Raw genomic sequence first — 434,147 nt, forward strand, 5'->3', positions numbered from 1 at the left:
TTAAACTTAAGCTCTTTGTGATACTGCTGACAGTATCTCGTTTGCGTTTTAATTGTTCGCCTCAATCTGTGCTCCTATATAATAGAAGACTTTTTTATTCGGAATTAAACGTTGACATATTGTCATTCAGTTTTCAATGTTCTTTGTGTGTTTTCTGCAATCTCGTTGACTGCTTAGTTATCTTAACACGTCTGTTTTACAGATGCAACAACTATTATTAAGTTCTTGTTAAGATTATAAAGTTTTGATTACATCGCGTTTGGAGCGACCTTTATATCTTAGCACATCCAACATTCAGATACAACAACTAATTTCGATTTGTTTTGTTAAGTTTTGTTTGCCGTGTTTAGACGACTTACATATCATAACATGTCTACTTTACAGATGCAACAACTTTTTTAAAGTTATATTTAACTTGTTAAGTTTTGTTGCGTCGTGTTTTGACGACTTTTATATCTTACCAAGCTACGGCGGATACGTCAACGCTTTTTATGCATTCTTTATATATAATATATAAAAAGCCCGCAGAACGTTGATTCTGCGGGCTTTACGCTTACTATATTCTTTTAGGCAATGCACATTAATACATTATTTCTTATTATTATCCTGTTTCGAAGCTTGTCTGGTCTTATTCTTGTAGCCCATCTTCTCACGCGCTTTAATCTGGTTTTCCTCTTTAGCACGTTTTACTTCTGCTTCTTTTTTCAGTTCTTCACGTTTCTGTTCGTTAATATCACTTCTCGTAATACGTCCTCTTTCACGTTTCTCCTGCTCAGAGTCTTCTATATACTTAGGCAGTCTGATCAGCTGGTAGGCGTTTGTCAGAATTACTGTAAAGACAGAACGGTAAATCCAGTTCGTATCTTCCACTGATATAAACGGCAGCAGCGTCAGTGACGTCATAAAAATCATAAAGAACAGTGAAGATATAAATACGTTTGATTCAGTAATCATATTCTTATAGTATGCAAAACCGGTTCCGGCAATTACTACTATAATCGGTATCCAAATAAATGACCATGTAGATCCGTGGTCTATACCGACTTGTCTGAAGCGCAGATAGAACAGGTCGAATATCGCATACATTATTAGAAGGAGCTGGATATACGGCCATGCTCTTCTGAATATTCCCATGCCGAGTGGATGGATGAATAAGTATATGTAGAAAACAACCTGGCTGACTGTCGCTATTAACAGTCCGTAACCGAGCATAAATGTAAAGCCGACAAGGAAATCACCGAACTGTGCCTCGAACAAATACTTTGTTACAGTATCGTATTCTGTTACGAGACTGATTGCGGTAGTAATCCCCGCACCAATCAGTAAGGTAACAAAATAAAATTTAACCAAATACTTTGACGTCATTCAGCAGTGCCCCCGATCACTTTCTTCGCCATTTCTGTGTACACTGCACTGATTTCATCATTTTCATATACTGACGGCGCAAAATCTTTTTCGTTCCATTTCGGCTGGCCAAGAGGCAGCTGGCCAAGTAATGGCGTGTTTAATTCATCTGCAAGTTTCTGCCCGCCGCCTTTACCGAAGATATATTCTCTGTTTCCTGTTTCTTTACTTTCAAAGTAACTCATGTTTTCTACTACACCGATAATTTCGTGATCCGTGTGCTGAGCCATTGCTCCCGCTCTTGCTGCAACAAATGCCGCAGTCGGATGCGGTGTTGTAACGATAATTTCCTTACTGTGCGGCAGCATCTGGTGAATATCCAGTGCCACGTCGCCTGTACCCGGAGGCAGATCCAGCAGCAGATAGTCTAAATCTCCCCACTTCACTTCTTCGAAGAAGCTTGTCAGCATCTGTCCTAACATCGGTCCTCTCCATATAACAGGAGTATTCTCTTCAACGAAGAATGCCATTGAAATCACTTCAACACCAAATCGTTTTACAGGAATAATCGTTTCACCGTCAAGCATCGGACGTTCTGTAATACCCATCATGTCCGGTACACTGAAACCGTAAATATCCGCATCAATCAGACCGACTTTTTTACCTTCTCTTGCGAGTGCAACTGCAAGGTTAACTGCAACTGTTGATTTACCGACGCCGCCTTTACCTGATGCCACTGAAATAAATTCTGTTTTACCAAGTGTGAAGCCGCGCTCCATTGCACTTCCGCGCGTTGAACGGAATTTCTCAATTGTCTCATCCGGCAGTTCTTCGAAACGAAGACCGACACTGTCTGCGCCTTCTTCTTTAAGCAGGCTGACGATTTTCATCTGCAGCTCAAGCTGTTCCTGACCGCCCTGACGGCCGATTGCTATTTTAACACTGACGTGTTTTTTCTCTTCTTTAATACTGATCTCTAAAATACCTTCAGTTTCACTGATCGGCACGTTTAAAATCGGGTCTTCCAAATTTCCTACGAGTTCTCTTACCTGACTTTCAGTAATCATGTATATGCTCCTTCATTCGACTTGATTCAATACTGTTAATAATAACACAACATCAGTACTACTAATATATTCCAAAAGTGAATTTCCGGTTACATTTCAAAAACGATGTCACCGTCGATAATTGTTTTTAAAACTTTCGTTTCTTTAAGCTCATCCGGGCTTACTGTCATGACATCTCTGTCCAGCACGATAAAGTCCGCAAAATAACCCGCTTCGATTTTACCCTGTATATTCTCTCTGTAGACAATCTTAGCCGCTTCAACGGTATACATCTTAAATGCGTCAAAACGGGAAACAATTTCTGCCGGATTATAAACCGCGCCGTTATCTTCACGTGTCATCAGTGCGTGGATACCAAGAAAAGGATTTACTTTTTCAATCGGTGCATCGGATGAACCGCCCATAATGACACCTTTATCGAGGAGAGTTTTAAACGGATACAGATATTTCGCGCGTTCTTCTCCTATATACTCCGCTACCCAGGGCATATCGGAAGTCAGGAATGTCGGCTGAATATCACAGACAACCGGCAGATTTGCAATACGATCAATTAAATCCGGACGCAGCAGACTGATATGAATCAGACGATCATGCTTGCCTTTTGGCACAGGATATTTCTCAATGGCATCAAGCACCATTTCAATTGCATGATCACCGATCATATGAACAGCAACCGCATCATTGTTTGAGCGGGCAGTCTGAACCATCTGCTCCAGTTTCTCCACTGTATGAATCTGCAGTCCTTTATCAGTTGAATCCACATACGGTTCGCTGACCAGTGCGGTCTTCGCACCGAATGCACCATCTGCGAAAATTTTCATTGCGTCGCGTTCAACAAAGTTCTCTTTATATATCTTGTCTGCGTTAACAACATCTTCATATACCTGTTCATGCGTCAGCAGATTCACTCTGAATTTTAATGCATCTTTACCGAGTGTATTTAAATAAGCATCGAGCGGAACATTAAAGTCACCGTAATACGCAAGATCTTCAGTGTGTGCATTCGCAATACCGAGCGACTGTAAATATTTCACGCCGCGTGCAATATCTTCTCCGAGCGATTCAGTCGTATCTTCAACCGTTGCCGCACGTATTTCTTCGAAGGCTTTATCGTATACCCATCCTGTCAGTTCACCGTGTTCGTCCCGTTCAAAATATCCACCTTCAGGATTTTCAGTATCTTTCGTAATGTTCAGTGCTTCAAATGCTGCCGAGTTCACCACACCGGCATGTGCACAAATACGTGTAATGAGAGTTGGCTTATCCGTCAGCTCATCAAGTTCTTTAATAGAGATTTTATATTGGTCTTCAAAGTTATTTTCATCGTAGCCGAGAATGTTGTTCCACGTACGGTTCGTTTTGAATGCTTTGACCTGCTGTTTCATTTCATCAATATCCGTCACATCATCAAGTGCAAGCAGTTCCAGCTTCTTGCCGATCATGACCAGATGCTGATGCACATCTGTTAATGCGGGCATCATAGTTTTACCCTTCAGATCGATAAATTCATCCGCCAGCATTTCCAGTTCTTCATACCTGCCTGTTTTTTCAATCAGTCCGTTACTTATTAATACAGCGTTCACCGTATCCATGTTCCCGGTCATCGTATAGATTGTTCCGTTATAATATAATGTCGACATTTACCCCATACCTTTCATCCATAAAAAAATACTTTCATATATTATTATATATGAAAGTATTTCCAGATTCATTTATCGTTCACTTAATTTTTTACTGCGGTCTCGCGCGCTGCCAAGTGTCTCAAAAATGATTTCCTGCAGTTTTGATTCGCTGAGCGTATCGAGACCCGCTTCAGTCGTACCTGCTTTTGATGTAATATCCGTACGCAGTTTTTCAAATGACTCAGAACGTTCCGCTAAAGTTTTACCTGTGCCGATAACCAGATTTCTTGTCAGTTTATCTGCATCCTCTTTTGAAAACCCAAGCTCTTCAAGACTTTTTGCATACTGTTCATATATATAGTACAGAAATGCAGGACCTGAACCGGTCGCTGCCGTAATATTATCCATGCCTTCTTCGCCGACGACAACATTTTTGCCAAAGCTCGCCATCAGTTCAATAAGTTCATCTCTGTTCTTGAAGTTATCCGAGAATGCGATTCCGTTAACAGAGTACTGAACCATCGCATTGGTATTCGGCATAATTCTCGCAACAGGATTATCCATACCTGTTTCTTCCTGAATCGTTGAAATATGAATACCTGCCATTACCGATATCAGTTTCGTTTTCTCTTCAAGATGCGGACGGATACGTTTTGCAACATCGCTGAAGTTCTGCGGCTTGCTTGCAAGAATGATGTAGTCTGCGTCTTTACACAGCTCCGCATCATCATATGATACATTCACACCAAGTTCTTCTTTAAATTCCATCGCTGCTACACGGTTTGATTTGCTCGTAATATAAATATCATCCGGTTTGACGATACCTTTATCAATCATACCTGTAAATATTGCACTGGCCATATTGCCTGCGCCAAAAAATACTATTTTCATTATTTCCACCCCGGTCAGTTTATTATACGTAAGCTGTATATATTATCATACTATTTCATGTATGCTGCATCAGATGTAAAAAACGATTGCTGTATAGTGGCATATTGCTGCAATAATGATAAAAAAGTGCCAGATCATATGGAAATATTTACGTGTTTTCTGAGCATAAAACCATGCACCTGCAGTGTATGACAATCCGCCGAGTAAAATCAGTACGATAAATACCCACGAAGTTTCACTTATAATAGAAGGAATGAACGCAACTGCAGACCATCCCATAATTAAATAAATCGCCAGACTGACTTTTTCGTTCACGACAGGGGACAGTACTTTATATAAAATACCGAGTATTGTCGCAGTCCACTGGATAATCAGTATGACTATGCCGAACGTTCCGCCGACGACAGAAATTGCTATCGGCGTATACGTTCCTGCAATCGCAACATAAATAAAGCTGTGATCGAGAAGACGCATAACATATTTATGACTCGTATTGTGCTCCATCGAATGATAAAGTGTCGATGTCAAAAACATTAACAGCATACTGATGACGAATATCGAACCGCCGACAGCGTGCGGCGTGCCGCCCGCTTCATACATATAAACAGCAGTAAACGGCAGCAGCATGATAAATACTATCGCTGCAACACCATGACTGACCGCATTACCCACCTCTTCGCCGAATGTGAGTGGTACGACATTTTTCAATGTACGTTCTATTCTAGTTGATACTTCTTCTTCATTGTATTTGCTGCGCTTTGAATTTGACTCTTCGGTCATTAAATCAGTCCTTCTTCAGTTAAATCTTTAGCAGCAGTTTCGATGCTGTCATTTCCAGCTTTATTTTTAAGCGGTGAGAATTCACCTTTTCTGTCTACCTGTAATGTGTTGTGTTTATCAGCATACTTAAATGCGTCGAAGTAGAACTTCTCAAACTTCAGTACTTCCTCTTTCACAACCGATAACTCACCGTCAAGGTGTTCCAATTTTTTCAGGGCCAGATGGTAAGGCATTTCACCGTCAGCTGCTTTGTTTAAAAAGTTTGTTGAGTACATGTGGATACCAATATTGGCATTCGTGAATTTATCTTCGCTGCCTGCAGGCAGTTCTGTATATTCAACAACACCTTTGTCACCGTTCATTATTGCCAGACGGCCGACCGATTCACCTGATTTTGGTGTAATTGATTTCGATGTAATATCGTTGTTTTCTGTAACGTGAAGGCCGACAAGTGCCGGATCAAGCACCTTAACTACAACGTTGTCAACGTTATTCATAAATACGTGCTGCACGCCGTTCGCTTCCATTTCATTAAGCATGCCGCTGTTTTTTAATGAACTGAAGATACCGCCGTTGCCGTTAGGCGTCAGCATAATATTCTGCTCAGCAGTCAGCATCAGTTCGCCGTCTTTAGTTAATGGCGGGAAGTGCTCCTGTTTAAAGAAATGAATGTTTTCTTCAGGCACGTTAAAGAATCCGTGCTCTTTAAAGAAGAGAAGCGTTTCTTCATGATTTATATCACTCGTCATGATGTACCAGTGAACTTTCAGTTCGCCTGCTTCATTTTTATACTTGAGGATTTGCCTTGCCTGCAGTTCGAATAATGACACGCCGTCAAAAGAGAATGTTCCTTTCGGACCCGGGTGCTCAAGTCTGGTACCCTGACCGCCGGCCATCAGTACAACTGCAACTTCACCATCGCGAACTGCTTTGTCTGCCGCTTCACTTACAGCGTCAAGATCAAGTTCTGATTTAAGGACATAAGGGACTTCTTCTACTGAAGATAAATCCACTTCTGTCTGATTCACATATGTTTTATCGTAAACACGTTCGACAGTTTTAATATCGAGTGCATCAAATTGTTCTCTTACTTCATTCTGCTTAGTTTCTTCAAGCTTGCTGTATTGCGGAATCCATTTTTCAATCATGTTTTTTCTCCTAACTTATGAAGTAATAATACGTTTGATGAGCTGAGTTTTCTTCTGTTCTTTACCTAAGTGGTAGCTGGCTGTAATTTTCTGAACAACATTTTCCACGTTTTCAGTGTTTGATGCAATTTTAGCAATCACATCGCCTTTGTTTACGTAGTCGCCGACTTTCTTTTCAAGGACAATACCGACCGCAAGGTCGATTTGATCTTCTTTAGTCTGACGTCCCGCACCAAGAAGCGATGCTGCAACACCGATATTTTCTGCATCGATGACTTCAACGTATCCTTCTTCATCTGAAGTTACATCGCAGTGGTATTCTGCCTGCGGCAGATTTTCAGGATTGTCGACAAGTGAACCGTCGCCGCCCTGGTTGTTAACGAATACTTTAAATTTCTCTAAAGCACTGCCGTCTTTAATAACCGCTTCAAGCATCGTGCGTGCTTCTTCAAGATCTTTCGCTTTTCCGCCGACAACTGCCATCTGCGCTGCAAGCGTTAATGATAATTCAGTTAAGTCTTCAGGACCTTCGCCTTTAAGCGTATCAATGGCTTCTTTAACTTCGTTCGCATTACCGACAGCATAGCCGAGCGGCTCTTCCATGCTTGAAATAATCGCCATCGTGCGGCGGCCGACATCATTACCGATGCGTACCATTGTTTCAGCAAGTGCGACTGCATCTTCCTCAGTCTTCATGAATGCACCATCTCCGACTTTAACATCGAGTACAATGGCATCTGCACCTGCAGCAATTTTCTTACTCATAATTGAGCTTGCGATTAGCGGGATAGAGTTTACCGTTGCTGTAACATCACGCAGTGCATAGATTAATTTATCAGCAGGAGTCAGGTTGCCCGACTGTCCGATAACTGCAACTTTGTCCTGGTTAACAAGGTTTACGAAATCATCCTGGGTTAATTCAACGTGGAACCCTTTTAAAGCTTCAAGCTTATCGATTGTTCCGCCTGTGTGACCGAGACCGCGTCCGCTCATTTTTGCAACTGGTACGCCGAGTGCTGCTACTAAAGGTGCAAGCACTAATGTCGTTGTATCGCCGACACCGCCTGTAGAATGTTTATCAACTTTAATTCCGTCGATTGCAGATAAATCAATCTGATCGCCCGAATTAACCATTGCCATTGTCAGGTTAGCAGACTCTTCAGGTGTCATATCGTTGAAGAAAACAGCCATTAATAACGCTGATGCCTGATAGTCCGGAATTTCACCATTTGTATATCCATTAATGAAGAATTCGATTTCTTCTTTAGTCAGTTCTTTGTTGTCACGCTTGTTTGCTATAATATCTACCATTCTCATTGTAAAGTACTCCTTCTATTTAGACGTTGCCGTCCATTCCTTCTTATTTTTATAACGTTTCGTATGCGCATAAATATTCTCTGCCGCATAATCTTCATTAGTATACACTGTTATATCGAAATATGTGCCATTTTCACTGTGTTTTTCATTAGTATAAGTATCCTTCAAATGAACAAACAAATTCCTCATTGCTGTCTGGTCAAGGCTCGGATATTCACGTAAAATCCTCTTGTGCAGCTCGCCGTTATTATCCAGTACTTCCTGCACCACGATTACAAACGACTCATCATCCTTAATCACATCATCAAAAATATTAGTCTGTCCGCGTTCAGCCATCGTAAACCCTCCTCTCTGTTTAACAGGCATATCCATTTCATCTTTTTAATATCTTCATTATACTTAAAATATGCTGTAATTCATAACATGAACATAAATCAGGAGGTACAAATATGCAGGACTTACAAGGGAAAACTGCTTTAGTTACCGGCGGTTCGCGAGGAATTGGTTTGAAAACCGCGCAGGCGCTTGCAGACAACGGCGTTAACGTGGCAATTGTCGGCCGTGATAACGAGTCTTTAAAGGATGCACTTTTAACATTGGAGAAAAAAGATGTAAAAGCAATCGCCATCAGCGGTGATGTTTCAGTTAAAGAAGATATACAAAGTATTGTGGCCGAAGTATTAGATGATTTCGGAAAAATCGATATACTGATTAATAATGCAGGAATTATGGGAAACGGCAGTTTCTTCGATGATAATGAAGACATGTTCCGCCGGATGATCGATGTTAACGTATTCGGCATGTACTATATGATGAAAGAAGTTCTTTCTCATATGAAAGAGCAGAATTCAGGCGATGTAGTTAATATTGCATCTGTATCCGGACTGCGGTCATCGGCAGGCAGTGCATTATATTCAGCAACTAAACATGCAGTCATCGGTCTCACTGAAGGTGTGATGCGTGAAGTTCGCAAAAACAACATACGCGTACAGTATTTAACACCGTCCGCAGTGCTGACAGATTTAATCGGTACGCCGACACTCGATCCTGAAACGATGACTCACCCTGAAGATATCGCTGACATTATCGTCAATCAGCTGAAAATTCATCCGCGTACATTCGTTAAAAACAGCGAAATGTGGGCAACCAATCCGCAAAATGCAGAATAAATTAAAATTTAAAAATTACCGTTTGGAAGGCTTTCTTTCCAAACGGTTTCTTTATGCCTTCATTTTATTTGGCTTGACTAAATTTAAAGTTTAGGGTAGCCTAACGACATACGATTATATAAAGGAGTTTCTTTATGAGAAAAATACTTATACTGACATTAACAGCACTTTTCCTTTCTGCATGCAGCGGCGGGACAGCAGCTGATAATGATAAACCGAATCTTGCTGTAACGACGACGTTTATCAATGACATGGTTGCTGTTTTGGAAAATGGCGTGGACGGTTTTAATACGGAAATGATTATTCCTGCCGGCGAAGACCCGCATGTTTATGAACCGAAAGCAAGCGACCTTCGTGTACTGGGCAATGCAGATGTAACGCTGTATCACGGCTTAAATTTCGAAGGACGAATGACAGCTATTTTAACTGAAGGCGTTTCTATTACTGAAGACTTTCAATATGAAAACCTCGAGGAAATGGAGGAAGAAGACGGTACAACAGCAGATCCGCATTTCTGGTTCGATATCGGATTATATAAACAGGCATTCACTGCTGTTAAAGATACTCTGATTAAATATAATCCCGGGGATGCTGGTTTGTATGAGCAGAATTACAAGTACTACATCACTGAGCTCGATGAGCTGGATCAGTTCGTGACTGACCGTATCAATGAGATTCCGGAAGATTCACGAATGCTGATTACACCGCATGATGCTTTCGGCTATCTTGAAAGCAGCTATGATATCGAAGTACACGCACCGCAGGGGTTCTCTACAGACAGTGAAGTATCGAATAATCAGATTCAGGCAACTGCAAAACTGATCGCGGATAATAATATTAAATCGATTTTCGTTGAAACAACAACGAATCCCGACCGCATGACCCGCCTGAAAGAAATCGTCCGTTCACAGGGCGGCGATGTAGAAGTGGTCAGCGGAGAAGACAATGAACTGTTGTCCGATTCACTCGCACCAGAAGGCAGCCCCGGTGATACATATATAGATATGTACCGCCATAACATTAATATTATTGCCGACCATTTAAAATAAGGAGGATAAGCGATGACTGAATATGCAATCAGCACGAAAAATCTGAGTGTAGCCTACAGCGATAAACCGGTAATCTGGAAACTCGATATCGGCGTTGAAACTGGAAGCCGCACTGCTATCGTCGGACCAAACGGAGCCGGTAAATCCACATTAATTAAAGCCATTATGAAATTAGTCAAACCTGTATCCGGCGAATCCGCGGTATTAGGCAGCACGCATAAATCCGCACTTAAAGAAGTTGCTTACGTCCCGCAAAAAGGCGAAGTGAACTGGGACTTCCCCGCTACTGTTTTTGATGTGGTGCTTATGGGACGTTACGTTCACAAAGGATTATTTAAGCGCCCGAATAAAAAAGATAAAAAAATTGCGCTCGATGCACTCGAAACGATGAAGATGTCACAGTTTAAAGACCGTCAGATTTCAGAGCTTTCGGGCGGTCAGCGTCAGCGTGTCTTTTTAGCCCGGGCCATTGCACATGATGCGAACATTTATATTATGGATGAACCGCTTCAGGGGATAGATATTACGACAGAAAAACTGATTATCGATACGATGAAAAAACTTCAGGCTGAAGGCAAGACGTTTTTAGTTGTACATCATAACCTCAATACAGTTCCCGACTATTTTAACCGGGTCATTATATTAAACAAGGAAATTATTGCAGCAGGTCCGGTGGAAGATGTCTGGACTGAAGATAATATTAATGCGGCATATTATGAAAAGAGTGATGAATCATGGATATCCTGACGAGTTACTCTTTTCTGATTGTCGCAATCGGCACCGTCATTTTATCAGCAGCTGCAGGTATCGTCGGTACAATCAGTGTCATTAAAGGACAGAGCTTAATCGGTGATGCAATCGGGCACGCTACATTTCCCGGTGTCGTCCTCGCATTTATGCTGTTTAACGTTATGGAAACTTCCATACTCGTAATCGGTGCTGTGCTGTTCGGCATAATCGCTTTTCAGCTGATTCATATCATTACCGGTTCTTCTAAAATCACACTCGACAGTGCGCTCGCATTAGTACTATCCGGTTTTTTCGGTCTCGGCATGGCATTGAAAAGTTATGTACAGGGCAATCCGTACTTCAGCGGGACACAGGGCATCGATGATTTCATCTTTGGCCAGGCCGCATATATGTTAAAAAGCGATGTTTACTTAATTATTGCAGCATCCGTTGTAAGCCTTGTGCTCTTTTTCATTCATTATCAGCAGTTGAAAATTTATACGTTTGATCCGGTATATGCCCGTACGGTCGGCATCAGTATCCGATTTATGAATGTACTCGTACTTGCTATGACTATCATGCTGATTGCTGTCGGTTTGAAAGCCGTCGGCGCTGTGCTGATTGTTAATATTTTAATTGCACCGGCAGTGACCGGTACGCTGTGGTCGAATAAGTTTATGACTGTACTGATTATCGCTGCAGCTTCGGGCGGAATGTCCGCGTTTATCGGCACGTATATTTCTACAGCATTAACGGGAATCGCAACAGGTCCTGCAATTATACTTGCACTGAGTGTATGCGTGGTATTCTCTATGCTGTTTGCGCCTAAAGGCATACTCGCGAAACGAAGCCGTTTAAGAAAGCTGGGTGAAGCCGTATGATAGAAGTATTTGCAGTGCTTTTAGTCACCGCTCTCGCCACCAGTCTGCTCGGAGTGTTCCTCGTATTAAAAGGACAGGCAATGACAACCGATGCAATCAGCCACACGATACTGCTCGGTATCGTTCTCGCATTTTTCATTACTGCTGACCTGCGTTCTCCTCTGTTAATTATCGGAGCTGCAGTCATCGGACTGATCACTGTATATTTAATAGAACTCGTTACTTCATCCGGCATGATGAAACAGGACGCTGCAGTAGGTATTGTCTTTACAGCATTGTTTGCAGGTGCTGTAATTTTAGTATCACGTTATGCAGATGATGTTCATCTGGATATCGATGTCGTGCTGATGGGGCAGGTACTGTTTGCACCATTGAACCGTGTGGACATTCTGGGTGTGAGTCTTCCCTATGCGCTTGTACAGCTGACTGTAATTTTGATTATCAATATATTATTCATTCTGATGTTTTATAAGGAACTTAAAGTGACGAGTTTTGACCCGGTTTATGCTGCGGCTGCGGGAATCAGTACAACGCTGATATACTATCTGCTGATGACGCTCGTGTCTGTTACAGCGGTGACCGCATTTGATGCAGTAGGCTCTATTCTCGTTATAAGCTTTTTCGTCACACCGGCAATTACTGCTTACCTGGTCACCAAACGTTTATCCCATATGATCTGGCTGACATTGCTGACTGCTGCATTCAACAGTCTCGCCGGATGCACATTCGGATACTTTACCGATATTTCCATATCGGGCAGCGTCGCATCAGTTTCACTTCTGACATTTTTAGCAGTGTTCTTTTGCAATAAAAACGGATGGATACGGAAGACTTTGAAATCACGCCGTATGCTCCGGAAAATTTAATTTGCCTGTTTCGTCAAAGTTCTTCATAATTAAAGATGAATTTTGTGAATGGAGGGTTACAATGAGCCCAACAAAAGAAGATTATTTAAAGGTGCTGTTTGAACTTGGAGCGTGGAAAATCCAGGTGCCGAATAAAGAAATTGCCGAGCGGCTGAATATCTCTCCGCCGACAGTGACTGAAATGATGAACAGTCTTGTTAAAACAGGCTGGGTCGAATATACACCTTATAAAGGAAGTATGCTGTCAGAAGCAGGTGCTGAATACGCGAAAAAGCTGATTCGAAAACATCGTTTGTGGGAAGTGTTTCTCGTTAAGAATCTCGATTTCAATATCGATGAAGTACATAACGAAGCCGAACTGCTGGAGCACTCGACGAGTGATATTTTAGCAGATCAGCTGGAGAAATATTTAGGCTATCCGGAACACTGCCCACACGGCGGTGCCATCCCGCTTGAACTGATGGATACACAGGAAAAAGTATCGATACGTTTATCGGATATTAAAAACGACGATATTATCAGCGTCGCAAGAATATTAAATGAAGAAAAACTCGTGCAGCACTTTAAACGTGCGAATCTGAATATCAATGACGATATTCAAATTACCGGACGCGATAAAACTATCGATTTACTATACATTACAAACCATACCACCGGTGAAGAAATTGAATTAAGCCGGACGATTGCGCAATATTTGTTTGTAGTTGATAAAAGTGAATGATTGGGTGTTTGTGGTTAAGATGGAAGTTGGAAGTTCTATGAGCGCTCTTCATAGAGTGCCAAAACTGTCGGGAGTTCTATGAGCGCTCCTCATAGAGCACCGAAACTGTCAGGAGTTCTATGAGCGCTCTTCATAGAGTGCCGAAACTGTCAGGAGTTCTATGAGCGCTCCTCATAGAGATCCAAAACCGTCAGAAGTTCTATGAGCGCTCTTCATAGAGATCCAAAACTGTCAGAAGTTCTATGAGCGCTCTTCATAGAGATCCAAAACTGTCAGAAGTGCTATGAGCGCTCTTCATAGAGTGCCGAAACCGTCAGAAGTTCTATGAGCGCTCCATCAGATTATAACGACAAGCTAAACAACCATCCTCACCAGCAGTACAAACAAAAAACCGATTCCCTCATCCGGGAATCGGTTTTTCAATTTATCATATTATATTATTTTACGTCTTCACCTAAGTACGCTTTAAGCATCCAGTTATTTTTCTCAATATCCTGTGCCATCGCGATGAACATATCTGCTGTACGGTCGTCGCCAGCGTCTTCTGCTGTTTTAACGCCCTGGTTAAGTTCTGCTGAAAGTACTTCAAAGTCTTCTGTTAACTGTTTAACCATTTGTTTTGCATCGATGCCGTATTCGCCTTCTTCGATACTTGATTCTTCAAGTACTTCGGTAAGCTTCGCAACCGGTTCGCCGCCGATTGTTAAAATTCTTTCTGCAATGTCATCTACGTAGATGCCTGTTGCATCGTATAATTCTTCAAATTTAGCGTGTAATGAAAAGAAGTTAGGTCCTTTAACATACCAGTGATAGTTATGAAGTTTAGTCCATAATACTGTATTGTTCGCAAGCTGCTTGTTAAGTGCCTCGATTACTTGTGTTTTTTCTTTTACTTGTGCCATTTAAAAAATCACCTTTCTTTTATAGGAATTGGATTTTCGCTTAAGACCTTATTTAGAATCATTCTTATCTGTATATTTATTATACCATGCCTGAATGAGATATCAACACTTATTTATAATGATTATAAATAAGACTCTGTTAATTCCGGCTACGTATAGCTATACCCCGGCCTTTGTTTTATAAACATAAAAAAAGACTGGATTATAATAATCCAGTCTGCTTCAGCCCTTCGTAGAGGCCGTCTTCATCAACGTGTCCAGTGATATATTTACTTACTGCTTTCGCTTCGGGAACACCATTTCCCATTGCGACACTATTCTCAGTTAGTTCGAGCATCTCCACATCATTCGGTCCATCGCCGAATGCATACACGTCTTTAATATCAATATTCATTTTATCAAGCAGCGTCTTAATTCCCTCCGCTTTTGATCCGCCTCGAGGAATTACATCTGTACAAAATTCATGCCATCTTAAGAAGTACACGTCTTCATACTCTGAAATATAATCTGCTTCTTCCGCTTCAGAACAAAACAGCAGCGACTGGTAAATATCATTATTTTCAAAATATGCTTTGTCTTCCGAAACATCGAAGTCCAGTTTCAAAGAACCGATACCTGCTTTAACATGTTCGTGTTCTTTCGTGCTGACCCGCAGATCCTTCTCATCACAAAACGCAATCGGATGATTGTTGCTGTGTGCCTGTGCACTTAACTTTTCCAGTGTACCGTTTGCAATTGGATTATCATAAATAACTTCACCTTCGAAGACAATGTGCTGTCCGTTGTAACTGATATACGTTTCAATGCCTAGTTCCGCGCGCAGCGTGTCGTACATAAACGGTCCGCGTCCCGTAGCGATTGCCACAATATGACCATCTTCTTTTAATTGACGGACTGCGTTCTTCGCACTTTCCGGCACCTGTTTGTCAGAGTTGTACAGTGTTCCATCGATATCAAAAAATATTAACTTCCTATTCGACATAATGCACCTCTTCTATATTTTTTACAGTATATAAATATTCGTTAAAATTATTAAGCCGACAATCAACCCGCCCCAGATCACTGTCATCACGAGATTCGATTTATCGTGAAATGCTGTGTACAGTCTGAAGTCGGTTACGATATTCAGCACAAGCTGCAGGATAATTACACCGATTAACAGCCAGATTCCAAAAGTAATCCCGCCCGTGAAAAATATTACCGCTCCAATTACAAATACCACTGTCATGACGATAAAAAACACGCGCTCAATATTAACAAGCTTCAGCCTCATAATTTTAGCGATTGCCTTTTCATCACTGAAGTATCTGCGTTCGTCAAATGAGAAATGCAGTCTGTCATCATTGAAAAATGTCGTCATGGCAAATTTAATTAACAATCCTGCCACCAGGATAAATAATAATATGTACATATAGGATGTCCTTCCCGCTAGTTATTGATGCCCTGTTTAGCCAGCTCATCCGCCATCTCGTTATATTTAACGCCGGTATGTGCCGCTACTTTATAAAAATGGATATTAATATTCTTTTTATAGTCGTTCATTTGTGCTGCGTACTGCTGTGTAACAGCGTTCTTCGCCTGCCATTCTCCAGTGTACCATTTTTCAAGCCCGGCATAGTCGTAGTGAACATGAATGTCTTTATATCCTTCTTCCATCGCCCATTTCACTGCGTAAAGAATACCGCCGATTTCAGCTGCTACGTTCCACAGATTATTATTGGGATCTACCGGTGTACTTTTTGCTGCTGTGTGAATAACTTTATCATCTATAATAAACACCGCGCCGAAGCCTGCTTTATTTGAACGTTTGTCATAGCTTCCGTCGACGTAGCTGACAAGTTCGCCTGCAGGAATCTTTTTATTTTCATCTTTAAGATTGTTCATAAAGTTATCCGCTTCAGCTTTCGTTTTAAACGATTTAAACTCGGCGCCGCTGAATCCTTTAACTGCTTTTTCACATGCTGCCCACGTATTATATATGCCGGGACGATGGCCTTTTCTTACCGCATAAAATTTCGCCATATGTATCCTCCTGTAAAATTCATCAATTAAAAACCAGTCCTGATTATACCATGAGCTTAAGTCATTTTTACAGCAGGAACATTTTCAATAAACTGACATTTTATGTGAAAACACTTTCCTGAGCGCACCTTCTGGACTTTGAATTTAATGTGTATTAATATCGCCTGTGTGCTTTAAAAGAAAACTTCAAAAAAGGAGTCGCGTATGTTTAAAAATCCTTCAAGAAAAACAATTATTACAGTGTTTATGATCGGTGCTTTCGCAGTCGGAATGACGGAATATGTCGTTACCGGTTTACTCACTCAATTTGCAGCTGATTTAGATGTTGCTGTCTCGACGACAGGGCTGCTGCTGAGCGTGTACGCGCTGAGTGTCGCACTGTTCGGACCGGTCATCCGGCTGTTAACATTAAAATTCTCACCAAAACTATTGTTACTTATTTTAGTGTCTATATTTATTATCAGCAATATTATTGCAGCAACCGCACCAAACTTCGAAGTGCTGCTTCTATCGCGTCTGTTATCCGCATCAATGCATGCACCATTCTTCGGTGTCATGATGAGTCTTGCGATGGCGATTTCACCGCCGCATAAAAAGACCAGTGCAATCGCACTCGTTAACGGCGGCCTCGTTATTGCTGTTATGCTCGGTGTACCGTTCGGTTCTTACATCGGTTCTGTACTCGACTGGCGTGTTGTATTCTGGATGATTGTCACACTCGGAGTGATAACACTTATGGGTATGATTCTGGTGACACCAAACTACAGAACAGCAGAAGTTCCTAAAATCTCCGCTGAACTGTCAGCACTGAAAGACAAGAACGTCATTATGCTGATCGTGACAATTGTCTTTGGTTTCTCCGGCGTCTTCACTGCTTATACGTTCCTCGAGCCGATGCTCCGGGAAATTGCCAATATGGGAGACCTCGGTGTCACTTTCAGCATGCTGATGTTCGGAACGTTTGCTGTCATCGGAAACTTCTCTTCAGGCAGCATACAGCCCGGTAAACTGACGGGTGCTGTAACGCTCGTTATTATGTTTCTCGCTATCGTGCTGTTCGGACTCACGTTTATGCTGCAGGTACCGTACCTTGCTTATATCGCTGCAGGACTGTTCGGTCTTGGGACATTCGGTATTTCACCGATGCTTAACGCCAAAATCATCTTTGCTGCAGTAACAGCACCGGCACTTGCCGGTACACTTGCCGCTTCAGTATTCAATCTGGCGAATGCGATTGGCGCATCGCTCGGTTCGGCTCTTTTGTCCCACAACTTCAGTTATACGGAAATCACATTTGTTGCAGGCGGTATGCTGATCTTTGGTGCACTTTGTATGGTTGCTACACACTTTATAGAAGATAAAAACCGCTTCACTTCAGAGTCATAAAACAAAAGCTCCGGAAATCTCATTACAGATTTTCCGGAGCTTTTTATTATTGCTGTTTTAACAGATGGTCTGCAAGCAGACGGTAGCTGTTCAGTTTATCTTCTATACTGTGCGTAATCGTTACAACCATAAATTCATCCACCTGGTAAGCTTCACTCATGTCAGTCAGTTCTTTCCCGACTGACTCAGGTGTCCCGATAATCAGATTGGACAGTATCTGTTCTGTCTCTTTACGCTCGTCATCAGTCAACTTTACAGATGAAACTGCGTCAATATCCGCGACACCGTCAAAACCGCGGCCGGTTGATTTCAATGCCTGATTGACTGCATAACTGTATGCAAGGTCATGTGCATATTTTTCATCTGCATGACAAAACACGTTCACAGTAATAATCACTTCACCAGGTGAACCATTCTCACGATAAGTATCCAGCACATCCGCCGGACTGCTGCTGCTCATAAATTTACCAAAGCAGTAATTCATACTGTTATCCCGTGCAAAGACTGCACTCTTTTCACTCGTACCGAGCATCCACAGCTCAGGTTTATTATCCGGCAGCGGCATGGCTTTCGGACTTTTATCGGCATCATTAATATAGCCCTGCAGCTCTGACACCAGTTCCGGCATTTTAAATGCGTGCTGGAGGTAGTTGTCGCTGAGTGCTTCGGACGCTTTGTTATCCCCGCCCGGTGCACGGCCGATTCCTATATCGATACGGTTTCCGTAGAGAGATGCGAGCGTATTGAACACCTCGGCCACTTTATACGGCTTGTAGTACGGCAGCAATGTTGCTCCGCTTCCAAGTCGAATATTTTCAGTCACCATACCGATTCCGCCAAGTGTAACCTCGGGTGCACTGGATGATAAACCATTCATGCCATGATGTTCTGCCAGCCAGAATCTTGTATATCCCAATTCATCACCAAGCACGGCCAGTCTCACACTGTTATTCAGTGCTTCACCGGCAGACATGTTTACAGAAACAGGCGCCTGATCAAGAATACTTAGTTTCATCTGTTATTTTTCTTCTTTCAGAGTAATGTGATATTCCCCAACATTATCTTCTTCATAAAGATTATCCAGTGAAGTTGAGTAATTGATAATTTTTGCATTGAACTCCTCGTTGTTGCTTCCCGGAAGTCTTACCAGAAATTCTTCTTTGTACAGGTGTTCTGATAAATTGTGGTAATCTTCGCTCGCCACATCAAATTCAATATACACTGTACCTTCTCCCTCATCTCTTTTCAGTTCTTTCACTTCAAGAGTTAAGTCGTCTAAAACTATAATGTCCATTGCCATTATTTTTCATCCCTTTCAATTCACTAATGAGAATAATAACACTCGTAATATTCTATAGCTAATAAAATGTTTACCCTTTTTTAACTTTCATAACCTTAGGGGGAGAAAGCCTTCGGCTTTTCTTATATAAATAAATGCGTGCCTATTTTCACATATGATTAGACATGAGCTGTTTTATTACGTACATTAAAGAAATACAAATTTGATTGGAGACATAAAAAATGTTCAGTGATATTAAACAGCTAATGAAAAATCCGTTCCTGATAATTTCCCTGCTGGCAATTTCTACAATTCCGGCATTGTACACTGCCATCTTCCTCGGCTCGATGTGGGACCCATACAATCAGCTCGATGAAATACAGATCAGCGTCGTTAACGAAGATGCAGGTTCCGAGCTTAACGGTGAGCCGCTTAATATCGGTGAGCGCATAGAAAATGAACTTGCTGAAAACGAAGAATTTGACTGGCAGTTCACGGATGCAGAATCTGCAAAAGACAGCCTGGAGAACGGCTCGTCATACGCAATTATACATATCCCGGATAATGTATCAGAACAGGCAACAACACTGCTCAATGAAAATCCCGAGTTAATTACAATCGATGTAACGACCAATCCCGGTTTTAACTTCGTCGGCAGTATGATGGGCACACAGGGCGGGTCCGGTGTTGCAGATGCGATATCGACAACTGTCGGTGAAACATACACTGCAACGTTAATGGATGCTTTAGCAGAAGTGGCAACATCAACAGGCGATATTGTGACAGCACTTGCGGATATGCAGGAAGGTGCAGGGCAGCTCCGTGAAAGCAATGAAGAGCTGCAGACCGGACTTGATCAGGCAGCACCGGCACTTGGACCGGCAGGCGCTCAATTGACACAGGGCAACACTGAAATTACAACAGGTATTGAATCACTCGAAGAAAACCTCGGCGCACTTGAACAGGAAATCGCCGACGGCTCTGCTCCAATGGACGATTATTCATTTACCGGGCATAACGCTGAATCGATTATCAGCCCGGTTAAAGTGAATGAAAGTGAAATTACCGATATGAACAACTACGGGCAGAGCTTTGCTCCGTTTATCATCGCGGTCAGCCTGTTCGTCGGAGCGGTTGCATTCAGTGTAATATTCCCGATTAACCGGAGCTCCGAAAACTATAAAAACGCACTTGCGATGTCAGTCAGTAAACTGATTATAATATCAGTTCAGGCCGTCATATCAACAGCCGTTGTCGCATCGGTTATACAATTTATGTTCGACTTCCCGATCGATGAACCCGTTAAATTCTACGGCATCATGATACTGTGGGCATTCTCAGCACTGCTGTTTGTCACGCTGCTCGTATCACTGATGGGCAACATCGGTAAATTCATTACAATCATCCTGCTGATTATTCAGCTGTCGGCAAGTGCGGGTACATTCCCGATAGAAACAGCCGGCGGACTGTATCAGGCAATCCACCCGATTCTCCCGATGAGTTATGTCATCGCAGCAATGCGGGAAGCGATATTCAGCTTCGAAGGCAGTTTATCGTACAGCGATGCAATGATTTATACGATTTCGATTACAGTAGGAAGTCTGATTATACTTCAACTGATAAACTTCCTGAAATTCAAGTTCAGTTCGTTTGAAGGACTGATCAGAAAACTGAGCAGAATTCAGTATTAAGAATGGGCTGTCGGCTGGATTCACAACAGGGATACGCCGTTGGGATTCCAACTCAATCCAACTCACTAACCATCGTAAAAAAAACACTGTACCCCGCCGGTACAGTGCTTTTTTTTCCTTTCACAGTAAATCCTCTTCACCTGGATCTGTCAGATCTTCAACAGGGTAATTAAATTCTCTCAGCCTGCTGACAAACTGATCGTGGTTCAGATAAATATGATTCAGCTCTTTCAATATTTCTTCGCCGTTATAAAATCGCATAACGGTCTGTATATCTCGTTCAATTGTAATATTAGTAATATCTTTTTTCTGCAGTACCTTTTCCCCGCGCCGGAATTTAATAATTATACCGGACGGTGCAATATGCAGTTCATAATATTTATCACCTTTATCCTCTCTAAATAAAAAGCCGAGTATAATCCCGATCAGAATAAGCCCCGCCACGATATATGCCCGGTTAAATGCACTTTCCTCAATATTATTAAAGGTCATATAGGACATATCAAAAATGATAAATAATAAGTATGCGCCCAGCACAACGAGTCCGAACAGCTTAAAGTTGAAGCCTTTCGGATCATAGTTTTTCGGTACGTCTTTTCTTTCCAAATATATTACGCGGTCGTCTGTCATCGGAACACCTCCTCTTTATTTCCAATCTTCTCAGGATAAGGTCCAAATAGTTTGTTTTCCAGCTACATCCATCCTTTATATTTAAAGAATCCGAGCATTCCCACACTAATTAAAATCATTATACCCAGTGTTACAAAGTATCCCGGTCCCCATCCAAGTTCCGGCATATTCTTAAAGTTCATGCCGTATATACCGGTAATGAGTGTCAGCGGCAGGAAAACCGCCGAGATGATTGTCAGCACGTTAATAATTTTATTCATGCGGTACGTATTGTATGAAATATAGTTGTCTTTCATTTCATCAATCATTTCTTCCGAGAATTGAATAATCAGTTTCTGCCTGTCGATTTTAGAATCAATTTTTCCGAGTATCCACTCACTCTGTCCGCTGTTGAATACGTCGTCCTGTTCTTTAAATTTCTCCACCAGTTCTTCCATCGGAATAATGACACGTTTCACCCGGAAGATTTCTTTTCTGACATCGAACATCTTCGCGGTGATATCATCACCTTTTTTCTCATTCCCATGTTTTTCTTCAAAAAGAATGACCTCGTCTTCTATATCATGCACGATATCAAAATACTGTTCGACTGTTTCATGAAGTATATGGAGTGCGATATCAATTTCCAGATCTTCATGTTTATGCTTTATAATATTTGTGATATCAATAAAATCTTCAAGTACACCGTCATGATAAGTAATAACGATATCTTTCATAACAAATATATTAATGGCATGTGCTTCTAATGTATCCTGGTCAATCACATGACATATTAACAGCTGATAGTCGTTAAAATTATAGTACTGGGGACGGTATCTTTTCGTCTTCTCGTCTTCCAGTTTATCATCATCAACTTTAAAGTCCGACAACAGTTCCTCCTTATCGTCAAAGCTGTTGTAGTCATACCACGTAAAGCTAACATCGTGCGGCACCGTGTCCCGTCCATCTGCAGTTTCTATCTGATTTTCTTTTGTTATGTACTGTACTTTAAGACTCATCCGAACACCCCCCTGATTTCTAATACCCGTTTGGCAGTGAATAAAGCAAAAGAGCAGTGAAATCATCTGATTTCACTGCTCTTTATCATATTATATTATTTAGTTTCGTTCTCGTAAATTGTACCTCTCTTGAATCTGGAGCCTTTGAACATCGTTTTACTGATGATCGGGTAGGCAATACCGGCAACAATAAATCCGATTATCCATGCAAGATCAACGAACATGAATGCTGCTGCCGCACCAATTCCAAGTGCCAGTATCGCTGCGTAGTTGACGCCTTCAAAGTTACCGCCTTTTTTGTACAATTCTTTAATATCGATATGCTGTTTTCTCATCAGGTAGTATTCCACTATAAGAATCGCAATGAGTGGTCCAAGGAATGCTGAGTACACCTGTACGAAAGTATCAAGTCCTTTAGCATTATCATCCTGAACTAATAACCATGGGAATGAGCCCATTGCCAGAAGTCCTGTAATTGTAACTGCAACTTTGTAGTTTAGTTTAGTAAACAGCTGAATAACGTAAGTCGGCGTTACAATGTTTGCTACCATATTTACTGCTATTGCACCAAACACGATAAACACAGAAATAAATAACTGCATGTAGACATTATCGAATAATGCCGGAAGTCCAAGCGCCGGGTTTGTGTAACCTGTTGCACTCGCAAGCATTGCACCGACAACGATTACCGAACCGTAAGCGACGATAATCGGCAGGAAGTAAAGCAGTCCGCGTTTTGCGTCACTGTATCCTGTTTTAAGTTCGCGCGAATAATCCGCTGCGCTCAGGAAAATTGCTGCGTAGTTACCAAGAAATACCATGATGTACGCGAAGAATGGAACGCCCCAGGTACCTTCAGTGTTAACCCATGTATCAGCAATCGCTGTACTGTGGTCTTTAAGTAAAATAACGAATACTGTAATAACGATACCCATCAGGACAACTGATGCCACTGATTCAACCGCTTTAATACTCTTGAATCCTTTCATTGAAAGGAGAATCTGTACTACTAACAGAATGATAAACCCTGCAAATACGTTGTCAATTGCGCCGTCCGAAAGTATTTTGAATACTTCGTTTAACGCGGTACCACCGATCCAGCTCTGAATACCGTACCAGATGACTGCCGGCACTGCACGGAGCAGTGAAGAAAGCAGTGTACCTTTCTCACCGAATGATGCTTTTAAGTGTGCAACGTAAGGAATACCGTATTTGTATCCGGCTCTGTCGTTTAACGCGAAGAGGATAGAAACAATCCCGATTGAAATTAATGCCGCTGCAATTGTCTGCCAAATATTCAGGATGGCCATCCCTGCAACTACAACACTCGCACCGAGTGTCATGTTACCCATGTTTACACCGTCACCCACCCAAAGTGACATATATCCGGCTGCTCCGAGTGTTCTGTCCTCAGGACCGGTTGGTTTAAGAGAATCCGTCTGAGCTGCTGCATCCAGACCTTCTCCAGGTAGATTGTTATGTTCTTCTGACATATTTACACCTCTGTTATATTTTTAGACTTTAATTAATTTTTCTCAGTGTCCTGCACCGTCTTTAATTATATATGCCTGAACATTCGATGTCTTTATCCAATATAGATAACTTTTCCCTGCATTATCTCTTTAATTATCTATATAATTCACAATTATTCTTTTCGCATAATCTCGAGAATCTTCAATCCGACTTGAACTGACAGCATTTCGTTCGCATCTTCGTAGTCCATCTGCGTGATTTCCTTAATCTTGTCGAGGCGGTATGAGACCGTTTTGTAATGAACAAATAATCTGTCCGCCGAGCGCGAAACATTCTGCTGGCACTGGAGATACATTTCCAATGTTTCTATCAGCTGTTCCCTGTTTGATTTATTGTAATCCAATAGTCTCTGCAGACTTTGCGGGATAAACTCCTTCAGCTTATTGTTATCGTGCTTAAACTGATATAAAAGTCTGTAGATGCCGAGTTCTTCAAAGCTCAAAATAGGATTATGCTCATAAGACATTTCATTAACATCGAGCACTTCCTGCGCTTCTTTGTGGCTTCTCGGCAGATCGTGGACTGTATCGGCAATCGAACCGATACCTGTATACACTCTTGCATCGCTGACCGTGCTTTCAAACTTGTTAATCACGTAGCCAAGCGTCCGCTTAATTGAGTTCATTTCTTTCTTCTTGTTGCTCTGTCCCGAATGAACCGGCCAGATAACAATGACCTGGTTGAATCTTTCGCGGACAATTGCATTTTTTAAGTAATACTCAATATTATTAATTAAAATATTGTAGTATCTTTCTCTCGAATCACCGGTAACTTTTTTATTTTTAAACTTCAGCGTAAATACGACTACTGCCGAGCGGCTGTTCAGATCAAACTTAATATTGTCTGCACGTTCTGCGATGTCGTCTTCGTGTTTAATATCCCCTGACAGAAGGTCATCGATAATCTCATTCTTATATTTCTTCTCTACTTCTGAAATCGCAATTTTCTTGGCAAGGTTTAATGACAGTGCCGTGGCTGCATTTTCAATCGCAATAAAATCAAAATCGCTGAAACCGGAATGGATTGCACTGATAACGAGCATGACCTTCGTCTGATTGACCGTCGTAATCGGAATCATAATCTGCTCGCATTCACGGTCCTGCAGTTTCGGATATATTACAAAACGGCGGTATATCGGGAATATCGTATTTTTGATATTCTTCTCCACCTGAAACTTATCCGATTCATAGAACAGTTCCACTTCGCTGTCTGTCGTTGCGATTACTTTAAACAATTCGTTATAAATCGTAACAGGGTTTCCTATTAGTGATTCAAGCGTTTCAATAATCACCTCATCGCTGACGTTTTGAATCGACAGTGCCGTGAATCTGTGATGAATCTCTCTGAAGTACTCGAGTTTCTCAACATCCTGGTTAAAAATCTTGCGTGTTACTTTATAAATAATATCGATAAACGGCACAGCTGTCGGCAGTGAAATAATTGGAACGTTGCGTTCCCTGCATACATCCATAACGGGTTCGGGAATGCTTGTGAACTCCGTCCGCAATTTTACAATCAGAGCGCTGATTTTTTTATCAGCGAGCTCGTGCATCCAGGCCCTCATCTCTTCATCGTTCAAATCTTTGATCGGAAAGAAACTGGTAAGTATCGTTTCTCCACCGTTCAGCCATAACGAGATGTCCGGTGAATCGATGACTGTAATACCTTTTATATTTTTGGCGAGACTCTGTTTCGTCCCGATATACTCTGCATTCCGGAATTCATCCAGGGTCAGTAATTCTTTAACTGTATAGTGCATTGGCAATCCTCTTTTTTCAAATGATTTTATCCTAAGTCGATAAAAACATTAATATCTTATACCATACACTATAACAGGTGTTTCTCACTATATACCCCATAATTTGCTCATGATAAACCAACTTATTCTTATCGATGTTGGATAGGACTTTTTACACCAATAGATATCATTTTATGATATTTAATCCGGTTAAAGATGCTATGATTAAAGCATTACTAAATAGGAGGGTGTTTTATGAGCAGAAAAGCATTCAACACAAAAACAGTAAGCAGTTCGGGACCATACTCGCACGTTACAGATGCAGGAGATTTCCTTTACTTCTCGGGACAGACGGCGAAAAACAGACTGGATGTTACTGAAGATTTAACCGGAGATATTGCAAAGCAGACTGAAGTTGCGTTCAATAACCTGTTTGATGTTATGGCAGATATGGGTGTTACAGAAGAGCAGGTTGTTAAAGTGAACGTATACTTAACAACTATGAAGAACTTTGACGCGATGAATGAAGTATATAAAGAAAAATTCAGCGCACCATACCCGTCACGCACATGTGTTGCAGTATTGGAACTGCCACTTGGTGCAGAAGTTGAAATTGAAATGATTGTTAAGAAATAATGATTGAATTGGAGCAGAATCCGGAAGACGGATTCTGCTCTATTTTATTTGTTCAAATTGGAAAATATAACTTAAATATCCTTTGTGATAAAATGCAGTTGAGGAGGCGTTACTATGAAAGTCCTTATTTTTGACGGTGCCTGCAGTTTCTGCAATCTATTTGTGCGTTTCACAGTACGCATCAATCAAAACCCTGAACTTCGTATTACCGATTTTAACACTGGGTGGACGAAGGTAAATTATACGCCCGACAGCGATACAGACAGCGTTATTTATATCGCCAACGGCAGAACTTATATATATTCGGATGCCGTACTGCACATGCTTGCGGACGCGAACAGGTTATTTAAGCCCGTTGTTCTTCTTAAACTCATTCCTAAATTTATAAGAGATACGGTTTATAAAACCGTTGCGAAATACCGTAAGAATATTCCTGCTGTAAATGTATGTGAACGGCCGTCACAGAAATTTATCGATATGTATTTAAGTTAATAGATAAAAGCTCCGGTAATGGCTGCATTACCGGAGCTTTTTCTATATTGCATAATCTGTTTAAAAAATATTCAACGCTGTATAAATAACGAGAGGCAGCGTTATTGCGCTTAACAGTGTACTCATCATCACAATCTCCGCTGCATATTCCGGATCATCACTGTACTGCTGTGCAATGACCGAACTGTTCACTGATGCAGGCATTGCAGTCGTGATCAGTATCGCCTGTGCAACAACACCTTCCACGTTAAACAATAACAGCATCGGCAGTGCCATTGCCGGTATAATTAACAGTTTTACTGCTGTTGCGATAAATGCAGTAAATCTGAGATGACGGAATTTTATCCCGGCAATCTGGGTTCCCAGGATAAACAGCACCATACCGATCATCGCATCTCTTATGTAATCAAGTGAAGATATTACCGGTACCGGCAGAGTAAGCTGGAAATAATTAAATATCAATCCTAAAAACAAACCGTAAAATATCGGCATTTTAAAATACCCGAGGAGTGCTTTAAATTTCCCTACATTTTCTGCACTCAGCACGAAAATGCCGTATGAGTATGCAATTATATTTTGGAATACCACCATCATGACCTGAACGCTCATCGCAAACGGATCACTTTTAAATACCAGGTCGTTTACCGGTACACCGTAGTTTCCGGCATTATAAAACAAACTCGAGTTCGTAAATAATACAGTCTGCTGACCTTTAACTCCGGATATTGCTGCAATAATTCTCGATACAGCATAGGATATCAGTGCAAAGATAAATAGAAATAACATTATGTATAAGAGCAGACTGAAGTCTATATCCGAGCTGTACAGGTTCATAAAAATGAAGCCTGGAATAATATAGCTAACCATCAGCTTGCCGAGTGTCGGACGGTCGAGGTTTAATTTCAGCTGTGCAATGTAACCGATAAAAACAATGATTGCTATCGGCAGCATAACATTTGTTAAAATAAACAGAAACTCAGTCATGAATTTATTCTCTCCTTACTTCTTTGCAATTGATTGTTTAAATAACTTTAGGAATGAATTCTTATCTTCCCCGGACAAAGCTTTCGGTCCCTTTGTCCGTCCGCCGCCTCTTCTGATAACGCTGCTCATGTGACGTGTTTCAAGCAGATGATCCATATTCATTTTATTATACTCAAAACCTGTATGATGCAGTACTTTACAGCCTTTCGGCAGCAGCAGTGATGCCAAACCGTAATCCTGTGTGACAATCACATCTCCCGCTTCAGCCAGCTGGACAATTTTATAATCCGCAGCGTCGGGACCTGCATCTACATATACTGCCCTTACATGTGAATCGAGTTCCTTTGAACTGAAATGCGAAAGACTCGATACGAGTATGACTTCTATATTCTTATCTTTAGTTTCTTTCGCAACAATGTCCTTTACCGGACAAGCATCCGCGTCGATAATCACTTTCATAAAATACCACCGCCTTTTTAGTAGAATCTTAATTATATCAAACATAATTTACTATTCCCCGCCAAATTCTTCCCACTTCAATTTGATCCTCTGTGTTTTTATGATTTTTGATAAAAAAGGAGTTAAGTTTTAGCTGATCAGACAATGATTTACGGCATTTTTTTCTTTATTATGGGAGAGGTTATTAAAACTATAATTAAATAGGAAACGGTGTGATATACGACATGATGAAACATCTTAAAAATGTCGATAACTGGCTTGGCGGCCTTCAATGGTTAATGTATATATTTATCAATACAGTTGTTGTACCGATTACAATGGGGGCAGCTTTTGATCTGTCACAGGCGGAAATTGTCAGTACAATGCAATTCTCATTTATTCTTGGCGGAATCGCGTGTCTGATGCAGGTATTTATCGGTCACAGAAGACCGATTATGGACGGACCTTCAGGTCTTTGGTGGGGAGTGCTTCTGGCACTGTCATCACTTGCTGCAGCACAGGGCATGCCAATTACTGAAGTTGGCGGAAGTATCGCAACAGGATTAATTATTACAGGAATTCTTACTGTAATAATCGGTTTAACAGGTGTCGGTTACTACCTGGAGAAATTATTTAACCCAAGTGTAATGGGTGTGTTTATGCTTTTATTCGGGGTTTCCCTTTGTATCAGTTTCTTCAAAGGAATGGTTGGATTACCATTTGGCGGCGGAGACGGTCCGACAGAAATTCAAATCGGTCCTGCAATTCTATCATTCGTAATTGTTATCCTTGTACTGATTTTAACAATACGCGGATCTAACAAACTTTCACAGTACGCAATGTTGATTGGTATTATCGTCGGCTGGCCTGCATACTTATTATTATTCGGTTCAGATGCACAGCTTACAAGCGGCACTGCAAGTTCACTTGAAATCTTCTGGTTCCCGCTCGGTTCACCGGCATGGAATATCGGAATTATACTTACAGTAGTAATTACAGGTATGCTTAACTTATCTAAACAGTACGGCTCTATTAAAGGAACAGATCCTATTTATCCGGATTCACCTTCAACGGGTAAAGATTACAGAAACTCATTTACAATTACCGGTATTATGACTATCATCCCGGGATTCCTTGGACTGGTTCCATATTCACCATTTGTATCATCAATAGGATTTATTCAGCAGACTAAGATTTACGAGCGTATGCCGTTTATCTTCGGAGCGATTATGTTCTTTGTAATGGGTGCTATCCCGCAAATCGGTTCATTCTTTACAATGATCCCGTTAAGTGTCGGGTGTGCGGTGCTATTCGTTTCATACGTACAGCTTTTCGGTTCTGCGTGGGACTGGTTCAAGCTTGTGGAATTCAACAGCCTGAATATTTACCGGGCGGCGATTCCTATGTTCCTGGGATTAGTACTTATGGCGATACCGGGCTCAGCATTCGCAAGTCTTCCCGGCTACGTACAGCCATTACTTTCAAGCGGACTGCTAATGGGTACGATTATCTCCATCGCGATGGAAAACTTCCTGAACTGGGATAAAGTCGGCACTACAATCTCAAACAACATTGGTAAAAATATTGAAAAAGAAGAACCTGTTAATAAGTTATAAATAAATTTAAACAAGCTCTGTCCGGATGGACGGAGCTTGTTTTGTATGTGTCAGCAGGATAAAACCTTTCAGCAATATGATAAGGTAGAGGCAGTGTCAGATAAATTGAATAAAGTGAGGGGTTCTAATTATGGACGTAAAATATCCTATTGGTAAATTGCAGGTTCCCGAAAACGTTACGCTTAACGACATTCAAAAATATCTTGGTGATATCAGTACTTATACTGAACGTCTCCGCGCTGAAGTCGATTCACTGACTGAAGCAGAGTTAAATAAAACTTACCGCGAGGGCAGTTGGAACGTTCGGCAGCTGGTTCATCACATCGCTGATTCACAGCTGAATATGTATCAGCGTCTGAAGCTTGCATTAACTGATGATAATCCCAAAGTTCCGGAGTTCATTCAGGATAAATGGGCAATACTTCCGGACAGCAAACTGCCGGTCGAGAGTTCAATTAAAATACTTGAAGGTATTAACGAACACGTTGTTGCACTTGGTAACAGCTTAACTGAAGATCAGCTTACACGTGTGTTTACACACCAGGTGAACAGCGAAATTTCAGTCGGCACTAAAGTTGCCAAATTATCGTGGCATGAAGAACATCATTTAGCCCATATTAAAATTGCTCTTTCAAAATAAATATAAGAAGAGCTCCCTTTAAAAATTTAAAGGGAGCTCTTCTTATTCGAGTTCAATAATGTTCAAATCAAGCAGATGATCGTCATGGAAACTGATATTAATATAGTTCGCACCTTTGACTTCAGGTAAATAAGCAGGAACGGCTGTAATCTCTTCAGTTTCTATAAAGTTACGGCCCTTGTAATAACTGATATAAGCAGGTGCCGTAATCACATACGTTTCACCTGAATCATATTCCAGTGCTCCTGTAATATAGTAACTTTCATCCTCAACAAATTCCCCTTCATTATCAATGCGTTCACCGGTAAATACATCTTCTCCTGTCAGAAATTCCTGACCAAACATAATTGTTCCGGCCATACCGTCTTCTACAGGCTTGCCGCGTCCAATGAGTGCATCGGGGGTAGTATTTACTTCATTATCTGCTGTCGCGTCTTCCACGGCTTCATTCATCAGCTGAACAGTATCTTTCTCAGGTTCACTGAAACTTACTATCACACGATCCGCTTCAGGTACATTTTCTATAATATGCGGACCGTCATGTCCGTAGTTATTCGTTTTAATAAATTCACTACCGTAAAAGTAAGATACATAAGAAGCTGTTGTAACAGTATAATCCTGTGCTGCATTGTACTCGATTGGATTTGTGCGTGTCATATGACCGCGTGCATCGTCTTCTCCGCTGTAATTAATCCAGTGACCATTGACGCGTTCGATATCAGCCATTACATTAACGGGTTCTGCAGGTTTCTCTGCCGCTTCGTCTTCTGTCTCTTCTTCACCAGCTGACTCATCACCTGCATTTTCTGTACTTTCACTGCCGGCATCATTCGACGTTTCTTCAGCTTCTGTATCTGCTTCTTCAGTTTCCTCTGCCTTTGTTTCTTCTGCTTCAGGTTCGTCTACCGGTACTTCATCTGTATCACTGCACCCGGCCAGTATAAATGCCCCGGCAAGCATAAGTATAAACAGCCTCATGGCCTCTCCCCCTGTCTCTTTATTCCCCTTAATTGTATGTAACATTATTAACCTATACCCATATTTCCCTAAAATAATAAAACGCTGTCTGATTTTTCATCAGACAGCGCTTCTCTAATCTATTTACTTACGGGTTATTTGACCATAATCCAGCGTGTTTCAGTACAACACGTTTATTTAATTTAAGCTGGGCAACAATCAGTTCAGCCAGATCTTCCGCCTGCATTACTTTCTCGGGATTGCCGTCTGTTAAGTTCAGTTCAACAGCCATATCAGTTGCGACTGTACTTGGTGTTAAAGTTGTCACGCGGATGTTATGCTTACGCACTTCCATCATCAGTGATTCACTTAAACCGATAACGGCAGCTTTCGATGCAGAATATGCACTTGTGATTGCTCCGCCTTTTTGTCCGGCAGTTGATGAAATGTTAATGATGTCGCCTGTATTGCGTTCGATCATTTCCGGCAGTACTGCACGCGTTGTGTAGTAAACGCCGTTTACGTTAACATTTAAAATGTTTGTCCACTCTTCCGGAGTCAGTTCCATGAAGTTTCCAAACTTCGAAATACCTGCGTTGTTCAAGAGAATATCAATCGGTCCTAATTCACCGCGAATTGATTCCACCGCTGAAGTAATTGCATCGATATCCGATACATCTGCTGCAGCGATTGCTGTTTTCACATCGTAGCTCTTAAGCTCTTCCTGAACTTTCTCCAGGTTTTCAATTGTACGGCCGACAAGACCGATATTTACACCTTCTGCTGCAAGAGCCAGTGCTGTTGTACGGCCGATACCGCGACCTGCTCCTGTAATTAATGCTGTTTTACCGCTTATGTTCTGCATGTTGAAATCTCCTTTAGTTCATATATTCATTAATAATTTTAGCATGTTATTCACTTTTAAGATAACTTATGAATTTAAAATACCAGCCAGTTCATGCAGATTTTTAATTTCGTAATCTGCTTTAATATCAGTCCCGTTTTCAAGTCCGTAAGGATTGTACCAGACCGAAGCAATCTCCGCATTACTGGCTCCGGCAATATCAGAAACGAGACTGTCACCAATCATCAGTATTTCTGAAGGTTTAAGTTCTGCTCTCTTCATACTTTCTGTAAAGAAACTGATATTCGGTTTTGCACTGCCGATATCATCCGATACATATAAATCAGTGAAGTACCGCTTCAGTCCGGACAACTGCAGTCTGTTCTCCTGCATTGTCAGCACGCCGTTGGAAGCTGCGTATATTTTATGATTTGCTGATATTTTCTTCAGTACTTCTTCTATACCGGGTTCCATAATGAACTGCTCTCCAAGAATCTTGCCAAAATACTCTTTGGCAAGATTACTGTCGTAATCCAGGCCAAGTGTTTCCGACAGCTCGGCGAACCTTATATCAAGCACATCCGCCACTGTCAGCAGTTCTTCCTTCTGCTCTTTCCACAAACGTTCATCAATTGCAGAAAACGATTCAAACACATCTTTGTTATATTCAAGATTGAGCGTCGAGAAAGTTTCTTTTAACGCACTCTCACTGCATTTCTTAAAATTAAATACTGTATCATCGATATCCAGAAAAATAGCTTTATACATATAATTACTCCCGTAAATGATTTAGTCACAAACTCAAAGTCCACGATATCAATAATAATTAACATACTCAATACTTTCATTTATATACCGATTTATTATACTCTTAAGGTACAATCTAAATAAATGAGGTGCAAATGATGAATATTATCGTTACAAGTCTGTTCGTCGACGATCAGGACAAAGCATTACAATTTTATACAGATGTCCTCGGATTCATTAAAAAACATGACGTCCCGGCAGGCAAGTTCAGATGGATTACAGTTGTATCGAGAGACAACGAACACGGTACAGAACTCGTCCTTGAGCCTAATGACAACATCGCAGCACAGGATTATCAGAACAGCCTGATGCAGCAGGGTATACCTGCAACAATGTTCGGAGTGGAAGATATCGATAAAGAATATGAACGCTTAAAAGCACACGGCGTTGAATTTACGATGGAACCGAAAGCAGCTGGAGATATGAAGCTCGCAGTATTTAACGATACGTGCGGCAATCTTATTCAGCTTATAGAACAGTAAAAAAAAGCACTTCCCGATTGGGAAGTGCTTTTTCTTTCTAAATCAAGCTGAGTTTTGTTAATCCGTCCGGCAGCATCTCTGCAATGTATATATCACCGTGCTTATCCACAGTTAGACCATGCCCAAAAGTACCAAATGTACGGCATCTGCCGATAAACTCATCATCAGCATTAAACACATGCAGCGCCGGAACCTGGTCTGTCACATAGATAAAACCTTCGCTATCCTGATATATATCCATCGGATGGAAAACATTAGATAATTCCTTTAAATACGTCCCGTTCTGATTAAAAATCTGCACCCGGTTGTTTTCTCTGTCAGCCACAAGCACTCTTTCCTTCTGATCAACTAAAATAGAGTGCGGTGTAATGAAGCTGCCTTCCTCAGATCCAATTTGTCCCCACGTGTGCAACAATTCTCCCGCTTCATTAAAGTGATGAATGTGAGTATTACCGTAACCATCTGATATAAACATATCCTTATCTTTTGAAAAAGCAATATCTGTCGGATGGTTAAAGGGCTCACCTGTATTTCCCGGGTTACTTTCATCTCCAATAATCCGGAGTATTTCTCCCTTTTTATTGAAAACTACGATTCTGTGATGATCTCTCTCCACTACAAAAATTTCGCCTTCCGGGCTGATTTCCAAGTAATGTGCATCCGTAACTTCGTTGTTACGCCATTGATTGACCATCTTTCCATCAGCACTGAATATTAGCATGAATGGATCGCTTCTCTGAAGAAGGTATATATAACCCTCATCATCATTGGATACAGCTGTAATGTTCCTGAGATAGTGAGTTGCTTTATCTTCCACCCACTGACTGTCCACTTTGTATTTTTTATTTCCCAGCCCGAACACCTGATTATTCATAACTTTACTCACCCCTGTAATATTTCCCTGTTTACTGTACAGTACCATATTAACAAAATGGCGCTGCTGATTTTAAAAACAGTTTTTCACTATCCATACTTCTTCTGGTGTGCTTTCTTCAGTTTCAGATAATCTTTATCTTCGCGTACTTTTATCCATTTCTCTTCAAAGATAGAAGCTGATTCCGCTTTTTCGGGGTCAATATCTCTTTCCTTCACTTCACCATTTTCATCGTACTTTCTGCCGCCTTTATAATTGGCATAACGGCGTGATCTTGTATAACCCATCTGCAGAAACTTCCTCGCGATGTCCATACCGATAAAATCATCGTTGTCTTTATAATCCAAATACATCTGATAGATCTTATCAGACGACTCTTCCGCTATCTCAGGCGTCTTAAATCTCCAGTGCTGAAGTATTTCACTCTTATAAGGCTCTACCAGCAGCACGCCCTGTTCGCCTCTTCCCACCCTGTAGAGTTCAGGCTGCTCACGAAAATTTATATTATCAAAATCCAAATCATAATCAAATGCCATATCGGTTACCTCCCTGCAGCTTTCACAGTTATAATACCCTCTTGACCATGACAAATGCTTTATATTGGAATTGTATAAAAATAAAAAAGCACTCCCGCAATGGGGAGTGCTTTCCAATATATAAATATATATTAACGTTTTGAGAACTGTGGAGAACGACGGGCTTTCTTAAGACCGTATTTGTAACGTTCTTTCATACGTGGGTCACGTGTTAAGAGTCCAGCTCTTTTCAGCGCGCCGCGGTGTTCCGGATCTGCTTCAAGTAAAGCTCTTGCAATACCGTGACGGATTGCCTGTGCCTGACCTGTGAAGCCACCACCGTGAACATTTACCAATACATCGTAGTTACCTTCTGTTTCTGTAACTGCGAATGGCTGGCTTAAATCTAAAATTAAGCTTTCAAATGGGAGATAGTCTCTCATGTCGCGTCCGTTAACTGTTACTTTACCTTCACCTGGTACTAGACGTACACGTGCAACTGAGTGCTTACGACGTCCAGTTCCTTGATATTCTACTTTAGCCAAATGTTTTCCCTCCTAGTCCTTAACCACGTAACTCGTAGTTTTCAGGTTGTTGTGCTACGTGTGGGTGTTCTGCTCCACCGTATACAAATAATTTCTTGCCTTGTTTACGTCCTAATGGATTCTTAGGTAACATTCCTTTGATAGAAGTTTCTAATAATCTCATTGGGTTTTTCTCTCTTAATTCACCAGCTGATACTGATTTGATTCCACCAACATGACCTGTATGTCTGTAGTAGATTTTTTGTGAATCTTTTTTACCTGTTAATACGATCTCACTTGCATTGATTACGATAACGTAGTCACCTGAATCAACGTGAGGTGTGAAAGTTGGTTTGTGTTTCCCGCGTAATAGTGTTGCTACTTCTGTAGACAGGCGACCTAAAGTCTTGCCCGCTGCATCTACAACAAACCATTTACGTTCGATGTTTGCTTCATTAGCCATAAACGTTTGACGCATAGTAATTTCCTCCTAAATCTCGTTCTATATTGTCGTTTTAAATTAGTCGTTTTTGTCTTTTTATATTCATTAATCCTAATAAGTTTCCGGGGCCTATTAATCATGGATGGATATAAAAATGTACCGTTAATTATTATATAATCGAACAGTCATAAAGTCAATGTTTTCAAGATAACTTTTACAACTTTTCATACCATACTTTTTCAAGATAAAGACCTTCTGCCGGTGCAGTTTTAGGAATGATTGTTCTGTCCTTCGCTGCAATCATGTTAAGCGTATCCGGTGTTCTGATCCCTCTGCCGCATTCCAGTACGTACGCAGCCAGTATCCGCACCATGTTATACAGAAACCCGGTGCCGGTAATTACGAAATCATAGCCGTCTTCTGTTTCGATGACTTTGAATTCTTTAATTGTCCGCACCTTATTTTTAATTTCCGCCTTCGCGCTCGAAAATGTCGTGAAGTCATGTGTGCCGATAAATGGCGCTATTGCTTCTTCCATCAGCTTTATATCAAGTGCATAAGGATAATGCGTCTTCAAACCGTCATAAAACGGGTTTTTAGTGCCCGTGTAGATCTTGTAGCGGTACGTCTTCCCCTCTGCATCAAAACGTGAATGAAAGTCGTCAGCAGCGATGCTAACATCATTTATCAGAATATCATCAGGCATCGCTCTGTTTAAAATAAATTTCCATTTTTCAGGTTCGAGGTCTATTGGAGTGTCAAAGTGAAAATACTGCTCCAGTGCATGTACTCCTGCATCTGTTCGTGATGATGCATGAATCCGGACAAATTCCTTATGCATGCGTTTCAGCTGTTTCTCGACTGTGCCCTGCACCGTACGGTAGTCATGCTGATACTGAAATCCGCTGAAGTTACGTCCGTTATATGAAATATTTACTGCCACTCTCATTAGTTTCACTGCCTTACAAATATTAATAGAGCACCGAACAGTACAAGCACAAACAGTGCGATTGTATCTCTCGTTTCCCATGACAGGAGACGGTAGTGCGTCCGGCCTTCATCCCCCTGATAACCTCTGACTTCCATCGCAATCGCCATTTCTTCTGCACGCTTAAACGCAGACATAAAGAGCGGAATAAATATCGGCACGAGTGCGTTGATCCGCTGTTTCAGATTTCCTGTCATAAACGTTGAACCCCGCGCACTCTGCGCTTTAATTATTTTCTCGGTCTCGTCCATCAGCGTTGGTATGAACCTTAACGAAATTGACATCATCATTGCGATTTCATGAACCGGTACTTTAACTGTTTTCAGCGGTCTGCACAGTTTTTCTATCGCATCCGTCAGTTCAATTGGACTGGTTGTCAGCGTCATCAACGTTGTAATAACTACCAGCATAATCAGCCGTACCGTAATATAGATACCTGTAATCAGCCCTTCGGATTCAATTGTAAAGAAGCCGCCGTCGATTAATACTGTGCCGCCTTTCGTTAAGAAAATGTGCATCAGAAATGTGAATATCAGCAGGATAAAAATCAGTTTTAAGCCATTAAACAGAAATCTGATTGATAATCCTGCAAGCTTTGTCATCGTCAGTACAAACAGTATTAACAAACTGTAACCTATCCAATGATTGGCAAAGAAGACAATAATCATAAATAAAATAACAGAAATAATCTTCGCACGCGGATCGAGTTTGTGAATAACACTATTTCCCGGGATATATCTCCCGAGCAGCATCGAACTAAGCATTATTCCGCCTCCAGTCTTCATACAGCTGAATGAATTCCACTGTATTTTTTGGAGTGCCGTTTAATTTTACGCCCTTTGCTGCTAAACTTTGAGCGAGCTGAATCACATGCGGAACTTCGAGATTGTACTGCTTCATAAAGCTGTTGTCAGTCAGTACATCTGCAGTGATCCCTTCACCGGCAAGTTTACCTTCCGACATGATTTTAACTTCATCAGTAAACTCAAGCACATCATTCATATCATGCGTAATCAGAATTACTGTAATCCCCATCTTTTTATAGACATCGTAAAACAGCCGCATCGTCTCATCATGACTTAGAGGATCAAGTCCTGCTGTCGGTTCATCCAGTATTAAAATACTCGGTTCCATCGCAAGTATGCCGGCAATTGCAACTTTTCTCATCTGTCCTCCGGAGAGCTCAAAAGGGCTTTTACCGAGCAGTGATTCATCCACATTCAGGAGGTTCAGATAATAGTATGCTTTCTCTTTTGCCTCTTCTTCGCTGATGCCCATATTCATCGGACCAAACATCACATCTTTTAAGACCGTGCTTTCAAACAGCTGGTGTTCAGGAAACTGAAACACCATGCCCACTCTGGCCTTCGCCTGATGAATAACTTTTTGCTTCACTTTTTTAGACAACACTATACCATCTGTTTCCACCGTGCCTGAGCTCGGCAGAATCAGTCCGTTCATCGTCTGAATCAGCGTGGACTTGCCACTCCCTGTATGACCGATTAGAGCGTAGAACTTCCCTGATTCAAACGTCGTATTTATATTTTTTAACGCCTGATATTCAAACGGGGATTTACGATTATATATCACGTTTACGTTTTTAAAATGTATTGTCATAACCGCATCACCAGCTCATCATGTGTCATATAGGAACCATCGAGAAGTGCATCGGAAATCTCTGCAGTATACGGTACTTTCAAATTGCTCTTCTCAAGCAGTTCTTTATCCCTGTACACTTCTTCCACTGAACCTTCGCCGACAATGTTCCCACCGTTCATCACAATGACTCTGTCGCTCCGTTCAATTTCCGTTAAATCATGAGTAATGTAAAGAATCGTTGTATCGAGCTGTTCATGCAGTCTGCATAATATAGACAGCACTTCCGTGCGTCCTGCAGGGTCCAGCATCGATGTCGCTTCATCCAGTATCAGCACTTCCGGCTGCATCGCAAGTGCGCCTGCGATTGCCACACGCTGTTTCTGTCCGCCCGATAAACGATGCGGCTCATGCGATCTGAATTCAAGCATATTAACGAGATCAAGTGCGTACTCGGTGCGTTTAATCATCTCCGAACGTTCAAGTCCGAGATTCTCAAGACCGAATGCAACATCATCCTCCACAGTTGCCCCGACAAACTGGTTATCAGGATTCTGGAAGACGATGGCGAACTTACGGCGCAGCGACTGCTTGTTCTCATCGGTCAGCAATTCCCCGTCGACGTATATTTCGCCTTCATACTCTTCAACAATGCCCATAATGATTTTAACGAGCGTACTTTTCCCCGAACCGTTATGCCCGATTATCGAAGTCCATTCACCCGCATTAAAAGGGATGGATATATGATCCAGGGCATATGCTTCTTCTGCCCGGTATTTAAATGCAATATCTTTTAACGAAATCATATTTCCACCCCTTAAAATTTTATGTAAAAAAAAGCGCGTACCCTGCAATAAGAGTCGCGCACTGATTATATATTGCAGGATACGTTGAGCTAGACGAATGAGCCCTTACGGGCTCACCATCATAACACTCACTCTGCTTTTAAAAGTTTACGCTTCTTCAGTTGTTACTGGAGCGCCTTCTACGAATTCGATAATTACAAGCTCAGCTCCGTCACCACGACGAGTTCCAAGCTTCTTGATGCTTGTGTAACCGCCTTGACGATCTGCGAAACGTGGAGCGATGTCTTCAAATAATTTTTGAAGTGCATAACTAGTTGAACCATCTTCGTTGATGATTTCTACGTTACGTACAGTTTGACCGGCACGTCTTTTCGCTGCTAAGTCGCCGCGTTTGCCTAGTGTAACCAGACGGTCAGCAAGTTTACGTAATTCTTTAGCACGGTCTTCAGTAGTAGTGATGCGCTCACTAACGATTAATGAAGTAGCTAAGTCGCGTAACATTGCTTTTCTTTGATCAGATGTACGTCCAAGTTTTCTGTAACCCATTATTTCTCCTCCTTTATGCTAGTCTTCTTTACGTAGACCCAGGTCCAGGTCTTCGAGTTTAAATTTAACTTCTTCAAGAGACTTACGTCCCAGATTTCGCACTTTCATCATATCAGCTTCTGTTTTGTCAGTAAGTTCCTGAACAGAGTTGATACCAGCGCGTTTCAGACAGTTATAAGAACGTACTGATAAGTCAAGTTCTTCAATAGACATTTCAAGTACTTTCTCTTTCTGATCTTCTTCTTTTTCGATCATGATTTCAGCATTTTGTGCTTCATCAGTAAGACCTACAAAGATATTTAAGTGTTCAGTGAGAATTTTAGCACCCAATGATACTGCTTCCTGTGGAGTGATTGAACCATCAGTCCATACATCCAGAGTAAGCTTATCGAAGTTTGTACTTTGTCCTACACGTGTATTTTCAACAGTATAATTCGCACGTTCTATCGGTGTATAGATAGAGTCGATTGGAATTACACCAATTGGCATATCAGCTTTATTATTACCGTCCGCAAGCGTATATCCTCTGCCACGATCTGCTGTCATGCGCAGTTTTAAACTTCCGCCTTTAGATACTGTTGCAATCTTAAGATCTCTGTTTAAAATTTCCACATCACTGTCGTGAGTAATATCTGCTGCAGTTACCACACCTTCACCGCTAAAATCAATTTCCAAAGTTTTTTCTTCTTCAGAATATATCTTTAAAGCAAGGCTCTTCATGTTGGTAATAATTGTAGTCACGTCTTCAACAACATTGTCTATTGTCGAAAACTCATGAAGTACATTTTCTATTTCAATCGTCTTAACTGCCGCACCTGGTAATGATGATAAAAGAATGCGACGCAAGGAGTTCCCAAGTGTTGTCCCATAACCTCTTTCTAAAGGTTCTACAACAAACTTACCAAACTTAGAATCTTCCGATACCTCTACTGTCTCAATTCTAGGTTTCTCGATTTCGATCATGTGTAACATATCCTCCCTTTAAACGCCGAAAATATTAGAAAATAATATTGTTCCCAACTACTTAAGCGATTTATTATTTTTATACACGACGACGTTTAGGTGGACGACAGCCATTGTGTGGAACCGGAGTTACATCTTTGATAGCTGTAATTTCAAGTCCAGCTGACTGAAGCGCACGGATAGCTGCTTCACGTCCGGCACCAGGACCTTTAACTGTAACTTCTACAGTTTTCAGACCATGTTCCATCGCTGCTTTAGAAGCAGTTTCAGAAGCCATTTGAGCTGCGAAAGGAGTAGATTTCTTAGAACCTTTGAACCCTAATGCACCGGCAGATGACCATGAAAGAGCATTACCGAACTCGTCAGTAATTGTTACGATAGTGTTGTTAAAAGTTGAGCGGATGTGTGCTACACCTGCTTCGACATTCTTTTTCACTCTACGTTTACGTGATTGTTGTTTGCGAGCCATTATTTATCCTCCTTTACTTTAGTAACTATTTATTTCTTCTTGTTCGCTACTGTTTTAATTGGACCTTTACGAGTTCTTGCGTTGTTCTTAGTTTTTTGACCATTAACTGGTAAACCGCGACGGTGACGCATTCCCTTGTAAGAACCGATTTCCATAAGACGTTTTACGTTTAAGTTTGTTTCACGGCGTAAGTCACCTTCGACTTTATACACGTCTACTACTTCACGAATTTTGTTTAACTCATCTTCTGTAAGATCTTTAACTCTAGTATTTTCATCAACTGATGCTTTAGCTAAAATTTCGCTAGCGCGTGTTGGTCCAATACCGAAAACATATGTTAAAGAAATTACAACACGTTTATCACGTGGTACGTCAACTCCTGCAATACGAGCCATATCTTTGCACCTCCAAATTAAATATTAACCTTGTTTTTGCTTGTGTTTAGGGTTTTCACAAATTACCATTACTTTTCCTTTTCTGCGAATAACTTTACATTTCTCACAGATAGGTTTTACTGATGGTCTTACTTTCATGATTTTTACCTCCTTAGAATATGGAGTCTCTTATTTGAAACGATAAGTGATTCTGCCACGCGTTAAGTCATAGGGTGACATCTCAACTGTTACTTTATCACCAGGAAGTATGCGTATATAGTTCATACGAATTTTACCTGATACATGAGCTAAAATCTCATGACCATTTTCTAATTCTACTTTGAACATTGCATTTGGTAAAGTATCAAGCACTGTACCTTCCAGTTCAATTACATCTTGTTTACTCACTTTTTTTCCTCCTTATACAGCATTTCAATTCCATTATAGAAATTTGCTCTAGGTGACGACTCACTTCGTCTAATAACGACTCTCTCGTATACATATAGACATAGCAACATTCACCTAAATTGCTGCAAGGTGAATATTTCTATAAGCCATTAAGAATTTCATCGACTTCTTCGAAAACTTCTTCTATATCTTTTGAGCCATCTACTGTAGCTAGAACTCCAAGACCTTTATAGAAATCTAAAAGTGGCGCTGTTTGTTTAATATTGACTTCCAGACGATTTTGAACTGTTTCCGGATTATCATCTTCACGCTGGTAAAGTTTACCGCCGTCTAAGTCACAAATACCCTCTGTCTTAGGCGGATTAAACACTAGATGGTAAGTCGCACCGCAAGTTTCACAAATGCGTCGGCCAGTCAGTCTGTTCATCAGTTCCTCTTCAGGTACTTCGACATAAATAGTCTTATCGATCTGAGTGCCAAGCTCTGACATGATGTTATTCAATGCTTCAGCCTGTTCAACAGTTCTAGGGAAACCGTCAAGCAGGAAACCATCTTTAGCATCACTTTGAGATAAACGCTCTTTTACGATACCAACTGTTACTTCATCAGGAACAAGTTCGCCCTGGTCCATAAATGCCTTGGCCTGTCTTCCTAAATCCGTCTCGTTTTTAATAGCAAGACGGAACATATCTCCTGTAGAGATATGAGGAATCGAGTATTTTTTGATTATTTTCGCAGCTTGAGTACCTTTTCCTGCACCAGGCAAGCCCATAATAATAATATTCATTATTTTGTTTCCTCCTACTTATCTACGCTTTCTAAATCCGCGGTATTCTCTCTGGTTAGCTTGAGCTTCCAATTGTTTCATCGTTTCCAGTGCAACACCGATAACGATCAGCAAGCTCGTTCCACCAATTTGAATCGCCTGCGGCAAGTCCATAAACTTCGTAATTAAGAGTGGTAAAATTGCAATTCCTGCAAGGAACAGAGAACCGACAAATACTAATCTGTATAAAACAGAAGTAATGTAGTCCTGTGTATTTTTACCTGGGCGGATACCCGGAATATAACTGCCCTGTTTTTTCAGGTTGTCAGCCATTTTCTCAGGATTCACCTGTACAAATGAATAGAAGTAAGCAAATGCGATAATCAGGACAACATAGACAATCATTCCAATCCAGTCCGACGGGTCAGCAAAACGGGCTACCGTTTGTGCCCAGTTCGCATCCGGGAAAAATAACGTCAGTGTTTGAGGCATCATCAGAAATGCCATTGCAAAGATTACCGGGATAACCCCAGCAGGGTTAACTTTTAACGGTAAGAATGTTGACTGCGGAGCCAATTGTGATCCAGGTGTACTCTGTCCTTTTGCATATTGCACTGGAATCTTACGAATCGCCTGTAAGATAAACACTGCAAACGCAGTAAGAAGAATAAGGAATATTACAATACCAGCGATTTGAAGCACTGCCATTGCCGTATCCGCACTACCTGTGAATCTTGATTGATAAAGCTGAATTAATGCACTTGGAAGTGCACCTAAGATACCTGCAAAGATAATGATTGAAATACCATTACCGACACCATGTGTAGTGATTTGTTCACCAAGCCACATAAGGAACGCAGTACCTGTAGTTAAAATTAAAGCAATAAGCAGATAAGATCCGACATTATTGTCATCAATAAGGTTGCCGCCAAACATTTGGTTAAATGCAAATGACATACCGATTGCTTGGATAAATGCTAAAACGATCGTGAAATACCTGGTGAATTGAGCAAGTTTACGTCGGCCAACTTCGCCTTGTCTCGCCCATTCAGCAAACTTTGGAACTACATCCATTTGAAGCAGCTGCGTCACGATTGAAGCCGTGATATATGGCATAATCCCCATCGCCAGGATAGAGAAGTTCATAAGTGCTCCGCCGCCAAATGTATTCATTAAATCTAAAACTCCGCTCCCGGAAGCTCCAGTGTCAAAAACACTTGGATCTACACCGGGAACAGGAATGTACGTACCGATTTTAAAAATAACTAGCATTGCCAAAGTAAACAGTATCTTGTTACGTATTTCTTTAATTTTAAAGAAATTCGATATCGTCCCGATCATTAGATCACCTCATGAGTTCCGCCCTGTTGCTCAATCGCTTCTACAGCTGAACTAGAAAATTTGTGCGCTTTAATCGTCAACTTCTTCTCTAAGTTACCGTTGCTTAAAATTTTAATACCAGATTTCTGGTTTTTAACAATTCCTGATTCGATTAAAAGTTCAGGAGTTACTTCTGTACCATTGTCAAAACGGTTTAACGCACTAAGATTTACAACTGCATAATCTTTACGGTTAATGTTTGTGAATCCGCGTTTTGGAATACTACGGAAAAGTGGTAATTGTCCACCTTCGAAAGTAAGACCAACTTTACCGCCGGAACGTGACTTCTGTCCGTCATGACCGCGACCGGATGTTTTACCGTTACCTGATGACATACCGCGTCCAACTCTGTTACGTTTGTTACGCGCGCCTTCAACTGGTTTAAGTTCGTGTAATTTCATCTTCGCACCTCCTACATTATTTTATCATTAATTTTCTTCTACTGTAACTAAATGAGCGACTTTAGCAACTTGACCTCTTAATTGAGGAGTGTCTTCGTGCTCAACAGTCTTGTGCATTTTGTTAAGACCTAGTGCCTTAACTGTTTCTCTTTGTGTCTGCGGTTTACCGATAACACTTTTAGTGAGGGTAACTTTCACTTTTGCCATTGACTATTCCCTCCTTAGTTTAGAATCTCTTCTACAGTTTTATCTCTAAGTCTTGCAACTTCATTAACATCTTTAAGTTCAGTTAAGCCTGTAACTGTAGCGCGAACTACGTTAATTGGTGTGTTGGCACCAAGTGACTTACTTAAGATATCCGTAATACCAGCTAATTCAAGAACGGCACGAACCGGTCCACCAGCGATAACCCCTGTACCAGGAGCAGCAGGTTTCATGAATACGTTACCTGATGAGAATCGTCCGATTACTTCATGAGGTACAGTACCATTAACGATAGGTACTTCAACTAGATTTTTCTTAGCAGATTCGATAGCTTTTTTGATTGCTTCAGGAACTTCCTGAGCTTTACCTGTACCGAAACCTACACGTCCTTTTCTGTCCCCAACTACTACTAAAGCTGAGAAACGGAAACGACGACCACCTTTAACTACTTTAGCAATACGGTTGATCGTTACAACGCGCTCTTCAAATTCTTGTACTTCTCTTTCTCTTCTTTGAGCCATGAAATATGTCCCTCCTTTTTATTAGAAATCAAGTCCGTTTTCACGTGCTGCGTCAGCTAATGCTTTGACACGTCCATGATATAAATACCCACCACGGTCAAATACTACTTTTTCAAAGCCTTTGTCTTTTGCACGGTTGGCAATTAGAGCTCCTACTTCTTTAGCAGCTTCTACGTTAGATCCTGATTCACCTTTGAATTCAGCGTCTTTGGTAGATGCGCTTGCAAGTGTAATTTGCGCAGTGTCATCAATTAATTGAGCATAGATATGCTTGTTTGAACGGTAAACATTTAAACGTGGTCTTTCAGTCGTACCTGAAAGTAAGTTACGCACGCGACCATGTCTTTTTTGACGTACTTTATTCTTGTCAATTTTCGCGATCATTGATGTTCACTCCTCACTTATTTATTATTTACCAGTTTTACCTTCTTTACGGCGAACGTTTTCACCTTTATAGCGAATACCTTTACCTTTGTATGGCTCTGGTGGACGTACTTTGCGGATGTTAGATGCTAATAATCCAACTTCCTCTTTGTTAATACCTTCAATTTTAATGTTAGTATTCCCGTCAACTGTAATCGTAAGATCTTCAGCTGGTTCGAATTCTACAGGGTGTGATAAACCAACGCTAAGCGCTAATTTTTTACCTTGCATTTGAGCACGGTAACCTACCCCGATAAGTTCCAGTTCTTTAACGAAACCTTTTGATACACCTTCAACCATGTTATTGATAAGTGCACGAGTTGTTCCGTGAACTGTACGGTGTTCTTTAGATTCACTTGGACGAACTACTTCTAGAGTAGATTCTTCAAGATTGTATGCCATTTCTTCATTAAATGTGTTTTCCAGTTCACCTTTAGGACCTTTTACTGTAATAGTATTGCCCTTGATGTCTACTGTAACATCACTTGGAATGTCAATAAGACGTTTACCTACACGACTCATTACTTTGCACCTCCTGTTTTATTAAATTACCAAACGTATGCGAGAACTTCCCCGCCAAGATTTCTTTTACGTGCTTCTTTATCTGTAAGCACACCTTCTGATGTTGAGATTAGAGCGATTCCAAGACCGTTAAGTACTCTTGGTAACTCTTCTCTTTTAGCATAAACACGAAGTCCAGGTTTAGAAATACGTTTCAAACCAGTAATAACGCGTTCGTTTTCGTTGCTGTATTTCATGAATACACGGATGATACCTTGTTTATCGTCCTCGATGTATTCTACATTTTTAACAAAACCTTCTGTTTTCAAAATTCCAGCGATTTCCTTTTTCATGTTTGAAGCAGGAATCTCTAAAGTTTCATGTCTAACAATGTTCGCATTTCTAATGCGTGTTAGCATATCTGCAATTGGATCTGACACTGTCATTTAAGTTGCCTCCTTTCGATTAATGAATCTTACCAGCTTGCTTTTCTTACACCAGGAATTTGCCCTTTGTAAGCAAGTTCACGGAAACAGATACGGCAAAGCTTGAATTTACGTAGTACTGAATGTGGTCTTCCACATCTTTCGCAGCGTGTATATTCTCTAACTTTGAATTTTTGTTCTTTTTGCTGTTTAGCAATCATTGATTTTTTAGCCACTATATTGCCTCCTTATTACTTACTTTTGGAACGGCATACCGAATTGTGTTAACAGTTCACGAGCTTCTTCGTCCGTGTTTGCTGTCGTTACAATAACGATATCCATACCGCGAACTTTTGATACTTTATCGTAATCAATTTCCGGGAAGATAATTTGTTCTTTAACACCTAGAGTGTAGTTACCGCGGCCATCGAATGCTTTCTTCGAGATACCTCTGAAGTCTCTTACACGTGGTAATGTAACTGAGATAAGTTTGTCCAGGAATTCATACATTCTTTCTCCGCGCAGTGTAACTTTCGCACCGATTGGCATACCTTCACGTAAACGGAATGTAGCGATTGATTTCTTAGCTTTAGTGACAATTGGTTTTTGACCTGTAATTGCACTTAGTTCCTCAACAGCTGTGTCAAGTACTTTAGCGTTTTGTACAGCATCACCAATACCCATGTTAACTACGATTTTATCAATCTTCGGTGCCTGCATTACTGAAGAATAATTAAATTTATTTACTAGTTCTTGTTTAATTTTTTCATTGTATTTTTCTTTTAAGCGAGCCATTAATGTGACCTCCTTCCGTTTGAATCTTATTTAATCTCTTTACCTGATTTAACAGCGATCTTCACTTTTTTACCATCTTTAATTTCATGACGGACACGAGTGCGTTCACCTGATTCAGGGTCTACATGCATAACGTTAGAAACGTGAATCGGAGCTTCTACCTCTAGAATCCCGCCTTCCGGGTTCATTTGAGATGGCTTCTGGTGTTTCTTAATAACGTTGACGTTTTCAATAACGACACGGTTATCTGAAGGAATTGCTTTTAGTACAGTTCCTTTTTTACCTTTGTCCTTACCGCTAATTACAACGACCTGGTCACCTGTTTTTACGTGCATAGTTGTCGCACCTCCTTCGGTTTTGGATTATAGTACTTCTGGTGCTAATGAGATAATCTTCATGAAGTTACCTTCGCGAAGTTCACGAGCAACTGGTCCGAAAATACGAGTACCTCTTGGACCTTTATCATCACGGATGATTACGCATGCGTTCTCATCGAATTTAATATATGAACCATCTTCACGACGGACACCTGTTTTCGTTCTGACGATGACGGCTTTAACAACCTCACCTTTTTTGACAACTCCACCTGGTGTTGCATTCTTAACACTTGCAACAATAACATCACCGATGTTAGCAGTTTTACGGCCTGTTCCACCTAAAACTTTAATAGTGAGCACTTCACGTGCACCTGAGTTGTCAGCTACCTTCAAGCGGCTCTCTGACTGAATCATGCGCGATTCCCTCCTTCTGTTTCAAGTATTTTATATAAGTACAGATTCTTTAACGATTTCAACTAGACGGAATCGTTTAGTCGCAGATAATGGACGTGTCTCTTGAATTCTCACGATGTCGCCCATTTTCGCAGTGTTGTTTTCATCATGTGCTTTATATTTTTTAGAATATTTAACACGTTTTCCGATGATCGGGTGCTTAGTGTAAGTTTCAACAAGTACCGTTACTGTCTTATCCATCTTGTCAGATACGACGCGGCCCTGGTAAACTTTGCGTTCGTTTTTACTTTCCACGATTTGAACCTCCTCTAATTATTGATTCGCTTGTGCTTCTTCAATCTCTCTTGCGCGAACCGTCGTTTTCATTCTAGCGATAGTCTTTCTAACTTCTTTGATACGAGCAGTGTTTTCTAGCTGACCTGTAGCTAGCTGAAAGCGCAGATTGAAAAGTTCTTCTTTCAATTCTTTAACATTAGATTCAATTTCGGAATTCGTTAAATCACGGATTTCTTTAGCTTTCATTCGTATCACCACCTAATTCTTCACGTTTTACTATTTTCGTTTTTAATGGAAGTTTATGACTTGCAAGACGAAGTGCTTCTTTAGCTACTTCTTCTTCTACACCCGCAACTTCAAACATAACTCGGCCTGGTTTAACTACTGCAATCCAACCTTCGATTGCACCTTTACCAGAACCCATTCGTACTTCTAATGGTTTCTTTGTATATGGCGTGTGCGGGAAGATGTTGATCCATACTTTACCGCCACGTTTCATGTAACGTGTCATTGCAATACGTGCTGCTTCGATTTGTCTTGCAGTAATCCAAGATGTTGTCGTAGCTTGCAGCCCGTATTCACCAAAGCTTACTTGATTTCCGCCTTTTGAACGTCCTTTAGTGTCTGGACGGTGCTGACGACGGTATTTTACTCTTTTTGGTAATAACATTCCAAATTTCCTCCTTACTATTTATTATTCTTTGTAGGAAGAACTTCTCCACGGTAGATCCATACCTTGACACCTAACTTACCGTAAGTTGTGTCTGCTTCTTCATGAGCATAATCGATGTCTGCACGAAGTGTATGAAGTGGAACTGTTCCTTCACTGTAACCTTCAGCACGAGCGATATCCGCACCGCCTAAACGTCCTGATACTTGTGTTTTAATACCTTTAGCGCCTGATTTCATAGCTCTTTGAAGCGCTTGTTTTTGTGCTCTACGGAAAGATACACGGTTTTCTAACTGACGTGCAATATTTTCTGCTACAAGTTTAGCATCCATATCTACTTTCTTAATTTCAATCACGTTGATATGAACTTTCTTCCCAGTCAAGTTAGTAAGTGCTGTACGAAGTTTGTTGATTTCGCTACCGCCTTTACCAATTACCATACCTGGTTTACCTGTGTGCAGTGCAATGTTTACACGGTTTGCTGCACGCTCAATTTCCACTTTTGAAATTGAAGCATCTTTAAGATTAGTCTCGATATATTTACGAACTTTTAAGTCTTCGTGTAAAAGGCTGGCAAAGTTTTTGTCTGCATACCATTTTGCTTCCCAGTCACGAATGACACCTACACGAAACCCAATTGGATTTATCTTTTGGCCCAAGTTAATTCCCTCCTTATATAATTAAGCGTTCTCTGTTTCTTGGTTTTCTTCAGTTTCTGCTTCTTTTGCGTATTCTTCAACAACTACTGTGATGTGGCTGGTACGCTTGTTGATTTTCGTAGCACGGCCTTGAGCACGTGGACGGAATCTTTTCAGCGTTGGACCTTCGTCTGCATAAATTTCTGAAATATACAGGTTATCGATATCCATATCGTAGTTGTGTTCTGCGTTAGCAACTGCAGATTTAACTAATTTCTCCACTACCGGTGAAGATCTCTTGTTTGTAAGTTTTAGAATTGAAATCGCTTCTCCAACTTCTTTACCTCTCACAAGGTCAAGAATAAGGCGTACTTTACGCGGAGCGATTCTCACAGTTTTAGCAATAGCTTTCGATTGCATGAGTCTTTCCTCCTTTATCGCATATGGTTAGTTATTTATCTTTTTGTTTTCTGATCGTTTCCGTGACCTCTGAACGTTCTTGTAGGTGCAAATTCACCAAGTTTGTGGCCAACCATATCTTCTGTGATGTACACAGGTACATGTTTGCGTCCGTCGTATACAGCGATTGTGTGTCCGATGAAATTCGGGAAAACCGTTGAACGGCGTGACCATGTTTTAATTACACTTTTTTTGTTACCTTCGTTCTGAGCCTCTACTTTTTTCATGAGGTGATCGTCGACGAAAGGTCCTTTTTTAAGACTGCGTGCCATGTAGGCGCCTCCTTCCAATAATGCGTGCGGATTTTATCCGCACACTCACATTACTTATTTCTTACGTCCTCTTACTATGAACTTAGTTGAACGGTTTTTACCTCTGCGAGTTTTCTTCCCAAGAGTTGGTTTACCCCAAGGTGAAACTGGTGATGGACGTCCGATAGGAGCTTTACCTTCACCACCACCGTGTGGGTGGTCGTTAGGGTTCATTACTGAACCACGTACAGTAGGGCGTTTACCTTTCCATCTAGAACGTCCGGCTTTACCAATGTTGATAAGTTCGTGCTGCTCGTTACCAACTTGACCGATTGTCGCTCTACATGTAAGAAGAACCATACGTACTTCACCGGAAGCTAATCTTACCAGTGCGTATTTACCTTCTTTACCTAATAACTGTGCGCTTGTACCTGCTGAACGTGAAAGCTGTCCGCCGGCACCTGGTTTTAATTCGATGTTGTGGATTGTAGTACCAACCGGGATGTCGTTTAGTGTTAATGCGTTCCCTACTTTGATATCTGCTTCAGGTCCACTCATAACTACTGTTCCAACTGTCATGCCTTTAGGTGCTAAGATATATTTCTTCTCACCATCTGCATATGATACTAACGCGATGTTAGCTGAACGGTTTGGATCGTACTCAATAGTTTTAACTGTTGCAGGAATCCCATCTTTATTACGTTTGAAGTCAATAATTCTGTATTGACGTTTATGTCCACCTGCTTGGTGACGTACAGTGATTTTACCCTGGTTGTTACGTCCCGCTTTTTTCGGCAGCGGCGCTAGTAATGAACGTTCCGGAGTTGATGAAGTGATTTCAGCAAAATCCGAACCGGTCATATTACGGCGACCATTCGTGGTAGGCTTATATTTCTTAATTGCCATCCTCGTTATACCTCCTTATTGGTATCTCTTTATAATTAGAAGATTTCGATTGAACCTTCTTTAAGTTTTACAATCGCTTTTCTTCTTCTGTTTGTATAGCCTTCGTAACGACCCATGCGTTTTTTCTTAGGCTTAACATTCATAATGTTTACTTTATCTACTTTAACGTCGAAAATTTCTTCAACTGCGTGTTTGACTTGAGTTTTGTTCGCTCTCACATCTACATCAAATGTGTATTTGTCTTCTGACATTAAGTCAGCAGAACGCTCAGTGATTACTGGGCGCTTGATAATGTCGCGTGCATCCATTATACAAGTACCTCCTCTGCTTTTTTGATTGCTCCCTCAGTGAAGATCACATGGTTAGCAGAAAGGATATCTAGTACGTTAAGACCAGCCGGAGTCAACACTGTAACACCTGGGATGTTACGCGCTGATTTCTCAACAACTTCGTCTTTATTTTCAAGTACAAGAAGTACTTTCTTAGCTGCACCAAGATTTCCAAGTACTGTTAAGAACTCTTTAGTTTTCGGTGCTTCCATTTCAAGGTGGTCAATCACTTGTAGTACTTCTTCATTTACTTTCGCTGAAAGTGCTGAACGAAGTGCTAACTTTCTCATTTTCTTCGGCATGCTGAAACTGTATGATCTTGTAGTTGGTCCGAATACGACACCGCCTCCACGGAACTGTGGTGCACGGATTGTACCCTGACGAGCATTACCTGTACCTTTTTGTTTGAACGGTTTTCTTCCTCCACCGCGTACAGCTGAACGGTTCTTAACTGCGTGGTTTCCTTGACGAAGAGACGCGCGCTGTAATTGAACCGCTTCAAATAGTACATGCTGGTTCGGTTCGATTCCGAAAATGTCCTGGTTTAATTCGATAGAACTTACTTTAGTTCCTTCTTTTGATAAAACATCGATTGCCATGTGTTTATCCTCCCTTCCTTATTACTTGTTACCTTTTTTAATTGATGATGAAATTTTTACAAAACCTTTTTTAGGTCCTGGTACGTTCCCTTTAATAAGAACAACATTTTTGTCTGCGTCAACACGAACGATTTCTAAGTTCTGCATAGTAATCGTTTTCCCACCCATTTGTCCAGGTAATTTTTTACCTTTGAAAACTCGTGACGGGCTCGCTGCCATAGCCATGGCACCTGAACCTCTGTGGTAACGTGAACCGTGTGTCATTGGTCCGCGGCTGAAATTGTGACGCTTGATAGAACCCTGGAAACCTTTACCTTTAGAAGTTCCTGTTACGTCTACAAAATCTCCTGCAGCAAATGTATCTACAGTGACTTCTTGACCTACGTCAAATTCCTCTGTGTTAACGTTTCTGAATTCGCGTATGAAGCGCTTAGGAGCAGCACCAGATGCTTTTGCATGGCCTGCCTCTGCTTTGTTGGCATATTTGTTACTTCTGCCTTTTGCGTTATAATCGCGCTTGTCATCAAATCCGATTTGAATCGCGTTATATCCGTCTGTTTCTTCTGTTTTCTTCTGAACTACTACGTTACCCGCAGCTTCAACTACTGTTACAGGGATTAATTCTCCGTTTTCACCGAAAACTTGAGTCATCCCAATTTTTCTACCTAAGATTCCTTTGGTCATCGAAAGTCGCACCTCCTATAATTTATAACTTGATTTCGATGTCTACGCCTGATGGTAAGTTTAAGCCCATTAGAGCATCAACTGTTTTAGGTGTAGGGTTTAAAATGTCGATAAGACGTTTGTGTGTACGCTGTTCAAACTGTTCACGTGAATCTTTGTATTTGTGCACCGCACGAATAACTGTGTAAATAGTTTTCTCAGTCGGTAACGGAATTGGTCCCGATACATCTGCACCTGAACGTTTTGCCGTCTCAACGATTTTTTCTGCTGATTGATCCAGCACTCTGTGGTCGTATGCTTTTAAGCGAATACGGATTTTTTGCTTTGCCATTATTTATACCTCCTTATGGTCGTCATCCTATTAATGGTAGACTATCTCGGCGAAAATTTTCTTGTCACATCTGCCATGGCAATGCGGCCGGGTGTGTCAGTAACCTCTCGCGTCATCGATGTGTGATGTGCATAGGAACAGCACTTCACGTATACAGGACACAACTGTGCCCGCTTAAGTCCAACGTTAGATATGATACAGTAAAAGAGTGAAGAAATCAATAGGTTACTAAAGATTTCTTCACTCTTTTTTAAATTTCCTGCGTTTTCTTCTATATATACACGATGTTGAATATTAATTAATGAAAATGAAGTATAAAATGAACACTATGAATAGTCCATACATCATAGGATTAATTTCTTTTCTTCTGCCCGCCATAATCATCGTAATCGGATAGAAAATAAATCCGACAGCAATACCTGTTGCGATACTGTACGTGAGCGGCATCATAAACACCGTCAGAAATGCAGGTACTGCAACTTCAAATCTGCCCCATGTAATCTTCGATAAGTTCGAGGCCATTAAAATTCCTACTATTATAAGTGCAGGTGCTGTGACTTCCGATGTAAATGTAACAATCAGCGGCGAGAAGAATATCGCAGCCAGGAATAACACACCCGTAACGACAGATGCAAACCCGCTTCTTGCCCCCGCAGCTACACCCGCAGTGGACTCTACATACGATGTTGTCGTAGATGTTCCGAAGATTGCCCCTGTAATCGTCGCAAAGGCATCGGCAAGCAGCGCTTTACCCGCGCGCGGGAGTTTGTTGTCTTTAATAAGGTTGGCCTGTGACGCTACCCCTACAAGTGTTCCTGCTGTGTCAAAGAAATCTACAAACAGGAATGTCAGTACTACAATCAGAAACTGAACATTAAAGATGGTATCAAAATCTGTCAGCCCTTCGAATGCTGCGCCGAATGTCGGTGCAACGCTCGGTACCGAACCGACGATTGCCGACGGCATCGGTACAATACCTGTCAGAATACCGATTACTGCTGTAGCGATCATACCGATAAAGATAGCAGCCGGTACTTTTTTAGTCATTAATATTACTGTAATTACAAGTCCCGCAAATGTCAGCAGCACACCGCCGCTCTGAACGTTGCCGAGACTGATTAATGTTGCTTCGTCTCCTGTAATAATTCCCGAAGACTGAAGTCCGACGAATGTAATGAAGAATCCGATACCGGCGCTGACCGCCATTTTCATCTCCATCGGTATAGCATTAATTATGTATTCACGAAGTCCTGTAAGCGTCAGAATTACGAATATCACACCCGAGAACAGTACGCCTGTCAGTGCAGTCTGCCATGGAATACCCATTGTCAGTACTACTGTAAAAGCGAAGAATGCGTTCAGTCCCATACCCGGCGCAAGTGCAATCGGGTACTTCGCGATAATCCCCATAAACAGACAGCCGACAAATGCAGCTAAACACGTTGCAACGAAGACAGCATTGATATCCATCTTCATCTCGTCGGGAACACCCTCTACTCCCTGCAGTGATAAAATCGAAGGGTTAACCGCAAGAATATAAGCCATCGACAGAAATGTCGTCAGACCGCCGATAATTTCTTTCTTAAAATTAGTATCAAGTTCATCGAATCCAAAAAACTTTTTCATAACTAGCTCCAATCAGATTATGATTATTTAAATTGTATGATCTTCGGATCATTGTAGCCGATAAAACGGATGAGCAGTTCTCTCGTATAGGGAAAGAACATCTCTATTATCCTGCCGTAAAACAGGACTATTAATATCGTACCGATAAACACCGGCCCGCCGAGGATAACCCCGAACACAGTAACTATAAGTTCCATTAAGAAACGCGCTCTTGCCATTCTTAAATTGAACTTAACAACCAGAACCAGCATTAAAGAATCTCTCGGACCTGCGCCGAGATTCGGAGTCATATAAAATGCGGACCCGAATGCTGCGATGAAGACACCGATCGTAAAATAGACAGCCTGTGCCGGCCAGTTTTCGACATCCGGCAGCAGCCAGACAAAGAAGTCGATAAATGCACCGATGGTTAAGAGGTTAACGTATACCCCGCCTTTAGGCAGTGCTTTGACCATAAGCGAAGTGGCTATTACAATACCGATGCCGAGAATGACCGCCCAGCTCCCGAACGTCAGTCCGACAGACTGCCACAGACCGAAATGCAGTACATCCCACGGGGCAAGCCCCATAACAAAACCTTTAACCTGCATCGCAACGCCGATTGACATTATGATTAAACCCACGAAGTAAAACAGGCAGCGTTTGACAAAGCTACGCGACACACTATCACTCCTATATAATAAGTATAAAGCTTTACCAGTTGGTTTTAATCTCAAATACAAGTATATTATACACTTATTTTCACATAAATCTACGCTAAATCCGTACATTTTCATTTTTTTAGGCTTTATTGTTTGTCTAAAAATTATTGCTTTCTCTTCACAATTAAAACAGCACATTTATGATATGATATTAGTTAAGTTTAGGTGGTGGTAAAAATGGATTTGGAAAGCAAATTACAGGAATTAAAATACGAATATGTACACCTCCAGGGTGATTTGGAAAAAATCGAGTCCACCGGTCATCCAACGTCAAAAATGACCGACAGGCTTCACGAGCTTGAACAGCAGATTAAAGAAGTACGCCAGGAACTAAAAAATAGGTAATTTCAGGACGTGTATACAATGAAAAGAATGATTTCCCTAATTATGATCATTCAATTTTTAATATATTTCGGGTTCAGTATGATCATTCCGGTCATTCCCGAACTCGTTAATCAGCTCGGTGTCAATACGATACATATGGGGCTGCTGCTTGCGGTATACTCACTCGCAAGCTTTCTGTCAGCGCCGTTCTTCGGACGGCTGTCGGATAAAGTCGGCAGAAGGCCGCTTCTCCTCGGGGGACTCGCCACCTTCGCTTTCAGCTTTTTAATATTCGGGCTGTTTATAGATAATCTGACTGTATTGTATATAAGCAGAATTATCGGAGGTGCCGCTTCAGGTGCACTGTATACTGCAACGACAAGTATGGTCGCGGATATTACAACACGTGAAGAGCGTACGAAATATATGGGACTTGTCGGCATGTGTGTCGGCCTCGGTTTTATTTTCGGGCCGGGTGTCGGAGGAATACTTGCAGGCATCTCACTCAGCTTCGCTTACTATATGACGACAATCGTTATTACAGCTGCGCTGATTTTCAGTTTCTTCAAAGTAAGTGAAACTTACCGTCAGTCGACAGCGCAGACGCCGAAGAAAATTACGCTTGCTGCCGACTACTTCACACAGCCGATCGGCATTCTAATGGTTGGAACGTTTTTTGTAATGTTCTTCATGAGCGGAATGGAAAGTACTTTCCAGCTGCTTGGACAGGACCGCATTAATATTACTCCGACTGAAATGGGTGTACTGTTTTTCATCGGCGGAATATTTAACGCGCTGACTCAGGGAGTCTATATAAGGAAACTTAAAGACGGCCAGGAGAAAAAAGCAATGGTTGCCGGACAGATTATGGCAGTCGTCGCATTTATCATGCTGCCGTTTATGACCGGACTTGTATACGCGGGAATATGTATCGTCCTCCTGATGACAGGTAACGCTCTTGCGAAAACATTAATGACATCACAGATTACAAAAGAAGCAGCTTCCCACGATATGGGACGCGTTACAGCAACAACATATTCTCTCGACAGCCTCGGAAGAATATGCGGACCGCTTATATTTAATGCGCTGTTCCTAATATCTGCCGGGCTGCCGTTTTACTTCGGTGCGCTGATGACCGTGCTGTCGACACACTTTATATTCCAATATTACAGAAAACGAGGGAGAGTCGCATGACATTATTAACACTCCTCATGCTTTTAATTTATATCGTTATCAGTGCTGCTACTATTTTAAATATGCGGTCACGTATTCTTGATGCGGCCCGTTATATTTCCGGTGCTGCATTTTTACTGATGACAATCACATTCAGCTTGTCACTGACAAGTCCTGATCTGTTTATCGTGCTGGCTCTTGCACTGTGCATTGTGCTGTCAGTTGAAATTACTGCTTTCAAAGAATCAAAAGGCGACCGTGCCAACTTATTTTTAGTGCACGCATTTACGCTGACAATGGCACTTGTACTTATTATATTTCTGATCACGCTGTAAGGAGATGTGGACATGAGACGTGTTATTTTAATATTGCTGATGTTAATACAGATATTGTTCTTTATAAACTATACGATTAACGACGGCATTATCTTCTACAACATCTATATATGGTTCACTCTCGCAGCGCTGGCGATTATTACGGGTATCCGGGCTTTCCGCTCGGAACCACATTTAAATGAAAGCCGTCACATGCATTCTTATTTTTCACTCGCACTGATTATCGTCTCCTGTGCGTCCGTGCTGTTCATATTGTATATCGCAATTATGCAGCCTTATTATTTATAAGCATTAAAAAGCCATCCGGTTGATCCGGATGGCTTTTTAATGCTGTTATCTTTTAATAATTTTATTCAGTTTCATCTTACTCTTTTGAAACAGAGGGAACATAACTTCCGCCATCGTGTATAGCGGACGGTTTGTAACGTAATCAAACTCACCGATTTTATCGGACACTTCCGTCCCCCATACTTTCTTAAACTGCCATAAGCCAAAATGTTCATGTTCTTTATCCGGATCTACCGACACACCGCCAAAATCATATGACTCTGCACCGTGCTCACGTGCATATTGCATCATATGCCACTGCATATGGTGGTTCGGCAGAAATTCCCTGAAATCATTTGATGATGCACCGTATAAATAATATGACTTATGACCGGACTGTGCGTATAACGCACCCGATAAAAGTACACCGTCAGGATGAGTTCGCTTAATTTCGTTCATATTCTCGAGCTGCGCCCGTACTTTCACCATACGATTGTTTAAGTTGTCGAACTGGTTCTGTTTTTTCTTTTCATCTTTAATCTTTTCCGCTTTACGGATATCTTCATTTATTTTTTCTATATCGCTCTCTAAAGATGCAGCAGCTTCCTCAGGTATCAGTTTGACCATGAACAGTTCCATATGCCCTTCCGGGTTCAGGTTATCGTAGAGCGATTCAAAGTAAGTAATATCTCTCGTCAGGAAGCCGTCGCGTTCTCCCGTTTCTTTCATAAGCTTAACAAAATCCGGCAGCTCTTCGCGTCCTGCTTTGTAAACTGTTGTACCTGCACGGAGAGAGTTGCGGACTTTCGTACGGTTGTTTCTTTCAAAGCTTTGAAGAAGTGCTTTATCATCAACACTGACATCCGTCACCATCGTCGTACGCGGCTGAATTACGTCTTTACTCATACCGTCTGTCAGACCGTGATGCCTAAAGCCTAACGACTTAAGATATTCGATTGTTTTCTCATTGCCTTCAGCAGGAATATCCGGATCGATTTTAATCGTATACGACTTTTCATCCGCCGCTATTTTCTTCGTTTCATTAAGAAGTGCTTCCACGACTTCTCTGTCCTCGTAATCGCAGACGAAACCGCGCGATGCATAACACATCGTAAAAAATGTTTTCGGCACTTTTTTAAACAGCAGCATTGCAGTTCCTTCGACCTTGCCATCACGTCCGACAGCAATGCGTCTCCAGTACCATCCCGTCAGTTCTTTTGAACCTGCCCACGACGAGAGCTGCAGCAGATCTCCCGATGGATGCGACATTACGAATTCATCGTGCATTTTATCTGTAATATTCAGTAATTCAACCATAGTTTCTCACCAATCATTTCTTTATTATTTCTGATATAATAAATCCCCAAAGGGAGCGTGCAAAAATGAAACAGATTATATTAATTTTATTTGCAGCATTTAACATTTACAACGTAATAAATATTTCAACAGCCTACCAGCATGACGATCTTATTGCCCTGCTCAGTACAAGAATTATTTTCATGGCAATCTCAATCATTCTGTCTGTATTATTCCTAATTTCCGGTTCAACGAAAAGCACTAAAATATTAGCGGCGGTGACAATTGTAACCGGCCTTGCCCACTTCATTGCCATCTTGTTAGTTTACATTTAATTTCTACAATATTGTAGCATATTTCTTTAGACAGTTCTTTTTAAACTATCTGTGATGGGAGTAGATATAAATGAGAGATCTCGGAATATATTTCGGTACATTCGCTCCGTGCCACGTCGGTCATTTCGAGCAAATCGTCAGAGCGAAAAGAGAAAACAGACATGCAGTCGTAATTATAAGCGGTTACGACGGTGACCGCGGGGATTCAATCGGCATGAATCTGGAGCATCGTGCCCGGGCAATGCGCCAGCTGCTGAGAAACGACAGCAACGTCTCGATTCTTGAACTCAATGAAACAGATATCCCGCGTTATCCGGCAGGCTGGACTCCGTGGCTTGAAATGCTCGAAAGACTTGTGCGCCAGACGAAAGAATCGCTGGATTTTGATGTGAAAAGTACAACGTTTTATATGGGGGAAAATGAATATCTCGAACCTCTTGAAAGCTACTTTACTGAGAAGTGGCCGGACATCGATATTCATATGACGATGGTCGACAGAAAGATTCTCGGTATCAGCGGCACTGAAATAAGAGAGATGCCCATTTTAAACTGGGATTATGTCACACGTCCGTTCCGCCGCTTCTTCGTACAGAACGTACTCGTTACCGGTTCGCCGAACAGCGGCAAGTCGATGCTTATCGAAGACCTGGCCCGCAGATATTCCACGAGTTACTCTGTTGAATATGCTGAAGAGTATTTCGAGGAGCACCAGCTGAAATCGCCTGACCTCGATGCGAAAGATTACCATGCAATCGGTATCGGTCAGTTCGAGCTGAACCGCCGCCATATTCATTCCAATGCAACACGCAAAGTCTTTTTCGCAGACACTGATGTGCTTTATTCAAAAATTCATAATATGCTGGCCAGTCACGACGGCCGGGAATATGTAAATCAAATCTTTGAACATTATATACATCTACAGTCCTGGAGCCTGATTCTGATTATGCCTCCGGCTGACGATGCATCCGATTACGATAAAGAGTTTTACAGTCTGCTCCTTCAGCAGCTGGAATACTATAATTTAATGAAGAACGCAGTCTTTTTACATGATACATACCTGCATAACTACAACCGTGCCCACGCGCTTATTGATGAAATTTTAGATGAAGGAAAAGATAACTGAATTTAATGATATTTCTGTTATAATGTAATTTACTATTCGTTTATACAGGAGGAATCGCTATGCAAGAAGAATTACTGCTTACACCGGGACCGACACCAGTTGCCCGACGCACGTATCAAGCTATGTCCCAAGGTATTTTCGGTCACAGAACCAGCCGCTTCAAAGAAATGTCGGCAGGTATCCAGAAGAAACTCCAGCCGTTATTCGGCACGGATAATCCTGTTGCTGTTCTGACTTCATCCGGAACCAGCGCTCTTGAATCTGCTATGGTTAACCTCGTTGATGACGGTGATACTGTCGTTTTAATCGTCAGCGGAGTATTCGGCGGAAAGTTCGCGGATATTGCCGGACGCTACGACCTGAATGTTCACGTCTATGCTGTGACATGGGGAGAAGCTGCTGATCCAAAATCATTCGGGGAATACCTTAACGGGCTCGATAATGTTACCGCAGTATTTACCCAGGCATGTGAAACCTCAACGTCAGTTCTTCACCCGCTGTCCGAACTGGCAGACGTCGTTCATAACTATAATGAAGAAACACTATTTATCGTCGATGCAGTAAGTGCTCTTGGCGGAGCCGATATGAACATGACACGCGATAACATTGACTGCATCGTTTCAGGCAGTCAGAAAGCACTCATGCTGCCTCCGGGACTTGCATTCGTCGCTGTAAATGACAGAGCGCTGAATAAAGTACACAGCCTCGGAAACAGAAGATACTATCTCGATTTAAGAATGTACTTTAAATCACTGGAAGTGGATTACACACCGCAGACACCTGCTGTCACTCTGTACCAGGGTCTCGATGATGTTTTAAACATGATACATGAAGAAACAATTGAAGAAGTATTTGCACGTCATAAAAAAATGCAGAACATGCTCCGTCGCGGTATCGAGGCACTTGAACTTGAACTGTTTGTTAAAGAAGATGCTGCATCACCGACAGTAACTGCAGTCACATCGACACCTGAGGAAATCGCGCATATTAAAAATACGCTTGAAAAAGATTATCACATCTCTGTTGCAGGCGGCCAGAAGGATCTTGCAGGAAAGATTATCCGCATCGGCCACATGGGCTTTATGTTCCCGAAAGATATGCTGGCCATTTTAAGTGCCCTGGAAGACATTCTAAGCAAGCTGCGCAATAAAAATTACTACGGCAAGGCTTTAACTGCCGCTCAGGAGAGTTTATATGACAAAGCATAAAGTGATCGTACTCGACCCTGTCAGCCAGGATGGCATACAGGCAATAATTGATAATGATAACTTCAGCGTTACGCGCCAGGAAGGTTTGTCGGAATCTCAGATTATCGATATCATTCATGATTTCGATGCTGTGATTGTCCGCAGCCAGACTACAATTACAGAACGTATTATCCAGCATGCAAAAAAACTTAAGATGATTGCCCGTGCAGGTGTCGGTGTCGATAATATCAATATCGAGGCCGCAACAAAACACGGTGTTATCGTCGTCAACGCACCGGAAGGAAATACTATTTCGGCGACAGAGCATACGATGGCGATGATGCTGACAATGGCACGCGACATTCCGGAAGCATATAAAGAACTGACAGCCGGAGAATGGAACCGCGGCGCTCATAAAGGTGTTGAGCTTTACGGAAAAACTCTCGGTATTATCGGAGCAGGAAAAATCGGCTTCGGTGTTGCACGCCGCGCCAAGAGCTTCGGCATGAAGATTGTCGCATTCGATCCTTACTTATCGGACGAAAAGGCCCGCGACAATGAAATCGTTAAAATGGAAGTGGATGAAGTCGCAGCAGCAGCAGATTTCATTACTGTACATACACCGCTTACTCCACAGACGAAAGGTATCGTCGGTGCTGATTTCTTTAAGAAATGTAAAAAAGAAGGCGTCTATCTGATCAACGTTGCACGCGGCGGTATTATCGATGAAGATGACTTACTCGAAGCACTGGATGCAGGAATCGTTAAAGGTGCAGCACTCGACGTGTTCGTTACAGAGCCGCCGGAAAACACTGCTCTCCTGACACACCGCCGCACTGTTGTGACACCTCATCTTGGTGCATCTACAGCAGAAGCACAGGAAAAAGTTGCTGTCAGTGTAGCGAAAGAAATTATCGAGTACTTCGAAGATAACAAAATTACTCATGCGGTCAACGCACCGCGTGTCAGCGATTCTGTTGCCGAAGAGTTAAAACCGTATATGTCTATCGTGGAACATTTGGGACAGTTCGGTATTCAGCTTCTTCAAAATCCCCCGCAGGAAGTTAAGATTAAATACCACGGCGATATCGCAGTTGACGATACGAGCATCTTAACGCGGACGTTTGTTACCAATATGCTGAAACCGCACTTTGGTGACGAAGTAAATATTATCAATGCTCTTTACTATTTAAATGAACGCGATGTCACTTATAAAGTTGAGAAGAAAGCAAAAGCTGACGGCTATACGAACTATCTCGAAGTCGAACTGATCAACGAAAACGAGCACGTTACACTCGGCGCATCCACGATTCCGGGATACGGCGAACGTCTCGTTAAAATCAATGAGTATCCAATCGACTTCAGACCTGAAGAAAATATACTCATTATCGAGCATACTGACCGTCCGGGCATCATCGGAGAACTTGGTGCACTGCTTGGCGAAGATTCAGTGAACATTGCTTCCATGCAGCTCGCGCGCCTGTCTAAAGAGGGCGATGCAATGGTTCTCTTCACATTAGACAACCAGGTTGATGAATCAACACACGAGAAAATTAAAGACGTAATGAACATCCATAAAGTTCATACGATTACTCTTGGATAAAAATAAAGAACCCGTATACGGGCTCCTCGGGCGAGGAGTCAGTGTACGGGTTCTATTTGTGTATATTAAAATTCTATTTAATAAGCTGCTCTACAAGTTCCGGCACTCCGAGCACATCTTTCAGCATCTGTTCTCCCGGCACATCCAGTTCCTCAAACGTACTGATAATGTCATCACCCGTCAGTCCCGTCAGCGTCGCAATAAATGTCGCTCCGATTTTATCCGCACAGTAAAAGTCTGCTACGGAATCCCCGACGATAAAAATCTGTTCACTGCTTTCGTTTCTGCCGTTTACCGCTGCATCAAACAGTGCATCATTTTGCACATACAGGCTCCATAAATAACTGAACGGGTGAGGTTTTGTCAGCGCATGCCGGGCATTGCTGCGGCCTTCAGCATCCATAACCTCAGTCGCTGTTGAAATACGCCGTTCATCGAACTCCTCAAGCAGTCCGTCTTCTTCAAACGGCAGGAGGGTTTCCTGTCTCGGTCTGCCCGTCGCTACACCTATCGTATATCCTTTATCTTTCAGACTGTTAAGCATCTCTTTAATTGCCGATGTTTCAACAATCCATTCCTCATCGTAAATAAATCCTGTTTTCCCGAGTTCTTCTGCCGCTCTGCCAGTATCAGCTTCAACAAGTTCACTGCCTAAATACCATTCCTGATATTTATAGTGACCCTGTTCCCAAATCGGCCCGTACATTCTGAAGACATTAGGATCTTTCAGATTTTGAAGTGTTCCTGCGTGTTCGATTAATGCACTGTAGATTTCGTCTTTAGTGAAACTTTCCCGGGAAATAAATTCAAGCACCGCTTCCGGGTTTACTGTTACTTCACCAAGCATATCCCCTACTTCATTCAGGTTCGTCACATCCACATCAGCCAGGTTTAATTTCTCCTGCTTCAGTATGTCTATGTACAATATCGCGAACGTGATAAACAGCATATCCCAGTTGGAATTCAAACCTGCTTCTTTAAAACGTTTAAGTACGCGGTCATCAGCAAAAATTGTGCTGCGGATTCTACTGATTTCTTCATTTGTATAATCCGTTCTGAACTTGCGCCCATCCAGATTTAAATAACGCGGACTGTACAGTAATTCCTCTACTGTCAGTGCAGATACATCAAAACATCTCTCTTCACTTAAGAACACACCGTCAACATCAAACAGAATCGTTGTCATGAGAACACTCCAGTAAATTTTTATATATTGCCAGTTTCTCACACCGTTTTCATCTTGTCGAGTATTTATACAAATTTTCAGGCAACTTGAACTTTTTCGCCATAAATGAATAATGTGTTTTAAATTGCGGTAATTTGTAATATGATAAATAATAGATTGTAAATCTATTGCTTAGTTGATTAAGGAAAAGTAAAGTTTGTAAATTAAATATTATATGGAGGACTCTTTATGTCTCTTAGTCCAATGGAAGTTATCTTCATGTTCGTCGGAGGACTTGGTATCTTCCTGTACGGTATTAAACAGATGGGTGACGGCCTGCAGGCAGCTGCCGGCGACCGTTTACGGGATATTTTAAACCGTATGACATCCAACCCTGTCAGAGGTGTTATTGCCGGTATTCTAGTTACAGTTTTAATCCAGAGCAGCTCGGGCGCTACTGCAATTACTATCGGTTTAGTAAGTGCAGGTTTCCTGTCACTCAGACAGGCAATCGGTGTTATTTTAGGTGCCAACATCGGTACTACGGTTACAGCATTTATAATTGGTCTGGACATCGGTGCGTATTCTCTGCCGATTCTCGCTGTAGGTTCATTTATGCTGTTCTTCTTCAAAGCCAACCAGATTGTTAACGTTGGTAGAGTTCTTTTCGGATTCGGGGCGTTATTTTACGGTCTCGAATTAATGGGTGACGGTGTAGGACCGCTTGCCGATTTAGAGTATTTCCAAAATATGATGCTCGTAATGAGTGATAATTCATTCCTTGGACTCGCCGTCGGTATTATCCTGACAGTTATTGTGCAAAGTTCGAGTGCGACTATCGCTATACTTCAGAATTTCTATGCCAACGGCATGGTTGATCTGCAGGCAGCATTACCGATTCTGCTCGGCGACAATATCGGTACAACGATTACTGCGGTATTAGCAGCGCTTGCCGGTTCAATTGCCGCTAAACGTGCAGCACTGGTGCACGTTACATTTAACATCATTGGTGCAACAATATTTATGATACTAATGCCTTTATTCATAGTATATGTCGGCTACCTTGAAGAAGCTCTCAGTCTGAATAAACCGATGACTATCGCTTTCGCACACGGTTCTTATAACATCATTAACACACTGATTCATCTGCCGTTCGTCGGCGCGCTTGCATGGCTGGTTGTTAAAATTGTCCCCGGCCGTGATTTCTCTGAAGATTTCACGCCGAAACATTTAGACCCGCTCTTATTAAAACAGTCACCTTCAATTGCAATTCAGGGTGCACAGAACGAAGTTAAAAACCTTGGCGAACTTGTTCTGAGTACATTACAAGATGCACGTCAGTACAGCGATAAGCAGGATGCCAAACTCTTCAAGCAGATCGAAGATAAAGTGAATGTTTCTGCTACGCTTCAGGATGCCATCCGCGCATATCTGCTCGATGCATCGAAACATGAAATTTCACAAGATGACACTGAACGTGTCAGCACGCTGCTTGAAGTATCCCGTATACTTCTTAAAGTAAGCTCACAGGCTAAAAACCTTGCTGATCAGTATCACCACAAGTACGAAAACAACATTCAATTGTCAGACGAAGCTAAAGAAGGTCTGGAAGATCTGTACAGACACGTCTACGAATCGTTCACGATGTCACTTGAGACACTTGATGTTTATAATCCTCAAGCGCTTGATCAGGTTATCCGACTCAGCCAGAAATCTCACAGAATTGAAAACAAACTCCGTAAAGAACACATTAAGCGTCTTTCAAGAGGCGAATGTTCAACGGACGGCGGTTCACTTTATGTTGAACTGATCAGTAATCTGGAACGTATCGGCTATAACGCACGAAACATTACAGAGACAAACTTAAATAATGCATCATCAGATGACTTCAGTGATGAATTCACTGTTTACGACTGATAATATAAAAAGCTCCGGGAAATTATTCCCGGAGCTTTTTTGTATTAATATTTATCCATGTAGTGATTAAGTTCCCACTCAGAAACAGCTGCGCGGTAGTCTTCCCACTCCAGCATTTTGTGTTCGTAAAATGCTTTGAAAATGTGGCTGCCAAGCGCTTCTTTTGAAAGTTCACTGTCACGCAGTACTTTTAAGGCGTTATACAATGTCGACGGCAGGTCTTCCACGCCGTGTGCAATACGCTCTTCTCTCGTCAGTTCATACAGGTTTAAATCGATTGATTCCTGCAGCTCAAGCTTGTTTTTAATGCCATCCAGCCCGGCTTTTAAAATGACTGCCAGTGCCAGATACGGATTCGCTGATGGATCGACAGAACGAACTTCCACACGTGTTGATAATCCGCGTGAAGAAGGGATTCTCATCAATGGCGAGCGGTTCTTTTTACTCCAGGCGATGTAACTTGGTGCTTCGTAACCCGGCACCAGACGCTTATACGAGTTCACCAGCGGATTCGTTACCGCAGTAAAGCCGCGGACGTGTTTTAGTACACCTGCCATAAAGTATTTCATATCCTCACTTAAGCCATCTTCTGCAGACTCATCAAAGAATGCATTTTCTTTTCCTTTAAAGAGCGATACGTTAAAGTGCATGCCGTTGCCGTTAATGCCAAACAGCGGTTTCGGCATAAATGTTGCATGCAGATTATGTTTTCTTGCAACTGTTTTCACGATGAGTTTAAATGTCTGAATGCTGTCGCATGCAGTGACTGCATCTGCATATTTAAAATCAATTTCATGCTGTCCTTCAGCCACTTCGTGGTGTGATGCTTCAATATCAAAACCCATGTCTTCAAGTTCAATAACAATTTCCCGTCGGCAGTTTTCGCCTGTATCAGTCGGCGCCAAATCAAAATATCCGCCCTGGTCATTTAAGACAGTAGTCGGTTTGCCCCGCTCATCCAGTTTGAACAGAAAGAATTCGGGCTCCGGTCCAAGATTGAAAGAAGTATAGCCCATCTCTTCCATTTCTTTCAGAACATTTTTCAGGTTCGTTCTGGGGTCTCCTTCAAATGGTGTACCGTCAATTTTGTAAACGTCGCAAATCAGACGTGCCACTTTGTCGCCGCGTGATGTTGACCATGGAAAGACTGTCCACGTGTTTAAATCCGGAACAAGATACATATCCGATTCTTCAATGCGCGTAAATCCTTCAATTGAAGAACCGTCAAACATCATTTGTCCGTCGAGCGCTTTATCAAGCTGACTGAAAGGGACTTCCACATTTTTAATCGTGCCGAGAATATCCGAAAACTGCAGACGGATAAACCTTACGTTCTGTTCCTGTGCAATACTGATAATTTTTTCTCTGGTTAAACTTTCCATGACCCACGCCCTTAATCTTTATTTATAATACTGATGCTGAAAAACTCATGTAAGAATATTACCACACGCATATTTCACACGCAATCGGGAATTTTCTTAAAATTAAAAAAGGTGGAGATCCGCTACTTGGATCTCCACCTTTTAAAGCTTAAAAGACACTAATGATATTCATAATAAAGACGAACAGAATAATTGCCGGCAGAATAAATCTGAGCATAAATATCCACGCTTTAAATATCATAAATGAACTGGTGTTTTTCTCAACATTAAGCTGCTCCATCGTAATACGCTTATCTAAAATATAGCCGACAAAAATAGATGAGAACAATGCACCGGCAGGAAGGAGTATGTTCGATACGAGGAAGTCCACGTTATCGAATATCGTTCCCGCGAAGAATTGAACGTCGTTCAGTACACCTTCTGATAATGCGGAAGGAATACCGATTGCAAAAATAATAATTGCATAAATGTAAGTTGTTTTTTTACGTTTCGACTGATTTCCTTTAACCGTGTTGGCAACGTTAATTTCAATCATAGAGAATGCGGATGTCAGCGTTGCAAATAAGAATGCAAGCAGGAACATCAGATAGAACACAATTCCAAACGGTATGGCGTTAAAAATTTCAGGCAGGACGATAAATACAAGTCCCGGTCCTTCAACACTCTGCATGCCGAATGAAGCAATTGCCGGGAAAATCGCAAGTCCGACCATGACAGAAACTGCGATGTTCATCAGTACAATATACGCAGCTGATCTCGGCAGATTCTGATCCGGTTTTAAGTATGATGCGTAAGTCATCATCTGCGTAATACCGACACTCAGCGCAAAGAACGACTGTCCGAGGGCGAACATTATTCCGTTTGCACTGAGCTCGCTGAAATCAGGTGTCAGGAAGTACTTAACCCCTTCAAATGAATTCGGCAGTGACAGTGAGCGGATAATAATGAATAAGAACAAAATGAACAGCATCGGCATCATAATCTTAGATGCACGTTCCAGTCCTTTTTGAATCCCCTGGGCAACGACAAATGCCGTGATAAATATAAATACACCCTGGGCAGCAATAACGTATACAGGGTTTGTAATAATATCCCCGAGCATTGTCGTATAATCATTCACTGTATAAAGATTAAACAGATCCATAAGGGCAATCAGCAGATAAATTAATATCCATCCCCCGATTACACTGTAAAATGACAGGAGCAGCATTGTTCCGAAGTGTCCAATCCAGCCGAATAGTCTTAAGCTTTTCTTACCGCTTAAGAATTCAAAACCGTCGATTGGATTTCGTCCGGATGCACGTCCAATTACAAACTCACTGATTAAAAGCGGCAAACCTATAAGAATAGTAAATAATAGGAAAACGAATAGAAAAGCTCCGCCGCCGTGTTCAGCAGTCATGTAAGGAAAGCGCCATACTGCTCCGAGGCCTATAGCAGAACCTGCTGCAGCCAGGATAAAACCTAATTTGGAATTCCAGTTATTTTCGGACAAAGTATTACCTCTTTTCAATCATCAATGTTGGTAGTTTACCACACTAAAGCGGATTTTTATACACAAAAAACCGGAAGAGCGGACTCTGCCGGTTTTTCATTATAATATTCTGATTCTTAGTTAGGGTTATCTTCCAGCTCAGGAATAGATTTCTCTAAATACTGACGGTCTTTATTTGCATTAAAGTGGTCAGCTTTTTCCATCTTGACTGAAGTAACGTAGTCGGGCATTTCTACGAAGTTTTCGTAAATACCTTTCTCTACAAGGAAGTTACCTTCAGGGAACTGAACACCAATGTTGCCGTCTTTAATTGCTGCATACTTAACGAAGCCCTGGAATACACCGTTCTTGTTGTAAAGAACAACCGCTTCACCATCTTCAAGACCTTCACGGCGTGCATCCTGCTCACTTACAAGCACATCGTAGCGGCCCATCTGGTTGAATGCATCCTGATCTCCATAAATCATCGCGTTGAACTGCTTACCGCGTCTCATCAGAAGTTTGAATTCTCCGGCCTTCTTATTGTTGTCCGGAATATCCATAGTAATCAGGTTGGCACGGCCATCCGGTGTCGGACATACGCCGCCTTCACATAACCATGCTCCGCCGTACTGATAAACGTCGCCCGCTTTCTTCAGGTGCTGAACACCGTCGTACTGCGGGTTAGCTTTCGCAATTTCGTCGCGAATCTGCTGTCCTGACTGGAAATCGATTAAATGAGACTCTTCAGGTTTCACACGTTTCGCAAGATCGACATAAATCTGCCACTCACTGCGTGCTTCGGCAATACGATTGCGGTTTCCTTCAATTTCAGGTGAGAAGTAAATCATTCTCTCTGTAGAAGTTGAAAGTCCGCCGCCGTCCTGCTCGTAACGAGTTTTCGCGGGAAGCACTACGACAGTTTCTTTCGCATCAAGCAATGTTGATGTATTTAAAATAATATCCTGGTGAACACGGATATCGAGATTTTGCAGTGCATCTCTTACGAAGTCGGGATCCGGCATCGTTTCAAGGAAGTTACCGCCGGACATGTAGTAAAGTTTAAGCTTTCTTTCATTGTCTTCCGGCAGCATTGCGTTCTCAATAGTTACACCGACAGTATCTCCAGGCCACTGCGGAAGTTTGAAGTTCCAAAGATCTTCGATACGCGGACGGTTTTCGTCGTTGTAATCTCCGCCCGGCAGTGAAAACGGATCTGCACCCATTTCGCCTGAACCCTGTACTGAAGAGTGTCCGCGTAATGGCATAAGTCCTTTGTTCTTACCGCCTAACCAGCCGCGCAGTAACGCGAGGTTGGATACTTGTGAAATGTTGTCTGTTGCGTGTTTGTGCATTGTTAAACCGAGAGCCCAGACCATAACGCCTGTCTTCGCTTCAGCAAGGCTGTTTGATAATTCAATAATACGTTCTTTATCGATACCCGAAGACTGCACGATTTCTTCCCAGCTCTGAGATTGAACGTTTTCTTTAAGGTCTTCGTAGTGGTTAACATGTTCGTTAACGAACTCATGGTTAATTGCAGCACCTTCATTCTGCTCTTCAAGATCGAACCAGTGCTTCATTACACCGTGCATTAACGCAATGTCGCCGCCGATGTTTACTTCGTAGAATTCGTCTGCAAGTTCAGTACCGAAAAGTGCTGACTCAACTACTGAAGGTACCCAGTAGTTTTCCATTGCAGGTTCTCTGTAAGGGTTAATAACGATAATCTTCGTACCGCGTTTTTTAGCTTCCATCATGTATTTAGTAGAAACCGGTGATGCGTTTGAGGCAACACTTCCCCAGAATACCAATACATCTGTGCCTAGCCAGTCCTGGTAATTACAAGTTGAAGCCCCTACACCCACTGAGCGTTTCATCGCTGATTTACTCGGCGAGTGACAGATACGTGATGCGTTATCGATATGGTTTGTTTCAAGGTAACGTGCAACTTTCGCTGCAACATAATAAGATTCATTCGTAATACCGCGGCTTGTTAAGTAGAATGCATACTGTTTCGGATCAAGAACTTTCATCTTGTCCGCAATCGTATTCATTGCTTCGTCCCACGATACTCTGATGAATTTGCGATCGCCTTTACGGCGGATCATCGGATACGGAATACGGCCAAGTTCGCGCAGCTCAGTGCTGTCCATCTTGCGTAATTCATCAATATCCTGATGTAAAATTTCCGGTTTAATCGGAGGTGCTGTATTTAATCTCAGTACGTTAAAACGTGTTGTACACATATGCGGACCGTTTAAAGTCTGGTCCTGGAGGCCTGATACACCAAGCGCACAGCCGTCACAAACACCTTTTAATATAATGTTTTTTGCGTAATTTAAATTGTCTCTGTTTTTCCAGACGATTTTAGCAGTATCTCTCATGTGATGAGGTTTTACTTTTGTTAAACCGAATGGCACAGGACTTACCCACAATTTCGGATCCCACTTTTTAGTCTTATTAATTGGACCCGGATGAAGAGTTTTACCCATGTAGACACTCCCTCTATATAATAATAACTCTATTGTACACTATTTCGCGGAAGCGCTGACAGAATCCAGCTCATTTTTCTGCTGAAGTTTTCTAATATCCAGTCGGATAAATACTGAAATTACCAGTGCGATAACGAACAGCCCCGCAAAAATGTACAGCGACCATGCATAGCTTTGTGTCGCTTCGTAAATTTTGGCAACGATAAACGGACCTGCGAGACCTGCTGCTGCCCATGCTGTTAAAATATATCCGTGAATGGCACCAAGCTGCTTCGTTCCGAAGATGTCCCCGATGTATGCAGGAATTGCCGAAAAACCACCGCCGTAGCATGAAATCATAACGAACAGCAGTAATTGGAAAAGCAGTGCGTTCGTCGTGAACGGCAGTACCGCAAAGATTCCAATCTGTAATACGAAGAACAGCGTATAAAGATTTGTTCTGCCGATGTAATCTGAAATAGATGCCCAGACCAGACGTCCGGCTCCGTTAAATACGCCCATAATTCCTACCATGAATGCTGCTGCACCTGCAGATAATCCGGCAATTTCAACACCCATCGGACTTGCGACTGCAAGAATTGCAATACCGCATGTCACGTTGATAAAGAGCATCAGCCACAAGAAATAAAAACGTTTCGTCTTAATTGCCTCATTGGCTGTCAGCTGTGCCAGATCTTTCGACACAGCTTCAGTGCTTTCATCGATCATCACACCTTTAGGATGATACCCTTCAGGCGGTCTTTCGAGATATAAACTCGACACAAGCATTACCATAAAGTAAATGGCGCCGAGAATAAAAAATGTGTTAGGAATTCCAACAGACTCAATCAGCATGCGCATTACCGGACTTGCGATCATCGCGGCAAAACCAAACCCCATAATTGCAAGACCTGTCGCCATTCCGCGTCTGTCCGGGAACCATTTAACTAATGTAGAAACCGGAGTTATGTACCCTATACCGAGCCCGATTCCCCCGAGCACTCCGTAACCGACATACAGGAGCCACAGCATTTCAAGCTGTATACCGAATCCCGCTGTAATCATACCTGCAGCAAAAAATACTGTGGATACCAGTCCCGACATCCTCGGCCCTTTCGCCTCCACGAAATGTCCCATAAATGCTGCAGACAGTCCTAAAAATAAAATAGCAATACTAAACGTAATTGAAACCTGGCTCAATGTCCATCCGATAGATTCCTGAAGCGGCGTCGTAAATACACTCCATGCGTAAACTGAGCCGATTGAAATATGTATGCCCACCCCTGCAAGAGCAATCAGCCAGCGATTTTTCTTTGTTTGCATGTAAATCCCCCTATTATTTTTGACGGAATTCCTAAAATTGTAATCTCGTCTTAAATGTGATTATATAAAGAAAAAGAAGCCTTTACAATAAGATTCGGAGTAGGAGAGTTTTTACTATGGAAATCGTTACTAAAAATACTATCCGCCGCTATACGGACGGAAAATTCATCGAGACCGATGATATAATCGCTGAGGAATTTCCACTGACTATATATTTAAATGATGTAGAATTTGCAACGTTGGTCTGTTCACCCGATGACCTGGAGGAACTCGTTATCGGGTTTTTAGCATCGGAAGGTGCACTGCGCTCATTTAAGGAAATTGAATCGATGAATATCGACGAACGCGGCGGATTCTGCCACGTCAAAGTTTCACGTGAACTTCCAAAAGACTACGGCTCGTTCTCAAAACGCGTACTCGGCTCATGCTGCGGTAAAAGCCGTCAGTTCTACTTCCAGGCAGACGTTGAAACTTCGAAGTATTCATTGTCGGATACTAAACTGACACCTGAGCAGTGCATCAGTCTGATGAAGGAAATGCAGGAAGAAAGTACGATATTTAAAGACACCGGCGGCATCCATAATGCGAGCATCGCATCACCTGACGGCACTATCGTGCATAAAGGCGATATCGGACGCCATAACGCACTTGATAAACTTTATGGACACTGTCTGCAGAACAACATTTCAGTTAAAGATAAAGTTATCGTATTCAGTGGACGCATCTCGTCTGAGGTACTGACAAAAGCATCGAAAATTGGCGTCGGCATCGTGCTGAGCAAATCCGCACCGACTGACCTCGCGATTAAGCTCGCCCATGACTTAAACATTACAGCTGCAGGGTTTATCCGCGGCAGTTCATTTAATATTTACAGCCATCCATGGCGTATTATTGGAGCGGACGAACTGGAAAGTCAATAAATTGGATTAATTTCCGTTGTTCGGGGACTACGTCGTACTCCATAACAAGCTTCACACAATAAAAACATAAACGCACCCTCTCCAAAATGGAGAAAGGTGCGTTTCTTTAATCCGGCTGTTTATCATTATTATAATTCTCAGTTTCCAGCTCATCGTATTCCAGCCCTAATGAATTGTAGTAACTGTTCATAATGCTGGCGATTTTCTCTGCCCATTCTATATCCGTTGCATAAAGATGAGTCCCCGGGTTCTCCGGATTCCACCTCATACGATATAATGTGTTTTGCCCGTTATCCAGATAGTTCGTGCGGATAAATTCCGCCCCGCCGGTAATTGCCGCGTCAGGTGTTGACCAGTCGGCTTCTTGTGCGTAGCTTGAGCCTTCGGCAATCGCATCATGGTCAAATGCACCGATTCCGAAAAAGTTATAATATGTTGTACCTTCAACTTCTATACCGGAAGCGAGTTCCGATTGTCCGTGCCCCGTTTCAAGCAGCGCATGGCTGATCAGATACAGTGCATTTATATTATGTTTTTGTTCCGCCTCGATAAAAGCAGCGCCCGTGCCTTCCAATATTCCTTTACCATCAAGCAGTTTATTCAGTTCATCTTCACCGGCATCCGACTGTGAGTCCAGCGGTAAAAATTGAAAGTTATTGCTGCTTTCCATCGTCATCGCTTCTTTAATATCATTTTCGTCTGCGTATTCTGTCACATTGCCCGCAAGCTTCACGTCACCTGTATTATTATTGACCTGCATGCTGACAGCTTCTTCAAAAGTATACGTAGAAATCTCCTCCGTTTTAAAAAATGATGTTTCTGAAACGAAGAATGCCAGCGTAAATAATGCCATTACAATAATCAGCAGTATAAAGGGAATATTTTCTTTTATCTTTTCCATGGGCACCCTCCAAAAAAATAAATGAGACTGACGATGTCAGTCTCATATTTATGTTTACTATATTAACGCTGTTTTACCGCTGGTCAAATAGAACTGCTTCTAATTGTTTCAATTTTGCCTGGATTTCTTCATCCAGTGATTCCACAGTAATCCGCTGTTCCAGCAAATCCGTTGCTTCGTCGAAAGAAATACCAATTGCTTCACTGATTTGATATGCAGTTAAATTGCCTTTTAGAATGTTTAAATCTGTCTCCATACAATCACCTGGTTCAAATGTAATAAATTATCGAGAGCTTACACAATTCATCTTTCGCAGATAAATTCGTTAAATGATTAAATATGAAGCTCCAGACAAATTCGCTGCTAATTAGTGAATTTTTTTACTTAGTAGATTAATTAAACTACATTATACGCAACTTTTCAAGTTGGCATTAGTATTTTCATCATTTTATTACATTATATAAGTTTATAATATCATACCTGCAATAAATCCTGTAATCAGAACAGGTATGTTCAGGAAGATAAACGTCGGTACACAGGTATCCCAGATGTGATCGTGCTGACCATCGACATTTAATCCCGCAGTCGGACCGAGCGTAGAATCTGATGCCGGAGACCCCGCATCACCAAGTACGCCGGCAGTTCCGACAATCGCAATAATTGCAGATATCGACAGACCGAGCTCTGTGCCCATCGGTACAAAGATCGCTGCGATAATCGGCAGTGTTGCGAATGATGAACCGATTCCCATCGTTACGACCAAGCCGACAAGGAGCATTCCCATAACGATAAACGCCTTATTATTACCAAGCGTATCTGAAATACTGTTCACCAGCGGAAGAACATCCTCAGTTTCTGTAATCACGCCGGCAAAGCCGTTTGCCGCGAGCATTACCATACCGATATACGCCATGATTTTAATACCGTTGACCAGCTCACGATCAAGATCCGCCCACTTAAACTGCAATGACAGGAAGAAGACCATAATACCGCCTAGGGCACCAAAAATCATTGAGTCGGTAAAGAACTGCACTGTAAATGTCACGATAATTGCTATTGTTGCTGTAACTAATGTTTTCGTGCTGACCGTCATTTTTTCAGCCGACATTTCGCTTTCTTTATCTAAATATTTCCGCGGTCTTCTATAGAAGAAAAATGCGAGAATTAAACCGGCAACGAAACCGAGTGCCGGAATAATCATGCTGGGTGCGACATCTCCAAATTCAATCGTTGTGCCTGCGTTCGCAAAGCTCGTCACGATTGTATTCTGAAATATTTGTCCGTAACCAAACGGCAGCACCGCATAAGTGAATGTCAGACCGAAAGTCATGACGACTGCAAGCAGCCTGCGGTCCAGCTGCAGTTCGTTAAATAAACTGATCAGCGGCGGAATAAGTATCGGAATAAACGCAATATGCACTGGAATTAAGTTCTGACTGATCATAGAAATAACGAGCAGCGTTACGATTAAAGAAACCTTCGCAATCACTCGTGCCTTCGTTGTTTTACTGGCATTCAGAACACTTAAAATCTTATCTACCATAACGTCGGTAATACCGCTGTATGCAATGAGTGCGGCGAATCCTCCGAGGAGCGCATAGCTGAGCGCAATTTCAGCACCGTTGACGATTCCTCCTGTGAATACACTGATAACTTCATCGACACCCATACCGGAAACAAGTCCGCCGGTCAGTGCACCGATAAACAGTGCCAGTATAACATTAAGTCTGCACAGACTTAAAATGACCATAACGAGTATCGCAATTAAAACTGAGTTCATTATTTTTCCTCCAAAATACGTTTATATACTGCTTTTAAAGTTTTTTGACAATTTAGACATTGACTGTCGTTCGTTTTCTGTTACATTAAGAAGTACTTATTATATGTTATTTAAGGACGTGAACGCATGCCAATTAAAATCATCGAAGGCCTTCCTGTACGAACGAAACTGCAGCAAGAACAAGTATATACTATAGAAGCTTCCCGCGCGATATCACAGGACATTCGTCCATTAAAAATTCTTATTTTAAACCTTATGCCCCTGAAAGAAACGACTGAACTTCAGCTTCTTAGACTGCTCGGTAACTCACCGCTTCAAATCGATGTTGAATTTCTGCATATGTCGACGCATAAAAGCAGAAATACACCGACCAGTCATCTCCAGAAATTTTATAAGACATACAATGAAGTAAAAGATGATTATTTCGACGGTATGATTGTTACCGGCGCACCGGTGGAAAAGCTGAATTTCGAACAAGTCGGTTACATCGATGAACTAAAAAACATAACTGACTGGGCACAGACTCATGTCTTTTCCAGATTTTATATTTGCTGGGGGGCACAATTTGCTTTAAACCACTATTATAATATCGAAAAGCTTACTTTATCAGAAAAATTGTTCGGTGTGTTCGATTATCAGAATATAAAACCGGAACATCCGTATATCCGCGGTTTTGATGATATTTATCAGGTTCCCCAATCCAGACATACTAAAATTAATTACGAAGTTTTAAATGATATTCCGGAGCTGGAAGTATTAACTTTCAATAAAAATTTCGGTCCGGATATCATCACTTCTAAAAATCAGCGTGACCTGTTTATTTTCGGTCATTTGGAGTACGACCGTGAAACACTGAAGAAAGAATACGACCGCGATGCCGAGAACGGCGTTGACACTGCCGTTCCATTCAATTATTATCCGGATGACAACCCGGAAAGCAATCCGAAATTCCAATGGCGCAGCCACGGACATCTGCTGTTTAACAACTGGCTGAATGAAACCTATCAGAATACATTGTACGATTTAAGAAAACTGGATGAACTAAAATAAAAAGGCGCCCGGCGGGCGCCTTTTAGCATGTTTTCGTATGCTGACCGTGAAGACATTCCTGCTGTCTTCTTCTAGAGAGCTCCATGAGGTGTTTACTAAAATCCGAGATGTAAGTATCCAGCGTACGATCATTTAAATAGGAAATATTTTTATTAATCACCATTTTCTCACGCTGCGCATCTAGAACGGGAAGGTTATTCGCGAGTTTATACTCAGCAATTTCCGTCGATACTTTCATTCTCTTTTCGAAAAGCTGAACGAGCTGGCGGTCTATCTGATCTATTTCTTTACGTAACTCATTATGTCTCCCCATGGTTAGCCTCCTCATATTTTTTATGCTATAACGATATCGTTAATTTGTTTTCCTTCGATTTCAAGAAGCATTTTAATCGTGTCCATTAATTCTTTGAACTCTGCAGGTGTCAGACACTGCTGACCATCACTCCATGCATTCTCAGGATCTTCGTGAACTTCAATCTGCAGACCGTTTGCTCCGGCCATTACTGCAGCTTTAGCCATTGAAGGAATCAGGTATCTTACACCTGCTGCGTGTGACGGGTCTACGATGATCGGCAGGTGGGATTCTTTCTGTACCACTGGTACTGCCTGGATATCCAGGGTATTGCGTGTTGCTGTTTCGAAAGTACGGATACCGCGTTCTACAAGAACAACGTTATTATTGCCGCCGGCCATAATGTACTCAGCAGACATTAACCATTCCTGAATCGTTGCAGACATTCCGCGTTTTAAGTAAACCGGTTTGTTTGTCTGGCCAAGTGCTTTTAGTAAATCGAAGTTCTGCATGTTGCGTGCTCCGATTTGAATAACGTCAACCATGTCGACGAATGTATCTAAATGGTCTGTGCCCATCAATTCAGAAACGATTGGCAGACCTGTTTCTTTTTTCGCTTCATTTAAAATTTTAAGTCCTTCAACACCAAGCCCCTGGAAGCTGTATGGTGAAGTACGAGGCTTGAATGCTCCGCCGCGGAGTGAGTTCGCACCCGCATCTTTTAATTTAATTGCTAATTCAACTGTGCTGTCTAAATCTTCAACAGAACAAGGTCCTGCGCAGACCATGAAGTTTTCAGCGCCGACTTTAACACCGTTGCCGATATCAATAACACTGTCATCTTCCTGGAAACTTCTGTTCGCTTTCTTGTATGGCTTTTGAATTCTGTACACCCCGTCTACGATACTGTATTTTTTGAAATCATTTTCGGAGACTTTTGATGTATCGCCGATCAGGCCGATTATTGTACGTCTTTCACCATCCGAACGGTGAACCCTGAAACCTGCTTCCTCAATGTTTGAAACCAGTGTCTGAATATTACCTTCCGTTGCATCGCGCTTTACATGAATAATCATATTTAACAGCCTCCTAATTTTTTTAAAAATAAAACTGCCACTTAACTTTAAATATTAAGTGGCAGTGAGTATAGAAAAAATATGTAGAAGTCCCGACTCCCAGCCACTTATTTAAAGTAAATGGCTAGACATTACAAAATCTTCAGCCATCATTGATACAAACAGTTTGTTTTACGTTTGTACGAATGATGTGTACAAACGGTATCAAAAATAGCTAAAGTAAAGACGGTTATTCAGTTGTGAAATTGTATGGGTTAACATGAGTAACCGCTCCTTTGTAATGTATTTGTTTGTAATTATAGGCCGAGCATTTTGCTTTGTCAATGAATTTATTAGAATTAATTAAATGTTTACATAATTTAGTTAATTAATGTATATTCATTCTTATAGTATAATTGTAAAAATACGGAGGCTTTCAATATATGAATATAGCAATAATCGGTTTAGGAAATATCGGAGGATCGTTTGCCCTTGCTATTAAAGAAAATATCCCCGACGCCAATACATATGCAATCGATATCGATGCTGAAGTGCTTGAAAGAGCAAAAGAACAGCATATTATTAAAGACGGCTCACGAGATTTTAAAGACATTATTCCCAATGCCGATTTAATTATTTTCGCAGTTTATCCAAAACTGCTCGTACAATTAGTAAAAGATTATGCGCCTTATTTAAAAGAAGGGTGCATAATTACTGATGTAACCGGTGTGAAAACATCGCTTATCGGTGATGTTGAACCGCTGCTGCCGGAACATGCCGATTTCGTTTTCGGCCACCCGATGGCCGGACGTGAAAATCGCGGTCTCGAATTCAGCAGCAGAGAAGTGTTTATCGATGCGAACTATTTAATCACACCGACACCAAGAAATAAAGAAGAAAATATCGAGTTCCTGAAAAATTTCGTGAAGACATTGGAATTCGGCAGTATTTCGGTTATTTCACCCGACTTCCACGATGAAGTCATCGGATTCACGAGTCAGCTGGCACATGTAATTGCGATTTCACTGATCAACAGTGATGACGATGCACGCAACACTAAAAAATATACAGGTGACAGCTACCGGGATTTAACGCGCATTACGAATATTAATGAAAAACTGTGGCCTGAATTATTTATGATGAATAAAGATCACCTCGTGAAACACATCGATAACTTCCAGATACAGCTCGATAAACTGAATGCCGCAATACAAAGCGACGACGTGGAGACGATGGAAGAAATGATGCTCGAGAGCACGAAACGCTATAAAGATTTACATGATATAGAAGATTAAATATGATACAGCGCCGAATCCTTTTAGGATTCGGTTTTTATTGATGATAATGCGGAGTTCTCGGGAATGAGACCCGCTCATTGCGGAGTAAAGCACCCGCACTCCCTGTTTTCTCCAGCAAAAAAGCAGAACCGTCACAGCGGTTCTGCTTCATCTATCTATTAATATACTTTATCGCCATTGAAGATTGAGTTCTTAACAACTACGTAATCCACTGTACGGATTGCATCCAGTTCATTGCCTCCGGCATATGAAATAGATGACTGAAGATCCTGCTGCATTTCAGTAAGTGTTCCGGCTAAAGGCCCTTTGTATTCTACATACATTTTTTTGCCCTCAACGTTCTTGTGCTCACCTTTTTGGAATTCCGAAGCTGAACCAAAGTATTCTTTATACTTCTTGCCATCTTCTTCATAAACTGTACCAGGTGATTCTTCGTGTCCTGCAAATAGTGAACCGATCATCACCATAGATGCACCGAATCTTACAGATTTAGCAATATCTCCGTGTGTACGGATTCCGCCGTCTGCGATAATCGGCTTAGATGCTGCTTTTGCACATAAACGAAGTGCAGCAAGCTGCCATCCGCCTGTACCGAATCCTGTTTTAATTTTCGTAATACAAACTTTACCTGGACCGATTCCTACTTTGGTAGCATCCGCACCGGCATGTTCCAGTTCTCTTACTGCTTCGGGTGTACCTACGTTACCTGCAATCAGGAATGTTTCAGGAATATGTTTTTTAATATGCTTAATCATATCCATTACTCTGTCTGAATGACCATGAGCAATATCAATAGTAATATAGTCAGGCACTAGGTTCTGTTCTTTTAAGCTGACTACAAAGTCATACTCTTCAGGTTTGATCCCAACACTTATAGAAGAGATTAAATTTTTGTCTCTCATTTTATTAATAAAACCAATGCGTGTTTCAGGGTTGAAACGGTGCATGATATAAAAGTATCCATTTTCCGCTAAGTACTCGGCAATATTTTCATCAATAATAGTCTGCATGTTTGCAGGCACTACCGGCAGTTTGAATGTGTTCTTGCCAAATTGAATTGAAGTATCACATTCTGAACGACTGTCCACAATACATTTGTTCGGAATTAACTGTATATCTTCATAATCAAAAACGTTATCCATGATAAAAACTCCTCTAATCCGTATATTATTTAAATGATTTTGCAATCTCGTTCGCCAATAGGGATTATATTGGTTTTCTTTTAACATGTCAATAATCTTGAAGAAAAATAAAAAAAGAATCGAAATAAATTTCGATTCTATCCTTTAAACATGCTTGCCAGTTTACCGAAGAATCCTTTTTTAGGCTCTTCAATTTGCTGCTTCGCAACTTCGTCAGTATTTAATTCATCAACGGATGCTGTTACGTTTTCTTCAGCTTTCTCTTCCTGAGCCCTCAGGTCGATTGTACCTGTATTTTGTTCTTTAGTTTCTTCCGGTTCTTCAGATGATTCAGCTTCTGCTGTCTTTTCTTTCTCTGCAGCTGTTTCTTCAACAATTTCCTCAGACTCTTCTTCAGCCGGTGCTTCAACAACGATTTCTTCCTCTGTTGTTTCCGATGTTACTGTTTCTTCCTGTTCTGCTGCAGCTTCTTCCTCAGCTGGTTCCTCTGCAGGTGTTTCTTCAACAGTTTCCTCAGATTCTTCTTCAGCAGGCGCTTCAACAACAATCTCTTCTTCTGTTGTTTCACGTGTTACTGTTTCTTCCATATCTACCTCAGCTGATGTATCTTCTGCAGCTTCAGTCGTTTCTTCCCGCTCATAGGTTTCTTCTGCAATAGAAGTTTCAACTTTTTCAACCGGATTATATTCCAGTGCTTTAAGATCGTATTCTTCCAGTCTGTGCACAAGTGTACTTATGTTTGATTTCAGTTCTTTGTTTTCATTTTGAATTTCGTCAAGTTTTTCAAGGACTAACGCAAGTAATCTCGAAACATCACTATCCGACATTTTCGATACCTGGTTTTCGCTGGGTGTTTCTTCAAAATCATCCATGTTTTCAATGATTTCATCTGCTGCTGAATCCAGTGTATTGCCCGGAGATTTCGCAATTTTAATCATTTCCTGCAGGACGCTCACATCTTTTTTAGAAAACAATCTTCTGTTATGTTCATCTTTTGCAACTTCATAACTTCTGTCTTCAAGTAATCTAACGTATTTTCTAACGTTCTGATCAGATAGTTCCACCATGTCCGTTACTTGAGCTGTTGTATAGTATATAACGTTCTGTGACTGACTCACTCGTATCACTCCTGTAATTTAATTACCCTAATTATAACGCTTATCGTTACTTTTATCTACCACTTTCTCACCCGGTGTAATGTCGTTATTATTTTTAAGTTTTCGAAATATTCTAGTAAGTTATTGACTTGTAACGGCTTAGTTTATATATTTAACATATCTTTCATAAAATACATATAAGAAAAGGATGGTAAATATTGGACACTAAATTATCACAGATTTCATTAAAACCTGACCATACAGGTGCAACAACCAGCCCTATATATTTATCAACTGCATTCAAACACGATGGTGTCGGACAATCTACAGGCTTCGATTATACACGTACTAAAAACCCGACACGTTCTCAATTCGAAGAAGCGTTCGCAGAATTAGAAGGCGGTACACATTCATTCGCAACATCAAGCGGGATGGCATCTGTTCAGCTGTGCTGCAACTTATTTAACAGCGGCGATGAAGTGCTTGTCAGCTTTGATTTATACGGCGGTACATATCGTATCTTTGATTTTTACGAGAAAAAATATAATATCAAATTCTACTATGCAGATTTCAATAACCATGAAGAATTAGCGTCTCTTATCAATAATAAAACAAGGGCATTCTTCATAGAGCCTATTACCAATCCCTCGATGGAAACAACAGACCTGCCTCCTCTGTACAAAATCGCACAGGAACAAAACATTTTAACTATTATCGACAACACATTCTTAACGCCTTATTTATCACGCCCTCTGACTGAAGGTGCTGATATTGTTCTTCATTCGGCGACTAAATACATCGGCGGTCATAACGATGTGTTAGCAGGTGTCGTTACTGTTAAAGATGAAACGCTCGCTGAGTCACTCGGCTTATATCACAATATGATTGGAGCGACATTGTCACCTTTCGACGGTTTCCTGCTGCTCCGCGGTTTAAAAACGCTGCATATCAGAATGGATCGCCAAATCGAAAATGCCAAAAAGACAGCAGCACATTTTGAAAATCATGAAGCAATCGATAAAGTGCTCTATGCCGGAACAACAGGCATGCTCAGTCTCCGCTTTAAAAATACACACAGTGTAAACTCATTTCTTGAAAATATTGAGCTCTGTACTTTCGCCGAGAGTCTCGGCGGCACCGAAACGTTCATTACCTTCCCGTTCACTCAGACTCATGCCGAGATGCCGGACGAAGAGCGCATTAAGCGCGGAATCGATGATTCATTAATCCGTCTGTCAATTGGCATTGAAAACGCGGATGATATTATTCAGGATATCGAACAGGCTCTCAGTAAATCTTTAAAATAAAAACAGGCATCGGATTCCAATCTGGAATCCGATGCCTGTATATTTTCATCAGCTTAATAACACGCCCGCTTCATGACTTTTCAGTCCTAAAGTCTCAGTTGTCCGTTCGTTCATTTCTTTAAACATTTCAGGGTTATCCGATAAGGAAACGCCGTAAGTCGGAATCATTTCCTTAATCTTGTCCTGCCATGCGCCGAACTCTTCAGGGAATGCCTGGCTCAACAGCTCAAGCATTGCATCGACACATACAGACGCACCGGGTGAAGCACCGAGAAGTGCAGCGATAGAACCATCTTCTGAAACGATAGTTTCTGTACCGAACATTAAAGTTCCCTTGCCTTTGTCCGTATCTTTAATCATCTGTACACGCTGACCTGCTGTGATTGTCTTCCAATCTTCTGAACGTGCTTCCGGAATAAATTCACGCAGTTCTTCCATACGCTCTTCGTCTTTCAGAAGAACCTGCTGCACTAAATACTTAGTCAGACCAAGTTCTTTAGCACCTGCCGACAGCATTGTCAGCACGTTATAAGGTTTTACTGAACCGATTAAGTCCAGGTAAGAACCTGTTTTCAGAAACTTCGGAGAGAATCCTGCAAATGGTCCGAACAGTAATGATCTTTTGCCGTCGATGTAACGTGTATCAAGGTGAGGCACTGACATTGGCGGTGCGCCGACTTTAGCTTTACCGTACACTTTTGCTTCGTGCCTGTTCACAACTTCTTCGTCATCACATACGAGGAATAGTCCGCTTACAGGGAATCCTCCGATGTTTTTAGACTCAGGGATATTTGTTTTTTGCAGTAACGGGAGACTTCCGCCGCCAGCACCGATAAATACAAAATCAGCTGTGTGATATTCCATCTTGTTGTTATTCATGTTTTTAACTTTAACCTGCCACTTGTCTTTCTGTGTGCGGCGGATATCCTGAACAGCGTGTTTGAAGTTCATTTCCACACCCTGCTCCTGAAGTCTCCTGAACAGTTTCTTAGTCAGGCTGCCGAAGTTAATGTCCGTACCTGAATCGATACGTGTAACTCCGATTTCTTCGTTAGGATCGCGCCCATGCATCATCAATGGAAGCCATTCTTTAAGAACTTCGTGGTCATCACTGTATTCCATACCTTCAAACAGCGGACTTTCAATCAGTTTTTCAACACGCTTTTTAAGGAATTCAACATTCTTTTCACCTTCCACATAACTCATATGCGGTACTGTGCGAATGAAGTCTTCCGGAGTATCTAAATATCCTTTTTCGATCAGATACGACCAAAGCTGTTTTGAAATCTGGAACTGCTCGTTAATTTTAATTGCTTTTGAAGTTTCTATTGAACCATCTGCAAGCTCTGGTGTGTAGTTCAGCTCGCACAGCGCCGAGTGCCCTGTACCGGCGTTATTCCATGCGTTTGAGCTTTCGATTGCAACATCATCAAGTTTTTCAAAAACTTTAATGTTCCAGTCGGGTTTTAATTCTTTTAACAGTGTTCCAAGCGTGGCACTCATAATCCCGCCACCAATCAGAACCACATCCGTTTTGCTAATAGAAGTAGTCATACTTAAATTGATGCCCCTTATCATTATTTTAGTATATTAATATTCAGTAACAGTATACTCCTTTTCCCCGCGTTCTGAAAGACATATTGTTAAATGTGTTATACCAATGGGTCAAAGTGTTATACTAATTCAATTCAAAAAAAGATGTACTGCAGGAGCACATCTTCAAGCATTTTATTTTCCGCTTTTTTCGTTAACGTACTGAGCGAATTCATCAAGGTCTCCGGCAGTAACATCAACCATTGCTATTTTGCCCATGCCTTCCGGGAATTCAATAAACAGGACGTTATCTTCAACGTACGCTTTTACAATGTCCGTGTATGCAAACACTCTTGTGTAAGCTTCACCGTTCATATCCACATTCATAAACAGACGTTCATTCGTCGTCATATATGCACCCGGGAAATGCGCCTGGTCTCTTACTTTATATAGTAATGTTCCTTCAATTGATGGTCCGAATTTCTCTGTCGGATAAAGATCCGCTTCTGTTAAATTAATTAAATCCACAGTTTATCCTCCTAAAAATCGTTTAATATTTTCCAGTTCTTGTCCCTGGCAACTGACAGTAGATCGCTGTCCGGTGCAACTGCTACCGGCTTGCCGACAAGTTCCAGCATTTTAAGATCCGTTATACTGTCACTGTACGCCTGACTGTTCGGCCAGTCCACTTCTTTGTTTTTGAAGTGTTCTTTTATAATATCAATTTTACGTTCGGCAAACATGCGTTCAAAACGTGTTTTATAATCCAGCTTGTCGCCGTTATAATGAATTTTTGAGCCGACGATATAATCAAATCCGACACCTTTAAATAATGCTTCCAATAATGGAATAAAGGCTCCTGAAATCAGTACAACATAATAGTTTTCCTGTTTCAGCTCTTTAATTTTTTCGAGCAGCGATGTTCTGAGTTCTTCACTCATCTCATTGGCAACATCTGCAAAAAAGCCGTCAATTTCCTGTCTGGAATAACCTTTGAAAGAAAGTATGTACGATTCCAATGCTCTGTTCTGCATTTTGATTTTCGGCACCATTTTCATTTTATAACCAAAGTATGCCGGTGCAAAATGACGGATAAAGTGTTTATAATTCTTTTTATATTTCGGGTGGTTTTTTAAATGCGCACGCAGTGTTTCAAACGTTTCATGCGGATATAACGTCCCGTCAAAATCAAATAATGCCACTTTCATGTCGGTCTATTCCTCTCCCTTGATAATTAAACTACTCTAAATATTTTACCATAAATAGATTAGGGTATATACTAATATGCAATGACTATTAGGAGGTTGTTTCATGGATTTAACAGTATATTTAGCAGGCGAGATTCACAGCGACTGGAGAGACAAAATTCAGTCTCTGGCAACAGAGAAGGATTTACCGTTAACTTTTGTTTCACCTCAGACGAATCATGATTTATCGGATAACATTGGTGAAAATATTTTAGGCGAACAGCCAGGCAAGTATTACCGCGACGATGCAGCATCAAGCATTAACAATCTGCGTACGCAGGTTTTAATGAACAAAGCTGACGTCGTAATCGCTCTTTTCGGCGAAGAATACAAACAATGGAATACTGCAATGGATGCAACAACAGCAATTACTACCGGCAAGCCGTTAATTTTAGTGCGTCCTGAAAAATTAATTCATCCATTAAAAGAAATTTCCGAGAAAGCCAACGTCGTTACAAGCACAGTAGAACAAGCAATTGAAGTTTTAGAATATATTTATAAATAAAATAGAATCATTCAAAACCGCTCAGTAATAGGATTACCGGGCGGTTTTCGTCGTGAATTAACAGACAATTCCCCGAATCACGTTGTAATAGCACACAACTATCGTTATAATTGGCGCATGTGTAATTCTATTCTTTTGCTTTGAAAGAACAGGTTACTTCATGGTTTATGTAATTTACATAAACAGTTTTACTATATTACCAAGGGGAGAGGTTTTTGAATGATTCTTAATACAACAGCAGGATCTGCTTTCACCTTCACAGCAGGGTGGGAACAGTACGTCATGATGGCGGTTTATTTCATCGTCTTAATCGCGATCGGGGTTTATGCATACAATAAATCCACATCAAACCTGAACGAGTATATGCTCGGCGGCCGTAATATCGGCGCATGGGTTACTGCGTTATCTGCCGGGGCTTCTGATATGTCGGGCTGGATGCTGATGGGGCTTCCAGGAAGCATGTACAGTGTCGGGCTATCAAGTATTTGGATTGCTGTCGGTTTAACAATCGGGGCATACGTGAACTACATAATTGTCGCTCCAAAACTTCGTGTTTACTCGGAAGTTTCCAACGACTCAATTACGCTCCCGGACTTTTTTGAAAATCGCTTTAAAGATCACAAGCATATGCTGCGTATTATCGCAGGTCTTGTAATTGTAATATTCTTCGCTGTCTACACAGCCAGCGGAATGGTATCAGGCGGTAAATTGTTCGAAAGTGCGTTTAACCTTCCATATCACTGGGGTCTATTTGTAACAGCCGGTGTAGTTGTAATTTATACTTTCTTCGGTGGTTATCTGGCTGTAAGTCTTACAGACTTCTTCCAGGGAACAATAATGTTTATCGCTATTGTAATGATTCCAATCGCAACATGGATGACTCTGACAGGGGACGGTATCGAACCGTTTGTCAGAATTGAAGAACTTGGTGCTTTAGCTGATATTAACTATCTGTCACTAATCAGCGGTGTATCGATTATTACTATCATCAGTAACCTGGCATGGGGATTCGGTTACTTTGGACAGCCTCATATCATCGTTCGCTTTATGTCCATTAAATCTCACAAGCTTGTACCAAAAGCACGCCGTATCGGCATTATCTGGATGGCCATTTCACTTATTGGTGCATGTCTGACTGGTTTACTTGGTATCGCATTTACTGATGCTACGCGTCATAATGTCGCGGACCCGGAAACAATTCTGGTTCTTATGAGTCAGGTACTCTTCCACCCGTTAGTGGGCGGATTCTTCCTTGCAGCTATTTTAGCAGCAATTATGAGTACAATTTCTTCACAGCTTTTAGTTACTTCAAGTTCACTTGTACAGGATTTCTACAAGATGATCCGTCTTAAAATGATTGGCGGTACAGAAACAAAAACTGAAGAAGAACAGGACAAACTGTTCGTTCTTGTAGGCAGAATTTCTGTAATTGTTGTAGCTGTAGTTGCAATTCTCATTGCATGGGATGATGAATCAGTTATCCTTAATATCGTTGCTAACGCATGGGCAGGTTTTGGTGCCGCGTTTGGTCCTCTAATGGTCATGGCTCTCCACTGGAAAGGTATGACACGTTCAGGCGCAATCGCATCTATCATCGGTGGTGCCGGAACGGTTATTATATGGATTGCAGCGGGTACATTCGGTACGGGACTCTATGAAATTGTTCCTGGTGTTATTGTTGCAACACTTGCTGGTATTATCGTAAGTAAGATGACTCAGAACGAACTTAAACCTGAGATGGCTGCCGAGTTCGAAGAAACTGAAAGAATTTTAAGAGAAGATAAGTAATAAACAGATAAAAAGCGCGAGCCGGAATTTTCCGGCTCGCGCTTTTTTTGTTGTTATATTAAGCTGAAACAGGTTCCTGTTTTTTCTTCTTGTACAGCTGGTACACTACCAGAAGGACGAAGATTCCAAAACCGATTGCATCTGTAACTAAATCGCTTTGGATGAACAGCAGTGCCGTAACGACCGAAATAATTCTTTCTAAAATACTGTATTTCACAAACATAAAGTTTTGTATAAATGATGCGAATGTTGCCATACCGACCGCTGCTGTCATAATTGCCCAGATCATCTCTATTGCACTGGCATCTGTAATCAACAGTATCGTAGGGTTTATAGCAAACATGAACGGCAGCAGCAAGGCGGCTGAGTCATATTTGAAGCCCTGTATACCGGTCCTTATCGGCCCTGCTTTCGCTATACCTGCCGTAGCGTACGCCGGTAAGTTAATCGGAGGTGTATCATCGGCAAGAACTCCGTAATACAGTACAAACAGATGCGCCACAATTACAGGCAGCCCGAGATTCGTAAGTACAGGTGCGATAACTGCAGCAAGTACTACATACGTTGCTGTAGTTGGAAGGCCCATACCAAGCAGCAGACAGGCAAATACCGTAAGAACAAGTGCGATGTACAATTGGGTATTATCTGTAATCATAAAGTTTGGCAGCCAGCTTTCAATCGCATCTGAAAAACTGATTACTATTCTTGTGAACTTCGTCGATAATCCGCTCGTTGTAATTACACCAATCAGAATACCTGCTGTAGCACAGGCTACAATAATACTCAGTGCATTTCTCGAAGCTTTGTCAAAACCTTCAAGCAGCTGTGTAAAACCGTATTTTTGCGGTGTTACATCACGCTTCGTCATTTTCATGAAGACTGCGAACAGCAGTGCGACAATAATTCCGCCGAGTACCATTGTGAATATTGGACTGCGCCATCGGATAGTCTCAGTATTGAACAGACTTAAGCCTAGTGCGTCATTAAATATTACAAGCCCCTGGTTCACAAACACGATTAAATACTGCATCGAGAATGTGACTGCGAGCAGAATTGCAGCAAATATTATCGTCCGTCCCATACTCGTTTTAAAACGATACGCGAAGAATGCGATAATAATCATTGCGATAATCGAGTAGAATGCTGATGCGTTAACCGATGCTCTCTCCACTACAAGGAAGTACAGCAGGATTAAAATCGGCACTATCAGATAACCCTGACTGAGCAGCAGTTTTCTTGCTGACTTCATTTCCGATCTGTCGATACCGGATATATTATGTTTATTGGCTTCGAAATGAACCATAAATAATATTCCTACATAAGCAAGCAGTGCCGGTATCAGAGCACTTTTAATAATTTCAAAATATGGAATACCTGTAAATTCAACCATGATAAACGCTGCAGCACCCATAACAGGAGGCAGGAACTGCCCGCTGGATGAAGCTGCAACTTCAACTCCGCCTGCTACATGCGGCGGGAATCCTACTTTTTTCATTAAAGGGATTGTAAACGTTCCGGTAGTCACCGCATTTGCAGTAGAACTTCCCGAAATACTTCCCATCATTCCACTTGCTACGACACTTGCTTTGGCTGGACCGCCTTTATATTTACCAAATCCGCGTATTGCAAGATCAATAAACATTTTTCCGGCACCTGTCGATTCCAGAATTGCCCCAAACAGTATAAATATAAATACGAACTGTGCGGAAGCGTAGATCGGTGTTCCGAAAATACCGTTACTTCTGTATGTAATCTCATAGACGAATCTCGAGAAGTCGCCTCTATTGTGGTAAAACTGACCGGGCAAAAATTCACCGGCAAAGAAATAACCGATAGCAATCAATGCAATGATTACAAGCGGCAGACCAACAACACGTCTCGTTGCTTCTATAACAATAACAATAAACAGTGCACCGATAATTAAATCCAGCTCTGTCGGCCGTGCAGACATTATTTCAGGTGCATCCTGCCTCTGTATTAAATAAATCCCTAATCCCAGCGATAATCCCGAAAGGATAAAATCGTATATGGGAATTGTTTTTTGTGACGTCCCTTTTCTAATTGGGAATATTAAAAACACCAGTACTATTGCAAGTGTCAGGTGAATAATCAGAAATGTTCTTGAACCGATGCCCGGCAAACCGAAGCCTGCAACGTAAAGGTGAAAAACGGCCAGCAGAATTGAAATAGAACTGACCAGTATGGTGAGTTTTTTTCCAAGATCTCTGTCGCTGCCCTCTAATTCCTGAATCATTTTCTGTTGTTCTTTAGCATCCATTGGTTAATCACCTCTAAAATAACTTTTAATTAATTTTACTTCTAAATTTTTTCCTTTATATGGCGCACTCGAAATAACTATATCTGTATCCCCGATAATAATATGATGCGGGAAAACCGATGATGGTCTGATACGCAGCGTCCCTCCGTGAACTTTACGGTTAATATTTTTGATGGTAAATGTTCCATCTTTCAGTTCGACATCTTCACCTGCATAAGGCATACCTGCCCCAAAAGATTCTGTATGACTTTCCATCGTATAAATACCGTCACCGCGCACTTCAAAAACTTCACTCACCGGAGAGCGTTCAACCGAATGAATGTAATTCACTTCAAAACGTTCGCCATATTCCACTTCCTGTACAAACAGCTCTTCTTCAGTACTCATATCCTCAATAATAATCTTTATCGGCTGATTCAGCTGAAACATTATAACCAGTTCAAGCACGATAAAAAGACTTGTAAGGGATAAAAAGGCATTGCGTATAAGCAATGCCTTTTTATAATTATCTTTACTCATTTAATCACTGCTCATCGTAATAGCGCTGTACCCCAGGGTGCAGATCAATCGACATACCGTCTTCTGCAGTATCAAGTGTCAGCTCTTCCCCGCGGACATGAGCATTTGCCATTGAATCCAGATTTTCAAAAATTGCTTTTGTCATTTCATACATCTGATCTTCCGGGATATCATTTGAAGCAATCAGCATTGCCTGTACGGCAACTGTAGAAGCTGTACTGTCAAAGTTATCGTAAGCATCTTCCGGAATATCAACCTGAGTATAGTAAGTGTACTCTTCCATCAGATCATTCATTGCATCTTCATCAAAACTTACAATTTTAACGTCAGCACTTGCACTCAACTCCTGGATAGCACCAGTTGGAGTACCCGCGGTTACGAAAGCAGCATCAACGTTTCCATCCTGCAGGTTAGTTGAAGCATCCGAGAAATCTAAGTATTGCGCGTCAACATCGTCGACTGTCATGCCGTGTGCTTCAATAATCTGAGTAGCATTGGCTTCAGTACCTGAACCCATGTCCCCAATAGCAACACGTTTTCCTTCAAGATCTGATACCGATTCAATTCCTGAGTCCGCTAAAGTAACCAGCTGAATTGTTTCAGGGTAGATTGTGAATACACCACTGTAGTTGTCTAATGGTTCACTGAACATGTTGTTTCCTTCAGCACCATAGAATGCGATATCATTCTGCACGAGCGCGAGCTGGGCTTCGCCGTTATTTAACTGTTCCGCGTTAGATACAGAGGCACCGGAAGATACACCCGTTGCACTTACATTATCAAAAGAAGTATCGATAATATCAGCCATTGCTACACCCAGAGGGAAGTAGACCCCTGCTTCACCGCCTGTAAGCAATGTAATATTTTCAATCCAGTCGTCTCCTCCCGCTGAATCTCCTGAACCTTCTTCGCTTTCTTCTTCATTCGCAGAATCTCCGCCGCATGCTGCTAAAACCAGCATAACTGCAGAAAGCATCAGTAAAAACCAATAATTCTTTTTCATAAAAATTATTCCCCTTTCAAAATTTTTACTTTCTTACCAATTATCTTACCATAATATCGCTTTCAATAATTAGAAAATTCTTCTTATATTTAAATGAATGCATATTAATTTGTTTTCTCTGATTCCCACTAACCTCATTAAATGCTAATATTAATTTAACGAGGTGCACACAATGATCAATAAATATTTCAACAGATTATTTATTTCCGGTATATTATTTACACTGGTTATTGCAATACTGAGTATACTGCTCACACAGCTTCCAATTTTATCGAGTGTAGGCTCACTGGCGGTAGCACTCCTTATCGGAGTCATTTACAGGCAGTCTCTCGGTTACCCGGAACCGTTGCGTCCGGGTATTACCTTTTCTGCAAAAAAACTGCTGCGTTTTGCTATTGTTCTTTATGGTTTCAAGCTGAATCTTCAGCTCATTTTAAACGACGGCTGGGTGATGATTCTGCTCGGCATCGGCGTAATCCTGTTCAGTTTTGCAATGATGCATTTATTAAATAAGTATTTTAAAACAAACTCATCAATTATGTTTTTACTTGCAGCGGGAACCGGTATTTGCGGTGCGGCTGCAATATCTGCAGTCAGTTCGATTATTAAAGCAAAAGAAGAAGATACTGCAATCAGTATCGGCTTAATTTCAGTGGTCGGTACAGTGTTCGCGTTAAGCTATACATTTATAGGCCCGTTATTCGATATGAATGATGTTACATACGGTATATGGAGCGGTCTCAGTCTTCATGAAATCGCCCAGGTTGTACTCGCAGGCGGCAGTGCAAATGATGAGGGCATGGCGATGGCTCTGCTGTCGAAGTTAAGCAGAGTGTTTCTTTTAATTCCTGTCAGCTTTCTCATCATGTATTTTATTTCGCGTAGAAAGCATCAGAAAACCGGCGGTAAAGTGGATATTCCCTATTTTCTGTTTTTCTTCGTTTTTGTTGCGGTAGTGAATTCATTTATTGCAATACCTCACAATCTAAGTGCAGCCATCGATCAGCTCACTACGCTGTTAATGGTTATGGCAATGGTGGGTCTTGGACTCAGTGTCCCGCTCAAATCAATTAGGGAAAAAGCTTTAAAACCGCTGTACGCTCTGGTTATTACATCGGTTTTACTATCAATAATCACTTTTTACGTTGCATCTGTAATTTAATACACAAAAAGACAGCTGAAATCAGCTGTCTTTTTTGTGTACCTTTATTAATTCAGGCAGCCAGAATATTACATCAAGAACTTCCACGTAATGAGCTTTCACAGTCTCTCCCTGAAGAGTGCCCGGCAGCAGCGAATTTAATGCATCTTTTTCATAGGTGACTGCTGCTTTTGCAGGTTTCCATGGAAGATGATGAATTCCAACTCTGATAATATTTCCGTTCACAGTATTAAATAAATAATATCTTTCGAAGAGCCAGTAATCCAATGTACCCGATGCTGGAAATTCCGGTTTGGAAATCTGTTTATACCGGCCTTTAAAATAAGTTTCTTCATCAGTTTTTATCTGGCGCCGGCTGTAATATTCAGTCCATCCATTGATATCTGATTCTTTCATTTTCGCTTTATAATATGGCAAGGCACCGAGTCGAGCCCCGAGAACCGGCAGTATTTTAGCAGCATCCAGACTGAAAAAGTAAATACCCGGGATGTTTTTATATTTTACATATGTCCTTACGTTCAGCTCTAAAAATTTATGAATATACGGCAATTTTGGTAAACCTCTAAATTGAAGATTTTTTCACCTTAAAGGGAAAGATTGAAATCCATGCTTTACCATCATACATATCAAGTTCCAATTCTTTTGGAACATACGGTAATAACTCTGCAGCTTCTAACGGTACATGCATGCACAGCAGGTTTTCCCACTTTTGATACATTGTCCATTTCCCAGCGGGAAGCGGTGCGTTTCTGTGGTTTAAATAATTTAACAAATCATGTTTCATTATTTCCCCTCCTCAATTCTATATACCTGTTTTAAAACAGCCAAACCGCTTCACTCTTATAAATGCACATAAAAAAATCGCCCTCTAAAGAGAGCGATTGAAAATATCTTAATTTTACAGTAAGCCAATCCACTGCCAATATGTTGCAGACAGAATAATAATCAGGATATAACCGCCGACTGTCAGGAAGATACCTGATTTCAGCAGATCGTTTACTGTGAATGTTCCGGTACCGTATGCAAGCATGTTCTGCGGTGCGCTTACTGGCAGCAGGAATCCAAAACAGATTACAAATTGCTGAACAAGTACAAATCCAAGCGATGAGTCACCCATGTTGAGTGTCGTTGTCAGCGCGATAAACACCGGTATTAATGCTGATGCAAGCGATGTCGCACTTGCAAAACCGAGGTGAATCAGAATGTTAAATATTGAAACGAGTGCAATAACTCCAACGAGCGGGAATGCATCCAGTCCCATGGCACCGAACGTTACATCCGACAGCCATTGTGCTGCACCTGTTCTAAGAAGTACTGTACCGAGTGAAATACCGATTGCGAAGACGATAATAGTTCCCCAGTTAATCGTGCCTTCGACTTCTTTCCATGTAAATACTCCAACTTTAGGAGAAAGCATCAGTGCAAGTGCAATTAATGTCACTGATGAAGAGTCAAACGGATGCAGAATACCTTCCGTTGCCCAGAAAACAAGCAGCAGTGAAGCGATACTAATTAATCGCCATTCCACTCCTTTAATCGGTCCCAGTTCCGCGAGTTCTTTATCGATCAGTTCGCGTCCGCCGCTGATTTCATCTGTTTCAGATTTAAAGAAGCGTGTCATTACGAAATAAAGAAGAATACTCATTATAATTGAGAACGGTGCTGCGTAAATGAACCACTGGATCCATGATACGTCTTCGCCCATTGCTTCGTTAATAAATCCTACTGCAACAAGGTTTTGAGCTGCTGCCGTTTTAATTCCGACGTTCCATATAGAAACTGCCTGAACTGCTGTAATGATAAGCAGTGTTGCAAGTCTGCTGTCTTTTGACATACCGAATGCCGCTACCATTCCGATTAGAATCGGAATTACAGCACCTGCTCTTGCAGTTGCCGACGGTACGAAGAATGCAAGTAAGATTGATACAAGAATCGTTCCAAGTACAATCGCATTTGTCTTGTTACCTACGATACGAAGCACGTAAAGTGCAAGACGTTTGTGCAGGTTAGTTATCTGCATGGCACTCGCAAGGAATAGTGCAGCCGCTACTAATGCCAGTGCTGAACTTGAAAATCCTGAGAACGCCAGTGATAATGCTTCTTTTGTTCCAAACTGATCAGTACCATCCGGTACGCCAAGTGTTGCGCCGATTTCATTAGCCGGAACCGGAGAAAGTCCGAGTAATATAATAAGCAGTCCGACAATCATTACTGCGGATACGGGGTACTTAACAGCTTCTGTTACCCACATAATTACTGCGAAAGCCAGCACTGACAATGCTCTTAACCCAACTACGCTGAGTTCATCCGGTGCCGGTATAAAGTTAATAATAACTAAAACAAGAAAAGCTACCATAATCCAGACGGGTTTATATGCTTTTGTCTCTTTCTTGTCTGCCATTTTGACAGTCACTCCTTCTAATAATCTATGTATATACATTCCCAATATAACACCATTTACTCTTCATTACTTTAGTTAGCTGAATGTGTCACAATACTTTCAAATTCTGTATGTTTTTTATCTTTTTCTGTACATATCTTTGCAATGAGTGAATATAATATATAATATTGTAAGAATACTATATTTTAAACACAGAAAAAGCGCAGAGCCAATGCTCCGCGCTTTTTTTTATGACTAATCCTTAAGGACCTCACTGTTATAAATTTTAGTATTTCTGAATATATATGAACCTGCCACTGCGATAAGGAATGAAATCAGTGCACAAATTACTGCATACATTATTACCTGTCCGGCAGGGTTATATCCAAACATTACCAGCAGTCCCGGTACCGGTGCTGCCGTCCCCGGCGCATCGTTAACCATACCTGACATTGCGATTACCATCCCGGATAATCCGCCGCCTATAAAGTTGGTCACGTACATTGGAATCGGATTTGCAGTAATAAGATCCGCTTTTGACAGCGGTTCGATTGCTACTGAAATAATAGATTTTAAATCACCGATTTTAAGTTTGTGGAACAGCCATGCGTTTGCCGGTGAAGAAGCGAATGCCGATAATGCTGCGACAGCCATCGGAACACCCGTTAAGCCGAGCAGTGCTGTTAATGCCATCGAACTTAATGGTGAGATACCTACCACTGTAACAATGCCTCCAAGCATTAAGCCCATTAATAGAGGACTCGTGTCTGTAGCAGTCTGGATAATCGTTCCAATTTCAAGTAATGAGTTGTCGACCATCGGCGTAATGATTAAGCCCATCAGACGAATAATCGGCAAAGCAATTAAAATAACAACGATAAAGTCCAGTCCTTTCGGAATTACACGCTGCAGCCACAGCACGCCGAAAGATACGATGTATGCTGCGAAAAGTCCCGGAATAAGTCCCATGTCCCCAAAACCTGCTGCCAATATCGCAGAGTTTACAGGGTTAACTTTCATAGCCAGACATACGAGCATAACTACTATTGTTCCATCCAGTCCCCCGGCCACTGTCCCGGCCGTCTGGAAAAACTCTAAGCTGAAAAGATCCCCGATGACAAATGTGTTCAATGCTTCTACTAAATATGTAGCAATTGCAGCACCTGCGAAGGCACCCATCACTTTTGAACCATACGGTGCAAAGTGCGTAAATAATGTGAAAAATACTAAGATAACTAACAGCAGACCAATACCTATCAGCTCATCAATTGTCAAAACCCCCAAATTTTTATCTATTAATGGATTATATGAAAAGCCTTTCAGGAAGATACAATGCAATTAAGTTACCATATCAATTTTTTTTAGTCAATTTTAATTATTTGAATTTTATGTTTAATACCGTGATAAAATGGGAATCAGTTAATAAATGCGCAGTTTTTTAATTTATTTTTCAGGAGGTACTATAATGTTAAAATATCTAGTTAATTTATACGTGGGATCTAAAGTAATCGAAGGCGGTCTAGACAAGATTAAAGCCGATGGGAATATGGGCGAAGAGTTCGAATCAGAATTCAATGTTAACGATGATCAGATGAAAATCGCCGGTTACTTTGAAGCAATCGGTTCAATCTTTCTGTTCCTGTCAATCTTTGGCAAGATGTTCACACGTCTCGGTACATTTATGATTAATGCTGTACTTGGCGTTGCAATTCTAAAACATCTTAAAGCGGGACACGGTTATGAAGGCAGTAAAAAAGCATTGCAGCTGTTCGGCCTGAATACGCTGAGCTTCTTTGAAACATTCCGTAAATAATCAATGAATCTGAAGATGCCATCTTCAGATTTTTTCTTATGGTTTTGTTTCGATAAGCAGCTTTAAGGATAAATATAACTATATTCAAAATTTGGAGGTACTCAATTTGATTAATTATAATAAACAATTTATAAATGGTGAATGGGTTAACAGCAAGGGCAGTGAAACTATAGATGTTATTAATCCTGCGACGGAAGAAGTATTTGCAACTGTCGCAAGCGGCAATAAAGAAGATGTAGACAAAGCTGTTGCAGCAGCACATGACGTATATTTAGAATTCCGGAAAACTCCGGTACAGGAACGTAAAGCAATGCTTGAACGTATTGCTGATGAGTATGAAAAACGTAAAGATGATTTAATCGATACGATTACAAATGAGCTGGGTTCACCGCTTTCAGTATCAGAAAATGCACATTATACTGCAGGCTTAAATCATTTCAGAACAGCTGCAGAAACGCTGGATACATTTGAATTTGAAGAGCAGCGTGACGATGCACTGATTGTTAAGGAAAGTATCGGTGTAGCCGGGTTAATTACACCGTGGAACTTCCCGACAAACCAGACAGCATTGAAAATCTCGGCAGCCTTTGCCGCAGGTTCCCCTGTCGTTCTGAAGCCTAGTGAGGAAACACCGGTGACAGCATGTATTTTAACGGAAATTTTTGAAGCAGCCGGCGTACCAAAAGGTGTTTTTAACCTCGTTAACGGAGACGGCGAGAATGTCGGTATCCCGCTGAGCGGACATCCGGATGTCCGCATGATGTCATTTACAGGATCTGGACGTGCAGGTCAGAGCATCATGGAAAAATCAGCAGCTGACTTTAAAAAAGTAGCTCTCGAACTTGGCGGTAAGTCACCGTTTATCGTTCTTGATGATGCAGACCTCGATGAGGCAGCAGCTTCTGCTGTAAACAGAGTTGTAAGAAATACCGGACAGGTTTGTACCGCCGGTACCCGTACTCTCGTTCCAGTGGAATTAAAAGACCAGTTCTTAGAGAAATTGAAAGAAAAAATCAGCGCGGTGAAAGTTGGTAATCCGAGAGCAGATGGTATGGAAGTCGGCCCGCTGATCAGTAAAACACAATTTGACAGAGTACAGAGCTATATAGAAAAAGGTCAGGAAGAAGGTGCAGCACTGTATCACGGCGGTACCGGAAAACCGGACGGATTGGATACAGGCTACTTCGTTAAACCGACAATATTCACAGATGTTGATAACAGTATGACAATTGCCCAGGAAGAAATATTCGGTCCTGTGATGAGTGTTATCACTTACGAAGACCTTGAAGATGCAATTCGTATTGCCAACGATACAATATACGGTCTTGCAGGTTACGTTGTCGGCAAAGACAAAGAAAAACTGCAGCATGTTGCACGTTCAATCGAAGCCGGAACTATTATTATTAATGACTGCGGCGGTCCTAACACATTGCCGTTCGGCGGTTATAAACAGTCAGGTATCGGCCGCGAATGGGGCGATTACGGACTGGAAGAGTTTTTAGAAGTTAAATCAATTAAAGGTTATTTTGCATAAAATAAAAACGCCCTTCGGGGCGTTTTTTTATTTAAATTGCCATATTCTTCTTTTCAATAAATATAAGAAAGTCATAAATAATATGAAACATAACACAAGAAAGCCGATGTTTAACAGTGAAACGCCTAGCCAGCCGCCCTGCATCCAGAATACTCCTGCTAGCGTACCGCCGACACTTGATCCCGTATAATAAAAGAACAGATAAAGCGATGAGGCCTGTGCTTTGTTGCTGTGTGCGATATTACCGACCCATCCGCTTGTCAGCGAATGTGCGATAAAGAAGCCGAATGTAAACAGTATGAGTCCAAGTACAATCATCCATACCGATGGTATAAGAACGATCAGAAGCCCTGTAATTGCTATGGAAAGGCCAGCATACAGCATCGTGACTTTACCAAATCTGTATACGAGATTTCCTGAGAACATCGAGCTCAATACTCCGACAAGGAATATGAGATACACCCAGCTGACGATTGTCTGGCTGATATTATAATCTTCTATTAAAACGAATGATACGTAGTTATATAAAGATACGTTCGTCCCGAGCAGCAGAAAACCCATTATAAATAAAATAATCAAAAGCGGGTTTTTTAAGTGCTCTGTCAGTGATTTAAACAAATCCCTAACATTGAATTCCCTCTTCACGAAGTGTTTTGACGGAGACAGTGCATACCAGAAAATCATTGTTGCAATCAGACTTACAATACCGACACCAATCAGTCCGTACTGCCATCCCCATAATCCGGCAGTAACTCCTGAAAACACACGGCCGAATACAGCACCGAGGGCATTACCGCTTATGTATAATCCCATTGCACCCGGCAGACTGCGCGGATGAATTTCTTCTCCGAGATACGCCATCGCAATTGACGGCAGCCCGGCAAGTGCAATCCCCTGCAGCGCCCTCATCACAATCAGTGAACCGAACGTCGGACTGAATGCGGTAAATATACAGAGTATCGACGCCATCAGCATCGAAACAATCATAATGTTTTTCCGTCCCACTGCTTCAGAAATCGAACCGAAAATCAGCATGCTCACTGCCAGCGTAAAGGTTGTGACGGATAACGATAAACTCGCTGTTGTCGGCGTTACTCCGTAATAGGCAGTCAAGTCTGGCAGAATCGGCTGTACTACATAAAGAATCGCAAATGTATTAAATCCTGCGGCGAAAAAAGCGAGTGCTGTCTGTCTGTAACTTTTAGTTCCCCGTTCTATAAAACCCATTTCCATTCCCCCGTTAAACTCTTACTTACGATTTGTATACAGTCTGATCGAGCCAGTCTTTCACTTTTCCGAGTGTATCGTTGCCGAGCGGCTTTGGATATGTCATTAACACGAGCGGCATCTGTTCATGCCCTTCGTTAATAACCGGCTGAAGATAACTGTAAGAGGATAAATGGAATCCGTTTCTTTCATAAAATTTTACACGGCGCACCTGTACTTCATCTTCCGGCGGTTCAACTTCGAGAACGACAGGTTTACTGTCCATAGCGTTATACGCCTGAAGCGTTTTTGATCCGAGACCCTGTGACCGGTACTTTTCGTTTACTGCGAGATGTTCCAAAAAGCGGTACTTTTCATTAACCCATTCTGCAAAGAACGCCAGAATCTCACCGTTTTCACGCAATACATACACGTTATAATCCGGCTTATCCAGCAGCATCTTCTGTCCTTTGAAATTTCTTATTTCCGCTGGCGGAAATGATTCATCCATCAATGCATACAACTGCTCAAACTCATCTTTGTTTAATCGTTCCAACATAGCTACACATTCTTTCATTTAGATATTATTCTTACTATAGAACAGTTTAGAATATAAAAAAAGCAGTACACATTTGTGTACCGCTTAATAAACCCCGTATTTTTAATTAACTGTTGTGCGCGTTGGCACTGATTTTTTTCAGCATCTCTCTGAACGCACTCAGTTCTTCATCACTCAGTGCAGTAAATAAACCTGCCAGAAGTTCGCTGTGTGGCGGGAAAATCTTTGCGATCAGACTTTCTCCTTCTTCAGTCAATGCTGCTTTCATACTGCGTTTGTCATTCTCATCACGTGTCCGGATAATATAGCCTTTTTGCTGTAGTTTATCCAGTATATAAGTCGTACTTGAATTTGCAATCAATATCCGTTCCTGAATGCGGTTAATCGGCTGGGGACCTTTATTAAATAAAAGTTCCATGACTGCAAACTCGCTGATATTCAGTCCATACTGCTGTGCATCGTTCTTTACTACTTTCTCTAAAGCATCATTTGTTCTTTTGATACCGACAAATGCTTTTAGACATTCTTCCATTCTCGTCATGATATTACTCCTCAGGGGCTTTAAATCCATCAAATTATATAACTAATAACATACAGTGTCAACGGATGTTCTAGTCTTCAAAGTAGTCATCATCATATTCGATGTATCTTCCCTCATGCATATTCGCGTATTCCGACGCTTCGTACACCAGCTGTTCGATACCCGAATAGTCATCATCAATTTCCAGCCAGATTACCTTATTAACATTACCTGTAATTCCATTAATTGCAATCAGAGCGCCTTCATCGTCATCATCAACCAGCTGCAGAATGTAGTACTCACGTGCACTGCCTTCACCGCTCCAAGTCGAGTATACATTGGTCCCGCCGACTTCTGCTGCTGCGATTTCCACAGCATCTTCAACAGTCAGCTTCGTATTTTCTGCAGGCTGTTCTTCGGAGTTCTCTTTATCTTTCTTCTCCTGTTCTGTCTGTGCTTTCTCTTTGTCTTTCTTATCCTGCTTTTTTTCTTTATTCTCTTCAGCAGGTTCTTTATGTTCCGCAACTGTCTTTATTCCCTGAACACTCGAATCTTCCCGATCCACAGTAACACTGTGTGTTGCTGATTTTCCTTTTAAGTTAATGACGAAGTACCGGTCGTCATCAGACAGGGATACTGATTCAACAGAGCCGCCATAACGTTCTGTAACTACAGCACGTGCTTCATCTTCAGAAATAAAATCCTGCTGATTTAATGAAACCCATAAAACACCGATAACAATACCTGCAATAAGTCCTGCGAGCGCGATTAGAAATTTACTCCGCTTCGCCATTGTCAGCCTCCTTTTTCATCGTTAATGTAAATGTTGTTCCTTCGTTAACTATACTTTTCACTGATATATCCATGTCATTATTTTCCGCCAGCTGTTTCGCTATTGATAAGCCGAGACCGGAACCGCCGGTTTTTCTCGTCCGGGCTTTATCCACACGGTAAAAACGGGTGAAAATTCCGTTTAAATCTTCTTTAGGAATACCGATTCCGTAATCAGTCACCGCAACAATAACGGACTTTTCTGTTTCGTCGACACTGACATCTATATCGTCAGTGCTGTACTTATACGCATTATCCAGGAATATACGCAGCAGCTGTTCAAATGCCGGCGGGTGAACATAGACATATGGATTCGTGCCGCCGGAATCGATATTAATATTACGTTTAAACACTTTTTCAAGTCGCGATGCAATGCTCTCAATCAGCTTCACTGCAGGGATATGCTCCTTCTCAGCGTTTGTATCGCTATGCGTTACTTTTGTGAAACTCAGGAATTGCTCTGTCAGATATTTCATGCGCGTTGTTTCTTCGGATATTGCAGTTATTCCTTCATCAAGCAAATCTTCACGGGTTTTACCGAAGCGTTCCAGCATTCTCGCGTATGAACTGATTACCGTCAGCGGTGTTTTTAATTCATGAGATGCATTCATTATAAAAGCCTGCTGGTTATCATCATGCGCTTTTAAAGTCAGCATCATATCGTTGTATGAATCAGTGAGCATCTTCAGTTCAAGCGTATCCGATTTGCTGACCGGTATCGTTTTATAGCGACGCACGTTTTCCCTGTCGCTCATTCTTCTGACAAGCTGCTTAATCGGACTGGTTATCAGATTTGTAATAAATTGATTTAATACGAAAACCAGTACCAGAAGAATGATCGTTGAGATGATTAAAATCCACTTTAATATATTGTATGTATCATATAAAAAATATACATTCTCATATATTTGCAAACTGTGAACTTCACCGTTTTCCCAAATAACCGGCATGGACACCATGACAAAGTTCTCGCCGTTAAACGATACTGAATCTGTATACTGAGACGTGCTGTAAGGTTTAGCGAGCTCCAGGTAGCTTTCTTCGGTCGCAATTCTGACGATATGTTCCTGCTGTTCATTCAGCATTGTAATATAGCCGTCTGACAGCGAGAAATACTGCAGAACAGTCTCACCGCTGATGCCGCTTTCCTCTGCCTGCTGAATTTCGGTAATAATATTATTACCGCGGTTTTCGAGCTGCCCCATTTCCGCTTCCAGCGAATAATGTTTATAAGCAAAGTAAATTAAAAGGTTGGTCAGCACTACAACGATGGCGATCATTACCGTTGTATACAGCTGTATTTTCGTACCGAGTTTCATAAATTAATCCTTAATAATATAACCAATGCCGCGTACACTGGATATTAGTGATGGTTTGTCTGTATCCAGCTTTTTACGAATATAGCGCACGTAAACATCCACGGTATTCGTATCGCCAAAATAGTCATATCCCCACACTGCATCGATAATCTGATCGCGGGACAGTGCCTGGTTTTTATTGTTTATAAGATAAAGAAGCACGTCGTATTCTTTTTGTGTTAAATACACTGCTTCGCCGTTACTGTATACTTCCCGTGCAAGCGGTTTGATTTCAAGATGCCGGTGCTTAATACTTTCTGTTTTCACTTCACCTGCCGCAGCTGATTTCAGGTGCACACGGATTCTTGCAAGCAGTTCTTCCACTTCAAATGGTTTAGTCATATAATCATTTGCTCCTGAATCGAGACCGCTGACTTTGTCCATAACAGCATCTCTTGCCGTAAGCATTATTATTTTAATATCAGAATTTTTCTGCCGGATTCTTCTCAGCACTTCCAGCCCGTTAAGTTCCGGAATCATGACATCCAGCAGAATTAATGAGAAGCCGCCTGCTTCATATTTCTCCAGCGCTTCTTTCCCTGTATATGCAATATCTGTTTGATAGTCTTCAAATTCCAGTTCAAGCTGAATAACACGTGCAATTTTCTCGTCATCTTCCACTATCAGTATCTTCTCCATGATATCTCCTCACAATATTTGTTGGTTATTGTAATTATACCATGTACGCTGTGATGAGCTGCATTTCAGCATTATAAAAAACAACGCCCCGGAGGGCGTTATATATTAGTCATCAATCTCAATAACATCGCCTGTCTTAGCATTGACTTTTACTTCGTAGTCACCAATTTCAAATTCATACTTAAAGTCGTCCACATCATAATCCCACTCATCAATCTTACCGTTTACAGCTTCTGCTGCTGTTTCTTTCGCCTGTTTCAGAGAGATGATTTTCTCATCCTGTGCTGCTTCCAGACGTTTGAACCCACGGTCGTTATTATCACTTTCGTGTTCTTCTTCAAGTACAGACAGATTATCTGCTTTCAATTTCACTTCGTACTCTTCTTTTTTATTTTCAAGTTTTACTTCGTAGTAATAGACGCCGTCATCTTCTTCATAGCTGACTTCTTCTAAAATTCCGTCGAATCTCTCATGTGCCGCTTCGATTGCTTCAGCTGATTTATCATCTTTGAATGCTTCAGCAAGTTTTGTATTGCCGTTTGTGTCAGCTGACTGCTTAGTTTTCTTATCTGATGCTTGTACTTCGTTGTCATCATCGCGTTCGTCGTCTCTGTCGTCATCATCACGGTCAAGATCTTGTTCAATAATACTTAAATCTTCTGCATTCAGTTTCACTTCAAAATCTTCATTGCCGTTTTCAATTTCTATATCGTAGTAGTAGACGCCGTCATCTTCATCGTATTCGACATCTGTAACTGTGCCGTCAAACTCTTTAAGCGCCTTGTCCACTGCCTCCTGCGCTGTAGTGCCTGATGCTGTTTCCGTGTTATCTCTTACTGTTACCGAACCACTGTTTTCTTCTGTTTCCCATTCCATATCATCTGCACTCACATTTGATCCGCATGCGCCTAAAACTAACGCTGATGCCAGTACGCCGCCAACTAAAAGATTTTTGTTCAATTTCATTTCAATCATCCTCCAATTATTTTTCCGCTGTTTATGTGCGGTGTGTTTCATTTGTTACTTACAGTATATCCGCGCTGAACTAACGGACAGTTAAGCAATAATTAAAGGATGATTAAAAAGCAGTTTATTTATTTTAACCGTTCAAGTAATTGAAGTGCATTGTCATTCTCAAGCTTCTTCAGCGTTCTGAGTGCTCTTCTTACTATAAAGGGAGAGGTCTCATTAATATGTTCATTTAGAAAAAAGACTACTTCTTCCGGATAATATTTCGATATATCGTTTAAATGGTTGGCAACGGATTTTTCAACGTATCTCGACGGGTCATTCAGGAAGGGTTTCAGCAGCTTAAAGTTCTCCTGCACATCATCTCTTAAGAAATCAAGCTTCTTCGCCCACGGCAGACGCGGTCTCGGTCCTTCAGTAACCAGCCGTCTTAAATGAGCGTTGTCACTGTTACCCCATTCCTTAAACACCGCTTCAACTTTATCGTAATCGTTCTCTATAAACGGACGGATAGCAAACTCGGCAGTGTCGCGTTTCGTCACTTCTTCGATTGCCTTCATCGACTGCTCAAAATCGTTGAGCCCGTACAATTCGATAAACTTCGCCAGTGCTCTGTAGTAATACATCTTTTCAAACGGAAAATAAAACTGCTCATTCTCGAGTCCGAGCACTTCTGTAATAATGCCGGTTGCTTCAGTGTAGTCATCCGGCAGATAGTTTCTGAGCTGCCGTGCAAATACTTCAATTCTTTCAGACATCCGTCCGCCTTCAATTCCTTTTACTGCATCTTTAATAAAATTTTCACTGTCAAAGCCCGGATATACTTTACTGATATCCGCTGCATAATGTTTTGCCAGATCTTCATTAAAGTAATCTTTCATCAGTTTTCTTTCACTCATCGTTTCCACCTCATTTTTAATAATAAAAAAGAACTCCTATTTTCATAGGAGCTCCGCTGTTTAATTCTTATAGATATGGCAGAATGCCGAGGCCCTTGCTTCCGGGGCCGCCGTGTACACCAAGTGCAGGCGTTAAATAACCTACACGGCAGCTGATGCCGGGATACATATTTTCAAATCTTTTTTTGATCTGATGTGCTTCTTCTGCAATGTTGCCGTGGGCAATAGCAATTTTAATCTTGCCGTTGAACTTGTCCATCGCTTCTTCAATCAGTTTTTCCCATAATTTAATTACGCGGCTGTTCGTCCGCACTTTATCAAAAGGTTTCACATTGCCGTCATCTGCAAAGTAAACGACCGGTTTAATTTTAAACAGGCTGCCGATAAACGCACTCCCTGCTCCAAGTCTGCCGCCTTTAACAAGGTAGTTTAAATCATCAACTACTAAATAAATCTGAGTGTCTTCCACAAGTTTTTCAATCTTGCTGACCGTCTCTTCAATTGAAACGCCTTTTTCAATTTGTTCGATTGTCTGCAGAAGAAGATGTTCTATTATAAAAGAAGTACCGTTGGAGTCTATTAGCGAGTATTCTATCTTGCCTTCTTCTTTATATTCATTCAGCACCATCTCGGCACTCTGATACGTTCCGCTGATACCTTTACCGATATGCAGGGCAATAATCGTATCGTATCCTTTAGAAATAATTTCCTCGACCACTTCGTAGTACTCGCCGACCTGCGGCTGTGATGATTTTGGAATTTCTTTTTCTATCGCGAGACGCTGATAAAATGATTTAAGTTCTGATTCATCCGTTGTATCTTTAAAAATCGATCCATCTCTGAACGTCACAGATAAATGTACCTGAAATACATCTGAACGTCCTGCAAGTTCATCTGACAAGCTCGCAGTACTGTCAACGATATATGCAATCTTCATGTCCTGCCTCCTACTGTTTGCCGTTTTTATTTATATTTATAAGTATAATAAAAATGCTTCTATAAGTATATTAAAATCAATTATCCATAAGTATGAAAAAAACAGCATGGACAATTAACTGAAATTTATGTAAACTCTTTATATCCTGCTTATACATATATATACGTATTACAGGATAAACAAAAATAATAATTTTGGGAGGGTTTTCATTGACCGATAAAACAGAGAAAAAAAGTTTTTTCCAAAGATTTCTGGACGTAGTAGAACGCGTCGGAAATAAACTGCCGGATCCGTTCGCATTGTTCCTCGGACTCGCATTTTTAATTATGTTAATCTCATGGATTGCCAGCATGTTTGATGCTTCGGTAGTACACCCCGGTAACGGAGAAACATTACCGATTAACAGTTTAATTTCAGGTGCAGGTCTGCAGTTCATACTGACTTCCATGCTTGATAACTTTACAGGATTCGCTCCGCTCGGACTTGTTCTGTCCATGATGCTCGGGATCGGGCTGGCTGAAAAAGTCGGACTGCTCGATTACGCCATCCGTAAAACAATTTTAAAATCACCGCCCTTTCTCGTTACATATACAGTAGTATTCGTCGGTATTATGGGGAACCTCGCATCAGATGCTGCTGCGGTAATTATTCCCCCGCTCGGCGCACTCGTGTTCTATAAGCTCGGCAGACATCCGCTTGCCGGACTTGCTGCAGGTTTTGCCGGTGCAGGTGCAGGGTTCACTGCCAACCTGTTTATCGCCGGAACAGATGTACTTTTATCAGGTATCTCTACAGAAGCTGCACGCTTAATTGACGATACAATCATTATTACACCTGTCGACAACTGGTACTTCAACATCGTATCCACATTTATGCTGACAATTATCGGTGGACTGATTACTTCACGCTTCATCGAACCCCGCCTTGGTAAATATAAAGGCGAGAGTCTTGAAGATGAAAACGCTGAAGAGCTTCCGAACGCTAAAAAAGGACTTATTGCTGCAGTAGTTACAGGTGTGATTTACTGGGGGACTATCATCGGTCTTATCCTTATGCCGAACAGCCCGCTGGCAAATGAAGACGGCGGCATTATACCGTCACCGTTTATAGACGGCATCGTACCGATCATACTGATTTTCTTCATATTAATCGGTGTGGCATTCGGTATTACAACAGGCCGGATTAAATCGACAAAAGATGCGACATATTATATGACCGAATCCATTAAAGATATGGCCGGTTATATCGTTCTCGTATTCGCAATTGCACAATTTATCGCATACTTTAACTGGAGTAACCTCGGCACATGGCTTGCAGTAAACGGAGCAGAGTTCCTTGAATCCGTTGAATTTACAGGTATTGGCTTAATCATCGGCTACATCCTGTTCACAGCAATGCTGAACTTCCTGATTACATCAGGTTCGGCGAAGTGGGCAATTGAAGCACCGATTTTCGTGCCGATGTTTATGCAGCTCGGCTATGATCCGGCCTTTACACAGGCCGCATACCGTATTGCCGATTCATCCATCAACATTATTACACCGCTGTTCCCGTACATGGTTATTATTCTTGCGTTCATGAAACGCTACGATAAGAACGCAAGTATCGGTACTTACATGTCTATCATGCTGCCGTACTCGTTAATATTCCTGCTCGCATGGATTATTCTTCTCGGAGTATTCTACTTCACAGGATTACCGCTTGGACCGGGAGTATCTGTGTTCTTAGAAGACAGAGTTCAATAATATTAACTGGAGATGATTTAAAGTGTCACTACACTCACAGCTCAAAAACTGGCGCAGGGACTTCCATCAGTATCCGGAACTTGGATTTTTGGAAATGCGCACATCAACAATAGTTGCTGATACTCTCGTAAAACTCGGTTACGATATTAAAATCGGACAGGACGTGATGCATCCTGATTTCACTATGGGCAAGCCGTCACCAGAAGAAACAGCAGCACATTATGAATGGGCCAAAGATAACGGTGCGGTATTGAAATATTTGGATAAAGTCTCAGAAGGCTATACAGGTATTGCCGCTACGTTAAACACCGGTATCGACGGTCCGACCGTCGTTTACCGTTTTGATATGGATGCATTGCCTATCTATGAATCCGAGTCGGCAGAGCATTTTCCGCTGAAGCAGGGTTTCCGTTCTGTAAATAATGAAATGCATGCTTGCGGTCACGATGTTCATACGTCAATCGGTCTTGGCCTTGCGACACTGCTGATGGAAAACAAAGAAAAACTGAAAGGTACTGTTAAAATTCTGTTCCAGCCTGCTGAAGAAGGTACCCGGGGCGCACGTTCGATGGTTGAGGCGGGTGCGGTCGTCGATGCTGATTACTTTATTGCGTCGCATATCGGAACAGGCGTACCGTTCAATCATTTTCTCGGTTCCAACAACGGTTTCCTTGCGACGACTAAGCTCGATGTCACATTTAAAGGCATATCGTCGCATGCCGGCGGTCAGCCTGAAGAAGGTAAAAACGCGATGCTCGCGGCAGCAAACGCGGTGATTAATTTAAATGCGATTCCGCGCCATTCCGGCGGGGCCACACGTATTAACGTCGGTGAACTTCACGCGGGAAGCGGACGCAACGTTATCGCAGACCGCGCTTCTTTGAAAATTGAAACAAGAGGCACGACCAGTGAGCTGAATGATTATATGAAACAGTATGCCGAATCGATCATTAAAGGCGCTGCTGGTATGTTTCAGGTCGATTATCATATTGAAATAGTCGGTGAAGGAAAGAGCGCTGAAGGTTCAACTGAACTTGCAACTGTACTCGTCGAAGCAGCCGAAAGTGAACAGCTCGTTACACAGCTGGAAGAAAACAAGCCGAGCGGCAGTGAAGATGCTACATTTTTCATTAACCGCGTACAGGAGCAGGGCGGTCAGGCAACATATTGTGTTTTCGGGACAGATCTTGCTGCAGGACATCACAATGAAGCATTTGATGTTAATGAAGACAGCATGATGCCGGCAGTGCAGACTTTATTCAATTCAGCTGTGCTTCTCACTAATAAATAATCGAATACAAAAAGGTGAAATCATTTGATAAGCTCTCCCTAAAGCAGAAACTTAAAAAAAGCAAACTGTTTTAGGGGGAACTTTTTTGTTTAAATCTTCTTTATACGGCTATGTATAAAGTATTATCTGTCTGCACAGCAGTTCGTTGTGCAATTTCCCAGGTTGAAGTCCTGCACATAGATTGTTATCATTTACCCGTTGTGTCAAAAATTTAAAAGGAGTGATGTAATGACAAATCATTCGACATCGTCTGAGAAGTCAAATAAAATTTCTTATGTTTTCATATTCGCTGCATTAGCTATAGGAATACTCGTTATTATAGGAGCTATATTTCCAGATCAATTTGGTGATATCTCCAGCAGTATATCCGGATGGGTAACAGAGTATTTCGGATGGTACTATATGATACTGGTCACCGTTATCGTACTCTTCTGTATCTTCCTGGTATTCAGTCCCATTGGTAAACTGAAACTCGGACAGCCGGACGATGTTCCGGAATTTAACACTGTGTCATGGATCACAATGCTGTTCAGTGCCGGTATGGGTATCGGTCTTGTGTTCTACGGTGCGGGGGAGCCTATGGCTCACTTTATGTCACCGCCGACAGCTGACGCGGGTACTACAGCGGCTCTGACTGAAGCTATGGAATCAACATTTCTGCACTATGGTATTCATGCATGGGCAATATACGGTATCGTAGGTTTATCTCTTGCATACTCAAGTTTCAGAAAAGGTGAAGTTGGTCTTTTATCCAAGTCACTTCGTCCGTTATTTGGAAATCTTGTCGACGGCTGGCTTGGAATTCTTGTTGACGTACTTGCAGTATTCGCAACGGTTATCGGGGTTGCAGTATCTCTTGGTATCGGTGCAATGCAGATTAACGGCGGATTGAACTACTTATTTGATATTCCTGTGAGTCTGGTAACTCAGGGAATTATCATTGCCGTTGTAACAGTTCTGTTCCTGTACAGTGCATGGAGCGGTCTGAGCAAAGGTATCCAGTATTTAAGTAACATAAACATGGTCTTGGCTGCAATTCTGTTTGCTGTCATTCTTATAGTCGGCCCGACTATGCTCATCTTAAATTTGATGACTACAGGTACAGGCGGCTACTTAAGCTCTATCGTCTTTAACAGCTTTGATGTTGCACCGCTGAATCCGCAAAAAGAAGAATGGCTGAGTTCATGGACGATTTATTACTGGGGCTGGTGGATGAGCTGGAGCCCGTTCGTCGGAATATTTATTGCCCGTGTTTCTAAAGGCCGTACAATCCGTGAATTTATAATTGCAGTATTACTTGTACCGACTGTAATCGGAATTATCTGGTTCAGTGTATTCGGTATTACAGGTATTTCCACTGCAATGGACAAGCCGGAAATATTTAATATGGCGACAGAAGTACAGCTGTTTGCAGTCTTTGATCAGCTGCCGATGGGTACAATCATGTCAATTCTCGCTATATTATTAGTCAGTATATTCTTTATTACATCTGCCGACTCGGCAACATTTGTACTCGGTATGCAGTCGTCTCACGGTAATTTAACACCGTCAGGTAAAACGAAAATTACATGGGGAATTTCACTGTCTGCAATTGCATTCACACTTCTTGCAGCAGGCGGGGAAACAGGGTTAAACGCCTTACAGTCCGCTGCGATTATCGCTGCGCTGCCATTCAGTTTCATCATTATAGCAATGATGATTGCATTTTATAAAGATGCAAACAATGAACGTAAATATTTAGGTCTTTCAATCACTCCTGACCGGGAGCGTATGAAGAACTACAAAGAAAGCACTCTTGAAGAGTATCAGGAAGACCTTGAAGCATATGCTGATGAAGATAAACCGAAAGGGATTTAATTCTCTAAACAAAAATGTCCCGGTGATTAAATCACCGGGACATTTTTGTATTTATTGAAGTTTGCCCTGAGCAGCAATTTCAATTTCTTTAACGACTTCCCCGCCGTTAACAATATACGCTTTATGGTAAAGATTAGATACGGGACAAATATGATTTGGAATAATACTTATTTTATCACCAATATTTACATTATTGCTGAATTCCCGATTGTAAATAATTGCGTGTTCATCAAATACACCGTGAATATGAACACCCTCAAATTCTTTTATTTTCCCAAAGCCTTCTGTCGTTGTCAAACCCTTGCTTCTTGACTGCGCTGTCAGCCCTTTGGCACCGACATCCGTAATTACACGTTCTGCTGTAGGCTTGCTGATCACCGTCGTCAGGACGCTCGCTGCTGAGTGCGCATATGAATCAATTGCGTTCGACTGTGAGCCGTCCATTAGAATATATGTTCCCGGACGGATTTCTGTGATGCCTTCAGGAATATCGAAACCGAACATAAACGGCGGTGTGGAACCGATACTGATTGTTTCAACTTCGAAGTCCATGTCTCTCGCAACATTTGCGAAATGCAGTGTGCGTGTCGTTGCCGTCATAAATAAATCAAGGCAGTCATCTTTGTCGACCGCTTTGTACGTATGCCCGTCGTGTGAGAAAATTCCTTTCAGTTCAACGTTTTTAGAAGCGCGGATGCTGTTTAACAATAGCTTATAGTCGACCTCTTCGATAATACCCGAGCGTTCTTCTCCTACTTCGATTTCAATAAGTACCTGAGCTTTTTTATCAGCGCCTTGAAATACTTCATCAATTTCTTCTATATGATGAACGCTGTCTACACCAAATGAAATATTAATCTGTTCAGCAAGTTTTTTAATTCTTTCAAGTTTTTGTTTTCCGACAATCTGATTGGCGATGAAAATATCGTCCAGTCCGTAAATTGCCATGATTTCCGCTTCTCCGACTTTAGCGACAGTAATACCTTCAGCACCATTTCGTACCTGTTCCATCGCCAGATGAGGCATTTTATGTGTTTTCGTGTGCGGACGCAGCTTAACATTTTGTTCTTTTGCGTAATTACTCATATATTTAATGTTTTTATTCAGTACAGTCTCATCAATTAGTAATGCGGGTGTATCTATTTCTTTGTAGTTCATTATTCTGTCCCCTTATAACTATGATTATTTTACAGCTGCAACAGCTTCGATTTCAACCAGACAGCCGTAGTGCAGTTCTTTTGTCGGCACGACTGCTCGTGCAGGTTTGTGAGTTCCGAAATACTTGCTGTATTCATCGTTAATAACATCCCAGTTATCGACGTCAGACGTGTATAATCTGACCATTATCACATCTTCTTTAGTCAGACCTGCTTCGTTTAATACCAGTTCCATATTGGATAGTGCTCGTTTTGTTTCTTCAGCGATACCGCCTTTAACTATTTTGCCGGTCTCAAGATCCAAAGATAACTGTCCGGAAATATAGAGAGTATCGTTATGTATCATCCCGGGTACATAATGTCCTTTGCTGTTACGTGAATATTTAGTATGAACTTCTTCCACAACACCATCTCCTTTATTTTTGTCTTAAATTCATAATACCAAAAATACTCCGGACATTGCTGTCCGGGGCATTCAACAGTCAGCTGCAGAGAATATCATCATCGTGGTTATGATGTTTGCATTCCACCTGAACAGTAACATGATCAATATGTTCCTCTTTCATCTCTGCTTCTATACTCTGAATAATTCTCTGTGTTTCATGGACATTTAAAGTACCATTTACGACTACATGAACACTCAGTGCATTCATCCCGCTTGAAATACTCCAGACATGAAGATGGTGAGCGTCTTCAATACCATCCAGTCCGTTAATTTTGCTGAGCACAGTATCCACATCAATATTTTCCGGAACACCTTCCATCAGTATATTCAATGACTGCCGGGTTATTCTGAAACCGCTGATTGCAATCAGTACAGCAACGATGACGCTCGCGAGCGGGTCCATAAAGCCCCAGCCGAAAATCATAATGGATAACGCAGCGATAATTGCGGCGACTGAACCCAGCAGATCACCGAGAACATGCAGCAGCGCACCTTTCATATTTAAATTATCGTGAGTGTCTCCCGACATTAAAATTTTTGCGACAATTACATTTACGATGAGGCCGAGGACAGCGATAATCAGCATTCCCGTCGTTGCCACTTCCGGCGGATTCACAAACCTTCCTGCAGCTTCGATAATAATAAATACTGCAATAATAATCAGTGTGACTCCATTAAATACGGCAGCCAGAATTTCAAATCTTCTGTAGCCGAACGTCCGTGACGAATCCGCTGCTTTCTCACCCATTTTAAATGCGGCAAGTGCAACAGCGAGAGATACTGCATCACTGAACATGTGACCTGCGTCTGACAGGAGAGCGAGACTGTTTGTCAGCATCCCGCCGATGACTTCAACAATCATAAATGATGCGATTAATATTAAACTTATTGTGAGTGCTTTTTTATTTGCACCTTGAGTATGGTCGTGGTGATGCTCATGATTATGCTCTCCCAAAATTTCCACCTCAATCTGTCTAATTTTTGCTATTATTTCTCCGTTTTCAAGTGTAGTATATACCTTAACATATGCAAAAATGTAAGAAGGTGCAGTTATCATGAAGAAAAAATATCAACTCTATTTATTATATAGCAGTGTTTTCCTTGTTTTTCTAGGAATAAGTCTTGTCATACCGGTTCTGCCGTCAATTATGAATGAACTGGATATCAGCGGTGCCGAAGTCGGCTACTTAACCGCTGCCTTTGCTTTTACACAGCTTATTTTCTCACCATTCACAGGACGTGCTGCAGATAAGTTCGGCCGTAAAATTGCTATCGTTATCGGCCTGTTTATTTTCGCATTTTCCGAATTGTTATTTGGTCTCGGTAAAACCATCGAGGTATTGTTTGTTTCCCGTATGCTCGGCGGACTGGCCGGGGCATTTATTATGCCGGCGGTTACTGCATTTATCGTCGATATAACAACCGTCAGAAACCGTGCACGTTCTCTCGGTTATATGACTGCTGCAATTAACTTTGGATTCATTATCGGGCCCGGAATCGGCGGTGTGCTGGCTGAAGTTTCAACACGCCTGCCGTTCTTCGTTGCAGCAGTGCTCGGTTTAATCAGTGCATTGTTATCAGTGTTTATGCTGGAAGAGCCGAAGAATCTTAAAGAAGTTGCCGCAGATAAAACAGAAGTCACAACGAGTAATTTCAAAAAAGTATTTACACCAATATTCTTCATTGCTTTTCTCGTTATATTTGTCTCATCATTCGGTCTTGCAGCATTTGAATCATTCTTCAGTCTGTACTTCGACCGCAAACTCGGATTTACACCGACAGATATTGCCATTGCTATTGCAGGCGGTGCAATCATCGGTACATTCGCACAGATTGTACTGTTTGAGCCGCTGACCCGACGCTATGGCGAACTGAATATTATAAGGGTTTCGATTATATATACAGCCGTTCTCGTTTTCGCTATGACTTTCCTCGAATCATACTGGGGTGTCATGGCTGTGGCGTTTGTGATTTTTATAGGTTTTGATCTGATAAGACCTGCGGTCACAACATTCCTATCGCATATCGCTGAAGATAATCAGGGCTTTGCCGGAGGGATGAACTCGTTCTTTACGTCACTTGCAAATGTTATTGGTCCTGTTATCGCAGGTATACTGTTCGATATGAATCTGGACTATCCGTACTACTTCAGTGCAATCATTCTTGTTATCGGATTTCTTATTACCGTATTTTTCTGGCGCGATCCGCGGACGGGCCAACGTCATTCGAAAGTCTGAATTACGCCTCACAGCGACGTTTCAGCATGCCAAACACTTTTATTTTCATTGCGGCTTGTGTAATAATGTTTAATGGAATGAAAATATAAAAACATTTTTCGTATATTACTGGAGGGTTATATTCATGAAAGACGAAATTGTAGATGTAACGATAATCGGTGGAGGTCCTACTGGTTTATTCTCTACTTTTTATGCGGGCATGAGACAAATGTCTGTAAGACTGATAGATAGTCTGCCCGAGCTCGGCGGACAATTAATGGAATTATATCCGGATAAATATATTTATGATGTTGGCGGTTTCCCGAAAATCCTGGCGAAAGATTTAGTATCAAACCTGGTTTCACAAGCGCAGTATGCTGAACCTGAACTTCACCTCGGAGAAACTGTACAGTCATACGAACGTGAAGATGACCACTTTATTTTAAAAACTGATAAAGGTGAGTATCTTACAAGAACAATTTTAATTACAGCAGGCGTCGGTGCTTTCCAGCCGCGTAAAATCGGCCTGGATAACGAAGCTGATTTCGAAGGCACATCACTGCAGTACGCAGTCAGAGACCTTGAGAAATTCAGAGATAAAGATGTAGTTGTCCTCGGCGGCGGAGACTCTGCACTGGACTGGTCACTGATGCTTCAGGAACTGGCTAAATCAGTAACACTTGTACACCGACGCAACCGATTTACAGCACATGAAACAAGTGTACAGCAAGTTATGGATTCTCCGGTTAATGTTAAGACATCACTGAATGTTACGGAGATTAAAGGTGAAAACGGACAGATTGATGAACTGGTACTGACTTCAAAAGACGGTACTGAAGAAGTGATTAAAGCAGATCAGCTTATCGTTAACTTCGGTAACATTTCGTCGCTTGGACCATTAAAAGAATGGGGCCTTGAACTTGAAAAGAACTCGATTAAAGTTAACCCTCATATGGAAACAAACATCCCGGGCATCTTTGCTGCAGGCGATATAACGACGTTCGAAGGTAAAGTTAAACTGATTGCAACAGGCTTCGGTGAAGCGCCGGTAGCAATCTCATATGCTAAATCTTCTTACGATCCGAAATCACGCGTTCAGCCTAAACACAGTACGAGCGTGTTTAAGCAGGACTAATATAAAAAAACGGCTGCATAAATAATATGCAGCCGTTTTTTAATTGTTTCATGTGAAACCTCCGGCTTTTGTTAGCCTGTCACCAGCCGTAATCCGATAACTGCAATAACTATCATCGATAAGTACATCACCCGTTTATAACTCGCTGATTCTCTGTAAAAGATAATACCGATTAACGCACTGCCCACTGTTCCGATTCCTGTCCATACGGCATACGCAACACCTAAAGGAATTGTTTCCATCGCTGTACCAAGGAGTGCCAGACTAATCGGAAAACCGATAAGAAGTGTCAGCCAGCCGCTCAGTTTTTTACCCTGTCCGATTAATGACATTCCTGTCACACCGGCTACTTCCATCAGACCCGCAAGTATTAATATAATCCAGCTCATTTAGCATCCTCCTCATGATCCGTCACTGTTTTCAATCCGATAACTCCGAATACGAGCAGTGCCACAAATATAATAATTCCGATATTAAACGCACCGTCAAAAACAATAATATCAACGAGCACTGTACCTACCGCACCGATTCCAACAAATACCGCGTACACTGTACTCGCAGGCATTTTCGTCGAAACATATACGAGAAGCCCGAAGCTGACAATAATTGCAATAACTGTCAGACTCCATTCAAACCATGAATCTGCATACTTCAATCCGGTCGCCCAGCCAATTTCAAACATCGCTGCAATAATTACTAATAACCACATAAAATAAACTCCTATTTTTAAAATTTATAAGAATTGAGAATAAAAAAAGCCCGGAAGAATAACTTTCGTTACTCTCCCAGGCTTTTATCCTTCCGTGTACTGGAAATCACTCCAGCGTTCTCTCTCGGTCCAGACTTAAATAGTTTAACGGAACCCTAGAGAACTTCTTATTCAGTTATCTACACTATAATTTATTATTTCTCCTCAGTCAACCTGCACGTTTGTGCTGATTACACCGTAATGCACTTTGCTCGTCTTTCTGATCTGTTGTTTAAAGCCGAATTGTTCAAATCGGGAACTTCTGAAATGGTCTTTCAAAACAACCTTTTTTGATGCTACACGTTTCGCTTCTTCGATTGCAATTTCAGACAGTGTTTCTGTATCTGTGACTGACGTAATTGTCCGCAGACTTTGCGAATTACTGATTTCCTCACCGAACATCGGATCAAAATATACAATATCAAAACTGTTATCAGGCAATCTTTTTAAATATTCTTCATGATTAACATAAAGTGCTTCCACACTTCTCATTGCCCGGTTAATACTATCGTTGTTTGCATTATATGAGACGAGACCTTCTTTAGTCAGCAGATACAATATAAAGCTGTGCTCCAGTGCAGTGACCTGCCCTGCCGGTCCTACGGTCATTGCAGCAATAACACTGTCTGCGCCGAGCCCCATCGTACAGTCTAAAAATGACATCCCCGCTTTCAGTTCCGCTGCCTCAACAAGAGCATCGTGTTCATTATTTAATAATCTTTTTGCACGCACCATCGAAAAGTTAGGATGGTATTTAACAGACCCGTCATTGGAAATTGTTGAAATACTTAATTCATCATTTCCGACGACCAGTATATCGTCATCATAACGCTCTTTCAACTCTTTGACAGAGCGCTTTTTGCGCATTATGAATTCCAGTTCGTAACGCCCGGCGATATCCTTCGCTTTCTGCAGTGTAATCTCATTATATCTGCCGCCTGTTGTAACTATCATCGTCTTTCCCCGTTCTGTATAAATTGTTTATCAGTATAGTTTACCATGGTACTATTAAATTAAATAAGATAAACGGAGGATGGATTATGACAATAAAGAAGAAACTTACCAAAGCAGAAAAAGAGGAACTTCTGAACACACTTGAATCCCGTTTCAATACTCACAAAGAACGTCATGAAAACATTGAATTTAATGATGTCGCTGCCAGGCTCAGTGACAAGCAGCTTGCTGTACTTCATAATATGGAATCGACTGAAGGTGAACCTGACGTTATCGAAATGGACGGGGAACTCTACTTCGCAGACTGTGCCAAAGAAAGTCCAAAAGGACGCCGCAGCGTCTGTTATGACAGAGCTGCACTGGAAAAAAGGAAAAAGAATAAACCTGAAAACTCAGCGATGGATCTGGTTAAGGAAATCGGTTTTGAAATGCTGACAGAAGGTGATTACAGAACACTGCAGCAATTCGGCGACTTTGATCTGAAGTCTTCAAGCTGGGTTGCTACACCTGCTGATATTAGAGATCTCGGCGGCGCACTTTTCTGCGACAAACGGTACAACACAGTATTTCTGTACCATAACGGTGCCGATTCATATTACAGTGCCCGGGGTTTCAGAGGAAAGTTAAAAATATAAGAAAAAGACGGCAGATGCCGTCTTTTATTTTTCTTCAATATATTCTTTTATCACCGCTGCCTGATTATGTTCTGTATCTTTTGCCGCATATAATAATGTGACATTGTGACCGTCAGAATCCTTTTTAATCTGATTAACCAGTTCTTTTTGATTTTTTAATTCTTTCCTGTATTTCTTTTTAAACTCTTCCCACTTATCAGGATCATGGTCAAACCATTTTCTTAAATCCGCAGAAGGTGCGATATCCTTATACCATCCGTCGTGTTCCAAATCTTCTTTTTTAACGCCGCGCGGCCATATTCCGTCCACTAAAATACGCTTGCCGTCCTGCTGTGAAACATCATCATAAACACGTTTCAATTTCAACATGAAATCATCTCCGGACAATATAATATATTATTCTATACCCGTGTTATTTCTTTTCATGCATTGCTTCTTCCCTTGTTTTATTTAAAATCATATAATCCAGTTCTTCTTTGGTCATTGATTTTAATGTCTTATATTTCACTGCAAGGAAGATTAAACCAAGTACTGTCCATGCCAGCAGTGCATAGTATGACGGTGCTGTTAATGCTGCCGGTGAACCCGGGAATAACAGCAGTACAAGAAAGACCAGTGAAATGATTACTCCAAGTCCGCCGAATATTACATAGACCATATTACGGTGTTCTCTCGCACTGAAAAACTTCACTGATACTGCGCTCGTTGCCAGGAATGCAACAGATACACCTACAGAAGACATATCCACAATCCAGCTTAATGCCGTTCTTCCAAGCCACGGTGCAATTAAACATACAATCAGTACGAACAGCACTGCGTAGTGAGGTGTTTTATTTTTCTTATGTACCTTCGCAAAGACAGCCGGTACAAAGTTTGCACGCCCCATTGCGAAAATCAGTCTGGAAGATGACATGTAGAAACCGTTAAGTCCCGTAAATATACCAAATGAAATCGCGAATGCCAGGAACACCATTCCGACGGTTCCCATCGATGACTGAATAACAGAACCTGTCACCCATACTGCTCCATCCATTGAGTTCTGATCCGGATAAATCCAGGATGTTACTAAAATCATTGCAACGTAAGTTAAAATAGATGCGATAATTCCAAACACAATTAGTTTAAATGTTTTATCCGCGCTGAATTTAAACTCTTCAGCTGCCTGCGGAATATTATCGAAACCGACATACATCCATGGTGCAATCGCAACGATTAAAATAATTGAAGTCCATATGCCGGCTTCATTATTAAACAGCGGCTCTGCATTCTGCAACGCGAACTCCCCGGAGAAGAATGATGCAACGAACAATCCCGAGACAACAAGTGCCATGAACATGCAGAATATAAACTGCAGATTCCCTGACAGCCCCGAACCTTTCATACTGATTAATGCGAATACGACAAGTATCGCAGAAGACAGTACAACTTCCATAATATAAACGTCCCAGCCTGCAATCGTATACAAATAGCCAATTTCCAAAAAGTCCGGCAGTACGAATTTAAATAGCAGACTGAACGCACTCGCATTCAGTGCAACGACACATATATAACCTAAAACTAAAAACCATGCCGCGATAAATGCACTGACTTTCCCGAATCCGGCGTATGTAAATGCAAATTCTCCGCCCGATACAGGGAATTTAGCTGTCAATGCACCATATCCCACTGCAATAATCAGCATTAACAGACCGCCGATGGTAATACCGAGTGTTGCTCCAAGTGTACCTGATGAAATCAGCCAGTCTCCGGGTAAAATAAATGCTCCCCAGCCGATCGATGAACCATAAGCTATCGCCCATATAAATCGTTTCGACATCGTATGATCCAGTTCCGTTCTCGTCTGATGATCAGCAGACATATTCCCAACTCCCAATTTGTCTATTTATTCTTGTGAATAAGTATCGCATAGTGAAAGTACGCCGGCTAGTCCTTTTCAAGAATGACCAGGTGCTCTGAAATGATAGTATCTCCTTCATTCAGCATTATCTGAATACCGGATTCCGGATTCAGTTCAGCATCCGGATCTGCAGCATAAAAGCTGCTCATACCTTCAGTATTCATATATACTTCGCCTTCAGAATCACTCCGCTTAACAGGCAGTTCATCCGTATAAAGCGTATATTCCCCCGCTTCAATATTATCACCGACAGTATGAATACCTGCCGGAATCTTCGTTTCAAATTGTTCTGTTAAAGGTTCAAGTAAAATATTCCCCCGTCTTGTAACATACTCAACACGAAAACCTTCCTCCAGTTCCAGTACAACTTCAGTATTGTAGCTGTTCAGTGCGGTTTCCAAAATCCTGATATCGTCTTCATCATATACAACAATGGCCGAAGCATTTTCCGTTGAAGCAATGTAGCGGCCAGGTGCAATCTCTTCACCGGTCATATACTCTCCCGGCTCCAATGTAATCTCCGCCCCGCCGGTGATACCGGTAAATTCTGTATTACTGTTTAAGAAAGCATAACGGGATTCCAGTCCGTCAGTTTTTAACAGATTTTCTTCTTCAAAAGCTTTTACTGCTTCTTTATCTGTTGTTATTTTTTCTCCATCATAAGATTCACTCATAATGCCGTTAAAACTGCAGCCCGTTAAAAGCAGGACAAAAGGAAGCAGAACACTAAACCGTTTCATAGCTTCTCTCTCCTTTATAAATACGCAGATAATGCTCGTGTGTACCGAGGGCACCCAGCGATACTTCAGCACGGCTGTACTGTTTTAATGTACACATCGTTTCAAACACTTCCTTTTCAGACATATTATCCGCAGGAATGCATATACGGTCGCCGTCAAGATACAGTGTGCCTGCTTTAAGGTCCAGATGCTTTAATTTATCTTCTGAAATATACCCTTTCACATACTCTCTGTGAGATTCTTCCCTGTCGTATGTGTAATAGATGCTCTGCTCGTTCAGGAAATAAATCTGATCCGCGTAGTCATCCAGGTTTTCAAGCAGGTGGGATGCTACGATAATAATCTTACCGTCTTCTTTAATTTCCTGTAGCACCGAGCTCACGAGCTCAACGTTCACCGGATCCAGGCCGTTCATAATTTCATCCATAAACATAATTTTCGTATCGGCAGCAATCATCATCGCAAAACACAGTCTCTGTCTCATCCCGAGTGAATATGTTTTCACTTTATTTTTTACATAATCTTTCATGTTCAGACGGCTGATAACTGCATCAATATTGCTGCTGCCGGGATTCCATATGTCCCGGTACATCTCTATATGTTCAACTCCCGAGAAGTCTTCATAAAGCTCCGCCTGATCCGGGAAAAACGTAATTTTACTGTGCAGGGCTTTAACATCCCCAGTCGTGTTTTTATAAACTTTATCATCGATTAAAATCTCTCCGGAGTTAATCGGAATAAAACGGATAATCGCATTAAATAACGTCGTTTTCCCCGTACCGTTCGGCGCAACGAGACCGATAATCGTATTATCCGGGATATTAAAATTTACTTCTTTAAGCACTGTGTTCGTACCGTAATTAATAGTTAAATTTCTGACTGTCAATGACATTAGTTTCTTCTCCTTTCGAGCTTCCCTGTACGCGTCGGTATCAGTTTAAAGATAAAGTAAAACAGAACTTCAACGATTATATACAAGATGCCAAGGCTGATAATCAGCTTCGTAATTGTGACATCTTTTAATGATCCCCATGAGCCTTCCAGCACTGGAATAATTTGCAGATACAGGAACGGATTCCAGCTCGCAGCAGGGCCTGTGAGTGCGAAAACATACGGCAAATAAAATACCGCAACAACGATTGTAATCGTCAGATAGATATTTCTAAACACCCATGACAAACCGGTGGACAGCTTAACGATAATATAACTCAGTCCCATTGTAAGCAGCAGTGCAATGGCCGCATATTCCATGATGCTGATATACACCGTCTCTTCACCTGCATACAGCGGCACCGGGTAATTCAATGTTCCGCTGTCAGCCAGCAGTGTACTGAAAAAATACGACAGCCCGATTCCGGCAAGTGTAATAATCCAGATCAGCCCCCAGCTGATAAACGTCCGCTGCCTCCACTGATGTGCCCATGAATACGGTATTCCCTGGGAAATACTCCAGTTCGACTCCTGGTCTTTCGAGAAACGATCCGCACCGAATATCGCTGCAATTATAAATATAAAGATGCCGGAAACTATATTGATTAAATTAAAAAGCACAAGTGACGGCGATAAAGGATTCCAGTCAATATCGACATTATTCTCTTTTAAATAAGTTAAAAACTTAAGCTCATTTTTAATATCCTGCTCACTCGGCATAAATGACAGCAGCAGTTCCTGTGATTCAAAATCATCCGCTTCGTAGAAGTACAGACGGTTTTCTGCAAGTTCGAGGCCCTGATCAACATAATCGCTGACGACGTTCTCCAGCCCCTCTACAGTATTCCCTTCCTGCTCACCTAAAATATAACGCTGCATACCGATAATGCTCTGCTGGCGCGCAAGTTTATCGTATACTTTCTGCCCGGTTTTTGTTTCGAAATGATTTTGGGGAATTGCATGGAAAATCTGCTGAGTATCTTCATATTCACTGCGCAGTTCGTCGAGCGGCAGTGCAGGTGAACGATCCTGATAGAACGCCGAGTAGCTTGCGAGGAAAAGAAACAGCGACACCAGCAGTATTCTTACTTTCCAGTCTCTTATAATTTTAAGAAAGTCCCATTTAAACAGTTTCATTTAATCCACCTGCCTTGCGAACTTCTGACGGGTCATCCAGCCGGCAAGAATTCCAAGTATGATTTCGGTAATAATAATTGTAACGGTAAGGACAATCAGACCGGTTTCAAAAGTAAAGTTATTCGACAGCGTTAAAAAGTTCTGCCGGCCGCTTAAAATATTTCCAAACTCAAAGTAGTTCTGCGGAAATAAATGAGCTCCGATACCGAGAAAACGGTCTTCGCCTCCGCCGCTGTACAGTCTGTTAAATGCAACGATTACAAATCCTGCAATCATCACGATTACATCATGCCTGAATACTAATGAGAGCGCTGCATTTAAACGGATAAATAAATATACGAGTACTGCCGTTATAATCAGCGACTGCATAATGAAAGCAGTAATCGGCTCAGTAAAGAAGTTCTCTTCACCTGCACGATAGCCTCCATTGAATTCGTAATGTGTGTTCGCAAGTGAAAAATCTCCAAAACCGTAAAGCAGTGAGATCAGCAGGAAGAAAAACGCGAGCAGTACAGCAAAGCCGGACATAATAATGAAGAACACCGACAGTGACTGATAAAATATGTATTTTCTCCAACCCAATGGCTGTCCCGCCTTTAAAGTATGATGCTTCCGGTCATCGACCAGTACTTCACTTGCTGTAAAAATAGTTATAAATAAAATAATTAATGGTCCGTAGTTTAAGAAAAATGAGTACAGCTGCTGAATTCCAGTCTTGCCGTTAAATTCATGTGTAGTCGGATTTTCTATATCCCGAAGTGCTGAGAGATTGCTTTCGATAACCATTCTTTCAAAATCCATTTCCAGAAACTGTCCGGAATGTTTCTGTTCGGCGTAATCTTTTAACGCTGCCTGTGTGAAGAGAGGTACACCATTGCCGCTTTTCAGTTCCAGCAGCCTTGATACATCGCCTTTTTGCAGCGCATCATAATACTTAAAGTTATATTCATAATCGTACTTCGCGAGACTGTATGTATCGACACCTGTAAAACTGTTGACTGCAATATCACCTGAGTCCAGCCTGCTTTCTTTCATACCGTACGCCGATTCTGTTTCCAGAGTCAGTTCATCCGTATCGATTGTCAGCGGATTATTGAGGTTGGGCAAATATATAAATGAATACAGTATGATGCCGAGAAAAGCCAGTAAAAATATTAATCTGTTCTTTTTATTACGGTATATCTTTTTAAATGTTTCCAAAAACACGATTTTAAACATTGGCCATCTCCATCTGCAATTTATTCTGAGGCATTTATAACTATTATAGAAAACGCTCCCATAATTTACAAACTAATTCAGAGATTCTTTGTTGTATGTCCCATAGAATTATATTATTCTTAGTTTACTTAATTACAGTCAGGAGAACTCATAAATGCTTACTGCTTTTCTTCACGGCTTTATTCTTTCAGCAGGACTTATACTTCCGCCGGGAGCCCAGAATGTTTTCCTTATTAATCAGGGTGCCAACCATAAAAATTTCATTCATGCCCTGCCGGCAGTTATTGCTGCAGGACTCAGCGACACACTACTGATTGTACTTTCAGTGGCAGGTGTTTCACTAATTATTTTATCCGTGCCTGCACTGCAGCTCGGCATGTATATTATCGGTTTTATATTTTTAACTTATATGTCAATATCACTGTGGTTTACTAAAGCGGAAACTGCACAGGCGCCGGTAAAACTTTCGCCTTATAAACAGATTGCCTATGCATTGTCGGTATCTTTATTAAATCCGCATGCAATTCTCGACACTGCAGGTATTATCGGCACCAACTCAACTGCATATACAGACAATGCGCTTATCGTCTTCACCATATCCTGCATCGCCGTCTCGTGGCTCGCTTTTATCATTCTCGTACTGCTCGGCAGAGTACTCGGCAGCATCGATACCGATGGTAAAATCACTTTATATATTAATAAAATATCAGCTGTCGTCATCTTCATTATTGCGTGCTTTATTCTCATTAATATTATAAAAATGATTTAACTGAAGAACTGTCCGGCGAAGACTGGAGTCTAAGTATTCCCTTACCTGATAAAACAATCAGCTCGCTTGAGATCAACAGCATTCTGACTCACGGCAAGGAAGGCGCTGCAGAAACAGCTGTTACCTCAGACGGTGAGATGTATCAGGCTGCATATTTTATCGCTTTTGAAAGCCATAAAAAAGATGAGAAAATTAAAAGCATCACCGTTTATACTAAATAATTGAGTTTTTCACGACCTATTCAGGGTAAATACAAGTATCACTTCCAAAAAGGAAAGAGGACGTAATATGAAAACTATTATGAGACTAATACTTGCGGCTGTTTTCGGTATCGCAGGTGTCGCACACTTTACACGATCTGAAGGATTTAAAAATATTGTTCCGCATTACTTGCCGTTTAAAGACTTTATCGTTAAAGCAAGCGGGGTCGCAGAACTGATAATCAGCTTCCTGCTGGTTATCAAACGCCCGGGAAGTATTATGAAATCTGCAATCAACAGTTTTCTGATGCTCGTGCTTCCTGCAAATATTTATATGGCTCAGAATGCACTGCCGCTCGGCAGTATTGATGTACCGAAACCGCTGTTATGGGCAAGAGTCCCGCTGCAGTTCGTTCTCATTAAAATGGTAAATAAATTATAAAGAGGTAATTTAAATGCAGACTTCATATCATACGAAAGATAACCATGTATATCAGAAAGTGATGATTCGGATTGATAATACTCCCGAGAATATTTTTCCGTCACTTGGAACGACTAAAGGAATCCAGAAATGGTTCCCGGAACTGTCGTTCAAAGGCACTGAGCGGATGCTTTTCCAGCTGGAAAAAGACGTATTTGAAGAGATGGACATCTTACGTTATGAGAACCCGAACTTTATTCACTTTACATGGGCAGATGGCGAAGTGGAAATACTGCTGGAAGCTCAGGAAGAAGGTTCACAGCTTGTCCTGAATGAACGGCTGCCTGTATCGTTCGAACATGCCGCACGCGACTTTGCGGGCTGGCAGTTCAAAGTAAAAAGTATTAAAGATATTGCTGAAGACCGCGAAGCGCCGGAAATGGATGAACAGCAGTTTGAAGCAATTCAAAAAGAAATCGAAAAAAACCTGAACTTATATAATAAAGGATAATGACAATATGTCATTATCCTTTATTATTGTGCAGTTTCTTCTTTATCTTTGTTAGATATATTCATCACAATGACCCCGAGAATTATAACGCCCAAGCCGATAATATTTACTGTCGACAGATGCTCATTAAACAAATATACACCGATAATCCCTGCTCCTGCTGTACCAAGTCCCGACCATACGCTGTATGCAATGCTCAGCGGGATTGTTTTAAGTGCACCGATTAAACATGTAAATGATAACCCGAAACAAATCAGCATAATAACTGTAGGTGTTGTGTTTGTAAATCCATTCGATAAATTAAGCAGCGTTGTTCCCGTCACTTCAAACGTTATTGCTCCCATTAAAAATAATGCCGCTCTCATGACAGCACCTCCCTATACTCTCATCAATATCAAACCGATAATTAATAATATTATGCCGGCAACCGTCGTTGGCCGGATTTCTTCTTTAAATACAGCAAAGCCGATAATGGCAGTCAACATCGTACCGACACCGCTCCATGCCGCGTAGGCAAAGCTGAGCGGCAGTGTAATCAATGCCAGTGACAGCATATAAAATGCAAACATATAACCGGCAACGATGCCGATAATCGCTTTTTTGGAATTATTTACCGCTGTTAATTTCATCATGCTGGAGCCAAAAACTTCCGATATAATTGCACCTGCTAAATAAACCAGTCCCAATGTATTCACCTCTTAAAATATAAAGCTCTTCTTTCTTTAATCTTCCCATGACACTATACCATCTGTCATTTTATACACCTTTATAAAATATATAATGACAAATATTTCATCCTTTTTGGCAACTATAATTGTCAAAAAGACAAATAAATGTTACATTATAAATACAGATATATATGTCACTGAAAAATTCGAAGCGAGGGTGAAGATATGAGAACAAGATTACGCGAACTTCGTGCGAGAGACAGTTTAAACCAGACCCAGCTCGCAAAGCTTGCTAAAGTATCACGGCAGACGATCAGCTTAATCGAACGTGAAGAGTATATCCCGTCGCTGCTAATAGCAAAACGTATGGCTAAAATATTTAACGAACCAATCGAGAGTATTTTTATATTCGACGAGGAGGAGTTATAAATGAAATTCACATTGAAAATAATTCTGTATGGTACAATCGGTTTTGCTGCCGGTTATCTGACACTGGAACTCCTTTACGGCAGAAATACAGATGCTACTTTAGAAGTTATATACTACTGGCTGAGTATCGTGATGATTGTTCTCGCTGCCGCACTGCTGATCTATGCATTTATACGCCGCAGAAAACTCATCAAACTGACTAACGATAAAAACCGCACAATGAACGAAGATGATTTTGATGTATACAGCTACAATGCATTTAATATAATTACAGTCACTACTGCTGTGCCGCTTGTACTGTCACTTATAGCACTGGCTATTCAAACGATGGCTGCTGAAAACCCGTGGCTTGTCGGATTCACGATAATATTACTGTTCATATCAGGCTTTATGAATCTGCAGGCATCGGCACTTATTAATATAATTTATCCGGATAAAGATTTACCTGAACCCGGCGATAAAAAATACAACCAGAAACTGCTCGCTGCTTCAGATGAAGGTGAATTATTTATTATGACTAAAGCATTGTACAGCTCATGGACACTCACATCAATGCTGTTATTTTTCGCAATGATTATGATGATATTTTACTCATTCGTTACAGATGAATCACAGATTTTCAGTATTGTAATCATCGGTTTAATTATGATTATAAGTCAGCTTAAATACTCATATGAAATCAGAGAAAAATAGATTAACTGAAAGTCCCCGCAAGTATGCAGGGGCTTTTTTGTATTGGAAAATTAGTTTCCTGTTTTTATAATTTTATTGAAATAATCAACCTAAATTTAATTTCTATTAATAATTCTGAATATTTTGTGTATAATGGCATTTATGCAATAGATTGCTTTACATCAAAACAATTCGGGAGGGTTTTAATTTATGACTACGAAGAAAAAAAATAAGAAATTTGTTATGCCTCATATTTACGTAATTCTATTTGCTCTGATTACAATTTCCGCCATTGCGACCTACATAGTTCCGTCAGGTTCCTATGACCGTCAGGATATTGATGGACGTTCTGTAATCATTCCGGATACCTTCAGCTTCGTCGAACAGAGCCCGGTTGGTATTCTTGAGTTTATGACTGCAATACCGCGCGGTGTTGAACAGACCATTGCAATTATTTTCGGTATTATGGCTATCGGTGCACTCTTCAGAGTCATTGAAAAAGCCGGAATTATCGATTTAATTATTAATTTCCTAATCCGTTCGTTCGGCAACAAAGGAATGCTGATTATTCCTACCATCGTTATTCCTTTAGCAATATTCGTAACATTAACAGGGAATATAGAATCCTCTCTTATATTCTTACCGGCACTGTTGCCGCTGTTCTTAAAACTCGGATATGACCGGATGGCCGCAACCGGTACTGTGCTTATGGCAACAGTAGTCGGTTTTACAATCGCTCTGACAGCACCGGCTAACCTTGGTACAGCACAGACGATTGCCGAACTTCCGCTTTACTCAGGTATCGGTTACCGTATGATTATCCTTGCTGTAATGACAATTATCGGTATTCTTTTCATTATGAATTATATTAGAAAAGTGCAGAAAGATCCGACTAAAACGTTAATTACTGATGATGTCGATGACTCTCAGTTTATTAACGATGATACGGACCGGCCTGAACCATCAACACGTACATATATCGCTACAGGGACGTTTATCATTGCGTTAGGGTTTATGCTTTTTGGTATTTTTCAGTATCAGTGGTATTTCATTGAACTTGCAGGATTCTACCTGCTTGCTGGTATTATCTGCGGACTTATCGCAGGCTTAAAGCCGTCAGGCATTGCTGAAGCGATGAATGAAGGTATTCAAAATATTATCCTCGGTGCACTGATTGTTGGTATTGCACGTGCAATTTCAGTAGTTCTTGAAGATGGTGTGATAATGGATACTGTAGTTTACGGCCTGAGCCTGGTAATTACAGCAATTCCTGAAACTATGGTTCCTGTCGCGATGATGATTGTACAGGGTCTGATTAACTTCCTGATTCCTTCAGGGAGCGGACAGGCAGCAGCAACGATGCCGATTATGGTCGGACTGGTCGACTTAACGGATATGACGAGACAAACAGCAGTATTAGCCTTCCAGTTAGGTGATGGTTTCTCAAACATCTTCTATCCGACATCAGGATACTTTATGGCAGCACTTGCGATTGCCAAGATTAAATATACTGACTGGATTAAATTCATTTGGCCGCTGCTCGTAATATGGTATTCTGTAGGAGCAGTGTTCCTAATCATTGCATACTTCATGAACTGGGGTCCATTCTAGAGAAATTAGTAAGGATGAGAATTTATGAGATGCGGTACGAAACGGTTTGAAATAACTGTAGAAAAAGATAACAGAATTGCGACGCAGGAAATCTGTGCGCGCAATCAAATCGATGCACGAAAAATATGCCGCCGTATGTTCGGCGATGACGAAGTTGTTATATCCGTCAGAAGAAAAAAGTAATATGATTGAAGATAAAGTTTGATAAACCGCTTGAAATTCCGTCTGCCGGGATTTTGAGCGGTTTTTTGCGGATGGTGCTGGAGCGATGCTGCTCTGGCGTTCTATGAAGAACGCTCATAGAATTTCTAAACACTCCGGACTCCTATGATGAGCGCTCATAGAATTTCTAAACACTGCGGATTCCTATGATGAGCGCTCATAGAACTTCCAAACTCTCCGGATTCTTATGATGAGCGTTCATAGAACTTCCAAACTCTCCGGATTCCTATGATGAGCGCTCATAGAACTTCCAAACACTACCCCTGCACAAAAAAACGGAAAACCCCTCAGGTTCTCCGCTTCACTCTTCACATCAACTCTACCACTTCTCTATATCGTCACGAATACTGTATTCCTGTTTTTCACCGTGCCGCTCTTCAAGTTTACTCTCGACGTCTTTCAGCGATACGCCTTCATTATTCAGCATCACCAGCATGTGATACAGAAGATCACTCGTCTCATCGACAAGTTCCTGTTTATCTTTATTTTTCGCAGCGATAATAACTTCCGTCATCTCTTCACCGCATTTTTTCAGGATTTTATCGGCACCTTTATCGATTAAATATTTAGTGTAAGATCCTTCTTCAGGGTTCTGAATTTTGTTCTGTACTGTGCGCTCCAGCGTCTGCAGGCTGAAATAGTCATCGTTAAAACAGCTTTGTGTGCCTGTGTGGCATGTTGGACCGTGCGGCACAACTTCTATCAGCAGTGCGTCCTGATCGCAGTCCAGCTGCATTGAAACAACTTCCTGCACGTTACCGCTCGATTCACCTTTTTTCCATAATCGTTCTTTGGAACGCGAGTAAAACCAGACGACATTGTCTGTTTTCGTTTTCTCAAAAGCTTCTTTATTCATAAAGCCGTTCATCAGCACCTGCTTTGTATTCGTATCCTGCAGTATGACTGACAGCAGCCCGTTATTTTTACTGAAATCCGGTTTCACTGCACACGCACCTCGAATCCATCGTCAGCGAGCGCTTGTTTTAACTCACCAATCTGCACTTCTTCTCTATGGAATATTGATGCTGCAAGTCCTGCAGCTACTTTCGTTCTGCCGAAAAGATCTTTAAAGTGACCGATGCTGCCGGCACCGCCGCTCGCAATAACAGGAATGCTGACCATGTCTGCTGCCTGTTCTAAAAACTCAAGATCGAAGCCGCTCTTCACACCGTCGTGGTCCATGCTTGTAATCAGCAGTGCTCCCGCTCCGAGCTGTTCGCACTCAGCTATCCACTCTGCTGCTTTTTTATCTGCACGTTTCGTACCGCCGTGTGTATAGACATAGTAGTCTTCAAGGTCATTGCTGAACTTGACATCTACAGCAATAACAATACTTTCACTGCCGAATTCTTCTGCTGCTTCACGGATAAACTCCGGGTTGGATAATGCTGCAGAGTTAATGCTGACCTTATCAGCTCCTGCTTCAAGCAGCTGTTTAATATCATCTTTTGTTTTGATACCGCCGCCGATTGTCAGGGGAATTGATAACACGCTTGCTGTTTCGCGAATCGCATCAAGCATCAGTGCGTGGCCTTCCTGAGTTTTCGAGATATCCAGGAAGACAAGTTCATCTGCACCTTCTTCGTTATATCTTTCAGCAAGCTCCGCCGGTTTGCCGATGTGCTGCAGGTCGACGAAGTTAACACCTTTAACTACTGCACCGTCTTTAACGTCGAGACATGGTATTATTTTTTTCTGCATTATTCAATCCCCTCCCAAAATTCATCAGTGTGACTGGATTTACCTACGATTGCCTCGGTTATGCCAAGACTCTCCAGCTTATCAAGATCTGCTTTATTTCTTACACCGCCGCTTGCGACTACTTTATGACGGGTTAAATCGTTAATTCGTGCTGTATTTTCAAAGTTCGGCCCAAGTCCCATACCGTCTTTATTTATATCCGTATAGATAATTCCGGCCAGGTCCAATGCTTCGATTTCAGCTAAGTATTCATCTATTTTAACGCCGCTGTTTTCAGTCCATCCGTTAATGTAAATGTCATCTTCCTTTGCATCCACGCCCACGAATATTTTCCCGGGAAATTTTTTAACCGCTTCAGTCAGCCACGGCACATCAATAATTGCACGTGTGCCGAGTATAAAATACTCAACGCCCATTTCATGATACTTCCCGATTGTTTCAAGTGAACGCAGCCCGCCGCCGATTTCAAGCGGCAGTGAGGACTGCTCTGACAGTTTTTTTACAAGATTTGATTCCAGTGCTTCCTGTTTCAGTGCACCCATTAAATCAACGACGTGAATTCTCGTTACCGATTTATATCCTGCATAGAACTCGAGTGCTTCTTCAGGCGTTCTTTTCATCTGTGATTTTTTCTCGTAATCCCCTTGTGACAAACGGACGTTCTGACCGTCAATTAAATCTATCGCCGGAATAATATTCATGTGAAAACTCCCTTTTCCTATGCTGTTTTAATCTGTATATTATTACTCTACTCAATAACACCTTTTGAAGATGGTACGCCACTAACTGAAGCCTTCAGTGCAATCTTCAGGCTGCGTGCAAAGCCTTTGAATATCGCTTCGATTTCATGATGTGAGTTGCCTGTTTTTAAAAGATCGATATGCAGTGTCATTCTCGAGTTCATTGCGACTGCATTAAAGAACTCTTCTGTAAGTTCCGTATCAAAGTCGCCGACTTTCTCTCTCGAAATAACTGCATTAAAGCTGAGGTGAGGTCTGCCTGATAAATCAAGCACGACACGTGCAAGTGATTCGTCCATCGGCAGGTACATTGAACCGTAGCGCTGATAGCTTTCTTTTTCAGCATACAGCTCTCTCAGCAGCTGACCGAGCACTATACCGATATCTTCAACAGTGTGGTGACCGTCAACGTATAGATCACCTTCCGCCTTAATATTTACGTACAGTTCCGAGTGAAAACTGAACAGTGTCAGCATGTGGTCAAAAAATCCGATGCCCGTATCTATTTCAGACTCTTTAAAGTCCTTTTCATCATCTATTTCAACACTTAATTTTGTCTCTTCCGTTTCTCTGTCTTTGCTGTACCTAGTCATACGATTTCCCCCACTCTGTAATCAGTTCTTTCAGTCTCGGATACTCATCTTCATCGATAATTGAAAAACGTGCGGCATTTTTTAAATTCGGTTCATCGTACACTCTGCCCCTGTAGCCATTTTTATAAAGATATTCATATAAATCTTTCGCTTTGTCACCGTAAGTAAATACAAAGTTTGTATGCGTGGGTTTAATTTTTATGTGGCGGCGCACTGTTTCAAATGCGTCAGCAAGCGACTGCTGCAGTTTCTTCTGGTATTCAAACCAGTCGTTCAGCTGAGCCTCATTGCTGAGTATTTCACTGCCCAAATTTAAAGTTAAACTGTTTAACGGATACGGGTGATTAATTCTCGTAATCGTTTCATAAGTTTTTCCTTTTGCGATAACGATACCGATTCTTAAGCCTGCCAGACCGTATACTTTGCTCATCGTACGGACGATAATGATGTGCTCGCCTTCCGGTACCGGGTGATCCAGTGCAAATTCACCGTATGCTTCATCAATTACTAAGTATCCTCCAATCGATTTCATTGCATCCGCAAGCTCATTAATAAAATGACTCGGCAGCAGTACGCCTGTCGGATTATGCGGATTGGAAATAAAGAATACCGATGGTTTCTTAGCTTTAATTTCACTGATTGTTAAATCATAATCGAACGAATAATCTTCACGGGACGGTACTGAGTAATACCGGAATCCCACCTGATTGGTATAAATCTGATACATGAAAAAGTCCGGATTCAGTGACATTACACCATTTTTCCCCAGTGTCATAATAATTTTCTGCAGCCATTCATCCGAACCATTTGCCACTTCAATGTTTTCCGGTGAAAAACCGTTACGTTCTGCATACAGTCTTTTGAAACGTGTCAGTTCCTCTTCCGGATACACTTCAATATTTGTACGGTTGACCGCCTTAATAATCTGTTCTTTTGAAAGTGGTGACTTCGGTGAAGTATTTCTGTCCATACTGATCATATTATCGCTCCGTTCTAATATTTAGTGATTCATAGTGGGCATCGAGCCCTTCTTTTTTCGCAATTGTCTTCGCAGCATGTGCGATATTATTATATGTTCCCTCTTTCAGGTTAATCACTGCATGACTTGTTAAAAAATCATTTACATTCAGTCCGTGACTGAAACGTCCGGTCTGATTGGTCGGCAGTACGTGTGACGGCCCTGCTGCATAATCACCAATTGCTTCCGGTGAGTATTTGCCGATAAAGACCGCTCCGGCATAACGGATTTTACGGCTGATTGCCTGCTGATCCGTATGCTGGATAGAAACATGTTCCGGCGCAATGAAGTTAATAACTTCTATCAGGGCTTCCTGTGTATCAGTAATTTGATAATGATTATTTTTCAGTGATTCACGAATAACATCCGCTCTTACCTGAGTGTCGATCAAACGGTCTACTTCACTTTGAATGCCGTCAACAACATCCTGATTATCTGAGAGCAGGAAAGTTCGTGCGTTCACGTCGTGTTCAGCCTGTGCAAAAATATCGTATGCTATGGCTGTATAATCTGCTGATTCATCGACGTACAGCAGAATCTCACTCGGTCCTGCGATCATATCGATACCGACATCACCGAATACCTGTTTTTTCGCCAGAGCAACGTACTTGTTACCGGGACCGACTATCTTATCGACCTTCTTAATAGACTCTGTACCGTAAGCAAGTGCGGCTATAGCCTGGGCCCCCCCCACTGTATAAACTTCAGTAACGCCTGCAAGATACAAAGCGGCGAATGTAATATTTCCTTCTGTAAATGTCGGCGTTACAGCAACGATATTTTCTACTCCGGCCGCTGCAGCCGGAACTGCTGTCATCAGTACACTTGAAGGATATAACGCTGTACCTCCCGGAATGTAAATGCCGATACGTTCCAGCGGATGATAAACATAAGAGAACTCACCATCTTCAAAATCTTTATATTTTATCGACTGCTGATAGTCGGCAATACGTTCTTTAATAAGTATCAGCGAATTTTGTTCCTGTTTGCTTAAGTTATCAAAACTGCTTTTCAGTTTTTCAACAGGCACTTTAAATTCCTCGATTTTCCGGCCGTCAAACTGAGCAGTATATTTTCTTAATGCCTCATCTTTGTTCCGTTTGACATCTTCTATTATAGTGAGTACATTTTCTAAGCTCTCCTTATCTGTGCTGTCTTCAGCCGTAAAATTTTGTTTAAACGTCTCCGCATTCATTCAATCACTCCAATTTCGTTTAAAAACTCATAGATGCTGTCCTCTTTCGTATAGAACGTCTGCTTATTCGCAATCAGACGTGCCTGTACATCGAGAATCTTTTCGTATTCAATCAGACCGTTATCGCGCAGCGTATTTCCTGTCTGGACGATATCCACAATACCGTCTGCCAGACCGAGTATTGGTGCAAGTTCCACTGAACCATTCAGATGAATCAGCGATACAGGCTGCTGCTGTGCGTTAAAGTACTTTCTCGAAATATTCGTATACTTGGAAGCTACCGTGTTGAAATGTTCAACATCAGGCGGTCCCGCAAGTGCGAAATGGCATTTGCCGAATGGAAGTCCTGATACGTTTAAGTAGCTGAATACTTCTTCTTCAATAATATCACTGCCGACGATACCGATATCAGCTACACCGCGTTCGACATAGACAGGAACGTCGGGTCCTTTTGCAAAGATAAAACGGATGTCATCAACAATCGTATAGAGTGCACGTGATTCATCTTTTAACACTTTGCTGTATTTATACAGTTCATATTTTTCCAGATATGAAACGAAGTCATCAAACAAACGTCCTTTGGATAATGCTACTGTAATCATAAAAGCCCTCCGTCTGTCAGGTTTAGTGCGATGCCGAATGCATTACTGTTATATTCTCCGCCGCTTAATATTGCTGAGTTTGAATTTAAAAATGCCTGGAAATATAAACCGTTATAATAGTTTTGCGGTGAACGGAATGACAGATCCAGGATGAATTTTGTTTCTTCGTCTGCCATTTTTTCTTTTAAGTGTGAAATTGCCTGCATCACTTCTGTATCTCCAAAAATACTACTGACCATTTTAAACTGATCGCTGACTTTCGCGCTCATTATTTTATATAAGTCGTGATCTTTGCCGAGCAGCTCACGAAGTTCTGAGATATTCTTTGTATAGACTAGCTGACGCACTGTATCAGGCAGTTCATATTTTTCAATGAACAAATCAATCAGCTGATCGTTATTTATAACAAGTGTTTTAATTGATGTCTCTGCACATTCTTCAACAAAGTCCATATGCATTAAGAGCGCATTTATAATGTCTTCTTCCCCGACTTTATAAATTTCGACTCCTGCCTGATAGAACGATTCGTTCTCTCTGACAACCGGTCCGAAATAACCGAAACGTGTATCGTCTGAGTAAAAGTTGCTGTTGAAATTCAGCAATGTACGTGTCCAGTCGCTGCGGATTGCATACATTGCGTTGTTTCTTTCAAATACGACACTCGTCGGATGATGATATTTATCATCCATGGAAAATGGTTCTATCATGTTCATATCAACCAGGGTGTAGCCTGTTTCATCCAGGAGACTCATATATTTTTCTCCAAGAGCCAATCTTTGCAAAATGAATTTGTTGTTTGTCATAAATACTCTCCTTTAGCACTTTAGCGAGATAAAGAATTACCAATAAATAAAATAGTAACAAAGATATTTCATCTGCACAACCATTTTCTTTATCACTTTAGTATGTTAAAGTGTTTATACAATTATTTTTACGGAGTTGAGGCTATGCAGATAGATAAATTAAAAGGTCAGGAACTGGATGATCTGTTCGATGGCATTTTGTCGCTCGAGACAAAAGAAGACTGCTATAAGTTTTTTGACGATATTTGCACTTCCAATGAACTTGTTGCCTTGAAGCAGCGTTTTCAGGTTGCAAAACTTATTGATGAAGGTAACACTTATTCCAAAGTTCAGGAGACAACAGGCGCATCAAGCGCCACTGTATCGCGTGTAAAACGCTGTCTGGACTATGGCAGTGAAGGCTATCGCACTGTTCTGGACAGAATAAAATAACGATATGCGTTATTTTATTTTCTACAGTTGTGAACACAAGTTCACAACTTTTTTTATTACAGCCGCTTTTTATTTGAATTCCGGCGTACGGATGATATATAGTGATTCAATCATTGAAACACCGCAAAATACGCAGAGTATATATAAAGCTCTGTCGGACTATGAGGGATATCAAAATGGCTGAAAAGAAAAGATTTACTGAAATTGACGCACTCCGTGGCATCGCTGCTATGGTCGTCGTACTGTATCACTATATTGTTTTTTATGATGAGAAATTTGGACATTTAAAAGAGAACTATATCGATATACTGTCTTTCGGACATTACGGAGTCCAGCTGTTTTTTATAATCAGCGGCTTCGTTATTTACATGTCGGTATTAAAAGTAAAATCAACATCAGACTTTTTAACGAAAAGAGCAATACGACTGTATCCGACTTATATATTTGCGATTATCGTAACAGCTTTCATTGTCGGTCTGTCATCTGTCGATACGCTTAAAACAGGGGTAGTCGATACGTTTATTAATATGACCATGTTTCAGGACTTCTTCGGTATTAAAAACGTCGATGGTGTGTACTGGTCACTCCGTGTGGAACTGACATTCTATCTGTTAATGGCGCTGCTTCTGATTTTTAATCTGCAGAAGAGAGTTATGCTGTTTACCGGTATCTGGCTCGGAGTATCTGCGCTGATACAAATTACAAATGGGATTGCAGGTACAGAAACAACTGCATTGCTTGAAAAGTTCTCAATGTCGAACTACTGTCAGATGTTTATCATCGGAATTATGTTTTACTACATTTGGCAGCATGGCAATCATTTGAAATATTACCTTATGATTGCCGCTTCACTGATTTATGACTTTTCATTTGAAGGAATGACGAACGGTTTATTCACTGTGTTTTTCATCTTTGTATTTTATCTGATACTGAATGATAAAATGCAGTGGCTGAAATCCGATACACTGGTATATCTCGGGGCATTATCGTTCCCGTTATATTTAATTCACCAGAATATAGGCTATGTAATTATTCAAAAGCTGGAATCACTCGGATTCCTGCATGAAGTATTTCTGGTTATTCCGCTCGGAATCAGTCTTGTCATTGCACACTTGATACTGAATTATGTGGAGAAACCAAGTCACAATGTGCTGTTTAAACTTTATAAAGAGAGACAGCTGGCTATGCCTTATATATCGAGATGAAAAAAAGACGCCCGTATACAGGCGTCTTTTTGCCGTTTAATTATTAGTCATCCTTTTCACTTTGAAGAATTTCCAATGTTTCTGCATTAATAGTGTATTCGTGTGTCTGTCCTTCATACTCAAGATCTATGTCGTATTCAGGAGTACCGTCATCCATACTTAATGACCATTCTTTAACTTCGCCGCCGCCAAGGTCTGCAACAGCTTCATCGACTGCATCATATCCTTCGTTTAATGAACCGTAATCAAGGACTTCATCCTGATCATCATCATTGTCGTCGTCTGTTTTAACATCCACGACTTCTTCTGTTTCATGGTTAATAATTACTTCAGCTTCTTCGCTGCCGTTTTTCATATCAAATTTATATACCCATTCACCATTTTCCTGTTCAAATGAAATGTCATGCAGGTCGCCTTCGAATTCACCTTCGGCAATTGACAGTGCATCGCTTGCCATCAGATTGATGTCTTCAAGTGCGATTGTCTTATTGCCTGATTGACTGGTATCAGTACCAGCTTCGTTTGATGAACCTTCAGACTCTGTGTTTTCGTCTGAACCTGATTCACCATCTTCCTCAGATTCGGTATTCGGATCATTTGCCCCTGACGGATCTGCTGATGTTTCTTCATCCGATGCTTCATCATTATCTTCGCCTTCATCCGCTGTGTTTTCTTCTGTTGCAGCATCCTGTTCAGTACCCCCGTGCTCTGTACTTGTTTCTTCACCTTCATCTGATGCTTCCTGTTCAGTTAATGCTGCACCTTCAGGATCCGTATTCGCTGAATCATCATCTTCACCGCTGCATGCTGCCAGAATTAAACTTGAGGACAGCAGCAGTCCAATTGTTTTTATTTTCATTGTGAATTCTCCTTTCAACGTCTTAGTCTTATAATATCCTGTTGCCGTTACAGACAAACATATTTATATAAAGGGATAAACCATTTATCATTTATAAAGTTATGGATATAATGGAAGTATTATAAGATTTAACAATAGGAGTGTTAACCAGTGACTGTACCAGATAACAGTAATGCAGAATATAAATCACGTTATTTTCAGCTCCTCGCTGAAAAGTTTGATTCAGAAGAAAAAGTTGCGACTGAAATTATAAACCTGGAGTCTATTTTAGAGCTGCCTAAAGGCACTGAGCATTTTGTCAGTGACCTGCACGGTGAGTTCCAGTCGTTCCAGCACGTGCTCCGGAACGGATCCGGTAATGTTAAAGTTAAAATTGATGATTTGCTGAAAGACTGTTTGACGGAAGATGAGCTCAGCGAACTTGCAGCACTTGTTTATTATCCGGAGGAAAAATTGAAGCTTATTAAAAACCAGTTCACAGATAAAGAGGAACTGGCTGACTGGTATAAAGCCAAGATTGAACAGCTGATCGAACTTGTTGCTCATTCTTCTTCAAAGTACACACGTTCCAAATTGCGTAAAGCACTGCCTCAGCAGTTTGCATACATAATTGAAGAACTCCTGTATAAAAAAGATGAACACGATAACAAGAAACGTTATTACGATCGTATTTTAAATGAAATTATCGGACTGGGTCAGGCTGATAAATTAATCACCGGTCTTGCTTTCACCATTCAGCGACTGGTCGTCGATCACCTGCACGTTGTCGGTGATATTTACGACCGCGGACCCGAACCCGATAAAATTATGGATACGCTGATTGATTATCATTCTGTCGACATTCAATGGGGAAATCACGATGTACTGTGGCTCGGTGCTTTTGCCGGTTCCAAAGTATGTCTTGCAAACATTATCCGCATCTGTGCACGCTACAATAACCTGGACATTATTGAAGATGCATACGGCATTAATCTCCGTCCTTTGTTTACGCTCGCAGATAAATACTACGATGATAATCCTGCATTCCATCCGAAGAAAACATCAGACAAAATATTATCAGAGCACGAACAGCTTCAGATGACTAAAGTTCAGCAGGCGATATCGATGATTCAGTTTAAACTGGAAGCACCGATTATTAAAAGACGTCCCAGCTTCGAAATGGATGATCGCTTAGTACTTGAGAATATTAATTACGACACGATGGAGTACACTGTGGACGGCAAAGTTTATCCACTTGAAAACACGTGTTTCTCCACTGTAAACCGGGAAAATCCTACAGCTCTTACCGAAGAAGAGCAGAACGTTATGAATACATTGCTGATTTCAGTGCAGCAGTCTGAAAAACTTAAACGCCATATGAACTTCATGATGAAAGAAGGCAGCCTGTACTTGCGTTATAACGGCAACCTGCTGATTCACGGCTGTATTCCCGTGACGGAAAACTGTGAAATGGAAGGCCTGGAAATCGATGGTCAATTCTATTACGGCAGAGCACTTCTCGATCAGTTTGAGAAGTATTTACGCCGCGCATTCGTTAACCTGGATGATACAGAAGATCTTGCTACCGATTTAATCTGGTACTTATGGACAGGCAAGAAATCCTCACTATTCGGCAAACGTGCCATGACGACGTTTGAACGTTACTTTATCAGCGACAAGACAACACATAAAGAAGAAAAAAACCCATACTACTATTTACGTGAACAGCCTGAAATGGCAGAAGCATTCTTAAAAGAATTCGATCTGGATCCGGTGGATGGGCATATTATAAACGGTCACACACCTGTAAAAGAAAGAGAAGGAGAAAATCCTATTAAAGCAGGAGGTAAACTGATTGTTATCGACGGAGGGTTTTCAAAAGCTTATCAGTCTACAACAGGTATAGCCGGATATACGCTGCTGTTCAACTCATACGGCATGCAGCTGGTTGCCCATCAGGAATTCAACTCCAAAGACAAAGTGCTGGAAAATGAATCCGATGTGCTCGCAGTCAGAAGAATAGTCGATGAAGAACTTGAGCGTAAGAAAGTAAGGGATACAGAAATCGGTAAACGTCTGAGATATGAAATCGATATGCTGAAAGATTTAATGAAACACCGTTATATTAATTAACTTCAAACATTAAAAAACGCTCATAGCAATATGAGCGTTTTTTGTCGTTATATATTATTGTGCTGTAAATCCGCCGTCTACAGTTAATGTGTTTGCTGTCATGAATGATGAATCATCTGATGCTAAGAATAATGCTGCTTTAGCCATTTCTTCTGATGTTCCAAGACGTCCAATCGGAGTGCTTTCAGCCAATGCCTCTTTCACTTCTGCCGGAATAATCGGCGTGTCGATGAAGCCCGGACACAATGCGTTTACCCTGATGTTTTCTTTTGCATACTCAACACCTAATGAGCGTGTTAAGTTAATTACGCCGCCTTTTGCTGCGTTATAAGCAGCGCTCCCCGCTGCACCGATCCAGCCGTACATTGACGCTGTATTGATAATATTACCGCTGCCCTGTTCGCGGAAATAATCGATTGCCAGCTTAGAGAATAAGAATACTGCATCCAAATCTACATTTACCGTTTGACGATATTCAGCATAAGATACTTCGTGTGTCGGCTTCGTTGCACCGATACCTGCATTATTAAACAGAATATCGACACGTCCGAATTTTTCTATTGTTTTATCAAATACTCTTTTAGCATCTTCTTCACTCGTTACATCTGCCTGTACGAAAATTGTTTCTCCGCCAAATTCTTCCGCAACTTTATTTCCTTTACTTTCATCCAAATCTACGAGAACTAATTTCGCACCTTCCTTATTAAATAACTCTGCTGATGCTTTACCGATTCCTGAAATTCCACCTGTGATAACGACGACTTTATCTTGTAATTTTGCCATTTATATTACCTCCAAAGTTAATTTCTTTCTTAATTACATTGTATCATTTAAATTTTCTGATAATACAGTAATAATCGCTGAAATCAAGTTGTGAAATTGTTCACATTAGACAAATATATCTTTAAAATTTGTAAAAAAGGGTAATACTTCAGAGACATATCATTTACATAATCCATCGCAGAAAGGAGAATTTCATGACTTCAGTTACAGTAGGTCTTATTCCTGCACCGGGAATACCGAAAACGCTAGTTGAAAAAATTATTGAAGACCTGCCCGAAATCGCAAGAAAATATGTCGACGACAACTGTACATTCAAATTTGAAATTGAAGTCAGTCCTTTGACGAGTTCTTCAGAATACATTAACGATACTCTTCACCGAATGGATAAGATTAAAGAAAAAAATGAGTGGGATTATGTTATCGGTATTATCGACCTGCCAAGTTTGTCTGAGAACAAAGTGGTCGTATCAGAGTTTGATTCACAAAAATCCGTGTCGCTGCTCTCACTTCCTGCTCTCGGTTTCTTTATTTTAAAAAGGAAATTAAAACGAATGGTTATACATCATCTCGAATATATGCACGAATATGACCAGAACAGCTCGTCATTTAAAAGCAGTGAACTCTCAACTCCAACGGTTATGAATATTTCCCGGGAAACCCCCATCGAAGATAATGAAAGCACCAACCGTTACATTATTAAATCATATGTTATAGGCTGGTTTAAAATTATGTTAGGCATGACATATATTAACGAACCGTGGTCAATCATCACTAATTTTAAAACGCTCGTATCACTGGCTTTTGCCTCTGGCACATATATCGCTATATTCTCAACTCCCTGGGACCTCAGTATGGATTATCAGCCGTGGCGTCTGGTTGCTTTAATGCTGTTTTCTATTACAGGTATGGTGTTTTGGCTGATATACGCACATAAATTATGGGAGAAATCATCGACAAGAACAGCAGCTCATTACCGCCGGATCTATAATCTGACAACATTTATGACACTTTTATTCGTTACATTAGCCAACTACATTATTCTTTATATTTTACTTACAATATCCATTACCATGTTTGTACCGCCGGAGATTTTTAATGACTGGACACAGGCAGATACAGATTTTACCGTAATGAACTATATCAACCTGATCTGGTTTACAACTTCTCTCGGCATGTTCGCAGGGGCACTCGGCTCTACCGCAGAGAGTGAAGATAAAGTCCGCAGTGTGACTTATTCATATCGTCAGAGTTACCGTTACAATAAACTTCAGGATGAAGATGAGGATTCCAGCTGAGCATAAGAGAGGAGGGAAATTATGATTCGTTTAGGGATAATCGTAGCACCGGGACCGGCTAAAAATATCATCAATAAAATAAAAGATGATCTGGCTGAAGATTTAAGAGACAAAATATCAAGCAGTGATGACTGGGAAATTGATACTGTCGTCGACCCTTTGACCGGCGAAACAGAGTTCAACAGTAAAATTTATTCAAAAACAGATGAATATCTGCGTGAAAATGACTGGGATTTTTTAATCAGCATTACTGATTTACCGTTATTTTATAAAGATAAAGCTGTGATTATAGACATCGATAATTCTGATGACGTCGCGATGATATCTATTCCGGCATTTGGATGGCGCCCCCTGAAGAAAAGAATAAAAACTGCAATTATTAATACATTAAGAATTATTAACAAAAGCAATAATAATGACACTGATATTGAAGAGGAATACCGTGAATTAAAAAGTATGTTCACATTATCAAAACTGGAACTCTCAGAAGACTTTTTCGAAGATTCAAAAACAGAACATCTTCTATTTCATATGAAATCTAAAATTGGCGGCACTTTCAGATTGGTCAGCGGAATGACTTTTGCAAATAATCCCTACAATATGATGCAGAGTTTAAGCGGTGTTACATCGATTGCATTTGCCACCGGTGCATTCGGTATCATTTTTTCGACCATGTGGAATCTGAGTTATCTGTTTCCCACTTGGCGTTTAGTTGCAATTTCAGTCTTATCGATCTTTGGCATGCTGTTCTGGATTATCATTTCTCATGATTTATGGGAACAATTTACAGAAGGTGAAAGTAAAAAACTTATCTCTCTTTATAACAGCACCACATTGCTGACGCTGTTTATATCTCTGTTATTTTACTATTTATTACTGTACCTTCTATTCTTAGCTGCCGGGGTAATATTACTGCCTCCTGATTTTATTGCAAAATCTATTCAGGCTGAGCATATCGGTGTAAGATTTTATCTGGAGCTTGCCTGGTTTGCAGCCTCTCTAACGACAGTTGCTGGAGCGATTGGTGCCGGCTTCCAGGATAAGCAGGTTATTCAGGAAAGTACTTACGGTTACCGTCAGCGACTGAGGTATCAGGAAAATGAAGAAGAAAATGAAGAGTCATAGTTTTGTTTTAATAATTTAAAGAGTGGTAAACAATACAATGATGTTAATTTCAGAAAAGGATGAGTGTAATGTCAAATAATATTCCTGTTCATCAAATGCACGATGGATACAAAATACCAGCTGTCGGCTTCGGCACATCCAGTGTCATAGGAAAAAACGGCGCAGAGAGCGTTGAAAATGCACTGAAAAACGGCTATCGTTTAATCGATACTGCCATTCGCTATGAAAATGAAGGCGCCGTCGGTGAAGGTATCCGACGCAGTTCGATACCGAGGGAAGAAATTTTCGTGACTTCAAAATTGCGCGGTGGACTTTATGATTACGACAGGGCACTTGCTGCAATTGAAGAATCACTGTTCCGTACAGGATTGGAGTACTTTGATTTATTCCTCTTACATTGGCCGAACCCTAAGCAGGATAAATACACAGAAGCATGGAAAGCATTAATCCAGGCTCAGAAAAATGGCTATGTCCGCTCAATCGGAGTATCAAATTTTGAACCCGCACATATTAATCGTCTCATCGATGAAACTGGAGTAAAACCAGCTGTGAATCAAATTGAATTACATCCTTACTTTAATCAAAAAGAAGTGAGAGAGTTTAATAAGGAACACGGCATTATTACTGAAGCATGGAGTCCGTTATCCAGAGCAAGAACAGTTATCTATGATGAAACACTAAAACAATTAGCCGAAAGTAAAAATAAAGAAATTGCTCAAGTTATTCTCCGCTGGCATTATCAGCACGGCGTGCTTTCAATACCAAAAGCATCCAGCTCCAAACATCAGCTGGCAAACTTAAATATTTTTGACTTCGAACTTACAGAGACCGAAATGCAGAAAATTGATTCTCTTACTCAGGAAGAAGGACGTATCGATAACCAGAACCCTAATGAGTATGAAGAATTTTAATTTACGATATTTTAATTAAATAAGTATTTAAAAAGCACCTTATCCTTTTTCTCTTAAAGAGCTCAGGATAAAGTGCTTATTTTTATTCCAGCAAATTATTTTCTTCTAAATATTCTTCTGCAACATCATACGGGCTTTCGTCCTCTACAGAAACACGGTAGTTCATGTCCTGCATTTCTTCATCCGTAATCATACCTGCCAGTTTATTTAACGGCTCTACTATTTCCGGATGCTCATCAAGAAATTCCTGTTTAAACATCGGTGCACCTTGATACGGCGGGAACACTGCTTCGGTATCTTCCAGTATTACCATATCGTATTCACGCAGTTCTGCATCTGTTGCGTAAGCGTCCATCAGGTTAATATCTCCTGTTTCAATTGCCTGATAGCGAAGCTGCGGTTCCATCGTTACAGCATCACTGAAATTTAAGTTATAGGTTTCCCGGATTGCAGGATAGCCGTCTTCGGTTCTGTCATTAAACTCCATTGTGAAGCCCGGTTTCACGATATCTTCAATCTTTCTGAGATCTCCGATGGTTTCCAGACCGTGTTCTTCTGCAAAGTCTCTCTTTACAGCAAGTGTATATGTGTTGTTAAATGCCATCGGCTCAAGCATCGTCATGCCAAATTGTTCATCGAGTGCCGCATTCGCCTGTTCATAGACTTTATCAGCTTCATTTGATTCAGGCGGCATATTCACAAGTTCACCCAGAACTGTTCCTGTAAATTCAAGATAACCGTCGATATCATCCGACTCCAGAGCATTAAACAGAAAGGATGTTTTACCGAGACCGTCTTCCACTTTAACGTTATAATCCGTTTCTACTTCAATCAGGATTTTATACATATTCGTAATAATCGACGGTTCTGCTCCAAGCTTTCCTGCAATCGTCATACTGTCTCCGCGGTTTGTTAACAGCGGTGCAACTGCCACAAGCAATATAACGATAAAGATCGTACCGACCAGTGTAATTGCTTTTTTATATGACAGATTTTGAATGACTCTTAAAACCACATCGAACAGTATCGCCAGCAGTGCTGCAGGTATTGCACCGATTAAAATCAGGTGCGTGTTGTTACGGTCAATACCGAGTAGTATTAAATCACCAAGACCGCCGGCACCGATTAATGCAGCAAGTGTTGCGGTACCGATAATCAGGACCATCGCAGTGCGTACACCGGCCATAATAACCGGCATGGCGATCGGCATTTCTACTTTTAACAGTCGTCTCATCGGTTTCATCCCGATACCCCGTGCCGCTTCAACAAGGGAGGAATCCACTTCTGCAATTCCCGTATAAGTATTTCTCAGTATCGGCAGTAACGCATATATAACGAGGGCGATTATCGCCGGCACCACACCGATACCAAAAAGCGGTATCATTAAGCCCAGCAGTGCCAGTGACGGTATCGTCTGCAGTACTGCTGCGACGTTAATAACTATTTCAGCAGTCCGTTTCGTCTTCGTTAGAATAACGCCCAGCGGTATACCGATAACTGCTGCAATCAGCAGTGCAATAAACGATATTTGAATATGTTCGATCAACGTTGCCAGCAGCTCACCTTTACGTGAATTAAGCGTTTCTAAAAATGTCGTCATGCACTGTCACCACGTTTCTCTGATAAGTGCCTGAAGACATCCTGTCTGTTCAGGAGCTTATATCCCGCGTCTGTTATCACAGCTACAGTGTCATGTTCAGCAAATATTTTAAATGCTTCTTCAATCATTGCGTCTTCGTCAACCAGCGGATAATTTCCGTGTTCAGCCGATCCGCTGTTCATGCTGACGAATTCACCTACTGTAATACTTTTATCTTTATTTGAGCCGATAAATTCTTTAACGAAATCATTTTTAGGGTGTGTTAAGAATTCTTCAGGTGTACCAATCTGTTCAATCCGTCCTTCGTTAAACAGGCAGATACGGTCGCCGAGTTTCATTGCTTCTTTAATATCGTGCGTCACAAATACTATTGTCTTCCTGATTTCTTTCTGCAGTGAAATAAGATCATCCTGCAGACTCTCTCTTGTGATTGGATCCAGTGCACTGAACGGTTCATCCATTAAGATAACGGGAGGATCCGCCGCAAGTGCACGGACTACACCGACCCGTTGCTGCTGACCGCCGGACAGTTCTCCCGGCTTGCGGTTCTTATATGTATCCGGATCAAGTCCCACCATCGTCATCAGTTCATCGATTCTGTTATCGATATCTTTTTCTTTCCACTTTTTCATCTGCGGAACCTGTGCAATATTTTCACCGATTGTCATGTGCGGAAACAATGCAATCTGCTGCAGTACATAGCCGATATCCCAGCGCATTTCATATACTTCGTAGTCACTCACCGGCTTGTCTTTAAAATAAATATATCCTTCGGTTAATGGAATCAGTCTGTTAATCATTTTAAGCGTTGTTGTCTTGCCGCTTCCCGACGGTCCGATTAAAACGAAGAACTCCCCTTCCTCAACATCGAAGCTCGCATCCCCGACAGCTGTTTTACTGCCGTAGCGCTTCGTCACATTTTTAAATTCAATCATATATTATCCGCTCCTCATTATTTTAAGTAAATCATTATATGTATTAAAATAGGGAATAATGATATATACCCTATTCAGATGAAATTTAAATAGGGAACAGCGTATATTACAATATATTTTTTGAGAGGAGATTATTCATGTCGATACAGTCTAAAGTTGAAAAACAACGCGAATATTTCTATAAGAATCATACAAAATCCGTCAGTTTCCGCATTCGTCAGTTAAAGAAACTGAAAAGTGCCATTCAGACCAACGAGAAAATGATTCTGGAGGCTGTCTATAAAGACCTTGGAAAATCCAAAGCTGAAGCTTATATGACAGAACTTGGTATTGTTTATAAAGAATTTGATTACGTCATTAAAAATTTACGAAGCTGGAGTTCGCCTGAAAAAGTTTCAGGTTCAATGATGAGCTTCCCGGCGAAGAACTATATATACCGTGATCCATACGGAGTCGTACTTATTTTATCTCCGTGGAACTATCCATTTAATTTAACGATGATGCCTTTAATCGGTGCAATTGCAGGCGGTAACTGCGCAATCGTTAAACCTTCCGAAACAAGTCCGCATACAGCTGCGATTATCGAAAAGATATTAAATTATACTTTCAGCGATGAGTATGTATACTGTGCACCCGCGGACACACCTCATGATGAAGTGAATGAGCAGCAGTACGACTATATTTTCTTTACAGGCAGTACGAATGTCGGCAAGGAAATTATGAGTATAGCGAGCAAAACACTTACACCTGTCACACTGGAACTCGGCGGTAAGAGTCCTGCTGTAGTCGATGAAACTGCAAATATCGATGTTGCAGTTAAACGTATCGCCTGGGGTAAATTCGTTAACGCCGGACAGACATGCGTCGCACCCGACCATGTGATTATTCACAGTTCAAAGAAGCAGGAGTTTATCGACCGGATGCTTGCTGAAATTGAAGAGCGCTACAGCAATGCGGTCCACAGAGATGACTATCCTAAAATTATTAATGAAAAGCACTTTAAACGCTTATCAGGTCTGCTCGAGAATGAAATGGTGCTTGGCGGCAGCTTAAATGCACATGAACAAAAAATTGCACCGGCACTGATTCCCGACAGCACATTTGATTCGCCATCCATGGAAGAAGAAATCTTCGGACCCATACTGCCAATCATTACGTATGATAATCTTCAAGATCTGATTGTGCATCAGCAGACACTTCCTAAACCGCTTGCATTCTATATCTTCTCTGAAAATGAACGCAATACCGATACACTGCTGTCCAGACTGTCCTTCGGCGGCGGCTGTGTGAATGATACACTGATGCATCTGTCACATCATGACATGCCGTTTGGCGGCGTCGGTGCCAGCGGCATGGGACATTATCACGGTAAATATTCTTTCGATACATTTACTCATAAAAAGAGTGTCGTAAAAAACAGCACCGCAATTGATATCCCGGTGCGCTATGCACCATTCAACGAAGCAAAAACCAAGCTATTCAGAAAGTTTTTAAGTTAGACTGAACATAACAACAAATATAAGGAGTGTATGCAAATGAGTATTTTAGTAATCGGAGCAAACGGCGGGGTTGGAACACACCTTGTACAGCAGCTGAAAGACAATAAAGTGGATTTTACAGCAGGTGTGCGTATAGAAGAACAGGCTTCGGCTCTTAAAAATAAAGATGTTAAAGCACTGTTAATCGATGTTGCGAATGATTCTATTGAAGAAATGGCAGAGAAAATGACAGACTTTGAACAGGTTGTCTTTTCCGTAGGATCAGGCGGCAGCACTGGTGCAGACCAGACGATTATCGTTGACCTTGACGGTGCAGTCAAAGCAATTGATGCCAGTAAACAGGCCGGCGTTGAGCATTTCGTTATGGTATCAACATGGGATTCCAGAAGAGAGGCATTCGATACCCCGGAAGCAGAACAGCTTAAGCCGTATACGATTGCGAAGCATCATGCAGATGTCCACTTAAGAAACTCAGGACTGACTCACACAATTGTTCACCCGGGTATACTGACTGATGAAGCCGGTTCAGGTAAAGTCGACATCGATTTATACTTTGACGGTATTAAAGATGTTGCACGTGAAAACGTGGCACACGTCCTTTACGAAGTGGTTACGAATAAAGACAACCGCGGCAAAGAACTTCAGGTATTGGATGGCAGCACTGCTGCAGCCGAAGCAGTTAAAAACTTTAACAATAAATAATGATATAGAAAGGCAGAAATCCGATTGGATTTCTGCCTTTCTATATTTTTATGACCATCCTGTAATTTGTGCAATTGTTAATGCACCTAAAGAAATAAACATGAAGATTAAGAACAGCGGGAAGAAGAATTTAATCCACTTATGCCATTCCACTCCTGCAAGTGCCAGTGCAGCCATAAAGTATCCGCTTGTCGGATACAGTACGTGTGCAAATCCATCTCCAAGCTGGAACGCAAGCACCGCTGTCTGGCGTGTAACATTTACCATATCAGCGAGCGGCGCCATAATCGGCATTGTTACTAATGCCTGACCTGATCCTGACGGAATAACGAAGTTAATAATTAACTGTACAAAGTACATACCTGCTGCAGCAAGTACCGGCGGCAGTTCACCGACCATACTTCCAAGTCCGTTAACAATCGTATCCATGACCTGTCCGTCTTCAAGAATAACAGCAATGGAACGTGCCAGTCCGACGATAATTGCACCCATCAATACTTCTCTGAAGCCTTTAGTAAATGCTTCGCTGATTCGCGTTAAATTCAGTCCCGACACAAGACCGACGGTAATACCCATAATAATGAACAGTCCTGCCATTTCAATCATAAACCAGTCGAGCTGTATTACGCCGAAGATTAAAATACCAAAGAATACCAATACCATTAATGCTCCGGCAATCTGGCGTCCTGTCGCTTTCAGCGGCTCCTGGTCGCCGATTGAAGTATATTCGCTGCGCTTTTGTGCATCTTCTTCATAAACGAGACTCGCTTCCGGATTTTTCTGTACTTTTCGTGCATAGCGCATTACGAACAGAATCGTTACTGCAAGAACGATAAAGAATAATACCAGTCTGAAACCGAGTCCTGAGAACGTCGGGATTTCAGAAATTGTCTGTGCAAGCCCTGTATTTACCGGATTTAACACCCCGACTGTATAACCGATTACCGTTCCGCAGAGTGCGACTGCGGCGGCGGTCATCGAGTCATATCCAAGCGCGATAATTAACGGAATAATTACCGGGATATATACGAGGGATAATTCCGCAGTACCAATCAGTGTTGCGATAGATGCAAAGACTGTAATCAGTACCGGAATAACCAGAATACTTTTCTTCGAAAATTTACGCGCCATTTTATCAACAGCGATTTCTATAATGCCGCTCTCACGCAGCACCATGAACATACCCCCGATAATCAGCGTGAAGAATACCACTTCACCGGCATCGACAAGTCCGCGCGGAATTGCTGTTATAAATTCAGTTATGCCTGTAGGAGATGATTCAAGGTATGTAAATGATTCCGGGTCTACTGCTGCACGGCCATTTTCCAATTCAACACGGTCGAATTCACCAGCCGGAATTAAATAAGTTGCAGCTGCTGCAACGATACCGAATACAAATAAAATTACATAGATATGCGGCATTTTAAATCCGTTTTTCTTTTTCTGATCGCTGCTCATATGTAAACTCCCCTTTTTTATTTTTCATTGTAACTCATATAAACGCTGTCTAAAAGTGCTAAGATGGATAAAAAAAGATGGGTCTATGACCCATCTTTTCTAAGATTCGATAATTTTCCCGTCTTTCATCTCCACAATACGTTCTGCGTATTCCAGCATATCGTTATCATGAGTAACCATCAGCACTGTAATATTTAATTCGCGTGCAAGTTTTTCGATTAATTCCATTACTTCGATGGATCGTTTTGAATCAAGACTTGCCGTCGGTTCATCGGCAAACAGTATTTCAGGCTCATGGATAATTGCACGGGCAATAGCCACACGTTGTTTTTCCCCGCCCGATAAACTTTCAGGGTAGCTGTCTTTGTGATTCCACATATCGACAGTCTTCAGAGCATCTTCAATACGTGCTGCTCTCGATTTTTTAGACCATTTTGTCTCAGCAGTATCAAGCATCAGCTCCAGCTGTTCTCTTACAGTAAGGAATGGTACAAGGTGAGCGTGCTGAAAGACAAAACCGAAATATTTCGCTCTGATTTCACGTATTCCTTCGGCATTCATTGCCGACATGTTCTGCCCGCCGAATGTAATTGAGCCGCTGCTTAAATCCTGCAGCCCCGCCGCAATTGTTAAAAGCGTACTTTTACCCGAGCCGGACGCACCGACCAGTGCAGTCAGTTCTCCCCTTTTCAGCTCAAGATTGATACCTTTTAAAATCTGCTCTTTCGTACTGCCGTGTTTAAATTCTTTCTTTATATCTTCCAATTGGAATAAACTCATTTTATGCGCCTCCCTGGTTAATTGCCTGCATCGGTTCTACCTGTTTAATCTGAATACCTGACAGCGTTGCACCAATGAAACCGATAATCATGAATGCACCTGATGACAGCAGCACCATACCCGCTGTTAAATGAAACGGCATACCGCTTGGTGCAAACATATTGAATAACTGGCTGATACCCGCCGCTGACAGCAGCGAAATAATTGTGATGATAAACATCTGGGCCCACATCATCTTAAACAGCGTAAATGTTTTCACGCCGATTGCTTTTAAAATACCGAAAGTACCGAGTTTCTGGACGTTAATCATATAGAAGAATATTGCAAATAACATTCCGCTGATTACGTAAAGGAATATAATAATCATGTTCAGTGACATCTGTTCCGCGCTGTAGCTTGGAATGGTATTTAAAAAGTCTCCGTTATTAAAGTGTGAAAGTTCATCGACCGGCTCTCCTGCCGTTTCAGTAAATGCCAGCTGGAATGTATCCGTTTTGTACATCTCAAAGAAATCTTCACTGTTAATAAATCCAACCGGTGAGTGACTGTATTTTTCCTGTTCAGCAAATCCTGTAATGGTCAGGTCTTTGTCCATCAGGCTTGTTGAAACAGTATCTCCTATTTCAAATCCTTCTTCCTGGAATGACTGATCCACTACAATTTCACCGGGAGCTGTTTCCGGGAACATTTCCGCGTCTTCAGCGCTCACATATGCCAGACTGTGTTTTTTATCTTCATTATCCTGGAACTCACCCATTTGAATTGAGAATAATGTCACATCCGGGTCAATATCTTTAAGTTCTTCGATCTGCTCATCTGCCAGTGCCGAGAAACTGTGATTCTCTTCTGCACTCTCTTCCATATAAAACGTACCGTCCGGCATATTTTTAATTAATGCTGCGTTGTCCTGTGATAAACCATTCGCCAGTCCCGAGATACTTAATGTTAAAAGACTGATTAAAAATATAATCGATCCGAGAATCGTGTAACGCAGTTTGTACTTCTTCATTTCTTTCCATGCCATTTTCATTAAAAAATCCTCCTCGTAAATCATCTGTAAGTCATACTCTACATACGGAATATGAACTCACTGTGAACGAGGAGGAAAAAATATTATTCTTCTGTATCAACCGGCAGTCTGACTGTAAATACAGTGCCGTTTTCGCTGCTTCTGACATTAATTGAACCGTTATGCAGTTCAAGAATCTTTTTAACGATGGACAGGCCGAGGCCCGTGCCGCCGACACTGCTCGTACGCGCAGTATCCACGCGGTAAAATCTGTCGAATATTTTATCGATGCTTACAGTATCAATACCTTCACCGGTATCACTGATTCTGATTACAGTATGTGCTTTATAGCGGGTCATCTCTATATCGATGCTTCCCGCATCGCCGTTATATTTAACAGCGTTCGACAGCAGATTATCCCATACCGTGTTCATCAATGCTTTGTCCGCCATAATTTCAGTATCCTGAAGTTTATGCGACAGCATCAGACCTTTTTCGTTAATCTTCCATTCGTATACTTTAATCAGACGTTCCAGCTGTTCTCTTAAATTATAAGATTCCTTCCGGAGCAAATAATCTTCATGATCAATGGAAGATAAAATAAGCAGCTGTTCTGTCATCGTCGACAGCCTGTCTATTTCAAAATCCACTGTTTCCGTATATTCACTGCGTTCTGCTGCCGTGAGCGGTTTATTCAACAGCTTGTTGTAGCCTTTAATACTCGACAGCGGAGATTGAATATCGTGAGAGATATTAGAAATAAAGTCTTTCTGAATTTTATCGCTGTATTCAATCTGTCTTGACATTCTGGCAAAGTTAGACGACAGCTCGCCGAGTTCATCTCTGCGGTTCGTATCGAGGTCATGCACTGAGTAGTCGCCTGCAGCAAGCAGTTTCGTCGCTTCACTGAGTTTCGTCACCGGCTTAATCAGGAAATGCGCACTGATAAATACCAGTACGATACTTAAAATAACAGTCAGCATAAATAAAAGCCCAAATAGAAGATGCATCTCGTTAAATAAAAGATTGATATCCGGACGCATGAATAATGCATATGATATGCCGTCGTGTTCAACCGGTACACCGATAGTATTACTCAGCTCATTGGCAAAAAAACCGGTCACAAATATTTCCGCTTCAAAATTTGCCATGCCGTGATATATTTTGCCGTTAAGCACACTGCCGACAACATCCGATGAAAGATTGTGATTATTAAAATCTGCTCCAAAAAATTGTTCATTATTATTACCGTCAGCTAAATACATCTGATAGCCTGCATCCGCAATCGTTGTTAAGTATTCTTCCAGACTGACTTTGGGATTAGCTTCTATAAATGAGGCGACTTCCGTCGCAATCTCTGTATTTTTTTCATCATTGCTGTCTTTTAAATTGTATTGGTAATAAGCATTTGATACGACAAAAGCGATAAAGAAACTAAGTATCATTATGCCGAGCGTCATAACGACAAATTTTACGTATAATGATTTCATTGCTGCGGCTCCAGGAAATAGCCGACGCCGCGTACTGTTTTAATCGAAAAATCTGATGTCAATTTTGTAAAACGAGTTCTGAGCCGCTTAATATGAACGTCGACAGTACGCTCGTCTCCTTCATAAAATACGCCCCATATCTGCTCAATCAGCTGCTCTCTTGAAAAAACCTGGCCCGGATGATCAGCCAGCAGCTGCAGCAGTTCGAATTCTTTTAACGGCAGCATATATGTTTTATCTTCAATTTCGACAGTATAGTTTTCAGGATAAATGCTGACATTGCCGATACGTATAGCATCAGATGGTCCTTCTGCTTTATAACGGCGCAGCAGTGCCTCTATTCTGAAAATCAGTTCTTTAGGTTCGAACGGTTTGACGAGATAGTCATCCGTGCCTGCTTTAAAGCCCTCTGCTTTATCATCAATATGACTTTTCGCCGTTAACATAATTACAGGAATATCATATTCTTCCCGGATTGCTTTCGTCAGTTCCAGTCCGCCCATATACGGCATCATTACGTCGACCACCGCCAGAGAGCACGGTGATTCTTTTAAGCGTTCGAGCGCCTGTCTGCCGTCGTTTGCAGCAGCAACCCGATAGCCGGACTCAGTTAAATTCAGCGTTAAAAATTTTACAATATTCGGATCGTCATCAACGACTAATATTCTCTCCATACCGCTCCTCCTCAAATTGTTATTATTCGCATTATATCATCAAAAGTACATACTCTTTAACAGCATTTTATATACAAAACTATACGTATTGTCCATAATTAACATGTAGATTACTTATTGGGGGATATTAAAATGAAAAAGCAAATTCGGCCATTAATTTGGCGCTGGCATTTATTTGCCGGATTAATTCTCGCTCCTTTTCTTATAATTATTTCGATTACCGGTGCGATTTACCTGTTCAAAGCGGATATCGAAGAATACATATATAAAGATTATTATAATATTGAAGCTGAAAGTAAGCAGCTTCCGCCGAGCGACCTTGCTTTTACTGCTGCAAATAGTATCGAAGGCGGAGAAGTTGTACGATACCGGCCGGGAGAAAATGATACCCGGTCAGTTGAAGTGGGAGTTACTGACAGCAGCGGTGAATCTTTCACTGTATTCTTAAACCCGTACAACCGGGAAGTACTCGGCATTATAAACGACAGCACCCGTCCGATGGAAATTCTTGCCGCACTTCACAGTGAACTTAAAGCCGGTACTTTTGGAGACCGCATCGTAGAACTGGTGGCCTGCTGGACAATTATCATGCTGATTTCCGGTTTGTTTTTATGGTTTCCGGGAACAAAAGAGAAAATTAAAGGCGTATTTACTGTAAGATTCAATAAAAACGCACGTATTACAAGGCGGGATCTTCATGCTGTACCTGCCTTTTGGATATCCGGCGGACTCTTATTCTTCCTGCTGTCCGGAATGCTGTGGACAGGTTTTTGGGGGAATGGCGTACAACAGCTCGTTACTGCTTCCGGAACAGGATACCCGCCATCCATATGGGCAGGCCCGGCACCGGAATCAGATATTGTTGCCGAAGACATCGCAGATGTTTCCTGGGCCGCCGAAAAAATGCCTGTTGCTGATTCTGATTCTTCTTCAGGTTTCAAACAAATATCGATAGATAATGTCGTCAAAACAGCTGAACAGGCTGATATACATCCCTCGTATGATATCTTTTATCCCGGTACACCGGAAGGCGTATTTACACTGTCTGTGTTTCCTCCAAAAGCACAGGATGAAGCGACGATACATATTGATCAGCATACGGGCTCTGTTATAGCTGATTACCGTTATGACAACTACGGTCCCCTCGGTAAAGCAATGGCTCTTGCAATTACAATTCATAAAGGACTCGAGTTCGGGATCTTCAATCAGCTTGCCGGATTAATTATTTGTATCGGGTTGATTGGAATGGTCATTACAGGTGTTTACATGTGGTGGAAACGTAAACCTGAAGGCCGGAGCGGTGCACCGAAAGCGAAAAGTATTACTGAATTCAAAGGCGTTTTTATTACCTTGATTATTCTTGGTATTATTTTTCCGCTCGTCGGGATATCACTTATTGTAATATTTATTCTGGACCGACTGATTATCCGGAAAAACGATAAATTACGCCGCTGGCTGAATTACTAAGGAGAGATGGCATGTATAAACATTTATTATTAACCGCTTCCGTTCTTTTCCTTTGCGGCTGCAGTATCCTCAGCAGTGAAACTCATAATAAGTATAACGATATTCCTCAGACTGATATCGTTATAGATACTGAAAGCATCGACAGCCCGGGGGAAGCCGAACGGCTGACAATTCATGTTTTGGAAGACGGTAAACCTGTGGATAATGCTGATATTACTCTGTTGATGAGAGCGGCAAAAGAAGCTGAGGTATGGAATGAAGAGTACGATGTTTCTCATGAAGCTGACGGAAAATATACTGCTGAATTAAAGATTCCCCGGGATGGACTGTATCTGGTCACCGCACATATTAAGAGTGATAATATCGATGCGATACCGACTAAGTATTTTACTGTAGGGGAACTTGATATGTTCGAAGAAGTATTTCTTCAGGAGTTCCGGAATGACGGAGAAGTTCATTCCCACAGTCACCATTAAAAAAGGCATCCGCCCGGAGCGGATGCCTTTTTTATTGATTAGACTGCTGTACTTAAGCGCGGGATAAAGATTTCGTAGTGAACGCGTCCTTTATCAACGCCTGCTTTACTTAATTCTTTAACGATTGACTGAATGAAAGTCACACCGCCGCAGACGTAAATTTCCTGCTCGTCTTTAAGGAATTTCTGCAGCTCATCACTCATAAGATATCCTTCTTTGTCTCTCAGGTGAGTGTGCAGCTCTGCATTTTCCGATTCGGCAATATTTTTCAGTTCAACTTCAAATGCAATGTTATCCGCATCGTCTGATACCTGGATAAACTGTGCATCAGCATTCGCTCCGGCTGTCTGGCGGTACATTGGGAATAACGGCGTTACACCGATACCCGAACCGATGAATAACTGAGGGTTTTCAGCATTTTCGATTCCGAATACACCAACCGGCGCAGATAAGTTTATCGTGTCTCCTGTATTAATTTTTTCATGAAGGTAAGTTGATACTTCACCGCGGTTACCGTTAAGGTCTTCTTTTCTTACCGCGAAAGTCAGCTTGCCGTCCTGAACATCAACGATTGAGTAGTGGCGTTTTGCTCTGTAAGGCAGTCCGGGAACCTGCACATCAACTGTAATGTACTGTCCTGCAGAGTACGGAATATCTGTAATTTCATCAGATTTAACTGTGAATGATTTAATAATTCCTGTTTCTTCACGGACACCGATAACTTCAAACGGCTTGAAGCTTTCCCATGCCAAGCCTGCATAGATATCTTTTTCAATTCCGATAAATGCATCTGCAATCTCACCGTATGCTTTACCCCAGGTCTGAATAATCGGATCATCTGCTTTCAGTCCTGTAACGTCCTGAATAGCAGCAAGCAGATTTTCTCCTACAATCGGATAGTGCTCAGGCAGCACTTCAAGTCCGCAGTGTTTGTGGGCAATCGGCATTACTACCGGTACGATAGGCGTTAAGTCCTCAATGTGCTGTGCAGCTGCAAGTACCGCAGTTGCAAGTGCAGTAGACTGCAGACCCTGTTTATGGTTTGGCTGGTTAAACATGTTGCGCAGCTCAGGATGATTTTCAAACATTCTCTTGTAGAATTTCGAAGTAATCTCGACACCTTTATCTTGTAAAAGTGGAATTGTACTGTGAATAATTTCGACTTCTTCCTTATTGACCATATAAAACACTCCTAATATGTTGTATTTATTACATTATCTAATACTTATCCACTTATCTCAACCGAACGCGCCCTCATTGTTAAAATTTTCACAAAGATATGAATGTTTTTTGACAATCTCTTAAAAGTATAGAAACAAGACGTAAATCGGAGTAAGATTCACGTCTTGGAAAATTTTGCTGCGGCTGTTTCTTTCATGTCTTAATAAACTCCCTGCGTGGTCTGCTCTGTACATCTCTTTAGCCATATGTATTTACCACTCCATCTCTTTAAATAATTGTTTAAATACTATCACGGCTGTAAGATATAGACTAACTAATTAAATTCAATATCCGTTATAACTTTTAACTATAGTCAAAGGAGAATATCATGACACTTCAACAGTTAAAATATTTAATTGCCGTCGTCAACAGCGGCTCCATTAACGAAGCAGCGAAGAATTTATATATATCCCAGCCGACTCTGTCTAAAGCGATTAAAGAGCTGGAACGTGAAATGGGCATTACCATTTTAAAGCGTACATCAACCGGTATCGTGCTGAGTCCGGACGGCGCAGAGTTTCTGAGTTACGCACGTCAGATTACAGAACAGGTCGAGCTGCTGGAGAATAAATATCTTGATATGCCGTATCAGGAACAGCTGCTGTCGGTATCGACCCAGCACTATTCATTTTCCGTTGATGCGATGGTTCGAATGATCAGACTTCACGGGGGAGATAAATACCAGTTCTCGCTGCGTGAAACCCGCACATATGAAATTATCGATGATGTGAAAAACTTAAAGAGTGAAATCGGCGTTATGTATATGAACAATTTCAATGAAAAAATACTGACTCAGCTGTTAAAAGAAAATCATCTGAATTTTGAACTGCTGTTTACAGCAAAACCGCACGTATTTATCAGCAAAACAAATCCGCTCGCACAAAAAGACAAAGTAACGCTTGAAGACCTTGAGCCCTATCCAAGATTGTCATTTGATCAGGGAGAGCACAGCTCCTTCTATTTCTCCGAAGAGATACTGAGCACTCTGCACAGCCCGAAAAATATTCTGGTCAGTGACAGAGCGACGATATTCAACTGCATGATCGGCTTAAACGGTTATACGATATCAAGCGGTATTTTAAGCGAGGAGTTAAACGGCACCGACATTATTCCGGTGCCGCTGGATGTAAACGATGAAATTAAAGTCGGTACGGTAACGAACAACAAAGCCCGGCTCAGCAGAGTTGCAAAGCTTTATCTTAAAGAGCTGGTTAAAACTATCGAAAGTTACAACCTGATTTAAGTGTTAAAAATCTGCTGACGGGTATAGTACTATTAATGAAAAATTACGGAGGTGTTCTTACATGGATATTAAGCATGGGACAAACAAGTTTTATTTCGGAAATGATGCGCAGAACCCGGATGGTGAATTAACATATCTGCCGGATGATAAGAATAAACTTGTTATAGACAGCGTCGTAGTTAAAGAGGAACTCCGCGGTGAAGGTTACGGTGACGTGCTGCTCGATGCAGCTGCCGACTATGCCCGCGAAAACGATTTGAGATTAATCGGTAAATGCCCGTTCGTTGCTAAACGTTTTGACGAATACAACGATAAGTATAAAGATGTTATTTTCAGAGAAGCATAAAAACAATCCCTTTAGGACTGTATAGGTCTTAAAGGGATTATTTTATTCGTCGAGCATTGGTTCCGGATGCACATACAGGGACATAATTCCTTTACCGTGCATGTGTTCTTCCACACTGTCGCATATATGGTGGGCTTCGGTAATTGAAATGTCCGGATTTACAATAATCGTGACGTCCAAAAAGATACTGCTGCCATGGTAGCGTCCTTTGATAGATTTAACATCAAGCACGCCTTCGACTTCAAGTACGTCTTCCTTATGGTCTATTAAATCGGCATCATTATAGCCGTCGCTCAATGCGAATACCGCATCTTTTAATATTTTAAAACCGGTAAATATAATCAGTACACCCAGTATCGATGCGATAATAACATCCGCGATCGGCAGGCCGAGTTGTGTGAGCACAAGCCCTGCTGCTGTACCCAGACTGATCATACTGTCTGAAAGATTATCCATAGCCGCGGATTTAAGCGAGCTGCTGTTTGTTCTCTTTGCCAGCTTCGAATTAATAAAGTACACCACAAGCATCACAAGTCCGCCGGCAATACTTATATAAATGACAATTGGATTCGGTGTCGATACAGCCGGTGAGAAAATTGCCGGTATATTTTCAATCAGCACCTGAATCCCGACAAATATAATGATGAAAGATACGAGCAGTGAAGCAATGTTTTCGGATTTTAAATGTCCGTACGGATGATTGTCATCCGGCGGTCTGATGGAAATCTTTAAGCCAATCAGCACCGCAGCCGAAGCAAATATATCCGTCATATTATTTAATGCATCAGCACGCACTGCCGCTGAATCGTAGTGTATACCGAAATAAAATTTTACTATAGATAGAATGATATACGTAATGATACTTAAGTAAGCGCCCCGCTGGGCAAGTTTTAAATTATTTATATTACCCATCATGACAGCTCCTAAAAGTAAGTGGAGATTAATTATGCACTGTAATCCAATTATTTTCAACAGCTTTTGACTCTTTCACAAGAGTTTCTATTACATGAAATAAATTTTTAGACTGTCCTAAACTTTAGTCTTGCGGAATCCCTTTTCTCTGCATAAAAAAAATAACGCGGTGTTTTACACATCCGCGTTATTATTATATTTTCCAAGTGTGCAGCTGATTGCAATCCCTGCGGCAAACACAATCACTGATATTATCCAGCCAATCGCAGTTATCGGAAAGCCGGGATATATAGCAAATACAGAGCCTAACAGCAGACCGATAATTGCTGCGTACATTAAGTATGTATAATTTCTTAACAGGTATGAAATCGCACGACTGGCAAGCAGGACACCCGCTACAATTCCAAGTCCTGTTGAGATAAGAATCGGCAGCACATCGAAGTTCAGTGATGTAAATTCTTTAATCGCAAAAATAACAACCGGATATACTCCGATAATCAGCAGTACCAGTGAGCCGGATATACCCGGCAGCAGCATTATTGATGCTGCAAGCATGCCGCTGAAGAAGTACTTGATCAGGTCGCCCATACTCATACCTACGCTGTTCAGGTCAGGCGCTTCAGCGCTGAAGAGTGACATTACAAAGAGCAGCAGTATACCTGCCGCAATTAAAATATAATGTGCAGCTCTGAATTCCACTTTAACGTTGGAAATTCTAACCATCATTGGTATAACCCCGAGCACCATTCCCATAAAGAACCAGTGTGTCGGAATCATATGATTCTGCAGCATATAATCGATTACAGATGACATCGTGATAATCGCTGCTGCCATTCCCGCTACTAAAGGTACAAGGAATATAATTGCATTTTTATAATGCTTCGAGACAACATGACTGATTGCTCCGAGAAGCTGGTCGTAAATACCAAGCAGCAGCGCCATAGTACCGCTGCTGACACCGGGAATCAGTTCGACAATTCCCATTAAAAAACCTTTCGGCAGATTCTTCCACTTAAACATATATTCAGTTCCATTCTTTGTAATTTGCTCTGTACATTTTATCACATTTTACCAGCTGTCAATAATCATATATATGCCGAGTAATAGAAGAACCATTCTTAATATGAAAACAACAGTATTGGAATCGAGCCTCCTGTTCAGTTTCACACCAAATTTGGCTCCGAGGTACGCTGCCGGAATCAGTATCAGTGCATACAGGAAATGAACATTCCCCTGGATCAGATGTCCTGTCGCAGACGAGATGCTGCCGAATAACACTAAGAACATACTCGTACCGACCGCGATTGACGCGGGCATTAAAAATAAAATAATCATCATCGGTGTCATTAAGGCACCGCCCCCGACTCCGAACAGTCCTGCAGCAAATCCCGCAAAGAGACTTCCGATAACTCCTATGTATGGCGGAAAACCGTAGTAATGTACTTCCTCCGTGCCGTCTGTATGCGGTCTGATATATTTTTCATTCTGAAATACTTTAAGCGGTTTGATTTTATCCCGCACGAGCAGTATAAAACTGACCAGAATGATAAACAGACCGAAGTACAGCTTCAGACTGTCGACCGTAAACAGACTGCTTGTATATGAACCAAGCATTGCTCCCGGAATTATACCAAAGAGTAAATACTTTCCATTCTTCCAGTCGACCTGTTTGTTCTTATTATAAGAAATAACTGACGATAAGCCGATAAACACCAGCACAAGACTCGATGTCCCGACAGCAATCTGCGGCGTAATGCCTTCCAGCAGATTAAGCTCCGCCCCTAAGAATATAAGAACCGGAACAATGACTATACCGCCACCGAGCCCGATCAGTGAGCCGACTATCGCTGCAATCATACCGGTTACTGCAAGCAGTATGAACTCCATAGGCATCCACCCCTCTTATAGTTAAATTATTTTACTGCCGATGCGATAAACATCGAAGCATCTTTGTTCATAAAAATATTCTCTCCGTGGTAAAACGTCTTAATATCAGCAGTTTTAAAACCTGCATCGATTAATGCTGAGTGCATTTCATCATGCGAAAAGCCGTTATGGACTTTCTCATGGTAAACCGTATCGTTCTTATCAAAATCAGCGATAAACAGCTGACCCGATTCACTTAATAACGTATAGAGCTGTTTAATCAGTTCTTTATATTCAGGAACATGAATCATCACAAGCGATACGATAATAATATCGGCTTCACCTTCATTCAGTTCATCCACAGCTCTTGTTTCAGCATTTCTAATGTTGCCCTCTTCAATCTTTTCTCCAACAACTTCCATCATGCCTTCAGAGATATCACTGAAAATCAGGTGTTTAAAATTATCGGTAAACTGAAGACCAATGAGGCCGGTCCCGCAGCCGTAATCTAATAATGTTTTATTGGAATCAGCAGGTAAATATTTTCTCATTTCTGCCGCTACTGTATGAGCCAGTTCAATTCTCTGTTCATTGTCATACTTTTTTGCCATTCTGTTAAATATATTTTCAGCCATATAATCTCCTATCTTTTACTTATTATGTTCCTCATTGTACTACTTACACTGCCGAGATACATCTCTCCAAACTTCACCAGATGAACAAGCAGCAAATACAGCTTGTAAAAATCTATACGGCGTTCAGCACCTGCTGCCAATGGGTAGATATTATTGTATGCTTCGTAAAATTCACTGTCGAAACCCCCAAATACCTGCGTTGCTCCTAAATCGAATTCACGGTCTCCGTAGAGCGGTGACGGATCAAACAGCGCCGGTCTGCCATCGTCAAGAAACATATAGTTGCCGAACCAGAGATCACCATGCAGCAGGGACGGTTCACTTCTATGCTTTTTAAGTTCCTCTTTAATTATTTCCAGGACTTCGAGATACATTTCATTATCAGACTTATCCCATAAACTCCTGCTGACGATTTCATCATGCAGCTTCGACAGACGCTGATCGACGAAAATTTCACTCCATGAATTAAACCAGCCGTTACTGAATGTAATATCACTGCCTTCATACGGCAGATTGTAACCATATTTTCCGTCCCGCTGATGCGTCAGATGAAGTTTTGCCACCAGTTCTCCAAGATCTTTCTGACTCCCTCGCCCTTCTTCCAGGAAATCCAGCAGCAGATACGCTTCACCCGAAATCTGGCCATGGTCTTTAACACGGGGTACTGTTATACCTGCCTGTTCGAAATCTTTCAGGCCGGATATTTCTGCGGCATAAAAATCTTCATCACGTCCGGGCTGAACAAGCAGAAAGTATAATCCTTTATCAGTTTCAATACGGTATGCATCATTCACATCCCCGCCGTCGACAGGCACTATATTATTAATGTTTTCCACCGGTAACCGGGCTGACCATTTTTCATTCATCGTTCATTCTCCTTTCTTATATCTTTATACTTCTCTATATTTCCTTTAGAATATATATGAAACACTGGAATATCAGAATTACAGTCAAAGCTTTACAGTACAAGGTTTGTAACGCATATAGTTATTTCGTAACGCTGTTCGTTACACCGGAGAAAGGATACTATTTATGAAACGGATTATACTTGCCGTTATTATTATCACCGCTGCAGTTTTCAGTTTGGTCTACGCAGACAGTAAAATTGAAAACGGTTTAATAGAAGAACTTAAAATATTGCTGACTCCTGATCCTATGGAAAATAATACATATGATCAGGGAGAATGTACGTACTATGTATTCGATAAGGTTAAAGAAGACGGAATGATGATTGAACGCTCGTGGGGCGATGCAGAGTACTGGGCAGAACGTGCTGACGAAGACGGTTATGTTGTAAATGATATTCCTGAAGCAGGTGCATTGATGCAGACTGACCGGGGTGAAATTGGACACGTTGCTTATATCGAATCCGTTAATGATGACGGTTCATTTGATGTATCGGAAATGAATTTTCTTGAATCATATGAAGTTTCAGAACGAACAATTACAACAGAAGAAGCTGCCGACTATAAATACATTCATCCTAAAGTAAATAAACACGCTGACAGAGAGTAATATCATTTCACTATTTCGATTTCTCATTATATAATGTAGTTGTAAAATACAATTATAAGAGGAGTGTTTCATTTGGCTAAACTTGAAAATAAAGTTGCGATAGTAACAGGTGCTGCTTCAGGAATGGGTAAATCCATTGCGAAGTTATACGCACAAGAAGGCGCGAAAGTCGTTGTTGCAGATTACAACTTCGAAGGTGCAAAAGCAGTTGTTAAAGAAATCACTGAAGCAAATGGTCAGGCAATTCCTATGAGCGTGAACGTAGCTGAAGGCGATGCAGTGAAAAAAATGATTGAAGACACTGTCAGCGAATACGGTGAATTGGATATCCTCGTTAATAACGCCGGTGTTATGGATAACTTCGAACCTGTCGGAGAAATTAAAGATGAAGACTGGGATCGTATTTTTGATATCAACACTAAAGGTGTAATGCGCGCTATGCGTAAGGCTGTGAACTACTGGATTGATAACGATAAAGCAGGTGTCATCATTAATACTATTTCAACAGGCGGTATCAGCGGCGCTCACGCCGGTGCGACATACGGTGCTTCAAAACATGCGGTAGTCGGTTTAACTAAAAATACTGCATACATGTATGCGAAGAAAAACATTAAAGTAAATGGTATTGCACCCGGTGCTGTCGCAACGAATATTTCCTCCGGCATTAAAAATCCGAGTGAACTTGGCATGGAGCGTCTGCAGGCTGTACAGGGCATTATACCAAGTATTGGTGAACCTGAAGAGATTGCTCAAGCTGCATTATTTTTAGCTTCTGAAGATTCAAGCTTCATTAACGGTGTTGTACTTCCAGTTGATGGCGGATGGACTTCTCCATTCTAATTAAATCAATATTTTTATACTTTTAAATCCGGGGCAATATGCATCGGATTTTTTGTTTTACATACTCCGCTTCTTCATTTACAATTTTTCTCTTTATATATATTTTATTGACATTAGTATATTATTGGCATAAACTTTCAGAGTGATAATGATTCTCAATGACTTGGAAGAATCATATAGATGAGAGGTGACTGTGTTGAACGCACTTGAAATAAATAATATAGCAGTTGGCTATCATAATCGTTCGGTAATCAATAATTTAAGCGTCACTATACCTAAAAATAAAATAACTACAATTATCGGTCCGAACGGCTGCGGTAAATCAACTTTAATAAAAACAGTTTCCCGTATATTAAAAGCTGAATCAGGAACGATTCTCCTCGACGGCAAAGCGATAAATACACTGGACACGCGTGAAATTGCAAAGCAGATGGCTATTTTGCCGCAGACTGCAGAATCTCCGGGCGGGCTGACTGTATTTGAACTCGTATCATACGGCCGCTTCCCTTACAGAAAAGCACTGGGTTCTCTCAGCAAAGAAGACTATAAGTATATTAACTGGGCAATCGAAGTAACTGGTCTCGAAGATTTTGCAGACCGTCAGATCAGCGATATGTCAGGCGGTCAGCGTCAGCGCGTGTGGATTGCAATGTCTCTTGCACAAGGCACAGAAACACTGGTACTGGATGAACCGACGACGTATCTCGACCTCGCTCATCAGCTCGATATTCTGCTGCTGCTTCAAAAACTGAATATCGAGGAGCACCGAACAATTATTATGGTACTTCATGATTTAAATCTGGCATCACGCTTTTCCGACTACATGATAGCGATGAAAGACGGCGATCTGATTACTGAAGGTACGCCGGATGACGTGATGACGCCGGATAACTTAAGAACGCTGTTTAATATCGAAGCCGATATGCAGCAGTGTCCATACAGCGGGCATCCGATTTTCACCTCTTATCATATAAGCAGTCAGGGTAAAGATAATGAGTAAATTTAATTCAACACTATCTGAAAAAGAACAGGTCAGGGCAGTTAAAAATACTGCGAAGCCTGTGCGTGGAACGTTTATCATCTCAGGCGGGATAGTTTTTCTTCTCTGTGCATTTGCAGTTTCCATCTCTCTCGGTGCGGCGGATATCAATTTATCCACGATATGGAATGCGCTGTTTCACTTTGATGAGGCTGTTACCCAGCACCAGATAATATGGGAACTCAGATTACCCCGCATTATCGGAGCGGCAATCGTAGGTGCAGCATTCAGTGTTGCCGGTGCTCTGATGCAGGGTATGACGCGGAATCCTCTTGCTGACTCAGGACTGCTCGGGCTGAATGCCGGAGCAGTTATGATGCTCGCTATCAGCTTCAGCTTTTTCCCGGGACTGCCGTATGTCTACGTTGTACTGCTGTCGTTTTTTGGAGCGGCACTTGGTGCAGCTATCGTTTACGGTATCGGATCGATGAGCAGAAACGGTTTAACACCGATTCGCCTTGTTCTGGCAGGAGCTGCTGTTACGGCGCTCCTAACAGCTTTGAGTGAAGGTATTGCCCTTTATTTTAATGTCGGTCAGGATATGGCCTTCTGGTACGCAGGCGGTGTATCCAGCACACGGTGGAGCCATCTCGCGATAATAACACCTGTCGTTATTATTATGCTGTTCATTGCAATGCGCATTTCAAAATCCATTACTATTTTAAGTCTTGGTGAAGAGGTGGCAGTCAGTCTCGGTGAACGTACCGTTAAAACTAAACTTATCAGTGCAGGTGTTGTCGTTGTGCTTGCCGGACTTGCAGTATCAGTCGTCGGCGCCGTCAGCTTTGTCGGCTTAATCGTGCCGCACCTGACGCGTAAAATTGTCGGCTATGACTACCGCTGGATTATCCCGGTCAGCGCTGTTGTCGGTGCTGTTCTGGTCGTTGTTGCCGACCTCCTGGCCCGGACACTGAACGCACCTTTTGAAATACCCATCGGTGCACTGATTTCATTAATCGGAGTTCCTTTCTTCCTGTACCTTGCACGTAAAGGAGGTAAAGAAATATGAATCAGTATAAACCGCCCGGTCTTGCCGGGAAACAGCGCCGCGCAACAATCATTGCCTGTATTTTTATCGTGCTGCTGATTGTTTTATTTCTGGTCAGTTTAAATACCGGTGTTATACGCATTGATCCGGTTACTGTTATAAAAACTATATTCGGCCACGGTGAACCTCGTGATGAGCTGCTGCTCTTTGAGTTCCGTCTCCCGAGAATTACTATTGCCGTTCTGATTGGTATGGGACTTGCAGTATCAGGTGCAGTCCTGCAGGGCATCGTTAAAAATCCGCTGGCAGACCCCGGAATTATCGGTATCAATGCCGGTGCAGGTCTTGCAGTCATGCTCTTTGTATCATATTTCTCAACCGAGCTCGGCAATTCAGTATTTATTATGCCGATTCTTGCTTTTGCCGGTGCAGGCGCTGCGGCCATTGTCATCTATGCTTTCTCTTATAAAAAAGATGAAGGTGTATCGCCTATCCGGTTAATACTGGTCGGAGTTGCGGTTGCTGCAGGTATCAGCGCTCTTATGATTGTGCTGACATTGAAACTCGATCCTAAAACATATGACTTCGTCGCTACCTGGCTTGCAGGGAGCATTTGGGGTTCCAATTGGAACTTCGTTCTGGCTCTTCTGCCATGGCTCGTTATTCTGATTCCTTTTGTGTATATGAAATCCCGGGTGCTTGACGTAATGAATCTCGGGGACCATACCGCAGTCAGTCTTGGAATGAACCTGGAGAAAGAACGCAGAATTCTTCTCGCAGCAGCAGTCGGACTGGCAGCAGCAAGTGTTTCCGTCAGCGGCGGTATCGGCTTTGTCGGTTTAATCGCTCCGCATATGACGCGAAGACTTGTCGGCAGCAAACATAAGTACGTCATTCCGATATGCGCACTTATCGGTGCAGTGCTCGTCTTAACGGCGGACACTCTGGGACGCGTTATACTTCAGCCCGCTGAAATACCTACCGGAGTGGTTGTCGCTATAATCGGTGCACCGTACTTCCTGTATCTTTTAGCAAAATTAAATGATTAATTTACAGCATTTCTAATCCGGTCTTAACGGACCGGATTATATAATAAACAGGCATTGAGAATGCATCTCAATTAGCTGATAAAAGGAGAATAAATATGAAGAAATTTTTAAGCTTTACAATTGCACTGTCATTATCTGCACTGCTTGCAGCCTGCGGTGCGGAAGAGACATCAGATGAATCAGCCGATCCCGAAGGTACCGTTACATATGAATCAGAATTCGGTCCGGTCGAAGTTCCTGTAAACCCTGAACGTATCGTTGCTTTAGCTTATGCACCAAATCTTCACTCGCTTGATATCGAAATGGCCGGTGTGGACCAGTGGACTAAAGGAAGCCCGTTATTTGAAGAAGACCTTGCAGATACTGCCGAAGTGACTGAAGCAGAACCGGAAAGCATTTTAGCAGAAGATCCTGATCTAATTATTGCAGGCGCGAATATGGAAAACCTTGAAGAACTTGAGAAGATTGCACCGACTGTGACCTACACATGGGGCAAGCTGAACTATCTCGAACAGCAGATTGAAATCGGCAAGCTCGTCGGCAAAGAAGACGAAGCACGCGAATGGGCAGAAGACTTTGAAAAACGAGCTGCCGATATCGGCAGTCAGATTAAAGAGAAGCACGGCGAAGATACGACCGTCAGTGTAATCGAAACTGACGGTAAAGGATTTTACCTGTTTGGTGAAGCATGGGGGCGCGGAACAGAGATTTTATACCAGGCAATGGATTTAAAAATGACCGGAAATGTTGAAGAAGCAGTGTCCGCTGACGGCTACTATGAAATCTCACAGGAAGTACTCGCTGAGTATGCCGGAGACTACATCGTTTTAAGCCGCGGTGAAGATACGGATATGTCATTTACTGAAAGTGAAGTATGGCAGTCAATTCCTGCTGTTAAAAATGGCAATGTCATTGAAATCGATACTGCTGCAACCAGCTACAGCGATCCGACAACACTTGAATACCTTCTTGAAATTTACGGTGAAGGTTTAATGAAATAACAATAATACGGCCCGGTAATCCATATGAATTACCGGGCCTTGTTATTTAGTCTATCTTTTTCACAAATTCGGACTTCAGGCTCATCTGCCCGACACCCGGTATTTTACAGTCAATATCATGACCGTCTTCCGGATCGACAAGACGGATACCTTTTACTTTCGTACCCTGCTTGATGACATTCGAAGAACCTTTGATTTTTAAATCTTTAATTACTGTAACATTATCTCCGTCGTTTAAGACGTTGCCGTTTGAATCCTTTACAAGTGCAGCCTGTGCCTCTTCTTCGGCAGATTCTCGTGTCCACTCATGTGCACACATCGGACAAATTAACAGAGGGCCGTCCTCATAAGTGTATTCCGAATTGCAGCTCGGACAATTTGGTAATGATGTTGTCATTATAATCCTCCATATCACTGTATTAATTCAAAGATACCATATATTTTTATAAAGAAAAGCCGGAATCCATTTATGAATCCCGGCCGGTTTAGCTATTATGCTTCTTTTACTTTCAGCACTTCGTATCCCAGCTTTTCAACGACACTCTTTAATTCAGCCGCAGTGACTTTATCAGGATCGTATTCTGCTTTAGCTTTACTTGCGTTAAACATCAGCTTCGCTGATTCAACACCTTCTGTTTTTAAAAGTGCGCCTTCTATTTTCTTAATACATGTCGGACAGCTCAATGTTTCAAGCTGCATAATTACTTTATTCATAATATATCCCTCCTGTATTTTTGGTTTCCTCTTACTTTCTATCTTAATTATATATGAGTTCATCGTTTCAAAAATTGATCTTCATCAATTTTTACGGTTTAAATTTTATTAACCTCATTGCGTTCAGTATTACTATCAGTACACTCGCTTCATGAGCGAACATCCCTATTGCGAGGTTGACTCCGCCCATCAGTACGCCGACTAGAAGTATCACTACTGTAACGAGAGCAATAATGATGTTCTGTTTCATGTTCCGCATTGTACCTTTCGCCAGTGATAATGCATGCGCATACTGGCTGAGTCTGTCTGCCATCAGTACGATATCTGCAGTCTCCATCGAGATATCTGTACCGCCCTTACCCATAGCGAGTCCAACATCTGCTGTGGCGATTGCAGGTGCATCGTTGATTCCGTCCCCGGCCATTGAGATCATTCTGCCCTTGGCTTTCAGGCGTTTTACATGCGTTACTTTATCCTCAGGAAGGAGCTCTGCATGAACTTCATCAATACCGAGTTCTTCTGCCACTGCCGCTGCTGTGTGACGGTTATCACCTGTCAGCATAACGATATGTTTAATGCCGTTATTCCTCATCGTTTTAAGTGCTTCTTCAGCGTCATCGCGAATCTTATCGGCAATGGATATAACGGCTGAAACTTCTGAGTCCACCGCAGCAAATATTGCTGTGTTTCCTTTTTTTTCACGTTCAAGCGCGTAGGCTTCGATACTTTCGGAAATCTCGATACCGTTTTCGATCATCATCTTTCTGTTTCCTGCAATAATCGTGTGATTATTAATTTCCCCTTCAATTCCGCGCCCTTTTACACCCTTCGTGCTGTTCATGGTATAAGCTCTGAAATCTGCAATTTTCTCTGCATACTCTGTCACTGCTCTGCCGAGATGATGTTCAGATGCCGTTTCGAGTTTACCAATCAGACCGGCAAGTTCCATTTTTTCTCCTGTAAACACTTTGAAGTCCGTTACTTCCGGACGCCCTTTCGTCAATGTACCTGTCTTGTCGAAAACGAGTGTATCGACTTTTGACAGCTTCTCGATAACTTCTCCGCCTTTTATAAGAGATCCGTTTTTCGCACCGTTTCCGATACCTGCAACATTTGATACCGGCGCCCCGATAACGAGTGCTCCCGGACAGGCGATAACAAGGAATGTAATTGCCAGGTGGAGATCTCGGGTAATTGCCCAGACGATAATAGAGAGTACTAAAACTCCCGGTGTGTAATACTGTGCAAATCTGTCGAGGAAACGTTCTGCGTTGGATTTTGTATCCTGAGCTTCTTCCACCAGTTCAATAATTTTAGAGAACGTCGTATCGTCTCCTACTTTTTCTGCTTCAATTTCCAAATATCCTGAATCTAAAATTGTTCCGCTGAATACCCGGCTGCCGTTCATTTTTAATACCGGCACCGATTCACCGCTGACTGCCGCTTCATTAACTTCCGCGTCTCCACTCAGTACTTTACCGTCCACCGGAATCATTCCGCCTGGAAGTACTGCAATTCTGTCGCCGATTTCAACATCGTCTGCATCGATGATTGTCCGGCTGCCGTCTTCCAATATTAAGCTCGCTTCCTGCGGTGCCATATCCGTCAGTTCTTTAATTGAAGATCGTGTTTTTTCAAGTGTTCTCGCTTCCAAATAGCCACCAAACAGGAACAGAAAAGTAACGACTGATGATTCAACATATTCTCCGATAAGTAACGCTCCTATAACGGCGATAGATACCAGCATCTCTATGCTGAACAGCTTCATGATAATGGCCTGATAAGCCTTGATACCTATAGGCACCATTGCAATTATCGTTGCTGCAATCAATGCAATATTCCCGGCTGAAGTCAGTTCAGAGAATCTTAAAATAAGACCGGATGCGATTAACATAAATGCAATAAGAGTTATTTTACTTTCGTTTTTAAATATGAACCTTATCATTGTAAATCTCCTTTCTTTTTTTCCTGTGCATCTTCACTTATAATGCTACAGCCTTTCTTATTATTAAAAATTGACCGGGATCAAGAAAATAGAAAAAGGCTCCCTTTTCAGGGAACCTTTTAACAAAATCATTTTAATTTTAGAATATCGTATGTTTTATTATTAATTTTTCTGACGTAACCTTCATCCTCAAGCTTATTAAATGTTCTCGTCAGCGTTTCCGGCTGCATGCTTAAATACGAAGCGAGGTTCTTTTTAGTCATTGTCAGGACCATCTGATCACCTTTTGTATGAGTTCTGATATACTCAATCAGTTTTTCTTTGCTGTTTAACAATGAAATGTTCGTCGTCAGTAATTCCGAATCGTTCAGGCGTTCGGCAAAGCTCTCGATTATTTTAATGCTGATATCCGGATACTTCTGCATCAGTCCGTATATATCCTCCCTGTTAATACGGCAGATTTGTGCGTCTTCAAGGACTTCGGCATAGGACTTGCTCTCTTTATCATCACTGAACAACGACAGCTCTCCGGTAAAATCGCTGTGAGCCAGTACTCTGATCAGCTGTTCCTCGCCATTGTCATTCAACCGGTATACCCGTACTTTGCCTTTATGTATGACATACAAAGAAGATGAACGATCACCGGCCATAAATAGAAATTCCCCTTTTTTCATGTGCTGATGATTAATTCTCTGAAATACTTCTTCCAGTTCGTCCATTTCAAGATGACTGAAAATCGGAACTCTGCTGACGCACCGTTCATGCCCCTGTAATCCCATATCATGTCTCCTCCAAAGTGATTAATCTGATTGATTTAATTATATCATGAGAAAATTAACAATATCTAAATGTACAATTCATGTTAAAATTGATGCTGATTAAGAGAAGATTGGGGATACGTATGGCAAAACTTTATTACCGCTACGGTACAATGCAAAGTAACAAAAGCAATCAGATAATCACAACTCACCATCAATATACGACCCAGGGGAAACGCTGCCTGGCATTTACAACGCCGATTGATTCGAGAAGCGGACATAAAAAAATAAAGTCCAGAGTTGGTCTGGAACTTGATGCTGAATATATAACAGACGATATTTTTAACAGAGTAAAAGAAGAACATGCAAAAGAAGAAGTATATGTGGTTCTTGTCGATGAAGCGCAGTTTTTATCGAAGAAAGATATTCATAACCTGAGCGATATTCCGGACCTTCTTGGTATTCCCGTTATTGCTTTCGGCTTAAAGACCGACTTCAGAAATGAACTGTTTGAAGGCAGCCGTATTTTACTGGAACTCGCAGATGCCATCGATGAGCTGAAAACAGTCTGTCAGTATTGTAATAAGAAAGCGACGCTTAATATGAGACTCCGTAATGGTGTTCCGATTAATGTCGGGGAATCGATTCAAATTGGTGACGAAGAGTACGTACCGGTATGCCGCAAATGTTATAAAGAACGACTTGAACTGGTATAGTAAAATTATATAAATCATAAACACAGAAATTATTTACGGTTTCTGTGTTTTTTTAAATGTAAATGTTTCCCGTGAAACTCTTATTTGATATGAGGAGGATATTTATGAAGATTACAGCCAATAATTTTAAAGCAGCAGCGTTTGACAACCCGATGTTTAATCATTTCAGTGAAGAAGTGCTGAAAGACGTATCATCTTTCCAAAAAACCGTACCGGGCTATAAAGAAACACCGCTCCGTCAGTTAAGCAGTCTCGGCAAAAGTATTAATATCGGTGATGTGTATGTTAAAGACGAGTCATACCGTTTTGGTTTAAACGCATTCAAAGGACTGGGCGGTATTTATTCCGCAGCAGCATACCTGAAAGAACGTCACAGCATCGAATTTTCTACTTTTGACGAACTTGTTAAACAGCTCACGGATAAAGTTCCTGAAACATTTGTTACTGCGACCGACGGCAACCACGGTAAAGGTATTGCTTGGGCAGCACAGCTCCTCAATCAGCGCGCAGTTGTATATATGCCTAAAAACACGAGCAGAGCCCGTGTAGATGCAATCGAAAAACTTGGCGGTAAAGTTATTGTCACAGATATGAATTACGACGATACAGTGCGTTATGCCAGCAAAACTGCAGAAGAAAATAACTGGCCTGTCATGCAGGACACAGCTTGGGAAGGTTATGAAGATATCCCCCTTAAAATTATGCAGGGCTACTCTGCAATTGTTTCAGAAATTAAACAGCAGCTGAAAAGTAATTACAATAAACTGACTCATGTATTTTTACAGGCGGGCGTCGGTTCATTTGCCGGTTCAATCGCAGCATCGTTAATCCGGACAATGGACAGCAGCGATATTAAAATTATCATCGTCGAACCTGATAATGCCGCGTGTTTATATAAATCTGCAGAAGATAAAAGCGGGAATCCCCGGGCAGTAGGCGGTGATCTTGAAACGATGATGGCAGGATTATCGTGCGGAGAACCAAGCACACAGGGCTGGAGCATTTTAAAAGATGCAGCAGATGCATTTATCAGCTGCAGCGACGAAATCAGTGCAGAAGGAATGAGACTGCTCGGACGTCCAGCCGGCAGTGACGATAAAATTATTTCCGGAGAATCGGGCAGTGTAACTGCCGGTATATTGTCTGCAATTATGACAAACAGCGAACTAGATTCTGTTAAGGTTCAGCTGGGATTAAACAAAGATTCAAAAGTTCTGCTGATTAATACAGAAGGTGACACAGATCCTGATAACTACCGGGAGGTTATGAATCAGACTAATTAAATAACGCTGTGCGTTATCTTTAAAAACATTGTAACAAAGGGGTGTAACGACTATCGTTACACCCCTTTAATTATATAATATACCGCTGTTGTACTGCTTATCTTTCAGTTAGTGTCACTTCCGGAAGGTATTTTAACGACACTATGTCGCCTTCTTCAAATGACATCGTAAATTCAGTCATACCGCCGTACAGCTCACTGCCTAGAGTATGTCTGGATTTATTGTAATCAGGATGTGCTGTTACTTCCAGCGTTCCTGTTTCTTCAGTTTCTGGAAGACTGACATCGTAAACCCCCGCATCAAAATCTTCACCGGCTACCCATTGGCCGGGATAAATAGTATCCACATTTTCTGTTTTATACGGTTCAAAATTCATGCTTTCAACGTAGTCTATTTCCACTATATAACCTTCGTCCAGAAATACGTTAAACTGAGTAACGTTCTCTTCTCCAGGTTCATCTTTACCGTCAATTGTTTCACCAAGGACTCCTCTGTCTTCATCATCAGTTATATAAATACTGCCGTATCCGGATTCGGCTGTAACTTTATATCTCCCGGGTTCGATATCTTTACCGACATCATGAACACCTTCATCAAGTGTGACCGCCTCACCCTTATTCATTAGATGACTGTAGTCGATTTTCTCCGCTTCTTCAGAGTTTTCAGATGTATCAGAGTCAGTGCCGTTATCTGTTTCTGTGTCAGTATCCGCTTTATCTTTATTATCTACCGGTTCTTCCTCTTCTTTATTATCCGTACCTTCTGAGCCGAACAGACCGTTTATTTCGTCAGCCAGCTCATCAAATGGGTTCGAATCCCCGCACGCAGTCAGTATAACTGAACTGAAAAGTAAGACTGATAATAATTTAATTTTTTTCATTCCATTCACTCCATTCACAATTACGTAACATTTATTCAATTATAAAATTTAACACTGCGAATAGCAAACTGATCTTTTTTGTAACTTATTACTTTTTCTTTGTTATACTGTTGGAAATTACATTGGAGGCGATCAGATGATTAAACCCCGTAAATTGCAGTCCGGTGACACCGTGGCACTTGTATCACTATCCAGCGGTCTTGCAGGCGAAGATGAGATTAGATGGCGTACTGAGCAGGGAATCGAAAGACTGGAGAATGTTTTCGGTCTTAAGGTAAAAGTAATGCCCCATGCTTTAAAAGGTATTGATTACATTTACAATCATCCAGAAAAAAGAGCAGCAGATTTGAACAGTGCCTTGAAGGACAAGTCCGTTAAAGCAATTATTTGTGCGATAGGCGGTAATGAAACAGTCCGTATACTGCCATTTATCGATACAGAAGCTCTGAAGAATAACCCGAAAATATTCACAGGATATTCCGATTCAACGACGAATCATCTGTTCTTTTACAAGTACGGTATCTCAACGAGTTACGGTCCTGCACTGTTAACCGACTTTGCAGAAAACATTGCCATGGATGATTACACAGTAGAAGCGGTTAAGAAAACATGGTTCAGCACAGAACCCATCGGTGAAATTCAGACGTCTCCGTTTATTAGAGAAGCGGGGCTCAGATGGGACTTTGAAAACAAAAATATCGAACGGCCAAAATATAATAACCCGGGTTATGAAAGTATCAATGGCACCGGTAAAGCCCGGGGTCATTTGATTGGTGGATGTCTGGAAGTTTTGAATAACCTCCGCGGCACAGAATACTTCCCCGGTCTGAATGATTTTAAAGATGCTCTACTGTTTCTTGAAACATCGGAATGCACGCTTGACCCGGAAATATTTGAGGATTATTTACGTGCCATGGCCGTTATGGGTGTATTTGAACATACTAACGGTATCGTTATCGGACGCCCTTTCAACGGCCTTTATTATGCTGAATATAAAGAGGTTTTGCGTACTGTACTCAGCGAAGCAGGCAGGATAGACCTGCCGGTACTTTATAACGCGAGCTTCGGGCACAATGAGCCAAAGTTTATTGTACCTTACGGTCTTCAGGCAGAAATAGATACCGAAAAACTCACATTTAAAATACTGGAAAGTGCTGTAGTAAATTAAAACTCCGAAGAGATATCTCTTCGGAGTTTTTTTACATCAGATACGACAAAAACGCTGTCGCAATTCCAAAATAAATCAGTAATGATAATATATCATTGATTGTTGTAATTAACGGACCGGAAGCCACGGCCGGATCAACGTTCAATCGATTTAAAATAAGCGGTATGATTGTTCCCGCAAGTGTTCCTATTATCAGAGTGCACAGTAATGATACTCCAATAACAATTCCCAGTACCGCACTGCCCTGCCACAGATACGCAATGACGAATATAAGCAGTCCGCATGTCAGACCGATGTATATACCTACCTTTAACTCTCTCATTAAAAGACTCAATACCTGTTTTGTATCTATCTTTTCTTTAGCCAGTCCTCTGATGACCACTGCCAGTGACTGGGTTCCGGTATTACCCGTCATACCGGCTACCATCGGCATAAAGAATGCCAGTGCAACTACCTGCTCAAGTGTTTCTTCAAAGCTTGCAATAATACTTCCGGAGACAATACCGATAAACAGGAGAAGTATCAGCCATGAAAGTCTTCTTTTAGCTGCAATGACGGGCTTGGTCTTAAAATCTATTGCCTTCCCCGATGCAGAGAACTTCTCAATATCTTCTTCAGCTTCCTGATACACGACATCCAGAATATCATCTACCGTGACAATACCGAGCAGCCTCTCCTTGTCATCAACGACCGGGATCGTTACAAAGTCATAACGCCGAATAATCCTCGCCACTTCTTCCTGATCCATTAATGCACCTACTTTTACTATCCGTGTCTGCATGATATCAGCAATTTTCCAATGCAGATCCGCAAGCAGTAACTCACGGTAAGATACGACTCCTACAAGTCTTTTATCGTCATCAATAACGTGAAGATAGTTTAAGTACTCAGCCAGTTCGGCAAATTGTTTTAATTTATCAACCGCTTCACGAACTGTATAGGACTGGTTTATCCAAACCATTCTGTTATTCATTATTCTTCCTGCTGTTTCCGGCGGGAAGTCCAGAAGATTTTTAATATCCGCAGAAAGCTCTTCATCTAAATATGTCAGCAGTTCTGCTGATTTTTCTTCTCCCAGCTGACCAAGCATTGATACTAGATCATCATTGTTCATCTCTGTAACTGCCAGAGATACTTTCTCCGGATCCAGAATTTTAATTACTTTAATCCGGTTCTCCCCATCCAGTTCAGACAGTACATCCGCAAGCAGAGAAACTGGAATAAATTCCAGGAATATCTCCTGTTCACGGGAAGACAGTTTTATAAATATGTGTGTTAAATCATACTTCTGTAAATCTTTTATATTCTCAAAAAATGCTGCTCTGTCTTTTTGCTGCAGAGTGTATGTAACACTATGAACAAGCTGATTTAAATTTTGAACCATTTTATTCTGTCTCCTTAGCTAAAGCAGTATATTTTCATTTTCCAAACGCTGTAAAATAACCTGAACTATGAAAGCATCGTCCAATAAACCTACAGGCAGCAGATAATCAGGAAGCAGGTCTGTCGTAACTATAAAATAAATAAGCGCAGCACCCACGAGAAGCTGACTCTTCAGAGTTCCTTTATCATTTATAAAGTACCGGTACATCATCTTAAGCTGCTCAGTATATTTACCGACACCTGATGTTTCTTCTATTTTACCGTCAAATTCAGAACGGATTTTTGCTCTGCCTTCGTCTGTTCCGCTGTACGTTTTAAAATATGATATTTCCTCATTCACACGCTTATATGAGATGCTTTCTTCAATATCCGTCATATCATTTACTACTTTTTGTACAGCAATCCATGTCTGTTCCAGTTCGTCCTTCACTGCACCTCTAAACCCGGCAGACTCTAAAAGAAAATCGAAGTCCACAGATAAACTGTCCGATAATTTTTGAACATGATTAATATTTGCTTTTCGTTTACCATTCATAATTTTTGACAGCGTTGCATGATCTATATTAACAACTTTACTGAACCTTCTTAATGTCATTTCACGGTGCTTCATTTCATCTTTTATAAACTGCTGGAGTTTTTCCTGGTTATTCATAATGGCCTCTTCTTTCATTATCTTCAATATCATAAATATTATTAGAGTGGTGACACAATGTCAACAAAGTGTTAGATTAGGATTAATTGATTTTAAAACTTAAAACAAGAAAGAAGATTATTATGAAAAAAACATTCAGCATCATTGGCGGACTATTTTTATTACTGTATATTTTTATTGCAGCAGGCGTCGTTACCGGCCGGCAATGGGTTGAAAGTCTCGACATGTATTTTATCCGGACAATACAAAGTACAGTGACTGAGCCGGGTGCATCAATAATTTCAGTACTGACGGATATCGGAGGCACCGAGGCGATTGTCGTTCTCACCCTGGCTGTGACGATTACATTGTTTATTAAAAAGATGTATACGGCAGGGATGTGGTTCGGTTTGACTATCTTAATCAGTCCCGGTATTTTCGTGCACGTAATGAAACCGATTATCGGCAGAGACCGCCCTGAGTTCATGAGGCTGGCTGCAGAGTCTACACACAGTTTCCCAAGTGGTCATTCAACCGCTTCCACTGTCTTTTACGGAATTCTCGGCCTGATACTTATTATGTCGGTTCAAAAAATCTGGAAGAAAGTTATCATTGCCGTTATGTCATTCACAATTATTCTGTTTGTCATGAGTTCCAGAATTTATCTCGGCGTACATTTTCCAACAGATGTACTTGCAGGGTTTTCATTCGGTGCAGCAACAGTACTGCTGTCACTCAGCCTGTATCATCTGGTCCGTCCAAAGTTTTATCAGTGGCTTAAGAGTAAGGATATTCACGATAAAAGTCCGTCATTATTCAAATAAAAAAGCACTGCCGGTTACGGCAGTGCTTTCTTTGTGTCTTATTCTGGGAATGTTACATTTTCAATTCTGACGATACCAACCGGATCAAGTTCAACACCTTCTACAAGCGTATTGTTTACCCCAATTCCAAGTTCACCGTAGTATAACGGCGTAATCGGCAGGTCTTCCATGAGAATTTCCTGTGCTGTTGCATATGCTGCTTCACGTTCGCCTTCCTCAGAAGTTTTCTGTCCTTCTTCAAGATAGCCGTCAAGCTCAGGATTGGAATAGTTCCAGCGGTTACCCGATCCTACTGAATCTGTGTGGAACATCGGATACAGTCCGTAGTTTGGATCCCCCGTTACTGTAATCCACTGAAGCATGAACATATCATGGTCACCCTGATCTGCCATTTCTAAAAATGCACCGTGTTCATATTGTTCAATTTCAACATTGATGCCAAGCTCACTAAGTGATTCCTGAATAATCAGTGCAATATCTCTGTTCTGTTCAGAGTCAGATGTCCAGATGACTGTATCAAAACCGTCCGGAACACTTGAATCAGCCATATATTCTTTAGCTAATTCAATATCGTATGGCACTTCTTCCATATCAGCATTATGTGCAAACACTGATGGAGAAATGTGGTTCTTCGCATGAATCCCGCGGTCATTTAACACACCGCTGATAATCTGTTCTCTGTCGATTGCATGTGAGATTGCTTTTCTGACATTCTCATCATCAAACGGCTCTTTCTCGTAGTTAAATGCTACATAAGTCATCGACAGTCCGTCCTGATCGATAATGTCTGTATCATTGTGTTCACGTACGCGGTCCATCGCTTCTGTATCAACGTTATCCGTAATACCAATACCGCCTGTTTCAAGTTCTGCAAGACGTGCTGAGTTTTCAGGAATAACGCGGTACGTTACAGTATTGAACTCACGCTCGCCGCCGTGGAACTCTTCGAATTTCTCAAGAACGATTTCGTTACCCGGAATACGTTCCTGAAGTTTTAAGTGACCTGTACCGTCAGGTTTTTCAGTAATAACAGCCCCGACGTGAGAACCGATTTCCTGAGATACCGCTTCAAACTCTTCGCCGCCTTCTTCACGCAGCTCGTAGTATTCTTCAAGCGTTACATCAGAACCGGCTTCATCCAAAGCATTCTGATAATCTTCATCAATTACTTCCTTACTTAAAATTCCCGCTGTGTTGTGAGCCAGATGACTTGGCAGCGGTGTAAACGGATAATCTGTCGTAAGGACAATTTCATGGTCATTTACAATTTCAATATCGTTAATCATCTCAAACATAAATGCGACTGATGAACCGACTGACGGGTCCATTACACGGTCAAGTGTCGCTTCAACATCTGCCGCTGTAAATTCCGAGCCATTATGGAAAGTAACATCTTCTTTAAGATTCAGCGTCCATTTATCTCCATCCTGTTCGAATGAAGTTGCAAGACCTTCCCCAAACTCCATATCGACGTTCTGTTCGACAAGTGTGTCGAAAATCTGCGTGCGCAGCTGTGCTGACGGAATATCGTTGGACACGTGCGGATCAAGTGATACCGCTTCGTTTATCATCCCAATAACCAGGTCCCTTCCGCCGGAGTCAGCAGCTGAGTCTCCTTCTGCCGCTTCATCCACATCGCTGTCATCGGTACATGCTGCCAGTACGAGAACCATTGTGAAAAGCATTAAAACCCACAATTTTTTTTGCATAAATACTTTCATCCCCTTTGTATGTATACGCTTACAATTGAGTATACCTTTCGGGAACCGCAATTACAAATGGATTTTTAAAAATTCAGTTAATTTATAGTTGTAATTCTGAAGCTGCTTTAATAAATGCTTTGAATATTTTCCGGGATGCTTCATCGACTAAGTAAGTGCCTTCCGGATGCCACTGCACACCAATGACAAAGTCATGTTCTGTGCTCTCCACCGCTTCGATAATGCCGTCTTCTGTCCCTGCTGATACCTTCAGACTTTCAGCCGGAGATTTATTCGCCTGATGGTGGAAACTGTTTGTTCTGATCTCAGTTGTCCCGACTATCTCATGAAGCTTTGTGCCCTCTGTTACTGTAACTTTATGCGATAAATAATCTTTCCGGGCATCCTGATTATGCTTTATTGTCCTGTCGCCGTGCTGGGAATAAATATCCTGATACATAGTACCGCCGAGGTGTACGTTTAAAATCTGTGCACCGCGGCAGATTCCGAGAATCGGTTTGCCTGCTTCAAGCGCATATTTAATTAATTTCATTTCATATAAATCCCGTCCCGGTTCAATCGGACCGATTTTCTGATGCGGACTTTCGCCGAAAAATGCAGGTTCAATATCATCTCCGCCGGATAACAGCAGACCGTCGATATTTTCTATCTGCTTTTTAATTAATTTCTCATCTTCCACTTTAGCCAGTATTACCGGCACTCCTTTTTCACCTGAAATTGCGATGCTGTAGTTTTCCGGCAGCCTCAGCCCCTCGCTGCTTATAAATGTTGTTACTCCAATTACCGGATTTTTCATACACCCTTCTCCTTATATTTACATTTTCATTAGATGGTATCAGAATATTTAACATAAAAAAAGAAAACAGCAGGTTATTTACCTGCTGCTTTCACAAAACTTTTTATAATATTCTGCGAGGATTCGTCTGTATGGTAACGTTCCTCAGGATGCCACTGCAGGCCGATAACAAAACCATGCTCTGTACTTTCTATCGCTTCTATAATGCCGTCATTTGTTTTGGCGGCAACATGGAATCCGGGTGCAACTTCATTCACTGCCTGATGATGATTGCTGATTGTAAATATTTCTTCCTGTTTAACAATCTCATACATCTTGCTGTCTTTTTTAATAATAACTTTATGAGTGAAATGTTCTTTACTGTCATTTCTCTGGTGTTTAATCAGGTCTTTATCTTCTATCTGACTGTATATATCCTGGTAAATCGTACCGCCTTCGTGAATGTTCAGCATGTGTGAACCGCGGCAGATTCCAAGTATTGGTATATCTCTTTTCAGAGCAAAATCGATAAGCTTCCATTCATACTCATCGCGTTCAGGTTCGACATTTCCAAGTTTCTGATGCGGATCCTGGTCGTATAACGCCGGATCGACATCGTCGCCGCCTGTCAGCAGCAATGCGTCTATATTGTCGACCTGTGCTTTAATTAAATCTTCGTTTTCAATCTCAGGCAGCAGCACTGGAACCCCGTGTTCTGAACTGATGACATCTATAAATCTTTTCGGGACTTCCTGATTATTTTTACCGATAAAAGTAGTAATTCCTATAAGCGGCTGCTTCATAATGATTCTCCTTTGCAATCTCAATAGCTATATATAGCCGAATTTAGCAGTGTTCAATCATTTTAAATGAAAAAATTCAAAAAATCACGGGATCAATATTATGGATAAAAAGAGCACATATCCAATTCGGATATGTGCTCTTTTTAATTAACATTACTTATTAAGCCATTCCCGCCCTGCAATAAGAGCTTCCTGCGGCAGTGTATGACCGTTCACCCACACTGTCGTTACAGCGGCGTTACGATCTTCAAATAACTTGATAACTCTTTCACTCTCAGACTCCGGTACGATAGGGTCTCCCTTACCTAACGACAGGAACACTTCCACATCGCTGAAGTCATGTTTCTTCTCAAGATCAGTTGGATATAATGGTGCAAACAGCATTGCTTTTTTAAATTTCTCTTCCTGCTGCAGCATTAATTGAATTGCAATATTCGAACCGTTTGAGAATCCGACGAAGATTACATCTTCCAGTTTAAAATCGTACTCTTTCGCTTTTTCTGCGATAAACTCATACAATTCATTGCCGCGGAATTCTAAATCTTCCCAGTCATAATTCCCTTCGCCAAGACGTTTGAAGTAACGGTTCATACCGTTCTCTTTAACGTTTCCTCTTATACTTAAAACGTTGTATTCAGAGTTCAAAGCTTGTGCAAGCGGTAATAAATCTGTCTCAGTGCCGCCTGTTCCGTGAAGTAATACGAATACTGGTGCACCTTTTTTATTTTCATTATAAATATGTTCCATAAATTAGCGCTCCTCATAAATTATTTTGGTCTTTCAATTGTAAACATACGCCCTATTTCTGCGTAATCATTGCCGGCCAGTCTGCTGACTGCAGCTAGCTCCTCAACATTGATATAGCCTTTTTCAGCATCGTAAATCGAGTCATCAAGATGGTAATGTTCTATTTTTAAAAATAAAACATCTGTCGTCGGTTCCGCGCCATCGTAAATAACGTGCGAGTCATAAAGACTTGTTTCGAATCTGACTTTTGCTTCTTTTAATCCCGGCGGACGAACTGAAACCGACTTAACGGGTGTAAAGTCTGCGTAGTTCAGTTCGCTGTCTCCCGGCGCGAGATTTGCAGCTGTTATGTTAGCGAGTTCGACATTCGATATATCAACGACATGAACCACAGCTTCTTTTTCAGTCATAATATTTCTAGTCGTATCTTTCTGTTCTCCGTTAACTCTCTGCACTGCAATCGACAGCATCGGCGGTTTATATGTGACAATGTTGAAATAGCTGAAAGGTGCCACATTCACAACACCTTCAGCTGATTTTGTCGATACTAGTGCGATGGGTCTCGGCACCACCGTACCGATCATTATTTTATTTTTTTCTTTAGTTGTTAAATCTTCATTTGAAAAACTGAACATCATTATCGCCCCTCAATTAAAGGTCTAACTTCGGCATTGTTCTTACATACTCTTCTCTTTTGTGTTCATACTGCGCTGGCAGCTGCAGTGAAGAACCAAGTTCTGTCTTGTCTTCATCTACATCGAATCCAGGTTCATCTGTTGCGAATTCAAAAACAACTTCTCCGCGTTCACTTGTATAAATAGACTTAAAGTAATTTCTGTCTCTGACTTCAGTAACACCGAAATTCTTGCTTTGAAGTAATGTCTGCCATTCTTCTAAAACTTCCAGGTTCGGTACAGACCATGCAATATGATGTACTGTTCCAATACCAAATCTTCCTCTTGGTTTTGGCGGAAGCTCAGTTACGATATGATGCTTCTCTTCACCAGCCGTTTCAAAGTGATAGTTTCTGTCATTAATATCGAGTTCACTTAAGCCCATTGTACGCACTAGTAATTCTTTTGTGCCGTCAGGGTTACCCGATAGTAAAACAGCACCGTGGAAACCGATAATATCTTTTGTCTCAGCTTCACTGTCACCCTCTACTAAAGCGAGCTCAAGTCCGTGAACATCGTCAAACTGCAGTGTATCTTTACCGAAAAGCTTTGTATGTTCAGTTTTGATATTTTGTTCTTTCAAATGATTTTCCCATTCAGTCATGCTGCCTTTAGGAATTCTGAAAGCTATTCTGCCAACTTGTCCGCTGCCTTTAACTCCCGGTCTGTCGACAACCCAGTTAAAGAACGTAATAATTGTTCCCGGACTGCCGTCATAGTCTCCAAAGTACAAATGATAAACTCCCGGATCATCGAAGTTGACTGTCTGCTTAACTAATCTTAAGCCGAGGACGTCTCTGTAGAACTCTATATTTTCATTCGGATCACCGACAATTGCTGTAATGTGATGAATTCTTTTAATTGCTTCCATTTATATTCTTCCCCTTTATTATTTACTTCTTGTAGTATCAAATGGTCTAATGGCTGCTTCAATCTGTGCGCGTTTCGGCTCTAAAAACGGCGGCAATGCAAGACTTTCACCTAATGTTTCGTACGGCTCGTCTCCCATGAATCCAGGTCCGTCTGTAGATAATTCAATCAGAATATGGCCAACGCGTGCATATAACGCTTCAAAGTAGAAACGGTCTACAAGTCCCGAGTTGCCGATACCCATCTTGCGGTATTTATCTTCCCACGCTGCAAGTGCTGCGTGATCTTCAACTCTGAATGACACGTGGTGTACTTCACCGTAACCCTGACGTCCTTCAGTACCTTCATCTTTACGAAGAATAACCTGACCGCCGTTACCGCCTTCGCCAACATCTAAAAGTATTACATTGTCTTCTTCAAGAACCGGTTTCATACCGTAAACTTCCTGAAGAACTTTTTTGAAATCATCGTAATAGCTTACTGTAATCTCAATCGGACCAAGTCCGTATACTGCTTTATCTTCTGGTACAGGACCGTTTTTCCACGGTTTGCCAGGCGCTACACCTTCGTTATTTTCATCCGAGAATAACTGATAGCGCTGACCGTCAGACTCTTCAAACGGCAGTACTTTTTTACCGAACAATTCTTGAATACCGCTATGCGTTACACCATTTTCTTCAAAGCGGTTTAAATAATACTCAAGCGCTGCATCGTTTGGCACTCTGAGTCCTGTTCTCGAAATCGAGTTAGTTCCTTTCGAACCTTTAGGATTATTCGGGAAATCAAAGAAAGTCATATCCGTACCCGGTGATCCTTCATCATCAGCAAAGAATGTGTGGTAAGTCTGAATATCATCCTGGTTTACAGTTTTCTTAACCAGACGCATGCCGACAACTTCCGTCATAAATTCATAATTTCTCATCGCGTTGTCTGTCATCGCTGTTACGTGGTGTATACCTTTTAAATTTTCATTAGTCATAATGTCTTCCTCCAAGTTTTATTTAAGCAGGCTTTCTGCGTGCAGCCCGATTCGTTTTAATAGATTGATTGCATCTGCTACTTCATCGTTATCCCACTCATCAAATATTGTATTGATCAATGCTTCCTGTTCTACAACTCTTGTGTCCATATACTCTTTACCATCATCGGTAATGCAGGCAAACATTACCCTTCTGTCTTCAGGGCATGGTTTTCTGTACAGAAAACCTTTCTTTTCAAGCTTATCTATAACGTAGGTAATACTGCCGCCGCCCATCAGTATTTTTTTGCCGATGGACTGGATAGGCTGATCTCCTTTGTGATACAGCAATTCCATCACTGCATATTCATTAAGGTTAATTTCTTTCTTTAAAAAATCCTGTTTAATAAGTTTTTGTACGGATTGCGAGGACTTTATAAAAACAGTAAATGCTTTTATACGTGCTTCTTTTTCATTCATGTCTGCACCTCCTTCAATTAGTTCAGTTTTAAGTATATTAAATTTAATCTATATATAGTATAATACTTAGATTTCGAAATATCAAGCGTTATATATTACCTCTGATATACTGTATGTTATCTGAATATTTATTGTATTCGAATAATAGTTATGCTAATGTTATGAAAAAATTACTTTTCTATATAAAGAGGGTTTGAAATGATTGCACTGAGAGAATTAACGACGATAAAAGATCTTGAACAGCTTGAAAAAATAGAACGGAATGTCTGGGATATGCCGCCGCTGCCAATACATCAAACGCTGACAGCAGTTAAAAACGGCGGTGTTATTATCGGCGCTTTTGATGAAGATACTTTTATCGGTTTCAGTTATGGCTTTACCGGATTTAAGGACGGTCAAACATATCTCGTTTCTCACATGCTGGGAGTAGAAAAAGAATATCGTTCCAGAAAAATAGGGGAAAAGCTTAAAAGAAAACAGCGGGAGATTGCCATTAATAAAGGATATTCATTGATACGCTGGACATATGACCCTCTTGAAACACGCAATGCATATTTAAACCTGACTAAACTCAACGGCATTTGTTCTGTTTATAAAGAAAATGCATACGGTGAAATGAAGGACAGCATCAACAAAGGGCTGCCATCTGACCGTTTTGAAGTTCACTGGCACATAGCAAGTGAATATGTATTAGAGAAAGAAGTCTCCGACTACAGCAATGCCGCTGCATTAAATAAAGTCAGTATTGCTGACAATCTGCCGGTCAGTACGATGTTTCACAATGAACAATTTAATGCAGAAGTATATTCTCTGGAAGTTCCAATGAATTTTCAGCATGTTAAATTTAAAAATTATGCACTCGCACTGGAGTGGAGAATAAATACCAGAAGTGTATTCCAGAAACTTTTTGCCGCAGGGTATGCTGCAGTTTATTTAATTCCCGGGAAATATACTGCGAAATATATATTTGTAAGAAAGAACACATTGCAACTTGGAGGTCATAGTTAATGAAAGATACTTTATTAAAAGATTATAATACTGAACTTAATTACGACGGTATCGATGGTAAGCGTCTTGCTGAGCGTCTCGATGCAATTTCAAAGATTGGGGTACTTCAAACCGGAGGCGTCAGCCGTCCCGGGTTTTCTCAGGAAGAGAAAGATGCGAAAGCCTTAGTGACTGAGTGGATGAACGATGCCGGGCTAACTGTTGAAACAGATGCTGTCGGCAATGTTTTCGGCAGACTCACCGGCAAAGACAATTCACAGTCTGTTGCTTCAGGTTCTCACGTTGATACTGTACCTGCGGGCGGTAATTTCGATGGTGTCCTGGGTGTACTTGCTGCACTTGAAGTTGCAGAAGCCTGGAAAGAAACAGGCTATATTCCCGATAAATCATACGAAATTATTATCTTCTCAGATGAAGAGGGTGCCCGTTTCTCCAGCGGTGTATTCGGCAGCCGTGCCTACATGGGTCTCGTTGACGATGAATTAATCGAATCGCTCAGAGACAGTGACGGTTTAAATTTTGAAGAAGTTCTCGAACAGTACGGTTCTTCATTACAGGATTTTAAAAAGATTCAGCAGCGCGACTGGACGTTCTTCGCGGAAGCTCATATAGAGCAGGGTAAGCTGCTTGAGAAAAATAATCTTCCCGTCGGTATAGTTAACGGTATTGCAGGACAGGCATGGCTGGAAATTGAATTCAAAGGACTTGCCGGACATGCCGGCAATACACCAATGAACGATCGTCAGGATGCGCTTGTTGCTGCCGGACGTTTTGTCAGTGAACTTGAAAGCATACCGAAAATCGTCAGCAGTACCGCCGTTGCAACGGTAGGTAAACTCGCTGTCTATCCGAATGGTGCCAACGTTATTCCTGAATCGGTGAAGATGATTGTCGATATACGCGACATCCATGAGAAATCGCGAGACATGCTGCTTGAGCTCATATCAGAGCGGGCATACGACATTGCAAAAGAACGAGGTATCGACGTTACAGTAAGCCGTACGTCGCGTGTTAAACCCGTTCCTGTTGAAGAAACTTACAAAGATGAACTCCGCGATATATTAACAGATTTAAATATTGAAGCGATGGAGCTGCCGAGCGGGGCAGGTCATGATTCAATGAATATCGGACTCGAGCTGCCTGTCGCAATGATTTTTGCGCGCAGTAAAGCTGGCATCAGTCATAATCCCGCTGAATGGACTTCGCTCGATGACTGCGTTCTTACAGTACACGTACTGAAGAAATTCATTGAGAAACAAATGTCTAAATAATATAAAGAGCAGTGCGCATAAATTATGCGGCACTGCTTTTTTAGTTTCCTGTATTTTTAAACTGCTGTATTCTTGTTTTGATTTCATCTCTGACTCTTTGGAACTCGGTCCATTCTTTACCAGCCGGATCATCAAAGCCCCAATGTTCTTTTGTCACATGAGTGGGCAATATCGGACAATTCTGATCCGCGTCGCTGCACAGCGTAACTACTAAATCAGCTTCATTGATGATATCCTGCTGAATTAAATCAGATGTATTTCCGCTGATATCGATGTCGATTTCAGCCATCGCTTTAATCGCATTTGGATTCACACCGTGCGCCTCTATACCGCCGGAGTAGACGTTCCATTCAGACCCAAGTATCTCTTTGCCGAGGCCCTCAGCCATTTGGCTGCGGCAGGCATTTCCTGTACATACAAAGTATATTGTTTTTTTAGTCATAGCTATCCCTCACTTAAAATATTAACAGCGTAAAGTATAATCCGAGCAGTGTCATAATAAGCACCGGCGGAGTAATCAGTATGCCGATTTTAAAATACGTGCCCCACGATATCTTCATATCTTTTTTAGCGAGCACATGCAGCCACAGCAGCGTTGCCAATGAGCCGATAGGCGTTATTTTCGGTCCGAGATCCGAACCAATAACATTCGCATATATTAATCCTTCTTTAATAACATCCTGAGCACCTGTTTCGCTGATTGCTATCGCGTTAATCATTACTGTCGGCATGTTATTCATAATCGATGACAGAATAGCTGCAATTGCACCCATGCCCATTACTGTTGCGAGTAAACCGTACTCCGTAATGTTAACGATGACGTCTGCCAGTATATCTGTCAGCCCTGCGTTACGCAGCCCGAATACAACGACATACATTCCGATAGAGAATACAACAATATTCCACGGTGCACCTTTAATTACACGTGAAACACTGACTGCTTCCGATTTACGCGATGTAACGAGAAAGACAAGTGCAATAGCTCCCGCGATAAACGACACTGGCACAGCTATAAATTCACTCGCAAGATAACCAATCAGAAGCATGATAAGTATTACCCACGAGAATTTGAACATTTTTTCATCTTTCACAGCTTCGTACGGTTCTTTTAAGCTGCTGTCATCAAACGTTTCAGGAATAGATTTTCTGAAAAACAGCCACAATACGAGAATACTCGAAATCAGTGAAAAGATATTAGGTATTATCATATGCAGAAAGTATTCTATAAATCCGATATTAAAGTAATCCGCCGACACGATGTTCACCAGGTTGCTGACAATTAGCGGCAGGGAAGTCGTATCCGCTATAAATCCGCTGGCAATAACGAATGGAAAGATTACTTTCTCTTTCATATTTAAGTTGCGGACCATGGCCAGTACAATGGGCGTCAGAATTAATGCTGCACCGTCATTGGCAAAGAATGCTGCTACGACAGAGCCGAGCAGTGCGATGTAGATAAACATCTTCAGTCCGCTTCCGTTTGAAGCTTTCACCATGTGTCTTGCCGACCATTCAAAGAATCCTATCTCATCGAGAATTAATGAAATTAAAATTACCGCAACAAAAGTAAGAGTCGCATTCCAGACTATCCCTGTCACTTCGAGAATGTCTCCGAACGAGACCACACCTGTAATTACAGCGAGAAGGGCACCGGCCATTGCAGTAATACCAATATCCAGTCCTTTCGGCTGCCAGATTACAAAAATTAAAGTTATGATAAAAATACTAATCGCTAAAATCGTCATCAGCAGACACCTTTTTTCATCGTTTTGCATGCACAGTCCGCATGTGCTGCATTGGTAAGCTGCACACGGTCGGAAACGCCATTCAGCATTTCGTGATTGAGTTTATACATCACTTTATTGCCGTCTTTTCTCTTCGTTACAAAGCCGCTGTCCACCAGTATTTTCATATGGTGGCTGAGCGTCGGCTGTGAAAATTCAAAGTGTTCCAGCAGATCGCATCCGCATAGTTCTTCACACGAGAGTAAATCAAGAATTTCCAGGCGGCTGGAATCTGCTATTATTTTAAGCATTGATGCTGTTTCTTCGTAATTCATATGTATACCTCCATAATCTTTATATAGGCTATCATCTATATAGATAATTGTCTATATAATTTTATACAAATAAAGCTGTCCGGGACTGCCGGACAGCTCTTATATTTTGTTTATTTTTTAAACAGCTCTTTTTCATTCCATTTGCCAAACTTATAGTACAGATAGGCAAACACACTGCTGATAATAAAACTGACGCCCATTCCCATACCGACACCGATTTCCCCGAAGTACGAAGCAAACAGTCCCGATAACGGATAGCGCAGTATCCAAAAGGAGATGATATTCAGAATAAGCACCTGATACATCGCTCCGGAAGCTCTGACGATACCATTCAGTACGAAGTTCAGACCTAAAAACGGGTAGCACAGTGCCACTATCCTTAAGTAATTCGTCCCGAATTCTACAGCATCCGCATCCTGAATAAACATTCTGATTCCCGCTTCTGCAAAGATAATTACAACAACAGCCACACTCAGCATTAAACCGAAGTTATATAACGCAGCATAACGTGCAATCTGCTTCACACGCGACCATTGCCGTATACCAATGTTCTGTCCGGCCATAGCATTAACTGCCGTACCAAGCGCCATGGCAGGGAGCATAATTAAACTGTCGAGACGCTGTGCAGCACTGAATCCCGCCACACTGTCTGCACCAAACTGAGTCACCACACTCAAAATCGCTGCGATACCCGCATGAATAACACCCATCTGGAGTCCTGCCGGAATTCCAAGTTTTAGTATGAGACCCACTTCATATCGTGCAGGCAGTGTCGGCATTTTGAACGGCACCAGTTTACGTTTAACCGCCAGGTACACACTGTACAGAAATGCAATTGCCTGAGAGCCCACTGTAGCCATCGCTGCACCTTCGATACCGAGATCAAGCACAATCATAAACACCGGTGCAAGAATCGCATTAAGTATCACTGCTATAAAGACGATTCTAAGTGGTGTCTTACTGTCGCCAAGTGCTCTGAACACAGTATTGATGAAGTTGTAGCCAAACAGGAAAAACATCCCGAGAAGACTTATTTGGAGATATGACGCAGCCATATCCAAAATCGCTTCCGGTGTGCCAATAACTTCAAGCAGACTTTCTGCGAATATATAACCGATTACGGCAAAAACTGCTGACATCAAAGTCATAATAACGATAAAGGCATTTAAATAACGCTTCAGACCTTCTTCGTCTTTCCGTCCATGCTGCTGCGATAAAATCGTCAGCGCCGCATTATTCAATCCGAGAATGAACGACAGTATCGTGACGAGAATCGTCGTCGCAACCGCAACTGCACCCAGCGCTTCTGCACCGAGAACATTCCCGACCCACAGACTGTCGACAATCTGAAATGATGTCTGCAGCAGATTCGCCAGCATGATAGGCGCTGAAAATATAATCAGCGGCTTTAATATCGGACCGGAAGTAAAATCATTTTTCGTACTTTTCATTTTTTTCACCTGCTGATATGTAATTACTATAAAACACAATCTTAATATTATAAGATGAAGCTGCACAAAAAGCTAAGTATTGGTTCATATGTGCACCAGACAGGGTATATAAGCAATAACGATAACGAACGGAGGAAACATCTGTGAAGCGGGTTGGGTGGATAGTGATATTTCTGCTGGGATTAATTGCCGGATTCCTTATTTCAGGTTTTTTCGGTAATATATTTATATAGACAAGAAAAAACCGGACAACCACGTGTCCGGTCCTTTCGTTATTCTATCGGTTCGCTTCGAATATGGAATCTGACACCTCTCGGGCCCTCAACGCTGAACATACCGCCGATGCCTTTTACAACATCCAGCGTAATCTGCGTATGCTTCCAGTATTCATACTGCTTATGATTCATATAAAATGGTACACCTTCAATTTCACCGAGCTGCACATCGACATCTCCGATAATCATCATGCCTTCTTTCAGGCACATTGGACTGGAGCCGTCACAGCATCCCCCTGATTGATGAAATATTAAATCCCCATGTTCCTCTTTTAATTCTTTAATAAGTGATCTGGCCTGATCAGTCGCATAGACTTGTTCAAGTACTGCCAATTAGAAAAATCCTTTAGGTGACTCGCTGTAGCTTACCAGCAGGTTTTTCGTCTGCTGATAATGCGCAAGCATCATCTTATGGTTCTCTCGGCCAATACCACTCATCTTATAACCGCCGAATGCTGCGTGAGCAGGATAGTCATGGTATGTGTTAACCCATACACGTCCTGCCTGAATCGCACGTCCTAAGCGGTATGCTCTGTTCTGGCTGCGTGTCCATACACCTGCACCAAGTCCGTATAATGTATCGTTGGCAATTTCAATCGCTTCATCATCATCTTTGTACGTTGCCACCGCTAATACCGGTCCAAAAATTTCTTCCTGGAAAATACGCATCTTGTTGTTTCCTTTAAAGATTGTCGGCTCGACATAATATCCGTTCGCAATATCACCGTCTACTGATTTTATGTTTCCGCCTGTAAGCAGTTCAGCGCCTTCTTTTTTACCAATATCAAGATATGATGCGATTTTTTCCTGCTGTTCATTTGAAGTCTGGGCACCCATCATCGTGTTTGGATCAAGAGGATTGCCCACTTTAATCTGCTCAACACGTTTAATGACGCGCTCCATGAACTCATCAAAGATGTCTTCATGCACAAGTGCACGTGACGGACATGTACATACTTCCCCCTGGTTCAGTGCAAACATTACAAGTCCTTCAATTGCTTTGTCTAAATACTCATCATCTGCATCCATAACATCTTTCGCGAAAATGTTCGGTGATTTACCGCCAAGTTCAAGCGTTACAGGAATAAGGTTCTGACTCGCATTCTGCATGATGATACGTCCTGTAGTCGTTTCACCCGTAAAGGCAATCTTGTTAATATCAGTGTGCGTCGCCAGTGACTGTCCGGCTTCTGAGCCGAATCCGTTCACGATGTTTAACACACCTTCAGGCAGCAGGTCACCGATTAGTTCTGCGAGATGCAGAATTGTTGTCGGCGTTTGTTCTGCCGGTTTTAAGACGATAGAGTTACCCGCTGCGAGTGCAGGCGCAATTTTCCATGTCGCCATAAGCAGCGGGAAGTTCCATGGAATAATCTGACCGACGACTCCAAGCGGTTCATGATAGTGATACGCTACAGTATCGTTATCAATCTGGGAGATTCCGCCTTCCTGTCCGCGGATAACACCTGCGAAGTATCTGAAATGGTCGACCACCAGCGGCAGGTCTGCATTCAGTGTTTCACGCACTGCTTTTCCATTCTCAAATGTCTCAAGCACTGCAAGCTCCTCAAGATGCTCTTCTACACGGTCTGCAATTTTCAACAGGATATTGCTTCGCTCTGTAACAGATGTCAATCCCCATGACTTCTGTGCTTCACGTGCTGCCGCAACTGCTTTATCCACATCCGCCTGTTTTGAACGCGGTACTTTTGAAACGATTTCGCCGGTTACCGGCGATTCATTTTCAAAGTACTCGCCGTCTGCAGGCGGTGTCCATTTACCGCCGATGTAGTTTTCGTACTGTGATTTAATTTTGTACTTGGCGCCTTCTTTGTTCGGAAATTCAAATACCATTTTATTTCCCCCTTGTTTTGCTTGTTGATACTTTCATTCTACCTAATTCCGCATCTAAATGTAAAGGCTTTCAATTTACAGATAATTTAAAATCAAAAAAATTAAAGACGGGTATTTTCAGGCACCCGCCTTTAATTTACTTAACTATCATTACCGGAATACCAGCTCTTTTCGCCACTTTATGGCTTACACTGCCCATCATCATTCCCTGTAATGAATTCAATCCTCTATTGCCCAGCACTATAACGTCGTAATCACCGCTGTTCGAGACTTTAACGACCGTTTCATCCGGAATCCCGCGTTCGAAAATAACGTTATGACGGACGTTATTCGATTCGTATAAATCAATTATTCCGGACAATTTATCTTTTTGTTCATGAATCATATCTCCGCCATGAAGCACTGCATCTTTTGACTTTTCTATTTGAATTACATTCAGTATTGTTACCGTTGTATCTTTACTGATAAAATTCAGCGTTTCTTCAGCTGCTCTGTAACTGTTGTCCGAGCCGTCTGCTGCAAGCAGTACTGATTTATACATCGAAACTCCTCCTTATTTTACGTTAAATGTTGTTCATTCAGCTGGCTGAGTTCTTTAACAATTTTTCTGCTGTCTGCATTTAACTGATCAACGTATACCGTGTTTCCTTTATCTTCAAACTTTCTCACCATCGTATCTATTGCATTCACTGCGGAATCATCCCACAGATGAGCCTTCGAGAAATCGAGCAGAATATCTTTATCGTATGGTTTGAAATCAAGCTGTTCAATCATCGTATCAATTGAAGCGAAGAATACCTGTCCTTCAAAGTGGAAGACATAATGAGTTTCTGTCAGTTCCGATATTACTTTAACTTTTGAAATTTTTGTAGCAAAGAATATTGCACTGAAGAATACTCCCGCGACAACCCCGACTGCAAGGTTATTTGTAACGAGAATAATCGCAACAGTAATCAGCATAACGAAAGCATCTGTACGCGGTGCTTTCTGCATATACCTGAATGTTTTCCAGTCGAAGGTGCTGATTGTCACGACAATCATAATACCTGCCAGTATCGGCATCGGTATCTGCACTACAAAATCTCCCAAAACGATAATCATCAGCATTAAGACGAATCCTGCTGTAAACGTCGACAGCCTTGTTGTCGCACCGGATTTGACGTTAATTACGGACTGGCCGATCATTGCACAGCCGCCCATACCGCCGAAGAGTCCTGTAATGAAGTTTGCGATACCCTGACCGCGTGATTCTTTGTTTTTACTGCTGTATGTGTCTGTTGCATTATCGACAATTCTTGCCGTCAGCAAGCTCTCCACGAGTCCGACAATTGCCATTGATAATGAGAAGGGGAAGATAATTTTTAATGTTTCAAGTGTAAACGGCACATCAGGAATGATAAACGAAGGCAATGACTTTTCGATTGCTCCAAGATCTCCAACCGTACGCACTTCTGCGCCGAGGAATATATAACAAGCTGTTAAGACAACAATTGCGATAAGCGGTGCCGGCAGTTTTGTAAAAAACTTCGGCAATAAGTAAAGTATAATGAGCGTTACTGCTACATAAATATAAGTATCGAATGAAATACCGAAAATATGCTGCAGCTGTGCCATAAATATCATAATTGCGAGCGCGTTAACAAAACCGATCATTACCGAGTTCGGAATAAACTTTAACAGTTTCCCTACTTTTAAAATCCCGAGAATAATCTGGATAATTCCCATAAGTATCGTTGCTGCGAATAAATATTCCACACCGTACTCTCTGACGAGCGGAACAACCAGCAGCGCAACAGCACCTGTTGCAGCTGAAATCATTGCAGGTCTGCCACCTACTATAGAAATAATTACCGCAATCAGAAACGATGCGTACAGACCGACCATCGGGTCAACACCGGCAATAATAGAGAACGCAATAGCTTCCGGAATCAGTGCAAGCGCTACGACGATCCCGGCCATAATATTAGTGCCGGGCGCTGTTAACCATTCTCTTTTAAATTTTTCTATCATCTTTTCTCTCCTAAAATTAATTACTTACTCTAAGTATATCAGATGAAATATATGTAAATATTCATAAAATAACCGGATAAAATAGCATACATGTTAATTTTCATATAAAATGGTTATTAAGATTGTAATTTAAATGGAATATACGGGAGGGATAATATGAAAGCTGAACTGACAAAGTTTAAAGTAAAAGAAGGCAAAAGTCATGTAGTCGATGAGTGGATTGAATACATGCGCGATAATATGGACGATGTGCTTTTAAACCTTGAAGGTGAAAAAATGTATGTCGAAACAATTTTTCGCGAAGTCTTTATGGATGTTGAGTATTTATACTGGTACAGTATTCAGAGCGCCGACACCAGTGAAAAGATTGATGATACACACCTGGATGAAAAACATCTTGAATACATGAATGAATGCATAGATAAAACGTTCCGTCCTGCTGATATGGCGGCAGAAGTGGTAATGCTTCCGGAGCACTTAAGACAGCTGATCAGATAAATTTTTACTCACCGATTATATTGGTGAGTATTTTTTTCGATTTCTATAAAATTACCTGTCTCGTTTTTTTAATCTGAATATACATATCTCATTGTTTTCCTATATAATGGATGCAGAATATAGTTTTTTTAATATATAAAAGTGAGGACGTAATTATGAGAAAATTGGCAGATTTGTTATTAAAACGCAGCCTGCTGTTCATAGTTTTAATATTTACAGTGTCGATTGTCGGCGTGTATACTTTTTTAACTATCGATCAGCGTGAAATTCCGGAAACAGAAGTGAATTTAATTAACGTTATCACTGCCTGGCCGGGGGCAAATAAAGATGACATCGAAGAAAGTGTAACAAATATTTTAGAAACTGAAATGTTCAGTATCGAAGGTATTGAAGATGTATCATCCGTATCGGAAGATAACGTTTCAGTCATTACACTTTCTCTCAGTGACGGCAGTACTCCCGATAATGTGCTGAATGATGTCAACAACCTGGTTCAGAGCATCAGCGGTGATCTGCCGGAAAATGCTGCCCAGCCTGAAGTTGAGTCCATCACAAACGCGTTCCCGCTATTAAGCTATCAGATACATAGTGATTCCTTTGAAGATTTGGAAGCAGTCAGAGGAGACGTTGAAAGCTTAAAACAGGAAATTATACAGATGAACGGTGTCGACAGCGTAAGTATAAAAGGTTACCGCGACTCCAAATACGAAATTCAGCTGGACTGGGACGCTCTGGCAGAAGAACAGCTGAATCCAAATGAGATTATGAATGAAATCGACTTATCTCTGAACCCTGTCGTACTTGGCCAGGAGATCGAGGATGATGAGATTATACGTCTCGCATTTGAAGATGCCACTGCTCTCGATACACTCGGGCAGGTACGTGTCGGCGAAAACAAAGTACCGCTGGCGGATGTTGCAAGCATCGAAGCTGTTGAAAGCACACCGGATGATATCGTTCAGTACAACGGCAGCGATGCAATATCATTCACAGTTTTCCTGTCAAGCGGGGAAGATGTTCCTTCGGTATCCGAGAATATCGAAGCTGCAGTAAACGACGGCTTTGACAATATGCCTGACAATGTCACAGTCGATAACATTTCATCGGAAAGAGAAAACGTCGAAGATATATTTGTCGGCTTATACACATCTCTTCTGATTGCAGTTATCGCAGTAATTATCGGTACTTCAATCGGTCTGTCACTGTTCGGTTCGATTACAGTAATGGTAACGGTACTGATTTCAATATTTATCGGATTTATCCCTATACCGTTAATCGGTGTTGATTTAAACCAGATTTCTGTGATTGGTTTAATTATTGCACTCGGTATACTCGTCGATGACTCGATAGTCGTCAACGATAATATCGAACGCAGGTTTACGCTCGGAGATAGTAAAAGCGACGCGATTTATAACGGTGTGAAAGAAGTTGCACCATCAGTTATTGCATCAACAGCAGCAATCGTCTTTACATTCTCACCGCTCCTTTTCTTATCGGGTGCAAACGGCGACTTTATTAAAGCACTGCCAAGTATTTTAATTTCCACAATGATTGTTTCAACAGTACTTGCACTGACATTTATTCCTGCAATGCGCCAGGTCATTTTTGTCAGAAAAGTACCTGAACACCCGGGAATTCTAGGTAAAGCATTCGCATGGGGCGGTAAAGTTTATGCGGATAAAGTACTTCCTAAAGTATTAAAACGTCCTTTACTGACGTTCCTTGCGATACTTATTGTAACGCTGCTGTCAGTCGGACTTGTACGTTTCACACCGTTCGAGTTCTTCCCGGAAGCAGACCGTTCGGAAGTTACAATTGATTTAATCTACGATGAAGGACAGACAATTGAGAAGACACACGCAGATACACAGGAAATTCTTGATCACCTGCTTTCGGAAATGGACCATGTCGAAGGTTCATCAATCTTTACAGGTGACGGGCTTCCGAACTTGTTCGGGGCTTCTTTAGATCAATCCGGTGAAAACACTGCACAGATTGCGCTTCAAATTGATAAAGAAAAAATGAGCGCATCAGCAACTATTGATGAATACGAAGAACCGTTAAGAGAATCATTCCCTGAAGCTAAAATATTTATGAATACAATTATCCAGGGTCCTCCGGCGAGCGCACCAATTACAGTCGAGTTCTTTGAAAATGATCTTGAAACGCTCCGTACTGAAACAACTGCACTTACTGAGAAACTTGAGGAATCCGGAGATATCATTACTTCCAGTATCGGTGTGCCTGTGAACACACTTCAGTACAGCATTGATTACGAGGCTTTAGAAGAAAATGATATTTCTGTATCACAGGTTAAAAATGAACTGAACATGATTTCAGAAGGTATTCCGATGCAGGAAATTATTGAAGACGGCAGCAGTAAAGAGCTGTCACTGAAATATTCAGATGAGTTTACGCTTGAGAACGTCGATATTGTAAACATCGAAGACGGCCGTCCGGAAATGTATCCGTTAAGCGACTTCGTAACAGTATCAGAGACCGAAGATACGCCTGCCATTCAACATAAGAACGGGGAAAGAACTGCTGAACTTCAAGTGTATGCAGCTGATGAAGCAGCAACTGAATCGCTGATTAATGAGTTCAACGAAGAACTTGAAGGCAGCACTGAAATGATTGTCGGCGGAGAATCTTCTGATCAGACAGACTTCTTTGTTGAAATCGGTATTCTGTTCTCAGTTATACTGATTCTGGTTTACCTTGTTATCGCATTTGAATTTAACTCACTTATTCTGCCGCTGATTATTGTCTTCAGCATCTTCCTCGCAATAAGCGGGGGGATTATCGGACTGTTCGTGACACAGACGCCGATCAGTTTCCTCGGTATAATGGGGATGGTTTCACTGACAGGTATCGTCGTCAGAAACGCGATTGTTCTGATAGACTTTATCGAAATGCGCAGAAAAGACGGCAGCGTGGACGACATATATACAGCGATCTATGAAAGTGGACGCGCAAGATTCAAACCGATTATTTTAACAACTGTAACGAGTATACTTGCATTAATTCCTGTTGCTTTCAGCGGTGATGTTCTATTTGAACCACTTGCTGTAACAGTGATTGCCGGTCTTGCATTCTCGACACTTCTGTCGATGGTTGCAACACCTGCCCTGTATTACTTCTACTACAAGTTCAGATACGGAAATAAGAAATAATATCGAGTAAAAAGGACTTCCCATATGGGAAGTCCTTTTTTTATTTACCGGCTGCAAGATAGGGGAAGAATCCTTCTAAAAATGTTTCTGTTATTTATAGTACTCAATCTGCAGCTGTTTTACCTGCTGCGACAATTCTTCATCAGGCCCGTCGACTTCTGTATCATTAATGACTTCCTCAATACTCAGACCTTTCAGCGCACCGTGTTCTGTAAAACCCAGTTCTCTTTGCCATTCTTTTAGCTGTGCTGACGAGCTCACGTAAACAATGCGGCCAAGTCCTGCCAGTGCATGTGCCGATGAGCACATTGAGCAGTGTTCACCTGACGTATAGACTACAGCATTTTTGCGTTCTGCAGCCGATAAATTCTCGGCTGCCCATTTCGCAATGGCATATTCCGGATGTTTTGTCTGATCACCGTCTGCATCTCGGTTATGGTCTTCAAATAGTATGTCTCCTTCTTTTGACACGAGCAGTGAACCAAAAGGTGAATTACCTGTCTCAAGGGCCTTCTGTGCGAGTTTCACACTGCGTTTTAAGTATTTTTTATCGTCCTCAGTAATCATTAAATGACCTCCTGATATTATTTTTTGATGCTTTGAATAACGCCTGCCATTTCAATTGCCGCAGCAGCCGCTTCTGCACCCTTATTACCGACTTTCGCACCTGCACGGTCGATTGCCTGCTCGATATTCTCCGTCGTTATAACGCCAAAAATAACGGGTACTCCTGTAGACAGTCCTGCATGGCTTATACCTTTTGCAGCCTCGCTGCAAACATAATCATAGTGCGTTGTGCTGCCGCGGATAACACATCCGAGCGTTATAACGCTGTCGTATTTACCCGTTTCAGCCAGTGTTTTTGCAGTCAGCGGCAGTTCGAATGCCCCCGGTACATATACTGAATCGATATTCTCATCTTTTACACCGTGCTTCAGCAATGTTTTATGTGCACCTTCTAAAAGACGGCTCGTTATAAAATCATTAAATTCTGCAGTCACAATCGCTATCTTTAAGTTTTCACCGTTCATTGATTTATTTAATTCGTTCATTATTATTTCCTCCTATAACAGATGTCCCATTTTTTCTTTTTTAGTTTTTAAATAATCCTTATTGTAAATATTCGCAGTAACGATATGTTCTCTGGAGTGCACTGTAATGCCCTCATCTTCGAGACCTTTTATCTTCTTCGGGTTATTGCTTAAGAGCGTCACTTCATTGACGTTTAACTGTTTCAGCATATCGGCTGCCTCTTCATATGTGCGGAGATCCGCATCGAAACCGAGGTGTTCATTTGCACTGACTGTATCGTAGCCCTGTTCAATCAGTTCGTAGGCTTTTAATTTATTCGTCAGACCGATACCGCGGCCTTCCTGACGCATATACAGAATGATGCCGTCTTCCTCGCTCATAATCTCCATTGCCTTATCCAGCTGGTCACCGCAATCGCAGCGTGCGCTCTTAAATACATCACCTGTCAGACATTCAGAATGAATACGTACGTTCATATGCGGTTTAATATCTCCGTGTACGAGAGCAAGGTGCTCTTTGCCTTCACGGTCAACGAAGTCATACATTTTAAAATGTCCGAACTTTGTAGGCAGGCTGATTGTGCTCGCCAGTAATACAGTCTGCTTTTGCAGCATGTATTCTTTTAATGCTTCAATCGTAATCATTTTTAAACCGTGCTTTTCTTTATAAAACTGCAGGTCATCGACACGCGCCATCGTACCGTCATCATTCATAATTTCACAGATGACTCCTGCTGGTTTTGCTCCTGTCAGTTTCGCAAGATCCACTGCAGCTTCTGTATGACCCTGACGTTCTATAACGCCGCCGTCTTTAGCGATTAAGGGAAATACATGTCCCGGACGGTTAAAACTTTCATGTGAAACATTACTGTCAGTAAGAGCAGTTATTGTGTCGTAACGTTCAAACGCACTGATGCCCGTCGTTGAAGTCACATGGTCTATCGAAATAGTAAATGCCGTCTGATATTCGTCACTGTTATGTTCAGTCATCGGAATGAGGCCAGCTTTTTCAGCAATCGCTTTTGAGACCGGTGTGCAGATCAGACCTCTCGCATGCGTTGCCATAAAATTAATTGCTTCTGCATCGATAAACTCCGTTATACCGACAAGATCTCCTTCGTTTTCTCTGTCTTCATCGTCGACAACGATAATCAGTTTTCCCTCTTTTAAATCTTTTAAGGCACTGTCAATTGAATCAAACATGTCTGCCACCTGCTTTCTCAAAATTAAGCAGATGATCGATATGCTTAATCATCATATCCGCTTCAATATTTACAATATCTCCTGCAGATTTTTTCGAAATCGTCGTCTTCGCTTGAGTTTCCGGGATAATGTTCAATATAAAAGTATTCTCTTCCGGTTTGATATCAAATAACGTTAAACTGATGCCGTCTATTGTGACAGAACCTTTTAAGATCATATATTTCATCAATGCCCGGCTGCATTTTACCGATAGTACCAATGCATCGCCGTCATTATAAATGTTTTCAATCAGTCCCATACCGTCAACATGGCCCGACACTATGTGCCCGCCTAGGCGCTGGTCCAGTCTCATCGCTCGTTCCAGGTTAAGTATATCGCCTTTTTGAACGTCATATAACGACGTTACACTGCTTGTTTCATTAACGATTTCAACGCAAAATGAGCGCTCCTGAAGCTTTGTAATGGTTAAGCATGCACCGTTAACTGCGACAGAGTCACCTATATTTAAATCGTCAAAAAGAGTGTTTTTTATTTCCATTTCAGTTAATGCAGATGTTTTATTAATAGAGAGTACTGGTGAAGTTTGTTCGATTAATCCTGTAAACATGCTGGAGTCCTCCTGTAAGTAAGTTTGATGTCCGACTCGAGCTTTTCAACATGATGTAATATCAAATCCAGCTGACCGGAAGGGTCACCTTGATGGAGCTGATATTCAGAATAACCAAATATTTTCGGGGCAATGTAAATGATGAGGTCATCGAATAATTTTTCGTTTAAAAATTGAGTGTGGATGGACGAACCGCCTTCCACTAAAAGTGATGCAATATTTTCTTCATATAATATATGAAGTATTTCAGTTAAATTATAATTTCCAAAGAAGATTTTTGCACTGTCCTTAAACTGTACATTCTCTTCGTTACTAGTAAATATAATAGGCTTATGCGGATGATCGAATATATTCATATCCTCGCGCAGTGTCTGAGAACCGAGCAGAATAACCGGCACCGGGTGTTTATCGTTTTCAGATAAACGGGTCGTTAAGCGTGGGTCATCATTTAACAATGTATGGGCACCAATCAGTATACCGTCGTGATGCTGCCTTAAATTGTGCACGTCACGCCGCGATTCATCGTTGCTGACCCAGTGGCTGTCACCATTCTTATGTGCAATTTTACCGTCGAGGCTCATCGCACTCTTTAATGTAATGAACGGACGCTTATTTGCGAGTTGAATATTAAACGGACGGTACATTTCATCCACCTCAGTATTATTAAGATGAATCGTTTCAATACCATGACTGTTTAATACCTTCAGTCCGTCTACTTTATCATTCGTATCCCGGTACGCGTAGTATACGCGTTTAATACCCGCTTCAATAAGCGCATCGGTGCATGGCAGGGTTTTGCCATGATGAGAGCACGGTTCAAGTGTAACGTAGATGTCCGAACCAGCTGCGGATTCACTGCAGCTGTTCAATGCTGCACGCTCCGCATGAAGCTCTCCTGCTTTTAAATGCGCGCCGTAGCCGATGACCCTGCCGTCTTTAACGATAACAGCACCTACCGGCGGATTCATTGCCGTTTGACCGGCTGCCATATTGGCCATGTTAACAGCCATATTCATATATGTGTTCAAGTTTTTACCTCCTGAATAAAAAAATAGCACCGTCGAATAAACTTATCCGACGGCGCTAAAAAAATGTATGCTGAATTAACACAGTGTTTCACACAATGTTAAATAAACGTATACAAAATGAATTAAAAAGACATTTTTACGCTGCTACATTATTCTCTCTCCCATCCAGACTTTAACTGTCGGCTTCAGAATTTAACTGAATCAGCCATACGGTATAAATACCGTACAGGTCGCGGGCTTTCTAAAAAGATTACCGCCGGTTGGGAATTACACCCTGCCCCGAAAGAATAGTATTCAGTTGAAAAACTCTTTCTAAAATATAGTACATTACTATGGTAAACGCAATGTATTGATATTTCTGACTATTAATTCTCTGCTTAATACTATGAATTTAACTGCTAATCAATTGAAGTTAAAGCATCATAGAATGTTTTTATCACATTTGATTTAAAAACGATATTTCATTTATTATCAGATATGTTCTAATCTTGGGTTATACATCAATAACAGGGGGAATTGTAAAATGACAAACTATGAATATGATTTAGTTGTAATCGGATCCGGTAACGCAGCATTAAGTGCGGCGGTCTCAGCAAGTGAAGATGACTTAAAAGTACTCGTTGTCGAAAAGGGGCCGCAGCACAAACGCGAAGGCAACTCATTCTTTACTGATGGAGCAATCCGATTCGCATATAACGATCTTGACGGTTTAAGTAAGGTTGTAGACAACTTATCTGAAGAAGAACTAAACTCAATTGAATTACCAAAATATGCAACAGAGGATTATCACGGCGACTTAATGAACGTTACTAAAAACGAAAGCAACCCAAGTCTTGCTGAACATTTAACAGGCAAGTCATATGAAACAATTCTTTGGATGAAAGAACAGGGCGTAGAGTTCCAGTTAAATGAAAATCAATTCTTTGAAAAAGACGGAAAGAAATCATTCTGGGGCGGTCTGCCTGTTAAAACAGTCGATAAAGGTATCGGTCTTGTAAAATCATTATTCAAAAAAGCAGAAGAGAACGGTGTGGATTTCTGGTACGCATCACCAGCTGAGAAGCTTGAAAAAACAAACGGAAAAATTACAGGTGTTCACGTAAACAGCGAAGAACACGGTAAAGTCCTTGTTAAAACTAAAGCAGTAGTATTAGCGAGCGGCGGATTTGAAGCTGACAAGAAGAAACGTATGGAGCACCTCGGCAAAGAATGGGAAAACGCAATTGTCCGCGGAAGCGAGTACAACACAGGTGACGGTATCACAATGGCACTTGAAGTCGGTGCAGTAAAAGCAGGACAATATGACGGCTGTCACGCACATACTACAGACTACAACTCACCTAAAACTGGTGACTACAGCAAACCTGGTGACATCTATAAGAAATCATCATATCCATTAGGATTAATCGTTAACGTTGAAGGAGAACGTTTCGTTGACGAAGGTGCAGATTTCAGAAACTACACTTACGCAAAATACGGTAAAGAAACTCTGAAACAGACTCAGCAGAAAGCATTTCAGATTTACGATTCTCAGGTGAGAGACATGTTAAGAGTAGAGTACAACCTGGAAGAAGCAACAATGCTGACAGCTGACACTATTGAAGAACTTGCAGTGAAAATGGGCGTTGATAAAGAAAATTTCCTGGAGACAATTAACAGCTACAACGATGCAGTTCAGGACGGCGACTACAACCCGAGTGTTAAAGACGGTAAAACAACAGTCGGCTTATCACCGAACAAAACAAACTGGGCGCTTAAGTTTAACGAAGGTCCTTTTTACGCTTATCCAATTACTTGCGGTATCACATTTACTTTCGGTGCAATCAAAGTAAACAACAAATCAGAAGTACTGGATGAGAATGATGAACCTATTGAAGGGTTATATGCTGCAGGCGAGATGGTCGGAGATCTTTTCTACCATAACTATCCCGGCGGTTCAGGCTTAATGTCAGGATCTGTATTCGGAAAAACTGCAGGTGACTCAGTTAAAAACTATCTTTCTACAGCAGCACAGAATTAGACATAAATTAAAAAGGAAAGCATCCCCCCGATGCTTTCCTTTTTTTATTTGATATTTCCCCACGAGCGCATATGTTCAATGAATTTTTTTACAATAACCAGATTTTCGTAGTCCTCATTGTACATTATCCATGTATCTCTTTTTATTAAAGCTCCGTCTTTCGATTCAACTTTTGATTTATACAGGTTCTCCTCTTCTTTTAAACAAATTTCAGGCACAATAGAATATCCTAAACCACTTTTTACTAATTCCTTACACGTATCAAGACGATCTACTTCCATTTCTATACTTGCCGGCGAAGCAAATTCAGTCGTCCACCAGCGGTTAATAATCTCTTTAAGAGAAGAATCTGTTTTATAATCTATCTGCTTATATGAAGGTAATTCTTGCACATTAATTTCGTTTTGAGAAATAATATACAGCGGTTCCTGATTTAATAAATACTTCCTGCTTTGCCATTGATAATCTCTTCTAAGAATACCAATATGAACTGATGAATCGTTTAACATCTTATATACATCTGAACTCACACCTGTTCTAACATTAAAACGTACTTCAGGATATTTATTTGAAAATGATTTGAGCAGGTTAGGCAGAACATATTGAGCAAAGTTACTCGATACACCGATCTTCAGTGTGCCCGATATTTCTTCACTCATATTATTAATATTATCTTTAACCACCTGAAGCTGCTGCAGCATATCTTTTGCATATTTAACGAGATATTCTCCTTCAGACGTAAATTCAATACCTGTTTTCGTTTTAAAAATAAGCTCGGTTCCTATTTCTTTTTCTAAATTTTTCAAACGATAACTTAATGAAGGTTGCGAAACATATAATTTCTCAGCTGTTTTCGTAATATTCTTCTCTTCATAGAGCAATTTTAATATTTTCCAATCCTTCTGATCCATCGGACCACCCCTTTTTAATGCTTTAAAGACTATAATTCACTCTTCATGTTATCAGATTTTTCTATCGCATAATGTAAGAAGTTAACAATTTGTTTATATAGTACCCAGTTTCTCCGGTTAAAGATATACTGGAATTAATAGATATTCTTTAAGTTGAATCGATATATTCAGATTGGAGATGGATAAACATGATTTCAATTGATAAAGACCTGGAATTTGAATTAGGAGAAGTCACACGCAGGACACACAATATGGGTATTCCTGTCATGATTATTATTGAAGGCGCTCCTGCATCGGGTAAATCACGGTTATCAAACGCCTTATATATGTCGCTCGATGCGAAGTATACAAACTTCGTCGCCACGCGTCCGCCGAGAGAAGCCGATTTAAGGTATCCTTTCCTTCACCGCTACTGGTATCATCTTCCGAAAGACGGCAATATTAATATTCATTTCAGAAGCTGGTACTCGCAATTAATAGAATACAAGGATTATAATATCAAGCGCAATATTAATACTGACTTCAAATTGATTGAAGAAGATATGAAGAACTTTGAAGAAACTTTAACAAACAACGGCTATGAGGTTTTAAAATTTTACATTACTACGGATAAAGAAGTCCGGGAACGTCATATTCAGAAGCTGAAAGATAACCCTATGCTGAAATGGAAAGCTGAAGAATTCCAGAGCCGCCTGCAGCACCATGACTATGATGAAGAAATGGAATACTTTCTGCAGGATGAGACAGTTTCTCCGTGGACTCAGATTGATTTTCATAACAAAGAAGATGCCGCAAATACTTTATACTCTGCGATCATTACTCGTTTAAAGAAACGTATTAAAGCTGAGCATAAAAATAAGCCAAAGACCGAAGGCAGGTTCAGCGATAACTTTAAAACTGACTTGTTCACATTTGATTTTGATAAAGAAACTATCCCAAAGCATGAATATAAAGAAATACTGCCGGATTTACAGGCAAGAATGCGTGAAATTCAGTTCCAGCTCTATCAGGAGAAGATTCCGCTTGTCTTGGTTTATGAAGGAATGGACGCTGCCGGCAAAGGCGGTAACATTAAACGTACGAGAGCACTCCTTGATCCGACGGGCTATAAAAACAATGCTATTGGTACCCCGACTGATATCGAGCTTGCCCATCATTACTTATGGCGGTTTGCGAAACGGACACCAAGAAGCGGCCACATTGGATTTTTTGACCGCAGCTGGTATGGACGGGTTCTCGTCGAACGTGTAGAAGGTTTCGCTTCACAGGATGCATGGCAGCAGGCCTATGAAGAAATCAATGATTTTGAACAGTCTCTGCATAATTCTGGAGCCATCATAATTAAATTCTTCCTGTCACTGGATAAGAATGAGCAGCTCGAACGGCTTAAAGACCGTGAGGACACGCCTGAAAAACAATGGAAGATTACAGATGAAGACTGGCGAAACCGTGAGAAATGGGATTTATACCTGGAAGCTTCTGAAGATATGATTCGTCAAACAGATACTGACTATGCACCGTGGATAGTCATACCGGCAAACGATAAGCGTTATGCTCGTATTACTGCATTGAAAACTATTATAAAAATATGTGAAGAACGTTTAGCAGATGGGAATAAAAGAGTATAATAGAATTGTTGTGACATAAAATCAAGGGGGAAAACATCAATGAAATACGTATTTTTAACAGGTACTAACAGAGGTCTAGGTGAAGCGACTGCAAAAATATTCAAAGACAGTAAAATTATCAGCATTACAAGAAGCGGTGTGGAAGAAACAGGTAATATCCATAAAGCATTTTCAGTAGATTTCAGCGATACAGATGCGATGGAACATTTTGTGCCTGAAATCTTCAATTCTGTAGATCCAGATGAAACGGATGAAGTATATTTACTGAACGTTGCAGGTATCGTTGATCCTGTAAAAGCTGTCAGCAATTTATCATCAGATGATATGTTAACAAACTATAAAGTGAATGTGGTGGCGCCAACACTGCTTATTAAAGGATTCGTTAACCGCTTCAAAGACTTTGGCGGCGAAAAACGTATCGTTACTGTAACAAGCGGCGCAGCAAGAGGTCCGGTCGAAGGGTGGAGCGTATACTGCAGCTCTAAAGCAGCTGTAAACATGATACACAGCGTGCTGAACAAAGAAAACGTTCACCAAGGCAACAATATTAAGAGCGCGGTGTTCTATCCGGGCGTTATCGATACTGGCATGCAGGAAGTTATCCGTGCATCCGACATTAAAGAGTTCCCGAATGTGGACCGCTTTAAAGAATATAAAGAAACGAACAAGCTTGCGAAAGCTGAAGACGTTGCAGCAGCATTACATAAAGTAGTGACGCTGGAAGACTTCGGCAGCGAAGAAAGCTATGATGTAAAAGATTATATCTAAACAAAGAACGGGAGTAACGCATAGCGTTATTCCCGTTCTTTATATTAATACTGACTTAAATACTGTTCTTTTTCCCATGAGGTTATTTGTGCACTGTACATTTTCCATTCATAAGTCTTATTCTTTATAAAATGGTCGCATATGTGTTTACCCAGTGCTTCCTGAATGACTTCATCTGCTTTTAATGCTTTCAGTGCCGTATATAACGTTGTCGGCAGGTCTTCTACATCTTCTGCCTGACGTTCTTTTTGCGTCATCTCAAAAATATTTTCATCCACCGGTGTGGTCAGATCTTTCTGATTCTGAATACCGCTTAATCCCGCTTTTAATATTACTGCAGTCGCAAGGTACGGGTTTGCTGACGGATCCAATGATCTTACTTCCGCACGTGTACCCGCACCTCTTGTTGACGGAATTCTCAAGAGCGGTGTACGGTTACTCCCGCTCCATGCGATATAACGCGGCGCTTCAAACCCTGCGCTCAGCCGCTTATATGAATTCACCAGCGGATTACAGATTGCCGTATAGCCTCTTGCATGGTCTAGTAATCCCGCCATGAAGTATTTCATTTCTTCGCTTAGCCCATACTCATCATCTTTATCGTAAAACACGTTTTCACCATCTTTAAATAATGAGACATTATAATGCATACCGCTCCCGGCCTCATCGTATAGAGGTTTAGGCATAAATGTAACATGCAGACCGTATTGTCTGGCTACTGTTTTTGCCACCAGTTTAAACGTCTGAATATTATCACTCGACGTTACCGCATCACTGTATTTAAAACTGATTTCATGCTGGCTGGGTCCTGCTTCATGGTGAAACATTTCTACTTCAAAATCCATTTTCTTAAGTGTTTTTGCTATTTCACGTCGGCATCTTTCACTTGTATCTGTGATCGATACATCAAAGTAACCGCTCGTGTCATTCACGATAGTAGTGGGATTATTGTCTTTGTCCAATTTAAATAAATAGAACTCAGGCTCCGGACCAAGGTTAAATGCATCGTAACCCATGTCTTCCATTTCTTTAACAATACGCTTTAAATTACTTCTCGGATCTCCTTCGAAAGGCTCGTTATTGAAGTTATGCACATCGCAAATTAATCGTGCAACTCTGCAGTTTTCTTCAGACCATGGGAAAATACTCCAAGTATTATAATCAGGCTTTAAATACATATCCGATTCTTCAACGCGGACAAACCCTTCAATAGAAGAACCATCGAACATTATTTCCCCATCCAGTGCTTCTTCCAGCTGCTCAACAGGGATTTCCACATTTTTAAGTGCACCTAATATATCTGTGAACTGTAATTTCACATACCCGATTTTTTCTTCTTGTGCAATCTTTAAAATATCTTCCTTAGATATTTTACTCATTTAAATGACCACTCCTAAATATGTTTAACACATAAATCTTCTCTTAGTTTATAAACCCCATTGCCCGCGTGCTTAAACGGGTTTTTCATTTTTATTTTTTATTACAATAACAACAATGGCAGAAACTGCGAGTTCAATGCTGATAATCAGCAATGTAATATTTAAATTCATGTAATCACTGCCATTCTCCGAATAGATAGCATATAACGGCCAGATAATGACGAGCGGATATAACCAGTCTTTAAAATACAAGGCCGTCAGAACACCAATGGCTCCTGCAGCTGCCAGCATGATAATTGTCCATGTTAATTCATCCAGACCGATTATAGAATCGATATTATTATCATTCGTTAATTGGAAAACATTAACGATAGAGGCGACTGTTACCCAGGCAAAATAAACAGAGTAAGGAAAACGGTCAAACCAGCTGTAGTTCTGAGACGTAATTAAAATATGCATAATAATCAATGTAATCAGCAATGAAAAAATTACAATTACCGAAGCGAGTATCATTTGCTGAGTAAATACTAAAATCCAGGCACTGTTGAGTAAAAAGTTAATAATTGGCCAGTATTTAAATTTATATGCTGGAGAATCTTCCCATGTTTTCTGAAAGAACTGCTTAATTATCCATATAAATACTAGAATATATATTAAACCCCATATGGAAAACGCAAATCCTGCCGGCTGAATAATCGGCTGATTGTTATCTGCAACATTTCCAACTTTAGTTCCTACAAAGTAGTTCATCACTATCATTCATTACTATAAAAGCAGCTAAGTAACCTGCTGCCCATTTTCTCTGTGTACTCTTCAAATCACCTTTCTGTTATTAGTAATAAGAAAAGCGAGGGCATGCCCTCGCTTTTCTCTATAGTGTGATTTCAACGGGTTCCTCGTCATCATTCATAATTTTAATTTCGTCCGGCGTCACCTTTAGAACTTTCAGGTGCGGATTTTCTTTTGAATCAAAGAAGGTTTTATCCTGTTTTTCCCAGAGCCAGTCAATTGTATCCTGGTCATCAATTCGTTCCACACTGCCGCTGATTTCCACAAATGCATTGTTATTAGTATCATTAAAGCCAAGGAGTATATGAGCCTTCGGATTTTGTTCAAGTTCATCGTATTTAGGCGACTGGTCATTCGTTTTAGCATACAATGTCAGCCCGTCATTATAAAACCACATATAACGGGAATTCGGCACATTATCTTTCGCTGTGGATAAGACACCTATTTTTGACTCATCTAAAATTTCTTCTATACGTTCAATAACTCTTGACTGTTCCACAATATCACCCGTCCTTTAAATTAATCATTCTTTATGTACATACCACATATGATTTCTTTTATTCATAAAGGGTATAAATGAATATCGATAAAATGAACAGGAGGTAATTGATTATGGATGTTAAGGCAGAAGCGAAAAAACTCGAAGGTGACGGCTGGGAACTGAAAGAAGAGAAACTGGTTAAAAAGTTTAAATTCGATCGTTTTCTCGACGGTATCGAGTTTGTGAATATGCTTGCCCAGCAGGCAGAGAAAGAGCAGCACCATCCCGGTATCAGAATTAATTACACCACGATAACGGTAGTATGGACAACATTCTCCACACATGAACTTAAAGAGCGTGATATCGAAGGTGCGAAGGCAACAGACAAAATCTTCGGTTAAAATAACGGACTGCTCAGTTTTTAATGAACTCGGCAGTCCCGTTTTATATCTTTTTACTATAAGGATTTGAATAGATGAAGTATTTAATATCCGGAACAGTGACCGGATTAATTTCCGGCATGTTTTTATTTATCGTCTCTGCAGTAATTGAACGGCTGACTGAGCTAGAGCTGATGACACTGCTTCTGAATATAGATTTTCTGACAGCACATGAGTTTTATTTCGTGACAGAGGTACTGTTTCATCTCATTACTTCGGTTATCATTGCCGTGTTACTTAAGTTTATCTTTGTGAACTTTCAAAAGTTTTATATTCCGGCACTTGTATTCAGCTGGATGCTGACAAGCGCACTGTTTTATGTATTGGATTATTTAAGTATAGAAGAGATTAATTTATACGGCCTGCAGGGCTTTAATGTATGGATGTTTATACATCTGTGTTATTTCATTTTTATTTTTCTACTTCATAAAAAAGGTTTTTAACACACTGAGGGGGACATTATGAATAAAGAAGCAGTACCGTTATTAGAAGAGGTAAAGCAGATACGCCAGCAAGTCAGAAAAGACGGCAGAGAAATACTGGAGCGCTGGCAGCAGAGAGAAGTCCGTGAAGATTATAAGCACAGCCTTAAAAATCTCGCTTCCTATATGGCGTTCCGCCGGGAAGATCACAGGGACATACAGAATGCTTTAATACCGTGGGGTGTATCGTCACTCGGCCGTCTTGAACCCAACGTGCTCGGCAACCTCGATTCAGTAATTAAAACACTCGGTTACATTACCGGAGATATTCAGGATGATACTGAGTATTTTAAATACTCCGGCTCAACAGACCGAAAAAGTCTGCTTGAAAAAAATACCTCACACCTGCTCGGCGAACGTAACGACCATCGTCATACGCAGATTATGGTAACGATGCCTGCGGAAGCAGCGAAAGACTATGAGCTGGTTAAAACGCTGATTGAGTCCGGCATGAATGCCGCACGTATCAACTGTGCTCACGATGACGAGAATACATGGAGACAGATGATTAACAATATCAAAGAAGCGTCAGGAGAAACGGGTAAATCATGCAGAATACTGATGGATATAAGCGGACCGAAAGTCCGTATTAAAACACTGCTGACTTCTAAAAGAAATCCTAAACTGAAGGCAGACGAGAATTTTCTGCTGTCCAATCAGGAAGCAATGGTGCTCCCGCAAAAAGTCAGCATAGCGATTAATACTTCCGTGCCGGAAGTACTTAAGAATGTGGATATCGATCAGCTTATTAAAATAGATGACGGACAGGTTGAAGCTGTCGTCACGGAAATTCAGGATGACGGCTTGATATGTAAAGTAAAAAAAACATCAAAACCAAAAGGTGTTAAAATCAAAACCGAAAAAGGGATAAACTTTCCGGTCCTGGATATGAATTTAAACGTCCTTACAGAAAAAGATATGACAGATCTCGATTTCGCAGTGGAGAACGCAGATATCATCGCATTTTCATTCGTAAAAAGTGCTGATGATATGAAGTATATTGAAGATACACTGCAGAAGAAGCTCCCGGAAGATAAAAAAGATATGCCGATTATCGCTAAAATAGAAACAACAGAAGCAATTGGTGAAATACCCAATATTATTGCAGAAGCAGCATCAGCCAGATCATTTGGCATCATGGTCGCCAGGGGAGATCTTGCTGTTGAAATAGGCTATGAACGACTCAGTGAAATACAGGAAGAACTGCTGTGGATATGTGAAGCAGCCCATACACCGATTATTTGGGCGACGCAGGTGCTGGAATCGCTGATTAAAACAGGTATCCCGACACGTTCGGAAATTTCCGATGTTGTGGCCGGTGCACGTGCTGAATGTATTATGCTGAACAAAGGAGATTACATCGTCGACGGCGTGAAAACGGTCGATGATATTCTGAGTAAGAGTGATGACCATAATTATAAGAAAACAGCGATGCTCCGCGCACTGAATATATCCAAAACAATGTTTGAATAAGATCATGTGCGTCTCAAAAAGGGGCGCATTTTTTTATGATATAATCCAACATAAAACAGAGGCAGAAAGTTGGGTGGATATGCGTAAACTTAAAGAATTCACTAAATATATCATGATTGCAGCAGTTGGCGGAATACTTGATTTACTGTTGTTTATCGTACTGCATACTTATACGGATATTCATATTCAAATAGTAAATCTGATCAGTATGTTCACAGGTATCACAACAAATTTTATATTAAATTATCATTTTAACTTCAAGGCGGACAGCAAGTTTTTCAAACGCTATTTTTCATTTCTGACTATCGGTGCTGTCGGCTTTTCAATTGTTTCAATATTCGTCTTTATTTTTGTGCAAAACCTTGAATGGAATGCTATTTTTGTTAAAATAGGCGCGACGATGTTTGCGACTGTTATTCAGTATTTTTTAAACCGGTATATATCATTCCGCAGATACAGAGCATAAGGCGGAAACGACGTTCGGCAACATGAAAGAAGATGTTATTAAACATTTTGAACCAGGTTACGCGAATGATAATTTCTGCACATGCATTCTTCATTCCAAATGGGAGAGTTAAAGGATTTAGGAACTTAACACTCAAATCAATGTAATGTATAGCGTTACAAAACTATGCCATGCGTTACATTGATTATTTAAATCCCGCCCGAGCTGCTAAAGCTCCAGCGGGATTTTTGTTTATCGGCAAAATGTATGCGTTCACAAAAACTCCATAATTTACTACAAAGATGTAAAAGTTATTGTTGGTTATTCTTCAGTTATAGATTAGAATAGGTTTTCTGATTGAATTTTAAATGATGGAGGATGGGATATGGAATTAAATTTAGTAACATCATTATTTTTAGCAGTGATGGTTTACCTCATCGGTGCTTACTTAGTTAGAAAAATACATTTTTTAGATAGATACTCTATACCGGCGCCAGTTGTCGGCGGGCTGCTGTTCGCCGTTTTCACTTTAATAATGCACAGTACAGGGCTAGTTACAATCACTGTTGAGACTTCCTTACAGTCTTTGTTTATGATTATATTTTTTACAACAGTCGGCTTAGGCGCAAGTTTTAAACTGATTAAACTAGGCGGTAAATTACTTGTTATTTATTTACTAGCAGCGAGTTTCTTATCAGTGATTCAGAATACACTTGGAGTTTCCCTTGCAGGTCTTCTTGGTATAGACCCGCTGCTTGGTCTTATGGCTTCGTCTCCTGCAATGATAGGCGGACACGGGGGTGCTGCCGCGTTTGGTGAGACAATAGATGGTCTGGGAGTACAGGGTGCAACAACGGTTGGTATTGCCGCAGCCACACTCGGACTTATTGCCGGCGGGGTATTTGGCGGTCCGGTAGCACGCTTTATGATTAACAGACATAACCTTAAGAGTAATGAGCCTGATTTTAATGCAGCACAATATGAATTTGAAAATCCAAAAGAAGAAAACAAATTCACAATAAACCAATTCTTTATTTATCTTTTAATAATTACGTTTGCCATGGCACTTGGTACATATATCGGCGGTATATTCTCTGACTTAACAGGTGTAATCCTGCCTGATTATGTAGGAGCTATGTTCGTTGCGATTGTGGTCAGAACACTGTTGGATGCATCACAGGATAGAGTGCCGTTTGATTTCGACACAACTGTAAACGATAAAATCGGAGCAGTTTCTTTAGGTTTATTCCTGTCATTTGCATTGATGAGCATAAAACTTTGGGAACTAGCGGATTTGGCGTTGCCGATTCTGCTGATTGTTTCTGCTCACGTCATTGTTATCATTCTGTATACGATGTTTATCGTCTACAGACTTCTCGGGAAGAACTATGACGCAGTCGTGATGATTAACGGTATGATAGGAAGCGGTTTAGGTGCAACACCTACAGCGATGGCTAACATGGATGCAATTACATCTAAATTCGGTTCTTCGAAGACCGCTTACTTAATCGTACCGGTCGTTGGAGCATTCCTTATTGATATCGTTAACATTCCCGTTATCGTGTTCTTTATAAATTTATTCAGTTAAACATTAAAAGCCGGGGAGTCCCCGGCTTTTTTTATGCGTATTTATCTTCCTGTTCAGATGCCTTATCCCGTAACTCGTTATAATATAATACGCTGGTCATCGCACCTTCATCCACCATATTTGCATCCCTTGCCTCATTCGGTTTTCCGAGATTAATAATATAGTCATCATCCGTCCATTTATTCATAGCACCTTTGATTAACTGCCCCGTTTCTGTCTTTGATGCATAAAGTGCTCCTGCTGCGAGTCCCGCTCCAATAATAAACTTCGTTCGTTTACGCATGGTAAATCCTCCTTAAAAGATTAGTTCGCAACTGCCTTTATTTACCTATTCCCGTTTTAGAGCATGACCTAACAACTTTATGATGTTTCACACATTTGATACTCACTATTATAAATGGGTATAATTAATTAAATTGATTTATAAAGAGGTAGTTATATGAATATTAACGATGTAAAGCCGCCTGCAGAGTTTAAGTATTTTGAAGAACAGGTAACCATTCACAAACATTTTTCGTTTATATGCGATAACCGTATATTTTTTTCTAATACTGCTTTTAAAGATTTAAAGAATCATCATTATTCTTTCAGCATTGAGATATCTTCACCTGTTAATGCTCTTGGGCTTGCGACTGATTTTCATTTAATCGATAAAATTTACGATGAAGAAATCGGCGTTAAGCTGGATAACTGCCTGCTTAATGAAACGCTGCCGGAGATGAATACGACAGCAGAAAACATAGCTTACTGGCTGTTTGAAGAGTTTTCTGCACGTTTGCCGGAGAATGATGTACTGCTGAAAGTAACGCTGTACGAAAATCCGAAGCAGGGTGTTACGATTACTAAACAGATGACACTTCACAAATTCACATAAGTGGACTATGATAGTGATAATCAAATAATGAATTCACCACCACTGGGGGTGTCCGTACGGACTGAGATTGACCCTTATCACCTGATCTAGATCATACTAGCGTAGGGAAGTGGCATATTTTTATATGCACACCATTCCGTTAGTGGTGTGTTTTTTTGTTTGAAATTTATAACGGAGGCTTCATCATGAAAAAAGGAAACAGTTTAACACTCACTGATATTTTAATTACTGTCGTTATCGCACTCGTTTTCGCTGTTATTTATTCTTTATGGGACGGAATTTATACTATTCTGCAGCCGTTCGGACTTCACTTAAATGAACTGGTTTACGGCATGTGGTTTATCGCTGCAATTGTGGCGTACTTAATTATAAGAAAGCCCGGTGTTGCACTGATTGCCGAGTTTGCAGCGGCTTCCGGGGAAACGATTGTACTGCTGCAGTTTGATGTCTCGCTGATTATGTATGGTTTAATACAGGGACTGGTTTGTGAGCTTGTATTCCTGTTCTTCAGATATAAGAGTACAAGCCTGATGGCGGCAGTTCTTGCCGGTATAGCAGCTGCTCTGTCAACGCTGCCGCTCGATTGGTATTACGGTTATCTCGGACACCTTGAAACATGGAATCTGGCATTAATGTTCTCACTCAGAATTCTCAGTGGTGCGATTGTAGCCGGCTGGCTGGGTCATTTGCTCTATAAAGCTTTGAAAGAAACCGGCGTCTTAAAGTTTGTCGGTCGAAGAGCTGATAATTCACATGAAGGATTATAATATGTCTCGAGTAAATATAGAAAAATTGAATTTAAAATTTCCGGAAGCACCTGCCAAGCTTTTTAACGATTTAAATATTTATATCGAAGCAGGGGAGAAAGTACTGCTGCTCGGACCGAGCGGTTCGGGAAAAAGTACGCTGCTGAATGTCATGGGCGGATTAATTCCCAATGTTATTCATACACCGATGAAAGCTGAGATTCTCGATATTCCTGATGATAATGCTTATGTGTTTCAGGATCCTGATTCTCAGTTTACGATGCCGACTGTTGCAGAAGAACTCGCTTTTATATTAGAAAACAGAAGTATTCCAAAAGAAAATATGGAACCGATGATGCTGGATGCACTGAAGCAGACCCGACTCGATGTGCCTCTCGACTTAAATATTAATAACTTATCCGGCGGAATGAAGCAGAAGCTGTCTATCGCTTCCGCACTGCTGCAGAACCCAGATACACTGTTCCTGGATGAACCGACAAGTATGCTGGACGATGAATCCGCAGCTTCGTTGTGGAACGTTATTGAGCAGATTTGGGAAAAACGCACAGTAGTTATCGTTGAACATCGTGTTGATTATATTTGGGATAAAGTCGACCGTGTCATTCTGATGAATGGCGAAGCACAGATTATCCACGAAGGTATACCCAATGACGTTTTAAGACATCACAAAGACCTTTTAAATGAATACGGTGTCTGGCATCCGGAATCGTGGCAGAAGGCTCCTGTATACGCTCCGCTGTCACCTCAGGATGAAGTACTGCTGAAACTGAAAGACCTGCATCTTGAACGCCGGGGCATGGAGATTCTGCACGTTGATCATTTAAGTGTTGGAAAAGGGGAATGGATTACACTAGAAGGCAAAAATGGCACTGGTAAATCCAGCCTGCTGCTTGCGATTATGAAACTCATTCCGGCAGACGGCAGCATTTATTACCGGGGCAAAATAATTAAAAAGACCAAACACATTGCGGGAAATGTATATCCTGTTTTCCAAAATCCGGAACTGCAATTTATTACACATAAAGTATTCGATGAGATTTTTATCAATATGGAATCACGTTTTGACTATAACGAAGCAGTGCGCCAGACAGAGGTCATTTTAAATCAGTTCGGGCTGAATAATATTGCCCATCTGCATCCGCTTGAAATTTCCACCGGCCAGAAAAGACGCTTAAGTGTTGCAACAGCTCTCGGCGGTGTACCTGATGTGCTGCTGCTCGATGAGCCGACGTTCGGTCTCGATCAGAAATCAGCTTTTCGTATGCTCGGCATGTTTCATGAAATGGCAGTCGCAGGCACAACGATAATTATGATTACGCATGATGAGAATATTAAAGAACGCTATCCGTCGAGACGGTTGATTATTGAAAATGGAACACTTCATGAGAAGAGGACAGGTCATGCTTGAAACGATAAAGAATTACAGCACCTTTATAGATAAAGCGAATCCGCTGACGAAAATACTGCTCGCGGCAATACTTTTTGCCACAGTAATTTTTATTCATAATCCGAACGTCCTCTTTCATCTGACAATACTCATGCTCATAGCATTACTGTGCCTAAGCGGTGTTAAAATTAAATATCTCGTCATGCTGCTGATTTTCATATTTATTTCAGGGTTCATCTCAAGTCTCTATATGATATTTTACGGTGAAGGTACTGAAACACTGTTTCGCTACGGCATTATTCATATTACTGACGAAAGCTTTGTCAGGGGACTTCACATTACGATGCGCGGCGTTATTCTGTCGTTATTCGGTGCACTCGTTATATTTACGACGAAGATTACCGATGTGTTTTACGCTTTGATGATTCAGCTTAAAGTGAAACCTAAATATGCCTATTCTTTTATGGCAGCGATACGAATGGTGCCGATTATTGTCTCTGAATACTTCCAGCTGAGACAGGCGAGAAAAGTGCGCAGTGCACTGATTAACAAAAAACATATTTCTGGATTTAAAAGCCTGAAATCAACGATTGTCACATTGCTCAGCCAAAGTATCAGACGGGCATACAGACTCGGCATTGCTATGGAATCAAAAGGGTTTTCTGACGGCAGCCGTACGTATTTCTATAAAACATCTTTATCAAGATACGATTTATATTTAATGCTGATAATCGCAGCAGCGATTATTACTGCTGTACAGATTGGTACTGTAATTACGCCATTTGACAGTACCGATGCAAGATAAAAAGAACTGCTTAACAAAATGTTAAGCAGTTCTTTTTCATTTCTTATTCTGCCGGAGTTCCCGGTTCAATATCATAAGACTTTTGTACTGCTTCGTCTCTCTCACCGAGACTGTCTGTCGTTTTCTTATCCCATACAGCACTTTGTTTTTCTTTCAGTCCTGAAACCATTTTTTCAGGAATAACGTTACGATACTGCTTAGTCTCTCCGAGGATTACTTTAATTGCAGGTTCTGTCACTTCATGAGGGTCGAACTGCTCACTCGGGAATGCCGTTTTACTGTAATCAAATACAGTATTGCTTAAGTCTGTTTCCCAGTTTTTCCATGTTTCAAATTCACGGTCATTAAATCCTGTTAAATAAGGACCTGGATTAATTGTTGAAACTTCTACATTAAACTCCTGAAGTTCTTTACTCAATGCCAGCGCAAAAGCTTCTATAGTATGTTTTGAACCTGAATACGGACCTGATAACGGGTTAGTTGTAATCCCGGATACCGACGATACGAAAACTATACGTCCGCTCTTATTCTCGACCATTTTACGTGCAAAACCTTTAGTTAAGAGTATCGGCCCAAATACATTAGCCTCAAACTGATGGCGTAAATTCTCTTCAGGTATATCTACTAGTGATCCGCCTTCTTTTACAGCAGCGTTATTCACCAGTACATCAATATCCCATGTCCATGCTTTTTCACGGTCTTTGGCATTCGTCACATCAAGCTTCTCAATCTGCATCGTTACACCGCGTTCTCTAGCTTCCTGCTCCAGTGCAGATACTTGCGACATTACTTCCACTGTCGCAATAACCGGATTGCCTTTTTCTGCTAATGCGAATGCAATATTTTTGCCGAAACCTGTTCCTGCACCTGTAATGAGTACTGTCTGAGTCATTAAAAAGCCTCCTTGAATTGAATATTACCATTCCTAAAATTCTATACCCTTTATGATTTTTTAAATGCATGCTGGTTTTATGAGTATTTTATGAAGGGAATGTAATATTATGATTGAAATTGGAGGGATAACAATGGAACAGCTGTATGAAGATGTTGCATCTTATACTCTAAATCTGTCGGATGACGATGTTTTACAAATCACTGACTTTACTGCTTTAGAACCTATCTATCCTCATTGGTACCGTGCAATGAATACGATGGATATGGCTTCAGAATAAACACTTTTAGACCACTAATTTTTTTAAAGCATTTTTAAAGAGCATGTCTTCGCGCTGACTCGGCATCCAGCTGTTATATTCTTCAAGTTTCATTAAAATCATAGGATCTTTGGTTTTAAAATACCTATAGATATCACCAAATACAAAGTATAAACTTGTATTAACTTCATTAAATATTTCAATCTCTTCTTCAGTCAGTGAATTTTTGTCTACGGCTTTATAAAGATTTTGGAATGCTTTTGCCAATTTGCGATTCAGTTCTTCAGTATCATGAAGCTCGGTGTTATATATTCCTGTTATATTATCGCTGTCTACATTCTGTTCAATCCATGCAATATTCCGTGAGTAATTAGCTATAATGTCACGATTCTCTTCAATTTCATTTAAAATGCGTGTGTGAGAAACTTCAGGGTCATACATATAATTCATAGAGTCATAGTACTTCAGTTCATCAGTGTTACCTTTTATTAAATTCCATATACTTTTCCCATCGGCAGCTGCTGGATTTAAACCTGTAACTAACCCAATAAGTACATTAGTTAATAAAGCGAAATTCAATACTGAATTCTCGATATCAACAATGTACTTCAACATCAGTAGAATAATAATCGCAATAAGATTAAATAGCGCTCCTCCTAGATTGAGCCATATAATATCTTTTTTAGTGATGTGTCCCTTTCTAAGTGGCTTATAAGCAAGCATTGCACCAAAGCTGAAATACATAGGAATTCTTAAATACCATCTGCCGTTCATATACATTCCGGGAAGTCCCGATATAAATGAGATTCTCATACCTCTTAAAAGAGCAATAAAACAGTGCCCTAGTTCATGAAATACTACGGTAAGCATCCAAACAGTAATTATCATCATGAGATAAATTCCATCAAAATCTAAAAATATATGGATAATCGGTGCAACAATATAAAACAATAATATAACTATTAAATTACTTTTTAAAAAATTCATCTCAACTCATTCCTTCGTCCCATATTTAGGAATAGAACATAAAGTAACTTATGAGCATAACCAGAATTAACAGCATCGGTATAGAAAGATATGTTATTACAATATCACCAGCAGTTTTTTTCTTACGAATATTTTTTTCATCATAAAAATCAACTAACTGCCTGTATGTGTATATCTTATACTTACGTTTCATAATCTCCAGGGGAATGGCAGCCAATAATGCTATGATATAAAGCAAAATAGATGATATGAGTAAAGTTCGATTATCCTGAAGAATAGCGGGTACAAATAAGAAAACTGCTATAAGTGCAGAAATTAGCATAATACCAGACCAGAGCTTCCATTTCTTTTGATGAGCTTTTTCACGTATGTATTCAATATCGCCTTTAATTAATTCGTCTATCGAGACATTAAACAGCACACTGAGCATCATTAAATTATGGACATCAGGATAGCTCTTATTATTTTCCCAATTGGATATCGTTTGTCGTGAAACATAAATTTTTTCAGCCAGTTGCTCTTGTGAGTATTCATAACGTTTTCTGTACTTTTTAATTTGTTTACTAAGTTCCATATGAACTACTCCTGTTTTAAAAGTAATTAATTCACTTTAATATTAACACCAATTTTCTTTTACAACTTCATTTTATAGTGTCTAAATGCTTTTACATAGCATCACAACCATATTATACTGCTATGCGTTATATTATATCGCCACGCATTATCTATATGATGCCGGACATCAATTGCAGTTCATTAAAAATTATGCAACAATTAAAGCTTAGCACTAACACTATAGGAGATGATTCCAAATGAACATGCACAAGTTAGTTAAAGTGCTGGCACCAGCGGGAATTGCAGCTACTGTCGTGACAAGCGCACACGTTGCAAGCGGAGATGACGGTATAAATACAGTCGAAGCAGCAGAATCTACAAGCTCAAATTATAAATATCAAGGCGATACAGGATATGGAGATGGAAACTTCCTTCTCAATGAAGCTCTTATCAAAACACTGGAAGAAGACGGTGATTTGGCATTCAACGGGCATACTATTGAAGCTTCAGAAGATGATTATGAAACACGTGCAGATAAAAAATCTGAGTTCGTAGAAGAACATGATCAGAAGTTCACCCTGCGTGACGGGACAGCAACTAAAGTCGTTTTCCCAATTCAAGATGAAACATTGTCAATTGACGACGTAACAGAAGCATACGGAGATGACTTTGAAACAACAGAAAGTAAAAATGGTAAATACGAAACATATGTATATAAACTCGGCGATAAAAAAGATGATGATAAGAAGAATATTATAGCTTTCAAAGTAGAGGACGGGTATGTAACACAAGGTACGATTGGTTACAGCAAGTCTTACTAAAGATAAAAAGTCGGGACAAATAATTTGTCCCGACTTTTCCTAATTTTTTCCGGTTTGCAGATTGCGTGGTCTTATCGACCTCAGAATCAGCACGCCAATACCGAGAAGGACAAGTACCAGCCCCAGCCATGATAGGCTGCTCATATATTCCCCGAGTAAGAAAACACCAAGCAAAGTAGCTGTCAGCGGTTCTGCCAGTGAGAGAGTCACAGCCGTGGAAGAAGACACATTAAACAAACCAATGGAAAAAAGATAATATGCTATTCCGGTCGCTACGACACCAAGATGCAGGCTCACAATTATTCCTTCCTGACTGAACACCCAGGACATATCGAATATGAATAGTAAAGGTGACAGCAGCAGCCCGCTCAAAGTAAATACTACGGCGACTGCCGGCAGAGGAGACATCTTGATTACTATGTCTTTATTGACTATCGTATAGCAGCCAAAAGCGAGTCCCGCTCCCAATGCCAATATAATTCCGAGCGGGTCTGCCTGCACCGATCCCTGACTTGAAAAAAGTAAAATAACACCGGTTACTGACAGTACGGTAGACAGCCACCAAATGGCTGCAGGTTTCTTTTTCAGAAACAGCATTTCAATAATTCCTGTCAGCATCGGCGCGCTGCCAATTGCAACAACAGTACCTATCGCCACGCCGGTAATTGCTACTGCGGAAAAAAATAGAGGTTGATATAAAGCCATACACAGAGACGCAATGAGCGTTGTCTTTAACGGCAGATTTTTTAAATTCAGTTTACCTGTAAGCAGTACGATAATCAGTAAAAATAATCCGCCGATAAAAAGTCTCGCGGTACCAATTGCAACCGGATGGGCTGAATCCGGCGCCAGTGCCTGCATTGTTCCTGTCGTCCCCCAAAGTATCGCTGCCAAAAGAATGAGCAGTGGTGCAAATTGCTGTTTCAAAGAAAATCACCTCATTATAAGTATGTTACAGATATCTTATACAATTATCGGATGATTTACTTTGCCGAAAGCAGCATCTTATTTACCTTTTTTTAAGATTTCTAAATTCATGGGGAGACACGCCCTCGTTTTTCACAAACCAGCGTGTGAAAGAAGATATAATCTCAAAATCCATTTCCCCGGCTATTCTTGTTATCGGCCAGTCAGTCCCAATCAGCATATATCTGGCTTCTTCAATTCGAAGTTCATTTATATATTCTTTCACACTTTTGCCGGTCTGGTTTTTAAACCATTTAGAATAGTAAGCCGGATGGTAATTTTCTATTTGAGCCAGCATTTCCAGACTCAAACGCTGTTTAAAATTTTTATTAATATGTTCAATCGACGGCGGGGTTGCAGTTTTAAGTTTATTTGTAATATAATTCGTTAAATTCAAAAGTGCCGCACTGTCAGATGCTTTCTTTACTTCTTCTGTCAGAAGATACTTTATTGCAGACCAGCCGGCATCCATTGCTTCATACATATCATTTGTACTTCCGGGAAGAATGCGTACCGGAATATCCAAGACCAGAAATTCATTCTGTTCTGATGAATGAAATACATGGTCTGTATAAGGCGCAAGATAAAAACAATATTCCGGGGTAAGATTAACCTGGTGACCAGCCGTTTTTAAATCCATAGAACCATGCAGAGGGAAGAGAAATTGACCGTGTGTGTGATGATGAGATGTGACGGTTTCAGTGTAAATTCTTTTTTCGCAAACAATAGCACTATTTTTCATAAGAAACACCCCTCAAAATACATTATTCGTTATTAGCCGAAACACAATTCTTTTAATAATCAAATCATATATTTAGAAAAATTACTATTTTATCTGCTTTTTTGAAAAAAAAGATCCTGGAGCAAATGCTTCCAGGATCTCTTGATTTACTTTAAATCAGCGAATCTGTATTGATCCGCCGTCAGCCATCAGTGTCTGGCCTGTCATATAATTTGAATCTTCTGATGCTAAAAACACAGCTATCGGACCGATATCTTTTTCAGGGTCTCCCCAGCGTTTCATCGGCACTTTGGAAACAATTGCTTCAAATGTTTCGGGATGTTCTTTTGACCACGCTTCAACACCCGGTGTCATTGCGATTGGGCTGATGATATTCACATTAATACCATATTCTCCCCATTCGTTTGCTGCAACTTTTGAAATCGCACGGATCGCTTCTTTTGCTGCTGCATATGCCGTTTGTGTTTTTTGCCCTTCAAGACCTGCACCGGAGGCAAAATTAATTACGCTGCCTTTAGACTCTTTAAGATGCGGAAATGCACTTTGCATAAGATAAAATGTCGGATAGAATCCTGTATTAAATGAAAAATCCATATCTGCCTGTGTTGTATCTTCAAAGTTCACCTGTCTGGATGCATGTGCATTGTTTACAAGCACATCGAGTTTGCCGTATTTCTCCACAACAGTATCGACGATTTCATGCAGTTTTTCGCGCTCTGTTAAGTCCGCTTTAATGAACATTGAATCCGGTGATATTTCCTGAAGTTCACTCAGTACCGCGTTGCCCTGTTCTTCGTTCAGGTCAACAATCGCTACTTTAGCACCTTCTTTTGCCATTGCTTTCGCCATACCGCTGCCTATCCCGCCGGCACCGCCTGTAATAATAACTGCTTTATCTTTTAATTTCATACTGATCACTCCATTTTGTACAATTTAACTTACATTGCTGTTAAGCCGCCATCAATAATGAATTCAGATCCTGTAGAATAGCTTGATTCTTCTGATGCCAGGAACAGCACCATATTTGTCACTTCTTCCGACTGAGCCATGCGGCGCATTGGGATGTGCTTCGCAAATTCTTTAATCTGTTCTACAGCATCGCCTTCAGTAACCATCGGAGTTTCAATTACACCTGGGTGCACCGAGTTCACTCTGATTCCTAAATGGCCGACTTGCAGTGCAGCTGCTTTAGTCAGCCCTCTGACAGCAAATTTAGAGTCTGTATAGCCGACTGCGCCGCCGACAATCCCGTTCATCGATGAAATGTTCACAATTGAACCGCCTTCAGCTTTTTGCATCGATGGTAACACCGCTTTAATTCCAATGAAAACCGATACCTGGTTAATATCGATAATTTTTTTATATTCTTCAACTGACATATCAGCAATACTCTTGCTCATGCTGATTCCTGCATTGTTTACAAGAACGTTAACCGGACCGAAAGCCGATTCTGTTTTTTCAACAACTTCCTGCCATCCTGCTTCATCAGTCACATCGTGTTTCACAAATAATGCGTTATCCCCAAGCTCAGCAGATAGTTGCTCTCCAACTTCTTCATTTATATCAGTAAATACAACTTTAGCGCCTTCTTCAACGAAACGGCGTACGTGTGATTCTCCCATACCTCTTGCTCCGCCGGTAACAATCGCAACTTTGTTTAATAATTTTGTCATAATGTAATCCTCCAATAATGATAGTCTGACTCTCAATATAATTATAACGCTAATTTAACTGTTATGCTAATATTTAGACATGCATTATAATTAATATTTGAAAGGGGAAGATTGTATGTCAAAACAGCTGGCAAACAAAGAACGCCGTCATAAGGCTATTGTCGATGCTGCCGAAAAACTGCTGATAGAAAGCAGCTGGGACAGCGTGCAGATGCAGGATATCGCAAAAGAAGCTGAAGTTGGTGTCGCAACACTTTTCAGATACTTCCCGAAAAAGCAGACACTGATTATTGCTGTAGCCAATCAGATATTAACTGAAGAACTCGATTTTTACTGTGATATCAGTAAACAGGAGATAACCGGCATTGAAAAAGTCGAATCAATCTTTACGAGAGTAAATAGACTTGATAATCCCGGGGCATTAAAGAAATCGAAGTTTATCGATGTCTTTGAATCGAATATCAGCGAGTTCGATAATTTTGCAGCAGAAGCAAAAGATTACTTCGCCATACGCAATGATATTTCCAATATCGTAAGCAAAATTGTCCAAGAAGGTCAGGCCGATAATACACTGCCTTCCGACGAGTGTGTTACCGATGAAATTATGACGATGATTAATAACTACAGTCTTTTCGCACGGAAGCTTGCGCTGATGAAAGGTATTATGACATTGGAAAAGCACCCGGGTATCAGCACCCAGTTAAAAATTATGCATGACATGTATATGGAAAGACTCAGAGAATCTTAAAAATATATTCATCTTAATGGGAATAGAGCTGGTGGGATTGTGATGAGATTAAATAGAACAAGATTTACAATGACATTTAATATTTCAGTAATACTGGTTTTTATACTTCTTATCTTTATTGCTCCATCGACTTTTCTTCAGGATTTCACACCTGAACAGCGAAGAACTGTGGGGCTTCTTGTACTTGCCATTTATCTATGGACCATTTCTCCTCTGCCGTCAGGAGCAGCGAGTATACTTCTTCTCGCGATGATGATGATTCTCGGACTTGTAGACTCAGTCGAAAGTGCAATGAGCGGATTTCTATCTTCTGCGCTTTATTTCATTTTAATTTTAACTATATTAAGCAGAGTGCTTGTGAAGACCGGTGTCGATAAAGTCGTCGCCTCGCAGCTGCTGAGATTGAATGAAAAAGGTCCTAAAGCGATAGCTGTTGCACTGCCGGTACTGATTGCAATACTCCCTGCACTTATGCCCTCCGCATTCGCACGGCTTAAAATGCTGCTGCCATTCGTAGACAGATTGAATGATTCATTCGGATTTTCAAATCACAGTGTTTTCAAGAAGTATGCATTATATGTTATCGGACTAATGAATCAGAACGGAACTATTATAGTCTATACCGGCGGAGGCTTCCCGGTTTTAGCAGCTCAGCTTTTAAATGACTACAACGTTGCTGATCTGGGCTGGCTGGAATGGTTTCTTATTATTGCACCGCCGCTTTGGCTGGCGCTGCTTATCGTAAATATATTTGCATGGAATTACTTTAAATATTCCTATCCATCCGAAACTCCGGACAGCCAGGTCCAAAAAGCAATTCAGCCTGAAAAGTATTTTGAAACACCACGGGAGAGAAAAAGATTCCAATTTGTAATAATGACTTTTTTGATGATGATTATAGTATGGGCATTGACAGATAATAATGTCGTTCCGACCTTGTTACCGCCAATGATCTTGCTCGTTATTTACTCAATTCCGAAAATCGGTTTGCTGAATAATACAGATATCAGAGCATTTGACTGGGAAAGCTTTCTGCTTCTCGGAGCCTCTTTTTCCATCGGTATTTTACTGGATCAGAATGGAACAGCCGCAGTAATAGCAGAACAGATGATGCAGTTTGTTCCGGAGAATTCCGGATTGATTTTCAAAATCATACTGGTCGCTTTAATTACTTTTGCATTCAGAATGATATTCATTGTTCCCTCATCCGCCATAATAGTAATTTTCCCTGTCGTGGTTTCTTACGCAGACATCACCAACATACCTGTATTGAGTCTTGCATTCCTTGTAATTTTAATTGTGGGCGGTACAAATATTTTACCCATACATTCACCCACATCATATTTCGCTTTTCAATCAGGGGTTCTCAGTAAAAAAGATCATTATATAATCGCAGCATTTTCCACAGTCACATTCATTATCACAGCAATAATCGCTGCATCAACTTATTGGATACTGTGGTTGTAAAAATAATCATTTGAAAATTTTGTCTCTTTCCTCCGAAGCAGAATCAGTCCCTTCTCTATTCTGTTATAATAGGCAATAGTCTACTTGAGAAAGAATGATTATATATGAAGCGTTTTTTAGAAGTAAGTCTTGAAACTAAAATAAATGGGATATTGATTGGCGTTATAAGCCTGATTATCATTTCATTGTCAGCTTTTTACCTTTATCACTCAGGCAATGAATATTACGATAACGCAAAAAGACTAACTCTCCAATCTGCAAAAACTATTTCTTTTTTACCATCAATAACTGACAGTGATAATTTAAAAGATAATGAAAAAATTCAGACGCTGACCAATCAGTATATTTTTGAGAATGATATAGATTTCGTTATTGTGAAAAATAAAGAAGGAACTATTCTGTCCCATCCAAACCCTTCAATGATTGGGGAACATGAACCATACGAGGAAGACATGCGTGCGAATATTTTTGGTGCTTACTATACGGAAGTAACCGATAAATATATAGAACCTGCTGTTATAGCCATAGCTCCTGTCTATACGGGAAATGAAGTTAGGCAATTGAGCGGCGTAGTTAAAGTCGGTTATTTTGAAAGTAAAATTACTGAGAAAGTGCTGAATAAACTGTATCAGCTTTCATTCATTATTATCTTTTTCATCATTCTAAGTTTCTTTATCAGCAGATGGTTTGGAAAATACATAAAATCAGAGACACTCGGTTACGAACCAAAAGAAATCACTATGATTCTTAAAAACCGGGAAAACATTTTTTCAGCTTTGGATGAAGGTATCATTGCGGCTGATTTATCCGGAAAAATTATTTATATTAATGAGGCGGCCCGTAAATATCTCGGAAGCTCTGCAGGTACTCATGTGAATGATAATATTCATGATTATTTTAAAAACGATTTAGAAAAATATATAGATAAAAATGACAGCAATCATGGCATCAGATATTTCGAAACTTATTTAAATGACAAAGAAATTGTCGTTATTGTTAATAATCTCTACGAAAAAGAAGAGCGTTCTGGTCACGTCATTATATTAAGAGATATGACAGAGATGTCCGAGCTTTCCAATAAACTAACAATTGTAGAATCACTCTTTGATGATTTACGAGCACAAAGCCATGAGTATAAAAACAGACTTCACCTTATTTCAGGATTGCTGGAAATGCAAAAATATCATGGCATACGGGATGTACTTGATGATGAAATAGATAATCTGGATTTATATGAAAAAAACCTGATTGGTATCGAAGAAGACCGAATAAAAGCTCTGCTGATTGCCAAAATGAATAAAGCCGCTGAAAAACAGGTTAATTTCAAAATCGATGATCAGAGCCAGATGATTCCCATTTTCGATAAACATAAAATTAACGCTCTGATTACTATTATCAGTAATCTCATTGATAATGCCATTGAAGCAGTACTCGATCAGAATGAACCTGAAATCAATTTCTATATTGGTTATTTTGACGGATGGATGGAAATTGTAGTTCAGGATAACGGCAGCGGTATAAATAATGAAGAGAATATCTTTAAAAAGGGTTATTCGACTAAGAACGGCGGTATCAACAGAGGCTACGGACTTTATAACGTTACTGCAAATGTTGAGCTTCTCGAAGGATATATAGACGTCAAATCCAGGAACGGTCAAACTGTATTTACGGTTGAAATTCCTATAGTCGAGGAAGGAGAATATAATATTGAAAATTCTTATAGTTGAAGACGATTTTAGAATAGCAGAAATGTACAAGGAATACTTGTTGAAAAATGCACCTGAAGACGAGATACACATTGCTCTGAATGCAGCTGAGAGTCTAAAAACCATACAGAACCACGATATTAATCTCATGCTTGTAGATATTTACCTCCCCGATATGCATGGTGACAAATTAATAGAAAATGTTTTAAAACAATATCCTTATATGAACTTTATAGTAGTAACAGCAAGTCAGGAAAGTGAAAAAGTTAAAAATGCGATGCAGCTCGGCGCACTATACTATTTAGTCAAGCCTGTAAAACTGGATAAATTAAGTGAGACTGTTAATGACTATAAAAAGAAAAATGTGACTCTTTCAAAATCAATTGAACTGGAACAAGATGATATAGATATGTATTTCGGGCGCATAGGGACACCTGCGGTAAACAGTCTTCCAAAAGGCATTGACCCATTGACACTTAAAAAGATTGAAGAAGTTTTTTCAAACCAGCATGAATGGACATCATCCCAGCTGGGTGAGCATTTGGGAACTTCCAGAACAACGGTCCGAAGATATTTGGAATACATGAGAGAGTTGGGAAAGCTGACTGTTTCTCAGGATTTTGGAGATAAGGGACGGCCTGAAAAAAAGTATAAAAAGAACCTATCGTGAACTTTATGTTTTTTAATAACATAAAGTTCTTTATATTTTTAACTTTGGTAGCGTTTACATTTTAAGGTTATCTATTTAAGATGAGTAGCAGTAACGAAAAATGAATTTTCAAACTATTGGAAGGGGATGTATTTTATGAAAGGCCATATGAAAATATTTTCAGGAATCATGTTATCCGCTGCGCTAGTGCTCGCAGGGTGCAGCAGCGGTGACAGTTCAGCAGATTCGGACGCAGCTTATCCTAGTAAGAACCTTGAAATTGTTGCACCTGCAACACCAGGCGGCGGTTGGGATACTACAGCACGTGCTATGCAAAATGTTCTTGATTCAGAAGGACTTGTTGAATCAAATATGAACGTTGTTAATAAACCCGGAGGTGGAGGTGAAGTCGGCTGGCAATACCTTAAAGGTAAAGATGGCCATACGATTTCAATTAACTCGAGTCTCGTAATTGCTAACAACCTTTTAGGTCAAAGTGAACTTACATATGAAGATTTCACGCCATTAGCAGTTCTTGCTACAGAGTGGATGACAGTTGCAGTTCCAGGGGATTCTGAAATTGAAGATGGAATCACGATGCTCGACCAACTGAAAGAAGATCCTAAATCACTGAAAATCGGTGTGGGTCCGGCTCTTGGAAATAATGACCATCTTTCTTTTGTACGTGTTGCAGAAGAGTATGGCGTAGATGTATCACAGCTTGATTACATGATTTACGAAAGTGGTGGAGACATTCTGACTGCTCTGATGGGCGGACATATTGACGTTGCTACACTATCAATTTCAGAATCACTTGATCAGCATCTAGATGGCAGCATCAATATTATTGCTACAACTGCTGATGAACCAATTCCGGAAGATGAAAACATTCAGTCATGGCAGGATCAAGGTATTGACTTTACCTTCCCTCACTGGAGAGGAATCATGGGACCGCCTGATATGACAGAAGAAGAAATAGCATATTGGGATGACACATTCGCCGAAATGGTTGAAACCGAAGGCTGGCAGCAGGTTCTGGATAACAACAGCTGGGATGACTATTACATGAACAGCGAAGAAACACGCGCTTTCCTTGACGAACAGAGCGTAATGTATGAAGACCTTATGAAAAAAGCAGGTTTAACTGAATAATATAATCATAATACGGAAAAGTGGGTGGAGACCATTAGATTTATAGTACCTTCAATCATATTATTAATTTCCGTAATCTATCTGATACTGACATTTAATTTACCTGAATCTAAAGTTGGAAATCCTACAGCAGCAATGAACTATCCGCTGCTGATAGGTTTTTCACTTTTAGGACTGTCTGTTCTTTATATACTATCTGAAATTAAAGATAAGAAGAAAACATTTACGGCATTTAAAATATTTGCTGATAAAGAGCTGACAATCAAAGTAATCGTTGTGTTGGTATTCTGCTTAGGTTACACATTATTATTTGAACGCATTGGCTTTTTAATTTCGACAGTTTTATTTTTAGGAGCTTTATTATTTTTAATAAACGGAAGACGCAAATGGTTAATGAATATTACTGTGGCAGTTTTATTTTCATTTATTTCATGGTACACGTTCGCAGAACTGTTAAGCGTCAGTTTGCCGTAGGGGAGGCTTATCGATGGGTGTAGATTGGAATAGTTTTTTTGAAGGTTTAACAACGGCCATGAGTCTCCAAAATATAATATTCATCATTCTCGGCGGACTTCTTGGAACGATTGTCGGTATGCTTCCAGGACTTGGTCCTGCCACAGCAATAGCAGTTCTTATTCCTATTACGTTTGGAATGGATTCGACCAGTGCACTGGTGCTTCTCGGTGCAATTTACTACGGAGCAATGTACGGTGGTTCCAGAAGTTCGATATTAATCAATACACCGGGTGATGGATCAGCAATTGCAGCAACATTTGACGGCTACCCTATGACCAGAAAAGGACAAGCTGGTCAAGCTTTAACATTGGCCACAATTGCTTCTTTAATTGGTGGTACTATAGCGATTGTAGGATTTGTATTTCTTGCTCAACCATTAGCAAACTTTGCATTGCGGTTTGGTCCTGCAGAATACTTCTTCCTGCTGTTATTCACACTTTCAGCTGTAGTTTCTCTTGCAAAAGGAAACATGATCAAAGGCTTTGTTTCAATGGCTCTTGGTCTCCTTATAACAACAATTGGTGTTGATTCACAGTCAGGTGTATATCGTTATACATTTGATATTCCACACCTGAGCGAGGGAATCGATTTTCTAGTAGTTATTATCGGTATTTACGCTGTAGGGGAAGTACTTTATAATATTTTACTTCTTAATGATGACAGCCAGAGAATTAAAGAAAGTGTCGGTAAAACCTGGATTACAAAAGAGCAGTGGAAACGTTCATTCTGGCCGATGATCCGCCAGTCTCCGGTAGGTTTCCTAATTGGTATACTTCCAGGTGCCGGCGGTTCAATCGCATCTATGATCAGTTATTCAACTGAACAGCAACTATCTAAAAAAAGTGATGAATTCGGTAAAGGTGCTCCAGAAGGTCTTGCAGCACCAGAATCTTCAAATAACGCGGCAGCAGTTGGTGCATTTATACCAATGCTTACTATGGGAATTCCGGGTTCAGGTACAACAGCAGTAATCCTTGGAGCCCTTATAATGCTCGGACTGCAGCCTGGACCAATGCTGTTCCAGAATCAGCCGGATGTCGTGTGGACATTCATCAACAGTTTATTCATCGGTAACATTGCACTTGTTATTATGAATATACTTTTAATCGGTGTCTTAATTAAGATTTTAAAAACACCGCCTAAAGTACTCTATCCAATTATATTAGTGCTTGCATTTATTGGGACATATACACTCGGGTATAGTATTGTCGACTTTGCTATCCTGATGATTTTTGGAGTTATTGGTCTGTTTATGAAGATTCTTAACATTCCTACTGCACCGCTCATTCTTGCAGTTATAATCGGCCACCAGCTGGAACAGAACTTCAGAATGGCAAGTGTAAGTTACGATAATGTCTTTGCAATGATGACTGCTTCACCAATAGCAATTTTATTTGCAGTATTAACTGTGTCATCTGTATTTCTTCCTATGATACTTGGACGTCTTTCAAGAGTAAAAGTTAATAATAAAGGATGATGAAAATTGACTTGGATTATTGAAGAATCAAAAAGCCAGCAGCAGCTGGCTTCAGATTTTATGGAGCATGTAAAAAAAGATAATGCATTACCAGTAGTGGGAGCTCATGATGGCATGAGCTCCCTTTTGGCAAAAAAATGCGGTTTTAATCATCTGTATCTTTCCGGTGGCGCACTGTCGGCAAGTATGGGTATTCCTGACATAGGGCTTTTGACTCTGGAAGATGTCGCCGGCCGTGCACGTGAAATTATAAGAGCATCAAATCTTCCCCTGCTGGTTGATATCGACAACGGGTTTGGAGAACCTTTAAATGTGGCACGGACATGTCTCGAAATGGTCGAAGCAAGGGTAGCTGCTGTTCAAATCGAAGATCAGCAGATTCCTAAAAAATGCGGACATTTAAACGGGAAAAAACTGATTTCTGAAGATGATATGGTTAAAAAGATTCAAATGATTAAAAAGACTGCCCCAACGCTTAAAATTGTTGCACGCTCTGATGCATATGCTGTGGAAGGGATGCCAGGCATGACTGAAAGGCTTCACGCATATATAGAAGCCGGTGCCGACATCGTATTTCCCGAGGCAATGCGTTGTGAAGATGACTTCCGCTTTATGCGAAAAGAATTTGATGTTCCTGTACTTGCCAACATGACTGAATTCGGCAAAACAGACTATATTGACCTTGCAACTTTTTCTGACATAGGAATTAATCTGGTTATCTTTCCTGTAACTTCACTCAGGGCTGCCGCTTATAATGTCGAAGAAACTTATAAAGTAATAAAAGAAAAAGGCACTCAGAAATCTGTACTGGATAAACTCCAGACGCGCCAAGAGCTGTATGAAATTCTTAAACTGCACGAATATGAAGAAATGGATTCTAAAATTGCACGTACAGTACTGCCGGTGAACAAGTAGATGACTGAGCAAGTATATAGTGCGCCCAATAGTAGAATCGGTTATATTATCTGAAACAGTAATTCTCTTGCCGAAGAATATTATTTATTTTATGTCCCGGTCCCATTTTATATTCTACGCTTGAATTCCAAGCCGTAATCATTACATTTTTTAATTAATAAATGTATACTCAAATTAAAAATAAGGCGGGATAATAAATGAGCAGTATTTATGATATAGAAGTTGAGTCTACAGTCCACAGCACTTATAAGTTAGATAAGTACAAAGATCATGTAATAGTCATAGTAAACACAGCAACAAAATGCGGTTTAAGCGGACAGTTTGACGGACTTGAAAAGCTGTATCAGCAATACAAAGATCAGAAGTTTATCATTCTAGGTTTCCCATGTAACCAGTTTGCCAATCAGGAGCCGGGCAGCGCGGAAGAGGCTGCTGAGTCTTGCAAAATTAATTACGGCGTTACTTTCCCAATTCATGAAAAAATTAATGTTAACGGTGAGAATGAACACCCGTTGTACACTCATTTAAAAGAACAGCAGGGCGGATTGCTCGGCAGTAAAATCAAATGGAACTTCACTAAATTTGTAATAGACAGAAACGGTGAAGTTGTAAAACGATTCAGTCCAAAAGACGAACCTGAAAAAATGGATAACCTGATCCAGGAACTGCTGGAACAATAAAAAACTGCCTCGCCGGATAATACCGGTGAGGCAGTTTTTTTGTTATGTTTTTTTATTTCTTATTACGGTGATCTTTCAGTTTATCGATTAAATTCTGCATCTCATCGATATAATTTCTTTCCTGTTCTTCTTCATTCACTTCATCAATGCTTATCTGTTCCGCCTGTTCTTCCTGGCGTTGTTTCGCATCAATATCTTTTTGAGTAATGATTTCACCTTCAGGCGTCATATACTTCTTATGCATGTTGCGTGTTTCTTTGTCGATATAGCTGTAAAAGATCGGAATTACAAACAGTGTAAAGAACGTACTGCTGACGAGTCCACCGATGACTACTGTCCCCATCGGTGCGACCATCTCTCCGCCTTCACCGATACCCATTGCCAGCGGCAGCATACCAAGCGCTGTTGTCAGTGCTGTAATAATAATCGGACGGAAACGGTGCTGAACACTGATTTCGAGCGCTTCAATTGTCGGAATACCTTTTTCTTTCTGCTGATTCGTATAGTCGACAAGCAGTATGGAGTTGTTGACCACTATCCCGAGCAGCATTATAATACCGACGAATGACACAACGCTTAACGGGCTGTCTGTAAGTACCAGTGCCGCCATGACACCGACAATACTTAACGGCATTGCCATAATAACGATAAACGGATGTCTGAACGATTCAAACTGTGCAACCATGACCAGGTAGATAAATACTACACCTAAGACGATTGCGAGCAGCATTTGAGGAATCGCATCCCCAAGCATTTCAAGATCTCCCCCTACAGAATAGTGAGTATCTTCACTGAAGTCTGCGCCTGCAACGATATCTTCGACGTATGTGCCTGCTTCATTAAGAGACATATCTGAAGAATAAGTTACTGTCAGTTCACTTGTTTCTTCCTGGTCGTTGCGCGTAATTAACGGCAGCATTTCAGTTTCTTCCAGTTCTGCGACTTCGCTGATTTGAACGTACTCACCTTCAGCATTTGGAATCTCAAGTGTTTCAAAATTCGATACGCTGTCGAGATACGTATCCGGGTATTTCACATTGATAGAAAGATAATCATTATTTGCTTCAACTGTAGATGCTTCCACACCGTTTGAAGCTTCGTATAAGGCCTGACCGATCTGGGCCGGCTGCAGACCATTTTCACGTGCTGCATCTCTGTCGACTCTGATCTGCATTTCTTCTACCATATCTTCACGGCTTGAAGCTACGCCGTCGATACTGCCGTCTGCTTCCAGTTCATCGATAATAATCGCTTCTGATTCCGCTAAACGTTCAGCGTTGTCATCAGATACTCTCAGCATCAGCGTGTTCGGCTCTGAGCTTATGCCGGACTGGGACATCGGAATCACATTAATATCTGCTGATTCATCAAGTCCTTCTATCTCATCTTCAATATTGCTTATAAATTCATTGGTTGTAACATTACGGTCCGCCTGGCTTACCAGTGTGGCTGTAATACTCGCTTTGTTTGTTTCTTCCGACATTGACATCATCGGCTGCAGAGAACCGACGTTGCTTAAGTACATTTCTACTTCAGAGTAATCTTCCAGCTGATTTTCAATACTTTGAACTGTTTCAAAAGTATCTTCATAAATTGTGCCCTGTTCTTTTTCAATTTCAATTGTTAAAGCACCTTCATCGCTTTCGGGCATTAAAGTCATACCTTGATTGACAATTCCGAGAATACCTGCTGCCACCAGCAATACAGTAATGATCATTACTAAGAAACGGTGCTGTAAAGTCCAGCGCGTAAACTTAGTCAGTAATTTCATGTAAGGTCTTTCGCTGCGTGCTTTTTCAATATTTTCTTTAGGCGCATTTAAAATGCGGCTTGAAATCATCGGTACTACAGTTAACGCGATGAATAATGAAGCAAACAGACTGAATACCACTGTAATTGCCAGCGGTGTGAATAACTGTCCTACAAGGCCACTGACGAAGACAACCGGTGCAAACACTGCTGCAGTGGTTAATGTTGATGCAATAATAGCGGAAGCGACTTCTTTTGTTCCGTCACTTGCTGCTTTTTTAGGATCTTTGCCCATAGACAGATGTCTGTATATATTTTCTATTACAACAACCGAGTTATCGACCAGCATACCGATGCCGAGCGCAAGTCCGCCGAGTGTCATTAAGTTAATGCTGATATTTGTAAAGAATAACAGCGCAAATGTTGTAATAACTGAGAATGGTATTGCAAGTCCGATGATTAACGGCGCTTTCAGATTTCTCAGGAAAGCAAACAGTATAATCATTGCAAGTACCGCACCGCTGATTAGTGACGTGTATACACTGTTAATCGCGAGGTCGATATATTCACCTTCATCGTAAAGTGTTTCAACAGTTAAGTTGCTGAATTCATCTTCATCGAGTTTTTCATCGAGTACTTCATTGAATTCACTGTTTACGTTCGATGCGTTTGCATCGGATGCAAGCATAACGTCAATAGAAAGTGCGTTATCCTGATTCAGCCTAGTGATTGAATTGCTGTCCTGTTCTTCAATAGACACATCTGCAATATCATCCAGTGTCAGCGTTCCGCCGTCCGGCAGATCCGCAATAACCAGTTCGCGCAATGTTTCAACACCGTCGATATTACTCACTGTCCGTGTTGAAATCGAGGTGCGGCTTTCTGTATCAACTATGGTTGCGTTAGGAATAGATATATTGTTCGCTTCTATAAGTCCTGCAACATCGCTTTGGCTCATATTAACTTCAGATAATGCATCGACATCCAGATTAACCTGGATTTCTTCGACGACAGTACCATTTTGAGATATCGAAGCGACACCTTCAATGTTTTCTAATTCAGTGACTAAGCCATCGACCTGCCCCTGATAGTCAGCAACATTTTCACCGCTTGAAGTAACTGCCATCTGGATACTCGGCATCATCGAGATATCGAATTCAAGGAATGCAGGATCTCCTGCCTGTTCAGGCAGCTGAACGCTTTCCAGTGCTCTAGTTATATCACTTTCCACTTCATCAATTGTCATATCATAACCAAATTCTAAAATAACAACTGAAGAGCTTTCTTGTGATTGAGAAGATATATTCGATAGTCCGTTAATGGATGACAATTCCGATTCTATCGGTTTCGTGACATCCTCCATTACTTCCTCGGGACCCGCCCCCTGGTAAGTTGTTGCCACTGCCGCAATCGGAGGCTGGATGTTTGGCATAAGCTGAAGTGGAAGTCTTGTTAAAGAAACGATTCCGAGCAGCATAAGTATAATCATAACGACGATTGTAAATTTAGGGCGTCTTATGGAAAAATCCGATAGTTTCAAATTGAGTACTCTCCTTATATATTTGTTTATTTGTTTAAGCCGACAACGTGTTGTATAATCCCTTATAATCATAATAAAGTAGTTGAATACTATCAATAAACAATAACCGGTAATGTGTTGAAAAATAGAAAGAAGTGTCTAAAATGAGTCAAAGAGATGTGACCAGAAACAACCTGATAGAAGCATTTTGGGATATTTATAAAATAAAACCTCTGTCAAAAATTACCGTTAAAGAGATAACAGATAAAGCAGGATATAACCGCGGAACATTTTATACATACTTCAGTGATATAAATGAAATTTTGACTCTGCTTAAAGAAGGCTTAATCCCGACAAGAGATATGATTATCGGTCCGCTGATGATGCTCGATAAAAACGGCGGCAATATTTTCGATACTCTGGAGCGGACGAATGATTACGTCAAAGAACACAGTGATAAAATTTCAGTTCTGATTGGACCTGAAGGTGATCCCAGCTTTGTTCACGAATTTAAAATGCGTATCAGAATGATTATTATGGATTACGTTTATGAACTTAAAATTAAAGAACCTGAAAAAATCGAGTACATTATAGAATACCAATTATCAGCTCTTATCGGTATGTTTCAATTATGGCTGGAGAAGAACGGGGAAGTTGATGAAATAATTCTGGGTAATTTCGTTGAAGATATTTCGAATCAGGGCGTTACAACCTTAATGACTTCCATGCTGAATAATAAGGAGTAAATCAACCCCCGGAACTGTTTCTCAGTTCCGGGGGTTTAAGCTGCAGTTATTATTTTCTTCTCCATAATTCAAAAGTATGTTCATATAAATTTTTTTCATCAATAATACCTTTTTCAGTTTTAACCAGTTCAAACTTATCATAGTCAAATTTTTCATCGAAATACGTATCGCCTTCAAATGTGTCATGAATGACCGTGCGGTATAATTCATCGACTTCATCTTCGAACATTCTAAATAATACAGCACCGCCGATAATATAAAGATCTTTATCACCAGTCTGTTCAAGTTCAAGTATTTCTTCTTTAGAGTGAACTACTATTGCCCCCGGTGCTTCATAATCCCGCTGTCTTGTTAAGACGATATTCCGGCGGCCGGGGAGCGGTCTGTTCGGAATTGATTCATAAGTTTTTCGGCCGGTCACCATGTCGCCCCGCATCGTTATCTTTTTAAAAAAGGCAACATCAGCAGGCAGACGCCAAGGCAGTGCATCACCTTTACCGATTAGCCTGTTCTCATCTTCTGCCCAAACATAAGCAAGCATATACATCTCTCCTTTGAAACTAAAACTGTTGTTATAAATGTCATACCCTAATGCAGGATGAATCATTCATTTTTATAAAAACCCTTCACACATAAAGTTTATAACACTATGCATTATAAAATAACGCATAGTGTTATTTTATATATTCCGCAAGTAAGTCTTTGTAGAATGAGTCTTTTCCGATAATAACAACACGGTCGCATAAGTCTTTAATTTCATTCATATCATGAGATGTATAAATAATAAGTGTATCGTTGTTCTTCGCATGAGTTTTTAAAAACTCTCCAATTTCTATCCTCGATTTTAAATCGATACCTGCAGTCGGCTCATCCAGCAGCAGAAATTCAGGATTATTTATTAAACTGATAGCCAGGTTTAATTTCCGCTTCATACCCCCGGATAATTTACTGACTTTAGTATCATGTCTGTCGAGCTGTATGTCATTCAGCAGCGTTTTCAATTCATGCACAGATTTCTTAGCAGGTGACAGCTTTTGAAAGAACTTCATATTTTCAATGACAGTTAAATCTTCCCATATAGCAATATCCTGAGGTACATATCCGATAACTGTTCTGTGTGCTTTAAAATACTTTTTGTATGGTTTGCCGTTTAAATACAGTTCTCCGCTATCAGGCTTCGACAAAGTCGCTAAAATTTTCAGCAGTGTTGATTTGCCTGCACCGTTCTCACCAACGAGTCCGATAATCTCTCCCTGCTCTGCGGACATACTGAAGTCCGTCAGCACATGACGCTTACCATAACTTTTATTTACGGAGTTAACTTCCAGCATTGTTATCCCTCCAAATCCAAATGAGTATTAAAACTGCACTGAGAATGAACCATAGAATATTAAGTTCATTCTCTACAAACATCTGCACCGGGTGCAGCGAGGATATTAAAGACAGTCCTGTCAGTGAAACAATAACTGGCATGACTAACTGAAGCGCCAGCCCAATAATCGTTAATGCCACGGCTGCCTGATATAATTTCATCGGGGATTTTACAGAAATGGCCAGTAAAAATGCAATGACATTTATAACAATCCGGTACATGACGAGAGACAGAAAACTAATATCCGCTTCCAGTACTTCTTTTATCACCACATAAGTAACACTGTCTATTATCAACATCACAGCGGTCATAAGAACTAACGTCAGCAGCATAAACTTCGTATATGAATGCTTCATAAAATTAAATCTGACCCTGGCACTGCTGATAGTTTCACGTGTAACAAAATCGAACGTAAAAATAGTTACGGTGAACGTAATATAAGCCCAAACCATCCATGGATGAAAGGCTGGTGTTTCTTCGATATCAGCCGATTCTCCAAGGAAATAAAACATCTGTTGCAAGAGATTCGTATCTGTTTCTGTACGTTTGCGTTCAGCTGCTATATCTTCAGCAGTCACAGCTGTCTCATCCAGCAGATTATTCTGCAGCTCCAGCACATAATCAACAGTCGTGTATTCACCCATCTTTTCCTGTACGAGCGAGGCTGCCAGTTCTTTTGCCGGTTCATAGTAAATCGAACGATCTGTATAATACGTTTCAATTAAGTCCCTGCGCTGACCTTCACGTATTTTTTCTGCAAAGTCTTCCGGCAGTATAAACACACTGTCCAGCCTGTATTGCTCCAGCTCTCTTATTGCAGCTGTGCTGTTTTCTGTATTAAATACTTCAACCGCCATAAATTCACTGCTCTTAAGCCCTTCTATAAAGATATTTGCTTCTGCACTGCTTTCATGGACAACTACTGCTGCAGGCACTCTGAAGTCTTCTCTGGTGTTGTTAAACACATTTGTAACGACGAGTGTCAGCAGCAATGGCACAGTGAGCCACAACGATATTTTAGGAAGCTGCCGCTTTATGAGCAGCCATCTCGCACATATCATATCCATCATAAGAATCGACCCTCCTTCAGGACACTTAAGACGAGCAGCAGCACTGCAGCTATCCCGAATGTCACTATCATAATGTCGATCTCCATAGTAAAGCGGCCGTTTAATATAATTTCTTCAATCCAGGATAATGATTGATAACTGTACATATAGTCAAAAAATGTATCCAGATAAATAGGAAAGTATATTCTCGGAATTATACTGCCGGCGAACAGTATAATCATGAGCAGTACCGCAAGCTGAACCACCATACTGATTTTAAACGATGGAAGCAGCCAGTCGATAATAATCATAATCATCACTGTAATAAATATGTGAAGAGCAATCAGAATAAGCAGCCTCAGCAGATTTTCTATTTCCAGATCAATACCGCCGAGCATTAAGACTCCATACGTAAAAAGGGCAGAAGCAATTGTAATAATTGTGCCGATTGACAGCACCTTGGCAAGGCCCTGAGCGAGGTAAGTCACTCCGAATACTCTCATCCGTTCCTCGAGATTACTGCCGGCATCACGCATTAAAGCGATGTACAGCATATACACCCAGACAGTCATTATAATGAACAGGCCGTTCACGATAAAATACATATTTCCCGCGCTGATATTTTGTGCTGTTTGGTGTTCATCCATCAAAGTATCACTCGAGAGCACCTGAATAAACTGACTCACAAACTCTTCGAAAATTAAGTTCTGCCTTGCCTCATCAGTCATGCCGAATTCACGAGCATAATGATTAATCGTTAATATATTGGCCTGTGAATTCCGGATATGTCTGACGACTGTATCAATTACGCTGCTGATTACATAACTCTCCAGCTGCATATCCGGATTACCAACGACAATCAGTTCACTTGATTCCCCCTTCATCATCTTTTCCGTGAATTTCCCGGGGAATATTATATATGAAACAAGTGTATCGTTTTCAATCATCAGTTTTGCATCAGATTCCGATACTTCAATAATCTCAAGTCCATCCGCTGCCTCAGCTGAGCCTGCGAGCGCCGAGACAATCACAGCTGTCTCGGCACTGTCATCCAGATTTACAAGGCCGACAGACATTTTATCCTCATCATCAAATGACAGGAGTGAGCTGAGCATCCAGATTATCAGTCCAATAAAAATAACCGGTGAAATTAAAATAAGAGGAAGTGTCAGCCACTTCCTCTTAAGTCTGCTGATGTCGTTAGCGATGAATACAAATATATGCTTCATTATTCTCATCGCTGACGCATCCTTTCTTTTTTAATTAAAATCCTGTCGGAGCACCGAATTTTTCATTCATCCACTCTTCGAACGCGGGACCAACTTCATCGTTAAAGTACGCATCAAGTTCTTCCATACTCATCTGGCCGATATTTTTCTCGTTATCCTCACCAGGCATTTCAATTTCACTTACCGTCTGGCTGTCGCTTGTCAGATTCAACACGAAAGTATCTCTCGTTACATTGATACCATCGTCAGCATACAGGGTCATATCACCAGTTGCCTGGTCTTCATTGTACACAGAGTTGCTTTCCATGAATAATGTCAGCGGCGAACCGGTCATTTGTTCGTTAAAGTTAATATCCATATTCCAGACTTCACTGTCTTCTTCCTCTGTTTTAACAGAGTTGATGACAAACAGATCTTCTGAATCCGCTCTTAATGTGATCACATCTTCATAACCTGATTCAGTTTCATTTAAATCAGCAGTATAGCCTATTACTGATTCCATAGTCTCATCAGAGAATGTCATATCATAATTAAAGACTGTGCTGTCTTCAGAAATTTCTGTAGTTCCATCGACTGCAATCTGGCCTGTAGATCCATCAACCGTAATTGACGTATCGAAATCACGCTGAATGATATTATCGTCGCCGTCTGTCCAGACAACAGATGTTAAACCTTCAGGGAAGCCGACATCTTCTATATTTTCTGCCGCTTCTTTTAATGAGTTGTTAAACTCGGTTGCTGCGTTTTCCGCAGAAGGCGCTTCCGGGTTGCCAAGGTTTGCGGCCATCATCTGAGTTTCGATAATGTTTGCAAGCTCTTCATCTTCTGCCATCTTATTAAATAAGTCTTTTAAGAACGTGTGAATCTGTTCTTCTGTTAATGTCATCGTCAGTTTATCAGCGTTCACTGTATTATCACCGACAGTAATTTCTTCACTTTCCGACTCAAACGCGTCATCCGGTAAGTTCTCTCTAATGAAAGTTGAATATTCATCAATGAAATATTCCCGCTGAGTTTCTGTCAGTGCACTGGTTTCAAAGAACATTGAGTAATCGATCTCTTCTTCACCTGTAAAAGTTGCCGGGTCAAGAGTATTCAGAAACGTTGCTGCATCCGCTTCATTCACTACCATATATTCTTCGATGAACGGCAATGTAAGTCCCGCTTTTTCACCTGTGATATATGCATTTACATCTGAAATAGATAAGCCCGCTATATCTGCATTAAGCCCCATCGTACTGACTTCATTCGCCATATCCTGACCGATTGTCAGATCAATATTAGAGTTATTAATCATCTGATCAATACCCATCTCCTGGAATGAAGGATCGTTTGTTTCTGCTGTAATGCCTAATGTTGACTCAATCGCATTTTGCTCGGCATGTTCATACCAGTCAAGTTCACTCTCAAAACGTTCCTCAAATAACTCGAAAGTACCTTCAACCTCGTCCAGTTCCGCCATTAAGTAATTGTTTTTCGGGTTGTTCACCATCGTCTGAAACAAAATGTATGCCCCGACTGCCAATACTGCAATAACACCGACCGATATCCCTAAAATTGTTAAACCTTTTTTCCCCATATTAAATTCTCCATTCTGCTGCGTTAATTTACTCTAATATTATATTTAGTTCATATTTTACCATATATTATGTCTAAAATGTGACGCCCGTTGGATTTTATACTTATGAGTTAAATATTGATAATATAATAAAGAAAGCAATTTACGAGAAGGATGGGATGTTATGAGACTTAAAAATAAAATCGCAGTCGTTACCGGGGGGAGTCAGGGAATAGGACGCGGCGTCGTGCAAGTTTTTGCAGAAGAAGGAGCAAAAGTTGTTATTGCTGATATAGATGCTGAAGCAGGCGAAAACACTGTAAAAGATTTAATTGATAAAAACCTCGATGTCCGTTTTCATAAAACAGATGTCAGTAATGAAGAAGATGTTAAAAGTTTAATTGAATACACGATAAATGAATTCGGAAAATTAGATGTTTTAGTAAATAACGCCGCAATTAATTTCCGAAAATCTGTGCACGAAACATCGCTCGAAGAATGGAACAATTTAATGGGAATAAATTTAACAGGACCATTTCTGTGCAGCAAGTATGCTATACCTGAAATGCAGAAACAGGACACTTCATCGATTATCAACATGGTATCATGGCATGCTGAAACAACAATTACGAGGCTCGCAGCATATGCAAGTGCAAAAGGCGGACTGACAGCTTTAACACGTCAGATGGCACTCGATTACGGACAACATCAGATTCGTGTCAATGCAGTCGGTCCAAGTTCTGTCGACACACCGCTTCTCCATAAAACTTTTGCAAGTCTCGAAAACCCGGAGAAATCATTTGAAGAATCATTGGCTTTCAATCCGATGGGACGCGTCGGCACAGTCGACGATATCGCTAAAGCATGTCTATTTTTAGCGTCAGATGATTCAACTTACGTCAGCGGCCAGACCATACTGGTCGACGGCGGACAAAGCAACAAAATAGCGAGACCAATAGAATTTGACTGATAAATAGGGGGGGACTACCATGTGAGCTTGACATCGTCATCCAAACGCTGCCGAACTACCATGTGAGCTCCACATCGTCATCCAAACTCATTTTCTCCAAGCAAATACGGCTCAAAATCCTCATTCCAGGATTTTGAGCCGCTTCTTTATTTTTTAGGCTGATAAAGCAGTGTCTGTACGAAAAATGCAACAAAACTTAAGAGCAATGTAACACCGCCACCGATGTAGACGATAAGTGTAACTGCAGCCGGAAGATTGAATGACACAACATTAGTTAAGAACATTCCTAAAACCAGACCTGTCGTACCGATAATGGCAGACCAGACATGGAATTTCGATAATGCATTATATTTAACTTCAAATACTTTATAAAAAAATGGACCATGAGAATAAACTTAACCATCCCACGACTAAAATATGTGCGTGAATCGGTCTTAGTGCATATGATCCTGAACCTGCCATATGTGCGCCCATTACAGAACCAATCAGCCCAAAAACTCCTGAGAATACGAGTAAAAGTTTAACTGGATTATTCATAATAACTTCCTTTCAGTGACTATTTACCTTATATTCTATAATCGCAATATGAACAGAGTATGAACAGGATTGATAAAATAATATATAAATAAAGCCGCGTGTAACTTTCAGTTAGATACTGAGAGTTATACGCGGCAGTTTAAATTAGTTTATCTTAATCCAAGGAATGATAATACAGCTAAAATAACTACAATCAACCCAATAATATAAATAATATTTCTCATTTTATTTGCCCCCTGTTATTGTCTTAAAAATTACATTCCCCGAACTTACCTCCTGAAAACATTAATTTTACTTCAGACCTGTCGTTCTGATTTCATACCTCTATAACAGGGTATGGTTTAAATATGCTTACTTACAGATAAATTTATATACAGAGGTGGATTTCATGTCATATATACGCGTGCATGGTGCGAATCAAAATAACTTAAAAAATGTGAGTGTCGATATTCCAAAACATCAGCTGACTGTCTTTACCGGTCGTTCGGGTTCAGGAAAGTCTTCACTTGTGTTCAACGTCCTGGCTGCGGAGTCCGAACGTCTCTTGAATGAGACTTACTCTAGTTACATCCAGCATCAGCTGACGCAATATGAAAAACCTGATGTCGACAGAATAGAGAATCTGCCGGTCTCAATGGTTATTAACCAGAAAAAACTCGGCGGCAATTCACGTTCAACAGTTGGCACAATTTCCGATATATATTCATCCGTTCGCTTATTATGGTCGCGCGTCGGCGCACCTTTTGTCGGTTATTCCAATGTTTTTTCATTTAATAACCCGAGCGGCATGTGCGAACGCTGTCAGGGTCTGGGTTATGTCGAAGATATCGATTTAAATGAACTGCTGGATTTTGATAAGTCTTTAAACGAAGATGCGATTAAATTCCCGTCATTCAGACCGGACAGCTGGAGAGGCAAGCGTTACTTATACAGCGGGCTGTTCGATAACGATAAAAAACTGAAAGATTATACAAAGGAAGAAATGGATACATTTCTTTATACAAAACCGAGAAAGATTAAAAATCCGCCGGATAACTGGCCGCGCACTGCGAAGTTTGAAGGGCTGATTCACCGCTTCCGGCGTTCATTCCTGCTTAATGATAACTTTGAAAAAAAACGTTTCTTAACAGATGTGAAACGTGTTGTTACCAGTCAGAAATGCCCGGACTGTGAAGGTAAACGACTGAACGATAAAGTTCTCAGCTGTAAAATTAACGGCGCAAGTATTGCTGACTTCACAGCATTATCAATTGATGATGCGATTAAGTTTCTTAAAGCGTTAAATGATGAGAAAGCTAAGTTTATCGTTAAACCGCTGCTTGAACAGATGGAAGCTCTCGCTTATATCGGCTTAAATTATTTAACACTCAATCGTGAAACGCTGACATTGTCAGGCGGAGAATCGCAGCGCATTAAGCTTATCCGCCATCTGAACAGTCCTTTAACCGATCTGGTTTATATTATTGATGAGCCCAGTGTCGGACTCCATCCGGAAGATATAGAGAAAATTAATGAAATCATGCGTTCCATCCGTGATAAAGGCAATACCGTACTCATTGTCGAGCACGATCCTGATGTCATTCATATCGCCGATTATATTATCGATATCGGTCCAGGTGCCGGGCAGCACGGCGGAGAGATTATCTTTAACGGGACTTATGAAGAGCTGATGGAGACGGACACACCAACCAGTATTGCACTTAACCGGAAGCACAGACTGAAAGCAAATCCGCGTCAGCCTGAATCATTTATACAGCTGAAAAACATTACGAAAAATAACTTAAAAGATGTGTCTGTTGATATTCCAAAAGGACTGATGTCAGTCGTGACCGGAGTCGCCGGTTCAGGTAAAAGTACGCTGATTAAAACGGGACTCGGTAAATCGGAAGATGCGATATTTATAGATCAGAAAGCAGTGCAGGCGACAAACCGTTCCAATCTGCTGACTTATATGGATTTATTTGATGAAGTCCGGACATTCTTTAGTAAGCAGACGGGTTTAAGAAAAGGGATGTTCAGCTATAACTCTGAAGGTGCCTGTCCTGAATGTAACGGTAAGGGTGTAATTAAAACAGAACTTGCCTTTATGGCAGACTTTTCACAGGTGTGTGAAGTGTGTAACGGCACGCGTTATAAACAGGAAGTACTTGAAGCGACTGTAAACGGCTATTCTATAGCGGATGTGCTGGCGCTGACTGTAGAAGAGGGCGTGGCGTTATTTAAAAATAACGAGAAAGTTGTATCGCGTCTTAGAAATCTGGAAGCCACAGGGCTTCATTATATGACACTTGGCCAATCTCTGGATACGCTGTCCGGCGGGGAATTTCAGCGTCTGAAATTAAGCCGTTATTTAGACAGTAATGCACAAGATAAAGTATTTATTTTCGATGAACCGACAACAGGACTTCATGAAGATGATATTCCTGTGCTGCTGTCGTGTTTTGAACAATTAATTGAACAGAATAATACCGTCATTCTGATTGAACACAATCTGACGATGATGAGTCATGCAGACTGGATTATCGATGTTGGCCCCGGCCCCGGCATGAGAGGCGGTAACATTTTATACAGCGGTGAGCCTGAAGGACTTCTGGATGTGGAAAATTCAGTCACGGCCGAGCATCTGAAACGATATACAAAACAATAATCCGCTCTTGAGCAGAACTTTAGGATGGACAGATTAATTTGGTTATTATTTAATATTGTAATGTTATTTCACTTTAGTCTATTGGAGGATTTTACTTATATGAATAAGAAATATGAGACTTTGTTTGAAAAAGTCACACTTAAAAATGGAGTCGAATTAAAAAATAAATTTGCGCTTGGACCGATGACACACATTTCATCACATGATGACGGCACAATATCCGAGGCTGAACTTGAATATATGCGTCTCCGTTCCAAAGATGTCGGATTATCTATTTCCGCTGCATCGAATGTAACGGATCTCGGTAAGGCATTTCCGGGTCAGCCGTCGGTTGTCCGTGACACGGATATCGAAGGATTAACGCGTCTTGCTGATGTAATGAAAGAAAACGGAGCAAAAGCAATACTCCAAATTCACCACGGCGGTGCTCAGGCAATTCCGAGATTAACACCGGGGTCTGATTCTGCAGGACCAAGTCCAATTACTATACAGAGCTTTGATGAAACAGAACCCCACGATGTTCGTGAAATTACAGAAGAAGAAGTTCACGAAACGATTAAAGCATTCGGGAAAGCAACACGCCGCGCTGCAGAAGCAGGCTTTGACGGTGTAGAAATACATGGTGCCAACCGCTATCTGATTCACCAGTTCGTATCACCGCATTTCAACAAACGTACTGACGAATGGGGCAAGGACCCTTACAAGTTTGCGATGGAAGTGATCGATGCAGTAACGAAGGCGAAAGAACAGCATGCCAATGATGATTTCATTATCGGCTACCGTTTCTCACCGGAAGAAAAAGAGTCTCCGGGAATCACTATGGAAATCACTGAGGAATTAATCGGCAAACTGATTGAAAAACCGCTCGATTACCTGCACGTATCATTAAGCGAAGTGCACTCGAAAACACGCGAAGGTAAATATGCAGATACAGAACGTGTCGAACTGATTCATAAATGGATTGGCGGACACATACCGCTGGTAGGAGTCGGTTCAGTATTTACAGCAGATCAGGCTCTGCGCGCCATTGAAGAAGGCAATATGGAAATGATCGCTCTCGGCAGAGTGATGCTTCTGGATTATAACTTTATCAGCAAAATCGAAGAAGGCAGAGAAGATGAGATTTTCGAATACTTTGACCGTGACAGAGAAGATAAATATAATCTCCCTGAACTGTTATGGAAACAGCTGGATAACGGCGTTTACCCAATGCCGAAAAAATAATATCAGAACAAAAAACAACCCGGACATAACTTTCCAGGTTGTTTTTATAATCAAAAATCGTTTTTCCTATTGCGCTTTCTCCACATCAATTCAATATATCCTGTTCCAAACAGGACACCGATAACAACCAGTACAAATCCTGCGATTTGCGAACTGCTGATTGTTTCATTTAAAAATATCATCGAGAAAATCACACCGAAGAATGGCACGAAGTTATTAAAGATAACCGTTTGTCCAGCGCCTATTTCTTTAATAGCTGAATTGTACACAATATAGCCGAAGCCGGTGACGATAATACCTGACAGCACAAACAGCAGATATACATACGGTTCTGCTGAGAACATCTTGCTGATACCCCCGGGTTCGACGATAAAGCTCACAATAACCAGGCCGATTGAACCTGTTAAAAACATCATTGCTGTCGTTTGAGTCGGGCTCAGTGTCATCGTTACTTTTTTTATAAATATAAAACTCAGTGCCTGTGTAAACATCGATATAAATATCAGTATTTCACCCAGTGAGAAGTTAAAGTTTTTAAAGGACTCTCCCTGGATAAAAAATACGCCAGCCAGGGCAATCAGTATACCGAGTATTCTTGCCGGAGTCAGTTTTTCACCGAGAAATATAACTGCCATTACCGCAGTTGTTAAAGGTACCAGCGCAAGAATTAATGCTGCATTTGAAGCTTCGATCATCGTCAGCGATATTGCAAGCAGTGCATGGTGCAGTATCACTCCGAAGACCATCCCGAGCAGCATATACTTCCATTCGTATCCGGTCATTTTCCGTATCGAACGCGAGAGTATCAAAATGGTCATCGTTGTAATTCCTGCAAGCATTACCCGAAAAGCAGTCATCGTTGCCGGAGGCAGTTCCGTCACCAGCACTTTAAGAATAACTATATTTATTCCCCATAAAACCATAATCGTAAAGACCAATGAATAGATTAGTATCTGTCTTTTCTGATTCACCTGCATCCCTCCGGGACTTGTTTTATATTTATTCAGATTAAGTATGCCATAAAGAGCCCGTACTGCTTAACTTTAATCATCGTAATGCGCAGCGTTATTTTATAACGCTATACATTACACGTTTAATCTATGGGTTTTCATCGACTTTTATTCTTGCTTTTTTATAAACTGCTTCAGGAAATCCATACAGTCTCAACAGTTCAATTGCGTTCGAACTCGTCGCAATTCCATCTTTAATTTTGTAGTCAAATTCGATATCATCTTCAATCAGCGTTTCACTGAAGTGATAGAAATCCAGTTCACCATCCAGCAGATCTGTCAGTTCCATATCATGTGTTGCTGCAATTAAATTAACGTTTTCCTGTTCATGCAGATAGCGTAAAAACGATTCTCCTGCAGCAAGTCTTTCTATCGTATTTGTCCCTTTGAATATTTCATCGATAATACAGTAAACCGTCCCGTCAAATTCTTCAATTTCATCCACAATACGTTTTAATGATTTTACTTCACTGATAAAGTAACTGTCTCCTTCAATAACACTGTCGGTAATTTCCATCGACGATATCACTTTACCGGGAGTGTAATTAAACACTGTACTGGTTGAAGTATTCAGTCCGTTACTCGTTATAACGTTTACACCAAGTGCTTTCATAAATGTAGACTTACCTGCAGCATTAGACCCTGTCAGTAAAATATCATTCGTAAAATTAAGCTCATTATCCACCGCATCTGAAACGAGCGGGTGGTACAGTCCTTCTGTTTTTAAAGGTGTATTTTCTGCAGAAGGGACTGTGTAATACGGCAGCATTTCTCTCCACATTGCAAGACTGTAATGCATATCGAGGTCAGCGGTATAACGCCAGCCTGCTTTATATAAGTCATAGTTTTTGTTCAGCGTTCCGTGAGCAGCATGATACAGATGGTAATCAATTAAAAACATGAGTTTAAATGCTGCGAAAATTTGCACAGCCATATTCATTTCACCTGCACTATCATCATTCACAAACAGCGGACTGATAAAAGACAGCCTTTTTAAACCTTTACTATTAAATCTGGAATTCAAATTACCCGCAGTAACGATAATGTTAATCGCGTAAAAAATATCACCGTAATCAAGACCTGTCGAACCTTTATGTTTATGCGAGAAGTATGCGTTTAACCCGAATCCTCCTAAAATCAGCAGCAGTGAAATATAAGGATTTATGAAAAAGAGTAATACTCCGATAATCGGCATAAAAGATAACAATATAAACAGCGGGTTATATTTTTTAACAGGCATAAATTCATACATGAATTTACTCGTATTTGAGTTGCCTGATCTGCCAAGTTTAGCCAGACGGTAAGAAACATCTTTCCGAAATTCCTCATCCCTTTTAATCTTAAGGAGCAGTTCTTCATCTATATTATTGTGTTCCTGTGCATTGCGCAGCGCAGCATACAGATTCTCCGTGCCAATCGTCGTAAATGTATAATTCATTTTCTCAAGCAGTCTGCCGATATCAAGGTCATTCCATGTTTCATCATCGACAATATTACGGTCTTCTGTATGCTCATTTTCTATAATATTAACGAAGTAATTATGATAGTGAATATAATATTCCGGCTTGGTTTCAAGCCTTTCTCGGCTGCTCCATAAAGTTTCTATATCTTTTTTCAGTTTAAAGTGTTCATAGATTTTTATAATCAGTGAAACAATCATAATTAAAAACATAACAATGATAAATAGGTACAGTGTCTGAATGCTGATCACCCTTCTTTTTGATGTGCAATTATTTAATAATAATTTTATCATTAATATGAAAATATACTACATTATAAACCGTATATGTAAAGTTATAAAATAAATACTATATTTATAAACTGTCCAACTATTCCGGATAGTTCATTTAATATATAACCCCCGTAGCCGTTATGATATATTAGGTTAGATATTTATGGATTCGGGGGAATTGGCCATGGCGCTGTTTGGAACAATCGTAGATGCACTCGCTATTATTTTAGGCAGCATCATCGGTCTTTTTTGGAGAAATATTAATGAGAATATGAAATCTACTATCCTTCAGGCACTGTCCATTACAGTACTTGTGATCGGGATTGATATGGCGCTCGAAGCGAACAATATACTTATCGTAGTCGTAGCCAGTCTCGCACTTGGTTCAATGCTTGGTGAAAAGTGGGATATAGAAGATAAAATGAATCATTTCGGCATCTGGCTCGAAACAAAAACAGGAGCAAGCGAAGGCGGCGCAGCCGCTGCTTTTGTTACTGCAACTCTAGTATATGTAGTAGGTGCTGTAAGCATCATCGGTGCCCTCGACAGCGGACTTAGAAATGATCACACTGTTTTATTAACAAAAGCATTAATCGACGGTGTTCTCGCTATTTTCCTGACTTCGACGATGGGAATCGGGATTATGTTCTCAGCAATCTCCGTATTTCTGTTCCAGGGAGCGATTGCATTATCAGCATCTCAAATCAACCGTTTTATACAGCCTGATCTGATGGATGATATTATTATCGCTATAACAGGGACAGGCGGCATTATGATTATTGCAATTGGAATCAGACTGATCGGCCTGATGAACATAAGGGTAGCCAATATGCTGCCTGCAATATTATTTGCAGTGCTGTTTGTAGTCATTCAATATTACTGGGAAACTATCAGTTTATTCTTTGTACAAATGTTCTAGCTGCTGAGGAGATGAGAATGTTATGGAAGATGAACAGCTCAATATATTCGATTCTAAAGGTAAGTTCACGGGCACAGCTTCACGTGCCGATGCTCATAAAAAAGGCCTGTGGCATGAAACGTTTCACTGCTGGTTCATCAGTAACGAAGAAGACAGAGTCTTCATCCACTTCCAGCTGAGAAGTCCGTATAAGAAAGACTTTGCAAGTATGCTGGATATCACAGCGGCCGGTCACTTAAATTCCGATGAAGACGTTAAAGACGGTGTCCGGGAAATTAAAGAAGAACTTGGCATCAGTCTGACACTTAATGATTTAATTTATACAGGCACAGTACCGGATGAAATTGTCATTGATGATTTTAACGACAGGGAACTGTGTCATGTATTTATATATAAGATTCCTGAAAATACCGAACCTGATTATGTATTTATGGATGATGAGGTAGCGGACATTGTGAAAATTGAACTGTCTGCGTTTGAAAAACTGTGGTCTGAAAAGACATACTCGATTAATATTGATAGTAAATCGATTAACAGAAACAGTTTTGTACCGCATGAGAACCGTTATATTGACACTGTTATAAAGAGTATTAAACAGTTCGCTTTGCAATATTTTTGAAATTAATTTCAGAATCGTGTTGACATTAATTTAACTCTGCCATATAGTTAGTATAAATTAAATAATCAAATAACTTACTTTCTTATCAAGAGAGATGGAGGGACTGGCCCTATGAAATCTCGGCAACAGACATTATGTACTGTGCCAAATCCTGTAGCAGCATGCTAAAAGATGAGAAGAGCGAATATACATTGCCCTCTTCTTATATTTTAAGGAGAGGTTATTTTCTTTTTACAAAGAATGTATATCTGGTTTTTAAAAACACCGGTCATATACTGGTGTATTTTTATTACATTTTTTAATTCATACTATTTAACTATGTTTAAGGAGCGTTTTCAATGATTGAGTTTATCGATGTAGACAAAACATATCACGGCAACGATGCACCGATTCATGCCCTCGATAATATTAATTTTAAGGTTGATACCGGAGAAATATACGGTGTCGTCGGTTACAGCGGTGCAGGCAAGAGTACTTTGATTCGCTGTGTGAATCAGCTGGAACGTGTCTCAGCCGGCCAGGTCATTGTCGACGGCAAAGATTTAACAACACTGGAACCTGCAGAACTGAGAGTAACGAAAAAGCGAATCGGTATGATTTTCCAGCATTTTAATTTATTAAATTCAAAGACTATCTATACGAACGTAGCGATGCCGCTGATTTTAAACAAAACTCCAAAGGATGAAATTAAGAAGCGTGTTACGGAACTGCTGGAGTTCGTCGGTCTGTCGGATAAAGCATCGCAATATCCTGATCAGCTGTCAGGCGGCCAGAAACAGCGTGTGGGTATTGCCCGGGCACTCGCGACCAATCCTTCTATTCTTTTATGTGATGAAGCAACGTCGGCTCTTGATCCTCAGACAACCGATTCCATTCTGGAACTGCTGAGAAAGATTAATAAAGAGTACAATATTACGATTTTGCTGATTACGCATGAAATGTCGGTTATCCGGGATGTCTGCCATAAAGTCGCAGTCATGGAAAACGGGAAAATAATTGAACGCGGTTCGGTGTTCGATGTGTTCACGAATCCGCATACTGAAACCGGCAGAAGATTCGTCAATACGGTCATGCAGACGGAGCTGCCGAATTACGTTGAAGAACTGATTCAAGACAGCGACAACAGTCAGTTTATTTACAGAATTAACTTTATCAGCAAGCTTGCTGTAAAACCGTATCTGTCACAAATCAGTAAGTTGTATGATCTTGATGTCAATGTGCTGTTCGGTAATATTACGGAACTGCAGGGTGTCCCTTTCGGTAATTTAATCGTTCAGTTCGACGGTTCGAAGGATGAACTCACAAAAGCTCTGCTTTATTTAGAAGAAAACAATGTTCAATACAGTGAGGTGAATACATATGCTCGTTAGCTGGGGTACAATACTCGAAGCATTTTTAGAAACTGTGCAGATGGTCAGTATTTCATTTATCTTTTCAGTCATACTCGGACTGCCGCTCGGTATTTTACTGTATGTCACAAGGGCAGGCCAGATTTTAGAGAATAAAATCGTATTTACAATATTAAACGGCATCATTAACGTGTTCCGTTCACTGCCGTTCATTATCCTGCTCGTGGCAATCATTCCGGTAACGAAGTTTATCGTCGGAACATCAATCGGAACTGAAGCTGCAATTGTACCGATGGTATTTTTTGCAGGTCCTTACATTTCAAGACTCGTTGAAAGTTCATTGCTTGAAGTCGACGAGGGCGTGCTCGAAGCTGCGGATGCAATGGGTGCAACGCCGATGCAGACAATTATTAAATTCGTTCTGCCTGAAGCTCTTGGATCGCTCATTGTGAACTTTACTATTTCTATTATCGGTCTCGTCGGTGCATCTGCAATGGCCGGCACAGTCGGTGGGGGCGGTATCGGTGATTTAGCGATTACTTACGGTTATCAAAGGTTCGATACAGTCACAATGCTGATTACAGTCGTTATATTAATTATTATGGTTCAGGGTCTGCAGTCTGCAGGCAACAAATTCGCAAGAGTTGTAAGAAGAAGATAATAACAGGAGGAAATATATTATGAAAAAAGTTGTATTATTTACCAGTTTACTTTTAATGGGTATCATCCTGTCAGCATGCGGTGACAGCGAAAAAGAAGAAGTCAAAATCGGTATCAGCGGCACTGACACAGCTGTCTGGGATTACGTTGCAGAGAAGGCTTCAGAAGAAGATATTGAAATTGAAATTGTATCATTCAACGATTATGTACAGCCTAATACTGCACTTGCTGACGGTGAAATTGATTTGAACTCATTCCAGACTGTCGCATATTTTGATGAATTTATCGAAGAAAGAAATCTTGATTTAGTGCCGATTGCTACTACGAACCTTGCACCCATGGGTATTTACTCTGATTCATTAACAGATGTAAAAGACATTCCGGATGGCGGCACAATTGCACTGCCTAATGACGTGTCCAACCAGGGCCGTGCATTAATGCTTCTTGAAGATGCCGGTCTGATTACACTGGTTGAAGATTATGATGGTCTCGGCTCAATCGAAAATTCAGTCGTTGAAAACCCAAATGACTATAAATTTGAAGAAGTTGCACCGGCGCAAATCCCGCGCGCTTTAGGAGATGTGGATCTCGGAATTATTAACAACGGTATCGCAAAAGACGCAGGACTTCACCCAATCCATGATTCTATTTACCGCGAAGATGATACAGCGACTGATTATGTGAACATCATCGCATCTAAATCTGAAGATAGAGACAATGAAACATACAACAGAATTGCCGAGCTGTATCAGGAAGCAGATACTGCTGAGTTTATCGAAAAAGAGTACGACGGTGCGTTAATTCCGACAGTACTTGAACTGAGCGAAATCGGCTGGTAAATAAGAGAAGCTCCCTGCATGGGAGCTTTTGATTTTACAGTGATTCTATAAATTTTTCTTCCGCATCGCTTTGCGGATTAAACGTAATATCTTCACTGATATTCTGTTTCATAAACGATGCATACATCTGTTTTGCTACAGGTTGATTGAAGTTTTCCGTAAAACTATAATGCACTTCAATTTCATTATCCAGCGCGCTGTCTGTGCCTGCAAGATAGGCGATAATTCCTTCTTCTGTACACAGCGTTAAATATTTAACATTTTCAAGCTGCAGCTGCTTTTCAAAATCTGCAATCGCTGCCGGTTCGATATTTTTAATTTCCATCAAAAAACTCCTTCCGGTGTTTTTAATCAAATACCCTTTTCCAGGTGGAAACAATCGTCTCTATACCATAGTCCATTTATCTGAATTTATAGATAATTCAGAGCGTGAGCTGTATACTGACTTATATAAACTTAAAAAAGAGGGATAAATATGCGTTTTGAAACAAAAGCAATTCATGCCGGCAGACAGGTCGATCCGGTGACTGGTGCGGTCACAACACCGCTTCACTTGTCCACTACTTACGAAAGATCCGCTGACGGTTCTTATACCGACGGCTTTATGTACAGCCGCGGAGATAATCCAAACCGACGTTCTTTGGAGGAATGTCTAACAGCACTTGAAGAAGGCTATGATTCTGTGACTTTTGCATCTGGCATGGCCGCTATTTCAGCAGTGATTGAATCACTGCCGCAGGATATGCCTCAGCGTATTATTTTACCGGATGATATGTATTTCGGTGTATTGACTTTACTTAATGAAACGGATATCGGCAGAAGGTTTGATATCGTCACTGCAGATATGAGTAATATAGAGGATTTAAAAGCAGCAGTTAAAAGTGAACCGACTGGCTTAATCTGGATTGAAACACCGTCAAATCCTCAGATTAAAATCATCGATATTGCTGCGGTTGTTAGTATTGCAAAAGAGGCAGGTGCAGTAACTGTTGTCGATAATACAACAGCTACACCTGTGCTGCAAAACCCGCTGTCGCTCGGCGCTGATTTTTCACTGCATTCGGTCACTAAATATATCGGGGGTCACAGCGATTTGCTGCTCGGTGCGGTAGTTGCGAAAGAAGACAGTCCAATGCTTCAAAACTTAAGAACATGGCAGCATGCGAAAGGTGCCGTGCCGTCATCGTTCGACTGCTGGCTGGCCCTCCGCGGTGTTCAGACTTTATCGGCAAGAATGTCAGTCCACTGCTCCGGCGCTAAAATTATCGCTGACTTTTTAAATCAACATGATAAAGTAGAAGCCGTATACTATCCAGGTCTCCTTAAGCACCCCGGACACGATATTGCAGCATCACAAATGAGTGATTTTGGCGGACTAATGTCGTTTAAAGTTAAAGGAAAGGCTGAAGCTGCACTAAAAGTAGCCAATACGGTTAAAATCTTTACACAAGCAACGAGTCTAGGCGGCACCCACAGCTATATCGAGCATCGCGCTTCAGTGGAAAAAGAATTAACTAAAGCGCCGGATACACTGCTTCGCTTATCTGTCGGTCTCGAAAACGTTCAGGATCTGCAGGAAGATCTGGCACAGGCGTTATCCGGAATATAAACAATAAGAATAAATTATATTATGAGTAACCTCTGTGTAAACGGGAATATTGCCTGTAACACGGAGGTGTTCTTATGAGAAAGCACTATAGATTAATAGTTCTCGGCGGAGGTGCCGGCGGTATCTCAACTGCCAGCCGGATACTCTCGAAAAAGAAAGATTTAAAAGATGACGTTTTAATTATAGAGCCCGGCGATTACCACTATTTCCAGCCTGCGTGGCCGTTAGTCGGCAGCGGTGAAGAGAAACTCGAAGCCACAAGGAAACCGACAGAGAAAGTTATTCCAAAAGGTGCACGCTGGATGCAGGCAGCTGTTGAAAATGTCGATCCCATTAAACGGGAAGTAACTGCAGACGGCACTGTAATCAGCTATGACTATTTAATCGTCGCACTTGGCATTGAACTCAACTACGATGCTATTAAAGGCGCGAAGGAGTTTATCGGCACCAACAGTGTCTGCACAAACTATCTATATGACTACGTTGAGTACACATATGAATCTCTGAAAAACACAAAAACAGGAAATATTATCGTTACCAAGCCCCGGTCAAAAATCAAAGGCGGTGTATCAGCTGAAAACTCGCTGTTTACAATGGATGACTTTGTAAAACAGCATGACCGTAACGTCGATATAGCGTTTAGAAGCGGACGGAACGAAATATTTGAAGTGAAGAAATACAACGACAGCCTTATCAGCCAGATGGAAGAGAAACATATCGACTATAAACTGAATGAGGAACTGATTGAAGTTAAAGGCGATGAAAAACTGGCAGTGTTTAAAAACACCCAAACCGGTGAGACACATACTGCCCCATTTGAGATGATTGTTATAACACCCCCGATGCACGGACCATCTGTTTTGAAAAACTCAGGACTGCTGAATGAGGATGGCTGGGTTGATGTTGATAAACACACGATGATGCACAATAAATATACAACCGTATTCTCACTTGGTGACTCGTCAAGTCTGCCGACGGTGAAAATGGGCGGGGCCGTCAGAAAACAGCTTCCGGTGCTGGTCGATAACCTGATAGAACGTATGAATGATCAGGAACCATCGCATAAATATGACGGCAGAACAGCTTGTCCGATTGCTACTGAATACGGTGAGCTCATACTTGTAGAATTCGGCTATGACAGAGTGCCGACAGAAACAACATTCCTGAATCAGGCAGATGATAAGAAAATCTTTTATCAGTTTAAAAAGAATATGCTGCCGATTATGTACTGGTATGCCATGTTGAATGGGAAAGCTTAGAAATAATAAAAACGACGTTATCGGTTAATCCGGTAACGTCGTTATTTTTATTTAAAAGTAAGGTTTTCAAGTCTGATATATCCTGCTGCATCGAGTTCAACACCATCAAGCTGTGCAGTATTAAACGCAAGACTCATATTCTGATGAACTAACGGTGCATATAGCACACTAAACCTAAAATCAGCACAAAAAAGCCGGGACTTCATCAGCCCGGGCTATTCCTTTATTTAAGTTCCAGTTCTTTCGCGGTCATTTCTCTAACCTTATACAGTAATTCACTGTCTTCGATTAATGACTGTCCGTAAGATGGAATCATTTCTTTCAGTTTTGCATCCCATGTTTCTCTGTATTCCGGGAAACTTTGTTTAAACACTTCGAGTGCAACTGACACTGATACTGATGCACCTGGTGACTCTCCCAGCAGGGCGATGACAGAGTTATCTTCTGAACTGACAACTTCTGTTCCAAACTGGATGAATCCTTTACCGTGTTCTTCAGTATCTTTAATGACCTGCACGCGTTTGCCTGCGATATGAATATCCCAGTCTTCGTCTTTTGCATCGGGTACAAATTTTCTGAGCTCTGCCATTCTATCTTCTTTACGCATCATGACCTGCTGGATGGAATATTTCACCAGCGGCATATTTTTAATTCCGGCTGATACAAGCGTCAACAGATTATCCGGCTTAATTGATTTAACCAGATCCATATTCGAACCGTATTTTAAGAACTTCGGCCCTATCGCAGCAAATGGTCCAAACAGTAAGCTTTCCTGTCCCTGAATATAACGTCTGTCCAGATGCGGTACTGTCATCGGCGGTGTGCCGTATGGTTCTTTACCGTATACTTTCGCGTTATGACGCCCGACGACTTCAGGATTGTTGCATACCAGGAATGCACCGCTGATCGGGAAGCCCCCAAGATGTTTGCTTTCTGGTATTTTCGTTTTCTGCAGCAGCGGAATTGCATGTCCGCCGGCACCAATGAAAATGTAATCTGCAGTATGATACTCTATTTTATCATCTTCAACATTGAGGATTTTAACTTCCCATTTATTATTTTCAAGCTGTCTGAAATCTAACACTTCATGACGGTAATAAACGGAAGCATTATTATGACCTTCAATATTTCTTGCCAATTTACGTGTTAATTCACCGAAGTTAACGTCGGTGCCATCATCGATTTTACTTGCAGCAACTGGTTCGTTTGACATTCGTCCGTTCATCATTAAAGGAATCCATTCTTTAATCCTATTGTTATCTTCTGTATATTCCATGTCGCGGAACATAGGATGCGGCACCAGCGCTTCATAACGCCGCTTCAGGAAATCTACATTGCCTGTACCCATAACAAAACTGATGTGCGGAAGCGGACGGATAAACTCCTCCGGATTCTTTATATGATTGTTTCTGACTAAATAAGACCAGAACTGTTTAGAAATTTCGAATTGCTCATTAATTGATTTTGCTTTCTCAATATCTATCGAACCGTCTTTCTGCTCTACAGTATAGTTCAATTCACATAACGCAGCATGTCCCGTTCCTGCATTATTTGTTTCATGCGAACTTTCATTTCCTGAAACGTCCAGCCGTTCAAACAGTTTAATATTCCATCCGGGTTCTAAATTCTTCAAAAAGGAGCCGAGTGTTGTACTCATAATTCCTGCACCGATTAATATGATGTTTTTAGAAGAGTTATTGTCCATGTTTAGCCAGCTTTCTGTTTTTTAATCTAAAATTATTTTATAATCATTACAGGGATGTTCGCGCGTTTTGCCACTTTATGTGTCACATGACCAAGGACATGTTTGATATCGCGCTTAGATCGCTTGTTGCTTATAACGATAACTTCATATTCATTACTTTCAATTTCTTTTTTAAGTTCATTAATTACACGGCCTGTTTCAAAATAAATTTTGTAATTAAGACCATGCTCATCCAGCTGATCTGTAAAGAACTTCATATTTTCGACTCTTTCTTTTGCTATGTCCTCAAAATGCTTGCCCTGATACTTCACATTATCCGCCATTTCATTTTCCGTTATTACATTAAAAATCGTAATCATCGAATCTCCATTTTTATCTGTGAGTTTCACTAACTGCTCAGGTACATTCTCAAATGAATTCCCAAAATCAAATGGCACTAAAATATTTTTATACATACAGAATACTTCCTTTCATTTTTCAGTAATCATTAGTTTAATTTTAAATCTTAACCTGCTACTTTTGCAATGTAATACTCTTTTGAATTTGAAATTTATATACCCGTTTAATACCCTGTTATAATTAAACAGTAATTATTAAATACAGAGCATGTTTAATTACAGCGAAATATTAAGGAGAAACACTATGGCTCAATTACTTTTAAAAAATATAAAGAAGCAATATGACAGCTCGGGTCCCGTCGTCGTTAAAGATTTCAGCCTGGATATAGAGGAAGGCGAGTTTATAGTCTTTGTCGGACCGTCCGGCTGCGGTAAATCCACCACTCTCCGTATGATGGCCGGGCTGGAAGAGATCACGGAAGGTGAATTTTATATCGACGAGAAGCTGATGAATAATATTCCGCCGAAAAATCGGGATATCGCCATGGTTTTTCAAAATTATGCGCTATACCCCCATATGACAGTATTTGATAACATTGCATTCGGATTGAAAATTAAAAAGCGGCCGAAACAGGAAATTAAAAAGAAAGTCGAACAGGCCGCAGAAATACTTGGACTGACCGATTACCTTCACAGAAAACCTAAAGCACTATCAGGCGGGCAGAGACAGCGGGTCGCTCTCGGGCGGGCAATCGTCAGGGAAGCTAATGTATTCTTAATGGATGAACCACTGTCGAATCTCGATGCCAAATTGCGCGTTCAGATGAGAGCTGAGATTATGAAACTTCATCAGCGTCTGAAAACGACAACTGTGTATGTGACTCACGATCAGACTGAAGCTCTCACAATGGCAACGAGGATTGTCATTATGAATAACGGTGAAATCATGCAGGTCGGTTCACCTCAGGAAGTATATAATACACCTGACAATTTATTTGTTGCCCAATTTATCGGCTCGCCTGCAATGAATATATTTGAATGTCTGTTTAATGGAGATACCTTAACTATTGGCAATACAGCAATTAACATAGCTGATGTTGATCGGGATATGCTGAACAAACTCGGATATAAAAATAAACACCTTAAATTCGGAGTTCGCCCTGAAAACATTCTGGAGTATAGAGAAATTTTACAGCTTGAAGATGCAACACTATTTGATATAAAAGTCCAAGCGAATGAATTGCTCGGTTCGGAATTTATGATTTACTCCGAATTTGAAGGAAAAGAAATTGTTGCACGAGTGGATGCTCATAATCAAAACAAACCTGGTGATACGATGTCTATTGCATTTGATATGAACAAAGCCCATTTCTTCGATGGTGATACCGGTAAAAGAATTACAGACAAATAAAAAATGCCTGTTTACTTTTAAAGTAAGCAGGCATTATAAATTATTTAATAATCATTACCGGAGTATTTACTCGTTTAGCAACTTTATGCGTAACATGACCCAAAACATGTTTGATATCCCGTTTCGAGCGTTTGTTACTCATTACTATCACTTCATAATCATTATCATTAATTTCTGTTAAAAGTTCAGTGATGACACGCCCTGCTTCAAAACGGATTTCATATTCCAGTCCACGTTTATCAAGCTCATCTGTAAACGGCTTGAGATCTTTAATCCTGTCTTCAGTTATCGTATTGAAACGTTTTCCGTTAAACTTCACATCGCTGGACATCTCTTGATCAGTAATGATATTAAAAATAGTAATTACAGCACCTTCGCTGTTTTCTGTTAATTTAGCCAGCTGGTCAGGTACGTTATCGAACGAATTCCCAAAATCGTATGGCAGTAATATCTTTTTGTACATACTTACACATCCTTTTATTTTTTCATACTTTAGATAAAGCTAATGGTATCTTTACTAATATTCCCTTTGGTAAAAAATTCACACATTTTGTCTTCTGTAAAAGTATTCAAATCAGCTTATCAGATTCCTGCAGCTTTGAATACACCTTTTATTGTAAATGTTTCAATAAACATCGTCATCTCTTCTATCGACTCTGTGCATCCCTCTTTCAGCCACTTCAGCAATATACCTATATGCGCATTTGTAACGTAAGTAATCAAATAATCCGTAAATATTTCAGAATCGAGTTCAACTCCAAACTCCCTGCTTTTTACTTTATAAAAATCAAACATATGCTGTGAAAAATATTTCGCAAGCTCTGCTGAACCCAGACTGTTTGCAATCACAAGTACGCGGCTGCGATGCTCTTCGAGATATTGAAACAGGTGCAAAATCGTTTCTTTAAGACGATTTTCTTCAACGTCTTTAAAGCTGCTCCCTGTAATATTTTTATAGAGCAGCTGCTCTATATCATTCATCATCGATTCCTGATAACTTTCAATCAATTCGTATTTATCTTTATAGTAGGTGTAAAATGTTCCCCGGTTAATCATAGCTTCACTGCTGATATCCTGAATAGTAATATTCTCAAATGTTTTTTTCTCCAGTAACACAATAATCGCCTGATCTATGGCGTGCAAAGTTTTTTGTACTCTTAAATCTTTTTTCAAAAATAATCAACCTTTCATAAGATAGTGTTGGTTATCCTACATAATGACTTACATCATCTATTGCGGATTATAGATTCGCTTATATAATAAGTTATTGTACACAGTGTTTGATAACTTTGAAAGAAAAATTATAGAGGATGATTAAATGTTTCAGGATTTTAAATTTATATTAAAAAAACCATTATTGATGATTTCACTGCTGGTCATTTCATTATTACCGGTCATATATGCCGTCACATTTCTCGGAGCGATGTGGAACCCTTATGACCGCACAGGGGATATGCAGTTCCACATAGTAAATGAAGATACAGGCAACGAAGATATTGAATTGGGGAAAGAAATTGAGGAAGAACTAAGTAATAACGATCAGCTGGATTGGCAATTTTCTAATCTGGATGAAGCCGAAGAAGCAATTAAGAGCGGAGAGTCATACGGCTATCTGGAAATTCCTGCAGATGCATCTGATAATGCTATGACATTCTTAACCGATTCACCGGAAAATGTAAACCTTACTTTAAAAACAAATCCCGGTTATAATTTCATCGGCTCAATAATGTCAGAACAGGTTGGTTCGGTTTTAGTTGAAACTGTACAAGAAGAAATTACAGAAACCTATACCAAAACGCTGATCAGCAAACTCGGGAGTCTTTCCGATCAGAGTGATGAGGCACAATCTGCCATCGCCGAGCTGAAAGATGGTGCAGTCGAGCTGGATGATGGACTTGGACAGCTGCAGGACAGCTCAACGCAGTTAAGTGAAGGTGCCGGCAGTCTCGAAAGCGGTGCTGCACAGGTTAACGAAGGCGCAGGTACACTGTACAATGGTGAACAGCAGTTTACTGGCCAGATCGCTCAGCTGGCACCAATGCTTGGAAACTATGCCCAGCCTGTCCAGGGCGCGCAGTCAGAACTTGAGAGCGGAGCAGGTCAGTTAAATGAAGCGAGCACACAGCTTGCAGGAGGCGCTTCTGAATTGAATGCCGGTATTATGCAGATGAACGACGGCATCGGCGAGCTGAAAGCAGGTTCCAAAGAAATGGCAGAAGCTCTGACAGAAGTAGATACCAGATTTAACGAATTGCTCGAGGAAATAGAAGAACAGAATATTGTATTCAGTGATGAAGGGGCAGAAGCAATTGCAAGCCCTGTTAATCTGGAAATTGAATCCATGGTGAATACACAAAACTATGCACAGAGTTTTGCACCGTTAATTATTGCGGTCAGCTTATTTATCGGCAGCATTACATTTAATGTTGTTTATCCAATGAATAAAATATTTGAAGATAAGAAACACGTGTTCAGCCAATGGATCAGCCGCGGCTTGTTATTTTTATCACATTCTGTAATAATTACTACCTTGCTGTACATTGCGATTGTATGGATTATGCAAATTGATATAGCCAGCCATTGGAAATTCTATTGTGCAATGCTGACCTGGTCGCTCGTATCCATTACCATGATAGGATTACTAGTGATGATATTCGGAAACTTCGGCAAGTTCCTCGGTATCGTACTGCTTATTGTACAATTATCATCAAGCGGTGGAACATTTCCGATTGAAACTGCGAATAACTTCTATCAGACTCTTTATGAATTCCTGCCGATGGCATTCGTCGTTACAGGATTTAAAGATGCGATATTCGGGCAGGCGTTTAATATGGAATTCCACACAATAATATATATACTGCTGGCAATAACTGTAGTTGCATACCTGCTCATATTATTAGTATTACAGCTGAAAGATAAATTCCCTAAATACGAAGAAAAAGCAAATAAAATGGCTAATTTTGAAAACTAGAAGAGGCTGGGACATAAGTCTTCAAAAGATATTATATTTCATACAGTATAGATGAAAAATTTAAATTAAGATTTCGCTTTTTTAAAAAACCGCATCGCAACCGATGCGGTTTTTCATATTCAAATTGCACTCCAAGTGTAAGTTTGGTATTATCAATAGGTTATTTATTTAGAAGTCAGCAAAATTTAGGGTATTCAGGTAATATTCTACAGAACTATAAGGAGCATGTTAATGAAGGATTCTTCCCGTCCAAACAGTAAAAAGTTGTCAAAAGTATTTATATATTCGGTGTTAATAGTAGGATTGCTCGTCGTTGCCGGAGCAATCAACCCTGAAAAATTTGGAGCCGTTGCGGGTTCTATATCAAACTGGGTCAGTAATTATTTCGGCTGGTATTACATGATTATTACTTCAGCCACGCTATTCTTTTGTATATTCCTTATTTTCAGTCCAATAGGGAAGTTAAAACTTGGAAAACCGCATCACGAGCCTGAATTCAGTACACGCTCATGGCTGACAATGCTATTCAGTGCGGGTATGGGAATCGGAATGGTATTTTACAGCACATCTGAACCTATCGCTCATTTCTTTATGCCTGCCACTGCAGAACCTGAGTCACAGGAAGCAATGCTCGAAGCGATTCGCGCAACTATTTTCCACTGGGGTGCCCACGCATGGGGTATGTATGGTGCAGTCGCTTTAGCGCTCGCATATTTTCAGTTCAGAAAAGGTGAGTCAGGACTTCTGTCAAAAACTTTACGCCCGATTTTAGGAGATAAAGTAGACGGGCCCATCGGTGTACTTATCGATGTACTGACTGTTTTTGCCACAGTCATTGGTGTCGCTGTATCACTTGGTGTCGGAACCACTCAAATCAACGGCGGTCTGAACTATCTGTTCGGCGTACCAATTAACTTAACAGCACAGGGATTAATCATCGCAGCAGTAACAATCCTCTTCCTTGCCAGTGCATGGAGCGGTTTAAGCAAAGGTATTAAATATTTAAGTAACCTTAACATGATGCTTGCAACAATATTACTGCTGGTAGTACTGATACTAGGCCCGACAATGCTTATATTAAACATGCTGCCGACAGCTGCAGGTGAGTATATCAACACATTTGTCTCAAGAACATTGGATGCAGCACCGTTAAACGGTGATAAAAACAGCTGGCTGCAATCATGGACAATTTATTACTGGGCATGGTGGCTGAGCTGGAGCCCGTTCGTCGGTATTTTCATCGCACGTGTTTCGAAAGGCCGTACAGTACGCGAATTCGTACTTGCGCTTCTTACAGTACCAACAACTATCGGTATTATCTGGTTTACTGTCTTCGGTGTAACCGGTATTGAAGTTGCCAGTTCTGTTTCTGAAATTATCGGTCACGGACCTGAAACGCAGCTGTTCGCTATATTTAACGAAATGCCGCTCAGTGTGCCGCTCTCTATCGTAGCGATTATACTGGTTGCTTCATTCTTTATTACATCCGCAGACTCAGCAACATTTGTCCTGGGAATGCAGACATCACACGGTTCACTCCGCCCATCGGCGAGTATTAAAATCGTCTGGGGTATCAGTTTATCTGCAATTGCTTATGTACTGCTTCTTTCAGGTGGAGAAACAGGTCTGGAAGCACTGCAGTCCGCAGCGATTATCGCAGCACTGCCGTTCAGTTTTGTAATTATAATGATGATGATTTCATTTTATAAAGATGCAAACGAAGAACGAAAATACCTCGGTCTGACGATCACTCCAAACTCAAAACGCATGCAGGAGTATCTTAAGAAAGAAGAACGTGAATATCAGGAACAAAAAAATGCAGGTGTCGATGAAAGAGATCTGTAGTTAAATAAAATCACTCCCGTAAAATATAAATTTTACGGGAGATTTTTTAATTAAAGTATTTTTACTTTTGATATACTTAATTAATACTATTACAGAAACGTGGAGATACGGATGTTCGAACTTATGCTGATCATGCTCGAAAGGCTTGGATTAATAGTCATGCTCGCTTTTATCGCAACCCGTCTGCGGTTTTTCAGAGACATGCTTTCCCCGGCGGCACCGACAAGAAAACAGGAATATACTGTAATTTTATTCTTTGGTGCTTTCGGCATTATCGGGACTTATTCAGGAATCACTTTTCAAGCAGAACCGTTTCAGCTTCAGCGATTCGCGACCGGGGTTCTAAATACAGAAGCAATTGCCAACTTCCGTGTTATCGGAGTGGTGCTTGCTGGCTTATTCGGAGGATATAAAGTCGGGGGTGCCGCAGGGCTGATTGCCGGCGGTCACCGTATGATGCTTGGCGGATTCACAGGTTTTGCATGCGGCATTGCGACGATTGCAGCCGGTATTTTCGCTGCCTGGTTCCGTTCAAGAAATCCGGAAGTGACATCCAAATCTCTTTACGTATTTGCAATTGGAGCTGCTGCGGAAATGATGCAGATGGGATTGATTGTTCTGCTAGCTCGTCCTCTGACGGAGGCGCTGACACTTGTTCAGCATATTGCTCTGCCGATGATTCTAGCCAACGGAATCGGTTGTGCATTATTCCTCTTAATTATTAAAAGTGTTGCCAGAGAAAAAGAAAAAGCAGCCGCACTGCTGGCTCAAAAAGTTCTTCATATAGCAGAACAGACACTTGGATATTTGAGGTCCGGTTTAACTCCGAATTCCGCGGACAAAGTATGTTCCATTCTGTATAAAGAACTTAATCTTATGGGTGCTGAAATCAAAGTGGGCAGCAGTATACTGGCACTCACCGGTAAAAACAGCGGCTCTGCAGTCTCAAAGTCGTTAAACAGCCGGGACAAAGTAATCGGAACAGTAAATTTTTATTTTCACTCTCCGGCAACGGCCCTTGAAAAAGAAACAGTAGCCGGTCTTACAAATCTGCTGAACAGTCAGCTAGAACTCGCTGAAGCTGATAAACTGTACAGCCTCGCAAAAGATGCTGAAATCAATGCACTCCAGGCTCAGATTAATCCGCATTTTCTTTTCAATACTTTAAATACTGTTATATCACTCGTTCGTATCAATCCCGAAAAAGCGAGAACGGCACTGAGGTCATTATCTAAATTTATCCGGCACAACCTGCAGTCCACAACGGTATCCGTTCATACGCTGGGAGAAGAAATTGAACATATAAAGTCTTATTTATCGATTGAACAGATCCGGTTTGAAGACAGAATCAAAGTTTCCTATTATATAGAAGAAAGCTGTCTGCAAAGTAAACTGCCTGCGTTAACGCTGCAGCCTATTATTGAAAATGCAGTAAAACACGGGTTCAAAGGTAAGAGCGAACAGTGTCAGCTGCATATTACCGTAAAGGACGGTCTGGATAATGTATCCTTGTACATAGAAGATAACGGATCAGGTGTCGACGAGAATACACTGAAAATATTGGCCACAAGTATCGGCAGCAGGACAGAAGGTAATGGAATCGCATTATATAACATCAACAAAAGACTCAAAATGACTTTCGGCAGCGACTCAGGTCTTCACTTCACATCAAAGCCGGAGTCGGGCATGACAGTATACTTTAAAATGCCTAAAACTTTCTAACATATTCGAAGGGAATCGTTCATAAATGAATCAGACGATTAAAACACTCGTTGCAGATGATGAAAAGTACAGCCGTGAGGAAGTAAAATTTTTACTGCAAGAGCATCCATCCATACAAATTACCGGAGAAGCAGCAACAGGACAGGAAGCATTATCAAAAATAATAGCCGACGAGCCTGATCTCCTGCTGCTCGATATTGATATGCCGGAAATGACAGGTACAGAGCTGGCTGTGATTCTTAAAAAGATGAAGAATCCCCCGCTCATTATATTTACAACGGCTTACTCCGAATATGCAGTGGAAGCCTTTAAAGTACAGGCTGCGGGGTATTTACTGAAGCCGATTGATGAAACAGAACTGACGGAAGCAGTTGCACATGCGGCCGGGCTTCTAGAATCCAAACGCGGACCGGCAAAGGGGAAACTTGCTGTTGGTGTCGATGAAGCTGTCACTTACTTGAATCCCGCAGATGTACTGTTTGCCTCAAGAGAAAATAAAACGACGACAGTCGTATCCTCCAAAGGGACTTTTAAAAGCAGAATGCCTTTAAAAGAACTGGAGTCGAGACTTCTGCATCATTCATTTTTCCGCGTTCACAAAAGCTATCTGGTGAACACCGAAATGATTACAGAGATGACACCGTGGTTCAACGGCGCCTTCCAGCTCACATTAAACGGTACAGATGTGCAAATACCAGTCAGCCGGAATTACGTCAAAGCACTGCGTACACAGATAGAATTATGACAACGGTCTTTTAAGGCCGTTTTTTTGCTTTTCAGCACTGCATTTCGACACGATAGCTGAATCCTCCCAAAATTGTTAGTACATTTTGTAAACTGAACTGATGAAAACGCATTCAAACTTAGGGGGAGCAAGATGATTACATTTATAGGGGCTATCGCTCTTTTAATAATAGGGTTCTTTACATACGGAAAGTTTGTCGAAAAAGTTTTTCAACCAAAAGAGCATAGAGCGACACCGGCTTATACGGAACATGATGGTGTCGATTATCTGCCAATGCATAAAAATAAAAATGCACTGATTCAATTAATCAGCATTGCCGGTGTCGGGCCGATCTTCGGGCCGATTATGGGTGCACTTTACGGACCGCCGGCGTTTATCTGGATTGTTGTCGGCTGTATTTTTGCCGGCGGTGTTCACGATTACTTAACAGGAATGATTTCCATCCGAAACAATGGTGCACACTTACCGGAACTTGCAGGCAAGTTCTTAGGAAAAGCGATGAAGCATGTCGTTAATGCTTTTTCTATTTTACTGCTGCTTCTGGTCGGTACAGTGTTTGTCGCTTCACCTGCAGATTTACTGTATGACCTTGTAAATGGTTCAGTACCAGTCGTCATATTTGTTGTAATTATTTTTATCTATTATCTGCTGGCGACAATATTGCCGATTAATAAGATTATCGGGACAATTTATCCATATATTGGTGCACTGCTGTTATTCAGTACAGTTGGTATTGGGATTGCTCTTGTCTGGAATCAGGCGCCGATTCCAGAACTGTCATTCACAAATACTCATCCGGCAGGTGCAGCAATCTTCCCGCTTCTGTTCTTAACGATTTCATGCGGAGCGTTATCAGGCTTCCACGCCACGCAGTCGCCGATTATTTCGAGAACAACTAAGAATGAAAAGCAGGGACGCACAATTTTCTACGGCATGATGATTGCAGAAGGTGTCATTGCAATGATCTGGGCAGCGGCAGCAATGAGCCTGTTTGACGGACCAATTACTCTAAACGAACTGATTACTACAATCGGTACAGGCGGTATCGTTAATGAAATCTCAACGATGATGCTTGGTCCAATTGTCGGCACACTTGCAGTTTTAGGTGTAATCGTTCTTCCGATTACATCAGGGGATACTGCATTCAGAAGTGCGAGAATGATTATTGCAGACTACATCCGTGTACCTCAGAAAAAGATAATGAACAGAGTCTGGATTGCCGCACCGATTTTTGTCGTATCGATTATTCTGACAAACATGGATTTCACACTGTTATGGCGTTACTTTAACTGGGCCAACCAGTCAACAGCGATGATTGCATTGTGGATCGGGGCAATGTACCTGTTCATCGGAGGACGCAATTACTGGATAGCCGTCGTCCCGGCAGTATTTATGACGATGACAGTCTCCACTTATATTATTAACGCGCCCATCGGTTTAAATATGCCGATGAACATCTCGTTAATTATCAGTGCGATTGTAACTGTACTCATTACAATATTATTCTTTAACGCTGCGAGAAAACGACGCAGAGAAAAAACTCCGCTGGAAATAGACGTTTCAGGCTGGAACAAAGAACAATACGCTTACTCAAAATAATATATAAAATGATTGATGCCTCAGATGAAGAGTTTACCAGCTCTTTGTTTGGGGCATGTTTTATAGTAAGAGCTGTTTAATCGTGAGTATGATAATGAGAGGAGGTTTCAGATAATGAAAAGATGGGTGGTTTTATTATTAATGGTGATGCTGGTCATTTTAGCTGCATGCAGCGGCAGTGAAGAACCGGCTGAAGATATGGGAAAAAATACATCAGAAGAAACAGAGGCTGTATCGGAAACCGAAGCTGAAACTGAGACCGTAGAGCAGCCCGAACAGGAAGATTCAGAAGATCCGGCAGCTGAATCCGAAGAAAACAGCACAGATGAAACTGCTGATAATGAAGAAAATGAAAATGAATCAGATAATACGGAAAATGAAAGTACAGATGAAACAAATGAAATAAACTATACTGCTGCCGAGAATTGCATTATGACACAGCTTACAGAATGCGAGAACGTTCCTGAAGCAGATCAGTTTCAGACCTACAGCGACCTTGTTGCTGACGGTATACTGCCTCAGGCACCGGGCAGCGGTTGTCTGCCATGTGCAGTGAAATATTCATTCGAAGTCAAATACGGTGAGTCTGATATGATTAATTCTACAATTCTCCCCCGTTCTGATAAAATTCCAGAAGAAATTACGAATCCATCAGAATTTGTGCAGCAGTACTTATTCTCATTGCCCGCTTTCTTTAATAATGAAAATGAAGTAGCACTCAGCTTTTATCTTCCTGACTCACCGGGATATAACGCACTCTTTGCAAACAAAGCATCCGGAAACTACAGCAACCATATGACTTATTCTGTCTTTATCGATTCTGAAGTGGAGAATCTTGACGGCAGCATGTATATCTATGCCACACGGGAATACTCACATATAAATACAGACAGTGTTTATGAAGTATACGCCCGTTATCAAGTTGTAAAACAAGATGGCAGATATTATCTGACAGACTATGCAGAACTGGAAAATACACGAGTAGAATAGTTAAATATTTAAAAATCCCGGTCAGTATTACGCTGACCGGGATTTTTTGTGCAGACATGTTTCTGTTATATATTACAAATTGCATCTCAATATTACGTGAATGTGTCTATTCAATGGTAATAATCAGAAACAATACAGCCAGATGTCAATATTACAATTCCACTTTTAATTGTAACGTTCTTATTATTAGACTGTAACACACGTAAAAAAGTTCTATGTTATATTTGGTCATGTCGTAGGAAAACAAGGCTTAATTAAGTTTATGTTTACCCTTAATCAGATTAAAAAAACAGTAAATGCATTTAATGCATAATCATTTTTTTGGAGGAATTACACATTATGAAGAAAACAATATTAGCAACTACATTAGCATTAGGTTTAGGCGTAACTGGATTTGCAGCAGGACAGGACGCAGAGGCTTCATCATATAATCTTAATAAAGAAGAACTTGCTTACACAGCACAAAATAACCCTGAAGCATTAAATGCATCAGCATTACACCAAGGTTCATATGACTACAACTTTGACCACAAAAACTTTAACTACGACTTCGAATCTGATGGCACTAACTATGCCTGGGCTTACCAAATTAATGGTAATGCACAAGCTGAAGTACAAGTTCAGGAACAATCAGCTGCACCTGCAGTGAAAGAAGACACTCAAACAGTTGAACAAAACAACTACACTTACACTGAAGAAGTACAACAGCCTGCACAAAACACACAAGCAGCTCCAGCAGTACAGGAAGTTGAACAGCCTTCAGCTCCAGCTCCACAAACAACACAATCAACTGGCGGGTCTACTAAGTCACAATTCTTAGCAGCCGGCGGAACTGAAGCTATGTGGAACTCAATCGTATTACCGGAATCAAGCGGTAATCCAAACGCAGTAAGTCCGAACGGCTACCAAGGTCTGGGTCAGACTAAAGAGTCATGGGGTACTGGTTCAGTAGCTCAGCAAACTTCAGGTATGCTTAACTATGCTCAGGAACGTTACGGTTCAATCGACGCGGCCATCCAATTCCGTGAAGCAAACAACTGGTGGTAAGATCCACTCTCATATAATTCGCTCCGAAATGCCCGGTATTTCCCAGGCAATTCGGAGTTTTTTTGTTTCTTCTATACTCTCCTTATCCATAAAAGTTTAAATCTTTTTATTTAGGCTATATGATTTAAAAATACATATATAAGAAAGCAGGTTCAACTATGCCAAAAATCTATAGCGCAGTAAAACTTCCCGAAACTGCAGTAAAAATCATTAAAGATCAAAATATCGAATTGGATATGCACGATGAATTAACTACTCCAAAAACAGAAGTAATTATTGATAGAGTTAAAGGTGCAGATGGTTTAATTACCGGCGTTAACGTTCAGGCTCCCGCTGAAGTAATTCAGGCGAATACAGGCCTTAAGGTTATTGCGAACGTCGGCTCAGGTTTTAATAACATTGATATTGATGAAGCAAATAAGCATAATATTGCTGTGACTAATACTCCAGTCCATGAATCTGTCGCATCAACTGCGGAACTTGCAGTAACATTAATGCTGGCACTCTCACGCCGTGTGCTTCCAGGACACGAAATGGCTGTGAAAAATGAATTCGACGGCTGGCAGGTTATGGGTTATCTCGGCGGTAATCAGGTTGTCGATAAAACTTTGGCCATCGTCGGCTTCGGCCAGATAGGACAGTATATCGGTAAAATTGCTCAAGCATTTAATATGAAGCTTTTATATGTTGACCACGAAGAAAAAGATACAGAACTTGATGCGACAAAAGTCAGTCTTGAAGAAGCTTTAAAAGAAGCTGATTATGTCATTACTCAGGTAAACTATAATGAAACATCACATCATTTATTCAGTAAAAAAGAATTCGAACAGATGAAAGAATCTGCATATTTCATTAACACTGCACGCGGCGGTGTTGTAGATGAATCAGCACTTATCGATGCTTTAAAAAATAAGCAGATACAGGCAGCAGCACTGGATGTACATGAAGAAGAACCGCATATTAATGAAGAACTTGCAAAACTTGATAACGTGATTCTGACACCGCATATCGGTAATGACACTTACGAAGCGAGAAATAAAATGGCGGAAGTAGCTGCAGATCAGGCAGTTAAAGCTTTAACAGATACTGAGCTGGATTATCAGGTGAACAAATAAGATGAAATAATACAAGATTTATCGTATAATAGCAATTAAATAAAATAGTTCTCTTATTAAGAGTGAGTGGAGGGATTTGGCCCTGTGAAACTCCGGCAACAGCTGTAAAGCGATGTGCTAAATCCAACAGTTTATTTAAACTGGATGATAAGAAGTCGGGTAAAGCTCTTCTTAATTCAGAGAAGAGCTATTTTATTTGAAAAAATAAAAAGGGTGGTAATTACATGAAAACCGTACGCGAACTATTTTCGGAATTAGACGAGTGGAAAGCATATCAGGCGAACAGCACGATGAGCAACATCGCAAAAGCGAATCATATCAGCAGGGTAAAACGTGAAATCGCAAATCGCATCGATGTTGAAGAGTACAGAGATTATATTTTATTTAAAGAAGAAAGCTGATTTCTCTAGTTACTAATACTATTAACCCATCATATAAATTGCTATTATTAAAATTAATAATAGCAATTTTTTACATACTCGGAGAGGGGCGATTAATTGTTCTGCAGATTAAAAAAACTCTTTAAACTGCTTTTCTTCAACGCCGTTTTATGGGGTTTCATCCATTATTTTATTTCTTATATATTTTTACGCATCAATAATCGTACGTACTTCCGCGGTCCGCTCAGATTAAAATCATATACTTTTGAAAAAAACGGCAGCCTATGGAACAAACTATTCCAAGTCCGGAAGTGGAAAGATATAGTTCCTGAAGGCGGTCAGATTTTTACCGGCAGCTACAATAAGTCTGAGTTAAAAGATAAAAGTCCCGCTGCCTTAAAATCCTTCATTATAGAAATTAACCGTGCTGAGGTTACTCATTGGATGATAATCTTCTCCCTGCCGTTTATTCTTTTATTCAATCCCAGATGGACTTATATAATCCACGGACTTTATGCACTAGTCAGCAATATCCCTTTTATCATAATTCAGAGATACAACCGCCCCCGATTTGAAAGATTGTACGCACGCCGGCTTAAAAATGATGACTTGAACTGAGGTGATAGAATGATTCAAACAGCGATATTTATTTTTATACTTGTTAAAGGCGGATTGCATAATTTAGCCGGAGCGATCCAGACATTAGCACATGAAATTGGTGTAGAAATTATTACAGGCAGTGAAGTGAAAACAGCTATTACTGACGAAGGTACTATTGAACATCTGATTTTAGACGACGGCTCGAAGATTGAAGCAGATCTTTACGTCTCAAATATGGAAGTTATTCCATTCTATACGAAAGTTCTGGATACGCTGCCTAAAAATATTAGTAAGATGAAAAAGAAATTCCCGCCCGAGAGCTCAGGTCTGGTCATTCATCTTGGTGTTAATAAAACATATCCGGAGCTTAGACATCATAACTTTTTCTTTTCCGAAGACTCGGATAAGAATTATGAAACTGTATTTGATAAAAAAGAGCTGCCAAAAGATCCGACAATTTATTTAGTCAATGCAAATAAAACAGACCCGTCACAAGCACCAAAAGGCCATGAAAACCTGAAAATTTTACCGCATATTCCACCTCTTAATTATATTGATTACACGAAAGAAGATTATATGAATTTCAGGGAGCTTGTTCTTAAAAAACTTGAGAATATGGGCCTGACAGATTTAAGAAAACATATAGTCACAGAATACATGCTTACACCTCACGATATTGAGTCGATGTATCTATCTGACGGCGGATCCATATACGGTACTTTGTCAGATAAAAAGCTGAACCAGGGATTTAAGCATCCAAAAGAGTCTGCATTTATAAATAACCTGTACTTTGTCGGCGGCACAGTGAATCCAGGCGGCGGTATGCCGATGGTCACACTGAGCGGTCAAAATGCAGCGAAATATATTGCAGAAAAAGATTCCAAAATTTAAAAAATCCGGATACTGATTATCAGTATCCAGATTTTTATCATGTTGCAAGACCAATTGAAGTATTTTCATAACTTGAATCTTTTAAAGCTTTAATAATAAAATGTGCAACATCCGCACGCGGTATCGAACTTGATTTAGCCGGCACACCTGAAGCAGCTTCTCTGTATTCACCAGTAAATTCTTTATTCGATAATCCCATAGGACGGACGATAGTGCAGTTTAATCCTGCATCCTGAATATGTCCGACAGCAGCACGGTGATCGATTAATGCATTCTTAAGCAGCTGCATAATTACTTTACCCATAATGCCCGTTAGTTCCTTATGCACGCCTGCTGATGCTGTATAAACAATACGCTCGACATTATGTTCTTTCATGCCTTCAACAATATTCTTCGTCATATTCTGAAGTTCTTCAGATTTCCTCATACCTTTGCTTGAACCGAGACACGATACCACCGCGTCATGATTTGAAATTGCTGCAGAGACTTCTTCCTTATTGAAGGCATCTCCCTGTACTATATTTAAATTTTCATGAGTAATTTCAAGTTTAGCCGGGGTACGTACAAATGCTGTAACTTCCAATCCTGCATCCAGGCCTTGTTGCACAACGTATTTACCAACACCGCCTGTTGCTCCAAATACAATGATTTTCATCATAGTTCACCCTCCCATTCCTTAAAGAATGTATCCAGAAACTGTTTCATAAAAGCTTCCCGTTCTTCAGCTATATTAATGGCTGCCTGTGTATTCATCTTGTCCTTTAACAGCAGCAGCTTTTCGTAGAAATGATTAATAGAAGTCGATTCACCGTGACGGTATTCTTCAAAACTCATCTGATCTCTGACAGGAATTTCAGGGTCGTACATTGCCTGTCCTTTAGCACCGCCGTACTGGAAAGTTCTCGCAATTCCGATTGCCCCGAGAGCATCCAGTCTGTCGGCATCCTGAACGATTTGAGCTTCGATGTACGATAATTCCTTGCCTGTCCCGCCTTTAAATGACATTGTTGTAATGATATCTATAATTGTCTCAATAGTCTCATCAGCAACCTCGTTTCTTTCAAGCAGTTTTCTAATACGTTCCAGTGCCATGTTAACGTCAGAGGTTACCTTATCATCCGCAATATCATGGAGCAGGGCAGCAGAAATTACAGTAAAATCATCTGCCTTTTCATGCTTTAATATTTCTTTGGCAATATCTGTGACTCTTTTTATATGGTACCAGTCATGGCCGCTCTTTTCATTTAGCAGCTCACCTTTGACCCATTCTTCAATATTTTGTAGTACTTTATCTTCAGTCATGAAAGTGTTCCTCCATCAGTTATTATAATAATACTTTCATTATACTTTGATTTATCTACATTTAACAAAAATGATATAAAATTATTGACATAATGAGGGATTTTATATTATTGTTAATTAATATTATATTAAGCGGATATGGCGGAACTGGCAGACGCGCTAGAATCAGGCTCTAGTGTCTTAATCGACGTGGGGGTTCGACTCCCTTTATCCGCATCACTTTTAAAGACCACTAATTTTTTAGTGGTCTTTTTTTTATTTTTTAAACTCTGCTGATACACTGATAAAAAGAACTGAAATCGAAGAAAGGAGCAGTTTTTATGAAAAGAACAGTAGTCTACCGTCCATTTGAGCAGAGGGATACTGCTCATCTGGCTGAAGTGATCAGTCAAAGCTGGAGTTATGAAAAGATGTTTTCCAAAAATACAGCCTATCATTTCTCACACATATTCCTATACTACGAACTGAGCCGTCAATCATATAATCGAGTCGTGGAAGTCGAGGGCAGAGCAGCGGGTATCATTACAAGTGCTTTTAAGGCTAAACATAAAAGACGTGGCTTTTATATAATGAAAGTTCTAAAACACGGACTGCAAATGGCAGTAACCGCAGAAGGCCGGAACGTGCTATTAAATTATATAAAAGCAGTTGATGAGTTAAACAGCCGTATGCTGAACAGTTTAAACGAACCTTTTAAAGCAGAACTCTCACTCTTTGCAGTCAGTCCCTCACTTCAGGGACTCGGGGCCGGGTCTGCTTTATTTAACGATTTACTTCTCCAGCTTAAGAAGAATCAGATTGAGACTTACTACCTGTATACAGATACAACTTGCAACTTCGGCTTCTACGACTATAAAGGACTGGAACGGGCATCTGCTGTAAAACGATATATTAAGACACCCGTCAACAAGGAAATCGAATTTTTCATATATAAAGGATATGTGTAAATGAAAATTTCATTTTCTTCCTTGCTGCCATTTGTTATACTGTATGAAATTTATAAATGGAAAGGACAAAATTACGATGTTCAGTTTTAACAGTATAGTGATGATGGTCATTTCAGGTGTGCTTGCAGTCCTGTATTTCATTGCTTCAGTTTATAACAGGATGAACAGGAAAAGTTATACACATAAGGTTCAGAAACCGGGTCAGCTGATGACCTTTTTCTCCAGAGTTATGCTGATTTTAAGCATACTGTGCGCGGGTTTTACACTTCTCGGTGCAATGATGAAAGATACTGAAATGGCTGTAGTATTTGCGGTTATTACTATTATCAGCACATTGCTGACATGGGGGATTAAGCATAAATATGACTTCACTTATCAGGAAACGGACGAGTATTTTATAGTGACCAGAAGGAAGAAGACTTATAAAGTTTATTACAAGGATATCAGTCACTGGCAATGGGGAATATACGACATTTATATCCAGGACCGTAACCGGCCGGAAGGTGATTTTATCGGTGTCAGTGTCAGTCTTTTTAAACCGGAAATACTGCTGACGAAAATGACTGAAAAAGTATTTGCAGGCGAATTTCCACGTATTGACGGTTTGTACCCGGATGACACTGTCTATCCTGGAGATCCGCTCAGAAAGAAAGAAATTGTCCGCTGTTTAACCCAGGCAGGATACAGCTATTTAATTCCCGAATACATAGACGCTCTCAGCACGATGCAGCAGGATAATGTCTAATGAATATCCAGAAATGCAGACAATCATTCTGACTGTAAATCATTATAAAAATGCCAGCAGTTCAACTTGATATGCTCCTCCTAAAGTATTTGACTTGTCTACTTGACCGAGAGCATATCAACTTATAGTGGTCTTTTTTTATTCACATTTAAAATTTTTACCAGCTGATCGTTCAAATAATCTGCACTGTAGGAAAAACCATTTTTGTACCAGTTGATAATCATACCGATAATAGCATTGGACTGATAGGATGCAAACATTTCATGATTAAAGTCTCCCTGCTGTTTATCCATATCTTCTAAGAACAATTTATCGATTTCATCAAACAGCATATAGTAATATCTTAACGGTACTTTTCTGGAAAAAATAATTTCGTAAAACGGTTTAAATTTTTCAATATGATGAAAGATACGGATTGTCGAAGAGTCCAATTCATCCACATTCAAAATCGCCGCCCGACGATAAGGTTCCTTATAAGAACTGGCCAAGTCTAAAGTTATTTCCTTAAAATACTCCTCAAACACATCTTCAATTTGCCCGTAGTGCAAATAAAAAGTGCCCCGGTTAATCTTAGCTTTTTTGCAGATCTCTGTTATAGAAATTTCATCGAGATCTTTATCATTTAATAACTGCAGCAATGCCTGATGCAAGGCGTCTTTAGTCTTCACAATACGTAAATCATTTTTCGACATTTTCTCACCTCTTATTGAACAATATTATATGTATCCGTTCATTAATGAACAGTTATCTAATTTTTGGTTATTGAAAGCGTTTACCTTCATTATTATAATAGATAATAGACAGTTGTACAATATAAGGAGGCTACAAAAATGAGATTACAAGACAAAGTTGCAATCGTAACAGGGGCAGCATCAGGGATGGGTAAAGCAATCGCAGAAGCTTACGCAAGAGAAGGTGCCAAAGTTGTCGTATCTGATTTAAACATAGAAGGTGCAGAGGAAGTTGCAGCAAACCTTAAAGCTAATGGTGCAGAAGCTTTCGCAATTAAAACGAATGTTTCTGTAGAAGAAGAAGTTGAACAGTTATTCGAAGAAACGAAGAAAAACTTCGGTAAACTGGATATCTTAGTTAACAATGCAGGAATTATGGACGGCATGGAACCTGTCGGAGAAATTTCAAACGAGAGATGGGAAATGTTATTCGCTGTAAATACGACAGCAGTAATGAAATCAATGCGTTTGGCAGTCAACCTGTTCTTAGAACAGGGACACGGTACAATCGTTAATAATATTTCAGCAGGCGGACTATACGGCGGCCGTGCAGGTGCAGCATATACAGCATCAAAACACGCAGTTGTCGGTTTAACAAAAAACACAGCGTTTATGTATGCAGATAAAAATATCCGCACAAACGGTATTGCACCAGGGGCAGTTAAGACAAATATTGCTTCATCTATGAAGAATATGAGTGAATTTGGAGCTGGTCGTCAAAGTCAGGGAATGTCACTTAACCCGAGAGCAGGGGAACCTGAAGAAATTGCTGAAGCAGCAGTCTTCCTCGGTTCAGACGAAGCGAGCTTCGTTAATGGCCAGGTTCTTGCTGCAGACGGCGGCTGGACTGCGTACTAAACTGATTAAATGAATAGGTAATACTAAAGAAGAGATTAAATTTATTATTTAATCCCTTCTTTTATTTCTCTATAAACCTCATTAAATAAATGATTAAAAAAATTTCTGATAAAATACTACACTACTCTCAGTTTGAACTATCCGGTTTTGCCGGATAGTTCATTTTTCTATGAACATATCTTCATAATAAATAATTTTTACCGCTTGCGAATGATTATTAACCTCTCACGGAAAACTCACCTTTAAATACTGATTTTCGTTATATACTGTGTTTAACGAGTTTAGCCACAAGGGGGATAATTATGAAGGCGGAATTAATTATTGACGAACAGTTAAATGAAGACGAAGTCAAAATCCATACAAAAACAGCAATAGCAGGGGCCAGGGTTTTATCTTATATAGATCACTTTACAACAGACAGGGAAAATTTAATTATCCGCTCCGATGAGGAACTGTTGATGATACAGAAATCAGATGTTATCTCTGCAGAAGTACAGGATAAAACGCTGACTATATATACCAAGACAGAAGAGATTGTAACATCAAAAAGTTTAAGGGAGCTGCTGGAGGAATTGAACTCAGAAACATTTTTGAAAGTATCAAAGGCAGAAATGTTAAATATTCAAATGATTAACCGCGTTGAACCTTCATTTTCTGGAAATTTGATTGCAAGGATGAAGAATGGCAAAAAAGTCAGTATTTCGAGACGTTACGTTTCTAAATTAAAAGAAAGGCTGGGGATATGATGAAAAGATTAATTATCTGTGTTGCAGAAGCTGTTGGTATTGGGAGTTTTGTTTATCTCCTCTTTGGTCTTTCAGGTACATTATCCAATGAAATAATTTCTGTATGGATTGCATCTGGAATTATCGGAATCTCAACCATGCTGCATTACACAAAGCTGTCAGGATTACCTGCTTATACAATTCAATTTACAGTGGGTATCATTGCATTCATATCCGTCTCTTTAATCAATGGATGGATAGATATGAATATTGCATCTGTACTTTCCTATGCAGGCATTATCTTTGTAATCATGTTCATAATATTTCTCGCGTTCTATCTGATTTCGTTTCTCGACAGTAAAAAAATCAATGAGAAACTGAATGGAAAATAGAGTATTTAAAAAAGCTTCTAACCAAATCATCAACAGGTTAGAAGCTTTTTCATATTATTTAGAACCACAAATCTGCCAGCAGTTCCATCGATTGTTTTCTTTTTTCTGGATCATAAGCGTAAGTCACAATAATCAGTTCATCTGCTCCGGTCTCTTCAGTAAACTCTTCCAGTTTTTTACGAACAGTTTCAGGTGAACCAACGGCTTTGAGACTGAACATTGCATCCATCATTTTTCTTTGTTCTTCTGTTCCTAATTCTTCGGGCTCAACTGGCGGCTGGAGCTTACGCTGCTGGCCAGTCTGCATATCCATCATCATCTGTGTCGTTGTGGTCCAGATTTTTTCTGCTTCCTCATCTGTCGGTGCCACAACGACATTAATTCCCGCCATAACATAAGGTTCATCAATCTGGGAAGTCGGCGAATCTGTCGTAAACGCCGAGCGGTACATATCAATTTTTTGTTTATAATCATCCGGCGTAAAGTGGGTCGCTATTGAATAAGGCAGACCCAGCTGACCTGCAATAGATGCACCGTTCATACTTGAGCCGAGTACCCAAATTGGAATGTGTGTCCCTGTACCCACTGTAGAAGTCACCGGAACACTGTGAGCGAGGCCTTCATCGCTGAACCAGCCTATAAGGTCGTAGATTGAATTTGCAAAGTTTTGAGCATCACTGCTGGTGCGCGTAATCAGCTGAGATGTTCTTTGATCCGTACCTGGTGCGCGACCCAGTCCGAGATCAATTCTATCCGGATAAAGCTGTGCAATCGTGCCGAAATTTTCAGCGACCTGCAGCGGTGAATGGTTCGGCAGCATGATACCGCCTGAGCCGATGCGGATATTTTTTGTCCGCGCTGCGGCCATCGCAATCAGCTGAGATGTCGCAGCTGATGCAAGACTTTTTGTATTATGATGCTCAGCGAACCAAAGTCTCTTGAATCCGAGTTTATCAATAAGTTCAGCATTGTCTAGGGACGCTTCGATTGCTTCCCTAACTGTCTGATTTTCCGAAATGCCCACAAGTTCAAGGACATTTAATGGTATATGTTTTGTCATTTAAATTAGTTCTCCTTTACGTATCTTATTAAGTCTTAATGTAATGTATCCCATTACAATGAGATACTCCAATCATAAAACACCATGAGATATAAAGATAATGAACTGTTTAAAAGTCGAATCATCCTCATTTTCGAAGAAGAAATTAAATCAAAAAACATCTAACCAATTTAAGTCAGATGTTTCTTGCTCTTCAATATTTAAAAATTCAGCCCAAGCAGCTGGAATTTCATTAAAACTTATTTCTTCTTCAATCACAGGCTCTATTTCCGAAGTTGCTCCTTTTCTTTCTTCAAGATTATCTACTGCCATAAAAATAAATACAAGCAGTAATGCGATACTGATCAGCATCAAAACGAAAAGGATTATTACAGTCATTTTAGATTTGTTCATATTTTTCATAAAATTATCCCCTAGTTTGCTTTGACTTAATTATATCATTCAGTGAATTACCTGAATAATCTCCATTGTCATTTGTCGGAATTTATTCATAAGATTCCAAGGCAAATACTTATCATGTTACTGAGAATCATTACTTGTTGTATTTTTAGGATAAACGATTTCCCCGTCATTCTCTATAATCGGCATGGCACCCCATTGACCTGACTTATGAGACACTACTTCTATTTCATCTTTATTATTCACTATTATATGCTCTACACTCAAATCGTGCGCAGCTAACCAGTTACTAATGATTAAACGGTGACATCTTGATGGATGACGTTCAGCACATAAGATAGCAACTGTATTTTCATTAGCATCTTCCATTAACGAATTGATACCTTCTTTAAATTCATCAGTGAGCGTATAAGCTGCGTAATTATGGAAGAATTGATTTTTCCAGCCTCCTCTAAATTTAAACTCATTAGATGTAGCTTATATAATAATATACATAAATACTTTCAGTATTCCATTCTGGAGATATTTGATACCAGAACCAAAAGTGAAATTATTCTTGAAAGAGAAAATTACTGGAAAAACGTATTCGATACAAAGAAAAATGGAATGAATCATAACTGATTACTAAATGATAACGTTCTTAATTTAAACAAATTCATTTTATAGTTTATATTCTTCAATACAGTAATTCAATATAAGGGGCATGCTTCTCTTCTAGGATTAAGCTTTCTCACTAATTTAAGGGAGAGAGCAGCCCTTTACATCTGATATCCTTCAAGCTCTACTGAAAAGAAGAAGATTAATACCGTGGTACACACTTATCTAGTGTTTTTTAATCTTTTTTCTTCCACATTTTCCATCCATTAGAAGATTTACGTGCAACAATTGAAGCTGCCGTAGAGGGTTTAGTAAAAGTATAGTCTTTTACCAACGTACCTTCATCGTTGATTGTTTTGGTTTCCATTAGTTCATTAAGTAACCTCCCGCTTGAAAAACTTTTAATCGTCTTGTTCATCTATATTTTTCAATAGTTTTTCTACATCATCTTCTCGATGCTCTTCATCAGTTTTGATTTCTTTTTCATGGATATATTCTGAGAAACTATTTTCTCATCTAAATTAATTTTAGCATTTATAATTACGCATTCTTTTTGATAAACTTTAATCTACTACTTAAAAATCCACTTCTAAACCTCTATGTATCATCGCATGACAATTTGGACAAACCGGTCTTAAATCTTTAACTGGATCTATTTTATATTCTTTACCTATCTCTGATAAGGGAACAATATGATGTACATGAATAAATTCTTTTCCGATCTCACCATATTCATTTTCAAAATTTAAATCACATACCATACAATTGTATCCATAATAATTTATACATTCCTGGCGTGCTCTAGAGCTTCTCTCGTATCTGTTTACAGCAACTTGTTCTTTGACTCCTTCATACAACGTGTCATTTTGTATAACCTCAGGGTAGAGCACAGAAAAGTTTTCTAATTCTAGAAGGTAAGTTCTAAGCGGTTCTGATAATCGTTGTGGTCCTTGAGGAGCCGTTTTCAAACCATTTTCTATTAAATTTTTCAAGTGTCTTTCGTCAGATGCGAACTCTTCAATCAATTTTAATTCCATAAATCGACCTTGTAATGCTTCTTCATACTTAGTTCTGTCTTTCCAAAATTGAGAGTCATCTACAATGTCATTCCTTGTCTTATCTATTTCTACGACTTGTGTTTTATACTTAATAGTTTGAAAAGGAGCACTAGCATAAATATATACAATATCGTTCACTTGATAAGAATAGTTACCTTGTTTCCAGTCGATAAAACCCCATTTTTGGAATGCCGCTTCATGATCATATTTATTATGATTTGCAGATATTAACCAATATTGAGTCATTTCCATTCACCTCATAAACTTTATTTGAATCCAACAAACTAATTGTATTATAAAGAATCTTCAAAGTAATGAATAATTTATGTTTATTTTAAGCAATCACATCACTTATGATAGCTCTCGGCATATCGCTTTACGATGCGGTTTTTACAAAAAAGAATGAAAATAAATTTACAGAATTTTTACGATTAAAATTCAGATTTTCAAGTTTTTTTAAAAAATTATAGGCTATACTTAAATATAAGTATAAATTTACAAGGAGGTAATGATGAGAACATTTATTCTTATGGCACTTTTTATCATACTTACCGCGTGCAGCACAACGGAAGAAAGCCCAGATGAATCAAATCAAAAAATAGAGGATACAGAGGAAGGTACTGAGGACAAATCAACAGAAGCAGAGGCTACTTCAGATGAAGATCCGGATGAATCAAATACTAACTCTGAAGAAAATGAAACGACAGAAGAAGAGACAGCATCAAATGAATCAGAAGATATTGAGATAGAGATTTCTTTAGAATCTGTTCTTGAGGAAGAACAAGGAACAATGATAAACGCCTCAAGGCAGGAAATTGAAGATGAGCTAACATCATTCATTGAAGATAATAATGGTGATGTCACAGATGAGATGGTCTATGAGAAATTACTGGAAATGTTAGGTGGTCACCCTGACATGCAGGAAGGAATTAAGTACTTTCAAGACTTCTCTGCTGAGTTAGTTGATTTAACTGACCAGCCCGGAGGCTTAAAGGTTGAGGATGGTGAGTTGTCGCTTAGAAACAATGTCTATATTTTAATGGATAACAGTGGCAGCATGGCTGATGAAATAGATGGACAGACTAAGATGGATGCGGCAAAAGAATCAGTGAATCAATTTGTTGAAGATATGCCAAATGGTACTCAAGTAAGTCTGATTAACTATGGCTTCAGTAAAGACAGCGATGAGGAAAGTAATTCATGTTCTGCAGTTGAAGAGACCTTCCCAATTGGTGAATATGAAGAGAATGAATTTAATGAAGCTCTAAATCAATATGGTAGTGAAGGTTTCACACCCTTAGCACTTGCGATTGAAGAAGTAGGTAAGGTGATTGAGAATAGTGAATCTACTGGTAGTCATACAATTTACGTTGTCAGCGATGGACAGGAGACTTGTAATGGAGATCCTGTGGCAGCTGTCCAAGACCTTCCAGAAGATGAGAATATCGAAACAGTTCTAAATATCATTGGTTTTGACATTCAAGACGATGAAGTGCAATCATTAGTGGATATTACAGAAGCTAATGGTGGAGAGTACTTGTCAGCAACAAATCCAGATGAATTATCCAGAATATTAAAACGTGAGAAACTAAACTTATTTAATAAGTACCGTGATTGGTCAAATGAGAATCTTAAAAATATAACTCAAGCAAGTAACGACCAGCATCTTGATCGAACTGGGGTGGTTAATGCGGCAAATACAGCGAACCGTCAGACAGATAATAGCATTGATGGTGTCTTAAATGATGTATCGATGAATAGTTCACAAGAGTTCCGCTACCCTAAAGCCAGAGAATGGGCAGAAGAGAGATACCTGATTGTTAGAGACTTCTTAAGTGAGAACTATGAAGACGCTGGAGATGATATTGATTCAGAGAAAGAAAAACTCCGTGATTCTGTGAACCAGGAGTTTGATGAAATTGAAAGTGATTATAAGGAAGATATTGAAGAATAATTGAAGTTTCCCTTGAGCTAGAACTATCCGGTTTTCCCGGATAGTTCTATTTTTTGTAAGGGCATATTCATCATGAATATATTTAATGTGTTCTATTTATGGTAACTTTCTAGTTATCCTCCAAACTAGTGAATTAAAAAATTATACAGGTTGAATTAATATAAAGTAAGTTTGTCTATATTATATTTGACTATAAACGTAAAACATTTTCCAATATATAGCGTTAAGACTACATTCTCCATGCCAATTAAATTACGATTCATCTTTGACTCTTCATGGACATCAATCGCAAAACTTTTAATTTTCCTCTTTTAAGCACTTCATCAAGAGTCATCTCATCTGCACTCCTAACTCTTGCTGTGTTAATTAAAATCGCTTTTTCTTATTAGTTTAAATTCTACAAATATTGCTCTTCTTTTTATCGTTAGCATAGGTGCAAGCTCGGACTATTAATGTATATCAGCGTGATTAATGTTTCTCTGCATTCATTTCCTGTATGATAAAAATAAATACAGTTTTAATTAAGAGAGGAAGGTAATTGATGAACTACAAAGAAAAATGGGATATGGAGAGTATATTTCCTGGTGGAAGTGGATCTGAAGCTTTCCAAAAACGATTATCAGAAGTAAGAGATAGTATTACAGCTTTTTCTCACGAACTCGATAATTGGGAGCCGGACGAACATTCAAATGATTTTACGTCACTGAAAGGAATCTTACAAAACTATGAAAAAATTTCAAACGCGCTTGGTGAGATGGGGAGTTTTGCGAATGGTTTAGTATCTGCAGATGTTACCGATCAAAAAGCAATGCAGAATTTAAATGCGGTTGCGAACTTACGTAAAGACCTCTCATCACAGAATATTATTTTAAATAAAAAGATCAGCTCACTGACTGAAGATCAATTTAGCAAGCTGTTAGAGGAAGATTTCTTTAAACCGATGCATTTCCCGTTAGAAGAAATACGACAAAAAGAAAAAGATTTACTATCAACTCAAGAAGAAACAATCATCAATCATTTATCACTAGACGGCTTACAGGGCTGGAATAATATGTACAATCAACTCGTCGCTTCTATTCAAATTCCAGTAACTGAAGATAATGAAACCGTTTATTATTCAGCGGGCCAATTTGAAAACAAGATGAAGTCAGAAGAAAATCCAAAACATCGTGAAAAACTTTTAAAAACTTGGGAAGAAACATGGAAGGAAAAAGCTGATTTATTCTCTACAACGCTAAATCATTTATCAGGATTCCGTTTAAACGACTATGAACTTCACGACTATAAAGATTATATGAAAGTGCCACTAGACTATAACCGTATGGAAGAAGAAACTCTCGATACGATGTGGGATACTATTACAAAAAATAAAACACCTTTCAAAAAATACTTTGAACGAAAGGCGCAATTAATTGGTGTTGATCAATTAGGATGGCTCGATGTTACAGCAAGTGTTGACGTAGGTGATTATACGAGCAAGCGGTATACTTACAATGAAGCAGCAACGTTTATTATCGATAACTTTAAATCATTCAGTCCAAAAATGGCAGAGATGGCACATCGAGCTTTTGAAGAGCAGTGGATTGAAGCGGAAGATCGTCCAGGAAAACGTCCAGGTGGATACTGTTCAAATCTTCCTGAATCTAAACAGTCACGTATTTTTATGACGTTTGCCGGTAGCACAAGCAACGTGTCAACACTCGCACATGAACTCGGACACGCATTCCATAGTTATGTCCTGCGTGATTTACCACTATTTAACCAACGTTACGCAATGAACGTTGCAGAAACAGCTTCTACATTTGCAGAACTTGTCGTTTCAAATGCAACGATTGAAAATGCAACGTCCAATGCAGAAAAAATCAACTTACTAGATGAAAAAATTGCTAGAAGTGCGACTTTCATGATGAATATCCATGCACGCTATATCTTTGAACGCAATTTATATGATGAACGCCAACAAGGAACTGTAGACAGCAACAGACTGCAAGAACTGATGGAAGAAGCACAAAAAGAAGCCTATCAAGATGCACTTCGTTCATACCATCCAATGTTCTGGGCAACAAAGTTACATTTTCATATTACAGGCGTACCATTCTATAACTTCCCTTATACATTTGGATACTTTTTCAGCTTAGGTATATACAACCGTTTCTTAGAAGACGATACGTTACTTGAAGATGACTATATTGCACTTCTTCGCGATACTGCGAGCATGACTACAGAAGACCTTGCTGAAAAGCACTTAAATGTTGACCTGAGAAAACCAGACTTCTGGCAAGAAGCACTGGATTCAGTGCATAAAGATATTGAAGAATTTTTAGAACTAACAGAATCACATGTTTAATTTATAAATGATAAGCCCATCTATAAGCTGACACCATGAATTTAAAAAAATAATTTTAGATAACTTATAAGATTTGAGTTCGGTAAAATACCGAGCTCAAATCTTATATATATATCATGATAATATTATTAAATAGTTATATTTTATCTATTTATGATAAATTTCTGGTTACCACATGTGCGTATTGTATCTTAACACGCACTACTTGTGATATGCTTCAACGTATCAGTTTATGGTGCGAATTTTACTTTACTACCTTAATAATCAATCTAATTTTATAACTGCCGGTTCAATATTGAAATGCAGCACAGCCCTAGCCCCCATAAATTTTATTTCGTATGGCATCTTAGTAATTTGATACTGAAATTTAGATTTTGCTTTATCAAAATATTTCACTTTAATTATTAAATAGTTATTATATGAAAATGGTTTTCCGTCTCTCATTTTATATGAAGCATGTATAAATTCTTTTAATATGAACGAGGGTAACTCTACTTTTATAACTTCATCCGATCTAATGTAGTTAAATTTTAATTTAGATGTGAAATATTCTTGGAAATTCTTTATTACAGGTTGCATAGGAAATCCTAATGTTATAAAAGCAGGATTGTCATCTGCATCTTGAAAAAACTTTTTTTTATTTTTGTTTAGGTCTTGTCCCAATTCTAATTCGACTAGATTAATTTGTAATACTGATAAATTTTGAAGAACGAAGTAATGTGATTCTATTATTTCTTCAAATTGGGTAGAATCATAATTCAATGATATTTCTTCAAATCTAGAGCTGAGTCCTAAAATCGCAGATTCTTTATTTTTTAAATAATTAAATTGTGATATCGCAATAAATAGCGAGCCTAAAGCTGCTACTGCAGAAAAAAATGCCGCAATTATAGACCAGTCGAAACTGGAAAGCTCCCATTCTGAAACACCACCAAAAGTTATGTGTTCTGATAACGTCATCATGTATTCCAACACTGTAAAACATCCACCAATCATTATTCTTTATCAATTCCTTCATATTATAGTTAGACGATTTCTTCACTTTAACTACGCATTACAGAATAAGTATAGCATTCTGTATTTCAAGTATGTATTATAAAAAAAGACTCAAAAGTATATAAAGGAGTAAACCGTTATGCATTTTAAATATCATGAAACTCATCCATATAAAAATTTTCTTGAGTACCTTAACATCACTGAAGCAGCAAGTTTTATAGTAGATTACTTTGACCTTGTTGAAACTGTAGAATTTGATAACACAATATTAGTTACGTCCAATAAGAGAGTATTACAATATACGGACTTAAAAGAAACCCATAATACACTGAGTAGTAGCGATTTCTTACATCGAGTTATACATAGATATACCAGTGCACTCCCGATACTATTAGTGAAGAACAATGTAAAATTTACAGCCATTTTTTTACGCCTTGGTGAGAATTAATGTATATAGATATAATTATAGGCGCCGTTATATCACTTGTTATGTATTCTTTCGGTTTATATGTTTACAAAACTAATAATTTGAATATAATCGCATCTATAGACACTTCTGATATTCCTAAAGAAACATGGCCGATAATTGCTAAACTATTTTATAAAATATCGATAGTAGTTTCTTTTACATTATTTGTCTTATATGTTTCTTTTTCGTTCAGCTATTTTTTAACACTTATAGCAATCATTCTTTTATTTTTGGAATTGATATATTTCTATGTGAAATTCAAGAGTATTACAAAATAAATTGTATAAAATCAAATGAATTATCAATTAATACACTGATTTTTTCACTTCTAAAATTGTATATGTTTAGAAGAGAGGTTGGAACTACTGACAACCTCTCTTTTTCTGCTTTTTCGATTGGTAATCTTCTCATTACTTTTTGATTAAATTACCATAATTCCTTATAACATTATTAACGATAAGACATTTCAGATTACCTTACTTAAAAGTACTTGAAAACCGCATCATTTATGATACGCTTCGTTTCTCAATATCTTATTCACCCTGAACAGCTGTTCCAGCATCATTACTTTCATCATCTGATGCGGGTAGGTGAGAGTTCCGAAGCTGATTTCCTGGTTGCTCCGTTTTTTCACTGCTTCACCGATTCCGTTGCTGCCGCCGATTACAAATACGACATCACTTTTTCCTGTATTCATCCATCGCTGATATTCCTGAGCCAGCTTTTCACTCGTATACTGCCTGCCGTTAATCTCCAAAGTCACCACATGCTGCGTGTCTTTTATTTTCGATAAAATTCTCTCTGCTTCTTTATCTTTTATCTGCTCCAGATCCTTCGGCCCCGCATTATTCGGTTCCTTCTCATCCGCAACTTCAATCAGCTCTATTTTTGCATATTTACTTATTCTTTTTTTGTATTCTTTTACCGCATCCAGCCAGTATTTTTCTTTCAGTTTTCCCACTGTAATCATTGTCAGTTTCATCTGTCTCACCTTTACTTTTGACGTATTATTTTCAATTATACAGAACTGTGGACAAATTCGTATAATTACTGCAATTTTATTAGTTATACACCGGTTTTCCACAGGCTGTTGATAACTTTTCAACACAAAACCGCACCATTACGCTCTTTTTTAGGGCTCATTATTGCATATTCCATGTATTTTCCTACATTTCACACACTTATCCACGTTTTTATCCCACTTATACACACTTTATCACCATACCTGTGGATAACTTGTTCAAAAGTACAAAAAGAGACCAAATTGCGCAGTTTTTCTCACAATTTGGTCTTCTTATTAAAGCTGATATATTTCTGTCGGAACTGCCTTATCTGTATCGCATATCATTATATCGTTGTGCGTATCGATGTCGTACTGATTCAGTATCTGCTCAACACTCATACGCGCGAGTTCTTTAATGTTATTATCCAGACTTAAGTGTCCCAAATAAATACGTTTTGTATTGCTCGTTATAACGTCCTTCATCGCATGTGCCGCATCTTCGTTTGATACGTGACCGACGTCTGAAAGTATTCTCTGTTTCGTATTCCACGGATATCTTCCCATACGGAGCATATCCACATCGTGGTTCGATTCAAACAGGAACACGTCACTTTCCCTGATGATGCCTTTCATCGTATCTGATACATAGCCTGTGTCCGTTATAAGCGATATTTTCTTATTATCTTTAGTAAATGTGTAGAACTGAGGATCAATTGCATCGTGCGATACGTTAAATGACTGGACATTCAGCCCGGCAATTTCTTTTTCTTCAAGCGGGTTGAAGTGAAATTTCCGGTCTGGATTAATAATGATATCTTTACGCTCCATCGCTTCCCATGTCTTCTCGTTGGCATAAATAGGTATTTCGTATTTCTTCGCAATCACTTTTAAGCCCTTGATGTGATCAATGTGTTCATGTGTAATGAAAATCGCATTTATATCCTGGAGTGATTTACCTATTTGATTGAGCGTTTCATCAGTTTTCTTACATGACAGCCCGACGTCTACAAGTACACTTCCTTTTTCTGTTTCAATGAATGTACTGTTGCCTGTTGAGCCGCTTGCTAATACGCTCATCTTCATTCCGTTCACTCTCTTTCAATAATATCTTCTGACTGACTCAGCGCATCGACGTACAGTATACGTTCAATGTCTTCATCAATAATTTCAAACTGCCATTTGGGCCGCATCATAACCTGGTCATCTTCTTCCAGAATGATGTAATAACCCAGCTTCGCGCTTTTGATTACCGCGTTATCAGTAATGTTTTCCTGCAGATAAAGTTCTTCCACAATGACTTTTGGATGGCGCACATTCTGGTCCACAGCATAGTCGCTTTCTTCGATATTCTCCACATAACCCTGAGTCACAGTTCCTGATTCTTCGCTGAAGTACAGTCGTGCTGCTTCGTGGCTGAAGATAGGGTATCCATCGTAATGCTGGTTAAATGTTATCGTATCCGGTTCGCTCATTACTTCATCATAATGGTATTCGTCGCCTCTGTAAATTGAATTGTCTTTGTACGTCTTCAGACCTTCCGGTGCAAATGTTGCCCCCTCATCGAGCGGCAGTGTCAGCACCGTATCTTTTTCAGATACATCTTCTTCATGATCGAGCTCAGCCGGATCACCGAGTATGATTTTCATTTCAACGTTTTCAAATCCGTCTAGTGCAGCAGTATCAATATTCGTTTCAGACAGCACATTCGTCGTGTCCGACAGCTCTCTGACTTCTTCGTTTGATTCGTTGTATAAAATGTACACGAGGACTGCATTCATGACGAGAAAGGCTGCTATAAAAAGGGATTTTGTTAATCTCCAATCCATCAGGACAGTCCTCCTTCGTTGAATTTCATCCAGGCGCCGTCGTATTTAACGTACCATTGCGGCGTGTAATCGATAAACTCCAGATCCGTTTCATCGTCGGCGTATGTCATATCATAGCCGAGCACGATTTTGGATACTTTCTGCAGATCAAAGTTGTCATGCAGTGCAATCTCATAACGGACGTTTTCAATATCCAGCAGTTCCACTTCTTCTTCGTCTGATACTTTCGCATTCGTCCGGATCAGCGGGCGGGTGTATTCATAAACTGCATTTCTGCCGTATTTAACAGTAATAGCAGTACTCAGTCCTTCACTGAATACGACGCGTCCATTTAAAGTGGAACGGAATGTTGCCGCATTTTCAGCTGAGTCATAATCGAACAGCACATTATTTGTCGACAGACCGTTATGCGAGTTCAGGAAGTAGTAGATATCCTGAATCGTCTGGTGATTGTTGCCGCTCGATGCGCTCGATTCATTCAGATTTGTATAGTTGTACTGATACGTATCTGAATTATATGTCGCAATATGATTTTCATCTTCGTAAATCGCTACATCGCCTGATGACGGGCTTTCGGCCGGTGACTCCATAAACAGTATACGATTCATTACATCAGCATTGAGCTGGCTGATTATGAAGCGTTCAGTTCTGCTTGGTCCGGGTGATGATGGTCCGTAAATAGCCGTCTTATTATTCGAAGTCTGCTGATTTGTAATAATCGGGGTATAGGCTTCGAAGATTTCACTGTATGATTCAACGTGGCCTTTCAGGAAGTCCGCAGTAATATCGGTTTCTACAACCGCAACTCTCGAACGGCTCTCATCGACTAAGTTGAACACAACATTTCCTTCTTTCATATCAACCACAATGCGGTCGAATGTAAAGTCGGGGAGTGTCGGTTCATGAGACAGCCCGAGCATCATAAACAGAGTTTTTGAAGGTACGTCAGAGTAGTAATCGATAAGCAGAAATTCCTCATCGTTACTTTCTTCGCCCCTGACATCCAGTCTGTTCAAGTTGTTATAGACGTTCATACTGACGATGTTTGAACCTTCGAGATGCTCTCGGATTCCGATTAATGCCCGCGGGTCCGTCGTGCCTCTCGTATTGTATTCACCCTGTATCCAGACCATCTGGTACGTACTCATAACCTGTTCAAACGAAACGCGTTCTCCCTGGCCGATATTCGTCGTACCTTCGATTGTCGTATCGACTTGCGAGAACTCCGGTTCATAGCTCCAGACAAGGTAGGTGAGGACCGCACTCGAAGCGACTATGACGATTAACAGGATGGATTTGATCCATTCTTTATACATCCCACTCATCCTCCTCTATCACTTCACAAGGCAAGTTGATAAAGATAGTTGTCCCTTCGTTTTCTACGCTGTTTGCCCAGATTTTACCGTTATGCGCCTCGATAATTTCTTTTGAAATGGCGAGACCGAGACCGGTGCCGCCCATCTTGCGTGCACGGCCTTTATCCACACGGTAAAAACGGTCAAAAATACGGTCAACTTTATTATTCGGTATGCCGAGTCCGTAGTCTTTAATACGAATCGTCATACGGTTGTATAATGTGTTTTGTTTTAAGTGAATATCAACGCGCTTCGGGTCCCCGTGCTGATATTTTATTGCGTTGGACAGCACATTATCCAGCACCTGGCCCATCTTATCCACCGAAATATCAGTGAACAGGGGAGCGTCCGGAATATGGCGTGTAAACACAACATTTTCTTTATGCGTCATTTCAAAACGGTCGATAACACGGTTAATAAAGAGTTTGAAATCCACAACTTCCTTCTGGATTTCCTCTGCGTCATTATCCATACGGGATAATTGCAGCAGATCTTCAACGAGACGGCCCATACGGTCGGTCTCCGCGCGTGTAACGCTCAGGAACTTCGGCGCAATCTCTTCATCCTGCCATGCACCTTCCTGCAGCGCTTCAATATAACTCCGCATAGACGTCAGCGGTGTACGCAGTTCATGCGATACGTTCGCAACGAATTCACGGCGTTCCGCATCGATGCGCTCCTGTTCTGTAACGTCATGCAGTACAGCGATATAACCGTTGATAAATCCGGTATCTGTAACGATTGTAGAGAAGTTGACGCGTAACGTCGTTGCTTCGTCTGCAGTATCGATAAAGATCAGGTGACTGTCGTTTGCTTCCTGAATAATATCTTCAAGATTCAGCTCTTCGCCGAGACGCAGCAATTCCAGCATATTTTTACCGTGCAGTTCGTCCGACTGAATACCGAGGTTCAGCATGCCGATCGCCATTTCATTAACGATACGGATCCGTCCTTTTCTGTCAGTCGCAATAATTCCGTCCGACATGTGGGTAATAACCGAATCTAGACGTTTTTTCTCACTTTCAGTGTTCGCCTGAGCTTCCTGCACCCGTTTTGACAGAATGTTAAAGCTGCCTGCAAGCTGACCGATTTCATCATCGCTGTATATCTGTACGCGGGATGTATAGTCACCTTCAGACATCAGGAGCGCCTGGTTTCTCATATCCGTAATCGGCTTTGTAATTGTACGCGCGACAAAGATACCGAGAATACTCGTAATTACTAATGAGAACAGTGTAGCAATAATAAACGTGTTGTTAATCGCTTCAAGCTGCATGTATATACTTTCCACATTTGACTCAACGTAAATAACACCAGCCACTTCATCATTTACTACGACCGGCTGGTTCAATATCCATACTCGCTGATTGTCTTTATCGACGTTAACGAAAATTTCATCATTGGCAATGCCTGATTCAAGCGCATCCTGAGACATCGGTTCATTAATACGTGAGCCGACGAGGGATTCATTTGAAATTCTGCTTGTACCCACGAGAATATTATCCGCATTAATATAACGGATTTCATCTATTTCAGGACGGTTGCCGTAATCAGTCAGCAGACTTTGAATCTCTGCTCTCATCTGATTACGGTCATCGCCGGTTTCCTGAAAAATTTCCTTAACACGTGTATCGATCAAAGTGACCTGGGAATCGATATTATTTTTAAAGTTCCCTGTTAAATCCCGCTCCAGACTGTTGGTAAAATATAATCCGATAATCTGCATTCCGATAATAATCAGAAGCATGTAGATCATTACCAGTTTAAACTGGAGCGACTGCAGGTTTTTTAAAAACTGCTTCATTTAGTCATCACCTTTAATGAAGTACCCGACGCCTCGGCGTGTCATGATGTACTCAGGGTGACTTGGATCATCTTCGATTTTTTCTCTCAAGCGCCGCACAGTCACATCGACCGTACGCACATCTCCGAAGTAATCGTAACCCCATACTGTTTCAAGCAGGTGCTCGCGTGTCATTACCTGGGATTTGAATCTGGCCAGATACAGGAACAGCTCAAATTCGCGATGTGTTAAATCGATATCTTTACCGAATTTTTTAATCGCATAAGAGTCGGGGATAACAGTAATATCCCTAATATATATATTCTTATCTTCCGGTTCGTCTTCTTTCGCACTTACCGTATTATTACGTCTTAAGTTAACTTTCACACGTGCGATTAATTCGCGCGTCGAGAAAGGTTTTGTTACATAATCATCCGCACCAAGTTCAAGACCCAGTACTTTATCTATTTCGGAATCTTTGGCAGTAAGCATAATAATCGGCATATCGTGTTTTTTACGAACTTCACGGCATACTTCCATACCGTCGATTCCCGGCAGCATGATATCCAGCAGAACAAGATCCGGCACTATATCCAGAATCAGTTCCAGTGCATCATTACCATCGTAAGCACAGTGAACTTCGTAGCCTTCTTTTTCCAAATTAAACTCGAGTATATCTGCAATTGGTTTTTCATCATCAACAACAACTATTTTCTTGGCCATTTAGATGTCCCTCATTTCGCGTGTACATATTTTGTACATAAACTTATCCATCTTTAAATGTATCACTTTTCAGACAAATAAAAAAGTCTGCCAGCATAAATGCTGGAGACTTTATCAGACGGTCCCGACGGGAATCGAACCCGCGATCTCCTGCGTGACAGGCAGGCATGTTAACCGCTACACCACGGGACCAGTTTATATACAGTTTTATTATCAAAAAGAAAAGTGACCCGTACGGGACTCGAACCCGTGTTACCGCCGTGAAAGGGCGGTGTCTTAACCGCTTGACCAACGGGCCATGGTAAGTATTATGCGATTTGCACAAGATTTATTATACCATGGTTGTGAATTTGAATACAAGCCTTATTTTGCAATATTTGTCTGGAGTGCAGAATAAGGGGGCAGGAATGATGGATAAACGTATATGTTCGGGAATTAGGGGTGTGCTCCGTCTCAACACTAAAAAAGCACCGGACATCTGATATGTCCGGTGCTTCAATCAATATTACTTCTAATTCCAGAAGTTTTTCAGTAAGTTTGTCTGGTTTCTGTCCGGGCCGACTGAGAAAATCGATGCTTTCACACCGCAAAGTTTCTCAATTTCACGCAGGTAGTTATATGCGTTTTCCGGAAGTTCTTCCAATGTTTTAACACCGGTAATGTCTTCTGACCAGCCCGGCATTTCTTTGTAAATTGGTTTTGCGCGTTTTAAGTCTTCCAGCGTAGCCGGGTACTCTGTAATTTCAACACCGTCGATTTCATAAGCTGTACAGATTTTAACTGTTTTCAGTCCGCTCATTACGTCGATTGAGTTAAGTGACAGATCCGTAATACCGCTCACGCGTCTCGAGTGGCGGACAACAACTGAGTCGAACCAGCCGACACGTCTCGGACGTCCTGTTGTCGTACCGTATTCACGGCCGACTTCACGGATATGGTGACCGTCTTCGTCAAACAGTTCAGTAGGGAACGGGCCGTCTCCAACGCGTGATGTATATGCTTTACATACACCGACAACGTTTTTAACGTGTGATGGACCGACACCGCAGCCGACAGTAACGTTACCTGCTACCGGGTTGCTTGATGTAACGAACGGATAAGTACCGTGGTCAACGTCGAGCATAACACCCTGAGCGCCTTCAAATAAGACGTTCTGACCGTCTGTGAACGCATCGTCGAGCAGTTTGGCCGTATCGCATACATATGGTGCAAGACGTTCTGCAGCAGCTTTATATGACTCGTAGATTTCATCGAATGTAAATCCTTCGTGATCGTATAATGCTTTCAGCATGTGATTTTTCAGTTTAAGGTTTTCTTCCAGACGCTGTCTGAATACTTTATCGTCTACAAGGTCAGCCATGCGGATACCGATACGTTGAACTTTGTCTACATATGATGGACCGATTCCGCGTTTCGTCGTACCGATTTTGTTATCGCCGCGTGCTTCTTCTTCCAGTTCATCCTGAGTGATATGGTATGGCAGAATAACCTGAGCACGGTTTGAAATGCGTAAGTTGTCTACGCTGATTCCGCGTGCAAGAAGTCCGTCTAATTCTTTAATAAGTGATAATGGATCAACAACGACACCGTTGCCGATTATAGATAGTTTGTCGTCGTAGAAAATCCCTGATGGTACGAGGTGTAATTTATATGTTTCCCCGCCGAATTGAATCGTATGACCTGCGTTGTTCCCACCTGAAAATCGTGCAATAACGTGTGCATCTTCCGAGAGAAAGTCCGTAATCTTACCTTTACCTTCGTCTCCCCATTGTGTTCCAACAACTACTGTTCCAGACATATGATTGCCTCCAAATGATTGATTAATTTTACCGTTATCAATATTACCAATAAATCTTACAAAAATCAACGAAAGTCCGAACGTTTTTCAAGGCGTACTCGAAAAACATTCGGACTTCTAAGCTGGAGGTATATAGTTATCGTCAAAATCACGTGTATCCTGATCAAAAAAGCTGCTGTAGGATTTATTGAATATTAATTTAACTGTCCCTGTCGGGCCATTACGGTGTTTCGCTAAAATAATCTCAATTTCATCCTGCACACTCTGTGCACCTTCTTCTTCCTCTTCACCGTCACCGCGGTTGTAATAGTCATCCCGGTACAGGAATGCAACGATATCAGCATCCTGCTCGATGGAACCCGATTCACGAAGGTCACTCATCATCGGACGTTTGTCCTGACGGGACTCAACACTACGGGAAAGCTGGCTCAGTGCGATTACCGGACACTGCATTTCACGTGCAAGTCCTTTCAGCATACGGGAAATTTCAGAAACTTCCTGCTGACGGTTTTCACCCTGGCGGCTGCCCGAGCCCTGAATCAGCTGCAGATAGTCAATAATAACCATGTCGAGTCCGTGTTCCTGTTTTAAACGCAGGCATTTCGCACGGATTTCGTTTACACGGATACCCGCCGAATCATCGATAAAAATCTTCGAGTTGGCAAGCGTACCGATTGCTGTCGTAAAGTTATCCCAGTCCTGGTGGTCGAGCGATCCCTGACGGAGTTTTGTCGCATCGATCATTCCCTGACTGGAAATCATTCTGCTCACAAGCTGGTCGGCACCCATCTCAAGCGAGAAGACTGCTACTGTATAACCATCCGGTGCCGTACCGACATGTCCTGCAATATTTAAAGCAAATGCCGTCTTACCCATGGAAGGGCGGGCGGCCAGTATAATTAAGTCGTTTCGTCCGAAACCCGATGTCATATAATCGAGATCGCGGAATCCCGTCGGAATTCCGGTAATGCCTGTATTATTTCCGGCAAGTGCTTCGATTTGCTCATAAACTTCGTGCACGACTTCTTTCATCGATTTAAAACCGTCGCTGCGGCGGCCTTCAGATACGCCCATAATACGCGCTTCAGCTTCTGCAAGCAGATCATTAATATCCACTTCGTTCTGGAAGCCGTCACTCGCAATTTCATCAGCCACGCTGATCAGTTTGCGGCGGAGCGACTGGCGCGCAATAATATCTGCGTAGAACTGCCAGTTGCGGCTCGTCGGTGTAACGTTCGATAATTCAGCCAGATAACGCGGATTCACCGTATTGTTCAGTTCATCCATACTGCGGAGTTTATCGGTAATCGTTACAACATCGAGCTCGGCATTCTCTTCCGACAGAAGCATCATCGCACGGAAAATATGCTGATGCTCCGGACGGTAAAAGTCTTCCGGCGTAATAATTTCAGTGACACTTAAAAAAATGGAGGAATCGATAAAGATTGCCCCAAGCACCGATTGTTCTGCATCATTATCATGCGGCATTTGGCGATTCATTTCCATTATCGATTCCTCCTTCTATTAATATTACTGTTCAACAACGTGTACTTTTAACTCTGCTTCCACTGCGTTGTGCAATTTAATGGATACTTTGTGATACCCCAGGCTCTTAAATGTGTCAGGCATATCCAGTTTGCGCTTATCCAGTTTAACATCGTGCTGTTTCTGATACGCTTCAATTACCTGTTTAGAACTTACAGAACCGAACAGGCGCCCATCTTCGCCGGCTTTCGTTTTAATTTCCACTTCTTTACCTTCAAGTTCAGCTTTTAACTCTTTAGCTGCCTGAAGATCGTCAGCTTCCTGCTGGCGTACTTCTTCTTTCTGTGCGTCGAGTTTCTTAAGGTTTACTGCGTTTGCTTCTTCAGCAAGACCTTTTTTGAACAGGAAGTTATGTGCATAACCTGATGCAACTTCTTTAACTTCACCTTTTTTACCTTTATTCTTTACGTCTTTTAAAAAGATTACTTTCATTCTTCTACACTCCTATTACTTATAAATGTATCAATTACTTCTGTTAATTCGGTATATGCCTCATCGATGGTTTTGCCTTCCATGCGTGTCGCAGCATTTGTTAAATGCCCGCCGCCGTTCAGCTGTTCCATTATAATCTGCACGTTGACTTTTCCGAGTGAACGAGCCGAGATTCCTATTGTCTCATCTTCTCTTAATGCCATCACGAATGATGCCTGAACCCCTTCGATCTGCAGGAGCTGATCCGCTGCCTGCGCAACTGTAACAGGGTGGTAGCTCATCGATTCATCGGCTTTAACGATTGCGATGCCGTCATCATTAATCTCTGCGGATTTAATTAAATCACTCCGTGCGATAAACGTATCGATATCATCTTTTAAGAATGTCTGTGCCAGTACCGGATCGGCACCGTTCGAACGCAGATAACTTGCTGCATCAAACGTACGTGAACCGGTACGGAGCGTATAGTTTCTAGTATCCACGATAATACCTGTCAGCATAATCGTCGATTCAATGCGTGATAACTTGTTCTGTTTGTTCTGATACTCAAGCAGTTCCGCTACGAGCTCACTCGCACTTGATGCGTAAGGCTCCATATAGACGAGCAGGGGATTCGAAATCATCTCATCGGCACGTCTGTGGTGGTCGATAACCACTTTGCGCGTTGCCTTGTTCAGAATATCTTCATCCAGCACCATCGACGGACGGTGGGTATCAACGATAACAATCGTCGTCTTCGGCGTCATTTTATCCCATGCTTCTTCACTGCTGATAAACATCTCGTAAAGCTCATCGCGTGATTCCACTTCTTTCATCAGGCGCGACAGCGTATCGTCGATGTCTTCATCGTTTAAAATAATATGCGCCTCAATGCCGTTCGAGCTCGCAATTTTTGCAACACCAATCGATGAACCGATTGAGTCAACGTCCGGGTTCTTATGTCCCATAATAATAACGTTGTCTCCCTCCAGGAGAATATCGCGGAGAGCGTGTGCCATAACACGTGCTTTAACCCGTGTACGTTTTTCCATCGGATCGGTTTTACCGCCGTAGAAACGGGCACTGCCGTTAATTGTCTTAATTGCCACCTGGTCACCGCCGCGTCCAAGTGCAAGGTCGAGACTCGACTGTGCCAGTTCACCCACTTCGATAAAGTCGCCGGATCCTTCACCGATACCCATACTTAATGTAATCTGGGCACCGTGTTCTGCAGAGTTTTCGCGAATGTGGTCGAGCAGTATAAATTTAGTCTTCTCAATCACGGCAAGACTCTTCGCCGACATGACCATCATAAAGCGGTCGTTGGAGAAACGGCGCAGGTAAACGTTGTGTTCCGTTGCCCAGTCGTTGATTGTATTCGTCAGACTGTTGTTTAAATCACTCTTCAGCGCTTCAGTCATGTTCTGTGTCATGTCATCGTAGTTATCGAGGAACAGAATTCCGATAACCGGGTCTTTATCTTCCAGACGTTTTTCAAGCATCTTCTCCGTCGTCGTATCTACAAGGAGAAGGGCGTTGCTTTCTTCGTAAAAATGAATCGTATAGTTTTTGTCGTTGTACGACGTATCGATTGACTGAATATTATTCGCTTTCAGCGTCGTCATAATATTCGGGAATACACGGTTGATCGGCTCATGATGGAAGTTTTCCGGAATCTCTTCTGTCATAAACTTGTTCAGCCATGAAATCTCTTCGTCATCATTCAGTAAAATCACGCCGAGAGGCAGATCATCTATAACATACTGTCTTGCACCCGCCATGTCTTTCGACAGTTCTATAATCCTGTTTTCACTCAGCACAAGCCAGCGGTACAGGTAAATATAAACAAGCGCCAGAATGACAATGCTCACAATAATGCTCACAATGCCAAAGACAGTATGGTTAAGTACAATAGCAATGCTAAGTATAGAAATATGGAATGCCAGCACAATAAACGGTATGAGCATCAGCTTTTTATCTAAAACTTTAAACATCGCTATTTCCTCCTCAATTCCATAATCAGTCGAATTCTAAAGATCATTTCGAACAGTCCGATAAGCACTGTGATGGGTCTGAACAAAGCAAGCGGTATTAAAATGATGACTGCCAGCACTTTGTTCAGCTTTTTCGTCAGCAGGAAGTAGTAAGCGAACGCAAGTCCGTGAACGAACAGCGCCCATTCCAGCACGAGCGAAATATTACTGAACAGTGACAGCGTACTGTCTTCCCAGTTTCCGCTGAACAGCATCACTATAAATATAATTAAGTATAAATATAACAGCATTCTCGGCATAATCCACTTATCGAAACTGCGGTAATGCCACATTTTTATACCATCGTGCGGCAGAATACGGACCATCAGAATGATGTACAGCGCCAGGAAAAAACTGCCGATAATTAAAAATGCCGGCAGATTCCGGAAATATAAATCCAGTGACTGGAGAATCATGTCGGTATCCATCACGTCAGGTGTCAGTCCGCTGACTGTCTCAAGCTGTTCTTTGTACCAGCTTCTGAATGTCGAATATAGATCCGATAAAGGTCTTAAAAATCCAAGCATCTGCATCACTACAACTGTCGCCATCGTACTGATGCCGATTGCGAATGTTGAGTAGAACAGCGTAATTTCCTGAGACATTTTCTTATCGAGTGCAGTCCCGAGAATGCTTGTTACGATGTATAAAATTATAAAACTGCCCGTAGCGAGCGGTGATAAAAACAGCATAGCCGGGATAAGAAAACTAAAGAATAAAACCCGGTAGTTTGTCTTCGACTGCTGTCTGATTTTTAATAATAAATATACTGCAAAAGGCATCACGACAGGACCAAAAATCAAAGTGATCTCCGTGAGCATAATATAAGCTACAACAGCGAGCAGTGTAAGGGTCAGCGTACCCGTTGGTATTTTGTTATTCAATGTTACACTCCTCATTTAATACTTTTAAAAATGAATGCCCCTATTGATATTGAATAGGAGCATCCGGTAATTATATTATAACCTTTCGAGCTTAGTCTGACCACCCATATATGGCTGAAGGACTTCAGGTACAGTCACTGTGCCGTCTTCGTTCTGGTAGTTTTCCAGGAGGGCCGCCATCGTTCTGCCGACAGCAAGCCCGCTGCCGTTTAACGTGTGAAGCAATTCAGGTTTTGCATCTTTATCGCGCTTAAATTTAATGTTGCCGCGGCGCGCCTGGAAATCTGTCATATTTGATACTGAGCTGATTTCTTTATAATCATTGTAACTTGGCAGCCACACTTCAACATCGTAAGTTTTTGATGAACCGAAACCGATATCACCTGTGCAGAGAAGCACTGTGCGGTGGGGTATATCAAGTAAGTTTAAAATATTTTCAGCGTGCTCTGTCATTTCTTCAAGCGCTTCCCATGAATCTTCCGGACGCTCGAGGCGGACCATTTCAACTTTGTTGAACTGGTGCAGACGAATTAAGCCGCGAGTATCTCTGCCGGCAGAACCTGCCTCACTTCTGAAACATGCTGTCTGTGCCGTGAATTTCACCGGCACCTGATCTGCTGCCAGCGTTTCGTCTTTGTGGAAGTTCGTCAAAGTGACTTCTGATGTCGGAATTGTATACATTTCCTCGTCTTCAATTTTGAACAGGTCTTCGCCGAATTTCGGCAGCTGTCCTGTTGCGTACATTGCTTCAGCACGGACAATCTGCGGCGTCATCATTTCACGGTAGCCGTTTTTATTGTGCACATCAAGCATGAAGTTCATCAGTGCGCGCTCGAGGCGGGCACCGTCTCCTGTATGGTACACAAAGCGCGCACCCGATACTTTGGCGGCACGATCGAAGTCTGCAAGCTCAAGGTCTTCTAAAATGTCCCAGTGTGCTTTCGGCTCATAATCAAATGATCGGGGTTCTCCTGTGCGGCGGATTTCCACGTTTTCAGAGTCGTCTTTACCTTCCGGCACATCGTCGTGGATCAGGTTTGGAATGCGGCTCATTTTATCGTGATAGTCATTTTGAATCGTATTAAGTCTTTCATCGATTTCTTTAATGCGTTCGCCGACATCGCGCATTTCTTTGATTACGTCTTCAGCATCTTCTTTGTTTTTCTTCTTCACAGCGATTTCCTGTGATACTTTGTTGCGGCGGCTCTTAAGCTCTTCAGTTTCAACGATAAGTGCACGTCTCTCTTTATCGAGTTCTAAAATATCATCGATTAACACAGGTTCCAGTCCGCGTTTTGATACTTTCTCTTTAACTGTTTCAGTGTCGTTGCGCAGTACTTTAATGTCTAACATGTGCATACCTCCACAAATTTTATATTTTAATGCTTAAATCAGGGGAAAATAAAAACCACGTCCCCCTTAAAGGGACGTGGTCTACGCGTTGCCACCCTAATTAGCATCATTTACTGATACTATCTCTAACATTTTAACGGTTTTCACCGGCTACTTTATTTAGCGAAAGACAGAAATTCACCTATCCCGTGATCATTTTCACCAGCCATGACCTCTCTAACAGCGAAGATACGCTACTGCTTCTTTCAAAGTAGTAAATATTAACTTGGTGCTATTTTATAACGCTGTTCTTAAAAACGCAAGTTTATAAATTTAATCCCGGACGTTCGAAAATCAGTCTGCCGTCGGCAATGACTTTGTATGCATGATTTACACCGTAGTGGTATGGAATGTACTCGTGGTTCGGTGCATCCCAGACAACGATGTTCGCTCTGTCTCCTGCATCTAGCGTACCGCGGTCGGCGTCAATTGCATGTGCTGCGTTGACCGTGACTGCGTTCCAGATTTCATTCGGTGTCATTTTAAGTTTTAATGCTGCGATAGCCATAATCATCTGCAGGTTGTCAGTTACACAGCTGCCCGGATTGTAGTCCGTTGCAAGTGAAACTGCACCGCCCTGGTCAATCATGCCGCGTGCATCCGCGTATTCATTCTTGCCAAGATAGAATGTTGTCCCCGGAAGAAGTACAGCGACTGTATTTGAATCTGCAAGCTGGGTTTTACCTTCTTCGCTTGCTGCAACTAAGTGGTCTGCGCTGATTGCATCCTGTTCAATCGCAAGCTCAAGTCCGCCAAGCGGGTCGATTTCATCTGCATGAATTTTAACTCTGAAGCCTTTTTCACGTGCCGCTTCCATATACTTTCTTGACTGGTCGACAGAGAATACACCTGTTTCCGTAAAGATATCCGCGAAATCCGCGTATTCTTTAACTTCGTCCAGCATATCCGTCATTTCCTGAAGAAACTCTTCCGCTTCTCTGCCTTTTGGAATCGCGTGCGGTCCTAAGAACGTGTGGCGCATCAGCACAGGGAATTTTTCTTCAAGTGCTTTTGATACTTTAAGCTGCTTTAATTCATTTTCACGGTCGAGACCGTAGCCGCTTTTGCTTTCAACAGTTAACACGCCGTGCTGAATCATGCGCGTCATGTTAACTGATGCTTTATTTAACAATTCATCGAATGATGCCTTACGAGTCTGTTCAACCGTATTTAGAATACCGCCGCCCTGTTCAAGTATTGTTAAGTAGTCTACGCCCTGGCGTTTCAGTGACATTTCATGTTCGCGTGATCCACCGTGCACGATATGCGTATGGGGTTCAACGAGAGCAGGGGAAACGATTTTGCCTCCAGCATCGATCGTCTCTTTTGCTTCATACTCGTCAGTTTTCGCTCCGGCGTAAACGACTTTTCCGTCTTTAATAACGACAATCGCATCATCGACGATGTTCAGCTCGTCCATTTCCTTGCCTTTTAACGGTCCCTCAGATTTTTTCGGTAAAATTAATGACTTTATATTTGTGATCATTACATCATTCATTATTTATTCTCCTTTAACATTGGTATATTGACACCGCGTTCTTTCGCAGTGTTAATTGCGATATCGTATCCTGCGTCTGCGTGTCTGGCTACTCCCATACCCGGATCTGAAGTTAGTACACGTTCAAGTCTCTTCGCAGCCCGGTCAGTACCGTCCGCAACGACTACCATACCGGCGTGGAGCGAGTAACCCATACCGACACCGCCGCCGTGGTGTACGCTGATCCATGAGCCGCCTGCAGCTGTGTTCACGAGAGCATTCAGAATCGCCCAGTCGCCGACTGCATCACTGCCGTCCTTCATACTTTCTGTTTCACGGTTCGGACTTGCTACAGAACCGGAATCCAGGTGGTCGCGTCCGATAACAATTGGAGCAGAGATTTCTCCTGATTTAACAAGTTCGTTCAGTGCAAGACCCATCTTCGCACGTTCTCCGTATCCGAGCCATGCAATACGTGCCGGCAGACCCTGAAATGCAATTTTCTCTTCCGCCATATCAAGCCAGCGCATAAGTTTCTCGTTCTCAGGGAACAGCTCGCGCATTTTCTTATCTGCTACTGCGATATCGTTCGGATCTCCGCTTAATGCTACAAAACGGAATGGTCCTTTACCTTCACAGAATAACGGTCTGATATATGCAGGTACAAAACCAGGGAAATCGAATGCATTTTCAACACCTGTATCAAATGCAACCTGGCGGATGTTGTTACCATAGTCGAATACAACTGCACCGTTCTTCTGGAACTTGAGCATTGCTTCAACATGTTTCGCCATCGAAGCACTCGACAGTTTCACGTATTCTTCCGGGTCCGCTTCACGAAGTTTCTTCGCATCTTCAAGAGAGTATCCTTCAGGTACATAACCATTTAACGGGTCATGTGCAGAAGTCTGGTCAGTCACGACATCGATTTCAAAGCCGCGGTTTAAAATTTCATGATGTACTTCAGCAGCGTTGCCGATTAGACCGATTGATAACGGTTTGCCCGCATCGCGAGCTTCCTCTGCCATTTTCAATGCTTCATCAAGTGAATCTGTTTTAACATCCAGGTAACGTGTTTCGATACGTTTGTCGATTCTTGTTTCATCGACGTCAACGCATAGTGCAACCCCGTCGTTCATCGTTACTGATAACGGCTGAGCGCCGCCCATGCCGCCGAGCCCGGCAGTCAGTGTAATCGTTCCGCGCAATGTTCCGTCGTAGTTCTGGTTCGCAAGTTCTGCGAATGTTTCATACGTCCCCTGGACAATTCCCTGCGAGCCGATGTAAATCCACGAACCGGCAGTCATCTGTCCGTACATCATAAGACCTTTTTTATCGAGTTCATTGAAGTGCTCCCAGTTTGCCCACTTAGGTACAAGTACTGAGTTCGACATTAATACTCTCGGTGCATCTTCGTGCGTTTTGAACACTGCAACAGGTTTCCCTGACTGAATCAGCATCGTCTCATCCGCTTCAAGATTTCTTAATGTATTTTCAATCGCTTCAAACGACTCCCAGTTACGTGCGGCTTTACCGATACCCCCGTATACAACTAAATCTTCCGGACGTTCTGCAACTTCAGGATCCAGGTTGTTATATAACATGCGGAGCGCCGCTTCCTGTTCCCATCCTTTACACTCTAATTCCAAACCGGTTTTTGCAGTAATTTTTCTAGACATATTGTCATCCCCTTTAAAATATTAGTAATGCGATTGGTATTACGATTAACAGCGTCAGTACTGTGCGGATAAACCACACGGCAATCAGCTTCCATACTTGCAAATTTAAACTCGTGCTCAGTACCGCGGGAATTAACCCGGATAAAAAGACGATGGCCGATATTGAGCTCACTCCGACGATAAACCGTGTCACGATATCCGCTTCCGCAACGAGCAGGGAAGGCAGGAACATTTCGACAATCGATATCGTCACCGCTTCAGCTATCAGCGGTACGTTTTCCAGCGGGAACAAATAGAGCAGCGGGTAGTAAACATAGGATACCCACGTAATTACATCGGTGTACTCCGCGACGATTAAGCCGATCAGGCCAATCGACAGAACAGAGGGTACAACTGAAGCGGTCATCTTCAGCGCTTCGGTGAAGTTCGTCCATATGTCCTGCGGAAGCGGCCGCGAACTGTGCGACTGCTGCTTTGCTTTGTACCATGCATACTCCAGTATGTTTCCTTCGTAATCTTCTTCGGTGATGCTGTTTTTATCGTTGAAGTAAATCTCTTTTTCGTGGCGGATCGGCGGCAGGTAAGTAGTAACCGCCGTCACCAGAAACGTTACAAGCATTACGACGATAAAGAACAGCACCCAGTAGTCCATCAAATCAAGTGTACGTGCCACAACGACCATAATTGTCACTGACACGGTGGAAAATCCGGTCGCTATAATCAAACCTTCTTTTTTGTTATATAAACCTTCTTTATACGTCCTGTTTGTGATCAGCAGGCCGACCGAGTAACTTCCGACGAGAGAGGCCATCGCATCCATCGCTGAGCGGCCGGGTGTCTTAAACAGCTTTCTCATGACCGGTTCCAGCAGCACCCCGATAAATACAAGGAAGCCGTAGCCGAGAATAAGACCGAGCGCTGCACCCCCAAGCGGAATTAACAAGCTCAGATTAATAGCAAGCGAATAGTATAAAAACGGCCCCATATTTTCATCGAGTACAAATGCCGGTCCAATATTAAAAACGACCATAATACCGATAAACAGGCCGAGCACCTTAAAGCCGGTGAACAGAATGTTAAATGCACTTTTTTTCCACGTCCTGTTCAAAAATGGAATCAGCGCGCCGGCAAGTACCACCGCCAATGTATAGTACTGAATATTTTCTCCAAAAATCTTATGAATCACAGTGACGATATGATCGAGCATAATCGATGTCGTGCCGGACATGGTGACCGGGACGAAAAAGAGAAACAGCCCGATTGCACTGAATACAAAGAAACGCCAGATCTTAAAGCCTTTTTCACGACGCATCTCATTCCGCGAGACCATAACATGACCCCTTTACTGAATTCCTCTTAAAACAGCAGCAGCGCAAAACTTCGAAACTTCTGTTTTATAAGCAATTTTCATGATATATGATTCAAGCTTATATAAATTCTGAATTTTTAACAAATTCTTAGCCGGAAGTTAAAGATTATTTTAATTAACTTCAGTTAATGCACTCGCAAGCTCGTTAATTTCAATGCTGAAATTACGGTCGTGGTCGATAAAGTCTGCAATCAGGCGGAATTCATCGAACTTTTTGCGTGTTGCAGGAGAAAGTTTATCTTTACCTTTAATTTCTGCTGCCGTCATCGCGATAAACAGCTCTGTTGCCACAACGTAGCGTGCGTTATTAATAATGTCTCTCGCATGACGTGCGCCGATTGTGCCCATCGATACGTGGTCTTCCTGATTCGCAGAAGAGGGGATTGAGTCGACACTTGCCGGATGTGCGAGTGTTTTATTTTCGGATACGAGACTTGCTGCCGCGTACTGTAAAATCATTGCACCCGACTGCAGTCCTTCTTCTGGGCTTAAGAACGCCGGAAGATCGCCGTTTAGTGCCGGATTCACAAGACGTTCGATACGGCGTTCGGTAATATTGGCAATTTCAGCCACACCGATTTTTAACAGGTCCATTGCAATCGCAATCGGCTGTCCGTGGAAGTTACCGCCTGAATATACTTCTTCTTCGCTGAAGATCAGCGGGTTGTCATTTGCTGCATTCATTTCAATTTCCAGTTTCTCTTTGACGTATTTCAGCGTCTGCAGTGAAGCGCCGTGCACCTGCGGAATACATCTGATAGAGTAGCCGTCCTGGACGCGCAGTTCGCCCTGGCGTGTTGTAAGCTCCGAGCCTTCTAAATGCTCAAGCATTTTTTCTGCCACGTAGATCTGTTCCGGATAACCGCGTGACTCGTGAATCTGATGGTTGTACGCGTCTGTAATACCGTTCAGCGCCTGATGTGTCAGCGATGCAATCCATAAGCTGTCTTCCATCATTTTATCCGCTTCAATATAATTAATAACACCTTGAGCTGTCATCGGCTGCGTACCGTTAATCAGTGCAAGACCTTCTTTTGCCTGCAGTGTAATCGATTCAATGCCAAGTGACTCCAGCACGTCGCTTGTATTTCTTCTCTCATCCATAAAGAATACTTCACCTTCACCAATCAGTGTCAGCGCCATATGAGACAGCGGTGCAAGGTCTCCCGAAGCACCGAGTGAACCCTGTTCCGGAACAACCGGGATAATGCGTTTGTTAATATACAGTTTCAGCTGCTCAACTAAATCTCTCGTTACGCCCGAATGACCTTTCAGCATCGTGTTTAAACGGAAGACCATCATTAACAGTGCAACCGGCTGTTCAAATGCCTTACCGACACCGCATGCGTGCGAACGGATAAGGTTCGTCTGCAAATCTTCAACTTTCTCTTTTGAAATCAGTACATCACAAAACAGACCGAACCCTGTCGTAATACCGTAAATCGTTCTGCCATCATTGATGATGTTTTCCACAATTCTACGTGAAGCATCGACACGTTTATAAGCGTCCTCTGTAATCTCCACTGTACTTTCTGAATTTCCCAGGAAATTTTTGACCTGTTCAATCGTTAAATTTTTACCGTCCAATTGTAATACTGACATGGTATCCCTCCTAAATTTGCGTACAAAAAAAAGACACAAAAATCCCTTAGATTTTTATGTCCCTATCAGCTAATGTCTATGACAATATTTATTAAGTTTTAAATATGATTAATACCGAGTCCCAAAGCTTCGTGCTCTTTGCCTCTGATTGGCGCACCGATTGTTCCGTAGAAACAAACAGCCAGCCATTCGCCTTCATCATCGCTGTCGTATGGATTCCCTCTGACAATCGAGAATCTTAATCCGACGGTACGCATAATTTCCCCGACGCTTAAATCACCGCGGGTCACACCCTGGAGTGCTTCCAATATTGCGTGGTATAAAGAATGAGTTTCACGATAAATATTTCCATCGATGAGTCCGCCGCGCTTCGCAGCAGTTTCAACCGAAGAGATGACTTTGCTCAGATCCATTGACCCGACTTTTCCTGTCATCACTTTAAAAGAATTAAAGTGCGGGAGTATGCCGAGTGCTGTTTCTTCATCAGTCAGTGCAACGAGTGTAGCGAATTTACCAAATTCACGATGTGTACTTTGAGTCATAATATACCTGCCTAATCACTAATAACTGATTTCATTATAGCGCTTTCATATTGTAAACACAAGCACCCGTTAATCTCAATTACGAGATTAACGGGTGCTTTTTAATAATAAACTATTCCTGTTCCGGATCGAGGTCTTCTTCGACTTCATCGGTTTCAACTGTAAGGTTGTCTTCCGCTTCCAGTGTTTCTTCTGCCTGTTCCGAACCATCTTCTTCCAGTTCTTCATCGGCAATTTCATTTTTCACAACTGCAACAGTCGCAACGTCCTGTTCTTCATCCAGTCGGATGAGTCTGACACCCTGCGTGTTACGGCTCGTAATAGAAATCGTATCGATTGTCAGACGGATAATAACACCTTTGTCCGTCACAATCATCATGTCTTCATCACGGTCCACCGAAGCGATAAACACCAGCTTACCGTTCTTATCTGTCAGGTTCGCTGTCTTCACTCCGAAGCCGCCGCGTTTAATTGAGCGGTATTCTTCTTCGCGTGTCAGCTTGCCGTATCCTTTGTCTGTAACGACAAGAACGTGCTGTCCAGGGTCAAGTACGTCAACGCCGACCACTTCGTCGTCACCGCGGAGGTTAATCCCTTTAACACCAGCTGCTGTACGTCCCATACTTCTCACCTGGTCTTCTTCAAAGCGCACAAGTGAACCTTCGCGTGTTCCGAGAATGACTTCTTTCGAGCCGTCGGTCAAGCGCACGCCGAGGAGCTCGTCTTCGCCTCTGAAGCTGATGGCAATTTTACCGTTTTTATTAATCTGCTTAAAATCGTCGAGCGGTGTGCGTTTCGCAAGACCGTTCTTCGTCGCAAATAATAACTGGTAACCTTCGGTTTCGTCTTTGTCTTTCACGCTGATCATCGTACTGATTTTCTCATCTTTTTCGATTTCAATCAGGTTAACAATCGGCAGTCCTTTCGACTGGCGTGACAGTTCAGGTATTTCATACCCTTTCAGACGGTAAACACGGCCGGTGTTCGTGAAGAACAGAATATAATCGTGTGTACTCATCGTCACAATCTGGCTGACGAAGTCTTCATCGATTGTATTCATACCCTGAATTCCGCGTCCGCCGCGGTGCTGTGCACGGTAAGTCGATGCCGGCAGACGTTTGATGTAGCTGTTGTGGCTCAGTGTCACAACAATCTGTTCTCTCGGAATTAAATCCTCATCCTCAATATCATGAATGCTGCCGAGTGTAATTTCCGTGCGGCGCTCATCTCCATAACGTTCACGGATGTCGATTAACTCTTCCCTGATAACCTGGAGAAGTTTCTCGTCATCGTTAAGAATGCTCTTCAGATAGGTGATGTTTTTAAGAATTTCATCGTATTCTGACTGAATCTTGCCGCGTTCCAGACCAGTTAAACGACGTAATCTCATATCGAGAATTGCCTGGGACTGGCGTTCCGACAAGCTGAATTCGCTCATCAGACGATTTTTCGCTTCTTCATCCGTATCGGATGCACGGATTGTTTTAATGATTTCATCGATATGATCGAGTGCAATCAGCAATCCTTCAAGAATGTGTGCACGGTCTTCAGCACGTTTTAATTCGTACTTTGTACGGCGTGTAACTACGACTTTCTGGTGCTCTAAATAATGATAAAGTACTTCTTTTAAGCCGAGGACTTTCGGTTCGCCGTTAACAAGCGCCAGCATATTGACACCAAATGATGTCTGCAGTGGCGTTTGTTTGTATAAGTTATTTAAAATGACGTTGGCATTTTTATCTTTACGGATTTCGATAATGATGCGAACACCTTCTTTAAGCGATGTTTCATCACGAAGATCCGTAATACCTTCGATTTTTTTGTCGCGTACAAGTTCTGCGATTTTCTCAACAAGACGCGCTTTATTTACCTGATACGGTATTTCAGAAACAATGATGCGTTCTTTACCGTTCTTCATCATTTCCACTTCACAGCGTGCACGCATAATTACAGAACCGTGTCCTGTTTCATATGCGCGTTTAATGCCGCTCTTACCGATAATTAAACCTGCAGTCGGGAAATCCGGTCCGGTAACATGTTCCATCAGGTCCATCGTCGTAACGTTCGGATTGTCCGCAAGTTCAAGTACTGCGTTGATAACTTCCGTCAGGTTATGCGGCGGAATATTCGTCGCCATACCTACTGCGATTCCGCTCGTACCGTTGACCAGAAGGTTAGGGAAGCGTGCCGGCAAAACAACCGGTTCGCGTTCGTTTTCATCGTAGTTCGGCTGGAAATCAACTGTATCTTTATTAATATCACGCATTAATTCCATCGAAATTTTACTCATTTTCGCTTCAGTGTAACGCATCGCTGCCGCACCGTCGCCGTCCATGGAACCGAAGTTCCCCTGGCCGTGTACAAGCGGGTAGCGGTAACTGAAGTCCTGAGCCATACGTACCATTGCATCGTAAATCGAGGAGTCACCGTGCGGGTGATATTTACCCATAACGTCTCCGACGATACGTGCTGATTTTTTAAACGGCTTGTCAGACGTCATACCGTTATCGTGCATACCGTATAAAATTCTGCGGTGCACCGGTTTCATGCCGTCTCTGACATCAGGCAGTGCACGAGATACGATAACACTCATGGCATAGCTTAAAAACGAGCTGCGCATCGTTTTCGTAATATTTATTTGCTGAAACTGTTCATCATGGTCCGCCATAAATTAAATCTCCTTTATTAGACGTCGAGATTCTCAACGTATCTCGCATTTTCTTCGATAAAGTTACGTCTGTGTTCAACAACGTCACCCATCAGCATTTCAAATACCTGATCCGCTTCAATCGCGTCATCAAGCTGAACCTGCAGCAGGTTTCTCTGTTCAGGATCCATCGTCGTTTCCCACAGCTGATCGGCGTTCATCTCGCCGAGACCTTTATATCTCGACATGGAAATCTTAGGTGTTTCCGGTAATGTGCTGCGCAGAACATCAAGCGCCTCATCATCATAGACATAATGCTTTTTCTTGCCCTGTTCCAGTTTGTAAAGAGGCGGCTGTGCAATATATACGTAGCCGTGCTCGATTAACGGTCTCATGAAACGGTAGAAGAATGTCAACAGGAGCGTTCTGATATGTGCACCGTCGACATCCGCATCGGTCATAATAACAATTTTGTGGTAGCGTGCTTTCGCAATATCGAACTCTTCGCCGATACCGCTTCCGAGTGCTGTTACCATTGAACGGATTTCATTGTTTCCTAAAATTCTGTCCAGACGTGCTTTTTCAACGTTTAGAATTTTACCTCTAAGCGGTAAAATCGCCTGGATTTTAGAGTTGCGCCCTGATTTTGCCGAACCGCCGGCAGAGTCACCCTCTACGATAAAGAGTTCACTTTTCGCAGGGTCTTTGCTTGAACAGTCTGCAAGTTTACCCGGTAAGCTTGATACTTCAAGCGCCGACTTGCGTCGTGTCATTTCACGCGCTTTTTTTGCTGCAACACGTGCATGCTGTGCAGTAATCCCCTTATCCACAATTACTTGTGCAGTCTGAGGATTTTCCATCAGGAATCTTTCGAATCCGGCAGAAAACAGCTGGTCTGTAATCGTGCGGGCTTCGGAGTTTCCAAGTTTGGTCTTCGTCTGACCTTCGAACTGCGGATCTGTATGTTTAATGGACACTATCGCTGTTAAACCTTCTCTGACATCTTCACCGGATAAACGTTCTTCCGTCGATTTAATCAGATTCTGTTTCGTTGCATAGCTGTTAATCACTCTTGTCAGTGCACGCTTAAAGCCGTCTTCATGTGTTCCGCCTTCATGCGTGTAAATATTGTTCGCATAAGTTAAAAGGGTAGATGTATAACCGAGGTTGTACTGCATTGCAATTTCAACTTCGATTTCATCTTTTGAATCATCCATATAGATGATTTCTTCATGAAGGCCTTCTTTCGTCTTGTTTAATTCCTCGATGTAAGATTTAATACCGCCTTCATAGTGGTATTTAAATTCAACAGTTTCTTCCTCACGCTCGTCAATCAGGTTAATCTCGAGACCTTTGTTCAGGAAAGCAAGCTCTTTAATACGCTTCTGCAGAATCTCGACTTCATAAACTGTCGTTTCTGTAAAGATTTCTTCATCTGCTTTAAAACGGATTACCGTACCTGTTTTATCAGTTGTATCAATTACTTTTAAGTCAGCATCCGGCACACCGCGCGTATAGCTCTGGTAGTGAACCTCGCCGTTTTTATGAACATAAACCTCAAGTGTTGAACTCAGTGCGTTTACTACCGATGAACCTACACCGTGAAGTCCGCCTGAAACTTTATAGCTGCCGCCGTCAAACTTACCGCCGGCGTGCAGTACCGTTAAAATAACTTCAACTGCCGGACGTCCCATTTTCTCCTGAATATCTACAGGAATACCACGGCCGTTATCCGTTACTTTAATCCAGTTATCTTCTTCGATAGTGACATTAATTTCAGAAGCATATCCTGCCAGGGCTTCATCGATACTGTTATCGATAATTTCCCATACGAGGTGGTGCAATCCGCGTGATGATGTTGATCCAATGTACATACCCGGTCGTTTTCTTACCGCTTCAAGACCTTCCAGTACCTGTATCTGACTTGCACCGTATTGATCTATATTTTGTTCCGCCATGTTTTCACCTTCCGTTATTCATCTATTCATCGATTTTGATTTTGCCGTTTTCTATTTCAAAGAGCTGCATATCGTCCATAATCTGATGGTTGATATCGCTGATTGAAGTCGTCGTAACGAACGTCTGCACACGGTTTCTGATTGAAGTCAGCAAATGCGCCTGCCGTACTTCATCGAGTTCGCTGAGCACGTCGTCGAGGAGCAGTACGGGGTATTCTCCGACTTCCTCTTTTATTAATTCAAGCTCCGCAAGTTTCACAGACAGCGCAGTAGAGCGCTGCTGCCCCTGGGAGCCGTATGTCTGAACGTCAAAATCATTAATCGTAAAACCGATATCGTCCCGATGCGGACCGATGAGTGAAGTCCCGCGCTCGATTTCTTTATTTAAATTCTCAGCTAAAAGAGCAGATATTTCCGTTTTTAAATCTTCCGGATTATCGCTCTCATATTTAATATTCGGGTTATAGACTACGTTTAAATTTTCTTTGCCATTTGAAATATCTGCATGAATTCTCGATGCGTGGCGTTCAATCGTACTGATAAACTGCTCACGCTTTAAAATAATCAGACTTCCATGGTGTGCAAGCTGATCATTCAGCACTTCGATCATAATCTGGTCGACGTTCCGCGATTTCAAATACTGATTTTTCTGGGCAAGAACTTTGTTATAGTCGGATAAATGGTTCAAATATACTTTCGATATCTGACCGCATTCCATATTTATAAATTTTCTTCTGACCTGCGGCGATCCCTTCACTATGTTGAGATCTTCCGGAGCGAAGAGCACCGTATTCAAGTGACCGATGTATTGCGACAGTTTCGCGACTTCAAGATGATTCACCTTGGCCCGCTTGCCGCCTTTTGCAATACCGATTGACAGCGGCAATGTGCTGCGCAGAGTCGTAATGGTCCCGTTAATATATGCGTCTTCAGCGCCGAACCGGATCAGTTCCCTGTCTTTTGATGTTCTGTGGCTTTTAGCCAGCGACAGAAAATAAATTGCCTCAAGCAGGTTTGTTTTCCCCTGGGCATTATGGCCGATAAAAATATTCAGCTTAGGATGAAATGCCAGGGACAGGGAATCATAATTCCTGAAATCTGTGAGTTTTATTTCGTTTAGTATCATTGCACCGGATACTTAAATTTATATTCGCCGACACCTGTAATGACTAATTCGTCACCATCGTGCAGTTTTTTGCCGCGTCGGTTTTCGGGTTCTCCATTTAAAAACACTTCGTTTTCACTCAGGAACCATTTAGCTTCTCCGCCAGTGCCGATAATATTTTTATATTTTAAAAATTTACCGAGTGTTATCATGCCATCCAAATGAATCGTTTCCATAGACACAACCTCCTATAACATACTCATTTATTATACTACATTTTTCATATAATTTCATTATTTAAGCCCAAATAAAGCGTTTGAAGGCTTTCAGGCTCAAAAAGGCTTTTACCTACCGGTAAATAAAAAAAGAGACCAGAGGCCTGTTTTTTTATCAAAAAAGGCATAGTCCCGAAATATTGAGTTCATAATTAATAAGTTCTGATTGGTAAAATTAACTGTACAACTTCAGATGATTCGCTCGGTGTAATAGTGAACGGTCTCATCGTACCGAAGAATTCGATTGTTACTTCTTCGTCCTGGATTGCACGGAGTGCTTCCATCATGTATTTAGAGTTGAACGAAATCTTAATTCCTTCGCCTTCGACAGCAGAAGCATTGATATCTTCATTTACCGTACCGACTTCAGGAGAGTTCGATGTTAATTCCACGTTGTTATTTTCCACAGTCATGCGGATAACGTTATTGCCGCCTTCACGTGCCAGCAGTGATACACGGTCGATTGCGTGGTAGAACTCCGAATTGTTTACGCTGACTTTAGTCTCGTAGTTTTCAGGGAACAGACGTGATGTATCCGGATAGTTTCCTTCAAGTAAACGGGAGATAAAGCGCATGTTGCCGTATGTGAAGAGCACCTGGTTTTGTGACAGGTTAATTTCCACATCTTCTTCAGAGTCTGTAAGAATCTTGCTCAGCTCGGATAATGATTTACCCGGAATAATCGCGTTTGAGATTTCTGTATTGAATGTTTTATCCAGCAGTCTTCTTAATGCAAGACGGTGAGAGTCTGTTGCAGTAAATGAAATATTATCTTCGTTAAAATTCCAGTTAACACCAGTTAACACAGGTCGTGTTTCAGATAATGAAACTGCGAAGTTAGTCTGGTTAATAATTGTTTTTAATACTGCAGAAGAAAGTACAAGACTGTCTGCATCGCTCACTTCAGGCAATAAAGGATACTGGTTTGAATCATTACCGCTTAAGTTGAACTCTGATTTTCCTGCGGTAATTTTAGTCTGGAAGTTTTCTGTTGTTTCCAGATCTACAAAATCACCGGAAAGTTTTTTAATGATGTCTACAAAGAAACGTCCTGTTAATACAACTGAACCTGGTTCTTCAATTTCAAGAATTTCTTCGTTATCAATTTCTGTGGGTATTGTAATTTCAATAGATATTTCCGAATCACTGCCGGTAAGTGTCATTTGGTCATCAGAGACATCTATTTTTATCCCGTTTAAAATAGGCAGTGTTGTTCTTGGTGAAATAGCTTTTAAACAATGATTTAATTGTTCGATAAAGTATTGTCTTTTAATACTGATTTTCATAAGCAAAGTACTCCTTATTTATTAGATATATAGTATATAAAATAATAGTAATAATAGTAGGCCCTGTGGATATGTGGAAAACTGTACTGAAGCTATACGCACGAAGTTATCCACATGTGTACAAAGTGTTGACTACAGTGTAACATTTATCCACACTATTCACATTAACTTTTAACTGAGCTTATTCTCGATTTCCTTCAGTTCATCTCTGAACAGCTCATCTTCTGAAACAAGCCTCGAAATTTTCTCATGTGCGTGTATTACTGTCGTATGATCACGGCCTCCGAAAACTTCACCGATTTTAGGCAGCGAGTTATCTGTCAGTTCACGTGATAAATACATTGCAACGTGTCTCGGGAAGGCGATGGACTTCGTTCGCTTCTTCGATCCGAGTTCATCGATATGAATACCGTAATATTCGCTGACTGCGACCTGGATATCGTGGATTGTCATGCGTTTTGACTTCGTCGTTACGACTAAATCCTTCAATGCTTCAGAAACCACTTCGGGTGTCATCGGCTGATTCGAAATTTTTGAATATGCTGCAACGCGCGTCAGTGCGCCTTCCAGTTCACGGATGTTCGTGTGAATATGGTTTGCAATGTAAATCATCGCTTCGTTCGGAATCTCTACATTCTCTTCTTCACATTTTTTACGCAGAATCGCAATTCTCGTTTCCAGGTCAGGCGGCGTCACATCTGTCATCAGGCCCCATTCAAAACGGGAGCGGAGACGGTCTTCAAGCGTCGGTATTTCCTTCGGAGTACGGTCACTTGAGATAACGATCTGCTTATCATTTTCATGCAGCGAGTTAAACGTGTGGAAAAACTCTTCCTGCGTTGATTCCTTACCTGCTAAAAACTGTATGTCATCTATTAAGAGCACATCGACATTGCGGTACTTGTTGCGGAATTCTTCTGTTTTGTTATCGCGGATCGAGTTGATGAATTCATTTGTAAATTTTTCACTCGATAAATAAACAACCTTCGCATTTGGACGGTGTTCCAGCACGTAGTTGCCGATTGCGTGCATTAAATGCGTCTTGCCGAGACCAACGCCGCCGTATATAAACAGCGGATTGTAAGCTTTGGCAGGTGCTTCGGCGACTGCGAGAGAAGCAGCATGCGAGAAGCGGTTGCCGTTCCCGATTACGAACGTATCGAACGTATGCTGTGCATTTAATGCATGTTTAACAGGCACATCTACAGATGTGCTGCGTTTCTCAGATGAATTTTTTTTCTGTGCGGATGATGCGTCGCTCAGTTTTTCGTCCTGAAAGACGATTTTGACAGAAACTTTTTCACCGATTGCTTTATAGATGCTCTCTTCAATTAGTGTTAAATATTTTTCTGACAGCCAGCCCTGCTGAAATTCATTGTCTGCTTTAACAATTGCATTGGAACTGTTTAAATCGATCAGTTTTGTATCTTTGAACCATGTTTGAAAACTGACGGTGGGAATGTTGTCACTGATATTATCGAGGACATTATCCCAAATACTGTTCAAGCTGCTCATAAAATTTTCCTTTCTTATTCACAAATAACAGGCTGTGGATAACCGATATACACAGGTGTAGAAAAGTTATGCACAACTTATGCACATTCTGTGGATAACTATAGTGAGGATGTAACTTATCCACAACGATATGGGTAGAATTATAACTAACTTCGCTATATATATCAATACCTTTACGAGTTATGCACAGAATTAACACTTTTCCACAAAATATTACGGACAGGCTGTGGATTTGTGGGGAATGACATTTCAAAGCTGTTGATAACTTTATCTTGCAAATAAGTTATCCACAATTTATTATTGAATGACAGATATCTCATAGAAGGAAAATCAAATAAAAAGTTGAAAAGAGAGCCTATTTTTGGTATTCTTTAATAGTTGCAATTCTAAGAGAAGATAAAAACAGAGATATATATTTAAACGGAGGTGTCATTAATGGTAAAACGTACCTATCAACCGAATAAACGTAAACGTGCAAAAGTACACGGTTTCCGTGAGAGAATGAGTACTAAAAACGGACGCAAAGTTCTTGCACGCCGTAGAAGAAAAGGAAGAAAAGTTCTTTCTGCATAACCATTAGATCATCTGACGAGGATGATCTTTTTTTTTGCCCAATACCGGATGTTTTATAAAACAGGTGCTTTTTAGTATAATAATTAATCATAGATATGAAAGAGCGTAATAATGATGAAAAAGCGATATAGAATTAAAAAAGAAAAAGATTTTAAACTTATGTTTAAGCGCGGAAAATCGTATGCCAACAGGCAGTTTGTCGTTTATTTAAGACAGAACGATGAAATTCCGCATCTGAGACTGGGCATCAGTGTGTCCAAACGTCTCGGCAACGCGGTGAAGAGAAATCAGATCAAAAGACGTATCCGCGCATTTTACCAGATCCATAAAACAGAACTGAAGCCGCGTGAATATGTAGTTATCGCACGAAATCCTGTCAAAGATATGGACTATCATGAGATGGAAAAATCATTATTGCATGTCTTAAAAATCGCGAAATGTATTAAATAATACGGGGGTAGTATTATGTACAGAATTTATACTGAAAAGACAGTAGATGATGCAGTTGCAAAAGGGTTAAACGAGCTTGGCGTAACTGAAGACGATATTAAGATTGAAGTAATCGACGGCGGGAGCGGCGGATTTTTAGGATTCGGCAAACGCGATGCAGAAGTGCAGCTGACAGTAATCAACCCTGAACTGAAAACATACGGTTCTATTGAAGAGATGATTGAACAGCACAGTGCTGAAGTTCAAGAGGAACCTGAAGCTGCTGTCGAAATACCTGAGCCCGAACCGGTTAAAGTACAGCCGGAACCGGAAATCACTGAAGAAGCGGATCAGCCTGAAATTCCTGAAGCGGAACATCAGACAGCAGTCGAACATGAAGTGACGGCCGATGCCGAAGATGAGCATACGGTTTATGAATCACCGATTAACAATGCAGCAGATGACACAGCGGATTATATTTCCCGTGTTGTGCATGAAATGAACATTCCAAATGAAACTGAAGTGAGTATTAAAGATACGACGGTGACGATTGAATTTCATGCAGAACTCGCAGCTAAAATTATCGGCAAGCGCGGCCAGACTTTAAATGCGCTGCAGGAACTCGCACAAAATTACTTTAACACTATATATAAGAGCTACGGCACAGTATTTCTCGATGTCGAGAATTACCGTGAAAAACGCCGTGAGACACTGGAGAGCCTCGCAATCAACATGTCGAAAAAAGCGATGCGTACGAACGAGCCGGTTAAGATGGAGCCGATGCCTTCATTTGAACGTAAAACAATGCACCATGTTTTGAGCAGAATTAAAAATGTAGAAACGTACTCAGAAGGACGGGAACCTAACCGCTATCTCGTTATTATTAAGAAATAAAAGGAGTTTTGAAAATGCAATTTGAAACGATCTCAAGCATCTCCACACCGGTTGGTGAAGGGGCGATTGCTATCGTTCGTTTATCAGGTGAAGATGCGATTGAAATTGCAGACCGTCTGTATAAAGGTGCGAAAAAATTAACTGACACAAAATCACATACGATTAACTACGGGCACATTGTCGATCCGAAGACCGGCGAAACGGTTGAGGAAGTTATGGTGGCATTAATGCGTGCACCGAAGACATACACGAGAGAAGACATTGTGGAAATTAACTGCCATGGCGGTATTCATACAGTAAACCGCGTACTGCAGCTGACTTTAAACCACGGTGCCAGAATGGCGGAACCGGGCGAGTTTACGAAACGTGCATTCCTAAACGGACGCGTGGACTTATCACAGGCTGAAGCGGTAATGGACTTTATCCGTGCGAAGACGAATGAAGCATCGAAAGTTGCGAACCAGCAAGTGCAGGGACGCTTAAAAACTTATATCGAAGAACTTCGCCAGAGCATTTTAAACATTCTTGCACAGGTTGAAGTGAACATCGACTATCCGGAATACGATGATGTTGAGGAAGCGACGACATCATTCCTCCTGGAAGAAGCAGAGAAAGTCAGCGTCAATATTGATAAGCTTCTGAAATCGAGCTCTGAAGGCCGGATTTTACGCGAAGGTTTAAGTACGGTTATCGTCGGCAAGCCGAATGTTGGTAAAAGTTCGCTTTTAAACTATTTAATTCAGGACAATAAAGCGATTGTAACGGACGTTGCCGGCACGACGCGCGATATTCTGGAAGAGTACGTTAACGTCAACGGTATTCCGCTGAAACTTGTCGATACGGCAGGTATTCGCGAAACGGATGATATTGTTGAGAAAATCGGTGTGGAACGTTCACGCGAAGCACTGAAAGGTGCCGAATTGATTTTATACGTCATGAACAACAACGATGAGCTGACTCCGGAAGATCTTGAACTGCTGAAATCGGTAGATGATAAAAAAGTGATCGGTATCGTGAATAAACTCGACCTTGAAAACAATCTGGACCTTAATTATCTGGAAGAACATTTTAAAATACCGTTAATTAAAACGTCCATTATAAAAGGTGAAGGTGTCGATGATCTGGAAAATGAAATCCAGAAGATGTTCTTCGACGGCAGCCTGTCATCGACGGACTCGACATATGTATCGAACAACCGTCATATCAATCTTCTCGAGCAGGCGAAAGTATCGATTGAAGACGCAATAGCTTCGGCGGAAATAGATGTGCCTGTGGATATTATTCAAATCGACCTCATTAAAACGTGGGAACTGCTCGGTGAAGTGATCGGAGAAGACGTATCGGAACAATTAATAGATAAACTCTTTAGTCAATTCTGTCTAGGGAAGTAAATACAGGAGGTTAAATAATGACCGGCAATATTAAATATGATGTGATAGTTATCGGAGCAGGTCACGCAGGTGTTGAAGCGGGGCTTGCTGCAAGCCGCAAAGGATTAAAAACACTGATGCTGACAATCAATCTGGATAACATCGCATTTATGCCATGTAACCCTTCTGTCGGCGGACCGGCAAAAGGAATCGTTGTGCGCGAAGTAGATGCGCTCGGCGGTCAGATGGCAAAAGTTATAGACAAAACTCACATTCAGATGCGGATGCTTAATACAGGTAAAGGACCTGCAGTGCGTGCACTTCGTGCGCAGGCAGATAAAGTTCTTTATCAGCAGGAAATGAAATCGCTGCTTGAACAGGAACCGAACCTCGACATATTACAGGGCCTCGTTGATGAACTCATTATAGAAGATGATGTTGTGCGCGGTGTCAGAACGAATGTCGGCACAGTATACGATGCCGATGCAGTAATTATTACAACAGGTACATTCCTGCGCGGTGAAATTATTTTAGGCGACTTAAAATATTCAAGCGGACCGAATCACCAGATTCCGTCACTTGCTCTTGCAGATCAGCTGAAAGAGCTCGGCTTTGAAATTATCCGTTTTAAAACGGGAACACCGCCGCGTGTTAACGCAGATTCAATTGATTACAGCAAAACTGAAATTCAGCCCGGTGACGATGTACCGCGCGCATTCAGTTTTGATACGACAGAATTCATTATGGACCAGCTGCCATGCTGGTTAACATACACATCAACAGAAACACATGAAATTATTACAGCGAACCTGCACTTGTCAGCAATGTACTCAGGCGTTGTTCAGGGAACAGGCCCGAGATACTGTCCTTCAATCGAAGACAAAATCGTCCGTTTCAACGATAAACCACGCCACCAGATTTTCCTTGAGCCGGAAGGCCGCAATACTAAGGAAGTCTACGTACAGGGCTTATCAACGAGCATGCCGGAAAGCGTTCAACGAGAAATGGTGACGAGCATACCGGGACTTGAAAATGCACGCATGATGCGTGCAGGCTATGCAATTGAGTACGATGCATTAGTACCGACCCAGCTGTGGCCGACACTTGAAACGAAGAAAATCAAAAATCTTTATACTGCCGGCCAGATTAACGGGACGAGCGGCTATGAAGAAGCGGCCGGACAGGGCTTAATCGCAGGTATTAATGCTGCAAATAACCTGTTGGGCAAAGAAGAATTAATTTTAAGCCGTACAGATGCATATATCGGCGTACTGATCGATGACCTGGTAACGAAAGGTACAAATGAACCTTATCGCCTGTTAACGTCACGTGCCGAGCACAGACTGCTGCTCCGTCACGATAATGCGGATATCCGTCTGACTGAAATCGGCCATGAACACGGGCTGATCAGCGACGAGCGTCTGGCACGTTACCATAAGAAAAAAGAAAACATCGATGCTGAACTTGAGCGTCTGCAGAAAGTGCGCATTAAACCGAATGAGCACACGCAGAACATCGTCGCTGAACGCGGCGGTACAGCTCTGAAAGATGGTATTCTTGCAGCGGACTTATTACGCCGTCCGGAAATGGACTATCCGTCAATTATGGAAATCCTGAACGAAGAAATCACACTGCACCAGGAAGAATACGAGCAGGTTGAAGTACAGATTAAATACGATGGTTATATTAAAAAATCATTACAGCAGGTCGACAAGATGAAGCGTATGGAAGATAAAAAAATTCCTGAAAACATCGATTACGATGCGATACACTCGCTGGCGACAGAAGCGCGCATGAAACTTAAAGAAGTTAAGCCGCTGAACATCGCACAGGCATCACGTATCTCAGGGGTAAATCCTGCAGACACTTCCATTCTGCTTGTCTATATCGAACAGGGTAATGTGAAAAGGGTAGAATCATGAACGAACAGGAATTCATAAATGCTTTAAAAGAACAGGGAATTGAACTGACTGACACACAGCTCGGCCAGTTCAAGACCTACTACGAGATGCTTGTTGAGTGGAACGCAAAAATTAACTTAACTGCTGTAACTGAAATCGAAGAGGTGTATTTAAAACATTTCTACGACTCAATTACACCGTTATTCTATGCGGATATTGACGAAGGTGCGAGTCTTTGCGACGTCGGTGCAGGTGCCGGATTCCCGAGCATCCCGATGAAGATCATCCGTCCGGACTTAAAAATTACAATCGTTGATTCTTTAAACAAACGCATCAACTTCTTAAACGAACTCACTGCTGAGCTCAAACTCGATAAAATGCACCTGGTGCATGACAGAGCGGAAACATTCGGCAACCATAAAGCGGATGCGAGACATATGTTTGATGTGGTAACAGCACGTGCTGTTGCACAGCTGAACGTCTTATCCGAACTGTGCCTGCCGCTCGTACGCACCGGCGGACAGTTTATCGTCATGAAAGGCAAGAAAGCGCCGGAAGAACTTGAAGAGAGTAAATTCGCGCTGGACGTGCTTGGCGGAGAACTGAAAGAAGTTCACCAGCTGTCACTGCCGCAGGAAGAAAGCGACCGTTACATTATGATTATCGACAAAAAAAGTAAAACACCTAAGAAGTATCCGCGCAAACCGGGTACACCTAATAAATCCCCATTAAAATAAAAGGGTGGTGGAATGTGTGAAAAAACCATTTTCAAAATTATTTAATCTCATAGATAAAAGCGAAACGCGTTCTGATGATGATTCTCTCGTTACTGTGCAGATAGAGCGCATCGTACCGAACCAGTACCAGCCGCGTACTGTATTCAATCATCAGCGCATTGAGGAGCTCGCACATTCCATCAAAGCGCACGGGTTGCTGCAGCCGATTACACTGCGTCCGATTGAAGAGGACATGTATGAAATTATTGCAGGCGAGCGCAGATTCAGAGCACTTAAACATCTCGGTTACGACGACACTCAGGCCATCGTTAAATATTTAACAGATCAGGAATCGGCAGCAATCGCACTGATTGAAAATATTCAGCGTGAGAACTTATCGAGTATCGAAGAAGCACGGGCATACAAACAGCTCCTTGCGATGGATGATATTACACAGAAAGATCTGGCTGAAAGTATTGGTAAAAGCCAGTCGTTTATTGCCAATAAATTACGCCTGTTAAAGCTGTCTAACGACGTTATAACGGCGCTCGAAAAAGATGACATAACAGAAAGACACGCACGGGCACTGCTTATTCTGGATAACGATACCCAGTGCGACGTACTTAAAAATATCGTTAAGGATAACCTGACGGTTAAGGAAACAGAACTTGCTGTGAAGAACCGTCAGAAGGTCCGCATCGAGCAGATTAATTTTAATGACGATGTAGCGTTCATGCTGAATGACTTTGAACGAGATATTAAGAAGCTGCAGGACAAAGGTATCGATGTGAACATTGAAACATCAGAAACCGATGAGCTGCACGAAGTCACGATACGTATATACAAATAGTGCTCACACTTCACAGTGTGAGTTCTTTTTTGACTTACAAACAGTAACGATACTGTTATAATTGAACTGTATTTTAACTATGCAAAGTCGGTGAGATGACGGTGGAAATTATAGAACTGCCTATTAAGGAAATCCGCAAAAATCCATACCAGCCGAGACAGACTTTTGATGAGGAAAAACTGGAAGATTTAAAGAACAGTATTTTGATTCACGGTGTTATGCAGCCGGTCACTGTCAGAAAATCAGTGAAAGGCTATACGCTGGTTGCCGGGGAGCGGCGGCTCAGAGCAAGCCGGAGAGCAGGACTTGAAAAGATTCCTGCAATAATTACCGGTATGTCCGATAAGGAAATGATGGAACTTGCAATCATAGAAAACCTGCAGCGCGAAGATTTAAGCGCACTGGAAGAAGCGGAGAGCTACAGAGAGCTTATGACAAAGGCGGACCTGACGCAGGACGAACTGTCACAGCGGCTGGGTAAGTCAAGGTCGTACATCGCAAATATGCTGAGGCTGTTAAATTTACCGGCAGCAGTAAAACGGGCAATGAACGAACAGAAGCTGAGCAGTGCCCACGGCAGGACACTGCTGTCTTTGAAAGACCCGCTCTTAATGGAACAGGTCGCCAAAGAAGCAATTGATCAGAACATGAGTGTACGTTCGCTTGAAACCTATGTGAAAACATTCGATAAAAAGAAAAAGATTAAGAAAACAGCGAAGAAGCTGAAGTTTTTGCAAGGATATGAAAATCAGCTTAAAGAGCATTACGGTACGAATGTTGAAATAAAAAAAGTGAAAAATAAAGGAATGATACAGCTGGAGTTTACATCGGAGGAAGAGTTTAAGAGAATCCTTGCGATGCTTCAGAAAAAATAAAGAAAGAGGATTTAATGTATGCAGTTTTTAACTTTGTTTAATACGACAGATCCTGAACCACTGGACCTGACATTTTTTCAGGAGATATACGATGAACTAACTTCTCCTAAGCTATGGATGAATATTGGTACAAGTGTATTAATATCAGTTATTTTATTAATTGCCGGTTACATTTTAACAAAAGTTGTGAACCGTCTGATTGATAATTTCTTTAAATATAAATCAAAATCCCGCTTAAAGGGCTCTGACAAACGCAATAACACATTGATTAATGTGCTGCAGAACGGTGCGACCATCTTTATCTGGTTCTTCGTTATTGTAGCAATATTGGAATCATTCAGTATTCCCGTTGCCACGCTGTTAGCCGGTGCCGGTGTCGTTGGTCTGGCTATCGGTTTTGGTGCGCAGAGTTTAGTGAAAGATATGATTACCGGATTCTTTATCATTTTGGAAAACCAGTTTGATAAAGGAGATTTCGTCAGAGTAAATACGTCAGGTACTACTGTTGCCGAAGGTGAAGTGTTATCATTAGGATTGCGATCATCGCGTATTCAGGGTTATGAAGGCGAGTTATACATGATTCCGAACGGCACGATAAACGAAGTGATTAACTTCTCCCGTTATAATTCCATTTCATATCTCGATATGAACTTTTCTATTCAGGAAGATCTGGATAAGGTTGAAGATATGATTAACAGTTATTTCGAGAATCACTGGCGTGAAGAAGAAGTGCTTGTCGAGCAGCCGGCAATATTAGGCGTGCAGGATATACAGCACGGTGAGGCAACTGTCCGCATTATGCTGACCACACAGCCGATGGAGCATTTCGGTGCGACAAGACGCACGCGCAAGCGCCTGAAGCAGCACCTTGAATCACACGGAGTATTTGTATCTGTACCTACTATGGACATTAGTGATTTCGATCAAAATGATGCCGAGGAGTAAGTAATTATGGAGAAAAAATACGATTTAAATAATATTGTCGAAATGAAAAAAATGCACCCCTGCGGAATGAACAAATTCCAGATTGTCCGGATGGGTGCGGATATTAAAATCAGATGTACGAATTGCGACCGGACGATTATGATGCCGCGCCGCGACTTTGATAAACGATTAAAAAAAGTAATTATAAACTAAAGGAGCAACTATTATGTCTTTAACTGCAGGAATTGTCGGATTACCAAACGTTGGTAAATCAACACTCTTTAATGCAATAACAAAAGCAGGTGCACTCGCTGCCAACTACCCGTTCGCAACAATCGATCCAAACGTCGGAATCGTTGAGGTGCCGGATGAGCGTCTTAATGTTTTAACACAAATTGTCGAACCTAAGAAAACTGTTCCGACAGCATTCGAATTTACGGATATTGCCGGAATCGTAAAAGGTGCTTCAAAAGGTGAAGGTCTTGGGAACAAGTTCTTAGCCAATATTCGTGAAGTAGATGCAATCTGTCAGGTTGTCCGCGCGTTTGACGACGAGAACGTGACTCACGTATCGGGTACAGTAAACCCGCTTGATGACATCGAAGTTATCAACATGGAACTTATTTTTGCCGACCTTGAAAGTGTCGATAAACGTTTGCCGAAAGTAGAAAAAATGGCGAAGCAGAAAGATAAAGATGCAATGGCTGAAGCGAAAATTCTGACGAAAATCAAAGAAGGACTGGAAGATGGCAAACCGGTTCGTGCACTTGAATTCTCGGAAGAAGAGATCAAATCTGTTAAGCATTTTCACCTGCTGACTCAAAAACCGACACTGTATGTGGCGAACGTTGCTGAAGATGACTTAGCGTCACTTGAAGATAATGAACACCTGGCAGCAATTAAGAAATATGCTGAAGAAGAAGGTTCTGAAGTTATTGTTATTTCTGCAAAAGTGGAAGAGGAAATCGCAGTGCTTGATGACGATGAAAAAGAAATGTTCCTTGAAGAACTCGGCCTGAAAGAATCAGGACTTGATAAACTCGTCAGAGCATCATACGACCTGCTTGGTCTGGCAACGTACTTCACTGCAGGTGTGCAGGAAGTCAGAGCGTGGACGTTCAAAAAAGGAATGACAGCACCTGAGTGTGCAGGAATCATTCATACTGATTTCCAAAAAGGATTCATTCGTGCTGAAACAGTCGGCTACGATGATCTTATAGAAGCAGGCAGCGAAGCAAAAGCTAAAGAAGCCGGCAAAGTCCGTCTTGAAGGTAAAGAGTACATTATGAAAGACGGAGACGTCGTTCACTTCAGATTTAACGTTTAATCATTCAGCTGCGGAATCTTTTAAAAAGGTTCCGCAGTTTTTTTGATGCCAGAGCCCGCGCGGTTTCAAGAAGGTAACGATAAAAACTCCGAAAAATAAATAGGATTAATTACAGCGTAACTATTGTAATCATGCGATTTTATTGCTATAATTCCTGATTGTGAGTAATGAAAATTATTCCTTGCTGAAAACGTGTGTTTTCGGCCGCAAAGACCATAAGGAGGTGTAGAAGATGAGATCATATGAAATTTTATATGTAATCCGCCCGGATATTGAAGAAGAAGCTAAATCAGCGTTAGTTAAACGTTTTGATGAAGTTCTTACTAACAATGGTGCGGAAATCGTCGAATCTAAAGAGTGGGGTAAACGTCGTCTGGCTTACGAAATCGAAGATTTCAAAGATGGATTTTACCAAATCATTAAGTATAACGGTGAGAGTGCCGCTGCTGATGAATTTGACCGCTTAGCGAAGATCAACAATGACATTATCCGTCATATCGTTGTTCGTGACGAACAAGCTGAAGCTAAAAAATAAGTTAAATATTGAGTGGAGTTGATTACATGCTAAACCGTGTAGTTTTAGTGGGTCGCTTAACAAGAGATCCTGAACTTAGAGTCAGTCAAAATAATGTTGCTGTCGCTACTTTCAACTTAGCTGTTAACCGTCCTTTTACCAGCCAGAATGGTGAAAGAGGCGCTGACTTTATCAACTGTGTTGTTTTCCGCAAACAGGCAGAGAACGTTAACCAGTATGTTAAAAAAGGCAGCTTAGTAGGAATAGATGGCAGAATTCAAACTCGTAACTACGAGAATAAAGACGGGCAAAGAGTATATGTAACTGAAGTCGTGTGTGAAAGTGTTCAGTTCCTGGAGCCTAAAGGCAGCGGTAATCAATCTCAAGGCAATAATGATTATAACTCTGCTGACTCTTACCAAAATGCATACGGCGGCAACCAGTCGACTGGCAATCAGTCAACAGGACGCAGCCAGCAGCGTCAGGATAACGCAGAAGAAAATCCATTTGCAAACTCTAAGGGTCCAGTAGACATCAGCGATGATGATCTACCGTTCTAAATAAAATATAACAATCCAAACTTTGTTATCGTGTGTTTTAAAAAATGTGTGTGAAATGTGTGAAAAACCTGAGATACCGTATCTCAGGTTTTTATTTTAATTTTGAAACAAATCGTAATACATAAGCAATGTTTATCGTCTTTATAATTATATTTTGGTGTAGTTTTAGGCTCATAGTGTTTATAATGAAGTGTATATAATCTTTTACATAGGAGCGAAATCGCAATGATTAGAAAAAATGTCCTCGGATGGGCACTTTTACTATCGCTGTGCGTGATTTTAGCAGCTTGTAGTAATAATGATGAGTCTTCTGACAACGAATCAGAACCCGATGAAACAAAGGAAACTGAAGAGACGACAGAAGATGAAACAGAAGATGCATCTGATGAGGCGGAGGAATCTACCGAAGAAGTACCGGCCGCTGAAGAGGGCGATATCGTGCATATCACTGCCGAGCAGAGTCTCGAGCATGTTATGGACGAACTGATTACCCTTTTTGAAGAAAATAACGAAGATATTAAAATTGATGTTCAATATGGCCATACAGAAACACTGACTGAAGATTTAATCGAGGGCAATGACAAAGACATGGATATTTATTTCTCAAGTGATGATGAAGGATATGATTCACTTGTTGAAGCGGGTATTTTAAATCAGCTCGCAACTAAATATCTGCTCATCAATGAACTTGTACTCGTAACAGGTTCTGACAATGAAGATATTGCGACATACAATGATATTTTCAATAATGAGGACGTGTCACTGACAATCGTTGATCCCGAACATTCTTTATCAGGCACAAAGGCTGAAGAGCTCCTTGTTCATGAAGAAGAACGGAATATGAATCCGGATAATGTGAAAACTGTTGAAGATACAGAAGCTGCTTTGAAAGACATAGCAGCAAACAGTACAGATGCAGGATTTCTTCTGCGGACAGACATTTCAACAGATGACGATGTACGTATAATTTCACGTGCACCGCGTTCGATTACCAAGCCTCTTGTTTACGGTCTCGGCTTATCAAACGGTGTTGATGACGGCAGTGCAGCAGATACTTTCTACAATTATTTACAGTCGGAAGAAGCACTGGAAATCTTTACGAATTACGGCTATATCGTTTAACATATAACATTCAGACAGGACCCTTCAGAGAAGGTCCTGTCTTTTTTAATGCGTTTACTTTTATAAAATAAAAGACTAATATAAATCTAAATAAAGGTTTTGAGAGGAAAATCGATATGACTCATCTGAATAAATTGAAAATGGCTGCGCTGTTGTTCTCATTAGCTGCTCTCATGACTCTTACGGCGTGCGGAAGCGGCGAAACTGAGAATGCGGGTGAATCTGTCACACTGACAGTATCCGCCGCAGCAAGCCTGACAGATGCGCTGGAGGAAGCGGCTGCTCTTTTCAGTGAAGAACACCCGGACATTAAAGTCGACTTTAACTTCGGGGGCTCGGGTGCGCTGCAACAGCAGATATCGCAGGGAGCACCTGCGGACATATTCTTTTCAGCCTCAAAAAATGACTTTGATGCACTGATTGAGAGCGGCAGTATTGCAAAAGAGCAGTCAGTGAACCTGCTGCAGAATGAACTGGTGCTGGTGACACCTGCGGATAATCAGGCTGTGACATCATTTGATAATATTCAGGAAGCATCTCAGATTGCTGTCGGAACACCGGAATCGGTACCGGCCGGAAAATACAGTATGGAGACATTTGAATCTTTCGGAATAACAGCAGACGTTGAACCGCTGCTCGTATACGCAGAAGACGTGCGTGCTGTGCTAACTTATGTGGAACGCGATGAAGTAGATGCGGGATTGGTGTACAGAACGGATGCGTTAACGAGTGACTCAGTGGAGATTGCTGATACAGCACCAAAAGGCGCACATGACCCGATAGTATATCCTGTCGGTATAATCAAAAAATCGGACAATGCTGAAGCGGCAGAAATATTTTATGACTTTCTGCAGACAGAAGACACTTTAGCAGTATTTGAAGAATATGGCTTCACTGTTGAGTAACTACGGTATTACGGCAGAAGAATTTCTGACGCCTGTTCTTCTGTCGCTGAGAGTTGCATTCATTGCGCTGATATTATCGTTTATCTTCGGAACGATGATGGCACGATTTATGACGCAGAAACAATTTAAAGGAAAAATCATTTTAGAGACAATTATTATGCTGCCGATTGTGCTGCCGCCAACGGTGGTCGGTTTTATTCTTATAGTGATTTTCGGGAATAATGGATTTGCGGGCGGGATAGTTGAATGGATATTCAGCCAGTCTATAATATTTACGTGGTATGCTGCGGTGCTTGCGAGTACAGTGGTATCATTTCCACTGATGTATCAGGCTGCGAAAACCGGATTTTTAAGTATCGATAAAGATATAGAAGATGCGGGGAGAGTAGACGGAGCAAGTAATCTGCAGGTATTCATGAAGATTACACTGCCGCTGGCCTCAATTCCGCTAATGACAGGAGCCATAATGAGTTTCGCACGGGCACTGGGAGAATTCGGTGCAACGCTGATGATTGCAGGAAATATTCCGGGACGCACGCAGACAATGCCGACCGCGATTTATGTGGCACTGCAGTCAGGAAACATGGAGCTTGCGTGGCTCTGGGTCATTACGATTATAGTGATTTCGTTTATAATGCTGCTGTTTGTGAGAACAAAATCAGCAGATTAAATATAATGCGGGGAACCCGGCTCCAATGAGCCGGGTTTTCTTCGTTTGAGAGCTGGAATATTTGCATGAAGCCAATAGAAAAATGCACACTATCTTTTTATGTAAGATAGTTGACGGAATAAACGGAGTATAGTATCTTATATTACAAGATAGTCAATAAAGCGGCTGTCTTTTTTAAAAGCTAACTATCTGTCAATACATCATAGTTAGATTAGGAGGCGGGAAATGTCAGTCAGTGATCAGATAATGAAAGGTTTGCTGGACGGGGCGATATTGGGGCTCATTTCCCAGGGCGAGACGTACGGTTATGAAATTACGAAGAAGCTTGAAGACCATAATTTTCCCGATATAAGTGAAGGCAGCATTTATCCTGTATTGCTCAGGTTGAGTAAAAAAGGATACGTGAACACGAGAATGGTTAAGTCGGACAGCGGCGGACCGAAAAGGAAATATTATTCTATCAGTGAAACAGGCAAAAAAGAATTGAAAGTGTTTAAGGACAAATGGGAGAAACTAAACTCAGGCATGAACAGCCTGGTAAGAGGTGATTAACATGTTAAGTAAAGAAGCTGAAAGATTTTTAAGAGAATTTAGAATTGAAATGATGGCACATGGCAAACAGGATGAAGCGATTGATGATATGGAAGCGGAGCTTGAAGACCATTTAATTCAGGCAGAACAGGATGGGAAATCAGTCGACAGTATTACCGGCGGTTCGGTTAAGGAGTACCTTAAAAACATTTCCGGGGAAATGCCAAGGGTAAATAATTTGAAAAAGTACATCATGTTATTTATCGTTTATCTTGCGGGAATATTAACGATACCGACTTTAATTGCAGGAACTTTTGAGTGGTCACTCAGTAATCTAATGTATTATGCAGCGATTATAGTATTGGGCCCACTATTGATTTATAAAGTGTACAGCGGTGTGATTATAAATCATACATGTTTTAAAACAGAAAAAATAGCGCCTAAAGGATATGTAATTATAGCTGTATTCAGCGTATTGAAGATGGGGTTTTTAATAGGCGGCTTGTTCCTTGTCCGTAATTACCCGCTGGTTACATTTTTCGAACCAAGCAGCGGCGTAAATATTACAATTGGATTTATCCTGCTCGCAGTAATGGTTATTGGACCGCTCATTATGAAACAATGGTTTTACAGCTTCCTTGCATTTGCACTGGCTGCACCGGAAATTATTGCGCAGATATTTGCTGACGGCGGACCGCAGAGTGAGAGTTATATAACTATTTCCGCTATCGCTTTATTAGCAGCTTCAATCTTAATAATGGGTACTTTACTCATCAGCAGTAAAAAGGATGCTAAGAAGGCCAAAAACTAATAATTGACTTTTTACCACAAAAGTTGTAATATATATCGTGCACATACACACATTATAAAACACACGTTTAGTAAATAACTAAGTTATGGATTATCAAATTCGATCCACACAGTCGAATACAATAATCTGTAGAGGAGGGCTTACTATGGCAGGTCCAAGAAGAGGCGGTCGTCGTCGTAAAAAAGTTTGTTATTTCACAGCAAACGGCATTACGCACATCGACTACAAAGAAGTAGAACTTCTTAAAAAGTTCATTTCTGAACGTGGGAAAATTCTTCCTAGACGTGTAACAGGTACTTCAGCGAAGTATCAGCGTCAGTTAACTGGTGCTATCAAACGTGCACGTCACATGGCATTATTACCATACGTTAAAGAAGAACAGTAATATATTACTGAACACCTGATATCTTAGATATCAGGTGTTTTTTTTTAGAAGACGATAAAAGACACTTGGAATATCACTTTCCAAGTGCCTTTTTATTAAAATATAAGTAAGTACTAATCTCTCAGTTCTTCATCTAAAATAGTCCATTTAACATCATTTAGTGATACTGCAGCGGCAGTGCTAGTGCCAAAATAATATTCATCAGCAGTTCTTGTATCAGAAATGAATTGAGTATCTCTTGATTCCCCGGGTTCCAGTGAACCTTCAAAATTTTCTATGCTGTCAAAATAAGTGGCTGCATTGGTGTTATCGCTGCCTTCAAGATTTGTTCTGACTCCAAGATTAATCATGATATCTTCTGCATTAATCGGTCTGTCGCTGACATTTTTAAATGTCATGTTTAATATAATTGTTTCATCTAGCAATGGTTCCAGTCCATCTATTGTTTCTGTCGTCAATTCTCCGGAATGAACAGTTAGCTCGTAATTTCCGATTGCAGTTTGTACAAGTCCCATCTCGCCCAATTTTAAACCTAACTGGTCATCAATATCTCCATCTTCACTTTTTTCTTCACTGTCATCGTTTTCTTCAGCTTGTTCAGTTTCTTCGGTTTCAGTCTCTTCAACCTCTGCTTCTGTAGTATCATGTTCTTCAGCCATTGGCTCTTCTTTCTCATTGCCGCAAGCTGCCAATAATGTAAGTGAAAGCGCGCCTGTTGCAAATAAAGTAATTAATTTTTTCATATCCGAATCCCCCTGAGTTATTGTTTCCCTTTTACTATAATATTCCACTTTAAGAAATATTATGCAAGAGTGAAAATGAAAAAAGCAGGATTCTTAAAAGTTCATCGATTCTTTTGTTGTTTATCTATTTCAAGAAATGAGTATATCGTCATAAATCCAAGTAATACGAATATCGGCATCATTCCCCAGATATTTCCCTGATAGTGGGTATAAACAAATATATTAATAATTAAAACGACAAGATAAACCCACGAAAATTTTCTGCTTAATAACAGCTTGTTAATTGGCATTTTGGGAACTCCTCTGTGCTGTTTGATTAATTTATACATTATCACCAACTCTTTCAGAATTACATATCATCGTTATTAATTCTGCATTCCGGTTCCTCCTGAAAAAAAAGCGTCTATTTGCTGTTATCTGTAAGTTCTTCTTTCATATTCACAATCGTAAATGATTTACCTTCATGCTGAACAACGCGTCTGCTGCCGTCTTCATGAATAATCTGTGCTGCATCCATATAGCTGTCGTGTTTCTTCTTCGCTTTAGCTTTCGAAGCTGTCTCATCATGTTCAATCTGAAGCGGCTGATCCCGCTGTACTTCTGCAGCTCTCATTGTCTCGTCCTGTGTTTTTGGATGACCTGCTGCTTCTTCATCCTGTTTAACTTTATCTTCTTCTGAGCGAACCAGCAGTAAAATCCTGCCGCTGTCGATTGCTTCTCTGAATTTTGAATGGTCTTCACCGGTTAAATTCAATTGCTGTGCAACACGTTCTTTCGAATCTTCGTCTAAAAACTTCGCAGCGACTTTATCCCACATTGTTCCGTCCGCTTTTCTGAAAGGTACACGTGTATATCTTAAAAACGTTGCGTCAAAACGATCTTTGGCAACGACCGTCATATTGGAATCTTTTACGCCTTCTGCCCGCAGACCGTAAATTTTATCACTGAGTTCATCGGCATTTGAAAATATTTCAATTGTTGTCATACTCAATCCTCCATCACGTTCTTTTATATTAATTATACCCTAAATCAGTTTTGCAAAACTCTGTAAAACATTCATTATTGACAGATATTTCTAACTCCCTATATATTGTAAATAAGGGGGAAAGCTATGAAAATAAACAACTCAGTAATTATATCCCGCCGTAAAGAATACGGCGTATCTCAAGCATCGTTGTCACTGAAAACAGGGGTTTCAGTGTCGACAATCAGCCGACTGGAAAAAGGGGAGAATGTCGGTTTTATTTCTGTTGTAAAAATAATGACAGCGCTGGATTTGACGATTGAAGATGTGATTATCAGGCTGACGCCGGCTGTGGATATGAAAATAATAGAAGAGCTTGATTTAATCAGGGAACATTCCAAATTAGAGTTAATAGAAGGCGTACTGAATAAATTAACTGTGCGTGAATGGCGGAGCAACAAGAAACTGTCCGTCTATTATGACTGGCACCGGGCAATCTTATTTAAACAGCAGAATAATTATGATGAGGCACTGAAATGTCTCAACAAAGCAATTGAACGGGTTGGAGATGAAAGTTCGCTTGAATATTTAAAAGCCGGTTTATATATGGCAAAGGGCAATGTACTTTATGATGACATCAGCAAAGGCCTGAACTATTATATTAAAGCAGTACAAGTGTACACCAGCAACACAGACAAAGTTTACTACCGGACAGCCGTGAAACTCTATATTAATCTCATGAGAGGGTACGGAAGCGCGAAAGAATACAAAAAAATACTGCTTTATGCAGAAAAAGCGAAGTGTCTGCTGAAAAAGAATGAATCAACGTTCCTGCTGGAAAAGATAGAACGTATGGAGAAAAGAGCTCAGGAAAATCTAAAAGAACCTCAAATTGTTTAGGAAACATAAACAATTTACCATATATGAGAAATAGTGAAAATTTAGTTAGATATCTAACAATCGGATTTATTATAATGAAGATACTCTGATACATACAGAAGATCCAGAGAAAAAAATATTAAAGAGGTTATGTTTATGAAGAGTATTTTTAAAAAGACGCTCCTGTCACTCGGCCTAATCGTACTTTTATTTTTTTCAAATACGGCAGCGGATGCAGGAGAGTTTTCCGGGCATAGTTTGAACGACTGTCATATTTCGGTATTTTAAATGAGCAGCGTGATTGGTCCTGACAGTATGGATTTTATCAGTACATCAGGAAAAATTCAGCTGATCAGTTCATTAGAAATCATGCAGCAAAAAAGCACGGATCAGGATTACATCGACTACTGTGAATATTGTCTCGATATAGTGAAACACGGCGTAGAGATGAATTATTATGAAGTGCTGGACTTTATAGGAGTGACCGCTGAGCAGGTACCCGCTGAAGTTTCGATTGAAGTCATGTTTTTAATGGAGATGTTTGACCATATATCTATTTCGCTGTCCAAGCTCTCAGTAAAGGAAGCACGCGGAGTAGAGCGGGAATGCTATACGAAGTTTTGCGGCTTTGAGCCTGCACTAGACACACATATGTCCTCGTACATATTTCTCGTGAGAACAAATCAGTGCCGTGTACCTGTATTTAAAGAATCGCTGCCGTTAACTTTAAGCCATTATCGCGAGATGTTGCTGAAGTACGAACGGTATAAAAGAAATTTATATTTGACGGAAGACATGATTAAAAATATTTGTGTCCGCCGCGAGCAGCAGATCCAGCTTTTATTATAAAAAAACCGGGGATAATTATAAATTATCTCCCGGTCCTTTTTCTATATCCGCTTCCACACTGTTTCGATTTATATCCCGATTTAATGATTTATCGTCAAATGCCAACAGGAACTTTCCTTCCTCCAGCGTTTTTAAGTGTGCATTGACCAAATCCTGATTAAGTCCCGAACTTTGCAGGAAATCTTCGGCTTTTACATTCTGGGTAAAAAAATCTTTAAAGGACATGCTGTCTGAATGCGGGTTGTACGTACAGCCCATATAATCAGTCCAGTCGGGTTTAAGTTCATCGAGCCCTAAAATATTGAAGTCTTCCTCGTAGTAGTTTTCTTCCTGTTTAAGCAGGTCAATTCTTTCTAAAATATCATCTAATGAAGTATACTTTTCAATGTATTGCATTATATTCACCCCTGAATAAAGATTTCGTTATTCATCTATTCCCCGCGAAGAATTTCTCAAACTTTCACCATGATACTGAATTCATAAAATTCCGAACATTAAGAGAGCCTTTCATATCGTTCGATAGTGTTTTATAATGAGACATATTTATTAAGTTCACTTTATTGTTTGACAGTTCGGTTTTTGTTATAATAGGGAAATTAATATTTTATACCAGATGCAGCATACGACAAATTATTATAACCAGGAGGCAGTTTTTTATGTGGGAAGATAAGTTTAAAAAAGAAGGACTTACATTTGATGATGTATTACTTCTGCCGGCTCATTCAGCAGTATTACCTAAAGAGGTTGACTTAGGTGTCCAACTGGCACCAAATCTGAAGTTAAACATTCCTTTAATCAGTGCGGGAATGGATACAGTTACTGAATCTCAAATGGCGATCGCGATTGCACGCCAGGGCGGTCTTGGAGTTATTCATAAGAATATGTCTATCGAACGTCAGCGTGATGAAGTAGAGAAAGTTAAACGTTCGGAAAACGGTGTGATAAAAGATCCGTTCTTCCTGACGAAAGAAGAGCAGGTATTTGCAGCAGAACATCTGATGAGCAAATACAGAATTTCCGGCGTGCCTATCGTTAACAATCCACAGGAGAAAAAACTGATTGGTATTATTACGAACAGAGATATGCGCTTTATCGAAAACTTCTCAATGACAATCGAAGAGGTTATGACGAAAGATAATCTGATTACTGCACCGGTCGGGACGAAACTGGAAGATGCAGGACGTATTTTACAAAAACACCGTATTGAAAAATTACCGCTGGTTGATGACAGCTATGTACTGCAGGGATTAATTACGATTAAAGATATTGAAAAAGTAATCGAGTTCCCCAATGCTGCAAAAGACGATCAGGGCAGACTTCTTGTTGCAGCGGCAATCGGTATCGCAAAAGAAACAGAAAAACGTGCAGAAGAATTAATCGAAGGCGGCGTTGACGCACTTGTTATCGATACTGCACACGGACACTCACAGGGTGTTCTCGATGCAATTAAAGATATCCGCAGCAAGTTCCCGGATACGACTTTAATCGCAGGAAACGTAGCAACTGCTGAAGGTACACGTGCTTTAATCGAAGCGGGTGTGGATGTAGTTAAAGTTGGTATCGGTCCCGGTTCAATCTGTACAACACGTGTTGTTACAGGTGTTGGTGTACCGCAGGTTACAGCAGTATACGATGCAGCAACTGAAGCACGTAAACACGGTAAATCAATTATCGCAGACGGCGGTATTAAACTGTCAGGGGACATCGTTAAAGCATTAGCTGCAGGCGGAGACGCTGTAATGCTCGGCAGTCTCTTAGCAGGTACTGCAGAATCTCCGGGAGAAACTGAAATGTTCCAGGGACGCCGCTACAAAACATACCGCGGTATGGGTTCACTTGGTGCAATGGAGCAGGGGTCCAAAGACCGTTACTTCCAGGAAGACACTGAAGCGAAGAAATTCGTTCCGGAAGGCATCGAAGGACGTACGGAGTATAAAGGACCACTTGCAGAAACAGTTTACCAGCTGCTTGGCGGATTACGCTCAGGTATGGGTTACACTGGAAGTGCAGATCTTAAAGCATTAAAAGAAGAAGCACAATTCATTAAAATCACAGGTGCAGGTCTGATCGAAAGTCACCCGCACAACGTACAGGTTACAAAAGAAGCACCAAACTACAGTATATAAGGAGCAATTCTTTCATGGAAATGGCTAAAGAGCAGGAACTTATTTTAGTAATTGATTACGGCAGTCAGTATAACCAGCTAATCACACGCCGTATTCGTGAACTGGGTGTGTACAGCGAGCTGCACAATCCGAGTATCACAATCGAAAAGATTAAAGAACTTGAACCAAAAGGAATTATTCTGTCAGGCGGACCGCGTTCTGTGTATGCAGAAGATGCATTTACAGTCGACCCTGCGGTCTTTGATCTTGGCGTTCCTGTACTTGGAATCTGCTACGGTATGCAGCTGATGATGCAGTTGAACGGCGGAGAAGTTGTGAATTCAGATCAGAAAGAATCAGGTGCTACTGAGTTGAATCTGAACAATGAAGTGGATATCTTTAAAGGCTGGGACAAAATTGAAACAGTTTTAATGAGCCACGGTGACAAAGTAACGCAGTTAGGCGACGGTTTCTCTGTGATTGCACAAACGAACCTTTGCCCGAATGCTGCAGTTAAACACGATGAAAAACCGTTTTACGGTGTACAGTTCCATCCGGAATCCAAACACACTCATAAAGGCGAACAGTTCCTGAAGAACTTCATCCGTGATATTTGTGACTGTACAGGCGAATGGACAATGGATAACTTTATCGATATCGAGATTAATAAGATCCGTGAAACAGTCGGCGACAAAAAAGTCTTATGTGCGATGAGCGGCGGTGTGGATTCATCGGTAACAGCGGTACTGCTTCACAGAGCAATCGGCGACCAGCTGACATGTATCTTTGTAGACCACGGGCTTCTGCGTAAAGGTGAAGCGGACATGGTTATGGAGCAGTTTGGTGAAGGATTCAATATGAACATCATTAAAGTGGATGCGAAAGACCGTTTCATGTCTAAACTCAAAGGTGTATCAGATCCGGAACAGAAACGTAAAATTATCGGTAACGAATTTATTTATGTATTTGACGATGAAGCATCTAAACTTACAGAAGTGGATTATCTTGCACAGGGTACGCTGTACACTGACATTATTGAGTCGGGTACGGAAACAGCAACAACGATTAAATCGCACCACAACGTGGGCGGACTGCCGGAAGATATGCAGTTTGAACTGATTGAACCGTTAAATACGCTGTTCAAAGATGAAGTACGTGAACTTGGTGTTGAACTGGGAATTCCTGAACACTTAGTTTGGAGACAGCCATTCCCTGGTCCGGGACTTGGTATCCGTATTCTTGGTGAAATAACGGAAGAAAAACTTGAAATCGTCAGAGAAAGTGACTGGATTTTAAGAGACGAAATTGCGAAAGCAGGACTTGAAAGAGAAATTTGGCAATACTTCACGGTGCTGCCGAATATCCGTTCAGTTGGTGTCACGGGAGATTACAGAACGTATGATTATACGATTGGAATCAGAGCTGTAACAAGCATCGACGGTATGACAAGTGACTTTGCAAGAATCGACTGGGATGTTTTAGAGAGAATCTCTAAACGTCTGGTCAACGAATCTAAACACATCAATCGCGTGGTTTATGACGTTACGAGCAAACCGCCGGCTACAATTGAGTGGGAGTAAGATTCATCATTATCTCATAATAGAAAAGTTCTCAGGCAGATTGCCTGAGAACTTTTTTTATTATACTGTTACAGGTTTCTCCTGTTGTTCTTCCGGATAGTGTTCCGCAAGGTATGCGTCACGTTCTGCCGACGTTATTTTAGCGATGCCAATTCCTGTGGCAGCTAAGATTAACGCAATGACAGGCACCGTGAAGTTCAGAATCGCAAATGGTGCGTATTCGAGCGCGGATACGCCGAGTGTACCGTAAATGAAGACTCCACATGTGTTCCATGGAATAAATACGGAAGTCAGTGTCCCGCCGTCTTCAAGTGAACGGGATAAGTTTTTAGAGTGGAGATTATTTTCAATATATGTTCTTAAGAACATTCTTGATGGCACGACAATCGAAATATACTGCTCTGAGCATGTAGCGTTTGTTGCAAAACATGAAATAATTGTCGCTGAGATGATGCCGAATGTACCTTTGGCAATTTTAAGAATCTGGTTCATAATCGCACTGAGCATGCCGGTATACTCAAGAATACCGGCGAATGTCATCGCTACAATCGTCATGGAAATTGTGTACATCATTTCCATCAGGCCGCCGCGGTTAAACAGATTATCCACCATTTCGTTATTAGATTCGAGAACAAAGCCATTCATTAAGAATGATGCCGAATCTGCAAGAGTAGCGCCCTGCACGAAAATAGAACAAAGGAATCCAAGTAACACACCAATAACAAGTGCAGGTACGGCTTTAATTTTTAAAATAATACACAGAATAACCAGCACCGGCACCGACAGCAGCCACGGACTTATTACGAAGTGTTCATCCATTGATGTCAGCATGATCTGGATATCTTCGGGTGATGCTGTGTTGGTACCGATAACATTTATTCCGATAAAGAAAAATACAATCAGTGCAATGATTAATCCTGGTATTGTTGTATAGAGCATGTGCTTAATATGTACAAATAAATCAGTATTCGTCAGACCTGATGCCAGGTTTGTCGTATCCGATAACGGCGACATTTTATCTCCGAAGTAAGAACCGGAAATAACAGCACCTGCAATCATAGCAGGGTTGATTCCCATACTTACACCAATCCCCATTCCGGCGACGCCGATTGTGGCCATAGTAGACCATGAGCTTCCGATAGCGAGAGACACAATTCCGCAAATCACGCAGATCGTCACCAGGAAATACTGAGGGTTAATAATCATCAGTCCGTAATAAATCATCGTTGCGACAATGCCGCCGCCAATCCATGAACCGATAATCAGACCGACCAGCATGATAATTACGACTGCAGGCAGTGCAAGCCGTATCCCCTTATACATCATTTCTTCCAGGTCATCGAATTTAAAGCCGCTTATAATCGCGACGACCGCTGCTGTAATCGTCCCAATCATTAATGGTAAGTGCGGATCAGTCTCTAGAACGACAATCGCATAAAGCATTGTGATAACCATAACGGTCAATGGAATCATTGCCAGGAAAAAGTTAAATTCTTTTTTTGTACCGTGTTCAAAAAGTTCTTTCTTCGCCATGTTATTCCCCCTTCGTTCATTTTATTATACATAAAGAAATCGCTTTCTCAAATTTCAAAAGAGAGGAAATACATCAGTTATCAGAAAATTCATTGGCTTTAGTCTTTTCATTTATGTATAGTACAGATTAAGTAAAGTGGACAGATATAAAGGGGAGAAGGAAAAATTATGTATGAAAAAGATGTAAATCCAGAGGTGGAGTCGACACCTCAGCCCGGAGGGATTCCCTGGAAATTCATAATTCCTTCTTTAATTGGAATATCGTTATTTTTAATACCATTTCCTTATGACGGTCAATGGCTTGTAGGTATCGGACTGATGGCTGAATTTATACAGAACACTGCTGCACCATTTTTAGTTGAGTTACTGGTCATCGTGTTGGCAATTTCAGCAATTCTGTCTGCATATGCAACACTCGCTAAACCCGATTGGATTACAGAGAAACCGAGGTTCAAAGAATTAGTTGTCATTCATCCATTCTGGTTAATCGTCAGAATTATCGGCGGAATATTTGCAGTGATGGTCTATTTCCAGGTCGGACCGGCCTGGCTGATCAGTGACGCCTCCGGCGGCGAAGTATTAAATGGGCTGTTACCAATTCTTGCTGTATGGACGCTGGTAATGGGGATGCTGCTGCCGCTGCTCGTAGATTTCGGATTGATGGAATGGCTTGGCACAATGGCGCAAAAAATTATGAGACCGTTATTTAAACTGCCCGGACGTTCAGCAGTCGATGCACTTGCATCCTGGATGGGCAACAATATGGTAAGTATATTGATTACCATAAACCAATATGAAAACGGCTATTACTCAAAACGTGAGTCGGCGGTAATCGTCACAAGCTTTACGATTACTTCAATCGGCTTTGCGTTAATCATTGCAACGATTCTGGACCTCGGACACATGTTTGTACCATTTTATCTAACGGTAACAGCAGGTGTATTAGTTGCGGCTTTAATATGTCCGAGAATCCCGCCTTTATCCCGGATCAGCAATGATTATTATGAAGGGGCCGATAAACAAATCGAAGAAGAAGTGCCAAATGGCTATACGACTCTCCAATGGGCGTATACGAAAGCGGTCAATAAAGCGGAGAAAGCAGATTCAACAGGACAGCTGATTAACCGCAGTATATACAGTGCGCTCGACATATGGCTTGGAATGCTGCCGGTCATTATGAGTATTGGAACGATTGCAATGGTGATTGCTGAATTTACTATACTTTTTGATATTATTTCATACCCTCTGATTCCGGTTTTAGAATGGATGCAGATTCCGGAAGCAGCTCAGGCAGCACCTGCCTTACTTGTCGGATTCGCAGATATGTTTTTACCGGCGCTCCTTGCAAGTGGAATTGAAAGTGAGCTCACGAGATTCGTTGTTGGTGCAGTGTCATTAACACAGCTGATTTACTTATCTGAAATTGGAGTTATGCTGATACGTTCAAAAATTCCTATTAACTTTTGGCAGCTGCTGGCACTCTTTTTAATCAGAACAATCATCACGTTACCAATCGTAGTAGTAATAGCTCATTTTATTGTGTTCTAAAAACTCAGTGAAATAAAATAATGTATGGTGAATATTCAAATTTTTATTCGTAAAAATCGTTACTATATGTTAATTTTTTGTTAAACTGAGATATATTAATTAAGTCATAAAAACAGCTTAAAAGATTTGCAATCAGAATAATAAGTGAGGTTATTACAGATGGATTTAGTTTACAAAGGCAAAACTAAAGATGTATATCAGGATGAAAACGGTCAGACTGTACTTTATTTTAAAGACGATATGACAGGTAAAGACGGCGTATTTGATCCGGGTGAGAACCAGGTTGGATTAAAAGTTGAAGGATCAGGTAAGGCAGGACTTCAAATGACGAGCTTTTTCTTTGAAAAGTTAAACGCAGCAAACATTCCAACACACTTTGTTGATTCAGATGTAGAGAAACGTGAAATGCGTGTTAAGAAAATCACTGTATTCGGAAAAGGACTGGAAGTCATCTGCAGATTTAAAGCAGTAGGCAGCTTTATCCGCCGTTATGGAGATTATATTGAAGAAGGCGCAGAACTGCCGGCATATGTTGAAGTCACTTTAAAAGACGATGAAAGACAGGATCCGTTTATTAATGAAGCGGCACTGGAAGCACTGAATATTTTAAATGCAGACGAGTACAAAGAAATCGTAGACTTAACAGTTAAAATCAGTGAAGTCATTAAAGAAGAACTGGCAGCAAAAGGGCTGGACTTATATGACATCAAACTGGAATTCGGACGTGATCAGGAAACAGGTGAAGTCCTCTTAATCGATGAAATTTCAGGTGGAAATATGCGTGTGTATAAAGACGGAGAATATATTGAACCGTTGAAATTGAATGGATATATGTTCGATAATTAATATATAAAATTAAAGAGCCACACCTACAGTACATAACTGCAGATGTGGCTCTTTTGGTGATAAGTCGTCATTTTATGTGCTACATATCACCGAATCATGCTCTTTTGGTGATAAGTCATCATTTTATGCAATACTTATCACCAAACTGGAATATTAAATACAAAATCCTCCGGCATGCACTTTAAGTGACTGCCAGAGGATTATTTTTATTTATCCAGATTTAATTTTTTCAGTTGTTCTGCCAAAGCATTATTAATCGGTTCTTCTTTTTGATTAATGTATTTATTAACAGTCTTTTTATCCACACGGCCTTTATTTTCTTTCTTCTTCCGCGCTTCAAAGTTCGACATTTTTTCACGGTGCCCGCACGTACATCTGAATACCTGTCCGTCGCCTGATCCGCTCAGCGTCATTTTCTTCTTACATTTCGGACATCTCGCATTCGTTATCTTTTCAACGTTGCGTTTATATCCGCATTCTCTGTCCTGACATACATGCATCGTACCTTTTTTACCTTTAACTTCAAGTAATGGTTTGCCGCATTCCGGGCATTCTCTGCCTGTCAGGTTGTCGTGTTTGAATGTTTTCTCGCTGTGTTTAATTTCTGTGACGATATCTTTCGTATGTTCTTTCATACTCTCGATAAATTTCTGTCTGTTCATTTTGCCTTTTTCAATCTGTTCGAGCTGTGTTTCCCATTCGGCAGTAGTGACAGGTGATTTTAAAATCTCAGGTGCAAGGTCTAAAAGCTGTCTGCCTTTTGAAGTCAGTTTGATTGCCTGTCCGTTTTTCTCGAGATAAAAAGTATTGAACAGCTTGTCGATAATATCAGCTCTCGTTGCAACTGTTCCTAATCCGCCGGATTCTGCCAGTGTTTTTTTATGTTCTTTGTCCATCTGGAAGTATTTCGCAGGGTTTTCCATCGCCTGAAGCAGTGATGCTTCCGTGAAGCGTGCCGGCGGTGATGTTTCGCCTGTTGTTTTCTTAACATTATTCACTTTCAGTGAGTCACCTTTATTTACTTCAGCTGTAATATCTGATGATTCTTCTTTATAGACAATTTTGAAGCCCTGATTTAATACTCTGTTGTATTTCGCTTCGAGCTGTTCGCCATTAATTTCTGCAGTGACTGTTGTGACTTCATATTCATAAGGGGGAAGCAGCACGCTCATAAATCTCTGTACTACAAGTTCATAAATACGTTTTTCACGTTCAGTGAAGTCAGCAAGGAAGACCGGACTTTCCGTCGGAATAATTGCATGGTGATCACTTACTTTGCTGTCGTTAACGAAAGAGCTGTTTGTTTTAAGCGGTGCTCTTAAAATACGTGCCGCAACTTTGCTGAACTGTCCGATACCGCTCACTTCAACTCTTTCTTTCAGCGTTTCCACGATATCTTCAGATATAAACTTCGAGTCTGTTCTGGGGTATGTCAGAACTTTATGTCGTTCATATAAAACCTGCATCGTCTGCAGTGTTTCTTTCGCTGACATACCGAAAATTTTGTTGGCGTCTCTTTGAAGTTCAGTCAGATCGTAAAGACCGGGAGCGAATTGTTTCTTCTCTTTTTTCTGAACATCTTTAACTGTTAATGAGTCGGTGTTCAGCTTTTTGCTGACATTATCGATTTTTTCTTCATCGAAAGTAGAGTGGTTATTGCCGTCTGTCCATTTGAACGTCAGTTTGTCAGTCGAAACATCCATACCGTAAAATGTTTTTGCTTTAAAGTTTTTAATTAACTCTTCGCGTGCCTGAATAATTGCGAGTGTCGGTGTCTGTACACGTCCGCAGTTCAGCTGCGCGTTGTATTTTGTCGTTAATGCACGTGTCGCATTTAACCCGACGTACCAGTCAGCTTCACTTCTTGCAGCGGCAGCCTGATACAGATTGATGTATTTATTTCCGGGTTGAAGGTTTTTAAAACCGTTCGCAATCGCTTTATCAGTGACTGAAGAAATCCAGAGACGTTTAACCGGTTTATTCACTTTCGCATAATCCAGAATCCAGCGGGCAACCAGTTCACCTTCGCGTCCGGCATCTGTAGCGATAATGATTTCCTCGACATCTTTACGTTTCAGCTGAGACTGAACAGCTTTAAACTGTTTCGTCGTTTTTGGTATGTGCGTCAGTTTCAATGGAGCAGGCATCATAGGAAGATCGTTCATATCCCATTTCTGATATTTTGTATCATATTTCTCAGGATCCTGGAGCGTTACTAAATGTCCAAGTGCCCATGTCACAATATATTTATTTCCTTCTAAATAACCATTACCTTTTTTATTACAGTCCAGTACACGTGCAATATCACGTGCCACTGAAGGTTTTTCAGCAAGTACAATACTTTTTGCCAAAAATATTCATCCTCTCGTTCAATTAATGTATCTATTAATTATACTTGTTTTACAGCAAAAAACATACCGCAGGGAGTTTCCCGCGGTATGTCTTCATGTCTTATTATTAAATTATATTCGCTTGTTAATTATTTAGGCTCGTATGACCATGTCCATTCATAACTGTCAGAATAGAAGTGATAAACGTAATCATCATCGGACAGCGTAAAGTCATATTTACCTGCTTTTGCAGGCTGCTGATTTAATACTTCCGGATTGTTGTGAGCAAGGTACATCAGGTCTTCATCTGTAAAGTCCTGGTATGCTTTGTCATATGACCAGCTCCAGTAAGTGCCGTCATATGAGAACTGGAAGTAGTAGTCTCCATACATAAATTCATAATGATAAGGTTCTTTCTGCACAGGTGCTGCATCTAAAGCATCCGGTGTATATAGTGCCAGCTTAGCCAGGTTTTCTTTAGTTACATCAATTTCCATATAGTCTACAGCCTGATGAGGTCCAGTCGAACCGTCTGTACTTTCTGGATTAGTTGCATTCTCTTCCTGTTCTTTCAGACGTGCATTTTCTATCTGGAAAATTTCTGCGACTGCTTCGTTAAACTCTGCCTGCGAAATTTCTCCGTTATCTTTGGATTCTGCCAGGCCGTTAACTCTGTTTTGTCCTTCTTGTGACATCCAGGTTACGCCAAAGTCGACATTCGCCCAGCCGTCACCATCCGGATCAGTGTCTGCAGGGAGAACTCCACCCCAGACTGTTTTTGCGCCTTCTTCTTCAACATCATCTGCTTGTGCTGTCCCACTTACTCCTGTGAACGTTAATGCACTTGCGATTAATAGTGAGCTTAATAAAGTTACTTTCTTCATTAGGAAATCACCTTCCTGAAAATTTAACTGTTATTTGTTCTCGTAAGACCAAGTCCATTGGCTACCGTCTGAAGTGAAGTGGTAAACGTATTTGTCATCTGAAATCTTAAAGTCATAAGCACCGTCTTTAACCGGTTTCTCATCTAAAACTTCAGGATTGTTATGCACTAAATCAATTAATTCTTCGTCAGTATAATCATTTTCTACTTCGTCGTATTCCCAAGTCCATGCGTTACCGTCATGAGTGAAATTGAACTCATGTCCGTCACGGACAAAGTTATAATTGTAAGGTTCGTCTTTTAGTGGTGCATAATCTAATGTTTTCGGAGCGTATTGTGCCATTGTTATAAGGCTGTCTTCATCCGTCTGTATGCCGCCGTAGTTATCGCCAGGTTCGTTAAGAAGTGCATACTCTTCATCAAAAATTGGTGCAATCATTGCATTATATTCTGCCTGAGTCATTTCCCCGTCCAGTTGTCTATCTTTTAGTTCAGAAATTCTATCCTGCTGTTTTTGAGGCATCCAATCGAAACTGTAGCCGGCATCTGACCATCCGTCACCGTCAAGGTCCGACTGCTCATCAACTACTTTTGCCCATACTGTTTTCGCGCCATCTACTTCAATTTCGTCCGCTTGTGCTGTGCCATTTACACCAGTAAACGCTACTGCTCCTGCGACTAATAATGAACTGAATAAAGTTACTTTTTTCATAAAGATCTCCTTCCAGAATATCTAACTTTATTTCTAGGGCCAAAGTAACATGGTTAATCTTATATTGCAATTATGTTACGCATATTTCATAAATATTACGGAGCGATAACTTAATCAGAAGATTAACCGGTGATGTAGTTGTACTATTACCCTTTAATTTCTTGTTTACTCATTTAATATGGAGAAAATGTTGTTTTTTTCAGACACCTAATTATCCTAATATACTAAAAATTTAAAATATTGTTTGACAAATAAAATTAAGCATAGTACCGTAGTAGGCATTAACAAATTAATAGTTTTGCTTATCTAGAGCGGTGGAGGGACTGGCCCTTTGAAACCCGGCAACCATTGAGCATTTATTGCTCAAAAAGGTGCTAATTCCAGCAGGATTTTATTCCTGGCAGATAAGAGGAGAATCGGAAGCTCTCTTCTTTAAACAGAAGAGGGCTTTTTTATTTTATCAAAATTGGAGGAATTGAAATGACAAGCGAGCACAACACTACTTACGACTTGGAGACATTATCACTTCACGGCGGTCAGTCACCTGACCCGACGACAGGTTCAAGAGCGGTTCCCATCTATCAGACGACGTCTTACGTATTCCACGACACAGATCATGCAGAGAGTTTATTTTCTTTAGATGAACCGGGCAATATTTATTCCCGTATCGGCAATCCGACGGTGGAAGTTTTCGAAAAACGCATGGCGCTGCTCGAAGAGGGTGTTGCAGCTGTTGCGACTTCATCAGGAATGTCTGCAATTACGCTTTCAATTCTTAATCTGGCAAGTGCAGGTGACGAAATTGTCGCAGGCTCGAATTTGTACGGCGGCACATATAATTTATTCGCAGTGACGCTGCCGAGATACGGTATCAATGTAAAATTTGTGAATCCTGAAGATCCCGAGAATTTCAGAGCGGCGATTACGAGTAAAACAAAAGCAGTATTCGGAGAAACAATCGGAAATCCGGGTCTGCAGGTGCTCGATATTGAAGCTGTTGCCAATATTGCACATGAACATGGTGTGCCATTAATTATTGATAATACTTTTGCAACACCACATACATGTAAACCAATTACATTAGGTGCCGACATTGTTGTCCACTCCGCGACGAAGTGGATTGGCGGACATGGTACATCAATCGGCGGTATTGTCATCGACGGCGGCCGGTTTAACTGGAACACTGATAAATTCCCCGAGTTCACAGAACCGGATTCAAGCTACAACGGAATCCGTTACGCATCTGATTTTGGAACACTGGCATTCAGCACTAAAATCCGTGTGCAGCTGCTCCGTGATTTCGGTGCAACACTCAGCCCGAATAATGCATTCCAGCTAATTCAGGGACTGGAGACATTGCATGTCCGGGTTGAAAGACATAATGAAAATGCAGAAAAACTGGTTGAGTTTTTATCAGCACATCCTGCAATAGACTGGGTGACATATCCCGGTCTGGAAAATCATCCTTCACACGATATAGCAAAAAGGGTGTTAAGAAACGGTTTTGGTTCGATTATTACTTTCGGTATTAAAGGCGGTAAAGCAGCAGGTAAAAAACTCATCGACAACGTTGCGCTCTGGTCTCACGTCGCCAATGTCGGAGATGCTAAATCATTAATTATTCATCCGGCATCGACGACACACCAGCAGCTGACGAAAGAGCAGCTCGAAGAAACCGGAGTACACGAAGAACTCGTTCGACTGTCTGTCGGCATCGAATCCATCAAGGATATACAGAATGATTTAAATCAGGCACTCGCTAAAGCGACTGGTTTAGATGCAGGTACCGCAAAAGAAATAGTTATTAACGATGAAGGGATTATTAAGTGGATTCTTAATTCCCCAGTTGAAAAGGTAGTTAACAGCGGTAGCGAATTCAGCCGTCAGAAGACGATTGCGGTTGTTGGTTTGAGCGGAAAGGAATCAAGACCGAGTTACCGTCTGGCAAGAAAAATGCAGCGTCTCGGTTATAAAATAATTCCGGTTAATCCAGGAGAAAAAGAAATACTTGGTGAAACAGCATATGCGGATCTGAAGAGTGTACCAGAACCGATAGATGTCGTTCAGGTATTCAGAAGTCCGGAAGCGGCGATAGGTATTGCCAAAGAAGCACTCGAAGTTCAGCCGAAAGTTTTCTGGCTGCAGGAAGGTGTCATTTCACCGGAAGCGGCAAATATTGCAAGGAATGGAGGTTTGCAGGTGATTCATAACCGCTGCACATACAAAGAAGCACAGCGTCTACGCGGAACGATATCCACATATGCATGTGAGATTTAAATAAAGGGGACAAGCAAATATGAAAAAAAAATTTACTGACAAGCTGTGGCTGTTTGCAGCCTTGACTTTAATCGCTGCACTGGCAGGATGCTCATCAAGCGACGCGTCATCATCTGAAAACCCGGAAGAAATCCGTTTGGATTATGCATACTACTCACCGACAAGTTTAGTGCTGAAAGAGTTCGGGTGGGCTGAAGAAGAATTTGAAGAAGACGGTATTGAAGTGTCATGGACACTCAGTCATGGGAGTAATAAGGCACTTGAATTTTTAAACAGCGACAGCGTTGATTTCGGTTCATCGGCAGGAGCTGCAGCACTGATGTCAAAAGCAAACGGTGCACCGATTAAAGGTGTATACATTGCTTCAAAACCGGAATGGACAGCACTTGTTAAAAACAAAGATTCGGATATTGAATCCGTCCAGGATTTAAAAGGGAAGAAGGTTGCTGCAACACTGGGTACTGATCCGTACATCTTCTTACTTCGTGCACTGTCGGAAGAAGGACTTTCACAGGAGGATGTGGAAATTGTGAACTTGCAACACAGCGACGGTGCTACAACACTGAATAATGACGGTGTGGATGCATGGGCAGGGCTGGATCCACATATGGCACGACTTGAAGTAGAGTCCGGTGCAGAACTGTTTTACAGAAACCCGGACTTCAATACGTACAGCTTTTTAAATGTCAGAGAAGAATTTGCTGAAGCTCATCCGGAACATGTTAACCGTGTGATTAAAGTTTATGAAAAAGCACGTGCATGGATACAGGAAAACCCAGACGAAGCGGCTGAAATATTGATGAGAGAAGCAGGGATTGATAAAGAAGTGGCAGTGAAACAGCTCGAACGCAATGATTTCTCAAACCCGGTGCCGGGAGCTGATCACCGCGAGTCAGTGATTGAAGCAGGAAAAATACTTCAGGAAACTGAAGCAGTTAAAGAAAACACAGACGTGGAGCAGCTGACTGATGAACTCATCGATTCATCTTACGCAGAAGATGTAATAGAATCTGCGAATTAGTTTGAAAAGGAGTGTTTTTTTGAAAAACAGTATTGAACTGACACAAGGGACATTAAGCAGCAAAAAGAAAGCAGTTAAAACACGTAATACTTCAGGAAAGAGCAGACTGCAGCCGGTAATTTTAGGTGCAGCACTGCCTGTGATTTTAATTGCAGTATGGGAAATACTCAGTCGTACTGGAGTAGTGCCGTCATACCAGCTGCCTGCACCAAGCGTGATTTTGGAAACAATCCTCGGACTCGCTGCTGATGGGAGTCTGTGGGGACATATCGGCATCACGGTTTACAGAGTATTTATCGGATTTTTAATTGGTACAGCATTTGCAGTCATATTAGGTGGAGTTGTTGGATTTTACTCTAAAGCAGAACAGATATTTGATCCGATGATTCAGGCATTTCGCTCAATCCCCTCACTGGCATGGGTGCCGCTTTTCATTCTCTGGATGGGCATCGGCGAGCCTTCAAAAGTAACGATGATTGCTGTTGGTGTATTTTTCCCGGTCTATCTGAACGTCGTCAGCGGTATTGGCGGTGTTGACAGGAAATTAATTGAAGTCGGAAAGATGTACGGATTGAATACATTTCAGTTAATCAAACGGGTCATACTTCCAGCTTCATTGCCGTCATTCTTAACAGGGTTAAGAAGTGGACTCGGACTCGGATGGATGTTCGTTGTGGCAGCTGAACTGATGGGTGCAAGTACAGGGCTTGGTTATTTACTTGTCCTCGGACAGAATACATTATCCCCAGAAACAATCTTAGCGAGTATTGTACTGTTTGCGATTATTGGAAAATTATCCGACTGGATATTGAAAACTGTGGAGCTGCGTTCATTACACTGGCAGGACAATGCCGGGAAAGCTTAAAAGGAGGACTTCAATATGGGATTGAAAATTAATAATGTCGGCCGTGAATTTAACGGCAAAAAGGTCGTTCAGAATATTTCTTTTGAAGCGGCCCCCGGTGAAATTATCGGTCTGCTCGGAAAAAGCGGCTGCGGAAAAAGTACTGTGTTAAGAGCTGTTTCCGGACTGGATAACGGTTATGAAGGAACTGTGGAAATTAACGGTACTGTATCAGGCGGTGTAGACAAATCCACAGGATTCATCTTCCAGGAGCCGCGTTTAATGCCCTGGCTGAATGCGCTTGAAAATGTAACTTTCGGTCTTAAAGGCAGTAAAGAAGAACAGCAGAAACTAGGAAGAAAATATTTGACGGACGTCGGCCTCGCTGCTCATGAAGAACTTTATCCGAAAGAATTATCGGGCGGTATGGCGCAGAGAGTGGCGATTGCACGTGCATTGATTACATCCCCTGAGGTACTGTTGCTCGACGAACCGTTCAGCGCGCTGGATGCTTTTACTAAAATGCAGCTCCAGGATCTATTGTTAAATATATGGCGGGAGTACAATACAACAATTGTTCTGGTGACACATGATATCGAGGAAGCGACATACCTGTGCGACAAGATTGTCGTTTTAAAAGATCAGCCGGGCACAGTGGGACACGAACTTACATTGAATGAACCGCGTCCGAGAGACAGAGGCAGCGCGGAACTTGCAGCATATAAGACAGAGATATTAGGCAATCTGGATTTAGAGAACATCTGATAAAGGAGCTTTTATTATGACATCGAATACAGAGAGAATGATTGAACCGTTGGCAGGAACGTATAACCTTTCGGACTATGAAGAAGTGCGAAATAATTTCACTTGGGACAATATAGATTCTAAACTGAATATTGCATATGAAACGATAGACCGTCATGTCGATGACGGTTACGGCAAAAAAACCGCACTGCATTATGTTAATGGGGATGAGCGAATCAGCTATACGTTTCAGGAAGTGAAAGAAAAGACTGATCATTACGCACGCATATTAAAAAGAAATGGCGTTAAAAAAAGCGACAGAGTATTTGTATTTCTACCGAAAACTCCCGAGTGCTATATCGCCATACTTGCAGTCATAAAAATCGGTGCTATCGCTGGACCTTTGTTTGAAGCATTTATGGAAGATGCTGTCCGCGACAGAATTAATGATTGTGAAGGTACACTGCTGATTACGGATAAAGACATGGCGAAGCGGGTGCCGCGTGGAGATATCCCGTCACTTAAAACGATTCTTTATGCTGAAGATATTGAAGCGGAGCCGTATTTAAATACCGGGGAAGATTATGTAGAATGGATGGATAAAGAAGACGGTATGCTCATTCATTATACGAGCGGCTCAACAGGTAAACCAAAAGGTGTGCTGCTTGCGCATAAAGTGCTGCCGCATCAGTATCATTCAGGTAAATGGGTGCTCGATATTAAAGATGATGACATTTACTGGTGCACATCGCATCCGGGCTGGGTGACCGGAAGTGTCTATGGAATATTTGCACCGTGGCTGAACCGGGCAACGATTGTTATTCAGGGCGGCCGTTTTAAAGCGGAAGAATGGTACAAACTTATTGCAGAACTGAAAGTGACGATATGGTACAGTGCACCGACAGCTTTCAGAATGCTGCTGTCGCAGGGTGATATTTTGAAAAACTATGATTTGTCTTCGTTGAGACATATATTAAGCGTCGGGGAACCGCTGAACCCGGAAGTCATTTATTGGGCATGGCAGGAACTCGGTGTCAGAATTCATGATACATGGTGGATGACTGAAACAGGAGCGCACCTCGTCGTCAATTTACCTGGTGAGAAAATTAAACCGGGATCGATGGGACGGCCGTTTCCCGGTATTGAAATCGGTATTCTGGATGAAGCAGGCAAGATTGTGCCGCGGGGAGAAACAGGTCAGCTTGCTGTAAAAACACCATGGCCCGGCATGATGAAAGATATTTGGGGGAACAAGGATAAATTCAATTCCTATTTTAAATATGAAGGATGGTATATTTCGGGTGACCTCGCTTATCAGGATGCAGAAGATTTTATTTTTTTCCAGAGCCGTGATGATGACATGATTAACTCAGCAGGTGAAAGAATCGGCCCGTTTGAAGTAGAGAGCAAGTTAATTGAACACGAAGCGATTCAGGAAGCAGGAGTTATCGGCAAGCCGGATAAACTTCGCGGTGAGATAGTGAAGGCGTTTATCGTGCTCAGAAACGGTTATAAAGAATCGCCGAAACTGCTCGAGGAAATCCGTGTTTTTGTCAGAAATAATCTGGCAGCCCATGCAGCACCAAAAGAAATAGAGGTGATGCAGGAACTGCCGAAAACAACAATCAGTGGGAAAATATTACGAAGAGAACTGAAGAAAACCGAGATAGAAAAGATAAATGCAGTAAACTCTATATAGGAAGAGAAAAGTCTGTATTACAGGGTAGATACTCTGTAGTACAGGCTTTTTTAAATGAATCTATCCGGTTTTTGTCACAGTTTATTCATACATATAGTATTTTTATAATTATTTAGTAATTTTGACAACTTTGTGAAAGCGTATTAAACTCGGTATAAGAACATTTTTAATTTAATCAAAGTAAAGAGGGGGATGGCTTTCATGGTTAAAAAAGGATCAGATAACAACAGTGATGAGAAGGTGTTTTCGCGGCGTGATTTTCTTAAAACGACAGGTGTAGCGGCCGGGGGTATTGCCGGCGGTGCACTGTTGGGCGGATTTACAGGATTTCAATTCGGTTCTGATCAGGATTCGGAATCAGCTGAAACCGGTACAGGCGGTGAAACTGCTGAGGGCGGCGAAGGCGGTGCGGAAACGCCGGAGTTTGCGGCACGTACTTTCTTCAGCAGACAGGAAGATTTTGCAGCACTTGCAGCAGCGACAGAAAGAATTTATCCGGAAGATGACAACGGACCGGGTGCTATTGAGCTTGGCGTACCGTACTTTATCGATAATCAGCTTTACGGTACGTGGGGGACAAATGGGACGGATTACCGCATGGGACCTTACGAGCCGATGGCTTCCGATACACATGGCCGCCAGGAGAAATTAACACGCGGGGAAATGTTCCTGCTTGGTATCAGACGCTTGCGAGAATATGCAGTTGAAGAACATGATGAAGAGTTTGTAAAACTTGAACCGGATGTGCAGGACGAAATCTTAAGAGCTTTCGAATCCGGAGATGTGGAAGTACCTGGAATGCGTGCAGCAGCGTTCTTCTCACTGCTCCGCAATACGACAATTGAAGGTGTATACGCCGATCCGGTATACGGCGGCAACAAGAATATGGAAGGCTGGAAGATGATTCAGTATCCGGGTCCCCGTATGGGCTGGATGGATGAGATTACTTCCGAAGAGTTCGTTGAACTGGAACCGGAAAGTCTGAGAGCATATCAAGGGGGCGGAATCTAATGGCAGAAGTACTCGATAAAGTTGATGCTGTTGTTGTCGGTATGGGCTGGGCTGGCGGTATTGTCAGTGCAGAACTTGCCAAAGCAGGTAAAAATGTAGTGGGCCTTGAAAAAGGTAACCACGCGACGAGAAGTGACTACATCGGAGTGAAAGATGAGCTTCGTTTTGATAACCGGTTCGAAATTATGCAGAGCTTAAAAGGAGATACTATAACATCGAGAAACGAAATTGACGATACAGCACTCCCTATCAGAACGATGCAGGATAACCAGATGGGTATAGATCTTGGCGGTGCGAGTGTGCACTGGGCCGGAGCGTCCTACAGATACTGGCCGTATGAATTTGAAATCCGCAGCCAGACGATTGAACGCTACGGTGAAGATAAGATTCCTGACGATATGAGCCTTCAGGACTGGGGGATTACATATGAGGAACTGGAACCTTATTATGAAAAATGGGAAGACACAGCGGGTATTTCAGGAGAGCAGGATCCGATGGCACCGGAGCGTAACAAGCCCTGGCCGAATCCTCCGTTAAATGAAACACCATCATTAAAAATGTTTAAAGATGCTGCGACGAACCTGGGACTTCATCCGTTTCAGATAGCTGCAGGTAATATGTCACAGAACTATGAAAACCCGGATGGGGAAAAGCTGAATGCATGTATGTACTGTTCGTTCTGTACGAGAGCAGGATGTGACTTTGATGCGAAATCGGATCCGCTGGCAACAGTAATTCCGACAGCGATGAGACATGATAACTTTGAACTGCGCACGCGCGCAAATGTGCGCCGCGTACTTTACGATGACGACAGCAAAGAAGCAACAGGTGTAATGTACGTCGATGAAACGACAGGTGAAGAGTTCGAGCAGCCTGCAGATGTTGTCGTACTTGCGGCATTCGCATTTACAAACAACAGACTGCTGATGCTGTCGGATATCGGTGAGCAGTACGATCCGAAAACACGTGAAGGGCTGATCGGCCGTAACTTTAACGGCCAGTACAACTCTGCATTCCATGGTGTCAGAGGATTCTTCAATGATAAGCAGTTCAACCTGTACATGGGAGCGGGAGCACTTGGTGCAGCCGTTAACGACTATGCAGCAGATAACTTTGACCATTCGGATCTGGACTTTATCGGCGGCGGGGCAATTGAATTAAGACAATACGGCTTCGCAGCAATCTCGAGCAGTAATAACTACACGAGAGAAGTCCCGAGCTGGGGTGCGGATTATAAAGCGGAATCGCTGAAATATGCACACAGTGCACTGCGCATCTGGTATACAAATATCGCGATGTCATACTGGCATAACTATGTGGATCTCGATCCGACGTACAAAGATGAGTACGGCGATCCGTTACTTCGCATTACGTATAAATTTGGTTCGAACGAAAAACCGATTGCGAAATTCGGTGTTGAAAAATGCCGTGAGATTATGGAAGAAATGGGCGCTGACATCATTGAAGAAGATGAAATTGCCGAGGAATTCGACCATGTATTCTCAGGCGGACATTATACAGGCGGTGTAGTAATGGGGGACGATCCCGAAACATCAGTAGTGAATAACTACCTGCAGATGTGGGATGTTGATAACCTGTTTGTTGTCGGCGGATCTGCATTCCCGCAGTTCGGCGGACATCACCCGACACCGACTATCGGTGCACTGGCATACAGAGCAGCTGAAGGCGTTGAACGCTTCTTAGATGAAGGCGGACAGCTTGCGACAGCGAAAAGTAAAACAATGAGAGCATAGCATAAAACAACCAGCACTCCCTGACCGTCGGTCAGGGAGTTTTTTAATGCCTTAATGTATAATAGCAGCTAAAAGGAGCGGATATATTATGGCGAAATTGATTCATACAGAGAGTGAACTTAAGACTAAAGATAAATCAATTAAAAAGATATTCGGGAACGAACAGTCGAATATCGTCAATATTCAGCTGAAAACAGGGGAAGAGATTCCGGAACATAATTCTAAAAACCCTGTTTTTATTATCGTGCGGAGCGGTACAGTGAAGTTTATTTGTCCGGATGAGGAATACTTACTTCAGGACAGTGATATTCTGTTTATGGAAGCAGAAGAAATGCACAGTGTTGAAGCGGTCACGGATACTGATTTTCTTGTAGTATTTTTAAAGTAAATATTTAGGAGCATTTGATATGTACAGAGAGACAATAAAAACAATGAGCATCAGTGCGCGGAATAAATTGAATTATTATGAAGAATCACATATGAAATTTTTGGTCTCATCGATGCTCGCGGGTGCGTATATCGGTGTAGGCTGTATCGTATTGTTTTTCATGGGCGGGCCGTTATTTGCAGTGGACTCTCCATTTGTTAACCTGATCACAGGTATTACATTCGGTGTCGCACTGGCAATTGTTATATGGGCAGGGTCTGATTTATTTACAGGCAACGTTATGATATTTGCATTCGGTGCACTGACCAAAACAATTACGTGGAAACAGACGACAGTACTCTTGATCTGGTGTTACATTGGGAATTTAATCGGTGCACTCGCATTTTCGTACTTTGTTTACTTAAGCGGGATATTCCCGGAAATTAATGTCGACAGTTATACAGTATTTACAGCAGCCGGGAAGATGAGCGACGGCTTTATTCCCCTCCTGTTCCAGGGCATTTTATGTAACTGGCTGGTATGTCTGGCAATCTGGACGTCGACGCGTGCAACCAATGAAATGGCGAAGCTGTCATTGATTTTTGTGCTGATTTTTGCATTCGTTGCAGTGGGCTTTGAGCACAGTATTGCCAACATGGTAATTATGGCAATCGCCCTTCTGCACAGCAGTGTGGATACAGTGACAGTCGGCGGATTCATCTATAATTTAATTCCGGTCACTATAGGTAATATTATCGGCGGCGGGATTTTCGTTGCATGTATTTACTATTATTTGAATGGCGGGTATAAGGAAAAGATTTAGTGTATAGTTTACAGAAAGAAATAATTTAAACAAAAGGGGAGCTGTAATAATGTTTAAAAGAGACGGTACAATTTCATTTTTAACAAAGCTGTTATCAATTAACAGTCCGACAGGTTATACGAACAATGCGGTAAGTTTTTTACGGGAAACAATTGAAGACATCGGTTATGAAACTCTCACAACACCAAAGGGGAACCTTATTGTTCAGGTAGACGGTGAAAATGCTGAGGTGACACGGGGACTGAGTGCCCACGTAGATACGCTGGGTCTGATGGTACGTTCAATTAACTCGGACGGTACATTATCGCTGACTAAACTCGGCGGACCGCTGACTCCGACACTGGATGGTGAATACTGCGATATTATTACGCGCGATGACAAAGTGTACACAGGAACGATTCTGTCAAAATCACCATCAATTCACGTGTTTAAAGACGCATCGACGAAAGAACGTGATATCGACAGTCTGATTGTAAAACTGGACGAACGTGTAGAGAATAAAGAAGATGTACAAAATATTGGTATTCAGAACGGTGATATTGTCGCATACGATCCGAAAGTCGTTGTGACGGATTCAGGATTTATTAAATCACGCTTCCTGGACGATAAAGCATCAGTGGCTGTACTTGTCAGTATCTTAAAAATGATGAAACAGGAAAATATTGTACCATCGACGAATCTGAAATTTATCTTCTCGACATATGAAGAAGTTGGACATGGTGCAGCATGGATTCCGGAAGATATTACAGAGCTTCTTGCAGTGGATATGGGCTGTATCGGGCTGGATCTTGAATGTATGGAATACGATGTATCAATCTGTGCGAAAGATTCATCAGGTCCGTACGATTACGATATGACGACAAAGCTGATTAACTTTGCGAAAGAAAAAGAACTGAGCTATGCGGTGGATATTTATCCGATGTACGGCAGTGACGCATCAGCAGCACTGGGCGGCGGTGCAAACATTAAAGCAGCATTGATCGGACCTGGAGTGGCGAGCAGTCACGGTATGGAACGTACGCATATCGATGCACTGGAAAACACGTTTGAACTGGTTTCTGAATACATTCAGAATTAATAAAATCACTTCATTAAGGTGCTGCTGCTGATGTTTAAATATGTTTTTTTAATAGGTTCAGTGTACATCTCGTCGATAATAGCCATTGTCACAGATTTCTTTGACGGAATTCCGTGGTATATCCAATTTGGTCCGCTAATAGTATTCGGAGGTATTACTGCCATTATCATTATACTGGACATGAATGATGAAGAAGACCTGGAACAGGAAGAAACGGATAGAGAACCACAAAAAGACGTAAAGAAGATTTACTTCATCCAGGATCTTATCCTGTTATCTATTTTAATTCCGACAGTAGGGATGAATCTGTTTTTCGGAGAACCGAAAAACGATATTTTGAACATAGGGGAGTTAGGCTTCTGGATATTTTTTGCTGCTGTGCCGATTCTGAACAGAGTATACATCAAGATAATGGAGAGACGGTTTAAAGCTTAATATTTTAATTATTATGTTACATAGATTTACAACAGATTTAATCAACCTTTAAATATAAAAATAGGGTGTTGTTAGTGTGGTAAAAGGTGAATTATTAAGAGGTTCATTGTATGTGACTTTAATTAATTTAATCATTCTGGATTTCTATCATACAATTCCATGGTATATACAGTACGGACCAATAATTGTCGTCGGAATTGTCACAGTGCTCTCGGTTGTCTTAGATAAAGATAATAATGAAGAAGAAAATAAAAAAGCTCCAATATTATACCGGCTTTTTCTGCTGATCTCGCTTTGTCTGGTCGTTATCAGCATGAATGTTGCTGTCGGAGAACCGTCAACAGAGCTGTTTAACATATATAGTTTGAGTTTTTGGACTATCTTTATTGCTGTACCGCTGCTGAGCAGTGTCTACAGTAAGGTTAAAGAAAGAGAATCTTGAATATTTTATTTACAACAGGGTATTCAACTTTTAAATATAAAAATAGGGTGTTGTTAGTGTGTCCAGAAGTGTAATTTTAATCTTGTCATTGTACATTTCGATTTTAATCATGATTATTGCCGACTTCTTTCCCGGTACTTCCTGGATTGTTCAATTCGGACCGATGGTACTGGTGTGGATTGTCATAGGATTAATTTATATTTTTGCTAAAGATGATCCTGAAGAGGAAATTGATAAAAATGAAAGAAAAAGAAGCAGAAGGTATTTGCTGTCGTCTATTGTAATCATATGGCTGGTTACTATCAGTTTAAATATTTTTGTTGGGGAGCCGGCAGGTGATTTATTCAATATTTACAAAGCGGAATTCTGGTTTCTGCTGGTTGCTTTACCATTACTCTCTCAATTTAACTTTAAAAAAAGTACGGACGGAGTTTAATCTGCCCAAACCAGTTTCCTTAGTATGAGGAAGCTGGTTTTTTATTGACCTGAAGCAGACTTCAGCATTTATACTTAGAGAAAGGGTATATAAGTATTACCAATACTAAAGTTGGAGATGATGATTTTGGAACTCGAGACACTTTTAAAAAACATGCAGAGAGACGGCGTGCTTAATGCCGGATCTGATGAAGATGCAGCAATGAGGAAGTTTTCTGCAGAGACAAGAAGATTATGTGCAGAACTGAATAATAGTGTTTATACTGACGACGAGATTAGAAATTATATGTCTGGCATTACCGGTCATGAAATAGATGACAGCTTTTCTTTATTTGTGCCGTTTACTGCTGATTTCGGCAAGAATATTAAGATTGGCAAGAATGTATTTATTAATTCGGGATGCCGTTTTCAGGATCAGGGCGGTATCACTATTGGAGATGGCAGCTTAATCGGTCACAATGTTGTTCTTGCAACGATTAATCATGACTATAATCCAAATAACAGAGGCACGATGTACTTACTGCCGATCGTGCTTGAAAAGAATGCCTGGATTGGCTCCAGTGCTACAGTACTTCCGGGAGTAACAATCGGAGAAAATTCAATTGTTGCAGCAGGTTCGGTAGTTACAAAAGATGTACCTGCCAATACAATTGTTGCAGGAAATCCTGCAAAATTTATTAGTAATCTGGAAGATAAAATTAAATAATTCAATCTTCACTTCTGCATCCTCATTACCGGGTGCTGCAGAGAGATTTTGTATATTTTCCAGTCTGTCAGGCGGAGTATATGAAAAATCTGTCGGGAATCCTTTATAGCACAGTAGAAGAATTAGAACACCGTAGCACTCTGTGTGTTATGGTCTTTTTTATGAGGGTATAAATAGAATGATTATATGAATTGCGAGGAATTTAAAATGAAATTAAAACCGCTGAAAATATCTGCTGAATTGGAGAGTGTTTCATACGAATCGGTTGTCGCTGATGAAGATCAGATATTTGACGGAATTGAGATTAACGATGCTGAGCTTCTCGATACGGATTTAAGAAGATTAATTTCTTATAACTCTGTTATTAAGAACAGTAATTTATCGAATAACGAATTTGATAATGCAGATTTAACTGATACGAGATTTATTAACTGTGATTTCTCAAATACAGTATTTAACGGTGCTTCCGTGCATAACGTTGAGTTTATTAACTGTAAAATGATCGGTGTCAGTTTTGATGAATCCAGAATTAAAAACGTTAAGTTTCAGGGGTCACTGCTAAATTTGTCAGGCATAAGCGAATCGAAGCTTGAGAGTGTGTTATTTGAACATGCACGTATGGTGACTGCCGATTTTTATAATAATAAATTTAAGAATATTGGTTTTGAAAACTGTGATTTAACAGAAGCGAGATTTTTTGATACATCACTCAAAGGTGTCGATATCAGCTCATCTCATTTTGAATCATTGAGTATTAAGCGTGAAGATCTGGAAGGCTGTATCGTATCAAGTATACAGGCGATTCAGATGGCTGCATTGATGGGACTCGTAGTGAAGGATGATTAAATAAGGAGGAATATTAATGACTTCAATTTATTTTACTTCAGGATCTAAAGTGATTTGTGTGACAGGCAGTGAACAGGACTGGTCGATTAACGAAATAGAGACAGGCTATGAGGATGTGCGTGCAGTGGCTGCTGATGAATTGTCTGAAACGATTTACATCGGGACATTCGATGACGGCCTGTTCAGGAGTCGTGATAATGGTGAGACTTTTGTAGCAGTCGGCAAAGATGTGTTACCAAAAAGAGTAATGTCGCTGCATATCAGTCCGGTATCCAAACGTTTATATGTCGGAACGGAACCAAGTGAACTGTATTATTCAGATGATGATGGTGAAACCTGGATGGAAATGACTGCACTTCAGAATTTACATTCTAAGCCTGAATGGAGTTTTCCGCCGCGTCCTGATACGCATCATGTTAAAGATATAGCGAGCGGTACGTTAGATGAATCATTTGTTCTCGCCGGCATTGAGCTCGGTGGAATTATGCGTTCCGTAGATAGGGGAGAGTCTTTTGAAGACCGCAAGGACGGTTCTCAGTTTGATGTGCATAATGTGATTATTCATCCGGAAAATGACAATCTGCTTTACGAAGCCGGAGGCGGCGGTTATGCGTGGAGTGATGACAAAGGTGTTTCGTGGCAGACGGATAATGAGGGTCTTGGCGACTTTACGTATTTAGTCCATGTCGCAGTCGACCCGGGTGATAAAGATACCGTTCTCGTTTCGGGTGCCCGGGGACCCGCATCAGCGTATATGCCGGAAAGAGAAAAGACAGAAATGAAGATTTTCCGTAAACAAAAAGACGAACTATGGAAGGAAATCTTAGAAGGACTGCCTGAAGGCAAAGGAACGATTGTCACTCATCTGTTAACGTCATCGGATGAACAGGGCGTGTTTTACGGTGTAAATAACAAAGGTGTCTATCACTCAGTAGACCGGGGTAAAAGCTGGATGAGAGTACCGGTTGATTTCCCGGAAGAAGTAGTGGGAAATAAAATTAATTCAGCTTGTCTTACTAATTAAATAGAATACAAAAAATCCGATTCATATTTTATGAATCGGATTTTTAATTTAAGTGGAGCCAAGGGGGCTCGAACCCCTGACCTTTGCACTGCCAGCGCAACGCTCTCCCAGCTGAGCTATGGCCCCGTATGTATTTATACTCATTGTAGGACATTCCCGGTCTTTACTCAATAGCAGTAAGTTTTTAAATACTGTATTCTTATTATAAGAGAAATGATTCATGTTCAGGAGGTGCACAGATGATTACAGGGGAACGGACAATTATAGGCATACTAGCCCATGTGGATGCAGGCAAAACGACATTGACCGAGGCACTGCTTTATCGGGCAGGCGCGATTTCCACCAGGGGACGTGTTGATCACGGTGATACATATTTTGATTACGAGTCGATTGAAAGAAAGAGAGGCATTACTGTGACATCAAAACAAGCTGATTTTGAAGTCGGCGACCGCAGGTTTACTTTAATCGATACACCGGGACATGCGGATCTATCTGCAGAAATGGAACGGTCTCTGCAAATACTGGACCTGGCAATTATTGTTGTCAGTGCGGCCGCAGGTGTTCAGTCTCACACGGCAACAATTTTCCAGCTGCTTGAAAAGTACGATGTCCCGGCGATTATTTATATTAATAAAAATGACCGGCCGAATGTCGATAAAGACAAGATTATGGAAAGTCTGCAGGAGCTGGATAAAAGATGTGCATTGTTTTCATATGAAGAATTAAAGTTAAGCGAATCATTTGTTGAACAGCTGGCTATGCAGGACGAAACATTGCTGGATATATTTATGGAAGGTGCGGAAGATGATGTTTTCTGGTCAGATGCTGCGAAAAAAGCACTGATGAACAGAACGGTGTTTCCATGTATCTGGGGATCTGCACTTAACGGTGACGGTATAGAAGACGTGATCAACATATTTGGAAACTTAACTGAACCGAAAGAATACAGAGAAGAAGCCGGGGCCAGAGTGTATAAAATTATGCACGATGATAAAGGACGGAGACTGACTCTGTTTAAAGTGCTTGGCGGTGTTTTCAGAGTTAAAGATACTGTTTATTACAATGGTTCAGACAGCGAAAAAATTAATCAGCTGATGCGTTTGAATGGCGGTAAATTTGAATCAGCTAATGAAGCACGGGCAGGTGATGTCTGTACGGCAATCGGTATACAGAATGCCGGGTTAGGAGATATCATTACATTGTCGGAAACGGATATTGAACTTTTTCCTGCATCGGAAGTTCCTGAACTTCAGCCGGTAATGGAAGCATCAATTATTTTGCCGGAAGAAACAGATGTATTTACGGCAATGAAAACACTCAGGCAGCTTGAAGCGGAAGAACCGGAAATTGCTCTCAGAACTTCAGCAGCAACCGGCGATATTCACATGAGAATTATGGGGACAATTCATACAGAAATATTGACAGAGAAAATACGTGATCAGTACGGAATAGATATTACATTCGGGCCGCCGGTGATTTTATATCGTGAAACGATTCAGGAACGCATTATCGGATACGGTCACTTTGAACCGCTCGGCCATTATGCCGAAGTGCAGCTGAGACTGGAACCGGGCCCGTCAGGTCAGGGGATTATTGCTAAAAACGAAGCGGATACTGATGATTTAAAAATTCAGTTCCAAAAGCTTATTATGACGCATATTACAGAAAAAAATCATCGCGGAGTGCTGACCGGTGCGCCGCTGATAGATGTAACGATTACTTTAATGGCCGCAAAAACTGCTTTAAGGGAAACTCAGGGCGGGGATTTGCGGCAGGCAACATACCGGGCCGTCAGACAGGGCTTAATGAAAGCAGAATCTGTGCTGCTTGAGCCATGGTATTCATTTGAAATTACGCTGCCCGCTGAATCGGCAGGACGTGCGATGTCCGATATTCAAAGATTTCACGGTGAATCAGGAGATATGGAGCAGCTTGGAGATAACAAAGTGCTGTTGAAAGGCGAAGTGCCGGCCGCAACATTTACAGACTATCCAATTGAACTTGCTTCATACACAAAAGGTGAAGGAACAGTATCACTGCAGCCGGCAGGTTACAGGCCGTGCCACAATCCGGAAGAAGTGATTGAAGCTGCGGATTATAATCCGGAAAACGATCTCGAGAATACACCAAACTCCATTTACTTTAAAAAGGGCGCAGGCTACGAAGTGAAATGGTATGACATTGATGAAGTCCGTCACATTAAAGGTGATTTCAGTTAAATTCAAAAGCATCAGAATCTAGTCGGATTCTGATGCTTTGTTTGTTTCCCATTCTTCTCTTAAAATTCCCATGCGGACAGAATCATAATACTCACCATTGTAGTAGCGCACTTTGCGTATTCTGCCTTCAAGCTGCATGCCGAGTTTTTCTGCGACACGAATCATCCGTTCATTGCCTGACCATGTTGTCAGTCCGGCTCTGACAGTGGAAACGGTATTAAAGACGTGGTGAATCCACAGTTTTAATGCCCTTGTGCCGAGCCCTTTATTCCAGTTTTTTCCCTGGTGAATTACGATGCCGACTTCCAGCCATTTCTTCATTTCATCTTCAAAGTAATATGTCACAACACCACATACTTTTTCGTTAACGGTAATCAGCCACAGACTGTCTGAATCAACGAATGCGTCACTCTTTTCCATAAATGTTTCAAAAGAGACGGCACGGTGTGAAAAATACGGTGCATCCCACTGTTTCCACTCCGGATTTTCTTCTTTATAGACTAATTCCCACAGCTTTTTTAAATCTTCATTTTTAATCGGACGAATGCCGAGATTTTTATCAGTGTACATAAATACCTCCAAATATAGTTCTATAATACCATTTTACTAAAATACGTTGAATATATTTTTAATATTATGACTTTTAATATAAAGTAGAGTTAAAGTATGTATCGCAATGTTTCCCGGGAAATATACGGGATTTCATTTTACTGTAAACAAAGGGAGTAATGCATATGGAACAAAAGGGGTATTTATGGGAATCACCGGCACAGCTTGAAGCTTTGCTTTATGAATTAGTCGGTTGGAAAAGTTTATCTGGGACACAGGGGGAAGTTGAGTTCCCGCATAAGCTGACAGCGAAATTTAGCGAACTGAATTATTTTAAAGAGCATCCGGATAACATTAAACTATTTGATGCAGGCGAAGACCGAAACGCTTTTACGGCATTATATAAAACGGATAAAAGCCGGGACACTGTCGTGCTGATCAGCCACTTTGATACGGTCGGGACAGAGGAATACGGCCAGCTGCAGGAACTTGCTTTTAAGCCGGAACAACTGACGCAGGTCTTCAGAGACAATCCCGATTTATTAACACCGGATGCGAAAGAAGATTTGTGCACGGATCAGTACATCTTTGGCCGCGGGACAATGGATATGAAAATAGGGCTTGCACTGCATATGCATTTAATTGAACAGGCTGTGCGTGAAGAATGGCCGGTGAATTTACTGCTTGTGACAGTACCGGATGAAGAGGTCAGTTCCCGGGGGATGCTTGCTGCAGTACCGGGAATTCTTGAAATATCTAAAGGAAACAATTTAAATATTAAACTGTTCTTAAACGGGGAGCCGTCATTCACGCAGCAGCCGCTGGATGATAACCACTACATATATTCGGGCTCAATCGGTAAAATACTGCCGGCAGCATTATTTTACGGTGTGCCGACTCATGCAGGAGAACCTCTGAACGGGATTACATCACATTTTATAGGCTCTTATTTAACTAAGAAAATGGAATACACAGACCGCTTTTTAGAAACATTCGATGGGGAAACAACTCCGCTGCCGGTTTGTCTGCAGGCGAATGATTTAAAAGATAATTACGATGTCCAGACATCGCATCACAGCTACGCACTGTATAACGTGTCCACGATGACGCAGACAGCAAAAGATGTCATGATTACATTTAAAGAAATTGCAGGCGAAGCAATGCACGAATGCCGAACGGATTATGAAGAAATATGCAAAGCGCATCATATACCTGCGCTGAACTGTATCAGAGTGCTGGAATATCACGAAGTGCTTGATTATTTTATCGATAAATACAGCAAAGAAGAAGCAGATACGTTAATCAGTGAAGTGATTGAGAAAAACGGCACGGACGAACGGAAGATGACACTGCTGATTGCCGATAAGTTAATGGAATACTGTCAGGAGCTGGCACCGGCAACAGTGCTGATGTTTGCACCGCCGTATATGCCTGCAGTGAATTCTTCGGATGATGAGCTGGTGAAGAAGCTGATCGAGGCAACTAAAAGTGAAATGCATGAAACATATAATTACGATGTGACAAATAAGCATTACTTTAACGGTATTTCGGATTTAAGCTACGTGAACTACAACCCTGAAGACAACGGCTGGCAGTCGTTTAAAAACAACGCGCCGTTGTGGGGACGGACATATTCAATTCCGTTTGAAGCAATGCAGCAGCTGAGTGCTCCGGTGATGAACATCGGGCCGTTCGGCAAGGATGCGCATAAGATGACCGAGCGCCTGCATAAGAAAAATGCGTTTGAGATGATGCCGGGAGTGCTGCGTAAAGTAATGAGCGAACTCTTTTAAAATACCTGGTAGGGTATTTGACTAATGACATATTTTACACTATAATATACGTACTTAAACACAGTGAAAAGAGGTATGTATATGACTGTTGAAGATCAAACGCATGTATACGACAAAGCAATCATCAACCGTATAAACAGACTGCAGGGGCAGATTAACGGTGCGAAAAAGATGATTGAAGAAGGTGAAAATTGCCGCGATGTAGTCACACAGCTGAGTGCAGCGAAGAGCGCACTTAACCGTACAATGAACGTAATTATCAGTGAGAACCTTGTGGAATGTGTGAAAGAAGCGATGAATCATCCGGATCAGGATGCGGACGAATTAATTAAAGAAGCAGTAGAATTATTAAATAAGAGCAGATAATTTATCTGTTCTTATTTTTTTATTTTAAAATATACCCCCGCAGGTATTTGACAAATAAAATCATACTTGTTAATATACCCCCGCAGGTATTTGACAAATAAAATCATACTTGTTAATATACCCCTATAGGTATTAAAACAAGAAGGAGTTATTAAAATGACTAAAAATAATTATCATATGAACGATGCAGATGAGCTGCTTAACAAAGGAGAGTTTTTGCTTGATGTCAGAGAAACATTTGAATATGAACTGGGACACATTGAATCATCAAAACACATTTCATTAACAGAGCTGGAGCAGCGTATAAATGAACTGCCGAAAGATAAAACAATCTACACATACTGTAAGAGCGGCAGACGCAGTCAAACAGCAGCGGATCTATTGAACGCCAACGGTTTTGATGCAATCAGCCTGGAAGGCGGGTTTTCATCTTATACAGGAAAGTTCAGCAGTACTGATACTGAAGAAGTTATTTCTCCAGTCGAGAACAATTCAAATATTGATGACGACAGAATTATGATCGCAGCACACGGACTGCAGTGTCCGGGACCTCTGTTAAAAGTAAATGAAGTAATGAACGGTCTCGAAACAGGCAAACAGATGGAGATTACTGTAACGGACCACGGCTTTTGTACAGATGTAGAAGCATGGGCTAAAAAACATGGACATGCCATACTCAAAAATGAAGTCTCAGCTGACGAAGTTACTGTGGTTCTTGAAAAGAAAGCACCGTCAGCAGTTGAAGGGCACCAGATGGTTGAGACGCAAGACGGCGCGACGATTGTTGTGTTCAGCGGTGATATGGACAAGGCGCTTGCGTCATTCATTATTGCGGCCGGTGCAAAGAGCATGGGCAAAGAAGTAACGATGTTCTTTACTTTCTGGGGTCTGAATATTATTAAAGATCCGAATGCACCGAAAAGAAATAAAAAAGGTCTCGATAAAATGTTCAGTATGATGATGCCGAAGTCAGCTTCAAAACTGCCGATTTCAAAAATGAATATGCTCGGCATGGGTTCTAAAATGATTCAGCATGTCATGAAGAAAAAGAAAGTCGATGCACTGTCTGAAATGATTGAGAAAGCGGACAAGCTCGGCGTTAAAATGATTGCGTGCACGATGAGCATGGATATTATGGCTGTCGAAAAAGAAGAACTTCTACCAAATATTCAGTTCGGCGGCGTGGGAACGTATCTTGGAGATGCGGAAAATGGAAATCTTAACTTATTTATATAAACTAAATTATAAAAAAGCAGGAGAGTGTATTAAATGTATTTCAAACAATTTTATGATCAGAAACTATCACAGACTTCTTATATGGTAGCTTGTCAAAAGACAAAAGAAGCTATTATTATCGACCCGAAACGCGTACTGGATGAATACGAAGAAACTGCACGTGCTGAAGGATTTATCATTACACAGGCAACAGAAACTCACATTCACGCAGATTTTGCGTCAGGACTGCGTGATACAGCGCGTAAATTTGGAGCGAAACTGTTCGTGTCGGATGAAGGCGACGACAACTGGAAGTATCAGGACGTTCCGAAAGATACGGTATACCTTAAAGAAGGCGACGTTATCAATGTCGGCAATGTTGAATTAAAAGTCATTCATACACCTGGGCATACCCCTGAGAGTATATCATTCGTATTGACAGATCTTGGCGGTGGAAGTACTGAGCCAATGGGAATATTTACGGGTGACTTTATGTTTGTTGGTGATATCGGCCGTCCGGATTTACTTGAAGAAGCAGCGAATATGAAAGGCACAACAGAAGAAGGTGCCGATGCAATGTTCGGTTCACTGCAGAAGATGGCGGATTACCCGGACTTCATGCAGGTTTGGCCGGGACACGGTGCCGGAAGTGCGTGCGGCAAGTCACTTGTTGCGGTGCCGTTATCAACGCTTGGTTACGAGCGTCAGAATAATTGGGTGTTCAATTATGATGACAAAGAGGCATTCATTACCGAGCTGACAAGTGATCAGCCGGAGCCGCCGAATTACTTTGCACAGATGAAAAAAGTGAACAAAGAAGGACTGCCGGAATTCAATGTGAGAGAAGTTGAAGTCGCAGCACCGGAAACCCTCTCGGGGCAAGTGTTCGATTTAAGAAGCAAAGAAATATTCAAACAAGGCTTTATGAAAGGTTCAATCAACGTACCTTACAACGGGAAATTCCTTCAGTTCGCAGGCTGGTATATCAATTATAATGAGCCGATGACGGTAATCGCCAATCCTGAAGACAGTCAATCAATTCAGGAAGATCTGGCATCAATCGGCTTTGATAATCTGCAGTTAATCGTACCTGCGGACCAGGCAGATAAGTATTTTAATGACTCATACGAAAATATTTCCCCGGAAATACTTGTTCAGAATATAGATGGCATAAACATCCTGGACGTCCGTTCGAGTTCGGAATATAACGGCGGAAATCTTGAAAGTGCGTCACATATTCACTTCGGTAAACTGCAGAATGCAGAGATTCCATTTAGCAAAGAAGATAAAATTTACGTTCATTGTCAATCAGGCGTACGTTCAGCAATCGCAATGAGTGTATTAAAAGCCCGCGGATTCGATGATTTAATTAACGTCGAAAGAGGGTATATGGGCATTAAAGCAGTGATGAACTAATGGATATATCATTTATAACGGTTATATTCATTATCGGTTTTCTGGGTTCTTACATTTCCGGCATGGTGGGGATAGGCGGTTCGATTATAAAGTATCCTATGCTGCTTTATATTCCGGCTATGCTGGGATTCACTTCTTTTACAGCACATGAAGTTGCCGGAATCAGTGCAGTACAGGTGTTTTTTGCAACGATTGGCGGTGTCTGGGCGTACAGAAACAGCGGTTATCTTAATCTTCGCCTGATTATCTATATGGGTGGCGCAATCCTTTTTGGAAGTATGCTTGGCGGGTACGGCTCCGGATATCTTTCAGAATCCCAAGTGAATCTTGTTTACGCGGTACTAGCAACAATTGCAGTAGTCATGATGTTTATGCCTAAAAAGGAAGTACCGTACTCGCCGGGAGATTCACTGGGCTATAATAAGTATCTTGCAGCGGGGCTGGCTTTTATTACAGGAACAGCTTCCGGTATTGTCGGTGCAGCGGGTGCATTTATATTAGTGCCGATTATGCTGGTTGTTCTTAAAATACCTACACGGGTAACAATTGCGACGAGCCTTGCTGTGACATTTATATCTTCAATTGGGACAACGGCAGGTAAAATTTTAACAGATCAGGTACTGTACGGTCCTGCGCTGATTATGATTATTGCTAGTCTGATAGCAGCGCCTCTCGGTGCACAACTTGGCCAGAAGATGAATACAAAAATATTGCAGTGGCTGCTTGCGGTTTTAATTTTAGCAACAGCAATTAAAATATGGATTGAAATCTTACTATAGGGCAGGGATAATTATGGCTCATTTAAAAACAGTTTGGAACGGAAGTACGAAAGGAACAGGTACAATTACAGCAGATAAAATGGATACTCAGATTGCGATTCCGACCGTTTCCGGAGGCAGCGGCGACGGTGCGAACCCTACAGATCTGCTCGCAGCATCGGCAGCATCCTGTTACGCGATGACACTGATTGCACTGACCGCTGCGAGAAAATTGCCGGTAATAAGTCTCACTATGACAACAGATGCAGTGAATTCGAAAGATAAAGGATTAAAAATCGTTCACTATCCTGAAGTGAGTCTTCCTGAGAGTGCGACTGAAGAAGAGATTAAATTTGTAGAACGTGCATTTAATACTGCAGATATGGGTTGTCATATCGGCAATCTGCTGAAAAGAGCAGATGCAGAAATTAAAATTGAGGGTAAAATAAAATTTGAATAAAAGTTAAAGATGATTTTGTATGAGTTATATCATACAAGGTCATTTTTTCTTAGAAAAAACTAAAAAGATTAAAATCTGAATTATTAGTATATAATAAAGACAAATACAGTATCACCACCGTTTTATAATAAGGAGTGTTGGAATGTCGAACCACTTAAGACCTTTATTTCATGAACCAGAAACTGAAGACTATTTAAATGCTGCAAAAGAAGCGGCAAAAATGCTTAAAAATACTGCAATTGAAACACCGGAAGGTATGTACTGGGAAGAAGAACCATTTTCTCCGGCTGAACCTCATGAAAACACATTTATGGGACAGTTTTCTTTATACAGCGGTTCGCCGGGTGTGATTTATTTTCTGACTCAGCTGGCACGAGCGGCTGATAATAACAGTTATTTAGACGATGCTGTTAAAGCTGGGAAGTATATTATCAGCAACTGGGACTGTGAAGTGAGAATGCAGCAGTACGGCGGTAATATCGAGCATTCAGAGTGGGGTGTGCTGAACGGTGTGACAGGGATTGCGTATGTATTTGGTGAGCTGGCAGAAGTTTCAGGGATGGCTGAATTTGATGAATTTGCAATTCAGCTGATTGAAGAAACGGCTGATGCGGCACGTCAGACAGATAAAGGAATTGTCTGGACAGGTGAACCTGCGATTTTCTTTGACTCCGGTATTATATTATTTTTAATTAAAGCAGCAGAAAAATATAAGAGAACAGACTGGCATGAACTTGCTTTAAAAGCAGGCGGGAAAATTCTGAATGAGGGACAGGAAAAAGACGGTCAGATGACATGGCCGACAATCAGTCCGGCTTATTTCGGAATTCCTGAAGACAGTGTAATGCCGAACTATTTTTACGGTACAGCAGGCGTTGCATATGCGATGGCATCTTTATATGAAGAAAATAAAGATGAAAGATATCTTGCAGCAGCTGAAAAAGGTGTAAAATATATTCAAGCGATTGCGACTGTTGAAGGAGACAATATTTTATTTCCGCACAGCTTTCCCTATTTAAAAGATGTGCATTATCTTGGGCTGTGTCACGGTGCAGCAGGAACTATCCGCTTGTTTTACAAACTGTATAAAGTGACTGGTGAAACGGAATATAAAGAGTGGACAGAAAATATCGTCAATGGAATTTTAAATACAGGCGCACCGGAACTTCATTCAGACGGCTACTGGAATGTCGCATCACAATGCTGCGGTTCTGCAGGCATGAGCAGCGTGTTTCTTGGTCTGTGGGCAGAGACCGGTGAAGATAAGTATTTAAATTATGCGAAACGCGTTGGCAAGCAGCTGCTGAGCGAAAGCGTCTATGAAGAAAATACTGGAGCATGCTGGTATCATGCGTTCGACAGAACGGATCCTGAACATGTGACTGCGAAAATCGGTTATCTTGACGGATCTTCAGGCATCGCAGCTGAGTTGGTTCAGCTTTACCAGGCGGTGACGAATGATTTCGATGTACTGAGACTGCCGGATGACCCGTATCCGAAAACAAAAACTCCCTCAGCAAAATAGCTGAAGGAGTTTTTAAATTGCTTAATTATTCATTTTTTAAATTAACAATCGTACGGCCTCTGACCTTGCCGTCGATTATATCATGAAGAACTTGCGGAAGCTCTTCTAGACTGATTTCATTAACGACATCTTTGTCGAGAATTTCAGGTTTTAAATCCTTCGCCAGTCTATCCCAAACTTTTATACGCTGTTCCATGGGATAGAATACAGAATCAACACCGAGCCAGTGAATACCGCGTCCGATAAACGGCAATACAGTCGTATGGACTTGAATACCTCCAACCAGTCCGAATGTAGCAAGTGCACCTTCGGGTTTAAGCGTTTTAATAATATACTCTGTCGTTTTGCCGCCGACCGGATCAATCGCAGCCTGGTACTGCGGTTTATTGACCGGCTTTTCACTATCATTAACGACGTCATCACGATGAATCACTTTCGCTGCACCAAGTGATGTTAAATAATCTTTTTCATCTATGCTGCCTGTACTTGCGACAACATCGTAACCCAATGCTGCGAGCATGCTGATTGCCAGACTCCCGGCACCGCCTGAAGCACCGGCAACGAGCACTTCACCATTGTCGGGTGTCATACCGGCCTGTTCAAGTTTGCTGATGGAAATTCCTGCTGTAAATCCGGCAGTACCAAGCTCCATGGACTCTTTCAACGTCATACCATCAGGTAACGGTACAACATATTCTGCAGGAATACGTGCAACTTCAGAAAAACCGCCTGAAATCCCTGTACCGATTTTATAGCTCGTCGCGATGACAGAATCCCCTTTTTTAAATTTGTCATCAGTGGATTCAATAACTTCACCTGCAAGATCGATACCCGGAATAATCGGGAAATATTCAGCAATCTTACCCTTCGCTGCAACCATGCCATCTTTATAGTTCACGCTGGAATAGTGGACATCAATCAGCACATCTCCTTCGGATAAATCATCTATATTTAAACTCTTCACACTCATCTCCGTGCCTTCATCAGTCTTATCAGCAACTAAAGCTTTAAAAGAATTCATTGTGAGCCTCCTAATTAATACTTTAATTAGCAAGTACCCTCAAGTGTGATTCATAAATCATAAGTTGTAATATAGAGGCATGATTATATTTATGGGGGAGTATCATGAAAGCTATCATAGGTATGGATTCATTTAAGGGGAGCCTGTCTTCTGTAGATGCGAACCAGGCGGTTGTAATTGGTATAAAGCAGGTGTTTCCTGATGCTGTTGTAAAATCATTTGCCATGGCTGACGGCGGTGAAGGGACTGTCGAGACGCTCGTTGACGGTATGAATGGCAGTCTGGTTGAGGTATCTGTTACAGGTCCGCTGGGAACGCCGATTAAGGCTTTCTACGGTTTAATTGAAGATGAAGATCTCGCGATTGTAGAAGTCGCATCAGCTTGCGGTTTGACTTTGCTGTCTGAAGATAAGCTGAATCCGCTCGTCACGACTACTTTTGGTGTGGGTGAGTTAATTAATCACGCTTTTAATGCAGGGGCGAGAAAGTTCATTATCGGTCTCGGCGGCAGTTCAACGAATGACGGCGGTGTCGGTATGCTCCAGGCGATGGGCTATGAGTTTCTTGATGCTGACAGGAAAGAGATTGGGTTTGGAGGAGGTTCTTTATCGTCAATACATTCCATTAGAAGGACTGCCGAGAGTGAAAAGTTTAATGAGTGTGAATTCAGAGTAGCGTGCGATGTGTCCAATATTTTATACGGCGAGCAGGGTGCGTCATATGTATTCGGTCCGCAAAAAGGCGCGGACAGTGACATGTTGAAAATGCTTGATGCCGGGTTAAAGCACTATGCAAAATTGACTGCTGAGAAAATGAATATAGATATTACTGAAGTTGAAGGCGGCGGCGCAGCCGGAGGTCTTGGTGCAGCGTTTCACGGCTACTTAAACGGACAGCTTGAATCAGGTGTTGAACTGATTATGGATGTGCTCGGGGTCGAATTGGAAATGGAAGATGCAAATTTGGTTATTACCGGTGAAGGGCGCATTGATGCGCAGACTTCGATGGGAAAAGTGCCTGCAGGCATGGCGGGTATGGCCGGGAAGTTTAATATTCCGGTAATTGCTGTCGGCGGGAGTTTGAGTGAAGATTCGTATGATTTAAATAATCACGGTATTGATGCGGTCTTTTCTATCCAGCCGGAACCTGTGTCCATCGAGGAAGCAATGGATTGTGAACGGTCAAGGATTAATATTGAAAAAACGGCGGAGCAAATTATGAGAGCTTTAAAAATCAATCTTTAGTTTTATGAGATTGGTTTATGTCCATTCATTCAGGGAACATGTGTATAAAAGAGCTGGAGGGATTATTTGTGAAGCGTTTGATGTACTTGCCATTGTTACTCGTGATTCTGGTACTTGCAGCATGCAGCGACGGCGAAACACCGACACAGGACCCGTCGGAAGAATTTGAAGTCACAATGATGAACACTGACGAAGAAGAAATTGGTACTGCTACCTTCTCAGAAGCGGATGACGGTTTAACGATTGCACTGGAAGCGGAAGGTCTGGAACCCGGAATGCACGGGATTCACATCCATAATGCAGGAATGTGTGAAGGTCCTGATTTTGAAACAGCAGGAGATCACTACAATCCGACAGATGCAGCTCATGGTTTTGATCATGAAGATGGACCTCATGCAGGGGATTTAGAAAATATTGAAGTTGCTGATGACGGGACGGTTTCAACGGAAATTGCTGCAGAAAATGTTACTATATTGGATGAAAATGTCGATACAACTTTAATGACTGATGCAGGTACTGCATTAATCATTCACTCAGGTGAAGATGATTATGAAACACAACCTTCAGGCGATGCTGGAACACCCGTTGTTTGCGGTGTCATTTCAGAAGCTAAATAGCAATGAAGGCAAAAAAACCGTGGAACCCGAATTCTGGATTCCACGGTTTTTTTATTTATAGTGTCTGGACTCACATGAGGAACTGTCATATCAACCCAAGAGTCACAATCTCAAATTATTCAGTGTCCTGTCCTTCATGGTAAATCTTCTCGAGCGCTTCCTGGAATAATTCAACAGGCTGTGCGCCTGAAATTGAATACTTATCGTTAACAAGGAAGAATGGCACGCCTTGAATACCGAGGCTTGATGCCTGCGAGATATCTACATTTACATCCTGGTTGTACTGATCGCTGTTTACGATATCGCGGACAGCTTTGCCATCCAGTCCGAGTGATTCTGACAAGCGTGCAAGCGTATCTTCGTCGTTCAGCACCTCGCCGTTTGTGAAGTGTGCATCGTATAGTGCTTTAAAGAACTCAGTGCCTTTACCTTGTTCCTTTGCATATTGGAATACACGGTGAGCGTCTAATGTGTTCGTTAATTTAGCAGTCTCATAATTAATTTTCACACCTGCTTTTTCAGCTGTTTCTGTAACTTGTGCAAACATTCCTTCTGTTTGGGCTGCAGTAACACCTTTCATTTTAGAGAAGGTTTCAGCATAAGTTTCACCCGGAGTATATTCAGCATCCGGCATCAGCTGGAAACTCTTATACTCAATTTTCACTTCATCTTTATGTTCAAATTTTTTAAGTGCATTGTCTAAGTTTGCCTGTCCGATAAAACAGAACGGACATACGAAATCTGACCAGATTGTAATTTTCATTATTTTTTATCCTCTTTCTCTTCGTTGATGGGACCGCAAATACCGGTCTCGAAGTCACATACCATTCCCGAACTGCCAAGATCCAAAGTTTCAATCCCTGTAATCTCTTTAAGCGCTTCTTTAGAAGTGATATTTTCATTTTCTTTTACACTCACAATTAAAACTCCTTTCGTGTAAAGCAGAACTTTAACTGTCTATAATTTTAACAGGCGGGGTGGAATAACACGATAAAACTGCTTATCAGTCATGTATTGCTTCAATAACTTTGTCGGGATTGAAACCCGAAATGACTTTGCCGTTAATAACTGTCTGGGGCACTGTGAATTTTCTCGTACTGCCAATCAGTTTAACGATGGAAACCGGATTAATGTCTACATTAACCTCTTTATATGAGATATCCAGAGAATCCAGCAAATCTTTTGCCATGCCGCATACCGGACATGTCGCCGATGTAAATATTTTTACTTGTTCAGTCATAATGTTTCCTCTCTCGTTTCTATTAGTTACTTAATTTTAACAGGATAATTGTACAATACCGAAAAAACTGCCTGCAGCTCATTGAGCAGCAGGCAGTTTAATATTATTTAGCGGTCCCACACTCTGTGTCCTTTAACATCGTTCAGGAAACCGTCAAAATTCTGTTCAATATCAGTAACGCCGAGATTATCTTTTGTGAATGACAGTGAGTCAAATATATTTACTGAATCAGTACCGAAACCAATTGCCTTTTTGTGCTTATAAGCAATTTCAAGGTTTTCAATTGCCGGCGCCGGCAGCGGCTGTTCTCCGCTGATCACGATAAGTGAGTCAAACAGCACGGCATGTACTGTATCAAATGTCGCATCGAGTGTAATATTCCCGATGTGATAGATTTTATCTGAAATAAACATTGGCTGAAGGCCTTGTTTTTCAAGTTTTTCTTTCGCTTCTTTCAGCGTTTCTTCTGCAACGTCCGGCATAACAATGACGCCGACTGTACGTGTGTTCAGTGAGAAGTTTGTATATGTCATGCTGAGTGCAGGTGAGCTTTTATCTTAAGTTGATTCGTTATTCTCAGGAGGCACCGGGACACCTACATGGTCTGCAACATATTCTGTTAAATCACGGTCGATATTGTTCAGCAGATTGTTAATCGCAAGTTCTCTGATTTCCATATCACATTTACCAAGTTCAAAACTGAATGCATCATATAAATGCTGTTTCTCGTCTTTGGATAATGAGTTTAGGAACAGTTTAGCCTGGCTGAAGTGATCTTTAAAGCTGTCGCTTCTTGCCTGGATTTTACGACCTTCAACTTTTTCATGATAATGTTCATAACCGCCTTCTTCAGGATTTAAAGGTTCAGGCTGATTATCGTTCATATGGTTAATATGATGTGCCGTCTGTCCTTTATGAATAAACATTTGGTTGTAACCGTCACGCTGGTTATTGGAGAACGGACAGATACTTGATACGCTCGTAAATACACTGTCACAGCCGTTATCTGCACTGCCTCCGGTAGCAACCGCACTCGGGATGTTTATAATGAACTCAGTCTTTAACTTTTTTGTATCTTCAGGGAGCGGACAGGCAGCAATCATGATGCCGATTCAGACACCGCTTGCAGATATGATTGGTATTTTTAGACAGGTCAGTGTGCTGGCATTCCAGTTTGGAGACGGATTTTCCAATGTACTGTATCCGACATCAGGACCGTTAATGGCAAGCCTTGCAGTGGCAGGGGTGTCATGGATTAAATGGGCGAAATGGTTTATGCCGCTGTTCTTAATATGGTCAGCGATAGCATGCATACTGTTAACAATCGCAGTACTTATTAATCTGGGACCTTTTTAGGGGTTAGTATCTGAGACGGTAAATCGTTATAATGACAATATCAACATGAAAGCGAGTGATTACATATGGAAATATACAGCTATCAGAACGATAAGCTCGAAGCTTCGCCGGAAGATATCTTTGCGGTCATCAATGATGATGAACAGCTTAAAAACATCTTCAGTATTCTTAAAGGTATAGAATATAATACTAAAGGGAAGCGCTCAAAAGGAACAAAATTCAGAATAACGCTGGGCGTTAGAAATAAGACATACCGTTTTAGAAATGAGATTACAGAATACGTTGATAACAAGCGTATAGTGATGAAAACCATGCTTAAACAGGGCGTTATAACAACGTTATTTAATGTCGAGCCCGCAGGTGATTATTCAGAACTCACTGTGAAGTCATCTATAGAAAGCGGAATGGGTGTCAGAGTGTTTGCAATGACAGTAAAACCTGTCGTTAAATCGGTGATGAACAAAGAAATGAAAAAACTTGAAGAAGCAGTTACTGCTGAAAATTAAATTTAAGATATGACAATCCAAAAAGCTTTCTGTTCAAATAAGGCGGAAAGCTTTTTTAATATGAATATTTTACTGTAATTAAGGAATATACAAAGTACAATAGAGTAATCGCTTAGTACCGTGAACGAGCAGGAAATAAGAAAAAGTAGAGGGATTTCAGAATGAAGAAGAAACCAAAAGCTAAACAAAATGCACCGCGTCATGAAGAATGGACTGTGAGAGAACATACAGAAGTACTCGAGTTTTTATTCAAAGTCATGCCGTCAAAAAGCCGTAATGCTGTTAAAGGTATTTTAAAACGCGGCCAGATTGTAGTTAACGACAAACCGACAACTCAGTTTGATGACAAATTGAAACCGGGAGATCATGTTCAAATACGTGCACGTGTGGCTTCGGCTTCCATAAAATTAAAAGGTGTGACAATACTTCACGAAGATGATGATGTCATTGTGATTGATAAAGAAAGCGGACTGCTTTCAATGGGCTCGAAGCAGGAGCGGCAGATGACGGCTTACAAACAGCTGATGGACTACGTCCAGAGTATTCATCCGAAGAACCGTGTGTTTATCGTCCATCGACTGGACCGCGATACTTCGGGCGTAATGATTTTTGCGCGCAGTAAAATTGTTCAGCAGAAGCTGCAGAAGTCATGGACGGAAGCCGTGCAGGAACGTTCATATGTTGCACTGGTTGAAGGTATTGTTCAAAAAGGCGGCACGATTACATCATGGCTGACAGAGGACAAGACATTCATGATGCATTCAAGTCCAAAGCCGAATAACGGACAGAAGGCAATTACACACTACAAAGTGCTGAAATCGAACCGCAGATTCTCGTTATTAAAAGTTAGTCTGGAAACCGGCCGTAAAAACCAGATACGTGTGCATATGCAGGAACTTGGTCATCCAATCGTCGGAGATAAGAAATACGGTTCAGAAATTAATGCGATTAACAGACTTGGACTTCATGCGAATGTAATTAAATTTACTCATCCGACTAGTGGTAAAGTCATGCGCTTTGAATCTGAAACACCATCATCATTTACTAGAGGATTTTAAGTAGAAAACGGGGTGGAGTATGCAAATTTTCAGAGTGCACGAAAATCATAAGATAAGTGCGCAATTTTTAGATAATCGACGGCTGTCTAAACAGGTGCTGGAAATGTATCAAATTATCCAGGTCTGTCTTGGAGAAATGAAAATTATTGAAACGAATACCCGTTATCTTACTCATCCGATTGTGAAGTCTATTTATAATGAAGGATACCCTTATATACTAGATGCACATGCTTTGCTTAAAGAGCTGGATGAGGAGCATCAACGGCGTGGAGGGAAGCGCTCAATTGAATTCAGGAAGGATTTGTCTGCACTCAGTGAGATTGTTGAGGCGCACAAGATTAAGTTTAATCCCGAGCAAATTCCGCCTTTCTTCGTTTACGGTGATGAAAAGTTATACGGTGAAGCAGTTTACGGACGTTATGAACAATTATTATTTGATAAATGGCGGCTGGATAAAATATCACCGCGCTGCAATATAAAATGAAATCAGGCTCAGACTTTTTAAAAAAGTCTGAGCCTGATTATTTTTATCTGAAATATTTTTTATCAGCGCGGGATTTGAATGCTGTATTTCAGTCATGTTGGCAATATAAGTTTATAGTAGACAAAAACAGGGAATTATTTATGTAAAAATACACTAATGAAGGAGTTAAAACGCATTCATGTCCTGGAGATGTTTAATTTTACCATTATCCATGTTAGCATTATTAGTTGTTTAGAGCATATTTAACTATGCATCCCTTTGTCGTGCGATTCTATTCGCAATGAACCTATGTCCTGAAGTATTATTCAGACATTGTCTAACGTCACCGTTTTTATTTCATTTTTTTCTGGAGTGCACATGCACCTTCCATCTTTTTTCTCACAAAAAAGTAAAGTGTTAAAGAATCACCGATTATCTTATATAGAGACCTCTCTTTTATTTAGTGTGTCTTTATATGAGACATCACAATTTAATAAGGAGGATATTTCATGAGAAACAGAAAATCAACAGTAACCCCTGTATTCTATATTTCACTTGCTGTCGCATTTGTATTTATTTTATGGGGCGCGTTTTTCCCGGCGAATCTGGAAACTATTTTAGGTTATATTAACAATTTTATTTCTAATGAACTCGGCTGGGTATATATGCTCGCAATGACGGGCTTTGTAATTTTTGCACTTTATCTTGTTATCAGTCCTTACGGTAAGATTCGTTTAGGTAAACAGGATGAAAAACCTCAGTACAGCTATTTCACATGGTTCTCGTTCCTGTTCACAGCAGGTATGGGTGTCGGACTTGTATTTTACGGTGTAAATGAACCGCTGACACATTTCCACAACCCGCCGATTACAGAAGGCGGCACGGCACTTGCTCAGCAGGAAGCACTACAATATACATTATTTCACTGGGGACTTCACCCATGGGCAGTATATGCAGTAGTTGGACTGGCACTGGCATATTTCAACTTCAGACACAACGCACCGCTGCTAATGAGTTCAGCACTATCACCATTAATCGGTGAAAGATCAAAAGGCTGGATGGGTACAACAGTTGACGTTATAGCAGTATTCGGTACAATTTTTGGTATTGCAACGTCGCTGGGTCTCGGTGCCACACAGATTACAGCAGGACTCAGCTACAGCTTTGACGCGATAGAAAATAATCTGCTGACACAGATGATAGTAGTTATTATTATTACAATTGCATTTATCGCATCAGCAGCGACAGGGGTTAACAAAGGTATCCGTTACTTAAGTATGGGTAACGTTGTTATTGCGATTGCATTAATGATTTTCGTATTTGTATTTGGTTCTTCAGTATTAATGATTGAATCATTTATGACGAATACCGGAAACTATCTGCAAAACTTAGTTAGTATGACATTTAACATGAACTCATTTGTTGGTGACAGAGGATTCCTGAACGACTGGACATTATTCTACTGGGCTTGGTGGATTGGCTGGGCTGCATTCGTCGGAAGCTTTATTGCACGTGTTTCACGAGGCAGAACAATCCGTGAATTCATCATCGGTGTAATGGGTGTTCCAGTATTATTCAGTGCAATCTGGTTCGCAATTTTTGGTGTTGCAGGTATTGAAGCAGATAACCTTCTTGGCGGCGGACTGTACAGTCTGATAGAAACCCAAGGTAATGAAGTTGCATTATTCGCATTCCTTGAAAACTATCCGGCAGCACCCCTAATTATGGGTATTGCGATATTACTGATTGCATCATTCTTTGTAACATCAGCGGACAGCGGTACTTTCGTACTGAGCATGCTGACAACAGGCGGTTCACTGAATCCTCCGCTTAAAGTTAAATTAATCTGGGGCGGTATCTTAGCTGGTACAGCAATGGTATTACTTGCTTCCGGTGGTTTAACAGCGCTTGAAATGGCAATGCTGATTGCGGCATTCCCGTTCACCTTTATCGTGATTATGCTCGCAATATCACTGTACAAAGCATTGCGCAGTGAACACGGCATTATTCAGCTTGAGAAACAGCAGCTGATTTTTGAATCAAGTTACAGAGAAGATACACAAAAAGAACTGGAAGAAAAACGCGAGGCGTTTGAAGAAACACTTCCGGATGAACAGCCGCCTGAAGTTGAAGCGGAAAGTAATGAACAAGATAAATAGAATAACTGTATAAAAGGATGCCGGACTTGCCGGCATCCTTTTTTTAATGATTACTTACCGGTGAAAACGGGCAAATACATGTATACGAATTTTTAGGAGGATATTGTTTTGAGAAAAGCAGCAGAAATTGAAATAACACCTCTGAAGCATTCCGATGACGGCATGATACCAAATCATCCATATTATCCTTTGCTGCATTATAAAAATGTGATGGAAGAACAGGACGATATAGAAAAAATATTAAGTGATAATAACTGGCGTGGTATATGGAAAGGCGGCGTGGCATCTTTTCATCATTACCACAGCATCACGCATGAAGTAATTGTTGTAGACAGCGGCAGTGCCACACTGCATCTCGGCGGTGAAGAAGGTACGAAAGTTACAGTCGAAACAGGAGATGTCGCCGTTATCCCTGCAGGATTCGGTCATAAGAAAATTGACAGCAGTTCGGACTTTGCAGTGTACGGTGCGTATCCGGACGGCAAAGAATATGATTTCTGCTACGGTAAAAAGGAAGAACGCGAAGAAAAACTTAAAAATATAAGAAATGTGCCAATGCCTGAAAACGATCCGGTATTTGGTGCTGACGGTCCTTTATTTGAATACTGGAAAGACTTATAGATTATCTGAAATATAAAGAGGAGTGTAATGAACATGGGGATATTTGATTTTCTGAAACAGGATGACGACAACAATGAAGCAGACGATAAGTCGCTGGAGCCTTATACGGAATTGTCGACGGGTCTCGATGACTATCAAAACCCCACATGGGGACAGGTCGAAAGTGCAGTAAAAGATGTCACAGAAGAGGAAGACAGCTTTGCGACACTGGCATTTCACAATAGAGGACTCGAAGTAGATACTCTGCAGTGTATTAAATTTGAAGAAGGTTACACTATAGAAGCATTGCCGGCACAGGAATCCGAAAACTTTGGTATGATTTACCACCTCGACGGATTAAGTTATGAAGAAACTGTAAAACGATTTGAAGAGTTTTATGAAACTCAGAAGGTTTCAGGATATAAAAATTTCTCCAAAGACAGCTTTGAATAAAAAAGACGGAAGCAGCAATGTGCTTCCGTCTTTTTATGTGTGATTTATACGATACCCTGAATTCTTAAAATGATTTCAGCAATAATCGCTGAACCCAAGTATGTACCGAGCAGTATAAACAGGTTAACTTCGGATGGCTATTTTTATTTAAAGTTTGAATAATGCCAAATTATAGGCTTAATCATTTACTAAGTCAAAATAATCTGAAAATAAATTTGGGATACAAATCTTTATTCCTACTAAAATACTATGTATAATGATGTTAATTTAAAAATGGAGGAAAACTAATGAAGAGATATCTAATTTTATTGACCGCAGTCTTATTGAGCCTGCTTGCAGCTTGCACTGATGACAGCGAAACAGATGAAGATGCTGCAGATAATCAGGAAAGTACTGCGTCGGATATAAGCATGAGCTTGCTTGCAACGCCAAATTCGATGGATCCCCATGCAGCGAATGATCAGCCATCTAACCATGTAAATGTAAATATCTATGAAAGACTGGTAGAATTTACGCCGGATCTTGAAATTGTACCGGGTCTCGCTGAGTCTTACGAACAGCTTGACGATAACACCTGGGAATTCTCTTTGAGAGAAGGAATAGAATTTCATGATGGTGAAGCATTTAATGCAGAAGCAGTAAAAACGAACCTTGACCGGGTGAGAGATGAAGAAGTTGGTTCGCCGGTAGCTTTTTTATTTGAGCTTATCGATGAAGTTGAAGTGATTGATGAATTTACAATACATATTAAAACCAAAAGTCCATTTGCTGCTTTACCGTCTCACCTGGCACATCCAGCGGGCGGAATGATCAGTCCGGCAGTAATTGAAGAAGACTATACAGAGGAAGAGTTATTAACAGCAGTACACAAAGAACCAATTGGGACAGGGCCTTTCCAGTTTGAAGAGATTTCTGAGGGAGAATATGTCACTCTGGTTAGAAATGAAAATTATTGGGGAGAGCCGGCTCAGGCAGCATCATTTACATTTAATGCTGTACCTGAAGATGCAACGAGAATTGCTGAATTAACCACAGGAAATGCAGATTTAATTTATCCATTAGATCCGAATGATTTTACACAGGTTAGTCAGCAGGAAGGCACGATGGTAAATGAAACAGAAAGTGTTCGTATGGAGTACGTTGGCTTCAATACAGAAAAAGAGCCATTTAACGATCCAGCGCTCAGACAGGCAATTGCTCACGCAGTAAATAAAGAAGAGATTATTAATATTATGCTTGAAGGAAAGGCAGTTGTGGCGGATACACCGTTGAGTGCAGCTGTAAACGGACATAGCGATAATATTGAAACAGTTGAATATGACCCGGATACAGCGAGAGAAATATTGGCAGACAACGGTTATGAAGATGGTTTCACAGCAGAAATTACTGTGCAGGATAGAACAGCGGCGGATATTGCGACCTATCTGCAGGAGGAGTTAAAAGAATTAAATATTGAATTGGAGATTTATCAAATTGATCCGGGAGCATTCCTGGATTACGTCGGCAATGGAGAACATGACATGTTTATAGGCGGCTGGGGAACTGTAACACTTGATGCAGATTACGGATTATTCCCCTTGTTCCATTCATCTAATATTGGGACATCAGGCAACCGGACTCATTTTTCTAATGATGAAGTAGATACATTATTAAGCAATGCGCGTTCAGAAATAGATGAAGAACGCCGTCTGGAATTATATGAAGAGGCACAGCAGATTATTATAGATGAAGCGCCTTTAATACCGCTTTATCATCCATACCTATTAGTTGGAATGAGCGATGAAGTGAAAGGTTATGCACAACATCCAGCAAGTTTCCATTTTTTAAAAGAAGTGAATAAATAGAAAAACACCGAGGATAATATCCTCGGTGTTTTTAAAACTGTTATAACCTCAGACTCTCAATCATTTTTGTTTCTGCCTGCCCGCTCCCAATAATGTATCTGATAATGAACTGAGCCGCGAGTGTAATGTGTTTATTAGAATAAGGCAGTTTTTCTGAGTGGTCCAGCAGTTTATCGTACAGCTCATTAATCGTAAATTGTTTCATGAGTAACAAATTGCGATATTTCTCAATCGTGTAGTTATCGATATTAAAAAAAGAGTCTTGTTTCATACGAGCTTCAGGCTGCAGGTATCTCTGGATGGACTGCAATACAATCAGTATCGTGAACAGATTCAAGTGGCGCAGGCTGTTTTCAATATCGTTCAATTCAGTGCTGTAGTATTCCGCCAGCAGATGATGACATTTCACCACATCATATTTATTAGATTTATCTATACCGGCAGCAATTTTCTCTTCATGCAGTGCAATAATAATTTCAGAGTTGCTCATATCCGGATGTTTAAGATAAAAAGCGTAAGCTTCCTGAATAGTAACAGGGCCGTGAAGACTGATATAATTTATAAAAACAGTGTCATGAAGAAAAGTTTCAAGTGAATCATCGGCAACGTAAACACCTTCTAAATCAAGCTCAGTTAAATCAATAAATGCCTGATGCTCTTTGGCACGTTCAATTAACTCCTGCTTCGATCCGGAGACCTTAATGCCGGATTTTTTAAGTAAATTTTTTATAACAGGGACTGTAAATTTAGTCAGGGTGAAAAAAAGATCATGGGACTTTGCAACAGAGCCTGTTTCAATCAGTTGATTTAACAGCTGTTCTGGACTGCGGTTATATTCGGCTGTCCAAAAATTATGCTGCATTGCTTCCTGTTCGGTTTTGCCGTTTACATAATGCAGAAAGAGCACTTCAACAGCATCCAGATTCATTATTATCACATCCTGTACAAACGTACGTTCGTATTTTATTATAAATGAATGAGAGAAAGATGTCAGTTATTTACTATTTTAAAGAGGAGAAGAACAATGGCCGAGCATAAAATTTATAAAATGAGTTTCAGTACAGTGTACCCGCTTTACATTAAAAAAGTTGAACGAAAAGGCAGAACGAAAGAAGAAGTGGATGAAATTATTCTTTGGCTGACGGGCTATTCACAGAGAGAGATGGAAGAACAGATTAAAAAAGAAGTAAACTTCGAAGAGTTCTTTGAACAGGCACCTGCACTGAATCCGGCAAGAAGAGAAGTAAAAGGTGTGATCTGCGGAATCAGAGTCGAAGAGATAGAAGAGCCGATGATGCAGGAAATCCGCTATATGGATAAGCTGATTGATGAACTGGCTAAGGGTAAGAAAATGGAGAAGATTTTAAGAACAGAGCAGTAGTATTGAGATAAGACAATCTGCATGTTATATTATAAAGCGTAATAATTACGATTTATAATATAAGGAGAGTTGATATGGCAAAAAAATCAAAAGTAGCAAAAGAGTTAAAGCGGCAGGAAATGGTGGAACGATACAAAGATCTTAGAGCGGAAATGAAAGCAAACGGTGATTACGAAGGATTAAGACAATTACCGAGAGATTCATCGCCAACAAGATTAACTAATAGATGCCAGCTGACAGGTCGCCCGAGAGGCGTCATCAGAGACTTCGGTCTGTCGCGAATTAAGTTCAGAGAACTTGCACATAAAGGACAGATCCCTGGTGTGAAAAAAGCGAGCTGGTAAAATAAAAAAGCTGTATGAACTGGAATAATATCCGGTTTATGCAGCTTTTTTTATTTTGTTTTTCTTTAAAGAGTGAAAAAAATGATTTTAATGAAATATAATATTAGAATAATTGTAAGGACTAATCAAAGGGGGACAATTCTCATATGGCAACTGCAGCATTGAAAAAACGCGTTCAGGAATTCCTGAACGGAGATAAGGGATTATATATTAATGGAAATTATGTTCCGTCAGCGAGCGGAAAGACATTTGATGTATTCAATCCGGCAACGGAAGAGTTTATAGCCAAAGTATCAGAAGCTGATGAGTCTGATATCGATAAAGCAGTACAGGCTGCAAGAGAAGCATTTGATAATGGTGAATGGACACAGATGGAAGCGGCAGAACGCTCACATATTATTTATAAACTTGCGGATCTGATGGAAGAACATCGTGAAGAACTGGCACAGCTGGAGGCACTCGATAATGGGAAACCTTATATGCAGGCGCTGGAAGATGATGTCGACGGTACGATTCAGCATTTCAGATACTATTCCGGATGGGCAACTAAAATTACAGGTCAGACAACAAATGCACTGAATGATTACCTCACATACACTGTGCATGAACCTGTAGGTGTTGTCGGACAGATTATTCCATGGAACTACCCGCTTGCAATGGCAGGGTGGAAACTAGGTGCAGCACTGGCTGCCGGCTGTACTGTTGTAATTAAACCGGCTGAGGAAACACCACTGTCGTTATTATATGCAGCCAAATTATTTAAAGAAGCAGGATTCCCTGACGGTGTTGTCAATGTTGTACCCGGGACAGGAAGTGTTGCAGGCAACTCAATTGTGACGCATAAAGACATCGATAAAGTAGCATTTACGGGATCTACTGAGACCGGCCGCTTAATTATGAAAACTGCTGCAGACGACATTAAGAGTGTAACGCTTGAACTTGGCGGGAAATCACCGGCAGTAGTTCTGGAAGATGCGGATCTTAATGCAGCACTTGACGGCATGTTTGACGGGACGATGTATAATTCCGGTCAAAACTGCAGTGCAACAACACGCATTTATGTACAACGTAAAATTTACGACGATGTACTGACAGCATTAAAAGAAAAAGCCGAAAAGGCAGTTGTTGGACCGGGACTTGATGAAAGTACTGAGTATGGACCGTTAGTGTCAGAAAAACAATTAAATACTGTTCTCGGCTACATTGAAAAAGGTGAAGAAGAAGGTGCCAGATTACTCACCGGCGGCTCAAGAAAAGGCGACAAGGGTTATTTTGTTGAACCGACAATTTTCGCTGATGTAAAAGACGACATGACGATTGCGAGAGAAGAAATATTCGGACCTGTAATGTCAGTACTTGTTTTCGATGAAATTGATGAAGTAATCAAACGTGCGAACGACAGCGACTATGGTCTCGCTGCAAGTGTATGGACGGAAAGTATTAAGAAAGGTCATCACATCGCAGGCAAACTGAAAGCCGGAACGGTATGGATCAATGACGTTGGTCTTGAAATGGAAACTATGCCATTTGGCGGGTATAAAAAATCCGGTATAGGAAGAGAAATGGGCGGGGAATACGGTATTTCCAACTATATCGAAGTGAAAAGTGTTTTTGTAAATCATAAAATAGATTAATTTCATCACATAAGAACAGGGGATTATAAAATGAAAATTTATTTAGCAAGTCCATTTTTTGACGAAGAACAGGTTGAACGTGTAAAACGCGTGGAGAAAGCTCTGGCAGATAACCCAACAGTAACGGAAGTTTTCTCTCCGCGTCTGCAGCAGGTTGAGCACCTGGAACATGGTTCTGATGAGTGGCGCGATTTTGTATATAACAACGACATTAAATATATTGAGTGGTGTGACGCTGTCGTTGCCGTTCATGACTATGTGGGAGAACACGTTGACCCCGGTACTGGTTTTGAAATCGGCTATGGCAAGGCATTGAATAAATTTATTGTTCTCTATCAGGAAAAAGATCCTGTAACGGAAGCGCCGGTTAACCTGATGCTGACGGATTCGCTGGATGTGTATATTCAGGATATCGATAAACTTGCGAAATATGATTTTAATGAAAAGAAGAGAAAGAGATTCGAAAACTACAGCTTTGCGCCTATAGCCAAAGAAAAATAAAGTTTTTACAGCATATTTTCAGAATATGCTGTTTTTTTATGTTATAACAGACTGTAAAGTGAAATTGCCGATGGAAAGTTACCACAGCATATAAAAATACATAAAGCAGGTGGCAGAGATGTCTTTTGATAACCATATCGCAACGTTGAAATACGCTTTTCCGAAAACCATTCCGATTCTTGCAGGGTTTTCATTCCTCGGAATTGCTTACGGAATTTACATGAACTCGCTTGGTTTTGGACCGTGGTATGCAATTTTAATGAGTATATTTATTTTTGCAGGCTCGATGGAGTTTGTAGCCGGCAGCATGCTGCTCGGTGCATTTAACCCGCTCAGTGCATTTCTGCTGACGCTGATGATTAATGCGAGGCATCTGTTCTATGGAATATCCATGCTCGATCAGTTCAGGGGTGTGGGAAAGAAAAAGTATTATTTAATATACGGAATGTGTGATGAGACTTTCGTTATTAACAGTACTGAAAAAGCACCGGCTCACATTAATTCAGGATGGTTTATGTTTTACGTTACCGTGCTGAACCAGCTGTACTGGGTAGGCGGTACAACGATAGGAAGTCTGTTCGGCTCTGCCGTAACGTTTAATACAGAAGGACTGGAATTTGTAATGACCGCGCTGTTTGTCGTGATTTTTCTGGATCAGTGGATGAAGGAAAGATACCACGTCAGTTCAATTATCGGTATTGCGGCATCTGTATTAAGCCTTGCTATCTTTGGCCCTGGGAACTTTATCATCCCGGCGATGGTACTGATTTTAATTGCACTGACGCTGATTAGAAAGACGATGGCCAAAAGAGAGGTGATCTCGTAATGACACTAACTCAGCAAATAATTATTATTGCGTGTGTTGTACTGGGGACACTGACGACAAGATTTCTGCCGTTTTTAGTATTCAGCAGCGATAAAGAAACGCCGCAATACATAAAATATTTGGGATATATGCTCCCGCCGGCCGTATTCGGTCTTCTCGTAGTCTATTCATTACGAGAAGTGGAAGTTACAACAATCAGCGGCTTCCTGCCGGAACTGCTCGCAGTCGGACTGATTATTATTCTGCATTACTGGAAAAAGAGTATGCTGCTGTCGATTGCAGGCGGCACGATTTTCTATATGATTTTAGTGCAGATGGTGTTTTAGATAGATGGTATAACAAGTTAAAAATATCCTTCACTCTATTAATTAGAATGAAGGATGTTTTTTATAAGTTTTTATACAAATCTTTTCGTCTGCTTTTAAAAATAGGAATATCAGTACGGACCTGATCAATATAATCCAGATCAATCTCGGCGGTGACGACTTCCTCAGTGTCTTTCTCCGCTTCAGCCAGAATTTCTCCAAATGGATTGATTATCATTGAACGGCCTGCGAATTCAGTACCGTTACTCTGTGTGCCGACAGTGTTACTGGCAACGATATAACACTGATTTTCAATCGCTCTTGCTTTAAGCAGTGTCACCCAGTGCTCTGTCCGTTCAATTGGCCATTCTGCAACGACGAATATAATTTTTGCGCCTGATAAAGACAAGTCCCTGAACAGTTCAGGGAATCTTAAATCGTAACAGATGGCCAGGCCAACTGTTTCACCGTTAATTTCAAATCCTTCAGCAGATTTGTCGCCACTTTCCAGAAATTCGGGCTCATTCAGCATCGGTACAAGGTGCATCTTGGAGTATTCGTAAATCAATTCGCCATTATTATCCATTGTAAAAGCAGTGTTATAGACACCGCTGTCTCCGTACGTATTCGGAACTGATCCGGCAACAACTGTTACATTATTATCTGCAGCCAGCTTGGCAATAAATGATTTTACCGGCTCAAGATGGTCAGCTGCGTAGTCTTTTATATTTTCGAGATCATAACCTGAAGTCCACATTTCGGGCAGGACGACAACATCTGTGCTGCTTAAATCAGTTTCAGAGAACATGTTTTCCACTTTGTTTAAATTGGCTTCTGTATCGCTGTCGATGACTTGAAATTGAAAGATTTGAATTTTCATCTTTGCACTCCTTTTATCGTTTAGAAATTTAACTCCACAGTATACGTCTAAAAACTGTATGTAAAGAAAAGCATTTCTTACCTTGCAAAATACATAGTGAGATAGTATGATTTGATTTATATTTAATATCTGAAAATTCAACCAATACAATGGAGGATTAATATGACTAACGAAAACTGGAATTTAGAAACTTTAACGATACATGCAGGGCAAACGGTAGATGATTCAAAATCACGCGCGGTGCCTATTACACAGACGACGAGCTACGTGTTCGATGACACGCAGCATGCTCAGGATTTATTTTCTTTGGCGAAACCCGGAAATATTTATACGCGTATCATGAACCCGACACAGAATGTTTTTGAAGAGCGTATTACGGCACTTGAAGGCGGTGTGGGCGCTTTAGCTACGTCTTCCGGCCAGGCAGCGATTCATTTATCACTCTTAAATATTGTAGAAACAGGTTATGAAATTGTTGCATCTGCGAACCTGTACGGCGGTACATACAACCTGTTAAATGTAACGTTTAAGAAAATGGGAATTAAAGTTCATTTCGTCGATCCTTCGGATCCTGAAAATTTCAGAGCGGCAATTAATGATAAAACACGTGCGGTCTTTGCAGAAACAATTGGAAACCCGCGTATCGATGTTTTAGATATTGAAGCGGTAGCGGAAATTGCCCACAGTAACGACCTGCCTCTTATTGTCGACAGCACATTCGCCACACCTTATTTGCTCCGTCCGTTTGAGCACGGAGCAGATATTATCGTGCATTCAGCAACTAAATTTATCGGCGGTCACGGTACTTCAATCGGAGGTGTCATCGTCGACAGCGGTAAATTCAACTGGGACAACGGCAAGTTCCCCGGATTAGTTGAACCGGATGAAAGCTACCACGGTGTGTCTTATGTAAATGACATCGGACCTGCAGCGTATATTACTAAAGCACGCGTTCAGCTGCTGCGTGACCTGGGTTCTGCAGTATCACCATTTAACGTTCAGCAGTTCCTTCTCGGGCTTGAAACGCTGCATCTCCGCATGGAGCGTCATTCAGAAAATGCGCAAAAAGTAGCGGAGTATTTAGAACAGCATTCTAAAGTGAAATGGGTAAATTATCCCGGACTTGAGAGTAATAAGTATCATAATCTCGGCAAGAAATATCTGCCGAAAGGACAAGGCGCAATTCTGACATTCGGTATCGAGGGTTCAGTGGAAGAGATTGCGAAATTCGTCGACGGACTTGGACTGTTTTCACATGTGGCGAACGTCGGGGATTCGAAATCATTAGTGATTCACCCTGCATCGACAACACACCAGCAGTTATCTGCAGAAGAACAAATTGCATCAGGTGTGCTTCCGGAATTAGTACGTCTGTCAATTGGTACAGAAAACATCGATGATATTATCGGTGACCTGGAACAGGGATTAAAAGAAGTCTAAAAAGTAATCCTGCTGAAACCGTGAGAGGATATCTCACGGTTTTTTTAATTAAATACAGAAACGGCCGATCGCCTGTCAAAAACAGGGTATAAGAATTAGGAATCTAAAATTTGGAGGTATGGTGCATGAACGTAAACAGCTGGTCTAAAAATCTTGTGTCGGGTTACTGGCCAAAGCGCGAACCTAATTCCCATAAAGGCAGTCACGGCAAAGTCGGTATTATCGCAGGCAGTGAAACGATGCCTGGAGCAGCAGCACTTTGTGCTGCTGCAGCGGTCGAAAGCGGAGCGGGTTTAACGACGGTTAATACACTGCGGTCAGTCATTCCGATTGTTGCAGGACATGTACCGGAAGCTACTTTTTATTACAGAGATGATAATTTGAACGGGTTTCTGGAAGGTAAAGATGCAGTCGCAGCCGGTCCGGGTCTCGGACGTTTATCGGATGATATTATCGAGGACTTAATTACAAATTTTAATGGACCGCTGGTGATTGATGCGGACGGATTATACAAACTCGGAAGTCATGAGGATTTAATCAGAAAACGGACAGCACCGTTAATCATTACACCGCACGCGGGCGAAATGGCACGCATTATTAATAAAGATATCGAATACGTTAACAGTAATCGTTATGAAACAGCTGCGAAACTTGCGGCAGATTACGGTATATATGTCGTGCTGAAAGGGCCGGAAACAATCGTTGCAGAGCCGGAAGGCGGATTGTGGATCAATCATACCGGCAACTCAGGTCTCGCTAAAGGCGGCACCGGGGATGTGCTGACAGGAATGATGCTCGCATTTATTGCGCAGGGGACAGACATTCAGCCTGCTGTATCGAATGCAGTATATCTGCACGGCTATGCAGCGGATTATTTAATCGAACAGGGTGTGGCAATCGAAACCGTGACTGGATCAAAAGTAATCAATGTTTTAAGCGAATCGTTTCAGGCAGCATTAACTTAAAATCTTTAAATCATTGTGGGCAGGGTAGCTGAGTAACAGAATAAATAATAAAGGAGATTTACACTCATGAAAGATAATATTTACGGAAACATTCCATGTTTTTTAGGCGCAGAAAACCTTGTTAAAAAAGGTGAGTACGATACAGATGTCATTTTCTACGGTGCACCTTTCGAAGGGGAAAGCACGTGGGGAGATTATACTGGCGTGGAACTCGGACCGAAGCAGATCCGTTCATCGTCAGCACGCTACAGCGGTTATCTGCCGGAACTCGACCACGTTGATGTGACGGAACATCTGACGTTCGGCGATGCAGGGGATGTGCCGTTTGTGGCACATGATAATGCACAGTCATACCAGAACATCGAAGATTTCTCTGCTGAATTATGGAAAACTGGTAAGTTTCTCGTCGGATTCGGCGGCGAGCACGGTGTGACGTATCCGATACTTAAGTCGCTGGCTGACAGCGGCAAGACAGTCGGCATTATACATCTTGATGCACATTACGATAACATGCCTGATTACGAAGGCGAAAAATATGCCCGCAATACGCCGTTTATGCGCTTATACGAAACAGAAGGAATTCGCAATGAATCGATTATTCATACGGGAATTCACGGACCGCGAAACAAACCTGACACAGGTCGCTACGCCAAGGAAAACGGTGCAGTAACGATTACGATAAACGACATCCGCGAAGCGAAAGATTTACGTGCCTATGCGAAAGAGATTTACGATATGGCGGCAAAAGATGTCGACGTTGTTTACTTATCCATCTGCAGTGATGTGCTGGATTTTGCATATAATCCGGGCGGTCCTGTAGACGGCAACGGTTTAACTTCATATGAATTACTTACATTAATACATGAATTCGGAAAGTACGGTCTGGCTGGTATGGACTACGTGGAAGTGTATCCGATGATGGATGCCAATCAGAATTCAGCTCACTTTGTCAGTTACGCAGTGCTCTATGTACTCGCCGGTCACTTAAAACACTTAGGTAAAATCTGATTAGACAGGGGATGCGATCTCAATGAACAGATTTAAGGAAATATTGAAAGCACTTGGACCCGGTATGGTCATCACCGCTTCATTCATCGGACCGGGAACAGTAACAACAATGACACGCGCCGGTGCCGGCTTCGGTTACAGTTTATTATGGGCGGTATTATTTTCTATCATTGCAACAATTGTACTGCAGGAAATGATTATCCGGCTGGCACTGGTCACAAGACGGGGCCTTGGTGAAGCGATTTACGATTTATTTAACAATACACTTGGAAAGTTTCTTGTCGTGTGGATTTCGATGCTCGCAGTGGCAATAGGCTGTGCGGCATACATGAGCGGTGACCTGCTCGGTACGTCACTTGGTCTCGGCTATCTGCTTGGTATACCGACAAATATACTTGCACCGATTGTGGGTGTCATCATATTAACGATTGGCATACTTGGAAGTTACAAAGTTGTAGAGAAAATTATGCTCGGCTTAATGGTTATTATGGGTGTGACGTTTATTACGACGATGTTCCTCGTTAAGCCGGATTGGAGTGAAGTATTCGGCGGTGCAGTCATACCTTCGATTCCGGATGGTTCGATTATTATGGTGATCGCACTGATCGGTACGACGGTTGTACCGTATAACTTCTTCCTTCATGCAACAGCTGTACACGAACGTTTCGACGGATTGAGAGATTTAGCACTGGCACGCTGGGATACAATTATTTCGATTACAATCGGGGGGATTATCTCAGCTGCGATTCTGATTTCTGCCGGTGCACTGATTTATGGTCAGGAAGTCGATAACGTCGTTGCACTTGCAGGGCCGCTTGTACCGATACTTGGTGATGTATGGGCACCGATCTTTATCAGTATAGGTTTGTTTGCCGCAGGTTTCTCTTCTGCACTGGCATCACCGATGGGTGCGGCGGCAACGGTCAGCTCTTTCTTTAAATGGGAGGGCGGCATGAAGAACACGAAATTCAAAATGATTTTCGGACTGGTTATACTGATAGGTGTAATAACATCGGCAATCGGCTTTGAACCGCTTGAAGTGATTCTTCTTGCCCAGGCATTGAACGGTGTTATTCTGCCGCTGATTGCGATTCTGATTTACATTATTGTTAACAAAAAAGGGCTTATGGGGAAACATAAAAACGGCCCGATTCTAAACATTGTCGGATTTTTAGTAGTGGCTGTCGTTTCATTCCTGGGAATTTACAGTATGATCGATGCAGTCACGGCATTTTTCGGATAAATAGTTAGTCAATGGCCCCGTAAAGGGGCTATTGTCATTAAATTGCTTTCATCCGCCGGCATGACTTAAGATGAATAGAAATACATAAAAAACAGGGGGAGAAATATTTATGAATATTGGATTAGTTGGTTCTGGGGCAATCGGTCAGTATTTATTAAAGAACATTAACGGCAGCAGCAATGGTGACTTAAATATAACAAGCGTATTCGTGCGGAATTATGATAAGTACAAACATCTTGAAAAAGAGTATAATGTGGAACTCTTCACAGATTTAAACGAATTTCTCGCAGCAGATACGGATATTATCGTAGAAGCAGCGAATGTAGAGACGGTTAAGGCACTGCTGCCGGAAATCATTAAGGAAAAAGATACAATGCTCATCAGTATAGGGGCATTGGCCGATGAAGCACTGCTTAAAACCGTGTCGGGTGAAAATAACAAAACACTCCACCTGCCGTCAGGCGGTATCGGCGGAATGGATCTGGTGCAGAATGCGAGAGCACTAGGCAACCTGGACACTGTAACATTAACGACGCGCAAACCCGCACCTTCACTTATTGATGAGCCGGTTGATGCTGAAACAGTAGTCTTTGAAGGAAAAGCAAAAGATGCCATCGATAAATTCCCGAAAAACATGAATATCTCGATTATTTTATCGCTTGCAGGAGTCGGTATTGATAAGACAAACGTTGTACTGATCGCAGATCCGAAAGCAGAATTAAATAAACATACGATTAATATCTCGGGCAGTTTTGGTGATGCGGAGTTCACAATCAGCAGCAATCCGCTGCCGGAAAACCCGAAAACAAGTTCACTTGCAGCATTAAGTGTGTACGCAACGCTTGAGAGACTGGCTGAAAACGTTAAAATCGGCTGATAACATGACAAATGTCATGTGAATTTACTGACAGTTTAGTCTATATGCCAATCTCTTTATCATTCATAATTAAATACGAATAGATATGGAAAAGAGGAAAGCATATGACTAAAGAAAAACAGGCGGCGCTGAGAAAAAGTGTAATGCCCTATGCAAAATCACAAACTAAGACGAGTGTCATACAGCTGCTGAACACGATATTGCCGTTCTTTATACTATGGTTTTTAGCTTATCAGTCACTAAGTGTTTCATTCTGGCTGAGCTTGCCATTTTCAATACTGGCAGCAGGATTTATGATTCGTTCATTCATTATTTTCCATGACTGCACGCACGGATCATTCTTTAAAAACAAAAAATTAAATAATTTCTTTGGGAATGTAACCGGAGTTATTACACATTTCGCATATGAAAAATGGAAAAAAGAACATGCGATTCACCACGCAACAAGCGGTAACTTAGATAAACGCGGTGTTGGTGATATTTGGGTTATGACAGTGAAAGAATATGAAGAAGCGAGCAAATGGGAAAGATTCCAGTACCGCTTATACCGTAATCCGGTTATTTTATTCGGTTTCGGTCCGCTTTACTTATTCTTAATTGCAAACCGTGTTAACCGTAAAGCAGCGAAACGCCAGGAACGTATTAACACGCACGTTCTTACATTAATCATTGTGGCGATTTACTTACTTATCGGCTTTACTTTAGGCTGGCACGTACTGCTGATGGTACAGCTGCCGATTATTTACATCGCAGGTATGGCCGGAATCTGGTTATTCTACGTTCAACATCAGTTTGAAGATTCATACTTTGAAAATGAATCAGAATGGGATTTCGTAAAAGCTGCGGTAGACGGCAGTTCTTACTACAAACTTCCAGCCTGGCTTGAATGGATGACAGGCAGTATCGGTTACCACCACGTGCATCACTTAGCACCGCGTGTACCGAACTATCATTTAGAAGAAGCACATGAAAACACGCCGCCTCTTCATCAGGCGACGACAATTACTTTAAAAACAAGTTTGGAATCGATAAAGTTCCGTCTTTACGACGAAGAGAACAATACGTTCATTACGTTTAAAAAGATGAAGGAACGTCTTGCAGGTAAGACTGCAGAGAATACTACTGCATAATAAGAAATATCAGCATCCTCCTATGTAAAATAGGGGGATGTTTTATCTCTATATACCAGTCTTTGATATAATGGGCTGAACAGCAGAGTGAAGGAGCGAATGAAGGTGAAAGATTGGTATCATATTTTCCCGTCAAATACGGGCTTAAGTCTTTATATATGGATTATTTTTTGTGTGCTGCCATTTTATTTTATCTTTCGTGCGACCTCGCTCAGTGAAATAATAACCGGTATTGTAACGACATTAATATTTTTTGCGGTATACTGGCTGACGTTTAATTCAAAAGGTGCATTAGTATATATCGGGGTCAGCATCCAAATTATTATTAATATTATAATGACGATATTATTCAGCTACGTGTATTTTGCCTTGTTTATTGCTATTTATATCGGCAATATTAGAAGTAAAGCGGGCTTCATTACGATGTATGTCCTGTTACTGGTCACAACAGTTTTGGCCATAGTATATGCATCGTTCTTTAATTATATGATCTTATTAACTCATCTGCCTTTTCTCATTATGACTATACTTGGGATTATACTGATTCCTCTGAATAAACGGAGCCGGATCAAGCAGGATGAGCTGGAAAACCAGCTGGAAGATGCTAATCAGCGGATAGCAGAACTCGCAATTAAAGAGGAACGTCACCGTATTGCACGTGATCTGCATGATACCCTGGGTCAGAGGCTGTCGATGATCGGTCTTAAAAGTGATCTGTCACGCAAGCTTATCGATAAAAATCCCGAGCAGGCGAAACAAGAACTGCAGGATATTCAGGATACGGCGCGCCATGCGTTAAAAGAAGTTCGAGAAATGATTAGTGATATGAAGCGGGTCAGTTTTACAGAAGAGCTGAAACATACGCAGCTGATTTTGGACACTGCTGACATTGAGCATACAGAAACGATAGAAGCAGACTTTAAAAATATACCTGTATTAATAGAAAATGTTCTCAGCATGTGTTTAAAAGAATCGGTAACCAATATTTTGAAACACAGTAATGCAACAGAATGCATGATTATTCTGACGGAGTCTGAAAAAGATATATTTTTAAAAATATCTGATAATGGTACTGGAACAGCCAGTTTTAATTACGGCAACGGTTTGCAGGGAATGAAAGAACGTCTGCAGTTTGTTAACGGTGATTCTCATATACACAGTTCGGACAGAGGTTTTGAAGTGAATATGACAGTGCCGAAAGTACTAAGACAAATAGAGGAGGGATAGGATGATCAGAATTGTACTGGCTGAAGATCAAAATCTATTATTAAGTGCGCTCAGCTCGCTGCTTAATCTGGAAGAAGATATTTCAGTGGTAGGTATGGCCGGGAATGGCAGAGATGCGCTTAAACTTGTTGAAGAAAAGCAGCCGGATATTTGTTTAATGGATATTGAAATGCCGGTAATGACAGGGCTGGATGCGGCAGAAGAGCTGACAGAGACAGACTGCAAAGTGATTATACTGACAACCTATGCGAGACCGGGGTATTTTGAACGCGCCAAAAAAGCACAGGTCAGCGGTTATCTGCTGAAAGATACGCCGAGTGAAACATTAACAGAGTCCATCAGACAGATTATGACCGGGAAACGAATTTACTCTCCGGAACTCATCGATATCGCTTTTGAAACCGGAAATCCGCTCACATCGAGAGAGATTGAAATTATCCAGCTCCTTGCAGATGGTAAAACGACGAAATCCATTGCTGAAGAGTTGCATTTATCGAATGGTACGATTAGGAATTACGTATCAATTGTGCTTGATAAGCTGAGTGTAACGAACAGAATTGAAGCCATCAGGAAAGCTCTGGATAAAGGCTGGTTAAAATGAAAAGCAGTCTCTCTGATTAAATTTCAGAGAGACTGCTTTTCGTCTGGTATAAATACTTTTGACTCACTGTATTCAGGATAATAATAGCCTTTCGGCAATGTCTGCAATTCGATTAAACTGCCCCATGGAGTCTTAAAGTAAACTGTGCCGTTACCCTCTGTATCTTCATAGCGGGTATTTTCATGAATATTCGACAGCGGCTGACCGCCGGCTTCTTTCATTTGTTCATATGATTTTTTTATATCATCTGTATAAAAAGAAAGATGTGTATAGCCGTAATCTTCCAGACTTAATGGTGTTCTTGAACTTACATTAAAGAACTGGAACATTTCTATATTCGGACCATTGCCGATAGTCAGCATTCTTTTTTTGACCACATATGATTCTTCCGGGATACCGAGCAGCTTTTCAACTAAAGGTCCGCCTCTCGGGCGGTCTTTAAGTGTCTGCGAATCGTAAGCGATTTTTGCACCGAGTCCCTTTTTAAAAAACTCAGTTGCTATTTCAATATCAGGAACAGTCATTCCAATATGGTTCATACCTCGTATTAAACCCACGCTCATCACTCCTTCATAGAAAAACTTCTTCTTTATGTATTCCCATTTTTTACCCGGTTTTAAACCTGTATCAGGCACATACCTTGCCAGTAGCCGGTTATGGTAATATAATACATCTACATTTGTCTGTGTGCTGCAGACAGAAAAACTTAAGGGAGGTGATTATACGTGGCGCAATTTCAAGAACACAAAGGGTTCAAAAGAATGTTTAAAGAAGACAAGCTGACATTAGGTTTGGGTTTTCCTCTTGAAGCTTATAAAGGCAGTTTTCCGAGAATGAATCTCGAGGAGCAGATGATGCTTGCAAAGCAGGCTGAAAATTACGGTTTTGCTGCTTTAACGGTTCGGGATGCACCACTGTATGATCCGAACTTTGGTGATGTCGGCGGGCTTTATGACCCGTTTATGTTTTTAACATATGCAGCAGCACATACTAAAAGTATCGCGCTGACGACTGGCAGCATAGTGACCACATTAAGGCATCCTTTTCATACGGCAAAATCTGCTGCCACGCTCGACAGTATTTCAGGGCGGCGCTTTGTAATGGGCGCGGCAACAGGTGACCGGCAGATAGAATTTCCGGCATTCAAAGTAGGCCGTGAAAATAAAGGTGAGCTGTTCAGAGAATCCATTGCTGTAATGAAACAGCTGTGGCAGGAAGAGTTTCCGGTAATACAAACAGAACGTACAAACTTAACCGAAGGCGATGTTGTTCCTAAACCTGAAATGGGGAGTATTCCTGTATTCGGTACAGGTTACAGCAGCCAGACGATAGAGTGGCTTGCGGAACATACAGACGGCTGGATGTTTTATCCGCAGGAGTTAAAAAAACAAAAAGCACTAATAAATAAATGGCGCGGTTTAACTGAAGAATTTAAACCATTTACCCAGCCTCTGATGATTGATTTGTCTGAGCGTGCAAATGAAGCGCCGAAAACGTTGGAAACAGGATTCAGAGCGGGACGAAATTTTTTAATAGATTATTTAAACGCATATCAGGAAGCGGGCGTTAATCATATGACTGTCGCGCTTAAAGACAGCAGTCGTCCGGCGGCAGAAGTAATTCAGGAACTTGGAGAATTTGTTGTACCGAAGTTTCCTGTTAACAGAGAACAGAAATTTACATTTTTTAATCAATAAAAGAAAGCAGGATCAAATATGATTGCAGGATTAGATAGAATAAATGAATTAGCAAAAATACAAAAAACGGTGGGTCTGACTGAAGAAGAAAAGCGGGAGCAGAAAGTCTTAAGAGAAGATTACCTTCGTCAAATCAGAGGACAGGTACTGGATTCCTTTTCAGGACTGACAGTTGTGGATCCGCTTGGAAATGATGTTACACCAGAAAAATTAAAAGAAGAACAAGCTAAAAAAAGACAAGATAAATAAAAAGCAGCGGAGATCCGCTGCTTTTTTGTTATACATTCCCGGAAATCTGTTTATTTTTACCGGATGCGATACCCATAATAAGCATCAGTACTGAGACGCAGGCAAGCAGTATCAGCGGGAGTGTCCAGCTTCCCGTCATATCCTGAAGACCTCCGACCATCACCGGTCCGAGTGCTGCCAGCAGGTAACCGAACGATTGAGCCATACCCGAGAGTTCAGCGGCTTCGTAGCCATCTTTTGTTCTCAGTGTAAAAAACATCATGGACAGTGAAAATGCGCTGCCGTTGCCGATACCGAGCATTATTATCCAGAGGATTGAGAGTTCTGAAAATCCTGCGAGAAGACCGGCAATTCCTGTGAATATCAATCCACTGCTGATCAATGCAATCATCACCTGATTTTTCATCTTGTCTGCGATAACCGGAATGATAAATGTAAATGGAATACTTGCGAACTGGAATATAAATACACCCCAGCCGGCGAGATGAATATCGTAGCCGTTAGCCATTAATATAGTCGGCAGCCAAGTAATCAGCGTATAGAAGATTAAAGACTGAGCACCCATAAATACGGTGATTTTCCATGCGAGCGGCGAGCGTAATAATCCGCCAATCTGCTGATTGTTAATTTTCTTTTTGGCACCATACTTTTTCGCTAGCTGCGGCAGCCAGATTATCAGTGTGATAAACGCAAGTCCGCCCCAGATAACGAGTGAGCCGCGCCAGCCTAAATTTCCGGACGTTGCAATCGGTATACTTAAACCTGAACCGAGTGCGCCGAATACGTTCATAACAATCGCATAGAGGCCGGTCATTAAGCCGATTTTATAGGGGAAATTCATTTTAATAATGCCGGGTATGAGCACGTTGCCGATGGCAATTGCTAAACCAACCAGCAATGTTCCGGTAAATAACAGACCGATGCCGCTTGCAGATCTGATTAAAATACCTGCAATCAGCAGAATAAGTGAAATAGCAATCGTCCGTTCCATGCCGATTTTGTTTGCAATTTTCGGTGCAAACGGTGACAACAGTGCGAATGCAATGAGCGGAAGCGTAGTAATAACACCTGCAAGCGCGTTGCTGATGCCAAAATCATCTCTGATAAATGATACGAGAGCACCTGCAGAAGTCAGTGGCACCCTTAAGTTTGCACCGACTAAAATAACGCCGATAATCAGCAGCCAGCTTAAATTTTTATTGCTGAAAAAAGGTTGATCTATTTGGTTGCTCAATAACTTTCTCCTCCATTATTCTAACGATAAAATCCTCTCCGCTATAATATCTGTCTGTTCATCATCTCCCATAAAAAAGGAATGAGAACCGGTTTTTTTAAAGCCCTGCTTTTTATAAAAGCCAATCGCATTCTCATTTTTCTCCCAGACACCAAGCCAGATTTTATTTTTATTGAGTTTGCGTGCAATATCATAGGAAAGATTCAGCAGTTCTTTACCGAATCCCTGTTTGTGATATTTCTGGAGAATATAAATTCTTTGCACTTCAAGAGAACTATGTCCCATCGGTTCGGATTGAGCTGAATCGACATTCACTTTTAAGTATCCTGCAGGTTCATCATTGCTGTATATAAAATAAAACTGTGAATCAGGATTATTAAGTTCATCCCTGATTTTTTCAGCTGTGAAAGCATCATTAGAATAAGCTTTCATGTTCTCTTTAGTGTTTTGAGCCTCGAAAGCTTCATAAAAAGTATCATAGCTCAATTTTAACAGCGCCTCAGTATCATTTATAGTGCACCGTGTGATGTATGAAGTCATGAAATCACCTCTGTATTAATTTATTTACCTACTATACATGAAATTTAAGATTTAATCACAGATAGAATATTAATTAGAAAAAGAGTGCATCCGGCTACAGCCAGTTACACTCCCATTTTCCATCGGTTAACTTATAAAGAAGACGGGCATAACCGCCTTCATTTAATGCCTGATAAAATTCAATCTCCGAAGGGAAAGTTTTATACGCGTTTAAATCGCGCACTGCTGCATCTAAATTATCAGCAACATGTGAAATGTCAGTTGTCAGCTCCGCAGTACCTTTAATGCGGACCTGTCTCCCCTGTTCACGCCAGTAAAAGTTTAAAGCAACACTGCTGTTATGTGTCAGCTGTAAAACTTTTTCACGGAATTTTCCCGTCTCAAAATAAAGCCCCTCATCATCCATTGCTTTTAACAGGACAACACGCGAGTCCGCTGTATTGTTCTGACTTACAGTACTGAGAACCATACTGTTGGGCTCGGCTGTTCTATTCTCCAGTGCATGCGTGTACCACTCGTAAAAGTGGCTGAAAGGATTGCCGTGCTCTTTTTTATCCAGTTCAGGAAACGGGCCTGTCATAATTTTTGTATCTTTTAAGATTTCGTTAATGTCCATATGTGCACCCCGGTATTTAATGATTAAATGAATTTTATCATACATGTCTAATAATACCGGGATGAAAAGTTGAGGCGAATAAAATTAATCTGCCTGCATGCCGCCATCGACATTATAAAGAGAGCCGGTAACGAACGATGCATTGTCGGAAGCTAAGAAATAAACAACTTTTGCCACTTCTTCTGGTGTCCCAAATCTTCCGAAAGGAATTCCTGCTTTTATAGCTTCGCCTGATTGTTCAGGAGCATCAGGTGAGAGGTTGTTTTGAATATCTTTAAGCATATTTGTATCTATAGCAGCGGGTGCGACAGCATTTACTCTAATTTGACTCTCAGCTGCTTCAAGCGCTGCAGTTTTAGTTAATCCCGCAACGGCATGTTTTGAAGCGATATAAGCCGGCATACCTGCGGAGCCAATGTAAGCAGCATTTGACGCTGTATTAACAATACTGCCATAACCTTGTTTTTCCATTTGTCTGATGACATGTTTCATACCCAGGAAGACCCCGGTAGTATTGATTGCCATTACTAAATCAAACTGTTTTTTTTCTAAATCTTTAATTGGAGTGAAGGGCCCGTTAATCCCTGCATTATTGAAAAATATATCTATTTTCTCATACTTCTCAACTGTTTCTTGGACATATCTTTCAACGTCCTCTTCGTTCGTTACGTCTGCTGTAATCAAATGAATATTATCTGAGCCAAGATTTTCTTTTGCGGCATTTAATGCGTCTTCATTTAAATCCACGAGAACGACCGATGCGCCATTATCGAGAAACTCTTTTGCTGCTGCCTGTCCGATACCGCCGGCCCCGCCGGTAATTAAAACAACTTTGTTTTGCATGAATGAATGTCCTCCCTTTATTTTGTATCTTATTCCAATGTATAGTAAGAATTTTCTAACAACAAATAAAATGCTTACAATTTTGAAATTGGCAGAGTGAATACTTTATTTATATAATTAAAAAGGAAGTTAACTTTCTTAGAGGACAGTGATGAAGCGATGAAAGCTAAAAGAATAGCAATTGCAGGTGCCGGAGTGGCCGGTATTTCAATCGTTAAGTTTTTTGTGAACGATGAAAGGTTCAATGAAAATCTGCTTATTGATATATATGATGCGCCTGAGACATTGGGCCGGGGTTATGCTTATCAGCAGGACAATGAAAATTTGATTATTAATCTGCCGGCAGAAGAGATGTCTCTGACAGCTGATTCTGATGATTATATAAATTGGCTGAAAATGAAGGGCCATCAAGCTGAGAGCTATACTAGCCGAAAGGTTTATGGAGAGTATATGCACAGTTCCCTGATGTCGTTCGCAGCTGAACATTCCAATATTAAGCTTATAAAAAAACATGCAGACAATATTATATTTAATGAAGAGAGTGAAACATACTGGCTTCATGCAGGTGATATTGTCGAAGAATACGATGCTGTATATTTAATGACCGGTGAATTGTCATACAGTGACCCTTATGAGCTAAAGGGCGTCAGCAATTATTTTTATAATCCGTACCCGATAGAGGAGAAGTTAAATAAGCTGGAAGGCAAAATTGGAATTATCGGGAGCGGCTTGTCTGCCATCGACAGTTTCAGATATTTGCTCCTGAACGGCCATGAAAAAGTGTATGTTCTATCGAGAAGCGGAGAGATGCCTGCTGTTAGAGGGACGTATTATGATTTTAAACCGGAGTATTTTACTTTGGATGCAGCGTTTCAATATGAAAGAGACGGTCTGATTCCACTCGATAAATTAATCGGGCTGTTTAAAAAGGAAATGGCAGCACAGCAGGTGGATGTATCACTTTTTGAACGTAAGACAGATCGTCCTGATATTGATTTGAAATACGATCTTGAGCATATGGACAGTGTCGGCAGACTGCAGTATTTAATAGTGCACCTGGAGGGTGCTTTTAAAATATTATTTAAATATTTATCGCGCAGTGATAAACGGACGTTTTTAGAAAAATACCATCCTTATGTTGACGGCAATCATTCACCAATGCCGCCGCATGGCGCAGAGCAGATTCTCAAATGGATTGATGAAGACAAGCTGGTCTTTATGCACGGCATGGAATCTGCAGCAGTGGACGATGGATTCACTGTAACTTTTGAAGATGGTGAAACAGAGCATTTTGATATATTAATCAATGCTACAGGACCGGTTAAAAACATTGAAAAAGATAGCACAGAATTACTGCAGAATATGTATGATGCATTAATACTTGAGGCAGATGAATTCGGCGGCGTGCTGCTAAATAAAAATCATGAGATTATCAGCCCGAGATTCGGCACTATGAATAATTTTTATACAATTGGAGCGCTGTCGGCAGGTTCGGATTATTTAATCAGAGGTGTCGGCATGCTGAGTGCGGAAACTGAAGAGCTGGTGAATCATTTCTTTGAAACAAATGAATCTTAAAACTGATTTATTATTTTTATGCACTTAGTCTATAGACAAGAGCTGTTATTTAATGGAAAATAGAGAGATTCAATAAATTATTAAGGAAGTGCAATTAACTTGTCGGAAGTATATAAAGACAGATTGTGGACGAAAGATTTTATAAATACATCAATTGTTAACTTTGCGCTAATGATGTCACAATATCTTCTCCTTGTGACAATGGCAATGTACGCGACACAGGAATACGGTGCGTCGGTCGGCATGGCAGGACTTGTATCCAGTTCATTTATTATCGGTTCGCTGATTGGAAGGCTGTTCGGCGGCAAGCATATTACCGCTATGGGCGGTAAAAAAATGCTGCTGATCGGCTCGGCACTCATCGTTGTGCTGACGGCATCTTATTTAATCCCGATGAGTATATATCCGCTTATTATACTCCGGATTTTACACGGTATAGCTATGGGTTACGCAATGACGGCAACAGGTACAATCATTGCACAGATTATACCGCCAAGCAGAAATGGCGAGGGAATCGGCTACTTCAGTATGTCAGTAGTACTGGCGACGGCTGTCGGGCCATTGATAGGTGTTGCTTTAATCGCAGCCTACGGATTTACCAGTATTTTTATCTTTTCATTTACGATGGCAGTAATCAGTCTGATTATCGGACTGACAGTTAAGGCGCCGCCAATGAAACCGATTAAAGCAACAGCCGGCGGGAAATTTAAGATTATGGATTTCTTCGAAAAACGGGCAATACCAATTTCAGTCGTGATGTTTGTAATGGCATTCGCGTATTCGGGTATTTTATCGTACGTTACTGCTTATGCAGAAAGCATCAGTCTGATACAGGCGGGCAGTCTGTACTTTACAGTGTACGGTGTGACGGTACTGCTGTCGCGTCCAATCACAGGACCGCTCCTTGACCGTAAAGGTGCAAATATTGTAATGTACCCTGCAATTATTATGTTTGCATTGGGTCTCGCAGTAATCAGCCAGGCTACAGCGACGATTGCATTTCTGATTGCAGCAGTGCTGATCGGTTTCGGCTACGGCAACGTGCAGTCGATTACACAGGCGCTGTCCATTAAAGTGACACCGAGAGAACGTCTCGGCCTCGCGAATACCACATATTTTATTGCCTTGGACTTAGGACTTGGCTTTGGGCCATTTCTTTTAGGACCAATTGCATCATCATTCGGCTACGGCGGAATGTATTTAACGCTCGCTTTCGTAGTGCTGTCGGGAATCGCAGTGTATTATTTCTTGCACGGCAGACGAGATAGAGCACTAATGAACAACAGCGGAGTATAGAGCTATCACCTGTCATTATTTTGGCAGGTGATATTTTTGTTTTGAGGGAAATTTATAAGGGTAATGTATTGGAATTATGTAATTTTGAAAGGGGAGTAAGATAAGAATGTCATTAGCAAAGATTATTGAGGAAATCAAAGGAAAACGTGATGATACCGGAGTACTTACAATTCACTTAAACACAGATGCCAGCGCAGGGAATCTTTCAAACGGAGAATGGAAGATACACTTAAAAAACGGTTTGAAAGAACTTAAAGAAGAAGTGAAGGCAAAAGATAATCAAGCAGAGCTGAAAGCCTTGAAAAAACTGCAGGATAAAGTCGAGAAAGAGATTGCGGTGCATCAGCGTGAAATGCGTAAAGGATTTATATTAGTCGCATCGGCTGATGGTGAGCTCTGGAGAGCAAGAGTACTGCAGGTTCCGGTAACAACATCATTCCATTGGGGTGAAACTGCTGAAACACGGCAGATTGAAGAACTTGAACAGCGTTTCCCTGAAACAGCATTGGTAGTAGTGCAGCAGGCTGATGTAACATTTATCGAGACGTCACTTGGGATTATTAGAGATACGAGGAAATACAGCTGGGACGTCGACAGTGAAAACTGGGTCGACTATGAAGAAGCGGCTCAGCCGTTAGCAAGAGGCGGCGGGAAAGATGAATTCCAGCACCGCTTTGAAGAAAATCAGCACCGCTGGTATAAGAGTTTAGCTGCCCAGCTTGAAAAAGAAATTAAAGAACGCGGTCTGGAAGGCGCATACCTTGTCGGCAGTAAAGAATCGGTAGCTGATATCGAAGCGAACATGAGCCCGAAAAACGTTAAAGGCATCGTCACAAAAAACCTCGGTTCAAAACCGGATCATGAAATTTTAAATGAAGTATTCGATACACTAATATAGTTATTAAAAAAGAGAAGCTGAGGCTTCTCTTTTGTTGTTAAATTAAATTTTTTCCTTTGAGATAATATTCTTTATAAACTTCCTCAGGCACCATATCTCCGCCCGTACTCCAAGCAAGATGAGTCCCTTTAGAATGTGTTGCAGCTGGACCAATGACACCTGCAAGTGAAGAGGGTTCGAGTTTAATGTTTTCCTCATCGTACATTACAGCGAGCATTTTAAATAAGTTTTCATCACTGACAGTATATGAACCGCTGATGAGCTTAGCCAGCAATTGACCGACAAATCCGGAAGCTCTGCCGACAGCGAGTCCATCCGCAGCAGTGACGTTATCGATACCGAAATCCTGGACGGAAATTTTATCGTGATAATCAGTCATCATGCCGAGGGTCATACACGGAGAGTGCGTGGGTTCTGCAAAGTAACAGTTTACGTTATCACCGAAAACAACTTTAAGTCCGAATGCAATGCCGCCGGGACCGCCGCCGACACCGCATGGCAGGTAGACATTCAGCGGATGATTTTTATCCACTGCGATATTCTGCTCCTGCAGCTGTGCTTTTAAGCGAATAGCAGCGACCGCATAGCCTAAAAACAATGTTTTTGAGTTCTCATCATCGATAAAGTAACTCTTAGCGTCTTTAAGGCTGTCTGCGCGTCCCTGTTCGACTGCTTTTGAGTAATCGTCGCTATGCTCAACGACTGTAACGCCTTTAGAGCGGAGCATATCTTTCTTCCACTGCTTCGCATCATCAGACATATGAATAAGCACTTTAAAGCCAAGCTCGGCTCCCATAATTCCAATACTTAGTCCAAGGTTACCAGTGGAACCGCAGACCAGCGAGTATTGCGAGAAGTGATTTTTAAAATCCGGACCGGCGAATTTTTTATAATCATCATCTTCAGTAATAAGCCCGGCTGCGAGTGCAAGCGACTCTGCAAAAGCAAGGACTTCATAAATGCCGCCGCGCGCTTTAACAGAACCGGAAATCGGCAGTTTGTTATCTTCTTTTAAATAAAAAGAACCGTTGATTTTTTTGCCGACTATCTCTTTAAAACTTTCCTGAATGCGTGTCAGTTCAGTCAAAGGAGATTCTATAATTCCTGCGCTATCAGCAGTTTCAGGAAAAACATGTGCAATGTAAGGTGCAAAACGTTTCAGGCGTGCTTCTGCACTTAAAATATCATCTTCACTAAGTATCAACTCCGGCAGGACACTGTCTGCAGCAGCCTGATTGTCATTCAGCCAAAGGGTTTCACGATATTCCATCATATCCCCGAGCTGTGGAAATTCATTCTGCCATTGTTCAATTGTTTTATTAAGTATCACAGCACCATCTCCTTACATATAAATTTTATTATAAAAAATAAGCAGGTCCAGATTGGAACCTGCTGGTGAATATTATAATCTTGTACCGTCATCATTCACTTTGTTCATATCGACGACTTCAGTATCATTATCATATGGCATATCTTTCAGCTCAGCTTTGTAAACACCATCTGCATCCGGATGATTGATATACAAAATAAACTGATGATGTTCAAGTGCGTAATGATAAGCCTCCTCCTGCTCATGTGTGAGATTGAGATTATCAATACGGCGGTCTTCAGGATCGCCTGCAGAGAAATATGTGACAATCTTATCACCGGCAGTGCCGTCAATTGTCTTCGTTTCAATATCTTCATTCAGCTCTACACTTTCAAAAGATGCATTTGAAAAAATAGTTAGCTGATTGTTCCTTACGTTCTTTTCTCTACGTAAAAAATGAATGCGGTTCAATAAATCATCTTCGTTAAGATATGTTTCTAATCTGGCCAAAATTATCCCCTCCTGCAGAGATTCATATATATAAAATATTTACCCTGTCTGTTTGGAATGAAACAAAGCTTTGTCCGCTTTAAATTTAATTTTTAAAATAATTTTTCATTAGGCGTTTATACAGCTGATCTTCAAAATAATTACGATTTGCCTGGATGTAAGCTTCTACCAGCAGATAAGCGAAGAATGAATAATAAGCGCCGCCTAAAATTACCCATGTGTTACCTGAAGAAAAATATAAAATCATACTTAAACCAAGTACTGCAAACAACAGTCCGATAATTGCAACGAAACGGTAAAGATTGGATTGGCGCAGCTGATCGCGAACCTGGGTATTGATGTCATCCATAAAGTTATTGTAAGCAGTATCGTTCCGAGCTGCTAAAGTGCCGGCAATATCTCTAGAGAGGAAATCTGTCACTTTAATATCTCCGCTGTAACGTTCCTCTCTGTACTTCACATCGACATTTGGATTGTGCCTAAATAAATAATTAAAAAACTCACTGAATGGAATGTTCATGTGAATTGCCTCCTTCTTATGATAATAATTTTAGTAAAGATTATAAAAATAGTCTAACAGAAAAAATAATAAGTTTACTACGTAGGTTATATATTTTCCATTAATATTAAAAAATAAAATTGAGAAAATATATTTCTTCATGTAAGATTAACATCACATTATTATAGCAATTACATTTAAAAATACAGACTTTGAGGTGAAGAAATGCCGGATAAATTTGAAACTGAAAAAACTTTTTCCAGACGGGGATTTTTAAAGATGTCTGGAGTTGCGACGGGTTCACTAGTGGCAGGTACATATTTAGGGTCACTTCTTGATGTTAATACATCGGACGAGAACACAGAGACTGAAACTGCATCTGAAGACACTGCCCAGAATACTGGAGGAGAAGCGGCTGTACAGGAAGATTATACACGAGCTTACAAGTTTTTCACTAAAGCTGATGATTTTAAAACAATTGAAGCCGCTGCAGAAAGGATTTTCCCGGAAGATGAGCTGGGCCCCGGTGCTATTGCACTTGGAGTTGGCTGGTTTATCGATCATGAACTTGCGAGCGGGTACGGAGTAAACGCACGTGAATATATGAAAGGTCCTTTCAAAGAAGGCACGGACTTTCAAGGACCGCAGTATGCAATACTGCGCAGAGACTTATTCATGGAAGCCATTCGGGTGATGAATGTAACGGCGCAGGAAAATCACGATGTATTATTTCATGAGCTCGAACCAGAACAGCAAGATGATATTTTATCTCAATTAGAATCTGATGAACTTGAATTACGTGGTGCCAAAGCGAGTGATTTCTTTGAAGAACTTCGATTAGCGACTTTATCAGGTGCATACGCAGATCCGCTATACCGAGGCAATAAAGGAATGCAGGGCTGGGAAATGAAGAAATTCCCTGGTGCATATATGAGTTATATCAACGAGGTAGAACAGGAAGGGCCTGTTGAACTTGAACCAATGGCGCTTTCAAGCCACTCAGAATCACATTAATTATCAGGAGGGAAATATATGCCTATAGAATTAGAAAAAACTGACATTGTCGTAGTAGGACTCGGCTGGGCAGGCAGTATTGTCGCTGCTGAATTATCCAAGGGCGGCAGAAATGTAATCGGGTTGGAACGTGGTACAGAAAAAAAGACTGAGGATTACTTAACAGCTCATGATGAATACAGATATGCTGTTGGACATGAAATGATGCAGGATTTATCGAAAGAAACAATTACATACCGGAATACCGACGATGAAGAAGCGTTGCCAATGCGACGATACGGTGCGTTTTTAATTGGTACTGATGTTGGCGGAGGCGGAGTGCATTGGAATGGTGACACATGGAGATATCACCCATACGATTTTGAAATAAAATCAATGACAGAAGAACGCTACGGAACAGATAAAATACCTGAAGATTATCTTGTGCAGGATTGGGGCATTACGTACGAGGAACTTGCACCTTATTATTTAAGATATGAGAAAAATTCAGGGGTGAGCGGAGAACAAAATCCGATGGGGCCGAAACGTGATGCGCCGTATCCGACACCTCCGTTAAAAGAAACTCCTGTATTGTCAGAGTATAAAGAAGCGTGTGAAAGATTAGGATACCAACCTTTTATGATTCCGGCATCTACAATTTCAGAGCAATTTGTGAACCCCGATGGGCAAACAATTAATGCATGTCAATATTGTGGTTTTTGTGAAAAATTCGGATGTGAGTGGGGAGCAAAAGCATCTCCAATCGTAACGACAATTCCTACAGCAAAAGAAACAGGGAATTTTGAGTTGCGTACACACTCAAACGTAGTGGAAATCATTAAGGAAGACGACAAGGTGACAGGTGTTCTGTACATCGATACGTTAACACAGGAAGAGTTTCTTCAGCCGGCAGACGTTGTGGTAGTTTCAAGTCATACAACGAATAATACCAAATTACTGCTGCATTCCGACCTTGGTACAGCGTATGATCCGAAAACAGGTGAAGGTGCAGTCGGAAAAAACTACTGTCTGCATATTACACCGCAGGTGACGGGCTTCTTTGATAAAGAGTTTAATACAGTTACAGGTGCTGGGGCACTAGGAATATGTATTGATGAATTTAACGTCGACAATTTTGATCATACAGATTTGGACTTCATCCACGGAGGGAATATTGCATTAAAACAAACTGGAAAACGCCCGATTGAACAAAATGTAGTTCCGCCCGGTGTTAAAAATTGGGGTGCAGAATTCAAAAAAGAATCGATTAAATCATTTACACAATCATTATCATCACATGCTCAAATGATTACGCTCCCTCATAGAAACAACTATCTGTCACTTGATCCGACATATAATGACGACTATGGACGTCCGCTGCTGCGACTGACGTATGACCTTACCGATCATGACAGAGAAGTTCATGATTTCATCGGGAGAAAAATTGAAGAGATTATGGTAGAAATGGGTGCGACGGAAACTGTTCGAAGAGAACTGACAGAGCATTTCGATATATTCCCTGCTCATAATGATCACATTGTTGGAGGCACGATTATTGGGTCGGATCCCGAAACAAGTGTCGTTAATAACTACTTGCAGATGTGGGACGAAGATAATGTATTTGTTATCGGAGGTTCAAACTTCCCGCATAATGGAGGTTATAATCCGACTGGTACAGTTGGTGCTTTTGCTTATCGCGCGGCAGAAGGTATTGAAATGTATTTAGAAGATAATAGACAATTAGCTGAAGCAGGAGAAGTAGCCGGCGCTAACTAATATAAACAAAGACTGTCTCTTTTGAGGCAGTCTTTTTTTGTCGAGATTACATATTTACAATAGCAGATGAAGTAACCGTTTTCATATCATGTGATTTCGTTAACTTATTCAAGAATTTACATTAAATTAACAGACTAATCTTAATTTTGCTGTAATAAATTCTAATTGTTAAAAACATGTGGATTAATGTTTCTTATGTTAATTAATGTAATCAAAGTGTAAATCGTCTGTGAGACCGCCGTTTAATTTGGTATAACACTACGTGGAGGGATTTTCACATGACTGAAAAAATAACAATGAACAACATCGTCAAACGATACGATAAAGAAGTTACTGTACTGGACGATATAGATTTAACAATAAATGAAGGTGAATTCTTTGTAATGGTCGGCCCGTCGGGTTCTGGTAAAAGTACTCTCTTAAGGATGATTGCGGGACTGGAGGATATTACTGACGGTGTGATGAAGATAGATGACAATGTCATTAATCATCTGCCTCCGAAAAAACGGAATCTTTCTATGGTGTTTCAAAGCTACGCTTTATATCCCCACATGACTGTGAGGGATAATATATTATTCGGTTTGAAAGCGCGTAAAGTAAATAAAGAAGAGCAGCAGAAAAGGCTGCATGAAACGACGGAGATGATCGGTTTAAGTGATTATCTTGACCGTAAACCAAGACAGCTTTCCGGAGGGCAGAGACAGCGTGTTGCGCTTGCCAGAGCAATTGTCAGCCAGGCACCGATTTGTTTAATGGATGAACCGCTGTCGAACCTCGATGCGAAGCTCCGTGCCAATATGAGAATTGAAATCCGACGTCTGCAAAGACAGTTTGGTCTGACGATGGTCTATGTTACACATGATCAGGTGGAAGCGATGACGATGGGTGACCGTATTATGGTACTGGACAGCGGTAAGATTCAGCAGGTCGGACGCCCGATTGATTTATACAACGAACCGGCGAACTTATTTGTAGCATCATTTATCGGCTCACCGAAAATGAATATCGGCACGGTACAGAAAGATATTGCCGGTAAAAAATTCATTATTGAAGGTGAACTCGCTATAGATGTTCCGGACAGAGTAATTGAAGGGCTGCAGGATATTCCAAATATCACAGTAGGAATTCGTGCCGAACACATTACTCCGCCTGAAGATGGTAAAGAGATACATACGCTGGAAGTTGTTAATGTCGAAAACTTAGGTAATGAAACTTCCATAGCATTCGATGTGGGCCAAGAAATCTGGACGGCAAAATGGCCGGGACAGTGGGATATCAAAGTAGGAGAAGCTACTCCGGTTAATATTTCCCATGAAGATTTTGCATACTTTGATTCAGATACTACTCAATTGATCCGCTCTTCGAGAAGTGCTTTACGAGAAGGAGATGAAATTGATGCAGTCCAGCAGCAGTGAATTAAAAAATGTGTTTTTGAAACAGAAAAAAAAGACACGGCGTCAAAACTTCTTTAAAGGTATTATGTTTCTGCTGCCGTCGATTATTTTATTTTCACTCTTCTTATTCTATCCAATGATAAAAACATTTTACTTAAGCTTCTTTCTGACTGATATGGCCGGGACCCCAACTGTTTTCGTTGGTCTGGATAACTACATACAGCTGTATACATCAGATATATTCAGAAAAAGTTTTATCTCTACATTTCTTTTCGTTCTATATATCGTCCCGTCATCTATAATTATTGCACTGTTTTTAGCAGTACTGGCTAATGAAAAGCTGAAAGGTGTCGGCTTATTCAGAACGATGTACTCATCAACAATGGGAATATCGGTCGCTGCAGGCTCAATATTCTGGATGTATTTATTCAACCCCTCGATGGGTCTTCTGAATGAAGCACTCGGAGTTATCGGTATCGACAGTATAGGATGGCTGACTGATCCGGATTGGGCATTGATTGCTATATCCTTAACAACAATCTGGATGAATATAGGATTTACATTTTTAATTCTGCTCGGCGGACTGCAGTCTATCGATCAGAGTCTGTACGAGAATGCGAATATTGAAGGCGCCGGCTATTTCAGAAAGCTGTTTCAGATTACTGTGCCTATGCTTTCGCCCACGCTGTTTTTCGTACTCGTCGTAACGATTATTAATGCCTTCCAGACGTTCGGACAAATTGATATTTTAACGAAAGGCGGTCCGCAGTACGAGACCAACCTGATCGTTTACTCAATTTACAGGGAAGCTTTCGTCAATAGACAGTTCGGTCCGGCAAGTGCCCAGGCAGTCGTATTATTCGTCATTATATTAATTATGACGGCAATTCAGTTCAAGTTTGCTGAAAGGAAGGTGCACTACCAATGAGTATACCGCTGCCGCAGAAAATTATCTTATACGTTCTGCTTATCGTCACATCGCTTATGGTGTTCCTGCCGACAGCCTTGGCTTTTATCATGAGCTTTATGACCAATCAGGACATTCTGGCAGGAAATCTGCCGCAGAGTTTTACACTGGATAATTATAAGTATGTATTTGAAAATTTTCCGATGCTTCAATATCTGATTAACAGTTTTGTTGTGTCAATTGTAATTATGATTGGCCAGCTGCTGCTGTCGAGTCTGGCTGCATATGCATTTGTGTTTTTAGAATTTAAAGGGCGCGATATTATTTTCTATATTTTTATCGCGACGATGATGATTCCCTTTGAAGCATCTGTCATTCCGAACTTCCAGACAATTAGAGATCTTGGCTGGCTGGATACATATCAGGGATTAACGTTTCCATTTTTTGCGATGGCATTCGGAACATTTCTGTTGAGACAGAACTTTAAAATGATTCCAAAGGAGTTACGTGAAGCGAGTCTGATTGAAGGAATCGGTGATTTCAAATTCTATCTGACAGTCGTACTGCCTGTGGCAAAGACGAGTTTAATTACTCTCGGCGTATACGGCTTCCTCACATCCTGGAATATGTATCTTTGGCCGCTCCTGGCAACAACAAACGATAAAGTGAGAACGGTGCAGATTGGACTGAAGCAGATGAGCAGCCAGGAACAATTAAACCAGTGGGGTGTACTGATGGCCGGTTCTGTAATCGTTGTTATCCCAACACTGCTGCTGCTGTTCTTAGGTCAGAAACATTTACAAAAAGGTTTAACAGATGGTGCAGTTAAATAAAGCTTCAATATTTTAAAATATAGATTAGGAGTGTTCTTAAGTGAAGAAAAACAGCATATTATTGTACATGGCTTTAGCAGTTACACTGATTCTCGCAGCGTGCGGAGGATCGGAAGAAGGTAATGAAGCGGAAGCAGAAGGAGCATCAGGGGAGAAACAGACAGTAACATTCTGGCATGCAATGGGCGGCCAGGCGCAGACAGCTTTGGATGATATCGTTGCAGGCTATAATGAATCTCAAGATGAAGTTGAAGTCGTTGCTGAATACCAGGGCTCTTACGATGAAGCATTAACAATGTTTAACTCGGTTGCAGGCACTGACAGCGCACCGACAATGATGCAGGTATTTGAAATTGGAACACAGACGATGATCGACGGCGGACAGATTACACCGATTCAGGAGTTTATCGATGCTGATGATTACGATATGAGTAATCTGGAAGAAAACATTACTACATACTATTCACAGGATGACATGTTTTACTCTATGCCATTCAACAGTTCAACACCGGTAATGTACTATAACAAAGATGCATTTGAAGAAGCAGGATTGGATGCAGAGGCACCTCCTGAAACTTATGAAGCAGTAGAAGAAGTAAGCAGAGCAATTACTGAAAGCAATCCGGATATGAAAGGTTTCTCATTACAGGCATACGGCTGGTTATGGGAACAGCTGTTAGCGAATCAGGGCGGACATTTATTGAACAATGAAAATGGACGTGAATCAGCAGCAACTGAAATCGGCTGGACTGACGAACAGGGTCTGTCAATTTTACAGTGGGTTGAAAACATGGTCAACGACGGTACATTTGCCAACTACGGAACTAACGGAGACAACATGGCAGCTGGATTCTTAGCAGGCGATGTTGCAATGTACATGCAGTCTTCTGCAAGTGTAAGAGAAGTAGTAGACAATGCTGACTTCGAAGTTGGTGTGGCATTTATTCCTCATCCTGAAGGAACAAAACGTGAAGGTGTTGTTATCGGCGGAGCAAGCCTCTGGATGATGAACGGTGCACCAGAAGAAGAACAGCAGGCAGCATGGGAGTTTATGAAGTATCTGCAGCAGCCGGAAGTACAGGCTGAGTGGCACGTGAACACAGGCTACTTTGCAATTAACCCGGCAGCATATGAAGAAGAAGTTGCGGTTCAGGCACATGAAGAAACACCACAGCTTCAAGTAACGATTGATCAGCTGCAATCTACAACACCGTCAAATGCAACGCAGGGTGCATTAGGGAACTTCCTTCCTGAAGGACGTCAGGTCGTTGAATCAGGTCTTGAATCAGTCTATAACGGTGAAGATATTGAAGCAGCGCATGAAACGATTGTAGAGAACTACAATCAGGTCATCGAACAATCTAACGCAGCTCAAGGGAACTAAAATAAAAGATGTCTGCTCCAGTGAATGGGGCAGACATCTTTTTTAGGCTTTTAGTCCGGCAGGACGGCTTTCATACAGCTCAATCCACTCATCTGCATTTGCAGCGTAATCACCAAAAGTCATAGGTGTTTCGCCTTAAAGTTATTTTTAACTATTATAATCAAAAACCATGAATATAAGTATAAAAAAATACCCGGGATATTTCCCGGGTAAAGTATTTAATCAGTTATTTTCTGAATTCATCGTCACGATCTCGAAGACCGTCTTTTCTCAGATTATCTTTATTAAAATCGTCTTCATGTACGTCTAATTCTTCACGACGTACTTCTTCAGATACATGTTCCACATCTTCATGTGTTTCTTTTCTAATAGTTACTTCTTCGTTTACAACGTTTTCTTTGTCTACATTTACGCGTTCTTCATTAACCGGGATACGGACTTCATCCACATCATCTCTGTCATTGAATCCGCCTTTAGCCGGTACGTCGTCAACAGGATTGCGTTCAATTACAACTTCTTCGCGTTCTACAGGGATATCAAATTTCTGTCTGTCAGTTTCGACATGTTTATCAACAGTTACTTCACCAGTCTGAACATTTTCTTTGTCTACATTTACGCGTTCTTCGCGAAGCTGGATTTTTTCTTCCTCAGTTAATTCGCCTTCACGGTCAACTGCACGTGCATCCAGTTCAGAATCAACGTAATCATTATCATTATTGTAATTATTGTTTGCTGCCGCGCTGCCTGCAAGTCCTGCACCTGTAACGTCAGCAGTCTTGTCATAATTATAGCTGTCGCGTTTTTCTCCATAATTCATAGCGTTGTCGTCACGGTTGCCCTGTTCTTCAACATACACTAATACTTCACCTGCATTTAATGCATTACGGTATTGAACTTGTTCTGACTCGCCTAAACCTAAATCATTTAAAACTTTCTCTTCAGGATTATCCGGCGAGAAGAATGAAACAAATTTATCCCATGCAGAACCTTCTGCATCCTGGAAATTTACCCCGCTGTCTGCAAAAGCATCGTTCGTAATCGGCTGCTTCGATAATACTGTGATATCACGTTCTGCAACACCTTCTGCTCTTAATTCTTCTGCGCGTGTCAAGGCATCATTTTCTGTAACGAAATTTTCAATTCTACTCATTAATATTCCCCTCCAAAGAGATAGTTATTATTCTCAATAATTTTTAAAATATTTTTCGTTGTCACACTAATATATCTACCTGGATGGTTTTTTCTAAAACATAAATAAAATATTTATTCTTTATGAATCTTATTAAAATGACAGTTTATTGCGGGTATTATAAGGTATGTATAGTAGTAAAGAACGAAAAGGGGAAGGTATTATGAAAAAAGCATGGGCGTTATTTTTATTGGCAGCCGTGATGATTGCATTAACAGCCTGCGGAAGTGAAGAAACAAGGACCTTTGAATTGAGTGAGCAGGGAGTGGACAGCACGCTGGTTTACACGCACAAGGGTGATGAAGTCGTCAGCCAGTCAACTGAGAACGTGCTTAATTATGAAGAGCTCGGTATCGACAAAGCACAGGCTGAGGAACTTTTCGGCAGCCTCGCTGAACAGTATGAAGGTCTGTCGGGTGTAGAACACAGTTTTGATTTCGGTGATGAAGAAGCGACGGAGAGTATTTCCATTATTTACGATGAAATCGATGCTGAAGAACTTCAGAATGTAGAAGGTATTAATTTCGAAGGTGACCCGAGTGAAGGAATCAGCATGGAGAAATCTGCAGAAATGCTGCTGGATCAAGGTTACACTGAAGTCGAAGAGTAGCAGTCTTCCCGGGACAACTTATCAGTTCCTATGAAACGATAATTATCCTGGGATTTTTAATGCTGTAACCGGTAATTTACGGTTATAATAGTAAAGAATATATTGTATGGAGTGACGGCATTGGAAAAAATTCTTTCATTAAATAATATCATCTGGCGCCGTAATGGTGACACGATACTGAACGATATATCATTTGAAGTAAACAAAGGTGAACAGTGGGCGGTTCTTGGTCTCAACGGAGCAGGTAAAACATCGCTGCTCGATATTATTATGGGGTACAACTATCCGACTGCGGGAAGTGCATCCGTCATTGGTACGGAGTTCGGCAGAGCAAGTCTGCCTGATATGCGCAAAAGAATCGGTTATGTCAGTTCGAGTCTCGATAAATTTCATGAGACGCTGAACAGGGAAACGGGGCTTAATATAGTACTGAGCGGCAAGTTTTCATCATTCGGGATTTATCAGGATATTGATGAAGCTTCAAAAGAGCGGGCGGAAAAAGTGCTGCAGGATCTCAATCTCAGTCATCTGATGGACAGGACGTATAATACGTTTTCCCAGGGAGAGCGGCGCAGAGTTTTGATTGGGCGGGCGCTGATGGGAAATCCGGAACTGTTAATACTCGATGAGCCGTGCAGCGGGCTCGACATCCGCGCACGTGAAGATGTGTTGAAAATAGTGAATAAAATTCCGGAAGAAGAACGCCATCTGTTTTACGTTACGCATCATATTGAAGAACTGACAGGTTCGATTACCCATGTACTGTTAATTAAAGACGGCGGTATCGTTGCAGCAGGACCAAAAGAAGAAGTACTGACCGGTACTTTATTGAGCGAAACTTACAAAACACCTGTTAAAGTTTACTTTGAGAATGAAAGACCATGGCTTGTTATTGATGATGTGGAGGGTAATAATGATTAGGAAATACATAGTGGTTTTAATTGCAGTCTTATTAATAATCAGCCCTGCCCGTGCATTTACAGTTGAGCAGGATAATACTTTTGAGGACGGTACGTATTACGGAGAACCGGTGCAGGAACAGGCACCGTATGATAATACATACCAGGAGCCGGGTTACGGTGAAAACTATCAGAACGATGGTTACCAGAACAACGGCACAGAAGAAGGAGCCTGGAATAATGGCGTAAACGGTACAGAGGATAACACTTATAATAACGGCTATAATAATCAGTACGAAGAGCCGGCTGTTAATAATGAGGGAACTTATACCGAACCATATACCGAACCTTACACAGATCCGGGAATGGAAACTTATGAAGAGTCGTATACAGAGCCTGAAGTATACACTGAACCATATACAGAACCTGTGGCCGAGCCGGAACCGGAAGTCGAATCTGAACCTGAAACGGAGGCTGAAGAGCCCGCAGAGGAAGAAAGACTTTCCATTAATACTGTTAAAGGTGAAGGCTACACAGTCAGCGGAACTGTAACCGACGGTGAAAATCCGGCAGCAGAAGTCACACTTGTATTGGCTGCAGGAGAAGAATCGATAGAAGCGGTGTCCGATGAAAATGGTGAATTTACATTTACGGATGTTGCCAACGGTATTTATACATTAGGTCCGGCTGACAGCGATATATTTGAAGCAGCGGCAGAGCCTGTGGAAGTTGCAGTCGAAAACCGCAACAAACTCGGTTATGAAATTGGAGTCACACCGGTTGAAGCGGAACCTGAAGAGGAGTCTGCAGAAGAAACAGCAGATCCGGCAGAAGAAACAAAAGAAGAGCCGGAGGAAGAGCTTCCTGTTGAAGCAGCTGAAACAGATGAGCGATCAACTGATGCCTCAGGCGGAATCTCTACATTTGAACTGCTGCTGATTTCAGGGGGAACGTTACTGCTTATTGCAGCAATCGGTATTGCTTTATTCAGAAAACTATCAGCCAGATAAAAGAATTCTTGCATCACGAGAACTAGTTTGTTATTATAAAACATACCGTGCTAAGCGGGGAGGTAGCGGTGCCCTGTACTTGCAATCCGCTCTAGCAAGGCTGAATTCCACTTTTGAGGGTTTGAAGTGTGAGGACTGCCTCGGGAGTTCCGGTGTTGAGACTGCGGTCCTATGCAATAGAACGTCATGAATCATGTCAGGTCCGGAAGGAAGCAGCATTAAGTGGCTCATTCTATGTGCCGTAGGGTTGCCGTGGTTGAGCTGGTCTCCCGAGTAACGCTTGTTCATCATACTCGATTAAGTGGTGCACGGTTTTTAATTTTTGACTTCATATGGATGAGGTCTTTTTTTATGCCTTAAAACAGGAATATAAAGAAGCCTGTATGTTATAATTATAGCTAGAATTTATGAAGAGTTGAGGTGCCATACTAATGGAGTATCAGGCGTTATACAGAGCTTTTCGGCCTCAAAAGTTTAGCGATGTAGTTGGCCAGCATCACGTCACAAAAACTTTGCAGAATGCCATTGTGCGCAATAAAGAATCCCATGCTTATTTATTCAGCGGCCCGCGCGGTACCGGTAAAACGAGTATTGCAAAAGTCTTTGCCAAAGCATTGAACTGTCAGTTTGAGACGGATGGGGAACCTTGTAACGAATGTGAATTATGCATATCGATTACAGATGGCAGTGCCAATGATGTGATTGAGATTGATGCTGCAAGCAATAACGGTGTGGATGAAATCCGCAACATCAGAGATAAAGTAAAATATGCTCCGGCAGAAGCGGAGTTCAAAGTATATATAATAGATGAAGTGCACATGTTAACGACAGGCGCATTTAACGCATTGTTAAAAACATTGGAAGAGCCGCCGGCTCATGCAATATTCATCCTGGCTACAACGGAGCCGCATAAAATACCGGCAACGATTATTTCACGTACACAGCGATTTGATTTTAAATCGCTTGATATCGAAGAAATAACAGAGCGCCTTGAATTCGTGGCACAGCAGGAAAACACTGCATACGACAAAGAAGCATTGTCATACATTGCCCGTATTGCAGAAGGCGGAATGCGTGACGCGTTATCCATTATGGATCAGGTGATTGCATTCAGCAGTGATGAAATTACGATGCAGGATGCTGTAATGATTACAGGCGGTATCGAAAGAGACGAGTTAAATGAGTGGATGAAGTTTATCGAACAGAAAGACTCTGAAGCGGCATTTAAAAAATTCCATCAGATGATAGACGAAGGAAAAGATCCGACGCGTCTCATTCATGAACTGGTTTACTTCATAAGAGATGTAATTCTGATGAAACATTCAGGAGAGGTTTCGGAAGAGACTGCATTCGTTCATGTTGAAGATGAACTTCTCTATAAGATGATCGATGTGCTGAATGACGCCATGGTAAGCATGCGTTTCTCCGTGAGCGTCAGCGTCCACCTGGAAATAGTCATCGTTAAAATGATCCGCGTACTCGATGCACCTGCTCCGGCAGCAATCGGCAGCGGCGCATCTTCAGAAGAAATTGCCGAACTGAAAGCGCAGCTTAAAAATCTCGAGAAACAGATCGCAGAAGGTGCTGCTGTCCAGGCAAAACCGAAACGTCCTGCACCGACGAGAGGCAGACAGAGCTTTTCACTCGAAAGTATTACCCGTGTGCTGGATAAGGCGAACAAGGAAGACCTGGTTAAGCTGAAAGACGGCTGGCCGGGAGTCTACCAGTATATAGAAGAAAAAGGTCTTCAGTCTCTGAGAGCGCTGATTAAAGATTCGGAACCGGTCGCAGCAAGCGATACACATGTGCTGATTAAGTTTGATAACGACGTACATTCCGAGCTCATAAATCAAAACGCAGAGAAGAAAGAAGAACTCGAAAATCTAATTCCTACTATTATAGGTAAAAAAGTGCAGGTTGTCGGCGTACCGGATTCGAGCTGGCAGCAGGTTCGTCAGGAATACATTAACAGCAACAGGGATAATCTCCAGCAGAAACAGGAAAAGCAGGAAAAATCGTCGGATATTGCCCGCAAGATGTTCGGTGACATCGTCGAAGTTAATGATTGATAGTTTGTAAATAGAGTATAATCATATATAATATGTAAGTGATAAAATAATGTATCGGAGGATGAAAACATGCGCGGTGGTATGAATAACATGCAAGGCATGATGAAACAGATGCAGAAAATGCAAAAGAAGATGGAAGAAGAGCAGGAAAAACTGAAAGAAGAAAAAATTGAAGGTACAGCTGGCGGCGGAATGGTTACAGTAGTAGTATCCGGCCACAAAGAAGTACTTGATGTAATCGTTAAGGAAGAAGTTGTAGATCCTGATGATATCGAAATGCTGCAGGACTTAATCGTTGCTGCGACTAATGAAGCTTTAAATAAAGCGGACGAACTGTCGAGCGAACGTTTAGGCAAGCACACTAAAGGCTTAAATATTCCAGGGATGATGTAGATGCATTACCCTGAACCGATATCCAAGCTCATAGACAGCTTCATGAAATTGCCAGGTATTGGGCCGAAGACAGCTCAGCGCCTGGCATTTTATGTACTTAATATGAAGGAAGACGATGTAGTCGACTTTTCGAAAAGCTTAATGCAGGTGAAGCGGGAGCTGACATTCTGCAGTGTCTGTGGACACATTACAGATGTGGACCCGTGCTATATCTGTGAAGATAAAAACCGGGACCGTTCGACAATCTGTGTTGTACAGGATACGAAGGACGTTATCGCAATGGAGAAGATGCGCGAATACCACGGTCTCTATCATGTACTGCAGGGCGCGATTAGTCCGATGGACGGCATTGGTCCTGAAGATATAAACATACCTTCATTATTGGAACGTTTAAAAGATGAGGAAGTAAAAGAACTCATCCTGGCAACGAACCCTAATATAGAAGGAGAGAGTACCGCAATGTATTTAACGAGGCTTATAAAACCGATTGGGATTAAGACAACGAGGCTTGCGCACGGCCTGCCGATAGGCGGCGACCTTGAGTATGCTGATGAAGTAACTCTCTCGAAAGCGATCGAATACAGAACGGAAATATAAGAGCCGCAAGGCTCTTTAAACTTTTTAAAAAGAAATTCAAATAAAGGGTTGCACAACCCGGGATTGTCCTGTATAGTTATCTCTTGTCGGGTTCGAAACAAGCACACAACAAAACACAACAAAGAAATTAACAAAAAGAAACAAAATAGTGCTTGCAATTGAAAACCCCACATGCTATACTGATTAAGCAGTCAACAAGAGCTTAACAAAACAAACACAAAGCTTTACACAAAGAACATTGAAAACTGAATGACAATATGTCAACGTTTAATTCCGAATAAAAAGTCTTCTATTATATAGGAGCACAGATTGAGGCGAACAATTAAAACGCAAACGAGATACTGTCAGCAGTATCACAAAGAGCTTAAGTTTAA

General features: G+C 41.1%; 454 protein-coding genes, 4 tRNA genes, 1 other RNA gene, 3 pseudogenes and 6 riboswitches. Of the genes and pseudogenes, 216 read left to right on the plus strand and 246 right to left on the minus strand.

Annotated elements, in window-relative coordinates; all coding sequences use genetic code 11:
* Nucleotides 1-588 precede the first annotated feature (588 nt).
* The 8 genes from HNR41_RS06445 to HNR41_RS06480 form a co-directional block, all read right to left on the minus strand.
* The gene (locus tag HNR41_RS06445; protein ID WP_184282922.1) at nucleotides 589-1,365 is read right to left on the minus strand and encodes a KinB-signaling pathway activation protein; all 777 of its coding nucleotides are present in this window, start codon (nucleotides 1,363-1,365) and stop codon (nucleotides 589-591) included.
* Nucleotides 1,362-2,411: an iron-sulfur carrier protein/transcriptional regulator SalA gene (salA, locus tag HNR41_RS06450; protein ID WP_184282924.1), complete on the minus strand. Its 1,050-nt coding sequence runs from the start codon at nucleotides 2,409-2,411 to the stop codon at nucleotides 1,362-1,364. Before salA ends, HNR41_RS06445 begins: the two co-directional genes overlap by 4 nt.
* Before the next feature lie 89 nt (nucleotides 2,412-2,500).
* Nucleotides 2,501-4,051 (minus strand): amidohydrolase, encoded by a 1,551-nt coding sequence (locus HNR41_RS06455; protein WP_184282926.1) that lies wholly within the window; start codon nucleotides 4,049-4,051, stop codon nucleotides 2,501-2,503.
* Between the two features lie 72 nt (nucleotides 4,052-4,123).
* Entirely contained in the window at nucleotides 4,124-4,924 is an 801-nt protein-coding gene (proC, locus tag HNR41_RS06460; RefSeq protein WP_184282928.1) for a pyrroline-5-carboxylate reductase, read from the minus strand.
* Between the two features lie 69 nt (nucleotides 4,925-4,993).
* Nucleotides 4,994-5,704: a PAQR family membrane homeostasis protein TrhA gene (gene trhA, locus HNR41_RS06465; RefSeq protein WP_184282930.1), complete on the minus strand. Its 711-nt coding sequence runs from the start codon at nucleotides 5,702-5,704 to the stop codon at nucleotides 4,994-4,996.
* Entirely contained in the window at nucleotides 5,704-6,852 is a 1,149-nt protein-coding gene (locus HNR41_RS06470) for a UTP--glucose-1-phosphate uridylyltransferase (RefSeq protein ID WP_184282933.1), read from the minus strand. The genes trhA and HNR41_RS06470 overlap by 1 nt, the downstream gene beginning before the upstream one ends.
* Before the next feature lie 15 nt (nucleotides 6,853-6,867).
* Entirely contained in the window at nucleotides 6,868-8,169 is a 1,302-nt protein-coding gene (locus HNR41_RS06475) for a pyrimidine-nucleoside phosphorylase (RefSeq protein WP_184282936.1), read from the minus strand.
* A 15-nt stretch (nucleotides 8,170-8,184) separates the two neighbouring features.
* On the minus strand, nucleotides 8,185-8,505 hold the full coding sequence (locus HNR41_RS06480; protein WP_184282938.1) for a hypothetical protein: 321 nt from the start codon (nucleotides 8,503-8,505) through the stop codon (nucleotides 8,185-8,187).
* 113 nt (nucleotides 8,506-8,618) lie between these two features.
* Between HNR41_RS06480 and HNR41_RS06485 the strand changes: the two genes are divergently transcribed.
* The 6 genes from HNR41_RS06485 (at nucleotide 8,619) to HNR41_RS06510 (ending at nucleotide 13,584) form a co-directional block, all read left to right on the plus strand.
* Nucleotides 8,619-9,338, plus strand: a complete 720-nt coding sequence (locus HNR41_RS06485) for an SDR family NAD(P)-dependent oxidoreductase (protein WP_184282940.1) — start codon at nucleotides 8,619-8,621, stop codon at nucleotides 9,336-9,338.
* 134 nt (nucleotides 9,339-9,472) lie between these two features.
* On the plus strand, nucleotides 9,473-10,387 hold the full coding sequence (locus tag HNR41_RS06490) for a metal ABC transporter solute-binding protein, Zn/Mn family (protein ID WP_184282942.1): 915 nt from the start codon (nucleotides 9,473-9,475) through the stop codon (nucleotides 10,385-10,387).
* Nucleotides 10,388-10,399: 12 nt separating this feature from the next.
* Nucleotides 10,400-11,134 carry a metal ABC transporter ATP-binding protein gene (locus HNR41_RS06495; protein ID WP_184282944.1) on the plus strand — a complete coding sequence of 245 codons (735 nt, stop codon included), beginning with the start codon at nucleotides 10,400-10,402 and terminating at the stop codon, nucleotides 11,132-11,134.
* On the plus strand, nucleotides 11,122-11,997 hold the full coding sequence (locus HNR41_RS06500) for a metal ABC transporter permease (protein WP_184282946.1): 876 nt from the start codon (nucleotides 11,122-11,124) through the stop codon (nucleotides 11,995-11,997). The genes HNR41_RS06495 and HNR41_RS06500 overlap by 13 nt, the downstream gene beginning before the upstream one ends.
* Complete coding sequence (locus tag HNR41_RS06505; RefSeq protein WP_184282948.1) at nucleotides 11,994-12,863, plus strand: metal ABC transporter permease; 870 nt, start codon at nucleotides 11,994-11,996, stop codon at nucleotides 12,861-12,863. Before HNR41_RS06500 ends, HNR41_RS06505 begins: the two co-directional genes overlap by 4 nt.
* Nucleotides 12,864-12,924: 61 nt before the next feature.
* Nucleotides 12,925-13,584: a metal-dependent transcriptional regulator gene (locus HNR41_RS06510; RefSeq protein ID WP_184282950.1), complete on the plus strand. Its 660-nt coding sequence runs from the start codon at nucleotides 12,925-12,927 to the stop codon at nucleotides 13,582-13,584.
* Between the two features lie 437 nt (nucleotides 13,585-14,021).
* On the opposite strand, the gene HNR41_RS06515 is transcribed toward HNR41_RS06510, so the two are convergent.
* The 4 genes from HNR41_RS06515 to HNR41_RS06530 all read right to left on the minus strand — a co-directional run bounded on the left by HNR41_RS06515 (nucleotide 14,022) and on the right by HNR41_RS06530 (nucleotide 16,508).
* Nucleotides 14,022-14,486: a Dps family protein gene (locus HNR41_RS06515; protein WP_184282952.1), complete on the minus strand. Its 465-nt coding sequence runs from the start codon at nucleotides 14,484-14,486 to the stop codon at nucleotides 14,022-14,024.
* 202 nt (nucleotides 14,487-14,688) lie between these two features.
* Nucleotides 14,689-15,468: a Cof-type HAD-IIB family hydrolase gene (locus tag HNR41_RS06520; protein ID WP_184282954.1), complete on the minus strand. Its 780-nt coding sequence runs from the start codon at nucleotides 15,466-15,468 to the stop codon at nucleotides 14,689-14,691.
* Between the two features lie 21 nt (nucleotides 15,469-15,489).
* Nucleotides 15,490-15,897 carry a hypothetical protein gene (locus tag HNR41_RS06525; protein WP_184282956.1) on the minus strand — a complete coding sequence of 136 codons (408 nt, stop codon included), beginning with the start codon at nucleotides 15,895-15,897 and terminating at the stop codon, nucleotides 15,490-15,492.
* Nucleotides 15,898-15,914: 17 nt separating this feature from the next.
* Nucleotides 15,915-16,508 (minus strand): ribonuclease H1 domain-containing protein, encoded by a 594-nt coding sequence (locus HNR41_RS06530; RefSeq protein ID WP_184282958.1) that lies wholly within the window; start codon nucleotides 16,506-16,508, stop codon nucleotides 15,915-15,917.
* Nucleotides 16,509-16,712: 204 nt separating this feature from the next.
* Here HNR41_RS06530 and HNR41_RS06535 point away from each other — a divergent pair, with 204 nt between their 5' ends.
* Nucleotides 16,713-17,894, plus strand: coding sequence for an MFS transporter (locus HNR41_RS06535; protein WP_184282960.1), 1,182 nt, complete (start codon nucleotides 16,713-16,715; stop codon nucleotides 17,892-17,894).
* 46 nt (nucleotides 17,895-17,940) lie between these two features.
* On the opposite strand, the gene HNR41_RS06540 is transcribed toward HNR41_RS06535, so the two are convergent.
* The gene (locus HNR41_RS06540; RefSeq protein WP_184282962.1) at nucleotides 17,941-18,909 is read right to left on the minus strand and encodes an MsnO8 family LLM class oxidoreductase; all 969 of its coding nucleotides are present in this window, start codon (nucleotides 18,907-18,909) and stop codon (nucleotides 17,941-17,943) included.
* Between the two features lie 3 nt (nucleotides 18,910-18,912).
* Nucleotides 18,913-19,194, minus strand: a complete 282-nt coding sequence (locus HNR41_RS06545; protein WP_184282963.1) for a DUF3219 family protein — start codon at nucleotides 19,192-19,194, stop codon at nucleotides 18,913-18,915.
* A 221-nt stretch (nucleotides 19,195-19,415) separates the two neighbouring features.
* On the opposite strand from HNR41_RS06545, the gene HNR41_RS06550 reads away from it, so the two are divergent.
* Complete coding sequence (locus HNR41_RS06550) at nucleotides 19,416-20,864, plus strand: YhgE/Pip domain-containing protein (RefSeq protein WP_184282965.1); 1,449 nt, start codon at nucleotides 19,416-19,418, stop codon at nucleotides 20,862-20,864.
* A gap of 120 nt (nucleotides 20,865-20,984) precedes the next feature.
* Here HNR41_RS06550 and HNR41_RS06555 read toward each other — a convergent pair whose 3' ends face one another.
* The 4 genes from HNR41_RS06555 to HNR41_RS06570 form a co-directional block, all read right to left on the minus strand.
* Nucleotides 20,985-21,494 carry a hypothetical protein gene (locus HNR41_RS06555; RefSeq protein ID WP_184282967.1) on the minus strand — a complete coding sequence of 170 codons (510 nt, stop codon included), beginning with the start codon at nucleotides 21,492-21,494 and terminating at the stop codon, nucleotides 20,985-20,987.
* Nucleotides 21,495-21,556: 62 nt separating this feature from the next.
* Nucleotides 21,557-22,492 carry a CorA family divalent cation transporter gene (locus HNR41_RS06560; RefSeq protein WP_184282969.1) on the minus strand — a complete coding sequence of 312 codons (936 nt, stop codon included), beginning with the start codon at nucleotides 22,490-22,492 and terminating at the stop codon, nucleotides 21,557-21,559.
* A 95-nt stretch (nucleotides 22,493-22,587) separates the two neighbouring features.
* Nucleotides 22,588-23,985, minus strand: a complete 1,398-nt coding sequence (locus HNR41_RS06565; protein ID WP_184282972.1) for an NCS1 family transporter — start codon at nucleotides 23,983-23,985, stop codon at nucleotides 22,588-22,590.
* Between the two features lie 152 nt (nucleotides 23,986-24,137).
* Nucleotides 24,138-25,784 (minus strand): PucR family transcriptional regulator, encoded by a 1,647-nt coding sequence (locus tag HNR41_RS06570; protein ID WP_184282974.1) that lies wholly within the window; start codon nucleotides 25,782-25,784, stop codon nucleotides 24,138-24,140.
* Between the two features lie 234 nt (nucleotides 25,785-26,018).
* Here HNR41_RS06570 and HNR41_RS06575 point away from each other — a divergent pair, with 234 nt between their 5' ends.
* Together HNR41_RS06575 and HNR41_RS06580 are read left to right on the plus strand one after the other, a co-directional pair.
* Entirely contained in the window at nucleotides 26,019-26,399 is a 381-nt protein-coding gene (locus HNR41_RS06575; RefSeq protein WP_184282976.1) for a RidA family protein, read from the plus strand.
* Nucleotides 26,400-26,513: 114 nt separating this feature from the next.
* Nucleotides 26,514-26,891, plus strand: a complete 378-nt coding sequence (locus HNR41_RS06580; protein ID WP_184282978.1) for a thiol-disulfide oxidoreductase DCC family protein — start codon at nucleotides 26,514-26,516, stop codon at nucleotides 26,889-26,891.
* A 60-nt stretch (nucleotides 26,892-26,951) separates the two neighbouring features.
* On the opposite strand, the gene HNR41_RS06585 is transcribed toward HNR41_RS06580, so the two are convergent.
* Nucleotides 26,952-27,875 carry an AEC family transporter gene (locus HNR41_RS06585; protein ID WP_184282980.1) on the minus strand — a complete coding sequence of 308 codons (924 nt, stop codon included), beginning with the start codon at nucleotides 27,873-27,875 and terminating at the stop codon, nucleotides 26,952-26,954.
* Nucleotides 27,876-27,890: 15 nt separating this feature from the next.
* Nucleotides 27,891-28,334, minus strand: a complete 444-nt coding sequence (locus HNR41_RS06590; protein ID WP_184282982.1) for a YaiI/YqxD family protein — start codon at nucleotides 28,332-28,334, stop codon at nucleotides 27,891-27,893.
* Nucleotides 28,335-28,558: 224 nt separating this feature from the next.
* On the opposite strand from HNR41_RS06590, the gene HNR41_RS06595 reads away from it, so the two are divergent.
* Together HNR41_RS06595 and HNR41_RS06600 are read left to right on the plus strand one after the other, a co-directional pair.
* Complete coding sequence (locus HNR41_RS06595) at nucleotides 28,559-29,929, plus strand: uracil/xanthine transporter (RefSeq protein WP_229714961.1); 1,371 nt, start codon at nucleotides 28,559-28,561, stop codon at nucleotides 29,927-29,929.
* Nucleotides 29,930-30,059: 130 nt separating this feature from the next.
* Entirely contained in the window at nucleotides 30,060-30,569 is a 510-nt protein-coding gene (locus HNR41_RS06600; RefSeq protein WP_184282984.1) for a YfiT family bacillithiol transferase, read from the plus strand.
* A 42-nt stretch (nucleotides 30,570-30,611) separates the two neighbouring features.
* Here HNR41_RS06600 and HNR41_RS06605 read toward each other — a convergent pair whose 3' ends face one another.
* From HNR41_RS06605 to HNR41_RS06615, 3 genes are all read right to left on the minus strand, one after another.
* Complete coding sequence (locus HNR41_RS06605; RefSeq protein ID WP_184282986.1) at nucleotides 30,612-31,547, minus strand: hypothetical protein; 936 nt, start codon at nucleotides 31,545-31,547, stop codon at nucleotides 30,612-30,614.
* A 127-nt stretch (nucleotides 31,548-31,674) separates the two neighbouring features.
* A complete protein-coding gene (locus HNR41_RS06610; RefSeq protein WP_184282988.1) occupies nucleotides 31,675-32,391 on the minus strand; it encodes a 3-ketoacyl-ACP reductase in 717 nt (238 codons plus the stop codon).
* Nucleotides 32,392-32,457: 66 nt separating this feature from the next.
* Complete coding sequence (locus HNR41_RS06615; protein WP_184282990.1) at nucleotides 32,458-33,138, minus strand: YjjG family noncanonical pyrimidine nucleotidase; 681 nt, start codon at nucleotides 33,136-33,138, stop codon at nucleotides 32,458-32,460.
* Nucleotides 33,139-33,275: 137 nt separating this feature from the next.
* Here HNR41_RS06615 and HNR41_RS06620 point away from each other — a divergent pair, with 137 nt between their 5' ends.
* A complete protein-coding gene (locus HNR41_RS06620; protein WP_184283741.1) occupies nucleotides 33,276-33,659 on the plus strand; it encodes a VOC family protein in 384 nt (127 codons plus the stop codon).
* A gap of 37 nt (nucleotides 33,660-33,696) precedes the next feature.
* Here HNR41_RS06620 and HNR41_RS06625 read toward each other — a convergent pair whose 3' ends face one another.
* From HNR41_RS06625 to HNR41_RS06815, 39 genes are all read right to left on the minus strand, one after another.
* On the minus strand, nucleotides 33,697-34,533 hold the full coding sequence (locus HNR41_RS06625) for an NHL repeat-containing protein (RefSeq protein WP_188357535.1): 837 nt from the start codon (nucleotides 34,531-34,533) through the stop codon (nucleotides 33,697-33,699).
* A gap of 89 nt (nucleotides 34,534-34,622) precedes the next feature.
* Nucleotides 34,623-35,069, minus strand: coding sequence for a DUF4385 domain-containing protein (locus HNR41_RS06630; RefSeq protein WP_184282994.1), 447 nt, complete (start codon nucleotides 35,067-35,069; stop codon nucleotides 34,623-34,625).
* Between the two features lie 131 nt (nucleotides 35,070-35,200).
* A complete protein-coding gene (rpsI, locus tag HNR41_RS06635; RefSeq protein WP_115884825.1) occupies nucleotides 35,201-35,593 on the minus strand; it encodes a 30S ribosomal protein S9 in 393 nt (130 codons plus the stop codon).
* Nucleotides 35,594-35,612: 19 nt separating this feature from the next.
* On the minus strand, nucleotides 35,613-36,050 hold the full coding sequence (rplM, locus tag HNR41_RS06640; RefSeq protein ID WP_184282996.1) for a 50S ribosomal protein L13: 438 nt from the start codon (nucleotides 36,048-36,050) through the stop codon (nucleotides 35,613-35,615).
* Nucleotides 36,051-36,228: 178 nt separating this feature from the next.
* Nucleotides 36,229-36,963 (minus strand): tRNA pseudouridine(38-40) synthase TruA, encoded by a 735-nt coding sequence (truA, locus tag HNR41_RS06645; RefSeq protein WP_184282998.1) that lies wholly within the window; start codon nucleotides 36,961-36,963, stop codon nucleotides 36,229-36,231.
* Between the two features lie 5 nt (nucleotides 36,964-36,968).
* The gene (locus HNR41_RS06650) at nucleotides 36,969-37,766 is read right to left on the minus strand and encodes an energy-coupling factor transporter transmembrane component T family protein (RefSeq protein WP_184283000.1); all 798 of its coding nucleotides are present in this window, start codon (nucleotides 37,764-37,766) and stop codon (nucleotides 36,969-36,971) included.
* The gene (locus HNR41_RS06655) at nucleotides 37,759-38,619 is read right to left on the minus strand and encodes an energy-coupling factor transporter ATPase (protein WP_184283002.1); all 861 of its coding nucleotides are present in this window, start codon (nucleotides 38,617-38,619) and stop codon (nucleotides 37,759-37,761) included. Before HNR41_RS06655 ends, HNR41_RS06650 begins: the two co-directional genes overlap by 8 nt.
* Nucleotides 38,616-39,404, minus strand: coding sequence for an energy-coupling factor transporter ATPase (locus HNR41_RS06660; RefSeq protein WP_184283004.1), 789 nt, complete (start codon nucleotides 39,402-39,404; stop codon nucleotides 38,616-38,618). The genes HNR41_RS06655 and HNR41_RS06660 overlap by 4 nt, the downstream gene beginning before the upstream one ends.
* A gap of 147 nt (nucleotides 39,405-39,551) precedes the next feature.
* Complete coding sequence (gene rplQ, locus HNR41_RS06665; protein WP_035809658.1) at nucleotides 39,552-39,950, minus strand: 50S ribosomal protein L17; 399 nt, start codon at nucleotides 39,948-39,950, stop codon at nucleotides 39,552-39,554.
* An 18-nt stretch (nucleotides 39,951-39,968) separates the two neighbouring features.
* Nucleotides 39,969-40,913, minus strand: coding sequence for a DNA-directed RNA polymerase subunit alpha (locus HNR41_RS06670; RefSeq protein ID WP_035809660.1), 945 nt, complete (start codon nucleotides 40,911-40,913; stop codon nucleotides 39,969-39,971).
* Nucleotides 40,914-40,992: 79 nt separating this feature from the next.
* Entirely contained in the window at nucleotides 40,993-41,382 is a 390-nt protein-coding gene (gene rpsK / locus HNR41_RS06675) for a 30S ribosomal protein S11 (protein WP_035809663.1), read from the minus strand.
* Between the two features lie 29 nt (nucleotides 41,383-41,411).
* Nucleotides 41,412-41,777, minus strand: a complete 366-nt coding sequence (rpsM, locus tag HNR41_RS06680) for a 30S ribosomal protein S13 (RefSeq protein WP_035809666.1) — start codon at nucleotides 41,775-41,777, stop codon at nucleotides 41,412-41,414.
* 24 nt (nucleotides 41,778-41,801) lie between these two features.
* On the minus strand, nucleotides 41,802-41,915 hold the full coding sequence (gene rpmJ, locus HNR41_RS06685; protein WP_003156543.1) for a 50S ribosomal protein L36: 114 nt from the start codon (nucleotides 41,913-41,915) through the stop codon (nucleotides 41,802-41,804).
* Between the two features lie 30 nt (nucleotides 41,916-41,945).
* Nucleotides 41,946-42,164, minus strand: coding sequence for a translation initiation factor IF-1 (infA, locus tag HNR41_RS06690; protein WP_017547668.1), 219 nt, complete (start codon nucleotides 42,162-42,164; stop codon nucleotides 41,946-41,948).
* 139 nt (nucleotides 42,165-42,303) lie between these two features.
* Nucleotides 42,304-42,951 (minus strand): adenylate kinase, encoded by a 648-nt coding sequence (locus tag HNR41_RS06695; protein WP_184283006.1) that lies wholly within the window; start codon nucleotides 42,949-42,951, stop codon nucleotides 42,304-42,306.
* Nucleotides 42,952-42,969: 18 nt separating this feature from the next.
* A complete protein-coding gene (secY, locus tag HNR41_RS06700) occupies nucleotides 42,970-44,271 on the minus strand; it encodes a preprotein translocase subunit SecY (RefSeq protein ID WP_184283008.1) in 1,302 nt (433 codons plus the stop codon).
* Nucleotides 44,271-44,711 (minus strand): 50S ribosomal protein L15, encoded by a 441-nt coding sequence (gene rplO, locus HNR41_RS06705; RefSeq protein ID WP_184283010.1) that lies wholly within the window; start codon nucleotides 44,709-44,711, stop codon nucleotides 44,271-44,273. The genes secY and rplO overlap by 1 nt, the downstream gene beginning before the upstream one ends.
* A gap of 27 nt (nucleotides 44,712-44,738) precedes the next feature.
* A complete protein-coding gene (rpmD, locus tag HNR41_RS06710; RefSeq protein WP_184283012.1) occupies nucleotides 44,739-44,918 on the minus strand; it encodes a 50S ribosomal protein L30 in 180 nt (59 codons plus the stop codon).
* 14 nt (nucleotides 44,919-44,932) lie between these two features.
* Nucleotides 44,933-45,436 carry a 30S ribosomal protein S5 gene (gene rpsE / locus HNR41_RS06715; protein ID WP_184283014.1) on the minus strand — a complete coding sequence of 168 codons (504 nt, stop codon included), beginning with the start codon at nucleotides 45,434-45,436 and terminating at the stop codon, nucleotides 44,933-44,935.
* 21 nt (nucleotides 45,437-45,457) lie between these two features.
* A complete protein-coding gene (rplR, locus tag HNR41_RS06720; protein WP_184283016.1) occupies nucleotides 45,458-45,820 on the minus strand; it encodes a 50S ribosomal protein L18 in 363 nt (120 codons plus the stop codon).
* A 24-nt stretch (nucleotides 45,821-45,844) separates the two neighbouring features.
* A complete protein-coding gene (gene rplF / locus HNR41_RS06725) occupies nucleotides 45,845-46,381 on the minus strand; it encodes a 50S ribosomal protein L6 (protein ID WP_184283018.1) in 537 nt (178 codons plus the stop codon).
* 26 nt (nucleotides 46,382-46,407) lie between these two features.
* On the minus strand, nucleotides 46,408-46,806 hold the full coding sequence (gene rpsH / locus HNR41_RS06730) for a 30S ribosomal protein S8 (RefSeq protein WP_092595632.1): 399 nt from the start codon (nucleotides 46,804-46,806) through the stop codon (nucleotides 46,408-46,410).
* A 29-nt stretch (nucleotides 46,807-46,835) separates the two neighbouring features.
* Nucleotides 46,836-47,021, minus strand: a complete 186-nt coding sequence (locus HNR41_RS06735) for a type Z 30S ribosomal protein S14 (protein WP_026859096.1) — start codon at nucleotides 47,019-47,021, stop codon at nucleotides 46,836-46,838.
* Between the two features lie 19 nt (nucleotides 47,022-47,040).
* Nucleotides 47,041-47,580, minus strand: a complete 540-nt coding sequence (gene rplE / locus HNR41_RS06740; RefSeq protein WP_184283020.1) for a 50S ribosomal protein L5 — start codon at nucleotides 47,578-47,580, stop codon at nucleotides 47,041-47,043.
* Nucleotides 47,581-47,606: 26 nt separating this feature from the next.
* Nucleotides 47,607-47,915, minus strand: a complete 309-nt coding sequence (gene rplX / locus HNR41_RS06745; protein ID WP_035809691.1) for a 50S ribosomal protein L24 — start codon at nucleotides 47,913-47,915, stop codon at nucleotides 47,607-47,609.
* A gap of 27 nt (nucleotides 47,916-47,942) precedes the next feature.
* The gene (gene rplN, locus HNR41_RS06750; protein ID WP_035809694.1) at nucleotides 47,943-48,311 is read right to left on the minus strand and encodes a 50S ribosomal protein L14; all 369 of its coding nucleotides are present in this window, start codon (nucleotides 48,309-48,311) and stop codon (nucleotides 47,943-47,945) included.
* Nucleotides 48,312-48,341: 30 nt separating this feature from the next.
* On the minus strand, nucleotides 48,342-48,605 hold the full coding sequence (rpsQ, locus tag HNR41_RS06755; protein ID WP_184283022.1) for a 30S ribosomal protein S17: 264 nt from the start codon (nucleotides 48,603-48,605) through the stop codon (nucleotides 48,342-48,344).
* Nucleotides 48,606-48,623: 18 nt separating this feature from the next.
* Nucleotides 48,624-48,833, minus strand: a complete 210-nt coding sequence (gene rpmC / locus HNR41_RS06760) for a 50S ribosomal protein L29 (protein ID WP_035809699.1) — start codon at nucleotides 48,831-48,833, stop codon at nucleotides 48,624-48,626.
* Nucleotides 48,823-49,257 (minus strand): 50S ribosomal protein L16, encoded by a 435-nt coding sequence (gene rplP / locus HNR41_RS06765; RefSeq protein WP_184283024.1) that lies wholly within the window; start codon nucleotides 49,255-49,257, stop codon nucleotides 48,823-48,825. Before rplP ends, rpmC begins: the two co-directional genes overlap by 11 nt.
* A 17-nt stretch (nucleotides 49,258-49,274) precedes the next feature.
* Nucleotides 49,275-49,916 carry a 30S ribosomal protein S3 gene (gene rpsC / locus HNR41_RS06770; protein ID WP_184283027.1) on the minus strand — a complete coding sequence of 214 codons (642 nt, stop codon included), beginning with the start codon at nucleotides 49,914-49,916 and terminating at the stop codon, nucleotides 49,275-49,277.
* Between the two features lie 21 nt (nucleotides 49,917-49,937).
* The gene (gene rplV, locus HNR41_RS06775) at nucleotides 49,938-50,315 is read right to left on the minus strand and encodes a 50S ribosomal protein L22 (protein WP_184283029.1); all 378 of its coding nucleotides are present in this window, start codon (nucleotides 50,313-50,315) and stop codon (nucleotides 49,938-49,940) included.
* Between the two features lie 35 nt (nucleotides 50,316-50,350).
* Nucleotides 50,351-50,626 carry a 30S ribosomal protein S19 gene (gene rpsS, locus HNR41_RS06780; protein WP_184283031.1) on the minus strand — a complete coding sequence of 92 codons (276 nt, stop codon included), beginning with the start codon at nucleotides 50,624-50,626 and terminating at the stop codon, nucleotides 50,351-50,353.
* Nucleotides 50,627-50,680: 54 nt separating this feature from the next.
* Complete coding sequence (gene rplB, locus HNR41_RS06785) at nucleotides 50,681-51,511, minus strand: 50S ribosomal protein L2 (protein WP_184283033.1); 831 nt, start codon at nucleotides 51,509-51,511, stop codon at nucleotides 50,681-50,683.
* A 35-nt stretch (nucleotides 51,512-51,546) separates the two neighbouring features.
* Nucleotides 51,547-51,819, minus strand: coding sequence for a 50S ribosomal protein L23 (rplW, locus tag HNR41_RS06790; protein ID WP_184283035.1), 273 nt, complete (start codon nucleotides 51,817-51,819; stop codon nucleotides 51,547-51,549).
* Entirely contained in the window at nucleotides 51,819-52,439 is a 621-nt protein-coding gene (rplD, locus tag HNR41_RS06795; RefSeq protein ID WP_184283037.1) for a 50S ribosomal protein L4, read from the minus strand. Before rplD ends, rplW begins: the two co-directional genes overlap by 1 nt.
* 21 nt (nucleotides 52,440-52,460) lie before the next feature.
* Complete coding sequence (rplC, locus tag HNR41_RS06800) at nucleotides 52,461-53,123, minus strand: 50S ribosomal protein L3 (protein ID WP_184283039.1); 663 nt, start codon at nucleotides 53,121-53,123, stop codon at nucleotides 52,461-52,463.
* 22 nt (nucleotides 53,124-53,145) lie between these two features.
* On the minus strand, nucleotides 53,146-53,454 hold the full coding sequence (gene rpsJ, locus HNR41_RS06805; RefSeq protein ID WP_026859110.1) for a 30S ribosomal protein S10: 309 nt from the start codon (nucleotides 53,452-53,454) through the stop codon (nucleotides 53,146-53,148).
* 294 nt (nucleotides 53,455-53,748) lie between these two features.
* Nucleotides 53,749-55,080 (minus strand): NCS2 family permease, encoded by a 1,332-nt coding sequence (locus HNR41_RS06810; RefSeq protein WP_184283041.1) that lies wholly within the window; start codon nucleotides 55,078-55,080, stop codon nucleotides 53,749-53,751.
* 23 nt (nucleotides 55,081-55,103) lie between these two features.
* The gene (locus HNR41_RS06815) at nucleotides 55,104-55,742 is read right to left on the minus strand and encodes a YczE/YyaS/YitT family protein (RefSeq protein WP_184283043.1); all 639 of its coding nucleotides are present in this window, start codon (nucleotides 55,740-55,742) and stop codon (nucleotides 55,104-55,106) included.
* A gap of 216 nt (nucleotides 55,743-55,958) precedes the next feature.
* On the opposite strand from HNR41_RS06815, the gene HNR41_RS06820 reads away from it, so the two are divergent.
* From HNR41_RS06820 to HNR41_RS06835, 4 genes are read left to right on the plus strand one after another with little or no spacing between them, the layout of a single operon-like run.
* Nucleotides 55,959-56,126, plus strand: a complete 168-nt coding sequence (locus HNR41_RS06820; RefSeq protein WP_184283045.1) for an SE1832 family protein — start codon at nucleotides 55,959-55,961, stop codon at nucleotides 56,124-56,126.
* Nucleotides 56,127-56,144: 18 nt separating this feature from the next.
* A complete protein-coding gene (locus HNR41_RS06825) occupies nucleotides 56,145-57,299 on the plus strand; it encodes an MFS transporter (protein ID WP_184283047.1) in 1,155 nt (384 codons plus the stop codon).
* Nucleotides 57,296-57,613, plus strand: coding sequence for a membrane stabilizing protein MspA (gene mspA, locus HNR41_RS06830; RefSeq protein ID WP_184283050.1), 318 nt, complete (start codon nucleotides 57,296-57,298; stop codon nucleotides 57,611-57,613). The genes HNR41_RS06825 and mspA overlap by 4 nt, the downstream gene beginning before the upstream one ends.
* A 12-nt stretch (nucleotides 57,614-57,625) precedes the next feature.
* Nucleotides 57,626-57,901 (plus strand): hypothetical protein, encoded by a 276-nt coding sequence (locus HNR41_RS06835; protein ID WP_035809734.1) that lies wholly within the window; start codon nucleotides 57,626-57,628, stop codon nucleotides 57,899-57,901.
* A 45-nt stretch (nucleotides 57,902-57,946) separates the two neighbouring features.
* Here HNR41_RS06835 and HNR41_RS06840 read toward each other — a convergent pair whose 3' ends face one another.
* A complete protein-coding gene (locus tag HNR41_RS06840) occupies nucleotides 57,947-59,197 on the minus strand; it encodes a lipid II:glycine glycyltransferase FemX (RefSeq protein WP_184283052.1) in 1,251 nt (416 codons plus the stop codon).
* A 65-nt stretch (nucleotides 59,198-59,262) separates the two neighbouring features.
* Between HNR41_RS06840 and HNR41_RS06845 the strand changes: the two genes are divergently transcribed.
* The 4 genes from HNR41_RS06845 (at nucleotide 59,263) to serA (ending at nucleotide 63,424) form a co-directional block, all read left to right on the plus strand.
* Complete coding sequence (locus HNR41_RS06845) at nucleotides 59,263-59,511, plus strand: hypothetical protein (RefSeq protein WP_184283054.1); 249 nt, start codon at nucleotides 59,263-59,265, stop codon at nucleotides 59,509-59,511.
* Between the two features lie 70 nt (nucleotides 59,512-59,581).
* Entirely contained in the window at nucleotides 59,582-60,634 is a 1,053-nt protein-coding gene (locus HNR41_RS06850) for an AAA family ATPase (protein WP_184283056.1), read from the plus strand.
* A gap of 59 nt (nucleotides 60,635-60,693) precedes the next feature.
* Nucleotides 60,694-61,842: a pyridoxal-phosphate-dependent aminotransferase family protein gene (locus HNR41_RS06855; RefSeq protein ID WP_184283058.1), complete on the plus strand. Its 1,149-nt coding sequence runs from the start codon at nucleotides 60,694-60,696 to the stop codon at nucleotides 61,840-61,842.
* A complete protein-coding gene (gene serA / locus HNR41_RS06860) occupies nucleotides 61,829-63,424 on the plus strand; it encodes a phosphoglycerate dehydrogenase (RefSeq protein ID WP_184283060.1) in 1,596 nt (531 codons plus the stop codon). The genes HNR41_RS06855 and serA overlap by 14 nt, the downstream gene beginning before the upstream one ends.
* 73 nt (nucleotides 63,425-63,497) lie before the next feature.
* On the opposite strand, the gene HNR41_RS06865 is transcribed toward serA, so the two are convergent.
* On the minus strand, nucleotides 63,498-64,610 hold the full coding sequence (locus tag HNR41_RS06865; RefSeq protein ID WP_184283062.1) for an HAD family hydrolase: 1,113 nt from the start codon (nucleotides 64,608-64,610) through the stop codon (nucleotides 63,498-63,500).
* A gap of 228 nt (nucleotides 64,611-64,838) precedes the next feature.
* Between HNR41_RS06865 and HNR41_RS06870 the strand changes: the two genes are divergently transcribed.
* Nucleotides 64,839-66,506: a Na/Pi cotransporter family protein gene (locus HNR41_RS06870; RefSeq protein WP_184283065.1), complete on the plus strand. Its 1,668-nt coding sequence runs from the start codon at nucleotides 64,839-64,841 to the stop codon at nucleotides 66,504-66,506.
* 44 nt (nucleotides 66,507-66,550) lie between these two features.
* On the opposite strand, the gene HNR41_RS06875 is transcribed toward HNR41_RS06870, so the two are convergent.
* The 4 genes from HNR41_RS06875 to HNR41_RS06890 form a co-directional block, all read right to left on the minus strand.
* Nucleotides 66,551-67,888, minus strand: a complete 1,338-nt coding sequence (locus HNR41_RS06875; protein ID WP_184283067.1) for a glutamine synthetase family protein — start codon at nucleotides 67,886-67,888, stop codon at nucleotides 66,551-66,553.
* 148 nt (nucleotides 67,889-68,036) lie between these two features.
* Nucleotides 68,037-69,383 (minus strand): sodium-dependent transporter, encoded by a 1,347-nt coding sequence (locus HNR41_RS06880; RefSeq protein ID WP_184283069.1) that lies wholly within the window; start codon nucleotides 69,381-69,383, stop codon nucleotides 68,037-68,039.
* A gap of 116 nt (nucleotides 69,384-69,499) precedes the next feature.
* Nucleotides 69,500-71,857 (minus strand): FdhF/YdeP family oxidoreductase, encoded by a 2,358-nt coding sequence (locus tag HNR41_RS06885; protein WP_184283071.1) that lies wholly within the window; start codon nucleotides 71,855-71,857, stop codon nucleotides 69,500-69,502.
* Nucleotides 71,858-71,896: 39 nt separating this feature from the next.
* Complete coding sequence (locus HNR41_RS06890; protein WP_184283073.1) at nucleotides 71,897-73,159, minus strand: L-lactate MFS transporter; 1,263 nt, start codon at nucleotides 73,157-73,159, stop codon at nucleotides 71,897-71,899.
* Between the two features lie 116 nt (nucleotides 73,160-73,275).
* Here HNR41_RS06890 and fdhD point away from each other — a divergent pair, with 116 nt between their 5' ends.
* Complete coding sequence (fdhD, locus tag HNR41_RS06895; protein ID WP_184283075.1) at nucleotides 73,276-74,079, plus strand: formate dehydrogenase accessory sulfurtransferase FdhD; 804 nt, start codon at nucleotides 73,276-73,278, stop codon at nucleotides 74,077-74,079.
* Between the two features lie 106 nt (nucleotides 74,080-74,185).
* Here fdhD and HNR41_RS06900 read toward each other — a convergent pair whose 3' ends face one another.
* From HNR41_RS06900 to HNR41_RS06910, 3 genes are all read right to left on the minus strand, one after another.
* Entirely contained in the window at nucleotides 74,186-74,980 is a 795-nt protein-coding gene (locus tag HNR41_RS06900) for an N-acetylglucosaminidase (RefSeq protein WP_184283077.1), read from the minus strand.
* Nucleotides 74,981-75,053: 73 nt separating this feature from the next.
* Nucleotides 75,054-75,236 (minus strand): hypothetical protein, encoded by a 183-nt coding sequence (locus HNR41_RS06905; protein ID WP_184283079.1) that lies wholly within the window; start codon nucleotides 75,234-75,236, stop codon nucleotides 75,054-75,056.
* A 210-nt stretch (nucleotides 75,237-75,446) separates the two neighbouring features.
* Nucleotides 75,447-76,760 (minus strand): Na+/H+ antiporter family protein, encoded by a 1,314-nt coding sequence (locus HNR41_RS06910; RefSeq protein ID WP_184283081.1) that lies wholly within the window; start codon nucleotides 76,758-76,760, stop codon nucleotides 75,447-75,449.
* Between the two features lie 126 nt (nucleotides 76,761-76,886).
* Between HNR41_RS06910 and HNR41_RS06915 the strand changes: the two genes are divergently transcribed.
* The gene (locus HNR41_RS06915; protein ID WP_184283083.1) at nucleotides 76,887-77,810 is read left to right on the plus strand and encodes a homoserine O-succinyltransferase; all 924 of its coding nucleotides are present in this window, start codon (nucleotides 76,887-76,889) and stop codon (nucleotides 77,808-77,810) included.
* A 22-nt stretch (nucleotides 77,811-77,832) separates the two neighbouring features.
* Here HNR41_RS06915 and HNR41_RS06920 read toward each other — a convergent pair whose 3' ends face one another.
* Complete coding sequence (locus HNR41_RS06920; protein ID WP_184283085.1) at nucleotides 77,833-78,123, minus strand: chorismate mutase; 291 nt, start codon at nucleotides 78,121-78,123, stop codon at nucleotides 77,833-77,835.
* 20 nt (nucleotides 78,124-78,143) lie between these two features.
* Nucleotides 78,144-79,178: a 3-deoxy-7-phosphoheptulonate synthase gene (gene aroF / locus HNR41_RS06925; protein WP_184283087.1), complete on the minus strand. Its 1,035-nt coding sequence runs from the start codon at nucleotides 79,176-79,178 to the stop codon at nucleotides 78,144-78,146.
* 422 nt (nucleotides 79,179-79,600) lie between these two features.
* Here aroF and HNR41_RS06930 point away from each other — a divergent pair, with 422 nt between their 5' ends.
* On the plus strand, nucleotides 79,601-80,452 hold the full coding sequence (locus tag HNR41_RS06930; RefSeq protein ID WP_184283089.1) for a prephenate dehydrogenase: 852 nt from the start codon (nucleotides 79,601-79,603) through the stop codon (nucleotides 80,450-80,452).
* Nucleotides 80,453-80,613: 161 nt separating this feature from the next.
* Here the strand turns inward: HNR41_RS06930 and guaC are convergent, their stop codons facing one another.
* Nucleotides 80,614-81,597, minus strand: coding sequence for a GMP reductase (gene guaC / locus HNR41_RS06935; RefSeq protein ID WP_184283091.1), 984 nt, complete (start codon nucleotides 81,595-81,597; stop codon nucleotides 80,614-80,616).
* 137 nt (nucleotides 81,598-81,734) lie between these two features.
* Nucleotides 81,735-82,715 carry a hypothetical protein gene (locus tag HNR41_RS06940; protein ID WP_184283093.1) on the minus strand — a complete coding sequence of 327 codons (981 nt, stop codon included), beginning with the start codon at nucleotides 82,713-82,715 and terminating at the stop codon, nucleotides 81,735-81,737.
* A 194-nt stretch (nucleotides 82,716-82,909) separates the two neighbouring features.
* Between HNR41_RS06940 and HNR41_RS06945 the strand changes: the two genes are divergently transcribed.
* The gene (locus tag HNR41_RS06945; RefSeq protein ID WP_184283743.1) at nucleotides 82,910-84,001 is read left to right on the plus strand and encodes a PLP-dependent transferase; all 1,092 of its coding nucleotides are present in this window, start codon (nucleotides 82,910-82,912) and stop codon (nucleotides 83,999-84,001) included.
* Nucleotides 84,002-84,049: 48 nt separating this feature from the next.
* Here the strand turns inward: HNR41_RS06945 and mqo (HNR41_RS06950) are convergent, their stop codons facing one another.
* The 3 genes from mqo (HNR41_RS06950) to HNR41_RS06960 form a co-directional block, all read right to left on the minus strand.
* Complete coding sequence (gene mqo / locus HNR41_RS06950; protein WP_184283095.1) at nucleotides 84,050-85,555, minus strand: malate dehydrogenase (quinone); 1,506 nt, start codon at nucleotides 85,553-85,555, stop codon at nucleotides 84,050-84,052.
* A gap of 174 nt (nucleotides 85,556-85,729) precedes the next feature.
* On the minus strand, nucleotides 85,730-86,062 hold the full coding sequence (locus HNR41_RS06955) for a hypothetical protein (protein ID WP_184283096.1): 333 nt from the start codon (nucleotides 86,060-86,062) through the stop codon (nucleotides 85,730-85,732).
* Between the two features lie 11 nt (nucleotides 86,063-86,073).
* Nucleotides 86,074-86,742, minus strand: a complete 669-nt coding sequence (locus tag HNR41_RS06960; RefSeq protein ID WP_184283098.1) for an HAD family hydrolase — start codon at nucleotides 86,740-86,742, stop codon at nucleotides 86,074-86,076.
* A gap of 103 nt (nucleotides 86,743-86,845) precedes the next feature.
* Between HNR41_RS06960 and HNR41_RS06965 the strand changes: the two genes are divergently transcribed.
* Nucleotides 86,846-87,286, plus strand: coding sequence for a YtoQ family protein (locus tag HNR41_RS06965; protein WP_026859139.1), 441 nt, complete (start codon nucleotides 86,846-86,848; stop codon nucleotides 87,284-87,286).
* 219 nt (nucleotides 87,287-87,505) lie between these two features.
* On the plus strand, nucleotides 87,506-89,074 hold the full coding sequence (gene putP, locus HNR41_RS06970; RefSeq protein ID WP_184283100.1) for a sodium/proline symporter PutP: 1,569 nt from the start codon (nucleotides 87,506-87,508) through the stop codon (nucleotides 89,072-89,074).
* Nucleotides 89,075-89,132: 58 nt separating this feature from the next.
* Here putP and HNR41_RS06975 read toward each other — a convergent pair whose 3' ends face one another.
* Genes HNR41_RS06975 through HNR41_RS06985 form a run of 3 tightly spaced genes read right to left on the minus strand, consistent with a single transcriptional unit; the run spans nucleotide 89,133 to nucleotide 92,874 of the window.
* Nucleotides 89,133-91,352 (minus strand): TRAP transporter permease, encoded by a 2,220-nt coding sequence (locus tag HNR41_RS06975; protein WP_184283102.1) that lies wholly within the window; start codon nucleotides 91,350-91,352, stop codon nucleotides 89,133-89,135.
* Between the two features lie 3 nt (nucleotides 91,353-91,355).
* Nucleotides 91,356-91,871, minus strand: coding sequence for a DUF1850 domain-containing protein (locus tag HNR41_RS06980; protein WP_184283104.1), 516 nt, complete (start codon nucleotides 91,869-91,871; stop codon nucleotides 91,356-91,358).
* 4 nt (nucleotides 91,872-91,875) lie between these two features.
* Nucleotides 91,876-92,874, minus strand: coding sequence for a TAXI family TRAP transporter solute-binding subunit (locus HNR41_RS06985; protein WP_026859142.1), 999 nt, complete (start codon nucleotides 92,872-92,874; stop codon nucleotides 91,876-91,878).
* Nucleotides 92,875-93,046: 172 nt separating this feature from the next.
* On the opposite strand from HNR41_RS06985, the gene HNR41_RS06990 reads away from it, so the two are divergent.
* On the plus strand, nucleotides 93,047-94,036 hold the full coding sequence (locus HNR41_RS06990) for a YeiH family protein (RefSeq protein ID WP_184283106.1): 990 nt from the start codon (nucleotides 93,047-93,049) through the stop codon (nucleotides 94,034-94,036).
* A gap of 21 nt (nucleotides 94,037-94,057) precedes the next feature.
* On the opposite strand, the gene HNR41_RS06995 is transcribed toward HNR41_RS06990, so the two are convergent.
* The 4 genes from HNR41_RS06995 to HNR41_RS07010 form a co-directional block, all read right to left on the minus strand.
* The gene (locus HNR41_RS06995; RefSeq protein WP_184283108.1) at nucleotides 94,058-94,585 is read right to left on the minus strand and encodes a DUF2071 domain-containing protein; all 528 of its coding nucleotides are present in this window, start codon (nucleotides 94,583-94,585) and stop codon (nucleotides 94,058-94,060) included.
* A 13-nt stretch (nucleotides 94,586-94,598) separates the two neighbouring features.
* On the minus strand, nucleotides 94,599-94,820 hold the full coding sequence (locus HNR41_RS07000; RefSeq protein WP_184283110.1) for a DUF2071 domain-containing protein: 222 nt from the start codon (nucleotides 94,818-94,820) through the stop codon (nucleotides 94,599-94,601).
* A gap of 114 nt (nucleotides 94,821-94,934) precedes the next feature.
* Entirely contained in the window at nucleotides 94,935-96,476 is a 1,542-nt protein-coding gene (locus tag HNR41_RS07005; protein ID WP_376698668.1) for an SLC13 family permease, read from the minus strand.
* A gap of 195 nt (nucleotides 96,477-96,671) precedes the next feature.
* Nucleotides 96,672-97,685 carry a PTS sugar transporter subunit IIC gene (locus HNR41_RS07010; protein ID WP_184283745.1) on the minus strand — a complete coding sequence of 338 codons (1,014 nt, stop codon included), beginning with the start codon at nucleotides 97,683-97,685 and terminating at the stop codon, nucleotides 96,672-96,674.
* A gap of 196 nt (nucleotides 97,686-97,881) precedes the next feature.
* On the opposite strand from HNR41_RS07010, the gene HNR41_RS07015 reads away from it, so the two are divergent.
* On the plus strand, nucleotides 97,882-98,229 hold the full coding sequence (locus HNR41_RS07015; protein ID WP_184283114.1) for a hypothetical protein: 348 nt from the start codon (nucleotides 97,882-97,884) through the stop codon (nucleotides 98,227-98,229).
* 106 nt (nucleotides 98,230-98,335) lie between these two features.
* Entirely contained in the window at nucleotides 98,336-99,763 is a 1,428-nt protein-coding gene (locus HNR41_RS07020) for an aldehyde dehydrogenase family protein (RefSeq protein WP_184283116.1), read from the plus strand.
* Between the two features lie 27 nt (nucleotides 99,764-99,790).
* Here HNR41_RS07020 and HNR41_RS07025 read toward each other — a convergent pair whose 3' ends face one another.
* The 9 genes from HNR41_RS07025 to HNR41_RS07065 all read right to left on the minus strand — a co-directional run bounded on the left by HNR41_RS07025 (nucleotide 99,791) and on the right by HNR41_RS07065 (nucleotide 107,681).
* On the minus strand, nucleotides 99,791-100,990 hold the full coding sequence (locus HNR41_RS07025; RefSeq protein WP_184283118.1) for an MFS transporter: 1,200 nt from the start codon (nucleotides 100,988-100,990) through the stop codon (nucleotides 99,791-99,793).
* 25 nt (nucleotides 100,991-101,015) lie between these two features.
* Nucleotides 101,016-101,528: a GNAT family N-acetyltransferase gene (locus HNR41_RS07030; RefSeq protein ID WP_184283120.1), complete on the minus strand. Its 513-nt coding sequence runs from the start codon at nucleotides 101,526-101,528 to the stop codon at nucleotides 101,016-101,018.
* A 106-nt stretch (nucleotides 101,529-101,634) separates the two neighbouring features.
* Nucleotides 101,635-102,069 (minus strand): MarR family winged helix-turn-helix transcriptional regulator, encoded by a 435-nt coding sequence (locus HNR41_RS07035; RefSeq protein WP_184283122.1) that lies wholly within the window; start codon nucleotides 102,067-102,069, stop codon nucleotides 101,635-101,637.
* 70 nt (nucleotides 102,070-102,139) lie between these two features.
* Nucleotides 102,140-102,841, minus strand: a complete 702-nt coding sequence (locus tag HNR41_RS07040; protein ID WP_184283124.1) for a PepSY domain-containing protein — start codon at nucleotides 102,839-102,841, stop codon at nucleotides 102,140-102,142.
* Nucleotides 102,825-104,198: a sensor histidine kinase gene (locus tag HNR41_RS07045; RefSeq protein ID WP_184283127.1), complete on the minus strand. Its 1,374-nt coding sequence runs from the start codon at nucleotides 104,196-104,198 to the stop codon at nucleotides 102,825-102,827. Before HNR41_RS07045 ends, HNR41_RS07040 begins: the two co-directional genes overlap by 17 nt.
* 3 nt (nucleotides 104,199-104,201) lie before the next feature.
* Entirely contained in the window at nucleotides 104,202-104,876 is a 675-nt protein-coding gene (locus HNR41_RS07050) for a response regulator transcription factor (RefSeq protein ID WP_184283129.1), read from the minus strand.
* 105 nt (nucleotides 104,877-104,981) lie between these two features.
* Nucleotides 104,982-105,842 carry a PepSY domain-containing protein gene (locus HNR41_RS07055; RefSeq protein ID WP_184283131.1) on the minus strand — a complete coding sequence of 287 codons (861 nt, stop codon included), beginning with the start codon at nucleotides 105,840-105,842 and terminating at the stop codon, nucleotides 104,982-104,984.
* Nucleotides 105,843-105,970: 128 nt separating this feature from the next.
* Nucleotides 105,971-106,744 (minus strand): DNA alkylation repair protein, encoded by a 774-nt coding sequence (locus tag HNR41_RS07060; RefSeq protein WP_184283133.1) that lies wholly within the window; start codon nucleotides 106,742-106,744, stop codon nucleotides 105,971-105,973.
* A 67-nt stretch (nucleotides 106,745-106,811) separates the two neighbouring features.
* The gene (locus HNR41_RS07065) at nucleotides 106,812-107,681 is read right to left on the minus strand and encodes a DegV family protein (protein ID WP_184283135.1); all 870 of its coding nucleotides are present in this window, start codon (nucleotides 107,679-107,681) and stop codon (nucleotides 106,812-106,814) included.
* 209 nt (nucleotides 107,682-107,890) lie between these two features.
* Between HNR41_RS07065 and HNR41_RS07070 the strand changes: the two genes are divergently transcribed.
* The 3 genes from HNR41_RS07070 to HNR41_RS07080 all read left to right on the plus strand — a co-directional run bounded on the left by HNR41_RS07070 (nucleotide 107,891) and on the right by HNR41_RS07080 (nucleotide 112,574).
* Nucleotides 107,891-109,426, plus strand: coding sequence for an AbgT family transporter (locus tag HNR41_RS07070; protein ID WP_184283137.1), 1,536 nt, complete (start codon nucleotides 107,891-107,893; stop codon nucleotides 109,424-109,426).
* 22 nt (nucleotides 109,427-109,448) lie between these two features.
* Complete coding sequence (locus HNR41_RS07075) at nucleotides 109,449-110,717, plus strand: amidohydrolase (RefSeq protein WP_184283146.1); 1,269 nt, start codon at nucleotides 109,449-109,451, stop codon at nucleotides 110,715-110,717.
* Nucleotides 110,718-110,945: 228 nt separating this feature from the next.
* The gene (locus HNR41_RS07080; RefSeq protein WP_184283147.1) at nucleotides 110,946-112,574 is read left to right on the plus strand and encodes a BCCT family transporter; all 1,629 of its coding nucleotides are present in this window, start codon (nucleotides 110,946-110,948) and stop codon (nucleotides 112,572-112,574) included.
* 51 nt (nucleotides 112,575-112,625) lie between these two features.
* Here HNR41_RS07080 and HNR41_RS07085 read toward each other — a convergent pair whose 3' ends face one another.
* The 3 genes from HNR41_RS07085 to HNR41_RS07095 form a co-directional block, all read right to left on the minus strand.
* Nucleotides 112,626-113,732: an alanine racemase gene (locus HNR41_RS07085; protein WP_184283149.1), complete on the minus strand. Its 1,107-nt coding sequence runs from the start codon at nucleotides 113,730-113,732 to the stop codon at nucleotides 112,626-112,628.
* Between the two features lie 24 nt (nucleotides 113,733-113,756).
* On the minus strand, nucleotides 113,757-114,134 hold the full coding sequence (locus tag HNR41_RS07090; RefSeq protein WP_184283151.1) for a RidA family protein: 378 nt from the start codon (nucleotides 114,132-114,134) through the stop codon (nucleotides 113,757-113,759).
* 79 nt (nucleotides 114,135-114,213) lie between these two features.
* Nucleotides 114,214-115,131, minus strand: coding sequence for a cation diffusion facilitator family transporter (locus HNR41_RS07095; RefSeq protein WP_260399595.1), 918 nt, complete (start codon nucleotides 115,129-115,131; stop codon nucleotides 114,214-114,216).
* Between the two features lie 100 nt (nucleotides 115,132-115,231).
* Here HNR41_RS07095 and HNR41_RS07100 point away from each other — a divergent pair, with 100 nt between their 5' ends.
* Complete coding sequence (locus HNR41_RS07100; protein ID WP_035809803.1) at nucleotides 115,232-116,413, plus strand: MFS transporter; 1,182 nt, start codon at nucleotides 115,232-115,234, stop codon at nucleotides 116,411-116,413.
* 124 nt (nucleotides 116,414-116,537) lie between these two features.
* Nucleotides 116,538-117,527 (plus strand): NAD(P)/FAD-dependent oxidoreductase, encoded by a 990-nt coding sequence (locus tag HNR41_RS07105; protein ID WP_184283155.1) that lies wholly within the window; start codon nucleotides 116,538-116,540, stop codon nucleotides 117,525-117,527.
* Nucleotides 117,528-117,598: 71 nt separating this feature from the next.
* On the opposite strand, the gene HNR41_RS07110 is transcribed toward HNR41_RS07105, so the two are convergent.
* From HNR41_RS07110 to HNR41_RS07120, 3 genes are all read right to left on the minus strand, one after another.
* Complete coding sequence (locus HNR41_RS07110; protein ID WP_184283157.1) at nucleotides 117,599-117,916, minus strand: DMT family transporter; 318 nt, start codon at nucleotides 117,914-117,916, stop codon at nucleotides 117,599-117,601.
* The gene (locus HNR41_RS07115; RefSeq protein WP_184283159.1) at nucleotides 117,913-118,236 is read right to left on the minus strand and encodes a DMT family transporter; all 324 of its coding nucleotides are present in this window, start codon (nucleotides 118,234-118,236) and stop codon (nucleotides 117,913-117,915) included. Before HNR41_RS07115 ends, HNR41_RS07110 begins: the two co-directional genes overlap by 4 nt.
* 71 nt (nucleotides 118,237-118,307) lie before the next feature.
* A riboswitch (guanidine-I (ykkC/yxkD leader) is annotated at nucleotides 118,308-118,406 on the minus strand.
* A gap of 34 nt (nucleotides 118,407-118,440) precedes the next feature.
* A complete protein-coding gene (locus HNR41_RS07120; protein WP_184283161.1) occupies nucleotides 118,441-119,229 on the minus strand; it encodes a class I SAM-dependent methyltransferase in 789 nt (262 codons plus the stop codon).
* Between the two features lie 86 nt (nucleotides 119,230-119,315).
* Between HNR41_RS07120 and HNR41_RS07125 the strand changes: the two genes are divergently transcribed.
* Nucleotides 119,316-119,864 (plus strand): DUF4256 domain-containing protein, encoded by a 549-nt coding sequence (locus HNR41_RS07125; protein ID WP_184283163.1) that lies wholly within the window; start codon nucleotides 119,316-119,318, stop codon nucleotides 119,862-119,864.
* A 24-nt stretch (nucleotides 119,865-119,888) separates the two neighbouring features.
* Here HNR41_RS07125 and HNR41_RS07130 read toward each other — a convergent pair whose 3' ends face one another.
* From HNR41_RS07130 to HNR41_RS07155, 6 genes are all read right to left on the minus strand, one after another.
* Nucleotides 119,889-120,233, minus strand: coding sequence for a DUF488 domain-containing protein (locus HNR41_RS07130; protein WP_184283165.1), 345 nt, complete (start codon nucleotides 120,231-120,233; stop codon nucleotides 119,889-119,891).
* Nucleotides 120,234-120,276: 43 nt separating this feature from the next.
* The gene (locus HNR41_RS07135; protein WP_184283167.1) at nucleotides 120,277-121,722 is read right to left on the minus strand and encodes an APC family permease; all 1,446 of its coding nucleotides are present in this window, start codon (nucleotides 121,720-121,722) and stop codon (nucleotides 120,277-120,279) included.
* A 65-nt stretch (nucleotides 121,723-121,787) separates the two neighbouring features.
* The gene (locus tag HNR41_RS07140) at nucleotides 121,788-122,501 is read right to left on the minus strand and encodes a hypothetical protein (RefSeq protein ID WP_184283169.1); all 714 of its coding nucleotides are present in this window, start codon (nucleotides 122,499-122,501) and stop codon (nucleotides 121,788-121,790) included.
* On the minus strand, nucleotides 122,488-123,393 hold the full coding sequence (locus tag HNR41_RS07145; RefSeq protein ID WP_184283171.1) for an ATP-binding cassette domain-containing protein: 906 nt from the start codon (nucleotides 123,391-123,393) through the stop codon (nucleotides 122,488-122,490). Before HNR41_RS07145 ends, HNR41_RS07140 begins: the two co-directional genes overlap by 14 nt.
* The gene (locus tag HNR41_RS07150) at nucleotides 123,393-124,568 is read right to left on the minus strand and encodes a hypothetical protein (RefSeq protein ID WP_184283173.1); all 1,176 of its coding nucleotides are present in this window, start codon (nucleotides 124,566-124,568) and stop codon (nucleotides 123,393-123,395) included. The genes HNR41_RS07145 and HNR41_RS07150 overlap by 1 nt, the downstream gene beginning before the upstream one ends.
* Nucleotides 124,569-125,786 (minus strand): hypothetical protein, encoded by a 1,218-nt coding sequence (locus HNR41_RS07155; protein WP_184283175.1) that lies wholly within the window; start codon nucleotides 125,784-125,786, stop codon nucleotides 124,569-124,571.
* Nucleotides 125,787-125,940: 154 nt separating this feature from the next.
* Here HNR41_RS07155 and HNR41_RS07160 point away from each other — a divergent pair, with 154 nt between their 5' ends.
* The 3 genes from HNR41_RS07160 to HNR41_RS07170 all read left to right on the plus strand — a co-directional run bounded on the left by HNR41_RS07160 (nucleotide 125,941) and on the right by HNR41_RS07170 (nucleotide 127,687).
* A complete protein-coding gene (locus tag HNR41_RS07160; RefSeq protein WP_184283177.1) occupies nucleotides 125,941-126,555 on the plus strand; it encodes a LysE/ArgO family amino acid transporter in 615 nt (204 codons plus the stop codon).
* A 288-nt stretch (nucleotides 126,556-126,843) separates the two neighbouring features.
* Entirely contained in the window at nucleotides 126,844-127,197 is a 354-nt protein-coding gene (locus tag HNR41_RS07165) for a DoxX family protein (RefSeq protein ID WP_035809815.1), read from the plus strand.
* A gap of 13 nt (nucleotides 127,198-127,210) precedes the next feature.
* The gene (locus HNR41_RS07170; protein WP_184283179.1) at nucleotides 127,211-127,687 is read left to right on the plus strand and encodes an SRPBCC family protein; all 477 of its coding nucleotides are present in this window, start codon (nucleotides 127,211-127,213) and stop codon (nucleotides 127,685-127,687) included.
* 23 nt (nucleotides 127,688-127,710) lie between these two features.
* Here the strand turns inward: HNR41_RS07170 and HNR41_RS07175 are convergent, their stop codons facing one another.
* Entirely contained in the window at nucleotides 127,711-128,052 is a 342-nt protein-coding gene (locus tag HNR41_RS07175) for a DMT family transporter (protein ID WP_184283181.1), read from the minus strand.
* A 12-nt stretch (nucleotides 128,053-128,064) separates the two neighbouring features.
* Complete coding sequence (locus HNR41_RS07180) at nucleotides 128,065-128,373, minus strand: SMR family transporter (RefSeq protein ID WP_035809817.1); 309 nt, start codon at nucleotides 128,371-128,373, stop codon at nucleotides 128,065-128,067.
* Between the two features lie 207 nt (nucleotides 128,374-128,580).
* On the opposite strand from HNR41_RS07180, the gene HNR41_RS07185 reads away from it, so the two are divergent.
* The 4 genes from HNR41_RS07185 (at nucleotide 128,581) to HNR41_RS07200 (ending at nucleotide 131,250) form a co-directional block, all read left to right on the plus strand.
* On the plus strand, nucleotides 128,581-128,784 hold the full coding sequence (locus HNR41_RS07185) for a helix-turn-helix transcriptional regulator (protein ID WP_035809818.1): 204 nt from the start codon (nucleotides 128,581-128,583) through the stop codon (nucleotides 128,782-128,784).
* Entirely contained in the window at nucleotides 128,785-129,477 is a 693-nt protein-coding gene (locus HNR41_RS07190) for a DUF3169 family protein (protein ID WP_184283183.1), read from the plus strand. It begins immediately after the preceding gene.
* A 189-nt stretch (nucleotides 129,478-129,666) separates the two neighbouring features.
* Nucleotides 129,667-131,067 (plus strand): YfcC family protein, encoded by a 1,401-nt coding sequence (locus HNR41_RS07195; RefSeq protein WP_184283185.1) that lies wholly within the window; start codon nucleotides 129,667-129,669, stop codon nucleotides 131,065-131,067.
* A 24-nt stretch (nucleotides 131,068-131,091) separates the two neighbouring features.
* On the plus strand, nucleotides 131,092-131,250 hold the full coding sequence (locus HNR41_RS07200) for a hypothetical protein (protein ID WP_184283187.1): 159 nt from the start codon (nucleotides 131,092-131,094) through the stop codon (nucleotides 131,248-131,250).
* Between the two features lie 358 nt (nucleotides 131,251-131,608).
* On the opposite strand, the gene hisIE is transcribed toward HNR41_RS07200, so the two are convergent.
* The 8 genes from hisIE to HNR41_RS07240 are packed head-to-tail and all read right to left on the minus strand — an operon-like array spanning nucleotide 131,609 to nucleotide 137,941.
* Nucleotides 131,609-132,232: a bifunctional phosphoribosyl-AMP cyclohydrolase/phosphoribosyl-ATP diphosphatase HisIE gene (gene hisIE / locus HNR41_RS07205; protein WP_184283189.1), complete on the minus strand. Its 624-nt coding sequence runs from the start codon at nucleotides 132,230-132,232 to the stop codon at nucleotides 131,609-131,611.
* Nucleotides 132,229-132,993, minus strand: coding sequence for an imidazole glycerol phosphate synthase subunit HisF (hisF, locus tag HNR41_RS07210; RefSeq protein ID WP_035809823.1), 765 nt, complete (start codon nucleotides 132,991-132,993; stop codon nucleotides 132,229-132,231). The genes hisIE and hisF overlap by 4 nt, the downstream gene beginning before the upstream one ends.
* A complete protein-coding gene (locus tag HNR41_RS07215) occupies nucleotides 132,990-133,691 on the minus strand; it encodes a HisA/HisF-related TIM barrel protein (RefSeq protein WP_184283191.1) in 702 nt (233 codons plus the stop codon). The genes hisF and HNR41_RS07215 overlap by 4 nt, the downstream gene beginning before the upstream one ends.
* A 47-nt stretch (nucleotides 133,692-133,738) precedes the next feature.
* Nucleotides 133,739-134,323: an imidazoleglycerol-phosphate dehydratase HisB gene (gene hisB / locus HNR41_RS07220; RefSeq protein WP_184283193.1), complete on the minus strand. Its 585-nt coding sequence runs from the start codon at nucleotides 134,321-134,323 to the stop codon at nucleotides 133,739-133,741.
* A complete protein-coding gene (locus tag HNR41_RS07225) occupies nucleotides 134,316-135,302 on the minus strand; it encodes a pyridoxal phosphate-dependent aminotransferase (RefSeq protein ID WP_184283195.1) in 987 nt (328 codons plus the stop codon). The genes hisB and HNR41_RS07225 overlap by 8 nt, the downstream gene beginning before the upstream one ends.
* 1 nt (nucleotide 135,303) lies before the next feature.
* Nucleotides 135,304-136,536, minus strand: coding sequence for a histidinol dehydrogenase (gene hisD, locus HNR41_RS07230; RefSeq protein WP_184283197.1), 1,233 nt, complete (start codon nucleotides 136,534-136,536; stop codon nucleotides 135,304-135,306).
* Nucleotides 136,533-137,138, minus strand: a complete 606-nt coding sequence (gene hisG, locus HNR41_RS07235) for an ATP phosphoribosyltransferase (RefSeq protein ID WP_184283199.1) — start codon at nucleotides 137,136-137,138, stop codon at nucleotides 136,533-136,535. The genes hisD and hisG overlap by 4 nt, the downstream gene beginning before the upstream one ends.
* The gene (locus HNR41_RS07240) at nucleotides 137,135-137,941 is read right to left on the minus strand and encodes an ATP phosphoribosyltransferase regulatory subunit (RefSeq protein WP_184283201.1); all 807 of its coding nucleotides are present in this window, start codon (nucleotides 137,939-137,941) and stop codon (nucleotides 137,135-137,137) included. Before HNR41_RS07240 ends, hisG begins: the two co-directional genes overlap by 4 nt.
* A 144-nt stretch (nucleotides 137,942-138,085) precedes the next feature.
* On the opposite strand from HNR41_RS07240, the gene HNR41_RS07245 reads away from it, so the two are divergent.
* Nucleotides 138,086-138,373, plus strand: coding sequence for a YerC/YecD family TrpR-related protein (locus HNR41_RS07245; protein ID WP_184283203.1), 288 nt, complete (start codon nucleotides 138,086-138,088; stop codon nucleotides 138,371-138,373).
* 176 nt (nucleotides 138,374-138,549) lie between these two features.
* Complete coding sequence (locus HNR41_RS07250; protein WP_184283205.1) at nucleotides 138,550-139,578, plus strand: acyltransferase family protein; 1,029 nt, start codon at nucleotides 138,550-138,552, stop codon at nucleotides 139,576-139,578.
* 43 nt (nucleotides 139,579-139,621) lie between these two features.
* Here HNR41_RS07250 and HNR41_RS07255 read toward each other — a convergent pair whose 3' ends face one another.
* Nucleotides 139,622-140,437 carry a PepSY domain-containing protein gene (locus tag HNR41_RS07255; RefSeq protein ID WP_184283207.1) on the minus strand — a complete coding sequence of 272 codons (816 nt, stop codon included), beginning with the start codon at nucleotides 140,435-140,437 and terminating at the stop codon, nucleotides 139,622-139,624.
* A 150-nt stretch (nucleotides 140,438-140,587) separates the two neighbouring features.
* Between HNR41_RS07255 and HNR41_RS07260 the strand changes: the two genes are divergently transcribed.
* Nucleotides 140,588-142,549, plus strand: coding sequence for a fructose-1,6-bisphosphatase (locus HNR41_RS07260; protein WP_184283209.1), 1,962 nt, complete (start codon nucleotides 140,588-140,590; stop codon nucleotides 142,547-142,549).
* A 54-nt stretch (nucleotides 142,550-142,603) separates the two neighbouring features.
* On the opposite strand, the gene HNR41_RS07265 is transcribed toward HNR41_RS07260, so the two are convergent.
* Entirely contained in the window at nucleotides 142,604-143,332 is a 729-nt protein-coding gene (locus HNR41_RS07265; protein ID WP_184283211.1) for an SDR family NAD(P)-dependent oxidoreductase, read from the minus strand.
* A gap of 194 nt (nucleotides 143,333-143,526) precedes the next feature.
* Between HNR41_RS07265 and HNR41_RS07270 the strand changes: the two genes are divergently transcribed.
* The 3 genes from HNR41_RS07270 to HNR41_RS07280 all read left to right on the plus strand — a co-directional run bounded on the left by HNR41_RS07270 (nucleotide 143,527) and on the right by HNR41_RS07280 (nucleotide 146,663).
* Entirely contained in the window at nucleotides 143,527-144,627 is a 1,101-nt protein-coding gene (locus HNR41_RS07270) for a hypothetical protein (protein WP_184283213.1), read from the plus strand.
* A gap of 21 nt (nucleotides 144,628-144,648) precedes the next feature.
* Entirely contained in the window at nucleotides 144,649-145,752 is a 1,104-nt protein-coding gene (locus HNR41_RS07275; protein ID WP_184283215.1) for a 5,10-methylene-tetrahydrofolate dehydrogenase, read from the plus strand.
* A gap of 68 nt (nucleotides 145,753-145,820) precedes the next feature.
* The gene (locus tag HNR41_RS07280) at nucleotides 145,821-146,663 is read left to right on the plus strand and encodes an aldo/keto reductase (protein ID WP_184283217.1); all 843 of its coding nucleotides are present in this window, start codon (nucleotides 145,821-145,823) and stop codon (nucleotides 146,661-146,663) included.
* Between the two features lie 82 nt (nucleotides 146,664-146,745).
* Here HNR41_RS07280 and HNR41_RS07285 read toward each other — a convergent pair whose 3' ends face one another.
* Together HNR41_RS07285 and HNR41_RS07290 are read right to left on the minus strand one after the other, a co-directional pair.
* Nucleotides 146,746-148,263, minus strand: coding sequence for an ABC transporter permease/substrate-binding protein (locus HNR41_RS07285; RefSeq protein WP_184283219.1), 1,518 nt, complete (start codon nucleotides 148,261-148,263; stop codon nucleotides 146,746-146,748).
* Between the two features lie 211 nt (nucleotides 148,264-148,474).
* Nucleotides 148,475-149,198: pseudogene (locus tag HNR41_RS07290) on the minus strand (ABC transporter ATP-binding protein); the annotation flags it as partial.
* 137 nt (nucleotides 149,199-149,335) lie between these two features.
* On the opposite strand from HNR41_RS07290, the gene HNR41_RS07295 reads away from it, so the two are divergent.
* Together HNR41_RS07295 and HNR41_RS07300 are read left to right on the plus strand one after the other, a co-directional pair.
* On the plus strand, nucleotides 149,336-150,697 hold the full coding sequence (locus HNR41_RS07295) for an aldehyde dehydrogenase (RefSeq protein WP_184283223.1): 1,362 nt from the start codon (nucleotides 149,336-149,338) through the stop codon (nucleotides 150,695-150,697).
* A 36-nt stretch (nucleotides 150,698-150,733) separates the two neighbouring features.
* Nucleotides 150,734-151,399 (plus strand): SDR family oxidoreductase, encoded by a 666-nt coding sequence (locus tag HNR41_RS07300; RefSeq protein WP_184283225.1) that lies wholly within the window; start codon nucleotides 150,734-150,736, stop codon nucleotides 151,397-151,399.
* A 48-nt stretch (nucleotides 151,400-151,447) separates the two neighbouring features.
* Here the strand turns inward: HNR41_RS07300 and HNR41_RS07305 are convergent, their stop codons facing one another.
* From HNR41_RS07305 to HNR41_RS07325, 5 genes are all read right to left on the minus strand, one after another.
* On the minus strand, nucleotides 151,448-152,857 hold the full coding sequence (locus HNR41_RS07305; protein ID WP_184283227.1) for a YfcC family protein: 1,410 nt from the start codon (nucleotides 152,855-152,857) through the stop codon (nucleotides 151,448-151,450).
* 99 nt (nucleotides 152,858-152,956) lie between these two features.
* Nucleotides 152,957-153,637, minus strand: coding sequence for an ABC transporter ATP-binding protein (locus tag HNR41_RS07310; RefSeq protein WP_184283229.1), 681 nt, complete (start codon nucleotides 153,635-153,637; stop codon nucleotides 152,957-152,959).
* A 1-nt stretch (nucleotide 153,638) separates the two neighbouring features.
* Nucleotides 153,639-154,667 (minus strand): ABC transporter permease, encoded by a 1,029-nt coding sequence (locus HNR41_RS07315; protein WP_184283231.1) that lies wholly within the window; start codon nucleotides 154,665-154,667, stop codon nucleotides 153,639-153,641.
* An 83-nt stretch (nucleotides 154,668-154,750) separates the two neighbouring features.
* A complete protein-coding gene (locus HNR41_RS07320) occupies nucleotides 154,751-156,136 on the minus strand; it encodes a sensor histidine kinase (RefSeq protein ID WP_184283233.1) in 1,386 nt (461 codons plus the stop codon).
* A complete protein-coding gene (locus HNR41_RS07325) occupies nucleotides 156,133-156,810 on the minus strand; it encodes a response regulator transcription factor (RefSeq protein WP_184283235.1) in 678 nt (225 codons plus the stop codon). The genes HNR41_RS07320 and HNR41_RS07325 overlap by 4 nt, the downstream gene beginning before the upstream one ends.
* 132 nt (nucleotides 156,811-156,942) lie before the next feature.
* Here HNR41_RS07325 and HNR41_RS07330 point away from each other — a divergent pair, with 132 nt between their 5' ends.
* Nucleotides 156,943-158,277, plus strand: a complete 1,335-nt coding sequence (locus tag HNR41_RS07330; RefSeq protein ID WP_184283237.1) for a PepSY-associated TM helix domain-containing protein — start codon at nucleotides 156,943-156,945, stop codon at nucleotides 158,275-158,277.
* A gap of 11 nt (nucleotides 158,278-158,288) precedes the next feature.
* Entirely contained in the window at nucleotides 158,289-158,753 is a 465-nt protein-coding gene (locus tag HNR41_RS07335; RefSeq protein WP_184283239.1) for a FixH family protein, read from the plus strand.
* A 38-nt stretch (nucleotides 158,754-158,791) separates the two neighbouring features.
* Here the strand turns inward: HNR41_RS07335 and HNR41_RS07340 are convergent, their stop codons facing one another.
* The gene (locus tag HNR41_RS07340; RefSeq protein ID WP_184283241.1) at nucleotides 158,792-159,934 is read right to left on the minus strand and encodes a globin domain-containing protein; all 1,143 of its coding nucleotides are present in this window, start codon (nucleotides 159,932-159,934) and stop codon (nucleotides 158,792-158,794) included.
* A 368-nt stretch (nucleotides 159,935-160,302) separates the two neighbouring features.
* Here HNR41_RS07340 and HNR41_RS07345 point away from each other — a divergent pair, with 368 nt between their 5' ends.
* Nucleotides 160,303-161,217: a LysR family transcriptional regulator gene (locus HNR41_RS07345; protein ID WP_184283243.1), complete on the plus strand. Its 915-nt coding sequence runs from the start codon at nucleotides 160,303-160,305 to the stop codon at nucleotides 161,215-161,217.
* Nucleotides 161,218-161,278: 61 nt separating this feature from the next.
* Nucleotides 161,279-161,563: a GNAT family N-acetyltransferase gene (locus tag HNR41_RS07350; protein WP_184283245.1), complete on the plus strand. Its 285-nt coding sequence runs from the start codon at nucleotides 161,279-161,281 to the stop codon at nucleotides 161,561-161,563.
* Nucleotides 161,564-161,605: 42 nt separating this feature from the next.
* Here HNR41_RS07350 and HNR41_RS07355 read toward each other — a convergent pair whose 3' ends face one another.
* The 5 genes from HNR41_RS07355 to HNR41_RS07375 all read right to left on the minus strand — a co-directional run bounded on the left by HNR41_RS07355 (nucleotide 161,606) and on the right by HNR41_RS07375 (nucleotide 165,842).
* Nucleotides 161,606-162,475, minus strand: coding sequence for a cation diffusion facilitator family transporter (locus tag HNR41_RS07355; protein WP_184283748.1), 870 nt, complete (start codon nucleotides 162,473-162,475; stop codon nucleotides 161,606-161,608).
* 174 nt (nucleotides 162,476-162,649) lie between these two features.
* Nucleotides 162,650-163,495, minus strand: a complete 846-nt coding sequence (locus HNR41_RS07360; RefSeq protein ID WP_229714962.1) for a DUF368 domain-containing protein — start codon at nucleotides 163,493-163,495, stop codon at nucleotides 162,650-162,652.
* Between the two features lie 48 nt (nucleotides 163,496-163,543).
* Complete coding sequence (locus HNR41_RS07365) at nucleotides 163,544-164,362, minus strand: sulfite exporter TauE/SafE family protein (RefSeq protein WP_184283247.1); 819 nt, start codon at nucleotides 164,360-164,362, stop codon at nucleotides 163,544-163,546.
* Nucleotides 164,363-164,388: 26 nt separating this feature from the next.
* Entirely contained in the window at nucleotides 164,389-164,976 is a 588-nt protein-coding gene (locus HNR41_RS07370) for a class I SAM-dependent DNA methyltransferase (RefSeq protein WP_184283249.1), read from the minus strand.
* 8 nt (nucleotides 164,977-164,984) lie between these two features.
* The gene (locus HNR41_RS07375) at nucleotides 164,985-165,842 is read right to left on the minus strand and encodes a fructosamine kinase family protein (RefSeq protein ID WP_184283251.1); all 858 of its coding nucleotides are present in this window, start codon (nucleotides 165,840-165,842) and stop codon (nucleotides 164,985-164,987) included.
* Between the two features lie 166 nt (nucleotides 165,843-166,008).
* Between HNR41_RS07375 and HNR41_RS07380 the strand changes: the two genes are divergently transcribed.
* The 6 genes from HNR41_RS07380 to HNR41_RS07405 all read left to right on the plus strand — a co-directional run bounded on the left by HNR41_RS07380 (nucleotide 166,009) and on the right by HNR41_RS07405 (nucleotide 171,408).
* Complete coding sequence (locus HNR41_RS07380; RefSeq protein ID WP_184283253.1) at nucleotides 166,009-166,491, plus strand: CHAP domain-containing protein; 483 nt, start codon at nucleotides 166,009-166,011, stop codon at nucleotides 166,489-166,491.
* Between the two features lie 123 nt (nucleotides 166,492-166,614).
* Nucleotides 166,615-167,331, plus strand: a complete 717-nt coding sequence (locus HNR41_RS07385; protein WP_229714979.1) for an SDR family oxidoreductase — start codon at nucleotides 166,615-166,617, stop codon at nucleotides 167,329-167,331.
* A 196-nt stretch (nucleotides 167,332-167,527) separates the two neighbouring features.
* Nucleotides 167,528-168,331 (plus strand): ABC transporter ATP-binding protein, encoded by an 804-nt coding sequence (locus HNR41_RS07390; RefSeq protein WP_184283257.1) that lies wholly within the window; start codon nucleotides 167,528-167,530, stop codon nucleotides 168,329-168,331.
* Nucleotides 168,324-169,379 carry a FecCD family ABC transporter permease gene (locus HNR41_RS07395; RefSeq protein WP_184283259.1) on the plus strand — a complete coding sequence of 352 codons (1,056 nt, stop codon included), beginning with the start codon at nucleotides 168,324-168,326 and terminating at the stop codon, nucleotides 169,377-169,379. The genes HNR41_RS07390 and HNR41_RS07395 overlap by 8 nt, the downstream gene beginning before the upstream one ends.
* Nucleotides 169,376-170,407, plus strand: a complete 1,032-nt coding sequence (locus HNR41_RS07400) for a FecCD family ABC transporter permease (protein WP_184283261.1) — start codon at nucleotides 169,376-169,378, stop codon at nucleotides 170,405-170,407. Before HNR41_RS07395 ends, HNR41_RS07400 begins: the two co-directional genes overlap by 4 nt.
* Nucleotides 170,408-170,502: 95 nt before the next feature.
* Entirely contained in the window at nucleotides 170,503-171,408 is a 906-nt protein-coding gene (locus tag HNR41_RS07405; protein WP_184283263.1) for an ABC transporter substrate-binding protein, read from the plus strand.
* Between the two features lie 46 nt (nucleotides 171,409-171,454).
* On the opposite strand, the gene HNR41_RS07410 is transcribed toward HNR41_RS07405, so the two are convergent.
* The 4 genes from HNR41_RS07410 to HNR41_RS07425 form a co-directional block, all read right to left on the minus strand.
* Nucleotides 171,455-171,805: a zinc ribbon domain-containing protein YjdM gene (locus HNR41_RS07410; protein WP_184283265.1), complete on the minus strand. Its 351-nt coding sequence runs from the start codon at nucleotides 171,803-171,805 to the stop codon at nucleotides 171,455-171,457.
* Nucleotides 171,806-171,900: 95 nt separating this feature from the next.
* Nucleotides 171,901-172,122 carry a heavy-metal-associated domain-containing protein gene (locus HNR41_RS07415; RefSeq protein WP_184283267.1) on the minus strand — a complete coding sequence of 74 codons (222 nt, stop codon included), beginning with the start codon at nucleotides 172,120-172,122 and terminating at the stop codon, nucleotides 171,901-171,903.
* A 91-nt stretch (nucleotides 172,123-172,213) separates the two neighbouring features.
* Nucleotides 172,214-174,067, minus strand: a complete 1,854-nt coding sequence (locus HNR41_RS07420; protein ID WP_184283269.1) for a heavy metal translocating P-type ATPase — start codon at nucleotides 174,065-174,067, stop codon at nucleotides 172,214-172,216.
* 128 nt (nucleotides 174,068-174,195) lie between these two features.
* Nucleotides 174,196-174,846, minus strand: coding sequence for a Crp/Fnr family transcriptional regulator (locus tag HNR41_RS07425; RefSeq protein WP_184283271.1), 651 nt, complete (start codon nucleotides 174,844-174,846; stop codon nucleotides 174,196-174,198).
* A gap of 122 nt (nucleotides 174,847-174,968) precedes the next feature.
* On the opposite strand from HNR41_RS07425, the gene HNR41_RS07430 reads away from it, so the two are divergent.
* Together HNR41_RS07430 and HNR41_RS07435 are read left to right on the plus strand one after the other, a co-directional pair.
* Nucleotides 174,969-175,541, plus strand: a complete 573-nt coding sequence (locus HNR41_RS07430; RefSeq protein ID WP_184283273.1) for a thymidine kinase — start codon at nucleotides 174,969-174,971, stop codon at nucleotides 175,539-175,541.
* Nucleotides 175,542-175,645: 104 nt separating this feature from the next.
* Nucleotides 175,646-176,824: a diaminopropionate ammonia-lyase gene (locus HNR41_RS07435; RefSeq protein ID WP_208454853.1), complete on the plus strand. Its 1,179-nt coding sequence runs from the start codon at nucleotides 175,646-175,648 to the stop codon at nucleotides 176,822-176,824.
* Nucleotides 176,825-176,921: 97 nt separating this feature from the next.
* Here the strand turns inward: HNR41_RS07435 and HNR41_RS07440 are convergent, their stop codons facing one another.
* Nucleotides 176,922-177,704, minus strand: coding sequence for a hypothetical protein (locus HNR41_RS07440; RefSeq protein ID WP_184283277.1), 783 nt, complete (start codon nucleotides 177,702-177,704; stop codon nucleotides 176,922-176,924).
* Between the two features lie 136 nt (nucleotides 177,705-177,840).
* On the opposite strand from HNR41_RS07440, the gene HNR41_RS07445 reads away from it, so the two are divergent.
* The gene (locus tag HNR41_RS07445) at nucleotides 177,841-178,872 is read left to right on the plus strand and encodes a S66 family peptidase (protein WP_184283279.1); all 1,032 of its coding nucleotides are present in this window, start codon (nucleotides 177,841-177,843) and stop codon (nucleotides 178,870-178,872) included.
* Between the two features lie 31 nt (nucleotides 178,873-178,903).
* Here HNR41_RS07445 and mgtE read toward each other — a convergent pair whose 3' ends face one another.
* Nucleotides 178,904-180,256: a magnesium transporter gene (gene mgtE / locus HNR41_RS07450; RefSeq protein WP_184283281.1), complete on the minus strand. Its 1,353-nt coding sequence runs from the start codon at nucleotides 180,254-180,256 to the stop codon at nucleotides 178,904-178,906.
* Between the two features lie 18 nt (nucleotides 180,257-180,274).
* Nucleotides 180,275-180,907, minus strand: coding sequence for a helix-turn-helix domain-containing protein (locus HNR41_RS07455; RefSeq protein WP_184283283.1), 633 nt, complete (start codon nucleotides 180,905-180,907; stop codon nucleotides 180,275-180,277).
* A 122-nt stretch (nucleotides 180,908-181,029) separates the two neighbouring features.
* On the opposite strand from HNR41_RS07455, the gene HNR41_RS07460 reads away from it, so the two are divergent.
* Nucleotides 181,030-181,710: a phosphatase PAP2 family protein gene (locus HNR41_RS07460; protein WP_184283285.1), complete on the plus strand. Its 681-nt coding sequence runs from the start codon at nucleotides 181,030-181,032 to the stop codon at nucleotides 181,708-181,710.
* A gap of 38 nt (nucleotides 181,711-181,748) precedes the next feature.
* On the opposite strand, the gene HNR41_RS07465 is transcribed toward HNR41_RS07460, so the two are convergent.
* The 8 genes from HNR41_RS07465 to HNR41_RS07500 all read right to left on the minus strand — a co-directional run bounded on the left by HNR41_RS07465 (nucleotide 181,749) and on the right by HNR41_RS07500 (nucleotide 188,738).
* Nucleotides 181,749-183,419: an ABC transporter substrate-binding protein gene (locus tag HNR41_RS07465; protein WP_184283287.1), complete on the minus strand. Its 1,671-nt coding sequence runs from the start codon at nucleotides 183,417-183,419 to the stop codon at nucleotides 181,749-181,751.
* 94 nt (nucleotides 183,420-183,513) lie between these two features.
* Nucleotides 183,514-184,227 (minus strand): gamma-glutamyl-gamma-aminobutyrate hydrolase family protein, encoded by a 714-nt coding sequence (locus tag HNR41_RS07470; protein WP_184283289.1) that lies wholly within the window; start codon nucleotides 184,225-184,227, stop codon nucleotides 183,514-183,516.
* Nucleotides 184,228-184,301: 74 nt separating this feature from the next.
* A complete protein-coding gene (locus HNR41_RS07475; protein ID WP_184283291.1) occupies nucleotides 184,302-185,009 on the minus strand; it encodes a gamma-glutamyl-gamma-aminobutyrate hydrolase family protein in 708 nt (235 codons plus the stop codon).
* Nucleotides 185,010-185,162: 153 nt separating this feature from the next.
* The gene (locus tag HNR41_RS07480) at nucleotides 185,163-185,756 is read right to left on the minus strand and encodes an alpha/beta hydrolase (protein ID WP_184283293.1); all 594 of its coding nucleotides are present in this window, start codon (nucleotides 185,754-185,756) and stop codon (nucleotides 185,163-185,165) included.
* A gap of 20 nt (nucleotides 185,757-185,776) precedes the next feature.
* Nucleotides 185,777-186,394 carry a flavin reductase family protein gene (locus HNR41_RS07485; RefSeq protein ID WP_308807848.1) on the minus strand — a complete coding sequence of 206 codons (618 nt, stop codon included), beginning with the start codon at nucleotides 186,392-186,394 and terminating at the stop codon, nucleotides 185,777-185,779.
* A 13-nt stretch (nucleotides 186,395-186,407) separates the two neighbouring features.
* Complete coding sequence (locus tag HNR41_RS07490) at nucleotides 186,408-187,301, minus strand: VOC family protein (RefSeq protein WP_184283295.1); 894 nt, start codon at nucleotides 187,299-187,301, stop codon at nucleotides 186,408-186,410.
* 18 nt (nucleotides 187,302-187,319) lie between these two features.
* The gene (gene mhqE / locus HNR41_RS07495) at nucleotides 187,320-188,279 is read right to left on the minus strand and encodes a ring-cleaving dioxygenase MhqE (protein WP_184283297.1); all 960 of its coding nucleotides are present in this window, start codon (nucleotides 188,277-188,279) and stop codon (nucleotides 187,320-187,322) included.
* Between the two features lie 18 nt (nucleotides 188,280-188,297).
* Complete coding sequence (locus HNR41_RS07500; RefSeq protein WP_184283299.1) at nucleotides 188,298-188,738, minus strand: MarR family winged helix-turn-helix transcriptional regulator; 441 nt, start codon at nucleotides 188,736-188,738, stop codon at nucleotides 188,298-188,300.
* Between the two features lie 198 nt (nucleotides 188,739-188,936).
* Here HNR41_RS07500 and HNR41_RS07505 point away from each other — a divergent pair, with 198 nt between their 5' ends.
* Nucleotides 188,937-189,746: a GNAT family N-acetyltransferase gene (locus HNR41_RS07505; protein ID WP_184283301.1), complete on the plus strand. Its 810-nt coding sequence runs from the start codon at nucleotides 188,937-188,939 to the stop codon at nucleotides 189,744-189,746.
* Complete coding sequence (locus HNR41_RS07510) at nucleotides 189,746-191,017, plus strand: M20 family metallo-hydrolase (RefSeq protein WP_184283303.1); 1,272 nt, start codon at nucleotides 189,746-189,748, stop codon at nucleotides 191,015-191,017. Before HNR41_RS07505 ends, HNR41_RS07510 begins: the two co-directional genes overlap by 1 nt.
* Before the next feature lie 40 nt (nucleotides 191,018-191,057).
* Here the strand turns inward: HNR41_RS07510 and arsC are convergent, their stop codons facing one another.
* From arsC to HNR41_RS07550, 8 genes are all read right to left on the minus strand, one after another.
* Entirely contained in the window at nucleotides 191,058-191,459 is a 402-nt protein-coding gene (gene arsC / locus HNR41_RS07515) for an arsenate reductase (thioredoxin) (RefSeq protein ID WP_184283305.1), read from the minus strand.
* A 13-nt stretch (nucleotides 191,460-191,472) separates the two neighbouring features.
* Entirely contained in the window at nucleotides 191,473-192,762 is a 1,290-nt protein-coding gene (gene arsB / locus HNR41_RS07520; RefSeq protein ID WP_229714980.1) for an arsenite efflux transporter membrane subunit ArsB, read from the minus strand.
* Nucleotides 192,762-193,076: an ArsR/SmtB family transcription factor gene (locus HNR41_RS07525; protein WP_184283309.1), complete on the minus strand. Its 315-nt coding sequence runs from the start codon at nucleotides 193,074-193,076 to the stop codon at nucleotides 192,762-192,764. Before HNR41_RS07525 ends, arsB begins: the two co-directional genes overlap by 1 nt.
* 110 nt (nucleotides 193,077-193,186) lie before the next feature.
* Entirely contained in the window at nucleotides 193,187-194,557 is a 1,371-nt protein-coding gene (locus tag HNR41_RS07530) for an MATE family efflux transporter (RefSeq protein WP_268234287.1), read from the minus strand.
* Between the two features lie 242 nt (nucleotides 194,558-194,799).
* Nucleotides 194,800-195,135, minus strand: coding sequence for a DUF779 domain-containing protein (locus HNR41_RS07535; protein WP_184283313.1), 336 nt, complete (start codon nucleotides 195,133-195,135; stop codon nucleotides 194,800-194,802).
* Entirely contained in the window at nucleotides 195,136-196,656 is a 1,521-nt protein-coding gene (exaC, locus tag HNR41_RS07540) for an acetaldehyde dehydrogenase ExaC (protein WP_184283315.1), read from the minus strand.
* Nucleotides 196,657-196,792: 136 nt separating this feature from the next.
* The gene (locus tag HNR41_RS07545) at nucleotides 196,793-197,197 is read right to left on the minus strand and encodes a universal stress protein (RefSeq protein ID WP_184283317.1); all 405 of its coding nucleotides are present in this window, start codon (nucleotides 197,195-197,197) and stop codon (nucleotides 196,793-196,795) included.
* A gap of 17 nt (nucleotides 197,198-197,214) precedes the next feature.
* Entirely contained in the window at nucleotides 197,215-198,666 is a 1,452-nt protein-coding gene (locus HNR41_RS07550) for a SulP family inorganic anion transporter (protein WP_184283319.1), read from the minus strand.
* A gap of 156 nt (nucleotides 198,667-198,822) precedes the next feature.
* On the opposite strand from HNR41_RS07550, the gene HNR41_RS07555 reads away from it, so the two are divergent.
* Complete coding sequence (locus HNR41_RS07555; protein WP_184283321.1) at nucleotides 198,823-199,164, plus strand: DUF6176 family protein; 342 nt, start codon at nucleotides 198,823-198,825, stop codon at nucleotides 199,162-199,164.
* A gap of 155 nt (nucleotides 199,165-199,319) precedes the next feature.
* Nucleotides 199,320-202,337 carry an efflux RND transporter permease subunit gene (locus HNR41_RS07560; protein WP_184283323.1) on the plus strand — a complete coding sequence of 1,006 codons (3,018 nt, stop codon included), beginning with the start codon at nucleotides 199,320-199,322 and terminating at the stop codon, nucleotides 202,335-202,337.
* Between the two features lie 90 nt (nucleotides 202,338-202,427).
* On the opposite strand, the gene HNR41_RS07565 is transcribed toward HNR41_RS07560, so the two are convergent.
* From HNR41_RS07565 to ribD, 5 genes are read right to left on the minus strand one after another with little or no spacing between them, the layout of a single operon-like run.
* Nucleotides 202,428-202,904 (minus strand): nucleoside deaminase, encoded by a 477-nt coding sequence (locus tag HNR41_RS07565; RefSeq protein WP_184283325.1) that lies wholly within the window; start codon nucleotides 202,902-202,904, stop codon nucleotides 202,428-202,430.
* Nucleotides 202,905-202,921: 17 nt separating this feature from the next.
* Entirely contained in the window at nucleotides 202,922-203,389 is a 468-nt protein-coding gene (gene ribH / locus HNR41_RS07570) for a 6,7-dimethyl-8-ribityllumazine synthase (protein WP_184283327.1), read from the minus strand.
* Between the two features lie 12 nt (nucleotides 203,390-203,401).
* Complete coding sequence (gene ribB, locus HNR41_RS07575) at nucleotides 203,402-204,571, minus strand: 3,4-dihydroxy-2-butanone-4-phosphate synthase (protein ID WP_184283329.1); 1,170 nt, start codon at nucleotides 204,569-204,571, stop codon at nucleotides 203,402-203,404.
* Nucleotides 204,564-205,178 (minus strand): riboflavin synthase, encoded by a 615-nt coding sequence (locus tag HNR41_RS07580; protein ID WP_184283331.1) that lies wholly within the window; start codon nucleotides 205,176-205,178, stop codon nucleotides 204,564-204,566. The genes ribB and HNR41_RS07580 overlap by 8 nt, the downstream gene beginning before the upstream one ends.
* A complete protein-coding gene (gene ribD, locus HNR41_RS07585) occupies nucleotides 205,163-206,206 on the minus strand; it encodes a bifunctional diaminohydroxyphosphoribosylaminopyrimidine deaminase/5-amino-6-(5-phosphoribosylamino)uracil reductase RibD (RefSeq protein WP_229714963.1) in 1,044 nt (347 codons plus the stop codon). The genes HNR41_RS07580 and ribD overlap by 16 nt, the downstream gene beginning before the upstream one ends.
* 149 nt (nucleotides 206,207-206,355) lie before the next feature.
* Nucleotides 206,356-206,497: riboswitch (FMN riboswitch) on the minus strand.
* A 232-nt stretch (nucleotides 206,498-206,729) separates the two neighbouring features.
* Here ribD and tcuA point away from each other — a divergent pair.
* Nucleotides 206,730-208,226, plus strand: a complete 1,497-nt coding sequence (tcuA, locus tag HNR41_RS07590) for an FAD-dependent tricarballylate dehydrogenase TcuA (protein WP_184283333.1) — start codon at nucleotides 206,730-206,732, stop codon at nucleotides 208,224-208,226.
* 44 nt (nucleotides 208,227-208,270) lie between these two features.
* On the opposite strand, the gene HNR41_RS07595 is transcribed toward tcuA, so the two are convergent.
* The gene (locus tag HNR41_RS07595; RefSeq protein WP_184283335.1) at nucleotides 208,271-209,137 is read right to left on the minus strand and encodes a LysR family transcriptional regulator; all 867 of its coding nucleotides are present in this window, start codon (nucleotides 209,135-209,137) and stop codon (nucleotides 208,271-208,273) included.
* 188 nt (nucleotides 209,138-209,325) lie between these two features.
* On the opposite strand from HNR41_RS07595, the gene HNR41_RS07600 reads away from it, so the two are divergent.
* Both HNR41_RS07600 and HNR41_RS07605 read left to right on the plus strand, forming a co-directional pair.
* Nucleotides 209,326-210,765: a zeta toxin family protein gene (locus HNR41_RS07600; RefSeq protein WP_184283337.1), complete on the plus strand. Its 1,440-nt coding sequence runs from the start codon at nucleotides 209,326-209,328 to the stop codon at nucleotides 210,763-210,765.
* 39 nt (nucleotides 210,766-210,804) lie between these two features.
* Nucleotides 210,805-211,533: an SDR family NAD(P)-dependent oxidoreductase gene (locus HNR41_RS07605; protein ID WP_184283339.1), complete on the plus strand. Its 729-nt coding sequence runs from the start codon at nucleotides 210,805-210,807 to the stop codon at nucleotides 211,531-211,533.
* A gap of 44 nt (nucleotides 211,534-211,577) precedes the next feature.
* Here the strand turns inward: HNR41_RS07605 and glnA are convergent, their stop codons facing one another.
* From glnA to HNR41_RS07620, 3 genes are all read right to left on the minus strand, one after another.
* Nucleotides 211,578-212,912: a type I glutamate--ammonia ligase gene (gene glnA / locus HNR41_RS07610; protein WP_026859451.1), complete on the minus strand. Its 1,335-nt coding sequence runs from the start codon at nucleotides 212,910-212,912 to the stop codon at nucleotides 211,578-211,580.
* Nucleotides 212,913-212,984: 72 nt separating this feature from the next.
* Nucleotides 212,985-213,671, minus strand: a complete 687-nt coding sequence (locus tag HNR41_RS07615) for a TspO-related membrane protein (protein ID WP_229714964.1) — start codon at nucleotides 213,669-213,671, stop codon at nucleotides 212,985-212,987.
* A gap of 112 nt (nucleotides 213,672-213,783) precedes the next feature.
* Nucleotides 213,784-214,200 carry a pyridoxamine 5'-phosphate oxidase family protein gene (locus HNR41_RS07620; RefSeq protein ID WP_184283341.1) on the minus strand — a complete coding sequence of 139 codons (417 nt, stop codon included), beginning with the start codon at nucleotides 214,198-214,200 and terminating at the stop codon, nucleotides 213,784-213,786.
* Between the two features lie 113 nt (nucleotides 214,201-214,313).
* Here HNR41_RS07620 and HNR41_RS07625 point away from each other — a divergent pair, with 113 nt between their 5' ends.
* From HNR41_RS07625 to gltS, 5 genes are all read left to right on the plus strand, one after another.
* Nucleotides 214,314-214,583: a 4a-hydroxytetrahydrobiopterin dehydratase gene (locus HNR41_RS07625; RefSeq protein WP_221432895.1), complete on the plus strand. Its 270-nt coding sequence runs from the start codon at nucleotides 214,314-214,316 to the stop codon at nucleotides 214,581-214,583.
* A 74-nt stretch (nucleotides 214,584-214,657) separates the two neighbouring features.
* A complete protein-coding gene (locus tag HNR41_RS07630) occupies nucleotides 214,658-215,065 on the plus strand; it encodes a hypothetical protein (RefSeq protein ID WP_184283343.1) in 408 nt (135 codons plus the stop codon).
* Between the two features lie 18 nt (nucleotides 215,066-215,083).
* Nucleotides 215,084-216,577: a pyruvate kinase gene (locus HNR41_RS07635; RefSeq protein WP_184283345.1), complete on the plus strand. Its 1,494-nt coding sequence runs from the start codon at nucleotides 215,084-215,086 to the stop codon at nucleotides 216,575-216,577.
* Between the two features lie 79 nt (nucleotides 216,578-216,656).
* Nucleotides 216,657-217,043 carry a GtrA family protein gene (locus tag HNR41_RS07640; protein ID WP_141638996.1) on the plus strand — a complete coding sequence of 129 codons (387 nt, stop codon included), beginning with the start codon at nucleotides 216,657-216,659 and terminating at the stop codon, nucleotides 217,041-217,043.
* A gap of 364 nt (nucleotides 217,044-217,407) precedes the next feature.
* Nucleotides 217,408-218,610 carry a sodium/glutamate symporter gene (gltS, locus tag HNR41_RS07645; protein WP_184283347.1) on the plus strand — a complete coding sequence of 401 codons (1,203 nt, stop codon included), beginning with the start codon at nucleotides 217,408-217,410 and terminating at the stop codon, nucleotides 218,608-218,610.
* A gap of 31 nt (nucleotides 218,611-218,641) precedes the next feature.
* Here the strand turns inward: gltS and HNR41_RS07650 are convergent, their stop codons facing one another.
* Complete coding sequence (locus HNR41_RS07650; protein WP_184283349.1) at nucleotides 218,642-218,893, minus strand: YbyB family protein; 252 nt, start codon at nucleotides 218,891-218,893, stop codon at nucleotides 218,642-218,644.
* A 156-nt stretch (nucleotides 218,894-219,049) separates the two neighbouring features.
* Between HNR41_RS07650 and HNR41_RS07655 the strand changes: the two genes are divergently transcribed.
* The 4 genes from HNR41_RS07655 (at nucleotide 219,050) to HNR41_RS07670 (ending at nucleotide 222,443) form a co-directional block, all read left to right on the plus strand.
* Entirely contained in the window at nucleotides 219,050-219,484 is a 435-nt protein-coding gene (locus HNR41_RS07655) for a 6-pyruvoyl trahydropterin synthase family protein (protein WP_184283351.1), read from the plus strand.
* A 34-nt stretch (nucleotides 219,485-219,518) separates the two neighbouring features.
* Nucleotides 219,519-219,609, plus strand: a riboswitch (TPP riboswitch).
* A 60-nt stretch (nucleotides 219,610-219,669) separates the two neighbouring features.
* Nucleotides 219,670-220,251: an ECF transporter S component gene (locus HNR41_RS07660; protein ID WP_026859440.1), complete on the plus strand. Its 582-nt coding sequence runs from the start codon at nucleotides 219,670-219,672 to the stop codon at nucleotides 220,249-220,251.
* 1 nt (nucleotide 220,252) lies between these two features.
* Entirely contained in the window at nucleotides 220,253-221,659 is a 1,407-nt protein-coding gene (locus HNR41_RS07665; protein WP_184283353.1) for an ABC transporter ATP-binding protein, read from the plus strand.
* Nucleotides 221,652-222,443, plus strand: a complete 792-nt coding sequence (locus tag HNR41_RS07670) for an energy-coupling factor transporter transmembrane component T family protein (RefSeq protein ID WP_184283355.1) — start codon at nucleotides 221,652-221,654, stop codon at nucleotides 222,441-222,443. The genes HNR41_RS07665 and HNR41_RS07670 overlap by 8 nt, the downstream gene beginning before the upstream one ends.
* 43 nt (nucleotides 222,444-222,486) lie before the next feature.
* Here the strand turns inward: HNR41_RS07670 and HNR41_RS07675 are convergent, their stop codons facing one another.
* Nucleotides 222,487-223,335, minus strand: coding sequence for an SDR family oxidoreductase (locus HNR41_RS07675; RefSeq protein ID WP_184283357.1), 849 nt, complete (start codon nucleotides 223,333-223,335; stop codon nucleotides 222,487-222,489).
* A gap of 133 nt (nucleotides 223,336-223,468) precedes the next feature.
* On the opposite strand from HNR41_RS07675, the gene HNR41_RS07680 reads away from it, so the two are divergent.
* The gene (locus HNR41_RS07680) at nucleotides 223,469-223,615 is read left to right on the plus strand and encodes a hypothetical protein (protein WP_184283360.1); all 147 of its coding nucleotides are present in this window, start codon (nucleotides 223,469-223,471) and stop codon (nucleotides 223,613-223,615) included.
* Between the two features lie 6 nt (nucleotides 223,616-223,621).
* Here the strand turns inward: HNR41_RS07680 and HNR41_RS07685 are convergent, their stop codons facing one another.
* Both HNR41_RS07685 and HNR41_RS07690 read right to left on the minus strand, forming a co-directional pair.
* Nucleotides 223,622-224,581: a site-2 protease family protein gene (locus HNR41_RS07685; protein ID WP_184283362.1), complete on the minus strand. Its 960-nt coding sequence runs from the start codon at nucleotides 224,579-224,581 to the stop codon at nucleotides 223,622-223,624.
* Between the two features lie 25 nt (nucleotides 224,582-224,606).
* Nucleotides 224,607-225,155, minus strand: coding sequence for a helix-turn-helix transcriptional regulator (locus HNR41_RS07690; RefSeq protein ID WP_184283363.1), 549 nt, complete (start codon nucleotides 225,153-225,155; stop codon nucleotides 224,607-224,609).
* 238 nt (nucleotides 225,156-225,393) lie between these two features.
* Here HNR41_RS07690 and isaB point away from each other — a divergent pair, with 238 nt between their 5' ends.
* Nucleotides 225,394-225,957 carry an immunodominant staphylococcal antigen IsaB family protein gene (gene isaB / locus HNR41_RS07695; protein ID WP_184283365.1) on the plus strand — a complete coding sequence of 188 codons (564 nt, stop codon included), beginning with the start codon at nucleotides 225,394-225,396 and terminating at the stop codon, nucleotides 225,955-225,957.
* Nucleotides 225,958-225,996: 39 nt separating this feature from the next.
* Here isaB and HNR41_RS07700 read toward each other — a convergent pair whose 3' ends face one another.
* From HNR41_RS07700 to HNR41_RS07715, 4 genes are all read right to left on the minus strand, one after another.
* The gene (locus HNR41_RS07700) at nucleotides 225,997-226,884 is read right to left on the minus strand and encodes a DMT family transporter (protein ID WP_184283367.1); all 888 of its coding nucleotides are present in this window, start codon (nucleotides 226,882-226,884) and stop codon (nucleotides 225,997-225,999) included.
* Between the two features lie 82 nt (nucleotides 226,885-226,966).
* Nucleotides 226,967-227,665: an AraC family transcriptional regulator gene (locus HNR41_RS07705; protein ID WP_184283369.1), complete on the minus strand. Its 699-nt coding sequence runs from the start codon at nucleotides 227,663-227,665 to the stop codon at nucleotides 226,967-226,969.
* Between the two features lie 156 nt (nucleotides 227,666-227,821).
* Nucleotides 227,822-228,574: an SDR family NAD(P)-dependent oxidoreductase gene (locus HNR41_RS07710; protein WP_184283371.1), complete on the minus strand. Its 753-nt coding sequence runs from the start codon at nucleotides 228,572-228,574 to the stop codon at nucleotides 227,822-227,824.
* A 29-nt stretch (nucleotides 228,575-228,603) separates the two neighbouring features.
* Entirely contained in the window at nucleotides 228,604-229,338 is a 735-nt protein-coding gene (locus tag HNR41_RS07715) for a glucose 1-dehydrogenase (RefSeq protein ID WP_184283373.1), read from the minus strand.
* A 115-nt stretch (nucleotides 229,339-229,453) separates the two neighbouring features.
* Here HNR41_RS07715 and HNR41_RS07720 point away from each other — a divergent pair, with 115 nt between their 5' ends.
* From HNR41_RS07720 to HNR41_RS07760, 9 genes are all read left to right on the plus strand, one after another.
* Nucleotides 229,454-230,086 (plus strand): TetR/AcrR family transcriptional regulator, encoded by a 633-nt coding sequence (locus tag HNR41_RS07720; protein ID WP_184283375.1) that lies wholly within the window; start codon nucleotides 229,454-229,456, stop codon nucleotides 230,084-230,086.
* A 42-nt stretch (nucleotides 230,087-230,128) separates the two neighbouring features.
* The gene (locus HNR41_RS07725; protein ID WP_184283377.1) at nucleotides 230,129-231,553 is read left to right on the plus strand and encodes an SLC13 family permease; all 1,425 of its coding nucleotides are present in this window, start codon (nucleotides 230,129-230,131) and stop codon (nucleotides 231,551-231,553) included.
* Nucleotides 231,554-231,657: 104 nt separating this feature from the next.
* Nucleotides 231,658-233,280 (plus strand): sensor histidine kinase, encoded by a 1,623-nt coding sequence (locus tag HNR41_RS07730; RefSeq protein ID WP_184283379.1) that lies wholly within the window; start codon nucleotides 231,658-231,660, stop codon nucleotides 233,278-233,280.
* On the plus strand, nucleotides 233,261-233,929 hold the full coding sequence (locus HNR41_RS07735) for a response regulator (protein ID WP_184283381.1): 669 nt from the start codon (nucleotides 233,261-233,263) through the stop codon (nucleotides 233,927-233,929). The genes HNR41_RS07730 and HNR41_RS07735 overlap by 20 nt, the downstream gene beginning before the upstream one ends.
* Before the next feature lie 135 nt (nucleotides 233,930-234,064).
* Nucleotides 234,065-235,060, plus strand: a complete 996-nt coding sequence (locus HNR41_RS07740; RefSeq protein ID WP_184283383.1) for a tripartite tricarboxylate transporter substrate binding protein — start codon at nucleotides 234,065-234,067, stop codon at nucleotides 235,058-235,060.
* Nucleotides 235,061-235,084: 24 nt separating this feature from the next.
* Nucleotides 235,085-235,534 carry a tripartite tricarboxylate transporter TctB family protein gene (locus HNR41_RS07745; protein ID WP_184283385.1) on the plus strand — a complete coding sequence of 150 codons (450 nt, stop codon included), beginning with the start codon at nucleotides 235,085-235,087 and terminating at the stop codon, nucleotides 235,532-235,534.
* 13 nt (nucleotides 235,535-235,547) lie between these two features.
* Complete coding sequence (locus HNR41_RS07750) at nucleotides 235,548-237,053, plus strand: tripartite tricarboxylate transporter permease (RefSeq protein WP_184283387.1); 1,506 nt, start codon at nucleotides 235,548-235,550, stop codon at nucleotides 237,051-237,053.
* A gap of 6 nt (nucleotides 237,054-237,059) precedes the next feature.
* Complete coding sequence (gene prpB, locus HNR41_RS07755) at nucleotides 237,060-237,968, plus strand: methylisocitrate lyase (RefSeq protein ID WP_184283389.1); 909 nt, start codon at nucleotides 237,060-237,062, stop codon at nucleotides 237,966-237,968.
* A gap of 197 nt (nucleotides 237,969-238,165) precedes the next feature.
* Nucleotides 238,166-238,648, plus strand: coding sequence for a glutathione peroxidase (locus HNR41_RS07760; RefSeq protein WP_184283391.1), 483 nt, complete (start codon nucleotides 238,166-238,168; stop codon nucleotides 238,646-238,648).
* A 52-nt stretch (nucleotides 238,649-238,700) separates the two neighbouring features.
* Here HNR41_RS07760 and HNR41_RS07765 read toward each other — a convergent pair whose 3' ends face one another.
* Nucleotides 238,701-241,937 carry an efflux RND transporter permease subunit gene (locus tag HNR41_RS07765; protein ID WP_184283393.1) on the minus strand — a complete coding sequence of 1,079 codons (3,237 nt, stop codon included), beginning with the start codon at nucleotides 241,935-241,937 and terminating at the stop codon, nucleotides 238,701-238,703.
* A gap of 143 nt (nucleotides 241,938-242,080) precedes the next feature.
* Here HNR41_RS07765 and HNR41_RS07770 point away from each other — a divergent pair, with 143 nt between their 5' ends.
* Nucleotides 242,081-242,662 carry a TetR/AcrR family transcriptional regulator gene (locus tag HNR41_RS07770; protein WP_184283395.1) on the plus strand — a complete coding sequence of 194 codons (582 nt, stop codon included), beginning with the start codon at nucleotides 242,081-242,083 and terminating at the stop codon, nucleotides 242,660-242,662.
* 49 nt (nucleotides 242,663-242,711) lie between these two features.
* On the opposite strand, the gene HNR41_RS07775 is transcribed toward HNR41_RS07770, so the two are convergent.
* From HNR41_RS07775 to HNR41_RS07795, 5 genes are all read right to left on the minus strand, one after another.
* Entirely contained in the window at nucleotides 242,712-243,203 is a 492-nt protein-coding gene (locus HNR41_RS07775; protein ID WP_184283397.1) for a dihydrofolate reductase, read from the minus strand.
* Nucleotides 243,204-243,336: 133 nt separating this feature from the next.
* Nucleotides 243,337-243,993: an ABC transporter ATP-binding protein gene (locus HNR41_RS07780; RefSeq protein ID WP_184283399.1), complete on the minus strand. Its 657-nt coding sequence runs from the start codon at nucleotides 243,991-243,993 to the stop codon at nucleotides 243,337-243,339.
* Entirely contained in the window at nucleotides 243,980-245,104 is a 1,125-nt protein-coding gene (locus HNR41_RS07785) for a hypothetical protein (RefSeq protein ID WP_184283401.1), read from the minus strand. Before HNR41_RS07785 ends, HNR41_RS07780 begins: the two co-directional genes overlap by 14 nt.
* Nucleotides 245,101-246,321 carry an ABC transporter permease gene (locus tag HNR41_RS07790; RefSeq protein WP_221432896.1) on the minus strand — a complete coding sequence of 407 codons (1,221 nt, stop codon included), beginning with the start codon at nucleotides 246,319-246,321 and terminating at the stop codon, nucleotides 245,101-245,103. The genes HNR41_RS07785 and HNR41_RS07790 overlap by 4 nt, the downstream gene beginning before the upstream one ends.
* Nucleotides 246,322-246,346: 25 nt before the next feature.
* Nucleotides 246,347-247,891 (minus strand): DUF6583 family protein, encoded by a 1,545-nt coding sequence (locus tag HNR41_RS07795; protein ID WP_184283405.1) that lies wholly within the window; start codon nucleotides 247,889-247,891, stop codon nucleotides 246,347-246,349.
* 163 nt (nucleotides 247,892-248,054) lie between these two features.
* On the opposite strand from HNR41_RS07795, the gene HNR41_RS07800 reads away from it, so the two are divergent.
* Nucleotides 248,055-248,840, plus strand: coding sequence for an SDR family NAD(P)-dependent oxidoreductase (locus HNR41_RS07800; protein ID WP_026859424.1), 786 nt, complete (start codon nucleotides 248,055-248,057; stop codon nucleotides 248,838-248,840).
* A 146-nt stretch (nucleotides 248,841-248,986) separates the two neighbouring features.
* Here HNR41_RS07800 and HNR41_RS11495 read toward each other — a convergent pair whose 3' ends face one another.
* The gene (locus tag HNR41_RS11495; RefSeq protein WP_308807849.1) at nucleotides 248,987-249,124 is read right to left on the minus strand and encodes a hypothetical protein; all 138 of its coding nucleotides are present in this window, start codon (nucleotides 249,122-249,124) and stop codon (nucleotides 248,987-248,989) included.
* A gap of 641 nt (nucleotides 249,125-249,765) precedes the next feature.
* Between HNR41_RS11495 and HNR41_RS07810 the strand changes: the two genes are divergently transcribed.
* Nucleotides 249,766-252,024 carry an ATP-binding cassette domain-containing protein gene (locus HNR41_RS07810; protein ID WP_184283407.1) on the plus strand — a complete coding sequence of 753 codons (2,259 nt, stop codon included), beginning with the start codon at nucleotides 249,766-249,768 and terminating at the stop codon, nucleotides 252,022-252,024.
* 99 nt (nucleotides 252,025-252,123) lie between these two features.
* A complete protein-coding gene (locus HNR41_RS07815; RefSeq protein ID WP_184283409.1) occupies nucleotides 252,124-253,248 on the plus strand; it encodes an NADH-dependent flavin oxidoreductase in 1,125 nt (374 codons plus the stop codon).
* Between the two features lie 50 nt (nucleotides 253,249-253,298).
* Here the strand turns inward: HNR41_RS07815 and HNR41_RS07820 are convergent, their stop codons facing one another.
* Together HNR41_RS07820 and HNR41_RS07825 are read right to left on the minus strand one after the other, a co-directional pair.
* Nucleotides 253,299-254,219: a DMT family transporter gene (locus tag HNR41_RS07820; RefSeq protein WP_184283411.1), complete on the minus strand. Its 921-nt coding sequence runs from the start codon at nucleotides 254,217-254,219 to the stop codon at nucleotides 253,299-253,301.
* A gap of 127 nt (nucleotides 254,220-254,346) precedes the next feature.
* Nucleotides 254,347-255,930 (minus strand): MutS-related protein, encoded by a 1,584-nt coding sequence (locus HNR41_RS07825; RefSeq protein WP_186100376.1) that lies wholly within the window; start codon nucleotides 255,928-255,930, stop codon nucleotides 254,347-254,349.
* Between the two features lie 244 nt (nucleotides 255,931-256,174).
* On the opposite strand from HNR41_RS07825, the gene HNR41_RS07830 reads away from it, so the two are divergent.
* The 5 genes from HNR41_RS07830 to HNR41_RS07850 all read left to right on the plus strand — a co-directional run bounded on the left by HNR41_RS07830 (nucleotide 256,175) and on the right by HNR41_RS07850 (nucleotide 260,376).
* Nucleotides 256,175-256,909, plus strand: a complete 735-nt coding sequence (locus HNR41_RS07830; RefSeq protein ID WP_184283415.1) for a DUF554 domain-containing protein — start codon at nucleotides 256,175-256,177, stop codon at nucleotides 256,907-256,909.
* Between the two features lie 22 nt (nucleotides 256,910-256,931).
* Complete coding sequence (locus tag HNR41_RS07835) at nucleotides 256,932-257,528, plus strand: NUDIX hydrolase (RefSeq protein ID WP_184283417.1); 597 nt, start codon at nucleotides 256,932-256,934, stop codon at nucleotides 257,526-257,528.
* Between the two features lie 79 nt (nucleotides 257,529-257,607).
* Nucleotides 257,608-257,706: riboswitch (SAM riboswitch) on the plus strand.
* A 160-nt stretch (nucleotides 257,707-257,866) separates the two neighbouring features.
* The gene (locus tag HNR41_RS07840) at nucleotides 257,867-258,898 is read left to right on the plus strand and encodes a methionine ABC transporter ATP-binding protein (RefSeq protein ID WP_184283419.1); all 1,032 of its coding nucleotides are present in this window, start codon (nucleotides 257,867-257,869) and stop codon (nucleotides 258,896-258,898) included.
* Nucleotides 258,888-259,538 carry a methionine ABC transporter permease gene (locus HNR41_RS07845; protein ID WP_184283421.1) on the plus strand — a complete coding sequence of 217 codons (651 nt, stop codon included), beginning with the start codon at nucleotides 258,888-258,890 and terminating at the stop codon, nucleotides 259,536-259,538. Before HNR41_RS07840 ends, HNR41_RS07845 begins: the two co-directional genes overlap by 11 nt.
* A gap of 19 nt (nucleotides 259,539-259,557) precedes the next feature.
* Nucleotides 259,558-260,376 (plus strand): MetQ/NlpA family ABC transporter substrate-binding protein, encoded by an 819-nt coding sequence (locus HNR41_RS07850; RefSeq protein WP_184283423.1) that lies wholly within the window; start codon nucleotides 259,558-259,560, stop codon nucleotides 260,374-260,376.
* A gap of 34 nt (nucleotides 260,377-260,410) precedes the next feature.
* Here the strand turns inward: HNR41_RS07850 and HNR41_RS07855 are convergent, their stop codons facing one another.
* The gene (locus HNR41_RS07855) at nucleotides 260,411-260,701 is read right to left on the minus strand and encodes a hypothetical protein (RefSeq protein WP_184283425.1); all 291 of its coding nucleotides are present in this window, start codon (nucleotides 260,699-260,701) and stop codon (nucleotides 260,411-260,413) included.
* 150 nt (nucleotides 260,702-260,851) lie between these two features.
* On the opposite strand from HNR41_RS07855, the gene HNR41_RS07860 reads away from it, so the two are divergent.
* On the plus strand, nucleotides 260,852-261,985 hold the full coding sequence (locus HNR41_RS07860; RefSeq protein ID WP_184283427.1) for a trans-sulfuration enzyme family protein: 1,134 nt from the start codon (nucleotides 260,852-260,854) through the stop codon (nucleotides 261,983-261,985).
* 74 nt (nucleotides 261,986-262,059) lie between these two features.
* Nucleotides 262,060-263,244: an NAD(P)/FAD-dependent oxidoreductase gene (locus HNR41_RS07865; protein WP_184283429.1), complete on the plus strand. Its 1,185-nt coding sequence runs from the start codon at nucleotides 262,060-262,062 to the stop codon at nucleotides 263,242-263,244.
* Between the two features lie 223 nt (nucleotides 263,245-263,467).
* Here the strand turns inward: HNR41_RS07865 and mqo (HNR41_RS07870) are convergent, their stop codons facing one another.
* Nucleotides 263,468-264,949, minus strand: a complete 1,482-nt coding sequence (gene mqo / locus HNR41_RS07870) for a malate dehydrogenase (quinone) (protein ID WP_184283431.1) — start codon at nucleotides 264,947-264,949, stop codon at nucleotides 263,468-263,470.
* A gap of 32 nt (nucleotides 264,950-264,981) precedes the next feature.
* Nucleotides 264,982-265,404 (minus strand): universal stress protein, encoded by a 423-nt coding sequence (locus tag HNR41_RS07875; RefSeq protein WP_184283432.1) that lies wholly within the window; start codon nucleotides 265,402-265,404, stop codon nucleotides 264,982-264,984.
* 187 nt (nucleotides 265,405-265,591) lie between these two features.
* Here HNR41_RS07875 and HNR41_RS07880 point away from each other — a divergent pair, with 187 nt between their 5' ends.
* Nucleotides 265,592-266,698, plus strand: coding sequence for an ABC transporter ATP-binding protein (locus tag HNR41_RS07880; RefSeq protein WP_184283434.1), 1,107 nt, complete (start codon nucleotides 265,592-265,594; stop codon nucleotides 266,696-266,698).
* A 40-nt stretch (nucleotides 266,699-266,738) separates the two neighbouring features.
* Here HNR41_RS07880 and HNR41_RS07885 read toward each other — a convergent pair whose 3' ends face one another.
* Both HNR41_RS07885 and HNR41_RS07890 read right to left on the minus strand, forming a co-directional pair.
* Nucleotides 266,739-267,161, minus strand: a complete 423-nt coding sequence (locus HNR41_RS07885; RefSeq protein ID WP_184283436.1) for a universal stress protein — start codon at nucleotides 267,159-267,161, stop codon at nucleotides 266,739-266,741.
* Nucleotides 267,162-267,280: 119 nt separating this feature from the next.
* Nucleotides 267,281-267,871, minus strand: a complete 591-nt coding sequence (locus HNR41_RS07890) for a TetR/AcrR family transcriptional regulator (RefSeq protein WP_184283438.1) — start codon at nucleotides 267,869-267,871, stop codon at nucleotides 267,281-267,283.
* A 145-nt stretch (nucleotides 267,872-268,016) separates the two neighbouring features.
* Between HNR41_RS07890 and HNR41_RS07895 the strand changes: the two genes are divergently transcribed.
* The 11 genes from HNR41_RS07895 to HNR41_RS07940 all read left to right on the plus strand — a co-directional run bounded on the left by HNR41_RS07895 (nucleotide 268,017) and on the right by HNR41_RS07940 (nucleotide 280,603).
* Complete coding sequence (locus HNR41_RS07895; RefSeq protein ID WP_184283440.1) at nucleotides 268,017-269,669, plus strand: YhgE/Pip domain-containing protein; 1,653 nt, start codon at nucleotides 268,017-268,019, stop codon at nucleotides 269,667-269,669.
* Nucleotides 269,670-269,900: 231 nt separating this feature from the next.
* Nucleotides 269,901-271,514, plus strand: a complete 1,614-nt coding sequence (locus tag HNR41_RS07900; protein ID WP_184283442.1) for a BCCT family transporter — start codon at nucleotides 269,901-269,903, stop codon at nucleotides 271,512-271,514.
* A 111-nt stretch (nucleotides 271,515-271,625) separates the two neighbouring features.
* Nucleotides 271,626-273,236, plus strand: coding sequence for a LytS/YhcK type 5TM receptor domain-containing protein (locus HNR41_RS07905; protein ID WP_184283444.1), 1,611 nt, complete (start codon nucleotides 271,626-271,628; stop codon nucleotides 273,234-273,236).
* A gap of 25 nt (nucleotides 273,237-273,261) precedes the next feature.
* Entirely contained in the window at nucleotides 273,262-273,981 is a 720-nt protein-coding gene (locus tag HNR41_RS07910; RefSeq protein WP_184283446.1) for a LytR/AlgR family response regulator transcription factor, read from the plus strand.
* Nucleotides 273,982-274,113: 132 nt separating this feature from the next.
* A complete protein-coding gene (locus HNR41_RS07915; RefSeq protein ID WP_184283447.1) occupies nucleotides 274,114-275,580 on the plus strand; it encodes a carbon starvation CstA family protein in 1,467 nt (488 codons plus the stop codon).
* Between the two features lie 114 nt (nucleotides 275,581-275,694).
* On the plus strand, nucleotides 275,695-276,570 hold the full coding sequence (locus HNR41_RS07920; RefSeq protein ID WP_184283448.1) for a hypothetical protein: 876 nt from the start codon (nucleotides 275,695-275,697) through the stop codon (nucleotides 276,568-276,570).
* 339 nt (nucleotides 276,571-276,909) lie between these two features.
* A complete protein-coding gene (locus tag HNR41_RS07925; RefSeq protein ID WP_184283449.1) occupies nucleotides 276,910-277,617 on the plus strand; it encodes an aggregation-promoting factor C-terminal-like domain-containing protein in 708 nt (235 codons plus the stop codon).
* A gap of 158 nt (nucleotides 277,618-277,775) precedes the next feature.
* Nucleotides 277,776-278,732: a 2-hydroxyacid dehydrogenase gene (locus HNR41_RS07930; RefSeq protein ID WP_184283450.1), complete on the plus strand. Its 957-nt coding sequence runs from the start codon at nucleotides 277,776-277,778 to the stop codon at nucleotides 278,730-278,732.
* Between the two features lie 50 nt (nucleotides 278,733-278,782).
* A riboswitch (SAM riboswitch) is annotated at nucleotides 278,783-278,886 on the plus strand.
* Nucleotides 278,887-278,956: 70 nt separating this feature from the next.
* Entirely contained in the window at nucleotides 278,957-279,133 is a 177-nt protein-coding gene (locus HNR41_RS07935; protein ID WP_184283451.1) for a hypothetical protein, read from the plus strand.
* 96 nt (nucleotides 279,134-279,229) lie between these two features.
* Complete coding sequence (locus HNR41_RS11530) at nucleotides 279,230-279,730, plus strand: glycosyl-4,4'-diaponeurosporenoate acyltransferase CrtO family protein (RefSeq protein ID WP_221432898.1); 501 nt, start codon at nucleotides 279,230-279,232, stop codon at nucleotides 279,728-279,730.
* Nucleotides 279,731-279,739: 9 nt separating this feature from the next.
* On the plus strand, nucleotides 279,740-280,603 hold the full coding sequence (locus HNR41_RS07940; RefSeq protein ID WP_184283452.1) for a phytoene desaturase family protein: 864 nt from the start codon (nucleotides 279,740-279,742) through the stop codon (nucleotides 280,601-280,603).
* A 37-nt stretch (nucleotides 280,604-280,640) separates the two neighbouring features.
* Here HNR41_RS07940 and HNR41_RS07945 read toward each other — a convergent pair whose 3' ends face one another.
* Both HNR41_RS07945 and HNR41_RS07950 read right to left on the minus strand, forming a co-directional pair.
* Entirely contained in the window at nucleotides 280,641-281,261 is a 621-nt protein-coding gene (locus HNR41_RS07945; RefSeq protein ID WP_229714966.1) for an NAD(P)-dependent oxidoreductase, read from the minus strand.
* Nucleotides 281,258-281,905, minus strand: a complete 648-nt coding sequence (locus HNR41_RS07950; RefSeq protein ID WP_184283454.1) for an HD domain-containing protein — start codon at nucleotides 281,903-281,905, stop codon at nucleotides 281,258-281,260. Before HNR41_RS07950 ends, HNR41_RS07945 begins: the two co-directional genes overlap by 4 nt.
* A 132-nt stretch (nucleotides 281,906-282,037) precedes the next feature.
* On the opposite strand from HNR41_RS07950, the gene HNR41_RS07955 reads away from it, so the two are divergent.
* The 3 genes from HNR41_RS07955 to HNR41_RS07965 all read left to right on the plus strand — a co-directional run bounded on the left by HNR41_RS07955 (nucleotide 282,038) and on the right by HNR41_RS07965 (nucleotide 283,597).
* Nucleotides 282,038-282,121 (plus strand) — tRNA-Leu (locus HNR41_RS07955).
* Between the two features lie 104 nt (nucleotides 282,122-282,225).
* Nucleotides 282,226-282,852 carry a GNAT family N-acetyltransferase gene (locus HNR41_RS07960; RefSeq protein WP_184283455.1) on the plus strand — a complete coding sequence of 209 codons (627 nt, stop codon included), beginning with the start codon at nucleotides 282,226-282,228 and terminating at the stop codon, nucleotides 282,850-282,852.
* A gap of 43 nt (nucleotides 282,853-282,895) precedes the next feature.
* Complete coding sequence (locus tag HNR41_RS07965) at nucleotides 282,896-283,597, plus strand: hypothetical protein (RefSeq protein ID WP_186100375.1); 702 nt, start codon at nucleotides 282,896-282,898, stop codon at nucleotides 283,595-283,597.
* Between the two features lie 122 nt (nucleotides 283,598-283,719).
* Here the strand turns inward: HNR41_RS07965 and HNR41_RS07970 are convergent, their stop codons facing one another.
* Nucleotides 283,720-284,289 carry a TetR-like C-terminal domain-containing protein gene (locus tag HNR41_RS07970; RefSeq protein WP_184283459.1) on the minus strand — a complete coding sequence of 190 codons (570 nt, stop codon included), beginning with the start codon at nucleotides 284,287-284,289 and terminating at the stop codon, nucleotides 283,720-283,722.
* Nucleotides 284,290-284,427: 138 nt separating this feature from the next.
* On the opposite strand from HNR41_RS07970, the gene HNR41_RS07975 reads away from it, so the two are divergent.
* From HNR41_RS07975 to HNR41_RS07985, 3 genes are all read left to right on the plus strand, one after another.
* Nucleotides 284,428-285,186, plus strand: coding sequence for a glucose 1-dehydrogenase (locus HNR41_RS07975; protein ID WP_184283461.1), 759 nt, complete (start codon nucleotides 284,428-284,430; stop codon nucleotides 285,184-285,186).
* A 302-nt stretch (nucleotides 285,187-285,488) separates the two neighbouring features.
* Entirely contained in the window at nucleotides 285,489-285,932 is a 444-nt protein-coding gene (locus HNR41_RS07980) for a LytTR family DNA-binding domain-containing protein (protein WP_184283463.1), read from the plus strand.
* Nucleotides 285,929-286,303 (plus strand): DUF3021 family protein, encoded by a 375-nt coding sequence (locus HNR41_RS07985; protein WP_184283465.1) that lies wholly within the window; start codon nucleotides 285,929-285,931, stop codon nucleotides 286,301-286,303. The genes HNR41_RS07980 and HNR41_RS07985 overlap by 4 nt, the downstream gene beginning before the upstream one ends.
* A gap of 58 nt (nucleotides 286,304-286,361) precedes the next feature.
* Here HNR41_RS07985 and HNR41_RS07990 read toward each other — a convergent pair whose 3' ends face one another.
* The 3 genes and pseudogenes from HNR41_RS07990 to HNR41_RS08000 all read right to left on the minus strand — a co-directional run.
* On the minus strand, nucleotides 286,362-287,363 hold the full coding sequence (locus HNR41_RS07990) for an LLM class flavin-dependent oxidoreductase (protein ID WP_184283467.1): 1,002 nt from the start codon (nucleotides 287,361-287,363) through the stop codon (nucleotides 286,362-286,364).
* A 150-nt stretch (nucleotides 287,364-287,513) separates the two neighbouring features.
* The gene (locus HNR41_RS07995; protein ID WP_184283469.1) at nucleotides 287,514-287,765 is read right to left on the minus strand and encodes a hypothetical protein; all 252 of its coding nucleotides are present in this window, start codon (nucleotides 287,763-287,765) and stop codon (nucleotides 287,514-287,516) included.
* 117 nt (nucleotides 287,766-287,882) lie between these two features.
* Nucleotides 287,883-288,194: pseudogene (locus HNR41_RS08000) on the minus strand (DUF488 family protein); the annotation flags it as partial.
* Nucleotides 288,195-288,263: 69 nt separating this feature from the next.
* Here HNR41_RS08000 and HNR41_RS11500 point away from each other — a divergent pair.
* A pseudogene (locus tag HNR41_RS11500) lies at nucleotides 288,264-288,383 on the plus strand (GIY-YIG nuclease family protein); the annotation flags it as partial.
* Between the two features lie 211 nt (nucleotides 288,384-288,594).
* Here HNR41_RS11500 and HNR41_RS08005 read toward each other — a convergent pair.
* Nucleotides 288,595-288,777 (minus strand): DUF4357 domain-containing protein, encoded by a 183-nt coding sequence (locus HNR41_RS08005; protein ID WP_188357536.1) that lies wholly within the window; start codon nucleotides 288,775-288,777, stop codon nucleotides 288,595-288,597.
* A 157-nt stretch (nucleotides 288,778-288,934) separates the two neighbouring features.
* A complete protein-coding gene (locus HNR41_RS11415) occupies nucleotides 288,935-289,663 on the minus strand; it encodes an HNH endonuclease (RefSeq protein WP_184283480.1) in 729 nt (242 codons plus the stop codon).
* Between the two features lie 283 nt (nucleotides 289,664-289,946).
* On the opposite strand from HNR41_RS11415, the gene HNR41_RS08015 reads away from it, so the two are divergent.
* Nucleotides 289,947-291,371: a vWA domain-containing protein gene (locus HNR41_RS08015; protein WP_184283482.1), complete on the plus strand. Its 1,425-nt coding sequence runs from the start codon at nucleotides 289,947-289,949 to the stop codon at nucleotides 291,369-291,371.
* Nucleotides 291,372-291,936: 565 nt separating this feature from the next.
* Entirely contained in the window at nucleotides 291,937-293,718 is a 1,782-nt protein-coding gene (locus tag HNR41_RS08020; RefSeq protein ID WP_229714982.1) for a M3 family oligoendopeptidase, read from the plus strand.
* 264 nt (nucleotides 293,719-293,982) lie between these two features.
* On the opposite strand, the gene HNR41_RS08025 is transcribed toward HNR41_RS08020, so the two are convergent.
* The 26 genes from HNR41_RS08025 to dnaA all read right to left on the minus strand — a co-directional run bounded on the left by HNR41_RS08025 (nucleotide 293,983) and on the right by dnaA (nucleotide 325,391).
* Nucleotides 293,983-294,693 carry a hypothetical protein gene (locus tag HNR41_RS08025; protein WP_184283486.1) on the minus strand — a complete coding sequence of 237 codons (711 nt, stop codon included), beginning with the start codon at nucleotides 294,691-294,693 and terminating at the stop codon, nucleotides 293,983-293,985.
* Nucleotides 294,694-295,685: 992 nt separating this feature from the next.
* Nucleotides 295,686-296,165, minus strand: a complete 480-nt coding sequence (rlmH, locus tag HNR41_RS08030; protein WP_184283488.1) for a 23S rRNA (pseudouridine(1915)-N(3))-methyltransferase RlmH — start codon at nucleotides 296,163-296,165, stop codon at nucleotides 295,686-295,688.
* A gap of 315 nt (nucleotides 296,166-296,480) precedes the next feature.
* Nucleotides 296,481-297,269 carry an MBL fold metallo-hydrolase gene (locus HNR41_RS08035; RefSeq protein ID WP_229714967.1) on the minus strand — a complete coding sequence of 263 codons (789 nt, stop codon included), beginning with the start codon at nucleotides 297,267-297,269 and terminating at the stop codon, nucleotides 296,481-296,483.
* Between the two features lie 5 nt (nucleotides 297,270-297,274).
* Complete coding sequence (gene yycI / locus HNR41_RS08040) at nucleotides 297,275-298,012, minus strand: two-component system regulatory protein YycI (protein ID WP_184283490.1); 738 nt, start codon at nucleotides 298,010-298,012, stop codon at nucleotides 297,275-297,277.
* Nucleotides 298,012-299,328: a YycH family regulatory protein gene (locus tag HNR41_RS08045; protein ID WP_184283492.1), complete on the minus strand. Its 1,317-nt coding sequence runs from the start codon at nucleotides 299,326-299,328 to the stop codon at nucleotides 298,012-298,014. The genes yycI and HNR41_RS08045 overlap by 1 nt, the downstream gene beginning before the upstream one ends.
* Complete coding sequence (walK, locus tag HNR41_RS08050) at nucleotides 299,321-301,171, minus strand: cell wall metabolism sensor histidine kinase WalK (protein WP_184283494.1); 1,851 nt, start codon at nucleotides 301,169-301,171, stop codon at nucleotides 299,321-299,323. The genes HNR41_RS08045 and walK overlap by 8 nt, the downstream gene beginning before the upstream one ends.
* A complete protein-coding gene (yycF, locus tag HNR41_RS08055; RefSeq protein WP_184283496.1) occupies nucleotides 301,172-301,873 on the minus strand; it encodes a response regulator YycF in 702 nt (233 codons plus the stop codon).
* A 119-nt stretch (nucleotides 301,874-301,992) separates the two neighbouring features.
* A tRNA-Asp gene (locus tag HNR41_RS08060) sits at nucleotides 301,993-302,065 on the minus strand.
* Nucleotides 302,066-302,099: 34 nt separating this feature from the next.
* Nucleotides 302,100-302,171, minus strand: a tRNA-Glu gene (locus HNR41_RS08065).
* A gap of 213 nt (nucleotides 302,172-302,384) precedes the next feature.
* Nucleotides 302,385-303,671: an adenylosuccinate synthase gene (locus tag HNR41_RS08070; protein ID WP_184283498.1), complete on the minus strand. Its 1,287-nt coding sequence runs from the start codon at nucleotides 303,669-303,671 to the stop codon at nucleotides 302,385-302,387.
* A gap of 117 nt (nucleotides 303,672-303,788) precedes the next feature.
* Nucleotides 303,789-305,177: a replicative DNA helicase gene (gene dnaB / locus HNR41_RS08075; RefSeq protein ID WP_229714968.1), complete on the minus strand. Its 1,389-nt coding sequence runs from the start codon at nucleotides 305,175-305,177 to the stop codon at nucleotides 303,789-303,791.
* A 24-nt stretch (nucleotides 305,178-305,201) separates the two neighbouring features.
* Nucleotides 305,202-305,648: a 50S ribosomal protein L9 gene (gene rplI / locus HNR41_RS08080; RefSeq protein WP_184283500.1), complete on the minus strand. Its 447-nt coding sequence runs from the start codon at nucleotides 305,646-305,648 to the stop codon at nucleotides 305,202-305,204.
* The gene (locus tag HNR41_RS08085) at nucleotides 305,645-307,621 is read right to left on the minus strand and encodes a DHH family phosphoesterase (RefSeq protein WP_184283502.1); all 1,977 of its coding nucleotides are present in this window, start codon (nucleotides 307,619-307,621) and stop codon (nucleotides 305,645-305,647) included. Before HNR41_RS08085 ends, rplI begins: the two co-directional genes overlap by 4 nt.
* A gap of 2 nt (nucleotides 307,622-307,623) precedes the next feature.
* A complete protein-coding gene (locus HNR41_RS08090) occupies nucleotides 307,624-308,544 on the minus strand; it encodes a DUF2232 domain-containing protein (RefSeq protein WP_184283504.1) in 921 nt (306 codons plus the stop codon).
* A 75-nt stretch (nucleotides 308,545-308,619) separates the two neighbouring features.
* Nucleotides 308,620-309,897: a serine--tRNA ligase gene (gene serS, locus HNR41_RS08095; protein ID WP_184283506.1), complete on the minus strand. Its 1,278-nt coding sequence runs from the start codon at nucleotides 309,895-309,897 to the stop codon at nucleotides 308,620-308,622.
* A 304-nt stretch (nucleotides 309,898-310,201) separates the two neighbouring features.
* Entirely contained in the window at nucleotides 310,202-311,434 is a 1,233-nt protein-coding gene (gene hutI, locus HNR41_RS08100) for an imidazolonepropionase (RefSeq protein ID WP_184283509.1), read from the minus strand.
* Entirely contained in the window at nucleotides 311,434-313,092 is a 1,659-nt protein-coding gene (hutU, locus tag HNR41_RS08105) for a urocanate hydratase (protein WP_184283510.1), read from the minus strand. Before hutU ends, hutI begins: the two co-directional genes overlap by 1 nt.
* Nucleotides 313,093-313,105: 13 nt before the next feature.
* Complete coding sequence (locus HNR41_RS08110; protein WP_184283512.1) at nucleotides 313,106-314,422, minus strand: YjiH family protein; 1,317 nt, start codon at nucleotides 314,420-314,422, stop codon at nucleotides 313,106-313,108.
* Nucleotides 314,423-314,572: 150 nt separating this feature from the next.
* Complete coding sequence (hutH, locus tag HNR41_RS08115) at nucleotides 314,573-316,063, minus strand: histidine ammonia-lyase (protein ID WP_184283514.1); 1,491 nt, start codon at nucleotides 316,061-316,063, stop codon at nucleotides 314,573-314,575.
* Between the two features lie 98 nt (nucleotides 316,064-316,161).
* Complete coding sequence (gene hutP, locus HNR41_RS08120; RefSeq protein ID WP_221432899.1) at nucleotides 316,162-316,605, minus strand: histidine utilization transcription antiterminator HutP; 444 nt, start codon at nucleotides 316,603-316,605, stop codon at nucleotides 316,162-316,164.
* A 112-nt stretch (nucleotides 316,606-316,717) separates the two neighbouring features.
* Nucleotides 316,718-319,273: a DNA gyrase subunit A gene (gyrA, locus tag HNR41_RS08125; protein WP_184283516.1), complete on the minus strand. Its 2,556-nt coding sequence runs from the start codon at nucleotides 319,271-319,273 to the stop codon at nucleotides 316,718-316,720.
* A gap of 17 nt (nucleotides 319,274-319,290) precedes the next feature.
* On the minus strand, nucleotides 319,291-321,210 hold the full coding sequence (gene gyrB, locus HNR41_RS08130) for a DNA topoisomerase (ATP-hydrolyzing) subunit B (RefSeq protein WP_184283518.1): 1,920 nt from the start codon (nucleotides 321,208-321,210) through the stop codon (nucleotides 319,291-319,293).
* Between the two features lie 22 nt (nucleotides 321,211-321,232).
* Nucleotides 321,233-322,336 carry a DNA replication/repair protein RecF gene (gene recF / locus HNR41_RS08135; protein WP_184283520.1) on the minus strand — a complete coding sequence of 368 codons (1,104 nt, stop codon included), beginning with the start codon at nucleotides 322,334-322,336 and terminating at the stop codon, nucleotides 321,233-321,235.
* Nucleotides 322,333-322,551: an RNA-binding S4 domain-containing protein gene (locus HNR41_RS08140; RefSeq protein WP_184283522.1), complete on the minus strand. Its 219-nt coding sequence runs from the start codon at nucleotides 322,549-322,551 to the stop codon at nucleotides 322,333-322,335. The genes recF and HNR41_RS08140 overlap by 4 nt, the downstream gene beginning before the upstream one ends.
* 191 nt (nucleotides 322,552-322,742) lie before the next feature.
* Nucleotides 322,743-323,876 carry a DNA polymerase III subunit beta gene (dnaN, locus tag HNR41_RS08145; RefSeq protein WP_184283524.1) on the minus strand — a complete coding sequence of 378 codons (1,134 nt, stop codon included), beginning with the start codon at nucleotides 323,874-323,876 and terminating at the stop codon, nucleotides 322,743-322,745.
* Between the two features lie 171 nt (nucleotides 323,877-324,047).
* The gene (dnaA, locus tag HNR41_RS08150) at nucleotides 324,048-325,391 is read right to left on the minus strand and encodes a chromosomal replication initiator protein DnaA (RefSeq protein ID WP_184283526.1); all 1,344 of its coding nucleotides are present in this window, start codon (nucleotides 325,389-325,391) and stop codon (nucleotides 324,048-324,050) included.
* Nucleotides 325,392-325,826: 435 nt separating this feature from the next.
* On the opposite strand from dnaA, the gene rpmH reads away from it, so the two are divergent.
* The 19 genes from rpmH to rpsR all read left to right on the plus strand — a co-directional run bounded on the left by rpmH (nucleotide 325,827) and on the right by rpsR (nucleotide 340,748).
* The gene (gene rpmH, locus HNR41_RS08155) at nucleotides 325,827-325,964 is read left to right on the plus strand and encodes a 50S ribosomal protein L34 (RefSeq protein WP_026859410.1); all 138 of its coding nucleotides are present in this window, start codon (nucleotides 325,827-325,829) and stop codon (nucleotides 325,962-325,964) included.
* Nucleotides 325,965-326,078: 114 nt separating this feature from the next.
* On the plus strand, nucleotides 326,079-326,414 hold the full coding sequence (gene rnpA, locus HNR41_RS08160) for a ribonuclease P protein component (RefSeq protein WP_184283764.1): 336 nt from the start codon (nucleotides 326,079-326,081) through the stop codon (nucleotides 326,412-326,414).
* 15 nt (nucleotides 326,415-326,429) lie between these two features.
* The gene (jag, locus tag HNR41_RS08165) at nucleotides 326,430-327,287 is read left to right on the plus strand and encodes an RNA-binding cell elongation regulator Jag/EloR (RefSeq protein ID WP_184283528.1); all 858 of its coding nucleotides are present in this window, start codon (nucleotides 326,430-326,432) and stop codon (nucleotides 327,285-327,287) included.
* A 14-nt stretch (nucleotides 327,288-327,301) separates the two neighbouring features.
* Nucleotides 327,302-328,678, plus strand: a complete 1,377-nt coding sequence (mnmE, locus tag HNR41_RS08170) for a tRNA uridine-5-carboxymethylaminomethyl(34) synthesis GTPase MnmE (RefSeq protein ID WP_184283530.1) — start codon at nucleotides 327,302-327,304, stop codon at nucleotides 328,676-328,678.
* A 17-nt stretch (nucleotides 328,679-328,695) separates the two neighbouring features.
* Nucleotides 328,696-330,579, plus strand: coding sequence for a tRNA uridine-5-carboxymethylaminomethyl(34) synthesis enzyme MnmG (mnmG, locus tag HNR41_RS08175; protein WP_184283532.1), 1,884 nt, complete (start codon nucleotides 328,696-328,698; stop codon nucleotides 330,577-330,579).
* Nucleotides 330,576-331,295 (plus strand): 16S rRNA (guanine(527)-N(7))-methyltransferase RsmG, encoded by a 720-nt coding sequence (rsmG, locus tag HNR41_RS08180; protein ID WP_184283534.1) that lies wholly within the window; start codon nucleotides 330,576-330,578, stop codon nucleotides 331,293-331,295. Before mnmG ends, rsmG begins: the two co-directional genes overlap by 4 nt.
* Before the next feature lie 16 nt (nucleotides 331,296-331,311).
* Nucleotides 331,312-332,124 carry a ParB/RepB/Spo0J family partition protein gene (locus HNR41_RS08185; RefSeq protein WP_184283536.1) on the plus strand — a complete coding sequence of 271 codons (813 nt, stop codon included), beginning with the start codon at nucleotides 331,312-331,314 and terminating at the stop codon, nucleotides 332,122-332,124.
* A 95-nt stretch (nucleotides 332,125-332,219) separates the two neighbouring features.
* Nucleotides 332,220-332,999: a ParB/RepB/Spo0J family partition protein gene (locus HNR41_RS08190; RefSeq protein WP_184283538.1), complete on the plus strand. Its 780-nt coding sequence runs from the start codon at nucleotides 332,220-332,222 to the stop codon at nucleotides 332,997-332,999.
* An 18-nt stretch (nucleotides 333,000-333,017) separates the two neighbouring features.
* Nucleotides 333,018-333,944 (plus strand): mechanosensitive ion channel family protein, encoded by a 927-nt coding sequence (locus HNR41_RS08195; protein ID WP_184283539.1) that lies wholly within the window; start codon nucleotides 333,018-333,020, stop codon nucleotides 333,942-333,944.
* Between the two features lie 6 nt (nucleotides 333,945-333,950).
* Nucleotides 333,951-334,136 carry a DUF951 domain-containing protein gene (locus HNR41_RS08200; protein WP_184283541.1) on the plus strand — a complete coding sequence of 62 codons (186 nt, stop codon included), beginning with the start codon at nucleotides 333,951-333,953 and terminating at the stop codon, nucleotides 334,134-334,136.
* 13 nt (nucleotides 334,137-334,149) lie between these two features.
* The gene (ychF, locus tag HNR41_RS08205; RefSeq protein ID WP_184283543.1) at nucleotides 334,150-335,250 is read left to right on the plus strand and encodes a redox-regulated ATPase YchF; all 1,101 of its coding nucleotides are present in this window, start codon (nucleotides 334,150-334,152) and stop codon (nucleotides 335,248-335,250) included.
* Between the two features lie 232 nt (nucleotides 335,251-335,482).
* Nucleotides 335,483-335,785, plus strand: a complete 303-nt coding sequence (gene rpsF / locus HNR41_RS08210; protein ID WP_184283545.1) for a 30S ribosomal protein S6 — start codon at nucleotides 335,483-335,485, stop codon at nucleotides 335,783-335,785.
* 26 nt (nucleotides 335,786-335,811) lie between these two features.
* On the plus strand, nucleotides 335,812-336,324 hold the full coding sequence (gene ssb, locus HNR41_RS08215) for a single-stranded DNA-binding protein (protein WP_184283547.1): 513 nt from the start codon (nucleotides 335,812-335,814) through the stop codon (nucleotides 336,322-336,324).
* 225 nt (nucleotides 336,325-336,549) lie between these two features.
* Entirely contained in the window at nucleotides 336,550-337,446 is an 897-nt protein-coding gene (modA, locus tag HNR41_RS08220) for a molybdate ABC transporter substrate-binding protein (protein WP_184283548.1), read from the plus strand.
* 116 nt (nucleotides 337,447-337,562) lie between these two features.
* Nucleotides 337,563-338,351: a molybdate ABC transporter substrate-binding protein gene (modA, locus tag HNR41_RS08225; protein ID WP_229714970.1), complete on the plus strand. Its 789-nt coding sequence runs from the start codon at nucleotides 337,563-337,565 to the stop codon at nucleotides 338,349-338,351.
* Nucleotides 338,332-339,021 (plus strand): molybdate ABC transporter permease subunit, encoded by a 690-nt coding sequence (modB, locus tag HNR41_RS08230; protein WP_184283556.1) that lies wholly within the window; start codon nucleotides 338,332-338,334, stop codon nucleotides 339,019-339,021. Before modA (HNR41_RS08225) ends, modB begins: the two co-directional genes overlap by 20 nt.
* A gap of 225 nt (nucleotides 339,022-339,246) precedes the next feature.
* Entirely contained in the window at nucleotides 339,247-339,573 is a 327-nt protein-coding gene (locus tag HNR41_RS08235; protein WP_184283558.1) for a PadR family transcriptional regulator, read from the plus strand.
* A 1-nt stretch (nucleotide 339,574) separates the two neighbouring features.
* Complete coding sequence (locus tag HNR41_RS08240) at nucleotides 339,575-340,363, plus strand: hypothetical protein (protein ID WP_184283560.1); 789 nt, start codon at nucleotides 339,575-339,577, stop codon at nucleotides 340,361-340,363.
* Between the two features lie 145 nt (nucleotides 340,364-340,508).
* A complete protein-coding gene (gene rpsR, locus HNR41_RS08245; RefSeq protein ID WP_035810211.1) occupies nucleotides 340,509-340,748 on the plus strand; it encodes a 30S ribosomal protein S18 in 240 nt (79 codons plus the stop codon).
* Nucleotides 340,749-340,861: 113 nt separating this feature from the next.
* On the opposite strand, the gene HNR41_RS08250 is transcribed toward rpsR, so the two are convergent.
* From HNR41_RS08250 to HNR41_RS08260, 3 genes are all read right to left on the minus strand, one after another.
* Nucleotides 340,862-341,491 carry a hypothetical protein gene (locus HNR41_RS08250; protein ID WP_184283562.1) on the minus strand — a complete coding sequence of 210 codons (630 nt, stop codon included), beginning with the start codon at nucleotides 341,489-341,491 and terminating at the stop codon, nucleotides 340,862-340,864.
* Nucleotides 341,492-341,592: 101 nt separating this feature from the next.
* Nucleotides 341,593-341,781 (minus strand): hypothetical protein, encoded by a 189-nt coding sequence (locus HNR41_RS08255; RefSeq protein WP_184283565.1) that lies wholly within the window; start codon nucleotides 341,779-341,781, stop codon nucleotides 341,593-341,595.
* Nucleotides 341,782-341,894: 113 nt separating this feature from the next.
* Nucleotides 341,895-342,476 carry a general stress protein gene (locus HNR41_RS08260; RefSeq protein WP_184283567.1) on the minus strand — a complete coding sequence of 194 codons (582 nt, stop codon included), beginning with the start codon at nucleotides 342,474-342,476 and terminating at the stop codon, nucleotides 341,895-341,897.
* A 126-nt stretch (nucleotides 342,477-342,602) separates the two neighbouring features.
* Between HNR41_RS08260 and HNR41_RS08265 the strand changes: the two genes are divergently transcribed.
* On the plus strand, nucleotides 342,603-343,355 hold the full coding sequence (locus HNR41_RS08265) for a helix-turn-helix domain-containing protein (RefSeq protein ID WP_184283569.1): 753 nt from the start codon (nucleotides 342,603-342,605) through the stop codon (nucleotides 343,353-343,355).
* Nucleotides 343,356-343,622: 267 nt separating this feature from the next.
* The gene (locus HNR41_RS08270) at nucleotides 343,623-344,183 is read left to right on the plus strand and encodes a YfbU family protein (protein WP_186100373.1); all 561 of its coding nucleotides are present in this window, start codon (nucleotides 343,623-343,625) and stop codon (nucleotides 344,181-344,183) included.
* A gap of 15 nt (nucleotides 344,184-344,198) precedes the next feature.
* Here the strand turns inward: HNR41_RS08270 and HNR41_RS08275 are convergent, their stop codons facing one another.
* Complete coding sequence (locus HNR41_RS08275; RefSeq protein ID WP_184283573.1) at nucleotides 344,199-344,579, minus strand: hypothetical protein; 381 nt, start codon at nucleotides 344,577-344,579, stop codon at nucleotides 344,199-344,201.
* Between the two features lie 260 nt (nucleotides 344,580-344,839).
* Between HNR41_RS08275 and guaB the strand changes: the two genes are divergently transcribed.
* Together guaB and guaA are read left to right on the plus strand one after the other, a co-directional pair.
* On the plus strand, nucleotides 344,840-346,309 hold the full coding sequence (guaB, locus tag HNR41_RS08280; protein ID WP_184283575.1) for an IMP dehydrogenase: 1,470 nt from the start codon (nucleotides 344,840-344,842) through the stop codon (nucleotides 346,307-346,309).
* Nucleotides 346,310-346,323: 14 nt separating this feature from the next.
* The gene (guaA, locus tag HNR41_RS08285) at nucleotides 346,324-347,868 is read left to right on the plus strand and encodes a glutamine-hydrolyzing GMP synthase (protein ID WP_184283577.1); all 1,545 of its coding nucleotides are present in this window, start codon (nucleotides 346,324-346,326) and stop codon (nucleotides 347,866-347,868) included.
* A 60-nt stretch (nucleotides 347,869-347,928) separates the two neighbouring features.
* Here the strand turns inward: guaA and nhaC are convergent, their stop codons facing one another.
* Nucleotides 347,929-349,401, minus strand: a complete 1,473-nt coding sequence (gene nhaC / locus HNR41_RS08290) for a Na+/H+ antiporter NhaC (protein WP_184283579.1) — start codon at nucleotides 349,399-349,401, stop codon at nucleotides 347,929-347,931.
* Between the two features lie 168 nt (nucleotides 349,402-349,569).
* Here nhaC and HNR41_RS08295 point away from each other — a divergent pair, with 168 nt between their 5' ends.
* A complete protein-coding gene (locus tag HNR41_RS08295) occupies nucleotides 349,570-350,949 on the plus strand; it encodes a YjiH family protein (RefSeq protein ID WP_184283581.1) in 1,380 nt (459 codons plus the stop codon).
* A 159-nt stretch (nucleotides 350,950-351,108) separates the two neighbouring features.
* Nucleotides 351,109-351,795 carry a phosphoribosylaminoimidazolesuccinocarboxamide synthase gene (locus tag HNR41_RS08300; protein WP_184283583.1) on the plus strand — a complete coding sequence of 229 codons (687 nt, stop codon included), beginning with the start codon at nucleotides 351,109-351,111 and terminating at the stop codon, nucleotides 351,793-351,795.
* A gap of 206 nt (nucleotides 351,796-352,001) precedes the next feature.
* Here the strand turns inward: HNR41_RS08300 and HNR41_RS08305 are convergent, their stop codons facing one another.
* The 3 genes from HNR41_RS08305 to HNR41_RS08315 all read right to left on the minus strand — a co-directional run bounded on the left by HNR41_RS08305 (nucleotide 352,002) and on the right by HNR41_RS08315 (nucleotide 355,720).
* On the minus strand, nucleotides 352,002-354,146 hold the full coding sequence (locus HNR41_RS08305; RefSeq protein ID WP_184283585.1) for a DNA topoisomerase III: 2,145 nt from the start codon (nucleotides 354,144-354,146) through the stop codon (nucleotides 352,002-352,004).
* Nucleotides 354,147-354,274: 128 nt separating this feature from the next.
* On the minus strand, nucleotides 354,275-355,009 hold the full coding sequence (locus tag HNR41_RS08310; protein ID WP_184283586.1) for a hypothetical protein: 735 nt from the start codon (nucleotides 355,007-355,009) through the stop codon (nucleotides 354,275-354,277).
* A gap of 30 nt (nucleotides 355,010-355,039) precedes the next feature.
* Nucleotides 355,040-355,720 (minus strand): hypothetical protein, encoded by a 681-nt coding sequence (locus HNR41_RS08315; RefSeq protein ID WP_184283588.1) that lies wholly within the window; start codon nucleotides 355,718-355,720, stop codon nucleotides 355,040-355,042.
* Nucleotides 355,721-356,019: 299 nt separating this feature from the next.
* Nucleotides 356,020-356,131, plus strand: a riboswitch (SAM riboswitch).
* Nucleotides 356,132-356,200: 69 nt separating this feature from the next.
* Between HNR41_RS08315 and HNR41_RS08320 the strand changes: the two genes are divergently transcribed.
* From HNR41_RS08320 to HNR41_RS08395, 16 genes are all read left to right on the plus strand, one after another.
* Complete coding sequence (locus HNR41_RS08320) at nucleotides 356,201-357,997, plus strand: PLP-dependent aspartate aminotransferase family protein (protein ID WP_184283590.1); 1,797 nt, start codon at nucleotides 356,201-356,203, stop codon at nucleotides 357,995-357,997.
* A gap of 19 nt (nucleotides 357,998-358,016) precedes the next feature.
* The gene (locus HNR41_RS08325; protein WP_184283591.1) at nucleotides 358,017-359,018 is read left to right on the plus strand and encodes an aliphatic sulfonate ABC transporter substrate-binding protein; all 1,002 of its coding nucleotides are present in this window, start codon (nucleotides 358,017-358,019) and stop codon (nucleotides 359,016-359,018) included.
* A gap of 19 nt (nucleotides 359,019-359,037) precedes the next feature.
* Nucleotides 359,038-359,883 (plus strand): ABC transporter permease, encoded by an 846-nt coding sequence (locus tag HNR41_RS08330; protein ID WP_376698672.1) that lies wholly within the window; start codon nucleotides 359,038-359,040, stop codon nucleotides 359,881-359,883.
* 15 nt (nucleotides 359,884-359,898) lie between these two features.
* Entirely contained in the window at nucleotides 359,899-360,627 is a 729-nt protein-coding gene (locus HNR41_RS08335; protein WP_184283593.1) for an ABC transporter ATP-binding protein, read from the plus strand.
* 16 nt (nucleotides 360,628-360,643) lie between these two features.
* Entirely contained in the window at nucleotides 360,644-362,305 is a 1,662-nt protein-coding gene (acsA, locus tag HNR41_RS08340) for an acetate--CoA ligase (protein WP_184283595.1), read from the plus strand.
* Nucleotides 362,306-362,506: 201 nt separating this feature from the next.
* The gene (locus tag HNR41_RS08345; protein ID WP_184283597.1) at nucleotides 362,507-363,316 is read left to right on the plus strand and encodes a gluconate 2-dehydrogenase subunit 3 family protein; all 810 of its coding nucleotides are present in this window, start codon (nucleotides 362,507-362,509) and stop codon (nucleotides 363,314-363,316) included.
* On the plus strand, nucleotides 363,316-365,070 hold the full coding sequence (locus HNR41_RS08350; protein WP_184283599.1) for a GMC family oxidoreductase: 1,755 nt from the start codon (nucleotides 363,316-363,318) through the stop codon (nucleotides 365,068-365,070). The genes HNR41_RS08345 and HNR41_RS08350 overlap by 1 nt, the downstream gene beginning before the upstream one ends.
* Nucleotides 365,071-365,158: 88 nt before the next feature.
* On the plus strand, nucleotides 365,159-365,458 hold the full coding sequence (locus HNR41_RS08355) for a cupin domain-containing protein (protein ID WP_184283601.1): 300 nt from the start codon (nucleotides 365,159-365,161) through the stop codon (nucleotides 365,456-365,458).
* A 19-nt stretch (nucleotides 365,459-365,477) separates the two neighbouring features.
* Complete coding sequence (locus HNR41_RS08360) at nucleotides 365,478-366,260, plus strand: formate/nitrite transporter family protein (protein ID WP_184283603.1); 783 nt, start codon at nucleotides 365,478-365,480, stop codon at nucleotides 366,258-366,260.
* A 49-nt stretch (nucleotides 366,261-366,309) separates the two neighbouring features.
* The gene (locus HNR41_RS08365) at nucleotides 366,310-367,338 is read left to right on the plus strand and encodes a M42 family metallopeptidase (RefSeq protein ID WP_184283605.1); all 1,029 of its coding nucleotides are present in this window, start codon (nucleotides 366,310-366,312) and stop codon (nucleotides 367,336-367,338) included.
* A gap of 30 nt (nucleotides 367,339-367,368) precedes the next feature.
* Entirely contained in the window at nucleotides 367,369-367,773 is a 405-nt protein-coding gene (locus HNR41_RS08370; RefSeq protein WP_184283606.1) for a hypothetical protein, read from the plus strand.
* A 76-nt stretch (nucleotides 367,774-367,849) separates the two neighbouring features.
* Nucleotides 367,850-368,215 (plus strand): hypothetical protein, encoded by a 366-nt coding sequence (locus tag HNR41_RS08375; RefSeq protein WP_184283608.1) that lies wholly within the window; start codon nucleotides 367,850-367,852, stop codon nucleotides 368,213-368,215.
* Nucleotides 368,216-368,273: 58 nt separating this feature from the next.
* Nucleotides 368,274-368,651 carry an accessory gene regulator B family protein gene (locus tag HNR41_RS08380; RefSeq protein ID WP_184283610.1) on the plus strand — a complete coding sequence of 126 codons (378 nt, stop codon included), beginning with the start codon at nucleotides 368,274-368,276 and terminating at the stop codon, nucleotides 368,649-368,651.
* A gap of 120 nt (nucleotides 368,652-368,771) precedes the next feature.
* Nucleotides 368,772-369,356 (plus strand): sugar O-acetyltransferase, encoded by a 585-nt coding sequence (locus HNR41_RS08385; RefSeq protein WP_184283769.1) that lies wholly within the window; start codon nucleotides 368,772-368,774, stop codon nucleotides 369,354-369,356.
* Nucleotides 369,357-369,563: 207 nt separating this feature from the next.
* Nucleotides 369,564-370,202, plus strand: coding sequence for a pentapeptide repeat-containing protein (locus tag HNR41_RS08390; RefSeq protein ID WP_184283612.1), 639 nt, complete (start codon nucleotides 369,564-369,566; stop codon nucleotides 370,200-370,202).
* Nucleotides 370,203-370,218: 16 nt separating this feature from the next.
* Nucleotides 370,219-371,226 carry a beta propeller repeat protein gene (locus HNR41_RS08395; protein WP_184283614.1) on the plus strand — a complete coding sequence of 336 codons (1,008 nt, stop codon included), beginning with the start codon at nucleotides 370,219-370,221 and terminating at the stop codon, nucleotides 371,224-371,226.
* Between the two features lie 53 nt (nucleotides 371,227-371,279).
* Here the strand turns inward: HNR41_RS08395 and HNR41_RS08400 are convergent.
* A tRNA-Ala gene (locus HNR41_RS08400) sits at nucleotides 371,280-371,352 on the minus strand.
* A gap of 113 nt (nucleotides 371,353-371,465) precedes the next feature.
* On the opposite strand from HNR41_RS08400, the gene HNR41_RS08405 reads away from it, so the two are divergent.
* Nucleotides 371,466-373,445, plus strand: coding sequence for an elongation factor G (locus tag HNR41_RS08405; protein WP_184283616.1), 1,980 nt, complete (start codon nucleotides 371,466-371,468; stop codon nucleotides 373,443-373,445).
* 18 nt (nucleotides 373,446-373,463) lie between these two features.
* On the opposite strand, the gene HNR41_RS08410 is transcribed toward HNR41_RS08405, so the two are convergent.
* A complete protein-coding gene (locus HNR41_RS08410) occupies nucleotides 373,464-374,015 on the minus strand; it encodes a GNAT family N-acetyltransferase (RefSeq protein WP_184283618.1) in 552 nt (183 codons plus the stop codon).
* Nucleotides 374,016-374,179: 164 nt separating this feature from the next.
* Here HNR41_RS08410 and HNR41_RS08415 point away from each other — a divergent pair, with 164 nt between their 5' ends.
* The 7 genes from HNR41_RS08415 (at nucleotide 374,180) to HNR41_RS08445 (ending at nucleotide 381,527) form a co-directional block, all read left to right on the plus strand.
* Nucleotides 374,180-375,787, plus strand: a complete 1,608-nt coding sequence (locus tag HNR41_RS08415; protein ID WP_184283620.1) for a M20/M25/M40 family metallo-hydrolase — start codon at nucleotides 374,180-374,182, stop codon at nucleotides 375,785-375,787.
* 81 nt (nucleotides 375,788-375,868) lie between these two features.
* Nucleotides 375,869-376,153: a metal-sensitive transcriptional regulator gene (locus tag HNR41_RS08420; RefSeq protein WP_184283622.1), complete on the plus strand. Its 285-nt coding sequence runs from the start codon at nucleotides 375,869-375,871 to the stop codon at nucleotides 376,151-376,153.
* Between the two features lie 156 nt (nucleotides 376,154-376,309).
* Nucleotides 376,310-377,389, plus strand: a complete 1,080-nt coding sequence (locus tag HNR41_RS08425) for a DsrE/DsrF/DrsH-like family protein (protein WP_184283623.1) — start codon at nucleotides 376,310-376,312, stop codon at nucleotides 377,387-377,389.
* Between the two features lie 33 nt (nucleotides 377,390-377,422).
* A complete protein-coding gene (locus HNR41_RS08430) occupies nucleotides 377,423-378,784 on the plus strand; it encodes an MBL fold metallo-hydrolase (protein ID WP_184283625.1) in 1,362 nt (453 codons plus the stop codon).
* Nucleotides 378,784-379,563, plus strand: coding sequence for a sulfite exporter TauE/SafE family protein (locus HNR41_RS08435; RefSeq protein ID WP_184283627.1), 780 nt, complete (start codon nucleotides 378,784-378,786; stop codon nucleotides 379,561-379,563). Before HNR41_RS08430 ends, HNR41_RS08435 begins: the two co-directional genes overlap by 1 nt.
* A 13-nt stretch (nucleotides 379,564-379,576) precedes the next feature.
* Nucleotides 379,577-380,002, plus strand: a complete 426-nt coding sequence (locus HNR41_RS08440) for an OsmC family protein (RefSeq protein ID WP_184283629.1) — start codon at nucleotides 379,577-379,579, stop codon at nucleotides 380,000-380,002.
* 142 nt (nucleotides 380,003-380,144) lie between these two features.
* Nucleotides 380,145-381,527: a lanthionine synthetase LanC family protein gene (locus HNR41_RS08445; protein ID WP_184283631.1), complete on the plus strand. Its 1,383-nt coding sequence runs from the start codon at nucleotides 380,145-380,147 to the stop codon at nucleotides 381,525-381,527.
* Nucleotides 381,528-381,552: 25 nt separating this feature from the next.
* On the opposite strand, the gene HNR41_RS08450 is transcribed toward HNR41_RS08445, so the two are convergent.
* Nucleotides 381,553-382,548 carry an acrylyl-CoA reductase family protein gene (locus HNR41_RS08450; protein ID WP_184283640.1) on the minus strand — a complete coding sequence of 332 codons (996 nt, stop codon included), beginning with the start codon at nucleotides 382,546-382,548 and terminating at the stop codon, nucleotides 381,553-381,555.
* Between the two features lie 104 nt (nucleotides 382,549-382,652).
* Here HNR41_RS08450 and HNR41_RS08455 point away from each other — a divergent pair, with 104 nt between their 5' ends.
* Entirely contained in the window at nucleotides 382,653-383,792 is a 1,140-nt protein-coding gene (locus HNR41_RS08455; protein ID WP_184283642.1) for a glycerate kinase family protein, read from the plus strand.
* A 68-nt stretch (nucleotides 383,793-383,860) separates the two neighbouring features.
* A complete protein-coding gene (locus HNR41_RS08460) occupies nucleotides 383,861-384,409 on the plus strand; it encodes a superoxide dismutase family protein (protein WP_229714972.1) in 549 nt (182 codons plus the stop codon).
* Nucleotides 384,410-384,524: 115 nt separating this feature from the next.
* Here HNR41_RS08460 and HNR41_RS08465 read toward each other — a convergent pair whose 3' ends face one another.
* The 5 genes from HNR41_RS08465 to HNR41_RS11425 all read right to left on the minus strand — a co-directional run bounded on the left by HNR41_RS08465 (nucleotide 384,525) and on the right by HNR41_RS11425 (nucleotide 386,752).
* Entirely contained in the window at nucleotides 384,525-385,172 is a 648-nt protein-coding gene (locus tag HNR41_RS08465) for a DsbA family oxidoreductase (protein WP_184283644.1), read from the minus strand.
* Nucleotides 385,172-385,327 (minus strand): hypothetical protein, encoded by a 156-nt coding sequence (locus tag HNR41_RS08470; RefSeq protein WP_184283646.1) that lies wholly within the window; start codon nucleotides 385,325-385,327, stop codon nucleotides 385,172-385,174. Before HNR41_RS08470 ends, HNR41_RS08465 begins: the two co-directional genes overlap by 1 nt.
* Before the next feature lie 85 nt (nucleotides 385,328-385,412).
* Complete coding sequence (locus HNR41_RS08475; RefSeq protein WP_184283648.1) at nucleotides 385,413-385,649, minus strand: glutaredoxin family protein; 237 nt, start codon at nucleotides 385,647-385,649, stop codon at nucleotides 385,413-385,415.
* A gap of 107 nt (nucleotides 385,650-385,756) precedes the next feature.
* Nucleotides 385,757-386,182 (minus strand): type 1 glutamine amidotransferase family protein, encoded by a 426-nt coding sequence (locus HNR41_RS11420; RefSeq protein ID WP_229714973.1) that lies wholly within the window; start codon nucleotides 386,180-386,182, stop codon nucleotides 385,757-385,759.
* Between the two features lie 24 nt (nucleotides 386,183-386,206).
* Nucleotides 386,207-386,752: a catalase-related domain-containing protein gene (locus HNR41_RS11425; RefSeq protein ID WP_260399597.1), complete on the minus strand. Its 546-nt coding sequence runs from the start codon at nucleotides 386,750-386,752 to the stop codon at nucleotides 386,207-386,209.
* Between HNR41_RS11425 and HNR41_RS08485 the strand changes: the two genes are divergently transcribed.
* From HNR41_RS08485 to HNR41_RS08520, 8 genes are all read left to right on the plus strand, one after another.
* On the plus strand, nucleotides 386,640-387,005 hold the full coding sequence (locus tag HNR41_RS08485; protein ID WP_260399602.1) for an AbgT family transporter: 366 nt from the start codon (nucleotides 386,640-386,642) through the stop codon (nucleotides 387,003-387,005). The genes HNR41_RS11425 and HNR41_RS08485 overlap by 113 nt on opposite strands.
* Before the next feature lie 65 nt (nucleotides 387,006-387,070).
* Complete coding sequence (locus tag HNR41_RS08490; protein WP_184283652.1) at nucleotides 387,071-387,511, plus strand: SRPBCC family protein; 441 nt, start codon at nucleotides 387,071-387,073, stop codon at nucleotides 387,509-387,511.
* A 161-nt stretch (nucleotides 387,512-387,672) separates the two neighbouring features.
* The gene (locus HNR41_RS08495) at nucleotides 387,673-388,569 is read left to right on the plus strand and encodes an RluA family pseudouridine synthase (RefSeq protein ID WP_184283654.1); all 897 of its coding nucleotides are present in this window, start codon (nucleotides 387,673-387,675) and stop codon (nucleotides 388,567-388,569) included.
* A 19-nt stretch (nucleotides 388,570-388,588) separates the two neighbouring features.
* On the plus strand, nucleotides 388,589-389,053 hold the full coding sequence (locus HNR41_RS08500; RefSeq protein WP_184283656.1) for a pyrimidine dimer DNA glycosylase/endonuclease V: 465 nt from the start codon (nucleotides 388,589-388,591) through the stop codon (nucleotides 389,051-389,053).
* Between the two features lie 488 nt (nucleotides 389,054-389,541).
* A complete protein-coding gene (locus tag HNR41_RS08505) occupies nucleotides 389,542-391,191 on the plus strand; it encodes a BCCT family transporter (protein WP_184283658.1) in 1,650 nt (549 codons plus the stop codon).
* 108 nt (nucleotides 391,192-391,299) lie between these two features.
* The gene (locus HNR41_RS08510; RefSeq protein ID WP_184283660.1) at nucleotides 391,300-391,812 is read left to right on the plus strand and encodes a cupin domain-containing protein; all 513 of its coding nucleotides are present in this window, start codon (nucleotides 391,300-391,302) and stop codon (nucleotides 391,810-391,812) included.
* Between the two features lie 33 nt (nucleotides 391,813-391,845).
* Entirely contained in the window at nucleotides 391,846-392,244 is a 399-nt protein-coding gene (locus tag HNR41_RS08515; protein WP_184283662.1) for a hypothetical protein, read from the plus strand.
* 287 nt (nucleotides 392,245-392,531) lie between these two features.
* Nucleotides 392,532-394,088: a glutathione ABC transporter substrate-binding protein gene (locus HNR41_RS08520; RefSeq protein ID WP_184283664.1), complete on the plus strand. Its 1,557-nt coding sequence runs from the start codon at nucleotides 392,532-392,534 to the stop codon at nucleotides 394,086-394,088.
* A 40-nt stretch (nucleotides 394,089-394,128) separates the two neighbouring features.
* Here HNR41_RS08520 and HNR41_RS08525 read toward each other — a convergent pair whose 3' ends face one another.
* Complete coding sequence (locus tag HNR41_RS08525) at nucleotides 394,129-395,016, minus strand: SAP domain-containing protein (RefSeq protein WP_184283666.1); 888 nt, start codon at nucleotides 395,014-395,016, stop codon at nucleotides 394,129-394,131.
* 96 nt (nucleotides 395,017-395,112) lie between these two features.
* Between HNR41_RS08525 and HNR41_RS08530 the strand changes: the two genes are divergently transcribed.
* The 6 genes from HNR41_RS08530 to HNR41_RS08555 all read left to right on the plus strand — a co-directional run bounded on the left by HNR41_RS08530 (nucleotide 395,113) and on the right by HNR41_RS08555 (nucleotide 399,100).
* A complete protein-coding gene (locus HNR41_RS08530; protein WP_184283668.1) occupies nucleotides 395,113-395,469 on the plus strand; it encodes a DUF2200 domain-containing protein in 357 nt (118 codons plus the stop codon).
* Nucleotides 395,470-395,543: 74 nt separating this feature from the next.
* Nucleotides 395,544-395,813 (plus strand): 30S ribosomal protein S14, encoded by a 270-nt coding sequence (gene rpsN, locus HNR41_RS08535; protein ID WP_184283670.1) that lies wholly within the window; start codon nucleotides 395,544-395,546, stop codon nucleotides 395,811-395,813.
* A 146-nt stretch (nucleotides 395,814-395,959) separates the two neighbouring features.
* Nucleotides 395,960-397,447, plus strand: a complete 1,488-nt coding sequence (locus HNR41_RS08540) for an aldehyde dehydrogenase family protein (protein ID WP_184283672.1) — start codon at nucleotides 395,960-395,962, stop codon at nucleotides 397,445-397,447.
* Between the two features lie 30 nt (nucleotides 397,448-397,477).
* The gene (locus HNR41_RS08545) at nucleotides 397,478-397,948 is read left to right on the plus strand and encodes a nucleoside 2-deoxyribosyltransferase (protein ID WP_184283674.1); all 471 of its coding nucleotides are present in this window, start codon (nucleotides 397,478-397,480) and stop codon (nucleotides 397,946-397,948) included.
* 118 nt (nucleotides 397,949-398,066) lie between these two features.
* Nucleotides 398,067-398,774, plus strand: coding sequence for an AzlC family ABC transporter permease (locus HNR41_RS08550; RefSeq protein WP_184283676.1), 708 nt, complete (start codon nucleotides 398,067-398,069; stop codon nucleotides 398,772-398,774).
* Entirely contained in the window at nucleotides 398,774-399,100 is a 327-nt protein-coding gene (locus tag HNR41_RS08555; protein ID WP_184283678.1) for a branched-chain amino acid transport AzlD family protein, read from the plus strand. Before HNR41_RS08550 ends, HNR41_RS08555 begins: the two co-directional genes overlap by 1 nt.
* 61 nt (nucleotides 399,101-399,161) lie before the next feature.
* Here HNR41_RS08555 and HNR41_RS08560 read toward each other — a convergent pair whose 3' ends face one another.
* On the minus strand, nucleotides 399,162-399,959 hold the full coding sequence (locus tag HNR41_RS08560; RefSeq protein WP_184283680.1) for a carbon-nitrogen family hydrolase: 798 nt from the start codon (nucleotides 399,957-399,959) through the stop codon (nucleotides 399,162-399,164).
* Nucleotides 399,960-400,121: 162 nt separating this feature from the next.
* Between HNR41_RS08560 and HNR41_RS08565 the strand changes: the two genes are divergently transcribed.
* The 8 genes from HNR41_RS08565 to HNR41_RS08600 all read left to right on the plus strand — a co-directional run bounded on the left by HNR41_RS08565 (nucleotide 400,122) and on the right by HNR41_RS08600 (nucleotide 408,450).
* Nucleotides 400,122-401,399, plus strand: coding sequence for a homocysteine synthase (locus HNR41_RS08565; protein ID WP_184283682.1), 1,278 nt, complete (start codon nucleotides 400,122-400,124; stop codon nucleotides 401,397-401,399).
* A gap of 125 nt (nucleotides 401,400-401,524) precedes the next feature.
* Nucleotides 401,525-402,364 carry an NAD(P)H-hydrate dehydratase gene (locus HNR41_RS08570; RefSeq protein ID WP_184283684.1) on the plus strand — a complete coding sequence of 280 codons (840 nt, stop codon included), beginning with the start codon at nucleotides 401,525-401,527 and terminating at the stop codon, nucleotides 402,362-402,364.
* A 66-nt stretch (nucleotides 402,365-402,430) separates the two neighbouring features.
* On the plus strand, nucleotides 402,431-403,372 hold the full coding sequence (locus HNR41_RS08575; RefSeq protein WP_184283686.1) for an agmatinase family protein: 942 nt from the start codon (nucleotides 402,431-402,433) through the stop codon (nucleotides 403,370-403,372).
* A 22-nt stretch (nucleotides 403,373-403,394) separates the two neighbouring features.
* Nucleotides 403,395-404,615 carry an Nramp family divalent metal transporter gene (locus HNR41_RS08580; RefSeq protein ID WP_184283687.1) on the plus strand — a complete coding sequence of 407 codons (1,221 nt, stop codon included), beginning with the start codon at nucleotides 403,395-403,397 and terminating at the stop codon, nucleotides 404,613-404,615.
* Between the two features lie 109 nt (nucleotides 404,616-404,724).
* Complete coding sequence (locus HNR41_RS08585) at nucleotides 404,725-405,492, plus strand: aspartate dehydrogenase domain-containing protein (protein WP_184283689.1); 768 nt, start codon at nucleotides 404,725-404,727, stop codon at nucleotides 405,490-405,492.
* 104 nt (nucleotides 405,493-405,596) lie between these two features.
* The gene (desA, locus tag HNR41_RS08590; RefSeq protein ID WP_184283691.1) at nucleotides 405,597-406,622 is read left to right on the plus strand and encodes a Delta(5) desaturase DesA; all 1,026 of its coding nucleotides are present in this window, start codon (nucleotides 405,597-405,599) and stop codon (nucleotides 406,620-406,622) included.
* A gap of 99 nt (nucleotides 406,623-406,721) precedes the next feature.
* Nucleotides 406,722-407,849, plus strand: a complete 1,128-nt coding sequence (locus HNR41_RS08595; protein WP_221432900.1) for a sensor histidine kinase — start codon at nucleotides 406,722-406,724, stop codon at nucleotides 407,847-407,849.
* Nucleotide 407,850: 1 nt separating this feature from the next.
* The gene (locus HNR41_RS08600) at nucleotides 407,851-408,450 is read left to right on the plus strand and encodes a response regulator transcription factor (RefSeq protein WP_184283693.1); all 600 of its coding nucleotides are present in this window, start codon (nucleotides 407,851-407,853) and stop codon (nucleotides 408,448-408,450) included.
* Nucleotides 408,451-408,473: 23 nt separating this feature from the next.
* On the opposite strand, the gene HNR41_RS08605 is transcribed toward HNR41_RS08600, so the two are convergent.
* Nucleotides 408,474-409,013 (minus strand): VOC family protein, encoded by a 540-nt coding sequence (locus tag HNR41_RS08605; RefSeq protein ID WP_184283695.1) that lies wholly within the window; start codon nucleotides 409,011-409,013, stop codon nucleotides 408,474-408,476.
* Between the two features lie 198 nt (nucleotides 409,014-409,211).
* Here HNR41_RS08605 and HNR41_RS08610 point away from each other — a divergent pair, with 198 nt between their 5' ends.
* Nucleotides 409,212-410,147, plus strand: coding sequence for an LLM class oxidoreductase (locus HNR41_RS08610; protein ID WP_221432911.1), 936 nt, complete (start codon nucleotides 409,212-409,214; stop codon nucleotides 410,145-410,147).
* Between the two features lie 18 nt (nucleotides 410,148-410,165).
* Complete coding sequence (locus HNR41_RS08615; protein WP_026859020.1) at nucleotides 410,166-410,396, plus strand: DUF896 domain-containing protein; 231 nt, start codon at nucleotides 410,166-410,168, stop codon at nucleotides 410,394-410,396.
* 28 nt (nucleotides 410,397-410,424) lie between these two features.
* Here HNR41_RS08615 and HNR41_RS08620 read toward each other — a convergent pair whose 3' ends face one another.
* From HNR41_RS08620 to HNR41_RS08635, 4 genes are all read right to left on the minus strand, one after another.
* Complete coding sequence (locus HNR41_RS08620; protein ID WP_184283699.1) at nucleotides 410,425-411,630, minus strand: CynX/NimT family MFS transporter; 1,206 nt, start codon at nucleotides 411,628-411,630, stop codon at nucleotides 410,425-410,427.
* 15 nt (nucleotides 411,631-411,645) lie between these two features.
* On the minus strand, nucleotides 411,646-412,170 hold the full coding sequence (locus HNR41_RS08625; RefSeq protein WP_184283701.1) for a GNAT family N-acetyltransferase: 525 nt from the start codon (nucleotides 412,168-412,170) through the stop codon (nucleotides 411,646-411,648).
* Between the two features lie 94 nt (nucleotides 412,171-412,264).
* Nucleotides 412,265-412,831, minus strand: a complete 567-nt coding sequence (locus tag HNR41_RS08630) for a pyridoxamine 5'-phosphate oxidase family protein (RefSeq protein ID WP_221432901.1) — start codon at nucleotides 412,829-412,831, stop codon at nucleotides 412,265-412,267.
* Nucleotides 412,832-412,870: 39 nt separating this feature from the next.
* A complete protein-coding gene (locus HNR41_RS08635; protein WP_184283705.1) occupies nucleotides 412,871-413,629 on the minus strand; it encodes an SDR family NAD(P)-dependent oxidoreductase in 759 nt (252 codons plus the stop codon).
* 159 nt (nucleotides 413,630-413,788) lie between these two features.
* On the opposite strand from HNR41_RS08635, the gene HNR41_RS08640 reads away from it, so the two are divergent.
* The 3 genes from HNR41_RS08640 to HNR41_RS08650 all read left to right on the plus strand — a co-directional run bounded on the left by HNR41_RS08640 (nucleotide 413,789) and on the right by HNR41_RS08650 (nucleotide 417,401).
* Nucleotides 413,789-415,207: an FAD/NAD(P)-binding protein gene (locus tag HNR41_RS08640; RefSeq protein ID WP_184283707.1), complete on the plus strand. Its 1,419-nt coding sequence runs from the start codon at nucleotides 413,789-413,791 to the stop codon at nucleotides 415,205-415,207.
* 99 nt (nucleotides 415,208-415,306) lie between these two features.
* The gene (locus HNR41_RS08645) at nucleotides 415,307-416,503 is read left to right on the plus strand and encodes an MFS transporter (protein WP_229714976.1); all 1,197 of its coding nucleotides are present in this window, start codon (nucleotides 415,307-415,309) and stop codon (nucleotides 416,501-416,503) included.
* Between the two features lie 106 nt (nucleotides 416,504-416,609).
* Nucleotides 416,610-417,401 carry a VLRF1 family aeRF1-type release factor gene (locus HNR41_RS08650; RefSeq protein ID WP_184283710.1) on the plus strand — a complete coding sequence of 264 codons (792 nt, stop codon included), beginning with the start codon at nucleotides 416,610-416,612 and terminating at the stop codon, nucleotides 417,399-417,401.
* Nucleotides 417,402-417,438: 37 nt separating this feature from the next.
* On the opposite strand, the gene dsdA is transcribed toward HNR41_RS08650, so the two are convergent.
* The 3 genes from dsdA to HNR41_RS08665 form a co-directional block, all read right to left on the minus strand.
* A complete protein-coding gene (gene dsdA, locus HNR41_RS08655) occupies nucleotides 417,439-418,731 on the minus strand; it encodes a D-serine ammonia-lyase (RefSeq protein WP_184283712.1) in 1,293 nt (430 codons plus the stop codon).
* 72 nt (nucleotides 418,732-418,803) lie between these two features.
* Nucleotides 418,804-419,220, minus strand: coding sequence for a general stress protein (locus tag HNR41_RS08660; protein ID WP_026859027.1), 417 nt, complete (start codon nucleotides 419,218-419,220; stop codon nucleotides 418,804-418,806).
* 85 nt (nucleotides 419,221-419,305) lie between these two features.
* A complete protein-coding gene (locus HNR41_RS08665; protein ID WP_184283714.1) occupies nucleotides 419,306-419,740 on the minus strand; it encodes a hypothetical protein in 435 nt (144 codons plus the stop codon).
* A 204-nt stretch (nucleotides 419,741-419,944) separates the two neighbouring features.
* Between HNR41_RS08665 and HNR41_RS08670 the strand changes: the two genes are divergently transcribed.
* The 6 genes from HNR41_RS08670 (at nucleotide 419,945) to HNR41_RS08695 (ending at nucleotide 427,006) form a co-directional block, all read left to right on the plus strand.
* Nucleotides 419,945-420,733, plus strand: a complete 789-nt coding sequence (locus HNR41_RS08670) for a gluconate 2-dehydrogenase subunit 3 family protein (protein ID WP_184283716.1) — start codon at nucleotides 419,945-419,947, stop codon at nucleotides 420,731-420,733.
* Between the two features lie 18 nt (nucleotides 420,734-420,751).
* Nucleotides 420,752-422,488 carry a GMC family oxidoreductase gene (locus tag HNR41_RS08675; protein WP_184283718.1) on the plus strand — a complete coding sequence of 579 codons (1,737 nt, stop codon included), beginning with the start codon at nucleotides 420,752-420,754 and terminating at the stop codon, nucleotides 422,486-422,488.
* A 278-nt stretch (nucleotides 422,489-422,766) separates the two neighbouring features.
* Entirely contained in the window at nucleotides 422,767-423,903 is a 1,137-nt protein-coding gene (locus tag HNR41_RS08680) for an ABC transporter ATP-binding protein (protein ID WP_184283720.1), read from the plus strand.
* Nucleotides 423,875-424,810: a carbohydrate ABC transporter permease gene (locus HNR41_RS08685; RefSeq protein WP_184283722.1), complete on the plus strand. Its 936-nt coding sequence runs from the start codon at nucleotides 423,875-423,877 to the stop codon at nucleotides 424,808-424,810. Before HNR41_RS08680 ends, HNR41_RS08685 begins: the two co-directional genes overlap by 29 nt.
* Nucleotides 424,807-425,622, plus strand: coding sequence for a carbohydrate ABC transporter permease (locus HNR41_RS08690; RefSeq protein ID WP_184283724.1), 816 nt, complete (start codon nucleotides 424,807-424,809; stop codon nucleotides 425,620-425,622). Before HNR41_RS08685 ends, HNR41_RS08690 begins: the two co-directional genes overlap by 4 nt.
* A gap of 40 nt (nucleotides 425,623-425,662) precedes the next feature.
* A complete protein-coding gene (locus HNR41_RS08695) occupies nucleotides 425,663-427,006 on the plus strand; it encodes an ABC transporter substrate-binding protein (protein WP_229714977.1) in 1,344 nt (447 codons plus the stop codon).
* Between the two features lie 226 nt (nucleotides 427,007-427,232).
* Here HNR41_RS08695 and HNR41_RS08700 read toward each other — a convergent pair whose 3' ends face one another.
* On the minus strand, nucleotides 427,233-428,156 hold the full coding sequence (locus tag HNR41_RS08700; protein ID WP_184283726.1) for a DUF2382 domain-containing protein: 924 nt from the start codon (nucleotides 428,154-428,156) through the stop codon (nucleotides 427,233-427,235).
* A 202-nt stretch (nucleotides 428,157-428,358) separates the two neighbouring features.
* On the opposite strand from HNR41_RS08700, the gene HNR41_RS08705 reads away from it, so the two are divergent.
* From HNR41_RS08705 to recR, 7 genes are all read left to right on the plus strand, one after another.
* Entirely contained in the window at nucleotides 428,359-428,805 is a 447-nt protein-coding gene (locus HNR41_RS08705; RefSeq protein ID WP_184283728.1) for a YehR family lipoprotein, read from the plus strand.
* 120 nt (nucleotides 428,806-428,925) lie between these two features.
* Entirely contained in the window at nucleotides 428,926-429,726 is an 801-nt protein-coding gene (locus tag HNR41_RS08710) for an ABC transporter ATP-binding protein (RefSeq protein WP_184283730.1), read from the plus strand.
* Nucleotides 429,719-430,714, plus strand: coding sequence for a carboxypeptidase-like regulatory domain-containing protein (locus HNR41_RS08715; RefSeq protein WP_184283732.1), 996 nt, complete (start codon nucleotides 429,719-429,721; stop codon nucleotides 430,712-430,714). Before HNR41_RS08710 ends, HNR41_RS08715 begins: the two co-directional genes overlap by 8 nt.
* Nucleotides 430,715-430,759: 45 nt before the next feature.
* Nucleotides 430,760-431,026, plus strand: an RNA gene (gene ffs / locus HNR41_RS08720) — signal recognition particle sRNA large type.
* Between the two features lie 119 nt (nucleotides 431,027-431,145).
* Nucleotides 431,146-432,783, plus strand: coding sequence for a DNA polymerase III subunit gamma/tau (dnaX, locus tag HNR41_RS08725; protein ID WP_184283734.1), 1,638 nt, complete (start codon nucleotides 431,146-431,148; stop codon nucleotides 432,781-432,783).
* A 69-nt stretch (nucleotides 432,784-432,852) separates the two neighbouring features.
* Nucleotides 432,853-433,176, plus strand: a complete 324-nt coding sequence (locus HNR41_RS08730) for a YbaB/EbfC family nucleoid-associated protein (protein ID WP_184283735.1) — start codon at nucleotides 432,853-432,855, stop codon at nucleotides 433,174-433,176.
* Complete coding sequence (recR, locus tag HNR41_RS08735) at nucleotides 433,177-433,773, plus strand: recombination mediator RecR (RefSeq protein ID WP_184283737.1); 597 nt, start codon at nucleotides 433,177-433,179, stop codon at nucleotides 433,771-433,773.
* Nucleotides 433,774-434,147: the final 374 nt, after the last annotated feature.

It is taken from the genome of Jeotgalicoccus coquinae, from assembly GCF_014207425.1.
In the GTDB taxonomy this organism is placed as follows: domain Bacteria; phylum Bacillota; class Bacilli; order Staphylococcales; family Salinicoccaceae; genus Jeotgalicoccus; species Jeotgalicoccus coquinae.

Coding starts and splice junctions, on each gene's coding strand:
- HNR41_RS06445 (WP_184282922.1), bottom strand. CDS start 1,365: ATGACGTCAAAGTATTTGGTTAAATTTTATTTTGTTACCTTACTGATT.
- salA (WP_184282924.1), bottom strand. CDS start 2,411: ATGATTACTGAAAGTCAGGTAAGAGAACTCGTAGGAAATTTGGAAGAC.
- HNR41_RS06455 (WP_184282926.1), bottom strand. CDS start 4,051: ATGTCGACATTATATTATAACGGAACAATCTATACGATGACCGGGAAC.
- proC (WP_184282928.1), bottom strand. CDS start 4,924: ATGAAAATAGTATTTTTTGGCGCAGGCAATATGGCCAGTGCAATATTT.
- trhA (WP_184282930.1), bottom strand. CDS start 5,704: ATGACCGAAGAGTCAAATTCAAAGCGCAGCAAATACAATGAAGAAGAA.
- HNR41_RS06470 (WP_184282933.1), bottom strand. CDS start 6,852: ATGATTGAAAAATGGATTCCGCAATACAGCAAGCTTGAAGAAACTAAG.
- HNR41_RS06475 (WP_184282936.1), bottom strand. CDS start 8,169: ATGAGAATGGTAGATATTATAGCAAACAAGCGTGACAACAAAGAACTG.
- HNR41_RS06480 (WP_184282938.1), bottom strand. CDS start 8,505: ATGGCTGAACGCGGACAGACTAATATTTTTGATGATGTGATTAAGGAT.
- HNR41_RS06485 (WP_184282940.1), top strand. CDS start 8,619: ATGCAGGACTTACAAGGGAAAACTGCTTTAGTTACCGGCGGTTCGCGA.
- HNR41_RS06490 (WP_184282942.1), top strand. CDS start 9,473: ATGAGAAAAATACTTATACTGACATTAACAGCACTTTTCCTTTCTGCA.
- HNR41_RS06495 (WP_184282944.1), top strand. CDS start 10,400: ATGACTGAATATGCAATCAGCACGAAAAATCTGAGTGTAGCCTACAGC.
- HNR41_RS06500 (WP_184282946.1), top strand. CDS start 11,122: ATGGATATCCTGACGAGTTACTCTTTTCTGATTGTCGCAATCGGCACC.
- HNR41_RS06505 (WP_184282948.1), top strand. CDS start 11,994: ATGATAGAAGTATTTGCAGTGCTTTTAGTCACCGCTCTCGCCACCAGT.
- HNR41_RS06510 (WP_184282950.1), top strand. CDS start 12,925: ATGAGCCCAACAAAAGAAGATTATTTAAAGGTGCTGTTTGAACTTGGA.
- HNR41_RS06515 (WP_184282952.1), bottom strand. CDS start 14,486: ATGGCACAAGTAAAAGAAAAAACACAAGTAATCGAGGCACTTAACAAG.
- HNR41_RS06520 (WP_184282954.1), bottom strand. CDS start 15,468: ATGTCGAATAGGAAGTTAATATTTTTTGATATCGATGGAACACTGTAC.
- HNR41_RS06525 (WP_184282956.1), bottom strand. CDS start 15,897: ATGTACATATTATTATTTATCCTGGTGGCAGGATTGTTAATTAAATTT.
- HNR41_RS06530 (WP_184282958.1), bottom strand. CDS start 16,508: ATGGCGAAATTTTATGCGGTAAGAAAAGGCCATCGTCCCGGCATATAT.
- HNR41_RS06535 (WP_184282960.1), top strand. CDS start 16,713: ATGTTTAAAAATCCTTCAAGAAAAACAATTATTACAGTGTTTATGATC.
- HNR41_RS06540 (WP_184282962.1), bottom strand. CDS start 18,909: ATGAAACTAAGTATTCTTGATCAGGCGCCTGTTTCTGTAAACATGTCT.
- HNR41_RS06545 (WP_184282963.1), bottom strand. CDS start 19,194: ATGGCAATGGACATTATAGTTTTAGACGACTTAACTCTTGAAGTGAAA.
- HNR41_RS06550 (WP_184282965.1), top strand. CDS start 19,416: ATGTTCAGTGATATTAAACAGCTAATGAAAAATCCGTTCCTGATAATT.
- HNR41_RS06555 (WP_184282967.1), bottom strand. CDS start 21,494: ATGACAGACGACCGCGTAATATATTTGGAAAGAAAAGACGTACCGAAA.
- HNR41_RS06560 (WP_184282969.1), bottom strand. CDS start 22,492: ATGAGTCTTAAAGTACAGTACATAACAAAAGAAAATCAGATAGAAACT.
- HNR41_RS06565 (WP_184282972.1), bottom strand. CDS start 23,985: ATGTCAGAAGAACATAACAATCTACCTGGAGAAGGTCTGGATGCAGCA.
- HNR41_RS06570 (WP_184282974.1), bottom strand. CDS start 25,784: ATGCACTATACAGTTAAAGAATTACTGACCCTGGATGAATTCCGGAAT.
- HNR41_RS06575 (WP_184282976.1), top strand. CDS start 26,019: ATGAGCAGAAAAGCATTCAACACAAAAACAGTAAGCAGTTCGGGACCA.
- HNR41_RS06580 (WP_184282978.1), top strand. CDS start 26,514: ATGAAAGTCCTTATTTTTGACGGTGCCTGCAGTTTCTGCAATCTATTT.
- HNR41_RS06585 (WP_184282980.1), bottom strand. CDS start 27,875: ATGACTGAGTTTCTGTTTATTTTAACAAATGTTATGCTGCCGATAGCA.
- HNR41_RS06590 (WP_184282982.1), bottom strand. CDS start 28,334: ATGAAAGTGATTATCGACGCGGATGCTTGTCCGGTAAAGGACATTGTT.
- HNR41_RS06595 (WP_229714961.1), top strand. CDS start 28,559: ATGATGAAACATCTTAAAAATGTCGATAACTGGCTTGGCGGCCTTCAA.
- HNR41_RS06600 (WP_184282984.1), top strand. CDS start 30,060: ATGGACGTAAAATATCCTATTGGTAAATTGCAGGTTCCCGAAAACGTT.
- HNR41_RS06605 (WP_184282986.1), bottom strand. CDS start 31,547: ATGAGGCTGTTTATACTTATGCTTGCCGGGGCATTTATACTGGCCGGG.
- HNR41_RS06610 (WP_184282988.1), bottom strand. CDS start 32,391: ATGCAGAACATAAGCGGTAAAACAGCATTAATTACAGGAGCAGGTCGC.
- HNR41_RS06615 (WP_184282990.1), bottom strand. CDS start 33,138: ATGTATAAAGCTATTTTTCTGGATATCGATGATACAGTATTTAATTTT.
- HNR41_RS06620 (WP_184283741.1), top strand. CDS start 33,276: ATGAATATTATCGTTACAAGTCTGTTCGTCGACGATCAGGACAAAGCA.
- HNR41_RS06625 (WP_188357535.1), bottom strand. CDS start 34,533: ATGAATAATCAGGTGTTCGGGCTGGGAAATAAAAAATACAAAGTGGAC.
- HNR41_RS06630 (WP_184282994.1), bottom strand. CDS start 35,069: ATGGCATTTGATTATGATTTGGATTTTGATAATATAAATTTTCGTGAG.
- rplM (WP_184282996.1), bottom strand. CDS start 36,050: ATGCGTCAAACGTTTATGGCTAATGAAGCAAACATCGAACGTAAATGG.
- truA (WP_184282998.1), bottom strand. CDS start 36,963: ATGAGAGTGGCAGTAAATATTTCATATAACGGACGTAACTTCAGCGGA.
- HNR41_RS06650 (WP_184283000.1), bottom strand. CDS start 37,766: ATGCTTAGTTCGATGCTGCTCGGGAGATATATCCCGGGAAATAGTGTT.
- HNR41_RS06655 (WP_184283002.1), bottom strand. CDS start 38,619: ATGACAATACATTTTAAAAACGTAAACGTGATATATAATCGTAAATCC.
- HNR41_RS06660 (WP_184283004.1), bottom strand. CDS start 39,404: ATGATTTCGTTAAAAGATATTGCATTTAAATACCGGGCAGAAGAAGCA.
- rplQ (WP_035809658.1), bottom strand. CDS start 39,950: ATGGGTTACAGAAAACTTGGACGTACATCTGATCAAAGAAAAGCAATG.
- HNR41_RS06670 (WP_035809660.1), bottom strand. CDS start 40,913: ATGATCGAAATCGAGAAACCTAGAATTGAGACAGTAGAGGTATCGGAA.
- rpsK (WP_035809663.1), bottom strand. CDS start 41,382: ATGGCTCGCAAACAACAATCACGTAAACGTAGAGTGAAAAAGAATGTC.
- rpsM (WP_035809666.1), bottom strand. CDS start 41,777: ATGGCTCGTATTGCAGGAGTTGACGTACCACGTGATAAACGTGTTGTA.
- rpmJ (WP_003156543.1), bottom strand. CDS start 41,915: ATGAAAGTAAGACCATCAGTAAAACCTATCTGTGAGAAATGTAAAGTT.
- HNR41_RS06695 (WP_184283006.1), bottom strand. CDS start 42,951: ATGAATATTATTATTATGGGCTTGCCTGGTGCAGGAAAAGGTACTCAA.
- secY (WP_184283008.1), bottom strand. CDS start 44,271: ATGATCGGGACGATATCGAATTTCTTTAAAATTAAAGAAATACGTAAC.
- rplO (WP_184283010.1), bottom strand. CDS start 44,711: ATGAAATTACACGAACTTAAACCAGTTGAAGGCGCGCGTAACAAACGT.
- rpmD (WP_184283012.1), bottom strand. CDS start 44,918: ATGGCAAAAGTGAAAGTTACCCTCACTAAAAGTGTTATCGGTAAACCG.
- rpsE (WP_184283014.1), bottom strand. CDS start 45,436: ATGGCTCAAAGAAGAGAAAGAGAAGTACAAGAATTTGAAGAGCGCGTT.
- rplR (WP_184283016.1), bottom strand. CDS start 45,820: ATGATCGCGAAAATTGACAAGAATAAAGTACGTCAAAAAAGACATGGT.
- rplF (WP_184283018.1), bottom strand. CDS start 46,381: ATGAGTCGTGTAGGTAAACGTCTTATTGACATTCCAAGTGATGTTACA.
- rpsH (WP_092595632.1), bottom strand. CDS start 46,806: ATGACAGTGTCAGATCCAATTGCAGATATGCTAACACGCATTAGAAAT.
- rplE (WP_184283020.1), bottom strand. CDS start 47,580: ATGGCTCGCTTAAAAGAAAAATACAATGAAAAAATTAAACAAGAACTA.
- rplX (WP_035809691.1), bottom strand. CDS start 47,915: ATGCACGTAAAAACAGGTGACCAGGTCGTTGTAATTAGCGGTAAGGAC.
- rplN (WP_035809694.1), bottom strand. CDS start 48,311: ATGATTCAGTCAGAGAGCCGCTTGAAGGTAGCTGACAACTCAGGTGCA.
- rpmC (WP_035809699.1), bottom strand. CDS start 48,833: ATGAAAGCTAAAGAAATCCGTGATTTAACGAATTCCGAAATTGAATCT.
- rplP (WP_184283024.1), bottom strand. CDS start 49,257: ATGTTATTACCAAAAAGAGTAAAATACCGTCGTCAGCACCGTCCAGAC.
- rplV (WP_184283029.1), bottom strand. CDS start 50,315: ATGCAATCGAAAGCTATTGCTAAAACTGTGAGAATCGCTCCGCGTAAA.
- rpsS (WP_184283031.1), bottom strand. CDS start 50,626: ATGGCACGCAGTCTTAAAAAAGGACCTTTCGTCGACGATCACCTCATG.
- rplB (WP_184283033.1), bottom strand. CDS start 51,511: ATGGCAATTAAGAAATATAAGCCTACCACGAATGGTCGCCGTAATATG.
- rplW (WP_184283035.1), bottom strand. CDS start 51,819: ATGGATGCACGCGACATTATCAAGCGCCCAGTAATCACTGAGCGTTCT.
- rplD (WP_184283037.1), bottom strand. CDS start 52,439: ATGGCAATCGATGTTTTATCAAAAGAAGGAACTAAAGTAAGTTCTATC.
- rplC (WP_184283039.1), bottom strand. CDS start 53,123: ATGACCAAAGGAATCTTAGGTAGAAAAATTGGGATGACTCAAGTTTTC.
- rpsJ (WP_026859110.1), bottom strand. CDS start 53,454: ATGGCAAAGCAAAAAATCCGTATTCGCTTAAAAGCATACGACCACAGA.
- HNR41_RS06810 (WP_184283041.1), bottom strand. CDS start 55,080: ATGAAAAAGTTTTTTGGATTCGATGAACTTGATACTAATTTTAAGAAA.
- HNR41_RS06820 (WP_184283045.1), top strand. CDS start 55,959: ATGGATTTGGAAAGCAAATTACAGGAATTAAAATACGAATATGTACAC.
- HNR41_RS06825 (WP_184283047.1), top strand. CDS start 56,145: ATGAAAAGAATGATTTCCCTAATTATGATCATTCAATTTTTAATATAT.
- mspA (WP_184283050.1), top strand. CDS start 57,296: ATGACATTATTAACACTCCTCATGCTTTTAATTTATATCGTTATCAGT.
- HNR41_RS06835 (WP_035809734.1), top strand. CDS start 57,626: ATGAGACGTGTTATTTTAATATTGCTGATGTTAATACAGATATTGTTC.
- HNR41_RS06840 (WP_184283052.1), bottom strand. CDS start 59,197: ATGGTTGAATTACTGAATATTACAGATAAAATGCACGATGAATTCGTA.
- HNR41_RS06845 (WP_184283054.1), top strand. CDS start 59,263: ATGAAACAGATTATATTAATTTTATTTGCAGCATTTAACATTTACAAC.
- HNR41_RS06850 (WP_184283056.1), top strand. CDS start 59,582: ATGAGAGATCTCGGAATATATTTCGGTACATTCGCTCCGTGCCACGTC.
- HNR41_RS06855 (WP_184283058.1), top strand. CDS start 60,694: ATGCAAGAAGAATTACTGCTTACACCGGGACCGACACCAGTTGCCCGA.
- serA (WP_184283060.1), top strand. CDS start 61,829: ATGACAAAGCATAAAGTGATCGTACTCGACCCTGTCAGCCAGGATGGC.
- HNR41_RS06865 (WP_184283062.1), bottom strand. CDS start 64,610: ATGACAACGATTCTGTTTGATGTTGACGGTGTGTTCTTAAGTGAAGAG.
- HNR41_RS06870 (WP_184283065.1), top strand. CDS start 64,839: ATGTCTCTTAGTCCAATGGAAGTTATCTTCATGTTCGTCGGAGGACTT.
- HNR41_RS06875 (WP_184283067.1), bottom strand. CDS start 67,888: ATGGAAAGTTTAACCAGAGAAAAAATTATCAGTATTGCACAGGAACAG.
- HNR41_RS06885 (WP_184283071.1), bottom strand. CDS start 71,857: ATGGGTAAAACTCTTCATCCGGGTCCAATTAATAAGACTAAAAAGTGG.
- HNR41_RS06890 (WP_184283073.1), bottom strand. CDS start 73,159: ATGCAAACAAAGAAAAATCGCTGGCTGATTGCTCTTGCAGGGGTGGGC.
- fdhD (WP_184283075.1), top strand. CDS start 73,276: ATGGAAATCGTTACTAAAAATACTATCCGCCGCTATACGGACGGAAAA.
- HNR41_RS06900 (WP_184283077.1), bottom strand. CDS start 74,980: ATGGAAAAGATAAAAGAAAATATTCCCTTTATACTGCTGATTATTGTA.
- HNR41_RS06905 (WP_184283079.1), bottom strand. CDS start 75,236: ATGGAGACAGATTTAAACATTCTAAAAGGCAATTTAACTGCATATCAA.
- HNR41_RS06910 (WP_184283081.1), bottom strand. CDS start 76,760: ATGAACTCAGTTTTAATTGCGATACTCGTTATGGTCATTTTAAGTCTG.
- HNR41_RS06915 (WP_184283083.1), top strand. CDS start 76,887: ATGCCAATTAAAATCATCGAAGGCCTTCCTGTACGAACGAAACTGCAG.
- HNR41_RS06920 (WP_184283085.1), bottom strand. CDS start 78,123: ATGGGGAGACATAATGAGTTACGTAAAGAAATAGATCAGATAGACCGC.
- aroF (WP_184283087.1), bottom strand. CDS start 79,178: ATGATTATTCATGTAAAGCGCGATGCAACGGAAGGTAATATTCAGACA.
- HNR41_RS06930 (WP_184283089.1), top strand. CDS start 79,601: ATGAATATAGCAATAATCGGTTTAGGAAATATCGGAGGATCGTTTGCC.
- guaC (WP_184283091.1), bottom strand. CDS start 81,597: ATGGATAACGTTTTTGATTATGAAGATATACAGTTAATTCCGAACAAA.
- mqo (WP_184283095.1), bottom strand. CDS start 85,555: ATGACTACTTCTATTAGCAAAACGGATGTGGTTCTGATTGGTGGCGGG.
- HNR41_RS06960 (WP_184283098.1), bottom strand. CDS start 86,742: ATGAAAGTGGCATTATTTGATTTTGACGGGACGTTATATCCGCATGAA.
- HNR41_RS06965 (WP_026859139.1), top strand. CDS start 86,846: ATGGATTTAACAGTATATTTAGCAGGCGAGATTCACAGCGACTGGAGA.
- putP (WP_184283100.1), top strand. CDS start 87,506: ATGATTCTTAATACAACAGCAGGATCTGCTTTCACCTTCACAGCAGGG.
- HNR41_RS06975 (WP_184283102.1), bottom strand. CDS start 91,352: ATGGATGCTAAAGAACAACAGAAAATGATTCAGGAATTAGAGGGCAGC.
- HNR41_RS06980 (WP_184283104.1), bottom strand. CDS start 91,871: ATGAGTAAAGATAATTATAAAAAGGCATTGCTTATACGCAATGCCTTT.
- HNR41_RS06985 (WP_026859142.1), bottom strand. CDS start 92,874: ATGAAAAAGAATTATTGGTTTTTACTGATGCTTTCTGCAGTTATGCTG.
- HNR41_RS06990 (WP_184283106.1), top strand. CDS start 93,047: ATGATCAATAAATATTTCAACAGATTATTTATTTCCGGTATATTATTT.
- HNR41_RS07000 (WP_184283110.1), bottom strand. CDS start 94,820: ATGAAACATGATTTGTTAAATTATTTAAACCACAGAAACGCACCGCTT.
- HNR41_RS07005 (WP_376698668.1), bottom strand. CDS start 96,476: ATGTATATACATAGATTATTAGAAGGAGTGACTGTCAAAATGGCAGAC.
- HNR41_RS07015 (WP_184283114.1), top strand. CDS start 97,882: ATGTTAAAATATCTAGTTAATTTATACGTGGGATCTAAAGTAATCGAA.
- HNR41_RS07025 (WP_184283118.1), bottom strand. CDS start 100,990: ATGGGTTTTATAGAACGGGGAACTAAAAGTTACAGACAGACAGCACTC.
- HNR41_RS07030 (WP_184283120.1), bottom strand. CDS start 101,528: ATGTTGGAACGATTAAACAAAGATGAGTTTGAGCAGTTGTATGCATTG.
- HNR41_RS07035 (WP_184283122.1), bottom strand. CDS start 102,069: ATGACGAGAATGGAAGAATGTCTAAAAGCATTTGTCGGTATCAAAAGA.
- HNR41_RS07040 (WP_184283124.1), bottom strand. CDS start 102,841: ATGGCGAAGCGGAGTAAATTTCTAATCGCGCTCGCAGGACTTATTGCA.
- HNR41_RS07045 (WP_184283127.1), bottom strand. CDS start 104,198: ATGAAACTCGGTACGAAAATACAGCTGTATACAACGGTAATGATCGCC.
- HNR41_RS07050 (WP_184283129.1), bottom strand. CDS start 104,876: ATGGAGAAGATACTGATAGTGGAAGATGACGAGAAAATTGCACGTGTT.
- HNR41_RS07055 (WP_184283131.1), bottom strand. CDS start 105,842: ATGAAATTGAACAAAAATCTTTTAGTTGGCGGCGTACTGGCATCAGCG.
- HNR41_RS07060 (WP_184283133.1), bottom strand. CDS start 106,744: ATGAGTGAAAGAAAACTGATGAAAGATTACTTTAATGAAGATCTGGCA.
- HNR41_RS07065 (WP_184283135.1), bottom strand. CDS start 107,681: ATGAAGATTGCATATATCGTTGACAGTACTGCGAGCTTGTCAGATGAA.
- HNR41_RS07080 (WP_184283147.1), top strand. CDS start 110,946: ATGACAAATCATTCGACATCGTCTGAGAAGTCAAATAAAATTTCTTAT.
- HNR41_RS07085 (WP_184283149.1), bottom strand. CDS start 113,732: ATGAACTACAAAGAAATAGATACACCCGCATTACTAATTGATGAGACT.
- HNR41_RS07100 (WP_035809803.1), top strand. CDS start 115,232: ATGAAGAAAAAATATCAACTCTATTTATTATATAGCAGTGTTTTCCTT.
- HNR41_RS07105 (WP_184283155.1), top strand. CDS start 116,538: ATGAAAGACGAAATTGTAGATGTAACGATAATCGGTGGAGGTCCTACT.
- HNR41_RS07110 (WP_184283157.1), bottom strand. CDS start 117,916: ATGAGCTGGATTATATTAATACTTGCGGGTCTGATGGAAGTAGCCGGT.
- HNR41_RS07115 (WP_184283159.1), bottom strand. CDS start 118,236: ATGTGGTTATTAGTAATTATTGCAGCGATGTTTGAAATTGGCTGGGCG.
- HNR41_RS07120 (WP_184283161.1), bottom strand. CDS start 119,229: ATGATAGTTACAACAGGCGGCAGATATAATGAGATTACACTGCAGAAA.
- HNR41_RS07125 (WP_184283163.1), top strand. CDS start 119,316: ATGACAATAAAGAAGAAACTTACCAAAGCAGAAAAAGAGGAACTTCTG.
- HNR41_RS07130 (WP_184283165.1), bottom strand. CDS start 120,233: ATGTTGAAATTGAAACGTGTTTATGATGATGTTTCACAGCAGGACGGC.
- HNR41_RS07135 (WP_184283167.1), bottom strand. CDS start 121,722: ATGTCTGCTGATCATCAGACGAGAACGGAACTGGATCATACGATGTCG.
- HNR41_RS07140 (WP_184283169.1), bottom strand. CDS start 122,501: ATGAAACGGTTTAGTGTTCTGCTTCCTTTTGTCCTGCTTTTAACGGGC.
- HNR41_RS07145 (WP_184283171.1), bottom strand. CDS start 123,393: ATGTCATTGACAGTCAGAAATTTAACTATTAATTACGGTACGAACACA.
- HNR41_RS07150 (WP_184283173.1), bottom strand. CDS start 124,568: ATGAAACTGTTTAAATGGGACTTTCTTAAAATTATAAGAGACTGGAAA.
- HNR41_RS07155 (WP_184283175.1), bottom strand. CDS start 125,786: ATGTTTAAAATCGTGTTTTTGGAAACATTTAAAAAGATATACCGTAAT.
- HNR41_RS07160 (WP_184283177.1), top strand. CDS start 125,941: ATGCTTACTGCTTTTCTTCACGGCTTTATTCTTTCAGCAGGACTTATA.
- HNR41_RS07165 (WP_035809815.1), top strand. CDS start 126,844: ATGAAAACTATTATGAGACTAATACTTGCGGCTGTTTTCGGTATCGCA.
- HNR41_RS07170 (WP_184283179.1), top strand. CDS start 127,211: ATGCAGACTTCATATCATACGAAAGATAACCATGTATATCAGAAAGTG.
- HNR41_RS07175 (WP_184283181.1), bottom strand. CDS start 128,052: ATGAGAGCGGCATTATTTTTAATGGGAGCAATAACGTTTGAAGTGACG.
- HNR41_RS07185 (WP_035809818.1), top strand. CDS start 128,581: ATGAGAACAAGATTACGCGAACTTCGTGCGAGAGACAGTTTAAACCAG.
- HNR41_RS07190 (WP_184283183.1), top strand. CDS start 128,785: ATGAAATTCACATTGAAAATAATTCTGTATGGTACAATCGGTTTTGCT.
- HNR41_RS07195 (WP_184283185.1), top strand. CDS start 129,667: ATGACTACGAAGAAAAAAAATAAGAAATTTGTTATGCCTCATATTTAC.
- HNR41_RS07200 (WP_184283187.1), top strand. CDS start 131,092: ATGAGATGCGGTACGAAACGGTTTGAAATAACTGTAGAAAAAGATAAC.
- HNR41_RS07215 (WP_184283191.1), bottom strand. CDS start 133,691: ATGAATATTATTCCGGCGATAGATTTAATTGACGGTCAGAACGTCCGT.
- hisB (WP_184283193.1), bottom strand. CDS start 134,323: ATGACTAGGTACAGCAAAGACAGAGAAACGGAAGAGACAAAATTAAGT.
- HNR41_RS07225 (WP_184283195.1), bottom strand. CDS start 135,302: ATGATCAGTATGGACAGAAATACTTCACCGAAGTCACCACTTTCAAAA.
- hisD (WP_184283197.1), bottom strand. CDS start 136,536: ATGAATGCGGAGACGTTTAAACAAAATTTTACGGCTGAAGACAGCACA.
- hisG (WP_184283199.1), bottom strand. CDS start 137,138: ATGATTACAGTAGCATTATCCAAAGGACGTTTGTTTGATGACTTCGTT.
- HNR41_RS07240 (WP_184283201.1), bottom strand. CDS start 137,941: ATGACAAACAACAAATTCATTTTGCAAAGATTGGCTCTTGGAGAAAAA.
- HNR41_RS07245 (WP_184283203.1), top strand. CDS start 138,086: ATGCAGATAGATAAATTAAAAGGTCAGGAACTGGATGATCTGTTCGAT.
- HNR41_RS07250 (WP_184283205.1), top strand. CDS start 138,550: ATGGCTGAAAAGAAAAGATTTACTGAAATTGACGCACTCCGTGGCATC.
- HNR41_RS07255 (WP_184283207.1), bottom strand. CDS start 140,437: ATGAAAATAAAAACAATTGGACTGCTGCTGTCCTCAAGTTTAATTCTG.
- HNR41_RS07265 (WP_184283211.1), bottom strand. CDS start 143,332: ATGGCAAAATTACAAGATAAAGTCGTCGTTATCACAGGTGGAATTTCA.
- HNR41_RS07270 (WP_184283213.1), top strand. CDS start 143,527: ATGACTTCAGTTACAGTAGGTCTTATTCCTGCACCGGGAATACCGAAA.
- HNR41_RS07275 (WP_184283215.1), top strand. CDS start 144,649: ATGATTCGTTTAGGGATAATCGTAGCACCGGGACCGGCTAAAAATATC.
- HNR41_RS07280 (WP_184283217.1), top strand. CDS start 145,821: ATGTCAAATAATATTCCTGTTCATCAAATGCACGATGGATACAAAATA.
- HNR41_RS07285 (WP_184283219.1), bottom strand. CDS start 148,263: ATGACGACATTTTTAGAAACGCTTAATTCACGTAAAGGTGAGCTGCTG.
- HNR41_RS07295 (WP_184283223.1), top strand. CDS start 149,336: ATGTCGATACAGTCTAAAGTTGAAAAACAACGCGAATATTTCTATAAG.
- HNR41_RS07300 (WP_184283225.1), top strand. CDS start 150,734: ATGAGTATTTTAGTAATCGGAGCAAACGGCGGGGTTGGAACACACCTT.
- HNR41_RS07305 (WP_184283227.1), bottom strand. CDS start 152,857: ATGAGCAGCGATCAGAAAAAGAAAAACGGATTTAAAATGCCGCATATC.
- HNR41_RS07310 (WP_184283229.1), bottom strand. CDS start 153,637: ATGAGTTTATTCCAATTGGAAGATATAAAGAAAGAATTTAAACACGGC.
- HNR41_RS07315 (WP_184283231.1), bottom strand. CDS start 154,667: ATGAAAATGGCATGGAAAGAAATGAAGAAGTACAAACTGCGTTACACG.
- HNR41_RS07320 (WP_184283233.1), bottom strand. CDS start 156,136: ATGAAATCATTATACGTAAAATTTGTCGTTATGACGCTCGGCATAATG.
- HNR41_RS07325 (WP_184283235.1), bottom strand. CDS start 156,810: ATGGAGAGAATATTAGTCGTTGATGACGATCCGAATATTGTAAAATTT.
- HNR41_RS07330 (WP_184283237.1), top strand. CDS start 156,943: ATGAAAAAGCAAATTCGGCCATTAATTTGGCGCTGGCATTTATTTGCC.
- HNR41_RS07335 (WP_184283239.1), top strand. CDS start 158,289: ATGTATAAACATTTATTATTAACCGCTTCCGTTCTTTTCCTTTGCGGC.
- HNR41_RS07340 (WP_184283241.1), bottom strand. CDS start 159,934: ATGGTCAATAAGGAAGAAGTCGAAATTATTCACAGTACAATTCCACTT.
- HNR41_RS07345 (WP_184283243.1), top strand. CDS start 160,303: ATGACACTTCAACAGTTAAAATATTTAATTGCCGTCGTCAACAGCGGC.
- HNR41_RS07350 (WP_184283245.1), top strand. CDS start 161,279: ATGGATATTAAGCATGGGACAAACAAGTTTTATTTCGGAAATGATGCG.
- HNR41_RS07355 (WP_184283748.1), bottom strand. CDS start 162,475: ATGGGTAATATAAATAATTTAAAACTTGCCCAGCGGGGCGCTTACTTA.
- HNR41_RS07360 (WP_229714962.1), bottom strand. CDS start 163,495: ATGTTTAAGTGGAAGAATCTGCCGAAAGGTTTTTTAATGGGAATTGTC.
- HNR41_RS07365 (WP_184283247.1), bottom strand. CDS start 164,362: ATGGAGTTCATACTGCTTGCAGTAACCGGTATGATTGCAGCGATAGTC.
- HNR41_RS07370 (WP_184283249.1), bottom strand. CDS start 164,976: ATGGCTGAAAATATATTTAACAGAATGGCAAAAAAGTATGACAATGAA.
- HNR41_RS07375 (WP_184283251.1), bottom strand. CDS start 165,842: ATGAATGAAAAATGGTCAGCCCGGTTACCGGTGGAAAACATTAATAAT.
- HNR41_RS07380 (WP_184283253.1), top strand. CDS start 166,009: ATGAAACGGATTATACTTGCCGTTATTATTATCACCGCTGCAGTTTTC.
- HNR41_RS07385 (WP_229714979.1), top strand. CDS start 166,615: ATGGGTAAATCCATTGCGAAGTTATACGCACAAGAAGGCGCGAAAGTC.
- HNR41_RS07395 (WP_184283259.1), top strand. CDS start 168,324: ATGAGTAAATTTAATTCAACACTATCTGAAAAAGAACAGGTCAGGGCA.
- HNR41_RS07400 (WP_184283261.1), top strand. CDS start 169,376: ATGAATCAGTATAAACCGCCCGGTCTTGCCGGGAAACAGCGCCGCGCA.
- HNR41_RS07405 (WP_184283263.1), top strand. CDS start 170,503: ATGAAGAAATTTTTAAGCTTTACAATTGCACTGTCATTATCTGCACTG.
- HNR41_RS07410 (WP_184283265.1), bottom strand. CDS start 171,805: ATGACAACATCATTACCAAATTGTCCGAGCTGCAATTCGGAATACACT.
- HNR41_RS07415 (WP_184283267.1), bottom strand. CDS start 172,122: ATGAATAAAGTAATTATGCAGCTTGAAACATTGAGCTGTCCGACATGT.
- HNR41_RS07420 (WP_184283269.1), bottom strand. CDS start 174,067: ATGATAAGGTTCATATTTAAAAACGAAAGTAAAATAACTCTTATTGCA.
- HNR41_RS07425 (WP_184283271.1), bottom strand. CDS start 174,846: ATGGGATTACAGGGGCATGAACGGTGCGTCAGCAGAGTTCCGATTTTC.
- HNR41_RS07430 (WP_184283273.1), top strand. CDS start 174,969: ATGGCAAAACTTTATTACCGCTACGGTACAATGCAAAGTAACAAAAGC.
- HNR41_RS07435 (WP_208454853.1), top strand. CDS start 175,646: ATGAAGATTACAGCCAATAATTTTAAAGCAGCAGCGTTTGACAACCCG.
- HNR41_RS07440 (WP_184283277.1), bottom strand. CDS start 177,704: ATGAAAAAAATTAAATTATTATCAGTCTTACTTTTCAGTTCAGTTATA.
- HNR41_RS07445 (WP_184283279.1), top strand. CDS start 177,841: ATGATTAAACCCCGTAAATTGCAGTCCGGTGACACCGTGGCACTTGTA.
- mgtE (WP_184283281.1), bottom strand. CDS start 180,256: ATGGTTCAAAATTTAAATCAGCTTGTTCATAGTGTTACATACACTCTG.
- HNR41_RS07455 (WP_184283283.1), bottom strand. CDS start 180,907: ATGAATAACCAGGAAAAACTCCAGCAGTTTATAAAAGATGAAATGAAG.
- HNR41_RS07460 (WP_184283285.1), top strand. CDS start 181,030: ATGAAAAAAACATTCAGCATCATTGGCGGACTATTTTTATTACTGTAT.
- HNR41_RS07465 (WP_184283287.1), bottom strand. CDS start 183,419: ATGCAAAAAAAATTGTGGGTTTTAATGCTTTTCACAATGGTTCTCGTA.
- HNR41_RS07470 (WP_184283289.1), bottom strand. CDS start 184,227: ATGAAAAATCCGGTAATTGGAGTAACAACATTTATAAGCAGCGAGGGG.
- HNR41_RS07475 (WP_184283291.1), bottom strand. CDS start 185,009: ATGAAGCAGCCGCTTATAGGAATTACTACTTTTATCGGTAAAAATAAT.
- HNR41_RS07480 (WP_184283293.1), bottom strand. CDS start 185,756: ATGGAACATATTTATAATGAAAATAAAAAAGGTGCACCAGTATTCGTA.
- HNR41_RS07485 (WP_308807848.1), bottom strand. CDS start 186,394: ATGATGTTCAGTTTTTCAAATGAAGATTTAACAACTAAAGAAAAAAAT.
- HNR41_RS07490 (WP_184283295.1), bottom strand. CDS start 187,301: ATGGAAGCAATTAAAAGAATTCATCACATTACAGCAATTGTCGGTGAT.
- mhqE (WP_184283297.1), bottom strand. CDS start 188,279: ATGACTAATGAAAATTTAAAAGGTATACACCACGTAACAGCGATGACA.
- HNR41_RS07500 (WP_184283299.1), bottom strand. CDS start 188,738: ATGAATGAAAAAGAAGCACGTATAAAAGCATTTACTGTTTTTATAAAG.
- HNR41_RS07505 (WP_184283301.1), top strand. CDS start 188,937: ATGATTGCACTGAGAGAATTAACGACGATAAAAGATCTTGAACAGCTT.
- HNR41_RS07510 (WP_184283303.1), top strand. CDS start 189,746: ATGAAAGATACTTTATTAAAAGATTATAATACTGAACTTAATTACGAC.
- arsC (WP_184283305.1), bottom strand. CDS start 191,459: ATGACTAAAAAAACAATATACTTTGTATGTACAGGAAATGCCTGCCGC.
- arsB (WP_229714980.1), bottom strand. CDS start 192,762: ATGACGATTTTAGCGATTAGTATTTTTATCATAACTTTAATTTTTGTA.
- HNR41_RS07525 (WP_184283309.1), bottom strand. CDS start 193,076: ATGAATTACGAAGAAACAGCATCAATGCTTAAAATAATAGCAGATTCC.
- exaC (WP_184283315.1), bottom strand. CDS start 196,656: ATGGTATTTGAATTTCCGAACAAAGAAGGCGCCAAGTACAAAATTAAA.
- HNR41_RS07545 (WP_184283317.1), bottom strand. CDS start 197,197: ATGTATAAATCAGTACTGCTTGCAGCAGACGGCTCGGACAACAGTTAC.
- HNR41_RS07550 (WP_184283319.1), bottom strand. CDS start 198,666: ATGATAGAAAAATTTAAAAGAGAATGGTTAACAGCGCCCGGCACTAAT.
- HNR41_RS07555 (WP_184283321.1), top strand. CDS start 198,823: ATGAAAGCTGAACTGACAAAGTTTAAAGTAAAAGAAGGCAAAAGTCAT.
- HNR41_RS07560 (WP_184283323.1), top strand. CDS start 199,320: ATGAGAAAATTGGCAGATTTGTTATTAAAACGCAGCCTGCTGTTCATA.
- HNR41_RS07565 (WP_184283325.1), bottom strand. CDS start 202,904: ATGATTACTGAGGACGATAAAAAATACTTAAAACGCAGTGTGAAACTC.
- ribH (WP_184283327.1), bottom strand. CDS start 203,389: ATGAACGAATTAAATAAATCAATGAACGGTGAAAACTTAAAGATAGCG.
- ribB (WP_184283329.1), bottom strand. CDS start 204,571: ATGTTTGATTCAATTGACAGTGCCTTAAAAGATTTAAAAGAGGGAAAA.
- HNR41_RS07580 (WP_184283331.1), bottom strand. CDS start 205,178: ATGTTTACAGGATTAATCGAACAAACTTCACCAGTACTCTCTATTAAT.
- tcuA (WP_184283333.1), top strand. CDS start 206,730: ATGACAAACTATGAATATGATTTAGTTGTAATCGGATCCGGTAACGCA.
- HNR41_RS07595 (WP_184283335.1), bottom strand. CDS start 209,137: ATGGATCAGAAGGATTGGAAAATATTAAAATTGCTCTATGAAGAGAAG.
- HNR41_RS07600 (WP_184283337.1), top strand. CDS start 209,326: ATGATTTCAATTGATAAAGACCTGGAATTTGAATTAGGAGAAGTCACA.
- HNR41_RS07605 (WP_184283339.1), top strand. CDS start 210,805: ATGAAATACGTATTTTTAACAGGTACTAACAGAGGTCTAGGTGAAGCG.
- glnA (WP_026859451.1), bottom strand. CDS start 212,912: ATGAGTAAAATATCTAAGGAAGATATTTTAAAGATTGCACAAGAAGAA.
- HNR41_RS07615 (WP_229714964.1), bottom strand. CDS start 213,671: ATGATAGTGATGAACTACTTTGTAGGAACTAAAGTTGGAAATGTTGCA.
- HNR41_RS07625 (WP_221432895.1), top strand. CDS start 214,314: ATGGATGTTAAGGCAGAAGCGAAAAAACTCGAAGGTGACGGCTGGGAA.
- HNR41_RS07630 (WP_184283343.1), top strand. CDS start 214,658: ATGAAGTATTTAATATCCGGAACAGTGACCGGATTAATTTCCGGCATG.
- HNR41_RS07635 (WP_184283345.1), top strand. CDS start 215,084: ATGAATAAAGAAGCAGTACCGTTATTAGAAGAGGTAAAGCAGATACGC.
- HNR41_RS07640 (WP_141638996.1), top strand. CDS start 216,657: ATGCGTAAACTTAAAGAATTCACTAAATATATCATGATTGCAGCAGTT.
- gltS (WP_184283347.1), top strand. CDS start 217,408: ATGGAATTAAATTTAGTAACATCATTATTTTTAGCAGTGATGGTTTAC.
- HNR41_RS07650 (WP_184283349.1), bottom strand. CDS start 218,893: ATGCGTAAACGAACGAAGTTTATTATTGGAGCGGGACTCGCAGCAGGA.
- HNR41_RS07655 (WP_184283351.1), top strand. CDS start 219,050: ATGAATATTAACGATGTAAAGCCGCCTGCAGAGTTTAAGTATTTTGAA.
- HNR41_RS07660 (WP_026859440.1), top strand. CDS start 219,670: ATGAAAAAAGGAAACAGTTTAACACTCACTGATATTTTAATTACTGTC.
- HNR41_RS07665 (WP_184283353.1), top strand. CDS start 220,253: ATGTCTCGAGTAAATATAGAAAAATTGAATTTAAAATTTCCGGAAGCA.
- HNR41_RS07670 (WP_184283355.1), top strand. CDS start 221,652: ATGCTTGAAACGATAAAGAATTACAGCACCTTTATAGATAAAGCGAAT.
- HNR41_RS07675 (WP_184283357.1), bottom strand. CDS start 223,335: ATGACTCAGACAGTACTCATTACAGGTGCAGGAACAGGTTTCGGCAAA.
- HNR41_RS07680 (WP_184283360.1), top strand. CDS start 223,469: ATGGAACAGCTGTATGAAGATGTTGCATCTTATACTCTAAATCTGTCG.
- HNR41_RS07685 (WP_184283362.1), bottom strand. CDS start 224,581: ATGAATTTTTTAAAAAGTAATTTAATAGTTATATTATTGTTTTATATT.
- HNR41_RS07690 (WP_184283363.1), bottom strand. CDS start 225,155: ATGGAACTTAGTAAACAAATTAAAAAGTACAGAAAACGTTATGAATAC.
- isaB (WP_184283365.1), top strand. CDS start 225,394: ATGAACATGCACAAGTTAGTTAAAGTGCTGGCACCAGCGGGAATTGCA.
- HNR41_RS07705 (WP_184283369.1), bottom strand. CDS start 227,665: ATGAAAAATAGTGCTATTGTTTGCGAAAAAAGAATTTACACTGAAACC.
- HNR41_RS07710 (WP_184283371.1), bottom strand. CDS start 228,574: ATGAAATTAAAAGATAAAGCAGTTATTATTACAGGCGGTGCCGGCGGG.
- HNR41_RS07715 (WP_184283373.1), bottom strand. CDS start 229,338: ATGACAAAATTATTAAACAAAGTTGCGATTGTTACCGGCGGAGCAAGA.
- HNR41_RS07720 (WP_184283375.1), top strand. CDS start 229,454: ATGTCAAAACAGCTGGCAAACAAAGAACGCCGTCATAAGGCTATTGTC.
- HNR41_RS07725 (WP_184283377.1), top strand. CDS start 230,129: ATGAGATTAAATAGAACAAGATTTACAATGACATTTAATATTTCAGTA.
- HNR41_RS07730 (WP_184283379.1), top strand. CDS start 231,658: ATGAAGCGTTTTTTAGAAGTAAGTCTTGAAACTAAAATAAATGGGATA.
- HNR41_RS07740 (WP_184283383.1), top strand. CDS start 234,065: ATGAAAGGCCATATGAAAATATTTTCAGGAATCATGTTATCCGCTGCG.
- HNR41_RS07750 (WP_184283387.1), top strand. CDS start 235,548: ATGGGTGTAGATTGGAATAGTTTTTTTGAAGGTTTAACAACGGCCATG.
- HNR41_RS07760 (WP_184283391.1), top strand. CDS start 238,166: ATGAGCAGTATTTATGATATAGAAGTTGAGTCTACAGTCCACAGCACT.
- HNR41_RS07770 (WP_184283395.1), top strand. CDS start 242,081: ATGAGTCAAAGAGATGTGACCAGAAACAACCTGATAGAAGCATTTTGG.
- HNR41_RS07775 (WP_184283397.1), bottom strand. CDS start 243,203: ATGCTTGCTTATGTTTGGGCAGAAGATGAGAACAGGCTAATCGGTAAA.
- HNR41_RS07780 (WP_184283399.1), bottom strand. CDS start 243,993: ATGCTGGAAGTTAACTCCGTAAATAAAAGTTATGGTAAGCGTCATGTG.
- HNR41_RS07785 (WP_184283401.1), bottom strand. CDS start 245,104: ATGATGGATATGATATGTGCGAGATGGCTGCTCATAAAGCGGCAGCTT.
- HNR41_RS07790 (WP_221432896.1), bottom strand. CDS start 246,321: ATGAGAATAATGAAGCATATATTTGTATTCATCGCTAACGACATCAGC.
- HNR41_RS07795 (WP_184283405.1), bottom strand. CDS start 247,891: ATGGGGAAAAAAGGTTTAACAATTTTAGGGATATCGGTCGGTGTTATT.
- HNR41_RS07800 (WP_026859424.1), top strand. CDS start 248,055: ATGAGACTTAAAAATAAAATCGCAGTCGTTACCGGGGGGAGTCAGGGA.
- HNR41_RS11495 (WP_308807849.1), bottom strand. CDS start 249,124: ATGTTCTTAACTAATGTTGTGTCATTCAATCTTCCGGCTGCAGTTACA.
- HNR41_RS07810 (WP_184283407.1), top strand. CDS start 249,766: ATGTCATATATACGCGTGCATGGTGCGAATCAAAATAACTTAAAAAAT.
- HNR41_RS07815 (WP_184283409.1), top strand. CDS start 252,124: ATGAATAAGAAATATGAGACTTTGTTTGAAAAAGTCACACTTAAAAAT.
- HNR41_RS07825 (WP_186100376.1), bottom strand. CDS start 255,930: ATGTTTTTAATTATGATTGTTTCACTGATTATAAAAATCTATGAACAC.
- HNR41_RS07830 (WP_184283415.1), top strand. CDS start 256,175: ATGGCGCTGTTTGGAACAATCGTAGATGCACTCGCTATTATTTTAGGC.
- HNR41_RS07835 (WP_184283417.1), top strand. CDS start 256,932: ATGGAAGATGAACAGCTCAATATATTCGATTCTAAAGGTAAGTTCACG.
- HNR41_RS07840 (WP_184283419.1), top strand. CDS start 257,867: ATGATTGAGTTTATCGATGTAGACAAAACATATCACGGCAACGATGCA.
- HNR41_RS07845 (WP_184283421.1), top strand. CDS start 258,888: ATGCTCGTTAGCTGGGGTACAATACTCGAAGCATTTTTAGAAACTGTG.
- HNR41_RS07850 (WP_184283423.1), top strand. CDS start 259,558: ATGAAAAAAGTTGTATTATTTACCAGTTTACTTTTAATGGGTATCATC.
- HNR41_RS07855 (WP_184283425.1), bottom strand. CDS start 260,701: ATGGAAATTAAAAATATCGAACCGGCAGCGATTGCAGATTTTGAAAAG.
- HNR41_RS07860 (WP_184283427.1), top strand. CDS start 260,852: ATGCGTTTTGAAACAAAAGCAATTCATGCCGGCAGACAGGTCGATCCG.
- HNR41_RS07865 (WP_184283429.1), top strand. CDS start 262,060: ATGAGAAAGCACTATAGATTAATAGTTCTCGGCGGAGGTGCCGGCGGT.
- mqo (WP_184283431.1), bottom strand. CDS start 264,949: ATGGACAATAACTCTTCTAAAAACATCATATTAATCGGTGCAGGAATT.
- HNR41_RS07875 (WP_184283432.1), bottom strand. CDS start 265,404: ATGTATAAAAATATTTTAGTGCCATTTGATTTTGGGAATTCATTTGAG.
- HNR41_RS07880 (WP_184283434.1), top strand. CDS start 265,592: ATGGCTCAATTACTTTTAAAAAATATAAAGAAGCAATATGACAGCTCG.
- HNR41_RS07885 (WP_184283436.1), bottom strand. CDS start 267,161: ATGTACAAAAAGATATTACTGCCATACGATTTTGGGAATTCGTTCGAT.
- HNR41_RS07895 (WP_184283440.1), top strand. CDS start 268,017: ATGTTTCAGGATTTTAAATTTATATTAAAAAAACCATTATTGATGATT.
- HNR41_RS07900 (WP_184283442.1), top strand. CDS start 269,901: ATGAAGGATTCTTCCCGTCCAAACAGTAAAAAGTTGTCAAAAGTATTT.
- HNR41_RS07905 (WP_184283444.1), top strand. CDS start 271,626: ATGTTCGAACTTATGCTGATCATGCTCGAAAGGCTTGGATTAATAGTC.
- HNR41_RS07910 (WP_184283446.1), top strand. CDS start 273,262: ATGAATCAGACGATTAAAACACTCGTTGCAGATGATGAAAAGTACAGC.
- HNR41_RS07915 (WP_184283447.1), top strand. CDS start 274,114: ATGATTACATTTATAGGGGCTATCGCTCTTTTAATAATAGGGTTCTTT.
- HNR41_RS07920 (WP_184283448.1), top strand. CDS start 275,695: ATGAAAAGATGGGTGGTTTTATTATTAATGGTGATGCTGGTCATTTTA.
- HNR41_RS07925 (WP_184283449.1), top strand. CDS start 276,910: ATGAAGAAAACAATATTAGCAACTACATTAGCATTAGGTTTAGGCGTA.
- HNR41_RS07930 (WP_184283450.1), top strand. CDS start 277,776: ATGCCAAAAATCTATAGCGCAGTAAAACTTCCCGAAACTGCAGTAAAA.
- HNR41_RS07935 (WP_184283451.1), top strand. CDS start 278,957: ATGAAAACCGTACGCGAACTATTTTCGGAATTAGACGAGTGGAAAGCA.
- HNR41_RS07940 (WP_184283452.1), top strand. CDS start 279,740: ATGATTCAAACAGCGATATTTATTTTTATACTTGTTAAAGGCGGATTG.
- HNR41_RS07945 (WP_229714966.1), bottom strand. CDS start 281,261: ATGATGAAAATCATTGTATTTGGAGCAACAGGCGGTGTTGGTAAATAC.
- HNR41_RS07950 (WP_184283454.1), bottom strand. CDS start 281,905: ATGACTGAAGATAAAGTACTACAAAATATTGAAGAATGGGTCAAAGGT.
- HNR41_RS07960 (WP_184283455.1), top strand. CDS start 282,226: ATGAAAAGAACAGTAGTCTACCGTCCATTTGAGCAGAGGGATACTGCT.
- HNR41_RS07965 (WP_186100375.1), top strand. CDS start 282,896: ATGAAATTTATAAATGGAAAGGACAAAATTACGATGTTCAGTTTTAAC.
- HNR41_RS07970 (WP_184283459.1), bottom strand. CDS start 284,289: ATGTCGAAAAATGATTTACGTATTGTGAAGACTAAAGACGCCTTGCAT.
- HNR41_RS07975 (WP_184283461.1), top strand. CDS start 284,428: ATGAGATTACAAGACAAAGTTGCAATCGTAACAGGGGCAGCATCAGGG.
- HNR41_RS07980 (WP_184283463.1), top strand. CDS start 285,489: ATGAAGGCGGAATTAATTATTGACGAACAGTTAAATGAAGACGAAGTC.
- HNR41_RS07985 (WP_184283465.1), top strand. CDS start 285,929: ATGATGAAAAGATTAATTATCTGTGTTGCAGAAGCTGTTGGTATTGGG.
- HNR41_RS07990 (WP_184283467.1), bottom strand. CDS start 287,363: ATGACAAAACATATACCATTAAATGTCCTTGAACTTGTGGGCATTTCG.
- HNR41_RS07995 (WP_184283469.1), bottom strand. CDS start 287,765: ATGAAAAATATGAACAAATCTAAAATGACTGTAATAATCCTTTTCGTT.
- HNR41_RS08005 (WP_188357536.1), bottom strand. CDS start 288,777: ATGAACAAGACGATTAAAAGTTTTTCAAGCGGGAGGTTACTTAATGAA.
- HNR41_RS11415 (WP_184283480.1), bottom strand. CDS start 289,663: ATGACTCAATATTGGTTAATATCTGCAAATCATAATAAATATGATCAT.
- HNR41_RS08015 (WP_184283482.1), top strand. CDS start 289,947: ATGGCACTTTTTATCATACTTACCGCGTGCAGCACAACGGAAGAAAGC.
- HNR41_RS08020 (WP_229714982.1), top strand. CDS start 291,937: ATGGAGAGTATATTTCCTGGTGGAAGTGGATCTGAAGCTTTCCAAAAA.
- rlmH (WP_184283488.1), bottom strand. CDS start 296,165: ATGAAACTGACAATGATTACAGTGGGAAAACTGAAAGAAAAATACTGG.
- HNR41_RS08035 (WP_229714967.1), bottom strand. CDS start 297,269: ATGAAGATGAGCGTATTAGCAAGCGGCTCAACAGGCAACAGTACATTC.
- yycI (WP_184283490.1), bottom strand. CDS start 298,012: ATGGATTGGAGATTAACAAAATCCCTTTTTATAGCAGCCTTTCTCGTC.
- HNR41_RS08045 (WP_184283492.1), bottom strand. CDS start 299,328: ATGTATAAAGAATGGATCAAATCCATCCTGTTAATCGTCATAGTCGCT.
- walK (WP_184283494.1), bottom strand. CDS start 301,171: ATGAAGCAGTTTTTAAAAAACCTGCAGTCGCTCCAGTTTAAACTGGTA.
- yycF (WP_184283496.1), bottom strand. CDS start 301,873: ATGGCCAAGAAAATAGTTGTTGTTGATGATGAAAAACCAATTGCAGAT.
- HNR41_RS08070 (WP_184283498.1), bottom strand. CDS start 303,671: ATGTCTGGAACAGTAGTTGTTGGAACACAATGGGGAGACGAAGGTAAA.
- dnaB (WP_229714968.1), bottom strand. CDS start 305,177: ATGGAAATGAATCGCCAAATGCCGCATGATAATGATGCAGAACAATCG.
- rplI (WP_184283500.1), bottom strand. CDS start 305,648: ATGAAAGTAATCTTTTTAAAAGACGTAAAGAATAAAGGTAAAAAAGGT.
- HNR41_RS08085 (WP_184283502.1), bottom strand. CDS start 307,621: ATGTTTAAAGTTTTAGATAAAAAGCTGATGCTCATACCGTTTATTGTG.
- serS (WP_184283506.1), bottom strand. CDS start 309,897: ATGTTAGACATTAAAGTACTGCGCAACGACACTGAAACAGTTAAAGAG.
- hutI (WP_184283509.1), bottom strand. CDS start 311,434: ATGAATGATGTAATGATCACAAATATAAAGTCATTAATTTTACCGAAA.
- hutU (WP_184283510.1), bottom strand. CDS start 313,092: ATGTCTAGAAAAATTACTGCAAAAACCGGTTTGGAATTAGAGTGTAAA.
- HNR41_RS08110 (WP_184283512.1), bottom strand. CDS start 314,422: ATGGTCTCGCGGAATGAGATGCGTCGTGAAAAAGGCTTTAAGATCTGG.
- hutH (WP_184283514.1), bottom strand. CDS start 316,063: ATGTCAGTATTACAATTGGACGGTAAAAATTTAACGATTGAACAGGTC.
- hutP (WP_221432899.1), bottom strand. CDS start 316,605: ATGACTCAAAGTACACATCGTGAATTTGGTAAATTCGCTACACTCGTT.
- gyrA (WP_184283516.1), bottom strand. CDS start 319,273: ATGGCGGACCATGATGAACAGTTTCAGCAAATAAATATTACGAAAACG.
- gyrB (WP_184283518.1), bottom strand. CDS start 321,210: ATGGCGGAACAAAATATAGATCAATACGGTGCAAGTCAGATACAGGTA.
- recF (WP_184283520.1), bottom strand. CDS start 322,336: ATGATACTAAACGAAATAAAACTCACAGATTTCAGGAATTATGATTCC.
- HNR41_RS08140 (WP_184283522.1), bottom strand. CDS start 322,551: ATGGAAACGATTCATTTGGATGGCATGATAACACTCGGTAAATTTTTA.
- dnaN (WP_184283524.1), bottom strand. CDS start 323,876: ATGAAAATCAGTATTAAAAGACAATACTTTATCGAACAATTAAATCAT.
- dnaA (WP_184283526.1), bottom strand. CDS start 325,391: ATGAGCAGCTTGAACAGTATTTGGGATAATGTCCTCGATAATATCAGT.
- rpmH (WP_026859410.1), top strand. CDS start 325,827: ATGGTAAAACGTACCTATCAACCGAATAAACGTAAACGTGCAAAAGTA.
- rnpA (WP_184283764.1), top strand. CDS start 326,079: ATGAAAAAGCGATATAGAATTAAAAAAGAAAAAGATTTTAAACTTATG.
- jag (WP_184283528.1), top strand. CDS start 326,430: ATGTACAGAATTTATACTGAAAAGACAGTAGATGATGCAGTTGCAAAA.
- mnmE (WP_184283530.1), top strand. CDS start 327,302: ATGCAATTTGAAACGATCTCAAGCATCTCCACACCGGTTGGTGAAGGG.
- mnmG (WP_184283532.1), top strand. CDS start 328,696: ATGACCGGCAATATTAAATATGATGTGATAGTTATCGGAGCAGGTCAC.
- rsmG (WP_184283534.1), top strand. CDS start 330,576: ATGAACGAACAGGAATTCATAAATGCTTTAAAAGAACAGGGAATTGAA.
- HNR41_RS08190 (WP_184283538.1), top strand. CDS start 332,220: ATGACGGTGGAAATTATAGAACTGCCTATTAAGGAAATCCGCAAAAAT.
- HNR41_RS08195 (WP_184283539.1), top strand. CDS start 333,018: ATGCAGTTTTTAACTTTGTTTAATACGACAGATCCTGAACCACTGGAC.
- HNR41_RS08200 (WP_184283541.1), top strand. CDS start 333,951: ATGGAGAAAAAATACGATTTAAATAATATTGTCGAAATGAAAAAAATG.
- ychF (WP_184283543.1), top strand. CDS start 334,150: ATGTCTTTAACTGCAGGAATTGTCGGATTACCAAACGTTGGTAAATCA.
- rpsF (WP_184283545.1), top strand. CDS start 335,483: ATGAGATCATATGAAATTTTATATGTAATCCGCCCGGATATTGAAGAA.
- ssb (WP_184283547.1), top strand. CDS start 335,812: ATGCTAAACCGTGTAGTTTTAGTGGGTCGCTTAACAAGAGATCCTGAA.
- modA (WP_184283548.1), top strand. CDS start 336,550: ATGATTAGAAAAAATGTCCTCGGATGGGCACTTTTACTATCGCTGTGC.
- modA (WP_229714970.1), top strand. CDS start 337,563: ATGACTCATCTGAATAAATTGAAAATGGCTGCGCTGTTGTTCTCATTA.
- modB (WP_184283556.1), top strand. CDS start 338,332: ATGGCTTCACTGTTGAGTAACTACGGTATTACGGCAGAAGAATTTCTG.
- HNR41_RS08235 (WP_184283558.1), top strand. CDS start 339,247: ATGTCAGTCAGTGATCAGATAATGAAAGGTTTGCTGGACGGGGCGATA.
- HNR41_RS08240 (WP_184283560.1), top strand. CDS start 339,575: ATGTTAAGTAAAGAAGCTGAAAGATTTTTAAGAGAATTTAGAATTGAA.
- rpsR (WP_035810211.1), top strand. CDS start 340,509: ATGGCAGGTCCAAGAAGAGGCGGTCGTCGTCGTAAAAAAGTTTGTTAT.
- HNR41_RS08250 (WP_184283562.1), bottom strand. CDS start 341,491: ATGAAAAAATTAATTACTTTATTTGCAACAGGCGCGCTTTCACTTACA.
- HNR41_RS08255 (WP_184283565.1), bottom strand. CDS start 341,781: ATGCCAATTAACAAGCTGTTATTAAGCAGAAAATTTTCGTGGGTTTAT.
- HNR41_RS08260 (WP_184283567.1), bottom strand. CDS start 342,476: ATGACAACAATTGAAATATTTTCAAATGCCGATGAACTCAGTGATAAA.
- HNR41_RS08265 (WP_184283569.1), top strand. CDS start 342,603: ATGAAAATAAACAACTCAGTAATTATATCCCGCCGTAAAGAATACGGC.
- HNR41_RS08270 (WP_186100373.1), top strand. CDS start 343,623: ATGAGCAGCGTGATTGGTCCTGACAGTATGGATTTTATCAGTACATCA.
- HNR41_RS08275 (WP_184283573.1), bottom strand. CDS start 344,579: ATGCAATACATTGAAAAGTATACTTCATTAGATGATATTTTAGAAAGA.
- guaB (WP_184283575.1), top strand. CDS start 344,840: ATGTGGGAAGATAAGTTTAAAAAAGAAGGACTTACATTTGATGATGTA.
- guaA (WP_184283577.1), top strand. CDS start 346,324: ATGGAAATGGCTAAAGAGCAGGAACTTATTTTAGTAATTGATTACGGC.
- nhaC (WP_184283579.1), bottom strand. CDS start 349,401: ATGGCGAAGAAAGAACTTTTTGAACACGGTACAAAAAAAGAATTTAAC.
- HNR41_RS08295 (WP_184283581.1), top strand. CDS start 349,570: ATGTATGAAAAAGATGTAAATCCAGAGGTGGAGTCGACACCTCAGCCC.
- HNR41_RS08300 (WP_184283583.1), top strand. CDS start 351,109: ATGGATTTAGTTTACAAAGGCAAAACTAAAGATGTATATCAGGATGAA.
- HNR41_RS08310 (WP_184283586.1), bottom strand. CDS start 355,009: ATGAAGAAAGTAACTTTATTAAGCTCACTATTAATCGCAAGTGCATTA.
- HNR41_RS08315 (WP_184283588.1), bottom strand. CDS start 355,720: ATGAAAAAAGTAACTTTATTCAGTTCATTATTAGTCGCAGGAGCAGTA.
- HNR41_RS08320 (WP_184283590.1), top strand. CDS start 356,201: ATGACAAGCGAGCACAACACTACTTACGACTTGGAGACATTATCACTT.
- HNR41_RS08325 (WP_184283591.1), top strand. CDS start 358,017: ATGAAAAAAAAATTTACTGACAAGCTGTGGCTGTTTGCAGCCTTGACT.
- HNR41_RS08335 (WP_184283593.1), top strand. CDS start 359,899: ATGGGATTGAAAATTAATAATGTCGGCCGTGAATTTAACGGCAAAAAG.
- acsA (WP_184283595.1), top strand. CDS start 360,644: ATGACATCGAATACAGAGAGAATGATTGAACCGTTGGCAGGAACGTAT.
- HNR41_RS08345 (WP_184283597.1), top strand. CDS start 362,507: ATGGTTAAAAAAGGATCAGATAACAACAGTGATGAGAAGGTGTTTTCG.
- HNR41_RS08350 (WP_184283599.1), top strand. CDS start 363,316: ATGGCAGAAGTACTCGATAAAGTTGATGCTGTTGTTGTCGGTATGGGC.
- HNR41_RS08355 (WP_184283601.1), top strand. CDS start 365,159: ATGGCGAAATTGATTCATACAGAGAGTGAACTTAAGACTAAAGATAAA.
- HNR41_RS08360 (WP_184283603.1), top strand. CDS start 365,478: ATGTACAGAGAGACAATAAAAACAATGAGCATCAGTGCGCGGAATAAA.
- HNR41_RS08365 (WP_184283605.1), top strand. CDS start 366,310: ATGTTTAAAAGAGACGGTACAATTTCATTTTTAACAAAGCTGTTATCA.
- HNR41_RS08370 (WP_184283606.1), top strand. CDS start 367,369: ATGTTTAAATATGTTTTTTTAATAGGTTCAGTGTACATCTCGTCGATA.
- HNR41_RS08385 (WP_184283769.1), top strand. CDS start 368,772: ATGATTTTGGAACTCGAGACACTTTTAAAAAACATGCAGAGAGACGGC.
- HNR41_RS08390 (WP_184283612.1), top strand. CDS start 369,564: ATGAAATTAAAACCGCTGAAAATATCTGCTGAATTGGAGAGTGTTTCA.
- HNR41_RS08395 (WP_184283614.1), top strand. CDS start 370,219: ATGACTTCAATTTATTTTACTTCAGGATCTAAAGTGATTTGTGTGACA.
- HNR41_RS08405 (WP_184283616.1), top strand. CDS start 371,466: ATGATTACAGGGGAACGGACAATTATAGGCATACTAGCCCATGTGGAT.
- HNR41_RS08410 (WP_184283618.1), bottom strand. CDS start 374,015: ATGTACACTGATAAAAATCTCGGCATTCGTCCGATTAAAAATGAAGAT.
- HNR41_RS08415 (WP_184283620.1), top strand. CDS start 374,180: ATGGAACAAAAGGGGTATTTATGGGAATCACCGGCACAGCTTGAAGCT.
- HNR41_RS08420 (WP_184283622.1), top strand. CDS start 375,869: ATGACTGTTGAAGATCAAACGCATGTATACGACAAAGCAATCATCAAC.
- HNR41_RS08425 (WP_184283623.1), top strand. CDS start 376,310: ATGACTAAAAATAATTATCATATGAACGATGCAGATGAGCTGCTTAAC.
- HNR41_RS08430 (WP_184283625.1), top strand. CDS start 377,423: ATGTATTTCAAACAATTTTATGATCAGAAACTATCACAGACTTCTTAT.
- HNR41_RS08435 (WP_184283627.1), top strand. CDS start 378,784: ATGGATATATCATTTATAACGGTTATATTCATTATCGGTTTTCTGGGT.
- HNR41_RS08440 (WP_184283629.1), top strand. CDS start 379,577: ATGGCTCATTTAAAAACAGTTTGGAACGGAAGTACGAAAGGAACAGGT.
- HNR41_RS08445 (WP_184283631.1), top strand. CDS start 380,145: ATGTCGAACCACTTAAGACCTTTATTTCATGAACCAGAAACTGAAGAC.
- HNR41_RS08450 (WP_184283640.1), bottom strand. CDS start 382,548: ATGAATTCTTTTAAAGCTTTAGTTGCTGATAAGACTGATGAAGGCACG.
- HNR41_RS08455 (WP_184283642.1), top strand. CDS start 382,653: ATGAAAGCTATCATAGGTATGGATTCATTTAAGGGGAGCCTGTCTTCT.
- HNR41_RS08465 (WP_184283644.1), bottom strand. CDS start 385,172: ATGAAAATTACAATCTGGTCAGATTTCGTATGTCCGTTCTGTTTTATC.
- HNR41_RS08475 (WP_184283648.1), bottom strand. CDS start 385,649: ATGACTGAACAAGTAAAAATATTTACATCGGCGACATGTCCGGTATGC.
- HNR41_RS11420 (WP_229714973.1), bottom strand. CDS start 386,182: ATGACATATACAAACTTCTCACTGAACACACGTACAGTCGGCGTCATT.
- HNR41_RS11425 (WP_260399597.1), bottom strand. CDS start 386,752: ATGATTGCTGCCTGTCCGCTCCCTGAAGATACAAAAAAGTTAAAGACT.
- HNR41_RS08490 (WP_184283652.1), top strand. CDS start 387,071: ATGGAAATATACAGCTATCAGAACGATAAGCTCGAAGCTTCGCCGGAA.
- HNR41_RS08495 (WP_184283654.1), top strand. CDS start 387,673: ATGAAGAAGAAACCAAAAGCTAAACAAAATGCACCGCGTCATGAAGAA.
- HNR41_RS08500 (WP_184283656.1), top strand. CDS start 388,589: ATGCAAATTTTCAGAGTGCACGAAAATCATAAGATAAGTGCGCAATTT.
- HNR41_RS08505 (WP_184283658.1), top strand. CDS start 389,542: ATGAGAAACAGAAAATCAACAGTAACCCCTGTATTCTATATTTCACTT.
- HNR41_RS08515 (WP_184283662.1), top strand. CDS start 391,846: ATGGGGATATTTGATTTTCTGAAACAGGATGACGACAACAATGAAGCA.
- HNR41_RS08520 (WP_184283664.1), top strand. CDS start 392,532: ATGAAGAGATATCTAATTTTATTGACCGCAGTCTTATTGAGCCTGCTT.
- HNR41_RS08525 (WP_184283666.1), bottom strand. CDS start 395,016: ATGAATCTGGATGCTGTTGAAGTGCTCTTTCTGCATTATGTAAACGGC.
- HNR41_RS08530 (WP_184283668.1), top strand. CDS start 395,113: ATGGCCGAGCATAAAATTTATAAAATGAGTTTCAGTACAGTGTACCCG.
- rpsN (WP_184283670.1), top strand. CDS start 395,544: ATGGCAAAAAAATCAAAAGTAGCAAAAGAGTTAAAGCGGCAGGAAATG.
- HNR41_RS08540 (WP_184283672.1), top strand. CDS start 395,960: ATGGCAACTGCAGCATTGAAAAAACGCGTTCAGGAATTCCTGAACGGA.
- HNR41_RS08545 (WP_184283674.1), top strand. CDS start 397,478: ATGAAAATTTATTTAGCAAGTCCATTTTTTGACGAAGAACAGGTTGAA.
- HNR41_RS08550 (WP_184283676.1), top strand. CDS start 398,067: ATGTCTTTTGATAACCATATCGCAACGTTGAAATACGCTTTTCCGAAA.
- HNR41_RS08555 (WP_184283678.1), top strand. CDS start 398,774: ATGACACTAACTCAGCAAATAATTATTATTGCGTGTGTTGTACTGGGG.
- HNR41_RS08560 (WP_184283680.1), bottom strand. CDS start 399,959: ATGAAAATTCAAATCTTTCAATTTCAAGTCATCGACAGCGATACAGAA.
- HNR41_RS08565 (WP_184283682.1), top strand. CDS start 400,122: ATGACTAACGAAAACTGGAATTTAGAAACTTTAACGATACATGCAGGG.
- HNR41_RS08570 (WP_184283684.1), top strand. CDS start 401,525: ATGAACGTAAACAGCTGGTCTAAAAATCTTGTGTCGGGTTACTGGCCA.
- HNR41_RS08575 (WP_184283686.1), top strand. CDS start 402,431: ATGAAAGATAATATTTACGGAAACATTCCATGTTTTTTAGGCGCAGAA.
- HNR41_RS08580 (WP_184283687.1), top strand. CDS start 403,395: ATGAACAGATTTAAGGAAATATTGAAAGCACTTGGACCCGGTATGGTC.
- HNR41_RS08585 (WP_184283689.1), top strand. CDS start 404,725: ATGAATATTGGATTAGTTGGTTCTGGGGCAATCGGTCAGTATTTATTA.
- desA (WP_184283691.1), top strand. CDS start 405,597: ATGACTAAAGAAAAACAGGCGGCGCTGAGAAAAAGTGTAATGCCCTAT.
- HNR41_RS08595 (WP_221432900.1), top strand. CDS start 406,722: ATGAAGGTGAAAGATTGGTATCATATTTTCCCGTCAAATACGGGCTTA.
- HNR41_RS08600 (WP_184283693.1), top strand. CDS start 407,851: ATGATCAGAATTGTACTGGCTGAAGATCAAAATCTATTATTAAGTGCG.
- HNR41_RS08605 (WP_184283695.1), bottom strand. CDS start 409,013: ATGAGCGTGGGTTTAATACGAGGTATGAACCATATTGGAATGACTGTT.
- HNR41_RS08610 (WP_221432911.1), top strand. CDS start 409,212: ATGTTTAAAGAAGACAAGCTGACATTAGGTTTGGGTTTTCCTCTTGAA.
- HNR41_RS08615 (WP_026859020.1), top strand. CDS start 410,166: ATGATTGCAGGATTAGATAGAATAAATGAATTAGCAAAAATACAAAAA.
- HNR41_RS08625 (WP_184283701.1), bottom strand. CDS start 412,170: ATGACTTCATACATCACACGGTGCACTATAAATGATACTGAGGCGCTG.
- HNR41_RS08630 (WP_221432901.1), bottom strand. CDS start 412,831: ATGTATGATAAAATTCATTTAATCATTAAATACCGGGGTGCACATATG.
- HNR41_RS08635 (WP_184283705.1), bottom strand. CDS start 413,629: ATGCAAAACAAAGTTGTTTTAATTACCGGCGGGGCCGGCGGTATCGGA.
- HNR41_RS08640 (WP_184283707.1), top strand. CDS start 413,789: ATGAAAGCTAAAAGAATAGCAATTGCAGGTGCCGGAGTGGCCGGTATT.
- HNR41_RS08650 (WP_184283710.1), top strand. CDS start 416,610: ATGTCATTAGCAAAGATTATTGAGGAAATCAAAGGAAAACGTGATGAT.
- HNR41_RS08665 (WP_184283714.1), bottom strand. CDS start 419,740: ATGAACATTCCATTCAGTGAGTTTTTTAATTATTTATTTAGGCACAAT.
- HNR41_RS08670 (WP_184283716.1), top strand. CDS start 419,945: ATGCCGGATAAATTTGAAACTGAAAAAACTTTTTCCAGACGGGGATTT.
- HNR41_RS08675 (WP_184283718.1), top strand. CDS start 420,752: ATGCCTATAGAATTAGAAAAAACTGACATTGTCGTAGTAGGACTCGGC.
- HNR41_RS08680 (WP_184283720.1), top strand. CDS start 422,767: ATGACTGAAAAAATAACAATGAACAACATCGTCAAACGATACGATAAA.
- HNR41_RS08685 (WP_184283722.1), top strand. CDS start 423,875: ATGAAATTGATGCAGTCCAGCAGCAGTGAATTAAAAAATGTGTTTTTG.
- HNR41_RS08690 (WP_184283724.1), top strand. CDS start 424,807: ATGAGTATACCGCTGCCGCAGAAAATTATCTTATACGTTCTGCTTATC.
- HNR41_RS08700 (WP_184283726.1), bottom strand. CDS start 428,156: ATGAGTAGAATTGAAAATTTCGTTACAGAAAATGATGCCTTGACACGC.
- HNR41_RS08705 (WP_184283728.1), top strand. CDS start 428,359: ATGAAAAAAGCATGGGCGTTATTTTTATTGGCAGCCGTGATGATTGCA.
- HNR41_RS08715 (WP_184283732.1), top strand. CDS start 429,719: ATGATTAGGAAATACATAGTGGTTTTAATTGCAGTCTTATTAATAATC.
- dnaX (WP_184283734.1), top strand. CDS start 431,146: ATGGAGTATCAGGCGTTATACAGAGCTTTTCGGCCTCAAAAGTTTAGC.
- HNR41_RS08730 (WP_184283735.1), top strand. CDS start 432,853: ATGCGCGGTGGTATGAATAACATGCAAGGCATGATGAAACAGATGCAG.
- recR (WP_184283737.1), top strand. CDS start 433,177: ATGCATTACCCTGAACCGATATCCAAGCTCATAGACAGCTTCATGAAA.